At 70.9% G+C, this 447,597-nt stretch carries 428 protein-coding genes, 8 tRNA genes and 3 pseudogenes (2 of these 439 cut by a window edge); 175 read left to right on the top strand and 264 right to left on the bottom strand.

Translation table 11 applies throughout. The features are described 5' to 3' along the window. From AB0F52_RS08985 to AB0F52_RS08975, 3 genes are all read left to right on the top strand, one after another. On the top strand, window positions 1–288 hold the 3' portion of the coding sequence (locus tag AB0F52_RS08985) for a hypothetical protein (protein WP_360166472.1). Its footprint begins 78 nt before the window's first position; only the last 288 of its 366 coding nucleotides appear in the window; its start codon lies beyond the left edge, outside the window; the stop codon is at window positions 286–288. A 22-nt stretch (window positions 289–310) separates the two neighbouring features. Further along, complete coding sequence (locus AB0F52_RS08980; RefSeq protein ID WP_103341744.1) at window positions 311–682, top strand: hypothetical protein; 372 nt, start codon at window positions 311–313, stop codon at window positions 680–682. 171 nt (window positions 683–853) lie between these two features. After that, complete coding sequence (locus AB0F52_RS08975; protein ID WP_360166469.1) at window positions 854–1,570, top strand: trypsin-like serine protease; 717 nt, start codon at window positions 854–856, stop codon at window positions 1,568–1,570. A gap of 48 nt (window positions 1,571–1,618) precedes the next feature. On the opposite strand, the gene AB0F52_RS08970 is transcribed toward AB0F52_RS08975, so the two are convergent. From AB0F52_RS08970 to AB0F52_RS08960, 3 genes are all read right to left on the bottom strand, one after another. Beyond that, entirely contained in the window at window positions 1,619–2,920 is a 1,302-nt protein-coding gene (locus AB0F52_RS08970) for an alginate lyase family protein (protein WP_360166466.1), read from the bottom strand. Between the two features lie 108 nt (window positions 2,921–3,028). Continuing rightward, window positions 3,029–3,538 (bottom strand): histidine phosphatase family protein, encoded by a 510-nt coding sequence (locus AB0F52_RS08965; protein WP_360166463.1) that lies wholly within the window; start codon window positions 3,536–3,538, stop codon window positions 3,029–3,031. Between the two features lie 61 nt (window positions 3,539–3,599). After that, the gene (locus tag AB0F52_RS08960) at window positions 3,600–3,809 is read right to left on the bottom strand and encodes a hypothetical protein (protein ID WP_360166460.1); all 210 of its coding nucleotides are present in this window, start codon (window positions 3,807–3,809) and stop codon (window positions 3,600–3,602) included. 491 nt (window positions 3,810–4,300) lie between these two features. Here AB0F52_RS08960 and AB0F52_RS08955 point away from each other — a divergent pair. Both AB0F52_RS08955 and AB0F52_RS08950 read left to right on the top strand, forming a co-directional pair. Next, window positions 4,301–4,867 (top strand): annotated as a pseudogene (locus tag AB0F52_RS08955) (glycosyltransferase family 2 protein); the annotation flags it as partial. Between the two features lie 102 nt (window positions 4,868–4,969). Beyond that, window positions 4,970–5,845, top strand: a complete 876-nt coding sequence (locus tag AB0F52_RS08950; protein WP_360166457.1) for a hypothetical protein — start codon at window positions 4,970–4,972, stop codon at window positions 5,843–5,845. Window positions 5,846–5,993: 148 nt separating this feature from the next. Here the strand turns inward: AB0F52_RS08950 and AB0F52_RS08945 are convergent, their stop codons facing one another. Together AB0F52_RS08945 and AB0F52_RS08940 are read right to left on the bottom strand one after the other, a co-directional pair. Continuing rightward, a complete protein-coding gene (locus AB0F52_RS08945) occupies window positions 5,994–6,533 on the bottom strand; it encodes a hypothetical protein (protein ID WP_360166454.1) in 540 nt (179 codons plus the stop codon). Window positions 6,534–6,596: 63 nt separating this feature from the next. Beyond that, the gene (locus AB0F52_RS08940) at window positions 6,597–8,534 is read right to left on the bottom strand and encodes a S53 family serine peptidase (RefSeq protein ID WP_360166451.1); all 1,938 of its coding nucleotides are present in this window, start codon (window positions 8,532–8,534) and stop codon (window positions 6,597–6,599) included. A 454-nt stretch (window positions 8,535–8,988) separates the two neighbouring features. Between AB0F52_RS08940 and AB0F52_RS08935 the strand changes: the two genes are divergently transcribed. From AB0F52_RS08935 to AB0F52_RS08910, 6 genes are all read left to right on the top strand, one after another. Then, entirely contained in the window at window positions 8,989–9,618 is a 630-nt protein-coding gene (locus tag AB0F52_RS08935; protein WP_360166448.1) for a helix-turn-helix domain-containing protein, read from the top strand. A 45-nt stretch (window positions 9,619–9,663) separates the two neighbouring features. After that, window positions 9,664–10,074: a VOC family protein gene (locus AB0F52_RS08930; protein ID WP_360166445.1), complete on the top strand. Its 411-nt coding sequence runs from the start codon at window positions 9,664–9,666 to the stop codon at window positions 10,072–10,074. Window positions 10,075–10,304: 230 nt separating this feature from the next. Beyond that, window positions 10,305–10,724, top strand: a complete 420-nt coding sequence (locus AB0F52_RS08925; RefSeq protein WP_360166442.1) for a hypothetical protein — start codon at window positions 10,305–10,307, stop codon at window positions 10,722–10,724. Window positions 10,725–10,880: 156 nt separating this feature from the next. Next, complete coding sequence (locus tag AB0F52_RS08920) at window positions 10,881–11,339, top strand: hypothetical protein (protein WP_360166439.1); 459 nt, start codon at window positions 10,881–10,883, stop codon at window positions 11,337–11,339. A gap of 970 nt (window positions 11,340–12,309) precedes the next feature. Continuing rightward, entirely contained in the window at window positions 12,310–13,326 is a 1,017-nt protein-coding gene (locus AB0F52_RS08915) for a hypothetical protein (protein WP_360166436.1), read from the top strand. Between the two features lie 208 nt (window positions 13,327–13,534). Then, window positions 13,535–13,705, top strand: a complete 171-nt coding sequence (locus tag AB0F52_RS08910; RefSeq protein WP_360166433.1) for a hypothetical protein — start codon at window positions 13,535–13,537, stop codon at window positions 13,703–13,705. Between the two features lie 67 nt (window positions 13,706–13,772). Here AB0F52_RS08910 and AB0F52_RS08905 read toward each other — a convergent pair whose 3' ends face one another. From AB0F52_RS08905 to AB0F52_RS08895, 3 genes are all read right to left on the bottom strand, one after another. Further along, entirely contained in the window at window positions 13,773–13,922 is a 150-nt protein-coding gene (locus tag AB0F52_RS08905; RefSeq protein ID WP_360166430.1) for a hypothetical protein, read from the bottom strand. Window positions 13,923–14,109: 187 nt separating this feature from the next. Next, window positions 14,110–15,210 (bottom strand): XRE family transcriptional regulator, encoded by a 1,101-nt coding sequence (locus tag AB0F52_RS08900; protein ID WP_360166427.1) that lies wholly within the window; start codon window positions 15,208–15,210, stop codon window positions 14,110–14,112. 48 nt (window positions 15,211–15,258) lie between these two features. Next, window positions 15,259–15,921 (bottom strand): hypothetical protein, encoded by a 663-nt coding sequence (locus AB0F52_RS08895; RefSeq protein WP_360166424.1) that lies wholly within the window; start codon window positions 15,919–15,921, stop codon window positions 15,259–15,261. A 391-nt stretch (window positions 15,922–16,312) separates the two neighbouring features. On the opposite strand from AB0F52_RS08895, the gene AB0F52_RS08890 reads away from it, so the two are divergent. Next, on the top strand, window positions 16,313–17,332 hold the full coding sequence (locus AB0F52_RS08890; RefSeq protein WP_360166421.1) for a hypothetical protein: 1,020 nt from the start codon (window positions 16,313–16,315) through the stop codon (window positions 17,330–17,332). A 183-nt stretch (window positions 17,333–17,515) separates the two neighbouring features. On the opposite strand, the gene AB0F52_RS08885 is transcribed toward AB0F52_RS08890, so the two are convergent. Further along, a complete protein-coding gene (locus AB0F52_RS08885) occupies window positions 17,516–19,276 on the bottom strand; it encodes an ATP-binding protein (protein ID WP_360166418.1) in 1,761 nt (586 codons plus the stop codon). Between the two features lie 56 nt (window positions 19,277–19,332). After that, the gene (locus AB0F52_RS08880) at window positions 19,333–19,947 is read right to left on the bottom strand and encodes a response regulator (RefSeq protein ID WP_360166415.1); all 615 of its coding nucleotides are present in this window, start codon (window positions 19,945–19,947) and stop codon (window positions 19,333–19,335) included. A 1,115-nt stretch (window positions 19,948–21,062) separates the two neighbouring features. On the opposite strand from AB0F52_RS08880, the gene AB0F52_RS08875 reads away from it, so the two are divergent. Both AB0F52_RS08875 and AB0F52_RS08870 read left to right on the top strand, forming a co-directional pair. Continuing rightward, window positions 21,063–22,937, top strand: a complete 1,875-nt coding sequence (locus tag AB0F52_RS08875) for a hypothetical protein (protein WP_360166412.1) — start codon at window positions 21,063–21,065, stop codon at window positions 22,935–22,937. A 14-nt stretch (window positions 22,938–22,951) separates the two neighbouring features. Further along, entirely contained in the window at window positions 22,952–23,347 is a 396-nt protein-coding gene (locus AB0F52_RS08870; RefSeq protein ID WP_360166409.1) for a hypothetical protein, read from the top strand. Between the two features lie 511 nt (window positions 23,348–23,858). Here the strand turns inward: AB0F52_RS08870 and AB0F52_RS08865 are convergent. From AB0F52_RS08865 to AB0F52_RS08850, 4 genes are all read right to left on the bottom strand, one after another. Next, window positions 23,859–24,656: an SAM-dependent methyltransferase gene (locus AB0F52_RS08865; RefSeq protein ID WP_360166680.1), complete on the bottom strand. Its 798-nt coding sequence runs from the start codon at window positions 24,654–24,656 to the stop codon at window positions 23,859–23,861. A 263-nt stretch (window positions 24,657–24,919) separates the two neighbouring features. Further along, window positions 24,920–25,219: a LuxR C-terminal-related transcriptional regulator gene (locus AB0F52_RS08860; RefSeq protein WP_360166406.1), complete on the bottom strand. Its 300-nt coding sequence runs from the start codon at window positions 25,217–25,219 to the stop codon at window positions 24,920–24,922. Window positions 25,220–25,506: 287 nt separating this feature from the next. Then, on the bottom strand, window positions 25,507–25,713 hold the full coding sequence (locus tag AB0F52_RS08855) for a hypothetical protein (RefSeq protein WP_360166403.1): 207 nt from the start codon (window positions 25,711–25,713) through the stop codon (window positions 25,507–25,509). A 342-nt stretch (window positions 25,714–26,055) separates the two neighbouring features. Beyond that, window positions 26,056–26,131, bottom strand: a tRNA-Lys gene (locus AB0F52_RS08850). 111 nt (window positions 26,132–26,242) lie between these two features. On the opposite strand from AB0F52_RS08850, the gene AB0F52_RS08845 reads away from it, so the two are divergent. Further along, window positions 26,243–26,779 carry an AAA family ATPase gene (locus AB0F52_RS08845; RefSeq protein ID WP_360166400.1) on the top strand — a complete coding sequence of 179 codons (537 nt, stop codon included), beginning with the start codon at window positions 26,243–26,245 and terminating at the stop codon, window positions 26,777–26,779. A 63-nt stretch (window positions 26,780–26,842) separates the two neighbouring features. On the opposite strand, the gene AB0F52_RS08840 is transcribed toward AB0F52_RS08845, so the two are convergent. Beyond that, window positions 26,843–27,691: a hypothetical protein gene (locus tag AB0F52_RS08840; protein ID WP_360166397.1), complete on the bottom strand. Its 849-nt coding sequence runs from the start codon at window positions 27,689–27,691 to the stop codon at window positions 26,843–26,845. Between the two features lie 212 nt (window positions 27,692–27,903). Between AB0F52_RS08840 and AB0F52_RS08835 the strand changes: the two genes are divergently transcribed. Further along, a complete protein-coding gene (locus AB0F52_RS08835) occupies window positions 27,904–28,446 on the top strand; it encodes a DinB family protein (protein WP_360166394.1) in 543 nt (180 codons plus the stop codon). Window positions 28,447–28,450: 4 nt separating this feature from the next. On the opposite strand, the gene AB0F52_RS08830 is transcribed toward AB0F52_RS08835, so the two are convergent. Further along, the gene (locus AB0F52_RS08830) at window positions 28,451–29,092 is read right to left on the bottom strand and encodes a TMEM175 family protein (protein ID WP_360166391.1); all 642 of its coding nucleotides are present in this window, start codon (window positions 29,090–29,092) and stop codon (window positions 28,451–28,453) included. Window positions 29,093–29,160: 68 nt separating this feature from the next. On the opposite strand from AB0F52_RS08830, the gene pcaB reads away from it, so the two are divergent. Further along, window positions 29,161–30,642: a 3-carboxy-cis,cis-muconate cycloisomerase gene (gene pcaB / locus AB0F52_RS08825; protein WP_360166388.1), complete on the top strand. Its 1,482-nt coding sequence runs from the start codon at window positions 29,161–29,163 to the stop codon at window positions 30,640–30,642. A gap of 102 nt (window positions 30,643–30,744) precedes the next feature. Next, the gene (locus AB0F52_RS08820) at window positions 30,745–31,752 is read left to right on the top strand and encodes an SCO0930 family lipoprotein (protein WP_360166385.1); all 1,008 of its coding nucleotides are present in this window, start codon (window positions 30,745–30,747) and stop codon (window positions 31,750–31,752) included. A 15-nt stretch (window positions 31,753–31,767) separates the two neighbouring features. Here AB0F52_RS08820 and AB0F52_RS08815 read toward each other — a convergent pair whose 3' ends face one another. Next, window positions 31,768–32,466 carry a DUF4383 domain-containing protein gene (locus tag AB0F52_RS08815; RefSeq protein ID WP_360166382.1) on the bottom strand — a complete coding sequence of 233 codons (699 nt, stop codon included), beginning with the start codon at window positions 32,464–32,466 and terminating at the stop codon, window positions 31,768–31,770. 190 nt (window positions 32,467–32,656) lie between these two features. Between AB0F52_RS08815 and AB0F52_RS08810 the strand changes: the two genes are divergently transcribed. Then, window positions 32,657–33,538 carry a hypothetical protein gene (locus AB0F52_RS08810; RefSeq protein ID WP_360166379.1) on the top strand — a complete coding sequence of 294 codons (882 nt, stop codon included), beginning with the start codon at window positions 32,657–32,659 and terminating at the stop codon, window positions 33,536–33,538. A 16-nt stretch (window positions 33,539–33,554) separates the two neighbouring features. Here AB0F52_RS08810 and AB0F52_RS08805 read toward each other — a convergent pair whose 3' ends face one another. Both AB0F52_RS08805 and AB0F52_RS08800 read right to left on the bottom strand, forming a co-directional pair. Continuing rightward, window positions 33,555–34,763: an alpha/beta hydrolase-fold protein gene (locus AB0F52_RS08805; RefSeq protein WP_360166376.1), complete on the bottom strand. Its 1,209-nt coding sequence runs from the start codon at window positions 34,761–34,763 to the stop codon at window positions 33,555–33,557. A gap of 144 nt (window positions 34,764–34,907) precedes the next feature. After that, window positions 34,908–35,870 carry an alpha/beta hydrolase gene (locus AB0F52_RS08800; RefSeq protein WP_360166373.1) on the bottom strand — a complete coding sequence of 321 codons (963 nt, stop codon included), beginning with the start codon at window positions 35,868–35,870 and terminating at the stop codon, window positions 34,908–34,910. 153 nt (window positions 35,871–36,023) lie between these two features. Here AB0F52_RS08800 and AB0F52_RS08795 point away from each other — a divergent pair, with 153 nt between their 5' ends. Together AB0F52_RS08795 and AB0F52_RS08790 are read left to right on the top strand one after the other, a co-directional pair. After that, window positions 36,024–36,473, top strand: coding sequence for a MarR family transcriptional regulator (locus AB0F52_RS08795; RefSeq protein WP_360166370.1), 450 nt, complete (start codon window positions 36,024–36,026; stop codon window positions 36,471–36,473). A gap of 37 nt (window positions 36,474–36,510) precedes the next feature. Beyond that, window positions 36,511–37,353, top strand: coding sequence for an SAM-dependent methyltransferase (locus tag AB0F52_RS08790; RefSeq protein ID WP_360166367.1), 843 nt, complete (start codon window positions 36,511–36,513; stop codon window positions 37,351–37,353). Here AB0F52_RS08790 and AB0F52_RS08785 read toward each other — a convergent pair. Then, window positions 37,350–38,288, bottom strand: coding sequence for a patatin family protein (locus AB0F52_RS08785; RefSeq protein ID WP_360166364.1), 939 nt, complete (start codon window positions 38,286–38,288; stop codon window positions 37,350–37,352). The two genes, AB0F52_RS08790 and AB0F52_RS08785, sit on opposite strands and share 4 nt — an antisense overlap. A gap of 104 nt (window positions 38,289–38,392) precedes the next feature. Here AB0F52_RS08785 and AB0F52_RS08780 point away from each other — a divergent pair, with 104 nt between their 5' ends. The 3 genes from AB0F52_RS08780 to AB0F52_RS08770 are packed head-to-tail and all read left to right on the top strand — an operon-like array spanning window position 38,393 to window position 41,951. Continuing rightward, a complete protein-coding gene (locus tag AB0F52_RS08780; RefSeq protein ID WP_360166361.1) occupies window positions 38,393–38,938 on the top strand; it encodes a PadR family transcriptional regulator in 546 nt (181 codons plus the stop codon). Then, window positions 38,935–40,947, top strand: a complete 2,013-nt coding sequence (locus tag AB0F52_RS08775) for an NADPH-dependent 2,4-dienoyl-CoA reductase (RefSeq protein WP_360166358.1) — start codon at window positions 38,935–38,937, stop codon at window positions 40,945–40,947. Before AB0F52_RS08780 ends, AB0F52_RS08775 begins: the two co-directional genes overlap by 4 nt. Before the next feature lie 50 nt (window positions 40,948–40,997). After that, window positions 40,998–41,951 carry a prephenate dehydrogenase gene (locus tag AB0F52_RS08770; protein WP_360166677.1) on the top strand — a complete coding sequence of 318 codons (954 nt, stop codon included), beginning with the start codon at window positions 40,998–41,000 and terminating at the stop codon, window positions 41,949–41,951. Here AB0F52_RS08770 and AB0F52_RS08765 read toward each other — a convergent pair whose 3' ends face one another. Continuing rightward, window positions 41,952–42,161 carry an antitoxin gene (locus AB0F52_RS08765; protein ID WP_103341725.1) on the bottom strand — a complete coding sequence of 70 codons (210 nt, stop codon included), beginning with the start codon at window positions 42,159–42,161 and terminating at the stop codon, window positions 41,952–41,954. It abuts the gene before it with no gap. A gap of 23 nt (window positions 42,162–42,184) precedes the next feature. Continuing rightward, window positions 42,185–44,152, bottom strand: coding sequence for an FUSC family protein (locus tag AB0F52_RS08760; RefSeq protein WP_360166355.1), 1,968 nt, complete (start codon window positions 44,150–44,152; stop codon window positions 42,185–42,187). A 68-nt stretch (window positions 44,153–44,220) separates the two neighbouring features. Between AB0F52_RS08760 and AB0F52_RS08755 the strand changes: the two genes are divergently transcribed. Both AB0F52_RS08755 and AB0F52_RS08750 read left to right on the top strand, forming a co-directional pair. Beyond that, complete coding sequence (locus AB0F52_RS08755; protein WP_360166352.1) at window positions 44,221–44,670, top strand: SRPBCC family protein; 450 nt, start codon at window positions 44,221–44,223, stop codon at window positions 44,668–44,670. 114 nt (window positions 44,671–44,784) lie between these two features. Continuing rightward, entirely contained in the window at window positions 44,785–45,534 is a 750-nt protein-coding gene (locus tag AB0F52_RS08750; RefSeq protein WP_360166674.1) for a polysaccharide deacetylase family protein, read from the top strand. Here the strand turns inward: AB0F52_RS08750 and AB0F52_RS08745 are convergent. From AB0F52_RS08745 to AB0F52_RS08730, 4 genes are all read right to left on the bottom strand, one after another. Further along, window positions 45,531–46,010, bottom strand: coding sequence for a hypothetical protein (locus tag AB0F52_RS08745; RefSeq protein WP_086843812.1), 480 nt, complete (start codon window positions 46,008–46,010; stop codon window positions 45,531–45,533). The two genes, AB0F52_RS08750 and AB0F52_RS08745, sit on opposite strands and share 4 nt — an antisense overlap. After that, window positions 46,007–46,612 carry a sigma-70 family RNA polymerase sigma factor gene (locus AB0F52_RS08740; protein ID WP_360166349.1) on the bottom strand — a complete coding sequence of 202 codons (606 nt, stop codon included), beginning with the start codon at window positions 46,610–46,612 and terminating at the stop codon, window positions 46,007–46,009. The genes AB0F52_RS08745 and AB0F52_RS08740 overlap by 4 nt, the downstream gene beginning before the upstream one ends. Before the next feature lie 417 nt (window positions 46,613–47,029). After that, complete coding sequence (locus AB0F52_RS08735; RefSeq protein WP_360166346.1) at window positions 47,030–47,695, bottom strand: SGNH/GDSL hydrolase family protein; 666 nt, start codon at window positions 47,693–47,695, stop codon at window positions 47,030–47,032. 65 nt (window positions 47,696–47,760) lie between these two features. Beyond that, window positions 47,761–48,369 (bottom strand): NAD(P)-binding oxidoreductase, encoded by a 609-nt coding sequence (locus AB0F52_RS08730; RefSeq protein ID WP_360166343.1) that lies wholly within the window; start codon window positions 48,367–48,369, stop codon window positions 47,761–47,763. An 84-nt stretch (window positions 48,370–48,453) separates the two neighbouring features. Between AB0F52_RS08730 and AB0F52_RS08725 the strand changes: the two genes are divergently transcribed. Further along, entirely contained in the window at window positions 48,454–49,017 is a 564-nt protein-coding gene (locus AB0F52_RS08725; RefSeq protein ID WP_360166340.1) for a helix-turn-helix domain-containing protein, read from the top strand. Here the strand turns inward: AB0F52_RS08725 and AB0F52_RS08720 are convergent. Then, window positions 49,014–49,502 carry a MarR family transcriptional regulator gene (locus AB0F52_RS08720; RefSeq protein ID WP_360166337.1) on the bottom strand — a complete coding sequence of 163 codons (489 nt, stop codon included), beginning with the start codon at window positions 49,500–49,502 and terminating at the stop codon, window positions 49,014–49,016. The two genes, AB0F52_RS08725 and AB0F52_RS08720, sit on opposite strands and share 4 nt — an antisense overlap. 94 nt (window positions 49,503–49,596) lie before the next feature. Between AB0F52_RS08720 and AB0F52_RS08715 the strand changes: the two genes are divergently transcribed. Both AB0F52_RS08715 and AB0F52_RS08710 read left to right on the top strand, forming a co-directional pair. Beyond that, on the top strand, window positions 49,597–50,493 hold the full coding sequence (locus AB0F52_RS08715; protein ID WP_360166334.1) for an ABC transporter ATP-binding protein: 897 nt from the start codon (window positions 49,597–49,599) through the stop codon (window positions 50,491–50,493). Continuing rightward, the gene (locus tag AB0F52_RS08710; RefSeq protein WP_360166331.1) at window positions 50,490–52,130 is read left to right on the top strand and encodes an ABC transporter permease; all 1,641 of its coding nucleotides are present in this window, start codon (window positions 50,490–50,492) and stop codon (window positions 52,128–52,130) included. The genes AB0F52_RS08715 and AB0F52_RS08710 overlap by 4 nt, the downstream gene beginning before the upstream one ends. On the opposite strand, the gene AB0F52_RS08705 is transcribed toward AB0F52_RS08710, so the two are convergent. From AB0F52_RS08705 to AB0F52_RS08695, 3 genes are all read right to left on the bottom strand, one after another. Beyond that, on the bottom strand, window positions 52,127–52,594 hold the full coding sequence (locus AB0F52_RS08705) for a hypothetical protein (RefSeq protein ID WP_360166328.1): 468 nt from the start codon (window positions 52,592–52,594) through the stop codon (window positions 52,127–52,129). The genes AB0F52_RS08710 and AB0F52_RS08705 overlap by 4 nt on opposite strands. Window positions 52,595–52,632: 38 nt before the next feature. Continuing rightward, a complete protein-coding gene (locus tag AB0F52_RS08700; RefSeq protein ID WP_360166325.1) occupies window positions 52,633–52,965 on the bottom strand; it encodes a hypothetical protein in 333 nt (110 codons plus the stop codon). 263 nt (window positions 52,966–53,228) lie between these two features. Continuing rightward, entirely contained in the window at window positions 53,229–53,801 is a 573-nt protein-coding gene (locus tag AB0F52_RS08695; RefSeq protein ID WP_360166322.1) for a TetR/AcrR family transcriptional regulator, read from the bottom strand. Window positions 53,802–53,896: 95 nt separating this feature from the next. On the opposite strand from AB0F52_RS08695, the gene AB0F52_RS08690 reads away from it, so the two are divergent. Continuing rightward, a complete protein-coding gene (locus AB0F52_RS08690; protein ID WP_360166319.1) occupies window positions 53,897–54,670 on the top strand; it encodes a nuclear transport factor 2 family protein in 774 nt (257 codons plus the stop codon). Here AB0F52_RS08690 and AB0F52_RS08685 read toward each other — a convergent pair. The 3 genes from AB0F52_RS08685 to AB0F52_RS08675 form a co-directional block, all read right to left on the bottom strand. Beyond that, entirely contained in the window at window positions 54,633–55,421 is a 789-nt protein-coding gene (locus AB0F52_RS08685) for a metal-dependent hydrolase (RefSeq protein ID WP_360166671.1), read from the bottom strand. The genes AB0F52_RS08690 and AB0F52_RS08685 overlap by 38 nt on opposite strands. A 57-nt stretch (window positions 55,422–55,478) precedes the next feature. Further along, entirely contained in the window at window positions 55,479–55,832 is a 354-nt protein-coding gene (locus tag AB0F52_RS08680; RefSeq protein WP_003078104.1) for an STAS domain-containing protein, read from the bottom strand. Window positions 55,833–56,050: 218 nt separating this feature from the next. Further along, the gene (locus AB0F52_RS08675; RefSeq protein WP_103341709.1) at window positions 56,051–56,359 is read right to left on the bottom strand and encodes a WhiB family transcriptional regulator; all 309 of its coding nucleotides are present in this window, start codon (window positions 56,357–56,359) and stop codon (window positions 56,051–56,053) included. Between the two features lie 164 nt (window positions 56,360–56,523). Between AB0F52_RS08675 and AB0F52_RS08670 the strand changes: the two genes are divergently transcribed. The 3 genes from AB0F52_RS08670 to AB0F52_RS08660 all read left to right on the top strand — a co-directional run bounded on the left by AB0F52_RS08670 (window position 56,524) and on the right by AB0F52_RS08660 (window position 58,199). Next, window positions 56,524–56,940 carry an anti-sigma factor gene (locus tag AB0F52_RS08670; protein ID WP_360166314.1) on the top strand — a complete coding sequence of 139 codons (417 nt, stop codon included), beginning with the start codon at window positions 56,524–56,526 and terminating at the stop codon, window positions 56,938–56,940. Beyond that, window positions 56,937–57,716 carry a SigB/SigF/SigG family RNA polymerase sigma factor gene (locus AB0F52_RS08665; protein WP_360166311.1) on the top strand — a complete coding sequence of 260 codons (780 nt, stop codon included), beginning with the start codon at window positions 56,937–56,939 and terminating at the stop codon, window positions 57,714–57,716. Before AB0F52_RS08670 ends, AB0F52_RS08665 begins: the two co-directional genes overlap by 4 nt. Window positions 57,717–57,779: 63 nt before the next feature. Continuing rightward, the gene (locus tag AB0F52_RS08660; protein ID WP_360166308.1) at window positions 57,780–58,199 is read left to right on the top strand and encodes an ATP-binding protein; all 420 of its coding nucleotides are present in this window, start codon (window positions 57,780–57,782) and stop codon (window positions 58,197–58,199) included. 29 nt (window positions 58,200–58,228) lie between these two features. On the opposite strand, the gene AB0F52_RS08655 is transcribed toward AB0F52_RS08660, so the two are convergent. After that, window positions 58,229–58,708 carry a MarR family transcriptional regulator gene (locus AB0F52_RS08655; protein ID WP_360166668.1) on the bottom strand — a complete coding sequence of 160 codons (480 nt, stop codon included), beginning with the start codon at window positions 58,706–58,708 and terminating at the stop codon, window positions 58,229–58,231. 48 nt (window positions 58,709–58,756) lie between these two features. Here AB0F52_RS08655 and AB0F52_RS08650 point away from each other — a divergent pair, with 48 nt between their 5' ends. Then, entirely contained in the window at window positions 58,757–59,734 is a 978-nt protein-coding gene (locus AB0F52_RS08650; RefSeq protein ID WP_360166305.1) for an aldo/keto reductase, read from the top strand. Between the two features lie 18 nt (window positions 59,735–59,752). After that, a complete protein-coding gene (locus tag AB0F52_RS08645; RefSeq protein WP_103341704.1) occupies window positions 59,753–60,391 on the top strand; it encodes a nitroreductase family protein in 639 nt (212 codons plus the stop codon). A gap of 91 nt (window positions 60,392–60,482) precedes the next feature. On the opposite strand, the gene AB0F52_RS08640 is transcribed toward AB0F52_RS08645, so the two are convergent. Both AB0F52_RS08640 and AB0F52_RS08635 read right to left on the bottom strand, forming a co-directional pair. Beyond that, window positions 60,483–61,121: an alpha/beta hydrolase gene (locus AB0F52_RS08640; protein WP_360166300.1), complete on the bottom strand. Its 639-nt coding sequence runs from the start codon at window positions 61,119–61,121 to the stop codon at window positions 60,483–60,485. A 9-nt stretch (window positions 61,122–61,130) separates the two neighbouring features. Next, window positions 61,131–61,802: an HNH endonuclease family protein gene (locus tag AB0F52_RS08635; RefSeq protein ID WP_360166297.1), complete on the bottom strand. Its 672-nt coding sequence runs from the start codon at window positions 61,800–61,802 to the stop codon at window positions 61,131–61,133. A gap of 178 nt (window positions 61,803–61,980) precedes the next feature. Between AB0F52_RS08635 and AB0F52_RS08630 the strand changes: the two genes are divergently transcribed. Together AB0F52_RS08630 and AB0F52_RS08625 are read left to right on the top strand one after the other, a co-directional pair. Next, window positions 61,981–63,024 carry a tetratricopeptide repeat protein gene (locus AB0F52_RS08630; RefSeq protein ID WP_360166294.1) on the top strand — a complete coding sequence of 348 codons (1,044 nt, stop codon included), beginning with the start codon at window positions 61,981–61,983 and terminating at the stop codon, window positions 63,022–63,024. Window positions 63,025–63,142: 118 nt separating this feature from the next. Next, entirely contained in the window at window positions 63,143–63,610 is a 468-nt protein-coding gene (locus AB0F52_RS08625; RefSeq protein ID WP_360166291.1) for a hydrogenase maturation protease, read from the top strand. On the opposite strand, the gene AB0F52_RS08620 is transcribed toward AB0F52_RS08625, so the two are convergent. Next, window positions 63,588–64,493 (bottom strand): LysR family transcriptional regulator, encoded by a 906-nt coding sequence (locus AB0F52_RS08620; RefSeq protein ID WP_360166288.1) that lies wholly within the window; start codon window positions 64,491–64,493, stop codon window positions 63,588–63,590. The genes AB0F52_RS08625 and AB0F52_RS08620 overlap by 23 nt on opposite strands. A gap of 86 nt (window positions 64,494–64,579) precedes the next feature. On the opposite strand from AB0F52_RS08620, the gene AB0F52_RS08615 reads away from it, so the two are divergent. Next, a complete protein-coding gene (locus AB0F52_RS08615; RefSeq protein WP_360166285.1) occupies window positions 64,580–65,881 on the top strand; it encodes an aspartate aminotransferase family protein in 1,302 nt (433 codons plus the stop codon). A gap of 58 nt (window positions 65,882–65,939) precedes the next feature. Here the strand turns inward: AB0F52_RS08615 and AB0F52_RS08610 are convergent, their stop codons facing one another. From AB0F52_RS08610 to AB0F52_RS08595, 4 genes are all read right to left on the bottom strand, one after another. Then, on the bottom strand, window positions 65,940–67,286 hold the full coding sequence (locus AB0F52_RS08610; RefSeq protein WP_360166282.1) for a cellulose binding domain-containing protein: 1,347 nt from the start codon (window positions 67,284–67,286) through the stop codon (window positions 65,940–65,942). Then, window positions 67,283–68,923: a glycosyl hydrolase family 18 protein gene (locus tag AB0F52_RS08605; protein ID WP_360166279.1), complete on the bottom strand. Its 1,641-nt coding sequence runs from the start codon at window positions 68,921–68,923 to the stop codon at window positions 67,283–67,285. Before AB0F52_RS08605 ends, AB0F52_RS08610 begins: the two co-directional genes overlap by 4 nt. Window positions 68,924–69,113: 190 nt before the next feature. Further along, complete coding sequence (locus AB0F52_RS08600; protein ID WP_360166276.1) at window positions 69,114–69,404, bottom strand: hypothetical protein; 291 nt, start codon at window positions 69,402–69,404, stop codon at window positions 69,114–69,116. Window positions 69,405–69,491: 87 nt separating this feature from the next. Beyond that, window positions 69,492–70,430, bottom strand: coding sequence for a S8/S53 family peptidase (locus AB0F52_RS08595; RefSeq protein WP_360166273.1), 939 nt, complete (start codon window positions 70,428–70,430; stop codon window positions 69,492–69,494). Between the two features lie 94 nt (window positions 70,431–70,524). Here AB0F52_RS08595 and AB0F52_RS08590 point away from each other — a divergent pair, with 94 nt between their 5' ends. Then, a complete protein-coding gene (locus AB0F52_RS08590) occupies window positions 70,525–73,164 on the top strand; it encodes a CHAT domain-containing protein (protein WP_360166270.1) in 2,640 nt (879 codons plus the stop codon). Between the two features lie 159 nt (window positions 73,165–73,323). Here the strand turns inward: AB0F52_RS08590 and AB0F52_RS08585 are convergent. The 5 genes from AB0F52_RS08585 to AB0F52_RS08565 form a co-directional block, all read right to left on the bottom strand. Further along, window positions 73,324–73,397: transfer RNA gene (locus AB0F52_RS08585), tRNA-Arg, on the bottom strand. 41 nt (window positions 73,398–73,438) lie between these two features. Next, a tRNA-Ser gene (locus tag AB0F52_RS08580) sits at window positions 73,439–73,528 on the bottom strand. A gap of 65 nt (window positions 73,529–73,593) precedes the next feature. Continuing rightward, window positions 73,594–75,309 (bottom strand): phosphatidylglycerol lysyltransferase domain-containing protein, encoded by a 1,716-nt coding sequence (locus AB0F52_RS08575; protein ID WP_360166267.1) that lies wholly within the window; start codon window positions 75,307–75,309, stop codon window positions 73,594–73,596. 37 nt (window positions 75,310–75,346) lie between these two features. Beyond that, window positions 75,347–77,326 (bottom strand): acetoacetate--CoA ligase, encoded by a 1,980-nt coding sequence (locus tag AB0F52_RS08570; protein ID WP_360166264.1) that lies wholly within the window; start codon window positions 77,324–77,326, stop codon window positions 75,347–75,349. A gap of 85 nt (window positions 77,327–77,411) precedes the next feature. Beyond that, entirely contained in the window at window positions 77,412–78,041 is a 630-nt protein-coding gene (locus AB0F52_RS08565; RefSeq protein WP_360166261.1) for a dienelactone hydrolase family protein, read from the bottom strand. A 146-nt stretch (window positions 78,042–78,187) separates the two neighbouring features. Between AB0F52_RS08565 and hisC the strand changes: the two genes are divergently transcribed. Continuing rightward, complete coding sequence (hisC, locus tag AB0F52_RS08560; RefSeq protein WP_360166258.1) at window positions 78,188–79,252, top strand: histidinol-phosphate transaminase; 1,065 nt, start codon at window positions 78,188–78,190, stop codon at window positions 79,250–79,252. On the opposite strand, the gene AB0F52_RS08555 is transcribed toward hisC, so the two are convergent. From AB0F52_RS08555 to AB0F52_RS08540, 4 genes are all read right to left on the bottom strand, one after another. Continuing rightward, window positions 79,233–80,006, bottom strand: coding sequence for a sulfite exporter TauE/SafE family protein (locus AB0F52_RS08555; RefSeq protein WP_360166255.1), 774 nt, complete (start codon window positions 80,004–80,006; stop codon window positions 79,233–79,235). The two genes, hisC and AB0F52_RS08555, sit on opposite strands and share 20 nt — an antisense overlap. A gap of 61 nt (window positions 80,007–80,067) precedes the next feature. After that, window positions 80,068–80,430, bottom strand: a complete 363-nt coding sequence (locus AB0F52_RS08550; RefSeq protein WP_360166252.1) for a VOC family protein — start codon at window positions 80,428–80,430, stop codon at window positions 80,068–80,070. Then, a complete protein-coding gene (locus AB0F52_RS08545) occupies window positions 80,427–81,050 on the bottom strand; it encodes a GNAT family N-acetyltransferase (protein ID WP_360166665.1) in 624 nt (207 codons plus the stop codon). Before AB0F52_RS08545 ends, AB0F52_RS08550 begins: the two co-directional genes overlap by 4 nt. Before the next feature lie 56 nt (window positions 81,051–81,106). Then, complete coding sequence (locus tag AB0F52_RS08540; protein ID WP_360166249.1) at window positions 81,107–81,583, bottom strand: hypothetical protein; 477 nt, start codon at window positions 81,581–81,583, stop codon at window positions 81,107–81,109. A 141-nt stretch (window positions 81,584–81,724) separates the two neighbouring features. Here AB0F52_RS08540 and AB0F52_RS08535 point away from each other — a divergent pair, with 141 nt between their 5' ends. Continuing rightward, window positions 81,725–82,414 (top strand): FadR/GntR family transcriptional regulator, encoded by a 690-nt coding sequence (locus tag AB0F52_RS08535; protein WP_360166246.1) that lies wholly within the window; start codon window positions 81,725–81,727, stop codon window positions 82,412–82,414. Between the two features lie 15 nt (window positions 82,415–82,429). Continuing rightward, the gene (locus AB0F52_RS08530; protein ID WP_360166243.1) at window positions 82,430–83,263 is read left to right on the top strand and encodes a class I SAM-dependent methyltransferase; all 834 of its coding nucleotides are present in this window, start codon (window positions 82,430–82,432) and stop codon (window positions 83,261–83,263) included. Here AB0F52_RS08530 and AB0F52_RS08525 read toward each other — a convergent pair. Beyond that, on the bottom strand, window positions 83,260–83,757 hold the full coding sequence (locus AB0F52_RS08525; protein WP_360166240.1) for an FBP domain-containing protein: 498 nt from the start codon (window positions 83,755–83,757) through the stop codon (window positions 83,260–83,262). The two genes, AB0F52_RS08530 and AB0F52_RS08525, sit on opposite strands and share 4 nt — an antisense overlap. 64 nt (window positions 83,758–83,821) lie before the next feature. On the opposite strand from AB0F52_RS08525, the gene AB0F52_RS08520 reads away from it, so the two are divergent. Further along, window positions 83,822–85,315: an adenylate/guanylate cyclase domain-containing protein gene (locus tag AB0F52_RS08520; protein WP_360166237.1), complete on the top strand. Its 1,494-nt coding sequence runs from the start codon at window positions 83,822–83,824 to the stop codon at window positions 85,313–85,315. On the opposite strand, the gene AB0F52_RS08515 is transcribed toward AB0F52_RS08520, so the two are convergent. Further along, window positions 85,303–86,292, bottom strand: a complete 990-nt coding sequence (locus AB0F52_RS08515) for a beta-ketoacyl-ACP synthase III (RefSeq protein ID WP_360166234.1) — start codon at window positions 86,290–86,292, stop codon at window positions 85,303–85,305. The genes AB0F52_RS08520 and AB0F52_RS08515 overlap by 13 nt on opposite strands. Before the next feature lie 201 nt (window positions 86,293–86,493). Here AB0F52_RS08515 and AB0F52_RS08510 point away from each other — a divergent pair, with 201 nt between their 5' ends. Continuing rightward, complete coding sequence (locus AB0F52_RS08510; protein ID WP_103341683.1) at window positions 86,494–86,967, top strand: Lrp/AsnC family transcriptional regulator; 474 nt, start codon at window positions 86,494–86,496, stop codon at window positions 86,965–86,967. A 210-nt stretch (window positions 86,968–87,177) separates the two neighbouring features. Continuing rightward, entirely contained in the window at window positions 87,178–87,582 is a 405-nt protein-coding gene (locus AB0F52_RS08505; RefSeq protein ID WP_013222214.1) for an SsgA family sporulation/cell division regulator, read from the top strand. Window positions 87,583–87,676: 94 nt separating this feature from the next. Here the strand turns inward: AB0F52_RS08505 and AB0F52_RS08500 are convergent, their stop codons facing one another. Continuing rightward, window positions 87,677–88,780 (bottom strand): S1 family peptidase, encoded by a 1,104-nt coding sequence (locus AB0F52_RS08500; protein WP_360166230.1) that lies wholly within the window; start codon window positions 88,778–88,780, stop codon window positions 87,677–87,679. A 492-nt stretch (window positions 88,781–89,272) separates the two neighbouring features. Between AB0F52_RS08500 and AB0F52_RS08495 the strand changes: the two genes are divergently transcribed. Continuing rightward, the gene (locus tag AB0F52_RS08495; RefSeq protein WP_360166662.1) at window positions 89,273–92,182 is read left to right on the top strand and encodes an AAA family ATPase; all 2,910 of its coding nucleotides are present in this window, start codon (window positions 89,273–89,275) and stop codon (window positions 92,180–92,182) included. A gap of 91 nt (window positions 92,183–92,273) precedes the next feature. Next, window positions 92,274–92,882, top strand: coding sequence for a hypothetical protein (locus tag AB0F52_RS08490; RefSeq protein ID WP_360166659.1), 609 nt, complete (start codon window positions 92,274–92,276; stop codon window positions 92,880–92,882). Between the two features lie 16 nt (window positions 92,883–92,898). On the opposite strand, the gene AB0F52_RS08485 is transcribed toward AB0F52_RS08490, so the two are convergent. The 4 genes from AB0F52_RS08485 to AB0F52_RS08470 all read right to left on the bottom strand — a co-directional run bounded on the left by AB0F52_RS08485 (window position 92,899) and on the right by AB0F52_RS08470 (window position 96,577). Then, window positions 92,899–93,594 (bottom strand): G1 family glutamic endopeptidase, encoded by a 696-nt coding sequence (locus tag AB0F52_RS08485; protein ID WP_360166227.1) that lies wholly within the window; start codon window positions 93,592–93,594, stop codon window positions 92,899–92,901. A gap of 227 nt (window positions 93,595–93,821) precedes the next feature. Beyond that, entirely contained in the window at window positions 93,822–94,877 is a 1,056-nt protein-coding gene (locus tag AB0F52_RS08480) for an ABC transporter substrate-binding protein (RefSeq protein WP_360166224.1), read from the bottom strand. Window position 94,878: 1 nt separating this feature from the next. Further along, window positions 94,879–95,781 carry an ABC transporter permease gene (locus AB0F52_RS08475; protein WP_360166221.1) on the bottom strand — a complete coding sequence of 301 codons (903 nt, stop codon included), beginning with the start codon at window positions 95,779–95,781 and terminating at the stop codon, window positions 94,879–94,881. Further along, entirely contained in the window at window positions 95,771–96,577 is an 807-nt protein-coding gene (locus AB0F52_RS08470; RefSeq protein WP_285987722.1) for an ABC transporter ATP-binding protein, read from the bottom strand. The genes AB0F52_RS08475 and AB0F52_RS08470 overlap by 11 nt, the downstream gene beginning before the upstream one ends. Before the next feature lie 190 nt (window positions 96,578–96,767). Between AB0F52_RS08470 and AB0F52_RS08465 the strand changes: the two genes are divergently transcribed. Continuing rightward, complete coding sequence (locus tag AB0F52_RS08465; RefSeq protein ID WP_360166656.1) at window positions 96,768–98,351, top strand: sensor histidine kinase; 1,584 nt, start codon at window positions 96,768–96,770, stop codon at window positions 98,349–98,351. Continuing rightward, window positions 98,348–99,007 (top strand): response regulator, encoded by a 660-nt coding sequence (locus AB0F52_RS08460; protein ID WP_086846232.1) that lies wholly within the window; start codon window positions 98,348–98,350, stop codon window positions 99,005–99,007. The genes AB0F52_RS08465 and AB0F52_RS08460 overlap by 4 nt, the downstream gene beginning before the upstream one ends. Window position 99,008: 1 nt before the next feature. Here AB0F52_RS08460 and AB0F52_RS08455 read toward each other — a convergent pair whose 3' ends face one another. After that, a complete protein-coding gene (locus AB0F52_RS08455; protein ID WP_360166216.1) occupies window positions 99,009–99,584 on the bottom strand; it encodes a hypothetical protein in 576 nt (191 codons plus the stop codon). 144 nt (window positions 99,585–99,728) lie between these two features. After that, window positions 99,729–100,547: an SDR family NAD(P)-dependent oxidoreductase gene (locus AB0F52_RS08450; protein WP_360166213.1), complete on the bottom strand. Its 819-nt coding sequence runs from the start codon at window positions 100,545–100,547 to the stop codon at window positions 99,729–99,731. 172 nt (window positions 100,548–100,719) lie between these two features. On the opposite strand from AB0F52_RS08450, the gene AB0F52_RS08445 reads away from it, so the two are divergent. Further along, window positions 100,720–101,472, top strand: coding sequence for a serine protease (locus AB0F52_RS08445; protein WP_360166653.1), 753 nt, complete (start codon window positions 100,720–100,722; stop codon window positions 101,470–101,472). Window positions 101,473–101,490: 18 nt separating this feature from the next. Continuing rightward, entirely contained in the window at window positions 101,491–101,715 is a 225-nt protein-coding gene (locus tag AB0F52_RS08440; protein ID WP_013222201.1) for an RNA-binding S4 domain-containing protein, read from the top strand. Here the strand turns inward: AB0F52_RS08440 and AB0F52_RS08435 are convergent. Beyond that, a complete protein-coding gene (locus tag AB0F52_RS08435; protein WP_360166208.1) occupies window positions 101,712–102,653 on the bottom strand; it encodes an Ldh family oxidoreductase in 942 nt (313 codons plus the stop codon). The genes AB0F52_RS08440 and AB0F52_RS08435 overlap by 4 nt on opposite strands. 101 nt (window positions 102,654–102,754) lie before the next feature. Between AB0F52_RS08435 and AB0F52_RS08430 the strand changes: the two genes are divergently transcribed. Beyond that, on the top strand, window positions 102,755–103,036 hold the full coding sequence (locus AB0F52_RS08430) for a DUF2277 domain-containing protein (protein ID WP_360166205.1): 282 nt from the start codon (window positions 102,755–102,757) through the stop codon (window positions 103,034–103,036). Between the two features lies 1 nt (window position 103,037). Here the strand turns inward: AB0F52_RS08430 and AB0F52_RS08425 are convergent, their stop codons facing one another. Continuing rightward, entirely contained in the window at window positions 103,038–103,472 is a 435-nt protein-coding gene (locus tag AB0F52_RS08425; RefSeq protein WP_360166202.1) for a VOC family protein, read from the bottom strand. A gap of 80 nt (window positions 103,473–103,552) precedes the next feature. Here AB0F52_RS08425 and AB0F52_RS08420 point away from each other — a divergent pair, with 80 nt between their 5' ends. Next, the gene (locus tag AB0F52_RS08420; protein ID WP_360166199.1) at window positions 103,553–104,392 is read left to right on the top strand and encodes a patatin-like phospholipase family protein; all 840 of its coding nucleotides are present in this window, start codon (window positions 103,553–103,555) and stop codon (window positions 104,390–104,392) included. Here AB0F52_RS08420 and AB0F52_RS08415 read toward each other — a convergent pair. Beyond that, window positions 104,373–104,843: a hypothetical protein gene (locus tag AB0F52_RS08415; protein ID WP_360166196.1), complete on the bottom strand. Its 471-nt coding sequence runs from the start codon at window positions 104,841–104,843 to the stop codon at window positions 104,373–104,375. The genes AB0F52_RS08420 and AB0F52_RS08415 overlap by 20 nt on opposite strands. 64 nt (window positions 104,844–104,907) lie before the next feature. On the opposite strand from AB0F52_RS08415, the gene AB0F52_RS08410 reads away from it, so the two are divergent. Continuing rightward, window positions 104,908–104,994: transfer RNA gene (locus AB0F52_RS08410), tRNA-Ser, on the top strand. Window positions 104,995–105,027: 33 nt separating this feature from the next. Here the strand turns inward: AB0F52_RS08410 and AB0F52_RS08405 are convergent. After that, complete coding sequence (locus AB0F52_RS08405) at window positions 105,028–105,501, bottom strand: MarR family transcriptional regulator (RefSeq protein WP_199191580.1); 474 nt, start codon at window positions 105,499–105,501, stop codon at window positions 105,028–105,030. A 511-nt stretch (window positions 105,502–106,012) separates the two neighbouring features. On the opposite strand from AB0F52_RS08405, the gene AB0F52_RS08400 reads away from it, so the two are divergent. Next, window positions 106,013–106,942 carry a neutral zinc metallopeptidase gene (locus tag AB0F52_RS08400; protein WP_360166192.1) on the top strand — a complete coding sequence of 310 codons (930 nt, stop codon included), beginning with the start codon at window positions 106,013–106,015 and terminating at the stop codon, window positions 106,940–106,942. A 55-nt stretch (window positions 106,943–106,997) separates the two neighbouring features. On the opposite strand, the gene AB0F52_RS08395 is transcribed toward AB0F52_RS08400, so the two are convergent. Continuing rightward, the gene (locus AB0F52_RS08395) at window positions 106,998–108,539 is read right to left on the bottom strand and encodes a M28 family metallopeptidase (RefSeq protein ID WP_360166189.1); all 1,542 of its coding nucleotides are present in this window, start codon (window positions 108,537–108,539) and stop codon (window positions 106,998–107,000) included. Window positions 108,540–108,620: 81 nt separating this feature from the next. On the opposite strand from AB0F52_RS08395, the gene AB0F52_RS08390 reads away from it, so the two are divergent. After that, window positions 108,621–109,598 (top strand): NAD(P)H-quinone oxidoreductase, encoded by a 978-nt coding sequence (locus AB0F52_RS08390; protein ID WP_360166186.1) that lies wholly within the window; start codon window positions 108,621–108,623, stop codon window positions 109,596–109,598. Between the two features lie 5 nt (window positions 109,599–109,603). Here AB0F52_RS08390 and AB0F52_RS08385 read toward each other — a convergent pair whose 3' ends face one another. Then, window positions 109,604–110,803, bottom strand: a complete 1,200-nt coding sequence (locus AB0F52_RS08385; RefSeq protein ID WP_360166183.1) for a cysteine desulfurase-like protein — start codon at window positions 110,801–110,803, stop codon at window positions 109,604–109,606. Between the two features lie 134 nt (window positions 110,804–110,937). On the opposite strand from AB0F52_RS08385, the gene AB0F52_RS08380 reads away from it, so the two are divergent. Beyond that, window positions 110,938–111,519 (top strand): bacterial proteasome activator family protein, encoded by a 582-nt coding sequence (locus AB0F52_RS08380; protein ID WP_360166180.1) that lies wholly within the window; start codon window positions 110,938–110,940, stop codon window positions 111,517–111,519. Window positions 111,520–111,571: 52 nt separating this feature from the next. Here the strand turns inward: AB0F52_RS08380 and AB0F52_RS08375 are convergent, their stop codons facing one another. Then, window positions 111,572–112,720 (bottom strand): epoxide hydrolase family protein, encoded by a 1,149-nt coding sequence (locus AB0F52_RS08375; RefSeq protein WP_360166177.1) that lies wholly within the window; start codon window positions 112,718–112,720, stop codon window positions 111,572–111,574. Window positions 112,721–112,786: 66 nt separating this feature from the next. After that, entirely contained in the window at window positions 112,787–114,025 is a 1,239-nt protein-coding gene (locus AB0F52_RS08370; RefSeq protein WP_360166174.1) for a polysaccharide pyruvyl transferase family protein, read from the bottom strand. A 117-nt stretch (window positions 114,026–114,142) separates the two neighbouring features. Here AB0F52_RS08370 and AB0F52_RS08365 point away from each other — a divergent pair, with 117 nt between their 5' ends. From AB0F52_RS08365 to AB0F52_RS08355, 3 genes are read left to right on the top strand one after another with little or no spacing between them, the layout of a single operon-like run. Next, window positions 114,143–115,093 carry an ABC transporter permease gene (locus tag AB0F52_RS08365; protein WP_360166171.1) on the top strand — a complete coding sequence of 317 codons (951 nt, stop codon included), beginning with the start codon at window positions 114,143–114,145 and terminating at the stop codon, window positions 115,091–115,093. Window positions 115,094–115,096: 3 nt separating this feature from the next. Beyond that, window positions 115,097–115,912, top strand: a complete 816-nt coding sequence (locus AB0F52_RS08360; RefSeq protein WP_360166168.1) for an ABC transporter ATP-binding protein — start codon at window positions 115,097–115,099, stop codon at window positions 115,910–115,912. Next, on the top strand, window positions 115,912–116,820 hold the full coding sequence (locus tag AB0F52_RS08355) for a glycosyltransferase family 2 protein (RefSeq protein ID WP_360166165.1): 909 nt from the start codon (window positions 115,912–115,914) through the stop codon (window positions 116,818–116,820). The genes AB0F52_RS08360 and AB0F52_RS08355 overlap by 1 nt, the downstream gene beginning before the upstream one ends. A 57-nt stretch (window positions 116,821–116,877) precedes the next feature. Here the strand turns inward: AB0F52_RS08355 and AB0F52_RS08350 are convergent, their stop codons facing one another. The 4 genes from AB0F52_RS08350 to AB0F52_RS08335 form a co-directional block, all read right to left on the bottom strand. Next, window positions 116,878–118,374, bottom strand: a complete 1,497-nt coding sequence (locus AB0F52_RS08350) for a hypothetical protein (protein WP_360166162.1) — start codon at window positions 118,372–118,374, stop codon at window positions 116,878–116,880. Window positions 118,375–118,383: 9 nt separating this feature from the next. Next, complete coding sequence (locus tag AB0F52_RS08345; protein ID WP_360166159.1) at window positions 118,384–118,956, bottom strand: DUF3558 family protein; 573 nt, start codon at window positions 118,954–118,956, stop codon at window positions 118,384–118,386. A gap of 3 nt (window positions 118,957–118,959) precedes the next feature. Continuing rightward, window positions 118,960–119,409, bottom strand: a complete 450-nt coding sequence (locus tag AB0F52_RS08340; RefSeq protein ID WP_360166156.1) for a hypothetical protein — start codon at window positions 119,407–119,409, stop codon at window positions 118,960–118,962. 130 nt (window positions 119,410–119,539) lie between these two features. Further along, a complete protein-coding gene (locus AB0F52_RS08335) occupies window positions 119,540–120,304 on the bottom strand; it encodes an ESX secretion-associated protein EspG (protein ID WP_360166153.1) in 765 nt (254 codons plus the stop codon). Between the two features lie 173 nt (window positions 120,305–120,477). On the opposite strand from AB0F52_RS08335, the gene AB0F52_RS08330 reads away from it, so the two are divergent. Continuing rightward, window positions 120,478–120,723 (top strand): hypothetical protein, encoded by a 246-nt coding sequence (locus AB0F52_RS08330; protein ID WP_360166150.1) that lies wholly within the window; start codon window positions 120,478–120,480, stop codon window positions 120,721–120,723. 54 nt (window positions 120,724–120,777) lie between these two features. On the opposite strand, the gene AB0F52_RS08325 is transcribed toward AB0F52_RS08330, so the two are convergent. After that, entirely contained in the window at window positions 120,778–122,697 is a 1,920-nt protein-coding gene (locus tag AB0F52_RS08325) for a glycosyltransferase (protein ID WP_360166147.1), read from the bottom strand. An 8-nt stretch (window positions 122,698–122,705) separates the two neighbouring features. Beyond that, window positions 122,706–123,173, bottom strand: coding sequence for a GtrA family protein (locus AB0F52_RS08320; protein ID WP_360166144.1), 468 nt, complete (start codon window positions 123,171–123,173; stop codon window positions 122,706–122,708). A 161-nt stretch (window positions 123,174–123,334) separates the two neighbouring features. Here AB0F52_RS08320 and AB0F52_RS08315 point away from each other — a divergent pair, with 161 nt between their 5' ends. Together AB0F52_RS08315 and AB0F52_RS08310 are read left to right on the top strand one after the other, a co-directional pair. Further along, entirely contained in the window at window positions 123,335–124,669 is a 1,335-nt protein-coding gene (locus AB0F52_RS08315; RefSeq protein WP_360166650.1) for an FAD-binding oxidoreductase, read from the top strand. Then, window positions 124,666–125,421, top strand: coding sequence for a decaprenylphospho-beta-D-erythro-pentofuranosid-2-ulose 2-reductase (locus tag AB0F52_RS08310; protein ID WP_360166141.1), 756 nt, complete (start codon window positions 124,666–124,668; stop codon window positions 125,419–125,421). Before AB0F52_RS08315 ends, AB0F52_RS08310 begins: the two co-directional genes overlap by 4 nt. 25 nt (window positions 125,422–125,446) lie before the next feature. Here the strand turns inward: AB0F52_RS08310 and AB0F52_RS08305 are convergent, their stop codons facing one another. The 5 genes from AB0F52_RS08305 to glf all read right to left on the bottom strand — a co-directional run bounded on the left by AB0F52_RS08305 (window position 125,447) and on the right by glf (window position 130,524). Beyond that, window positions 125,447–126,964, bottom strand: coding sequence for a hypothetical protein (locus tag AB0F52_RS08305; RefSeq protein WP_360166138.1), 1,518 nt, complete (start codon window positions 126,962–126,964; stop codon window positions 125,447–125,449). A gap of 75 nt (window positions 126,965–127,039) precedes the next feature. Next, window positions 127,040–127,726, bottom strand: a complete 687-nt coding sequence (locus AB0F52_RS08300) for a hypothetical protein (RefSeq protein WP_360166135.1) — start codon at window positions 127,724–127,726, stop codon at window positions 127,040–127,042. Window positions 127,727–127,833: 107 nt separating this feature from the next. Then, entirely contained in the window at window positions 127,834–128,793 is a 960-nt protein-coding gene (locus AB0F52_RS08295; protein WP_360166132.1) for a decaprenyl-phosphate phosphoribosyltransferase, read from the bottom strand. After that, on the bottom strand, window positions 128,790–129,308 hold the full coding sequence (locus AB0F52_RS08290; RefSeq protein ID WP_360166129.1) for a phosphatase PAP2 family protein: 519 nt from the start codon (window positions 129,306–129,308) through the stop codon (window positions 128,790–128,792). The genes AB0F52_RS08295 and AB0F52_RS08290 overlap by 4 nt, the downstream gene beginning before the upstream one ends. Further along, the gene (gene glf, locus AB0F52_RS08285; protein ID WP_013222174.1) at window positions 129,301–130,524 is read right to left on the bottom strand and encodes a UDP-galactopyranose mutase; all 1,224 of its coding nucleotides are present in this window, start codon (window positions 130,522–130,524) and stop codon (window positions 129,301–129,303) included. Before glf ends, AB0F52_RS08290 begins: the two co-directional genes overlap by 8 nt. Before the next feature lie 79 nt (window positions 130,525–130,603). Here glf and AB0F52_RS08280 point away from each other — a divergent pair, with 79 nt between their 5' ends. Next, window positions 130,604–132,613 (top strand): DUF6541 family protein, encoded by a 2,010-nt coding sequence (locus tag AB0F52_RS08280; protein ID WP_360166125.1) that lies wholly within the window; start codon window positions 130,604–130,606, stop codon window positions 132,611–132,613. A gap of 134 nt (window positions 132,614–132,747) precedes the next feature. Here the strand turns inward: AB0F52_RS08280 and AB0F52_RS08275 are convergent, their stop codons facing one another. After that, a complete protein-coding gene (locus AB0F52_RS08275; protein WP_360166122.1) occupies window positions 132,748–133,629 on the bottom strand; it encodes an LLM class flavin-dependent oxidoreductase in 882 nt (293 codons plus the stop codon). 96 nt (window positions 133,630–133,725) lie between these two features. Here AB0F52_RS08275 and AB0F52_RS08270 point away from each other — a divergent pair, with 96 nt between their 5' ends. Further along, window positions 133,726–134,526 carry an HAD family hydrolase gene (locus AB0F52_RS08270; RefSeq protein WP_360166647.1) on the top strand — a complete coding sequence of 267 codons (801 nt, stop codon included), beginning with the start codon at window positions 133,726–133,728 and terminating at the stop codon, window positions 134,524–134,526. 118 nt (window positions 134,527–134,644) lie between these two features. On the opposite strand, the gene AB0F52_RS08265 is transcribed toward AB0F52_RS08270, so the two are convergent. Genes AB0F52_RS08265 through AB0F52_RS08255 form a run of 3 tightly spaced genes read right to left on the bottom strand, consistent with a single transcriptional unit; the run spans window position 134,645 to window position 138,627 of the window. Continuing rightward, the gene (locus AB0F52_RS08265) at window positions 134,645–135,373 is read right to left on the bottom strand and encodes a lysophospholipid acyltransferase family protein (RefSeq protein WP_360166119.1); all 729 of its coding nucleotides are present in this window, start codon (window positions 135,371–135,373) and stop codon (window positions 134,645–134,647) included. A gap of 9 nt (window positions 135,374–135,382) precedes the next feature. After that, complete coding sequence (locus tag AB0F52_RS08260) at window positions 135,383–136,822, bottom strand: hypothetical protein (protein WP_360166116.1); 1,440 nt, start codon at window positions 136,820–136,822, stop codon at window positions 135,383–135,385. Continuing rightward, window positions 136,819–138,627, bottom strand: coding sequence for a hypothetical protein (locus AB0F52_RS08255; protein WP_360166113.1), 1,809 nt, complete (start codon window positions 138,625–138,627; stop codon window positions 136,819–136,821). Before AB0F52_RS08255 ends, AB0F52_RS08260 begins: the two co-directional genes overlap by 4 nt. 269 nt (window positions 138,628–138,896) lie before the next feature. On the opposite strand from AB0F52_RS08255, the gene AB0F52_RS08250 reads away from it, so the two are divergent. After that, the gene (locus AB0F52_RS08250) at window positions 138,897–140,774 is read left to right on the top strand and encodes a DUF6541 family protein (protein WP_360166110.1); all 1,878 of its coding nucleotides are present in this window, start codon (window positions 138,897–138,899) and stop codon (window positions 140,772–140,774) included. Between the two features lie 389 nt (window positions 140,775–141,163). Here AB0F52_RS08250 and AB0F52_RS08245 read toward each other — a convergent pair whose 3' ends face one another. Genes AB0F52_RS08245 through AB0F52_RS08215 form a run of 7 tightly spaced genes read right to left on the bottom strand, consistent with a single transcriptional unit; the run spans window position 141,164 to window position 147,526 of the window. Then, on the bottom strand, window positions 141,164–142,132 hold the full coding sequence (locus AB0F52_RS08245) for a lysylphosphatidylglycerol synthase transmembrane domain-containing protein (protein ID WP_360166107.1): 969 nt from the start codon (window positions 142,130–142,132) through the stop codon (window positions 141,164–141,166). A 12-nt stretch (window positions 142,133–142,144) separates the two neighbouring features. Continuing rightward, window positions 142,145–143,389, bottom strand: a complete 1,245-nt coding sequence (locus AB0F52_RS08240) for an acyl-CoA reductase (RefSeq protein WP_360166104.1) — start codon at window positions 143,387–143,389, stop codon at window positions 142,145–142,147. Next, window positions 143,386–144,438: an acyl-protein synthetase gene (locus AB0F52_RS08235; protein ID WP_360166101.1), complete on the bottom strand. Its 1,053-nt coding sequence runs from the start codon at window positions 144,436–144,438 to the stop codon at window positions 143,386–143,388. Before AB0F52_RS08235 ends, AB0F52_RS08240 begins: the two co-directional genes overlap by 4 nt. Continuing rightward, window positions 144,435–145,829, bottom strand: a complete 1,395-nt coding sequence (locus tag AB0F52_RS08230) for an AMP-binding protein (RefSeq protein WP_360166098.1) — start codon at window positions 145,827–145,829, stop codon at window positions 144,435–144,437. The genes AB0F52_RS08235 and AB0F52_RS08230 overlap by 4 nt, the downstream gene beginning before the upstream one ends. After that, window positions 145,826–146,560, bottom strand: a complete 735-nt coding sequence (locus AB0F52_RS08225) for a glucose 1-dehydrogenase (protein ID WP_360166095.1) — start codon at window positions 146,558–146,560, stop codon at window positions 145,826–145,828. The genes AB0F52_RS08230 and AB0F52_RS08225 overlap by 4 nt, the downstream gene beginning before the upstream one ends. Then, window positions 146,553–146,795: an acyl carrier protein gene (locus tag AB0F52_RS08220; RefSeq protein ID WP_103355069.1), complete on the bottom strand. Its 243-nt coding sequence runs from the start codon at window positions 146,793–146,795 to the stop codon at window positions 146,553–146,555. The genes AB0F52_RS08225 and AB0F52_RS08220 overlap by 8 nt, the downstream gene beginning before the upstream one ends. 11 nt (window positions 146,796–146,806) lie before the next feature. Next, window positions 146,807–147,526, bottom strand: coding sequence for a UDP-N-acetylglucosamine acyltransferase (locus tag AB0F52_RS08215; RefSeq protein WP_360166092.1), 720 nt, complete (start codon window positions 147,524–147,526; stop codon window positions 146,807–146,809). 149 nt (window positions 147,527–147,675) lie between these two features. Between AB0F52_RS08215 and AB0F52_RS08210 the strand changes: the two genes are divergently transcribed. Both AB0F52_RS08210 and AB0F52_RS08205 read left to right on the top strand, forming a co-directional pair. Next, window positions 147,676–148,782: a DegT/DnrJ/EryC1/StrS family aminotransferase gene (locus AB0F52_RS08210; protein ID WP_103341628.1), complete on the top strand. Its 1,107-nt coding sequence runs from the start codon at window positions 147,676–147,678 to the stop codon at window positions 148,780–148,782. Then, window positions 148,779–149,735 carry a Gfo/Idh/MocA family oxidoreductase gene (locus AB0F52_RS08205; RefSeq protein WP_360166088.1) on the top strand — a complete coding sequence of 319 codons (957 nt, stop codon included), beginning with the start codon at window positions 148,779–148,781 and terminating at the stop codon, window positions 149,733–149,735. Before AB0F52_RS08210 ends, AB0F52_RS08205 begins: the two co-directional genes overlap by 4 nt. Here the strand turns inward: AB0F52_RS08205 and AB0F52_RS08200 are convergent. The 8 genes from AB0F52_RS08200 to AB0F52_RS08165 form a co-directional block, all read right to left on the bottom strand. After that, on the bottom strand, window positions 149,732–151,120 hold the full coding sequence (locus AB0F52_RS08200) for a M20/M25/M40 family metallo-hydrolase (RefSeq protein WP_360166085.1): 1,389 nt from the start codon (window positions 151,118–151,120) through the stop codon (window positions 149,732–149,734). The two genes, AB0F52_RS08205 and AB0F52_RS08200, sit on opposite strands and share 4 nt — an antisense overlap. Before the next feature lie 40 nt (window positions 151,121–151,160). Next, window positions 151,161–151,871 carry a hypothetical protein gene (locus tag AB0F52_RS08195; protein ID WP_360166082.1) on the bottom strand — a complete coding sequence of 237 codons (711 nt, stop codon included), beginning with the start codon at window positions 151,869–151,871 and terminating at the stop codon, window positions 151,161–151,163. Then, the gene (locus tag AB0F52_RS08190; RefSeq protein WP_360166079.1) at window positions 151,868–152,380 is read right to left on the bottom strand and encodes a SigE family RNA polymerase sigma factor; all 513 of its coding nucleotides are present in this window, start codon (window positions 152,378–152,380) and stop codon (window positions 151,868–151,870) included. The genes AB0F52_RS08195 and AB0F52_RS08190 overlap by 4 nt, the downstream gene beginning before the upstream one ends. A gap of 246 nt (window positions 152,381–152,626) precedes the next feature. Beyond that, window positions 152,627–153,202 carry a Uma2 family endonuclease gene (locus tag AB0F52_RS08185; RefSeq protein ID WP_360166076.1) on the bottom strand — a complete coding sequence of 192 codons (576 nt, stop codon included), beginning with the start codon at window positions 153,200–153,202 and terminating at the stop codon, window positions 152,627–152,629. A gap of 60 nt (window positions 153,203–153,262) precedes the next feature. Next, on the bottom strand, window positions 153,263–153,892 hold the full coding sequence (locus AB0F52_RS08180) for an acyltransferase (protein WP_360166073.1): 630 nt from the start codon (window positions 153,890–153,892) through the stop codon (window positions 153,263–153,265). Further along, window positions 153,879–155,075 (bottom strand): glycosyltransferase family 4 protein, encoded by a 1,197-nt coding sequence (locus AB0F52_RS08175; RefSeq protein WP_360166642.1) that lies wholly within the window; start codon window positions 155,073–155,075, stop codon window positions 153,879–153,881. The genes AB0F52_RS08180 and AB0F52_RS08175 overlap by 14 nt, the downstream gene beginning before the upstream one ends. A gap of 32 nt (window positions 155,076–155,107) precedes the next feature. After that, on the bottom strand, window positions 155,108–156,037 hold the full coding sequence (locus AB0F52_RS08170; RefSeq protein WP_360166070.1) for an NAD-dependent epimerase/dehydratase family protein: 930 nt from the start codon (window positions 156,035–156,037) through the stop codon (window positions 155,108–155,110). A gap of 23 nt (window positions 156,038–156,060) precedes the next feature. Continuing rightward, window positions 156,061–157,194: a DegT/DnrJ/EryC1/StrS family aminotransferase gene (locus tag AB0F52_RS08165; RefSeq protein WP_360166067.1), complete on the bottom strand. Its 1,134-nt coding sequence runs from the start codon at window positions 157,192–157,194 to the stop codon at window positions 156,061–156,063. A 127-nt stretch (window positions 157,195–157,321) separates the two neighbouring features. On the opposite strand from AB0F52_RS08165, the gene AB0F52_RS08160 reads away from it, so the two are divergent. Continuing rightward, a complete protein-coding gene (locus AB0F52_RS08160) occupies window positions 157,322–160,432 on the top strand; it encodes a BTAD domain-containing putative transcriptional regulator (RefSeq protein ID WP_360166064.1) in 3,111 nt (1,036 codons plus the stop codon). 114 nt (window positions 160,433–160,546) lie between these two features. Here AB0F52_RS08160 and AB0F52_RS08155 read toward each other — a convergent pair whose 3' ends face one another. Further along, a complete protein-coding gene (locus AB0F52_RS08155; RefSeq protein ID WP_360166061.1) occupies window positions 160,547–161,032 on the bottom strand; it encodes a nuclear transport factor 2 family protein in 486 nt (161 codons plus the stop codon). Beyond that, window positions 161,029–161,637, bottom strand: a complete 609-nt coding sequence (locus AB0F52_RS08150) for a TetR/AcrR family transcriptional regulator (protein ID WP_360166058.1) — start codon at window positions 161,635–161,637, stop codon at window positions 161,029–161,031. The genes AB0F52_RS08155 and AB0F52_RS08150 overlap by 4 nt, the downstream gene beginning before the upstream one ends. Before the next feature lie 78 nt (window positions 161,638–161,715). Here AB0F52_RS08150 and lhgO point away from each other — a divergent pair, with 78 nt between their 5' ends. Next, window positions 161,716–162,903, top strand: coding sequence for an L-2-hydroxyglutarate oxidase (gene lhgO / locus AB0F52_RS08145; RefSeq protein ID WP_360166055.1), 1,188 nt, complete (start codon window positions 161,716–161,718; stop codon window positions 162,901–162,903). On the opposite strand, the gene AB0F52_RS08140 is transcribed toward lhgO, so the two are convergent. Together AB0F52_RS08140 and serS are read right to left on the bottom strand one after the other, a co-directional pair. Beyond that, complete coding sequence (locus AB0F52_RS08140) at window positions 162,900–163,901, bottom strand: DUF3558 family protein (RefSeq protein ID WP_360166052.1); 1,002 nt, start codon at window positions 163,899–163,901, stop codon at window positions 162,900–162,902. The two genes, lhgO and AB0F52_RS08140, sit on opposite strands and share 4 nt — an antisense overlap. Window positions 163,902–163,967: 66 nt before the next feature. Continuing rightward, entirely contained in the window at window positions 163,968–165,230 is a 1,263-nt protein-coding gene (serS, locus tag AB0F52_RS08135) for a serine--tRNA ligase (protein ID WP_360166049.1), read from the bottom strand. A 118-nt stretch (window positions 165,231–165,348) separates the two neighbouring features. On the opposite strand from serS, the gene AB0F52_RS08130 reads away from it, so the two are divergent. Further along, a complete protein-coding gene (locus tag AB0F52_RS08130; protein ID WP_360166041.1) occupies window positions 165,349–166,641 on the top strand; it encodes an aspartate aminotransferase family protein in 1,293 nt (430 codons plus the stop codon). 367 nt (window positions 166,642–167,008) lie between these two features. Here AB0F52_RS08130 and AB0F52_RS08125 read toward each other — a convergent pair whose 3' ends face one another. Genes AB0F52_RS08125 through AB0F52_RS08110 form a run of 4 tightly spaced genes read right to left on the bottom strand, consistent with a single transcriptional unit; the run spans window position 167,009 to window position 170,249 of the window. After that, window positions 167,009–167,923 (bottom strand): haloalkane dehalogenase, encoded by a 915-nt coding sequence (locus tag AB0F52_RS08125; RefSeq protein ID WP_360166038.1) that lies wholly within the window; start codon window positions 167,921–167,923, stop codon window positions 167,009–167,011. A 58-nt stretch (window positions 167,924–167,981) separates the two neighbouring features. After that, window positions 167,982–168,434, bottom strand: a complete 453-nt coding sequence (locus AB0F52_RS08120) for a DUF350 domain-containing protein (protein WP_285987660.1) — start codon at window positions 168,432–168,434, stop codon at window positions 167,982–167,984. Window positions 168,435–168,479: 45 nt separating this feature from the next. Beyond that, a complete protein-coding gene (locus tag AB0F52_RS08115; RefSeq protein WP_360166035.1) occupies window positions 168,480–169,646 on the bottom strand; it encodes a glutathionylspermidine synthase family protein in 1,167 nt (388 codons plus the stop codon). Then, entirely contained in the window at window positions 169,647–170,249 is a 603-nt protein-coding gene (locus AB0F52_RS08110; RefSeq protein ID WP_360166032.1) for a hypothetical protein, read from the bottom strand. Between the two features lie 94 nt (window positions 170,250–170,343). Between AB0F52_RS08110 and AB0F52_RS08105 the strand changes: the two genes are divergently transcribed. The 3 genes from AB0F52_RS08105 to AB0F52_RS08095 all read left to right on the top strand — a co-directional run bounded on the left by AB0F52_RS08105 (window position 170,344) and on the right by AB0F52_RS08095 (window position 172,448). Further along, a complete protein-coding gene (locus AB0F52_RS08105) occupies window positions 170,344–171,372 on the top strand; it encodes a septum formation family protein (protein WP_360166029.1) in 1,029 nt (342 codons plus the stop codon). Beyond that, on the top strand, window positions 171,372–171,722 hold the full coding sequence (locus AB0F52_RS08100) for a metallopeptidase family protein (RefSeq protein ID WP_020642760.1): 351 nt from the start codon (window positions 171,372–171,374) through the stop codon (window positions 171,720–171,722). Before AB0F52_RS08105 ends, AB0F52_RS08100 begins: the two co-directional genes overlap by 1 nt. 243 nt (window positions 171,723–171,965) lie before the next feature. Then, window positions 171,966–172,448 (top strand): hypothetical protein, encoded by a 483-nt coding sequence (locus AB0F52_RS08095; RefSeq protein ID WP_360166026.1) that lies wholly within the window; start codon window positions 171,966–171,968, stop codon window positions 172,446–172,448. Here AB0F52_RS08095 and AB0F52_RS08090 read toward each other — a convergent pair. The 3 genes from AB0F52_RS08090 to pheA all read right to left on the bottom strand — a co-directional run bounded on the left by AB0F52_RS08090 (window position 172,445) and on the right by pheA (window position 174,729). After that, entirely contained in the window at window positions 172,445–173,089 is a 645-nt protein-coding gene (locus tag AB0F52_RS08090) for a DUF4232 domain-containing protein (RefSeq protein ID WP_360166639.1), read from the bottom strand. The genes AB0F52_RS08095 and AB0F52_RS08090 overlap by 4 nt on opposite strands. Before the next feature lie 117 nt (window positions 173,090–173,206). Then, complete coding sequence (locus AB0F52_RS08085; protein ID WP_360166023.1) at window positions 173,207–173,824, bottom strand: histidine phosphatase family protein; 618 nt, start codon at window positions 173,822–173,824, stop codon at window positions 173,207–173,209. Then, window positions 173,821–174,729 (bottom strand): prephenate dehydratase, encoded by a 909-nt coding sequence (gene pheA, locus AB0F52_RS08080; protein ID WP_360166020.1) that lies wholly within the window; start codon window positions 174,727–174,729, stop codon window positions 173,821–173,823. Before pheA ends, AB0F52_RS08085 begins: the two co-directional genes overlap by 4 nt. 98 nt (window positions 174,730–174,827) lie before the next feature. On the opposite strand from pheA, the gene AB0F52_RS08075 reads away from it, so the two are divergent. The 3 genes from AB0F52_RS08075 to AB0F52_RS08065 all read left to right on the top strand — a co-directional run bounded on the left by AB0F52_RS08075 (window position 174,828) and on the right by AB0F52_RS08065 (window position 176,882). After that, window positions 174,828–175,448: a macro domain-containing protein gene (locus tag AB0F52_RS08075; protein WP_360166017.1), complete on the top strand. Its 621-nt coding sequence runs from the start codon at window positions 174,828–174,830 to the stop codon at window positions 175,446–175,448. Between the two features lie 115 nt (window positions 175,449–175,563). Beyond that, window positions 175,564–176,496 (top strand): type I pantothenate kinase, encoded by a 933-nt coding sequence (coaA, locus tag AB0F52_RS08070; RefSeq protein WP_360166014.1) that lies wholly within the window; start codon window positions 175,564–175,566, stop codon window positions 176,494–176,496. 230 nt (window positions 176,497–176,726) lie between these two features. Beyond that, a complete protein-coding gene (locus AB0F52_RS08065; RefSeq protein WP_199191572.1) occupies window positions 176,727–176,882 on the top strand; it encodes a hypothetical protein in 156 nt (51 codons plus the stop codon). A gap of 3 nt (window positions 176,883–176,885) precedes the next feature. Here AB0F52_RS08065 and AB0F52_RS08060 read toward each other — a convergent pair whose 3' ends face one another. The 3 genes from AB0F52_RS08060 to AB0F52_RS08050 form a co-directional block, all read right to left on the bottom strand. Next, window positions 176,886–178,394, bottom strand: a complete 1,509-nt coding sequence (locus AB0F52_RS08060; RefSeq protein WP_360166010.1) for a hypothetical protein — start codon at window positions 178,392–178,394, stop codon at window positions 176,886–176,888. Between the two features lie 165 nt (window positions 178,395–178,559). Next, complete coding sequence (locus AB0F52_RS08055; RefSeq protein ID WP_360166007.1) at window positions 178,560–179,885, bottom strand: hypothetical protein; 1,326 nt, start codon at window positions 179,883–179,885, stop codon at window positions 178,560–178,562. An 88-nt stretch (window positions 179,886–179,973) separates the two neighbouring features. Continuing rightward, window positions 179,974–180,894, bottom strand: coding sequence for a nitrate- and nitrite sensing domain-containing protein (locus AB0F52_RS08050; RefSeq protein WP_360166004.1), 921 nt, complete (start codon window positions 180,892–180,894; stop codon window positions 179,974–179,976). Window positions 180,895–181,089: 195 nt separating this feature from the next. On the opposite strand from AB0F52_RS08050, the gene AB0F52_RS08045 reads away from it, so the two are divergent. After that, window positions 181,090–181,407 carry a nucleotide pyrophosphohydrolase gene (locus AB0F52_RS08045; RefSeq protein ID WP_103341601.1) on the top strand — a complete coding sequence of 106 codons (318 nt, stop codon included), beginning with the start codon at window positions 181,090–181,092 and terminating at the stop codon, window positions 181,405–181,407. On the opposite strand, the gene AB0F52_RS08040 is transcribed toward AB0F52_RS08045, so the two are convergent. Together AB0F52_RS08040 and AB0F52_RS08035 are read right to left on the bottom strand one after the other, a co-directional pair. Further along, window positions 181,404–181,742 (bottom strand): DUF3024 domain-containing protein, encoded by a 339-nt coding sequence (locus tag AB0F52_RS08040; RefSeq protein WP_360166000.1) that lies wholly within the window; start codon window positions 181,740–181,742, stop codon window positions 181,404–181,406. The two genes, AB0F52_RS08045 and AB0F52_RS08040, sit on opposite strands and share 4 nt — an antisense overlap. A gap of 56 nt (window positions 181,743–181,798) precedes the next feature. Beyond that, complete coding sequence (locus AB0F52_RS08035; RefSeq protein WP_360165997.1) at window positions 181,799–183,184, bottom strand: exonuclease domain-containing protein; 1,386 nt, start codon at window positions 183,182–183,184, stop codon at window positions 181,799–181,801. Between the two features lie 191 nt (window positions 183,185–183,375). On the opposite strand from AB0F52_RS08035, the gene AB0F52_RS08030 reads away from it, so the two are divergent. Next, window positions 183,376–184,173 carry an excalibur calcium-binding domain-containing protein gene (locus tag AB0F52_RS08030; RefSeq protein WP_360165994.1) on the top strand — a complete coding sequence of 266 codons (798 nt, stop codon included), beginning with the start codon at window positions 183,376–183,378 and terminating at the stop codon, window positions 184,171–184,173. A gap of 14 nt (window positions 184,174–184,187) precedes the next feature. Next, window positions 184,188–186,464 carry a helicase-associated domain-containing protein gene (locus AB0F52_RS08025; protein ID WP_360165991.1) on the top strand — a complete coding sequence of 759 codons (2,277 nt, stop codon included), beginning with the start codon at window positions 184,188–184,190 and terminating at the stop codon, window positions 186,462–186,464. Here the strand turns inward: AB0F52_RS08025 and AB0F52_RS08020 are convergent. Next, window positions 186,434–187,084 (bottom strand): class F sortase, encoded by a 651-nt coding sequence (locus AB0F52_RS08020; protein ID WP_360165988.1) that lies wholly within the window; start codon window positions 187,082–187,084, stop codon window positions 186,434–186,436. The two genes, AB0F52_RS08025 and AB0F52_RS08020, sit on opposite strands and share 31 nt — an antisense overlap. Further along, window positions 187,081–187,575 (bottom strand): excalibur calcium-binding domain-containing protein, encoded by a 495-nt coding sequence (locus tag AB0F52_RS08015; protein ID WP_360165985.1) that lies wholly within the window; start codon window positions 187,573–187,575, stop codon window positions 187,081–187,083. Before AB0F52_RS08015 ends, AB0F52_RS08020 begins: the two co-directional genes overlap by 4 nt. A 284-nt stretch (window positions 187,576–187,859) precedes the next feature. Here AB0F52_RS08015 and AB0F52_RS08010 point away from each other — a divergent pair, with 284 nt between their 5' ends. Further along, on the top strand, window positions 187,860–188,486 hold the full coding sequence (locus AB0F52_RS08010) for a response regulator transcription factor (protein WP_020642740.1): 627 nt from the start codon (window positions 187,860–187,862) through the stop codon (window positions 188,484–188,486). 198 nt (window positions 188,487–188,684) lie between these two features. On the opposite strand, the gene AB0F52_RS08005 is transcribed toward AB0F52_RS08010, so the two are convergent. The 6 genes and pseudogenes from AB0F52_RS08005 to AB0F52_RS07980 form a co-directional block, all read right to left on the bottom strand. Then, entirely contained in the window at window positions 188,685–189,614 is a 930-nt protein-coding gene (locus AB0F52_RS08005) for a histidine kinase (protein WP_360166636.1), read from the bottom strand. Window positions 189,615–190,184: 570 nt separating this feature from the next. Next, window positions 190,185–190,373, bottom strand: a pseudogene (locus AB0F52_RS08000) (sensor histidine kinase); the annotation flags it as partial. Between the two features lie 59 nt (window positions 190,374–190,432). Beyond that, on the bottom strand, window positions 190,433–193,693 hold the full coding sequence (gene cydD / locus AB0F52_RS07995) for a thiol reductant ABC exporter subunit CydD (protein WP_360165981.1): 3,261 nt from the start codon (window positions 193,691–193,693) through the stop codon (window positions 190,433–190,435). After that, entirely contained in the window at window positions 193,690–194,697 is a 1,008-nt protein-coding gene (gene cydB / locus AB0F52_RS07990) for a cytochrome d ubiquinol oxidase subunit II (protein WP_360165978.1), read from the bottom strand. The genes cydD and cydB overlap by 4 nt, the downstream gene beginning before the upstream one ends. Before the next feature lie 114 nt (window positions 194,698–194,811). After that, the gene (locus AB0F52_RS07985) at window positions 194,812–196,287 is read right to left on the bottom strand and encodes a cytochrome ubiquinol oxidase subunit I (protein WP_360165975.1); all 1,476 of its coding nucleotides are present in this window, start codon (window positions 196,285–196,287) and stop codon (window positions 194,812–194,814) included. A gap of 80 nt (window positions 196,288–196,367) precedes the next feature. Next, window positions 196,368–197,327 carry a S41 family peptidase gene (locus AB0F52_RS07980; protein ID WP_360165972.1) on the bottom strand — a complete coding sequence of 320 codons (960 nt, stop codon included), beginning with the start codon at window positions 197,325–197,327 and terminating at the stop codon, window positions 196,368–196,370. A 187-nt stretch (window positions 197,328–197,514) separates the two neighbouring features. On the opposite strand from AB0F52_RS07980, the gene AB0F52_RS07975 reads away from it, so the two are divergent. Together AB0F52_RS07975 and AB0F52_RS07970 are read left to right on the top strand one after the other, a co-directional pair. Next, window positions 197,515–198,102, top strand: coding sequence for a TMEM165/GDT1 family protein (locus tag AB0F52_RS07975; RefSeq protein ID WP_360165969.1), 588 nt, complete (start codon window positions 197,515–197,517; stop codon window positions 198,100–198,102). A 56-nt stretch (window positions 198,103–198,158) separates the two neighbouring features. Then, on the top strand, window positions 198,159–198,821 hold the full coding sequence (locus tag AB0F52_RS07970; RefSeq protein ID WP_360165966.1) for a DUF998 domain-containing protein: 663 nt from the start codon (window positions 198,159–198,161) through the stop codon (window positions 198,819–198,821). On the opposite strand, the gene AB0F52_RS07965 is transcribed toward AB0F52_RS07970, so the two are convergent. Next, window positions 198,818–199,462, bottom strand: a complete 645-nt coding sequence (locus AB0F52_RS07965) for a helix-turn-helix domain-containing protein (protein ID WP_360165963.1) — start codon at window positions 199,460–199,462, stop codon at window positions 198,818–198,820. The genes AB0F52_RS07970 and AB0F52_RS07965 overlap by 4 nt on opposite strands. Further along, the gene (locus AB0F52_RS07960) at window positions 199,459–200,313 is read right to left on the bottom strand and encodes a hypothetical protein (RefSeq protein WP_360166633.1); all 855 of its coding nucleotides are present in this window, start codon (window positions 200,311–200,313) and stop codon (window positions 199,459–199,461) included. Before AB0F52_RS07960 ends, AB0F52_RS07965 begins: the two co-directional genes overlap by 4 nt. A gap of 85 nt (window positions 200,314–200,398) precedes the next feature. On the opposite strand from AB0F52_RS07960, the gene AB0F52_RS07955 reads away from it, so the two are divergent. From AB0F52_RS07955 to AB0F52_RS07945, 3 genes are all read left to right on the top strand, one after another. Then, window positions 200,399–201,571 (top strand): homogentisate 1,2-dioxygenase domain-containing protein, encoded by a 1,173-nt coding sequence (locus tag AB0F52_RS07955; protein ID WP_360165960.1) that lies wholly within the window; start codon window positions 200,399–200,401, stop codon window positions 201,569–201,571. A 79-nt stretch (window positions 201,572–201,650) separates the two neighbouring features. Further along, on the top strand, window positions 201,651–203,459 hold the full coding sequence (locus tag AB0F52_RS07950; RefSeq protein ID WP_360165957.1) for a substrate-binding and VWA domain-containing protein: 1,809 nt from the start codon (window positions 201,651–201,653) through the stop codon (window positions 203,457–203,459). After that, window positions 203,459–204,199, top strand: coding sequence for a hypothetical protein (locus tag AB0F52_RS07945; RefSeq protein ID WP_360165954.1), 741 nt, complete (start codon window positions 203,459–203,461; stop codon window positions 204,197–204,199). Before AB0F52_RS07950 ends, AB0F52_RS07945 begins: the two co-directional genes overlap by 1 nt. Here AB0F52_RS07945 and AB0F52_RS07940 read toward each other — a convergent pair. Then, window positions 204,196–205,410: an MFS transporter gene (locus AB0F52_RS07940; RefSeq protein WP_360165951.1), complete on the bottom strand. Its 1,215-nt coding sequence runs from the start codon at window positions 205,408–205,410 to the stop codon at window positions 204,196–204,198. The two genes, AB0F52_RS07945 and AB0F52_RS07940, sit on opposite strands and share 4 nt — an antisense overlap. 92 nt (window positions 205,411–205,502) lie before the next feature. Here AB0F52_RS07940 and AB0F52_RS07935 point away from each other — a divergent pair, with 92 nt between their 5' ends. Continuing rightward, entirely contained in the window at window positions 205,503–206,429 is a 927-nt protein-coding gene (locus AB0F52_RS07935) for a LysR family transcriptional regulator (RefSeq protein ID WP_360165948.1), read from the top strand. Here the strand turns inward: AB0F52_RS07935 and AB0F52_RS07930 are convergent. Beyond that, window positions 206,396–207,421, bottom strand: coding sequence for a hypothetical protein (locus AB0F52_RS07930; protein WP_360165946.1), 1,026 nt, complete (start codon window positions 207,419–207,421; stop codon window positions 206,396–206,398). The genes AB0F52_RS07935 and AB0F52_RS07930 overlap by 34 nt on opposite strands. A 154-nt stretch (window positions 207,422–207,575) precedes the next feature. On the opposite strand from AB0F52_RS07930, the gene AB0F52_RS07925 reads away from it, so the two are divergent. Further along, complete coding sequence (locus AB0F52_RS07925) at window positions 207,576–208,370, top strand: DUF2470 domain-containing protein (protein ID WP_360165943.1); 795 nt, start codon at window positions 207,576–207,578, stop codon at window positions 208,368–208,370. Here AB0F52_RS07925 and AB0F52_RS07920 read toward each other — a convergent pair. After that, window positions 208,362–208,823, bottom strand: a complete 462-nt coding sequence (locus tag AB0F52_RS07920; protein ID WP_360165940.1) for a PPOX class F420-dependent oxidoreductase — start codon at window positions 208,821–208,823, stop codon at window positions 208,362–208,364. The genes AB0F52_RS07925 and AB0F52_RS07920 overlap by 9 nt on opposite strands. A gap of 22 nt (window positions 208,824–208,845) precedes the next feature. On the opposite strand from AB0F52_RS07920, the gene AB0F52_RS07915 reads away from it, so the two are divergent. From AB0F52_RS07915 to AB0F52_RS07905, 3 genes are all read left to right on the top strand, one after another. Beyond that, a complete protein-coding gene (locus AB0F52_RS07915) occupies window positions 208,846–209,658 on the top strand; it encodes a CPBP family intramembrane glutamic endopeptidase (protein WP_360165937.1) in 813 nt (270 codons plus the stop codon). A gap of 41 nt (window positions 209,659–209,699) precedes the next feature. After that, window positions 209,700–210,884, top strand: a complete 1,185-nt coding sequence (locus AB0F52_RS07910) for an arginine deiminase (RefSeq protein ID WP_360166630.1) — start codon at window positions 209,700–209,702, stop codon at window positions 210,882–210,884. 145 nt (window positions 210,885–211,029) lie between these two features. Beyond that, window positions 211,030–211,584 carry a ferritin gene (locus tag AB0F52_RS07905; protein ID WP_360165934.1) on the top strand — a complete coding sequence of 185 codons (555 nt, stop codon included), beginning with the start codon at window positions 211,030–211,032 and terminating at the stop codon, window positions 211,582–211,584. Between the two features lie 113 nt (window positions 211,585–211,697). On the opposite strand, the gene AB0F52_RS07900 is transcribed toward AB0F52_RS07905, so the two are convergent. The 4 genes from AB0F52_RS07900 to AB0F52_RS07885 all read right to left on the bottom strand — a co-directional run bounded on the left by AB0F52_RS07900 (window position 211,698) and on the right by AB0F52_RS07885 (window position 214,612). Further along, window positions 211,698–212,528 carry a hypothetical protein gene (locus AB0F52_RS07900; RefSeq protein WP_360165932.1) on the bottom strand — a complete coding sequence of 277 codons (831 nt, stop codon included), beginning with the start codon at window positions 212,526–212,528 and terminating at the stop codon, window positions 211,698–211,700. After that, window positions 212,525–213,037 (bottom strand): SigE family RNA polymerase sigma factor, encoded by a 513-nt coding sequence (locus tag AB0F52_RS07895; protein WP_360165929.1) that lies wholly within the window; start codon window positions 213,035–213,037, stop codon window positions 212,525–212,527. The genes AB0F52_RS07900 and AB0F52_RS07895 overlap by 4 nt, the downstream gene beginning before the upstream one ends. 210 nt (window positions 213,038–213,247) lie before the next feature. Next, window positions 213,248–213,601 carry a DUF952 domain-containing protein gene (locus tag AB0F52_RS07890; protein WP_360165926.1) on the bottom strand — a complete coding sequence of 118 codons (354 nt, stop codon included), beginning with the start codon at window positions 213,599–213,601 and terminating at the stop codon, window positions 213,248–213,250. A 129-nt stretch (window positions 213,602–213,730) separates the two neighbouring features. Beyond that, window positions 213,731–214,612 (bottom strand): DUF5926 family protein, encoded by an 882-nt coding sequence (locus tag AB0F52_RS07885; protein WP_360165923.1) that lies wholly within the window; start codon window positions 214,610–214,612, stop codon window positions 213,731–213,733. A gap of 53 nt (window positions 214,613–214,665) precedes the next feature. Here AB0F52_RS07885 and AB0F52_RS07880 point away from each other — a divergent pair, with 53 nt between their 5' ends. Next, the gene (locus tag AB0F52_RS07880) at window positions 214,666–215,832 is read left to right on the top strand and encodes a cytochrome P450 (protein ID WP_360165920.1); all 1,167 of its coding nucleotides are present in this window, start codon (window positions 214,666–214,668) and stop codon (window positions 215,830–215,832) included. A gap of 457 nt (window positions 215,833–216,289) precedes the next feature. Here AB0F52_RS07880 and mca read toward each other — a convergent pair whose 3' ends face one another. Continuing rightward, window positions 216,290–217,132, bottom strand: coding sequence for a mycothiol conjugate amidase Mca (gene mca / locus AB0F52_RS07875; RefSeq protein WP_360165917.1), 843 nt, complete (start codon window positions 217,130–217,132; stop codon window positions 216,290–216,292). Further along, the gene (locus tag AB0F52_RS07870) at window positions 217,129–218,475 is read right to left on the bottom strand and encodes a DHA2 family efflux MFS transporter permease subunit (RefSeq protein ID WP_360165914.1); all 1,347 of its coding nucleotides are present in this window, start codon (window positions 218,473–218,475) and stop codon (window positions 217,129–217,131) included. Before AB0F52_RS07870 ends, mca begins: the two co-directional genes overlap by 4 nt. A 96-nt stretch (window positions 218,476–218,571) precedes the next feature. Between AB0F52_RS07870 and AB0F52_RS07865 the strand changes: the two genes are divergently transcribed. After that, window positions 218,572–219,162 (top strand): TetR/AcrR family transcriptional regulator, encoded by a 591-nt coding sequence (locus AB0F52_RS07865; RefSeq protein WP_360165911.1) that lies wholly within the window; start codon window positions 218,572–218,574, stop codon window positions 219,160–219,162. On the opposite strand, the gene AB0F52_RS07860 is transcribed toward AB0F52_RS07865, so the two are convergent. From AB0F52_RS07860 to AB0F52_RS07810, 11 genes are all read right to left on the bottom strand, one after another. Then, window positions 219,159–220,196: a DUF4328 domain-containing protein gene (locus AB0F52_RS07860; RefSeq protein WP_360165908.1), complete on the bottom strand. Its 1,038-nt coding sequence runs from the start codon at window positions 220,194–220,196 to the stop codon at window positions 219,159–219,161. The genes AB0F52_RS07865 and AB0F52_RS07860 overlap by 4 nt on opposite strands. A gap of 2 nt (window positions 220,197–220,198) precedes the next feature. Further along, window positions 220,199–220,558, bottom strand: coding sequence for a rhodanese-like domain-containing protein (locus AB0F52_RS07855; protein ID WP_360165905.1), 360 nt, complete (start codon window positions 220,556–220,558; stop codon window positions 220,199–220,201). Between the two features lie 41 nt (window positions 220,559–220,599). Beyond that, the gene (locus AB0F52_RS07850) at window positions 220,600–222,390 is read right to left on the bottom strand and encodes a cation acetate symporter (protein ID WP_360165902.1); all 1,791 of its coding nucleotides are present in this window, start codon (window positions 222,388–222,390) and stop codon (window positions 220,600–220,602) included. A gap of 31 nt (window positions 222,391–222,421) precedes the next feature. Next, a complete protein-coding gene (locus AB0F52_RS07845; RefSeq protein ID WP_360165899.1) occupies window positions 222,422–222,952 on the bottom strand; it encodes a hypothetical protein in 531 nt (176 codons plus the stop codon). Window positions 222,953–222,965: 13 nt separating this feature from the next. Beyond that, a complete protein-coding gene (locus AB0F52_RS07840; RefSeq protein ID WP_043792552.1) occupies window positions 222,966–223,799 on the bottom strand; it encodes a LytTR family DNA-binding domain-containing protein in 834 nt (277 codons plus the stop codon). 83 nt (window positions 223,800–223,882) lie between these two features. Beyond that, entirely contained in the window at window positions 223,883–225,268 is a 1,386-nt protein-coding gene (locus AB0F52_RS07835) for a glycoside hydrolase family 16 protein (RefSeq protein WP_360165895.1), read from the bottom strand. 158 nt (window positions 225,269–225,426) lie between these two features. Then, window positions 225,427–226,272, bottom strand: coding sequence for a S49 family peptidase (locus AB0F52_RS07830; protein ID WP_360165892.1), 846 nt, complete (start codon window positions 226,270–226,272; stop codon window positions 225,427–225,429). A gap of 19 nt (window positions 226,273–226,291) precedes the next feature. Beyond that, window positions 226,292–227,617 (bottom strand): histidine kinase, encoded by a 1,326-nt coding sequence (locus tag AB0F52_RS07825; protein ID WP_360165889.1) that lies wholly within the window; start codon window positions 227,615–227,617, stop codon window positions 226,292–226,294. Window positions 227,618–227,716: 99 nt separating this feature from the next. Next, a complete protein-coding gene (locus AB0F52_RS07820; protein ID WP_360165886.1) occupies window positions 227,717–228,577 on the bottom strand; it encodes a DNA-formamidopyrimidine glycosylase family protein in 861 nt (286 codons plus the stop codon). Between the two features lie 12 nt (window positions 228,578–228,589). Next, window positions 228,590–229,030: a hypothetical protein gene (locus AB0F52_RS07815; protein WP_013222080.1), complete on the bottom strand. Its 441-nt coding sequence runs from the start codon at window positions 229,028–229,030 to the stop codon at window positions 228,590–228,592. A gap of 113 nt (window positions 229,031–229,143) precedes the next feature. Next, window positions 229,144–230,790: a sigma-70 family RNA polymerase sigma factor gene (locus AB0F52_RS07810; protein WP_360165882.1), complete on the bottom strand. Its 1,647-nt coding sequence runs from the start codon at window positions 230,788–230,790 to the stop codon at window positions 229,144–229,146. 187 nt (window positions 230,791–230,977) lie between these two features. Here AB0F52_RS07810 and AB0F52_RS07805 point away from each other — a divergent pair. Continuing rightward, window positions 230,978–231,050 (top strand) — tRNA-Gly (locus AB0F52_RS07805). Between the two features lie 221 nt (window positions 231,051–231,271). On the opposite strand, the gene AB0F52_RS07800 is transcribed toward AB0F52_RS07805, so the two are convergent. After that, a complete protein-coding gene (locus AB0F52_RS07800; RefSeq protein ID WP_360165879.1) occupies window positions 231,272–231,673 on the bottom strand; it encodes an immunity 7 family protein in 402 nt (133 codons plus the stop codon). Window positions 231,674–231,706: 33 nt separating this feature from the next. Next, entirely contained in the window at window positions 231,707–232,246 is a 540-nt protein-coding gene (locus AB0F52_RS07795) for a DUF2716 domain-containing protein (protein ID WP_360165876.1), read from the bottom strand. A gap of 134 nt (window positions 232,247–232,380) precedes the next feature. On the opposite strand from AB0F52_RS07795, the gene AB0F52_RS07790 reads away from it, so the two are divergent. Beyond that, complete coding sequence (locus tag AB0F52_RS07790; RefSeq protein WP_360165873.1) at window positions 232,381–233,058, top strand: alpha/beta hydrolase; 678 nt, start codon at window positions 232,381–232,383, stop codon at window positions 233,056–233,058. Here the strand turns inward: AB0F52_RS07790 and AB0F52_RS07785 are convergent. Next, complete coding sequence (locus AB0F52_RS07785) at window positions 233,036–233,641, bottom strand: hypothetical protein (protein WP_360166627.1); 606 nt, start codon at window positions 233,639–233,641, stop codon at window positions 233,036–233,038. The two genes, AB0F52_RS07790 and AB0F52_RS07785, sit on opposite strands and share 23 nt — an antisense overlap. Before the next feature lie 156 nt (window positions 233,642–233,797). On the opposite strand from AB0F52_RS07785, the gene AB0F52_RS07780 reads away from it, so the two are divergent. From AB0F52_RS07780 to AB0F52_RS07760, 5 genes are all read left to right on the top strand, one after another. After that, window positions 233,798–235,123 (top strand): hypothetical protein, encoded by a 1,326-nt coding sequence (locus AB0F52_RS07780; RefSeq protein WP_360165870.1) that lies wholly within the window; start codon window positions 233,798–233,800, stop codon window positions 235,121–235,123. A gap of 31 nt (window positions 235,124–235,154) precedes the next feature. Beyond that, entirely contained in the window at window positions 235,155–237,095 is a 1,941-nt protein-coding gene (locus tag AB0F52_RS07775) for a glycosyltransferase family 4 protein (protein ID WP_360165867.1), read from the top strand. A gap of 73 nt (window positions 237,096–237,168) precedes the next feature. Next, window positions 237,169–237,705: a hypothetical protein gene (locus AB0F52_RS07770; RefSeq protein WP_360165864.1), complete on the top strand. Its 537-nt coding sequence runs from the start codon at window positions 237,169–237,171 to the stop codon at window positions 237,703–237,705. Between the two features lie 2 nt (window positions 237,706–237,707). Beyond that, window positions 237,708–239,513, top strand: coding sequence for a glycosyltransferase (locus AB0F52_RS07765; RefSeq protein WP_360165861.1), 1,806 nt, complete (start codon window positions 237,708–237,710; stop codon window positions 239,511–239,513). Between the two features lie 3 nt (window positions 239,514–239,516). Continuing rightward, window positions 239,517–240,818, top strand: coding sequence for an acyltransferase (locus AB0F52_RS07760; protein WP_360165858.1), 1,302 nt, complete (start codon window positions 239,517–239,519; stop codon window positions 240,816–240,818). Between the two features lie 3 nt (window positions 240,819–240,821). Here the strand turns inward: AB0F52_RS07760 and AB0F52_RS07755 are convergent, their stop codons facing one another. The 6 genes from AB0F52_RS07755 to AB0F52_RS07730 all read right to left on the bottom strand — a co-directional run bounded on the left by AB0F52_RS07755 (window position 240,822) and on the right by AB0F52_RS07730 (window position 247,998). Continuing rightward, complete coding sequence (locus AB0F52_RS07755) at window positions 240,822–242,426, bottom strand: class I SAM-dependent methyltransferase (RefSeq protein ID WP_360165855.1); 1,605 nt, start codon at window positions 242,424–242,426, stop codon at window positions 240,822–240,824. 11 nt (window positions 242,427–242,437) lie between these two features. Further along, on the bottom strand, window positions 242,438–243,670 hold the full coding sequence (locus AB0F52_RS07750) for a hypothetical protein (protein ID WP_360165852.1): 1,233 nt from the start codon (window positions 243,668–243,670) through the stop codon (window positions 242,438–242,440). Between the two features lie 144 nt (window positions 243,671–243,814). Next, window positions 243,815–245,017: a hypothetical protein gene (locus AB0F52_RS07745; RefSeq protein WP_360165849.1), complete on the bottom strand. Its 1,203-nt coding sequence runs from the start codon at window positions 245,015–245,017 to the stop codon at window positions 243,815–243,817. A 309-nt stretch (window positions 245,018–245,326) separates the two neighbouring features. Beyond that, window positions 245,327–245,995 carry a response regulator transcription factor gene (locus tag AB0F52_RS07740; RefSeq protein ID WP_360165846.1) on the bottom strand — a complete coding sequence of 223 codons (669 nt, stop codon included), beginning with the start codon at window positions 245,993–245,995 and terminating at the stop codon, window positions 245,327–245,329. After that, window positions 245,992–247,098 (bottom strand): sensor histidine kinase, encoded by a 1,107-nt coding sequence (locus AB0F52_RS07735; RefSeq protein ID WP_360165843.1) that lies wholly within the window; start codon window positions 247,096–247,098, stop codon window positions 245,992–245,994. The genes AB0F52_RS07740 and AB0F52_RS07735 overlap by 4 nt, the downstream gene beginning before the upstream one ends. A gap of 66 nt (window positions 247,099–247,164) precedes the next feature. Beyond that, window positions 247,165–247,998, bottom strand: a complete 834-nt coding sequence (locus AB0F52_RS07730; RefSeq protein WP_360165840.1) for a helix-turn-helix transcriptional regulator — start codon at window positions 247,996–247,998, stop codon at window positions 247,165–247,167. Between the two features lie 101 nt (window positions 247,999–248,099). Here AB0F52_RS07730 and AB0F52_RS07725 point away from each other — a divergent pair, with 101 nt between their 5' ends. Beyond that, window positions 248,100–249,524 (top strand): MFS transporter, encoded by a 1,425-nt coding sequence (locus AB0F52_RS07725; RefSeq protein WP_360165837.1) that lies wholly within the window; start codon window positions 248,100–248,102, stop codon window positions 249,522–249,524. On the opposite strand, the pseudogene AB0F52_RS07720 reads toward AB0F52_RS07725, so the two are convergent. Beyond that, window positions 249,490–249,683 (bottom strand): annotated as a pseudogene (locus AB0F52_RS07720) (DUF397 domain-containing protein). The gene AB0F52_RS07725 and the pseudogene AB0F52_RS07720 overlap by 35 nt on opposite strands. A 21-nt stretch (window positions 249,684–249,704) precedes the next feature. Next, complete coding sequence (locus AB0F52_RS07715; protein ID WP_360165834.1) at window positions 249,705–249,836, bottom strand: hypothetical protein; 132 nt, start codon at window positions 249,834–249,836, stop codon at window positions 249,705–249,707. A gap of 292 nt (window positions 249,837–250,128) precedes the next feature. On the opposite strand from AB0F52_RS07715, the gene AB0F52_RS07710 reads away from it, so the two are divergent. From AB0F52_RS07710 to AB0F52_RS07700, 3 genes are read left to right on the top strand one after another with little or no spacing between them, the layout of a single operon-like run. Next, on the top strand, window positions 250,129–250,653 hold the full coding sequence (locus tag AB0F52_RS07710; protein ID WP_103342194.1) for a sigma-70 family RNA polymerase sigma factor: 525 nt from the start codon (window positions 250,129–250,131) through the stop codon (window positions 250,651–250,653). Further along, window positions 250,646–251,533: a VOC family protein gene (locus AB0F52_RS07705; RefSeq protein ID WP_360165831.1), complete on the top strand. Its 888-nt coding sequence runs from the start codon at window positions 250,646–250,648 to the stop codon at window positions 251,531–251,533. Before AB0F52_RS07710 ends, AB0F52_RS07705 begins: the two co-directional genes overlap by 8 nt. Window positions 251,534–251,579: 46 nt before the next feature. After that, window positions 251,580–251,975, top strand: coding sequence for a hypothetical protein (locus AB0F52_RS07700; protein ID WP_360165828.1), 396 nt, complete (start codon window positions 251,580–251,582; stop codon window positions 251,973–251,975). On the opposite strand, the gene AB0F52_RS07695 is transcribed toward AB0F52_RS07700, so the two are convergent. From AB0F52_RS07695 to AB0F52_RS07685, 3 genes are all read right to left on the bottom strand, one after another. Further along, the gene (locus AB0F52_RS07695) at window positions 251,972–253,738 is read right to left on the bottom strand and encodes a gamma-glutamyltransferase (protein ID WP_360165825.1); all 1,767 of its coding nucleotides are present in this window, start codon (window positions 253,736–253,738) and stop codon (window positions 251,972–251,974) included. The two genes, AB0F52_RS07700 and AB0F52_RS07695, sit on opposite strands and share 4 nt — an antisense overlap. 45 nt (window positions 253,739–253,783) lie before the next feature. Further along, the gene (locus AB0F52_RS07690) at window positions 253,784–254,167 is read right to left on the bottom strand and encodes a VOC family protein (protein ID WP_360165822.1); all 384 of its coding nucleotides are present in this window, start codon (window positions 254,165–254,167) and stop codon (window positions 253,784–253,786) included. Window positions 254,168–254,300: 133 nt separating this feature from the next. After that, on the bottom strand, window positions 254,301–255,605 hold the full coding sequence (locus AB0F52_RS07685) for a UDP-glucose/GDP-mannose dehydrogenase family protein (protein ID WP_360165819.1): 1,305 nt from the start codon (window positions 255,603–255,605) through the stop codon (window positions 254,301–254,303). 144 nt (window positions 255,606–255,749) lie between these two features. Between AB0F52_RS07685 and AB0F52_RS07680 the strand changes: the two genes are divergently transcribed. Beyond that, window positions 255,750–256,508, top strand: coding sequence for an SDR family NAD(P)-dependent oxidoreductase (locus AB0F52_RS07680; RefSeq protein ID WP_360165816.1), 759 nt, complete (start codon window positions 255,750–255,752; stop codon window positions 256,506–256,508). Window positions 256,509–256,551: 43 nt separating this feature from the next. Here the strand turns inward: AB0F52_RS07680 and AB0F52_RS07675 are convergent, their stop codons facing one another. The 3 genes from AB0F52_RS07675 to AB0F52_RS07665 form a co-directional block, all read right to left on the bottom strand. After that, window positions 256,552–257,211: a class I SAM-dependent methyltransferase gene (locus AB0F52_RS07675; RefSeq protein WP_360165813.1), complete on the bottom strand. Its 660-nt coding sequence runs from the start codon at window positions 257,209–257,211 to the stop codon at window positions 256,552–256,554. A gap of 133 nt (window positions 257,212–257,344) precedes the next feature. Beyond that, on the bottom strand, window positions 257,345–257,977 hold the full coding sequence (locus AB0F52_RS07670) for a PadR family transcriptional regulator (RefSeq protein WP_360165810.1): 633 nt from the start codon (window positions 257,975–257,977) through the stop codon (window positions 257,345–257,347). 82 nt (window positions 257,978–258,059) lie between these two features. Next, window positions 258,060–259,700 (bottom strand): TM0106 family RecB-like putative nuclease, encoded by a 1,641-nt coding sequence (locus tag AB0F52_RS07665; protein ID WP_360165807.1) that lies wholly within the window; start codon window positions 259,698–259,700, stop codon window positions 258,060–258,062. A gap of 90 nt (window positions 259,701–259,790) precedes the next feature. Here AB0F52_RS07665 and AB0F52_RS07660 point away from each other — a divergent pair, with 90 nt between their 5' ends. Further along, complete coding sequence (locus AB0F52_RS07660; RefSeq protein WP_360165804.1) at window positions 259,791–260,252, top strand: DUF6474 family protein; 462 nt, start codon at window positions 259,791–259,793, stop codon at window positions 260,250–260,252. A gap of 102 nt (window positions 260,253–260,354) precedes the next feature. On the opposite strand, the gene AB0F52_RS07655 is transcribed toward AB0F52_RS07660, so the two are convergent. Genes AB0F52_RS07655 through AB0F52_RS07640 form a run of 4 tightly spaced genes read right to left on the bottom strand, consistent with a single transcriptional unit; the run spans window position 260,355 to window position 263,893 of the window. Next, complete coding sequence (locus AB0F52_RS07655; protein WP_360165801.1) at window positions 260,355–261,314, bottom strand: glycine betaine ABC transporter substrate-binding protein; 960 nt, start codon at window positions 261,312–261,314, stop codon at window positions 260,355–260,357. Beyond that, window positions 261,311–262,090 (bottom strand): ABC transporter permease, encoded by a 780-nt coding sequence (locus tag AB0F52_RS07650; RefSeq protein WP_285987582.1) that lies wholly within the window; start codon window positions 262,088–262,090, stop codon window positions 261,311–261,313. The genes AB0F52_RS07655 and AB0F52_RS07650 overlap by 4 nt, the downstream gene beginning before the upstream one ends. Continuing rightward, entirely contained in the window at window positions 262,087–263,253 is a 1,167-nt protein-coding gene (locus AB0F52_RS07645) for an ATP-binding cassette domain-containing protein (RefSeq protein WP_360165797.1), read from the bottom strand. Before AB0F52_RS07645 ends, AB0F52_RS07650 begins: the two co-directional genes overlap by 4 nt. Beyond that, window positions 263,246–263,893 (bottom strand): ABC transporter permease, encoded by a 648-nt coding sequence (locus tag AB0F52_RS07640; RefSeq protein ID WP_360165794.1) that lies wholly within the window; start codon window positions 263,891–263,893, stop codon window positions 263,246–263,248. Before AB0F52_RS07640 ends, AB0F52_RS07645 begins: the two co-directional genes overlap by 8 nt. Before the next feature lie 292 nt (window positions 263,894–264,185). Between AB0F52_RS07640 and AB0F52_RS07635 the strand changes: the two genes are divergently transcribed. The 4 genes from AB0F52_RS07635 (at window position 264,186) to AB0F52_RS07620 (ending at window position 267,205) form a co-directional block, all read left to right on the top strand. Further along, window positions 264,186–264,686 carry a hypothetical protein gene (locus AB0F52_RS07635; RefSeq protein ID WP_360166624.1) on the top strand — a complete coding sequence of 167 codons (501 nt, stop codon included), beginning with the start codon at window positions 264,186–264,188 and terminating at the stop codon, window positions 264,684–264,686. 75 nt (window positions 264,687–264,761) lie between these two features. Then, complete coding sequence (locus AB0F52_RS07630; RefSeq protein WP_360165791.1) at window positions 264,762–265,526, top strand: YcnI family protein; 765 nt, start codon at window positions 264,762–264,764, stop codon at window positions 265,524–265,526. A 102-nt stretch (window positions 265,527–265,628) separates the two neighbouring features. Then, the gene (locus AB0F52_RS07625) at window positions 265,629–266,177 is read left to right on the top strand and encodes a copper resistance CopC family protein (protein ID WP_360166621.1); all 549 of its coding nucleotides are present in this window, start codon (window positions 265,629–265,631) and stop codon (window positions 266,175–266,177) included. After that, the gene (locus tag AB0F52_RS07620; protein WP_360165788.1) at window positions 266,177–267,205 is read left to right on the top strand and encodes a CopD family protein; all 1,029 of its coding nucleotides are present in this window, start codon (window positions 266,177–266,179) and stop codon (window positions 267,203–267,205) included. Before AB0F52_RS07625 ends, AB0F52_RS07620 begins: the two co-directional genes overlap by 1 nt. Window positions 267,206–267,415: 210 nt before the next feature. Here AB0F52_RS07620 and AB0F52_RS07615 read toward each other — a convergent pair whose 3' ends face one another. Beyond that, window positions 267,416–268,303: an aminoglycoside phosphotransferase family protein gene (locus AB0F52_RS07615; protein ID WP_360166618.1), complete on the bottom strand. Its 888-nt coding sequence runs from the start codon at window positions 268,301–268,303 to the stop codon at window positions 267,416–267,418. Between the two features lie 22 nt (window positions 268,304–268,325). Then, on the bottom strand, window positions 268,326–269,711 hold the full coding sequence (locus AB0F52_RS07610; RefSeq protein ID WP_103342175.1) for a helix-turn-helix transcriptional regulator: 1,386 nt from the start codon (window positions 269,709–269,711) through the stop codon (window positions 268,326–268,328). Window positions 269,712–270,029: 318 nt separating this feature from the next. On the opposite strand from AB0F52_RS07610, the gene AB0F52_RS07605 reads away from it, so the two are divergent. Both AB0F52_RS07605 and AB0F52_RS07600 read left to right on the top strand, forming a co-directional pair. Further along, window positions 270,030–270,368, top strand: a complete 339-nt coding sequence (locus AB0F52_RS07605; RefSeq protein WP_103342174.1) for a hypothetical protein — start codon at window positions 270,030–270,032, stop codon at window positions 270,366–270,368. A 12-nt stretch (window positions 270,369–270,380) separates the two neighbouring features. After that, window positions 270,381–270,794 carry a hypothetical protein gene (locus AB0F52_RS07600; RefSeq protein ID WP_360165783.1) on the top strand — a complete coding sequence of 138 codons (414 nt, stop codon included), beginning with the start codon at window positions 270,381–270,383 and terminating at the stop codon, window positions 270,792–270,794. Window positions 270,795–271,179: 385 nt separating this feature from the next. Here the strand turns inward: AB0F52_RS07600 and AB0F52_RS07595 are convergent, their stop codons facing one another. Both AB0F52_RS07595 and AB0F52_RS07590 read right to left on the bottom strand, forming a co-directional pair. Further along, window positions 271,180–272,448 (bottom strand): MFS transporter, encoded by a 1,269-nt coding sequence (locus AB0F52_RS07595; RefSeq protein ID WP_360165780.1) that lies wholly within the window; start codon window positions 272,446–272,448, stop codon window positions 271,180–271,182. Next, window positions 272,441–273,757 (bottom strand): GH1 family beta-glucosidase, encoded by a 1,317-nt coding sequence (locus AB0F52_RS07590; RefSeq protein WP_360165778.1) that lies wholly within the window; start codon window positions 273,755–273,757, stop codon window positions 272,441–272,443. Before AB0F52_RS07590 ends, AB0F52_RS07595 begins: the two co-directional genes overlap by 8 nt. A 130-nt stretch (window positions 273,758–273,887) precedes the next feature. Here AB0F52_RS07590 and AB0F52_RS07585 point away from each other — a divergent pair, with 130 nt between their 5' ends. Together AB0F52_RS07585 and AB0F52_RS07580 are read left to right on the top strand one after the other, a co-directional pair. Continuing rightward, the gene (locus tag AB0F52_RS07585) at window positions 273,888–274,535 is read left to right on the top strand and encodes a TetR family transcriptional regulator (protein WP_285987572.1); all 648 of its coding nucleotides are present in this window, start codon (window positions 273,888–273,890) and stop codon (window positions 274,533–274,535) included. 443 nt (window positions 274,536–274,978) lie between these two features. Then, entirely contained in the window at window positions 274,979–275,164 is a 186-nt protein-coding gene (locus tag AB0F52_RS07580) for a hypothetical protein (RefSeq protein WP_360165774.1), read from the top strand. A gap of 7 nt (window positions 275,165–275,171) precedes the next feature. On the opposite strand, the gene AB0F52_RS07575 is transcribed toward AB0F52_RS07580, so the two are convergent. Beyond that, window positions 275,172–276,356: an amino acid deaminase/aldolase gene (locus tag AB0F52_RS07575; RefSeq protein WP_360165771.1), complete on the bottom strand. Its 1,185-nt coding sequence runs from the start codon at window positions 276,354–276,356 to the stop codon at window positions 275,172–275,174. Window positions 276,357–276,443: 87 nt separating this feature from the next. On the opposite strand from AB0F52_RS07575, the gene AB0F52_RS07570 reads away from it, so the two are divergent. Next, window positions 276,444–277,739 (top strand): D-arabinono-1,4-lactone oxidase, encoded by a 1,296-nt coding sequence (locus AB0F52_RS07570; protein WP_360165768.1) that lies wholly within the window; start codon window positions 276,444–276,446, stop codon window positions 277,737–277,739. On the opposite strand, the gene AB0F52_RS07565 is transcribed toward AB0F52_RS07570, so the two are convergent. Genes AB0F52_RS07565 through AB0F52_RS07555 form a run of 3 tightly spaced genes read right to left on the bottom strand, consistent with a single transcriptional unit; the run spans window position 277,736 to window position 280,019 of the window. Then, entirely contained in the window at window positions 277,736–278,686 is a 951-nt protein-coding gene (locus AB0F52_RS07565; protein ID WP_360165765.1) for a ribose-phosphate pyrophosphokinase, read from the bottom strand. The two genes, AB0F52_RS07570 and AB0F52_RS07565, sit on opposite strands and share 4 nt — an antisense overlap. Then, on the bottom strand, window positions 278,683–279,333 hold the full coding sequence (locus AB0F52_RS07560) for an SDR family oxidoreductase (RefSeq protein ID WP_360165762.1): 651 nt from the start codon (window positions 279,331–279,333) through the stop codon (window positions 278,683–278,685). Before AB0F52_RS07560 ends, AB0F52_RS07565 begins: the two co-directional genes overlap by 4 nt. A 32-nt stretch (window positions 279,334–279,365) precedes the next feature. Further along, entirely contained in the window at window positions 279,366–280,019 is a 654-nt protein-coding gene (locus AB0F52_RS07555) for a hypothetical protein (protein ID WP_360165759.1), read from the bottom strand. 423 nt (window positions 280,020–280,442) lie between these two features. On the opposite strand from AB0F52_RS07555, the gene AB0F52_RS07550 reads away from it, so the two are divergent. Both AB0F52_RS07550 and AB0F52_RS07545 read left to right on the top strand, forming a co-directional pair. After that, the gene (locus AB0F52_RS07550; RefSeq protein ID WP_360165756.1) at window positions 280,443–281,513 is read left to right on the top strand and encodes a CoA ester lyase; all 1,071 of its coding nucleotides are present in this window, start codon (window positions 280,443–280,445) and stop codon (window positions 281,511–281,513) included. Then, window positions 281,510–282,373, top strand: coding sequence for a CoA ester lyase (locus AB0F52_RS07545; protein ID WP_360165753.1), 864 nt, complete (start codon window positions 281,510–281,512; stop codon window positions 282,371–282,373). The genes AB0F52_RS07550 and AB0F52_RS07545 overlap by 4 nt, the downstream gene beginning before the upstream one ends. 40 nt (window positions 282,374–282,413) lie before the next feature. Here AB0F52_RS07545 and AB0F52_RS07540 read toward each other — a convergent pair whose 3' ends face one another. From AB0F52_RS07540 to AB0F52_RS07495, 10 genes are all read right to left on the bottom strand, one after another. Next, window positions 282,414–283,283, bottom strand: a complete 870-nt coding sequence (locus tag AB0F52_RS07540; RefSeq protein WP_360165750.1) for a CU044_5270 family protein — start codon at window positions 283,281–283,283, stop codon at window positions 282,414–282,416. Next, the gene (locus AB0F52_RS07535) at window positions 283,276–283,797 is read right to left on the bottom strand and encodes a sigma-70 family RNA polymerase sigma factor (RefSeq protein ID WP_360165748.1); all 522 of its coding nucleotides are present in this window, start codon (window positions 283,795–283,797) and stop codon (window positions 283,276–283,278) included. The genes AB0F52_RS07540 and AB0F52_RS07535 overlap by 8 nt, the downstream gene beginning before the upstream one ends. An 80-nt stretch (window positions 283,798–283,877) precedes the next feature. Next, the gene (locus AB0F52_RS07530; RefSeq protein WP_360165745.1) at window positions 283,878–285,263 is read right to left on the bottom strand and encodes an amidase; all 1,386 of its coding nucleotides are present in this window, start codon (window positions 285,261–285,263) and stop codon (window positions 283,878–283,880) included. Between the two features lie 9 nt (window positions 285,264–285,272). Beyond that, window positions 285,273–286,028, bottom strand: coding sequence for an SDR family oxidoreductase (locus AB0F52_RS07525; protein WP_360165742.1), 756 nt, complete (start codon window positions 286,026–286,028; stop codon window positions 285,273–285,275). After that, window positions 286,025–287,437, bottom strand: a complete 1,413-nt coding sequence (locus AB0F52_RS07520; protein ID WP_360165739.1) for an aldehyde dehydrogenase family protein — start codon at window positions 287,435–287,437, stop codon at window positions 286,025–286,027. The genes AB0F52_RS07525 and AB0F52_RS07520 overlap by 4 nt, the downstream gene beginning before the upstream one ends. Then, window positions 287,430–288,203: an ABC transporter ATP-binding protein gene (locus AB0F52_RS07515; protein WP_360165736.1), complete on the bottom strand. Its 774-nt coding sequence runs from the start codon at window positions 288,201–288,203 to the stop codon at window positions 287,430–287,432. The genes AB0F52_RS07520 and AB0F52_RS07515 overlap by 8 nt, the downstream gene beginning before the upstream one ends. After that, window positions 288,200–288,931, bottom strand: coding sequence for an ABC transporter ATP-binding protein (locus tag AB0F52_RS07510; RefSeq protein WP_360165733.1), 732 nt, complete (start codon window positions 288,929–288,931; stop codon window positions 288,200–288,202). The genes AB0F52_RS07515 and AB0F52_RS07510 overlap by 4 nt, the downstream gene beginning before the upstream one ends. Then, on the bottom strand, window positions 288,928–289,737 hold the full coding sequence (locus AB0F52_RS07505) for an ABC transporter permease (protein ID WP_360165730.1): 810 nt from the start codon (window positions 289,735–289,737) through the stop codon (window positions 288,928–288,930). The genes AB0F52_RS07510 and AB0F52_RS07505 overlap by 4 nt, the downstream gene beginning before the upstream one ends. Beyond that, window positions 289,737–290,681, bottom strand: a complete 945-nt coding sequence (locus AB0F52_RS07500) for an ABC transporter permease (RefSeq protein WP_360165727.1) — start codon at window positions 290,679–290,681, stop codon at window positions 289,737–289,739. Before AB0F52_RS07500 ends, AB0F52_RS07505 begins: the two co-directional genes overlap by 1 nt. Further along, on the bottom strand, window positions 290,678–292,168 hold the full coding sequence (locus AB0F52_RS07495; RefSeq protein WP_360165724.1) for an ABC transporter substrate-binding protein: 1,491 nt from the start codon (window positions 292,166–292,168) through the stop codon (window positions 290,678–290,680). Before AB0F52_RS07495 ends, AB0F52_RS07500 begins: the two co-directional genes overlap by 4 nt. A 66-nt stretch (window positions 292,169–292,234) precedes the next feature. Here AB0F52_RS07495 and AB0F52_RS07490 point away from each other — a divergent pair, with 66 nt between their 5' ends. Together AB0F52_RS07490 and AB0F52_RS07485 are read left to right on the top strand one after the other, a co-directional pair. Next, entirely contained in the window at window positions 292,235–292,981 is a 747-nt protein-coding gene (locus AB0F52_RS07490; protein WP_360165721.1) for a FadR/GntR family transcriptional regulator, read from the top strand. A 10-nt stretch (window positions 292,982–292,991) separates the two neighbouring features. Further along, window positions 292,992–294,032, top strand: coding sequence for a patatin-like phospholipase family protein (locus AB0F52_RS07485; RefSeq protein ID WP_360165718.1), 1,041 nt, complete (start codon window positions 292,992–292,994; stop codon window positions 294,030–294,032). On the opposite strand, the gene AB0F52_RS07480 is transcribed toward AB0F52_RS07485, so the two are convergent. The 4 genes from AB0F52_RS07480 to AB0F52_RS07465 form a co-directional block, all read right to left on the bottom strand. Next, on the bottom strand, window positions 294,018–294,602 hold the full coding sequence (locus tag AB0F52_RS07480; protein ID WP_360165715.1) for a class F sortase: 585 nt from the start codon (window positions 294,600–294,602) through the stop codon (window positions 294,018–294,020). The genes AB0F52_RS07485 and AB0F52_RS07480 overlap by 15 nt on opposite strands. Next, window positions 294,599–295,375, bottom strand: a complete 777-nt coding sequence (locus AB0F52_RS07475; RefSeq protein ID WP_360165712.1) for a hypothetical protein — start codon at window positions 295,373–295,375, stop codon at window positions 294,599–294,601. The genes AB0F52_RS07480 and AB0F52_RS07475 overlap by 4 nt, the downstream gene beginning before the upstream one ends. A 61-nt stretch (window positions 295,376–295,436) precedes the next feature. Continuing rightward, entirely contained in the window at window positions 295,437–296,477 is a 1,041-nt protein-coding gene (locus AB0F52_RS07470) for a PLP-dependent transferase (protein WP_360165709.1), read from the bottom strand. A 54-nt stretch (window positions 296,478–296,531) separates the two neighbouring features. Next, on the bottom strand, window positions 296,532–299,750 hold the full coding sequence (locus AB0F52_RS07465; RefSeq protein ID WP_360165706.1) for a penicillin acylase family protein: 3,219 nt from the start codon (window positions 299,748–299,750) through the stop codon (window positions 296,532–296,534). Window positions 299,751–299,891: 141 nt separating this feature from the next. On the opposite strand from AB0F52_RS07465, the gene AB0F52_RS07460 reads away from it, so the two are divergent. The 3 genes from AB0F52_RS07460 (at window position 299,892) to AB0F52_RS07450 (ending at window position 302,017) form a co-directional block, all read left to right on the top strand. After that, window positions 299,892–300,266: an FKBP-type peptidyl-prolyl cis-trans isomerase gene (locus AB0F52_RS07460; protein WP_360165703.1), complete on the top strand. Its 375-nt coding sequence runs from the start codon at window positions 299,892–299,894 to the stop codon at window positions 300,264–300,266. 151 nt (window positions 300,267–300,417) lie between these two features. Next, entirely contained in the window at window positions 300,418–301,170 is a 753-nt protein-coding gene (locus tag AB0F52_RS07455; protein WP_360165700.1) for a trypsin-like serine protease, read from the top strand. A gap of 115 nt (window positions 301,171–301,285) precedes the next feature. After that, a complete protein-coding gene (locus AB0F52_RS07450; RefSeq protein WP_360165697.1) occupies window positions 301,286–302,017 on the top strand; it encodes a trypsin-like serine protease in 732 nt (243 codons plus the stop codon). Window positions 302,018–302,182: 165 nt separating this feature from the next. On the opposite strand, the gene AB0F52_RS07445 is transcribed toward AB0F52_RS07450, so the two are convergent. Further along, window positions 302,183–302,265 (bottom strand) — tRNA-Leu (locus tag AB0F52_RS07445). Window positions 302,266–302,395: 130 nt separating this feature from the next. On the opposite strand from AB0F52_RS07445, the gene AB0F52_RS07440 reads away from it, so the two are divergent. The 7 genes from AB0F52_RS07440 to pknB all read left to right on the top strand — a co-directional run bounded on the left by AB0F52_RS07440 (window position 302,396) and on the right by pknB (window position 311,869). Next, the gene (locus tag AB0F52_RS07440) at window positions 302,396–303,637 is read left to right on the top strand and encodes a DUF3662 and FHA domain-containing protein (RefSeq protein WP_360165694.1); all 1,242 of its coding nucleotides are present in this window, start codon (window positions 302,396–302,398) and stop codon (window positions 303,635–303,637) included. Between the two features lie 100 nt (window positions 303,638–303,737). Next, complete coding sequence (locus AB0F52_RS07435) at window positions 303,738–304,199, top strand: FHA domain-containing protein (protein WP_003079002.1); 462 nt, start codon at window positions 303,738–303,740, stop codon at window positions 304,197–304,199. Next, on the top strand, window positions 304,196–305,593 hold the full coding sequence (locus AB0F52_RS07430; RefSeq protein WP_360165690.1) for a PP2C family serine/threonine-protein phosphatase: 1,398 nt from the start codon (window positions 304,196–304,198) through the stop codon (window positions 305,591–305,593). The genes AB0F52_RS07435 and AB0F52_RS07430 overlap by 4 nt, the downstream gene beginning before the upstream one ends. Beyond that, a complete protein-coding gene (locus tag AB0F52_RS07425) occupies window positions 305,593–307,080 on the top strand; it encodes an FtsW/RodA/SpoVE family cell cycle protein (RefSeq protein WP_103338158.1) in 1,488 nt (495 codons plus the stop codon). Before AB0F52_RS07430 ends, AB0F52_RS07425 begins: the two co-directional genes overlap by 1 nt. Continuing rightward, window positions 307,077–308,546: a penicillin-binding protein 2 gene (locus AB0F52_RS07420; RefSeq protein ID WP_360165686.1), complete on the top strand. Its 1,470-nt coding sequence runs from the start codon at window positions 307,077–307,079 to the stop codon at window positions 308,544–308,546. Before AB0F52_RS07425 ends, AB0F52_RS07420 begins: the two co-directional genes overlap by 4 nt. A 3-nt stretch (window positions 308,547–308,549) precedes the next feature. After that, window positions 308,550–309,896, top strand: a complete 1,347-nt coding sequence (locus AB0F52_RS07415) for a serine/threonine-protein kinase (protein ID WP_360165683.1) — start codon at window positions 308,550–308,552, stop codon at window positions 309,894–309,896. Beyond that, entirely contained in the window at window positions 309,893–311,869 is a 1,977-nt protein-coding gene (gene pknB / locus AB0F52_RS07410) for a Stk1 family PASTA domain-containing Ser/Thr kinase (RefSeq protein ID WP_360165680.1), read from the top strand. Before AB0F52_RS07415 ends, pknB begins: the two co-directional genes overlap by 4 nt. A gap of 61 nt (window positions 311,870–311,930) precedes the next feature. Here pknB and AB0F52_RS07405 read toward each other — a convergent pair whose 3' ends face one another. The 4 genes from AB0F52_RS07405 to AB0F52_RS07390 all read right to left on the bottom strand — a co-directional run bounded on the left by AB0F52_RS07405 (window position 311,931) and on the right by AB0F52_RS07390 (window position 314,410). After that, window positions 311,931–312,248 carry a hypothetical protein gene (locus AB0F52_RS07405; protein ID WP_360165677.1) on the bottom strand — a complete coding sequence of 106 codons (318 nt, stop codon included), beginning with the start codon at window positions 312,246–312,248 and terminating at the stop codon, window positions 311,931–311,933. A 100-nt stretch (window positions 312,249–312,348) separates the two neighbouring features. Further along, on the bottom strand, window positions 312,349–312,990 hold the full coding sequence (locus tag AB0F52_RS07400; RefSeq protein ID WP_360165674.1) for a hypothetical protein: 642 nt from the start codon (window positions 312,988–312,990) through the stop codon (window positions 312,349–312,351). Continuing rightward, window positions 312,978–313,769 carry an ABC transporter ATP-binding protein gene (locus AB0F52_RS07395; RefSeq protein ID WP_360165671.1) on the bottom strand — a complete coding sequence of 264 codons (792 nt, stop codon included), beginning with the start codon at window positions 313,767–313,769 and terminating at the stop codon, window positions 312,978–312,980. The genes AB0F52_RS07400 and AB0F52_RS07395 overlap by 13 nt, the downstream gene beginning before the upstream one ends. Then, entirely contained in the window at window positions 313,766–314,410 is a 645-nt protein-coding gene (locus AB0F52_RS07390; RefSeq protein ID WP_360166615.1) for an aminodeoxychorismate/anthranilate synthase component II, read from the bottom strand. The genes AB0F52_RS07395 and AB0F52_RS07390 overlap by 4 nt, the downstream gene beginning before the upstream one ends. Before the next feature lie 112 nt (window positions 314,411–314,522). On the opposite strand from AB0F52_RS07390, the gene AB0F52_RS07385 reads away from it, so the two are divergent. Further along, a complete protein-coding gene (locus AB0F52_RS07385) occupies window positions 314,523–315,860 on the top strand; it encodes an FAD-dependent oxidoreductase (RefSeq protein WP_360166612.1) in 1,338 nt (445 codons plus the stop codon). Here the strand turns inward: AB0F52_RS07385 and AB0F52_RS07380 are convergent. Together AB0F52_RS07380 and AB0F52_RS07375 are read right to left on the bottom strand one after the other, a co-directional pair. After that, window positions 315,839–316,498 (bottom strand): response regulator transcription factor, encoded by a 660-nt coding sequence (locus AB0F52_RS07380; RefSeq protein ID WP_360165668.1) that lies wholly within the window; start codon window positions 316,496–316,498, stop codon window positions 315,839–315,841. The two genes, AB0F52_RS07385 and AB0F52_RS07380, sit on opposite strands and share 22 nt — an antisense overlap. Then, complete coding sequence (locus AB0F52_RS07375) at window positions 316,438–318,261, bottom strand: histidine kinase (RefSeq protein WP_360165665.1); 1,824 nt, start codon at window positions 318,259–318,261, stop codon at window positions 316,438–316,440. The genes AB0F52_RS07380 and AB0F52_RS07375 overlap by 61 nt, the downstream gene beginning before the upstream one ends. A gap of 168 nt (window positions 318,262–318,429) precedes the next feature. Here AB0F52_RS07375 and AB0F52_RS07370 point away from each other — a divergent pair, with 168 nt between their 5' ends. The 3 genes from AB0F52_RS07370 (at window position 318,430) to AB0F52_RS07360 (ending at window position 320,367) form a co-directional block, all read left to right on the top strand. Next, entirely contained in the window at window positions 318,430–319,143 is a 714-nt protein-coding gene (locus tag AB0F52_RS07370; RefSeq protein ID WP_360165662.1) for an ABC transporter ATP-binding protein, read from the top strand. Next, complete coding sequence (locus AB0F52_RS07365) at window positions 319,140–319,874, top strand: ABC transporter permease (protein ID WP_360165659.1); 735 nt, start codon at window positions 319,140–319,142, stop codon at window positions 319,872–319,874. Before AB0F52_RS07370 ends, AB0F52_RS07365 begins: the two co-directional genes overlap by 4 nt. Window positions 319,875–319,974: 100 nt before the next feature. Next, window positions 319,975–320,367 carry an SCO5389 family protein gene (locus AB0F52_RS07360; RefSeq protein ID WP_086853105.1) on the top strand — a complete coding sequence of 131 codons (393 nt, stop codon included), beginning with the start codon at window positions 319,975–319,977 and terminating at the stop codon, window positions 320,365–320,367. A 72-nt stretch (window positions 320,368–320,439) separates the two neighbouring features. Here AB0F52_RS07360 and AB0F52_RS07355 read toward each other — a convergent pair whose 3' ends face one another. The 3 genes from AB0F52_RS07355 to AB0F52_RS07345 are packed head-to-tail and all read right to left on the bottom strand — an operon-like array spanning window position 320,440 to window position 322,200. Next, window positions 320,440–320,934 carry a protein phosphatase gene (locus tag AB0F52_RS07355; RefSeq protein WP_360165656.1) on the bottom strand — a complete coding sequence of 165 codons (495 nt, stop codon included), beginning with the start codon at window positions 320,932–320,934 and terminating at the stop codon, window positions 320,440–320,442. A gap of 52 nt (window positions 320,935–320,986) precedes the next feature. Continuing rightward, window positions 320,987–321,142, bottom strand: a complete 156-nt coding sequence (locus AB0F52_RS07350) for a hypothetical protein (protein ID WP_003079060.1) — start codon at window positions 321,140–321,142, stop codon at window positions 320,987–320,989. Next, window positions 321,142–322,200: a class E sortase gene (locus AB0F52_RS07345; RefSeq protein WP_360166609.1), complete on the bottom strand. Its 1,059-nt coding sequence runs from the start codon at window positions 322,198–322,200 to the stop codon at window positions 321,142–321,144. The genes AB0F52_RS07350 and AB0F52_RS07345 overlap by 1 nt, the downstream gene beginning before the upstream one ends. A gap of 240 nt (window positions 322,201–322,440) precedes the next feature. On the opposite strand from AB0F52_RS07345, the gene crgA reads away from it, so the two are divergent. Next, window positions 322,441–322,707, top strand: a complete 267-nt coding sequence (gene crgA / locus AB0F52_RS07340) for a cell division protein CrgA (RefSeq protein WP_043787021.1) — start codon at window positions 322,441–322,443, stop codon at window positions 322,705–322,707. A gap of 70 nt (window positions 322,708–322,777) precedes the next feature. Next, window positions 322,778–323,191 carry a PH domain-containing protein gene (locus AB0F52_RS07335; RefSeq protein WP_034284820.1) on the top strand — a complete coding sequence of 138 codons (414 nt, stop codon included), beginning with the start codon at window positions 322,778–322,780 and terminating at the stop codon, window positions 323,189–323,191. Here the strand turns inward: AB0F52_RS07335 and AB0F52_RS07330 are convergent. Beyond that, window positions 323,188–324,147: a rhomboid family intramembrane serine protease gene (locus tag AB0F52_RS07330; RefSeq protein WP_360165651.1), complete on the bottom strand. Its 960-nt coding sequence runs from the start codon at window positions 324,145–324,147 to the stop codon at window positions 323,188–323,190. The genes AB0F52_RS07335 and AB0F52_RS07330 overlap by 4 nt on opposite strands. Window positions 324,148–324,178: 31 nt before the next feature. Beyond that, window positions 324,179–324,703: a peptidylprolyl isomerase gene (locus tag AB0F52_RS07325; protein WP_360165648.1), complete on the bottom strand. Its 525-nt coding sequence runs from the start codon at window positions 324,701–324,703 to the stop codon at window positions 324,179–324,181. Between the two features lie 89 nt (window positions 324,704–324,792). Here AB0F52_RS07325 and AB0F52_RS07320 point away from each other — a divergent pair, with 89 nt between their 5' ends. Beyond that, entirely contained in the window at window positions 324,793–325,329 is a 537-nt protein-coding gene (locus AB0F52_RS07320; protein ID WP_013221986.1) for a hypothetical protein, read from the top strand. Between the two features lie 68 nt (window positions 325,330–325,397). Here AB0F52_RS07320 and AB0F52_RS07315 read toward each other — a convergent pair whose 3' ends face one another. After that, window positions 325,398–325,850 (bottom strand): hypothetical protein, encoded by a 453-nt coding sequence (locus AB0F52_RS07315; protein ID WP_103338176.1) that lies wholly within the window; start codon window positions 325,848–325,850, stop codon window positions 325,398–325,400. A 146-nt stretch (window positions 325,851–325,996) separates the two neighbouring features. Further along, the gene (locus tag AB0F52_RS07310; RefSeq protein ID WP_360165644.1) at window positions 325,997–326,527 is read right to left on the bottom strand and encodes a DUF2020 domain-containing protein; all 531 of its coding nucleotides are present in this window, start codon (window positions 326,525–326,527) and stop codon (window positions 325,997–325,999) included. A gap of 82 nt (window positions 326,528–326,609) precedes the next feature. On the opposite strand from AB0F52_RS07310, the gene AB0F52_RS07305 reads away from it, so the two are divergent. The 5 genes from AB0F52_RS07305 (at window position 326,610) to AB0F52_RS07285 (ending at window position 331,884) form a co-directional block, all read left to right on the top strand. Further along, window positions 326,610–327,260 carry a hypothetical protein gene (locus AB0F52_RS07305; RefSeq protein WP_360165641.1) on the top strand — a complete coding sequence of 217 codons (651 nt, stop codon included), beginning with the start codon at window positions 326,610–326,612 and terminating at the stop codon, window positions 327,258–327,260. Window position 327,261: 1 nt separating this feature from the next. Continuing rightward, window positions 327,262–327,900 carry a pyridoxal 5'-phosphate synthase gene (locus tag AB0F52_RS07300; RefSeq protein ID WP_360165638.1) on the top strand — a complete coding sequence of 213 codons (639 nt, stop codon included), beginning with the start codon at window positions 327,262–327,264 and terminating at the stop codon, window positions 327,898–327,900. A 56-nt stretch (window positions 327,901–327,956) separates the two neighbouring features. Next, entirely contained in the window at window positions 327,957–328,109 is a 153-nt protein-coding gene (locus AB0F52_RS07295) for a hypothetical protein (protein ID WP_360165635.1), read from the top strand. Window positions 328,110–328,135: 26 nt separating this feature from the next. Beyond that, window positions 328,136–329,347, top strand: coding sequence for an alpha/beta fold hydrolase (locus AB0F52_RS07290; protein WP_360165632.1), 1,212 nt, complete (start codon window positions 328,136–328,138; stop codon window positions 329,345–329,347). Between the two features lie 494 nt (window positions 329,348–329,841). Further along, window positions 329,842–331,884 carry an N-6 DNA methylase gene (locus AB0F52_RS07285; protein WP_360165629.1) on the top strand — a complete coding sequence of 681 codons (2,043 nt, stop codon included), beginning with the start codon at window positions 329,842–329,844 and terminating at the stop codon, window positions 331,882–331,884. 25 nt (window positions 331,885–331,909) lie between these two features. Here the strand turns inward: AB0F52_RS07285 and AB0F52_RS07280 are convergent, their stop codons facing one another. Beyond that, window positions 331,910–333,133 (bottom strand): cytochrome P450, encoded by a 1,224-nt coding sequence (locus AB0F52_RS07280; RefSeq protein WP_360165626.1) that lies wholly within the window; start codon window positions 333,131–333,133, stop codon window positions 331,910–331,912. 100 nt (window positions 333,134–333,233) lie between these two features. Between AB0F52_RS07280 and AB0F52_RS07275 the strand changes: the two genes are divergently transcribed. Beyond that, window positions 333,234–336,347, top strand: coding sequence for a BTAD domain-containing putative transcriptional regulator (locus AB0F52_RS07275; RefSeq protein WP_360165623.1), 3,114 nt, complete (start codon window positions 333,234–333,236; stop codon window positions 336,345–336,347). Here the strand turns inward: AB0F52_RS07275 and AB0F52_RS07270 are convergent. Together AB0F52_RS07270 and AB0F52_RS07265 are read right to left on the bottom strand one after the other, a co-directional pair. After that, a complete protein-coding gene (locus AB0F52_RS07270) occupies window positions 336,331–337,074 on the bottom strand; it encodes an ABC transporter permease (RefSeq protein WP_360165620.1) in 744 nt (247 codons plus the stop codon). The two genes, AB0F52_RS07275 and AB0F52_RS07270, sit on opposite strands and share 17 nt — an antisense overlap. Continuing rightward, window positions 337,071–338,006 carry an ATP-binding cassette domain-containing protein gene (locus AB0F52_RS07265; protein ID WP_360165617.1) on the bottom strand — a complete coding sequence of 312 codons (936 nt, stop codon included), beginning with the start codon at window positions 338,004–338,006 and terminating at the stop codon, window positions 337,071–337,073. Before AB0F52_RS07265 ends, AB0F52_RS07270 begins: the two co-directional genes overlap by 4 nt. A 105-nt stretch (window positions 338,007–338,111) precedes the next feature. Here AB0F52_RS07265 and AB0F52_RS07260 point away from each other — a divergent pair, with 105 nt between their 5' ends. Beyond that, window positions 338,112–338,525 carry a hypothetical protein gene (locus AB0F52_RS07260; RefSeq protein ID WP_360165614.1) on the top strand — a complete coding sequence of 138 codons (414 nt, stop codon included), beginning with the start codon at window positions 338,112–338,114 and terminating at the stop codon, window positions 338,523–338,525. A 63-nt stretch (window positions 338,526–338,588) separates the two neighbouring features. On the opposite strand, the gene AB0F52_RS07255 is transcribed toward AB0F52_RS07260, so the two are convergent. Both AB0F52_RS07255 and AB0F52_RS07250 read right to left on the bottom strand, forming a co-directional pair. After that, a tRNA-Ala gene (locus AB0F52_RS07255) sits at window positions 338,589–338,661 on the bottom strand. Between the two features lie 34 nt (window positions 338,662–338,695). After that, the gene (locus AB0F52_RS07250) at window positions 338,696–338,863 is read right to left on the bottom strand and encodes a DLW-39 family protein (protein ID WP_003100602.1); all 168 of its coding nucleotides are present in this window, start codon (window positions 338,861–338,863) and stop codon (window positions 338,696–338,698) included. Between the two features lie 420 nt (window positions 338,864–339,283). On the opposite strand from AB0F52_RS07250, the gene AB0F52_RS07245 reads away from it, so the two are divergent. Further along, window positions 339,284–340,453, top strand: coding sequence for an oxygenase MpaB family protein (locus tag AB0F52_RS07245; protein WP_360165609.1), 1,170 nt, complete (start codon window positions 339,284–339,286; stop codon window positions 340,451–340,453). A gap of 15 nt (window positions 340,454–340,468) precedes the next feature. Here the strand turns inward: AB0F52_RS07245 and AB0F52_RS07240 are convergent, their stop codons facing one another. The 10 genes from AB0F52_RS07240 to dnaA form a co-directional block, all read right to left on the bottom strand. Next, window positions 340,469–341,047 (bottom strand): hypothetical protein, encoded by a 579-nt coding sequence (locus tag AB0F52_RS07240; RefSeq protein WP_360165606.1) that lies wholly within the window; start codon window positions 341,045–341,047, stop codon window positions 340,469–340,471. Window positions 341,048–341,190: 143 nt separating this feature from the next. Beyond that, window positions 341,191–341,264: transfer RNA gene (locus AB0F52_RS07235), tRNA-Ile, on the bottom strand. Between the two features lie 49 nt (window positions 341,265–341,313). After that, window positions 341,314–341,979 (bottom strand): DUF3566 domain-containing protein, encoded by a 666-nt coding sequence (locus AB0F52_RS07230; protein WP_360165603.1) that lies wholly within the window; start codon window positions 341,977–341,979, stop codon window positions 341,314–341,316. A 50-nt stretch (window positions 341,980–342,029) separates the two neighbouring features. After that, complete coding sequence (gene gyrA / locus AB0F52_RS07225) at window positions 342,030–344,567, bottom strand: DNA gyrase subunit A (RefSeq protein ID WP_360165600.1); 2,538 nt, start codon at window positions 344,565–344,567, stop codon at window positions 342,030–342,032. Window positions 344,568–344,620: 53 nt separating this feature from the next. Next, window positions 344,621–346,588, bottom strand: coding sequence for a DNA topoisomerase (ATP-hydrolyzing) subunit B (gene gyrB, locus AB0F52_RS07220; protein ID WP_360165597.1), 1,968 nt, complete (start codon window positions 346,586–346,588; stop codon window positions 344,621–344,623). A gap of 197 nt (window positions 346,589–346,785) precedes the next feature. Next, window positions 346,786–347,289 carry a DciA family protein gene (locus AB0F52_RS07215; RefSeq protein ID WP_103340202.1) on the bottom strand — a complete coding sequence of 168 codons (504 nt, stop codon included), beginning with the start codon at window positions 347,287–347,289 and terminating at the stop codon, window positions 346,786–346,788. Window positions 347,290–347,509: 220 nt separating this feature from the next. After that, window positions 347,510–348,664: a DNA replication/repair protein RecF gene (recF, locus tag AB0F52_RS07210; RefSeq protein ID WP_360165593.1), complete on the bottom strand. Its 1,155-nt coding sequence runs from the start codon at window positions 348,662–348,664 to the stop codon at window positions 347,510–347,512. Between the two features lie 37 nt (window positions 348,665–348,701). Continuing rightward, window positions 348,702–349,592 carry a phosphogluconate dehydrogenase (NAD(+)-dependent, decarboxylating) gene (gene gnd, locus AB0F52_RS07205; protein ID WP_103340205.1) on the bottom strand — a complete coding sequence of 297 codons (891 nt, stop codon included), beginning with the start codon at window positions 349,590–349,592 and terminating at the stop codon, window positions 348,702–348,704. A 30-nt stretch (window positions 349,593–349,622) separates the two neighbouring features. Then, the gene (dnaN, locus tag AB0F52_RS07200) at window positions 349,623–350,756 is read right to left on the bottom strand and encodes a DNA polymerase III subunit beta (RefSeq protein ID WP_103340207.1); all 1,134 of its coding nucleotides are present in this window, start codon (window positions 350,754–350,756) and stop codon (window positions 349,623–349,625) included. An 878-nt stretch (window positions 350,757–351,634) separates the two neighbouring features. Then, on the bottom strand, window positions 351,635–353,263 hold the full coding sequence (gene dnaA, locus AB0F52_RS07195) for a chromosomal replication initiator protein DnaA (protein ID WP_360165588.1): 1,629 nt from the start codon (window positions 353,261–353,263) through the stop codon (window positions 351,635–351,637). 603 nt (window positions 353,264–353,866) lie between these two features. On the opposite strand from dnaA, the gene rpmH reads away from it, so the two are divergent. The 9 genes from rpmH to AB0F52_RS07150 all read left to right on the top strand — a co-directional run bounded on the left by rpmH (window position 353,867) and on the right by AB0F52_RS07150 (window position 359,992). Then, window positions 353,867–354,010 carry a 50S ribosomal protein L34 gene (gene rpmH, locus AB0F52_RS07190; RefSeq protein WP_103340210.1) on the top strand — a complete coding sequence of 48 codons (144 nt, stop codon included), beginning with the start codon at window positions 353,867–353,869 and terminating at the stop codon, window positions 354,008–354,010. A 19-nt stretch (window positions 354,011–354,029) separates the two neighbouring features. Continuing rightward, a complete protein-coding gene (gene rnpA, locus AB0F52_RS07185) occupies window positions 354,030–354,467 on the top strand; it encodes a ribonuclease P protein component (protein WP_360165585.1) in 438 nt (145 codons plus the stop codon). Window positions 354,468–354,472: 5 nt separating this feature from the next. Next, window positions 354,473–354,808, top strand: coding sequence for a membrane protein insertion efficiency factor YidD (gene yidD / locus AB0F52_RS07180; RefSeq protein WP_360165582.1), 336 nt, complete (start codon window positions 354,473–354,475; stop codon window positions 354,806–354,808). 5 nt (window positions 354,809–354,813) lie between these two features. Continuing rightward, window positions 354,814–355,962, top strand: coding sequence for a membrane protein insertase YidC (yidC, locus tag AB0F52_RS07175; protein WP_360165579.1), 1,149 nt, complete (start codon window positions 354,814–354,816; stop codon window positions 355,960–355,962). Window positions 355,963–355,992: 30 nt separating this feature from the next. Next, the gene (locus AB0F52_RS07170) at window positions 355,993–356,547 is read left to right on the top strand and encodes a R3H domain-containing nucleic acid-binding protein (protein ID WP_014467902.1); all 555 of its coding nucleotides are present in this window, start codon (window positions 355,993–355,995) and stop codon (window positions 356,545–356,547) included. A gap of 74 nt (window positions 356,548–356,621) precedes the next feature. Continuing rightward, window positions 356,622–357,167 carry a DUF6886 family protein gene (locus AB0F52_RS07165; RefSeq protein WP_360165575.1) on the top strand — a complete coding sequence of 182 codons (546 nt, stop codon included), beginning with the start codon at window positions 356,622–356,624 and terminating at the stop codon, window positions 357,165–357,167. A gap of 145 nt (window positions 357,168–357,312) precedes the next feature. Next, window positions 357,313–357,996 carry a 16S rRNA (guanine(527)-N(7))-methyltransferase RsmG gene (gene rsmG / locus AB0F52_RS07160; protein ID WP_360165572.1) on the top strand — a complete coding sequence of 228 codons (684 nt, stop codon included), beginning with the start codon at window positions 357,313–357,315 and terminating at the stop codon, window positions 357,994–357,996. A gap of 56 nt (window positions 357,997–358,052) precedes the next feature. Next, entirely contained in the window at window positions 358,053–358,997 is a 945-nt protein-coding gene (locus AB0F52_RS07155; protein ID WP_360165569.1) for a ParA family protein, read from the top strand. Continuing rightward, entirely contained in the window at window positions 358,994–359,992 is a 999-nt protein-coding gene (locus AB0F52_RS07150; RefSeq protein ID WP_360165566.1) for a ParB/RepB/Spo0J family partition protein, read from the top strand. The genes AB0F52_RS07155 and AB0F52_RS07150 overlap by 4 nt, the downstream gene beginning before the upstream one ends. A gap of 134 nt (window positions 359,993–360,126) precedes the next feature. Here AB0F52_RS07150 and AB0F52_RS07145 read toward each other — a convergent pair whose 3' ends face one another. Together AB0F52_RS07145 and AB0F52_RS07140 are read right to left on the bottom strand one after the other, a co-directional pair. Beyond that, on the bottom strand, window positions 360,127–361,071 hold the full coding sequence (locus AB0F52_RS07145) for a D-alanine--D-alanine ligase (RefSeq protein ID WP_360165563.1): 945 nt from the start codon (window positions 361,069–361,071) through the stop codon (window positions 360,127–360,129). Window positions 361,072–361,093: 22 nt separating this feature from the next. After that, the gene (locus AB0F52_RS07140; protein ID WP_360165560.1) at window positions 361,094–362,431 is read right to left on the bottom strand and encodes a PLP-dependent aminotransferase family protein; all 1,338 of its coding nucleotides are present in this window, start codon (window positions 362,429–362,431) and stop codon (window positions 361,094–361,096) included. A 213-nt stretch (window positions 362,432–362,644) separates the two neighbouring features. Here AB0F52_RS07140 and AB0F52_RS07135 point away from each other — a divergent pair, with 213 nt between their 5' ends. After that, window positions 362,645–363,289 carry a GNAT family N-acetyltransferase gene (locus AB0F52_RS07135; protein WP_013231060.1) on the top strand — a complete coding sequence of 215 codons (645 nt, stop codon included), beginning with the start codon at window positions 362,645–362,647 and terminating at the stop codon, window positions 363,287–363,289. Between the two features lie 210 nt (window positions 363,290–363,499). Here the strand turns inward: AB0F52_RS07135 and AB0F52_RS07130 are convergent, their stop codons facing one another. The 9 genes from AB0F52_RS07130 to AB0F52_RS07090 all read right to left on the bottom strand — a co-directional run bounded on the left by AB0F52_RS07130 (window position 363,500) and on the right by AB0F52_RS07090 (window position 374,966). Then, complete coding sequence (locus AB0F52_RS07130; RefSeq protein WP_103340222.1) at window positions 363,500–364,648, bottom strand: N-acetylmuramoyl-L-alanine amidase; 1,149 nt, start codon at window positions 364,646–364,648, stop codon at window positions 363,500–363,502. 282 nt (window positions 364,649–364,930) lie between these two features. Further along, window positions 364,931–365,254, bottom strand: a complete 324-nt coding sequence (gene trxA / locus AB0F52_RS07125) for a thioredoxin (RefSeq protein ID WP_003082899.1) — start codon at window positions 365,252–365,254, stop codon at window positions 364,931–364,933. Window positions 365,255–365,289: 35 nt separating this feature from the next. Beyond that, window positions 365,290–366,282, bottom strand: coding sequence for a thioredoxin-disulfide reductase (gene trxB / locus AB0F52_RS07120; protein ID WP_360165555.1), 993 nt, complete (start codon window positions 366,280–366,282; stop codon window positions 365,290–365,292). 76 nt (window positions 366,283–366,358) lie between these two features. Then, the gene (locus AB0F52_RS07115; protein ID WP_360165552.1) at window positions 366,359–367,156 is read right to left on the bottom strand and encodes a hypothetical protein; all 798 of its coding nucleotides are present in this window, start codon (window positions 367,154–367,156) and stop codon (window positions 366,359–366,361) included. Next, the gene (gene sigM, locus AB0F52_RS07110) at window positions 367,153–367,776 is read right to left on the bottom strand and encodes an RNA polymerase sigma factor SigM (RefSeq protein ID WP_034284380.1); all 624 of its coding nucleotides are present in this window, start codon (window positions 367,774–367,776) and stop codon (window positions 367,153–367,155) included. Before sigM ends, AB0F52_RS07115 begins: the two co-directional genes overlap by 4 nt. Before the next feature lie 31 nt (window positions 367,777–367,807). Then, window positions 367,808–369,400, bottom strand: a complete 1,593-nt coding sequence (locus tag AB0F52_RS07105) for a protein kinase family protein (protein WP_360165549.1) — start codon at window positions 369,398–369,400, stop codon at window positions 367,808–367,810. Window positions 369,401–369,479: 79 nt separating this feature from the next. Beyond that, window positions 369,480–371,204 (bottom strand): murein biosynthesis integral membrane protein MurJ, encoded by a 1,725-nt coding sequence (murJ, locus tag AB0F52_RS07100; RefSeq protein WP_360166606.1) that lies wholly within the window; start codon window positions 371,202–371,204, stop codon window positions 369,480–369,482. A gap of 1,069 nt (window positions 371,205–372,273) precedes the next feature. Then, window positions 372,274–374,427 carry a DUF6049 family protein gene (locus tag AB0F52_RS07095; protein WP_360165546.1) on the bottom strand — a complete coding sequence of 718 codons (2,154 nt, stop codon included), beginning with the start codon at window positions 374,425–374,427 and terminating at the stop codon, window positions 372,274–372,276. Then, entirely contained in the window at window positions 374,424–374,966 is a 543-nt protein-coding gene (locus AB0F52_RS07090) for an NUDIX hydrolase (protein WP_360165543.1), read from the bottom strand. The genes AB0F52_RS07095 and AB0F52_RS07090 overlap by 4 nt, the downstream gene beginning before the upstream one ends. Before the next feature lie 101 nt (window positions 374,967–375,067). On the opposite strand from AB0F52_RS07090, the gene AB0F52_RS07085 reads away from it, so the two are divergent. Genes AB0F52_RS07085 through AB0F52_RS07075 form a run of 3 tightly spaced genes read left to right on the top strand, consistent with a single transcriptional unit; the run spans window position 375,068 to window position 378,679 of the window. Continuing rightward, a complete protein-coding gene (locus AB0F52_RS07085; RefSeq protein ID WP_360165540.1) occupies window positions 375,068–376,504 on the top strand; it encodes a CCA tRNA nucleotidyltransferase in 1,437 nt (478 codons plus the stop codon). Between the two features lie 3 nt (window positions 376,505–376,507). Further along, window positions 376,508–377,815 carry an ATP-binding protein gene (locus AB0F52_RS07080; RefSeq protein ID WP_360165537.1) on the top strand — a complete coding sequence of 436 codons (1,308 nt, stop codon included), beginning with the start codon at window positions 376,508–376,510 and terminating at the stop codon, window positions 377,813–377,815. A 12-nt stretch (window positions 377,816–377,827) separates the two neighbouring features. Continuing rightward, window positions 377,828–378,679: a class I SAM-dependent methyltransferase gene (locus AB0F52_RS07075; protein WP_360165535.1), complete on the top strand. Its 852-nt coding sequence runs from the start codon at window positions 377,828–377,830 to the stop codon at window positions 378,677–378,679. Here the strand turns inward: AB0F52_RS07075 and AB0F52_RS07070 are convergent. The 9 genes from AB0F52_RS07070 to AB0F52_RS07030 all read right to left on the bottom strand — a co-directional run bounded on the left by AB0F52_RS07070 (window position 378,666) and on the right by AB0F52_RS07030 (window position 397,344). Continuing rightward, window positions 378,666–380,573: a TNT domain-containing protein gene (locus AB0F52_RS07070; protein WP_360165532.1), complete on the bottom strand. Its 1,908-nt coding sequence runs from the start codon at window positions 380,571–380,573 to the stop codon at window positions 378,666–378,668. The two genes, AB0F52_RS07075 and AB0F52_RS07070, sit on opposite strands and share 14 nt — an antisense overlap. 35 nt (window positions 380,574–380,608) lie before the next feature. Further along, window positions 380,609–383,677 (bottom strand): ADP-ribosylglycohydrolase family protein, encoded by a 3,069-nt coding sequence (locus AB0F52_RS07065; protein ID WP_360165529.1) that lies wholly within the window; start codon window positions 383,675–383,677, stop codon window positions 380,609–380,611. Window positions 383,678–383,693: 16 nt separating this feature from the next. Further along, window positions 383,694–385,937 (bottom strand): ADP-ribosylglycohydrolase family protein, encoded by a 2,244-nt coding sequence (locus AB0F52_RS07060; protein WP_360165526.1) that lies wholly within the window; start codon window positions 385,935–385,937, stop codon window positions 383,694–383,696. Continuing rightward, complete coding sequence (locus AB0F52_RS07055) at window positions 385,938–387,353, bottom strand: TNT domain-containing protein (protein ID WP_360165523.1); 1,416 nt, start codon at window positions 387,351–387,353, stop codon at window positions 385,938–385,940. Beyond that, window positions 387,350–387,805: a hypothetical protein gene (locus AB0F52_RS07050; protein ID WP_360165520.1), complete on the bottom strand. Its 456-nt coding sequence runs from the start codon at window positions 387,803–387,805 to the stop codon at window positions 387,350–387,352. The genes AB0F52_RS07055 and AB0F52_RS07050 overlap by 4 nt, the downstream gene beginning before the upstream one ends. Then, window positions 387,805–395,037, bottom strand: a complete 7,233-nt coding sequence (locus tag AB0F52_RS07045; protein WP_360165517.1) for a toxin glutamine deamidase domain-containing protein — start codon at window positions 395,035–395,037, stop codon at window positions 387,805–387,807. The genes AB0F52_RS07050 and AB0F52_RS07045 overlap by 1 nt, the downstream gene beginning before the upstream one ends. Window positions 395,038–395,052: 15 nt before the next feature. Next, window positions 395,053–395,376, bottom strand: coding sequence for a WXG100 family type VII secretion target (locus AB0F52_RS07040; RefSeq protein ID WP_360165514.1), 324 nt, complete (start codon window positions 395,374–395,376; stop codon window positions 395,053–395,055). Continuing rightward, entirely contained in the window at window positions 395,376–395,909 is a 534-nt protein-coding gene (locus AB0F52_RS07035; protein ID WP_360165511.1) for a YbaB/EbfC family nucleoid-associated protein, read from the bottom strand. The genes AB0F52_RS07040 and AB0F52_RS07035 overlap by 1 nt, the downstream gene beginning before the upstream one ends. Before the next feature lie 142 nt (window positions 395,910–396,051). Beyond that, window positions 396,052–397,344 (bottom strand): MFS transporter, encoded by a 1,293-nt coding sequence (locus AB0F52_RS07030; protein WP_360165508.1) that lies wholly within the window; start codon window positions 397,342–397,344, stop codon window positions 396,052–396,054. Between the two features lie 160 nt (window positions 397,345–397,504). Here AB0F52_RS07030 and AB0F52_RS07025 point away from each other — a divergent pair, with 160 nt between their 5' ends. Next, window positions 397,505–398,128, top strand: coding sequence for a YqgE/AlgH family protein (locus AB0F52_RS07025; protein ID WP_360166603.1), 624 nt, complete (start codon window positions 397,505–397,507; stop codon window positions 398,126–398,128). On the opposite strand, the gene AB0F52_RS07020 is transcribed toward AB0F52_RS07025, so the two are convergent. Next, window positions 398,125–398,550, bottom strand: a complete 426-nt coding sequence (locus AB0F52_RS07020; protein WP_360165505.1) for an SdpI family protein — start codon at window positions 398,548–398,550, stop codon at window positions 398,125–398,127. The two genes, AB0F52_RS07025 and AB0F52_RS07020, sit on opposite strands and share 4 nt — an antisense overlap. 66 nt (window positions 398,551–398,616) lie before the next feature. On the opposite strand from AB0F52_RS07020, the gene AB0F52_RS07015 reads away from it, so the two are divergent. The 3 genes from AB0F52_RS07015 to AB0F52_RS07005 all read left to right on the top strand — a co-directional run bounded on the left by AB0F52_RS07015 (window position 398,617) and on the right by AB0F52_RS07005 (window position 403,597). After that, entirely contained in the window at window positions 398,617–399,777 is a 1,161-nt protein-coding gene (locus tag AB0F52_RS07015; RefSeq protein WP_360165502.1) for an esterase-like activity of phytase family protein, read from the top strand. A gap of 151 nt (window positions 399,778–399,928) precedes the next feature. Next, entirely contained in the window at window positions 399,929–402,769 is a 2,841-nt protein-coding gene (gene leuS / locus AB0F52_RS07010; RefSeq protein WP_360165499.1) for a leucine--tRNA ligase, read from the top strand. Between the two features lie 90 nt (window positions 402,770–402,859). Continuing rightward, the gene (locus AB0F52_RS07005) at window positions 402,860–403,597 is read left to right on the top strand and encodes an SDR family oxidoreductase (RefSeq protein WP_360165497.1); all 738 of its coding nucleotides are present in this window, start codon (window positions 402,860–402,862) and stop codon (window positions 403,595–403,597) included. Here AB0F52_RS07005 and AB0F52_RS07000 read toward each other — a convergent pair. The 6 genes from AB0F52_RS07000 to AB0F52_RS06975 all read right to left on the bottom strand — a co-directional run bounded on the left by AB0F52_RS07000 (window position 403,594) and on the right by AB0F52_RS06975 (window position 407,988). After that, entirely contained in the window at window positions 403,594–404,331 is a 738-nt protein-coding gene (locus AB0F52_RS07000) for a TetR/AcrR family transcriptional regulator (RefSeq protein WP_103340261.1), read from the bottom strand. The two genes, AB0F52_RS07005 and AB0F52_RS07000, sit on opposite strands and share 4 nt — an antisense overlap. 72 nt (window positions 404,332–404,403) lie before the next feature. Continuing rightward, window positions 404,404–405,027 carry a DUF3558 domain-containing protein gene (locus AB0F52_RS06995; RefSeq protein ID WP_360165493.1) on the bottom strand — a complete coding sequence of 208 codons (624 nt, stop codon included), beginning with the start codon at window positions 405,025–405,027 and terminating at the stop codon, window positions 404,404–404,406. After that, window positions 405,024–405,425, bottom strand: coding sequence for a hypothetical protein (locus AB0F52_RS06990; RefSeq protein ID WP_360165490.1), 402 nt, complete (start codon window positions 405,423–405,425; stop codon window positions 405,024–405,026). The genes AB0F52_RS06995 and AB0F52_RS06990 overlap by 4 nt, the downstream gene beginning before the upstream one ends. Further along, window positions 405,422–406,165, bottom strand: coding sequence for an ESX secretion-associated protein EspG (locus AB0F52_RS06985; protein WP_360165487.1), 744 nt, complete (start codon window positions 406,163–406,165; stop codon window positions 405,422–405,424). Before AB0F52_RS06985 ends, AB0F52_RS06990 begins: the two co-directional genes overlap by 4 nt. After that, on the bottom strand, window positions 406,162–407,547 hold the full coding sequence (locus AB0F52_RS06980; RefSeq protein WP_360165484.1) for a hypothetical protein: 1,386 nt from the start codon (window positions 407,545–407,547) through the stop codon (window positions 406,162–406,164). Before AB0F52_RS06980 ends, AB0F52_RS06985 begins: the two co-directional genes overlap by 4 nt. 60 nt (window positions 407,548–407,607) lie before the next feature. After that, window positions 407,608–407,988 carry a hypothetical protein gene (locus AB0F52_RS06975; protein ID WP_360165481.1) on the bottom strand — a complete coding sequence of 127 codons (381 nt, stop codon included), beginning with the start codon at window positions 407,986–407,988 and terminating at the stop codon, window positions 407,608–407,610. 150 nt (window positions 407,989–408,138) lie between these two features. On the opposite strand from AB0F52_RS06975, the gene AB0F52_RS06970 reads away from it, so the two are divergent. From AB0F52_RS06970 to AB0F52_RS06935, 8 genes are all read left to right on the top strand, one after another. Continuing rightward, window positions 408,139–408,663, top strand: coding sequence for a YbaB/EbfC family nucleoid-associated protein (locus tag AB0F52_RS06970; RefSeq protein ID WP_360165478.1), 525 nt, complete (start codon window positions 408,139–408,141; stop codon window positions 408,661–408,663). A 23-nt stretch (window positions 408,664–408,686) separates the two neighbouring features. Continuing rightward, window positions 408,687–409,001, top strand: a complete 315-nt coding sequence (locus AB0F52_RS06965; RefSeq protein WP_360165475.1) for a hypothetical protein — start codon at window positions 408,687–408,689, stop codon at window positions 408,999–409,001. A 3-nt stretch (window positions 409,002–409,004) separates the two neighbouring features. Next, the gene (locus AB0F52_RS06960) at window positions 409,005–410,162 is read left to right on the top strand and encodes a hypothetical protein (protein ID WP_360165472.1); all 1,158 of its coding nucleotides are present in this window, start codon (window positions 409,005–409,007) and stop codon (window positions 410,160–410,162) included. Continuing rightward, the gene (locus AB0F52_RS06955; protein ID WP_360165469.1) at window positions 410,159–411,250 is read left to right on the top strand and encodes a hypothetical protein; all 1,092 of its coding nucleotides are present in this window, start codon (window positions 410,159–410,161) and stop codon (window positions 411,248–411,250) included. The genes AB0F52_RS06960 and AB0F52_RS06955 overlap by 4 nt, the downstream gene beginning before the upstream one ends. A gap of 300 nt (window positions 411,251–411,550) precedes the next feature. After that, the gene (locus AB0F52_RS06950) at window positions 411,551–412,420 is read left to right on the top strand and encodes a ribokinase (protein WP_360165466.1); all 870 of its coding nucleotides are present in this window, start codon (window positions 411,551–411,553) and stop codon (window positions 412,418–412,420) included. Window positions 412,421–412,448: 28 nt separating this feature from the next. Then, on the top strand, window positions 412,449–413,186 hold the full coding sequence (locus AB0F52_RS06945) for a hypothetical protein (RefSeq protein ID WP_360165463.1): 738 nt from the start codon (window positions 412,449–412,451) through the stop codon (window positions 413,184–413,186). Beyond that, window positions 413,179–414,906 carry a phosphoenolpyruvate--protein phosphotransferase gene (gene ptsP / locus AB0F52_RS06940; RefSeq protein WP_360165460.1) on the top strand — a complete coding sequence of 576 codons (1,728 nt, stop codon included), beginning with the start codon at window positions 413,179–413,181 and terminating at the stop codon, window positions 414,904–414,906. Before AB0F52_RS06945 ends, ptsP begins: the two co-directional genes overlap by 8 nt. 518 nt (window positions 414,907–415,424) lie before the next feature. Further along, a complete protein-coding gene (locus AB0F52_RS06935; RefSeq protein WP_360165457.1) occupies window positions 415,425–416,873 on the top strand; it encodes an MFS transporter in 1,449 nt (482 codons plus the stop codon). 71 nt (window positions 416,874–416,944) lie between these two features. On the opposite strand, the gene AB0F52_RS06930 is transcribed toward AB0F52_RS06935, so the two are convergent. Beyond that, window positions 416,945–417,607: a DUF1707 domain-containing protein gene (locus tag AB0F52_RS06930; protein WP_360165454.1), complete on the bottom strand. Its 663-nt coding sequence runs from the start codon at window positions 417,605–417,607 to the stop codon at window positions 416,945–416,947. A gap of 276 nt (window positions 417,608–417,883) precedes the next feature. Between AB0F52_RS06930 and AB0F52_RS06925 the strand changes: the two genes are divergently transcribed. Further along, window positions 417,884–418,732 carry a hypothetical protein gene (locus AB0F52_RS06925; RefSeq protein WP_360165451.1) on the top strand — a complete coding sequence of 283 codons (849 nt, stop codon included), beginning with the start codon at window positions 417,884–417,886 and terminating at the stop codon, window positions 418,730–418,732. Between the two features lie 3 nt (window positions 418,733–418,735). Here AB0F52_RS06925 and AB0F52_RS06920 read toward each other — a convergent pair whose 3' ends face one another. From AB0F52_RS06920 to AB0F52_RS06910, 3 genes are read right to left on the bottom strand one after another with little or no spacing between them, the layout of a single operon-like run. Then, window positions 418,736–419,404: a response regulator transcription factor gene (locus AB0F52_RS06920; RefSeq protein WP_360165448.1), complete on the bottom strand. Its 669-nt coding sequence runs from the start codon at window positions 419,402–419,404 to the stop codon at window positions 418,736–418,738. Then, window positions 419,401–420,537 carry a DUF5931 domain-containing protein gene (locus tag AB0F52_RS06915; RefSeq protein ID WP_360165445.1) on the bottom strand — a complete coding sequence of 379 codons (1,137 nt, stop codon included), beginning with the start codon at window positions 420,535–420,537 and terminating at the stop codon, window positions 419,401–419,403. Before AB0F52_RS06915 ends, AB0F52_RS06920 begins: the two co-directional genes overlap by 4 nt. Beyond that, entirely contained in the window at window positions 420,534–421,733 is a 1,200-nt protein-coding gene (locus tag AB0F52_RS06910; RefSeq protein WP_360165442.1) for an AI-2E family transporter, read from the bottom strand. Before AB0F52_RS06910 ends, AB0F52_RS06915 begins: the two co-directional genes overlap by 4 nt. Before the next feature lie 287 nt (window positions 421,734–422,020). On the opposite strand from AB0F52_RS06910, the gene AB0F52_RS06905 reads away from it, so the two are divergent. Together AB0F52_RS06905 and AB0F52_RS06900 are read left to right on the top strand one after the other, a co-directional pair. Beyond that, window positions 422,021–423,019 carry a hypothetical protein gene (locus tag AB0F52_RS06905; protein WP_360165439.1) on the top strand — a complete coding sequence of 333 codons (999 nt, stop codon included), beginning with the start codon at window positions 422,021–422,023 and terminating at the stop codon, window positions 423,017–423,019. Between the two features lie 206 nt (window positions 423,020–423,225). Further along, window positions 423,226–426,765, top strand: coding sequence for a PE-PGRS family protein (locus AB0F52_RS06900; protein WP_360165436.1), 3,540 nt, complete (start codon window positions 423,226–423,228; stop codon window positions 426,763–426,765). Between the two features lie 234 nt (window positions 426,766–426,999). Here the strand turns inward: AB0F52_RS06900 and AB0F52_RS06895 are convergent, their stop codons facing one another. Continuing rightward, the gene (locus tag AB0F52_RS06895; RefSeq protein ID WP_285987452.1) at window positions 427,000–427,770 is read right to left on the bottom strand and encodes a class III extradiol ring-cleavage dioxygenase; all 771 of its coding nucleotides are present in this window, start codon (window positions 427,768–427,770) and stop codon (window positions 427,000–427,002) included. A 67-nt stretch (window positions 427,771–427,837) separates the two neighbouring features. After that, a complete protein-coding gene (locus tag AB0F52_RS06890) occupies window positions 427,838–428,230 on the bottom strand; it encodes a MarR family winged helix-turn-helix transcriptional regulator (RefSeq protein ID WP_360165431.1) in 393 nt (130 codons plus the stop codon). A 66-nt stretch (window positions 428,231–428,296) separates the two neighbouring features. Between AB0F52_RS06890 and AB0F52_RS06885 the strand changes: the two genes are divergently transcribed. Further along, window positions 428,297–428,749, top strand: a complete 453-nt coding sequence (locus AB0F52_RS06885) for a MarR family winged helix-turn-helix transcriptional regulator (RefSeq protein ID WP_360165428.1) — start codon at window positions 428,297–428,299, stop codon at window positions 428,747–428,749. Here AB0F52_RS06885 and dnaB read toward each other — a convergent pair. The 12 genes from dnaB to AB0F52_RS06825 all read right to left on the bottom strand — a co-directional run bounded on the left by dnaB (window position 428,746) and on the right by AB0F52_RS06825 (window position 438,634). Then, a complete protein-coding gene (dnaB, locus tag AB0F52_RS06880; RefSeq protein WP_103340387.1) occupies window positions 428,746–430,155 on the bottom strand; it encodes a replicative DNA helicase in 1,410 nt (469 codons plus the stop codon). The two genes, AB0F52_RS06885 and dnaB, sit on opposite strands and share 4 nt — an antisense overlap. 507 nt (window positions 430,156–430,662) lie before the next feature. After that, entirely contained in the window at window positions 430,663–431,451 is a 789-nt protein-coding gene (locus tag AB0F52_RS06875) for an ESX secretion-associated protein EspG (protein WP_360165425.1), read from the bottom strand. Between the two features lie 145 nt (window positions 431,452–431,596). Then, window positions 431,597–432,985: a hypothetical protein gene (locus AB0F52_RS06870; RefSeq protein WP_360165422.1), complete on the bottom strand. Its 1,389-nt coding sequence runs from the start codon at window positions 432,983–432,985 to the stop codon at window positions 431,597–431,599. A gap of 1 nt (window position 432,986) precedes the next feature. Continuing rightward, a complete protein-coding gene (locus AB0F52_RS06865) occupies window positions 432,987–433,586 on the bottom strand; it encodes a DUF3558 domain-containing protein (RefSeq protein ID WP_360165419.1) in 600 nt (199 codons plus the stop codon). After that, a complete protein-coding gene (locus AB0F52_RS06860; protein ID WP_360165416.1) occupies window positions 433,583–433,936 on the bottom strand; it encodes a hypothetical protein in 354 nt (117 codons plus the stop codon). Before AB0F52_RS06860 ends, AB0F52_RS06865 begins: the two co-directional genes overlap by 4 nt. A 128-nt stretch (window positions 433,937–434,064) precedes the next feature. Continuing rightward, entirely contained in the window at window positions 434,065–434,526 is a 462-nt protein-coding gene (rplI, locus tag AB0F52_RS06855; protein ID WP_093945845.1) for a 50S ribosomal protein L9, read from the bottom strand. A 14-nt stretch (window positions 434,527–434,540) separates the two neighbouring features. Continuing rightward, window positions 434,541–434,789 (bottom strand): 30S ribosomal protein S18, encoded by a 249-nt coding sequence (rpsR, locus tag AB0F52_RS06850; protein ID WP_003098744.1) that lies wholly within the window; start codon window positions 434,787–434,789, stop codon window positions 434,541–434,543. Window positions 434,790–434,832: 43 nt separating this feature from the next. Then, window positions 434,833–435,351, bottom strand: a complete 519-nt coding sequence (locus AB0F52_RS06845) for a single-stranded DNA-binding protein (protein WP_103340301.1) — start codon at window positions 435,349–435,351, stop codon at window positions 434,833–434,835. Window positions 435,352–435,368: 17 nt separating this feature from the next. Then, window positions 435,369–435,695: a 30S ribosomal protein S6 gene (gene rpsF / locus AB0F52_RS06840; RefSeq protein ID WP_360165411.1), complete on the bottom strand. Its 327-nt coding sequence runs from the start codon at window positions 435,693–435,695 to the stop codon at window positions 435,369–435,371. Window positions 435,696–435,810: 115 nt separating this feature from the next. Further along, the gene (locus AB0F52_RS06835) at window positions 435,811–436,716 is read right to left on the bottom strand and encodes a hypothetical protein (protein WP_360165408.1); all 906 of its coding nucleotides are present in this window, start codon (window positions 436,714–436,716) and stop codon (window positions 435,811–435,813) included. 85 nt (window positions 436,717–436,801) lie between these two features. After that, window positions 436,802–437,710, bottom strand: coding sequence for a hypothetical protein (locus tag AB0F52_RS06830; RefSeq protein WP_360165405.1), 909 nt, complete (start codon window positions 437,708–437,710; stop codon window positions 436,802–436,804). A 117-nt stretch (window positions 437,711–437,827) separates the two neighbouring features. Further along, a complete protein-coding gene (locus AB0F52_RS06825; protein WP_360165402.1) occupies window positions 437,828–438,634 on the bottom strand; it encodes a hypothetical protein in 807 nt (268 codons plus the stop codon). A gap of 114 nt (window positions 438,635–438,748) precedes the next feature. Here AB0F52_RS06825 and AB0F52_RS06820 point away from each other — a divergent pair, with 114 nt between their 5' ends. Then, on the top strand, window positions 438,749–439,522 hold the full coding sequence (locus AB0F52_RS06820) for a deoxyribonuclease IV (protein ID WP_360165399.1): 774 nt from the start codon (window positions 438,749–438,751) through the stop codon (window positions 439,520–439,522). 10 nt (window positions 439,523–439,532) lie between these two features. Here AB0F52_RS06820 and AB0F52_RS06815 read toward each other — a convergent pair whose 3' ends face one another. Together AB0F52_RS06815 and AB0F52_RS06810 are read right to left on the bottom strand one after the other, a co-directional pair. Beyond that, a complete protein-coding gene (locus tag AB0F52_RS06815; RefSeq protein WP_360165396.1) occupies window positions 439,533–441,083 on the bottom strand; it encodes a glycosyltransferase 87 family protein in 1,551 nt (516 codons plus the stop codon). Window positions 441,084–441,131: 48 nt separating this feature from the next. After that, the gene (locus tag AB0F52_RS06810) at window positions 441,132–442,190 is read right to left on the bottom strand and encodes an ROK family transcriptional regulator (protein ID WP_360166599.1); all 1,059 of its coding nucleotides are present in this window, start codon (window positions 442,188–442,190) and stop codon (window positions 441,132–441,134) included. A 76-nt stretch (window positions 442,191–442,266) separates the two neighbouring features. On the opposite strand from AB0F52_RS06810, the gene AB0F52_RS06805 reads away from it, so the two are divergent. Next, window positions 442,267–443,313, top strand: coding sequence for a Gfo/Idh/MocA family oxidoreductase (locus AB0F52_RS06805; RefSeq protein WP_360165393.1), 1,047 nt, complete (start codon window positions 442,267–442,269; stop codon window positions 443,311–443,313). A gap of 75 nt (window positions 443,314–443,388) precedes the next feature. Here the strand turns inward: AB0F52_RS06805 and AB0F52_RS06800 are convergent, their stop codons facing one another. After that, window positions 443,389–445,713, bottom strand: coding sequence for a transglycosylase domain-containing protein (locus AB0F52_RS06800; protein ID WP_360165390.1), 2,325 nt, complete (start codon window positions 445,711–445,713; stop codon window positions 443,389–443,391). A 123-nt stretch (window positions 445,714–445,836) separates the two neighbouring features. Beyond that, window positions 445,837–447,597, bottom strand: partial view of a transglycosylase domain-containing protein gene (locus AB0F52_RS06795; protein ID WP_360165387.1) — the 3' portion only. Its footprint extends 927 nt past the window's final position; the window shows 1,761 of its 2,688 coding nt (coding positions 928–2,688); the start codon falls outside the window, past its right edge — the gene reads right to left on this strand; its stop codon occupies window positions 445,837–445,839.

Below are 447,597 nucleotides of genomic sequence, written 5' to 3'. Positions count from 1 at the left end.
AACCGGCTTCCGGACAACCCGCTCCTGGTCGCCCTCGCGGTCATCGAACTGCTGCTGGTCGTGCAGCTGGTGATCGGGATCGTGCTGCTCGCCGGCGGTGACCGGCCCGGCAGCCTGGCGACGTACCTGGCCTACCTGATCGGCTGCCTGGTCGTGCTGCCCGTCGGCGCCGCCTGGGCGCTGGCCGAGCGGAGCCGGTCGAGCACCGCCGTGCTCGGTATCGCCTGCCTGGCCATCCCGGTGATGGTGCTGCGACTGAACGAGGTGTGGAGTGGAGCAACAGCGTAGGACGGCCAGCGGTCCCGGACGGGTGCTCGTCGCCGTGTACGCGATCTTCGCGCTGGCCGCGACGTCGCGGGCCGGCGTCCAGATCGGCACGAAGTTCCACGAAGCCCCGCTCGCCTACCTGCTGTCGGCGTTCGCCGCGGCCGTCTACATCGTCGCGACGATCGCGCTGGCCCGCCGTGGCGACGGCTGGTGGCGCGTGGCTCTCGTCGCCTGCTCGATCGAACTGCTGGGCGTGCTGACGATCGGCACGCTGAGCCTCGTCGACGCCGCCGCCTTCCGGCACCCGACCGTCTGGTCCGTCTACGGCGAGGGATACCTGTTCATCCCGCTCGTGCTGCCGGTCGTCGGGCTGTACTGGCTGCGGAAGACCGCCCCGGTGAAGATCGCCGCCTGAGCGCGCGGAACAGTACGGGAACTGCACGTAGCCCACTCCGGGAAATAAATACGGTTTCGACCGGCGACTTTCGTCGGTTCCGGACATTCGCCGGAAACTCGGACAATCTTCGAGTTCGGTCCCCACCGGCTTTCCCCCCACGCGGTTCTCCCCGCGTGAAAAGGAGTGAGCGTGAAATTCGGCAAGTTCGTCCTGCTGGCCGCGAGCACCGCACTGGCCGTCGTCGGCCTCGGCGGTCCGGCGGCCGCCGACAGCACCCCGCAGGCCCAGCCGTCGATCATCGGCGGCAGCACCGCCACCAGCGGCCCATGGGCGGCCCGGCTGTTCGTCAACGGTCAGCAGAACTGCACCTCGACGATCATCGCCCCGCAGTACATCCTCACCGCCAAGCACTGCGTCAGCAGCTCCGGCACCTACACGTTCCGCATCGGCAGCCTCGACCAGTCGAGCGGCGGGACGACGGCCACCGGCTCCACCATCACGCGGTACCCCGGGTCCGCCGACCTGGCGATCGTCCGGCTCACCACCTCGGTGAACGCCACCTACTCGCCGCTCGGCAGCGTCGGTGACGTCTCGGTCGGCCAGAACGTCTCGGTCTACGGCTGGGGCGCGACGAGCCAGTGCGGCTCCGAGATCAACTGCCAGTCGCGGTACCTGAAGGTCGCGACCGTGCGGGTGAACTCGATCGGCTGCAGCGACTACACCGGCGGCGTCGCCGTGTGCGCGAACCGCGTCAACGGCATCACCGCCGGCGGCGACTCCGGTGGCCCGATGTTCGCTTCCGGCCGCCAGGTCGGCGTCGCGTCGACCAGCGACCGGTCGAACAACACCGCGTACACGAACATCACGCGTTATCGCAGCTGGATTTCGCAGGTGGCGGGCGTCTGATTCCGCCGGAAAAGGGCCCGGTCGCGAACGGCCGGGCCCTTTTCGCCGTCAGGACGTCGAAATGTCGTCGAGCTGTTCCGCAGCCGGCCGCACCGGGTAGAGGTCGCCGCCCGGCTCCGCCGGCACCCGGGGCAGCGCCGTGCGCGCCGCCCGGTCGCCCGCGTCGGCCGCCGCGTGCAGGACGTCCAGCGCCGCGTACGGCCGGAAGTCCAGCTCGGGGTACGGCCACGCCGGCTGCCCCTGCGTGGCGCCCGGGATCAGGAGATCGACCGCGCCGAACAGCGTCGCGCCGCTCGGCGCCGTGTAGTGCCACAGGTCGACGCCGACGTGCTTGCCGATCTGCGCGAGCCGGGTCAGGGCGACCAGGTTGAACGCCGAGTAGTGCCAGCTGCGCGTCCGGCTCGTCTCCTGGGGTTGTCCGCCACCGGCCTGGATCTGCGGCGCGATCCGCTGCGGACCGGCGTCCCGCGCGATGGCCGCGGCCAGGTCCCGCTGCCCCGTGCCGAGGGCGAGCGCGGCGACGAGCATGTCGTAGAAGCTGCCGTGGTTGTTCTGGGCCTTGGCTTCGTCGGTCCCGTTCTTGCTGGTGCGCAGCCAGTCCAGGAACTGCGTGTACCAGCCGGTCATGCCGGCCTGGTCGGTCTTCGTCCAGCCGGGCGCGCCGGTGGCCAGGATCGCGGTGGCGTCGACGACCTGGCTCAGCGTGTAGGAGAACTCGATGATGCCGATGCCGCGGCCGTCCACCTTGCACGGGATGCCCTGGGCGAAGTTCATGTTCGGGTTCATCTTCGTGGCCGCGTCGAGGAACCACGTGCGCAGGTCGAGCGCCGCGCGCTGGGCGTACCGCGCGTCCCCGGTGTAGTACCAGGCGAGCGCGAGCCGGTAGATCGCGGCGAACGCCTGGCCGCGGTAGGCGTGGTCGGTGATCTCGTCGACGATCGGGTTGCGCTGGCCGTCGCGCTGCACGAACGGGCAGCCCCACGGGTTTTCGGCGGTCGGCTCCGTCGTCGGCCACCAGTACGGCGCCAGGCTCAGGTAGTCGTGCTTGTCCCCGCTGGGCGGGACCTGTTTCTTCGCCGTGACGCTCCACGGCCCCGCCGTGAGGTCGGTTTTCGCGGCCGCGAGCAGGTTGTTCAGCGCGGTGCGGGACGTCTTTTCGCCGACGAGCGCGGCGAACTTCGTGCGAAGCAGCTGATTGCCGTCGAGAACAGCGGTTGCGGGGGCGCACACCGGCCCGATGATCGGGACAGCGCAGCCGGTGGGTCGCGACGCGGCCTCGGCCGGTGCGGCGAAAGAAGCGACGAGGCCGAGCGCGGCGAGCGCGGCCACGACGGTGTGGCGGAAAACCATGTCCGCTCCATTCACAAATATGAACATCAGACCTGTGAGTGAATGGAGAGTACGCATGTGAACATGCTTGAAGCAATGCCTGGTCCGAACCACCGGACACCGCGACCGTCAGCTGGTGAAGTCGCGCGGCCGGAAGAAGGCGACGAGCCGGGCCGTGCGGAGGGCGTCCCAGGGATCCGTGGTCGCGAGCACGGCCGCGGCGCCGGTGGGGAACTTGGTTCGGACCGTCAGCGTCTCTTCCCCGTCCCCGGCGAGGTGCAGCGTCACGTCGCTGACGCCGGGCTCGTGCCCGACCAGCGCGAGCGTGGTGATCTCGGGCGGCGTCCGGCGGGCGGCGTTCAGCAGCTCGGGGACGTCGGCGCCGTAGAGGTCTTCGTCGTACTCGACGGGCGGCGGCGCGGGGAGTTCGTCGCTCACGCGCTGCCAGGTTTCCCGCGTGCGACGCGCGGTGGAGCAGACGACCAGCTCGGGAACGTGCCCCTCGGCGGCGAGCCACCGGCCGAGCCGAGGCGCGTCACCCAGGCCGCGCGGCGCGAGGGGCCGCTCGTGGTCGGGCAGGCCCTCCGACCAGTCCGACTTCGCGTGCCGGACAACGATGAGCCACCTGGTCGCGTCCATGCCCGCCACCCTAACGGCGAAGGGGCCCCGAAGCGGTTCGCTCCAGGGCCCCGGTTCCCGCTCAGCCGATCACTGCTGGGTCGGCACACCCGGCAGCGCGACCTGCGGCGACGCCGGCGGGCAGACCGCCGAGTGTCCGGCCCGAAACCGAGCCCAGGGCACCGGTGGCCTTGCCGATGGCGTCGGCCGACCCGCTGCCGAGCAGTCCCACCGCTCCTCCGACGCCGTCGGCGCCGAGACCCGGCGTGTCGGTCCGCGACGACGTCGTCACGGGCCAGCGGCGACACCCCGCCGGGCACGCCGGTCAGGTCGAGCTCCACCGGGATGTGCGCGGCCTTGGTCCGGCCGACCACGACCTCGGTCGTGTCGGTACCCGTGTTGAGCACCTCGGCCAGGATCGGGATCGTCACGTTCTTCACCTGCGGCACCAGGCCCACTGGGATCTGCACCGCCGGCTTCGCCGTCGGCGTCCCGCTGACGTGGCTGTCCACCGTGCTGTCGACGTGGTTGTGCACGGCCGACAGCGCGCCGACGCCCCAGCGGAACACCTCGGGGCCGGCCGCGACCGGCACGTCGAGCAGGACGCCGCTGAGCGCACGGGTCGGCCGAGAGGAGGTCGCCCGAGAGCGCGGCGCCCGTGCCGTCGGTGACGATCTGACCGGTCGCCTGGGCCAGCGGCCGGATCGGCGCCGGGACCGCGTCACCGGCGATCGCACCGTCCACATCGGACGTGTACGTCGTGCCACCGGCGTGCGAGCTGACATCGCCGGCCCGCAACGCCGACCCTGGCGCGGCTCGCTGCTCGGGGACTTCGAGCTCGGAGTCCACCTGCTGACGGAGGACTGGAAGACGGGCTTCAGCGTCGACACGCACGTCGACCAGGAAGGCGTGTTCAGCATGCGCCGGTTCCTGGCGCAGCGAACCCGGTGGAGCCAGGGCGATGCAGTGCGCGCGGTACGCCCGCAGGATCTGGAAGTCCCCGCACCTGACCACGTTCGGCGCGGCGGAGATGCTGTAACTACCTGGCCCAGCCGTGGATGCAGCTGCTGGGCAGCGTGGTGTACCCGATCCCGTTGGTGCTGCTGACGATCCACGCGATCACCGAACCGGCGGTGGCGTGGGCGTGGGCGTGGTTCACGGGCGGCGCGTGGAAATACCTGCTGGGGTACGGCGTGGCGGGCACGCTGCCGTTCCTGATCCGGGCTGGTCCGGGGGCGCAACGGGTGCGCCAAGACGCGCCGCAACACCGAGCGGACGAACACCGCGGTGGTGGCTTTGGACCGGCACCGTCACGAAGATTTCCTGACACCGGCACGATTAACCCGATAGGGTGGGCCCCCGGACGAAGTTGATCTAGAAATCTGGGTGGTAAAAGTGGGGAAAATCCGACGTCTGGCAACGATCGCGACCGGTGTCGTGGCAAGTGTGGCGATGGCGGCCGCACCGGCTTCGGCGGCGACGTCTTCGGTGGACCTGCCCGAGGGGATGACCGCCAGCTACATCGTCGTCGATCAGGAGACCGGCACCGTCTCCGCCTCCGACGAGCACAAGCAGTACCGTTCGGCCTCGCTGGTCAAGCTGTTCATCGCGCTCGACTACCTCGAATCGCACGGCCCCGACTACGAAATCCCGGCCGACGACCTGGCGCTGCTCGAGCCGATGCTGCGCTCCAGCAACGACGACGCCGCCAGCACGCTGTGGGTCCGCGACGGCTGGGACGAGATCGTCAAGCGGATGGTCACCAAGCTCGGTCTCACCGACACCGCGCCGCCCGCCGCCCGCGGCAAGTGGGGTTACACCGCGATCAGCGCCGCGGACATCGCCAAGACCTACCAGTACATCCTGCACGACGCGAACCCGAAGTACCGCGACTTCATCATGGGCAACCTGGCGCAGTCGACCAAGTGCGGTTCGGACGGCTTCGACCAGTCGTTCGGCCTTCCGAGCGCGGTGCCCGGCCCGAAGGCGGTCAAGCAGGGCTGGTCCGGTTTCGGCGCCGCGCCGGCGCCTGGCCAGGAATGCACGGAGACCAACGCCCGCGCGCTGCGCGTGCTGAATTCGCCGGAGGTCAAGGCGGCCACCGCGATCGCGTCCAGCGGCGAAAGCACGCTCGGAGCCAAGAGCACGTTCAGCGCCCAGGACATCGACCTGACCAGCCGGGCCATGCACACGAGCGGCACGGTGGGCGCGGACAACGACAAGATCGTGGTGGTGCTGACCCTGGAGCCGACCACGCTGTCCTGGCAGGACTCCGCCAGCCGGATCACCCAGCTCACCCAGGAGATCTACTTCCAGTGCGCACTGTGAAAGCGCTTAGCTGAAGCACCGGTGGCGGCGGTCGCCGACCAGGCGGTCGCCGCCGCCGGAAAGCGCCTTGGCTCGCCGAGCTGGAGGCCGAGTTCTGGAGCCGTGGTCGGAGGTTGGCCCCGCCGACGTCGTCGAACTGGCTGAGCGGTCATTGCTGGTTCCGTGTCCCCGGGAGGGTGACTTTTGGCTGTTCGAGCCGGACACGATCGGCCCGGACGGCGATTGGACCGCGTACAGCTGGTTCTCCAACGACGGCACCCCGCCGCACCCATACCCCAGCTTCGGCGCCCTCCTGCTCAACGCCCCGTGAGGAGTCCGGACACTGGCCGGGGTGAGGCCCCGCGCTGACCTGCCTGGCCAACGTCGTCACGGCGAAGTTGCGGTCGGCGAGCAGTAGCATGCCGGGTCGTAGGCCGCTGAGCAGTCGTGGCGCATAGCGGGTCTCGCCCACGCTGATCGGACCGAAGACCGCGTCGATGATCGTGCGGCTGCCGCAGGTCACCCCCGAACTCGGCCGCGAGGTGCTGAGCGAGCGCGCCACAACGACCCGGATCCCTGAACGATCTTCGACGGTCCCCGCGCCGGTCATCGCCTTGACCGTCTTGCCCCGACGCAGGGTCGCCTCCGCCAGCGTGCAGTAAGAGGGACCCGCACGATCCGCGATGGCATCGCCGCCGGACGCGAACACCCCCGCACCCTCACAATCCGACCCGGCCATCGATAAGCGACCTCGCGGCGCGAGGAGACGGCGCTACGGCCTTGACCGGAATGAGTCGATCAGCTCTCGGGTCGGGGAGCCGAGCCCGGTTGCCGTGTTGTAGCCGGGTGCGAACTCGAGGTTGGCGTTCGCGTACTGCCCGGGAGTGACGAGTGTGACCTGGCCGCGGCGGCTGACAGCGAAGGCGATTGTGTTCGGGGTTCCTGCCGGGTTGTCGTGGATGCGGTGAAACTTGTGGTCGCGGGCGTAGAGGGCCGGGTTGGCGAAGCCGAGCGGGCCGTGGACCTGCACGAGGAGGGCTTCGATGCCGGCGAACAACGGGGACGCAAGGCTGGTCCCGCCACCGTTGCCCTCGGTGTAGCCAAGGTTGCCGCTCAGGTCGTACCCGGTCGTCCCGATGAGCAGACCGAGGTCCGGGTCGGCGAGAGCGGAGACGTCGGGGACGGTGCGCATCGGTGGGGTGCCGGCGAAGGTCGCGGGTACGACATCGTGTTGGTAGAAGGGTTGACCGAACACGGTGCTGGTGCCGCCACCGGTCGCACCTCCCTGGTAGCCGGGCGGTTCGTATTCCCAGTGCGTGCCGTCCGCCGACAGGTCCGTGCTCTCGGTCGCCCAGACGACTTCCCACTGGTACCTGTTCCGCGGGCCGACGGCCAGGGTGGTGCCGCCCACCGCGGTGACCCAGGGGCTGGACGCCGGATAGTCGACTTCCCTCACGCCGTCGAGGAGGCCACCACCACCCGAGTCGCCGCTGGCGAAGGTGAACGTGATGCCTTCGACGGCCGCCTCCTGGAACAGGCGCTCATACGCGGCGATCGCGTCGGGCGCCGAGCCGGGGGTGTAGCCGACTGTGATCGAGCCTGAGACGACATCTGCCAGGCGCTGGTCCACGATGGTGCCGATCCCGTCCAGCACCCGGTCGCCCCATATCGCCGATGAACCGACCACGTAGGCGATGTTCGCTTCCGGGGCCATCGCGTGCGCGGCCTGGATGTCCATGCCGAACTCGCCGCTGGCTTCGCTCGTACCGGCACCGGGCGCGACATACGCGGTGAACTGACCTGGCGCGAAGGTGGGCTCGCCGTGTTCCGCGGCGAAGCGGTTCGCGTCGGCCAGGGCGTTGACCGCGTAGGTGGAGCCGATGATGCCGATGGTCACGCCCTTGCCGGTGATCCCGGTGCCGGTGATCCCGTAGGCGTCGCGTACCTGCTTCGGCGTGTAGCCACACGGGGCCCACTGGACGGCATGCCCGTAGGCAGGCGGGAGAGCGGTGGCCGGAGTGTCACCGAAGTAGGCGGGACAGGGACTGGACGGCGTATCGGCTCGGCTGGTGACTTTGCCCGGCGCGAGTGTCCCCTCTGGCGGCGGAGGGGAGTCGGGCTTGCCGGGCTTGCCGGGCTTGCCGCCGGCGGTGAGCCCGGTGACGGCGAGAACGTCGGCTGCCACGGCGGCGGGCACGGTGATCGGATCCACCGCCGCGCGGAACACTCGCCCCCAGGAGGGGTCGGTGTAGTTCGCGAACCGCGTGCCGAAGGCGGAGGCTGCCTGGGCCACCGTTCCGTGCACGACGACGCCCCGGGAGCTGGCCACGTCGATCGACAGACCGGTGTCGCGCAGCCATGCGGTGACCGCGTCGATCCGTTGCGGTGTGGGACCGAAGCGGCCACGTGTCTGATCGGGTGTCAGGAAGTGGCCGTAGCGGGGGTCGGCCGGGTCGGAAACCGCGCGCGCGTAGTCGGCCAAGCCGCGGGCGTCGCCTTTGAGAAACACCTGGGCGGTGAGTTGCGTGGATGGATCGGTCGGTCCGATTTGAGTGCCGTCACGGACCGTTCGGTCGGCCGCGGTGTCGGTCAGATGCTCCACAGGCACCCGATCCGGCTGGTCCGCCCAGGCAGCACTCGCCCCCGGAAGGCTGACGACCGTGGCGACGAGACACCCCAGCACCGCATAGAGGTGGCGTTTCTCCCGCATCTCTCTCCTTTGTGCGAAAACGGCCGGTTGCAACCGCCACTGACGCCGAGGGCGACCTCGTGGCGGCAGATCACGTCCACAAAGGCGTTCCCGTCGCCGCTCAGCGATCTGCCGATTAGTTCCGCGTCTGACGCCGGACAATTCCCCGGTCCGCCTTGCCCTTCCACCCTGTACTTGCCAACCGGGCCCGAAAGTGTTCAGCAGGGAGCCCCGGTCGACCACCGATCGGCCTCCGCGTCGATTCGCGCTGCCCGGGTGGTGGGCAATCGCGACGGCGCCATGATCGGTCTCGCCGTCGCTCCGCGCTACGATGCCGGACGTGGCGCTCGACCGGTTTGAGGACTTTTCAGGGCTGGAGTACCGATTGTCGGACTCGCCCTATGTCGAGGGCGTATATCGGGTGGCGCCGAATGGTGGGCACGGCAGTTTCGCGCCGGAGCGCATGGTGTCAGTCGTGAACTCGAACTGGGAGCTGCTGGTGTGGGCGTCGGACGGCGTCACCACCGTGTCGGTCCGCGGTCCCGAGACCCGGCCCACCGTGGTCCCGTTGGGTGGCGGGCTGGGCAGCACCTTCGGCGTGATCTTTCGGCACGGTGCCTTCCTGCGGAACCTGCCCGTGGGCGGGCTTGTGGACGGCAGCGTGTCGAGCCCGTACACGACGCCGCGTTCCTTCGTGCTGCAGGGCAGCGAGTGGGAGATCCCCACCTACGAGAACGCGGAGACGTTTGTGGAGCGCCTGGTCCGGGCGGGGTTGCTGGTGCGGGACCCGTTGGTGACCGACGTCGTCGCCGGGGAGCGGCCCGTGCTGGTCACACCGCGCTCGGTGCAGCGCCGGGTCGCCGCGGCCACGGGCCTGACGCAGGGCATGATCCGCCAGATCGAGCGGGCGCGGCAGGCCACGATGCTGCTGCGGCAGGGCGTGGCCGCGACCGAGGTCGTGCATCTGGTCGGGTATCACGACCAGCCACATCTGGCGCGGTCGCTGACCCGGTTCGTCGGCCGGACGGCGACCCAGCTGCGGCGGCCCACCACCGGCGAGATGGTGTCGCTGCTGTACAAGACCGAGGTCGAGGTGCGGCCGTAGGTTCGAAGTCAGCCGGAAGGGCCGGCCAAGAACCGAGGAGCACCAGTGGCTTTCACGCAGATCTACGTCAACCTGCCGGTCACCGACCTGGACGCGAGCACGTCGTTCTACCTGGCGCTGGGTGGTGTGCTCAACCCGCAGTTCACCGACGAGACGTCCGCGCAGGTCGTCCTCGGCGAGGCGGTGACCGTGCAGCTGATGACGCACGAGCAGTTCGGCCAGTTCACCTCGCGGCCGATCGCCTCCGGTGCGATCGAGTCGATCCTGGCGCTGTCCGCCGAGTCGAAGGAGGACGTCGACCGGCTGGCCGACGCCGCGGTGAAGGCGGGCGGGTCCGAGCCGCGCCCTGCTCAGGACATGGGCTGGCTGTACAACCGTGCGGTGGACGACCCGGATGGCCACAGCTGGGAACTGCTCTCGTACGACGCGTCGAAGATGCCCGGCACGCCCGAATGACCCGGAATGAGGAGGGGCGCGGGCGGTTGATTCTCACCGTCCGCGCAGCGGCCCGGCCAAAGACTGGTGTGGACGTGGTGTGCGTGGCGGTGCGAGTAGCGGAACGGGTTGACGGCCCGCAGCAGCAAGCGGCTCCGCGCTTTTGAAACACGCCTTGGCCGTACCCGCGTGAGTAACGGCGCACCCCGCCGTGCGCGACTTGCCGACGTCCGATCCGAGCGCGGAGGGGGATGGCTGTGTCGAGTGTGTGGAACCGACTGTCGGTGCTGGAGAAGGTCGTCGACGTCCTGCGTGAGGTGACCCCCGAGCCCCACGGCCACCACCTCGGTCGCCCGTACGCCACGGCCTACCAGCTGGCCATCGCACTCCACACGAGATATCCCGAGGTCGCCCACGAGCTGGGCTTCGAGATCGGCGGCACCCACACCGGCCGCCACAACAGCCTCGCGCAGTACCTGGGCCAGCAGCTGTCGACGCGCATCGCCCGCGACGGCGAGGCGAGCGCGATCGAAGGGGCCTTCCTGTCCAGCGACCACATGACGACCCTGGAATTCGTCGACGCCCACGGCGGCCACCACGCCAGCAGCCTCATCGACAGCGGATTCCCGCTGACAATGTTCCGCCTCCGCCGCGTCGAAGCGCGGCCATGACCACGGCCGCGGACGTCCACCGCCTGGTCGAAGCCGCCAATGGGCTCGACGTCGCACCCCGCGCCCGCCGATAGGCGCACCTGCCGGTGTGCGTGCTCGACGCGGTTTTCTCGATCAACGCCCGGTACACCAGCACGATCGCGGTCTGCGACCGCTATGCGAAGCACCAGCGTCTCCTCCCCACCTCGGTTCGCCGCCGACGTCCTGGAGAACCGGGGCCGCACCAGCACCCGAGGCGGCGTGCTCAAGGCGGAAGCCGCGGTGCGCTACGCCGAAGTCCTCGCCGGCTCCGGCGTGCACGCGGTCGGCGACGTGACCACGCTGCTGCCCGACCTCACCCGGCTCGACGTCGTGGAAAGCCGGCTGCGAGCCGTCCCCGGCAACGGCGGGCACGACGTCCGGCTCGGCTACCTCTGGATGCTGGCCGGCACCGACGAGCACGTGAAGCCGGACCGGAAGGTGCTTCGCTGGCTGGAGCGTACCTCGGCCACCAGGTCGACCTCCCGGCCGCGCAGCGGCTGCTCGCCGACGCCGCCGTCGAGCTGGGCCGCACGCCCTGGGAACTCGACCACGCGATCTGGAAGGCCGCCTGACCGGAGAATCTCGGCCGCGTAGCTGGTATTGCCGCAGATCCCGCGGCAGATGCTCTGATCAGCCAGCTTTGAGATCGTTGCCTGGGGCGAGGAGAGGCTGGCTGCGCCGTGACACATTCCGGCCAGGAATCTGGCCGGAATGTGCAGAGAATATAGCAAACTGTCTTTTCACTACCCCGAGAGGCGCGGCACAAATATAGGCATTTTCTTTTGAAACCAGGGCCGCTGACTTGTGCAGAAGACGAAGTCGAGCGACTATCTACAGGGCACGGAAGCGCCCTGGTCAGACAGGAGGGGACGCGGCTTCCACCGTCTCACTATACGACAAAAACTAGACAGAAGCACGACAGACATACGTCAAGTCGAGAGTGAACACCCGCGCCCTTCCTACACTTTCCAGGCGTTCCGACTTCGATCGGAACCTCCCGGAACCTTTCCTGCGGTCCAGGCGGGTTTCGCGGAACGAGGGGTCGCCGTTGCGTCGGCGGCTCCTCCACTATGTCACCAGGCGACTACGCTGAGTAGTTTTTCTCGCCTTTCTGTGCCCATCGGGTGACAATCGTGTACTCCAGCCCGCGCTCCGAGACGCAACTCGCACGCAGGCCGGACAGTACAAGAAATCCCGCCTGGACCCGTCAGAAAGGCACGCCATGTTCCCGTTACGCCGCTACCCGCCTTGCAGCACGCCAGCGCTGGGCCCGGAGTTGCCGATCCGCCGAGCGCAGGAAAAGATCATCTTGGTGATCGTCGTTCAGGCATTCACCGGGTTCCTGATCATGCGTGGGTACCCGGTGGAAGCGGCGGTGGCTGCCAGCGGGGCGACAGTCGTCTTGGCACACGAGAGTGCCCGAGTCGCCGGCCGAGTGCGACTCCGCGGCCGGCTTGCCTGATGTCGGCGGCCGTGCACGGAGCGTTCCAGTCTGGGCAGAGTTTGTTACCGTGAACGCCCAGACCATCGCCCGCGCACGGCCCCGAACGCACCGAGGTTCGTGATGGCTCAGGAAGCTGCCGAAGCGAAGATCAACGCTCTCTCAGCGGAGCTGAAACTGCTCCGCAAAGGGCTGGGCATCCAAGCGAAGACGCTGCCTGGGCTCGTCGGCGAACAGTTGCGCGAAGTGTGCGGTGTGCACGAAGACGACACTCCGGGAACAGTGCGCGGCAAGGTCGTGGAAACGCTTCGCCGGTTGATCGAAACGCTGCCCGAATCGCACCGCCGGACGGCGCGGATCGTCCTGGGCTTCGGCACCGGCGCGAACGAGCGCTACACCCAGCGCCTCGAACTGCTGGGCACGGGAACCGACCGGAACGTGCGCACGATGCAACGCCGCGCCGACGACGTCATCTACCTGATCGCCGAGGCCGCGTACGGCGCGCCGTCGCCCTACGGCGGCACGGCCATCAGCGACGACGGCCCCTGGCACACCTCGGCGCTGTCGGTTCGGCTGACCCTGACCGGGGTCGCCGCCGAAATCTTCGAAACCCGCCGGGTAGCCAGCCACGTCGCCGGGCTCGCCGACGTCGAGCACGCGATCTCCCTCGCCCGGCCCGCCAGCACCACCGGGCAGCCGGACCTCTCCGGGCTCGGCATCGACGTCATCGCCGGCGGCGAGGTGCATTCCGTGCGGATGATCACCCCCACCCGCGTCGCCTTCAGCCTGCGGCCGCCGCAGCCGCTGGACGCCGGCGACGAGCACGAGTTCTTCTTCCGCATCCGGGTGGCCGAGCTGCCAGCGCCGTTCTACTGCTGCACGCCCCAGTTCCCGTGCGAGAGCTTCGACCTCAACGTCCGGTTCGACCGGCGGCGGCCACCGCAGCGCGTCTGGCGCATCGACGGCGAACTCTCCAAGGACGCCCAGGACCCGCTGACCGCGCGCAAGCCGCTCTTCCTCGACAACGCGGGCGAGGTGCACACCGGTTTCCGCGAGCTGCGGCCCGCGAGGTCCTACGGCGTGGGCTGGCAGCCCGCAGGCACGACGAGCCCAAGTTCGGGTCAGGTCCACACTCACTAGAGCATGCAGCAGCGACGGCGCAGCACAGACGATTTCTGGTCCGGATTCGGAGCAGGTGCTGCACCTGCGCCAGCTCCGGAAGTAGCTGTCCGCAGTGCGGACGCGACCTCACCTGATGGGTACGTGGAGTCCCGCTTCGGCGACAAGCATGCTCGGCTAGGTGAAGAACACTCCGACAGATAACGATGTCTGTGAGCTCTGAAGCACAGTGACCGATCTCGAAATTCGCATTGCTTCGGTTCGGGATCGACTGGAGTTACCGAGCTCGGTTCTGTCGTTGGCCGACGACATGCGGCGACTGCGGCGTGTCGTGCTGGCACTCCTTCTGGCAACGGCGGTCGCGGCGTTGGACCAGACCGGCCGCGAGTATTGGGGATGACGATGGAACTCCGGCCGGGGCGACGCGACGCCTTTCAGCGCTTCTCCGGCAATGCCGAGCACCGGTATCAGCTGTATGTCCAGCTGGTCCCTCGGTACTGCTCAACGGTGATGGGGTCGATGCCCTCGCACATCCGGTCGGTGTCGAGCATGCCGTGCAGGTGATCGACTTCGTGGGCAACGAGGCGTGCGATTCCGCGTTCGAAGACGGTGATCATGGTTTTTGCCGTCCATTGTGGTGTGCTCGACGTGGATGGCGTGTGGCCGTGGGACCTGTCCGCGAACGTCGAAGAACGACAGGGCCGCCCGGCTTACGCTCCGGGCGGCTCTGCGAGGCTGGAAGTCCGCTCCCCAGGAGAGTGGTGGTTCTTGTCTGTGCCTCCCCGAGGTTGATCGTCAGCCGAGTCAGGACTGGCTACTCACCACGCGGAGGTGTTCCCTACCCTGCTGAACGGTCATGGCTGTCCCGGTGACGCCACCGCGGCTCACCGTTCTGGCCAATCCGAAAACATGCCGGTTGAACTCGTCGTAGGTGAGCTTCGTGCTACTGATGATGGCCTTGACCCCGGCTCCGTTGGCCCGGAGGTGCGCCAAGACTTTCTCCAGAACTTGCGACGATTCGGGGACGAGCTGACTGCCGGGTTCGCTGCGGCGGTAGCCGCGTTTGGCTAGTTCAACGCAGGCCGTGCGGTAGCCCCACTCGGTGAGCAGCCCCAGTTCAGTGAGGCGGTGAGCCAGTGCCATGGCAGATACGCGCCAACGGCGGCTTGCCTGGATGAGCTGGTCGGGACTGGCATTGCGCAGGTTGCGTGCGAGGACGTCGGCCCTGGGCATCAGGAACGCGGCGGCGAATCGATCGGCTTGCCGTTCAGCTTCCCGGCTCTGCACTCGTTCGCGCCCCTGGTGCATGACGAGGTGGCCGAGCTCGTGGGCCGCGTCGAACCGCTGCCTCTCCGCGGTCTTGCCGGTGTCGATGAAGATGAACGGCTCGTTCTCGATGTACAGGGAGAAGGCGTCGACGTCGCGGACCTCTTGTACGAGGGAGAACACTCGGACGCCGCGCGCTTCGAGGAGATGCACCATGTTCGGGATCGGCCGCTGGTCGAGGTCCCACTGGCTGCGAACGCGCAGGGCGATCGTCTCGATGTCGTGCAGCGACGCTTCAGGCGGCAGGTTGAGCGACGGCACGTCAGGAGCAGGCAGCCGGTATCGCTCGGAGATCCACGTCGCGATCTCTCTCGCGATGCCTCCTGCGGCGAGCACCGCTTCGCGCCGGTATGCCGGGGTCTTGGTCAGCGCCCGGAAGCTCACTGCCTCGATCGGGATCGGCTCCAGCTCCGGTTGCATGAAGAACTCGACCGGTAGCTGGAGTGCCTCGGCTAGCCGTTCGAGGCACTCCGGCGTCGGCTCCTGGTGATCATTCTCCCAGCGGTTGATCGTCTGCGGGCTCAGGTCCGTCATACGTCCGAGCTCGGCCAGCGTCAGTCCGCGCAGCTTGCGCGCCAACGTGAGACGTGACGGTGAGACGGACACGCGAAACTCCGCTTCTAGGCATCAGATCGGCCGCACGTCGATGTCTGGCCCGGTGTCCAGATCGTCGTCCGGGGTGACGATCACACTAGTATCAGTACGCGTGTACGGCAGCGGCGGAATCGGGATCCGCTGGTGGTATTTCGTGATCTTGTCCTCGACCCGCTCAGCCGGCCTGGACAGCTCCGAGTACAGGACGCCGTCGCGGAATGAGAACATGAACAGCCACAGCTCGGGCTGCCCGCTCGGCGACGGGATGGGCTTGCCGGCGCCGGTCACGTCGAACAGCGGAACCATGCGCGGCACGTCGTCGATGAGGTCGCGCAGGACCGTGCGCAAGCCCGTCTTGGGGCTCGGGCAGGTGTCGAACAGGCCGGTGCTGTCGTCTCCGGCGCGGGCCACCACGTAGAAGCTGTGTGACGGGTGCCAGGTGCGGGAGAGACCGCCCTCCTCGTCCCGGTCCCAGCCGGTTTGCTCCCGGAAGCTGATGACGGCCTCGCTCCATTGGTCCTGCCCCGGCGTCTGCGCGGGGGCCAGCGGACTGGTCGCGTCCTTCTTGCGCTGGCTGTTCTCGGCGACGCGGTGCAGCAGGTCGACCGTGAGGTCGAGGGGACCGAGCTGCTGCGTGGCCCAGGCCAGCCACGCGTCGGAGTCGTCGGGGCTCGGCTGGGTGAGCGCGTGGGTCAAGCTGCCTCCTAGGTTGAGGCGACTATAGACCAGACCTCAGATGAGGTCGCGTTTATTGCTTCCCTTGGCGAGTCATCGACCCTGACCTGCGTAGCGCCACGCCGATGGTGACGCGCCGGTCTCCGCCCACTTCGCCCTCGCGTTCGCCCAACGACTGGGCGTGACCCTCACGGCGATGTTCGCCTCGTCCTGAAAGTCCACGAACAGGTCGATCGAATACACCTGCGGTGTGGCGTAGACTCGTCCGTGGCAGGTTGCGCATGCCCGCTCCGAGCCGTGGCGGCCCACGTCCACACGGCGGCGAAGACAAGGTTCTCACCCGTAATCGCGCAGCAACGGTCCACATGTGGTCATTCATGTAACCCAGCGAGACGGGCGTGGGACGTCTCGCGTGTCGGAGAACATGATGACTAAGAACCGTCGTCGCAAGGCCACGATCCGTACCCGGCAGGTCGCCCTCGGGGTTCCGTATATGGTGGCCCGCCGACAGATCAACGAGGCAGCAGGCGATTCATCGGCCGGACAGACCATCGCGAAGGTCAAAATTCTGTCTCCGCTGCCGGACTGGACAAGGCCAAAATTCTGTCGGATGTGGGCGGACACGGCCAGCCAGCATGGACCGCTGATCGCGCTGACCATCAGCCGCGGCGATCAGTGGTGGCAGCTCGACGACCTGGCCCGCGAAGTCGCCGGAGCGCTGCAAGAACAGCCGGCTGAGTCACGGGGCCTGTGGATCCACGTGGGCCGCCGGTATGTTGTGACCAAGCGCATACACCTGGATGGCATCGTGGCCGTGCTGGATGCGGTCGGCGCACTGTCACGCCTGACGGTGCGCTCGGTGCCCGACGCCGCGCACTGCGAGCATGCGAGTTGCCGGAAGCGGCGGGGCGAACCGACGGCCCTGCGTGCGGTGGGCGCGGTGAGGTCGGCATCGGACCAGCGCGCTTCCGGGGTCGTTCTCGGGCCGGGTTTGAGCCTGGTTGAGGTGATGGCGCAGCATCCGCGGCTCAACAGCTTCGGCATCGGTCTCTTCGACACACGCGGCAAGACGGCTGAACAGTGTACGGCCGAACTTGCTGACGGACGCGAAAAGCTGGCCGGGCGGGAGAGCGCGGTGCTGGAGATCGCTGCCTGGCTGCGGGAGAACGTCGCGCCGATCAAGACGCCCACGGTCGGCAGCTACACCGTGAAGCACGTGGTGGAGGGCGCCACCGGCGACTACATGACCAACGGTGAGCTAATCGCTGCCGCTCTTGTAGCCGGGTACCCCGTCGGGTTCGTTCCGGGCCCGAACCCGTTGTTCGGCATGAGCGCACGGGATCTGACCCGGATCGGCACCGCACCGCGCTCTCGTAGCCGCCTCGGTGGCTGGGGATCGACAGTGACCGCTCACGACGACCTGAACGACTGATCCGCGTGCTGCCGGGTCGAGTACTTGACCGCTCGCCCCGGCAGCAGGTTCCGGACTACTCGCGGCGGAAGGAACATGGGAACGAAGACCAGCGCTAAGCGATGATCACGACGTGACCTGCTGTTTGCGTGTGACCCCGCCCTGCGATGTGGTTCTGAGGTTCGACGCAGTTCCGCCGCCCGGTCACGAGGATGGTGTGAGCTTGGGCGTGTCGCGGAAGGCACGGAGGTAGGCCGCGCCGGCCACACCCAGCAGCAGCGCATACCCGCCCGCCGACCAGTACAGCGTCGCCCCGGACTTCACGTAGTTGACCAGCATGTAGCTGGTGTAGAGACCCACCAACGCCCACGGCACCAGATAGACGACGCCGAGCAGGATCCGGTACGGCCACGGCGCGACGGTCGGGTTGACCACGCGCTCCCCGGCCCGGGAACCGATCCGGTCACGAAGGCCCAGGGCTATGCCGGTCTGCCGGAACAGCGCATCCTCCACGACCATCGCGGATGCTCCGCGCCTGCCCTGCAACGCCACCAGCAGCGTGCTGTACAGCATCCCGAGCCACAGCGGGATGGGCACCAGCGCCGCGGCCAGCCTCGGCAGTTGGGGCACCTTGTCCAGGAACGCCACCGACGCTGCCGCATAGGCCAGCACCGCGCCCAGCAGCGCGATGTTGATGTTGAGCAGGGTTACGTTCTCGGATCGCTCCGCCTGGTACAGCGATCCCAGCGCCGCGACCTCGGTCGCGTTGCCCTGGTCACCGGCCGGTGCTGTCACGGTGGTACCTCCTGGTGGTGGGGTGGTCGGGCAGAGCGGCAGGCGGATTTCCACGATCGTGCCGCTGCCGGGGTGGCTCTCGACCGTGACGGTCCCGCCCACCTCGGCCAACCGCGCCGGGAGAGAGTGGGACAGGCCGGTACCGGACGGCGTGGTGGCCGGGTCGAAGCCGCAGCCGTGGTCGGTGACGGTCACCGCCAGCTCGCCGCCCTCCTCGCCGGTGGCCACGACCCACGCCTCCGCCGTGCCGGCGTGCTTGGCGACGTTATTCAACGCCTCGGTCACCGCGTGGGTGACGGCCTCGACCGCCTCCGGCCCCAGCGCATCGGGCAGCCTGTCGGAGCTGTAATGGACGTCCAGGTCGTGCGCGCCTTGCAGGAACACCGCTTCGGCCAGCGCGGCGTCGAGTTCAGGCGCCACGTCGGCGGTGATGGTGTGGGCAACCGCGCGCAGGTAGCGGGCGTCGCGCTCGCACTTCGCCCGGAGCTGCGGTGACAGACACTCTTGGCGGGACACGACGGTCAACGTGGTCAGCACGTTGGTGTGCAGCAAGTCGTACTGGCGGACGCGTTCCCGCGTGCGGGCCTCAGCTTCGCGCGCCTGCAAGGCGCCCTCCGCTTCGGTGTCGGCCCGGCGCGCGGTCTCGATCAGCTTGGCGGCCACCAGTCCTGCCGCGAAGGTGAACACCACGAGCTGACCGGTGACGCCGAGCAGCGTGCCGGCCTGCTCCAGGCCCCGGCCACGTAGCCCGGTCACCAGGTAGCTCCCGCCCAGAACGGCCACGGCGGCGGTCCCCCACCGGTAGCCGCCGTAGACCTGAGCCAGCACGGCCACGCCGGTGGAGGGCGGCGGCGTCCAATTCTGCCAGGTCGCGACGGCCTCTGGCGGCAGCACGAAGCCGACCAGCAGCTCGGCCCCGGTCATCACGACGACGGCGGCGGCGATCGGCACTGCGCCGACCTCGGATCGCGTGCCCAGCCACCACAGCAGGACGCCGGCCCACACCAGGTAGACCAGGTAGCTCGCCACGACTGCCGCGGGAGCGTGTGAGGACTCCGAATCGGGCCAGAGCAGAAGCACGCCCCACGGCAGTGCCTGTGCCGCCCACAGCAGCGTCAACGCGCGCAGCAACCAGGCTTTGACCTGGTTCTCGACTCCTCTGGTGTGCATGGCGGCAAGCATGCCCGCCTCAGCCGCGGTCCGTTGACGATGATTCCACCGTCATTTCACAGGCCGCCGTCCTCCCGCAGCCGCTCCTGGAGGTCAGCCACGGTGCTGACCGGCGTGCCCGCGTCCCGGTACTTGACCTTGGCGCGCTCCAGGTAGCTGTACGCGGTGCGCTCGCTGATGCCCAGCCGCTCGGCGATGACCTTCATCGGCACGGCGCGCCCGCGCAGCTTGACCACCTCCGCCTCCTGGCCGGACAGCCGGGGGCGGCCGGGCGTGCGGTCGCGGCTGATCGCGAACGCCAGCTCCTGGTCGAGCGCGTACCGGTCGGTGACGATGTCGCGAATCGCGCGCACCAGCGACCGACGGTCGCCGTCCTTGACGTGGTACCCGACCGCCCCCGCCCGGACCGCGTCCACCTTGAAGCGCTGTTGAGCGTGCACGGACAGCAGCAGCACCTTGTCCCCGCGCCGCACGAGCCGGTCGACGTTGTCCACGAACCGCGTGCCATCGCCGAGTTCCAGGTCCAGCAGGACGACGTCGTCGGAGGGGTCGAGGGCCAGGTACCCGGCCACCCCGGCGGCGACGTGACGGACCTCGATACCCGGATCGTGGCCGGCCAGCCAGAAAGCGGCGCTGCCCAGGATCATCGGGTCGTTGTCGATCAGACCCACGCTGATCACCCCGGGTGATGGCGGGTCCGCATCGGCTTCGGGACCGCAGGGTGACGACGATGACGTGTCCATCCCTCCTTCTACCTCATGCCCCGCACAATCCGGATGAGTAGCGGTCGTGGAACTTGTGGTCCCAGTTCTTCCGCCAGCCAACCGCGCCACCGACGGAGCCCTGGACACCCGGTTCGGCACGGACCCCAACCACGACAACGCACGCACTCCGCTGGTCGGCCCTGTTACTCCGGCAATCGCCGCGGGCCCACGAAACGGTTACCCCGATTTCAAGGTCTTTGACAAGTGTCCCGTCCCTGCTTGCCTTGCCCGGCCGCATCGGCCCTGTGCGGCCCGCAGAGACGCGTCGACCGCCTCGATGCCCATCGGACGCGGGATTACAGCGCGTACGCAAGAGCCATGTCGACCGCGGCGATCAGATTCATCCGAACCGCCGCCGGTGGTCGTGCAGGTGGCGCGGGCCCGGTCGAGATGGTCACCGAGCAGCGGTCGCCGTCGGGACCGTTATCAAGCCTCGAGCACGGGGAGCCACTCGACGATCCGACCAGCAAGTTGGTCCGCATGCAGCTGGTTTTCGTGCCAGCGGTCGCGGCCAGCGGACTTAAGCGACGCGTAGAAGCGGAGACGACCACTTGCAGTAACAGGGCCGACCGCCACCACGCCATTACCTCGACTCGTCGCTGGGGCGCGGCCGTCGCACGCCGGCTGGTCTCGAGCGAACCGCCGGGCCGGCCAGCTGGCGCCGACGCCTCGGTGGCCGGTAAGAGGCTTCCCCTGCCGGAGGGCACTGAAGCGCGATGAATGGCGCCTGATGCGGTGACTTCGCAACCCGTGCTACCGTCGGCGGTTAGCTACATCACATCGCCAGTTCGCTGGTCCCAGTTCGGTCGCTTGCTCCCGCGCGGAGCCCGGCCGGGCCAAGGCTCCACCCGTCACAGTCGGCGGGTGACCTGAGGGGAACGGCCGGGTTGGCGGTGCGCCACACCCCCTGGACGGCCGTCCGGCCGAGAGGGACAGGTGGGGGCACGGTGCTGAGTCTGGCCCAGGCCCTCGCTTCTGATGACCACGGTGGTGATCAGGCCGAGAGCCCGAGGAGGACTCCCGTGACTATTTCAGCCATGCCGACCAATGAGCTCGAAGACTTCCCTGAGCCGGATGTCGTCGACCATCGGATGATCGGCACGCGTCTGCGGCCGCCCGCCTCGGCAGCAATGATCGGGAAGAGCATCGCCGCCGGTGTTGCGGCCGGCCTGCCCGAAGTGCTCGCCGAGGCGCTGGCACATGCCGCCGCGAACCAGCAGCAGCTCCGCAGTGCTCTGCGCGCGCCGAAGGTCCAGCGGTTCGGCTCCGAAGAGTTCACTTACATCGAGTTCGACGTCCTCGCCTGGCGGATTGTTCCTTCGCCGGACAACATCCGGTTCGAAGGCGAGCACGCGCGCGGCACGATTGGCATGCCTCGCTTCGGCGCCGTGGACGGACAGCCGCTGCTGACCTTCGAGATGGACACCGCCGAAGCGATGATCGACGCGATGGGGCCGCCAATCAACGACATGGCCGAAAACAACCCGCACGTGCCTTCCATCCAGGACCGAGGTATCGAGACACCGGGATGGCTGAGCTTCTTGGAGCTGACCACCGGCGACGTCGGCACGGTGATCCGGCTGGAGTCCACAGACGGGTTCGGCCGCACGGTCGGCGTCCACAAAGGACTTGGAATCACGTTCAAGGACGCCGCATGGAACCTGCGTCCCGGCGCCCGCCGCGCGGCTAACCTGCATCGCGACCTCGTGGAGTGGTCGAACAGCGACCTCGTCACCGACGAACAGGCCCGCATGGTCCGCTGCTCGATCATGCCCAACGCCCGGGTCATTATCGGTTACTCGGCAGCGCGCCCGTTCGACCGCGCGCGCAGGCGGTTCGTCGCGCACCTGCACATGGCGCCACCGATGAATTTCTCCACCGCCACCACGCTCAACGCCAAGGCCAACGCTGCGGTGGACAACCTCTACGAGCGCGGGCTGCTGCCCGCGCCGGACGGTATGACCGCCGACGACGTCCGCGACATCCTCGACGGCACCGTCCGTGACCACGAACTCCTCGATGACGAAGTCGCAGTGCTCGCCTGCGGGGCGCTCAACCCGCACCCCAACAAGCGTGAAGCGCGAGCGGTCAACGACGCCATCACCGACCTCACCGGCACCAAGCCCAAGCTCGAGGAGCGCACCCAGCTGGCCGCTGAGGTCGCTCTGCGAGGCTTCCCCAGCGACAAGCGACTCACCACGCTGCGTGCCGCTCTTGAACGCAGCTGGCGGTGGGCGCCTCTGCGCGGCGTCGTCTTTACGGGCCAGGACCCGCTGGACCTGCTGAGCGAGGCCATTCGTGAACTCGTGCAGGCCGGAGACACCGCTGGCCCGGCCATCGCCGAGCTGGTCACCCTGGCCAGCTACCATCTGGTGGGCGGGCGCACTCAGCTGTTGACCCGATCCGAATTCGGCCGCGGCAACAACACCGAGCCGCAGCAGATTCTTAGGCGCCTGGCCAAGTCCGACGCGGGGCTGCGGCAGCTGTGCCAGATCATCCTCGACGGCCGCGCCGACCGTGACCCGCAGGAACTGCCCGAGGAGACCGAACCGCGCGACCGGCGGTTCCGTAGCGCCAGCATCCTGACCCCGAAACGGCTGCGAGAGCTCGCGGAGATGTCTGAGGAGGGCATCTCCCACGACAGCCCGGAAGACCTGTTCGCGGCGGCGATCGCGGACTTCGCTGACAAGCTCGACGACCTGCACGCCGCGGCGGAGGAAGTTGCCAAGGTCGTAGACCACGCCGACGTGCCCCTGGTGGACACCCTGGGGTTCGAGAGCACCACTGTGAAGGCGACGCTGCAGGAGGTCGTCGACATGGTCTCGGAATGGCGCAGCTCCAAGCGGCGCGCGGCCCGGATGCGCCCTGACCTAGATGACAGCGAGGCCAGCCGATGAGCCGCCGCGCACACATGCTCACCCCGGACGCCTACGACACCTCCTGTGACCTTGCTGGCGCTGCGCTGCTGCGTCGCGTCCCAGGAGCCGCTTCCATTCTGCAGGTCACCGAAGGCAACGCATGGTCGGGCTTCTCTGCCGCCGTCTACATCGCGGCGGACCACACCAACGCCATCCGCTACGTCGGAAGCACAATCCGCACGGGTTCGGTTGGTGACCGCATCCAGGAACACGTCCTCGCTGGCCGCGCTGACCCCTGGACCCGGCTCATGGTCGTCCCCCTGCGCCCGGACACCGACGAGATCCTCGTACGCAAGATCGAGGGCCGCGTTGGCGCCGTACTCCGGCCGTTGGACACCATGCGGCTGCCGACCCTCGGGCGACGTCACGTCAGAGCCCGGATTCGCTGACTAGCGGTGGGCTGGTGCGGCCAGGCGTTGCCACGCTGACCAGCCCACCATTTCGGCACCAGGCCTGGGGTCGAAGACCGTGTCGTCGTCCTCTTCGGCGGTGAACTCGTCCACGCTCCTGGCGGTCCGTTCGTCGGCAGACTCGCAGACGGGCCGGGGCAGTCAATGGACCGTACGAACCCACGGAAACCTGCTGCCACGCTGGCTTATTCTGACCGCGGGTCTCGCTCGCGCGAACGGCGCGGTCGGAAGTTCGGTTACTCGGCGTCAGAATCTTGTCGCAGTGGTTCGGTGCGCAGTTTGGGCAGCCATTGCGCGGGGGAGGGCGCGCTCGGCGGCGAAGATGGGGGCGAGCTCGGCGGCCGTCAGGGCGTCGAGCTCGCGGGTCCGACGGGCCGGTATCCCAGCCAGTTACGCCAGCGAACTGCTTCGGGTTGACGCTGGGCTTCGAGCTGAGCCGAGGCCTGCGGTTCAGTTACCAGGCGATAGAACGTGGTGCCGCGACGCGCCGCTAAGGCTTGCGCCCGACGCCCCCCGCGATGGTCCGCTGCGCCACGTTGAGCGCCTTGAGCCGCGGGCCGTCCGGCCACCAGTCCGCGCACAGGACCACACCCGGTGGCACCATCTCAAGGCCGGGGAACAGCGCCTCGATCTCCGTCCGAGTGCGGAAAGTCCCACAGCCCATTGGGCTGTGCAGGAAGAAGTCCTCCATCTTGCGGGCGGTCGCGGAGTCCTCGTCCTCGGGGTCGAAGAAATGCGAGAGCGCGACGAACGAGCCCGACGGCAGCGCGTCGACGTACTCCCGCATGATCTCCGCCGGCCGCTCCTTCGGGCCGTTGAATTGGTGCAGCGTGCCCATCTGCAGCAGGACCAGCGGCTTGGTGAAGTCGATGTGCTGCCGGACGACCTCGTTCTCCAGGATCCGCTGCGGCTCGAAGATGTCCTCGGCGACGAAGTGGGTGTTCTCGTTCTTCTCCAGCAGCGCCCGCCCGTGGGCCAGGACCACCGGGTCGTTGTCGACGTAGACGACCTTGGTCTCCGGGTTAATCCGCTGGACGACCTGGTGGGTGTTCTCCGCCGTCGGCAGCCCCGAGCCGAGGTCGAGAAACTGCGTGATGCCCGTCTGGCTCGCGAGGAACCGGCAGGCGCGGACCAGGAAGCCTCGGTTTTCGAACGCGAGGTCCTGCGCCTCCGGGGCGGCCTGCTGCACCCTGTGCAGGACCTCCCGGTCGATCTCGTAATTGTCCTTCCCCAGCAGGAAGGCGTCGTACACACGCGCGACGCTCGCTCGGGTCGGGTCGACCCCCACGGGAACCCAGTCGGTAGCCGTCGCTACGACGGCGGTGTCACGAGCCGAGGTTCCGTGACGAACGCGCTCAGACACCGTGCGCCGGGGAACGGCCGCCGATGCCTGGGAAACCTCCACTGCCGACTTACTGTCACGCAGCGCTCCGGCACGACGCTTCACCCGCTCGAGCATGGCCTCAACGTCCGTGCGAGCGCTCAGTTCGCGGCCCAGTTCGGCGTCGGCCTGCCGCAGGACCGCCTCCACCTCGGACTGCTCGTTGTCGGTCACGACAGACCTCCTTCCAACCTCAGCTTCTTCGCAACGTCTGCCAGGCCATAACGTCGGTGCGAGCGAACTGTTCCCTCGCTGATCTCCAGTTCCTTCGCGATCTCCGAGTCCTCGGCGCCCGCCAGCCAGGCAGACATCACCGCCCGCCGCTTGGGCGGCAACCCGGCCAGCAACTGAGTAATCCTCGCCTTCGACTCCTGCTGAATGACTGGATCTTCATCGTAGTGCCGAAACGCCGGGTCCTGACGCGCGATGTCGTCGGGCAGGACGTCGAACTGCTGCTTGGTGATGGTCATAGCGTGCCCCCACGACGTTTTACGGACCCAAGCACACGGGTGCCGAATTTCCTTCCACTGGGCGTATAGGGTCGTCATGGCTTCCTCCACGGCATCCGACGCACAGTCCGCGCTGAACCCAAGTCGGACGAGGTGCCGCATCTCCGGGAGCAGGTGCCCACGGAAGAACGCATCGAAGGCATCCGTATCGTCGTCTGACACTGCACGTCCCTCCTCCGAGGTCTCGTCCCCCATTGAGTCTGTATTCACGGGTCACCCTGCTACAGAATTGCCGTCACGATTCGAGCTCATCGCCGGTGGACCAACGCAACGAGGACCGCCAGGACGACGACCAGCCCGGCGGCGATGGCGACCACCGCGATCGATTGGGTAGTGACGTAGAGGCTGGTCAGTCCCGCGATGACCGCATTGCAGACGATGACGAGGACATGGTTGCTGTCCCCGGGGTCCGGGTTCTGCGGAGTGTGGTCTCCGCTGTTCGGTGCAAGGCTCATGTAGTAGTAGATGAGAAACCGCGAATTCTGTGCAAGTTCGCAGCAAGCACCTCTCGGCAGCCGCCAGGGAGCGGCCAGGACGAAGGCGACCGGGCCGAGAGCGTGGCCAACGGCTCCTTGGTTCTCGTCACCATGCTCGGCACTGGGGACGGTGACCGGAGTCGCGCAGGCCCTGGTGGTCTTCGGCTCCGATCGTCGGGCTCCCGCCAGCGTTCGCCCGTCCGTGCAGACTGTTGTCCGGCACGCCAGTGAGAAGGGAGACGCAACGGAGCCCCCAACGCGCAGTTGCAACAGCAAACCGGCGCAGATTCCATCAAATGCGCAGGTCAGACGTACGATCAGTGGTGGGCCGCCTGGGGCTCGAACCCAGAACCTACGGATTAAAAGTCCGCAGCTCTACCAATTGAGCTAACGGCCCGTGCCACCAGTTTAGCCAGGCCCCGGTCGGGACCTCGCACGCCGGGTCCGGCTGAGGCTGCCGGGAAGGTCAAGACTGGTTCTTCGCCGGTCTGCTGGCCATGATGCGTCCATGCCTGGTTCCCTGCTGATCCTCACCGGGCCGCCCGGTGCCGGGAAGTCGACCGTTGCCCGGATGGTGACTGCCGATGGTGTGCGGCCTGCCGTTCACCTGCACACCGACAGCTTCTACGTCTGGATCCGGACCGGGTTCGTGCCGCCTTACCTGCCCGAGGCCGCCCGGCAGAACGAGGTCGTGCTCGGGGTGATCGCCGAGGCTGCCTGTGGGTATGCGCGTGGGGACTACGACGTGGTGCTCGATGGCATCGTCGGCCCCTGGGCGCTGCAGCCCTTCCGGGACGCTGCGCGGCGCGACGGTCTGGACCTCTACTACGTCGTGCTCCGGCCCAGCCTCGAAGTCACCCTCGCTCGGGGGGTCGCCCGCGACGCGCCTCAACTCACCGACGTCGAGCCGCTCAAGGGGATGTACGGCGCGTTCGCCGGGCTTGGTGAGCTGGAACGGCACGTCATCGACACCACCGAACAGGCTGCCGACGAGACCGCCGATGCCGTGCGGCGGCGGGGGTGCTCGGCTGCGTTCGCGCTCTGATCCTCTTTGGACGAAAGAAAAACGGACGCGCGGGACCCGATTCAGGTCCCGCGCGTCACGCCGTCAACACTGGACGAACAGGCCCGTGTAAGCAGTGCACTTCTTCGACGCCTTGTCGTTGGCAGCCTCCGGGTCGGCCGGCGCGCTCGCGGCTCGCTGGGCCGTTGTCGTGAACGCTCCCCAGGCGAAGAAGCCGCCTTCCGAGGTGAACTTCGCCGTGGCCGAGGCGCCCGGGGCCAGGGTGCCGATCGCGCAGGTCAGCGTCGCGCCCGAGCGGGTGCAGCCCGTCGTCGACACGACCGTGCGGCCGGTGCCCGGGTTGGCCGTCACGCGGACGCCGGTCGCCGTGGCCGGGCCGGTGTTCGACACCTTGATCACGTACTCGACCTGGGCCACCAGGCTGGGGCGCGGGGTGGCCGTCAGCGCGACCTTGACGTCGGCTTCGTCCGGCGGGGCGATCGTGACGGCCGGGCCGTCTTCGACGGCGAACGCGTAGTTGTCGCCGGCGAACTGGTGCTGGAGCGTGAACTGGCCGGGCGCGACGTCGTCCTTGACGCGCAGGGTGAACGTCACCGTCCGGCTCTCGCCCGCGCCCAGGTCGCCGACACCGCCGCGGAAGCTGCTGAGGTACGGCGCGCACGGCGCGATCGCCCCGGCGCAGGAGACCAGGTCCACCACGTCGGCGATCGGCTTCTCCTTGACGTAGAGCGCCGCCTTCGCGCCCGTGACCGTGAAGTCCGCCGGGTTGGTCAGCTGTTCGGTGACCGTGAACGTGGTTCCTGCGCGCACGGTGGTCGCGCTGACGTCGATCGTGCTCGCGGGCGGGGCCGCGGACGCGACGGCGGGCGACGCGCCCAGGGCCGCGGCCGCCAGCGCGGCCAGCACGGCGGCTCTTCGTCCGGTTCGCTGCATAGTGTGATCTCCTGGTTCCGAACCGAGGGGTGCCGCTCCGACCGGTGAAACTGGCGTGCGCAGCAGGGGTGACGAAGATCAGATCGGCGCACCCCGAAATTCGTTACCGGGTTCGTGAAACCGTGCTTGAACTGGGGTTTCGCGGCGGTTGCCCGGTCACCGACCGCGGCGGCGAACCGAAAATTGTCGGACCTCTGTGGCACGCTCCGCGCATGACCGAACACACCACCCCGGTGGCCGCTCCGCTCCGCCTGACCGGCCCCAGAACCGACCCGGCGCCGGTCGCTGACGAGCGCCGGGCGCTCACCGAAAGCCTCGAGTACTACCGGCGCACCTTCGAGCTGAAGTGCGCCGGCCTGAATCCGGCGCAGCTGTCCGAACGCTCGGTACCACCGTCCACATTGACCCTGCACGGGCTGCTGCGGCACCTCACGGGCTGCGAACGCTGGTGGTTCCGGATCCAGTTCATGGGCGAGGACCTCCCGAACCTCTACTACTCCGACGACGACCCGGAGCAGGACTTCACCGACCTGGGCGGCGACGTCGACGAGGCGTTCTCGTTGTGGCACGCCGAATGCGAGCGTTCCCGCGAGATCGTCGCGGCCGGCTCACTGGAGCAGACCGGCATTCGCCGCAGCACCGGCGAACCGTTCACCCTGCGCTGGCTGATGCTGCGGATGATCGGCGAGTACGCGCGCCACATCGGCCAGGCCGACCTGATCCGGGAGCGGATCGACGGCGAGACCGGCGAATGACGGCTCAGGCGGCTGCCGTCCGGCGGCGGAAGCGGGAAAGGAGGTTGGCCCCCAGCGGAACGACGATCCAGCACGCGTAGGCCCAGTGCGTGAAGAAGGCGACCGGGATCGAGAGGGCGAACGCGGCGATCATCGCGCCGATCCCGCGGTAGACCTTGCCGAAGAGCTCCGGCGGGGTGTCCGCGCGGTAGAGGTGGTTCCGCTTGATCTGCCAGGCCATGAGGAGGAACAGCGTCAGCGCGACGACCTGCACGACGGCGTAGAAGACGAAGCGGAATTCGAACCCGCCGTCTTCGGCGATCACCTTCGTGGCGAAGGGCATGATCACCTGCATCAAAAGCCAGCCGAAGGTGAGGCGGGCGAGCCCGCCGCCGAGCGTGGTGACGTAGTTGAACAGGCGGTGGTGGGCGCGCCAGTGGCCGCCGATGACGATGAAGCTGATCAGGAAGGAGACGTATTCGGACTGGTGATGACCGAGTGACCGCAGCAGCTCGGCGCTGGTGGCGCCCTCCGGCAGCGGCAGCTCGAGCGCGAGCAGCGTGATCGCGATGGCGACGACGGCGTCCGAAAAGAAGGTCAGCCGCTCGGCGGCGATGGCCCGGATTTCGGAGCCGGCGGTGTCCTCGGCGGACGGAGCGCTGGTCATGGCGGATGAGCGTGCCAGACCCGATCGTGCGGCCGTCGGCGAGGGCGGCCGCGTGCGATGCTGACGCCATGACCGTCGACCCCGATTCCGGACTCCTGTCCCCGGTGCGGGCCGGTACGCCGGCCGAAGCGTCGACCGGAGACGAGGCCTGGTTGCGCGCGATGCTCGACGCCGAGGCGGCGCTCGCGAGGGCGCAGGCGCGGCTCGGGACGGTGCCGCCGGAGGCCGCCGACGCGATCACGGAGGCCGCGGGCAAGGCGCGGATCGACGTCGCCGAGCTGGCGCGCGGGTCGCGGGCGACCGCGAACCCGGTCGTCGGGCTGGTGAAGGCGCTGACGTCGGCGGTCGGCGAGCTCGCGCCCGGTGCCGCCGAGTACGTGCACCGCGGCTCGACCAGCCAGGACATCTTCGACACCGCGATGATGCTGGTCGCCGACCGGACGCTGCGGCCGCTCGTCGCTGACCTCGACGCCACGGCCGAGGCGCTGGCCGGGCTGGCCCGCGCGCACCGGGACACGACCATGGCCGGGCGAACGCTGACGGCCCACGCGGTGCCGACGACGTTCGGGCTCAAGGCCGCGGGCTGGCGGCAGCTGGTGCTGGACGCGGCCGTCCGCATCCGGCGCGTGCTCGACGGCGGGCTGCCGGTCTCCCTGGGCGGAGCGGCCGGAACGCTGGCGGCGTACGTCGAGTACGCGCGCCTCACCGACGAGACGGCCGCCGGCCTGGACGTCGGCGACTACGTGGAGCGGCTGACCGCTGCGTTCGCCGAGGAGACCGGGCTTGCCGCTCCGGTGCTTCCGTGGCACTCGCTGCGGACGCCGGTGGCCGACCTCGCCGGTGCGCTTGCGTTCACCGCCGGGGCGCTGGGGAAGCTGGCCGTCGACGTCGAGACGCTCAGCCGGACCGAGCTGGGCGAGGTCGCCGAACCGGCCGCCGATGGGCGGGGCGGTTCCTCGGCGATGCCGCACAAGCGGAACCCGGTGCTCGCGACGCTGATCCGGTCGGCCGCGCTGCAGGTGCCCGTGCTGGCCGCCGGGGTCACGCAGTCGATGCTCGCCGAGGACGAACGGTCGGCCGGGGTCTGGCACGCCGAGTGGCAGCTGGTCCGCGAGTGCCTGCGGCTGACCGGCGGTGCCGCGCACACCGCCGCCGAGCTGGCGCGGGGGCTCACCGCGGTGCCCGGGCGGATGCGGGCGAACCTGGCGTCGACGCACGGGCTGATCGTCTCCGAACGGCTCTCCGCCGTGCTCGCGCCGCTGCTCGGCAAGGCGAAGGCCAAGGAACTGCTCGGCGAGGCGTCCCGGCGCGCGGTGCGCGAAGACCGGCCGCTCCGGGAGGTGCTGGACGAGCTGCCCGCCATCACCGGCGTGCTGACGGCGGCCGCGCTGGACGCGCTGCTCGACCCCGCCGGCTACACCGGCGCGGCGGGCGCCCTGGTCGACCGCGCCCTCGACGACCGCGCCCTTGGCGACCCCATCCTCGGCGACCGCGACCGCGACCGCGGGCGTGCCTTCGGCGACGGGCCGGAGCCGGGCCGTTCGGACTAGCCGGAAAATTCTTTGAACCGCCCTGAGCGGGTGTCCGTGTAGTGGGTATCAAGCAGCCGCACCGAGCGGCGGGAAATCCCAACGGACACAAGGAGAACTTCCATGCTTCGCACGCGCATCGCCGTCTCCGTCGCCGCGGCGGCAGCCGGGCTGGCAGTGCTCACCGCTTGCTCGGGTGCCGAGACCGCCTCTCAGCCGGTTGTCGCTCCCGCGGCGGCCGGTGGCACCGGAGGCGGCCAGGCCGCCAACGGCCAGGTAGGCAACGCTGCTCCGGCGTCGAACGAAAGCAAACTGGTCGTCGCGGACGTCGCCGACGTCGGGCAGGTGCTCACCGACCAGAACGGCATGACCCTCTACCGGTTCGACAAGGACACGGCGAAGCCGCCGAAGTCCAACTGCGACGGTGACTGCGCCAAGGCCTGGCCGCCGATGCTGGCGACCGGGGACGTGCAAGTCCAAGGCGTCGACAAGAACATGGTCGGGAAGGTGACGCGCTCCGACGGGACCGAGCAGATCACCGTCGGCGGGTGGGCGCTCTACCGCTACGCCAAGGACACCAAGCCCGGCGACGCGACCGGCCAGGGCGTCAGTGGCGCCTGGTACGCGGCGAACGCCAAGGGCGGGAAGGCCGGCCAGGCCGCGGCGACCGGCTCCGAAGCCGGTGGCGTCAAGCTCAGCGCCAGCAAGATCGACGGCCTCGGCGACGCGATCGTCGACCAGAACGGGATGACGCTCTACCTGTTCCAGAAGGACACCAAGAAGAAGGCCTCCGCCTGCAACGGTGACTGCGCCAAGACCTGGCCGCCGGTGCTCTCCAACGGCAAGGTCGAGCTGCAGGGCATCGACTCGAAGCTGCTCGGCAGCATCAAGCGCCAGGACGGCTCGGAGCAGGTGACCGTCGGCGGCTGGCCCGTCTACACCTTCTCGAAGGACACCAAGCCGGGCGACGCGAACGGCCAGGGCGTCAACGGCACCTGGTTCGTCATCGAGCCTGCCGGCTGCAAGCTCGGCAGCAACCCGAACACCGCCGCCAGCCAGCAGCAGCAAGCTCCGGCCGGCAGCGGTGCGGGCACCAATGACACCTCCGGTTCCGGTGGCACCACCTACTGAACCACCCCGAACCTCCTAGTGGGCGAGGCCCGGCGGACGCTCTTCGTGAGTGACCTCCGGGCCTCGCCCCTTGTGGTCACGACGCAGGAACGACCGGCGACGCGGTTCTTCGGTGACCTCGTCGGTCTGGACGCGGTCGGCGTGGACGCGGTCGGCGTGGTCGACCGGCTCGACGCGGTCGGTCCGGTCCGTGCGGCCGGTCCGGTCGATCACCTCGGTGCGCTGCTCGGCGACCGCCGGCTCGTCGACCGTCTCGTCTTCGGGCAGCAGGATGGTGCGGCGGGCCGGCAGGACCGCGATCAGCAGGCCGAGCGCGGCGACACCGAGGTGCAGCCACGTGTCGGCGCGCCCGATGTCCAGCGGGTTGCCGGCGTTGGCGAAGGGGTTGGTCGAAATGAGGCCGTCGATCATGAGGCCCCACACGAACAGCAGGCCGTAACCGATGAACAGCAGCCAGCCGAACGTCCGCGCGCGGCCCGAGCCGAACGCGAACAGCAGGCCGACGACACCGGTCACGACGCGGACCAAGCTCATCAGCGGGTTGGCGGAGAACCGCCAGAACCCGGCGTCGTGGTGCCCGGCGAAGTTGCCGAAGCCGGTCCTTGAGAATCCGATGATGCCGACGACGAGGAACGCGATCCCGGCCAGTCCGGCCAGCACCTGCGCCGGCTGCAGGCCTCGGACCCGGATGCGTGCGCCTTTCGCGTGAACCATGACTCCAGTCCTTCCCAGCGGGTGGTGACGACCGTCACCGCCCTCAGGTACCCCGCGAACACGGTGAGCGAAACGATGGTGCTTGCCCGCAGGGCCCCGGTGTGTTCGCGGATCGGGCCCGGTTCGAGAGCTATCCCACAAACCGGCCCGTTCCCGCGAACAGCGCACGGCCGTTCCGGCAATCCGGATCATGCGCAAGCTGAGCGGCATCTTCCTGGTGGGGCTGTGCCTGGGGGCGATCGGCGCGGTGGTGGTGACGGCACGTCACAGCTCCGCCGCGGCGCCTCAGCCCATCGCGGTCACCGAATTCGTCACACCGGCGTCCGGGACGCCGGCGCCGGCTTCGACGCCCTCCCCGGCACCCAAGAGCGAGCCGTCCGCCACGCCGGCACCCGCGGCCAAGGCGGAGCCGGTCAAGGTGAACGCCGCCGCGCTCGACAAGATCGTGCGCGATGGCGAAGTCAGCGCCGTGGTCTTCGACCGGGAGCGCGGCGCGGCGATCACCTCCGTGCGCGCGGACCGCGCGTACACCTCCGCCTCGCTCGTGAAGCTGCTGATCGCGCTTTCCGTCCTCGAGCACGGCGGTCCCGTCGCGGACGTCCAGCGGATGCTGTCCCGCAGCGACGACGACCTCGCGAGCCGGTTCTGGTCGGCCTACGGCGGGCCGTCGATCGTCACGCGCTGGACCACGAAGCTGGGCCTCACCGGCACCCGGCCGCCGGAGGATCCCGGTCGCTGGGGCGACACGCTCGTCACCGCGTCGGACATCGTGCGGATCTACCAGTACCTGCTCGACCACAAGTCGGCCGCGATCTTGAACGCGCTGCGGGACGCGACCGAGCGGGGGGCCGACGGGTTCCGGCAGTACTTCGGCATCCCGGACGCCGCCGCCGGGCAGCAGTGGGCGGTGAAGCAGGGCTGGTCGTGCTGCCGGCCGACGCGGGTGCTGCACACCTCGGGCGTGGTCGGCCGCTACATCGTCGTGGTGCTGACCGAGCACCCCGCCAAGGTCGACTACTCGACCGGCTCGAAGCGGGTCACGGAGATCGTCTCGACGCTGCTCGGCGGCTGAGGCCGGCTGAGCCGGCTCACTGGTCGGTGTCCGCCAGCCCGCCCGCCGCGCCCGACCGGGGCAGCGGCCACGGCTGCACCCCGCCGGTGGTCTCGACCTGCCGGCCCGCCGTGGCGGGCGGTGTCGTGTGGGCACCGATCCAGGTGAGGATTTCGGGGATCTGGGACTTGAAGGTGTTCATGTTGTGGCCCGCGTCCGGCACCTTCCACGCCGAAAACCGGACCGGGGACCGGACGCCGGTGCGGATCAGCTCGGCCGCCGCGCTCTCGAACTTCTCGTTCTCGCCCCAGATGGCCAGGATGTCCACCGGGGACGGGTGGAGGCGGACCGTGATGCCGACGTTGTTGGCGTCGTCGACGTCCTGACGGCCCTTGTACAAGTTCTCCGTCTCGGCGTCCATCTGGGCGCGGTCGTAGCCGCTGACGCTGACCGCTTGGCCGTACCACTGCGGGTGGCGGGTCACCAGGTTCATCGCGCAGTAGCCGCCGGACGACCAGCCGGCGAAGGTCCAGGCCTTCCGGTCCGCCGACACGCCCAGCTTCTGCAGCGCCCACTCCCGCAGGTCTGCCGTCAGGTACGTGTCGTTCGCGGTGCCGTTGACCTCGTCGACGCACTCGGTGTCGTGACCGATCTTCGGGACGCCCGTGGGGTCCGGCATGATCACCACGACCGGGGGCAGCACGCGCTTGGCGATCGCCGCGTCGAGGTGTTCCGGGAGCTTGTACCCGTCGGTGACGACCTCGGGCCCGGACGGGTAGTTCGGGATCCACTCGATCACCGGGAACCGGAGATTCTTGTAGGCCGGTTCGAAGTGCTGCGGCGGGAGGTACACCGTCACGTCGCGGGTGAGCTTGGTGCGCCGGCCGGTCACCGTCATGTGGGCGACGGTTCCCTTGCCCTCCTTGGCGTGCGCCGCACCCACCTCCCGGACGACCTCGAGGTTCTCGCCGTTCGCGCTCGTCTCGGCGTCGATGGTGTCGGCCGCGTAGGCGCCGGTGCCGAGCAGCGAACCGAGTGTCGGGAAGAACCCGCCGATCATGTTGCCGGTCAGGCCGGTGGTGACGACGATGGAGACGACCGCGCACAGGATGGTGACGGTGCGCCACAGCAGCTTGCGTTTCCACCGCTCCCAGAACAACGGGATCGCGATGATCGCCAGCAGCGTCACGGCGATCACGATGCTCATCGTGATCGGCGAGTCGAGCCGGATGCTGCTGAGGTGCATGACAACGGTCCTTCCGGGCGGGCAGAAATGCGCGCCCGGATCGCGGGACTCGCGTACATATCACGTTTGAGCCCCCTCGCACGTTGCGACCTTGTGACCTCCGCCATAGGGCCGCAACGTGCGGCGGGCTCAGCGCTTTCCCGGCTACGCGGCCAGAGCGCGCGCCAGCACGGTGACGGCCTGGGTGATCGCGGCCTCGGCGGCGTGCGTCTCGCGCAGCGCGTTCACCATCACGAAGTCGTGGATGATTCCCTGGTACCGGACGGCGGTGACGGGCACACCGGCCTGACGCAGCTTCGCCGCGTACGCCTCACCTTCGTCGCGAAGGACGTCGGCTTCGCCGGTGATCACCAGGGCCGGCGGCAGCCCGGCGAGCTCGTCGAGCGACGCGCGCAGCGGCGACGCCGTGATTTCCGCGCGCTGGGCGGCATCCGTCGTGTACTGGTCCCAGAACCACTTCATGCCTTCGCGCCCGAGGAAGTAGCCCTCGGCGAACTGCCGGTACGACTCGGTGTCGAAGTTCGCGTCGGTGACCGGGTAGAAGAGCACCTGCTGCTTGAAGGTGACGTCGCCGCGCTGCTTGGCCAAGATGGTCAGCGCCGCGGTCATGTTCCCGCCGACGGAGTCGCCGGCGATCGCGATGCGCGAGGTGTCGAGGCCCTTTTCCGCGCCGTGCTGGGCGACCCACTTCGCCACGGCGTAGTTCTCCTCGATGGCGATCGGGTAGCGCGCCTCGGGCGAACGGCTGTACTCGGGGAAGACGACGGCGGCGCCAACGCCCGCGGCCAGTTCGCGCACCAGCCGCTCGTGGGTGTGGAAGTCGCCGAACACCCAGCCGGCGCCGTGGATGTAGACGATCACCGGCAGCGGGCCTTCGACCCCGGCCGGGCGGACGATCCGCGTCTCGACGTCGCCGTTCGGGCCGCCCGGGACGGTCAGCACCTCGATCTCGGCGGGGGCCATGGCGATTTCGCCGTCCTGGACGCCGTCGACGGCCTTGCGGCCCTCCTCCGGCGGCAGCTGGAACAGGTACGGCGGCTGGTCGGTGGCCTCGGCGAACGCCTGCGCGGCCGGTTCGAGGGCCAGGTTGTGCGGGTTGGCGGTCATGTCGTCCTCCTCGGGGTGGAAGCTGATGTCATGAAGGTAGCTCGCAACTCAGTTGTGCACAACTAATTTGAGTTCAATGAGATGCAGGGCACTTAAGTTGCTGTCCAGCCGGATCCCGCGCACCATGGACGGTCAAGGGAAGAGGAGGACGCCATGGCATCGCTGCGGCTGGACGACCAGCTCTGCTTCGGGCTGTACTCGGCGTCGCGCGCGGTGACGTCGCTGTACCGGGTCGTCCTGGAAGACCTCGATCTGACCTATCCCCAGTACCTGGTCATGCTGGCGCTCTGGGACCAGGACCACCGGCTGGTGAAGGAGCTCGGCGCCGAGCTGAACCTCGATTCGGGCACGCTTTCGCCGTTGCTCAAGCGGCTGCAGACCGCGGGCCTGGTGGTCCGGAACCGGCAGGCCGACGACGAGCGCTCGGTCCGCGTCAGCCTGACCGAAGACGGGAAGGCGCTGCACGAAAAGGCGCGGGGCATCCCCGACGTGATCGGCGCGGCGATGAGCCTGGACGAAGCCGGGCTCGCCCGGATGCGCGCCGAACTGGACCGGTTGACGGAGTCCGTCAACGCCTATCGGGAGGCGTTGTCGCCGGCGTGATCGTTCCCGTGGCAGCATGGGCCGCGAAGGGGTGGTCATGATCAACCACGACGACGCGCTCAAGGCCGTCGCAAGCAGCCTCGACCGGCCGTCCGCCGCGCGGATCTACGACTACTTCATCGGCGGCAACACCCACTACGCGATCGATCGCGACTTCGCTGAAAAGGTCCGCGCCCGGCTGCCGCTCATGGGCGAGTACTGCCTGACGAGCCGGCAGTTCCTGGGCCGCGCGGTCCGCGCGTGCGTGCGCGCCGGGCTGCGGCAGTTCGTCGACGTCGGCTCCGGCCTGCCGACCGCGGGCAACGTGCACGAGGTCGCAGATGACACCAGTCCGCGGCTGGACACGCGGGTGCTCTACATCGACAACGAGCCCATCGCGCTGGCCCACTCGACGCTGCTGCTCGCCGACACCGCCGACCCGGAGCGCCACCACGCCATCGCTGCGGACTTCCTGCAGCCGGACGACCTCTGGGAGCGGGTGAAGGCGTCGGACCTCATCGACGTGCGCGAGCCGATCGCCCTGGTGATCAACGCGGTCATGCACTTCGTCAAGGACGAGCAGGACCCGGATCGGCTGCTCGAGTTCTACCGCGCCCGGCTCGCCCCCGGGTCGCTGCTGGTGCTGTCGCAGATGACCAACGAGAACCCGGTGAACGAAGACGAGCGGCAGGCGCTGCTCGACCTGCTCGAGTACTACGAGACCACGACGAACCCGGGTTTCCTGCGGACGATGGCCGAGTTCGAGCGCTTCTTCGGCGGCTGGCCGATGCTGGAGCCGGGGCTCGTCTACGCCCCGGCGTGGCGCCCCGACGAGCACACGGTGTTCGCCGGTTCGCCGTCCGAGTCGCGGGTGATCGGCGGCGTCGCGCGCAAGCCTTAGGACGCTTCGCGCAGTCCGTCGAGCACGTCGAGGACAGCGCTTTTGCCGAGGTCGACGGCCTTGCGCAGGACCTCGGGGTCGCGCTCCAGCACCGCCACGTCCGGCGCGCCGGCCGGCGGGCGGACGGTCAGGATCCGCGGGTCGGTGGTCACCGTTTCTTCGTCCTCGACGTCCCGCCGGTAAGTGTCCTGCCAGGCCGGGATCGCGCCGGGGGCCTGGCGCCGCAGGAACCGCGGCACGACGACGTCGTGCATCCGCGGCGGCGGCACCGGCAGCTCGTCGGCGCGGCGGGTGCGCAGCACCAGGACGTCGGTGGCGCCCTGGGCGAGCGCGGTGCGGTACGGGATCGGCTCGGCCACGCCGGCGTCGACGAACCGGCGGCCGGCCATCGGGATCGGCGGCCCGGCCAGCACCGGCATGCACGACGACGCGGCGAGCGCGACCTTGACCGCGTCGACGTCGTCGAGGAAGGGGTGCAGGTCGGTCGACTCCCCCGTGTCGGCGTCGGTGGCCAGCGGGTGGAAGGTGACCGGGTTGGCCAGGATCGCCGGGAAGTCCATCGGCTCCAGCACCGAGTAGACCTGGTGGACCAGGTATTCGAGGTCGATCACCGCGCGGCCGCGCAGGGTGTGCAGCGGGTTGATGATCCGGCGCATCACCACCGGGTTCCACCACGTCCGGACGCCGGTGGAGGACCGGCCGCAGAGCAGCCAGGCGCCGTTCAGCGCGCCGGCCGACGAGCCGTAGACGGCGTCGAACGCCGGTGTCACGCCGAGTTCGTCCAGCGCCAGGACCATGCCGCTGGAGTACGTGCCGCGGCTGCTGCCGCCCTCGATGGCGAGCGCGAGGCGCCGGCCGTCGGTGCGCTCTCCCGGGACACTGCCCGACGCCATCCGATCGGAGATCAGTTCGAGTACCGGGTGCACTCCTCCCATCCTCGTCTTTTCGCGCGAGTAGTCGACCCGATTTATCCCACCCGTGGGGGTGAAGTGATGCGCGCCTCGTTGCAGTGCAACTAGTTGCATAGGACCCTCGTGCCATGGCACTGGAGCACGCGATCCTCGTCTCGCTGTCCGAGCGCGCCGGTTCGGGCTACGAGCTCACCCGCCGCTTCGAGAAGTCGATCGGGCTCTTCTGGAGCGCCACCCACCAGCAGATCTACCGCGTGCTGAAGCGGATGGAAGAGGCCGGCTGGGTGGCCGTCGACGTCGTCGCGCAGTCGGGGCGGCCGGACAAGAAGGTCTACACGGTGAGCGACAGCGGACGCGCCGAACTCGTCCGCTGGCTGGCCGAGCCGGATCCGTCCGCCGGGCCGGTCGAGCTGGCCGTGAAGATCCGCGGCGCGACCTTCGGCGATCCGGCGAAGGTGGCCGAAGAGATCGTCCGGCACCGGGCGAAGCACGCCGAACGCCTCGACGTCTACCGCCAGATCGAGAAGCGCGACTTCCCCGCCCCGGGGGGCCTGACCGGCCGGCACCTGCACCAGTACCTGGTCCTGCGCGGCGGCATCCGCGTCGAAGAGGGCCAGGTCGAGTGGTTCGACGAAGTCCTGACCGCACTCCACCACCCCGAGGACGCCCGATGAGCCCGTACCCGCACCTGCTGTCGCCGCTCGACCTCGGCTTCACGACGCTGCGCAACCGCGTCCTGATGGGCTCGATGCACACCGGCCTCGAAGACAAGGCTTCGCACTTCCCCGAACTGGCCGAGTACTACGCCGAACGCGCCCGCGGCGGCGTCGGGCTCATCGTCACCGGCGGGTTCGCGCCGAACCGCACCGGCTGGCTGCTGCCGCTCGCCTCCAAGCTGACGACGTCCGCCGAAGCCAAGCAGCACCGGCAGCTCACCGCGCCCGTCCACGAAGCGGGCGGCAAGATCGCGCTGCAGGTCCTGCACGCGGGCCGGTACGCCTACCACCCGCTGAGCGTGTCGGCGTCGAGCATCAAGGCGCCGATCAACCCGTTCCGGCCGCGCGCGCTCACCGGTTACGGCGTGCGTCAGCAGATCCGCGCCTTCGCCGACTGCGCCGCTCTCGCGCGCGAAGCAGGCTACGACGGCATCGAGATCATGGGCTCCGAGGGCTACCTGATCAACCAGTTCCTGGCCGAACGCACCAACAAGCGCACCGACGCCTGGGGCGGCACGGCGGCGAAGCGCCGCCGGTTCGCCGTCGAGATCGTCAAGCGCACCAGGGAAAAGGCCGGCGACGACTTCATCATCATCTACCGGCTGTCCATGCTCGACCTCGTCCCGGGCGGCCAGCGCTGGGAAGACGTCGTCGCGCTCGCCAAAGAGGTCGAAGCCGCCGGAGCCACGATCATCAACACCGGCATCGGCTGGCACGAGGCCCGCGTGCCGACGATCGTCACGTCGGTGCCGCGCGCCGCCTTCACCTGGGTGACCGGGAAGCTCCGGCCGCACGTGACCATCCCGGTCGTCACCTCGAACCGGATCAACATGCCGCAGGTCGCCGAGGAAGCCTTGAGCAGCGGCGACGCCGATCTCGTGTCGATGGCCCGGCCGTTCCTCGCCGATCCCGAATGGATCCGGAAGGCCGAGACCGGCCGCGAGGACGAGATCAACACCTGCATCGCGTGCAACCAGGCCTGTCTGGACCACGCCTTCAAGCGCAAGCTGGTGTCCTGCATGGTGAATCCGCGGGCCGGCCACGAAACGACGTTGACGCTCGCGCCGGCACGGCGGTCGAAGCACGTCGCCGTCGTCGGCGCCGGCCCGGCCGGGCTGTCCGCGGCGACCGCGCTGGCCGAACGCGGGCACGGCGTCGAACTGTTCGAGGCCGACGACGAAATCGGCGGCCAGTTCGGCATCGCGCGGAAGATCCCCGGCAAGGAGGAGTTCGCCGAGACCATCCGCTACTACCGGCGGCGGCTCGAAGTGACCGGGGTGAAGCTGCACCTCGGAAAGCGCGTGGCCGCGGCCGAACTCACCGGCTTCGACGAAGTCGTGCTGGCCACCGGGGTCGCTCCACGCGTGCTGTCGCTGCCCGGGATCGACCACCCGAAGGTGCTGTCCTACGTCGACGTCGTCAAGCACGGCAAGCCGGTCGGCGAGCGGGTCGCGGTGATCGGGGCCGGCGGCATCGGCGTCGACGTCAGCGAGTTCCTCACGCACACGAGTTCGCCCGCGCTCGATCTCGGCGCGTGGCTGGCCGAATGGGGTGTCACCGACCCGGAACAGGCGGCGGGCGGCCTCGGCACGCCGCGGCCCGAGCCGGCACCACGGCAGGTGTTCCTGTTGCAGCGCAAGAAGTCCGGGATCGGGGCCGGGCTCGGCAAGACGTCCGGCTGGGTGCACCGGGCCGCGCTCAAGGCCAAGCGCGTCGAGCAGCTCACCGGCGTCACCTACGAGCGGATCGACGACGACGGCCTGCACATCACCGTCGACGGCGTGCCGCGGCTCCTGGAAGTCGACACGGTCGTCGTCTGCGCCGGTCAGGAGCCGGTGCGGGACCTCGCCGACGACCTGCGCGCGGCCGGGCTGCCGGTGCACCTGATCGGCGGGGCCGACGTCGCCGCGGAACTCGACGCGAAGCGCGCGATCGACCAGGGGACGCGGCTCGCCGCCGCGCTGTAGCCCGTGAAGGGTCCGGCACTGGCAGGATGGGCCCCGTGCGAGACGTATGCGTGATCGGGCTCGGGCTGATCGGCGGGTCACTGCTGCGCGCGGCGGCCGCCAACGGCCGCACAGCGTGGGGTGCCGCGGTATCCGAAGTGGACGCCGACGCGGCCAGCAGAGCGGGCTACGACGTCACGACCGATGTCGAGGCGACCCTGCACCGGGCCGCGGCCGAGGACGCGATGGTCGTGCTCGCCGTGCCGCTCCCGGCCGTCGAAGACCTGCTGCGCCTGGTCGGCCAGCACGCGTCGCACTGCCTGCTCACCGACGTGACCAGCGTGAAAGCGCCGGTGCTGGACGCGGTCCGCCGTCGCGTGCCGTACACGCGGTACGTCGGCGGGCACCCGATGGCGGGGACGTCGAACTCCGGCTGGCCGGCCGGGGACGCCGCGCTGTTCCAGGGCGCCCCGTGGGTGGTCGCCGTCGAGGAGGACACCGACCTCGAAGCCTGGGCCGAGGTGGCGAAGCTCGTGCTGGACATCGGGGCGCACGTCGTCCCGCTGCCCGCGGAGTCGCACGACGAGGCCATCGCCCGGATTTCGCACCTGCCGCACCTGCTGGCGGCGATCCTGGCCACGATCGGCGCCGAGGGCGGCCCGCTGGCGATGTCGCTGGCCGCCGGGTCCTACCGCGACGGCACGCGCGTGGCCGGCTCGAACCCGCAGCTCGTGCGCGCGATGACCGAAGGCAACCGGGACGCGCTGCTGCCGATCGTCGACGAGGCGCTCGGCCGGCTCGGCGCCGCCCGCGGTTCGCTGGCGTCGACCGGCGGGCTCGCGGCCACGATCAACGCGGGATACGAAGGCGCGCAAGCATTTGCCGCGAGCCTGGACGTCGAACGGGCCGGAGTCCGGATCAGCCTGGCCGCGCCGGACGCGCGGCAAGGCCTGATCGCGCTGGGTGAACGCGGCGGCCGGATCACCGGCCTCGCGGACGGGATCGCGACCGGCGAAGTCCAGTAGCTACCGCGCCGGCGGGTTGTCCGGTGTGTCGTCGAACTTGTTGAGGAAGTCCTTCGCCTTCTCGACACCGGTGTCGATCTGGCCGTCGTGGCCGGCGAACTTCGACTTCGCGAAGTCGGCGGCCTTGTCGAGGCCCTCCTCGATCTTGTCGTTGTGCTCGCGCAGGGCCTCTTCGGCCTTGCCCTTCAACGCTTCGAAGTCGATTCCCATGGGTGCATTGAACCGCACGGTCCTCAGGTGCGCCTGTGGTAGGGCAAGAACCGCCGGACGATCCCCTGGGGCGCGCGTTCGGCCAGGTCGGGCCCGCGGACGGCGTCGAACGCCGACTCCAGCTGGTCGACCACGCCGGACAGCTGCGGGGCGTCCGGCAGCGGCATCGACCGCGGCGGCCGCTGTTCCCGGACCGCCGAAGCGAGTTCCCCCAGTGCGGCCGTCAGCAGCTCGATGTCGGCCGGGTCCGGCGGCGGCACGCCCCGCCCGATCGTCACGCCGACTTCGGTGACGGCGTCCGCGACGCGCTCCTGCGCGGCGATCACCGGCCACCACGCCACCGCCTGGCGGCCGTGCGCGGACGGCTCGACGACGGCTTGCTGGAACGCCGTCCGCAGGTCGGCCAGGGCCCGGTAGGCCCCGCGCCGCGCCCGCGACCGCGCCAGCCGCGCCTCCCCCGACGACGCTTCGACCAGCGCGTGCGAGACGTACTTGGCAACCGCGTCCAGGCCGTCGGCCAGCCGCCCGCCCACCCGCGGGCGCCGGCTGCCGGGCCACAGCAGGTAGCCGAAGACGAGCACGATCACGCAGCCCAGCACGGTGTCGACCAGCCGCGCCAGCACCACGCTCCAGTTCCCGGTGTGGGCCAGGCCCATCTGCAGGATGATCAACGGCGTCACGAAAGCGCTCTGGATGCCGTAGTTGCGCACCTTCCCCACCGCGATGCCGCCGGCGAAGACCGCGCTGAGTACCACCAGGACCCAGCCGTTCGCGCCGAGACCGAGCACCGCGGCACCGATCCCGACGCCGATGACCGTGCCGATGCCGCGCAGCACCGCGCGGCCGAAGACGGAGCCGAAGTCGGGCTTGAGCACGATGCCGACGGTCAGGGTGATCCAGTACGAGCGTTCCAGCGGCACGAGCAGGCCGACGACCTCGGCGATCGCGACGCACAGCGTCAGCCGCAGCGCGGCGATCCAGGTCAGCGGGCCGGACGCGAGCGAGCCCGCCCACTCCCGCAGGCGGCGGTGCCACGGCGTCGGCTGCCGGCGCTTGCGGTCGTCGCCCTTGCCGATCCGGACCAGCCCCGCGTAGAGCGCGGCGAGCACCGGGTCGGGGTCGCCGGGCGGCGCCGGCGGCGGGGGCGGCAGCGGCTGGCCGGCCAGCACCGCCGCCGAAAGCGCGACGAAGTGGTCGACGACTTCCGCCGCCGGCCGGCGACCCGCGTTGACCATCGCCACCGACGCCTCGACGGCGGGTGTCGTCGCCGACAGCAGGTTGAGCAGGTGCCGGTAAGCGGCGTCGCGGCCGGACAGCCAGGAGCGCGCGGTGAGCAGCTGGTCGTAGGCGGTGTTCATCGCCGTGGTCAGCCGGTGGCGGGCGACCCGCGAGACGGCTTCGTCGGTCGCCGACAGCATCGCGGCCAGTTCGACGTAGACGTGCGCGACGGCGGTGCGTTCGGGGCTGGTCGCCCGGACCGTCCAGGTGACGAGCGCGACCAGGAGGCTCCAGGCGGCGCCGAGGCAGAAGCAGCCGAAGAGGACCTCGACGCGGACGCCGGTCGCGTGCTGCCCGGTGGCGATCACGCAGAACACGAGCATCTGCAGCCCGGCGACCGAGGCGTTGCTCCCGGCCGCGCTGATCACCGCGGACACCGCGGCGACCAGGATCACCGTGGGCATGGACAGCGCCGGGGTGCCGCCGGTGAGCAGCCCGGCGAGGTAGCCCGCGGTCGCGGCGAGCGTCGCGCCGCCGAGCCGCCGGGCGCGGTAGCGGTAGGGCCCGGCCGATTCGGACAGCACGGCGGGCAGGGCCCCGGTCGAGATGAGCGCGCCGACGGCGATGTCGCCCGCCGCGTACGCGATCGCAAGCGGCACGGCCAGCGCGACCACGGCCCGGGCGACCATGTTCCACGGCACCGGCACCGGCGTGCTGCGCAGGAGCTGGACGAGCCAGTGCGGCGCGGCGAGGTCGGGGCGCGGCGTGCTCACCCCCTCATCTTGACCTACGCTCCCGAAGACGATTAATTATCGGTCTGTCAACAACGTGGGAGGTTCCGGTGGGTCGCAAGTACTCGTACGAGGTCAACCGCACGAGCACCGCGCCGCCGGAGGCGCTGTTCGCGCTCGAAGCGGACGGCCCGCGCTGGGCGGAGTGGGGAAGGCCACTGATCGTCCAGGCCCGCTGGGCGCGGCGCGGCACCACCGAACCCGACGGCGTCGGCGCCGTCCGCGAGGTCGGGCTGTGGCCGGTGCTGATCCGCGAGGAGACCCTCGAGTACGAGCCCGGCCGCAAGCACGTCTACGCCTTCGCCGGCGGCAAGCCGATCAAGGACTACCGCGCCGAAGTGCTGTTCACGCCGACCGACGGCGGCGGCACGCACCTGCGGTGGACCGGCTCGTTCACCGAACCGGTCAAGGGCACCGGGCCCGCGCTGGCGGCCACGCTCCGGATCGTGATCCGGCTGTTCTCGGCCAAGCTGGTCAAGGCGGCCGAAACCGGGCGCTGAGCTGGGTGGCTCGGGCCACACAAGATCGTCCGGCGCAACGTTTCCCCACCCTCCCGCGTCACTCTTTCGGGTAGTACACGAAAGGGGGAAGGCGTGCGGAAGCGCTTGACAGCCGTGGTCGCCGCGGCGGCATTGGCCTTGACCGGGTGTTCGGGCCACGAGCCGGATCAGCGGGAGTCCGGCACGAGCCAGCCGAACCCCGCACCCCAAGGCCTGAACCCCGACGTGAAGACGTCCGGTCCCTACCCGTTCGGCACGGTCCAGCAGAAGGCGCCCCCGGTCGAAAACGGCCAGGTCCCGCTGATCCGCCGGATCACCACCGACAAGCCGTACGTCTTCCTCACCATGGACGACGGCGCGGTGCAGGACCCCGACGCGCTGAAGCTGATGCAGCAGAACGGGACCCACCCGGTGCTGTTCCTTAACCAGAAGTACGTGAAGGGCCACGAGGCCTACTTCAAGCAGATCCTCGACGCCACCGGCGCCACGCTCGGCGACCACACGGTCGACCACCCGAACCTCAAGGGCAAGCCGTACGAGTTCCAGCGCAAGGAGATCTGCGACGACGCCGACGACTTCCAGCGCGACCTCGGCGTGCGCCCGTCGCTGTTCCGGCCGCCGTTCGGCAACTACGACCAGAACACGCTGCGCGCGGCGGCCGCCTGCGGGATGCGCGCCTCGGTGCTGTGGACGGCCGCTGTCAACGACGGGGTCGTCCAGTTCCAGTCCGGCGACAAGCTCAAGCCGGGTGACATCGTGCTGATGCACTTCCGGAAGACCTTCAAAGAGGACTACACGGCGTTCGTGGAGCGGGCCAAGAAGGACGGGCTCACGCCCGTCCCCCTGGCCGACTTCCTGGGTTAAAGCACGACCGTCGGCGTCACGACGGTCCGGCGGCACGACACGTCACCGAGGTGCACGAGGATCTGCGTCGTCCCGCGCGGCACGTTGTCCAGCACGAACCGGCCGCCTTCGTCGGCCGTCGTGGACGACGTGCCGTGCTCGGCGACACGGACCTCGACGCCGTACTGGCCGGCCGGGACCAGCCAGCCGTCGATGCGGTGCAGCTTGCCCATCTTGGTCAGGTTGATCATCACCGTCAGGTCGCTGACCGTGAACGTGATCGTGCCGGTGCCGCCACCGCGGACCCCGGCGAGGTTGTCCAGCCGCTCCCAGCGGGCGACCTCGACGTCGAGGTCTTCGAGGGCGAGCGCGAATTGGACCCGCTGCACCAGGTCACCCGGTGGCGGGTCCAGCTCGTCGAGAAACCGGCCGATGTCGGCCAGCAGTACGTCGTCACCGAAGGAGGCTTGGCCCCCCGGTGCCCCGAGGTCGTTCATCGGCTTCCCCCTTCACTGACGAGGAGATCTCGCATCTGGTCGAGGCAGCGACCCCTGGTCGGGCCGACACTGCCGCGCGGCATGCGCAGCGCCTCGGCGACGAGCTGGTACTCCGCCCGACCCGCGAGCACGGTCAGCCGGAGCAGTTCCTGACAGCGGTGGGGCAGCCGGACGAAGGCGCGCCAGACCCGGCGGTCGCGGTCGGCGCGGATGGCTTCGTCTTCGGGTGCCGGTTGGGTGCTCGGCATGGCCTCGGCGACCTCGTCGCTCAGCGGCACCGGCTGCATGCGACGGCCGAACGGGTGAGTGGCCTCGCGGCGGGTGGTGGTGATCAGCCAGGCGGCGAGGGCCTTGGGGTCGCGGAGCTTGCCGAGCTGGCTGAACAGCGCGAGCCAGACGGTCTGGACGACGTCTTCGGCGACCGCGCGGTCGAGCCCGTTGGCCCGGGCGACGTGCCAGACGAGCGGGGTCAGCTCTTCGACGAGGCGGGCCATCGCCCGGCGGTCACCGTCTCTGGCGGCCTGCATGCACGCAGCGTGCAGTTCGGCGCCGGTCAGGCCCTCCCAAGGCGGGTCTACCTCTGTGGTTTGCACGTCGGTCACCGTATCTGCCCCTCTTCGGAAGAGTCTTCGAGTCGGCAATGGCAGTATCGCGGGTCCTTCGGGGGGAAGGAGCGTGCAGGTGGATCTCGGATGCATCAAGGTCACTTACTTCGTCGGTCGTGCACTACCGGTCAAGGACGGTTGCGGGAGGTACCGGCCGGCACGCGTGGCACGCACCGACCGGTACTCCCCTCCCTCAAGGGCCCGCTCCCCAACGGGCCCCGCCGGATGTCCCCTCCCCCGAAGGGCACCCGGCCGACGGTGTCCGGCAGCCCCCTCGGCTCCCGGCCACCGCGCTCACTCCGAACGCGACACCCCCTGTCGTGTTCCTCCGTGCTTGGCTGCTCCACAGGACGCAGTGGGGGCACCGCCAGATACCGGAACCGGCGAATTTTTTTGAGAATCGACGCAGAGCGGCTAACTGATCACGGCGTGTGCCAGCGTTCCGGCCCAGCGGGCGTAGCCGGCGGGCCCCGGGTGGAACCGGTCGCTCGCGAAGGCGGCCGGGTCGAGCAGGGCGGGATCCATCGGGAGGTGCCGGACGCCGGGGATCCTCTCGAGCGCCGCGGCCGCGTGGTCGAGAGCGGTCGAACGGGCCGATAGGACGTCACGCAGCGGGCGCGGCAGGGCCGGGAAGCGGGCCATCGGCGGCACCCCGGCCAGCAGGACGTCGACCGGGCCGAGTCGCCGGCGCAGGTCGAGGACCAGGCGCAGGAGGTCACGGCGGTAGCCCGCGGCCGTCCGGAGCTCGATGGTGTCGTTGACGCCGAGGGCGATCACGACCAGATCGGCCGGACGGACCAGCGGGAGGAGCTCGGCGCGGACCACCCGGGCGTTGGCGCCGGTCCGGCCGACCGCCTGCCAGCGCACCGCCCGGCCGTCGCGGACCAGCTCGCGGGCGAGGCAGCCGGTGAGCGCTTCCTCGTGATCCGCCGCGCCGACCCCGTCCACCGTGGATTCCCCGAGCACGGCGAGCCGGAAGGGCTCGCCGTGACCCGGGACGAGTCCTTCCGTCGGTCCGGCCGCGCCCGGGAGCCGCGGGGTCTTGCGCTTGACGTACAGAGCCTGAGCGAGGAGCACCATGCCGGAATTAGAACAGCGGCGCGAAGCGCCTCCGTTGCGGGTGGCGGCGGGGAGGAAGGCGGCGGTTATCCGTGGGCGATCGAAACCTTCTGCCTGATCAGGGTGGGGTCCGCCACGGCGTCGAGCAGGTACGCGGCGACGTCGGCGCGCCGGATGGTGAACGTGCGGACGTTGCCGTCGAGCCGGCTCGCGACCTTGCCCGTGCGCGGCCCGTCGAGCAGCATCGGCGGCCGGACGATCGTCCAGTCCAGGTCGCTGGCTTCGACCACGGCCTCCATCGCGAGCATGTCCGCCCAGCCGTGCTTGAGGAAGGTGTTGAGCAGCGGTTTCACGAGTGAGCGCGTGAAGAAGCCGTCCCCCTCGGTGTGCATGCCGCTGGCGCTGACGACCAGCAGGCGCTTCGCCCCGGCCCCGATCGCCGCGCGGGCACCGTCCACGCAGACCGTGGTCGGCCCGCGGTCGCGGGAACCGACCGCCGAAATCACCGCGTCCCGGCCCTCGACGGCGGCCGCCAGCTCGTCGTGGTCCTGGAACCCGGCGACCACGACCCGGGCGGGCAGCTGCAGCTTGGCCGGGTCGCGCACGATGGCCGTGACGTCCCAGCCGCGGTCCAGCGCCTGCTTGACGACCTCCCCGCCGACGCCGCCGGTCGCCCCCAGAACGGTGATCTTCATGCTGTCTCCTCCTCGGTTAGTGAACACTCACCAGGTAGGGTGAGTGTTCACTAACCACGCTGAGAACGCACTCAGGGAGCAACCATGGGAAGCCGCGAAGAGATCGTCGCCGCGGCCGCGAAGGTGATGCGCGAGCAGGGCTACGCCCACGCGACGACCAAGGTCATCGCGCGGACCGCGGGTTACTCGGAAGCGATGCTCTACAAGCACTTCCGCGACAAGACCGACCTGTTCCGCAGCGTGCTGGCCGAAGAACTGCCCGCGCTGGGCGCCACCTTGGCCGAACTGACCGCGGACCCCGGCCGGGCGCCGCTGCGGGACAACCTCGTCCGCGTGGCCCGGCTCGGCCTGGCGTTCTACGTCGACAGCTTCCCGATCGCCGTCTCGATGTTCTCGTCACGGGAACTGCTGCGCTCCCATCGGGAGCGGCTGCGCGGGCACGGTCCCCACTTGCCCGTGCAGGGGGTCGCGAACTACCTGCGCGCCGAGCAGGCCCTGGGCCGGATCAAGGCGGGCACCGACGTCGAGGCGGCCGCGGCCCTGCTCCTCGGCGCGTGCTTCCAGCAGGCTTTCCTGGCCACTTTCGAGGAGACCGAGCCGGCCGACCACGCCGAGCAGCTCGCCGACGTCCTGCTCGCCGGGCTTTAGGCGTTCTTCTCTTCACGGAGCTGGTGCCAGCGCTCGTACATGTTGTTGAGCTCTCCCAGCATGAACGACAGGAAGTCCCGCATCTCGGCCAGCCGCTTACCCGAAGGGGTGTCCGCGCCCAGGGCGTCGATGCCGTTCTCGGCCGCGTCGCGCCACATGATGATCATGCGGTCGCGCTTCATGAACGTGGCGTACCAGAGGTCGTCGTAGAGACGGTAGTGGTCGCGGCGCTCGCCGGGCTCGCGCTCCTTGGCGACCAGGCCGATCTGCTCGAGGTAGCGCACCGCGCCGGAGACGGCGGCCGGGCTGACCTGCAGCTGCGAGGCGAGGTCGGCGGCGGTCAGGCGGCCTTCGTCGGTGGTCATCAGCGCGGCGAACACCCGCGCGGGCATGCGCTGCATGCCGATCTGCGAAAGCACGAGCCCGAGGCTCTCGACGTACCGGCGGACGGCGTCTTCATCTCGCTTCGTGTCAGGCGTCGTCATCGGCCCATCCTCCCGTACCCGTCCCCCTGTGATCACTCGATCTAGACATTTTCTTAACTTCACAACTTCGTGAAGCAAGTGTAGCTTCCGAACCATGGAAAACGCCATTTCGGTCATCGACCTGCACAAGTCGTTCGGCCGGACGAAGGCCCTCGACGGCCTCGACCTGCAGGTGCCCGCTGGGGAGGTGCACGGCTTCCTCGGCCCCAACGGCGCCGGGAAGTCGACCACCGTCCGGGTCCTGCTCGGCCTCCTCCACGCGGACTCGGGGGACGTCCGGCTGCTCGGCGGCGACCCATGGAAGGACGCCGCGAGCCTGCACCGCCGCCTGGCCTACGTGCCCGGCGACGTCAACCTCTGGCCCAACCTCTCCGGCGGCGAGGTGATCGACCTGCTCGGGCGCCTGCGCGGCGGCCTGGACGAGAAGCGCCGGGCCGAGCTCATCGAGCGCTTCGACCTCGACCCGAAGAAGAAGGGGCGGACGTACTCGAAGGGCAACCGGCAGAAGGTCGCCATCGTCGCCGCGCTCGCCTCCCGCGTCGACCTGCTGATCCTCGACGAACCGACGTCCGGCCTCGACCCGCTGATGGAGGCGACGTTCCAGTACGCCATCCAGGAGGAGCGCGAGCAGGGCCGGACCGTGCTGCTCTCCAGCCACATCCTCGCCGAGGTCGAGGCGCTGTGCGACAAGGTGAGCATCATCCGCAACGGCCGCACGGTCGAGTCCGGCACGCTGGCCGAGCTGCGGCACCTGACCCGGACATCGATCACCGCCGAACTCGCCGGGCCGCCGAACGGGCTCACCCGGCTGGCCAACATCCACGACCTCAAGGTCGACGGCAACCGCGTCCGCTTCGACGTCGAGACGCGCTCCCTCGACGAAGCGCTGCGGCAGCTCACCGAGGTCGGCGTGCGCAGCCTGGTCAGCCAGCCGCCCACGCTGGAGGAGCTGTTCCTGCGCCACTACACGACCGAAGCGAGCGCGAAATGACCGCGACGCTCTCCCGCGCCGGCGCCGAACCCGAGGCGCCCGCCCACGAACTGGCCGGCACCGGGCACCTCACCCGGCTCGCGCTGCGCCGCGACCGCGTCATCCTGCCGATCTGGATCGTGCTGCTCAGCGTCGTCCCGGCGAGCACGGTCAAGACGTTCACGCAGTTCTACCCGACCGTCGCCGACCGGCTCTCCCTGCAGGCGGGCGCGAACGCCAACCCGTCCTACGCGCTGCTCTACGGCCCGCCGTTCGACCTCACCACGGCCGGCGGGTTCATCGCCTGGCGCATGTGCGGCTTCCTGGCGCTGCTCACCGGGCTGATGGTGGTCTTCACGGTCACCCGGCACACCCGCGCCGAGGAGGACACGGGCCGCGCGGAGCTGCTCGCGTCCGCGGTGGTCGGCCGGTACGCGGCGCTGACGGCGGCGCTGCTGGTAGCCGGCGGGGCGAGCGTGCTGACCGGGCTGATCCAGGCGGGCACGATGATCGGCGCCGGCCTGCCCGCGGCCGGTTCGCTGGCCTTCGGTGCCTCCGAAGCGCTGGTGGGACTGGTGTTCACCGCGGTCGCGGCGGTCGCCGTCCAGCTGGCCGAGTACTCCCGGACCGCCAACGGCATCGGGACCGCCGTGGTCGGCGCCGCGTTCCTGCTCCGCGGGGCCGGGGACTCCACTGTGGACGCCCGCTGGCTGTCCTGGCTGTCGCCGATCGGCTGGGTGCAGCAGGTCCGGGCGTTCGCCGGGGAGCGCTGGTGGGTGCTCCTGCTGCCGGTGGTCTTCGCGCTCGTCGTCGGCGGGATCGGGTACTGGCTGCTGCCCCGCCGCGACGTCGGCGTCGGGTTCCTGCCGCCGCGACCGGGGCCGGCTCGCGGCGCGGCGAGCCTGCGGTCGCCGTTCGCGCTGGCCTGGCGGCTGCACCGGGGCCCGCTGCTCGGCTGGACCATCGGCACGGCCGTGGTCGGCGCGGTGTTCGGCTCGATCGCCAGCGGCATCGGCGGCCTGGTCGGCTCGAGCCCGCAGGCCCAGCAGATCATGGCGCGGCTGGGCGGCAGCCAGGCGCTGACGCAGGCGTTCCTCGCCGCGATGGCCGGGATGTTCGCCATGGTCGCGTCGCTGTACGGCGTCCAGGCGGTGCTGCGGATGCGCGGCGAGGAGACCGCGATCCGGCTCGAGCCGGTGCTGGCCACCAGCGTCGGGCGGCTGCGCTGGGCGGGCAGCCACCTGGTGTTCGCCTTCTTCGGCACGGCGGCGCTGCTGCTGTCCGGCGGGGTGTTCATGGGCCTGGCCAACGGGCTGCGCACCGGCGACGTCGGCGGCTCGCTCGCGGACACCCTCGCCGGGATGCTGGTCCAGCTGCCCGCGGCCTGGGTGGTCGTCGCGCTCGCGGTGGCGATCTTCGGGCTCCTGCCGGGCTTTTCGGCCGCGGCGTGGGCCGTCGGTGCGCTGGCGCTGCTGCTCAGCCTGTTCGGCCCGGTCCTCGACCTGCCGCAGGCGGTGCTGGACGTCTCACCGTTCCAGCACCCGCCGAAGATCCCGGGCCAGGCGTTCACCGCGACACCGCTCGCCTGGCTCTTGGGGGTGGCCGTCGTCGCCTCGGTGGCCGGCCTGGCGGGCTGGAAACGCCGGGACGTCGGCTAACGCACCCGCAGCTCGTGGCCGGCACCGGCCACGAGCTGCGCCTGCGGCCCGTCCTTCCCGCAGCCGGGCCCGTTCGCCTCGACGAAGGCCGGGGTCACCTCGATGGTGTGCGGTTTCCCGTCGTCGAACCGGACGGTGACCTTGACCGGTTCGGCGGGCAGGCCCGGGAGGTCCGCGAAGCCGTGCAGCCCGCCGGTCGGGACCATCGACGTGCCGCACGAGCTGTCCGGGCCGGTGCCCGTGCAGGTCGTCGTGCCCGCCGACGTCTCCGGGGAGAGGACGACGTCGCGGGTGACGCACTGGCCGCGCCAGCAGGCTTCGAGCGTCGCTTTCGAGATGCCGTTCGGCGACGGGATCGAAAGGCTGATGCCGACCGGGACACCGATCGCCGTACAGGCGACCTCCGGCCCGGTACAACCGGCCGCCACGGCGGCGAGCATCGCGAACCCCAGTACGTAACGCATGCCGACCAGACGGCACCGGCGGCCGCCGGGTTGCACCGTCAGTCGCGCCAGAGGGACGTCAGCGGCAACGCGGGCGAAGTCGAGGTCGGCGTGCCGGAGGTGGCCGAGGTCGCCGGCGGCACGGTGACCTCGACGACGCTGGTGGTGGTCGTCGCCGGCGGCGTCTCGACCGACGTGACGGTGGTCGGCGGCGCGGACTCGGTGACCGTGACGGGCACCGCGGAAACGGTCCGGGTCGGCGGTGGTTCGGTGGTCTCGGCGGTGCGCGGAGCAGGCCGCCCGGCGACGAGCGTGGCGGCCACCAGCAATCCGGTGGCGAAGCCCGCGAGGCCGGTGACCGCGGCGGAGCCCCAAGTAGGTCGGCTGGTCATCCGGCACCCCCTCGCCACGCGCAGCGCAGGTACGAGGACTAACTCGCGTTGATCTTACGTCGTGTTACCCGATGTGCACCTGGAGCGGACAAGATTGAATTTTCTTGCGTCGATCACGCGCATGTGCCGGCTTGGCGCGACGATCTTGTTGCTGCGGATCGCGGAACCCGGGACCACAGCGCGCGCTCGGCCTGCGGAGACACGTGGAGGGGACCGGATCCACCATCGCCCAGGGCTCGCAGCCGCCGAGTCCTCGGCGGCGATCATGGTGTGGTCGCCGCTGCGGAAGCTGCGCGATCTGACGCCCGCAGGCCGTCGATGACCACGCGAACCAGGTGCGCACTCCCCGGCGCGTACCGCTCGACGGCGAGGCAGCCGACGATGAGCGCCCGCAGGTCGTCGCCGTCGATGTCGGGGCGGACGGCGCCGGCGGCCTGCGCGCGGGCGAGCAGTCCGGCCAGCGCGGCGCGGAACTCGTCGCCCGCACCGGCCTTGAAGGCGTGCCCGCCGGACTCGGCGAGGGCGTCGCAGATGGCCCGGTTGAGGGACGCCTGCTTGATGACGCGGACGAAGTAGTCGACGAAGACCTCGCCGGGGTCCTCGGCGGTGGCGAGCGCGCGGGCTTCCTCGGCGAACTGCTGGATCCGTTCGAGGACGACGGCCTGGAACAGGGCTTCCTTGCTGGGGAAGTGCCGGTAGACGGTGCCGGCGCCGACCCCGGCGAGCCGCGCGATGTCGTCGAGCGGCACGGCGAGGCCGTCGAGGGCGAAGGCCTCCTCGGCGGCGGCCAGCACCTTGGCGCGGTTGCGCCGCGCGTCGGCGCGCATCTTCTCCATCACGTCTCCTCGTTGACAACCGGAGCGAGTGCTCCGTATCGTCCTAAGCGGGCCCACCGTTCCGATTCAACGTCCAGTCTTCCAGGAGAATTCCGATGCCGCGCACCGTGTCCGAAATCGCCGCCCTGGTCCGCTCGGGGATGTCCACCTTGGACGCCACGCCGTTCGCCGGCCTCTTCGCCGCCGACGCGGTGTACGAGGTGCCGTTCCTGGGCCAGCGGATCGAAGGCCGCGACGCGGTGGTGGCGACGCTGACGGCCGGAGGTGCCCGGGCGCGGGCGGTCGGGCTGACGAAGGCACAGGTCACGACGACCCCGGCGGACTCGGGCTTCGTGGTGGAGGTGGTGGTCTCCGGTCCGGCGGGCGAGTTCCCGTCGTCGGTGGGCCTCGTGACCGTTGTGGACGGCGAAATCACGTCGTACCGCGACTACCCCAACACTTCGGCGGCTTCCAAGTTCACGCGTTCGGTGTTCGACCGGTTCCTCGCCGCCTCGGTGGAGAACCGCTGGGACGACCTCGCCGACCTCTACGCCGAGGACGTCACCCTCGAAATGCCGTTCACGCTGCCGGGCATGCCACGGATGACGAAGGGGCGCGAAGAACTGCGCCGCCGGTTCCGCGCGGCCGCCGGGTCACGGCGGATCACCAAGGCCGACAACGTCGTGGTCCACGAGACGGCCGACCCCGCGGTGCTGGTGGCGGAGTTCGACCTGCACCAGGAAGTCCGCGGGACGACGTTCGCCGCCTCCTACGTCATGGTCCTGACCATCCGGGACGGCCTGATCACCCACTCGCGCGACTACACCGACACCGCCGCGGCCGCCGAACGGATCAAGGCGTGGTCGCCTGCTGGCTCGACGGCGGGATGAACAGCCGCTCGAAGGTGCTCACCGTGTGCTCCCAGACCCCGGGCACGAGCAGCACCCCGAGCAGCGCGAACACCGGGAAGATCAACCGCTTCTCGACCTTCTTGCCGGTCCGGAAGCGCAACACCCGCGGCGGCCGGATCTCGTACCACGTCTCGCCGGCGATCGGGATCGGGAACAGGAACGGGCACCCGGCCTCCGTCAACGCGTCACCCAGGCAGTGGGTCAGGCACCCGGCCGCGACCGCGATCCCGAGCCAGCCCGAAATGGACGCCAGCTCACCCGCTCGATCGGGCGGAGCCGTGAAGAACCACCACGCCACCGCGGCTCCGCTCACCGGGAGCAGCCAGTCGCCCAGGGCGCCTTCGGCCAGCATCAGCCCGAAGACGACCACGCCCACCACGGCCCAGGGGCCGCCTTCGGTGGTGCCCCACGACGTCAGCAGGCCCAGGCCGACCGCGAACAGGACCGTGTGGGAGAGGTGGCGGTGCTTGCCGGAGACGTTCTCGTCCCGCGGGCCCTTCGTCAGCGCGTAGAACCCGGCCGAGACGCGGCGCAGCAGCCACGACAACGCGCCGGTCAGCCAGCCGAGGAGGCGGGACGCGCTCGCTCCGGGATGGTCGAGGTCCGGCAGCAGGGCGAAGCCTGCCGTGGTCGCCGCGAAGACGACGGCCTGGTGCACCGAACCCGCCCCCACCGCGGGCGCCAGGGCCAAGCCCGCGCACCAGCCGGTCAGGGCATGTGTCCGCCCCATCATCGTGCCGCCCCCAGGTCCGCGAACGAAATCGGTCCGCGGAACCGTAGCGGGCGGTCAGGCTTGGGGGTCCTCCGACACGCTCAGGTGTTCGGCCACGCCGGTGAGCTCGATCACGCGGCTCACCGCGGGGCTGGGGACGACCGCGAGTTCGACGTCCTGCTCGCCGGCCTGGCGTTGTGCGCGGAGCACCACGTTCAGCGCGGAGGAATCGAAGAAGGTCACCCCGGTCAGATCGGCCACGACCCGCTGCGCGCGCTTGTCCGCGATCAGCCCCGCCAGGGCCTCTTGCAGCTGCGGACTGGTCAGCAGGTCGAGCTCGCCGGTGACCACCACCCGGGGTTCCGTCGCGTCGGTGTCCAGCGTGATGCCGAACCCGGGCGGGGTGGCGTTCTGGTCGGCTGCGGGCATGCAGTTTCTCCTCGTCAGGCGCTGCTCCTGCGCCGGGTACGCGCCTGCTGTCTCAAGCGGCAACCGTGTCACCGTGCCTTTCCAAAGCTCTCGCCCGGCACGGTCAAGGCAACTCCGGGGCCAACCCTAACCCAGGAAGCGACCGCGCCCGCCACGGCCGCCGCCCTTTCGCGTGTACTGCTCACCGGGGATCAAATCCTGCCTGCTCAGCGCTCTGCTCAGTGCGCACTCATCGTCTTCCGCGCCGCCCTGCGCTGACGCAGGAAGAGCTGCCGCCGTTCGATCTCCCCGAGGCCGCCCCAGATGCCGTAGGGCTCCTGTACGGTCATCGCGTGCTTGCGGCACTGGGCCAGCACCGGGCATGCCTGGCAGATGGCCTTGGCCCGCGCTTCCCGCCGCTCTCGCGCCGAACCCCGCTCGTTGTCCGTGTGGAAGAAGAGGCTGCTGTCCGCACCCCGGCACGAGCCGTGCAGCTGCCATTCCCACTCTTCGGCAACCACGTTGGGCAGCCGGCTCACGTCAGCCATGTCGTCCCCGCCTTTCCCCGGATCTCCCGTGTCGAGCGCTACATGCCCGCCGGTGGAGCGGATCAAACCCGGGTTTGGTTTGCTCACACCACGGGCATCTCGCTGACCGGGCGTGGCAGACACCGCCGATCCCCGGCAGCGCGAGTGCGGAGAAAGGAACAAACGTGGAGGACAACGCCCCGCTCGTCCCGGAAGGCGCGCAGGTGATCGAGGTGCGGACAGCCGCGATACCGCACGTCGTGCCCACGCTGCGGACCATCGTGGCCGACATCGCGATGCGCCAGGACTTCGACCTCGACGCCGTCGAGGACCTCCGGATGGCCGTGGACGAAGCTTGCTCGCTGCTGCTCCCCGCCAGCTCGGACGGCAAGCTGACCTGCGTCTTCTCCTGGAACGGGCCGCGCATCGAGGTCTCCGTGTCAGTGCTGGCCGACAGCGCCGACCACGAGGACGACGCCGGCCTGTCGTGGCAGCTGCTGACCGCCCTCGCGACGACGGCCGAGCGCACGATCACCCCGGAGAACGGCCGCTACCTGTCGCGGGTGGACCTCGTCCGGGAGAGCCAGGCGGCGGACTCGTGAGCGATCCCGCCGGGAGCAGCGGGGACGACCTCGACGTCGGCGCGCTGTTCACCCGACTCGCCGCCCTGCCGGCGGACTCGCCGGAGCGCGAACGCATCCGCGACACCCTCGTGCGCACGCACCTGGAGCTGGCGCGGAACCTGGCCCGGAAGTTCCGCAACCGCGACGAGGCGATGGAGGACCTGGTCCAGATCGCCACGGTCGGGCTCATCCACGCCGTCGACCGGTTCGACCCCGCGCAGGGAACGGACTTCCTGGCGTTCGCGGTGCCCACCATCTCCGGCGAGCTGCGCCACCACTTCCGGGACAACAGCTGGTCGGTGCGGGTGCCGCGGCGGCTCAAGGAGCTGAACGCGAACATCTCCGCCGCGCGCGAAGAGCTCACCGTGCAGCTTTCGCGCGCCCCGAAGCCGAGTGAGATCGCCGCGCGGGTCGGGGTGCCCGTCGAGGACGTCTACGAGGGACTCCGCGCCGGCCAAGGCCGCTACGGCGCCTCGCTGGACCACCTGCTGGAGAACGCCGCGCACACGCGGTTCGGGGCGCCGGACGCCGAGCTCGGCCAGGCCGAGCTGCGCGAGGCGCTGCGCCCGATGCTGGAGAGCCTGCCGGAGCGGGAGCGCAAGATCGTGGCGCTGCGGTTCGGCTCGGGGATGAGCCAGTCGGACATCGCCCGCCGCGTCGGGGTGTCCCAGATGCAGGTGTCGCGGCTGCTGGCCGCGACGCTGAAGAAACTGCGGTCCGGCTTGGACGAGTCCGAGCTGGCCGACGGCACCTGATTAGCCGCTGATCCGCTTGGGTACTTCGCGGGCGGGTACCGAACTCACTGGGAGGGGGACCGGATGACGAGGTCGAAGACGCCGCCGTGCACGGACACGGCCGTCGCCCCGCTGAGGGTGCTCCTCCCCGCCGACGTGACGGCGCCGGCGCTGGCCCGGCACGAGGTCCGGGCGGCGCTGCTCCGGCTCGGCGTGGGCGAACGGCAGCTCGAGGACGTCCTGCTGGCCACCTCGGAGCTGGTCACCAACGCCTTCGAGCACGGCGAACGGCCCCAGCGGCTCGAGCTGGAGTGTGCCGACGGGCGGCTGACGCTGCGGGTGCACGACACCGGCCGGATGCTGCCCGAGCTGCGGGCGCCGTCCCCGGCCGAGGCGCGCAGCCGCGGCCTCGTCCTGGTGCAGGCGCTGTCGCTGAACTGGGGCTTCGAACGCTGTCCCGGCGGCAAGTACGTCTGGGCGGTCTTCCAGCTGCCGGACACCTGACGGGCGCTCGTTCGATCAAACGCTCCTGATCAGCACAGTTCCCGCGCGGCGCCGGTCTCGCCGATCCGCTGCCGGAACGGCTTGCGCTCCAGGGCTTCGGCGATGGCGTCCAGCAGGGCGCGCAGCGAGTACGGCAGCTCGGCTTCCAGGGCCTCCATCGCTTCGGTCGTCGCCGTCCACTCCGCCTCGATCAGCGGCAGCAGCTCGCGCGTCCGCGCGGTGAGCGACACGATCCGCTGCCGGGCGTCGGCGCCCGGTTCGAGGCTCACGAAGCCGGCCCGGTGCATCTGCGCGACGGTCTGGCTGGCCGCCGAGTGCGTCACGCGCATCTCTTCGGCGAGTTCGCGGATGGCCAGCGGGCCCCGCGCGAGCAGCGCCCGCACCACCGGCGAGTAGCGCGGCCGGTAGTCGTCGAGGCCGAGGTCGGCGAGGAAGCGCGCGACGTCGCCGTCGAGGATCTCGAGGACGTGCCGCATCCGGGTCCCCAGCCCCTCCGGACCCGAAATCATGGCCATGACGGCCGATCATAGGCGCCGGCCGTGTGCTTGGATCGCGACATGGAGAACCGGAAGATCGCCCGCCTGGGCCGTGAGGTGTCCGTCGTCGGGCTCGGCTGCTGGCAGCTCGGGGCGGACTGGGGCGAGGTCGACGAGAACGACGCGCTGGCCGTGCTGCACGCGGCGGCCGACAACGGTGTCACCTTCTTCGACACCGCCGACGTCTACGGCGACGGCCGCAGCGAGCGGCTGGTCGGCCGGTTCCTCGCCGAGCGCGGGGACGTCTTCGTGGCGACCAAGATGGGCCGCCGGGTCGAGCAGGTGCCGGAGAACTACGTCGCCGCGAACTTCCGCGAGTGGAACGACCGGTCGCGCCGCAACCTCGGCGTCGACACGCTCGACCTGGTCCAGCTGCACTGCCCGCCGACGCCGGTGTACTCCTCCGACGCGGTGTACGACGCCCTCGACGCGATGGTCGGCGAAGGCCGCATCAAGGCGTACGGCGTGAGCGTCGAGACCTGCGAAGAGGCCCTGACGGCGTTGGCGCGGCCGAACGTCGCCTCGGTGCAGATCATCCTCAACTGCCTGCGGCTCAAGCCGCTCGAGCGCGTGCTGCCCGCGGCGGCGGAGGCGGGCGCCGGGATCATCGCGCGGGTGCCGCTGGCCTCCGGCCTGCTGTCCGGGCGCTACACCGCGCAGACGACGTTCGCCGAGAACGACCACCGCAACTACAACCGCCACGGCGACGCGTTCGACGTCGGCGAGACGTTCTCCGGCGTGCCGTACGAGGTCGGGCTGGAGGCCGTCGAGCGGCTGCGCGGGCTCGTGCCGTCCGGTCAGACGCTCGCCCAGTTCGCGCTGCGCTGGATCATCGACCAGCCGGGCGTCAGCACGGTGATCCCGGGCGCCCGCAACGCCGGGCAGGCGGCGGCGAACACCGCGGCGGCCGCGCTCCCGCCGCTGCCGGCCGAGGCGGCCGCCGGCGTCCGCGAAACCTACGACGAGCTCATCCGGCCGCTGGTGCACGACCGCTGGTGAGCCCGGCATGATGGGCCGATGATGACGCCCGAAGAGCTCCTGACCACCACGAGGACCGTCCGCAAGCGCCTCGACCTCGAGCGCCCGGTGCCGCTCGACCTGGTCAAGCACTGTGTTCAGGTCGCGCTCCAGGCGCCGAGCGGTTCGAACACCCAGCGGTGGCAGTGGCTGCTCGTCACCGACGCCGACCAGCGGGCGGCGCTCGGCGAGATCTACCGCCGGGCGTGCGAGGAGTACCTGGCGTCCCCGAACGCCGCGGGCAAGCTGTTCGCCGACGACCCGGGCCGGGCGCCGGTCCAGCAGCGCGTCGGCGACAGCGTCGCGTACCTGGCCGACCGGATGGGTGACGTCCCGGTGCTGGTGGTCCCCTGCCTGGAGACGCCGTCCTCCGAGCTGCCGGCCGGGAACCAGGCGGGGCTGTGGGCGTCGCTGCTGCCGGCGGTGTGGAGCTACATGCTGGCGGCCCGCTCGGTGACGCTGGGCACGGCGTGGACGACGCTGCACCTGAAGTACGAGCAGGAGGCGGCGGAGGTGCTGGGCCTGCCGAAGAACGTCCACCAGGCGGCGCTGATCCCGACGGCGTTCTACACGGGCGACACGTTCAAGCCGGCCGCGCGGCAGCCGCTCGAGGAGGTCCTGCACCTCGACCGCTGGTAACCAGGTCTGCCGCGGCCGGGATCCGGCAGGCCGCGAGCCGGGCGCGGGCAGGCGGCTGCCGGCGGCGATGGCCGTCAGCGCGAAACACCGATCAGAGGTAGCTCACCAGGCGGTCGGCCACCGCGCCCGGGTGGCTGAGCGGCACGCAGTGCGGGCCGTCGAGCTCGTCCGGCTCGAGCCCGAGGCGCTCCCGCGCGACCCGCCGCTGGAAGTCCGGGACGAAGAACCGGTCGTCGCGGGCGAGGAGCACCTTGGTCGGGACGTCCGGGTGGGCCGGCAGCGGCCACGGCTCGTCCCACTCCTTGCTCACCTGCTCGCGCCCGTGCGCCTGGCACGCCTCGGCGAGCGCCGCCGGGACGCCGTTGAAGAACTGCTCGGTCTCGGTCAGGCCCTTCGGCGACTCGAAGCCCGTGTTGCCCCACCACCGGCCCGGCGGCTCCCCCGGCGCCGGGATCATCCCGGCCAGGTACACCAACAGCCGCGCCCGGACCTTCGCCGCGACCAGCGGCGCGGTGAACCCGCCGTACGAATGGCCGACGACGGCGACGTCCGTGCGGTCGCCCAGCGCGTCCAGCACCGTCTCGGTGAACTCGGCCAGCCCGGCCGAGGAGTCGGTGATCGGCAGGTCAGGGGCGACCGCGTCGTGCCCGCGGGCGGCCAGCTCCGGCACGAGCAGGTGGAAGTCCCAGCCGCTGCCGCCGCCTCCGTGGATCAGCGCGAAAGTCGTCACACGCCCAGCTCAGCAGCGACGCAACATGTCGGTCAAGGCGGTTTTCTCGCCCTGCGTGACGGTGAGCCCGTAGTAGTGCTTCACGACGATCCAGTCGGTCGCGTAGGTGCACCAGAACGCCACCAGCGGCGGCTTCCACTGGTCGGGCGCCTTGTCGCTCTTCTGCTGGTTGAGGTTGTCGGTGACGGCGAACAGCTGCGGCCGGGTGAGGTCGTTGGCGAACTGCTCGCGCTTCTCGGTCGTCCACGACTTCGCGCCGCTCGCCCACGCCTGTCCGAGCGGGACCATGTGGTCGATGTCGACGTCGGTGGCCTTCGTCCAGGTCTCCTCGTCGTAGACGCTGGTCCAGGTCCCGGACGTCGGCCTGCAGTCCTTGTCGGTCTGGACGTCCTTGCCGTCGCGCTTGAGGACGACTTCGCGGGTGTCGCAGCCGGATCCCTGGCTGTCCCAGTGGGGGAACTTCTCGCGCGAATAGCCGTCCATGGACGTCCGCGCGGCGATGGCCAGCTCGTCGAGCTGCTTCTGCGCGTCGGCCGCGCTCACCGGCACCGGCGCACCCGACGTCGGCGGGGCCGCGCCCGCGCCTCTCGTCGCCCAGTACCCGAAGAGCGCGACGGCCAAGATCGCGACTACCAGCAGGGTTCGCTGCGTCACGCTCAGGCGAAAGCTCCGGGCCGCCACGATTTTCTCCTCTCACCTGCGCGGTCGCGCGGCGTAGTGTCACCTCTGCCGACGCGGGACAACCGCGCCGACACGACGACCTGGCGCGAATGTGACCTCGCCCACCCACAGCGGAGCTGTCACACGGAGCCGATCATCTGCGACTACCGGAGCAGGACCCATCCGGAGGGAGCAGCCGATGCCCGGCCGGCTCAAGAAGTTCGACGAGTTCTTCCAACGCAAAGCCGCGGAAGGCGGCAACGTCGTCGCCATGGCCCGGATGGGCGCGGCGATGCGCGAGCGTGGAGAGCTGCCCGAAGCCGAGTCGTGGTACCGCAGGGCCGCCATGGGCGGCGACCGCGTTTCGATGACGGCGCTGGCCCACCTCCTCGCCGAGCGCGGCGCGCAGGAGGAGGCCGAACGCTGGTACCACGAGGCCGCCCTGGCCGGCGAGCCGCACGGGATGCAGCACCTCGCCAAGTCCTGCGAGCGGCGCGGCAAGCGCGACGACGCCCGGCACTGGTACGGCGAGGCGGCCCGGACCGGCGACCTGCCGTCGATGGCCGCGCTCGGACGTCTGCTGCGTGAAGACGGGAAGGGCGAAGAGGCCGAGGCGTGGCTCCGCCAGGCCGCCGAAGCGGGCTTCACCGGCGCGATGATCGACTTGGGCGTCGTGCTGCGCGACCGCGGCCAGGCCGCCGAGGCGGCCCGCTGGTGGCGGTCCGCCGTGCAGGCCGGCGACCTCGCGGCCACCTGCCAGCTCGGCAGGCAGGCCGAACGGCTCGGCCGGCCGGGCGACGCCGAATCGTGGTACCGCCGGGGCGCGAGCGGCGGGCACGTCGAGGCGATCACCCGGCTCGGGCTGCTGCTGCACCGCCGCGGCGACGTCGAAGAGGCCGAGACGTGGTACCTCGACGCCGCCGAGCGCGGCGACCCGGCGGCGATGACCAACCTGGGCGTGCTGGCCCGCAACCGCGGCGACGAGGGAGAGGCCGCTGCTTGGTACCGCAAGGCCGCCGAGCACGGCAGCATCCCGGCGCTCACCAACCTCGGCCACCTCGCCGAGCACCGCGAGGACCTGGCGACGGCCGAGCAGTGGTTCCGCCGGGCCGCCGAGACGGGCGACGTCCAGGGCATGCTGAGCCTGGCGCGCATGCTGCGGGCGCGCGGTGCCGCCCACGAGGCCGAACTATGGCTGGCCCGGGCGGAGACCGTGCAGGACGAGCGGGAGCACCAACACTGACCGTCTTGCGGGGGTCCGGGTGGCGGAGCCCCCGGCCGGGGCGAAGCCCCGAATGACACAGCTATTGTGTGATCCATTTCACAGTTCTAGCCTGAGAGCGCACCCCTGGAGGTCGCGCATGAGGCCACGTGTCCTGGTCGCGAGTATCGGCAACGTCTTCCTGCACGACGACGGCTTCGGTGTCGAAGTGATCAGGGAACTGGACCGGGCGGGCCTGCCCCCGTGGGTGCAGATCGCCGACTACGACATCGCCACGGTCCACCTGGCGTACGACCTGACCGGCGGCTACGACACGACGATCCTGCTCGACGCGACCCCGCACGGCGGCCCACCGGGCACGCTGTCCCTGACGGAGGCGACCGACGCGCACGACCTGCCCGGCGACGCGGTCGTCCGCCTCCTCCGCCTCTTGGGCGGCGACGCGGGCCGGGTCTTGGTCCTGGGCTGCGAACCGGCGTGCGTCGACGGCGGGATCGGGCTGTCCCCCGCGGTCGGGGCCGCGGTTCCGGCCGCGGTGCGGGTGGTCACCGAACTGGCGTGGGGCGCGAGCCCGGAACTGCCGGTCAGGGAGAAGACCGAAGTGTGACCCACTCCGGCAGGTCCGGCGGCTGCCGCAGCGCGTCCAGCACCACGTTCACGCCCGCGCGCAGCGGTGTCCCCCGGCGGACCGCCGCCACGATCGAGCGGGTCACCGGGGTCGCCAGCTCGCGGGTCGCCACGCGGTAGCGGGGGTCGACCGCCAGCCCGGGCAGCAGCGCGATCGACAGGCCGGCCTCGACGTGCTGCAGCGTCATCAGGTAGTTGCTGAACCGGCACACCACCCGCGGCTCGAAGCCCGATTCGCGGCACAGCCGCAGCGTCAGGTTCGCCATGTACGACTGCGGCATGTCCAGCGCCCATGACGCGTCCGCGTAGGCCGACAGGACCGCCGGGCCGCGGGGTGCCTCCGGCGGCGTCACCAGCACGATCGGGTCCGTCGCCAGCGGGACGATGTCGAGGTCGGGGCCCAGCGGGAGCTCGACGAAGTCGGTCGTGGTGATGATGACGTCGGCGTCGCCGCCGCGCAGGGCCGGGATGCTTTCGTGCGGTTCCAGCTCCAGCAGCTGGACCTCGAGGTGCGGGTGCGCCAGCCGGGTCACCGCCGGGACGGCCAGGGTGTGGATCGCGCTCTGGAACGCCCCGAGCCGGACCAGGCCGGCCGGCTCCTCGCCGAGGCTGCGCAGCTCCGCCTCGACCGTGTCCATGTGGTCGAGGATCACCCGCGCCCGCCGGGCCAGCATCAGCCCGGCCGGCGTGAGGCGGACCCGGCGGCCGGTGCGTTCCAGCAGCTGGGTGCGGGTTTCGGCTTCGAGCACGGCCAGCTGCTGCGACACGCTGGACGCGCTCAGGTTGGCGTCCTGCGCCACCGCGCGGACCGTGCCCAGGGTGTCGAGGCGGCTCAGCAGCCGCAGGCGCCACGGGTTCAGCATCCCGCCATTGTTGTTCGGCAAAACCGAACAAGAAAGCCGGAATTGTGAGATGGACGTGTCGCTCGTCGCGGACTTACCGTCGATCCATGGCTGAATCCTTCTGGTCCGACGTCGACCGGCACCTCGTCCGCTACGGCGGCGCCTTCACCCACGAGATCATCGACCACGCCGAAGGCAGTTTCGTCTTCACCGAAGACGGCCGCCGGATCCTCGACTTCACGTCCGGCCAGATGAGCGCGATCCTCGGCCACGCCCACCCGGAGATCGTCGAGACCGTCCGGCGGCAGGCCGGGAAGCTCGACCACCTGTTCAGCGGCATGCTGAGCCGCCCGGTCGTCGACCTGGCCCGGCGGCTCGCCGAGACGCTGCCGGCGCCGCTGGAGAAGGCCCTGCTGCTGACCACGGGCGCCGAGTCGAACGAGGCCGCGCTCCGGATGGCCAAGCTGGTCACGGGCAAGCACGAGATCGTCTCGTTCGCGCGGTCGTGGCACGGCATGACCCAGGGCGCGGCGAGCGCGACCTACAGCGCGGGCCGCCGTGGCTACGGCCCGGCCGCGCCGGGCCAGTTCGCCATCCCGGCGCCCAACGCGTACCGGCCGGACTTCACCGACGCCTCCGGTTCGCTGGATTGGCGTCGTCAGCTGGACTTCGCGTTCGAGATGATCGACGCGCAGTCGGTCGGCAGCCTGGCGGCGTGCCTGGTGGAGCCGATCTTGAGTTCGGGCGGCATCATCGAGCCGCCGCCGGGCTACTTCGCCGCGCTGGCCGAGAAGTGCCGAGAGCGCGGAATGCTGCTGATCCTCGACGAAGCCCAGACGGGGTTGTGCCGCACGGGGAACTGGTACGCGTTCGAGCGCGACGGCATCGTCCCCGACATCCTGACGCTGTCGAAGACGCTCGGCGCCGGCCTGCCGCTGGCCGCGGTGCTGACGAGCGTCGCCATCGAGCAGGAGGCCCACGACCGAGGGTTCTTGTTCTTCACGACGCACGTATCGGACCCGCTCCCGGCGGCGGTCGGCAACACGGTGCTGGACGTGCTGACCCGCGACCGCCTCGACGCGCGGGCGCTCTCGCTGGGCGCGTCGCTGCGCCAGGGCCTGGAGGAGATCGCGGGCCGCCACGAGGTGGTCGGCGACATCCGCGGCCGCGGCCTGCTGGCCGGCCTGGAACTGGTGGTGGACCGCGAAACCAAGCAGAGTTCGGACGAGCTGGGGGCGCGCGTCACGCAACGCTGCCTCGAACTGGGGCTGCACATGAACATCGTGCAGCTGCCGGGGATGGGCGGGGTGTTCCGGATCGCTCCGCCGCTGACGGCGTCCGAAGAGGAGATCGCGCTGGGTCTGTCGATTTTGGACCAGGCGATCGGTGACGCGGTGAAGCTGCTTTGACGCGAAAGGCCTCCTTGCCGGCCCGGGGAGCCGGCAAGGAGGCCGTTTCACGACAGCGTCAGAAGCCCGCTGTCACCTTCGTGAAGTCCCAGTCGTTCTGGGCGATGCCGCTGCACGCCGACTGGACGCCGCCGCCGGGGCAGCCCCGGTCGCGGTTGACCGACCAGAACGCCAGGCGGGCGATCTTGTTCGACTTGGCCCAGTTCGTGATCTGGGTCCACGTCGACAGGTCCGTCAGCTCCTGCTGGTCGGACAGGCCGTTCATCCCCGAGATGCCCAGGTGGGCGTACGCGGTGGCGTCGGACCAGCCGAACGTCGACTTCAGCTTGTCGCGCAAGCCGTTCGCCGCGCTCACCGTGCTGTTGTACATGTTCGCGCCGCCGCCGAAGTCGAACGGCATGATCGTGAACACGTCCACGTTCGCGCCCAGGGCCTTCGACTGGTCGATGAGCCGGTTGCCGTAGTAGTTCGGGCCGGTCGTCGACGTGCCGAACGTCAGGATCGTCTGGATGCCCGGGTTGTTCTGCTTGACGATCTTCAGCGCGCCCAGGATCCGGTCCTGCACGACCTCGTTCTCGAACTCGTCGGAGTTCTCGATGTCGATGTCGATCGCCTTCAGCCCGTACGCGTTGATCACCTGCTGGTAGGCACCCGCCAGCGCGGCGGACGTCGAGCAGTTCGGGCCGAGCTTGGTGCCGCTCCAGCCGCCGAACGACGGGACGACCTGGCCGCCCGCCGCCTTGATCTGCGCGATCGCGTTCGCGTCCGCGCTGCCCTGCAACGGCCTGCTGCTGTCCCACGCCGGGGTGCAGCCACCGGAGGCGTTGATGAACGCCATGGTGAACCACTTGACGCCGGTCGCGTTCATCACCGTCTGCGGGTTCGGCGGGCTGCCCCAGCCCATGTACAGGTACGGCGCGCCGCGACCGCCCGGCGGGGGCGGTGTCGTGGTGGTTGGCGGGGTCGTCGTAGGCGGTGTCGTGGTCGTGGGGGGTGTGCCCCCGGCCGCACACGACCCACCGTTGAGCTTGCAGTTCGACGGGGCGGCGTACGAACCCGAGTACGCCACGTTGAAGCCGAAGCTCGCGCTACCGCCGTTGGCGACGTTGCCGTTCCACGTGTTCTTCACCGTGACGTGCTGGCCGGACGCCGTGTAGCTGCCGTCCCACAGCGACGAGATCTTCGCACCCGTTGGCAGGTCGAACTCGACGGTCCAGGTGGCGAGCGTCGAGCCGGAGCCGTTGGCGATCGTGTACTTGCCCTCGTACCCGGTGCCCCAGTCGGAGCCCTTCGAGAAGGTCGCGGACACGCCGCCCGCCGCGTTCGCCGGGGCGATCACGAACATCGCGCCGATCGTGGCGGCCGCGGCCGCCAGCCCGAGTGCGGGCAACCACCGGCGCCTCATGACAGGCCGTTCTTCATCGCGGTGATGAGCTCGCCGCCGGTGGTGTCGCCGGTCAGCTCCCAGAAGAAGGCGCCGCCGAGACCCTGCTGCTTGGCGTAGGACATCTTGCCGCCGATGGTCGACGGGGTGTCGTAGCTCCACCAGTTGCTGCCGCACTTCGCGTACGCGGTGCCGGCGAAGGTGCCGGTCGACGGGCAGGTGTTCTTGAGCACCTTGTAGTCCTCGATGCCCTGCTCGTAGGTGCCCGGCGCGGGGCCGGTCGCGGTACCACCCGGGGCGTCCTGCGTGACGCCGGTCCAGCCGCGGCCGTAGAACCCGATGCCCAGCAACAGCTTGCTCGACGGGACACCCTTGCTCTTCAGCTTCTGGATGGCCGCGTCGGAGTAGAAGCCCGGCGTCGGGATGCCGTTGAAGTTGGTCAACGGCGAGTGCGGAGCGGTCGGGCCCTGCGCGGCCCAGGCGCCGAAGTAGTCGTAGGTCATCACGTTGTACCAGTCGACGTACTGCGCGGCGCCGCCGTAGTCGGCGACGTCGAGCTTGCCGCCGTTGCTGCCGTCCGCGGTGATCGCCGAGGTGATCAGGAACGACGAGCCGAACTTCGAGCGCAGCGCGCCCATCAGGTTCTTGTAGGCCGCGGCACCGCTGGTGTCACAGGAAAGACCGCACGCGTTGGGGTACTCCCAGTCGATGTCGATGCCGTCCCAGATGTCCGCCCAGCGCGGGTCCTTGAGCAGGTTGTAGCAGGACTGCGCGAACGCGGCCGCGTTCTGCGACGCCTGCCCGAAGCCGCCGGAGTAGGTCCAGCCGCCGAACGACCAGATCACCTTGAGGCCCGGGTGCAGCTTCTTCAGCTTGCGCAGCTGGTTGAAGTTGCCGGCCACCGGCTGGTCCCAGGTGTCGGCGACACCGTCGACGCTGCCCGCGGCGTCGTAGGTCTTCTGGTAGTCGGCGTACGGGTCGTCGTTCGCCGTGCACTGGCCGTTCTTGACGTTGCCGAACGCGTAGTTGATGTGCGTCAGCTTGCTCGCCGAGCCCGAGGTCTCGATGTTCTTGACGTGGTAGTTGCGCCCGTAGACGCCCCACTGCACGAAGTAGCCGACGTTCTTCAGCCCGCCCGGCGGGGGCGGCGTGGTCGTCGTCGGCGGGGTGGTGGGCGTGGTCGGCGTCGTCGGGGTGGTGGTCGGCTGCGTCGGCGTCGTCGGCGTCGTCGGCGTGGTGGTCGGGGTGCCGCCGCCGGCGTCACAGGAACCGCCGTTCAGCTTGCAGTTCGCCGGGGCCGAGTAGGTGCCGGAATAGCTGACGTTGAAGCCGAAGCTGGCGGTGGCGCCGTTGCCGACGTTGCCGTTCCAGGTGTTCTTGACGGTGACGTGCTGGCCGGACGCGGTGTAGCTGCCGTCCCACAGCGAGCCGATCTTCGCACCGGAAGGCAGGTCGAACTCGACCGTCCAGCTGGGCAGCGTCGAGCCCGAGCCGTTGCTGATCGTGTACTTGCCCTCGTACCCGGTGCCCCAGTCGGAGCCCTTGCCGAAGGCGGCGCCGACGCCACCGGCGGCGCTCGCCGGCACGGTGACGAGGCCGACCGCGATCGCGCCGACCGCGGTGAAGAGACCGAGGAGGTGCCATCTCTTTCTGGACATCGCTCTCCTTTGAGCCAGGTGCAGGATCGACACCGCCGGCGGGGACCAGGGCGGTGTTTTGCGCCGTTTGCCCAAACGTTACGTGGTCCAGACCAATTAGGGAAGCGTCACCACGCAGCGTGGCCAGTGGTCAAGACCAGTGCTCGGTACCGCCGTCACACTGGTCCAGTCCGGTTACGCAGCGGAGCGATCACCGCTGGCTGTCGCAGCCGATGCAGCGGTAGCCGCGGCCGATCAGCGCCACCAGCCCGGCGACGACGACTCCGCCGACGGCCCAGAACCCGGCCCCCACGATGTTGGTGGGGTGCGGGATGCCGCCGTGCGCCGCGGCCAGCACGCCGCTGCCGGCGACGGCCTTCGCGATGCCCCCGAGCGCGATGGCGATGGCGAGCACCGCCCAGAACGCCGAGATCGTCGCGACGAAGTAGCGTCCGCCGCAGTTGCGGCAGGGACGCTTCCGGAAAACGGTTGCCTGTGCCATGAGACCCCTCCTCGCGTTACGCACCGGCTGTCGGCGGGTGCGTAAAGCAGAGGGGTCTCCCGGCCCGCTGATACCGGGCCGGGAGGGCTACTCCGAAGGCCAGTTCCCGAGGATGACGGGCTTGTCGCCGGACTGCCCCGGGAGCGGGATGCGCGGCAGCGACGGAGGGATCACCTTCTTGATCGCGTCCTCGGCGGAGCGCGCGCCCCCGGCGAACGCCTTGGCGAGCAGGCCCGACACCTTCGCCGCGGCGAAGGACGCGCCGCTCCACGTGCTGTAGCTGAACGTGTCCTGCTCGACGAGCCCCGGAATCCTGCGCAGCACGCTGGGGCCGAGGACCCCGCAGCCGCCGGCGAACACGTCGACGCCGTCCCACCAGCTGCAGAAGCTCGCCCTCGGCGGCCGCAGACCGGGAACCGGTGTCACGGATTCGTCGGTCGCCCCCACCGCGATCAGCCGCGGAAAATATTCGGTGAACGCGGCGGGCCAGTGCCGGTCGGCGGTCCACCGGTTCGCCACCGCCGTGACGACCACGACGCCGGGTTTTTTGCCGAACAATTCCTCGAGCGCGCTCTTCAGTTCGACCGGCTCCTGCTTTTCCTCCGCCGCCTCGCCGAAGAACGACAGGTTGACGACCCGCAGGTTGTCCACCCCGGCGAGCGCCCGGATGCAGTCCGCGACGACCTGATCGGACTTCCGGGCGTCCGAGAGGTCCAGCCCGCGGCGCATGTCGATCTGCACCGTCGGGGCCTCGTGCTTGATCAGCCCCGCGACGAACGTGCCGTGGCCGTCGAACCGGCCCAGTTCCAGGAGGTCCTCCGGCAGGACGTCCTCGTTGCCTTGCCAGCCGTCGACGAGGTTCTTTTCGATGTACGGGTGCGGCTTTCCCCCGAGCACGACCACGCCGGTGTCGACCACTCCGACGACGACGTCGGCGGAAACTTCGACGTCCCGTTCGATCAGCTGCTTCAGGCTGTGGAGCTGCAGTGTCGCAGCGCCGCCCTGTCGTCCGCCCTGGTCGGTCATCGGTTGCCCTCCTGATGCGCCGAAGTGGTTTCGCGCGATACAGATAATGTGACGACCCCGTTTGATACAGCGTAGCCGGAAAGCCGAGGCGGAAATGACCAGCGAGGAGGGCGGTGAGAATCTGCGCCGCGCCCTCGACGCCGTCGACCTCGCCTACACCGCGCCGCCCCGGGCGTGCCGGCTCGCGAAGCTCGTCCTGGCCGCCGCGGGTGACGACCGCGAACCGGTGGCCGTCGCCGAGCGGGCCCTCGGGATGGCGCACACCGCGCTGGGCGACCTGGCCACGGCCGAGCGGTACCTGCTCGCCGCGGTCGGGACCGCGGAAGCGGCGGGACTGGCCGTCCGGGCGGCCGAAGCGCGGGGATCGCTGGCCTACCTGCGGTCGCTGACCGGCCGGTTCGACGACGCGCTCGCGCAGCTCGACCGGGCCGCGCCCGCCCTGCACGGCTCGTCCCGCGCGCGGCTGCGGATGCTGCGGGCACTGGTGCTGACCGAGGCCGGCCGGTTCGACGAGGCCGCGGCCGGGTACGGCGACGCGCTGGCCGTGCTGCGGCGGTCCGGCGGGGACGCGGTGCTGGAGGCCGACATCCGCAACAACCGCAGCCTCGTCCACGTGCACCGGCGGGACTGGCGGGCCGCCGAGGAAGACCTCGACCGGGCCGAAGCCGCGTACACGGCCAACGGGTATCCGGGCAAGAACGCGACCGTCCACCACAACCGCGGGCTCGCCGCCGTCGCCCGCGGGGACCTGCCGGCCGCGCTGGCCGCGTTCGACGAAGCCGCCGAGCAGTACCGGGATTCGGGGCGGGACCCGGGACTGCTGCCGATCGAACGGGCCGAAGCACTGCTCTCGGCACTGCTGGTGCAGGACGCGCGGCAGGCGGCCGAGCTGGCGGTGGAGCGGTTCGCCGGCCAGCGCAACGCCGTGGACCTCGTCCAGGCCCGGCTGCTGCTCGCGCGCGCGGCACTGCTCGACGGGGACATCGAGGTGGCGGTTGAGCAGGCCGAACGGGCGCGGCGGTCCGCGATCGGGCAACGCCGCCCCGGTTGGGCGGCCCTCGCCGGCTACCTCGCACTGCGGGCGCGCTGGGAAGGCGGCCACCGCGGCGAAGCCGTGATCCGCGCGGGCCGCCGGTCGGCCGCGGCCCTGCTGCGCGCGGGCTGGGTGGTGGAGGCGCTGGACGCGCGGCTGATCGTGGCCCGGACCGCGCTCGAGGCCGGCCGCGTCGCCGTCGCCCGGCGCGAACTCGCCCACCCGGCGTTCGCGCACCGCGGCCGGCCGGCGGAGCAGCAGGCACGGGCGTGGCACGCGCGAGCCCTGCTTCGGTTGTCCGAAGGGGACCGGGCCGGCGCGGAAACCGCGATCCTGGCGGGGATCCGGGTGCTCGAGCGGTTCCGAGCGGGCCTCGGGGCCACCGAACTGCGGGTGCACGCGGCGGGCCACGCCGGCGAGCTCGCCCGCCTCGGCCTGCGGCTCGCGATGGAGTCCGGGGACCCGGAGGCGGTGCTGACCTGGCTGGAGCGCTGGCGCGCGGGGGCCCTGTTGCTGCGGCCCGCCCGGCCGGTGGCCGACGCCGAACTGGGCCGGCAGCTCGCCGAGCTGCGCCAGGTCGTGGCCGGGCTGGGCGCGGCCGCGGAGGGCGGCGGCGATCCGGTGGTCCTGCTGCGCCGGCAAAAGGCCCTCGAGTCGGCGATCCGGCGGCGCTCCCACCGCGTCAACGGGGATCTCGGCGCGCGGATCGGGGCGCTGGACTCCGTCGCCGGGCTGCGGGCCGCGCTGGGCCCGGCAGCGCTGGTGGAGTACGTGGCCGCGGACGGCGAGTTGCACGCCGTCGTCGTCCGCGCGGCTTCGGTCCGGCTGCACCGGCTGGGCGCGGTCGCCGAGATCGAGCAAGCCTTGACGGCACTGCGCTTCGGCCTGCGCCGGCTCGCCTACGGCACGGCGACCGCGCTCCCGGCCGGCCCGGGTCTGGTCGAGCACCAGGCCGCGGTCCTGGACCGGTGGCTCGTCGAGCCGCTGCGGCCGGACCTCGGCGACGGCCCGCTGGTCATCGTGCCGACAGGCGCCTTGCACGCGATGCCGTGGGCGGTGCTGCCGTCCTGCGCCGGTCGCCCGGTGTCGGTGACGCCGTCGGCGGCGCTGTGGCTGCGCGCCGGCACCGCGGCCACGGGCTCGACCGGAGCCCGGGTGTTCGCCGCGGGCCCCGGCTTGCCGCACTCGGTCGCCGAAGTCGTGACGCTGGCGAGCCGCTACCGAGGCGCCCGGAGGTTCACGGGCCGCAACGCAACGGTCGCAGCGGTGACGGCGGCCCTCGACGGCGCCGAGCTGGCCCACATCGCGGCCCACGGCCGGTTCCGCGCGGACAACCCGCTCTTTTCGGCCCTCCAGCTGGTCGACGGCCCGTTGACGGTCTACGACCTGGAACGGCTGCCCCGGCCCCCGAAGCACGTCATCCTGTCCGCGTGCGAGTCCGGCCTGTCCGTGGTCCGCCCCGGCGACGAGCTGCTCGGCTTGGCCGCGGCCCTGCTCGCCATGGGCGCGACGAGCCTGATCGCGAGCGTGGTCCCGGTTCCGGACGAGGCGAGCCACGCCCTGATGCTGCGCCTGCACAGCCACCTCCGCGGCGGCGCAACCCCGGCCACGGCGCTGGCCATGGCGCGCCGGGACTTCCGGAACACCGGCCCGGCCACGAAGGCCGCGGCCTCGGGCTTCCTCTGCTACGGCGCCGGTTAGCCACGGCCCACCCGAACGCCGTTTCCGGCCGCGAAGGCATTACCCGGTCACCCGAAACACATTTCGGCCCGCGGAGGCCAGTGGCCGGACAAGCCGCTACACGAGAAAGACAAAAAGGCCCCCTCGTAAGAGGGGGCCTTTTGCTGTCTCAACCAGACGTGCGCCCGAAGGGATTCGAACCCCTGACCTTCTGATCCGTAGTCAGATGCTCTATCCAGCTGAGCTACGGGCGCGTGTTCAGTTGTAACCTAGCACCCGGCGAACCGGGCACCAGCGGAGGCTCCGGGATTTGAACCCGGGAGGGGGGGTTACCCCCAACCGCATTAGCAGTGCGGCGCCATAGACCAGACTAGGCGAAGCCTCCTGGGCCCAACGACCACTGCTCAGATAGGTTACACACCCCTCGGACCCCCTTCGACAGCACCCCCCTCACGCTCGGCGCAGCAGCCTGAGCAGGCGCGGAGAGCGGCCGCCAAGGCCTTCGGCCTCGAACGTCGCGATGCCGACGCGCGGGAGTTCGCGCACCCCCGGATACACCAAGTAGCGAGGTACCCAGCGCGGCTGGAACTTCGCGTTGAAGCGGTACAGCGTCTCGATCTGGATCCAGCGCGAGAAGAAGTGCAGCACCTTCGCCGCCGACTTGGCGACCGGGCCCGCGCCGATGCGCTGCCCCTGTTCCATCAGCGCGCGGAACGCCGCGAAGTTCAGGGAGACCTGTGAGACGCCGTGGCGGCTCGCCGCCAGCAGGAGCTCCGAGATCATCAGCTCGTTGACGCCGTTGTCGGCCGTGCGGTCGCGGCGCATGACGTCCAGGGAGAGCCCGGCCGGTCCCCACGGCACGAACTGGAGCACGCCGCGGACGCGGCCGCCCTGCTCGGCTGTCACCAGCACGGAACGGGGGTCGCCCATGCGGCCTAATGCCATCGAGAAGCCGCGCTCGGTGTCCGTGCCGCGCCAGTTGGCCGCCAGGACCTCCAGTTCGGCCAGTTCGCCGGGACGCAGGTCCTCGGCCCGGCGCACCAGCACCTTGTAGCCCGCGCGCTTGGTGCGGGCCGCCGCCTGGCGGACGCCGCGCATGGTGCGGCCGTCCAGGGTGAAGCCGGCCGCGTCGACGACGGCTTCGTCGCCGATCTCCAGGACCTCCAGGCCGAACCGGGCCCAGACCGTGGCGCCGAGCTCGGAGACGCCCATCGCCGCCGGGACCCAGCCGCCGCGGCGGCAGACCTCCAGGTACTCCTCGATCGCGCCCGGCCAGGCCTCGTGGTCGCCCAGCGGGTCGGCCGAGCAGAGCGCGACCCCGGCGATCACGCGGTAGGTGACCGCGGCCTTGCCCGTCTTCGAGAACACCGCGAACTTGTCCCGCCGCAGCGCGAAGTACCCGAGCGAGTCCCGCTCGCCGTGCTCGTCCAGCAGCCGGCGCAGCCGCGCGACCTCCTCGTCGCTCAGCCGCGGCGCCGGCTCGGCCGAGCGCAGCAGGAAGTACGCCGAAACCAGGAGGGCGGCGAGGCCGAACAGCAGGCCGACGGCGGCGGTGAGGTCCTCCAGCCACATCTGGTGGAACACCGCGGGGCCGCTGGCGGCGACCAGCGCGAGCGCCGACTCCGCGAGCCGGTCGCCGAAGCCCATCGGCTCCAGCGCCGCGCGGGGCGCCACGGACAGCAGGATGACGTTGATCACGAACCCGGCCATCGCCAGCTGGACGAAGACCCGCACCGCCCGCCAGCGCCCGACCACCGGGTCCGGCTTCGCCACGAAGTAGCGCCGGTTCGCGATCAGGCCCACCAGCAGCACCACCGACACCAGGCCGGCGCCGAAGACGTGCTTCAGCCCGAGGTGCGACATCGTGAGCAGCACCGTCGCGCCGACCGCGAGCTGCCAGGCCCGGCGCTTGCGACGCCGGAGCCCCGCGGCGAGCATCACCAGCAGCACGCCCATGACCAGCGCCACGGTCGCGGCGGCGACCGTGGCCTCCTGCGGCAGCTCCAGCCACTCGGCCAGGTGCCCGCGCAGGCTGCGCCGCCCGGCCGGGATCAGGATCGAGCCCAGGGTCATCAGCCCCGCCAGCCGGGTCACCCAGGTGATCACCCCGACCGTGGTGGCCCCGGCCGCCTTCCAGGTGATCTGCGCGCGTGTCCCCGTCACCACCTGTACAACCCGCCGTGGATGATCATGCTTCCCCCATCTACCCCCCGGCGAGCTCCACGAACGGCGCCAGCGCCGCCGGGTTGGCCAGCGCGTCACGGCTGACGGCCCGGTCGGGAGCCACACCGGCGAGGATCTTCTTCACCGGTACCTCACACTTCTTACCGTTCAAGGTACGAGGAATCTCGGAAACCACGACAAACCGATCGGGTACATGGCGCGGTGACAGCGCGCTACGAAGCTCCTTGCGCAGCCGCGGCTCGACGTCTTCGAGCGCGACGCCGCCGGCGAGCACCACGAAACAGATCAGCTGGCCATCCTCGTTCCCGGCCGCCGAGGTGTCCACGACCAGGGAATCCGCGATCTCGTCGTAGCCTTCGACGACCCGGTAGAACTCCGCCGTGCCCATCCGGACGCCGCCGCGGTTGAGCGTCGAATCGCTGCGGCCGTAGATCACCGCCGAGCCGCGGTCGGTGATCCGGATCCAGTCCCCGTGGCGCCACAGCCCGGGGTACATCTCGAAGTACGCCTCACGCAGCCGCGAGCCGTCGGGGTCGTTCCAGAAGAACACCGGCATCGACGGCATCGGCTTCGTGATGACCAGCTCGCCGACCTGCTCGACCACGGCGTTGCCCGCGTCGTCGAACGCGTTCACGGCGGCACCGAGTGCCGGGCAGGACAACTCGCCCAGCCACACCGGAACGTCGGGCGCCGACGCGACGAACGCCGCGCACAGGTCGGTGCCGCCGGAGACCGAGCAGATCTGGACGTTCTTCCCGACCTCGTCGACGATCCACCGGAAGCCTTCGACGCTCAGCGGCGCACCCGTGGAGCCCAGCGCGCGCAGGCCGGTCAGGTCGTAGCGCCCGGCCGGCTCGAGGCCGGCCTTGAGGCAGCTCTGGATGAACGGCGCCGACGTGCCGAAGTAGGTGACACGGTGCTGCTCGGCCAGGTGCCAGAGCGCGTTCAGGTCCGGGAACCCCGGGCTGCCGTCGTAGAGCACGATCGTGGTGCCGACCAGCAGGCCGGAGACGAGGAAGTTCCACATCATCCAGCCGGTGGTGCTGAACCAGAAGAACCGGTCGCCGGGCCCGAGGTCGGTCTGCAGCGCGAGGGCCTTGAGGTGCTCCAGCGTGATGCCGCCGTGCCCGTGCACGATGCCCTTCGGCAGGCCGGTCGTCCCCGACGAGTACAGCACCCACAGCGGGTGCGCGAACTCGACCGGCTCGAACAGCAGGGGCGCGCCCGCGTGCTTCGCGAGCAGCTCGTCCCAGTCGAGCGCGCCGTCCATCCGGCCCTCGCCGACGTACTCGACGAGCACGGTCGCGGCGAGCGACGGCAGCTGCGCCTGGAGGTCGGCGATCGTCGTCCGGATGTCGAACTGGCGGCCGTTGTACGCGTAGGCGTTGACCGCGAAGAGCACTTTCGGCTCGATCTGCACGAACCGGTCCGCGACCGCGCGGACGCCGAAGTCCGGCGAGCAGGACGACCAGATGGCCCCGATGCTCGCCGCGGCGAGGAACGCGACCAGCGTCTGCGGGCAGTTCGGCGCCAAGGCGACGACCCGGTCGCCCTTGCCGACGCCCAGTTCGAGGAACGCGGCCCGGGCCGCGGCGACCTGCGCGCGAAGCTTGCCGTACGTCAGGTGGCTCGCGAAGCCGTCTTCGCGGTGGAAAATGACGGCTGTCTCGTCGTCGGCCTTCGCGGCGCCCGCGACGCCGGGGGTGAGCGCATGCTCGGCGTAGTTGAGCGTGCCCCCCTCGAACCAGACGGCGTCCGGCATCCCGCCCGAAAGCACCTCACCCGGCTGGTCGTGCCAGCGGACGCCGAGGAAGTCCGCGACCGCCGCCCAGAAGTCCGGGCCGCGCTCGACCGAGAACTCCCACAGCGAGCGGTAGTCGTCCACCTCCACACCGCGCTCGCCGCGCAGCCACCGGCGGAAAGCTTCGATCTTGGTGTCGGCAACATGGCCCGGCTCGGGGCGCCAGAGCACTTCGGGGGCGTCGGCGGTGTGCGTCACGCCCCGAGCCTAATCCCTCGGATCCGGAAGTCACCGTGGTCGGAACCGACATGGAACACCCGCGAACAGTGGCGCCCGCACACACTTACCGCAGGTGCGCGTCGAACCAGTTGAGCGTGCGCTGCCAGGCCTCCGCCGCCGCACCCGGGTCGGCGTCGAAGCGGTGGTTCGCGCCCGGGTAGTGGACGACGTTCGTGGCGACCTTCGCCGACGCGGCGGCGTCGCGCAGGCGCTCGACTTCGGCGCCGCCCGCCTCGTCGCCGGCGTCGCCGTACATGCCGAGCCACGGGCTGGTGAGCCGCCCGGCGATCTCGACCAGCGCGGGGAGTTCGACGGACTGCTGCCCGCCCACGCTGACCGCGGCACCGAGCTTGCGGTGCGACGCGACGACGAGGGCCGCGCTGCCGCCGAGGTCGAAGCCCATCACGCCGAGCAGGTCGGCCTGGACGCCCCGCTCGACCAGCCAGGCGAGGGTGAGGTCGGTGGCGTCGAGCAGGTCCTGCTGGGTGAGGCGCTCGTTCTCCAGGTGCGGGGTGACGGTCAGCCAGCCCTCGGTGGCGAGGCTGGCGAGCAGCAGCCTGACCCCGTCCGTGACGCCGTCGGCTTCGTGGAGCACCACCAAGCCGCCGCGCAGCGCGCCCTCGGGTTCCGAAAAGGTCAGGCGCAGGGTGCGGCCGCCGGTGCGCTGGTAGTCCACGGTGGAGGTCGACGTCATTGCTTCACCCAACCACCTGGAGGTGAGCGGGAGGAAGCCCGGTGACGCAGGTCGCCGAGGCCGGCCCGCCTGAAGGCGGTCGCGGGGCGGCGGCCGGAAAAGATACGGTGAGCGGGTCGTCCCGCCGATCTCCAGGAGCGCCGAAGATGCCGTCCGTGTCCCCGCGTCCCGATCTCGAATCGTTGCCGAAATACGTCCCCGGCCGGACGATCGAAGGCGCGATCAAACTGGCGAGCAACGAGGTGCCCGGCGGTGCGCTGCCGAGCGTCGCGCAGGCGATCGCCGAGGCCGCGGCCGGGATCAACCGCTACCCGGACACCGGCTCGCAGGCGCTGCGCGAGCGGCTGGCGCGCGAACTGGACGTGCCGGTGGAGCGCGTCGCGATCGGCTGCGGCTCGGTGTCGCTGTGCCAGCAGACGATCCAGGCCGTGTGCGCGCCCGGCGACGAGGTCATCTTCGGCTGGCGCTCCTTCGAGGCGTACCCGATCGTCACGCAGGTCGCGAACGCCGTCTCGGTGAAGGTCCCGATCACCGAGGGCCAGGAGCTCGACCTCGACGCCATGCTCGCGGCGATCACCGACCGGACGCGGGTGGTGTTCATCTGCAACCCGAACAACCCGACCGGGACGGCGGTGCGCCGCGCCGAGCTGGAGCGGTTCATGGCCGCCGTGCCCGAGCACGTGCTGGTCGTGCTGGACGAGGCCTACAAGGAGTTCGTCACCGATCCCGAGGTGCCCGACGGCGTCGAGTACACGCACAGCCGGTCGAACGTCATGGTGCTTCGGACGTTCTCGAAGGCGTACGGCCTTGCGGGCCTTCGCGTCGGTTACGCGGTCGCCCCCGAGCCGATCGCGGACGCGCTTCGCCAGGTGTACGTGGCCTTCTCGGTGAACATGCTGGCCCAGGTGGCCGCGCTGGCGTCGCTCGACGCGGCCGACGAGCTGCTGGCCCGCTGCCAGGAGATCGTCGTCGAGCGCGGCCGGGTGCGGGAAGCGCTGCTGGAAGCGGGTTACCGGGTGCCGGACACGCAGGCGAACTTCGTCTGGCTGCCGCTCGGTGACCAGGCGGTCCCGTTCGCCGAGCACGCGCTGGACCGCAAGCTGGTGGTGCGCCCGTTCGCCGGCGACGGCGTCCGCGTGACCATCGGGACCCGCGAAGAGAACGACCTCTTCCTGGCCGCGGCGCGCGAATTCAGCTCGCGAACTGCTTGACCACCAGCTGGATGACGGCGGCGACGCCGATCACCACGATCACGCCGCGCAGCACCGCCGGCGGCAGCCTCCGGCCGATCTTCGCGCCGAGGAAGCCGCCGGCGGTCGAGCCGACGGCCAGCCACAGCACGACGGCCCAGCTGATCGGCGCGACGAACGCGTAGATGAGCCCGGCGACGAGGTTGACGACGGCGGCGAGCACGTTCTTGACGCCGTTGAGCTTCTGCAGCGGCTCCGACAGCAGCATCCCCATCACGGCCATCAGCATCACGCCCTGCGCAGCGGTGAAGTACCCGCCGTAGATGCCGATGAGGAAGATGAAGAACATCAGCAGCGGCCCGGGTTTGTGCTCGGTCCCGTTCTGCTCGCGCCGCTCCGCGACCCACTTCGAAACCTTCGGCTGGATGATCACGAGGACCACGGCCAGGCCGACGAGCACGGGAACGACGGCTTCGAACGCGTCCTTCGGCAGCGAGAGCAGCAGGATGGTGCCGCCGATGGCCCCGAGGAAGGACGCGACGGCGAACTTGGCGGTCTGGCGCCAATAGCCGGTGAGCTCGTGCCGATAACCCCAGGCACCGCTGAGCGTGCCGGGCGCGAGGCCGATGGCGTTCGAGGTGGTGGCGGTCACGGGCGGATACCCGAGCGCGACGAGCACGGGGAAGGTGACGAGCGTCCCCGACCCCACGACGGCGTTGATGGTCCCCGCCCAGATCCCGGCGACCACGATGATCAGGGCGTGCCACCACGTCATGAAGCAATCACGTGCGGAGCCTAAGCACCGTGGGCCACTCCCGCGACGCAGATGTGTCAGGTCAGACAGTCACCTCCGGCGTGAAGACGCAGAACTCGTTGCCCTCCGGGTCCGCCAGCTGGTCCCAGCCGGTGTCGCCGCCCCGCTCGCGGATCAGCGTGGCGCCCATCGCCACCAGCTCGGCCGGGTCGCCGAAGACGTCCAGGTGCATGCGGTTCTTGACCGTCTTGGGTTCCGGCACCGGGTTGAGCCAGATCAGCGGCCCGCGGCCGGCCGGGTCGACGATCGGGACCGGCCAGTCGTCCGGGCGGGTGTCGCCGGTCAGCGCGTCGCGGCGGACGTAGCCGAGCGCGCGGCACCACCAGTCCGCCAGTGCCTGGTGGTCGTTCGCGTCCAGGGCGAGGTCCTTGAACCGTGCGGTCATGCCGCTCCTTCCGGGACGTGCGCGGGGACGACGTCGGACACCACGCGCCAGCCGAGTGCGCGGTACAGCCCGCGGCCGGCCTCGGATGCCAGCAGCGCGCTCGACCCGGCTCCCGCCGCCTCGCCCAGCCGCTGCATCACCACCCGGCCGAGGCCGCGGCGCCGGTGCGCCGGCTCCGTCTCGATCTTGTCGAACACCGCGACACCGCCGGCCACCGCGATCCGGCCCCGGGCCGCCGGTTCCCCGCCGGCGGACACGACCACGTCCCACGCCGGCCCGTCGCCGGTCACCGTCACCGCATACCCCGGCGGCACGGCGACCGGGGGCATCGGCCCCTCGAACGCCATCAGGTACTCCGTCTCGCCCGCCGTCCACGCCGGGGTCAGGGCCGGCAGGACCGCGGACCGCGAGCCGCAGGTCTTCAGCCACGTGCCCGGCGCGGCCACCGTGCGGGCCCGAGCGGAAACGGTCGCCGGAGCGCGCAGCAGGTAGCGCACCCGGTGCCCCGGCAAGCCGACCTCGACGCGGTACCCGTCGAGCTCGGCGACCGGTGCCGGCGTCGCCCGCGACACCGCCCAGCCGCGGACCCAGGCCCCCAGGATGTCCATGCCGGTGATCATGACAGCCACCCCCGACAATTTCCCGAGCCGAGCGGATGAGCCCGGTCGGACCGGGGCTAGATCATGGCCCGGACCTGCCCGAGGAGCGCCACGGCGTCATCGAAAGCGCCGGAGCAGCCGGCGTTCTTCCCGCTGCGGACGGCACCATTGCTGGTGAACCACGCTTCGCACCCCTGCAGGATTTCCGCCCGCCGGCCGATCTCGTCGAGCTTCTGGACCGCGTCCGCGTAGCGGGACGCGTCCGGGTCGGCCTTGATCTTGGCCTGCGCCTCGGCGACGCCGGACCGCAGGACGGCCGCGGAGGAAGAACAGCGGGCCAGATCCGGCACGCAGGAAGCCAGCACGCTGCCGATCGCATCCAGCTTGGCGGCCTCTGCTTCCCCGAGGACAGCCGCCAAGGATCGCGCCGTCGTGGGCGTGGCCGTGGTCCGCGGCGCGGTCGCGGGCGTCGCCGGGGCCGGCGGTACCGCACCGCCGCAGCCGGTGAGCAGGAGACCGAGCGCCCCGATCCCGGCCAGGCGCAGCTTGGTCATGTCACTCCCCCGGTCGTCGAGCCACGACGGTACGTCCGGGCCGCGGGGACCGGTCCCGCTGGGCGAGGCCCGCGAACCACGCGTCCTGCCGTGACCGTGACGGCCACCCCCGGCAGCTCCGCGAGCTGAGAAGATGAGCCCGTGGACAGTGAGCAGGTCTGGAGCGCGACCGTCGACCGCCTGCGGTCGCTGATCGACTCCGGCGAGCTGGCGCCGGGAAGCAGGCTGCCGGCCGAACGCGCGCTGTGTGAGGAACTCGGGATCAGCCGCGGGTCGCTGCGGCAGGCGTTGCGGGTGCTCGCCTCCATCGGGTACGTCCAAATCCGCGCCGGCTCCGGGACCTACGTCCGCGAGCAGCAGGAACAGCCGCTGCGGACCTGGTTCACCGAGCACGACCAGCTCGTCGAGAAGCTGTTCGACCTGCGCGCGACGGTCGAGCCCACGCTGGCCGGCCGGCTGGCGGAGCAGGCGACGGCGAAAGTGCTGAGCCGGCTCGAGGACAACGTCGCGGAGATGGCGCAGGCCGCCGAGGCCGGGGACATGCTGCACGTCATCGCCGCCGACGCCGAGTTCCACCGGGTGATCGCGCAGAACGCCGGGAACGACGACGTCGCCGGGCTGCTGCGGTCCGTGCTCGCCCTGGTCGGCGAGGAGCGGCGGGCGGCGCTGCGGCTGCCCGGGCAGATCCGCAAGGCCGTCGCCGACCACCGCGCCATCCTCGACGCCATCCGCCGGGCCGATCCCGCCGCCGCGCGCGAGCTGACCCTCAAGCACCTGGTGGACGCCAAGACCTACGCGCACGACTACGCCGCCCACCCCAAGACGCGCTAGGCTTTTCACAACGTTGTGAAACTTCTGGGGGTCGTGATGGAGAAGGTCCACTTCACCGAAGAAAAGGCCACCAACCTGGCGACGCTGTACGGCCGCGCGCTCGACTACCGCAGCCCTCACCCGATCCTCGGCGACAAGGCGGCCGACGACGCCGTCCGCCGGATCGACTACGACTTCACCAAGATCGGCATCTCCCCCGACCGCGCGGTGTCGGTCGTCCTGCGGGCGAAGCCGATCGACGACTGGGCCGCCGAATACCTGCGCGCCCACCCGGACGCGATCGTCCTGCACCTGGGCTGCGGCATGGACACGCGGTTCCAGCGCCTCGCGCCGCCGGCGACCGTCCACTGGTACGACGTCGACTACCCCGAGGTCATCGAGCTGCGCGAAAAGCTGTACCCCCAGGCGCCGAACCAGACGCACATCAGCTCGTCGGTGACCGACTTCGAGTGGCTCGAGCAGGTGCCATCGGACCGGCCGGCGCTGATCGTCGCCGAGGGCCTCACGATGTACCTGAAGCCCGAGACCGGCACCGAACTGTTCCGCCGGCTGGTCGAGAAGTTCCCGTCGGGCGAGCTGATCTGCGACCTCTTCAGCCGGACCGCCATCAAGACCCAGAAGCTCAACGCGCCGGTGCGCAAGGCGGGCGCGACGCTGTACTGGGGCGTCAACGACCCGCGCGAGCTGGAGCACTGCGGCCTCACGTGCGAGTCCTCTTTGGACGCCGGACACTGGGCCACCCCGGAGGTGCTGGCCAAGCTGGGCCCGATCACCCGGTTCCAAATGCGGATGCTGAAGGTCTTCCCGCCCCTGGCCCGGACCGCGCACATCGTGCGGTACCGCTTCTAACGCGACTCCAGCACCCGCGCCACGAACTTGTGCAGCTTCTCCTCCAACCGCGCGATGCGCTCCTCGAGCGTGAGCGTCTCGAACGGCTGCGGGACGTCGGACTTCAGGTCGCCGCGGACGTACCGGCAGCACGCCAGGTTGCCGCAGGCGTAGATGCCCAGCGTGTTGCCCTCGCGGCCGGGCTTCCCGGCGCGCTTGGCCGAGAACAGCGTGATGTCGGCGAGCCCGTGGATCGTGGTGCAGAAGCCGCAGATGTTGCTGCGCAGCCGTGACTTCGGGGGCGGAGCCGCGCGCAGGGCGAGCCCGACGACCTCACCGCCGTAGGGCAGCACGAGGTAGGCGCGCGCGGGTGCCTTCGGGTCGCGCCAGCCGAGGAACTCCCGCTGCTCCCACGGAATCTCTTCGGGCCGGGCGGGCAGCGTCACGCCCTTGGCCTCGCCGCGGGTGCAGTTGACGAACGAGGCCCGGATCTCGTCCTGGCCGAGGGAATCCATGATCCGCACCGTAGCCATCGGGGAAGAGCGGTGGCCACGCATTTTCGGCCGTACGATCAACGCCGTGCGCAAGATCGCCGTGAAGAACTTCCGGGTGGTGTTGCGGACCAGCCTGGGCTTCGCCGGGCTGGGCCTCGGCTCGAGCGTCGCCGGTTCCGGCGTGGTCGCGCTGCTGCTGGTGGTGCAGGGCCTGCCGAACGACGTCGGCGATCGCGGCTGGGTGCTCGGCCTGACCGCGGCCGGCATCGTCGCCGCGGCGCTGCTCGCCGGGACGCTGTGGACGGCGTGGCTGCAGCGCCGCACCGTGATCTGGTTCGTGCTCGGCCGCCCGCCGTCGGAGAGCGAGGCGCGGCGCGCGCTGCGGCTGCCGGTCGACATGGCGGTGGTCAGCGGCACGCTCTGGCTCATCGGCACCGTCGTCCTCACCGTGCTCGCCGGCACGCTCGGCTCGAGCGACGACGCCGTCGGCATGGCCACGGTGATCGGGCTGGGCGGCCTCACCACCGTCGGGCTCACCTACCTCGCCGCCGAGTGGGTGGCGCGGCCGGTGATGACGATCGCCCTGGACGTCCTGCCGCCGCGCGGCTCGCTGCCGGTCACCGTGCTGACCCGGCTGGTCGTCACCTGGGCGCTGGCCAGCGGCGTCCCGCTGGTGGGCGTGCTGCTCATCGCCACCCCGCCGGAGCTGGGCTCGGGCGACCACACCGCGAGCCTGGTCATGCTGTCGGTGATCGGCCTCGGCGTCGGCGCGATCGGCACGGCGCTGCTGGCCAGGGCGGTCGCGGCGCCGCTGCACCGGCTGCGCGTGGCGCTCGACGAGATCGCCCGCGGCAACAACGACGTCGCCGTGGACGTCGACGACTCCAGCGAGATCGGCCTGCTCCAGACGTCGGTGAACCAGCTCGCCGCCGGCCTGCGCGAACAGGCGCGGATGCGGGACCTGTTCGGCCGGCACGTCGGCGCCGAGGTCGCCCGGCACGCCCTGGAGTACGGCGCTTCCCTTTCGGGCGACGTCCGCGAGGTCACGGCGTTGTTCGTCGACGTCGTCGACTCGACCGCGCTGGCCTACCGCACCCCGCCGGAGGAGCTGGTCGGGAAGCTCAACCGGCTGTTCGCCGCGGTCGTCTCCGCGGTCAACGCGCGCGGCGGGCTGGTCAACAAGTTCCAGGGTGACGCCGCGCTGTGCATCTTCGGCGCGCCGACCCGGCTCGCGGACGCCCCGACGGCCGCGCTGGCCGCGGCGCGGGCGATCCGGGACGCGGTGCGCGAGGCCGGCGAGCTCGACCTCGGCATCGGCGTCTCCAGCGGCCCGGTGTTCGCCGGGCAGCTCGGCACCAGCAGCCGGCTCGAGTACACCGTGATCGGCGACGCGGTCAACGAGGCCGCGCGGCTCACCGAACTCGCCAAGGCGGTCCCGTCACGGGTGCTCGCCAGCGACGCCGTCGTCTCCGGCGCGTTGGCGGGCGAAGCCGCCCACTGGGAGAAGCACGGCGAGCTGGAGCTGCGCGGCCGCGCGGAGGCGACGCCGACCTGGACGACCGGCCCTCAGGACGGCTGATCCAGGTCCGGCCAGCGCAGCACGGTCGAACCCCAGGTCAGGCCGGCGCCGAACGCGCTGAGCAGGACGCGGTGACCGGGCACGAGGGTGCCGTCGGCGCGGGCGTCGGCCAGGGCGAGCGGGATGGACGCGGCACTGGTGTTGCCGACCCGGTCGATGTTGGCGACCACCGCGTCGGCGGGCATGCCGAGCTGCTTCGCCGTCGCCTGGAGGATCCGGATGTTCGCCTGGTGGCCGACGAAGCGGTCGACGTCGCCGACCATCCAGCCCGCGCGGTCCAGCACCGTGCGCGACGACTCCGCCATCCGCGCGCAGGCGTGGCGGAACACCGCCGTGCCCTGCATGGCGAGGAACCGGTCGGCCGGGGTGTCGGAAAGCCGCTTCCGGGCGCCGCCGGCCTCGACCCACAGCAGGTCGGCGTGTTCGCCCTCGCTGTGCAGGTCGAACGGGCCGAGCGCGCCCGGCTCGCCGGCCTCGCCCGCGCGCAGCAGGACCGCGCCCGCGCCGTCACCGAAGATCGGCACGGTGGTCCGGTCGGCGGGGTCGATGAGGGTGGTGAAGGTGTCGGCGCCGATGACGAGCACGCGCTCGGCCAGCCCGCCCGCGATGAAGCCGGCGGCCGTGGCGAGGGCGTAGACGAAGCCGCTGCAGACGGCGTTGACGTCGAAGGCCGCGGCCGTGCCGAGCCCGAGCCGGGCGGCGACCTGCGGCGCGCTGGCCGGGCAGGGCTGGTCGGGCGTGGAGGTGGCGAGGACGACGGCGTCGGCGGAGGTGCCCCCGAGCGCTTCGCGGCCGGCCCCGACCGCGAGATCCACAGTGGACTCACCGGGCCCGGCGACGCGGCGTTCGCGGATCCCGGTGCGGGTCCGGATCCACTCGTCCGAGGTGTCGAGCCGGGCGGCGATTTCGTGGTTGTCCAGGACTTTCGTCGGCAACCACGAACCGAGACCGGTCAACACGGCGGCAGGTGCGGGCACGGGAGAGCCTCCCCACGCCGGCGGGTTGGCGGAGCGACCGGCTGGTCTCCCACTTCTATGGGCTACCCCCTGGTAGACCCGTCAGTTGTGTTCCAGCTCACGTTAAAAGTTGTTTCATCTTCCCCCCGGAGGGAGTAGTGAGCGACGTCACGCAGGGGTGAACGGCGGCGAATTGTCGGGGGTGCCGGTTAGCCTGCTGGGGTGCGGACACCCGACCTCGACCAGCTGGACATCGCCATCCTCGCCTGCCTCCAGGCAGACGCCCGCACGATCGCCGAAACGATCGGCGCGAAGGTCGGGCTCTCGGCCGCGGCGGTGCAGCGGCGGATCAAGCGGCTGCGCGAGGCGGGCGTCATCGAGCGCGAGGTGGCGGTGCTGTCGCCGGAGGCGCTCGGACTGGGCATGACGTTCGTGGTGACGGTCGAAATGGAGCGGGAGAACCTCGCGGTCTTCGACGGGTTCCGCCGCCAGGTCCTGGCCGAGGACGCGATCCAGCAGTGCTACTACGTCACCGGCACGGCGGACTTCGTGCTGATCGTGACGTGCCCGGACATGGCGGGCTTCGAGGCGTTCACCCGGCGGATGTTCTTCGACAACCCGAACGTCCGGCACTTCACGACGAGCGTGACGATGGATCGCGTGAAGGTCGGCCTCAGCCTCCCGCTCGACCCGTAGGCCGGGGCGGGCGCCGGGAATTCGCCCGCGCTCCGTCACCACCTGTGTCCGCCTGAGCGCAAGGGGTATGTGCCCGGTGTTACACCACAATGGACGGATGCAACCGATCAAGTGAACGTGAGAGTTTCTCCGTCATGACCGTTGGCCCTGGTCATCTCCTTGCCGAACAGTTCGCGCCGCGCGAACCACCGCGAGACTCCAGGAGGGGCCGTGCACACCGACGCCGTACACCAGAGCCAGTTCGTGCTGCTGAACGAGAGCACCACGCCCGTCCTGTCGCGCCTGTCCTACCACGCCCACGAACCCTTCGCGGTGACCGTGGCCTTCCGGACCGAGCGCGGCCGGTGGATCGAGTGGACCTTCGCGCGTGACCTGCTCGTGGCCGGGCTCGACGAACCGGCCGGCCTCGGCGACGTCCGGATCCGCCCGGACCTCTCCGATGACGAAGACTTCCTCACCCTGGAAATCGAGTCACCGGACGGCTATGCGTCGTTCGAGCTCGAAGTCGAGGACGTCCGGACCTTCCTGGACGCGTCCACCGAACTGGTGCCGCTCGGCGAAGAGAGCGCGCACTTCGACGTCGACGGGCTGATCGAGGAGATCAGCAACGTCTGACCCCTGAACCTCCCATTCCCGCGGCGAGGAACAAGGGCGGGTTCCGGGCGCGCTGGAGGCGCCCGGAACCCGCCCTTTCGCTGTCTGCGGGAACTCAGCTGGTCTTCAGCGTGGCACCGGTGGCCGAAAGGGCGGCACCGATCGGGAAGAAGTACGTCACGGACGTGTTGCCGCCGGACAGGAGGCCCTGCGCCGAGTTGCCGGCGATGAAGCCGCCGCCCGAGTCACCGGCCGCCGAGCGGACGTTCGTCGCGGTCATCCCGTTGACCGTGCCTTCGGCGTAGCGGACGCTCTGGTTCTTGGCGCCGATGGTGCCGCAGGTCCAGCCGGTGGTCGAGCCGGCCTTGCAGACCGACGTGCCGGTCGCGGCGTTCGACGAGCCGCGCACCGCGGTGCCGTTGTTCATCTGGGCGACCGGGGTCCAGCTGCTGTTCGTGTTCACCCGCGCGTAGTCGCTGCCCGGGAAGCGGTAGGCGCCCCAGCTGCCGAGCGCGGCGCCGTTGGACCCGGTCAGCCGGCCGGCACCGGTGAGCGCGGCGCAGTGGCCGGCGGTGAGGAAGCCGGTGGTCGTCGAGAACCCGACGGAGCAGCGCGACGACCCGCCGATGTAGTAGGCGTCCCCGCCGCGGATGTTGGCGTAGGTGGTCGGCATCGACGCCGTTTCGCGGATCGCCACCGCGGCGGAGTCCACACCGGACTTGGCGAGGAACGCGGTCGCGGCGGCGCGCTGGCCCTGCAGCACGTCCAGGGTGACGCGGTTGGTGGCGTCGTCGACGCCCCAGCCGGTGATCGCGGCGGGCGCGGCCTTGTCGGCGGCGTTCAGCCTGTCCACAGTGGAGTTGAGCTGGCGGGCGCTGAACCGCACGACTTCGGCTTCCGCACCGGCTTCGCGGATCTGGCCGGCCAGCGCGGCGTTCGTCGTGGTGACGTGCGCCTTGCCCGTGGCGGCGTTGTAGGTGGCGCCGCCGAACGCGTCGCCGAGCGCCGCGGTGAGCGACTCGGTGACCTTGTTCGCCACGTCCTCGCTCTTCAGCCGCGCGAGCGCCTGGTCGTGAGTGAGGCCGAGGTCCCGCTGCATGGCGGGCACCATGTCCGGGTTCAGCAGGTCCTGGCCCGACGCGGGGACGGCGGTCGCGGCCAGCGCGCCCGTCGCCATCACCGCGGTGGCAGCGGCACCGAGAAGTCTCGCGATCTTCATGCTTCTCCCAAGTGGTTACAGTGGTTACGCGCGGCTCCGCATCGGCCACGCAGTGGTACTCCCCCGAGTGAGCGTCCCCGCAGTGGGCGTTACGGTGCAATCCGGGCGCCCGGCGAATGGGTATACGCATTTCACCAGGGACGAATCCCCTGCTCCGGCCGGACTCCGGCGCCGGGCGTCACCCGGTCGGACAGGTCCGTAAGTAGGGTTTCCGTGAACTACTTTCCGTAGCCGCCAGCAACACTCGAACGCGTGAAGCGACGTTCGAACGGGCCATCGGCCCGGGTTTCGCACGCACGGTGACCCGATCCCCCCGGATCCCGCAGCAAACCGGTGACGTTCGGTAGGCGGACGTGTGATGACAGCACCGGCCCCGTATTCGGTGAAAGGTTTACGGACGGATCAGCGCTGCTTAGGCTCCCGCGCTGTGTCCTCCGGGGCCAAGCCCCCTGGACCCCCAGGAGCAACGGTGTGCGCGTCGAGGAGGGTCATATGTGGCTGGCCACCCCCCGCCCCACCTCGGTGTCCGTCCGGTCCGGACCCGCCCGGCTGACCGGCCGCGACACCGAGCTCGACGCCATCGTCGCCGTGCTGAGGAGGCGCCCGGCCGCCATCCTCATCGAGGGCGAGCCGGGCATGGGCCGGACCCGGCTGCTCGCGGAGATCGGGCGCCGCAAGGAGTTCGACGGCGGCCGGGTGCTCGCCGGGGCCTGCCAGCCGCTGCGTGAACCGTTTCCCTACGGGCCCGTCCTGGAAGCGCTTCGCGCGGTCGGTGCCGCGCCGCTGGGGCCGCTCAGCCCGGTCGCCGGCGTGCTGCGGCCGTTGCTTCCGGAACTCGCGGAAGCGCTTCCCCCGCGGCCCGACCCCCTCGCCGACCCGGTCGCCGAGCGCCACCGCGTGTTCCGCGCCCTGCGGGAGCTGCTGGCCGCCTGCGGGCCGGCACTCGTGCTGATCGACGATCTCCAGTGGGCCGACGAGGACACCCGCGACTTCCTGCGGTTCCTCGCCGGCACGATGCCGCCCGAGCTGGCGGTGGTCACCACCCACCGGTCCGCGCCCGATGCGGGGGCGGTGACCCGGGGGGCGGCCTTCCGCACCGATCCGGCGGTCCATTCCGCCCGTGTCGCGCTCGGCGCGCTCGACGTCGCGGCGGTGCGCGAGCTGGCCGCCGGCCTCCTCGAACTGCCCCGGGTGACCGACGACTTCGCGGCCAGGCTGCACGAGTGCACGGCCGGGATCCCGTTCGTCGTCGAGGAGACGCTGCGGGCGCTGAAGGAAGCGGCCGACCGGCTCCCGGTCGGCGAGGTCCTCTCCGACCGGCTGCTCGAAAACCTCGAAGTCCCGGTCCTGCTGCGGGAAGCCGTCACCGATCGGCTTTCCGCGCTGCCGGGGCCGGCGGTGCGGCTGGCCGGCGCGGCCGCGGTGCTCGGCGTCGGCGCCGAAGCCGACGTGCTCGGCGAACTGGCCGGCCTCTCCGGCGACACCCTCCGCACCGCGCTCCTCGACACCCTCTCCGGTGGGGTGCTCGGCGAGGTCGGCGACGGCAAGTACGGCTTCCGGCACCCGCTGGCGCGCAAGGCGGTCTACGACACCGTGAGCGGACCCGAACGCGCTTTGCTGCACGCGCAGGCGATCCGCGTGCTCGCCGCGCAGCCGTCCCCGCCGCTCACGCTGCTGGCCCGGCACTCCCGCGCCGCCGGCCGCGTCGACCAGTGGCGGCACTACGCGGAAGCCGCCGCGGACGAGGCGATCACGCGCGGCGAGACGTCCCGCGCGATCGACCTCCTGCAGTCGGTGCTCGCCGAACCCGGCCCCGCCCAGGCCGACGTCGGGCGCGTGGCGGGCAAGCTGAGCCAGGTCGCGCTGCGGGGGTTCCGCCCCGAGGTGCTCGGCACGCTGCAGCGCGTCCTCGAAGAGGTGACGCTGCCGCCGTCGGTCCGCGGCTCGATCCGGCTGAGCCTCGGCATGCTGCTGGTCCGGACCATCGGCGGCCTCGGCCGCGGCCGGCTGGAGGTCGAGCGCGCGGTCGGCGAGCTGACCGACCGGCCGGACCTCGCCGCTCGCGGGATCACCCTGCTCGCCCAGCCGATCGACGGGCTGACGCCGTTGTCGTGGCACGAATCCTGGCGCGCTCGCGCGGGCGAGGTGTACGAGCGGCTCGACGACCCCGAGCTGCGGCTCGCGCTGACCGCCGACCGCATCGCCGCCGCGTCGCACGTCGGCGACGGCTCGGCGTGGGCGGAGTTCGAAGCGCTGTCGGACACGGTCGGCACCGTGGCCGAGCGCGTCCAGCTGGCCCGGTTGTGGTGCAACCTGGCCGACGGCCAGTCCTGGGCCGGGCACCTCGACCGCGCCGAACGGCTGGTGACCGAAGGCGTCCGGCGGGCGACCGACGCCGGTGCGCTGTACGCGATCGGCTTGATCCAGGGCACCCGCGTCCGGCTGGACTGGGTGCGCGGGCGCTGGACCGGCCTGGCCGAGGCCGCCGAGCAGCTGCGGGACAGCTACCCGGAGCTCGGCCCGATCGTCATGGAGTCGTCACTGGTGCTCGGCGGGCTCGCGGCGGTGCGCGGGGAGTTCGCCGCGGCGCAGCGGCACCTGACCGCGGCGAGCGTGCACGCGCCGGACCGCGGCCCGATCCCCGTGGTGCTGTCGGCCGCCGGGGTGCTGATCTCGGTGCTGCTGGCGACGGACGACGTCGACGGCGCCTGCGCGGCGGCCGACACCGCGATGGCCGCGGCCGGGCGCAAGGGCGTCTGGATCTGGGCGGCCGCGCTGGTCCCGGTGGCGGCGCAGGCGTACGCGCGAGCCGGGCGCTGGCCGGAAGCCGACAACGTCGTCGAGGCGTTCGCGCGCGGCATCGAAGGCCGCGACGCGCCGGTGGCCGCGGCCGCGCTCGTGGCCGGCCGGGCGGTGCTGCTCGAAGCGCGTGGCAAGCACCTGGCCGCGGCGACGTTGTACGACGAAGCCGTGTCGGGTTACGCGGCCCTGCCGATGCCGTACCCCGCGACGGCCATGCGAGAACGCGCTTCGATGTGCCGCCTCGCGGCGGGCAACCGTTCGGCCGTCGACGAGCTGACCGCGGCGGCCGAGGCGTACGAGCAGCTCGGGGCGACCCGCGACGCCGGACGCTGCCGTCACCAGCTGCGCGAGCACGGCGCGTGGGCACCTTCCCAGCGCGGACGGCGCGGGTACGGGAGTGAACTCTCGCCGCGCGAGCGGGAAGTCGCGCGGATGCTCGCGGAGGGCCGGACGAACCGCGAGATCGCGGACGGGCTGTTCCTCTCGCCGCGGACAGTCGAACAGCACGTGGCGAAGGTGCTCCGCAAGCTCGGCGCCCGCTCGCGGACGGACGTGGCGAGGAAACTGCCCGGCGAGGTGGCGACCGCACCGGCTGGCTAGCGCGGCGTCGCCGCCCTACCTTGAGCGCGTGACAGAAGAGGCACTTCCCGCCTGGCGGCGGCGGACTTCCGGCGAGACCCGCTGGCCCGCGATGGGCGTCGTCGTCGCGACGCTCGTCCTGCAGGTCGCCTTGCCCGCCGACATGGCGCTGCACCCGAGGTGGCTGCTGCCCGGTGTTTCGGGGTTGCTCGTCGTTGCGCTGCTGCTGGCCAACCCGGGCCGGATGACCCACTCCAGCGCGGTCGAACGCGTCATCTCGCTGCTGCTCGTCGCGGCCGTGACCGCGGTGAACGCGTTCTCCGCGGTGTCCCTCGTCTACGACATCGCGACCGGCACGATCGGCGACCGCGCCGGCGCCGTGCTGGTCACCGGCGGGACCGTCTACTGGACGAACATCGTCGCCTTCTCCCTCTGGTACTGGGAGTTCGACCGCGGCGGCCCGGGCCGGCGGGCTGCAGGCCGGGCGGAGTTCCCCGACCTGCAGTTCCCGCAGATGGCCGACCCGGACCTGGCGCACCGGGACTGGGAGCCTTCCTACCTGGACTACCTGTATTTCTCGTTCACCAACGCCGCCGCCTTCAGCCCCACCGACGTCCTGCCCCTGCGGATCTGGGCGAAGATGACGATGATGCTGCAGGCCGTCATCTCACTGGTGCTGGCGGTCATGGTGGTCGCGTGGGCGATCAACAACCTCAAGTGACCCGGCTTGAACCGGCTCAGTGGCGGGTCATCGTGAAGCTCTGGCCGTCGGAACCGACGGCGCTCGGGCTCCAGGTGTAGCGGCCCCGGTCGTCGGCGTTCAGGCCCGACGGGCTCGTCGACGCCAGGTTCGTCCCGTTGAACTTGACGCCGGTGAACTTGATGCCGCCGGAGATCGACGGGTACGAGTCGGTCGGCGACTCGATGATCGCCTCCGCCGACGCGTGCTTCGAGGTCAGGGACTTCGTGGTGCTCTTCGACCAGCCCTTGGTCGTGTCGGCCAGGTCCAGCCGGTAGGTGTTGGTGGCGGTGCGCGTCACCGTCGCGGTGATGTGGTCGCCCGCGCTGACCGAAACGCTGTAGTACACGGGCGCGGCCGGGTACATCTCGTACCAGGCCGAATACACCGGACGTCCGCTGGAGCAGTCGGTCTCGACGCCGGTCTGTTCCACAGTGGACGATCCGTCGCCGTCGATGCCGACCCACGGCGCGAACAGGTCGTTGGTCGAGGTGCAGCTCACGGCCGGTTCCGTCCAGCTCGCGGTGGCCGTGGTGAAGCTGCCGAAGCTGACGTACCCACCCCAGTTGCCGCCGGAGAACTCCTGGCCATGGAAGTGGGCACCGTACTCGACGGCGGCGTGGGCGGTGCCCGAGACGGCGAGACCGGCGGCTGCGGCGGCGATCGCCGTGAAGACGCGAAGGGTTTTGGACATGCGGGAACTCCGTTCACCGTGGGGACGGCGGGAAACCGTGTGTCCAAGTGTTGGAGCCGCACCGGAAAGAAGGTAGCTACTTTCGAAGGGTCTTCACATTCGGGGAAATACTCACCATTTGCCGTATTTACGCGGTATTGAACGAAAAGACCCGTGAAGGCCTCCGCGGGGGAAGAGGCCTTCACGGGTCCATGTCGCTCACCTACCGCCCGGTCAGGTGAGCGGGGCTATTGCTGCGCCTGCGCGTGCGCGGCGTCCACGAACTGGGTCGTGTACGTCTTCGACAGGTCGATCTTGTCCTTCTTCGGCTTGACGTTGCTCGACGACGCACCGAGCACCTTGAGCACGTTCTGCGCCCCGGCCGGGTCCATCCGGCCGTCCTTGGTGAACATCGGCAGGCTGTCCTCGAGCGACTTGACGTACAGCGCCTTGTCCCCGCCGGCGAACGACGGCGGCATCATCGCGGCGACCTGGTCCGGCGTGTGCGACGAAATCCACTTCAGGGTCTCGACGTACGCATTGGCCAGTTTCTGCACGATGTCCGGATAGCGCTTCACGATTTCGCAGCCCATGTACAGCGAGCTCGCCGGGTACAGGCCGCCCAGCGCCGCCTTGGTGCCTTCCGGCGTGCGCATGTCGTAGAGCACCTTCGCCTGGCCGGTGTTCGTCAGCTGCGCGATCGTCGGGTCGGTCGTCATCCCGGCGTCGATCGAGCCCTGGTTCATCGCCGAGATGAACGTCTGCCCGGCGCCGACCTTCACCGGCGTGTACTCCTTCGAGCTGACGCCACCGCGCGCGGCCAGCGCCTTGGTCAGGAAGTCCGTCGACGAACCCAGCGACGTGACACCGAGGTTGCGGCCCTTGAAGTCCGCGCCCGACTTGATGTCGCCCGCCTTCTTGGTCGCGACCATCTCGGCCTCGCCCGGCACGTTCGCGAACTGCACGACGCTTTCGATGCACTGTTCCTTGGCCTGCAGGTCGATCGTGTGGTCGTAGAACCCGACGACCGCCTGCACCTCGCCGGCCAGCAGCGACGTCTCGGCGTTCGCCCCGGACGGCTGGTCGAAGAGCTCGACGTCGAGGCCCTGCTTCTTGTAGGCGCCGATCTGCTGGGCCAGCTGCCCGGGCAGGTAGATCACCTTCGACAGGCCGCCGACCATGATCTTGACGTGCGGCTGCCCGCCGGTGCCGAGCGAGATCTCCCGCGAGTCGCGGCAGGCGGTGAGCCCGGCCGCGGCGACGGCGACCGCGGCCACCACGCCGACTGTCCTTTTGAGACGCATGTCAGACCGCCTTGATCGCGGCTTCGGAGGCGGACGGCGGGCGCCACCGCAGCAGCCTGCCCTCCAGCGTGCTGATCCCCCACTCGGCCAGCAGCGCGACGACGGTGATGATCAGCATCCCGGCGTACACGCCCGCGGTGTCGAACGTGCCCTGCGCGTTGGCGATCAAGAAGCCCATGCCGGCCTTCGCGCCGGTGTACTCGCCGACCACCGCGCCGATCAGCGCGAAGCCGAACGCCACGTGCAGCGACGACAGGATCCACGACGTCGCACTCGGCAGCACGATCGACTTCAGCACCTGGCCGCGGGTCGCACCGAGGATGCGGGCGTTGTCGATCAGGTTGCGGTCGACCTCGCGGGCACCGGTGAAGGCGTTGAAGAACACCGCGAAGAACACCAGCACGACGACGGTCGCGACCTTCGACGACAGCCCGAGCCCGAACCAGATGACGAACAGCGCGGCGAGCACGATGCGCGGCAACGCGTTGGCGGCCTTGATGAACGGCGCCAGCACCTGCGCCAGGTACGCGCTGCGGCCGAGGACCACGCCGAACACGACGCCGAAGATGGCACCGATGACGAAGCCGATCGCGGCCTCCTCGACGGTCACCAGGATCTGGTACCAGATCGAGCCGAAGTCGGTGCCGGCGCTGAACCACTCGACCAGCCGTTCCCAGATCTTCGACGGCTTCGAGTAGAAGAACGGGTCGATCCAGTACGTGGCGGTCAGCTCCCAGCTGCCCAGCCAGACGACGACGATCGCCAGGCGCAGCAGCCAGATGTTGCGCCTTCGCTTGGCCGTGGCCTGCTTCGCGCGGGCCAGGATGTCCTGCTCGGTCTCGAGGACCGGCAGTACCGTCTCCCGCCCACCCGACGGCGCCCCGGTCGAGGTCTCAAGCGACATTGCTCGCTCCCTTCTCACGGGCCTTGTCGACCTCGCTGCGCAGTGATTCCCAGATGTCGGCGTAGAGCTTGCGGAACTCCTCGGTGAGCCGCAGGTCCTCGACCTTGCGCGGCCGCTCCAGCGGGATTTCGAAGACGTCCTTCACGGTGGCGGGCGACGACGTCAGGACGACGACCTTGTCCGCCAGCGCGATGGCCTCGTCGAGGTCGTGCGTCACGAAGATCACCGCGGCACCCGAACCGGACCACAGCCGCAGCAGTTCGTCCTGCATCAGCGCCCGCGTCTGGACGTCGAGCGCGGAGAACGGCTCGTCCATCAGCAGGATCTTCGGCTTGGTGACGAGCGTCTGGGCCAGCGCGACGCGCTTGCGCATGCCGCCGGAGAGCTGGTGCGGGTAGTACTTCTCGAACCCGGCGAGCCCCACCCGGGCGATCCAGTCGACGGCCTGCGCGCGGGCCTCGGCCTTCGGCACGCCGCGGAACCGCGGGCCGGAAGCGACGTTCTCCAGCACCGAACGCCACGGCATCACCGCGTCGGTCTGGAACATGTAGCCGACCCCGTCCGGAATGGATTTCACGTCCTCGCCGTTCACCCGCACCCGGCCGGCGGACGGCGGCTGCAGGCCGGAGACCAGCGAGAGCGTCGTCGACTTGCCGCAGCCGGTGGGACCGACGACGGCGACGAACTCGCCGGGCTGGACGGTCATGGTCAGGTCGCGGACGGCCGTGTGCACGGACCCGGACCCGCTCGGGAACCGTTTGGTGGCTCCGGTGAGTTCGATCAGTGGGGGAACCATCGGGGGTGACTCCTTCGTCACGTGGTGGGGCTCACGTTGGGAAGGGACGTTAAGTACGGGTGTCGCCCGCGTGAAGCTTGTCGACGTTCTCCGCGCCGGCTGTGCGTTCTGAATGTTTTGCTCATTTAGCGCACGGGCTTGACCTGGGGGTATGTTCCCAGCCATGCCAAAGTGGGCGCTCTTCCCGCGGATGCGGTTCAGCAGGCAGGTGCTGCTGCTGCAGATCGGCGTGGTCGTCCTCGTCGTCGGGATCGGCGTCGCGCTGGTCAGCGTGCTCCTCTCCCGCACGCTCAACGAGCAGTACAGCGAGCGCGCGCTGGCCATCGCGAAGTCGGTGGCGGTCGATCCGGTCGTCATGGCCGACACGGCCGCGAAGATCCCCGGCGGCGCGCTCCAGGAACGCGCGCTGGCGGTGCGAAAGCGGACCGACGCGTTGTTCGTCGTGATCACCGACGACAACAGCATCCGGCTGGCGCACCCGACACCGACCGAGATCGGCAAGAGGGTCAGCACCCCGGCCGACCGGGCGCTCGCCGGCTTGGACGACGTCAACACCGTGGCGAGCGGCACGCTCGGCCTGTCCGTCCGCAGCAAGACACCGATCTGGACACCGGACCACCGGCGGGTGGTCGGCGAAGTGAGCGTTGGCTTCGAGATAGCCTACCCAACCGGCGATTTCAACCGCCTGCTGACCGTCACGCTGCTGTTCGCCGGGGGCGCGCTGCTGCTCGGCGCGGGCGCGTCGGCGCTGCTGAACCGGCGGCTGCGGCGCGTCACCCACGGTCTCGAGCCGCACGAACTCACCGAGCTGCTCTACGAACGCGAAGCCGTCCTGCACGGGATCGGCGAAGGCGTGCTCGCCTTGGACGAGAACAACCGCGTCTCGGTGCGCAACGACGAAGCCGAGCGCCTCCTCGGCACCGAACTCCCGATCGGCGCGGCGATGTCGGAACTCGAGCTCAGCCCCCGCCTGCACAAGGCCGTCGGCGAGGGCCGCCCGGTCGACAACCTGCTCGCGGTGGCCGGGAACCGGGTGCTGGTGATCAATTCGCGGGCCGTGCGCCTGGACGACCGGCCGATCGGCACCGTGCTCACCTTCCGCGACCGCACCGACCTCGACACGCTCACCCGGGAGCTCGACGGCATCCGCGCGCTGTCCGACGGCCTGCGCGCCCAGCGGCACGAGTTCGCCAACCGGCTGCACACGCTCTACGGGCTGCTCCAGCTCGGCCACCACACCGAAGCCGTCGAGTACCTGCAGACGCTGACGGACTCGTCTTCGGCGCGGCCGAGCGAGCTGGGCGACGCCGTCGCCGATCCGTACCTGCAGGCGCTGCTCGTCGCGAAAACCGAGCAGGCGCAGGAAAAGGGGCTCGTCCTCAAGCTCGCCGAAGACACCTGGGTGCCCACGACGGTGACCGACCCGATCGCCGCGAACACCGTGATCGGCAACCTCGTCGACAACGCCCTGCACGCCGCGCGGATGGGCCCGCGGCGGCCGGCGACCGTGGAGATCGGGCTGCTCGCCGAGGGCGGCACCCTGCACGTGTCCGTTGTGGACAGTGGCCCCGGCGTGCCGGCGGACCTGCGGCGGCGGTTGTTCGACGAAGGCGTCTCGACGAAGATCGCCCCCGGGCACGGCCTCGGCCTGGCGCTCGCCCGGCAGGCCGCCCGGGCCCGCGGCGGCGACGTCTGGCTGGCCGACCCCGGCGAAGGCGAGACCGGCGCCCTGTTCGTCGCCAAACTGCCCGGAACGCTGACGGAGGACGGATGATCCGCACGCTGATCGTCGACGACGACTTCCGGGTCGCCGGGGTGCACGCCGGCTTCGTCGAGGAGGTCGAGGGCTTCGCGGTGGTCGGCACCGCGCACACCGCCGCCGAGGCGCGCGCCCGCGTCCGGGAACTCGCACCGGACCTGATCCTGCTCGACGTCTACCTGCCCGACGAGTCCGGCCTCGCGGTGCTCCCGGAGCTGCAGACGGACACGATCGTGCTGTCCGCGGCGACCGACAGCGCGTCGGTGGCCGCGGCGATCCGGGCCGGCGCGCTGAACTACCTGATCAAGCCGTTCACCACCCGCCAGCTCGCGGAGCGGCTGACGTCGTACGCGCGTTTCCGCGGCCTGCTCGCCGAAGACCGGGCGCTGGCACAGGACGACGTCGACCGCGCGTACCGGGTGCTGCACGACCAGGACCGCACGACCGCGCCGAAGGGCCAGTCGACAGCGACGTCCCGGCTGGTCTCGGAGCAGCTGCGGCGCGCCGGGCGGCCGCTGTCGGCCGCGGAGGTCGCGGGCGAACTGGGCATGGCGCGGGCGACGGCGCAGCGGTACCTGACGGCGCTGGCGGAGTCCGGGACCGTCCAGATGCGGCTGCGCTACGGCGCCACCGGCCGCCCCGAGCACGAATACCGCTGGTCGGAGGCCTGACTCAGCGGCCGCCGTAGCGCCGCGCCATGCTCTCGGCGACGTCGACCCACGCCTGGATCGGGTTGCTCGCCGGCGGCGGGGTGGCCGACGAGGGCAGGTCGACCCGCGCCTCGGCTTCCTCATCCGGCACCGGCTTCTTCGGCTGCGGTTTCGCCTGCGCCTGCGCTGGTACCTGCTTCGGCGCCGGCTTCGCGGGCACCGGCACGTAGACGGTCTTCGGGGCGGGCGTGACGGCGGGCGGCGCCGGCGGAGTTTGGGCGACCGGCGGTTCCGGCGCGGGTGCCACGGCCACCGCCGGGCGCGCGTCGAGCTGAGCGACGTCACGTTCCGGCGCGAACAGGCCGCCGGTGAAGAGCCCGCCGCCCAGCCAGCCGGCCGCGACGAGCAGCACCGCGGCCCCGCCACCGAGCCACGTGCGGGCGCGGCGCCGGATCACCACCGACTTCGGGCGCAGGTCCTGGTCGCACACCGGCGGCCGGGTGTAGATCGGCTCCTCCGGCTGAGCCACCTCGCCGCCGGTGCGGCGGCGCCGGGGCAGGCTCGCCGCGACGATGCCGGTGCGATCCAGCAATTCCACCGCGGTGCGGTCGCTGGACGGACGGGTCGCACTGCGCGGTGCGGTGCGAAGCATCGGGGACCTCCGGGACGGGGCTGGCGGACCTCCAGCATTCTGGACCGTTTCGGACGGTTCTGTCAGAAACGCAACTCCATTGAGTGAAGGTCAGCTCTCCGATTGCTTGAGCCCGAGCCGGGCGAGTGCCGCCAGCGGTCGTTGGTACGCCGAGCCGAGCACGCGCGGAATGGCGTCGATCACGTAGGCGTCCGGTCCGATGAGGATCCGCGCCGACTTCCGCTCGATCCCGCGCAGGATCGTCTGCGCCGCCTTCTCCGGTGTGGTGCGGGCGATCCGCTCGAAGCCCCGCGCGGCCTTTTCCTGGTCGTCGGCGGCACTGCGGGAGTTGCGCACGATGTTGGTCTTGATCCCGCCCGGGTGCACGCAGCTCACCGCGACCGGGTGCCGGGCGATCAGCATTTCCTCGCGCAGCGCTTCGGTGAATCCGCGCACCGCGAACTTCGCCGCGTTGTAGGCGCTCTGCGTCGGCACGCCGACGAAGCCGAACACGCTGGAAATGTTGACGACGTGCCCGTCGCCGGACGCGATCAGGTGCGGCAGGAACGCCTTGGTGCCGTTCACGACACCGCCGAGGTTGATGCCCATCAGCCAGTCGTAGTCCTCGAACGTCATTTCCTCGACGGTCGCGCCGAGCGCCACGCCCGCGTTGTTCACGACGGCGTTGACCGCGCCGAACTCGTCGGCGACGTCTTCGGCGTGCGCGAGCACGGCGCCGCGGTCGGCGACGTCCAAGGTGTACGCGCGGGCGTTGTCGCCGGCGAGCTTGGCCGTCTCCTCGGCGTTCGCGGTGTTGACGTCGGAGAGCGCGACCCTGGCGCCCTTCCGCGCGAACTCCAGCGACAACGCCCGGCCGATGCCCGAGCCCGCTCCGGTGATCACCACGACCTTGTCCGCGAACTGCTTCATCGGCTCTCCCGCCGTCAGGTGTTACTCCCGAGTAGCGAATGTTAGCGGCTGTGAGCTTGCTGTGGGTGCGCTGATTGTGGCGGTCCGTCGTCCTATGGTGGTCTCGTCGACAGCACCGAGACGAGGAGGGACCGTGCGGCGACCAGCCGTCCTGCTCACCCTCGCCGCGATCATGCTGCTCGGCGTGACCTTCGTCGTGGTCGTCGCCGCCCGGCCGGCCCAGCCGGCGAGCGCGACGACACCGGAGCTCGCCACGGCCGAGGCGGCTCCGGCCGACGTGCCCGCGGTGTCGAGCCCCGCGGTCGGCGCGCTGTTCGCCGAGGGCGAGCACTACTGCACCGCCAGCGTCGTGCACAGCGAGCGCGGTGACGTGCTGCTGACCGCGGCCCACTGCATCCACAACGGCGAGGGCGGCGGCTACCTCACCGGCGTCACCTTCGCGCCCGGCTACCACGACGGGGTCGCGCCGTTCGGCTACTGGGCGGTGTCGGACGAGCTCGTCGCGCCGGGCTGGACGGCCTCGTCGGACCCGGACCTCGACGTCGGCTTCGCCACCGCGCACCAGGCGGGCACCGCGAAGTCCCTGGAGAGCCTGGTCGGCGCGAACCTGCTGGCCACCGGCACCGCGTTCGAGCAGGCCATCACGCTCACCGGCTACCCGGACGACTCCGAGGTGCCCGCGGTCTGCCGGAACACCACCGCCAAGCAGGACACCTACCAGCTGCGGGTGGACTGCGCGGGCTTCCCGACCGGCACCAGCGGCGGCCCGTGGGTCGCCGGGCAGAACCCGCAAACCCGGCTCGGCACGGTCATCGGCGTCATCGGCGGCTTCGAGTTCGGCGGCGACGACGCCGACACGTCGTACTCGAGCTACTTCGACACCGACGTCCTCGCGCTCTACCGGCAGACGACCGCTCGTACCTGAGGCGGCATGATGCGGGGCATGAGCGAGCCCGTCGACGTACCCATCACCGGAGAGCCGATCCGGCTCGGCCAGTTCCTCAAGCTGGCCGGCCTCGCCGAGGACGGCTCCCACGCCAAGGACCTGATCGACGCCGAAGAGGTCACGGTCAACGGCGAGGTCGAGACCCGCCGCGGCCGCCAGCTGACCGACGGCGACGTCGTGGCGGTGGGCCCCGACCGCGGCAAGGTGATCCTGGTCCGCTAACCGACGCTGGTCAGCGGCGGTAGGCCGAGCGACCGGGCGAGCGCGTCGAGTTCGCGGCGCACCGGCCCGGCCAGTGGCACACCCAGTGCCCGGCACTGCTCGAGGTGCTGGGCCTCCCGCCAGCCGGGGTAGCGGATCGGCGCGCCGCCGTCCCAGCCGAGCATGCTGCCGAACAGCGCGCTCGCCGCGCGGTAGAAGCCGTCGGCGCTGCGCAGCGTCGTCGGCGCGATGGCCAGCACCAGCAGGCCGGTGTCGTGCTCGTGGTCGGCGACGCCGGAGAGCACCCCGGCGAGGACCTCGACCAGCAGCGTCAGCCCGGCCGCTTCCGAGCCGGGGCGGTCCATGTCGAAGACGAACTCGGGGTACGCGCCGCCCGGCGCCGCCATGCCCAGCGGGTTCATCGGCTGGCCGGGCTCCCCGCCCGCGGCCAGCACCAGCCCGATCATGGCGTGCGGCAGCGCCCGCGCGGCGTGGTGCCCGGCCCGGCCGAACGGCCCGATGCCGCGCAGCGAGACGAGCCCGACGCCGAAGCGGCCGGCTCGCGTCACCGCCCGGTCCATCGCGTCGCCGACGGCCCAGAGGCCGAGCGCTCGGCGGTAGTCGATCAGCGCGGCGGCCCCGCGGTCGGCGATCATCAGCGGCTCGGCGTGCGGCACGACGAGCCCGTTCTTCAGCAGCGGCAGGTGCACGCGGGTCAGGTCGGCGACCCCGGTCTCCGGCGAGCCGGTGAGATCGCCGTGGCAAAGCGCTTCGGCGGCGATGCGGGCGCGCGCTTCGGGGAGACCGTGCGCGGCGAAGACGTGCGCCACGAGGGTGACCAGTTCGTCGGCCCGCACGCGGGGCCAGGCCTGTTCCGGGATCGGGGTTTCCGGGGCCTCTTCTTCGAGGATGCCGGGTTCGGGGCGGGCGGAGCGGAACGGGCGTGGTCTGAGGGGCACTTCCCCGACCTTGCCCAGCGGCGGTTCGGGCGTCAACGAAGCCGGGCCCGGCCTACCCGACCGTGTGATCGATGCCCGCGAAAAGCCGTACCCTGAGCGGCATGTGCCGAAACATCACCACCCTGCGGGGGCTCCAGCCGGCCGCGACGGGCGAGGAGATCGAGGCCGCGGCCCGCCAGTACGTCCGCAAGGTCACCGGCGTGCAGTCGCTGTCGGACGCCACGCGCGAGCCGTTCGAGGCGGCGGTCGCCGAAATCACCGAAATCACCACCCGGCTGCTGGAGCAGCTGCCCGAGCGCCGCCAGCCGCCGGCGACCGTGCCGCCGCTGCGCCGCCCCGAGGTCCAGGCGCGGATCGCCGCGAAGGCCTTGCGCCGGCCTTGAGTCAGCGCGCGGGCCGCGCGTAGCCCCGCTCGCCGGTGTGATCGACGCCGTCGTCCTTCGCCAGGCTGTAGAGGCGGATTTCGGTGCCGTCGGGGTCGTTGAAGCGGACCATCCAGCCGGTGGTGGCTTCGAACAGCGGGGGGTGTTCGACGCCGAGCTCGTCCAGCCGCGCGATCCACGCGTCGGCGGCCGCGCGGTCGGCGATCGAGAAGCAGACCGGGTCGAACCCGGCGAGCCCCGCGGCGGCCGCCTCCTGCACGCGCAACGCCACCGGCACGCCGTCGATCGTCCCGGCGACCCCGCGCACGACGCCGTCGGCGTCCGGGAACTCGTGGGTGACGTCGAGCCCCAGCACGCGCTCGTACCACGCGCGGCTGCGCGCCAGGTCGCGCACGGGGAACTTGACGTGGTGGAAGCCCTCGATCTTCGCGGTCATCTCCGCCCCTCTCGCCGCACCGACCTGGAGGGTAATCCCGGCGGCCGGGAATTGTCGGACCCCGTCGCTAGGCTGCCCGCATGGGCGGACAAGCTTTGGTTTTGGGTGGCGGCGGGGTCGCCGGAATCGCGTGGACGACGGGGCTGCTGGTGGGCTTGGCCGAACACGGCCAGGACCTGACGGGCGCGGACCTGCTCGTCGGGACGTCGGCGGGGTCGGTCGTGGCGGCGCAGGTGGCGAGCGGGCGGCCGCTGGCCGAGCTGTACGCGCGCCAGGCCGATCCGGCACACCAGACGCCGGAGATCCCGGCCGAAATCGACTTCGAGAAGTTCGCCGCCGACTTCGGCGGCGCGGTCACCGGCGCGACCGACCCGGCCGAGGTGCGGCGAGCGGTCGGGCGGCTGGCCCTGGCGGCCGAAACGGTGTCCGAGGCGGAGCGTCGCGCGGTGATCGAGGCGCGGCTGCCGGTGCACGACTGGCCGGCGCAGCGCCTCGTGATCGTCGGGGTGGACGCGGAGACCGGCGAGCCCCGCCGCTTCGACAGCGAGTCCGGCGTCTCGCTGGTCGACGCGGTGGCGGCGAGCTGCGCGGTCCCGGGCATCTGGCCGGCGGTGACCATCGACGGCCGCCGCTACGTCGACGGCGGCGTCCGCTCGGCCGAGAACGCCGACTACGCGACCGGATTCAAGCGCGTGACCGTGGTTTCGCCGCTGGGCGCGGACGCCCCGCTGCCGATGGAGAAGCCGCTGCTGGAGGTACTGGACGACCTGCGCGCGGCGGGTGCGGAGGTCACCCTGATCACGCCGGACGAGGCCTCGAAGGCAGCGGCCGGCGCGAACCCGCTGGACCCGGCCACCCGCACCCCGGCCGCCGAAGCGGGCCGCGCGCAGGGCGCGGCCCTCACTCTGACCTGGACCTGAGCGGCCGGGCCGGCACCAGCAGACCGGCGATGCCGAGCAGCAGGCCGCCGCCCGCGAGGGCGAAGATCCAAGGGCCCGGCAGCCGGACCTCCCGCGCGGTGTCGGTCGCCGGCTCGGCCTTGCCGGGCCGGTAGCGCACCTCGAAGCGGGTGCCCCGGACGTAGCCGGGACCGGTCCGGACGTGGGTGTGGCGGTCGTAGTTCGTGGGCGTCCGCACGTCCATGAGCCTGCCGTCGACGCGGGCGACGACCCGGTCCAGGGCCACCACCCGTTCCACGGTCGCCGGAGCCACGACCGAACCGGCCCGGTCCCGGAGCGTGGCCGCGAGGAAGATCAGGCCGCCGAAGGACACCAGCACGATCGCCAGGCAGGCCATCGAGAACGCCGTCACCGGCGGACCCGGGGCGTCGGCCGGCCAGCCGGGGCCGTCCGGATCCCATCGCGTCTTCACGGCGTGACGACGTCGGAGGCGCGGCCGGGGTTGCCCGGAACCGTCGGCTACCCTCGTGGGCAGGGGTAGCGTGTCCGAGCGGCCGAAGGAACATGTCTTGAAAACATGCGAGGGGGCAACCTCTCCGTGGGTTCGAATCCCACCGCTACCGCACTGAGCACCCGGGCGCGCCGAGCGCCCGGGTTCAGCTTTCCGGCTCCAGCAAGTGCGCCTGCACGCGTTCGAACGCGGCGGCGATCGTCGCTTGCTCCTCGGGGCTCAGCAGGTCGATGAGGTGCTCTCGCACGCCTTCGACGTGCGTCGGCGCCGCCTTCTCCAGCAGCGCCTCGCCCTCGTCGGTCAGCTCCGTGATCACGCCGCGCTTGTCCTCCGGGTCACGCGCCCGCCGGACCAGGCTCGCCTCCTCCAGCTTGGCCACCTGGTGCGAAAGCCGGCTCTTCGTCGAGCCCATCATGAAAGCCAGCTCCGACATCCGCATCCGGTGGTCGCGCTGCATCTGCAGGCAGACGAGCACTTCGTAATCGACCAGTGACACCTCGTGACACTCGGTCAGCTCGCGGTGCAGCCGCTGCCGCAACAGGAGGGTCGCCACGATGTAGGAGCGCCACGCCGCCATCTCGGCCTCGTTCAACCACCGCACAGCACGCTCCTCGGTCATAAGGCAGCGTAGAACGCTGATCAAGGAACCGCGCGGTCCGAGTCCGATTCGTCTGCCGGTGAAAATACCGTGGCAACATCGCCCGAAGGTGGGGTTACGAAAAGGTTGAGACTCGGCCGGGAAAGGCGCATTCTGCTTGTCGGCGGACGTTCGGCCAGGTAAGTGGCGCGGCGACGGTGACGTGCCGGCCCGGCTCCCCCGCCAGGAGAGGTCAGGTGGTTGTGTGACGGGTGAACCTCGCGGTTGACCGCCCGCTGCGTCCCCGCGACCGGAACGGACACCTACCGGTTCGGCCGCGACTGTGAACAGCCAAGAGCGGGCTTCCATGCGCATCACGCATACGGCGTCGGTCGGGCCTGGTTCCGGTCACGGTCTCGGAAGCCGTGACGACAGCGCCTGAACGCCGGCCCCGGAAGCGGCCAGCCGCTCGACCAAAGACATACCTCGGTACAAAGAGCCTGGGCACGGCAGTCAGCGCGACGGCCGTGCCCAGGCTCGTTACGATTCCCGGGTGAGATTCGACGACGACGCCGGCCTGGACACCTCCGAAGTCCAGGACCTGCGCGGAAGCGGTGGAGGCGGCGGCGGGATCGGCGGCCGCGTGGCGCTCGGCGGCGGTGGACTCGGCGTCGTCGGGCTGATCATCTACTTCGTGTTGTCCCAGCTCGGCGGGGTCAGCGCGCCGAGCGGGAGCGGTCTGGGCGGTGGCCTCGGCAGCGTCGGGTCCGGCCAGCAGGTCGACAACTCCAAGCTGTCCAGCGAGTGCAAGACGGGCGCGGACGCCAACAAGAACCACGACTGCGCCATCGTCGCGGTCGTCAACTCCGTCCAGGACTACTGGGCACAGCAGTTCGCGCGCTCCGGCTCGACCTACCAGAAGGCGCCGACGAAGTTCTTCAACGGCGGCGTGCGCACCGGCTGCGGCAGCGCCACCTCCGACACCGGCCCGTTCTACTGCCCGGCCGACTCCGACGTCTACATCGACCTCTCCTTCTTCGACGAGCTGAAGACCCGCTTCGGCGCGCAGGGCGGTCTCTTCACCGAGTCGTACGTGCTCGCCCACGAGTACGGCCACCACGTGCAGAACCTGCTCGGCACTTCGAAGAAGGGCACCGGCACCGGCCCGACGTCCGGTTCGGTCCGCCTGGAGCTGCAGGCGGACTGCTACGCCGGCGTTTGGGCCAACCACGCCTCGACGACGCCGACCGAGAGCGGCAAGCCGCTGATCACCGACGTCACCCAGGACGACGTCAACTCCGCGCTGGACACCGCGTCCCGCATCGGTGACGACTACATCCAGGAGAACCTCGGCGGCGGCCAGGTCGACCGCTCGAAGTTCACCCACGGCACGTCGGCGCAGCGCAAGAAGTGGTTCACCACCGGCTTCCAGACCGGCGAACCGGCCCGCTGCGACACCTTCGGCACGAACAACCTGGGCTAGTAGAAGAACGACGAAGGGGCCGCCCCGCAGCCGGGACGGCCCCTTCGGTCTTTCGTCAGGCAGTCAGCGCGTGCGGGTCGCCGGCCACGGCGCGGGCGGAGAAGTTCCGCTGCGCACCGCGTTCGGCGGCCTTCTGCCTGGCCGCCTTGGCCTTGCCCGGCTGGACGCCGTTGACGCTCTCGGTGCTCGTCGCGTAGACGCCGAGGGCCCAGGCGACGCCGTCGGCGTTGCGGTCCAGCGCGACCCGGTCGATGTTGCCCAGGTTGTCGCAGGCCTGGTGGTAGCACGGGTCGAACGCGATACCGGCCGTGCCGCCCCACTTCGCCGCCTGCGCCGGGGTCTTCAGCACCTCGGCGCCGGTGTCCAGGCCGCCGGCCGGGATGCCGACGGCGATGAACTCGCCGTAGTCCGAGCGGCCGGTGAAGTCGGTGCCTTCGAGGGACACGCCCCGCGCGGCCTGCATGAAGTCGACGAAGGTCTTCTCGATCTGCGCCGAGCCGTACGGGCCCGCGCCCGCGCCGACGCCGTCGGAGTTGTCCCCGTCGTAGGCGAAGTAGCCGGCGTTCGGCGAGCCGATCATGTCGAAGTTCAGGTACAGCGCGATGTCGAGCTGCTGCTCGAACGTCAGCTGGTCGACGTAGTAGGTCGAGCCGATCAGGCCGAACTCCTCCGCGCTCCAGAAGCCGAAGCGCACGCCGTTGTTGACCTTCGGGCTGCTCCCCAGCTGCAGCGCGGTCTCGAGCAGGGTCGCCGAGCCGGAACCGTTGTCGTTGATGCCCGGGCCGGCCGGGACGCTGTCGAGGTGCGACCCCAGCATCACGACGTTGTCCTTGCGGCCGGTCTTGGTCTCGGCGATGACGTTGTAGCTGGTCCGCGCCTCCTGGAAGGCCCGCAGTTCCAGCGTCACGTTCTGCCCGCCGAGCGTGGCCAGCTGCGCCCCCGCGGCCGCCGTCACGCCCCCGGTCGGGATCTTCGCGTTCTCCGGGCCCCCGAGCGTCCCGTTCAGGGCGCCGTCGGTGTTGTTGTAGACGATCGCGCCGATCGCGCCCGCGGCCGCGGCCGTCTGCTGCTTCTGCGCGAACGAGCAGCCGCCGCGCTTGATCAGCGCGATCTTGCCCGCGACGTCCGCGGTGTAGTCGGTGGCCTCGCAGCCGCTGGTGTCGTCGACGGCGATCACGGCGAGCGGCGCGGTGATGCCACCGACCGGCGTCGACGTCGTGTACTCCATGGCGATGACCGGGACGTTCGCGCCACCCGCGGTCAGCTTCTCGGCGAGGGTCTGCGAGTAGGTGAACGGGAACTCCTGGCGGGTGACCTGGAACCCGGCCGCCTCGAGCTTCGTCGCGATGTACTCGGCGGACTTCTTGTGGCCCTCGGTGCTCGCCGCCCGCGTGCCGCCGTTGGTGTCGGCGATGCGCTGGAGCGCGATCAGGTGCCGGTTGACGCCGTTGGCGTCGACCTTCTTGACAAGCTGCTTCGCCAGGGCCGGCCCGTCGGGAACGGTGTTCGCGGCGGCGGCCGGGGTCAGGCCGAGCACCAGCGTCGCGCCGGCGGCCAAGGCCAGCGGCGGGAGAAATTTCGTTCTAAAGGGTGACATGGTTGCTCACCTTTGTTCGATATGCGAAGTCCGTCAATGCGCCTTTCGGCGGGAACTTTGCCCCCGGTATACAGTCGACACATGTACGCGATCACCATCCGTGAACCAGGTGACCCGGACGTTCTCGAGTGGGCGGAGGTCGCGGATCCGCGTCCCGGCCCCGGCGAGGTGCTGCTGGATGTCGCGGCGAGCGCGGTGAACCGCGCGGATCTGCTGCAGCGCCAGGGCCACTACCCGCCGCCTCCCGGCGCGAGCGAAACCCTCGGCCTCGAGTGCTCCGGCACGATCGCGGAACTCGGCGAAGGCGTGACCGGCTGGAACGTCGGCGACGAGGTCTGCGCCCTGCTCTCCGGCGGCGGTTACGCGGAGAAGGCCGTCGTCCCGGCGGGGCAGCTGCTGCCGGTGCCGGGCGAGATCGACCTGCTCACCGCGGCCGCGTTGCCCGAGGTGGCCTGCACGGTGTGGGCGAACGTCGTGATGCACGCGAAGCTCACCGAAGGCGAGGTGCTGCTGGTCCACGGCGGCGCCGGCGGCATCGGTACGCACGCCATCCAGGTCGGCAAGGCGCTCGGCGCCACCGTCGCCGTCACCGCGGGCTCGCCGGAGCGGCTCGAAAGCTGCCGCCAGCTCGGCGCCGACCTCACGATCAACTACAAGGAACAGGACTTCGTCGAGGTTCTCAAGAAGGAAACGGGTGGCGCGAACGTCATCCTCGACAACATGGGCGCGTCCTACCTCGGCCGCAACGTCGACGCGCTGCAGCAGGACGGGCGGCTGGTCATCATCGGCATGCAGGGCGGGGTGAAGGGCGAGCTGAACGTCGGCACGCTGCTGGGAAAGCGGGCTTCGGTGTTCGCCGCGGGCCTGCGGTTCCGGCCGCTCGACCAGAAGGCGGCGATCGTCGGTGACGTCCGCGAGCGCCTGTGGCCGCTGGTCTCCGATGGTCTCGTCAAGCCGATCGTCGGCCAGGTCGTGCCCATGGCCGAAGCCGCGTCCGCGCACCGGATCCTCGAAGAGGGCAGCGTCTTCGGCAAGGTGCTGCTGGCGGCGAAGTCCTAGCCGCGTCAGCGCAGTTCGTCGAGCACCCGCACGAGCTGGTTGATCTCGAAGACGTTGGAGTAGTGGGCGAGCCCGATCCGCACGGCGCCGCCCACTTCTCCGACGCCGAGTGACGCGAAGACGCCGCTCGTGCCGTCGTCGGCGAAGGCGCACAAGCCCTGCGTTGCCAGGTACTCGGCGACCTCGGGCGACTTCTTGCCGGCGACGGCGAAGGCGAGCGCGGGGATCCGGCGCATGGCGTTGCCGATGACCATGATGTGCCGCAGCGACAGCAGTTCGGTGGACAGCTGCGCAAGCAGCCCGGCGTGGTAGGACTTCGCCGACCCGAGCGAGGTGACCAGGCGCTCGCGCCGCGAGCCGGTGGCGGCGTCGTCGAGGCCGGAGAGGTAGTCGATCGACGCGATCAGCCCGGCCAGCAGCGGGTAGGCGTGCGGGCCGAGCTCCAACCGGGCGGCGCCGCGGGCCATCGGGTCGAGCGAGGCCGACGGGATCCGCTCGATCAGCTCGGGGTCGCGGAAGACCAGCGCGCCCACCGACGGGCCGCCCCAGGCCTGCGCGGACACGACCATGACGTCGGCGCCGAGCGCGTTGATGTCGAGCGGCAGGAAGGGCGCGGCGTAGGTGGCGTCGACGACGACGAGCGCGCCGACCCGCTTGGCGAACTCGATGATCGTCGGCACGTCCGGCCGGGTGCCGACGGAACCGGACGCGAGCGTGACGGCGACGGCCTTGGTGCGCGCCGAGACGAGCTGCTCGTACTGCCACGCGGGCAGCTCGCAGGTCTCGATGTCGATCTCGCCCCAGCGGATGACGGCCCCGACCCGCTTGGCGGCGCGCTGCCACGGCGCGAGGTTCGCCTGCTCGTCGAGCCTCGAGACGACGAGTTCGTCGCCGATGGTCCAGCGCTCGGCGAGCGCGTCGACGAGCCGGCGCAGCATCACCGGCGCGCTCGGCCCGAGCACGACGGCGGCGGGGTCGGCCCCGACCAGGTCGGCCACGGCCCGGCGGGCCGCGGTCACGATGCTTTCCGCGCGTTGTGAGGCCGGAAACGCTCCGCCCGGCCCGGACACCGGGGCGCGCATCGCCGTGGAAACGGCCGATGCGACCTGTTCCGGGACCAGCATTCCGGCGGCGCCGTCGAAGTGAATCCAGCCGTCACCCAGCGCGGGAAAGAGCCCACGGATACGAGCGACGTCGAACGCCATGGGGACACCGTACGGACGTGCGGTTTCGCCGTGCGTCCGGGGTTGGGTGGAGAGCCACCGGGAACCCCCGGAGCCGCTACGCTCGGAGACGGACACCCCGTGGGTGTCGCGGAGCGTGTCGAACGCAAGCCAGGATGGAGCACATGACCGAGCCGAACTTCACAGCGGGTGACCCGGGCCAGGAATCTTCACCCCACGTGGTGGTCGTCGGACCGGACGGCACGCCGGTGGGCGCCACCCAGCTGCCCTCCCCCGACACCGGCGCCGAGCACCCCGAGTCGGTGGGTGACCTCGTCGAAGAGCCGGCGAAGGTGATGCGCATCGGCACGATGATCAAGCAGCTGCTGGAGGAGGTCCGGGCGGCCCCGCTCGACGACGCCTCCCGCACGCGGGTGCGCGAGATCCACCAGACGTCGATCCGCGAGCTGGAGAAGGCGCTGGCGCCGGAGCTGCAGGACGAGCTGGAGCGGCTGGTCCGCCCGTTCACCGACGACTCGACGCCGTCGGACGCGGAGCTGCGGATCGCCCAGGCCCAGCTGGTGGGCTGGCTGGAGGGGCTGTTCAGCGGCATCCAGACGGCCCTGTTCGCCCAGCAGATGGCCGCCCGGGTCCAGCTGGAGCAGATGCGGCGCGGGTTGCCGGCGGGCCCTTCGGGCGCGGTCGGCCACGGGCACGAGCACGGACCGGGCATCTCGGGAACAGGCCAGTACCTCTGACGGCCGGGGTTGTCCACAGACCGGAGGGCCTGTGGACAACCTCTGTGGACAACTAGAGATTCCGGAAGAACCCGCGGAGGTCGCCGATCAGGGCGTCCGGTTCCTCCAGCCCCGGGAAGTGACCACCCCGGGAAAACTCCGTCCAATGAACGATCTTGTCCGTTCGTTCCGCCAGGGTCCGGATCGGCCGGCCGATGTCCCCGGGGAAGACCGCCACGCCCGTCGGGACCGTGTTCACCGGGGCCGGCGCTCCCCACCCGCCCGTCTGGGCGGCGTACAGCCGGGCGGAGGAATTCGCCGTCTCCGTGAACCAGTAGATCGACACGTCGGTCAGGAGGTCGTCCCGGTCGATCAGGTCTTCCGTGGTGTTCGAGAACGACCGGAACTTCTCCGCGATCCAGGCCAGCTGGCCGACCGGGGAGTCATGCAGCCCGTACGCCAGCGTCTGGGGCTTCGTCGCCTGGAGCAACGCGTAGGCGGTGCCCTCGCGAGAGAACTTCGTCCCCTTCTCCAGCGAGCGCCTTCCCTTCTCCAGCTCGAGCCCCTCCAACCCCTCGAGGTCGGCTTCGCCGCGGACGACCGCCGACGCCAGCATCGTCACGTGGATGCCCACCAGCCGCTCGGGGAATTGGGTCGCCAGTTCGCGTGAGATCGTGGCGCCCCAGTCGCTGCCGTGGGCACCGAACCGGGGGTAGCCGAGGCGGGTCATCAGTTCCGCGAACGCCCGGGCGACCCGGGCCGGTCCCCAGTCCGGCGACGTCGGCGGGCCCGAGAAGCCGTAGCCCGGGATCGACGGCACCACCACCGTCAGCGCGTCCGCCGGGGCGCCGCCGTACGCGCGGGGGTCCGTCAGCGGCCCGATGACGTCCAGGAACTCGACGATCGAACCCGGCCAGCCGTGCGCCAGCAGTACCGCCGGCGCCGCGGGTTCCGGCGAAATCACGTGCAGGAAGTGCACGTTCGTCCCGTCGATCGTGGTGGTGAACTGCGGGAAGCCGTTGATGCGCTCTTCCTGCGCCCGCCAGTCGAAGCCCGTGCGCCAGTGGTCGGCCAGCTCACGGACGTGGCCGACGGGCACCCCGAGCCGCCAGCCGACGTCGGCGGGCTGGTCGGGCCAGCGGGTGTTCGCCAGCCGCGCACGGAGGTCGTCGAGGGCGGCCTGCGGAACGTCGACGCGGAACGGCGTGATCTCGGAAGTCATGTCTGAACACTAGAAGCCATCGAGGACAGATCCGGTCCTCGATCGCTTCTACCCGGACAACTCGGCTCAGCCGAGGATTCGCCTCGACCAGCGACGCCGGAACGACTCCGGCTGCGGTTCGCTCGAAGCGCCGTCGGAAGTCCGACGCGCTACGGGGGCGTACACCGTCTTCGCGATCTCGCTCTTGGCCCTCCGCAGGTGCGCGAGGGTCTCCGCCGGGTAGCCACCGGCCGTGGGGCGGTCCGGCACCTGGGTGAGATCCTCCAGCACCGTCCAGTTCGAGCCGAGCGCAGCCAGTGAGCGGTGCTTCGTCGCGTAATAGTCGGGGTTGATGGAGACCGCCACCCCGGATGCGCCGGCCGCGGCCGCCAGCATGTGGATGTGGAAGCGGGTGGAAATCCACGTCTGACGGGGGTTGGCCGGCAGGCCGTGCGCCCAGATGTGGGAAAACGGGTAGAACCGGGCACCGGGCAGCTCGCGCTCCAGCAAGGCGAACACCTCGCGGTCGACGCGGGGCACCCCTTCGACGACCCCGACGCGCTCCGGCGGCACCTTCCAGGCGCGCAGCATGGACAGCACCGCGCCCGCCAGCTTGCCGATGCCGACCTCGACGAGGTCGGACTGGAGGCACAGCATGACCTCCGGCTGGTCCTCGTCCGCCTCGAAGCGGTGCGGGCCGATGTCCAGGAACGCGTCGTCGATCCCGGGCTGCACGTCGACGAGGGCCGCCGACGCTTCGTCGCGGACCTCCACGACGTCGAAGTGGTCCAGCAGGCTCAGCAGCAGGGGCGTGACGTCCTCGCAGGCCGGCACGAGACCGTGCCCGGTCATCGCGGCGCGGCCACCGGACCGTTCCACCGCCGCGGCGGCGCCGGCGAGCAGGCCGAGCTGCTTCGGCCACAGCTTGTTGATGTAGCCGCCGCCGACGACGTGCACGACGTCGGCGGTCGCGAGCAGCTCGATCCCGCTGTGCAGGCGAGGCATCATGCCGGGGTTGTGCACCGCTTCGCGCACCCAGGCGGCCACCTGCCACGGCTCTTCCGACGGCGCCTCCCAGCACAACCGCCACAGCGTGTCGGTGAACTTCGCCCGGGGGTGGATGCCGTCCAGCAGGACCGCCGCGGGCCCGGGAGAATGCGTGTCCACCCAGACGTCGGCCTCGGGAGCCATCGCGGCCAGCTCACCGAGCCAGCTCGCCGCGATGAGCTCGTCGCCGTAATTGGGGTGCCCCACCGGAGCCACCAGGTAGTAGAGAGCACGCTGGGCCGACTTCGTCGACGAATTCTCACCGGGAGCGACCGCCATGCGGCGAATCGTACGGTGTGACGGACTGTAATCCAGGTCACCTTCGCGGCCCCCGCGAGCACGGGTTGCGGGCGGGGTGGCCAGGCCGGTGACGGACCCATCGGTACCCTCGTCTTCGTGCATGCCACCAGCACGGTTCAGGCCGCAGACTCACCCGTGACGACTTCGGCATCCCCGACGTCGGACAGCAAGACGTTCTCGCGTGCCTTCGCCGACATCAAGTCCGGATTCAGTGCCCGCGAGCTCTGGGGTCACCTGGGCTGGCAGGACATCAAGCAGAGATACCGCCGCTCGGTGATCGGGCCCTTCTGGATCACCATCAGCCAGGCCGTCCTCGCGCTCGGGCTCGGGCTGCTGTACTCCCAGCTGTTCAAGCTGCCCGTCGAGGTGTTCCTGCCCTACATCTCCACCGGCTTCATCATCTGGGGCTTCATCAGCGGCTGCCTGTCCGAGGGCATGGAGACGTTCATCGCGAACGAGGGGCTGATCAAGCAGCTCCCGGCGCCACTGAGCGTGTACATGCTGCGCACGGTGTGGCGGCAGACGCTGATGCTGGCCCACAACCTGATCGTCTACGTGGCCGTGCTGGCGATCTTCTTCAGCGCGCTCAGCAACAAGTACTCGCTGCTGGGCAACGGGTCGTGCGTCCAGGGCCACATCTGCCACCCGGGCCTCAGCTGGAACATCCTGCTGGCCATCCCCGGTTTCGTGCTGCTGGCGCTCAACGCCGCCTGGGTGACGCTGCTGTTCGGCATCATCTCGACCCGCTTCCGCGACATCCCGCAGGTCGTCAACTCGCTGATCCAGCTGCTCTTCTACGGCACGCCGATCGTCTGGCCGGTGGACCAGCTGATGACCGGCGGCACCCGCGAGGGCGCCTCCTGGATCCTGCCGGTCGTCAAGCTCAACCCGCTCTACCACTTCATGCAGGTGGTCCGCGCGCCGCTGCTGGGGCAGGAGTTCTCCCCGGGGAACTGGATCGTGGTCGGCTCCATCACCGTCGTCGGTTGGGCTCTCGCGCTGGTCGCGATGCGCAACTACCGTGCCCGCGTCTCCTACTGGGTGTGACACATGGTTTCCATTGACGTCCACAACGCGTTCGTCGACTTCCCGATCTTCGACGCGAAGACGCGCTCGATGAAGAAGAAGGTCCTCGGCAAGGTCGGTGGCAAGATCGGCACCGACACGAAGGTGCCGATCATCGAAGCCCTGCACGACGTGTCCCTCAACCTGCGTGAAGGCGACCGCGTCGGCCTGGTCGGGCACAACGGCGCCGGCAAGTCCACGCTGCTGCGCCTGCTCGCCGGGATCTACGAGCCGACCCGCGGCTCGTCGCGGATCAAGGGCAAGATCGCGCCGGTGTTCGACCTCGGCATCGGCATGGACCCCGAGATTTCGGGCGTCGAGAACATCATCATCCGCGGCCTCTTCCTCGGCATGACCGCCAAGGAGATGGAGAAGCGGGTCGACGACATCGCCGAGTTCACCGAGCTCGGCGACTACCTGCAGATGCCGCTGCGCACGTACTCGACGGGTATGCGGGTGCGGCTGGCGCTGGGCGTCGTCACGTCGATCGACCCCGAGATCCTCATCCTCGACGAGGGCATCGGCGCGGTCGACGCGGCGTTCCTCAACAAGGCGCGCGACCGGCTCAAGGACCTCGTCAAGCGCTCCGGCATCCTGGTGTTCGCCAGCCACTCGGACGAGTTCCTCTTCGAACTGTGCGACTCGGCCATCTGGATGGACGAGGGGCACCTCAAGCAACAGGGTTCGCTGCGGGACGTCCTGACGTCGTACAAGGGCCGTGACCCCTTCGAGAACATGAGCCAGGAAACCTTGGAGCGCTTCGGCATCGAGCCGGCGGCGATGACGAACGGCGGGGAATGATGGCCAGCGAGACCCGGCAGCTGCCCGACGGCGCGGTCGTCGGCGTGGTCGTCACGCGGCACCGGCGGGAGCTGCTCGCGGACTCGCTGAAGGTCATCGCGGCCCAGACCCGGCCGGTCGACCACCTGGTGGTCGTCGACAACGGGCCGGACGACTCCGCGCGCGAGGTCGTCGAGAACTACCCGCTGCCGCACACGTACCTGCCGTCGCACCGGAACCTCGGTGGCGCCGGCGGGTTCGCGCTGGGCATGCTGCACGCGCTCTCGCTGGGCGCGGACTGGGTCTGGCTGGCCGACGACGACGGGCGCCCGGCCGACGAGAACGTGCTCGCGATTCTGCTGGAGGAAGCCGAAAAGCGGGACCTGGCGGAGATTTCGCCGGTGGTGTCGAACATCGACGCACCGGACAAGCTGGCGTTCCCGCTGCGCCGCGGCCTGACGTGGAAGCGTTCGCAGTCCGAGCTGGGGGCCGACTTCCTGCCCGGCATCGCGTCCCTGATGAACGGCGCGCTCTTCCGCGCGTCCACTTTGGACGTCGTCGGCGTGCCGGACCTGCGGCTGTTCTTCCGCGGCGACGAGGTGGAGCTGCACCGGCGGCTGGTCCGGTCGGGGCTGCCGTTCGGCACGTCGCTGAAGACGAAGTACCTGCACCCGGACGGCTCGGACGAGTTCAAGCCCATGCTGGGCGGCAAGTTCCACGCGCAGGACCCGGAAAACGAGGTCAAGCGGTACTACACCTACCGCAACCGCGGCTACCTGCTGTCCCAGCCGGGCATGCGGAAGATCGGCGCGCTCGAGATCGTCCGCTTCGGACTGTACTTCGTGGGCGTGAAGCGGGACCCGAAGGCGTTCCTGCAGTGGCTGAAGCTGGTGCGGCAGGGCCGCGCCGAGAAGTTCTACCGCTACTGATCCTGCAACGGAAAAGGCCCCCGCTCTCGTCGCGGGGGCCTTTTCCGTTGAGCAGGCTTATTCGCCGATGACCGGCGGCGCCGTGCGCAGGTCGGTGCCGAAGACCTCGTCGGGGTCACCCTCGACCAGGTAGGTCGGGCGCGAGTGCTCGGTGTCCTCGTCGCCTTCGCCCTTCTGGCCGCGGCCCAGGCCGCCGCCACCGGGACTCATGCCCCCGCGACCGGTGCCACCCGCACCGAGGCCGCCCATCCCGCGGCCCGCGGCCGCTTCCGCGGCTCCGATCCCGCCCGGCCGGGCGGCACCCGACGCGGCGCCCGCGCCCGTCGCGTTGCCGGCACCCGAGCCACCGGGGCCGAAGCCGCCGCCACCGCGCCCGCCGCCACCGCCACCGCCACCGACCTTGGAGTTGTAGGCCTCGTCGCCGCCGAAGTTCATCCCGCCCATCGGCATCGGGCTCATCGGCATCCCGCCGAACTGCTGGTTCGAGTTCGATGTCGACGCGGCGGGGACCGAGCTGGGCGTGAAGCCGGACGGCGTGGTGGTGCCCGCGGGCACGAACCCGGACCCGGTGGTCGAGCCGGGCCCGGAGAAGGAGTGCCCGGCCGGCCCGCCGAGCGGCCCGGGGGTGTTGCCGGACACGAAGCCCTGGGCGGTGCCGCCCGGTGTGTTCACCGAGTGCGAGCCCGGCACGTTGACGCTCGAGGGGTTGTTGATGCCGTTCTTGTCGCCGGTGCCGTTGGGGTCATCGCTGCCCCCACCGGTGCTGAAGCTCGGCGGCGGCGCGAAGGCGGGCTGCTTGGAGGCGGCCTCGTAGAGGTTCTTGTCGTAGGTCGCCATGACGCCGGCGGCCTCGTCGTGCGCGGCCTGGCTGTCCTTCTGCTTCTGGATCGACTTGTCGACGTTGTCGGGCAGGTTGAAGGGGTTCGAGGTGGCCCAGCCCTTGAACTCGTCGGTCCAGCTGAACGGGATGGGAGCCGGCATGGAGTTCTTCGCCGTTGCGGCGGCTTGGCCCTGGTCGTAGATGGTTTCCGAGGCCAGCTTGGCGTTCTGCGAGTTGGCGTCGGACCACTTGCCGAGGCTGCTGAAGTACTGCTGCGCGTTCTCGGCGGCGCTGCCTTCCCAGGTGCCCTTCGAGGCGTTGACGGCGGTGTTCATCGACTGCGCGAACTTGTCGAAGACCTGGTGGACTTCGTGGTACGCGGTCGAGACTTCCGAAACCTGATCGACGTCCAGGTTGGTGTCCAGGTATCCCTTGAGCTGCGTGTGGTCGCTGCCCTTGTAGTCCGCGCTCGACGGGTTCAGGCCCTGCACGTACTCGACGTCGCGGCCCTGGGTGGCATCCTTGACGTTCTTGTCGCCCATCTGCTGGGCCTGGTTCTTCGCCCGCGCCTGGGCCATCCACTGCTGCACCGCCCCGAACAACCAGTTGCCCGGGTCGACGCCTTCTTCGGCCTTCTGCTGGAGGTAGGCGTCGCGCTCGGCGGGCGCCATGTCCTGGACCTGCTGGGGCGTCTTGTCCTCGGTCTTCGGCCGCGGTCCCTGTTGCGTGGTCATCTGGGTCCCCTATCCCTTCGGCAGCCGCGGTTCGACGGCCTTCGCGACCGCCTCGGCGACCTGGCAGGCCTGGTCCGCCGAATCGGCACCGATCACCGCCACATCAACCCGAGACGAGTCGCCCACCGGCAGGGCGAGCGTGCAGGCCGGCAACGACGCACCGCCCGAGGCCTCCCTCGCCTTCCGGCCGTTGACGTCCTTGTCGACCACGCCACCGCCGGTGTCGTTGACCTGCGCGACCGACGCGGTGTCGCGGACGTTGACGCCGATCACCTTGGCGTTGTCACTCGCCGACGCGATCTTCTGCCGGTAACTGCAGGAACGCACGCCGGCGACCGTCTTGTTCTGCGGCTCGTTGAACTCGCCGTAGCCGCTCACGTCGCCCGCTTCCAGCAGCGAGCAGGCGTCCGTGATCGACTGGGTCCCGCCGCCACCGGAAGACGGGCTTTCCGGGGTCCCCGACTCGCCTGCCGAAGACGACTGGGCGGGTGACGCGGTTCCCCCTTGCGTGGTGGTGCACCCGGCGAGCAGCGTGCCACCTGCCGCGAGCGGAAGGAGAACCCGAACGAGAAGTTTCGTCATCCCTCAAGCCTGCTTGGTCTGAAGAGCGGAGAAGGCCTGGCTCTCTGTTTCCTTGTAGAGGCCGGCAGCCCTGGCGAGCGCCTCGTCCGCCTGCCTCGCGACCTCGCGGAGCTGCTGGAGAACGTGAGTCGCGCCACCGTCGGCGGCCGAGGCGCTCTTCTGGTCGTGCTTGGCGACGGCAAGCCCGTACGGGTGGTTCCCGAGTTGCGGGGTCTGGTCCAGCAGGAAGCTCTTGTACTGCAGTTCGCCGAGGTCGTTGACCAGTTCGGTCAGTGCGTCCCGGATCGGCTTCACACCTTCCGGCGTGATCTTGAAGCCGCCTCCCTTGGCTGCGTCGACCAGCTTCTGGGTCTCGGCTGTGACGCTCTTGACCGCGGCGCTCATCCCGGCTGAGGAGAGCGGGTTGACGATGTCCGAGATCGAGCCGCCGCCCCCGCCGTCAGCTATCAGCATCGCTGTTCCACCCCGAATCGCTTCGCCCGTGCGTGTGCACCCGGAAGTCTACTAGGCGGGCACCCAGCGCAACCGCCGTTCACCGATCTCCACTTCGGACGCGCCCGGGGCGCGGCCGGTTCCCGTACCGTCAGAACTGGCCTTCGAGCTGGGCGTACAGCTGCTGGGCCAGCCGGGCGTTGTCGGCCGGGGCGTAGGTGATCCAGCGCTGGCCGTCGGCGGCCGCGCGGGAGGACATCAGCCAGCGGCCGCTCGGGGTGTCGAACCAGGCCAGCGGGGGGAACGTGCCGCCGCGCGTCTGCGCCGTGAACTGGCCCACGCGCTTCTTCGGCTCCTGGAAGACGCGCTCGATCATGCGGACCTGCGGGCCGCCGGCGTTGCTGTGCGAGCGCGGGCCGGTGACGCCCGCGAACGGGTCGTACGCCTCGTCGCGGCGCTGGTGGCGGGGCTGCTGGACCGGCCGCGCAATCGTCACCGACTGGCCGGGCGCGGCCGGCGTCAGCGGGAGGAGGTCGACGATCGCCGGCACGATGCCCGTCGGGCGAACCTCCTCGAAGACGAGGAGGTTCTCCTCCTGGCGCACGAGCACCGCGAACTGGCCGTCGGAGGCGACGCGCGCGAACAGGTGGCGGTCGCCCAGCTCGGCGGCCGCGTTGATGGCCACGCTCCCCCGGACGAACGTGGCCAGCGCCAGCTCGGCGTCCGCGTCGAGGCGGCCGCGGCTCCACAGCCCGCGGCCGGTCAGGTCGCGGACGACGGCGTCGCGGATCATCGCGCGCTGCTCGACGGTCGTGCCGACGTGCGGAACCTCGAACGGCGTCGGCGCGCGGCCGAGCCCGAGCTGTTCCAGCAGGATGTCCACCGCTGCCAGCGACAGCGAGAACGAGTGAGGCATCGCTTCCGTCCCCCCGGGGTCTTCCGGTCGTCGCCGAAAACGGTAGTCCACCGCAGTGACAACCGGGGCTTCGCCCCAGGCCGGGGGCTCCGCCACCCGGAGCCCCCGAACCACAGCTCCGCCCTCAGCGAACCCGCTTGCCCGGCGAAGATCGGCGCTGGTCCGATGGACGCATGGCTGACCCGAAACCCGCCCTCGTCCTGCACCTCGCCACCGGCGGCGAACCGCTGCTGTTCGCGCTGACCACCGAAGAATCCGGGAAGCTGGCGGGCAAGCTCGCCCAGCTCGTCAAGACCGGCGCCGTCGAAACGGTGACCACCAAAGCCGACTCGGTGGTCGCGATCAACTTCGCCCACGTTGCCGCCGCGTACATCGACGACCTCAACCGCAAGAGCACCGTGTTCGGCATGCACGCCTGACACGGCGAAGGCCGCCTCACGAGAACGTGAGACGGCCTTCGCGGGAGCCCGTGATCAGAGCTTGTACAGGCGCTTCCAGTTCTCGCGCGAGGTGAGCTCGGGCATGGCCCGCTTGTACTGCTCCTGCACCGCCGCGCCTTCCTTGCGCAGCCGCTGGATGACCTTCACGCCCTGCTTGGCCAGCGCGAACATCTTCACCCGGTCGTAGGACCGGACGCGGACGCCTTCCTGGCTCGCGTCGGTGACCACGGCGGTGTTGAACAGCGCGATGTGCCACCAGTTGGCCTCGTCGATCGGCACCGCGCCGAGCCCGAAGCGGCTGCGGCCGAGCAGCCGGTCGAGGACCCGCCTGATCAGCACCACGCGCTGCAGGCTGGGCCGCGGCGAGCTGTTGATGATGCCGATGTCGTTGGACGCGATGCCCGGGACGTCGGTCGCCTTGTGGCGCTTGGTCTCCGGGTAGTCGTCACGGATGCGGCGGATCTCCTTCATCGCCTCGACCCCGCCGTCACGCAGGATTTCGGGACCCTTCAGGAAGTCCTCGACGGCCTTGATCAGCGTCGCCGACAGGCCGTACTGCATGCCGAGCAGGTAGCGCACCAGCTGCGCGATCAGCACCCGCGAAAGCAGGTTCAGGTTGAACGGCGAGTGCAGGGCCGCGGTGATGATCGAGTTGCGCAGGTTGAAGTACCGGTGCCACTCGTCCCAGTCCTTCATGTGGAAGTCCGCGTGCCACACGCCCGCACCCGGCAGGGTGACGGTCGGGAAGCCGTGCGCGCGGGCCCGGTAGGAGTACTCGGCGTCGTCCCACTGGAAGAAGAACGGCAGCGGGTAACCGCTGGCCCGGACGACCTCGTAGGGGATCAGGCACGACCACCAGCCGTTGTAGCCGGCGTCGAGGCGGCGTTCCTGGCGGTTCGGCTTCAGCGTCTCCTCGTCCACGCCGAGCAGGTCGGCGGTGGACAGCGAGTGCTCGACCGGCTGGCCGGGCTCGAGCGTGTTGAGCCGCGCGTACTCGGCGCCGACGTGCAGCTGGTTCGGGTGGAACAGGTTGAGCATCTGGCCGCCGACGATGATCGGGTCGGCGGCGCGGTTCGAGAACGCCGTCATCCGGATCACCAGGTCCGGCTCGAGCAGGACGTCGTCGTCCATGAACAGGACGTTCGCGTGCTCGGTCGCGGTGTGCCCGGCCACCTCGAAGAGGCCGCGGGTGAAGCCGCCGGCGCCACCGAGGTTCGGCTGCTTGATGTAGTGGAGCTTGTCGGCGAGGTCCTTGGCGACCTGCTCGAAGCCGTCGCGCGACTCGACGAGGTCGGTGCCCTGGTCGGCGACGTAGATCGCGTCCAGGGTCTCCAGCGACGAGACGTCCGCGGCGAGGGCCTGGAGGTTCTTCAGGCAGTCGTCGGCGCGGTTCATCGTGCAGATGGTCACCGCGGTCGGACGGATCTTCTCCGGTGCCTCGACCGTCCAACGGACCTGCTCGACGCGCAGCGTCTGGCCCCCCTCGGTCTCGAGGTCGAGCCAGAGCGCGCCGCCGTCGTAGAACTTGTCCAGCTTGCCGGTCAGCGACACCTTCGCCTGCTTGGCGTCCTTGATCTGCTCGGCGGCCACCACGCGGGGCTCGCCCTCGACGTCCGAGGCGCCCATCGACAGCAGGCCGGTGCCGGTGACGACGGCCTCGACGGAGACCTCGGTCACCGTGGTCCAGCGCTGCCAGTAGCTGGCCGGGAACCGGCCGAAGTACGTGTTGCCCGACACCTTGGAGGCGGGCTCGAGGGCGATCGACGCCCGTTCCCGCACGGCCGCGCCCCACTCGACCTCGGCGTACAGGTCCTTGCTGACGATCGGCGCCGGGCCGGCGTAGAGCCCGCGCTGCGCCGTCAGGCGGCCCTGCGGAGTGTGCTCGGTGAACCGCGTCTCGGTGGCCGTGCCGGCTTCGGTGGTCGGCGCCGGGGTGGCTGTTTTACCGGGCATCTGGTTCCTCAGTTCTCCTCAGTCGACGGCTCGCGGAAGACGACCCACTTGAGCATCACGAAATTGATCACGGTGGCGGTGGCCTGCGACACGGCCCAGCACAGGGTGTGCTGCCAGGCGGACTCCGGCAGCACGTTCAGCATCAGCTGGTTCACCCCGACCGCGACGAAGAACGTCACGGTGTAGAGCAGGACGAACGAGCCGACCTGCGCCTTCCCGTCGCGGCGCCCGCCGGCGAAGGTGAACTTCCGGTTCAGGAAGAACGCCGTGGTCGTGCCCACGACGAAAGAGATAGCGCGGGCGATGTCGACCCACGGTGAGGTGGCCATCCCGGCCACCTGGGCCAGCAGCGTGTAGGTGCCCAGGTCGACGAGGGCGCAAAAGCCCCCGATCAGGGCGAAGCGGACGAGCTGGCCCAGCAGTCCCATGGAGGACTGCCCAGCCGTTGCTTCGGCTTGCGGATCGGTCGCCACCACTGCATTACCTCGTCACCTGTGTCATGGTCACCCGCGCGGGCGCTTGTGCCTTGATGCGCAAAGTGTAGAAGCGAGCACTTCAGGGTCACGTTCCGGGCGTGGTTGGGCGTGGCTACCCTGGTCGAGTGACCCAAGGACCCAATACACAGCGTCGCACGCTCATGGGCTGGGCGCGGACCGCACCGACCACCGCCGACGTCCTGACCACCGCCGATGTGGAGGTGATCGCCCGCGCCGTGGCCCAGGCCGGTGAGCGCGGCGTCATCGCCCGCGGCCTCGGGCGCTCCTACGGCGACCCGGCGCAGAACGCCGGCGGCCTCGTCGTCGAGATGACGGCGCTGAACCGGATCCACTCGATCGACCCGGACTCCGCCCTCGTCGACGTCGACGCGGGCGTGAGCCTCGACCAGCTGATGCGTGAGGCGCTGCCGTACGGCCTGTGGGTCCCGGTGCTGCCGGGCACGCGCCAGGTGACCATCGGCGGCGCGATCGCCAACGACATCCACGGCAAGAACCACCACAGCGCGGGCAGCTTCGGCAACCACGTCGTGTCGATGGACCTGATCACCGCCGACGGGCAGATCCGCACGCTGACGCCGGAGGGCCCGGACGCCGAGCTGTTCTGGGCGACCGTGGCCGGCATCGGGCTGACCGGCATCATCGTCCGGGCCAAGATCCGGATGACCAAGACCGAGACCGCGTACTTCCTCGCGGACAACGAGCGCACGAACAACCTCGACGAGACCCTGGAGCTGGTCAGCAACGGCTCCGACGACAACTACACGTACTCGTCGGCGTGGTTCGACACGATCTCCACCGGCTCGAAGCTCGGCCGCGCCGCCTTCGGCCGCGGCTCGCTCGCGAAGCTGGACGAACTGCCGCCGAAGCTGCGCGCGAACCCGCTGAAGTTCGACGCTCCGCAGCTGGGGACGCTGCCCGACGTCTTCCCGAACGGCCTGGCCAACAAGCTGACCTTCGGCGCGATCGGCGAGCTGTACTACCGCAAGACGCCGAAGGCGGCTCGCGGCGTGATCCAGAACCTGACGGCCTTCTACCACCCGCTCGACATGTTCGGCGAGTGGAACCGCGCCTACGGCTCGAAGGGCTTCCTGCAGTACCAGTTCTCGACACCGCTGAACGCGCACGAGCCGCTGCGGAACATCGTCCGCAAGATCGCCGAGTCGGGGCACGTGTCCTTCCTCAACGTCTTCAAGCGCATGGGCGAAGGCAACGCGGCGCCGCTGTCGTTCCCGCACCCGGGCTGGATGGTCTGCGTCGACTTCCCGATCAAGGACGGCCTCAGCCGGTTCTGCCAGGAGCTCGACGAAGACGTCCTGGAGCTGGGCGGGCGGCTGTACACCGCGAAGGACTCGCGCACCTCGCCCGAGACGTTCGCGAAGATGTACCCGCGGCTCGAAGAATGGCGCAAGGTCCGCGCTTCCATCGACCCCGAAGGCGTTTTCGCCTCTGACATGAGCCGGAGGCTCGAACTGTGATCGACGCGGTGGGCAACCCCCAATCCCTGCTCCTGCTCGGCGGCACGTCCGACATCGCGCTGGCGATCGCCGAGAAGTACCTGGCCGAGAAGCCGCTGCGCGTGGTGCTGGCCGCCCGGCCGTCACCGCGCCTCGACGCGGCCGCGCAGCGCCTCAAGGACCGCGGCGCCGAAGTGTCGACTGTGGACTTCGACGCCAAGGACACGGCGGCGCACCCGGCCGTGCTGGCCAAGGCGTTCGACGGCGGCGACATCGACGTGGCGGTCGTGGCGTTCGGCCTGCTCGGCGACCCCGAAGAGGTCTGGCAGGACCACGCGAAGGCCGTCGAGCTGGCCACCGTGAACTACACCGCGGCGGTGTCGGTCGGGGTCGCGCTGTCGGAGAAGCTCAAGGCCCAGGGCCACGGCACGGTGATCGCGCTGTCGTCGGTGGCGGGCGAGCGCGTCCGCCGCTCCAACTTCGTCTACGGCTCGACGAAGGCCGGTTTCGACGGCTTCTACCTGGGGCTCGGCGAGGCCCTCGCACCGTTCGGCGTCAAGGTGACGGTCGTTCGCCCCGGGCACGTCAAGACGAAGATGACCGAGGGCCTCAAGGACGCTCCCCTGGCGCAGACGGCCGAGCAGGTCGCCGAGATCGCCGTCGGCGCGGCCCGCGCGGGCAAGGACCTCGTGTGGGCGCCCGCCCCGTTCCGCCTGGTGATGTCCGCGCTGCGGCACGTCCCGCGGCCGATCTTCCGCAAGCTCCCGATCTGACGACCGGGCGGCACGTCGTCGGCTCTCAGCCGCCGATGGCGTGGGCGGGGACCAGGTAGAGGTTCTGGCTGCCCACCCACGGCGAGTCGATGTGCCAGCTCGCCAGCGCGGCCGGCGGCGGGGTGCGGCGGGTCGTCGCCAGGACCAGGTCCGGGCTGGCCGGGGCGACGCTGTGGTCGAAGTTGTGGAAGTTGGCCTCCAGCAACGCCCGGCCGAGGTCGTCGCTGCGGCGCTTGGTCTCGGTGATCGCCGGGTCGACCGCGCCGCGGTCGGAGAACTCGTCGACCAGCTCGCAGTCGCACGCGTACGCCAGCGCGCCCACCTCGCCCGCCGTCTCGACCTTGCGGCCGTGGGCGATCGCCGCCAGCTCGTGGCCGATTTCGCGGTACTCCGTCGTCGACGCGTGGTTGCTCGTGATCGGGGCGAACTGGCGGGGCAGGCCCGGCAGGGCGTACACCGCGACACTCGCCGCGAGGACCGCGCCGGCCACCGTCCAGGTCCCGCGCCTGACCCGCTCCGGGACCGCCGACGCGCAGGCGGCGAGGAAGATCGTCGCGCCGATGATGCTCGGGGCGTAGTACCAGTGGTAGGGCGGCACGCCCAGCCGGCTGTAGGCCAGGTAGTGCAGCGCGCCGGCGACGGCGAGCGCCGCGAACGGCGTCAGGCGGCGGGCCGTTCCGGAACCGCGGCGGTACTGCACGATCCAGGCCACCCCGGCCAGGGCGGCCAGCACCAGCGGCAGGAACGAAAGCGTGGCCGCGGCCGGGAAGTTGCGCCAGTACAGCAGCGGGCCGTTGGTGAAGCTGAACGGTCCCCACGACTGCTGGCTGATCTTGATGACGAGCGTGTCCGGCACGGCCGAGCCGAGCACCACCCAGCTGAACCCGAACCAGGGCAGCGTGACGGCGAGGGCCGCGAAGATCGTCTGCCAGATGCCGGCCCAGAACTCGCGGCGGGCGGCGAACAGCACCGCGGCGATCAGCAGCAGGTCGATCCGGACGAGCGCGAGCAGCCCGATCGCCACGCCCAGGCGGCCGGCCCGGCGCTCCTCCGCGTAAACCAGCGTCCACACGACACCGGCTGCGCCGAGCGCCACCTCCAGGCCGATCGAGGACAGCAGCAGCGGGTTGACCAGCAGCAGCGCGAACGTCAGCGGCGCGAACGCGGGCGGCAGGCCGGTGCGCTCGCCCAGCCGGCGCAGGCCCAGGACGAGCAGTACCTGCGCGGCGACGAACACGACGCCGGCGGCCAGCACCGCGTCGCGCACCACGAACGTGACCGCGCCCAGGGCCAGGACGTTCAGCGGCGACGTCGCGGTGTTGGCCGTCCCCTGCTCGATCAGGCCCCAGTGGCCGTGGAATGCGAGGTTCTTCGCGTAGGAGAGCGTGATGTAGGTGTCATCGATGAGATGGCTGCTCACCAGCGCGAACACCAGCGCGGAGGTGGCCGCGGCGCCCGCCGGCAAAGCCCACGAGCGGGCGAGGGGGATGGCCGCCGGCAGCGCGCGGACGGCTTTGGGGAGTTCTGCGGAGGCGCTTCGCATCCGGGCCACCGTACCCCGCTCGTGATGCTTCTGTGATCTGAGCGGAGTACGGGTGGCCCAGGCCACAGTCAGGGATCAGATGCCGTCCCCGGCGCCGGAGCCGGCGTTGCCGCGGCCGCCGAAACCGGGGCCACGGCCGTCGAAGCCCTGGCCGGGGCCGTCGTACTGGCGGTGGACGCCGGGCCGGCCATCCCGCGGGCCGTGGTGGCTCGCGGCGGCGATCCCGCCGACGATGCCGCCGCCGACGAGCATGCCGAACACCCCGACGGCGACGAGCTGAGTCGCGCGGTGGCCGGCAAACCGCCGGAAGCCACCGGTCGGCCGTGCGGCTGCCGGGGGCGGCCCCCAGGCGGCGTAGTGCGGCCCGGGGCCGGGCTGCGGGGTGGGCGGCGGCTGCTGACCGTGGACGGCGGTCTGGTCGGCGGCTTGGGCGGCGGCTTGGTCGGCTGGAGTGGCTCCGGCCGCCTGGCCGGGAGCGGCGGGGCCGGTCGCACCCGGCGCGGCGGCCGCTGCTCCGGCAGCTGGCACGGCGGGCGTGCCCTCCGGCCCGGTCCCGCCAGGCGCGGCGGCCGCTGCTCCGGCAGCGGGCGCGGCAGGCGTGGCTTCCGGCGCGGCCGAGGCGGTGGGCGCGGCCGCCGGCTGTGCCGGCGCCGCGGTGGGGGTGTCGGTGGCCGCCGTTGGCTGGTTGGCCTGGGTCGGGTGCTCGACAGTCGGCTGCCCGGCTCCGTCCGGGGCCTGCTGCTCGCGCGGCTGGTCGTTCATGATCACTCCTGGGGTCACGGGGACGGGCGCAGTGCCCGCCCCCACCACCTCAGGGTGCGTCGCTCAGCTGAGTACGAGCTGAAGCGAACCTGTCGATCCGCAATGAGTCAGAGGTAGAACGCCAGGAACAGCGTGATCACCCAGGACGCGCCCAGCACCTGCAGGATGCGGTCCTTGAGCGCGATCTCCTCGGGCTCGCCCGCGATGCCGCCGTCGACGTCCACCGCGTAGCGCAGCACCGCCACCAGGAACGGCACCATCGAGATGAGCGCCCACACCGAGTTGTGCTCGGTCTGGCGGATCTCGAACGCCCACAGGCAGTACGACATGATCAGGATCGCCGCCGACGTCGCCCAGACGAACCGCAGGTAGCTGGCCGAATACTTCTTCAGCGACGAGCGGATCTTCGCGCCGGTTCGCTCGAACAGCATGATCTCCGCGTAGCGCTTGCCCGCCACCATGAACAGCGAGCCGAACGCCGTGACCAGCAGGAACCACTGCGAAAGCGCAATGCCGCCCGCGACGCCGCCGGCGATGGAACGCATCAGGAAGCCCGAGCCGACGATGGCCAGGTCGACCACCGGCTGGTGCTTGAGGCCGAAGCAGTAGCCGAGCTGGACGGCCTCGTAGACGCCCAGCACGACCGCCAGCTGCCAGCTGGCGAGGAACGACACGCCGAGGCCGGCCAGGAAGAACACGACCGCGGCCCCGTACGCGACGGGGACCGGCACGATCCCGGCCGCGATCGGCCGGTTGCGCTTGGTCGGGTGGGCCCGGTCGGCCTCGACGTCGATCGCGTCGTTGATCAGGTAGACCGAGCTCGCCGTCAGCGAAAAGGCCACGAAGGCGATGATCGCGTCGATCAGGAGACCGGTGCGGTCGGTCGACTTCGAGAACGCGAAGAACGGGGCCGCGAAGACCAGGACGTTCTTCACCCACTGCCGCGGCCGCGCCGTCTTGATGACGCCGCCGACCAGGCCGAACTTCCCCCGTGCCGCAGTCGGCTCAACAGCCTCGGCAGTCGCGGCAGTTTCGTCGCTGTTGCGCTGCTCGGTCGTCTCGCTCATGGGTTCTTCTTCAGCTTCCGTCGTATCAGACCACCGACGAGCCCCCCGAGAGCTGCACCGGCCACAACGTCCGTCGGATAGTGAACGCCGAGCACGAGCCTCGAGGCCAGCATCGGCGGTACCAGGGCGGGCACCAGGTTACGCCCGGTCAATCCGGAGTAGAGCACCGCCGCCGCCGTGGTGGACGTCGCGTGCGACGACGGGAAGCTCAGCTTGCTCGGCGTGCCGACCAGGACCTCGACGCTCGGGTGGTCCGGTCGCGGGCGCCTGACCACGCGTTTCACCGCGATGGAGGCGGCGTGCGCGCCGACGACCCCCGCCGACGCGACCAGCCAGTCCTTGCGCCGCTTCTTGTCGACGACGGCGCCGAGCAGGCCCAGGCCGAACCAACCGAGAGCGTGCTCGCCGAAGTGCGACATGCCGCGCGCAGCCTTCACCGAAGCTTCACTCTTCAGAAAGCCCTGCGCCTTCGCCAAGACGGCCACCTCGCCGGTGGGCTGCCCCTTCTCAAGCATCAAGGGACCCGTCGAGCGGCGCGCCGTCGGTCAGGTGCGGGGCGATCTTGTTGTCGAACGCCGACAGCGCCGAGCCGATGGCCATGTGCATGTCGAGGTACTTGTACGTGCCCAGCCGGCCGCCGAACAGCACGTTCTTCTCGCGGGCCTCGGCCTTGGCCAGCTCGCGGTAGGCCTCGAGCTTCTCGCGGTTCTCCGGGGTGTTGATCGGGTAGTACGGCTCGTCCTCCTCGCCCGCGAAGCGGGAGTACTCGCGGAAGATGACCGTCTTGTCCTTGGGGTAGTCCCGCTCCGGGTGGAAGTGCCGGAACTCGATGATCCGGGTGTACGGGACTTCCTGGTCGTTGTAGTTGACGACCGAGGTGCCCTGGAAGTCACCGGTCTCCGCGACCTCGGATTCGAAGTCGACGGTGCGCCAGGTGAACCGGCCCGCCGAGTAGCCGAAGTAGCGGTCCAGCGGCCCGGTGTAGACGGTCGGGGTGCCCGCCGGGATGTGCTCGCGGACGTCGAAGTAGTCGACGTTCAGCCGGATCTCGATGTTCTCGTGCTCGGCCATCTTCTCGAGCCACGCGGTGTACCCGTTGACGGGCAGGCCCTCGTAGGTGTCGTTGAAGTACCGGTTGTCGAAGTTGTAGCGGACCGGCAGGCGCGTGATGATGTTCTCGCCCAGGTTCTTGGGGTCGTTCTCCCACTGCTTCGCCGTGTAACCGCGGATGAACGCCTCGTAGAGGGGGCGCCCGACCAGCGAGATCGCCTTCTCCTCGAGGTTCTGCGCGGCGGAGGTCTCGAACTCCGACGACTGCTTCGCGATGAGCTCGCGGGCCTCGTCGGGGGTGTGCGACTTGCCGAAGAACTGGTTGATCAGGGCCAGGTTCATCGGGAACGAGTAGACCTGGTCCTTGACCCGCGCGAAGACGCGGTGCTGGTAGTTCGTGAACTCGGTGAACCGGTTCACGTACTCCCACACCCGCTTGTTCGAGGTGTGGAACAGGTGCGCCCCGTACTTGTGCACCTCGATCCCGGTCTCCGGGTCGGGCTCCGAGTAGGCGTTGCCGCCGAGGTGGCTGCGCCGCTCGAGGATGAGGACCTTCTTGCCCAGCTCGGCCGCGGCCCGTTCGGCGACGGTCAGGCCGAAGAAACCGGACCCGACGACGACGAGGTCGTAACCTGCGAAATCGTCTTCAGTAATCTTGGCGGGGTTCGTGTGCGCGCTCACGGGCGTCGAGGGTACGCAGGTCGCTGACCCGGCCCGCACCCGACTATCACATTTCGGCCTACGACACACCTGGAAAGCAGTGCCTGCACCCGAGGACTTCTGGAGCTACTTCGCCGCGGTGGCCACCTACCTGGCCGTACTCGCGGTGCCTGGCGGCGTCGTCGGGTGGGCCGCCGGTCTCCGCGGCTGGGCCCTCGCCGGGCTCGCGCCGCTGCTCAGCTACGCCATCACCGGCCTGGCCGGTCCGTGGCTGGCCATCGCCCACATCCCGTACGGCTCGCTCAGCGTCGCCGCGTGCACGCTGCTGCTCGCCGCCGTGCTCTACGGCCTGCGCCGGCTCTTCACCGGGCGTGGCTGGTCGACGCCGGGGGCCGAGGAACCGGCGGAGCCGTGGACCCGCCGGGCGCACCTGGCCGTCGGGGCCTGCGTCGCGATCGCCGTCGCCGTGTCGGTCGCCGTGGTGGTCACCGGCCGCGGCGGGACGACCGCGGTGTTCCAGCGCTGGGACACCGTGTTCCACGCGAACGGCATCCGCTACATCGCCGAGACCGGCGACGGCTCCCTGACCGGCATGGGCACCATCAACTGGTACCCCGGCGGCTCCTTCTACCCGAACGCCTACCACCTGGTCGGCGCCCTGGTCTACGAGCTGTCCGGGACGTCGATCCCGGTCACGCTGAACGCGATCACGATGCCCATCGCCGGGCTGTTCGCGCTGGCCATGGCCGCGTTGGTGCGCCAGCTCGGCGGCCGCGCGGTGTTCGCCGGCAGCGCCGCGCTGGTCGCGGGCGGCGCGACGACCGGGGCGTACGAGTCGGTGTCGAGCGGCCTGCTGCCCTTCGCGCTCGGGATCGTGCTGACGCCGCTGGCGGTGATCACGCTGCAGCGGTTCGTCGTGCGGCCGGGCGTGGACACCGGCGCGGTGCTCGCGCTGAGCGCGACCGGCCTGCTCGCCGCGCACTCGAGCGCGTTGTTCGGGGCGCTGCTGTTCGCCTTCCCGCTGGTGGTGCAGCGCTGGTACCGGGCGCTGCGCGGCCGCCGCGCCGACGGCGTTCCCGAGGGCAGGCGCGCCTGGCGGGTCGTCGGCGGCGACGTCTTGCGCATGGTCCCGGTGATGGCGGCGGCGGGCGTGCTGGCCGCGCCGATGATCCTGGGTGCGCTCACCTTCACGTCCGGGTCGTACCCGTACCACCCCTGGGGCTCCCACATGGCGGTGTGGAAGGCCCTGGCGATGCTGGCGACGTTCAAGCAGGTGCTGCCGGTGCCGCAGATCTGGCTGACGGTCTTCCTCGCCATCGGCGTGTTCACCCTGGTGCGGCTGCGGCGGATGCGCTGGCTGGTGCTGTCGGCGATCGGGCTGTCCACGCTGTTCGTCCTCGTCGCGTGCTTCGGCGGCGAAGAGTGGGTGATCAGCCTGTCGCGGCCGTGGTGGAACGACCGGTTCCGGCTGATGGCGCTGGCGGCGATCCCGCTGTGCCTGCTCGCCGCGCACGGCATGAGCGAGGCCCAGCAGTGGCTGGCGAAGGTCGCGAGCGGCCGTGCGTGGGTGCGCGCGCGGCCGTGGCTGACCGGCCGGGTCGGGCTGGCGACGGCGGTGCTTCTGGTCGTGGCGATGGGCGTGCTGACCGGCGGGTTCTACCGCGCGGCCAACGCCAAGACGGTGTCGCTGCTCTACTACAACGGCCTGCCCGGCGAGGTGGTCCCGCCCGTCAGCCAGGACGAGATCGACGCGATGGACCGCCTCGGCACGCTCGGCATCCCGGCCGGCCAGAAGGTGCTCAACGACCGGCTCGACGGCACGGCCTGGATGTACGCCCTGACCGGCGTGCACCCGGTGGCCGGCCACTACGACGCGGGCGTGGCCCCGCCGGACGCGCTGTACCTGGCCCAGCACTTCGCCGACTACGACAGCGACCCGCAGGTGCGCGCGGCCGTTCACCGGCTCGACGTCCACTACGTGCTGGTGGGGAGCGGCACCATCCGCCGGGACACGCCCATCGCGCCGGGCCTGCGGCACCTGGACGGGCACGACTTCCTCGAAGTCGTGTACCGGAACCCGGGTGCGACCATCTACCGGATCGTGAAGTAGAACGCCCTCGTGGCCGCGGCGCCCCTCCGCGGCCACGAGGGCCCCCGCACCCCCGGGGTGGTCTCGTCTGCAAAGTACCGACGCCCGGGGCGCGCCAATCGGTTTCCCGATCACCGCAATGTCACTCGTTCGGACTAGTGGAGCTCCGGCAGGACCTCGCTCGCGACCTGCTCCAGGACGGCTTCCCGGCCCTCGTAGGGCGACGACGACCGCGGCCAGTGCGAGATGACGTCGGTGAAGCCCAGCTCCCGCGCCCGGCCCACCGCGTCGCGGAACGCCTCGACGCTGGTCAGCGAAAAGACCGGCGACGCGTCCAGGCTGAGGTGCCGCTGGATGCTCGCCCGCTCGCGGCCCACCGCGTCCAGCCGCTGGTCGAAGACCTCGGTGAGCTGCTTGATGCCGGCCCACCACTCGTCGGCGGTCTCGCCGCCCTTGCCGGTGGTCACCCAGCCCGCGCCGAAGCGCGCGGCGAGGGTCATCGTGCGCGGCCCGTTCGCCGCGACGACGAACGGCAGCCGCGGCCGCTGGACCGGGCCGGGCAGGTTGCGGGCCTCGCGGGCCCGGTAGTACTCGCCGTCGAAGTCGAACTTGTCGGTCATGAGCAGCCCGTCGAGCGCCTCGACGAACTCGGTGAAGCGGTCCACGCGCTGCTTGGGCGTCAGCTCGGGGGCGTCGAGCACCGCGCCGTCGTAGTGGTGGTGGTCGACACCCGCGCCGACGCCGAGGACGAGCCGGCCGTCCGAGACGTCGTCGAGGGTGTTCAGCTCGCGCATGAACGGCACGGGGTGCCGGGCGACCGGCGACGCGACGAACGTGCCGAGCCGGATGCGGGACGTCACCATCGCCGCCGCGGTCAGGGTCGGGATGGCGGAGAACCAGGGGCCGTCGACCAGGTTGCGCCAGCCCAGGTGGTCGTAGGTCCACGCGTGGTCGAAGCCGTACTCCTCGGCGGCGCGCCACTTCGGCTCGGCGGCCCACCAACGATCTTCCGGAAGAATGACGATGCCAACTCGCACGGGTCCGGACGCTATCGGTTACCACCGGGCGTCGCACGGACGGGGAAGGCTTCGCCCGAACGAGTCAGGGACAATGGCCGGGTGGAGAGACCCCAGTTGATCGCGTCCGACGTCGACGGCACCCTGCTCGGCCCCTCCGAATCCCTGACCGGCCGCACGATCGCGGCCGTCCGCCGGGCGATCGAGGCGGGGGTGCCGTTCGTCCTGGCCAGCGGCCGCCCGCCGCGGTGGATCGCCCCGATCGCGAAGCCGCTCGAGCTCACCGGGTACGCGGTGTGCGCGAACGGCGCGGTCCTGTACGACTGCGGCCGCGAAGAGATCATCGAGGTGCACGGGCTGCTCCAGCCCACGCTGCTGCACGACATCGCGCACGCGCTCGACAAGGCGCTGCCGGGTTGCCGGCTGGCGACCGAGCGCGTCACCACCGGCGCGGTCGACCACGACATGCGCAACTTCGTGATCGAGCCGGACTACCACAACCCGTGGGGCGACGGCGAAGGCCGCACCGGGCCGCGCGCCGAGGTCCTCGGGCACCCCGCGATCAAGCTGCTGGTCAGCCACCGCGGGATGTCGTCCCAGGAGATGGCGGACGCGGTCAACGCGCTGTTCGACCGGGACGTCGACGTGACGTACTCGTCGTCGGGCGGCCTGGTCGAGGTGTCCGCGCACGGCATCACCAAGGCGACCGGCCTCGCCGACGTCGCCGAGCGGCTGGAGGTCGACCCCGGGCAGGTGATCGCGTTCGGCGACATGCCCAACGACGTCGAGATGCTCCGCTGGGCCGGCCACGGCGTCGCGATGCAGAACGGGCACCCGAAGCTGCTCGCGGTGGCCGACGAGGTCACCGGCCCGGCCGGCGAGGACGGCGTCGCGCAGGTCCTCGAGCGCTGGTTCTAACGGTCGAGCTCGGCCGCTTCGGCCGGGATCGGCGCGGCTGGTCGCGACGCCATGAATGAGTCATTCACGGCGTCGGATGCAGTGAATGAGTCATTCACTGCGTCGGCGACGCGCGAAACTAACGGCGGTCGAGCTCGGCCGCTTCGGCCGGGGTCGGCGCCGTGCCGCCCAGGTGGGCGGGCAGCCACCAGCGGTCCTCGTCGGACGCGGGCTGGTCCGGGTACTCGGCCTGGGCCCGGTCGAGCAGCGCGCTCATCCGGGTGCGCAGCTCCTTCGTCACGACGTCCCAGTCGTCACCCTTCGCCGGGTGCATCGGCTCGCCGATGAGGATCGAGACGGGCACGTGCCGGCGCGTCAGGTCCTTCGGCCGGCCCTTCGTCCAGAGCCGCTGGGTGCCCCACAGCGCCATCGGCACCACCGGGACGTGGGCCGCCGCGGCCATCCGGACGGCGCCCGACTTGATCTCCTTGACGGTGAACGACCGGCTGATGGTGGCTTCGGGGAAGACGCCGACGACCTCGCCGGACTGCAGCTTCCCGAGCGCCTCGCGGTAGGACGCGAGGCCGGCGGAGCGGTCGACGGAGATGTGGTGCATCCCGCGCATCAGCGGCCCGGCGATGCGGTTGTCGAAGATCTCCTTCTTCGCCATGAACCGCGTCAGCCGCTTGGCCGGGCGGGCGCCGAGACCGCAGAAGATGAAGTCGAGGTAGCTCACGTGGTTGCAGGCGATGACCGCACCGCCGCGGCGCGGGATGTGCTCCGCACCTTCGATCCGGATGCGGTTGTCGAGTACCCGGAACATCGTCCGGGCCGCCGCGATCACGGGCGGGTAAACCAGGTCAGCCATCCGGCAAGGTTACGGGACCGTAGGTTCGGAACGGCGGTTCAGCGGGGAAGAACACAATACGAGCGCGATCAGCAGCGCGAACAGGGCGACGGACTGGTGCTTGATGCCCTCGATGCCGTCGCCCAGCGCCGCCGTGCCGAACTGCGTCACCGAGACGGCGAGCAGGAACGCCGGCACGACCCCGAGCGCGGTCCGGCGCTGTCGCCAGGCCTTGACCGCCGCGATCAGCCAGATCGGCACCAGGACGAACAGCCCGAGCGGGGCGATCAGGCCGGTCAGCCACGACACCACCGGCACCCGGTGCTCCTGGGCGTGCGGCGGGAACCCGGCGCTCTGGTCGAAGCTGCCGAGGTAGTCCGGGCGGGCGGTGAGCTGGTCGGTCGCGGCGCGGTCGAGCACCTCGAGGGTCCGGCCCGGGTGGGTGGCGAAGTACGTCACGACGTTCCGGCGGCTGATCTTGCCGCGGTACTGCGCGTACAGCGGGTCCATCGTGGCCGGGTGCGGGTGCCACCAGCCGTTGCCCGCGTACTGCGCGAACGACGGCGGCAGCCCGAGCTCGGCCAGGTCGGCCCGGGTGTCGTGCCGCCCGTCGACGATGTTGAGGAAGATCGAATTGAAGACGTTGATCTCGCGCGAGTCGTCGCCCGGGAACTCGGTGTACGTGCCGTCCGGGGCTCGCGCGGGCTCGACGCTCTGCTGCGCGTAGAGCGTGACAGCGCCGATCGCGCCGATGACCAGCACCGCCGACGCCCACCGCTTGGCCCCGCGCAGCGCGCCCGGCCGGACCAGCAGGATCGCCAGGGCAAGGATCGGCAGGATGGTCAGCGTCTGGACCTTGGCGTTGACCGCCAGGACGCCCCCCACGAACGTCACCGCCATGCCCACGTGACTCCACCGGCCCTCGCGCGCGGTCAGGAGCAGGCCACCGGCGGCGAGCAGCAGGCCGAGGAAGGCCGCGCCTTCGCCGAGGATCGCCGCGAAGTACCCGAAGAACGCCGAATCCGCGACGACCAGCAGGAGCCCGGCCGCCACGAACAGCCGGGTCCGGCGCGGGTGCGGCAGACCGAGCACGATCGCGGTGATCGCCGCCGCCGCGACGACGCTGCTCAGCAGGCCCAGGATGACGAGGCTCAGCGTGCCGGGGAGGCCGATCAGCCGGCCGATCCGGACGGCCAGGTCCGCGAGCCAGCTCTGCGTGAGCAGGTACGTCGGGCGGCACGGCGGCGTCCCCGGCGCGGGCGTGTAGGCGAGGTGGACGAACGGCTCGGGCAGGCCCTTCCAGGTGATCCCGGCACCGCACAGCACCCGGCCGCCGTCGCCGTTGTTGGACATCGCGATCGGCCGCGGCACCAGGAACCGCACCACGAACAGGGCGAGCGACGTGCCGAACACCCCGAGCCCGAGCCGCGCCTCGGCGCTCAGCTGCCGGTCCGGGGCCTCGAGCTTCACGAAGGACAGGGTACGTAGCGGAAGTCCGGCCCCTGGTCGAGGTCGGCGACCAGGGACTTCGCCTGTTCCGCCCGCGGGTACACCGAGACCCAGTAGGGCGTGCCGACGCGGCGGAAGGTCGCGACCTCGTACTTGCCCGCGTACACCGGGTCGATCGCGCAGTGCTGGCGGTCGGCGTAACCGCCGTCGGCGGGCACGGCGACGGTCGGGCGGCGAACGTTGACGACGTAGTCGTAGTCGGTCGCGATGCCGCCGTCGTGCCGTCCTTCGCGGGCGATGTGGTCGTCGGTGCGGCCGAGGACGTCGATGATGAGCAGCTGCCCGCCGTGAGCGGCGATCGCGCCGGGCGAGGCGGCGCTGACCACCGACCCGGGCGGCAGGTAATCGCCCAGCCAGCCGCCGATTTCGGCGAGCTCGGCGCCGTGCGAGTGCCAGACGCGGACGCGGTCGAGCATCTCGGGGCTGAACACCGAGACGAGGACCGCGATCCCGGCCAGCCCGCAGGCGGTCACCGGCACCAGCCGCGTCCCGCCGGCCCACGGCTTCGGCCGCGGCGACGGCTTGGCCACGACGTTCACGGTCAGCACGCCGTACGTCCCCGCGGCCGCGACGGCGAGCAGCGGCGGCAGCGGGGCCAGCAGCCGCCACGACGGGCCCGGATCGCCGCCGATGAGCACCGCGGCCGCGGCCAGCCCGGCGGCCATCGCGAACAACAGCCAGAGCAGGGCCCGGGCCTCGACGGCTGTGCCCACCACGGCATCGCCCCGAGCCGGGGCCTCCGCCACCCGGGAAGCAGCTGTGCCCACCGCGGCTTCACCTCGAGCCGGGGGATCTGCCTGCTGGGACCCGCGAACCGCAGCTGCGCCCACCACGGCATCGCCCCGAGCCGCCGGTTCGGTGCGCCGCAGCACCAGCGCGACCGCGGCGACCAGCCCCAGCAGCAGGAATCCCTGGTGTGCCAATGCGAACCCGGACAGGTACGGCCACCCGGCGGCGAAGCGCGCGCCGAGTGTCCCGCCGAGCTTCGCGGCCAGCGGCGCGGGGACGAAGTGCTGGTAGAACGTCGCGCGCCAGGCCAGCCGCGGGATCAGGAAGACCAGCGCGCTTTGCGCGTACCCGACCGGCGCCCACCAGCTGTGCCTCCGCTTGAGCGCGGCGCCGACGAGCCACAGGCCGACCAGCACGGCGACCACCAGGCCTTCCGGGCTGGTCATGACGGCGAAAGCGACGAGCACCCCGGCGACGACCGGGCGGCGCGCGGCGAGCGCGTAGCCGGTGGCCAGGGCGAGCAGCACGAACAGCGGGACCTCGGAGCCCGAGGCTCCGTACACGGCGAGGCCGCCGGCGCTCGCGGTGAGCACCGCGGCGGCGACGCCGATCGCCGGGCGCGGCGCGGCGCCGTCCGGGGCGGCCGCGGCGACGATCCGGTTGACCAGGAAGCAGGACACGAGCACGCAGCCGAGCGCGGCGACGACCCCCAAGACGACGGCCGTGGTGCGGACGTCGGCCCCGAACGCGGCGCGCGGCAGGGCGACCAGCACCAGCCAGAGGAAGTTCGTGTACCCCTCGACGCGTTCGCCGGGGTTGAAGACCGGGCCGTTGCCGTCGGCGATGTTCTGCGCGTAGCGGAACGTGACGAGCGCGTCCTCGGTGACGGTCGCGAACAGCAGCTGGTGCAGCAGCGAAAGTCCGAGGACGAGGGTGAGGACGAGGGCGCGCCAGCCGCGGTCGGCGTCGAGGCGGTGCCAGGTCAGCACCACGATCGCGGCGACGACCAGCCACGCCACCACGACCGCGTAGACCACCCGGCCCCCTCCACCTCGTCACCGCACCCGCCCGGCCGGCTCCCCGGCCAGGTTATCGGTCCTCGGCGGCGAGGCGTTTCCCGTGAGCCGAGCACAGGCCCGAATTGGGGGTGGATCACTTCGCCGGCGACAGTCAAGCAGGGAAATTCACCGCCCAGAATAACCCGAACGGGAGCCGCCTCCGACGGTTGAAGTGACGTCCCGGAAAAGCACCGATCGGGGTGGCGGTACCGCGCATCCGGCCGGCCATTCCGGGCTTAGTCTCCAGCGTGCTCGCCGCCAGCATCGCCATTGTCGTCATCGTCGCGCCCGGTCTCGTGATCGGTCTCGCCGCGGGTTTGCGCGGCTGGGTCGTGGCCGGGATGGCGCCGTTGCTGAGCTACGCCGCCGGCGGGCTGACCGGTCCATGGGCCGCGGCGGCCGGGCTGCCGTTCACCTCGCTGACCTACGCCGGCTCGGCCGTCGTGTTCGCCGCGATCGCCTTCGGTGTCCGGAGGAGCACGGTGCGCCGGCGCCGGCCGGCGCCGGACCCGGGGCTGTGGGCGCGGCGCGGGCACCTGGCGGTGCTGGCGTGCCTGCTGTTCGCGGCGGCGATCGGGACGGCCGCCGTGCTGTTCGGGCTGGGCCGCATCGGGGCGCTCCCGCAGGGCTTCGACGCGGTCTACCACGGCAACGCCGTCCGCTACATCGCCGCCACGGGCGACGGCAGCCTGTTCGGCACCGGCCACGTGAACTGGTACGGCGACGCGGCACCGGTGTTCTACCCCAACGCGTACCACCTGCTGGCGGCGGTGACCTGCCGGCTCGGCGGGGTGTCGATCCCGGAGACGCTGGACGCGAACACGGTGCTGCTACCGGCGCTGCTGGCGTTGTCGCTGGTGACACTGGTGCGGGAGTTCCGCGGCCGGGCGGTGCTCGCCGGCGCGGTGGCGCTGACGGCGGTGGCGCCGGTGATGGGCGTCTACGAGTCGATGAGCCGGGGGCCGCTGCTGCCGTTCGCGCTGGGGGTGGCGTTGACGCCGCTGGTCGCGGTGGCCCTGCGCCGGTACCTGGAGCGGCCCGCGCCGGACACGGCGCTGGTGCTCGTGCTGGCCGCGGTGGGGCTGCTGTGCATTCATTCGTCGACGTTGTTCGGCGGGATCCTGTTCGCCGGACCGCTGCTGGTGCAGCGGTGGCTCGCGGGGTGGCGCCGGCTCGGCCGCGACCTCCTGGCGCTGCTGCCGATCGCGGTGGTTTCGCTGCTGGTGGCCTGGCTGCAGCTGTTCGGGGCGCTGGGGCTGGCGTTGCCGTACTACGGCTGGCCGAGTGAGTACCGCGCCTCGACGGCGCTGGGCGCGCTGCTGGGGTTCCAGCACCTCGAGCCGCACCCGCAGGTGTGGCTGTCGGTCGCGTTGTTCCTGGGGATCGTGTTCTTCGCGCGGGCGGGTGAGCTGCGCTGGATCGGCCTGACGGCGGTGGTGACGGGTCTGGCCTACGTGGCGGTGGCGTCGTCGAACACGCCGATCGTGATGGCGCTGTCCCGGCCCTGGTGGGACGACCCGTACCGGTTCTTCTCGATGGCCGCGGTCCCGCTGTCGGTCCTGGCGGCCCACGGCTTGGCCTCGACGCAGGCCTGGCTGCGCGATCGGCTGCCGTCCCGGGTCCCGCCGGTCGCCGGTGCCTCGGTGGTCCTGCTGGGGTTCGTGCTGCTCACGAACGGGCTGTACGTCCGCTCCAACGGGCACCAGGTGTACCTGGGCTACCAGGCGGCGGACCCGTCGACGCTGCGCGTGACACCCGGTGAGCAGACGGCGATGACCGAACTCGGCTCACGGGCCGGACCCGGTGAATGGGCCATGAACGACCGGTTCGACGGAACCGCGTGGACTTACGCGTTGACAGGAATTCGAACGGTCGCCGCGCATTTCGACGAAACTTCCCCACCCGCGGACGCGGTGCTGCTGGCGAACCGCTTTCGAAACTATTCGACGGATCCGGCGGTGCGGGCGGCGGTGCGCCGGCTGAACATCCATTGGGTCATTCTGGGAAAACCGGCCACCGAACCGGGCCACCCTTATCAGCCGGGGTTGACCGGATTGGCGGACGAGCCGTTCTTGAGAGCGGTCTACCGGAACCCGGACGCGGTGATCTACCGGCTGGTGCCGTGAGGGGGGCTCGGCGCGGCCGGCTCTGGTCGGCCGGCGCCGCAGTGGGCCTGGCGCGGGCGGCTCTGGTTGGCCGGCGCCGCGGCAGGTCCGGCGCGGGCGGCCAGCGCAGGTGTCCCGGCGAGCTCGGCGCCGGCGGTCTGTCGGCCGGCGCCGTGGCGGGCTCGGCGCGGCTGGCTCTGGTCGGCCGACGCCGCGGCGGACCCGGCGCAGGCGGCTCTGGTCGGCTGGCGCCGCGGCGATCGAGCGTGGTCACCGCCGCGCGGCGGGCAGCTCGGGCACTGCGTGGCACCGGCCGGCAGGAGCGGCCCGCCACGGCAGGTGCCCCGGCGCGCAGGTCGGAGTTGTCCACATGTGCGTAAGGCCTGTGGACAACCGGGGGACAGCCCGGGTCAGGCGGGAGTGGCCGCGGGGCGGACCGAGCGGGCCGCCACGGCCGCGAAGCCGGCCGTCACGAGGTCCGCCACCGTGAACATCACGCGGGAGGCCACCGCGAACGCCGTGGCTTGGCCGACCGTCAGGCCGCTGGCCGTCAGGACCGCGACCTGGGCCACCTCGCGGACGCCGACGCCGCTGGGGAGGATGAACGCGAACGTGCCCACCGTCATCGCCACGGCCATCGCGCCCACGCACAGCACGAAGCCGCTGAGGCCCGGCGTGCCCACCGAGTTGGCCAGCAGCCAGAGGTGGACGCCCTGCAGGCACCAGGCCGCCGTCGAGGCGCCGAAGACCTTGCCGATCACCCGCCAGCCCAGTGGGTGTTGCAGCGGCGGCCGGCGGAGGATCCGCAGGACGAGCGAGGTGCCCCAGGTGAGGATCTTCGGGTGCAGCATCGCCAGGCCGAGGGGGATGAGCACGAACAGCCACAGCGCGCGCGGGCTGTTGCTGAACACCGCGGGGGCCGCCAGGAGCGACACCACCAGCGCCGACACCACGCCCACGCCGAGCTGGATCAGGGAGCCGGTGAAGATCCGGGCGCGGGCCAGGCCCGCCTTGCGGCCCAGCTCCATCTGCAGCAGGTACGCCCAGACCGAGCCCGGCACGTACTTGCCGAGCGAGCCGACCAGGCAGATCTGCGCACCGCGGGCGTAGCCGATCGGCTCGCCCAGGTCGTCGACCATCACCTGCCAGCCCCAGGTCGACACCAGGATCGCCGCGACCAGGGCGACCAGGCTGAGCAGGGACGACTCCCAGGCGACGTCACGCAGGGTGTGCCAGAACTCGCCCCAGTTGGCCGCCAGCTGCTTCGCCGCGAAGCCGATGACCAGCAGGATCGCCACCCACCGGACGACGTCGAGGATCTTCGCCCGGGTGGACTTCGGCTGCTTGCCGGCAGCCGGTAGGTCCTCAACTGTCGTCATCGACGGCTCTCCTCAGGCCTGGACCGTGACCAGGCGGCTGAACTCGGACAGCAGATCGTAGCCGTCCCACACCGCCGAGAAGGTCAGGGCCGAGCCGAACGGCACGATCCGGTCGACGCCGCGGCCCGCGAGCTCGTGCGCGAACGCCGTCAGCTCCTCGGCCGTGAAGCCGAACTGGCTGACCGTCTGGTCCTTGCGGAGCACGATCGGCACCAGGTCGGACAGCGAGGACACGCGCGCGTTGGCGAACGTGCCGGCGCCGAGCCACTCGCGCGGCAGCACCGCCGGGTCGGTCAGCTCGAGCGTGGCCAGGCCGTTGCCCTGGAACGCGATCTCCTTGACCAGTCCGTCGGCCGCCGCGCCGTACGCCGAGACGCGCTTCTGGACCGCCATCGCGGGCTCGGTGACGTGCTGCTTCGTCTCCAGCACCGCCGCCAGCAGCGTGCGGAACTCCTGCCCCGCGGCCCGGGCGCCGGGCTCGTCGCCGACCCAGAACACCGCGCGCGGGGACGAGCAGGCGGCCTGGTCGAACCAGTACGAGTCGTTGTAGAAGCCCTCGGCGGCCGCGCGGCGCTCTTCGGAGGACGCTCGCTGCCAGCCCGCCACCGACGCGACGGCGAACGAAGAGCGGTCCGGGAACGTCAGGTCACGCGCGTGCGGGGCCAGGGGGTACTTGCGCAGGGCCGCTACCGAGCCGTCGCCGCCCCAGATGACGCGCAGGTCCGCGGCCAGCGACAGCGCGCCGCTCACCTCGTCGCTGCGGTCGTAGGTCACCATGCGCTGCGTGGCCGTGATGGCGGCCGCGGTCGCCGGGTCCACTTCGGACAGTGCCGCGTTCAGCGCCTCCAGCACCGCCTCGGCGGCACCGGCCGAGCGCGACGACACCCGGACGACGTTGTGGTTGCCCGCCAGCGCGGACAGCGCCCACGAGTAGACGAAGATCGTGTCCACGTTCGCCGGCGGCACGTGGAACACCAGCCCGCGCGGGAACCGCAACGATCCGGCAGAAGTGTCCAGAGTGGACAGCGCCTTGGCGATTTCGCCCTTGCGCAGGAAGAACCCGAGGGACGCCAGTTCGGGGAACCGGCGCGCGGTGGCCGGGGCCAGCAGCTTGCGGGCGAACTTCGTGACGAATTCGACGATCCGCGGGTCGCCGACCTTCAACCGGCCGCCCGGCGGCTCAGTACGCAACTGGGAGACCAGCTCGGCGGCCTCGATGCCGGAAGCGGCGGGGAACCGCTGGGTCAGGGAAGTCACGCCGCCGCTCCCGAGAACGTGTCCGAGCACCCGCGGGCCTCCGCCTTGGGCAGCCGGCCCAGCACGGAGAAGTGCTTGCCCGGCCAGTCGCCGTCGTCGATGCCGTTGTAGACGCCGAGGTCTTCGGTGAGCAGCACGTGACCCGGGTACGACGTCGGCAACGTCGAGACGACCTCGATCACGCCCGGCTCGCCGACCGGCTGCTCTTCCCACGTCTCCGGGTTCCGGATGACGACGTCGGCGAAGTCCGGGCAGTACAGCGAGTTCCCGGACGGGCCTTCGAGGAACACGGTGCCGATCTGTTCGATCATCCCGTAGTAGTTGTGGATCCGGGTGAGCCCGGTGTCCTCTTTGAACCGCCGCCGGAACTCGGTGTTGTCGACCGCGCGATCGATCAGCTTCTTCCAGCCGCCGCTGTGGATCAGGATGCCGTTCGACAGGTCCAGCCCGTGGTCACGCGCCACCTCGTAGAGGTACAGCCACACCATGAACGTGAAACCGAAGATCAGGAACGGCTTGTCGCCGTACTCGGCCAGGAACTTCTTGACCGCTTCGACGTCCGGCTGGTCGTTCTCGTCGAGCACGTACGTGTGCTTGCGGCCGAAGTTCGCCATGCCCAGCACGCCGGCGCCGCGCGCGGAGAACGAGCGGCGGTTCTTGATGATGCCGATGGTGTCGACCATCAGCATCGGCAGCCGCTCGCCGCCGAGGACCTCCTGCAGCGTCGCGCCCAGCTGCTTGGTCTGCGCCCCGGCCGCCTCCTTGTCGAGGTAGATCCGCGACGCGCCGGCGCCGGTGGTGCCCGACGACGTCAGCGTCTTGAAGACCTCGCTGTCCGGGACCGACTTCAGGTCGTGCGTCTTGAACATGCGCACCGGCAGCCACGGCAGGTCCGCGATCGTGGCGAAGGAAGCGTCGGACGCGATCCCCAGCGACGCCAGGATCCGGTCGTAGCCCTCGGAGTTCGCGCGGTGGTGGGCCGTCAACGAGGCCAGCTCGGGCAGCAGCAAGGCCTCCCGGTCAGCCTGCGACCGAGTGAACACGCTCATACCTTCGCCTCCAATGACCGGTAGTCGATCTTGCCGCTGGCCAGCAGCGGCACGGTGTCGATCGGGCGCACGTCGAACCCGCTGACGTGCAGGTGCAGCCGCTCGGACAGCGCCCGCGACGCGTCCTTGCAGATGTCCTTGTCGACCCCTTCGGCGAACAGCACGACCTTGTCGCCGGCGGCCACCGCGGCCACCACGTCGATCCCCACCGCCGCCGTGCGCGCGGCCTGCTCGAGGTCGTCGAGGCTGACGCGGTTGCCGAAGACCTTGCCGATGCGCTTGAGCCGGCCGGTGATGAACAGGTACCCCTCTTGGTCGAGGTACCCGAGGTCACCGGTGGCCAGCACGCCACCGAATTCGTCGCCCTTGGCCAGTCCGGACTCGTCGTCCGCATAGCCCATCATCACGTTGGGCCCACGGTAGACGACCTCACCGACAATTTTCGGGTGCGTGGTCTCCGAGCCGTCGTCCCGGCGGACCGAGAACCTCCCGCCCGGCAGCGCCGGCCCGGCGGAACCGAGCTTTTCGGCCAGCCGCTCGGCGGGCACCGTCGTCATCCGCGGCGACGCCTCGGTCTGGCCGTACATGACGTACATCCGGCCGCCGACGGCGAGCATCTTGTCGTTGAACTCGGCGATCAGCTCGTCGCGCAGCTTCCCGCCGGCCTGCGTCAACGTCCGCAGCGTCGGGTACTTCGCGGGGTCGAACTTGAGCCGCCGCAGCATTTCGTAGTGGTACGGGACACCCGAAAGCGACGTGACGCCGTGGGTGGTCACCGCGTCCCAGAACCCGCGGCCGAGCACGCCCGACGGCTCGATCACGACGGTCGCGTCCCGCACCAGGTGCGAGTTCAGCACCGACAGGCCGTAGCTGTAGTGCAGCGGCAGGCACGTCGGCGCGACCTCGTCGGCGTCGATGTGCAGCACCTGCGCGATGGCGTCGGCGTTGGTGAGGATCGCCTCGCGCGAAAGCCGGACGAGCTTCGGGTTGCCGGTCGAGCCGCTGGTCGGGAGCAGGACGGCGAGGTCGGGGTGCGGGCTGACGCCATCAGCCGAAGCACGGACCCAGTCGGCACCCCGCGTGGTGTACCCCTCCGGCGCGGCTCCCGAAGCCGAGAGCACCGCGGCCGGGCGGAAGCGCGAGACCAGCCCGGCGAGCACGTCGGCGTCGAGGGCCGGGTCGATCAGCGCGATCGCGCGCCCGGACTCGAACGCGCCCAGGTAGGTCAGCACGCTCGGCAGGTCGACCGCCATCCGCGCGAAGACGACCCCGGTGGGCAGCGTGCGCAGTGTTTCCATGGCCCGGCCGACCTCGGCCGCCAGTTCCGCGCCCGCCAGCGTGCGGCCCCCGGCCACGTCCACCAGCCGAGCTCCCGCACCCAGCAACGTCACAGCACCAAGCCTCCGTCGATCCCCAGCACCTGGCCGGTGATGAACGACGCCTCGTCGCTCACCAGGAACCGGATCGCGTTCGCGACTTCCTCGGGCCGGCCCAGGCGCCCGAGCGGCGTCCGGCCCGAGTTTTCGGCCTTCGCGTCCTCGCTCAGGCCCGCGGTCAGATCGGTCTCGATCACGCCCGGCGCGACCGCGTTGACGCGGATGCCGGACCGGCCGAGCTCCTTCGCCGCCGAACGCGCGATGTTCGCCACCGCCGCCTTCGACGCCGCATACACGGTCTGACCAGCGCTTCCGTACTCGCCGACGATGGAGGCGAGCACGACGATCGAGCCGGTCTTCTTCCGCATCATCGCCCGGGCCGCGGCCTGGACGGTGTGCAGGGTACCGGCGACGTTCGTGCTCAGCGTCGTGTCGACGAGGTCTTCCTTGATCATCCCGAGGAGCGCGTCCTCCATGATCCCGGCGTTCGCGACGACGATGTCCAGCTTGCCGTGCTCCTTGGCGACCCCCCTGACCAGCGAAGACACCGCCTTCGCGTCGGTGACGTCCAGCGCGAGCCCGGAGGCGCCCACCGAGGCGGCCGCCTCCTTGGCGCGAGCCTCGTCCCGGCCGGTGAGCACCACCGTCGCGCCGGCCTCCACCAAAGCGCGTGCGGTGGCCAGGCCGATCCCCCGCGTCCCGCCGGTGACGAGCGCGACGCGACCGGACAGCGGCAAATCAGTCATTCTTCGACTGCAGCTCGGTCACCATGTCGACGGCGACCTTGAAGCTCGACATGTCGATGACCTGGTCGGTGTCGAACTCGACGTCGAACTCGTCCTCGATGGCCGCGACCAGCGCCATGTGGCCGACCGAGTCCCACGCCTCGATGTCGCGGTACTTCAGGTTCTCGACGTCCACGCCGCCGTCGAGGTCCAGCGCCTCGACGAAGACCTCGCGCAGCTTGGGGGCAACCGACATAGCCATGACTCCTAGTGTTCCTCGCGCGGGCGGGCGTCCCACGCCTTTACCAAGGTAGAGAGGTCGCCGGGCAGCGTGACGTCCGGGAGACCTTCCTTGCCCTTCAGCCACGGCCCGAGGGCCTCGATCGTCTCCTCGTCGAGCCCGCGGCGGGACAGGCCCACCACGTTGACGCCGGTGACGCGGGCCGGGTTGCCGACGGCGATGGTGAAGGCGCCGATCTCGCGCCGCACCGCCGAGCCCATGCCGATCATCGCGCCGGGGCCGATCACGACCTTCTGGTGCAGGATCGCGCCCATGCCGAGGTTCGCGCCGTCCCAGATGTGGCAGTGGCCACCGGTGACGGCGTTGGAGGCGATCGTGACGCCGTCGCCGACCAGGCAGTCGTGCGCGATGTGGGAGTTGCGGAGGTAGTAGCCGTCGCTGCCGACCGTCGTCGTCCGCCAGGTCCCTTGGTGGACACTCACGTACTCGCGGATCCGGTTGCGGCTGCCGATGACGACGCCGTGGCCGTCGTGGTCCGGGTCACCGGTCGGGGCGTCTTCCCAGGCCGCCGGGTGCGGGCGGCTGCGGTCCTCGCCGGGCGTGCCGATCGTCACGTGCGGGCCGATCCAGTTCCCGTCGCCGATCCGGACCGGCCCGGCGAGCACGGCGAACGGCCCGATGACGTTGTCCTCGCCGAGCTCGACGCCTTCGCCGATGACGGCGGTCGGGTGGATGCGGTTGGCCACGGGCGGGTATCCGTTCGTCGGCGGCTGGGTACTGGGCGTGCCATCGCGCCCGGTAACGTGTGGCCCGCGTTGTTGCAGGGCAGCCGGGCGCAGAACCGGCGGCTCACTGTACCGGACGCGCCGAAATCGCCTGCCGAGAGAGACTGCCCATGATCCCCATCACCGTGGTCGACGTCCGCGACGCGGAGGACCTCGTCGTCGAGGTGCTGCGCTCCGGCGCCATCGCACAGGGACCGATGGTCAAGCGCTTCGAAGACGCCTTCGCGGCGGTCTCCGGGACGAAGCACGCGATCGCGGTCAACAACGGGACCACCGCGCTGGTCGCCGCGCTCCAGGTGCTCGACCTGCGGCCGGGCGACGAGGTCATCACCTCGCCGTTCACCTTCGTGGCGACGCTGAACGCCATCCTCGAGGCCGGCGCCACCGTCCGGTTCGCCGACATCCGGCGCGACGACTTCGCGATCGACCCCGACGCCGTAGCGAAGGCTGTGACGGACCGCACGAAGGTCCTCATGCCGGTGCACCTCTACGGCCAGACGGCCGACATGGGCAAGCTCGCGCCCCTGGCCGCCGAGCGCGGCCTGCACGTGATCGAGGACTCGGCGCAGGCCGTCGGCGCGTCGTTCGAAGGCAAGCCGGCCGGCTCGTTCGGCATCGGCTGCTTCTCGCTGTACGCGACGAAGAACATCACCACCGCCGAGGGCGGCGTCATCACCACGGACGACGACGCGCTGGCCGACAAGCTGCGCGTGCTGCGCAACCAGGGCATGCGCGCCCGCTACCAGTACGAGGTGGCCGGGCACAACTACCGGATGACCGACCTGCACGCCGCCGTCGGCATCCCGCAGCTGGCGAAGCTCGACCAGCTGACCGCCGCCCGCCAGGCGAACGCGAAGCGCCTGTCGGAGGGCCTGGCCGGTACGCCGGGTCTCGACGTCCCGCAGGTGCTGCCGGGCCGCGAGCACGTGTGGCACCAGTACACGGTGCTGGTCGGGCCGCACGCGTTCCTGTCGCGCGACGAGCTCGCCGCGGCGCTGACCGAGCGCGGCATCGGCAACGGCATCTACTACCCCAAGATCGTCTTCGACTACGACTGCTACGCGGGTCACGACCTGATCCCGGGCGCGCGCGTCGAGGACTTCCCGGTGGCTCGCGCCGTTTCGGAGCAGGCGCTGTCGCTGCCGGTGCACCCGCACCTGACCGAGTCCGACCTGGACACCATCATCGAAACCGTTCGCGAGGTACTGGGCGCATGACGCATCGGATCGCTCTGGTCGGTACCGGGAACATGGGTTCCCTCCACGCCCGCGTGCTCGCCGGCAACGAGCGCGTCGACCTGGTCCGCGTGATCGATCCGCGCGAGGAAGCGGGCCGGGCCGTCGCCGAGCGGTACGAAACGAAGTGGACGCCGGAGATCGGCGAACTGTCCGATGTGGACGCCGTCGTGCTCGCGTCGGCCACCGAGGTGCACTACGACCTGGCGCAGGAGATCTTCCGCCAGGGCAAGCCGATGCTGGTCGAGAAGCCGGTCTGCAACAGCTTCGAGAAGTCCCAGGAAATCGTCTCGCTGTCGGCGAAGAACGACATCCCGCTGATGTGCGGGCTGCTGGAACGCTACAACCCGGCGGTGATGACCGCGCGGGCGCTGGTGCAGGAGCCGATCCACCTGATGGCCCGCCGCCACGGCCCGTACGCGCCGCGCATCAAGACCGGCGTCGCGTGGGACCTGCTGGTGCACGACGTCGACCTGGCGATCCAGTTCTTCGGCGGCGCGACGCCGAAGCGCGTGACCTCCGGGGCGGGCTACTTCCACCCGCAGTCGGCCGACGGTGCCGAGGACACCATCGAGACGGTGCTGTCGTTCCCGACCGGCCTGGCCACGGTGTCGGCCTCGCGGCTGGGGCAGCGGAAGGTCCGGTCGCTGATGGTGTCGGAGCTCGACCGGCTGATCGAGATCGACCTGCTGCGCCGCGACGTCACGATCTACCGGCACATCTCGCACGACTCCGTCACCCCGGACGGCCTCGGCTACCGGCAGCAGACGGTCATCGAGATCCCGGAGCTCGTCACGGCCCGGGAGCCCCTCGCCACCCAGCTGGACCGCTTCTGCGACCTCCTCGAAGGCAAGATCGACGCCGCCACCGAGCGCGACCTGATCCTGCCCTCGCACCACGTCGTCGAGCAGGTCCTGACGCAGGCCGCGGCCTAACTCACCGGCGCCGGGAACGCAGCGGGGCTCCGGCGTCCGCCGGGGCCCACCGCGCGGACGCCGAAGAAGACGTTGTCCTTCGACAGATCGATCTTCGCCGTCAGCGCCGGGCCGGCGTCGACGGCGTGCGTCCAGTCCGGGGCGGTCGTTTCGCGCCAGACGACCTCGTAGCTCGTGGCGCCCGGCGTGGCGGTCCAGAGCAGCTCGGAGTCGTTCGTCAGCGCCGCCGTGCGGATCTTCACGCCCTTCGGCGTGCCCGGCGCGGTGGCGAGCGACCACAGCGCGGCGCCGTTGACCCGCGCGACCCGGGCGATGAACGGGAAGTCGCAGAACTCCGGCAGATCGCCGTACTGGACGCCGTTCTCGACGCGGACGTCCTGGTGCTGGTGCGCGAAGTCCTCGTTCGGCTCGGTGAACCGCGCCGCCGGGTAGCCCTGTTCCAGGAAGCCGATGTGGTCGCCGCCGCGGAGGTAGCGGTCCCGGCGGTAGACGACCCGGACGGTCATGCCGGTCGCGTCGTTCTCCGCCACGGACTTCACGAACCGGGCCAGCTGCCGCGGCGGGGAGTCGTTCTCGCCGCCGATGCTGCGGCGCAGGTTCGCCTCGGCCGGGGTCTCGGCCGTCGGGACGCCCTCCGCGAAGAGGCGGACGGTGAACGGATCGCGCGTGCCGTCGTCGGCGCGGCTCGAGCCGACGATGTCGTCGGTGAACATCGCCTGGACGTCGGTGCCGGCCGCCTTGAACTGCTGCGCCAGGTACCGCGAGCCGTACAGGCCCTGCTCCTCGCCCGCGACGGCGGCGAAGACGATCGTCGCGGCCGGCTGCCGGGTCGAGAGCACCCGGGCCAGCTCCAGGACGAGCGCGACGCCCGAAGCGTCGTCGTCCGCGCCCGGGGCGTCCCCGGTGAAGTCCATGACGTCGGTGCGGCGCGAGTCGTAGTGCCCCGAAACGACGTACACGCGGCCGGGATCGGTGGACCCGCGCAGCGTCGCGACGACGTTGGTGATCTTCGTCGGCACCGGGATCCGGTCGGCGGGTGGCTGGACGTACGACTGCAGCTCGACGCTCAGCCGTCCCCCGGAAGCCGCCGCGACCTGCTGGAACTGCGCGAAGAGCCAGTCGCGCGCGGCACCGATGCCGCGGACCGGGTCGTCTTGGGCGGACAGCGTGTGCCGGGTGCCGAACGCGGCCAGCCGCCGCACGGTCGCTTCGATCCGCCGGTCATCGACCTGGCGGAGCAGGGCGCGCAGTTCCTGATCGGGACGCTGCGGGCGGACCGGGACGCCGGGCCCGCGATCGCCGAGTTCGGCGGCGCCGGCCGGAGCGGCGGCCACCACGCCGAGGGCGGCGGCCGACGCGGTGAGGAACGCTCGTCGAGAGGTCACGATTCACGTCTTACGCCCGCACCGGGTGGGCGGGTACCGCCTACTTGGTGAGCCGCTTGCCGACGGCGTCGTAGGCGATCAGCGGCGTCAGGACGGCGGAATCGGGGACGGCCTCGGGGTCGAACCAGAAGATGACCACGCCGGGGTCCGCGGTCCACTGGGCCACGTGCGCCTCGACGGTCCGGCCGTGCACCGTGGTCGTGATCTTCGCCGCCGGACCGGCGAAGTAGCCGAAGACCGGGATGAGCTGGTCGCGGATCACCTCGCCGCCGTCGGTGGCGTGGAAGCCGAAGGACCGGTCGGAGCCGCGGAACTCGTTCGTCGCCAGCACGGACTGCAGCGAGGCCCCTGACCGGAAGCCGGCCACCAGGCCGAACCGGATGCCCGGCAGCTCCGGCGCGTCGACGGCCCGCGCGTAGAAGACGAGCTCGCCCGACCGCGTCCGGATCCCGGTGCCGATGACCTCCCCGATCGGCTGCTCCGCGGGCGGCGCCGGCGACGTCGTGGACACGGCCGGTGCCGGCGCGGGCGGCTGCGCGACCGGCGCGGACGCGGGCTGCCGCAGCTGGATGGCGAGCACCACGACGAGCACGACGGCGGCCGCGGCGGCGACCCCGGCGGTCCCGGTCAGCAGGCGGCGGCGACGCCGCAGGCGCGTGCCGTCGGCCATGATCCTGGCCAGGTCGGGCTCGGCGAAGGGCTCGCCGGGCGGCTGCCGGAGAGCGGCGCGGAAGTCGTCGAGCTCGTTCACCGCCCGCTCCTCCCGATCAGCGTGCCCTCGGGGTCCGCCGCTTCGAGCCGCAGCTTGGCCAGCGCCCGCGAGTTCGTGCTCTTCACGGTACCCACTGAAACGCCGAGCTCACGGGCCACCTCGGCTTCCGGCAGGTCGAAGAAGTGCCGGAGCACGACGACGGCGCGTTCGCGGGCGGTGAGCGTCTTGAGCACCGCGGTGAGCCACGCGCGCTGGGTGACGGCCTTGTCGACGTCGAAGCGGTCCTGCTGCTCGGGCATGGCCTCGGTGGCGTACTCGCGGATCGGGCGCCGCCAGCCGTCGATGACGTGGTTCACCAGGACGGTCCGGGCGTAGCCGTAGGCGTCCTTGTGCCGGACGCGCGACCAGGCCGCGTAGGTGCGCGTGAAGGCGGTCTGGGCGGCGTCCTCCGCCTGGTGGCGGTCGCCGGTGAGCAGGAACGCGGCGTGCGTGAGCCGAGCCGACGACGCGCGGACGAACTCCGCGAACTCCTCGTCGCCACGCGCCATGCGTCACCTCGTTTCGTCCTTCCCAGCGACGGCCGGCGCGCCGGAAGGTTGCTTCGTGGATCTTGTGAGCGTACGCCGAGGGTGACGAAACGTTGTGTAACCGATATCTTGCGCTCGGTCACTGAGTACTAAATTGTCCAGCGTACGGAGCGTGCGGATCCGTGCGTGGGACTTCGCCGCCGGGAGGATCGGGCGGTTTCACGACGGCGGCGCCGGCGTCCGGCGCCGGCGCCGCCGTCATCCACGTCAAGGCCGCTGGGCGCGCCGGGTGGTGAGGGCGTTGAGGTCGATGGTGAGCGGGCTGCCGGCGAACTCGAGTTCGGCGACCCCGGAGAACTCACCGAAGTTCTCGTACTCCCCCTCGATCAGCCGGTAGGTGATCATGCTGATCGGGGAGTCGAGGTCGACGATCCAGTAATGCTCGATGCCGGCCTCGGCGTACTCGGAGAACTTGGTGACCTGGTCCGTGCGCCGGGTGCCCTCGGACAGCACCTCGATCACCAGCCGGACGTCACCGGCATCGAGCCGCGCAGGATTGGTTTCCACCAGGAAAGTCGGTGCAACGACCACATCGGGTGAACGGACGGTCAACGGCGCTTCGGAAACGACAATCTCGACTTCGCTCAACGCCCAGTAATCGTCCGCAAGCTGCTCGTTGATCAGGTAGCCAAGCCGCGTAACAGCAGACTGGTGGAACGGCATCGGACGCGGCGCCACGATGAGAACCCCTTCGACCACTTCGACCTGGTACTCCGGCGTCTCCGGCAGGTTGATCCAGTCGTCGAGGGACAGAAGATCGTGAGGCCATTCCATGACGCTCATCCGCCTTCTCCCCATCATCGGTTACTGGACGTCATCTTCTCACGCCAGACTGCCGTATCGCTACTCCGCTGAGTAGTCGCCCGATGGGGCTCCCCAGCCCGAAATGTTCTGCCCTTGTGACTCCGCGATCTCCCGGCGGCGGGCGTTCTCCGCGCGCACCCGGTCCACTTCGGACTGGATGTACTCGTCGTCGTACCGCTGGAACACCCGCGCCGGATTGCCCGCCACCAGCGTCCGCGGCGGAACGTCCTTCGCCACCACCGAGTTCGGCTGGACCGTCGCGAAGTCGCCGATCGTCACGCCCGCCATGATCACCACCAGGCCGCCGATGAAGCAGCCCTTGCCGATCTTCACCGGCTTGCGCTCGATCAGGTCGCTGCCCGAGTGGTTCTGCAGCGTCATGTTCGCCAGCCAGCTCGAATGCGTGAAGATCAGCGTGTTCAGGCCGATGCTGGTGTGCTCGCCGATCTCCAGGCCGCCGCTCGCGTCGAGGGCCGCGCCCTCGCCGATCCAGCAGTGCTCGCCCATCTTGAGGTTCTCGGGGCTGATGATCTTCACGCGCTCACGCACGCGGCAGCTCGACGGCAAGCCGTAAAAAGCAGCGCGCTCGGCGTCGTTCATGTACTGCGAGACGAGCTCGGTCAGGATCTGCGGGCGCAGCCGGTGGCTGCGCTCGTCATCGAAGAACATCGGCTTCCGACACCAGCTTTTCGAACGTGCGGAGGTGCTCCTCCGCGACGACGTCGAGGCCGAAGTTCGCCCGCACCAGCTCGCTCTCGCGCTGCGCGATCAGGGCCCGGCGATCCGGGTCGTCGAGCAGCTCGATCACCGTGCGCGCCACGGCTTCCGCGTCGTCCGGGCGCACGAGCAGCACGTTCTCGCCGTTGCGCAGCTCGATGCCCGGGTAGTTGTCCTCGGTGACCGACGCGATCGTCGCCGTGCCGGACAGCATCGCCTCCAGCGACGCCGTGCCGCAGCCGCCGTTGAGGTCGTGCGTGACGATGTCCGCCGCCGCGAAGTACGCCGGGACGTCCTCCTTCGGCACCGCGCCCGTGACGACCAGCGCGTCCGAAACCCCCAGCTCCGCCGCCCGCTTGAGGAACGCGTCGTGGTACACGCGGCCGACGACGACCACCCGCACCCCGGGGTGCTTGTCCAAAATGGACGGCAGCGCCTCGATCAGCGGCAGCCGGTTGCGCAGCGGGATGACGTGGCCAAGCGACACGATCAGCGGCGCGTCACCGATCCCGTGCTCCGCGCGGACGTCCTTCGTCACCGGCTTCGCGAAGTGGCCGGTGTCGACGGCGATCGGGAAGTACTCGGAGTTCGCGTCGCTGGTGCCGTAGCGGTCGACGCAGTAGTCGACGCCCAGCTTGTCGAGGATGACGTACCGCGGCTTGATGTAGGCGAGCATCGGCCGCACGAGCACCGCGTCGAGCAGCCGGAACACCCCGCCGTACAGCTTGTTGTCGCTGATCAGCAGCGTGTGGATGGTCAGCAGCGCCGGGACGCCGTGCCGCCGCGCCCAGATGCCGGCCAGCCACGACAGGTCGAAGAACTGGCCGTGCAGGTGGATCGCGTCCGGCTTGAACTCGTCCAGCAGCTTCCACAGCCGCCGCCAGTTGCCCGGCCGCAGCGACGCGAAGCTCATGTCGAAGTCGATCGACAGGCCGACCTGCGGCATCTTCACCGCCGGGAAGCGCACGACGCGGTAGCCGTCGCGCTCCTCCTCGGCCGGTGCCTCGCCGTAGGCGGCCGTGATCGCCAGGACCTCGTGCCCGGCCGCGGCGAACTGGGCCGCGAGCGAGGCTGCCATGTGCGCGCTACCACCCACGCGCGGCGGGAAGAAGTTGTTCACCACCGCGATGCGCATCGCACGCCCCTGGGCCGGCCCCGCGGTGGTTGTCACTCCGTTTCCTTGACCAGATCCCGCATCCCGTCTTCGACGGTGATCCGCGGCTCCCAGCCCAGCACTTCCCGCGCCCGGCCGATGTCGGCGGCGCGGCGCGAGACCAGCACGTCACGCTCGTTGAACAGCGGCTCGACGTCGACGCCGACGGCCTCGATGAGGATCTTGGCCAGCGCCGCGATCGACGTGTCGATGCCGGTGCCGATGTTGATCGGGAGGTTCGCCTTCTCCGACTCCAGCGCCGCGACGACGGCGTGCGCGAGGTCGGTGACGTGCACGAAGTCCATCGACTGGTCGCCGCGGCCGTCGATGATCGGCGGCTGGCCGGCGCGCAGGCGCTGGATGAAGTGGTTGATCACCGACGTGTAGTAGGCCTCGATCTTCTGGCCGGGGCCGTACACGTTGAAGAACCGCAGCGCGTTCCAGGACAGGCCCTTCTGGCGCTCGTAGAAGCCGAGCAGGTCCTCCCCGGCGCGCTTCGAGATGCAGTACGGCGTGAGCGGGCGCAGCTCGTCGTCCTCGTGCATCGGCAGCCGCTTCGGGTCGCCGTAGACCGACGCGGTCGAGGCGAACACCAGCCGCTCGACACCCTCGTCGGCGGCCGCGGCGAAGACGTTGTGGTTGCCGATCATGTTGATGTCGATCGACTCGTGCGGGTCGGCGATCGACTTGTTGATCGACACCGTCGCGAAGTGGATGACGTGCGTGCAGCCGCGCATCGCCTCGCGCACCGCGCCGCCGTAGCGGACGTCCTTCTCGACCAGCTCGACCTGGCCCGTGGCGACGAACTCGTTGACGCGGGCGCGGTCGCCGCGGGTCATGTTGTCGAAGATCCGGACCGTGTAGCCGCCCTCGAGCAGCAGCGGGATCACGTGCGCGGCGATGAACCCGCCACCCCCGGTGAAGAACACCTTCTTGTCGGACACCAATTTCTCCTCGGTCGGGGGCTTCAGGACAGGGACTGCACGGCTTCGCGCACGACCTCGGCGACGCGGGTGACTTCCGCGTCGGTGAGGTTGGCGTGCATCGGGATGGCGAGCTGACGCGCGAACGCGTCGGCCGAAACGGGCAGCGGGGCCTGAGGCCCGTAGATCGGCTGCAGGTGCGAGGCGTAGGTGCCGAAGTTGCACTGGACGCCCTGTTCGCGGATGCGCATGGCGAGCGTGTCGCGGCTGACCTCGGGTGCGACCGTGAGCAGGTACGCCTGCCACGGGTGCTCGCGGTCGGGCAGCTCCACCGGCACGGTCAGCGCGCCGACGTCCGCGAACGCCTCGTGGTAGCGCTTCGCGACCGAGCGGCGGGCGGCCAGCAGGTCCGGCAGGCGGTCGAGCTGGACGTTCATGATCGCGGCCTGGACGTCCGAGAGGCGGAAGTTGTAGCCGAGCTCGTGGAACTCCGGGATGGGCAGCGTGTCCGAGCCTTCGCGGCTGATCGCCGGCTCGATGCCGTAGGTGTGCAGCTTGCGGGCGTGCGCGATGAGGTCTTCGCGGTCGGAGACCAGCGCGCCGCCCTCGCCCGCGGTGATGCCCTTGCGGCCGTGGAAGGAGAACGCGGCGAGGTCGGCGAGGCTGCCGGCCGGTCGCGTCTTGTACGTCGCCCCCGCGGCGCAGGCGGCGTCCTCGAAGAGCCAGAGGCCGTGCTTGTCGGCGATCGCGCGGTACTCGTCGAAGTCACCGGGCTGGCCGGCGACGTCGACCGCGAGGATGCCGACCGTCTTCGGGGTGATCAGGGCTTCGACGTGCGCCGGGTCCGCGCTGAAGACGTCCGGGCGGATGTCGGCGAAGACCGGCTTCGCGCCCGCCTGGACGACGGCGTGGCCGGTCGCCGGGAAGGTGTAGTCGCCGACGATCACCTCGTCGCCCGGCCGGACCCCGAGGACTTTCAGCCCCAGGAAGAGCGCCGAACCGCAGTTCGCGGTCGTCAAGGCGTGCGCCGTGCCGGTGACCTGGGCGAAGCGCTCCTCGAAGCGGCGGCACGCCGGTCCGGCACCGGCCAGCCACCCCGACCGGAAGACTTCGGCGACGGCAGCGAGCTCCTCTTCGCCCACGGTGGGTTGACCTAGGGCAATGCTCTCGGGCGACATACCTCTCCCATTGCGTGGGGACCCGGCGAAGTGTATAGACGCACGCTCAGGTGATTCACAGCCCCACGCCGAACTCCCCTTTGGAGTGACGCTTCCCCCAGGTCGGGGACGTCCTAGGCTGGTCTCCATGCGATTCGGGGTGCTGGGGGCCGTCGCCGCGTGGGGCCCGAACGGCACGCAGGTGGCGGTGGGCGGCCCGCGGTCGCGGACGCTGCTGGCGCTGCTCGCGCTCGAGGCCGGCCGGTTCGTCCCGGCCGACCGGCTGATCGACGGCATGTACGGCGAACACCCGCCGGACGGCGCCGCGAACGCCCTCCAGTCGCAGGTGTCGCGGCTGAGGACGGCGCTGAAGGACCTCGCGCCGGTCGAGTTCACCGCGGCCGGCTACCGGCTGGCCGTCGCACCGGACGAAGTGGACGTTCACCGCTTCGAACGGCTCACCCGGGCCGGCCGCGCGCTGCTGAAGAACGGCGAGCACGGGCGTGCCGCGGAGGTGCTGGGCGAGGCGCTGGCGTTGTGGCGCGGGCCGGCGTTCACCGACCTGGCGGACGCGCCCTTCGCCGCCACGCAGGCCACCCGGCTCGAGGAGCTGCGCGCGGACGCCGCGGACGACCACGTCGAGGCCCGGCTGGCGCTCGGGCAGGCCGAAGACGTCCTCGCCGGCCTGCGGGAGACCGTCGCCGGACAGCCGCTGCGGGAACGGCCGCGCGCACAGCTCGTCCGCGCACTGGCCGCCGCCGGACGGCCGGCCGACGCGCTCGCCGCGTTCGAAGACGCCCGCCGCACGCTGGCCGACGAACTGGGCGCCGACCCCGGTCCCGAGCTCGCCGAAGCACACCTCGCGGTGCTTCGCGGCGAAACGGAGAAGCCGGTGCTCCCGGCGCTGCCCGCCCAGCTGACCACCTTCGTCGGCCGCGACGCCGAACTGCGGCAGGTCGCGGAGCTGCTGGACCGCAGCCGGCTCGTGACGCTCACCGGCCCGGGCGGCACCGGCAAGACCCGGCTGGCGGTCGAGGTCGCCGCCACCCGGGCCGGTCCGGTGGCGTTCGTCGAGCTCGCCCCGCACGGCGGCGCCGACGTCGCCGGCGCGGTGCTGGCCGCGCTCGGCCTGCGCGAGAGCTCACGCGGCGGCCCGCAGGACCCGGTCGAGCGGCTGGTGCCGGCGCTGCGCGACCGCCCGGTGCTGCTGGTGCTGGACAACTGCGAGCACGTCGTCGAGGTGGCGGCCCGGCTCGCCGCCCGCCTGCTCGCCGCGTGCCCGGGGCTGCGCGTGCTGGCCACCAGCCGCGAGCCGCTCGGCATCACCGGCGAGCAGCTGGCGCCGGTGCCGCGGCTGGCCGTCCCGCCGCCCGGGACGGCGGCCGCGCAGGCCGCGGAGTTCGCGGCCGTCCGGCTGTTCGCCGAGCGCGCGGCCGCCAGCGATCCCGCGTTCGCGCTCGACGAGTCGACGATCGGCGACGTCCAGCACGTCTGCGCGGCCCTCGACGGCCTGCCGCTGGCCCTGGAGCTGGCGGCGGCCCGCGTCCGGACCCGGTCCCTCGGCGAGATCGCGGCCCGGCTCGACGACCGCTTCCGGCTCCTGGCCCGTGGCAGCCGGACGGCCGAAGCCCGGCACCGCTCGCTGCGCGGAGTCGTCGAGTGGAGCTGGGACCTGCTGACCGGCGAGGAACGTTCGCTGGCCAGGAGACTCGCGGTGTTCGCCGGCGGCGCGAGCGCCGCGGCCGCCGCCGAGGTCTGCGGCGCGGACATCGACCTGCTGCCCGAGCTGGCCGACAAGTCCCTGGTGGAAGCCGTCGACGGCCGGTTCCGGATGCTGGAGACGATCCGCGCGTTCGGCGGCGAGAAGCTCGCCGAAGCGGGCGAGGCAGAGACGTTCCACCGCGCGCACGCCGAGTACTTCCTGCGGTTCGCCGCGGAGGCGGACCCGATGCTGAGGACCGCGGAGCAGCTGGAGTGGCTGGCGCGGATCGACGCCGACTACGACAACATCCTGGCCGCCCTCCGCTGGTCGACCGAGCACGACGTCGCGCTGGCGCTGCGGCTGGTGCCGCTGCTCGCGATGTACTGGTGGATGCGCGGGCGGCGGTTCGAGGGCGCCGGGCTGTCGCTGGCCGTGGTTTCGCGGTGCTCGCCCGAGCTGCGCGAGGAGTACGTCGAGGAGTTCCTGGTGTGCGTGCTCGGCGCGCTGGCCGGGCAGCCGCACGAGTCGCTGGAGCAGTACCTGCCGCTGGTCCGCCGGTACGCCGCCGACGGGGACTGGGCGCCCCGCAACCCGATGCTGGTGATGCTGCTGGGCGTGGTGGTCGGCCCTCCGGGCGACGACGCCGAGCTGCTGGGCCGCGGCAAGAGCCTGCTGGCCTCGGGGGACGCGTGGGGCTGGGCGCTGCTGCCGATGGGCACGGGCCTGCGGTCGATGATGTCGGGTGACCTGGCGGGCGCGGAGGAAGGGCTGCGCGAAGGGGCGGCGCAGTTCCGCGCGCTGGGCGAGCGGTGGGGCCTGTCGATGGCGCTCGATCACCTGTCCCAGCTGCTGACCTGGCGCGGCGAGTACGCGGCCGCGTTGCCGCTGATGGATGAAGCGCTGGGCCTGATGCACGAGATCGGCGCGACGGACGACGTGGCGGACCTGATCTGCCGCCGGGCGTGGACGCACCTGCTGTCGGGAGACCACGCCCGGGCCCGCGCGGACTACGAACTGGCGGCGGCCACGGCCCGCCGCTCGGGCATGCCGGAATCCCGCGCGGCGGCGTACGTGGGTTCGGCGAACCTGGCAAGGCTGTCGGGCGACCTGGCCGCGGCCCGGGAGCTGTGCGAGCGCGCGCTGGCGGAGTGCGCGGGAGGCTCGTTCGCGGCGGAGTCGGTGCGGGCGACGGCGTTGATTGCCCTGGGCTGGCTGGCCTTGGCGGAGGGTGACCGGCCCGCGGCTGCCTCGTTGCACCGCGCGGCGTTGTTGATCGGACGGCAGTGGAACGCGGGCGACGTGGTGGCGTTCGCGTTGGAAGGTCTCGCGGGAGCGGCCCGGCCCTCGGAGGCGGCGGTACTGCTGGGCGCGGCGGCGGCGGTCCGGGGCACGGCGATCGGCGGCGATCCGGACGTGACGGCGGTCCGCGGGCGGCTGGTGGCGTCGCTGGGGGTGGACGGGTTCGAGCGGGCGTATCGGACGGGGTTGGGGATGAGTGCGCAGAAGGCGCTGGAGCACTCGATCGAGGGAGAGGTGTCCACGAGTTCGGACACGTAAATTGCCCCCATGCCGAAGACGGACGATTCCCAAGCGTTCATCGCCCGGCTCGACGACGAAATCGAAGGCGTTGAGCTCTCGCCGGCGAATAGCAGCACGCTTGGCAGGCTTTCCTCACGCACCTCGGCCGCTGACCAGCGGGACCGCACGCCGGTCCCCCGAGCGCACCATTGCCAGCAGCGGCTTCACCAGCACGCTCAAGACCCGCGCCACCACCGGCCGGCCGTTCTCGCGAGCGAGGTCCGGTCCGAAGCGGTCCATCAACGCCACCAGACCCGGCAACGTCCGCACGAACAGCGTCGCCTCCTCGATCAGGCCGTCGTCGTTCAGCCGTACCACCGTGGCCTCCTCGATCGGCTCGCCGCCGATCCTGGCGGTGTAGACCACCACCCGCGTCCGCGCGTCGCCGACGTCCGTGTGGAAACTGATGTCCTCCAAGTGCCGGTACGCCACCTCGATCAGCGGCCGCAGCTGCGCGTGCCCGGTGAAGCGCACCCGGGACGTCAGCGGTGAATGCAGCACCGCGTCCGGCGCGAACGCCGTCATCGCCAGTTCGACGTCGCGTGTTTCGGCTGCGCGGCGATACGTCTCCGTGCTCATCGTTCCCCCTTGGTCAGCGTGGCGAGCCCGCGCCACAGCAGGTCGACCGTCAGCGCCACCACGTCGTCGCGCGGGATCTCGCGGTGGTCCCACCACCACGTCGCGATCGAGTTGAGGGCGCTCTTGCACGCCTCCGCCAGCACCTCGTCGGCCAGCGGACGCGGGATGCGGGACGTCAGGTCCAGCGGCACCCCGTGGAACAGCGAAGCCAGGTTGGCCGTCGCGCGGGCCTGGCCGCGGCGGTGCACCGAAGCGACCGCCGGGTCCGCCGGGGCCTCCGCGAAGATCATCCGCCAGCCGCGCTCGTTCGCCTCGATCCAGTGGAAAATGGCCGAAACGCGGCTGCGCAACAGCGTCTCCGGGTCGGCCGACGCCGGCAGCTCGGCCCAGCCGGCCAGCAATCCGTCCACTTCGGACTCCAGCAGGGCCGCGTACAGCTGCGCCTTCGCCGGGAAGTGGTCGTACAAGACCGGTGTGCTGATCCCGGCGGCCGCCGCGACCTGGCGCATCCCGGCCGCGTCGTAGCCCGACGCGGCGAACACCTCGCCGGCCGCCGCGAGGATCCGCTCGCGGCGCGCTTCCCTCGTCAACCGCTTACCTGACATCGGTTAGGTACCGTACCTGACAGACGTTAGGTAACGCCAGGAACACCACCTGCGAAGACTCGCGTAGCCTGATCGACCGTGCGCAACGTCGTAGTCGTCGGGGGCGGGATCGTCGGTCTGGCCGTGGCCTGGGAGCTGACCAGGCGCGGGCTGGACGTCACCGTCCTGGAAAAGGAATCCCGCTGGGCGGCGCACCAGACCGGGCACAACTCGAACGTCGTGCACGCCGGGCTCTACTACAAGCCCGGCTCCTTCAAGGCGCGGATGTCCGTCGCCGGCAACCGGTCCATCGTGGACTTCGCGCGGCAGTACGGCGTGCCCGTCGAGGTGTGCGGGAAGCTCGTCGTCGCGACCCACGAGCGGGAAATCCCCGCGCTGAACACGCTCGCCGAGCGCGCCGAGGCCAACGGCGTCCCGGCCAAGCAGATCTCGCCCGCCGAAGCGCGCGAGTACGAGCCCGAGGTCGCCTGCGTCGCCGCACTGCGCGTCGAATCCACCGGGATCATCGACTTCCCCGCCGTCTGCCACGCGCTCGTCCGGCTGCTCGACGAAGCCGGCGTCGACCTGCGGCTGGACTCGCCCGCGCTGGCCATCCGGGCCGGGAGCCACGGCGGGGTCGAGGTCGCGACCGGCGACGACGTCGTCCAGGCCGATGCGCTCGTCAACTGCGCCGGCCTGCACTCGGACCGCGTCGCGCGGCTGGCCGGGCTGACGCCGTCCGCGAGGATCGTGCCGTTCCGCGGCGAGTACTACGAGCTCAAGCCGGACCGGCGGCACCTGGTCAAGGGCCTGATCTACCCCGTGCCGGACCCGACGCTGCCGTTCCTCGGCGTGCACCTCACGCGCATGCTCGACGGCAGCGTGCACGCCGGCCCGAACGCCGTGCTCGCGCTGCGCCGCGAGGGCTACCGCTGGCGCGACTTCTCCGCGAAGGACGTCGCCGAGGTCGCCGGTTTCCCCGGCGTCTGGCGGCTCGCGCGCAAGTACGCGTTCCCGACCGGGCTCGACGAGGTCCGCCGCTCGTTCTCCAAGAAGCGGTTCGCCGCGAGCCTCGCGCGGCTCGTGCCGGCCGTCACCGAGGACGACATCGTCCGCCACGGCTCCGGCGTCCGCGCCCAGGCCATGCGCCGCGACGGCTCGCTCGTCGACGACTTCCTCATCGAGACCGCGCGCGACCAGGTGCACGTCCTGAACGCGCCGTCGCCGGCCGCGACGAGCGCGCTGGAGATCGCGCGCCACATCGCGGACCAGGTCTCCGAGGGCTAGCCGGGCAGGTTCGCGGTCACCAGCGGCAGGCCCTGCTTGACGAGGTCACAGGTCTTCGCGTCGTCGCCGATGAACCCGCTGACCACCTGCACCGACGACGTGTCGGTGATCGCCAGCGTCGCGCCGCAGGTCACCCGCAGGCCGCCCATGTTCGGGAACAGGCCCCACTTGCGGCCGCCGACGTCGACGGTTTCGGCCGGGTTGACGCCCTTCGCGCCCGGCCACTCCCCGACCGGCGTGCTGGGGCCGAACCAGACCTCGAACGCCTTCTGGCCGCCGTCGCCGTCGGTGTCGTCCCAGAGGCAGAACGACGCGTTCGGCACCGTGGACGAGGTGTCCTTCTCGCCGGTGGGCGAGATGTCCTTCAGCTGGGCCACCTGCTCGGGTTTCAGCGCCGCGCACGGGTCCGCCGACAGCAGCGGGCCGCCGGGCTCGGGCTTCGCCGACGTCGACGGTGTGAGCGGCGGGGCGTCCTGGCCGCCCGGCAGGTGCGCCGCGACCTGCGGGATCACGGTCTTGGCCAGTTCACACGACTTGTCGAGCTTGCCCGCCGAGACGCTGACGTAGGCGAACGACTTGGCGCCGAGCAGGGCGTAGAACGCGCAATCGTCGGGCAGGATCGAGGCGTACTGCGTCCAGCTGAGGCCGCCGACCGGTTGCGGCTCGGACTTCTTGACGGCGCCGGAGATGTACTCGTTGAAGTCGATGTCCGAGGCGACGCCCACGTTGAGGACGGCCGACGGCTCGATGTCGTCCTTCGAGCTCCAGAGGCACATCGGCGGCTGCAGCCGCTCCTTGTTCTCCTTCACCGAACGGCCCGGCGACTGGTAGCCGAGAGCGTCGACCTGGGCCTGGTCGAGCAGCGTGCAGGCGTCGACGGCCTGGGCGACCGGGCCCTGACCCGGCACGGGCGACGCCGAACCGCCGACCGTCACCGTGCAGCCGGTCACCACGGTCACGGCCGCCAGCGCCGCCGCGACCTGCCACTTCTTGCGCATGCGAGTCCTCCCGTTCGGCCCGGACTGTACTGGGACGAACGGAGCAGCACCGCGGATCCATCCGATTCAGCGGGGCGTGAGGACTTCCTTGCCGCCGACGAACGGGCGCAGCGCCTCCGGCACGCGGACCGAGCCGTCTTCCTGCTGGTGGTTCTCGACGATCGCGGCGATCCAGCGGGTGGTGGCCAGGGTGCCGTTGAGCGTCGCGGCGATCTGCGGCTTGCCGTTCTCGTCGCGGTACCGGACCGAGAGGCGGCGGGCCTGGAACGTCGTGCAGTTGGACGTCGAGGTCAGCTCGCGGTAGGTCTCCTGGGTGGGGAGCCACGCCTCGCAGTCGAACTTGCGGTGCGCGGACGTGCCGAGGTCGCCGGTCGCGGTGTCGATCACCCGGTAGGGCACCTCGATCTTCGCGAGCATCTGCTCTTCCCAGCCGAGCAGCCGCTCGTGCTCGGCCTCGGCGTCCGCCGGCTTGGCGTAGACGAACATTTCGACCTTGTCGAACTGGTGGACGCGGATGATGCCCCGGGTGTCCTTGCCGTACGAGCCGGCCTCGCGGCGGTAGCAGGACGACCAGCCCGCGTAGCGGTTCGGGCCGTCGTTCAGGTCGAGGATCTCGTCGGCGTGGAAGCCGGCCAGCGGCACCTCCGACGTGCCGACGAGGTAGAGGTCGTCGTCCGCGAGGTGGTAGATCTCGCTCGAGTGCTGCCCGAGGAAGCCGGTGCCGGCCATGATCTCCGGGCGGACCAGCGACGGCGTGATCATCGGCGTGAAGCCGTTCTCGAGCGCCTGCGCGATGGCCATGTTGAGCAGGCCGAGCTGCAGCTGCGCGCCGATGCCGGTGAGGAAGTAGAACCGCGAGCCCGAGACCTTCGCGCCGCGTTCCATGTCGACGCCGCCGAGGCCTTCGAGCAGCTCGAGGTGGTCCTTCGGGGTGAAGCCCAGCTTCGTCGGCTCGCCGACGTGCTTGACCACGGTGAAGTCGTCTTCGCCACCGACGGGCGCGTCCGGGTGGACCAGGTTCGGCACGGTCCGGAAGAGCTGGTCGAACTCCTCCGACGCGGTGTTCTGCTCCACCTCGGCCGCCTTGACCTGCGCGGCGAGCTCCTTGGCCGTGGCCAGGAGCCGCTGCTTCTCCTCCGGCGGCGCCTTCGGGATCTGCTTGCCCAGCAGCTTCTGCTCGTTGCGCAGCTTGTCGGCGGCCGCGATCGAGGACCGGCGCCGGGAGTCGAGGGAGAGCAGCTTGTCGACCACTCCCTCGTCTTCACCACGAGCGCGCTGCGACGCGCGCACGGCTTCCGGGTCATCGCGCAGAGTCCTGGGGTCAATCACGGGTCAGAGGGTAGTCCGTACAGACTGTGCGGCCCTACTGGGTTATCCCGACAGTCTGATCGTTGAAGCGCTGTTCAAGGCGTCCCCATACTCCAGGGAAACCCTGAGGAGGCGCCCGATGACCGACGAGCTGCTGGCCCGGCACCGCGCTGTCATGCCGTCCTGGATGTCGCTGCTCTACGAGGAGCCGATCGAGATCGTGCACGCGCACGACCGCCGGATGACCGATTCCCAGGGCCGCACCTACCTGGACTTCTTCGCGGGGGTGCTGACCAACTCGATGGGCTACGACGTCGCCGAGATCGGCGACGCGGTCCGCAAGCAGCTCGACACGGGCATCCTGCACACCTCGACGCTGTATTTGATCCGGTCCCAGGTCGAGCTGGCCGAGCGGATCGCGGCGTTGTCCGGCATCCCGGACGCCAAGGTGTTCTTCACGAATTCGGGCAGCGAGGCCAACGACACGGCGCTGATGCTGGCGACGCAGTACCGGCGCAGCAACCAGGTGCTGGCGATGCGCAACTCGTACCACGGCCGCTCGTTCGGCACGGTCGCGATCACCGGCAACCGCGGCTGGTCGGCATCGGCGCTGAGCCCGGTCAAGGTCAACTACGTCCACGGCGGCTACCGGTACCGCAGCCCGTTCCGCGACATGTCCGACGCGGACTACATCGACGCGTGTGTCGCGGACCTGGTGGACGTCCTGGACACGGCGACGGCGGGCGACGTGGCGTGCCTGATCGCCGAGCCGATCCAGGGGGTGGGCGGGTTCAGCCTGCCGCCGGACGGCCTGTTCCGGGCGATGAAGGAGGTCCTGGACGAGTACGGGGTGCTGTTCATCTCGGACGAGGTCCAGACGGGCTGGAGCCGCACGGGCGAGCACTTCTGGGGCATCGAGGCGCACGGCGTGACCCCGGACATGATGACGTTCGCCAAGGGCCTGGGCAACGGCCTGGCGGTCGGCGGCGTAGTGGCCCGCGGCGACGTGCTCGACTGTTTCCAGGCCCAGTCGTTCTCGACGTTCGGCGGCAACCCGGTCTCGATGGCCGGCGCAACAGCGGTCCTGGACTACATCAAGGACCACGACCTCCAGGCCAACTGCGCGGCCCGCGGCGCGCAGCTGCTGTCAGGACTGCGCGCAGCGGACTCACCACTGGTCGCCGAGGTCCGAGGCAAGGGCCTGATGATCGGAGTGGAGCTGATCAAGCCGGGCACAACTCAGCCTTTCGTGGCGGCGGCGGCACGGATGCTGGAGGAGACGAAGAAGCGCGGCTTGCTCATCGGCAAGGGCGGCCTCCACGGAAACGTCCTCCGCCTGGGCCCCCCAATGACCCTGACGGCGGACGAGGCCCAGGAAGGCCTGGACATCCTGCTCGACGCACTGGCGGCAACCCACGCAGCCCTGGCCTGACCCCAGACAAAAGGAGCGGGGTGGTCATCCCGTCGCCTGAGGCCGCAAAAATCACTTTGAGCCGGGCCCGCAACCAAAAGCGCAACGCGAGACGACAGCGCAGGCTTGCGGGCCCGGCTCAAAGTGATAGGCCTCAATCAGGCGACGGGATGACCACCCAGCGCCCCAAACACGCGAAGGTGGGAGACAAGCGCTCCGGGTGGCCATCCCGGAGCCTGCCGGTCCGGCGAGGACAGCTTTTGTCCTACGGCGTTCGTTTACCGCGGTGGAGCGGCAGGGGCGGGTTCTGCCGCGGCAGGGCCGGGGAGGTCTGGTGACGTCGTTGGCCGGCTTGCGCCGCCGGCCGCCGGTTCGTTCGCTCGGTCGCTCAGCCCCGCACGAACCTCGCCACGTGCTCGGCCAGTTCCTCGCCCGCGTCTTCCTGCAGGAAGTGGCCCGCCCCGGCGATCACCGGGTGCTCCAGTCCCTGCGCGCCCTTCATAGCGCGCTTCAGGATCGGGGCCAGGCCGCCCGTGATGGGGTCGCCGTCGGAAAACGCCACCAGGAACGGAAGCTCCAGCTCGCTCAACGTCTTCCACGCCGCACGGTTGGCCTCCGTTGCCGGGTTGTCGGGCCGGTAGGGCACCAGTCCCGGCATGGCCCGGGGACCGGCCTTGTACGTCTCGTTCGGGAAGGGTGCGTCGTAGGCGGCGCGCACCGCGTCCGGCAACGTCGACGCGCACCCGGACTGCACGAACCGGGCGACGTCCAGCACCGGGGCCTTCTCGACGGCCTCGCGAAAGGCGTGCCACGCCGCCGGCATGTCGTGGTCGCCGCTCGGCAGGCCCGTGTTCGATGCCACCACCCGGGCGAACCGGGCCGGCTCCGCCGCCACCAGGCGCAGGCCGATCAAGCCGCCCCAGTCCTGGCCGACCAGTGTCACGTCGCGCAGGTCCAGTGCGTCGAACGCGAACCCGCGCATCCACTCGACGTGGCGGGCATACGAGTGATCCGCCTGCTTCGCCGGCTTGTCGGACCGGCCGAAGCCCACCAGGTCCGGGGCGATCGCGCGCAGGCCGGCCGAGGCCAGGACCGGCAGCATCTTGCGGTACAGGAACGACCAGCTCGGCTCGCCGTGCAGCAGCAGGACCACCGGGCCGTCCGCCGGCCCCGCCTCGACGTAGCCGACTCTGATGCGGCCGTCGTGCGGGTCGTCCAGCTCGGCGTAACGAGGCTCGAAGGGAAAGTCAGGCAGGTCCGTGAACCGGTCGTCCGGTGTCCTCAGCAGGCGCACGGACCCCACGCTAGTGCGAACGGAAGAGCCGGACCACGCGTCACGTGGCCCGGCTCACAAACACCGCTCAGGAGATGCCGACCGCCACCACGAGGCCCAGGCCGATGTGCGCCGCCGCGACGACGATGCTCACCGGGGCGAACTTCTCGCTCTCGATGGTCGAGGCCACGTCGATGCGGGTCGCCCACTCCAGCAGCCGGACCCCGACCACCTGGACGACGATCCCGAGCAGGCCGTAGACCAGCGACGTGATCAGGCCCTCGGTGAGGTCGCTCGCCGAGTTGAAGATCGCCACGACGACGATGAACGACATCGCGAGGAGCCCGGACGCGGTCACGATCACCGCGTTCGGCAGGCCCTGTGTCACCAGCTTCGACAGCTTGCCCGGTGTGGTCCAGTCGATCGCCCAGAAGCCGCCGAACATCAGCAGCAGGCCGATGACGCCGTACAGCAGGATCGCGCCGATCCCCCGCACGAGGTCGGAGCCGAACGTGTCGGACAGCGCAAGGGTCGTGTTCACGAATTGTCTCCCAGGGGAAAAGAGCTGATCAGCGACGGTGTTGTATCACGACTCGACGATGCGGTGTGGGACAAATGCCGCACCGTCGTCGGTGACCAGGCCGCCGGTCTCGCGGATGCCCAGCCCGGCGGAGCTGTCGCCGACGATCCACGCACCGAGCGCCGGCCGGTAGCCGTCGAACTCGGGCAGCGGGTCGAACGCCTGGTAGACGAAGCCTTCGGCGCCGTAGACGCCGTCGGTCTGAGTCTCGTAGCCGGTCGCGACGATCTGCACGTTCGCGCCCTCGCGGCCCAGCTTCGGCTTGCGGACGTACTCGGTGAGGATGCCGGGGTCGTCGGCGAACGCCGGCAGCAGGTTCGGGTGGCCCGGGTAGTTCTCCCACAGGATCGCCAGCAGCGTCTTGTTGGAGAGGATCATCTTCCAGAGCGGCTCGATCCACAGCGTCCGCGGCAGCGACTCGACGGCGTTGCGGCCGAACTCCTCGTCGACCACCCACTCCCACGGGTACAGCTTCAGCACGGTCGCCATCTGCTGCTCTTCGAGGTCGACGAACCGCTTGAGCAGCGGGTCCCAGCCGATCTCCTCGATCGCCAGGCCCACCGTGTCGAGGCCGGCTTCGGCCGCGGTCTCCTGCAGGTACGCCGTGGTGACGTTGTCCTCGCCGCTCGGGTCGGCCGCCGACCAGGTGAAGTGCAGCTCGTTGGACGGCAGCTTGTCCCGGAGGAACGCCCACCGCTCGACGAGCTTCTCGTGGATCGAGTTCCACTGGTCGTCGTCCGGGAAGACGTCGGTCTTCCAGTGCCACTGCAGCAGGGACGCCTCGAGCAGCGTCGTCGGCGTGTCCGCGTTGTACTCGAGCAGCTTCGCCGGCGACTTGCCGTCGTAGCGCAGGTCGAACCGGCCGTAGACGTGCGGGTCCTGCCGCTTCCACGACTCGGCGATGTGCGGCCAGACCCACTCCGGGATGCCGAACCGCTGGTAGCCCTCGGTCGTCACGACGTTGTCGACGGCCTCCAGGCACATCGAGTGCAGCAGCTCGACGTCGGCCTCCAGCGAGAGGACCTCGTCCATGTCGAAGACGTAGTGCACGGACTCGTCCCAGTACGGCCGCACCCGGCCGCTGCTGTCGCGGGCCGGCGTGCCGTAGACGAGCCCCTGCTCTTCGACGATCCGCTGCCAGTCGCGCCGCGGCTCACGCCGGTCCCGGTACACCTACGATCCCCCGCTCTTGCCGCTGCCGCCGGTGCTGCCGCTCTTGCCGCTGATGCCGAACCCGCCGCGCTGGACGGACTTGCCGGACTTCGTGTTGACGTTGGTCCGCGCCGACGGGGGGTCGTACGAGCCCCCGGAAACGCGCTGCCCGACCGTGCCGGAGCCGCCGTAGTTGTACCGGTAGCTCTGGTAGCCGCCGCCGTTGATCGGGATGAACCAGAACCCGCCGCTGGAGTAGCCGTGGTGGCTGGTGACGTAGTTCTCGTCGCAGTTGTCGTCGGGCTGGACGACACCGTTGGAGTCCGTGCAGACCGCGGTGACGTCACCCGCCGGCTTCGCGACCGAGTAGAACGTCGCCACCAGGCCGACGAGCCCGACCGTGACGCCGCTGCCGATCAGGATCTTGCGCCGCGTCGCCGCCTTGGCGTCGGACTGGCGGGCCAGCTCCTCGTCGCGCTCTTCCTGGGCCAGCGCCTGCTGACGCGCCCGCTGCTCGGCCAGCGAAGGCTGACGAGGCTGGGTGTTCGAGTCCTGAAACCTCATCGAGCCGCGCTTCGGCGGCTCGGGGGGCGGCTGGTCCCCAGTATTGTTGTCCTGCGTCATGTGCGCTCCGTAATCACCGGCCACCGCGAAACCGTGACCACCCTAACCACCCGGACCGCGCACGTCATGCGCGGCGCGGGCATCATGGACTGCGATGTCTCCCAGCACCGATCGGTTCCCCACCGCCCCACAAACGTTACGCACCCGCGTCGTGATGGGCGGGATCTTCGCGGGCGCGCTGATCGCGCTCGCGCTCAGCGTCGTGTTCTCGTGGAGCGACGGCATCGTCGGCGGCTCCGGCGGCGGCGCGGGCAAGCTGTCGGCGGCGGCCCAGGAGGCGTTCCACTCCCCGCCCGGCAGCTGCCTGACCTGGGACAACCCGGACGCCAGCGACGCGCGCAAGGTGGCCTGCACCCAGTCGCACCTGTTCGAGGTGACCACGCTCGTGGACATCGGCGCCCAGTACCCGGAGGGCGCGCCCGTCCCGTCGCTGGACCAGTGGCAGCAAATCGCGCAGCAGAAGTGCACCGCGGACGTGAAGCCGTACCTGGGGCACAAGCTCGACCCGTACGGCAAGCTCACGACCAACCTGCTCCGCCCCACGCCGTCACAGTGGGAGGACGGCGACCGCCAGCTGCGGTGCGGCCTGCAGTGGGCGGGCCCCGGCGGCAAGCTGCTGCCGACGACCGGGCCGGCCAAGGACCAGGACCAGTCGCTGGTCTTCGAGCCGGGCACCTGCCTGGCGCTGCGCGGCAAGGGGGTCGGCGATCCGATCGACTGCACGAAGCCGCACTCGTACGAGATCGTCGCGACCCTCGACCTCAAGACGAACTTCAAGGACGGCTACCCCGCCCAGGACAACCAGAAGGCCTGGCTCGACACCGAGTGCAACAAGGCGGCGGGCGACTACACCGGCGGCGCCGACCTCGAGGCGAAGAAGGTGATCCTGACCTGGGACCTGCGGGAGCAGGAGAGCTGGGACACCGGCTCGACCAAGGTCAACTGCAAGGTGGCCTCGGTGCTGCCGGACAAGAGCGGCCTGCAGGCGGTCACCGGCAGCGTCAAGGCCGCCCCGGCGGGCCCGGACGGCGGCCAGCCCCAGGACGGCGGCCCGCCGTCGGACGGCGGCGGTGGCGCGGCCACGCCGAACCCCGCGCCTTCGACGGCGAAACAGGGCGGCTGATGCCCGTCGAGATGAGCCGGGAGCGGTTCGAAGAGCTGGTCTCCGAAGCCCTGGACGAGGTGCCGCCCGAGTTCGCGCGCGCGATGGACAACGTCGTCGTGCTCGTCGAGGAGTTCAACGACGAAGCGCCGGACATCCTGGGGCTCTACCACGGGATCGCGCTGACCGAGCGGACCTCGTCGTACGGCGGGGTGCTGCCCGACCGCATCTCGATCTACCGGCAGCCGATCCTCGCCATGTGCGAGGACGAGGACGAGGTCGTCGAGGAAGTCCTGATCACCGTCGTGCACGAGCTGGGGCACCACTTCGGCATCGACGACGCCCGGCTGCACGAGCTCGGCTGGGGCTGAGCACACACGGGGCTCCCCCGAGCCGGGGGGGGCTCCGCGGTCGTCGGCGCGGGTTCGCTCGACACGGCCAACAGCAAGCTGCAGGGGGTCGGGGTGTGGCGCAGGGTCGGCTGAGGCGCTGCTGGGTATGCGCTGCGGCGCGGCCTGCTCGGTGACGAATCGGACTCAGCCGCGGCGCTGACCCACCACGATCCGGGATTGTGAGCTGAAATAGCTCCTCACCCAGGTGGTGAGGAGGCAGTCATGCGCACCGTGGACCCGGGGACCGGCACCGACGCCGATCCCGACTTCGACGAGTCTCCGGCCGAGCCCGAGTCCGAGTCCACCCCGCCCCCGCCGTCACGCCGGTTGCTCGTGGTGTGTGCGGTGGCCGGGTTCGTGCTGGGCGGCAGCGTGCTCGGGCTCCTGTGGGGACTGTCCGGAGTGCACGCCGGCGCGCTCGAAGACGCCGTCGCGGCGTGCCAGGCGCTCGACCGCGTGGGCGAACTGCCCGACACGAGCCAGGACACGCAGCCGAAGCTGACCCCCGGGCTCAGCTCGGAGCGGCTGCACCGGATGATGGCCGCACGCGAGCTGTCCGCGGCCGCCGCCCAGGTGAACGCCAACTACCAGCCGCTGGCCGACCACATCGACGGCGTCAGCCGGATGGTGCTGAGCCTGCACTTCAACGACATCTCCGGCCAGCGACACCTGACCGAGGCCAAGGAGATCTGCGGCCGCATCTAGGCGGGGTGGACCGTCTTCACCGCGAGCTGGTTGCCCGGGATCTTCGTGCTCGCGCAGCCGGTGCCGTCGTCCGGCACGAAGTTCGACGCGGTCTCCTGCGGCAGGTAGATGCGCAGGCCCTTGACCGGCGTCGGCTGGCAGGTGCCCGGGTCGAAGTTGCGCACGTTGACGAACTGGATGTCGGCCGCCGCGGTCTGGCCCGGATTCAGCTTGACGGCGTTGCCCTTGGTGCCATCGCGGAAGGCGTCCTTGCCGACCTGGTGCCCGTCCGCACCGGCCACATAGGACACGCCGGGGAAGCCCTGAATGATGCAGGGCTTCCCGCTGGAGTTCGTGATGAGCAGCGGCCGGAACGTCGAGCCGGCGCCCGAGTCGCCCTGGCCGAGCGAGAGCTTGACGTCCCCGGACCGGCACAGGCCGTTGTCGGCGGGCTGGGCCGCGGGCGGCTCGGCCGGAGTCGAGGTGGGGGTGGGGCTCGACGTGGCGGTGGTGACCGTGGTGGTGGCGGTCGGCGACGCCGAGGTCGACGGCGTCGAGCTGCTCGCCGCGTTCGTGGTGCCGCCACCGCCGCAGGCGGAGAGCGCGAGGACGCCCGCCGAAGCCGCGACAACCGGGAACAACCGTGAAAGCTTCATGTCAATCGCCTCCCTGGTGTGGTGCTACTGGGTAGACGTACCGGGTCGCGGGCGGGTTGGCTGCTCTCGTAAATTCCCCACCGGACGTGTTCTAAACGTGACAGGATCACACGTTCGAGGTCTTCAGAGCGGCGTGTCGACCCAGGTCAGGCACCGCCACTGGCCGTCCGGCCGCGCCACCAGCTCCACGAGACCGGTGTTCGGGATCAATGCCGCGTTGGCGACGTCCGGGTGCACGTTGGGCGCCAGCCACTCGCTGGCCAGCCGGATCGCGCCGCCGTGGCTGACCAGGGCGATCACCCCGTCCGGGTCGGCCTGCTCGTGCTTGGCGCGCAGCCGGCCGACCGCGTCCAGCATCCGGGTGCGCACGCTCGTGCCGCTCTCGCCGCCGGGCAGCGACGGCGCCAGCTCGCCGAGCGTCCAGCGCCGGACCGTCTCCATGTACGTCCGGATCGACGCGTGGTCCGTCGCCCCTTCGAGGTCACCCGCGACGACTTCGTGCACTCCATCGACGACCTGCACGTCCAGGGAGAACCGCGCGGCCAGCGGTGCCGCCGTCTGCTGGGCGCGCGTCGCCTGCGACGCGTACACCGCGACCAGCGGTTCCTCCGACAGCCGCGCCGCCAGCTCGGCCGCCTGCCGCCGGCCGAGCTCGGTCAGCGGCGGGCCGGGCAGGGCGGTGTCCAGCGCGCCGCGGACGTTCCCCTCGGTCTGCCCGTGGCGGATGAGCAGCAGCCTCACGCCTGGGCCCCCTTGCGGACGGCGTCGGCCCACGCGGCCGCTTCGAGGAAGTCGTCGTTGCCGAAACCGGGCTCGATCGTGGTGGCGACGCCGTCGGCACGCGGGTGCGAGCCGAGGAACCGCAGGTTGCGGCAGTGCCGGCGCAACGCCGTCAGCGCGTCGAGGACCCGGGGCTCGGCCACGTGGCCCTCGAAGTCGATGAAGAAGCGGTACTCGCCGAAGTTGCTGCGCGTCGGCCGGGCGTCGAGCCGGGTCAGGTTGATGCCCCGGCTGGCCAGCTCGGTGAGCAGCTCGGCGAGCGTGCCGGTGCGGTTCGCGGCCGCGGCGACCACGGACGTCCGGTCCGCGCCCGTCGGCTCCGGCAGCTCGCCCGGCCGGCGGACCAGCAGGAACCGCGTTGCCGCGTCGGTGACGTCGGCGACTTCGGTGGCCAGCACGTCGAGGGCGTAGTGCTCGACCGCGACCGGGGCGCAGACCGCCGCGTCGAAGTCGCCGTCCAGCACGCCGACCGCGGCGGCGGACGTCGACGACGACGCCACCGCGTTCGCGTTCGGCAGGTTCGCCTCGAGCCACTCTCGGACCTGGGCCAGCGCGTGCGGGTGGCTGGCGACGGTCCGGATCTCCCCGCCTCCGGGCCGGGTCAGCACGCTGAAGTGGATCGGCAGGAGGGTCTCGGCGACGGCGACCAGGGGCTCCGCCTCGCTGAGCCCGTCGAGCGTGGCGGGCACCACACCTTCGACGGAGTTCTCGATGGGGACGCAGGCGGCGTCCGCCGCGCCCTCGCGGACGGCCGTCATCGCCTGCCTGATGGTCTCGACCGGGATCAGTTCTTCGCCGGCGGCGAGCACCCGCGCGGCCTGTTCGGTGAAGGTCCCTCGGGGGCCGAAGTATGCGATCCGTGACACAGCACCCAGGCTACGGGGCCTGGCCGTGGCGACATTCACTCGGACAGCCGGTACGGGAACCGGTTACGCCGGGTGGCTTTTTTTGCGATGCTGAGGGCGTGACCGCCGAATCCGGCACGCACGCCGGACGTGAGGGCGCCAAGCCGCCGATCGCCCCTCGCGCACCGGAGCTGGTGCTGTGCGCCGTCGACGAACCGCTCGCCGATGCCTGGACCGCCGCCGCGCAGAAGCTGGCCGGCCGGGTCCGGGTGCACCGCGGGTCGGTGCTCGACGTCGTCGCCCAGGCCGTGGTCAGCCCGGCCAACTCCTACGGCTGGATGCGCGGCGGCATCGACGCCGTCTACGCGCGGGCGTTCCCGGGCGTGGAGCAGAGTGTCCGCAGCGCCGTCCTGGCCTTCCACGGCGGTGAGCTGCCGATCGGCGACGCCGTGGTGGTGCCGACCGGCGAAGCCGAGCCGGCGTGGTTGATCAGCGCGCCGACCATGCGGGAGCCCGGCGAACTGCTGCCCGCCGACACCGTCCACCCGTACCTCGCCGCCCGCGCGGTGTTCCTGACCTGGCGCGACGGCGACCTCGACCACGGTCCGGTGCGGGAGTCCGTCCAGACGATCGCGATGCCGGGGCTCGGCACCGGCGTCGGCGGCGTGGCCGTCGCGACCTGCGCCCGGCAGGTCGCCGCGGCCTGGGACGAAGTCTTCGGAAATCGTGACGCTCGGTGATCAACCCCGGTTATGGGGTGGACTACGTCACAGCGCTTTAACCGGCCGCAAGCCCTACCGTTAATCACGCAGGTGAAACGTGCGCCAGTGCAGGCGACGGCCGGAGGAGTGTGCGATGACCCGGGTCCGCGAACTCAGCCCGTATGTCGAGCTGCACCGGGAACAATGGAAAGAACTGCGGAGTTCGACTCCGCTGCCGCTGACCGCGGCCGAGCTGCTGCGGCTGCGCGGCCTCGGCGAACAGGTCGACCTGGCCGAGGTGGCCGACGTCTACCTCCCGCTGTCCCGCCTGATCAACCTGCAGGTCGCCGCGCGCCAGCGGCTCTACGAAGCGACCACGACGTTCCTCGGTGACGACTCCCGCGGCACGAAGGTCCCGTTCGTGATCGGCATCGCCGGGAGCGTGGCGGTCGGCAAGTCGACCACCGCCCGCATCCTGCGCACGCTGCTCGCCCGCTGGCCGGACCACCCCCGCGTCGACCTGGTCACCACCGACGGCTTCCTGTACCCGCGGGCCGAGCTGATGCGGCGCGGGATCATGCACCGCAAGGGCTTCCCGGAGAGCTACGACCGCCGCGCGCTGCTGCGGTTCGTCACGGAGGTCAAGTCGGGCGCCGAGCGCGTCGCCGCGCCGGTGTACTCGCACCTGGCCTACGACATCCTGCCCGGCCAGGAGCAGGTGGTGCAGCAACCGGACATCCTCATCGTCGAAGGCCTGAACGTGCTGCAGCCGGGGCCGCGGCTGATGGTGTCCGACCTCTTCGACTTCTCGATCTACGTCGACGCGCACACCGACGACATCCAGCGCTGGTACGTCGAGCGGTTCCTCGAACTGCGGCACACGGCGTTCGCGGACCCGGCGTCGCACTTCCACCACTTCGCCGGCCTGCCCGACGACGAGGCCCGCGCCGAGGCGCGGCACCTGTGGCACTCGATCAACGAGCCGAACCTGATGGAGAACATCAAGCCGACCCGGCCGCGGGCGACGCTGGTGCTGCGCAAGGACTGCGACCACACCATCAACCGGGTCCGCCTGCGCAAGCTCTGACCCGCTCGTGAGTGGTAACGCGGGCTGTCACCCACATGCCGCACATTCGCACGCTGCGCGAGTGGGTGGCCACGATTTGTCGCGATTCCGCGACTCTCCGCTCCGGATTTCGGCCGATCGGCCGAGGTGTGCCGTTCAGCCGTAACCGGTTGGCCGATATCCCCGGCCGCTGGGGAAAGCGACCCTGAAGAAGTCAGGAAAACGGCTCTGAGCTGGGGAGGAGGCCCACGATGTTCACGATGATCCTCACGTGGGTCGGTGCGGTGCTCGGTCTGGCCTTGCTGATCGCGATGGCCGCCGGAACGTTCGTCGTCGACTTCGACGACCGGCTGCAGGAGCGCCGCCGCAAAGCGAAGCCCGTCGAACCGGCAGGCCCCCTCCCCTAGGCGTCAGAGCTCGGCCAGCGCCGCCAGGTAGGCGTCTTCGTCGTATTCGAGGTTTTCCCCGTCCAGCAGGCTGTTTTCCAGCGCGTCGATCAGCTGCTCGAAGATCTCGTCGCGGTCGAGCTCGCCCTCCTGGAGGCGCTCGACGGCCGGCCAGACCTCGGCGGGCTCGTTGTCCCACAGCTGGTCGACGATCGTCGCGCGCAGGATCAGCCGCTGCTCTTCCTCGTCCTCGTCGGCCTCGGCGATGACGAGGGCGCGGCGCTGGTCGGGGTCGGTCGGGTCGAGGTCGACCTCTTCTTCGTCGATTTCCGTGGTCAGCGACGGCACGGCGAACATCCGGCGCTCCAGCGCGTCGGCCAGTTCGGTCGGCGACAGGTCGTCGGTGTCGGCGAAGTAGCGCTCCAGCGGTGAGTCGTCATCGTCGCCGTACTCGCTGAGGTAGTCGGCGACGGCTTCGTCGAGGGCGGCGATCGCGGTCTCGGTCAGGTGCGCCCGCTCGCCCGTCCACTGCACCCAGGCCAGCACGACCGGCTCGACGGCGTCCTCGTGGTCGGCGTCGAGGTCGTACTCCTCGCCGAGCAGGCCCTCGAGGAACCGCGCGATCTTCTCCGGCCCGACGCGCAGCGGGTTGCCGGGGTCGGTGCGCAGGCCGTGTTCGAGCAGCAGGGCGCCGATCGCGCGGGCGGCGTCGGCGTCTTCGCCGCTCGCCGCGACGAACTGCTCGACGACCGCGGCGCGCTCGGTGGCGGACCACTCGGCCACCTCGGGCACCAGCGCGGGCTCCGGCAGGGCACGGCACCAGGTCAGCGCGACCGCGTGGAAGCGGGCGTAGTCCTCGCTGACGTCGGCCTCGTCGAGGTGGTCGGTGGCGGCGAGGCCGTCCGCGATCAGGCGGTGGGCCTCGGCGGGGTCGACCGCCTCGAAGAGGACCAGCTCCGGGTCGGCGTCGGACTGCTCCCGCATCTCGGCGATGACAGCTGCCGGCCCGTCGATCACGACGAGGTCCCGCACCCGGCCGCCCTCGGTGAAGTCGAGCAGCGCGAGCAGGCCGTACGCCTGGTCGCCGTGGGAGAAGACGCAGAGCAGGGACGACTCGTCGCCGTAGACGTCACCGGTCCGCCAGCACTCGCCGGCGGTGACCCGGCCCAGTTCGCCGGCCCAGGTCGGCGCGGGGATGCCGCGGCCGAGGACGACCTGCAGCCCGGCGTCGGCGGCCTTGCGCTCGACGTCGGTCTCGGCGACGACCTTCAGCGCGGCCAGCAGCGCGGCGGCGCCCGGGGTGATCTTGCGCTGCGCGAACGCGATGAGCTCCAGGCCGAGCGGCTCTTCGCCGTCCTCGACGGGCACGTCGTGGAACTGGCCGAGCACCTCGGAGGCGAGCAGCTCGACGTCGGCGGGCGCGGGGTCGGCGCCCAGCGCCGAGAAGTCGTTCAGGACGTCCTTGAACAGGCCGGTCACGCTGTGCGTGACCGGCTGCGGCTGCCTCTTGCGGGCGCGACTGACCGGGCTCATGACGTCATGCTTTCACCTCACCGCGAGCTCGTCGCGGTGGCCCTGGCGCGGGTCCCGCCGCTCGCTCGGCGGGGAGGCGCCGAGCGGGGACGACGGAACCGGGCCACCGCGACGCCTGGCGCGCTCACGATGTCCCGGTGCACGTGTAACACCGGTTCGCCTGGGTCAACGAGGGGTGCGCGAGGAGGTTACGGCTTTCGGAAGCGCGATCCGGGCGGCCCGGATTTCCGTGATCAGCCGGGTTTTCCGCCGGTGGTTTTCCACCAGTGCGGCCAGGTAAGCGGTGAATTCGTCCGGCGTCTCGGCGCGCTTGTGCAAGGTGCGCAACAGCTTCAGCCGGCGCGCGGCTTCCTGGTAGGCCTGCGGGTCCTTGCGCTCGATGAGCTCGTCGACGTGCTCGCGGAAGACCGGGATCGTCTCGGCCGGGTGCTCGGCGGCCCGCTGTTCGGCCAGCTCCAGCTTGAGCTCGGCGGACGCGCCGAACCGCACGCAGGCCCGCCAGGCTTCGTCGGGACGGCCGTCTTCGAGCAGGACCCGGACCAGCTCGTCCGCCTGCTCGACCCCTCCGGCGGCACGCTCGCGCAGGCACGCCAGCGCGTCCCGGCGCTGCACCGTCCACTTCCCGTCGGCCGTCGCGGCCTCGCGCAAGGCGGCGAACGTCTCGCGATCCGGCTTCGCGTCGAATTCCTTGCGACGGCGGGAGGTCTCGCTTTCCGGCTCCGGTGCCGGCGGCTGTTTGTCGTGGGTGAGCGCGCGGGCGGCGTGCGCGATGGCCTCACTGTGCCGTCCGGCGGCCCGCAGCACCCGGACGATCTTGAGGCTGACGTCCACGCGCGGCGGCTTGGCCGACAGGATCGCCACCAGCTCGTCGACGTCACCGAGCACCTCGGCCAGCTGCTCGCGCAGCCGTTCGGCCACGTCGCGGCGGTGGCCCGGCCCGTTGGCCGCGAGTACGTCGTCCACAGTGGACTTGATCCGCTTGAGCCCGGGTTCGCCCAGCGCCGTCGCGAACTCGGCGAGGTCGATCACCGGCCGGCCGGGGCCGTCGAACTCGACCTCGAGGATCCAGTCGGCCAGCTTCTCCGGGTCCGGCGGCCGGGCGGTGCACGCGCGGGCGTACAGCTCGACCGCCCGGTCCAGCCGGTCGGCCAGGTCGCCGGCGTGGTCGCCGGACTGCTCCAGCACCTCGCTGATGTCGTCGACCGTGCGCCGGGCCAGCGGGGCGAGGTCGGCGCGGCTGCCGGCGTCGAGCATCCGCCGCAGCGTGTCGAGGACCGCGCCGACCTTGGCGGTGTACTCGACGTTCCCGTCGGTGACCGCGGTGTCGAGCAGCCGGTGCGCTTCGGTGACGTCACCGGATTGGGTGGCGGCGCGCAGTTCGAGGGAATGCCGCAGCTCCGGATCGCGCTCGGCTTGGGCGTGCAGCAGGTCCGCCAGCGTCTCCGCGTCCAAAGTGCGCAGGTAGGGGCGAAGATCCGAGGGGGGACTCACGCGCACCAGTCTGCCTGACGGCCGGCGCCACGCGTGTGGGCCAACCGCGTGCTCTTTTCGGAGTAATCCATGACGTTGGGTGAGTGGCTCAGCGGCGGCGCAGGTCGTCGAACACGGCTTTCAGCGGCCAGGGATCCGGCAGTCCCGGCCGTCGTGACCGTGCGTGGCGGGGTCGGGGGATGGCCGCGTGCACGGTCGGCACCATGATCGGCACGACCGGCACCGGAACCCGCGCCACCAGCCGCCGCACCACCACCATCAGCAGCCCGGCGAACAGCAGGAGCGCCGTTCCCGCCGCCAGGGCACCGGCGAGGGTGCGGCGGCCGTCGTCGAGCGTCAGCTGCACGGCGTACTGGCTCTGCTGCGTGTACAGCTGGCCGAGCTGAGCGGCCACGGCGTAGGAGGCGCTTCGCCACGTGGGTTCGGGGACCGGAAGCGGTTCGGCGGCGGTGAACGCGTTCTCGGTGGCCGCCAGCCTGCTCCATTCGGCGCTACGGGTGAGCGATTCGTACGCCGTCCGGCCACTCTCGGTGAGCTGCGGGACGACCCGGGCCAGCTCGGCCCGGTAGGAGGCGACGGCGGAGGTGAACGATCCCCGCGTCACGTTGTCCAGCCCGGCCAGAGCGAGGGAATCGGAGCGATCCATGCCTTCGGCGACGGAAAGCAGCTCCACGGCGGTCGTCTGCTGGCAGGCGGATTCGGCGTCCGGGGCGTGGCGCGCGTACTCGCGCAGGCCGGCGATGGCGGACTCGATCCGCTGTGTGTAAGTCGCGTACGCGGCACTCCGCCGTTCGGGCGCGGCCATCGCCGCGCTCCGCTCGGCCTGCAGCGCGACCACCGCGCGGGCCGTGCGGTCCGCGGCCGCCGCTGTCTCCACGGCCGCGTCCCGCGTCCGAACCGCTTGGTGGAACAGGAGAATCGCGATCACGACAGCCACGGCGACGAGCGCGCCGCCGGGGATGAACGCGATGCCCAGCATGCGGCCGCGGACGGATCGCAGGTACTTCAAGACGTTCCCTTCCCAGCCTTGGTCCCCGCAAGCATCCCGACGAAGTTCAACCTATTGAGTGAGAGATTCACCGGTCAACGCCAATCCGCCATACGGCTGTTAGCGCACGGTGACCACCGGGGCTTCGCCCCGGGCCGGGGGCTCCGCCACCCGGACCCCCGAAAGCCGTGGTGACGGCCGGGCACAATCGCATCCGTGACTTTCGACGAGGTAACCCAGCGGCTGCGCGGTTTCGCCGCGGCCCGCGCCTGGGAGCCGTACCACACCCCGAAGAACCTCGTGATGGCGCTTTCCGGCGAGGTCGGCGAGCTGACCTCGCTGTTCCAGTGGCTGACCCCCGAGGAATCCGACGCGTGGCGCGAAGATCCGGCGCTGGAGGGGAAGGTGCTGGACGAGATCGCCGACGTCACGCTGTACCTGCTGCAGCTGGCCGACCGGCTCGGCGTCGACCTGGCCGCCGCGGCCCACGCGAAGATCGACCGCAACGAGCTCCGCTTCCCGCCGCCGGCCTAACCCCAGAACACCCCGCCGGGGTTGCGGTCGATTTCGGCGAGCAGCGCGGGCGGCGTGCTGGCGACCGGCGCGTCCGGGTAGCTCAGCCACTTCCCGTTCCGGTCGGCCCACCACACCGACCAGATGCCGAACTCGTCGAACCGCAGCTGCGCGATCTTCTGCTCGCTCCACTCGGGCCCGGCCTGCGGCGACCACGGCGCGCGGCGTTCGACGATGGTCACCGTGCGGCCCCGCGTCCGGCACTCGACCCGGATCCGGTCCTGGAGGTGCTCGGGGACGCGCTGCGCGCACCACCGTTCGATCTGCCGCAGCGCGAGCTCCGGAATTGCCGCCATGGTGCCAGTGAACCGGGTCCCGCTCGGCCAGGCCGCACGGGGGCACCGGACCGGTGCTAGCGCGGCGCGGGCTCGGCCAGCCACCAACCGCCGATCAGGGCACCCACGCCGAAGACGGCGAAAAAGATCCCGGCGGCCAGCGGAGTTCCCCCGAACATCGCGACGACGACGATGAACATCAGCAGCAGCCCGATCCCCATCAAGACCCGCCCGCCGACGAGCTTCGGCCGCAGTGCCGCCATCGTGGCCGGTGGGGCGGGCGGCGGTTCGAAGCCGAGGGCCACCGGGGCGACGCCGACGTCGAGCAGGACGGCGCCCAGCTCGGCGGCCCGCGTCAGCCGGGGCTCGTCCACGGGCACGGACGCGTCGGCCACGAGGTGGGTGACGCTCGCGGTCAGCTTCTTGGCCAGCTGGACGCCCTCGTCGAGGACCCGGGCCCGCAGCCGGTCGGCCGCCACGGTCGTGCCGAGCACCAGCACCCGGGTCGGCTTCCCGGCCGCGGTGGGGCGCAGGTCGCCGGCGTCGGCGACGCCGAGTGCGGTGGCCACCTGCCGCAGCTCGCGCGATTCCGCCGCGGTCACCACGCCGTCCCGTTCCGCGATTTCCCGCAGCGCGGTCACGAGCTGTTCGTGCGTCGCCCGGACGTGCCCTTCGGACAGGCCGGCCTCGCTCGCCAACGCGGCCAGGGCCGCCACCTCGTCGTGCGCGAGGTGCTGGTCGGCGAGAACTCCGGCGAGCAGGTCGAGGTAGGCGTCCCCGGCCCCGCCGCCGGGGATCCGCTCGATGGCCTCGGCCATCCACCCCGGCTCGGCGGGCAACGCCTCGGCACGGGGCAGCAGCCGGCCATCGGCGAACCGGGGGAGGCCGGGCAAGACCGGCGGGGAGGCGAACGTCAGGCCGTACCGCCCGAACAAGCCCGTCACCAGCTGGGCGACCGTCCGCGCACCGGACAACGCCGACTGCCCGGGCCGGGTGGGCACGCCGAAGGCGTGCGCCACGGTGGCCGGCCGGTAGTTCGGCAGCCGCACCACCGATCTGGCGGCCGCCAGCGTCGAAACGCCCGGCAGCACGGGCATCCGGACCCCGATGGCCTCGATCTCGCGGTCGAGGAAGGCTCCGGCGGCCACGAGGTCGTGCGCCACGATCACGCTGCCGGCACACAGGTCGAGCAACGGCCCCAGCACCTCGCCGAACGACGGCGCGCCGTCGAGTTCGCCGCGGGTGATGCCGTGGACGAACGCCGGGCCGGGCGACACACCGGGGCCGGGGTCGACCAGCGTCGACAGCTCACCGGCGAACGAGCCGCCGGCGTTGACCCGCACCGCGGCGAGTTCGACGACGCGTCCGGAGCGCAGCCCGGTGGTCCGGATGTCCACGGCGGTGAAGTCGAGGCCGGCGGCGGGGTAGCCGCCGGCGCCGAGCAGCGGGAGGGATTCGATCACGTCCGCAGGTCGTGTCCCGGCCGGCGCTTGTGACAGCTTTTCGGCGCGCGGCCGTGGTTCGTGACGCGATCGTGACGGCAACATTCCGCCGGATAACGACTGGTGGTCGATCACGAGCCACCGCGTAACAAGGGCGGGCAATTTCCCGAGTACACCCTCGGCACGCCGCTCGAGGAACGAGGAAATCCCGCATGCAGCCGAAGAAGCGCTTTCCGAACTGGCTGAAGATCGTCCTGGCCGCCTTCACGGTCCTGTTCGTGCTCGGTGGGATCTTCGGGAAGGCGCCCGAGCCGAAGCTCACGACCGCCGCGGCTCCGGCGACCTCGACACCGCGTCCGACCAGCACAACTCCGTCTCCGACACCGACGCCGGCGGCCGTCGCCTACACCGTCGGCAGCGTGACGGACGGCGCGACCGTCGTGGTCAACGGCAGCGACGGCACCAGCAAGACGGTGCACGTCCTCGGGGTGATCGCCCCGGTCGCGAGCACCGGCTGCTACGCGGCGGAATCACTCGCCTGGGCCGCCTCGACGCTTTCCGGCACCGCCGTCACGCTCGGCGCGGAAACTGTGCAAGGCATCTCCTTGACGCTGCCCGGCGGGCAGGATTACGCGACTCTGGCGATTCAAAAGGGCTATCTCAAGTACGCGGCCACCGCCGCTTTGCCCGCGCTCGCCGCCGGCGAAACCGCGGCGAAGCAAGCCGTCAGCGGGCTGTGGGGACCGCCGTGCCAAGGGACCATCGACGCGCCCGCCCCGGCCCCGACGCCCACCCCGGCCCCGATCGCGACCCCGAAGCCGGCCCCGGCCACCAAGGCAGCTCCCCCGCCGCCGCCCGTCGAAGCCACCGAAGAAGCCCCGGCTCACAGCGCCTATTACGCGAACTGCTCCGCGGCGAAGGCCGCCGGCGCGGCGCCGCTCCACCGCGGCGAACCCGGTTACCGGCCCGCGCTCGACCGCGACGGCGACGGCGTCGCCTGCGAACGGTGATCTAGCCTGGGCCGATGACGACCGCCGACGAGCTGCTCGGCAGGCTGGCGGGCCTGGACAAGGCCGCCCTGGCGAAGGTGCTGGCCCACCGGCCGGACGTGCTGCAGGAACCGTGGCCGCGGCGGCTGGACGTCGTCGCCGCGCGGCTCGCGTCGAGCGGGTCCGTCGATGCCGCGTTGCTCGGGTTGCCGATGCCGCTGGTGCAGGTCCTGCGGGCCGTCCAGCTGTGTTACGCGCTCGGCCGGCGGCCGGCGCCGGTCGCGGAAGTCGCCCGGCTGCTCGGCACGGACGCCGCCACCGTCGAGTCCTCAGTGGACGAACTGGCCGAGCGGGCGCTGCTGTGGAGCGACGAGGACGGCGTCAAGCTGCCGGAGCTGCTGCACCGCAACAGCTTCGGCGCCGAGGGGCTCGGCCGGCCCGTCGCGAACCTGCTCGGGGAGCTCGGCACGAGCCGGCTGGCCACGCTGTCGCGGACCCTCGGCCTGCCCGACGGCGGTCGCAAACCCGAGCTCCTGCTCGGCCTCGCCCGCTTCTTCCGGGACGGCGAGAGCGTCCGCGAGCTCTTCGCCACCGCGCCGGCGGAGACGCGGAAACTGTTGCTGGACATGGCCGGCGGCGTTCCCGAGGTCGAAGGCGTGGCCCCGGCGGGCTGGGCGTTCGAGCACGGATTCCTGTTCGGGACCTACCACGGCACCGTGGCCATGCCGATCGAAGTGTCGCTCGCGCTGCGCGGCCCGGGCCACCAGCTGCCGTTCACCCCCGCGGAACCCGGGTACGCCGTCACCCACACCGGTGCCGAGGCGGCCGAAGCGGCGTCGTCGGCTGCCGCGCTGCGGTTGCTCGACCGCGTGTCGGCGGTCCTCGACCTGGCCACCGCGGAACCGTTGCCGCTGCTCAAGGACGGCTCGATCGGGACGCGGCTGGTCAAGAAACTCGCCAAGGACACCGGGGCGACCCCGGCGGAGATCGAGCTGGCCATCGACCTCGCCGCGCAGGCCGGGCTGCTGGTCGCCGACGAGCCACCGCCGCCGCGTCGCGGCCAGAAGGCACCCGCGCCCACGCTCGCGCCGGATCCGGACCTCGCGCGGCCGGCGCCGGCGCTGTTGTACCGCCTGCTGCTGACGACCTGGTGGGACCCGGCGCCACCGCAGTTCGAGACCGACGTCGACGCGCTGGTGCGACGGCTGGTCCTGCGGCTGCTGGCGCGGCTCGCTCCCGGCGACGCGCTCGACGTCGACACGCTGATCCGGCTCGCCGAATGGCACGCGCCGCTGCTGCCGACCGACGACTTCGCCGGGCACGTCCGGGCCGCGCTCGGCGACGGCGAACTGCTCGGCGTCGTCGCGCACGGCGCCGTGACCGCGGCCGGACGCGCCCTGCTCGTCCCGGAACGGCTCGTCGAAGTCACCGGCGAGCTGGTCTCCCGCGCGCGCACGACGGCGTTGTTCGGCACCGACCTGACCGCGATCGTGCCCGGCTCGCCCGACGCCCGGCTCGCCGCGCTGCTCGACCGCGTCGCCGACCGTGAAGCTCAGGGCACCGCGACCAGCTGGCGGTTCTCCCCGGCGTCCGTCCGGCGGGCGTTCGACCGGGGCGCGACGACGGCCGGACTGCTCGACGAACTGCGGGCCATCGCCGCGGGCGACCTGCCGCAGCCGCTGGTGTACCTGGTCAACGACGTCGCGCGGCGGCACGGCGAGGCGCAGGTCCACGACGTCGCGAGCGTCGTCGTCGGCGAGCCCGCCGTGCTGGCCGAGCTCGCCGCGCACCGGAAGCTCGCCAAACTCGGCCTGCGCCCGGTGGCACCGACCGTGTTGACGTCCACTGTGGACGCTTCGGGCACGCTGGAGGCGTTGCGCGACGCGGGTTACGCGCCGACCCGGCACGCCGCGGACGGCAGCATCGTGCTGCCCGCTCGTGACCAGCCCGAGCCGACGGTGGCCGTCCGCGACCCCGGCCCCGGCGAGCGGCCGGCCGATCCCGCCGGCCACGCCGAGCGGCTGCTGGCCGCCCCGGCGAGCGGCCCGGCCCTGCTGCGCGGCCAGCTCGCCCGGGCGATGAGCGACCGCTACGCGGGCCGGCTCACGCCGAAGCAGCAGCAACTCTGCTGGCAGCTCGAAGCCGGGCTGCCGGTCGACATCGCCTACGGCGGCGAGCACCTGGTCATCGCCTACCCCGAGCTCGACGGCGACGTCCTGGACGTGTGGTCCCTCCGGGAACGCACCTACCGGCGGCTCGAGCTGAGCCGGATCGAGCTGGCTCAGGCCTCGACGGCGGTGAGCCTCGCGTAGGCCACGACGTTGTCCAGGTAGTTGCCGCTCTCCCGGTCGAAAGCCCCGCCGCAGGTTATGAGCCGCAGTTCGGGGTCCGGGGTGTCGCCGTAGACCTGGTCGGTCGGGAACGTCGCCTTCGGGTAGTGGTCGACGCGGTAGACGGTGAAGACCGCGACCCGGCCGTCCACCCGGCCGACCTTGGCCTGCTCACCGGGGCGCAGCTCCTTCAGGCGGGAGAACGCGCCGGGCACGTGCTTGTAGTCGACGTGCGCGGCCAGCACGGCCGGGCCGGTCTCCCCGGGCGACGGCGCGCCGGTGAACCAGCCCACCGTCGTCGCGTCGCCCGGGACTTCCAGCGCGCCGTCCGGCGTGAGGCCGAGGTCCTTGATCTCCTCGGCCCGCACGCCGATCGCCGGGATGATCAGGGACGCCGGTTTCGCCGCGGAGAGGCCGTCGGCGGCCGTTGCCGAGGTGTGCGCGATGCTCGCGGTGCCCGCCGGGTTCGTGGCGGCCGGGCTCGGCGGGGCGATCTCCTGCGGCGCTTTCGGCGACAGGACGAGGACGAGGGCCACGGCCAGGACCACGCCGAGCGCGGCGACGACCGCCGTGACCGCCGGCCACAGGCGCGGATGCCTCAACTCGGGCGCCGGCGCAGGTAGAGCACCATGCTTCCGGACACCGTCGCGGCGAGCAGCGTGCCGCTGAGCACGAGGAAGCCGGGGACCTCGGCGTCCGGCTCACCGCCGCCGGTGGCGACGCCGCCGACCGGCTTGATCTTCACCTGGCCGCCGGTGGCCGGCTTCTTGGTGGTCGTCTTCGGGGCGGTCTTCGGCGCGGAATGCGGGGTGGTGACCGGCTTTTCCGCCGTCGCCGTGGTCGTGGCCGGCTGCTTCGGCCGGGGCGCGAGGGATTCGCAGGCGATTCCGTCTTTGTCGTCGTCCAGGTGGTTGGGGTCGCCCGGCGTCGCGTCGAGAACCGCCTGGGCGTCCTCCTGGTACTGGAAGTCTTTGCAGTCCAGGTCGCCGACGAGCGGCGTCGCGAGCTGCGCGGAAGCGAAGGGGACAGGGCCGAGGAGAGCGAACCCGGCGACGGCGGCGGCCGTCGTCAAGGCGCGGCGAAACAGGGACAACGGAATTCCTTCCGAACGGAATCTGGGGCGATTGCGTGGTTACTATCGCCGCCTCGGCGGTGCCGTTACGGACTATTCCGGAATTCCGGAAATGCCAGCGTCCCACGAAGAACGACGCTACTGGTGATTCTTCGCCGATTCCGCTTCGACCTGCGGATTTGTGCCCCAGGAATGCCTACCGGCCGGAATGTTACGGGTACGCGGTCACACCTTTGAGGTAATTCACGTGTGACGGTGCCGACCGGCCGCCACCGCGGGCTCCGCGCACCCCGTAACCTCGGGGTATGCCGATCCAGGTACTGCTCGTCGACGACCACGAACTGGTCCGCCGCGGGCTTCGCGACCTCCTCGGCGACGAGCCCGACATCGAGGTCGTCGCCGAAGCGAGCAGCGTCGAAGAGGCCCTGGCGGTGGCGATGCACGTCGAGCCGGAGGTCGCGGTGGTCGACGTCCGCCTCGGCGACGGCGACGGCATCACGCTCTGCCGCGAGCTGCGGTCGAAGCCGAACCCGCCGGCCTGCCTGATGCTCACCGCGTTCGACGACGAAGAGGCGATGGTCGGCGCGATCATGGCCGGTGCCGCGGGCTACCTGCTGAAGCAGGTGCGGGGGCAGGACGTGGTGAACGCGGTCCGCGAGGTGGCGGCCGGGCGGTCGCTGCTGGACCCGGTCAGCACCGCGCGCGTGCTGGACAAGATGCGGCACCCGCCGACGGACGAGCTGGCGGCGCTCACCGAGCGCGAACGCGACGTGCTCGAGCTGATCGGCCAGGGCCTGTCGAACCGCGAGATCGCCGAACGGTTGTTCCTCGCGGAGAAGACGGTCAAGAACTACGTCACGTCGGTGCTGGCGAAGCTCGGCATGCAGCGCCGGACGCAGGCCGCGGCCTGGATCGCGCGGCGCGAGAAGTAACCGCTCGTCCGCAATCCGCCGTTCGCTGCGACCTTTCTGTGGCTCGTCACGGACCGCCATCTCGATCAGGGCATTTTCGAGCAGAGATTCACCCGAACGTGAGTCGAATATATGTTCGACAACCCGGTAAGATCAAAGAAGAGGGCGTGGAAGGGAGGGCAGGATGACCCGAGAAGGGTGAGGCGCAGGAGATCGGGGTCAGTCGAGAGGCAGGTCGAACGCGACGAGCGTGCCGAGGCTGGGTGAGGAGTTCAGGAAGAACGTCCCGCCCGCGGCGTCCGCGCGTTCGGCGAGATGACGCAGACCACGGGTGGCGACGCCTTGGGGAACGCCGGAACCGTTGTCCCGGACGCGGAGTTTCACTCCGCCGGAGTCCCTGGTCAGTGTCACGCGGGTTTCGCTGGCGCCGGAGTGTCTGACCACATTGGACAGTGCTTCGCGCAGAGCGGCCCGGATGTGGTCGGCGCGTTCCGCGGGGACGTCGGCGAATTCGCCGGACAACTCCAGGGTCGGCGGGTAGCCGAGCAGCTCGCCGGCGATACGAACCTCGCCGCGCGCCGACTCGGCAAGGTCGGCGGGCGTGCCGGTGTCGTGGCGAGGCTCGGGTGAGCGCAGCGCGCGCACGGTGCCGCGGATTTCTTCGATGGTCTGGTCGAGCTGGTCGATGGCGTCGGACAGCCGGGCCCCATCGGCTTGGGCGAACCGCTTGCGCATGTTGCGCCGGACGCGGTCCAGCTGCATGCCGGCACCGTAGAGCCGCTGGACGATGACGTCGTGCAGCTCGCGGGCAATGCGTTCGCGCTCTTCGTAGAGAGCAACCCGGTGGCGGGCGTTGGCGCCTTCGGCGAGCGCAAGGACAACGCCGGCTTGCGCGGCGAAGGCCACGAGCATCTCGACGGTCCCGGCGGAGAAGGGTTCACGCCCCTGTTTCCGGTAGACGGTGAGCGACCCGAGAACCCGCCCCCCGGACCCGAACGGCGCGGCCGCGAAAGGCCCGTAGCCATGAAGTTCGGCGGGCACATAGGGCGCGGTGCGCGGATCGACGGTGAAGTCTTCGCTGGAGACGGGTTCCCCACCGCGGGCCACCTGCCCGGCCGCGGAGTCGGCGGGAAGGGCCAGACCCCGCAAGGACTCCCCGGCGGACGCTGGGCCCAGGAGCGACGCCGGATCCGGGCTGCCGGCCGGCTGGGTGGAGTCGCCACGAGCTTCGCCCGCCTGCGAGCTGGGGGCAGCGGCGGCGGTCGGGGTCGGGCCGCTGGTTGCCGGTGCGGCGGATGCTCCGGTACCACTCGGGTCACCGGCCAACGGAGCGGCAGCCACGGCGGCGGCTGCGGTGTCACTCGGGTCGCCGGCCAGCGTGCTTGCGTTGGTGCCCGCCCCTGGGCCACCGGCCGCCCGCGCGGCCGAACCAGTCGCGGTTGGGCTCCCGGCCAGCTCGCTGCGACTGGTACCCAGCGCTGGGCTACCAGCCGCCGGCGCGCTGGCGGCGGGCGCGGCCGGGTCGCCGGTCAGCTTGCCGCCGTAGGCGCTCAACGCCAGGCCTTCTGCCGGACCGCCGGTCGCCGGTGCGGCCGAGCCGGTTGCCGTCGGGCCGCTGGCCCGCTCGCCGCCGCTGGTACCCGGCGCCGGGTCGCTGGCCGCCGGTGCGGGGGCGGCCGGCTGGGTGTTGCCCTCCGTTGCCGGGTGGGCCGTTGCGTAGTGGGCGGCTTCGACCACCACCCGGCCGTCCTCCGTACTGACCATGGCCAGGCCCAGGTCGGCGTCGGCCAGTTCGGCCGCTCGGGCCACGACCGTGTCCAGCACCGCTCCCGGGTCGTCGCCGGACAGGGCGGTGCTCGTTATCTCGGTGGCCGCGGACAGTGCCCGCGCGGCAAGCGTCGGATCCATGAGTTCCGTCATTATCGCGCGGCGCGAGGGCGGTGCGGCAAGGACACAGCGGGAATCGATCACGGCACCGGCACCCGGGTGACGACCCGGCCGTCGCGGACCTCGAGGACCACGTCCGCTCCGGCCGCCTCCTCGGCGAGATGTGTCACGTGCACCACCGTCCGGCCCGCCAGCGCCTCCCGCAGGTGCGCCCGGACCGCCTGGGCCGTTGCCTCGTCCAGGTGCGCGGTCGGCTCGTCCAGCAGCACGAGCCCCGCCGACGGCGCCCCGAGCAGGGCCCGCGCCAGCGCCACCCGCTGCGCCTGGCCGCCGGACAGTCCGGCGCCGCCGCTGGCGAGCACCGTCTCCGGTGAGACGTCGGTCAGCGCCGCGGCGTGCAACGCCGAGCGCAGCTCCCCCTCCGTCGCCGTCGGGCGGGCCAGCCGGAGGTTCTCGGCGATCGTCGTCGCCGCGAGCATCGGCTCCTGCGGCGCCCACGCCACCCCCTCGGGGACGGCGACCACCCCACGCCGCGGGGGGAGGAAGCCCAACAACGCGGCGACGAGCGTCGACTTGCCCGCTCCGCTCGGGCCGACCACCGCCGCGTACGTGCCCGGTGCCAGATCGACGTCGACGTCGTGCAGCACCACCGGTCCGCCCGGCCAGCCGAGGTCCGCGCCCCGCAGCTCGACACGATCCCCGTGTGAAGTGAGCACAGGCGCCTCCGGCACGTCGGCGAGACGGCGACGAGCTCGCTGCAACGTGTCCCAGTGCTGCGCCACCGGCGGCAGCAGCGCCAGGACCTCCACCAGCGCGAGCGGCACCAGCGCCAGCAGCGGCGCCAGGACCGGGTCGAGCCGTCCGCCCGCGACCGCCGCCGCGGCAAGCGCTGTGCTGACCACCGCCGCCGCGCCGCAGACCAGCGTGACCAGGGCTTCCGCCGCCCCCGCGCCGAACGCCTGCCGACGCGCCTGCGTCGCCAGGCGCGTGTCGGCGGCTTCGAGTGCGTGGCGGTGGTTCCCTGCGGCGCCGAACGCCAGCAGCTCGGCCGCCGCTTCGAACATCACCAGGACTCGCGCGGCCACCTCACGACGGCCCGCCGCCAGCGCGGACGTCGCCCGGCGCTCGGCGCGCAGGGCGACCCACGGCGCGCACAGCCCGAGGGCCACCGCCGCCGCGAGCGTCACTCCCGCGGCCGGCAGCACCCACGTCTGCACGGCGATCGCCCCGGCCGCGACCAGCGCGACCACCAGCGGCGGGGACACCACGCGCGGCAGGAGGTCGCGCACGGTGTCGACGTCGCCGACCAGCCGGCGTTGCCCCTCGCCCGCACGCAGGCTGCGCGCCGGCCCGAGCCGGACCAGGGAATTCCACAGCCGCACCCGGACGCGGGCGGCGATGCGGAACGCGGCGTCGTGCGTGACCAGCCGTTCGACGTACCGGAGCCCCGCGCGGCCGAGCCCGAACGCGCGGACGCCGACGACCGCCACCGTCAACGTCAGGATCGGCGGCTGCTGGGACGCCTTCGCGATGAGCCAGCCCGACGTCGCCGTCAGCGCCACCCCGGCCAGCAGCGCGAGCGCGCCCAGTGCGGCGCCGCCGAAGAGCCGGCCGTCGAGGAGCGCGCGCCACCTCAGCGGCGCGGCCGAAGAGTCCACTGTGGACGTCTCGGGAGCAGCCGCGACGTCGGGCGGCAGGTCGACCGCCGCGGTGCGCTCATGGGCTGCGATGACGGCCGCCGCACCGCTGTCGACGGCGCGCTGCACCGCGTCGAGCACCAGGCGCGCGCTCGCTTCGTCGAGGTGGGCCGTCGGCTCGTCGAGCAGCAGCAACCAGGCCCCGCACCGCACCCGGTGCAACGCCCGGGCGACGGCGACACGCTGACGCTGGCCCAGTGACAGCCGGGAAACCGGCCGGTCGGCCAGCCCGGCCAGCCCGAGTTCGGCGAGCACCGCGCCGGACGAGCCCACCTCCTCGCGGACTGTCCCGCCGGTGAACACCGGTGACTGCGGCACCCAGGCGACCTGCGAGCGCCAGCGGGCGAGGTCGGCGTCGGCGAGGTTCGTCGACCCGACCGTGATGGCCCCGTCGTGCGCCGGGACGAAGCCGAGCAGCGCCGAGAGCGTCGTCGACTTGCCGCCGCCGCTCGGGGCGCGGAGCCAAACCGTCTCGCCGGGCCGGACCGCGAACGACTCGCCGTCCGGGGCGAACTCGCCGCGTCGCGCGACGCGCAGGGACGACACGCGCAGCTCGCCGCGAGAAGGGATCGCGGTCCCGGCCGCGGGCGCCGGCAGAGCCAGCAGATCGGCGACCCGCCGGACCGCTTCGACGCCGTCCTCGCTGGCGTGGAACGCGGCACCGACCGCGCGCAGCGGCTGGTAGCACTCCGGCGCGAGGATCAGCACGCCGAGCCCGATGGCCAGTGGCAGGTGGCCGCCGGCGAGCCGGACGCCGATCACCACCGCGACGAGCGCCACCGAGAGCGTCGCGACCAGTTCGAGCACGAACGCCGAGGAGAAGGCGACCTTCAACGTCTTGAGCGTTGCGCGGCGGTGGCGTTCGGACAGCTGCCGGACCGTCTCGGCCTGCGCCGCGGCCCGGCGGAACGCGGTCAGCACCGGCAGCACGCGCACGAGCTCCAGCAGCCGTCCGGACATCCGGTGCGTCGCGTCGGTCGCGCCGGCGACGCGGTCGGCGGTGTACTTGCCGACGAGGATGGCGAACACCGGCAGCAGCGGCACGGTCAGCGCGACGATCACGCCGGACGGCCAGTCGGCGAACAGGATCGCCGCGCCGGCGCCGAGGGGCACGACGGCCGCCGTCACCAATGCGGGCAGGTACTCGCGGAAGTAGGCGTCGAGCGCGTCGAGGCCGCGGGTCGTCAACGCGGTCAGCTCGCCGTGGCCGCGCTGGGCGATCCACTCGGGACCCAGGCGCAGCGCGTGGTCGACGGCCTTGGCCCGCAGCTCGCGTTGCGCGGTCGCGGCGGCGCGGGCGGAGACCGTGCGCACCGCCCAGCCGGTCAGCGCGCGCGTCGCGACGAGCACGAGCAGCGCGGCCGGCTGGGCGGTGCTTCCCCCGGATCCTGCTCCGACGATCGCCGCGAGGACGTCGGCGAGCAGGAATGCCTGTGCCACCAATGCGGCGGCGTTGACGAACGACAGGAAGCCCACCAGGGCCAGCGCTCGGCGCACCGCCGGCACGAGAGCCGGCAACGCGCCGAGCGGGCCCTTTCCCGGTCGCGCCGAGTCCGTTGTGGACTCCGAGGCGGGAAGAGGAGCGCGTCCGGGAAGCTGTGCCGACCGGGGTTCCGCCCCGGAAGCACCGACAAGCTTTGTCATGGTGCGTGGACCGCCGGGATGTGCTGGGTGCCGATCCGCTTGCGGAACACCCAGTACGTCCAGCCCTGGTAGATCAGCACGGCCGGGGCGCCGAAGACGGCGACCCACGTCATCACGGTCAGCGTGTACGGGCTCGAGGCGGCGCCCTCGATGGTGAGCGTGTTGGCGGTGTCGATGGTCGAGGGCAGGACGTTCGGGAAGAGCGAGCCGAACATGACCACCGCGGCCCCGGCGATGACGACGCCGAGCGCGGCGAACGCCTGCCCGTCGCGGTCGGCGCGCAGCCGCAGCCAGGCGACCACCGCGGCGACGGCGCTGATCCCGAACGCGAGCAGCGTCCACAACGTGCCCGCGCGCCACTGGACGACCGACAGGAACGCGACCATCGGCAGCATGGCGATCGGCAGCAGCCTGAGCGCCAGTGTGCGGGCACGTTCCCGCAGGTCACCGCTGGTTTTGAGGGCGAGGAACGCGGCGCCGTGGGTGATCGAGAAGGCGGCGATCGCGACCGCGCCGAGCAACGTGTCCCAGCGGACGGCGGCGAACGCGGAGCCGACCCGGTTGCCGTCGGCGTCCAGCGGCAGGCCGAGGACGGTGGTGGCGAGGATCAGGCCGACCCCGAGCGGCGGGATCCACGAGCCGGCCATGATGACCCGGTCCCAGGTGCGCCGCCAGCGCTCGGAGTCGACCTTGCCGCGGTAGTCGAAGGCGACGCCGCGGCCGATCAGGGCGAGCAGCACGAGCAGGAGCGGCAGGTAGGCGGCCGAGAACAGGCCCGCGTACCAGGCCGGGAAGGCGGCGAACGTGGCTCCGGCGGCGACGATGAGCCAGACCTCGTTGCCGTCCCACACGGGCCCGATGGTGTTGACCAGGACCCGGCGCTCGATGTCGTCTCGCCCGAGCACCGGGAGCAGCATGCCCACACCGAAATCGAAGCCTTCGAGGAAGAGGTAGCCGAGCCAGAAGAAGGCGATGACGACGAACCAGGCGATTTCGAGGCTCATCGCGCACCTCCGGCCGGCCGGTGGCCGTGAGTTATCCACAGGTGGGGGAGTTGTCCACAGACGAACTGTGGGTAACTCGACAGAGTGGTCACGTCGACACTCATCGTCAGCACCTCAGTAGGCGAAGGCGAGGGTGTCCTCGCCCGGTTTGTCGGAGTCCGTCGGCTTCGGCGGCGGCATCACCGCGTCGACGCCGCCGCGGACGTACTTCCGCATCAGGTACAGCTCGACCACGCCGAGGGCCGCGTACACCGTGGTCAGCGCGATCAGCGACGTCCACACCTCGCCCGTCGTCAGCCGGGAGACCGCCTGGGCGGTGAACATCCACACGCCGTCCACCCCGGTCGGGTTGGGGACGACCACGAACGGCTGACGGCCCATCTCGGTGAAGATCCAGCCCGCGCTGTTGCCGAGGAACGGCGTGGCGATGCCGCCGAGGACCAGCCACGGGAACCAGCGGCCGCCCGGGACGCGGCCCTTGCGGGTCAGCCACAGGGCCAGGACGCCGATGCCCGCCGAGACCGCGCCGAAGCCGATCATCATGCGGAAGCCCCAGTACGTCACCGGCAGGTTGGGCACGTAGTCGATCGGCTTGCCGGCCAGCGACCCCAGCGCCGGGTCGTCCGGGTAGTTCGTGCCGTACTTGGCCTGGTACTCCGTCACCAGGTTCTCCACGCCCTTGACCTCGGTCTTGAAGTCGTTGTGCGCCAGGAACGACAGCAGCGCGGGCACGTTGAACGTCTTGACGTCTTCGCAGTTCGCGCCGGACACGTCGCCGATCGCGATGATCGAGAAGCTCGCCGGCTTTTCCGTGTGGCACAGCGCTTCCGCCGACGCCATCTTCATCGGCTGCTGCTCGAACATCAGCTTGCCCTGCGTGTCGCCGGTGATCGCGAGGACCGCGAACGCCGCCACGCCGACCCAGCCGCCGAGGCGCAACGACGAGCGCCACACGTCAAGATGGTCGCCGCGCCGCCACAGGTGCCAGCCCGCGACCCCCACCAGGAAGGCCGCCGCCACCGAGAACGCGCCGGCCAGGGTGTGCGGGATCGCGGCCAGCGCCGTGTTGTTCGTCAGCACCGCCCAGATCGAGTTCATGGTCGGCTTGCCGTTCTCGAACGTCACGCCCACCGGGTGCTGCATCCACGAGTTCGCGGCCAGGATGAAGTACGCCGACGCCATCGTGGCCAGCGAAAACGCCCACGCGCAGGCCAGGTGGACCTTCTTCGGCAGCCGGTCCCAGCCGAAGATCCACAGGCCGAGGAACGTCGATTCGACGAAGAAGGCGACGAGTCCTTCCATCGCGAGCGGCGCGCCGAAGACGTCGCCGACGAAGCGGGAGTACGCGCTCCAGTTCATCCCGAACTGGAACTCCTGCACGATCCCGGTCACCACGCCCATGGCGAAGTTGACCAGCAGCAGCTTGCCCCAGAACTTGGTCATCTTCAGGTGCCGCAGCTCGCCGGTGCGGACCCAGCGGGTCTGCATCGCCGCGACCAGGATCGACAGCCCGATGGTCAGCGGGACCATCAGGAAGTGGTAGACGGTGGTGATGCCGAACTGCCACCGCGCTAGCTCAAGGACCTCCACGTGGTCCAGCGTGCTCCGGGGTCCCGGCCGCGGCCAGATCAACTGGTCCCGTCCGGGCCGGGACCAACGTCCTGGGTGAGCTACAGCTGGTCGAGCGCCGCCCGCGCCTCGTCCGCCACGGCCCGCCGCGGGCCCGCATCGCCGAGCTCGAGGACGTGCCGCAGGGCCAGGGCGTACGCGGTGTCGAAGGCCTTGTCCGCGGCGACCGGGATGTTCGGCGGCACGCCGATGCCCTCCCAGTTCTCCCCCGTCGTCGGGTCGTACGAGCGGGCGATCGACACCGTCACGTCCAGGTAGGTGTCCACTTTGAACTGTTCACGCGGGTGGGCGCCGCCCCGCGTCGGCTCGCCGACGGTCTTCGCGCGCCCCTGCCGCTGCAGCGAGAAGGCGAGATCTTCGCCGCCGGAGAACGTCGCCGGGCCGGTGAGCACCCAGATCGGCTTGGTGCCGCCGAACTTCGGGCCCGGCACGTACGGCAGCGTCCACATCTGGGTGACGCGGTCGTCCTCGCGCTCGTAGATGTCGAGGTAGTGGGTCCGCTCGTCGACGAGGTAGCTCTGCAGGAACGCGCTCGTGTCGGGGGTGCCGCCCCGGTTGCGCCGCACGTCGAGCAGCAGCGCATCGGTCGGCGCGACCAGCGTCATCGCCGCCGAGACCGCCGGCGCCGCGAGGTCGAGGGGGTAGAGCAGGGTCGTGTCGAGGTAGCCGACGTTGCCCGGGAGCCGCCGCACCGACGCGATCCCGAAGTTCTCCAGCTCGGCCGCCCGCCGGAAGTCCGCCGACGCGTGCTCCGCGTCACCGTCCTCGGCCACCGGGTCGGCGTGGTGGCGCAGCCGCAGGTGCTTGTCGTCGTTCACCGACTGGAGGTCCGCTGTGACGGCCGTCGCGAAGTCCGCGTCCCCGAGGTCTGCGTACGCCCCTTCGTCGAGGCGTGCGCGAAGTACCTCCGCGAGCTTCGCGGCAACGTCCGGGAAGACGTAGTGAGCGTCCAACCGGCGGATGACCTCTTCGACCTGCGCAGCACGCGCCTGTGACCCCATGCCGGTCAACCTACCGCAGGCCACAACCGAAAATTCGGCACGCCGAAGAAAGTTGTGCGCCGCCCCTGGACAACGAATTCATGGCCGCCGATCGGGCAATTTCGCGGAAGCCATCAGCTTGCTTCTTTCCTGATCTCCCCTTTATCGTTGCAGTGAAAGGGGCGAAAGAATACTCATGACTACCGCTATGGTGGCGCTGATCAGCGCGTTCGGCTTGGTTCTCGCCGTGGAACTGCCGGACAAGACGCTCGTCGCGACCTTGGTGCTGACCACCCGTTTCCGGGGCTGGCCGGTTTTCGCCGGGGTGTGCGCCGCGTTCGCCGTGCAATGCGTCATAGCGGTCTCGTTCGGCAGCGTGTTGACACTGTTACCGGATGTCGTCCTCTCGCTGGTGGTCGCCGCAATGTTCGGCCTCGGCTCTTTCATGCTCCTTCGCGAGGGATTCAGCAAGGCCGACGAAGCGGGCGATGACGCGTCGCGCGTCGGGCCGGCGCCGCAGTCCTTCCTCCGCTCGGCGATGACGTCCTTCGGTGTGCTCTTCGCGGCCGAGTGGGGCGATGCCTCCCAGCTCGCGACGGCGAGTCTCGCCGCCCGCATCGGCAACCCCTTCGCCGTCGGCGTCGGCGCCTTCACCGCGCTCGTCGTGGTGGCCGGGCTCGCCGTGTTCATCGGCGCGAAGATCCGCAGCCGGATCAAGCCGAAGCTGATCCAGCGCTGTGCCGGGTTCGCGTTCGCCGGGTTCGCCGCCTTCGCCCTGGTCCAGCTGACCTTCTGACCGATCCTTCACAGGTTCGCCCGGTAACCTTTCGGAAACGAAAGGGAGAGCACCAGGTGAACAAGCCTTCGAGCGCGGTCTCGCCGCTACACGGCCGCTTCGCGCTCGGCGGCATCGGCCTCGCCGTGACCATCTCCATCGACCTGCACCTGCGGCTGTCCGGCCAGGTCAGCCCGATCTGGCAGACGCTCTCGGAGTACGTCTACGGCAAGCTCGGCACCTCCTCGGCGGCTCCGCTGTTCAGCGTGATGTGCCTGGCGCTGTCCCTCGGCTCGGTCGCCCTGCTCGCCGGGATCGCGAAGGCCCACCGCCCGGGCACCACCGCCGTCTGCGTGCTGCTCGGCGTCTGGTCGGCCGGCCTGCTCGTGTGCGGTCTCGTGCCGGTCGACCCGAACGGCCAGGCGCGTTCGCTCGCCGGGCAGGTCCACAACATCGCCGCTCTGACGGCGTTCATCGCGCTGCCCGTGGCCGCGTTCGTGCTGACGAAGAACGGCCGCGAGCGCTGCCCGTGGGAACCCCGCCGAACGACGATCCGGCGCCTGGCCACGGCGAGCTTCGTCAGCGTCGGCGTGGTGCTGGGCGGGTTCGTCCTGACGCTCGTCCTCGGCCCGGCCCAGCAGGACGTCACGCTGGGCCTCTTCGAGCGCCTCCTGTTCACCGTCGACGTCGCCCTGCTGCTGACGATGGTCCGGCCGCTGCTGGCGGTCTCGCGGCGCTAGGAGGCGTCCGTCTTCAGGATGTCCGCCAGCCGGGTGGCGGCCACGACGACCTGGGGGCCCACTTCGGCCGCCTTCAGCGGCTCCATCGAGACGACGCCGACGCTCGCCCGCAGCCCCGGCACCCCGCGCACGGGCGCCGCGACGCCCGACGCGCCCGCCTGGAGCTCACCCACCGAGGTCACCCAGCCGTCGCCTCCGGGACGCAGGGTCATCGCCTTGCCGGCCGCGCCGGCGGTCAGCGGGTGCCGGCTGCCGACGCGATAGGCGACGTGAAAATTCGTCCACGACGGCTCGACGACAGCCACCGCAAGCGCTTGCGTCCCCTGGGCGACCGACAGGTGGGCGGTCGCACCGACCTTCTCGGCCAGCTCGCGCAGCACCGGGCCGGCGGCGTCCCGCAGCTGCGGGAGCACCTGCCCGGCCAGCCGGAGCAGCCCGACGCCGAGCCGGACCTTCGTGCCGTCCCGCCAGACCAGGCCGCGTTCGGACAACGGCACGAGCAGCCGGTAGACGGCCGCGCGGCTGGCCCCGATGGCCACGGCCAGCTCGGAGATGGTCGCCGCGTCGCCGCCGGCGTCGGCCACTGCCTGCAGCAGCGCCAAGCCGCGGTCGAGCGTCAGCGACCCCTCCCGGCTGGTCACAGCAAGCCGAGTTCGCCCAGGTCGGTGACCGGCTCCTCGAACGACGCCGCCGCGTAGGACGCGAAGAGCGCCCGCACGGCCTTCGCGGCCGGCTCGGACAGCGCCCGCGCCTCGTCGGCCAGCGCCTGGGCGTCGGTCGACTCCAGCGCCGCCCGGACGTCGCCGCCGGCCAGGCTGCGCGCCGAGGCGACGAGCAGGTTGAGGAAGCCGTGGTGCACGAACCCGGTGCGCGGGTCGGTGTGCCGGACCGCGCGGTGCAGGCTGTTGGTCGCCTTGAACGACGCCCCGGCGGACCCGCTGACGACGGCGAGGAAGTCCGCCACCTCGTCGACGCTGGGGAAGTTCTCGCCCGCCTGCCCGCCGCAGCGGATCTTCGGCCAGCTGCCGTGCTCGATCACCTTCCGGACGCCCTCGAGCCAGCCGACGCCGCGCCGCGGCTCGACCACCCGGATGACGTCCTCGGGGACGAACTCCGAGACGCGCTCGAGCCACACCTCGTCGACGTCCGACGGCGCGGGCATCTCGACCATCCGCAGCGCGAGCAGCTCACTGCGCGACTCGACGATCGAGATCGCCTTGGGGACACCGCCGAGGCCGGTGTCGATGATCAGCGAAAGCGGCAGCGGCTGCTTCGGTTTGATCTTGATCAGCTCGGTGATGAGCTCGGGCAGCCGCGAGGCCTGGCAGAGGAAAACCCCCAGTACACCGGCGTGTTCGGAGTCCCGGCTGGCGAAGTGCGCGCGCAGCGCTTCGGGCATGGCCGCATCGCCCGGGGGGAAGAGCGCCGAGTCGTCGACGAGCCTCGCGAACAGGGGAGGAATTCCACGGGGGCCGGGGGGCGTGAGTTCCACAGCGCTTGACACGACTGACACGCTAGTAGCGTACGACATCAGGACAAAATCGTTCGCACAACGGACACGTCAGAAGGGGACGTCGATGCCTTACTTCCGGCGAGTAGGCGAGCTTCCGCACAAGCGGCACACCGCGTTCCGGAAGCCGGACGGCGGCCTCTACGCCGAGGAGCTGATGGGCGTCGAGGGCTTCTCCGCCGACTCCGCGCTGCTCTACCACCGCGGCCTGCCGACGGCGATCGTCGACGCCGTCGCGGTCGAGGAGGACCGCGGGTCGCTCACCCCGAACCACCCGCTCAAGCCGCGGGCCTACCAGACCCGGGACCTCAAGTTCGGCGGCGAAGCCGACGCGGTGACCGACCGGCGCCGGCTGTTCGGCAACAGCGACGTCACCATCGGGTTCGTCACGGCGACCGCGCCCAGCCCGCTGTACCGCAACGCGGCCGGCGACGAGCTGTTCTACGTCCACGGCGGCTCCGCGACGTTCGAGACGATCTACGGCCGGCTGGAGGTCGGCGACGGCGACTACGTCGTCATCCCGACGTCGTGCACCTACCGGGTCGTCCCGCACGGCGAGGTCAACCTCTTCACCCTCGAAGCGCGCGGCCACATCGGGCCGCCCAAGCGCTACCTGTCGGCGAAGGGGCAGTTCCTGGAGCACTCGCCGTACTGCGAGCGCGACATCCGCGGGCCGTCGGAGCCGCTGCTGGAAGACGGCGAGGACGTCGAGGTGCTCGTGCGGCACCGCGCCGGGCTGACCCGCTACACGTACGCCACGCACCCCTTCGACGTCGTCGGCTGGGACGGCTGCCTCTACCCGTGGGTGTTCAACATCGACGACTTCGAGCCGATCACCGGCCGCGTCCACCAGCCGCCGCCCGTGCACCAGACGTTCGAGGGCCCGAACTTCGTCGTCTGCTCCTTCTGCCCGCGGAAGGTCGACTACCACGAGGACTCGATCCCGGTGCCGTACAACCACGCGAACGTCGACTCCGACGAGCTGATGTTCTACGTGCGCGGCAACTACGAGGCCCGCAAGGGCTCGGGGATCGGGATCGGCTCGCTCTCGCTGCACCCGTCCGGCTTCACGCACGGCCCGCAGCCGGGCGCGGCGGAGGCGTCGATCGGCGCGGAGTTCTTCGACGAGACCGCGGTCATGGTCGACACGTTCGCGCCGCTGGAACTCGGCGAAGCCGCCGACGCGTCCGAAGACCCCGGCTACGCCTGGACGTGGTCGCGCCGCGGCCCTAAGTCGTAGTCAAGTTTCGGAAATACCGTCCCATCCCCGTTCCGGCGCCCGGATAATGGAATTCCGGGTGGCGGAACGGGGAGGCACGATGATCAATTCCCAACCAACGCGACGCAAGAGGAAGATTCTCCCGTTCCTGGCCGCGATCGTGGTGGCCATCGCCCTGATCATCGGCATCCGGTACTGGACCAGCGGTTCGAGTGACGAGGCCGACGCGCCGAAGTGCTCGGGCGCGGACGCGATCGCGCTCACCATCGCTTCGTCGCCGGAGAAGGCCGGCATCGTCCAAGAGGCCGCGAAGGCCTACTCCGGACGGACCGTCGCCGGGCACTGCGTCGACGTCGTCGTGAAGTCGAAGTCGTCCGGCGTGGCGATGCAGGCGCTGGCGAACGGCTGGAACGAGGCCACCGACGGGCCGCGCCCGGACGTCTGGACGCCGGCCGCGAGCGGCTGGGTCAACCTGCTGCGCGTCAACGCGAAGGGCGACACCGGCTCGCTCGTGCCGGACGGCGACGCACCGTCGGTCGCCAACGCGCCGCTGGTCGTCGCGATGCCGAAGCCGATGGCCGAGGCGCTCGGCTGGCCCGGCAAGGCGATCGGCTGGAAGGACCTCGCCGGGCTGGCGACCGACCCCGCGGGCTGGGCGAAGTACGGCCACCCGGAGTGGGGCAAGTTCCGGCTGGGGAAGACGAACCCGAACATCTCGACGTCGGGGCTGAACGCCACGATCGGCGCCTACTACGCGGCCACCGGCACGTCGTCCGACCTCACCACGGCCGCGCTCGAGAAGCCGGACGCGAAGCAGTTCGTCACGAACATCGAGCAGGCGATCGTGCACTACGGCGACACCACGCTCACCTTCCTGACCAACCTGCAGAAGGCCGACGACAAGGGCGCGGCGCTGTCGTACATCTCGGCGGTCACCGTCGAGGAGAACTCGCTGGTCGGCTACAACCAGGGCAACCCGACGAACGACCCGGCCAAGGTCGGGCAGCACAGGCCGCCGAAGGTGCCGCTGGTGGCGATCTACCCCGGTGACGGGACGCTGAACTCCGACCACCCGTTCGTCACGCTGAACTGGGCCGACGCCACGCGCAAGCAGATCGCCGCCGACTTCCTCGGCTACCTGCGCCAGAACGAGACGCAGGCGAAGTTCGCCGCCCTCGGCTTCCGGTCGTTCGAAGGCAAGCCGGGCCCGCAGGCGACGCCGGCCAACGGCGTCCAGCCGGACGCGAAGATCACCTTCCTGCGGCCGCCGTCGCCGTCGGTGCTGTCGAAGCTGCTGGCCTCGTGGACCGACCTGCGCAAGAAGGCGAACGTGCTGCTCGTCGTGGACGTCTCGGGCTCGATGGGTGACGCGGTCAAGGGCACCGGCAAGAGCAAGATCGACCTGGCGAAGCAGGCCGCGATCGACTCGCTCGGCCAGTTCGTGCCGCGCGACCAGGTCGGGCTCTGGCAGTTCTCGACCCACCTCGACGGCGACAAGGACTACCAGGAGCTGCTCCCGGTGCAGGCGCTCGGCACCGGCGGCAAGGAGACTCTGGCCATGCGGCTGAGCGGGCTGACGCCCCAGTCCGGCACCGGGCTGTACGACTCGTCGCTGGCCGCGTACGAGTACATGAACGCCCACTTGGACCCGGCGGCGATCAACGCGGTCGTGGTGCTCACCGACGGCCGCAACGAAGACTCCGGCGGCGTCGACCTCGAGCACCTGGTGCCGCAGCTGCGGCCGGAGGGCAACGCGGAGACGGTCCGCCTGTTCACGATCGCCTACGGCTCGGACGCCGACCAGGACGTGCTGAAGCAGATCGCCGAAGCGACCGCCGGCTCGGAGTACGATTCGTCCAAACCGGACTCGATCAACCAGGTGTTCACCTCCGTGATTTCCAACTTCTGATGAAGTTCGCCCGTGAGCTCGCCGAACCGTGGGGGCTGCTGCTCGCCGCCACGTCGGCCGGGGTGGCGTGGGCCGTGCAGCTGCCGGTCGTCGCCGCCGTCGGGGTCGGGGTGGCGGTGCTCGCCGCGCGGGCGGGCGTGGCGACGCTGGGCGGCGAGAAGGACGAGCCTCCCCCGCGGGAAGCACGCGTGCTGGACGTCGCGCCCGGGTCGGCCGAGGAGAACTGGCTGCACCGGGCGGAGGGCGCGGCCGAGGGGTTCGGCTCGCTCAGCGCCTCCCTCGCCGCCGGCCCGCTCGCCGAGCGCGTCGCCGACATGGAGCCGGTGGTCCGGGAGACGCTGTCGACGCTGCGGCGGCTGGCCGGCCGCGCGTCGGCGACCGGGCAGGCGCTGGCCAGGGTCGACCTCGACGCCGTCACGCACGAACGACGCCGGCTGCAGCGCGACTTGCGCACGGCGAACCCCGAGGTCCGCGGCGACCTCGAGCAGGCACTGACGGCGGTCCAGGCCCAGGCGGACGTGCACGCGCGCCTGTCCGGCGCCCGGGACAAGCTGCTGGCCCAGCTGCAGTCCGGCGCGCTCGGCCTGGACAGCCTGGTGGCCAGGGTCGCGGAGCTGACGGCGGCGACGGCGGACGTCACCGTGGACACCGGCGCGGTCCGGGAGCTGAGCGACCAGCTGGAGGGCATCCGGCAGGGCGTGCAGGAGACCGAAGAGGCGACGCGGAAGTCGCTGGGTTAAGCGGCCACCGGCGTCCGGTCGCGGCGGGGCAGCAGCAGCGGCGTCGCCAGCGCGAGGACCCCGGCGATCCCGATCGCCACGCGCGGGCCGGTGAGGCCGGCGAGCAGGCCCCAGACCGCGGTCAGCGTGGCGATCGCCGCTTTCGTGCTGACCGCCCACGCCGAGAGCGCCCGGGCGATGCGGTCCGCCGGGAGCTGCTCCAGCCGGTAGGTCGCGAGCACCGGGTTGAAGACGCTGCAGCTGACGATCAGGCCGAGTTCGACGGCCATGACGTACCCCAGCCCGCCGGTGCCGGCCGGGATGAAGGGCAGCAAGAGCAGCCAGCACGCCCGGACCGCGCCGGCCGCCAGCAGGACGGGGTGCCGGCCGAACCGCTCGACGAGCCGCGGGGTCAGCCGCGAGCCGGCGAGCCCGCCGAGGCACGGGACGGCGAACGCGAGCCCGTACTGCCACGGCGCGAACCCGAGCTGGTTCAGCATCAGCACGGCGAGCAGCGGCTCGGTCCCCATGACCAGGCCGTTGAACAGCATGGTGTTGAACAGCAGCGGCCGCAGTCCCGGGTGGGCCAGCAGGAAGCGCCACCCGTCGGCGAGGTCGCGCGGGCGAAGCCGGGTGGCGGTGCGCGGACGCGGCTCGTCCCCGCCGATCGCGCGGATCCCGAGCGCGGAGAGCAGGAAGCTGACGGCGTTGGCGACCACCGACGTCACCGGGCCGAACAGCGCGAACGCGGCCCCGCCGAGCGGCGGCCCGAGCGCGGTGGCGGTCCAGTTCGTGGATTCGAACCGGCCGTTCGCGACGAGCAGGTCTTCCGGCGGCACCAGTCCCTTGAGAAAGGCGCCGCTGGCGGAGGTGAAGGTGATGTCCGCGGCGGCGACGACCACCGAGACGGCCAGGAGCTGGGCGAAGCTCAGCACGCCGAGGGCGTAGGCGGCCGGAACGCTGACCAGCGCGCCGAACCGGACCAGATCCATGCCCACCATGACCGGCCGCTTCCGGCGCCGGTCGACCCACGGCCCCAGCGGCACGGCGACGAGCGCACCGACGGCCGGCCCGACGGCGGCGAGTGCCGAAACGGCCGTGGGCCCGGCGTGCAGGACGAGGATGGCGAGCATCGGGAAGGCCCCGAAGCCGAGCCACGTCCCGAACGCGCTCACGGCGTAAGCCGACCAGAGCCACCTGAACCGCGGTCCCAGCGACCGCCCGCGCATCACCGGGAGATCAAAGCGGGGAACGGCCACGCGGGGCAAACAACCGACGCGGCGGCAAGCCACAACGCGGCGTTGTGAATCTAGAGTCGGGCGTCGTGGACCTCGATGCCGTGCGCACCTTCGTCGCCGCCGTGGAGGCGGGCCGGTTCCAGGACGCCGCCACCGGCCTGTCGATCACGCAGCAGGCCGTTTCGAAGCGCATCGCCGCGCTGGAGAAGGCGCTCGGGGTGCGGCTGTTCACGCGCACCGCTCGCGGGGCCGTGCTCACCGGGGACGGCGAAGCCTTCCTGCCCCACGCCCGCGAGCTGCTGTCCGCCGAGCTGCGCGCGCTCGCCTCGGTGCGCGGCGGGCCGCTCCGGGTCGACGTCATCGGCCGGCGGCTGTGCCCGGCCACGCTGCTGCGTGGCTTCCACGAGGCGCACCCGGACGTCGCGTTGGAGGTCGCGACGCTCTTCGACACCGCGATCGCCGCTCTCCGGGAGGGCTCGATCGATGCCACCTTCCGCGCGGTCGTCGCGCTGCCGGAGGACCTCGATGCCCAGTGGGTGCTCGACGAGCCGATCCAGCTGTTGTGCGGCTCCCGGCATCCGCTGGCCGGAGCGCCGTCGGTGGCTCCGGCCGAGCTCGCCGGGCACCGGATCCGGCTGCCCGGCGTGGTGCCCGGGACCGAGTGGGGCGCCTACTACGCCGCATTCGCGGCCGCGTTCGACCTGTGGATCGACGCGGCCGGGCCGAACTTCGGCACCGAGGTCGTGCTGGACACGATCGCCGAGTCGGCGGAAGTGGTGACCTTGGTCGGGGCGGGCAGCCGGGTGTGGTGGCCGCCCGGGCACGACCTGCGGCGCGTGCCGATCGAGGCGCCCGTGCCGGTGTACCCGCATTCCCTGCTGTGGCGCCGGGGCAACGCGCACCCCGGCCTCGCCGCCCTCCGGCGGCACCTCGCGACGAGCGAGCGCGTCGCCGGCGCGTGGCGGCCGAGCTGGGCCGCTCAGCCGAGCCAGACCGTACCCAGGACCGGGTAGCCCGGCAGGCCCGTCTTGGCCGCGCCCGGCCGGGGGACGCCCGCGATCCAGAGGCGGCCCGTCGCCGCGATGTTCGCCGCCATCGACGGGTCCGCCTTGGAGAGGCGGAACGGGACCACGCGGCCGTCGGCCAGCATGGTCAGGCCGCTCAGCCTGGCCACGCCGTGGCGGCTCATGCGGACCGGGCCGTCGAGGACCGCGCGCAGCTCCGTCCAGTGGTCCGCCGGCAGCGGTCGGCGGTACGCGGTCGCGCGGAACGCGGTCACCGACGCACCGAGCACCGCGCCGGCCCCGAACGGCCACGCGAGCCAGCCCACGACCGGGAGGCCGAGCCCGACCCAGACCGCGAACGCGGCGAGGACCAGCAGGAACGCCGCCGTCGCCCGCAGGTCGCGGGCGAGCTGGTGGCGGTGCGCGGTCAGCACGGGGTCGAGCCTCGGTGACCCGGACCCGGCCGGTTCCGGCATCGGCACCGCACCCGGCGGCGGCCCGTCGTGGATGGTGGCGCGGCGGAGCCGCACCACGCCGGAGAAGCCGACGAACACCTTCGGGCCCCGCCCCAGCAGCCAGACCCGCCGGTGCCCGGCCACCAGCAGGCGGTGCGCTTCGTCGAGCCGGACGCGCAGCCACCGGCCGTCCGGCAGGCGCACGCCGACCGTCCGGCCGGCCGCGACCAGGCCGTCGGCGGTGACGTCCACCTGCCGGAAGGCTTCCCGCTTCAGCCGTGTCTCGGGCACCCGGCCGTACGCCCGGTAGAGCCACCACGCTTCGATCGCGCCGGCCAGCGCGAACGTGCCGACCGGCAGCGCGACCCCCGCGCCGGCGACGAACTGGGCGATGCCGAACACCAGGAAGAACCCGGCCACCAGCCGCCGGTTCGCGGTGTCGCCGAGGCGGTCGAGGTACTCGCCGAAGATCGGGAGGGCACCGGACGGCATGGCGGGGTCGAGTTCGAACGCGCGCACGCGTTCGGGAAGCGGGACGATCGGCACGATGAGCCCCCACCCGGGTCGGCACTGATACCCGCCTTTTCGACGAAGTGGGCACCGGCGTTACCAAATGCTCCGATCGGCGGAAGGGAGGTGACCGCTACGACTATCCAGACCGGCGAGTTCAGGTTAGGCTCACCTAAGTAGGAGGTGAGCCGTGACCGAGGCCCCCACATCCGTCCGCCGCCCGCCGGCACCGAATCCCGCCGAGCGCGCCAAGACGATCGCGACCCGCAACGGCCCCGCGTCGTTGCTGCCCACCTGCGACCGCGCGGACCTGAACGGCGAGCGCGTCGTCCCCGTCCTGCACCACGTGCACCACAGCGGCAGCGTCAGCGTGCTGCTGCCCGACGACCACCCGATGGTCCGTGCGGCGAAGCAGACCCAGCGCGGGGAGCTGGCCGTGATGGTCGAGGTCGCCGACCAGGCCCCGGTCGACCTGCGGGAACCCATCCGCGGGCTGCTGTGGATCACCGGCTGGCTGCGGCCGCTCTCCCCGGTTTCGGCCCGCGCGCGGGCGGTGGCGATCGCCGAGACGCGGCCGGACGAGCGGCTCCTCGACGTCGGCCACGGCGTCACGCTGCTGCGGCTCACGCCGGCTTCGCTCGTGCTCGCCGACGCCGAAGGCACGCACTCGCTGCGCCCGCACACGTTCAGCGCCGCGCCGCCCGACCCGTTCCACGACTACGAGGCCGGGTGGCTGCGGCACCTGGAGAGCGACCACTCCGACGTCGTCGAGCAGCTGGCGAAGCACCTGCCGGCGGCGTTGCGCGGCGGCCGGATCCGCCCGCTCGGGCTCGACCGGTTCGGGCTGCGGCTGCGCGTCGAGTCCGAAACGGGCGACCACGACGTGCGGCTGGCGTTCTCGAAGTCCGTCGACAACCCGGCGCAGCTCGCGTCCGAACTGCGGCGGCTGGTCGGCTGCCCGTTCCTGCGCGGGCGGTCAGGCTAGCTCGGCGGGGAAGCCGCCCTTCGCGATCGGCCCCCAGCTCTCGATGGTGACGCGGATGATGCTCTTGCCCTGCTTGACCATGGCCTCGCGGTATTCGTCCCAGTCCGGGTGTTCGCCCGAAATGCTGCGGAAGTAGTCCACGAGCGGCTCGACCGAATCCGGGACGTCCAGCACCTCGGCGACGCCGTTCACCTGCACCCACTGGTCGTTCCACTCGTCGGAGAGGATGCAGGCGGAGACCTTCGGGTCGCGCTTGACGTTCACCACCTTCGCGCGCTTCGGGTAGGTCGAGACGACCAGCCTGCCCTCGGCGTCTACGCCGCAGGTGACCGGCGAGAGCTGCGGGCCGCCGTCGGCCTTCGTGGTCAGCAGGATGGCGCGGTGGCGGGTCGACAGGAATTCGACCAGCGCGGCGCGGTCGACGGTTTCGTTGGTGGCGATGCTCCTGGGCATACCCCGAAGGTAGCGTGCGTCCATGACGTTCACCGCGCGATCGTGGCTGGCGCCGGACCGCCCCGAGTTCCCCGCCACGGTCGAGGACCCGGCCGAGCGCCGAGCGATCAAGCTCGAGCTGCTGATCGTCTTCGGGATCACGCTCGGCCTGTCCGGGGTGCGCAGCCTGCTGTCCCTTGTGGACTCGCTGCTGCAGCCGGTGCCGCTGGCCCAGCAGCAGACCCAGCTGAACGTGCCGCAGGCCGCGGCGAGCCTGATCGACCTGCTCAAGCAGCTCCTGTCGGCGGCGCAGCTGGTCGGCTGGGGCGCGCTCGGGCTGTACCTGCTGTGGCGCGCGGGCATCAAGATCAACCGGCTGGGGCTGGACCGCCGGTCGGCGGGCTACGACACGCTCCTGACGCTCGGGCTGGCCGCGGCGATCGGGATCCCCGGCCTCGCGCTCTACTTCGTCTCCTACCACCTCGGGTTCAGCCTGGCGGTGCAACCGTCCACTTTGGGCGACACGTGGTGGCGGCCGATCACGCTGACGCTCTCCGCGTTCGGCAACGCCTTCGCCGAAGAAGTCCTGGTCATCGGGTACCTGCTCACGCGGCTGCGGCAGCTCGGCGTCCGGGAGAACAACGCCGTGTTCGGCGCCGCGGTGCTGCGCGGGTCGTACCACCTGTACCAGGGGTTCGGCGGGTTCGTCGGGAACTTCATCATGGGCCTGGTGTTCGGACGGCTGTGGCAGAAGACCAACCGGCTGTGGCCGCTGGTCGCCGCGCACACGCTGTTCGACTTCGTGTCGTTCGTCGGGTATTCGCTGCTCAAGGGGCACGTTTCCTGGTTGCCCTGACTAGGATCACGGGGGTGATCGACGAAACGGCACCTCCCCGGGTGGACAGCGAAGTCGGACCCCTGCGCGCGGTGCTGCTGCACCGGCCCGGCAACGAGCTCAAAAGGCTGACGCCCCGCAACAACGACCAGCTCCTGTTCGACTCGATCCCGTGGGTCGACCGGGCCCAGGCCGAGCACGACGCGTTCGCCGAGGTGCTGCGCAACCGCGGCGTCGAGGTCCTGCTGCTGGCCGACGCGCTCCGGACGGCCCTGGACGACGACCGGGCGCACGCGGCGGGCGTGCACGCGGCGGTCGACGACCGGCGGCTCGGCGGCGACCTGGCCGACTCGCTCCGCTCGCACCTCTCCAGCGTCGACGCGGCCGGCCTCGCCGAGGTGCTGATGGCCGGCATGACGTTCGAGGAGCTGCCGTCGGCGGAGGGCGCGTCGCTGGTGCGGATGATGAACCACCCGCACGACTTCGCCGTCGACCCGCTGCCGAACCTGCTGTTCACGCGCGATTCGTCGGTGTGGATCGCCGACCGGGTGGCGATTTCGTCCCTGACCATGCCCGCGCGCCGCCGCGAAACCGCGGTGCTCGACCTCATCTACGCCTACCACCCGCAGTTCCGTCACGCGGCCCGCGCGTACGGCGCCCATTCGGCGCCGATCGAAGGCGGCGACGTGATGCTGCTGGCGCCGGGCGTGCTCGCCATCGGCGTCGGCGAGCGGACGACCGCGGCCGGCGCGGAGTCGCTCGCCCGGTCGGTGTTCGCCGACGGTATCGCGCACACCGTGCTGGCGGTGCCGATCGAGCAGTCCCGCGCGACCATGCACCTGGACACGGTGTGCACGATGGTCGACGCCGACGCGGTGGTGATGTACCCGCTCGCCCGCGACTCGCTGACGGCGTTCACGCTGCGCCCGACCGGCGACGGCGGGGTGAAGGTGGCCGGCCCGGCGCCGTTCCTGGTGGCCGCGGCCGAGGCGATGGAGATCGACCGGCTGCGCGTGATCGACACCGGCCTCGACCCCGTGACGGCCGAACGCGAGCAGTGGGACGACGGCAACAACACCCTCGCCCTGGCGCCCGGCGTGGTCGTCGGCTACGAACGAAACGCCGAGACGAACGAGCGGCTGGAAGCGGCGGGCATCGAGGTGCTGCCGATCGCGGGCTCCGAACTGGGCTCCGGCCGGGGCGGGCCGCGGTGCATGTCCTGCCCGGTCCGCCGCGATCCGCTGTAATGGGAAGCCTTCCCTAAAGTGCGGACGCCTTTAGGGAAGGCTTACTTAAATTAGGTGAGTCTTCTTTAGGAATGGTAACCCTAATAGGGGGAAGATCACCAGGCCGATGTAGTCGGAAATCGAATTCTGCCGTATCATGGTCATCATGGCCCTCACCAAGAAAAAAGAGCCGCGCTCGAAGTTCTACGAACTGCTGCAGGCGCAGATCCACAACGAGTTCAACGCGTCCCAGCAGTACATCGCGCTCGCGGTGTGGTTCGACGCCGAGGACCTGCCCCAGCTGGCGAAGCACTTCTACAAGCAGTCCGTCGAGGAGCGCAACCACGCGATGGCGCTCGTGCAGTACATGCTCGACCGCGACCACCACGTCGAGATCCCCGGCACCGGGGAGGTGCGCAACGATTTCTCCGGCGTCACCGAGCTCATCGAGCTCGCGCTCGCCCAGGAGAAGGAGGTCGCCGCCGACATCTCCGCGATGGTCAAGGCGGCGCGCGCCGAAGAGGACTACATCAGCGAGCAGTTCACGCAGTGGTTCCTCAAGGAGCAGGTCGAAGAGATCTCGCAGATGAGCACGCTGCTGAACGTCGTCAAGCGCGCGAACGGCAACCTGTTCGAGGTCGAGAACCACCTGGCCCGCGAGTCCGTCGGCGACGGCGGCACCGACTCGCAGATGCCGCCGGTGGCCGGCGGCAAGCTCTGACACCGCGTTAGCCCTCCGTCGAGGGCGGGGTGCCGGTTCACCACCGCGGCGCGAAGCACGAAACCCGGGCTCTCCCCCTGTGGACAGCCCGGGTTTCGGCATGTGGCCGGCCCTCAGCCGGCGCAGTCCTGGGTGGCGCTCGTCAGGCTCGTCTGCACGACACCGGTCCGGTCGAGGCGGAAGCGGTATTCGGCGGCAGTCCCGGCCGGGGCGACCACGCCACCGGTTTCTTCCTTGGCCGCGGGGTAGACGGCGAGGATCTGGTCCTTCGTGGATCCGGCGCCGATGCCCTCGGCGGTGTGCGCGGCCACGTCCGGCGTGACGACGACGAGCCCGGCCGCCTTCGAAATGACGACGCTCGCGGACGCGGGAACCCCGCTGCCCTGTGCTTTGTAGACGGTGCAGCCCGCGCCGGCCTGGGCGTCGCTGAGCGTCACTGCCTGCCCGGCCACGTCGGCCTCGGACATGCCGAGTTTGAGCTTGCCGAAACCGTCCGCCGCGAGCAGCGGTCCACTGGTCACCTCGGCGAGCGTGGACGGCGCCGGGGCGGACGTCGGCCGCCGTGTCGGCTGCGCTGACGTCGACGCTCCCGGCGGTGCGGAAGCCTGGATGCTCTGCGTTCCGGTCGGGCCGGGCGTCGACGGCTCTGCCGGCCGGCCCTGTGTGAGGTTCTCGGCCGGCTTGGAGCCGGCTCCGGTGCCGGGGACGGATATCGCCGCGGTGCCGTCCTCGGTGTGGAGCCGGATCATGGTCAGCCCACCGGCGACGGCGACCACGGCGGCCGCCACCCCGGCCACGGCCTGCACGGTGTGGCGGCGCCGGCGACGGCGCCGCGCACCGGTGACGATGACCGTGCCGGCGTCGGGCGGCGGGGGCAGGTCCAGCCGCTCGTCGGCGAACAGCGCGCGCAGGCGCTGCTCCAGTTCGTCCTCGGAGATGTTCAACCCGCACCACTCCCTTCGCCTTCGCCGTCGACCGACTTCAGCTTCATCCGCAGCGACGCGATCGCCTTGCTGGCCTGGCTTTTGACGGTGCCCTGCGTGATTCCGAGGACCCCGGCTATCTCCGCTTCCGAGAGACCTTCGTAGTAACGCAGCACCATCACGGCACGTTGTCTCGGCGGCAGCGTTCGTAACGCACGCCACAGCGGCTCGTGCTCGAACGGGTCCGCCGGCACGTGCGGGCTGGTGTCCGGCAGGTCCGCGACGAGGTTCTCGCGACGCGTCCGGCGCCAGCGGCTCACGTGCGCGTTCGCCATCGACCGGCGGACGTAGGCCAGCGGGTCGCCCGTCTTTTCGTGGACGTAGGTCCACCGCGAACCGATCTTCTCCAGCACGGTCTGCACCAGGTCCGCCGCGTCGTGCGGGTTGCCGGTGAGCGCGTGGCCGTACCGCAGCAGGCCGGGCAAGGTGGCCTGCACGAAGTCGCCGAAGTCGACGATCTCGCCAGGCAACGTCGCGGACCTCCCTCGGCCTGCGCTGGTCACCCAGGTTTCTCCCCCGGTGAAGACGGGTGCCGCAGCGGTCACCGTATCGCCTCCCATCGGGGTCGGGTAGCCGGAAGCCGAGTCGCTTTCCTCCCCAACACGCATCACAGCCCCCTCAGGTTGCCTGCGTTCCCGGCCGAGTTCGTGATCGCTCGGCCGGGTGATTGTCTGCCCACGTCAGCGGTGAGCGAGCGAGTCGGGCAGCCGGAAACCGCCGCCGTCGGACTCTCGGAATTCGTGCACGCCGACGACCGCCGCGTGCGGGATCGGGCCGTAGACGTGCGGGAACCAGATCCCCTCCGGGTGCGGCGGAGCGCCGTCTTCCCAGCGGACCGGGGACCCGACCTTCGCCGGGTCGATCTCGAGGAGTACCAGGTCGGTGCGGCCCCGGTAGCGGATGTTGGCCGGCAGGGTGGCCGTGCCGAAGTCGGAACAGTGGATGAACCCGACTTCCCCCAGCGAAGACGGCCGGTACTCGCCGCCTTCACCCACTTCGGCCCACTCGGCCGCCCCACAGATGTGAAGTATCACGCCGAGAATCGTCCCACCGCCGCGATCCGGCGGCGGTGTCTCGTGCGCCACATAATGCCTGGTTGAACGCTCATCGAGCGGGTGAACGACCGCCGGTCCGTACCGACGGTCCGGCACCCGCCGACGGGGTCAGCGCAGGGTGAGCTGCCGGCCGATGAGGCCGTCCCGCGCCCGGCGCTCGGTCGCGTTCAGCGGCTCGTCGTCGAGCGACTTCAACGCCGTCTCGAGCCGGGCGCCGAGGGCGTCCTTCGCTTCGGCCCATTCGCGGGCGTGGGCCTCGGGGTCGAGGTCCCAGACCGGGACGAGCAAGCCGTGCGCCCGGAACGAACCCGCGTAGCGCGAGCCCTCACCGAGGCCGAGCTCACCGGCCGCGGACAGCCGGGCGAGGGCCTGGAGCAGCAGGTTCTCCGGCTCCGGCCGGACCCAGCGCAGGTGCGCCTTCTCGCCGGCGAGGACCCAGTAGGCACCCGAGCCGAGCCGTTCGGTGGGCATGATCGCGGCGTTCGCGCGCTCGAGGGACACGGCGACGTCACCGGTGGCGTCCGCGTCCTCCGGCAGCCACCAGCCGAAGTCCTGGTGCAGCGTGACGTCGAGTTCGGCACCCGGCGTCAGTAGGTCCTGGAGCCGCGCGTGCTCGTCGGCGGAGGGCGGGGTGGTGGTGTCCGGCACGCCGAGGACGTCGCCCTCCTTGGCGTCCAGCAGCCACTTCAGCGACCGGCCGAGATCCCGGCTGATGTCGGACGAGCGGGTCTGCACCTGCAGACCGAGGTACCGCCGGCCGTCCGAGCGGACGAACGCGGCCGCCGCCATGGGCAGCACGGTCCCGAGGGTGACGTCACCGCCGTCGGCGAGGGTGAGCTGGGCCGTCGCGGACGGCACGAACTCGCGCAGCGCGATCAGCTCGGGCTCCGCCGCCAGCCCCTCGAACGGCTGGCCGACGAAGACGTCGCGCACCTTCGGCTTGCGGTCCGCCGCCTGCTTGGGACCCTTCTTGCGCGCGCCCTTGCCCACTGCTGCCTCCTCTGGCTCGGCTTCAGACGCTATCGAAGGGTTAGTCTCGCGACGTGTTCGACCCCCGCGATCCCGCGTTCCTCGAAGATCCGTACCCGGCGTTCGCCGCACTCCGCTCACGCGGCGAGGTGCATTTCCACGAAGGGCTCGGCCTCGCCATCGCGGTGTCGCACGCCGCGTCCTCGGCCGTGCTGCGCCACCGCGGCCTCGGCCGGATCTGGCAGGACGCCCAGCCGCTCGAGCGGTTCGCCTCGTTCAACCTGCTGCACCGCGATTCGCTCCTGGAGAACGAGCCGCCCGCGCACACCCGCTTGCGTCGCCTGATCGCGGGCGCCTTCGGCCGCGGCCACGTACAACGGCTGCGTCCGATGGTCGCGACGCTCGCCGCCCGCATGGTCGACGACCTGGCGGCCGCGATCGCCGCCGACGGCAGTGCCGACCTCCTCGAGCACCTCGCCCAGCCGCTGCCGGTCGCGGTGATCGCCGAGCTGCTCGGCGTCCCCGGTACCGACGGACCGCGGATGGTCCAGCTGTCCAACGCCATCGTGAAGATGTACGAGTACGACCTGCCGGAGGAAGGACGCGACGCCGCCGAGCGGGCCGCGGCCGAGTTCGTCGAGTACATCCGCTCGGTCGCCGCGGCCCGCGCAGACGCACCGGGCGACGACATCATCAGCGACCTCCTCCGCAGCGAGCTGACGCCGGACGAGCTGGTGGCCACCGCGGTGTTGCTGCTGATGGCCGGCCACGAGGCGACGGTCAACGTGCTCGGCAACGGCATCACGGCCCTGCTCACGCACCGGCACCAATGGGAACGCCTGCTGGCTTCACCTGCCCTTCTGGATTCGTGTGTCGAGGAGCTGATCCGGTTCGACGCGCCCCTGCAGCTGTTCGAGCGGACCGCGACCGAGGACGTGTCGATCTGCGGACATGTCGTTTCGCGTGGCGAGAAGATCGGCGCGCTCCTCGGTGCCGCGGCCCGCGACCCGAAGGTGTTCGACGAGCCGGACCGCCTGGACATCGGCCGGACGCCGAACGCCCACCTCGGGTTCGGCATGGGGATCCACTACTGCGTGGGTGCTCCTCTCGCTCGGGTGGAGATCGCCGCCGCGCTGAGCGCGCTGGCGGAGAAGCTGCCGGGGTTGCGCCTGGCCGGGACTCCGCCGCGGCGGCCGGAATTCGTGATCCGCGGGTTGAAGGAGCTTCGGGTCACCGCGTGACGGGGTCTCTTGCCCCGGTTCTCACGTAATCCGGGACGGAACTGCATGATTCGGAGCGGGTCTCGCGTGGTTGAAGGCGGAAGTCACGTGATGGGGGCGGAACTCGCGTGGCTCAAGGGGCATCGCGCGTGATGGGGCAGGCATCTCGCGTGACTGGAAAGGCATCTCGTGGGGTTGCCCCTCCCGGATGTAGATGGCTTGGCTTCCAGGCGGTGGCCTGAGGGCGGACTTCTCGAAGTTCGTGTGCCTGCCGCATGCGCATCGGCAGGGCTGCGCCGCCAGTTGACGGGCGGAAACCTCCCGCGGCCTCCATCCATCCCGGCGCGGTGTTCTACTCCGGCCGTGGTGTCCCCCGCCGGGCGGAACTCGCGTGGCTGGAGGGGCACCACGCGTGATTGGGGAGGCATCTCGCGTGATTGGGGAGGCATCTCGCGTGATTGGGGGGTCGACACGGGGTTCATGGGGTTACTCCGGTGAAGAGGTCTTCTTCGAGGCGGGGGCCTGGGGTGGGGTGGGCGAGGTGGTAGTCCTCGTGGGGCCAGACTTGGCGCTCGATTTCGCGGGAGTGGGCGAAAAACGGGTGGGCCGGGTCTACCTGGGTGGCGTGGGCCAGGAGGGCTCGGTCGCGGGTGGCGAAGTGGGCGTCGCAGCGGATTTTGGTGGTTGTCGGGAGTTTGTCGGGCGGGAGTTCGTTCAGGACTTCGGCCATTGAGGATTCGAGGCCGGCGGCCAGGGTGGCCTCGTGCAGCGCCTCGAACCAGGCGCGGCTCAGAGTTGCTTGGTAGTACAGCTTTTGTGGTTGCCACGGCTCGCCCGTGCCGGGATAGCGAGCGGGGTCGGCGGCGGCGGTGAAGGCCTCGACCGTCACCTCGTGGGTGCGGATGTGGTCCGGGTGGGGGTAACCGCCCGTTTCGTCGTACGTGATCACCACGTGCGGGCGGAACTCGCGGATCAGCGCCACCAGCGGTGCCGCCGCTTCGGAGAGCGGCAGGGCCGCGAAGCTGCCTTCGGGCAAGGGCTCGCCCTCCGCGGGGAGGCCGGAGTCGACCAGGCCGAGAAAGCGTTGGCGGACGCCCAAGATCTCGGCGGCCGCGGCCATCTCGCGACGGCGGATCGCCGGGAGGTCCGCCCACGTCTCAGGCGTGTCGAAGGCCGGGTTCAGGACGTCGCCGCGTTCGCCGCCCGTGCAGGTGGCGACCAGGACGTCGACGCCTTCGGCCGCGTAGCGGGCCAGGGTGGCCGCGCCCTTGCTGGACTCGTCGTCCGGGTGGGCGTGGACGCTCAAGAGGCGGAAAGTCACCGTGTGCTCCTCGTAGGGAAGAAAAGTGCGGGGATCAAGGTCAGCGCCGAGAGCGCCAGTGCCCACGTGAACGTGGTGCCGAAGGCCGCCGGGGCCGGGGCGGCCGAGAGTTCACTGTGGAGGATCGCGGCCAGCAGGGCGGTGCCCAGCGAGCCGCCGATCCGGTTGACCACGTTGAACGCGCTCGCCGCGCGGGGGATGCGGGACCGCTCAAGCGAGCCGTACAGCGTCGTCATGCCGGGGGCCGTTGCCGCGCCCAGCCCGGCGCCGCGGAGCAGGAGGGACAGCGTCAGCAGGGCACCGCCGGGTGCCGAGCCGAGCCGGGTGAACGCGATCGTGCCCAGCAGGGACAGCGCGATTCCGGCCAGCATCGTGCGCCGCGGCCCGAAGCGGGCCAAGAGCCGGCCGCTCGCCAGCATGACCGCCGCCGAGCCGAGGGCCTGGGGCGCCAGCAACAGCCCGGCCCGCAACGCGCTCGCGTGCTCGACCTGCTCGTAGTACAGCGGAAGCAGCAGCATCGAGCTGTACAGCGACGCTCCCAGCAGGAACGTGCTCGCGCTCGCGACCGCGAACCCCTTGTTCCGGAACAACGCCAGCTCGAGCACCGGCGCCGCCACCCGGGAAGCGTGAATGCCGTACGCCAGCAGCAGCACGGCCCCGGCCACCCAGGCGACTACCACGCCCTCGGCCAGGCCGTAGGCGAACGCGCCGAGCCCGGGCGAGAGCAACGCGAGCCCCCGGACGTCCAACGCGGCAGGCGCGCCGCCCGGTGCCGGAGCCGGGAGGAGCCGCCGCGCGCAGAGGAACGTCGCCACGCCCAGCGGGACGATGCCGAAGAACATCCACCGCCACCCCAAGCCCGCGACCAGCGCACCGCCGAGCATCGGGCCCAGCACCGGGGCCACCGTCGCCGGCAGGGTGATCACGCCGATCATCCGGCCCAGCGCCGGACCCGCCTCCTGCGCGAACACCGCCTGCCCGACCGGCTGCATCAGCCCGCCGCCCAGCCCGTGCAGCACCCGGAACGCAATCAACGCCGGCGCGGACCAGGCGAAGCCGCACAGCAGCGTGCCCGCGGTGAAGATCGCCACCGCCGCCAGCCAGACCGCGCGGCCGCCGAACCGGTCGGTCAGCCAGCCCGACAGCGGGATGGCGGCCGAAGCCGCGAGCAGGTACGCGCTCGCCACCCACTGCACCGTGGTCAGCGGGCTGTCCAGGTCACGGGCGATCGAGCCGATCCCGACGGTCACGATCGTCGCGTCGAGGATCGACAGCACCGCGCCCATGATCAGCACACCGCCGAGCCGCCACAGCGCCGCATCCGGCCGGACTGCCGTTGTCATGCTCACCCCCCAGTTGATTAGGTCGAACCTCAGATTAGGTCCGACCCACTGACTAGGTCAAGCACAATCTTGGGTCCGACCCAGTAGAGTGACGCCATGAGCGAGGGACTCCGCGACCGGAAGAAGCACGAGACCCGGAAGACCATCTCCGACGTGGCCACGCGGCTGTTCATCCGCAACGGCTTCGAGGACGTGACGATCGCGGACATCGCCGCCGAGGCGCGGGTCGCCAAGATGACCGTGACGAACCACTTCCCGCGCAAGGAAGACCTCGTCTTCGACATCCGGGAGGACTTCACCTCCTGGCCCGCCGCCCTGGTCCGCGACAGCGTCTTCCACGACACGCGCGAGCTCTACTTCGAAGCGCTGGGCGCCGAACACGCGCTGGTCGGCTTCTCCGGCCCCGGCTTCGTGCGGATGATCAAGGAGAGCCCGGTCCTGACGAACGCGCTGCACGAGATGCACCGCGAGCGCGAGACGGCGCTCGCGGACCTCCTCATCCGCCGCCACCCCGAAGAAGACCTCAACCCCACGCTCGCCGCCGCGCACCTGGCGACGGTCCTGCGCGTGCTCTTCCAGGAGGCCTTCGACCGGACCCTCGAGAACGAAAAGACGGTCGCCGAGGAGCTCTGGCCGATCGCGGAACAGGCCTTCGACCAGCTCGAACCGGTCTTCGGTCGCTACTAGCGCGCGGCGCCGGCCGGCCGCGAAGCCCGCAGCTCCGGCTCAGGCGCACCCTGGACCTTCAGCACGCGCATCTCGCGCACGGCGAGGGCGTCCGACGGCGCCAGCAGCGCGGTGAACCGCCGCACCACCAGGGCCGTCATCACCGCCAGCGCGGCCGCGGCCAGGTCGGTCACCGCGACCAGGACGACGCTGTCGGCCATCGACTGCACGTCGTCGCGGAAGCGCCAGCAGATCGACACCCCCAGCAGCACCCAGTTGAGCAGCCAGGCGCCCCACCACCCGAGCACCCGGCGCGACGGCTTCGGCCGGGCGTCGCGCGCGCGGCCCAGCACCGCGTGCTCGAGTTCGCCGACGACCGACAGCGCCAGCGGCAGGTTCGCCACCGGCACGAGGACGCCGACCAGCACCTGCCACACCGGCCGGGGCGGGTCGTCGCCCGAGACGTCCGCCGCCGCCTGGCGCGCGACCAGCAGCCACCAGAGCGACAGCCCGGCGGGCAGCAGCGCGAGGATCGAGGCGAGCAGGCCCGCGGTGAGCACGAAGGCGTCGGAGAACGCCACCACCGAGCGGGACAGCGCGGATTCGCGGCCCTGGACGAGCAGCACGTACCGCCAGATCTCCGCGCTCGCCGCGGCCACGGCGAGCGCGGCGAACGCGAAGAGGACGACGACCACGCTGCGGCTGAGCACCGGCACCCGGTCGATCGGGCGGACCTCGTCGGACGCCGTGCCGGGCACCGACGTCGGGCGGCGCCAGACCAGGTTCGGGAACCCCCAGCGCGGCGGCACCGGGTACGACGGCGGGCCGAGGTACGGCTCGGGTGCCACGACGCGGCGGCGCGGCCACGCGCCGGGCGGCGGGGTGGCCACCCAGCGCAGCTTCGGCCGGTGCAGCGGACGGCGGTGGTAGGGGTACGGCTCCGGCTGGGCGGCCAGCGTCCGGCCCTGCAGCTGCTGGGCCGTCGGCGGCGGCGCCTGGCGCGGCCAGTACCCGGGCGGGTACGGCTGCCCGGCGGGAGGCTGCCCCGGGTGCAAGGCTAGATCACTTCGGGTTCGAGGCCGGGGTGCTCGCCGACCATCGGACGGCCTTCGCGCTGCCACGCGCCCATGCCGCCGGCCACGTTCACCGCGTCCCAGCCGCTCTGGTTGAGCCACGCGGCCGCGCGCGCGGACCGGCCGCCGCTGCGGCAGATCACGTGGATCGGCTGGTCTTCGGGCAGCTCGGCCAGCTCGCCGACGCGAGCGGGCAGCTCCCCCATCGGGATGTGCACCGCGCCGGGCGCGTGCCCGGCGGCCCACTCGTCGTCTTCACGGACGTCGAGCAGCACGAGGCCGTCCTTGGGCAGGTCGCGGACCTCGGCGGTCGGCAGTTCAGCAGGGCTCACCACGGTGTCCATGCTGCCATGCGGAGGCGTTGCCCGCGCGTGAGGTCAGCGGATCACTTGCGGTGCCGGCCGCGGCTGGTGACGCGGGTCTTTTCCTCGGCCTGGCCGAACCGCGCGACCGCCCTGTCCCGCATGAAGCCGAGCGGGTCCGGCGCGTGCAGCCGCAGCATGATGTCGTGGACGTGCTCCGGACGGCCGTAGCCGGTCATGCGGCTGACCAGGTACGTCGACACGAAGGCAGCGGGGACGGTGATCAGTGCGGGCTGGTTGACGAACCAGGGCGCCCAGCCGCCGGTGTAACCGCTCACGACGTTGACCACCAGCGCGGCCAGCACCAGGCCGCCGCCGACCAGCATCCCGGCCAGCGCGCCCGGCCAGGACAGCTTGCGCCACCAGATGCCCAGCACCAGCAGCGGGCTGAACGTCGACGCGGCGAGCGCGAACGTCAGCCCGATCGACAGCGAGATGTCCTCCGGCCGCAGTCCCACCGCCAGTCCGATCGGCAGCAGGGCGACCAGCGCGGCCGCCACGCGGAAGTCGCGCACCCGGCCGGGCAGCAGGTCGGTCGACACCACCCCGGCCACGCTCACCAGCAGCCCGGACGTGCTGGACAGGAACGCGGCGAACGCGCCGGCCGCGGTGACCGCGCCGAGGAGCTGGCCGCCGACGCCGGGCAGGATCGCCGAGGGCAACTGCAGGATCGCCGCGTCCGTCTTGCCGGTCACCAGCAGCTCGGGGACGTACATCCGCGACAGCGCGCCCAGCAGCGTCGGGAACAGGTAGAACAGCCCCAGCAGCAGCAGGACGTGCACGGTCGTGCGGCGCGCGGCCTTGCCGTCGGGGTTGGTGTAGAAGCGCACCAGCACGTGCGGCAGGCCCATCGTGCCGAGGAACGTCGCGAACATCAGCGAGTACGTCTGCAGCAGGTCGGTGAGGCTGCCCGAAGCCGGGTGCAGCCAGTCCGAGTTGTCCGCGACGGAGTCGCTGACCACCGGGACCGGCGTGCCGGCCAGGAACTTCAGCTTGGTGCCTTCGGAAACCGTGTGCGGCGCCAGCGGTGTCCAGTGCGTCGGCCCGGCCGCCGGGCCGTTGTCGGTGCGGCCGTAGGCCCAGAGGTACGTGTCCGAGGTGACGTGCAGCGTGACGTCGGTTTGCACGTTCACCGTGGTGTCGCTGACGAACACCGGCGGCGCCGGCGAACCGAGCGGCCGGAACCCGTCCGGGCCGCCGCCGGTGAAGAAGACCATGCACAGCACGAACGCGGGCACCGCGATCGCGAACAGCTTGAGCCAGTACTGGAACGCCTGGACCACGGTGATCGCGCGCATCCCGCCGGAGATGACGTTGAACGCCACGAGGACCATGACCACGATCGCGCCCGCCCACGCCGGCACCGGCACGACCGTCGCCAGGGTCAGGCCGGCGCCCTGCAGCTGCGGGGCCATGTAAAGGATGCCGATGAACACGACGAACGCCGTGGAAAACCGGCGCAGGCCCTGCGAGCCGAGCCGCATTTCGACGAAGTCGGGCAGCGTGTAGGCCCCGGACCGGCGCAGCGGCGCCGCCACGAACAGCATCAGGGCGAGGTACCCCGCGGTGAACCCGATCGGGAACCACAGCGCGTCGGCGCCGTCCTTGAGCACGATTCCGGCGATGCCGAGGAACGAGGCCGCGGACAGGTATTCGCCGGAGATCGCGGCGGCGTTGCGGCGGGACCGCACGGTGCGCCGCGCGACCAGGAAGTCGTGCGTGCTCGTCGCCGACCGCGAGGAGCGGTGACCGAGGTAGGGCGTCACCACGGCGACCAGCACGATGCCGGTCAAGGCCCACGGGTTCAACTGCACGGGAGGAATCCTCGCACGACTCGGTGCGAAACTAGTTTTCGATCATGTCCACGAACGCGCGTTCGTTGCGTTCGGCGAGCCGGTTGTACCAGATCCCGACGCCGAACAGGAATGGGAACGGCAGCACGCCGAGAATCAGCCAGGCCACCGGGATGCCGAGCAGGCTGGCCTGCGAGAACCCGGGCACGAGGTAGAACAGCACGGGCAGCGAGCCGAAGACGCCGACGACGAGCAGCGCGAGCAGCAACGCCGTCCGCAGCTGCACCTTCACCAGGTGGTCGCGGACGAGCAGCTTCCCCCAGCTGGTCTGCTCCTCCAGCTCGACCCGGGCGCGCAGGGTGCCGGCGCCGCGGCGCGGGTCGGCGAGGATCACGCGCTCCCGCTTGGGTTTCGCGTGGTGTTCCGGCTTCGGCGGCGGCTCGTTCTCCGGCGCCGGCGGCAGGGACTCGACGACGGCCCGGTCGGCCGGCTGCGGCAGCGGCCGGTGCCGGGCCCGCCTGCCGAGGGTCGGATCCGGTTCGCGGACACCGTTCGAGCGGCGCTCGTAGAAGTCGTCCGTCATGGCCGGCCCCGGCTCAGCCGTTCCGGCCCGAACCGACCAGCCGGTCCTTCAGCGCGCGGGTGTGCCGCCGGCTCACCGGCAGCACCTTCTCCTCGTTGCCGATGACGACCTGGTAGCCGCCCTGGCCCATGCGCAGCTCGGTGATCAGCGGCAGGGCGACCAGGAACGACCGGTGGATGCGGACGAAGCCGGCCTTCTCCCAGCGCTCTTCGAGCTGGGCCAGCGGGATGCGGACCAGGTGGCTGCCTTCGGTGGTGAACAGCCGCGCGTAGTCGCCCTGCGCCTCGACCCAGCGGACCGAGGAGCGCGGGATGAGTTTGGTGGTGCCCGCCAGCTCGACCGGGATGACCTCGTCGTCGTTCTTGACCGGCTCGCCGCCCAGCGCGCCGGGCGGGGGCGCCGCCGCGGCGGCCAGCTTGTCCAGCACGCGCGAGATGGCGCGATCGAGGCGATCCTGCTGGTACGGCTTGAGCACGTAGTCGAGGGCGCCGAGGTCGAAGGCGTTGACGGCTTCTTCGGCGTGCCCGGTGACGAACACCAGCGCGGGCGAGGGCCGCAGCGCGGCGAACACGCGCGACATCTCCATCCCCGACAGCCCGGGCATGTCGATGTCCGCGAAGACGGCGTCGACGATCGGCAGGCCGCGGTCCTTGCGCTCGCGCAACCGCGGGTCGTCGGTGGACAGCAACCGCAGCGCCTCGGAGGCGTCGATCGCCGGGAACACCTTCGCCACGTGCGGGCTGTTGCGCAGGCAGTGGACGAGTTCGTCAAGACCGTTCGGCTCGTCGTCCACAGCCAGGACCACGAGCTTCCGGGTGTCATCGTGAGCACTCACAGTGAAACGCATCCTGCCCATTGCCGAGTGCAATGTCCAGCCCCCGTCCGCCTTAAGTGAGGAGACCCGCGACCGCGGCCGCGGGCCCCCTGCTCTCAATGCACGAACGTGAACCAGTTGAGGTTCACGAAGTCGGCCGGCTGGCCGCTGGTGAAGGTGACGTACACGTTGTGGACGCCGGTCACCCCGCTGATGTTCGCCGGGACGGTCCGCCAGCTCTGCCAGCCACCGGTGTTCCCCACCGCGAAGCTGCCGACGGGCGCGTTGGACCGGCTGTCCAGCCGCACCTCGACCAGCCCGCTGACTCCGCCGGCGGCCCCGGACGCCACACGCGCCTGGAAGTTCGTGGCCGCGCTGCCGCCGAAGTCGACTCCTCCGTACAGCGCCCAGTCGCCGTTGGCCACCGCGGCGACGTTCTGGCCGCCGCCGGTGTCCGTGGTGGCCTCCGTGATCAGACCGGACTGCTGGCTGTACGACTCGGCCTGGATGGTCCGGTAGGCGCTGCCGCCACCGGACGGCGGCGTGGTCGTGGTGGGCGGGGTCGTCGTGCCGCCGCCACCGCCACGGGTGGTCACCGTGACGTAGTCGACGACCATCGGGTGCCCCGGCACGATCCCCGGCCCCGGCGTGGTCGTGCCGGAGTTGTTGTTGGGGAACGCGCCGCCGATCGCCAGGTTCAGCAGCACGAAGTAGCCCTGGTGGGTGGTCATGTTCGCCCAGGTCGTCGCGTCGAGCTGGTTCTGGCTCACCGAGTGGAACTGCTGCCCGTCGACGAACCAGCGGAGGACCTGCGGGCTGCTGCTCGCGTCCCATTCGAAGCGGTAGGTGTGGAAGGCCGACTGGCAGCTGCTCCCGGGGCACGCCCGGTTGTTCGGCAGGCCGGTGGTCTCGTTGCACGGACCGCCCGGGTTGACGCCGCAGTGCAGGACGCCCCAGACGGAGTTGATCCCGTTGACGTTCTCCATGATGTCGAACTCGCCGATGGCGGGCCAGTTCCACCAGTTGCCGCGGTAGGGGCCGCCGAGGGCCCAGAACGCGGGCCAGTAGCCGAGCGCGGCCGCCCCGGTGACGTTGGGCATCTGGATCCGGCTTTCGATCCGCAGCACGCCGCCCGCCGGGGGCTTGAAGTCGGCGCGCTGGGTCTCGATCCGGGCCGACGTCCAGTTGCCCGCGCCGTCGCGCAACGGCGTGATGCGCAGGTTGCCGCTGCCGTCTTGGGACAGGTTGCTGCTGCTCGCCGTGTAGTTCTGGATCTCCCCGGTCCCCCAGTTGCCGGGGCCGCCGGGATAGCTGTGGCCGGTGTCGATGATCCAGTTCGCGCTCGAGGGGAGCGAGCCGGCGCCGCCGGTGAAGTCGTCGGCGAACACCGTCGTCCAGCCCGACTCGGGCGGCGGGATCGACGCGGCGGCGGGAATGGTCAGCGGGATGGCGATCAGTGCGGCGCCGAGCACCGCGCCGATGGTGAACCGGAGGTGGGGCATCAGGTACGACCTCCTTGTCGTCCGGATTTGTTGCCGTTCGCAACAAAGCCCGTTGACGAGGAAACCCGACGCTCCACCCCCGGTTCCAGAGGCGTTACAGGGGAAGAGTGATCCAGGTCACAAAGTCTGCCCGGAAGTACCCGAACCGGACATCGGCGTCAGAGGCCGAAGCGCGACCAGGCCGCCTTCTGCGTCACCGCGTCCAGCACCGCCGACGCCGCCGCCGGTGCGCCGATGCCGAGGCGCGCGAGCAGCGGCCTCTTCGGCTCGGCCACCGAGATCTCGGCGTCCGGGTAGCGCTCGGTGATGATCTGCCGGAGGCTGCCGAGGCCGTCGATCAGGCCCAGCTCGAGCGCCTTCGCGCCGAGCCAGACGTCGCCGGTGAACAGGTCCTCCGCGTCGGTCAGCCGATCGCCGCGACGCTCTTTCACCCAGTTCACGAACAGCTCGTGGAGCTGGGTGTGCATCTTCTTCAGCCACTCGACGTCTTCGGGCTTCTCCGGCGAGAACGGGTCCAGCCGCGACTTGTTCGCGCCCGCCGTGTGCAGCCGGCGCTCGATGCCGAAGCGCTCCAGGAGGCCGGTGAACCCGAAGCCGCCGCTGATCACGCCGATCGAGCCGACCATCGACGTCCGATGCGCGTAGATCTCGTCGGCGGCGCAGGCCAGCCAGTACCCGCCCGACGCGGCGACGTCCTCGCAAAAGGCCAGGACGGGCACGCCCTTCTCGTCGGCCAGCTGCCGGATCCGCTCGGCGACCAGCCCCGACTGCGTCGGCGCGCCACCCGGCGAATTCACCAGCAACGCGACCGCCTTGAGGCGATCGTGCCCGAACGCCCTGGTCAGCGCCGTTTCCACGGCGGCGAGGTTGATCGCGCCCCTGGCCAGCGGGGACGGCGACGGCGTGATCACGCCGTGCAGCTTCACCACGGCCACGACGTCCTTGCGCTCGACGCGGTCGGCCAGCACCGGGATCCGCGAAGCCAGTTTGTCCGTAACGCTCATGAAGCCAGGCTAGCCGGATTCAGCCCATGGGGAGGATGCCGGAGCGCGTGCCGTTGACGCCGTTCACCTCGGCGCCGTTCAGCTGCGCCGGACCGCCCTGGGCCGGGACGTCGGCCTCGCCGGAGTCGGTCTCGGAGCTGTAGTCCGGCATGTTCGGCCGGACGCCCGGGACGAACTTCGGCACCCGCAGCGTCACCTTCATGCCGGCACCGGGCGCGGTCTCGACCATCACCGCGTAGTCGCTGCCGAAGACCTGCTGCATGCGCTGGCTGATGTTGCCGAGCCCGACGTGCGCGCCGGTGCTGTGCGCGTTCTTGACGTCCTTCAGCCGCCGCGGGTCCATGCCGATGCCGTCGTCCTCGACGCTGATCAGCGCTTCGGTGCCGTAGTCCTGCGCGATCACCGTGACGCAGCCGCCGCTGGGCTTGCTCGCGAGGCCGTGCTTGACCGCGTTCTCCACCAGCGGCTGGATGATCAGGAACGGCACGACGACGCTGAGCACCTCGGGCGCGATCTTCATCCGCACCTCGAGCCGGCCGCCGAAGCGGGCGTTCTCGATGGTCAGGTAACGGTCGATGTTGCGCAGCTCCTCGGCGAGCGAGGTGAACATGCCCGACGTCCGGAACGAGTAGCGCGTGAAGTCGGCGAAGTCCTGAAGCAGCTCTCGGGCCTCTTCGGGATCCGTGCGGATCAGCGCGGAGATCGTGTTGAGCGCGTTGTAGACGAAGTGCGGGGAGATCTGCGCGCGCAGTGCCTTGATCTCGGCCTGCTGGAGCTGCTGCTTCGACTCGTCGAGCCGGGACAGCTCGAACTGGGTGCAGACGAACTGGGCGACGGCGTCGGCCATCTGCACCAGCCGCCCGCGGGTGCGGCCGACGACGATCAGCGCCGCCTCGGTCTCGCCCTCCACCAGCAGCGGCACGATGACCGCGGTCTTCATCCGGCAGGTACCGCGGTGGTTGCACGGCATCCGGTCGTGCGCGACGACCTCGCGGCGGTGCTTGCGGATCGCGTTGCCGATCGCGTCGACCAGGTCGACGTAGTGCTCGTTCGCCTCGCCGTCCCAGGACAGCAGCGTGCCTTCGCTGTCGGTGATGCCCACGGCGACGCAGTCGAGCATCTGCAGCAGCTGCGTGGTGATCTTGTCGGCGGCGTCCTCGTCCAGGCCGGCGCGCAGGTTCGGCGCCGCCTTCGACATCCGGTGCACCGCCTGCAGCATGGCGTCCTCCACCACGCTGGCCGGCTTGCGCTGCCGCACCAGCAGCACGATCAACGCGGCGACGAGCAGCACCACGAGACCCCACGGGACGATCTGCGCAAGCGGAAACCCGGACACGGCGTCCATGCTCTGCGCTCGACCGACCGGGTGCAAGGCCTGTTCCCACTTTCTGTCCAACAGCGATGACCGAGAGTTGAAGAGACCCTACCGAGAGTCCGGAAGCGGCTACTTCAGCAGCCGCGACATCCGGCGGTCGGCGAGCGGCTTGCCGCCGGTCTGGCAGGTCGGGCAGTACTGGAACGACTTGTCGGCGAAGGATATTTCGCGGATCGTGTCGCCGCAGACGGGGCACGGCAGCCCGGTCCGCGCGTGGACCCGCAGGCCCGACCGCTTCTCGCCCTTCAGCCGGGCCGCCTTCTGCCCCACCGACCGCTCGACGGCGTCGGTCTCGATGTCGTGGATCGCCTCGGCGAGCGTCTCCAACGCACCCTCGTCGAGCTTGCCGATCGTGGCGTACGGCGAGAGCTTCGCGCGGTGCATGATCTCGTCGGAGTAGGCGTTGCCGATCCCGGCGAGGAGCGACTGGTCGGTGAGCGCCCACTTCAGCCGGGTGTTCTTCCCCGCGAACAGCTCGCGCAGCCGGGCGGCGTCCACGGCGAGCGCGTCCGGACCCAACCGCGCCACGCTCGCGATCTCCTGCGGGTCCTCGACGACCCAGACCGCCAAGCCCTTCTTCGTGCCCGCTTCGGTGAGGTCGAAGCCCGGCCCGGTGGCGGACTCGAGGTGCACCCGCAGCGAGATCGGGCCCTTCCCCGGCTTCAGCGGCGCCGCGGCGAGGCCGTCGGACCAGCGCAGCCAGCCCGCGCGGGCCAGGTGGACGACCAGGTGCAGGTCACCGGCCACGACGTCGAGGTGCTTGCCGTGCCGGGTCGCGCCGGTGATCTCGCGGCCGTGCAGCTCGGTCCACGGCGGGGTCGCCGTCTTCAGGACGCTCAGCGATGCGACATCGATGCGGAAGATCGTCCGGCCCACGGCGTTCTCGCGCAGGTGGTGAGCCAGTGCTTCGACCTCGGGTAGCTCGGGCATGGCACCAGTGTCCTACTCGACCGGGTGGAGTGGCCCGTCGAAGTCCGGCAGCGAATGCCGCTGGATGGTCTTGGAGATCTTCTTGACCTCGCCCTGCACGGTGAACATGCCGCGGATGGTGCCGACCCAGCGCTCGGACGGCCGGTCACCGGTCACGTCGCCCTCGGTCTCCGCGACGACGGTCCACGGACGGCGCAGGATCCACCGCAGCGGGAAGAACAACACCACGAGCAGCAGCGCCAGCAGCACCCACGCGGGCACGTTGACCTGGTCGGGCGTCCACACGACGAGAATCACGGCCAGCAGCGTGGTGACGACGATCATCGCGATCCCGGGCCCGTAACTGCCCGCGACGTCGTGCTCGAAGTCGTCGGCCGTCGCCGGTGCGCGCCATTCCATCTGGGCACGGACCACCCAGTCGCGGCCGTCTTCGCCGCGTACCAGCCGGTTCATTCAGTTGCCTCCCAGGGCGCCCGCAGGGTGAGCGCCTCAACGGTACCGTGCCCGGGCTCACCCGCGCGAGGGAGGAACCGGACATCTCGCCCGCCGGAACGGATCATCGCTGATCAAGAACCCGACGGCGCGGCCGGAGCCGGGTCCGCCGGTTCGCCCGACCCGGTGACGGACGACGCGCTGCTCGGGCACGGCTTCCCCGAAGTCGGTGTCACCGTCGTCGACGGCTCCGTCTTCGTGGTGTCCGTCTTCGTGGTGTCCGTCGCCGTGTTGTCAGCAGTCGTGGTGTCCGTCGGTGTCTCCGGGTCGCCGGCCTGCGGGTCGCCGGCCTGGTCGTCCTTCGGCGCCGGCTTCTCCGGCTGATCCGTGGGCTGGTCCGACGACGGGCGCGGCTTACCGGTCGGCGACAGCTCGGGCGCGTCGGCGTCCTCCGGCACGGGCGCGTCGGTGGACTCGGTCGTCATCGTCATGACGGGCCTCGACGAGTCCAGCCGCGGCGACGACCCCGGGTGGTCGGACGCGACGAAAGTCGAGGAGGGGACGTCTTCACGCGGGACGAGCTGGTCACCCGCACCACCGCCGGCCACGGCCGCGACCGGGACGTCCCCGGCGACCGGCAGAGCGGGCACCTCGTTCGCGGCGGCCTGCTGCTCCCCGCCCCGCGCCCGGGCCGGCACCGCGACCCCGTTGCCACGGCCGTTGAGCACACCGATTCCGATCCGCGGCTCCGGCGGCGCCTGCGGAGGCGGCTGGTGGTGCGTTTCGGACGGCGGCACCACGACGAGCTCGGGCGCCCCACCGGGCAACCCGATGTCCCGCACCGGCCCGGACCCGAACAGCACCGGCCCGGCCGCGACACCGACGGCACCCACCGCGGCGGTCGACGCCAGCGCCAGCCCGATCTTCACCTTCGAACCGACCAGGACGCCCTTGACCGTCGCGCCCAGCCCGGCCAGCACCCCGCCACCGCCCAGCGACGCGGCGGCCGGCACCAGCAGCACCAGCACCCCGGCGTGCGCCCGCAGCGACGAGCAGACGTCACGCAGCTCGTCCTGCGTCGCCCGGCACGACGGGCAGCCGTGCAGGTGCGCCTTGATCCGCTCCGCCTCGGCGCCGGTGACGCTCCCCGCGGTGAACCCGCCGAGCTTTTCGACGACCGCCCGGCACGAATCCGGCCCGCGGTTCACCGAAAGGTGTGCCTGCAGGTACGCCGCCCGCAGCCCCTGCCGGGCCCGGCGGGCCAGCGCCGCGGTCGCGTTCGCGCTCAACCCGAAGTGGGGAGCGACCATCGCGGGCTGCTCACCCTCGACCTCGGTCTGCCACAACACCGTCCGCCACCGCTCCGGCAAGCTGGTGAACGCCGTCGTGATCAACGTGTGCTCGGCCGTGCGGGCGTGCGTGTCCGCCCCCGCCCCGGCGCGGAAAGTCAGTTCGTCGTCGGACACCGGGACGTCCCGGCGCGCACCGTGCCACTCCCACGACACCCGGCGGGCGACGGTCAGCAGGTAAGCGCGAACGTAGTCACGGGGACCGGCACCCCGGCGGAGAGCCTGCAACACGCGGAAGAACGTCTCCGCGGTGATGTCCTCGGCCTCGGACCGATCGGCCGCCAGGCTCTGCGCGAGCCGGCGGACCGCGGCGGCGTGCCGCTCGAACAGCTCCCCGAACGCGGCGTCCTCGCCGTTGCGGAGCCGTTGCAGCAGTGCCTGCTCGTCGGATTCCGAGGCCGCTGGTGGCGGCACCGTGCCCAGCTCGGTCATCCGGCCCGGCACCTCCTCCCCGAAGGTCTCCCCATTCGGTCGAATGGAGACACCATACGGAGGGAATCAGCCGTCGTCACCCCTTGTACGCCAGCTGTGACACCGAAGCACCGGTCCGGGCACAGGGGGACCCGGTGACCGGACCCCTCAGGCATGGGTATAGAGTTTCCCCCATCAGCAAGACAACGCGGATGTAGCGCAGCTGGTAGCGCATCACCTTGCCAAGGTGAGGGTCGCGGGTTCGAATCCCGTCATCCGCTCGGGGTTGAAGGGGTCGTGTCGGCGGAAATCGCCGACCACGACCCCTTCGCCATTTCACCCGGGGGGCCGAGCCCCCCGGACCCCCCACGGTGCCTTTGCCAGACCTTCGGAGGGTTCCCCTCCCTGCTCCGGCCCGGACTTTTGGGGCGTGCCCCGGCTCTGCCCGGATCAGACTTTGTGACCGGGTGGGCGGGGGTTGGGGCTCTGGGGTTGCGGGGGGTCAGAGCTCGTAGGTGTCGAGGATTGTGGGGGCCACTGGGGTCAGGTGGGCGTCTTCGCGCTCTGTTACCTGGCCTCGGGCCATTCGGTAGACGCGGAAGTTGTTGTCGTTCTCCGTGTCCTGGTCGTCCCACGTGTGCAGCAGGCCGTACGAGCCCGGGGCCAATTCGCCCGCACGGGTGAAGAGATTCAGGATTTCGGGGGCCAGGTCGCCGCCGTGCTTGTCGAAACCGCCGAAGTGGAGCATGGGCATTCCCGCGCTCCAGCGGAGGTCGACCAGGTCGAAGTCGCCCGCGTCGCGGATCGCGCGGTGTACGCGGTCGACCAGGCGCTCCAGGAGCGCCGCGTCGTCATCGCCGCTCGCGGTCGCCTGGATGGTCACCCAGCCGTGATATTCGAACACCCGCAGAACGGTAGCAAGAGACCAACCAGCCGCTCAGCGGGCCAGCGCGGACGGCTTCCCGTCGCGGCGCAGCACGTTCGACAGCACGCCTTCGCCCAGCCGCTCGAACGCCGGCACCAGCTTCTCGCCGAACACGCACAACGTCCGCTCCCACGGGTGCCCGAGCGTGCCGTAGGAGAAGTCCGCCGCCAGGAACAAGTGGTAGTCCGCACGCGGGAACACCGGCACCGGCCACCGGGCACTCCCGGACATCAGGTGCGGTCGGACGCGGTAGGACTGGTGCTGCCAGTGCAGCGCCCACATCCAGTCGTCCGGGCCGCAGACCTCCCGGAACGCGGCCAGCGCGATCGTCGCGACCTGGTGCTCCTCGACCGCGTACGGGCCGAGGCGGAACTCCGCCGAAGCGCGGTCCAGGTTCCCGGGCGAAAGGTCCCACGTCCGCGACGGCACCGGCTCCCGGAACCCCGGCCAGGCGTGCGCGTAGGTGCTCGGCCAGAACGCCAGCTTGTCGTACACCCAGTACCAGGCCGGCTCGTCGACGACGCGGGAGACGGCTTCCCAAGCAGCATTCACGGTTTGAGACCTCGAGTCGGCCAGGCGCGGAAGAACACGCGAAAGCTTCGTGTTCGGCCTCCGGTTTGTCCAGTCCCCGTCCGCCCGCCGCGAACTGTGTCACTCATCCGGGTGGGTTCTGCCAAGTTGTCACCATGCGGATCCTCTTCGTCCACGGCGCGTTCGTCCGCGACGGCGCGTGGTGGTGGCAACCGACGGCCGAGGTACTCGCCCGGCACGGTCTGCGCAGCTCAGCGGCGGTGCTGCCCAGCTGCGAGAGCGAGCCGCGCGGTGACCTGCACGCCGACGCGGAAGCCGTCCGCACCCTGCTGGACGCCTCCGACGAGCCCGCGCTGCTCGTCGGACACTCCTACGGCGGCATGGTGATCACCACACTCGGCGACCACCCCGCGATCCACCGGCTCGTCTACGTGACGTCGTTCCTGCCGGACGTCGGCGAGGCGCTCGCGGACCTCGGGACGGGCGAACCGGTGCACGTCAGCCACGGAGACGGCACCGCGAGCGTCCGGGAGGAGCTGGTGCGGCCGCGGTTCGCCCAGGACTTCGACGACCGCACGTACGCCGCGGCCGCCGGCCGCCTCACCCGCCAGAACGAGGCGGTGTTCGGCCAGCCGGCGACCCGGGCGGCGTGGCGGGAAGTCCCGTCGACCTACGTCGTCTGCGGCGAGGACCGCGCGACGCTGCCCGAAACCCAGCGGGCCCAGGCGGCGCGCGCCACCGACGTCGTCGAACTGCCGGTGGCGCACCACCCCTTCGTCACCCGGCCGGACCTGGTGGCCGAGGTGCTGCTCAGGCCGCGTCCCACAGGGTGAGGAACGCCGAGGCCTCGCTGCGGGCCCATGGCCGCAGCCGGGCCCGGTCCCGGGCGGAGAGCTGGTACTCCTTCCCCCGGCGGACGTCGATCACCAGCGCCTCGCCGCCGGGCAGGATGTCGGGCATCGCCTCCTCCAGCACCCACAGCGCGAGCTGCGCCGACGCCTTCGCCAACGGCTCCTCCTTGAAGTAGAGCCAGGTCGCGTACCGGCGCCCGTCGCTCTTGCGCAGCCCCATCTGCGGGCTGACGCCGATCTCGAGCTCGCCGATGCGGCACCGGCCGCGGCCCACGTCGACCAGCTTCGGCGACTTGCGGCCGAGGTACCGCAGCCAGCCCTCGGCGATCGCCGCGTAGTGCGGTTTCGTCCGCTCGTCGGCGGCGTTGACGAGCGCGCGCAACGCGACCTCGTCCTGGTTCGCCGCCCGGCCGGAGCGCACCGCGTTGGCCGCCCGCCGGTAGTAGTTGAACGCCGCCCGCGCCGGATCTTCGTACTGGCGGCGCTGCCGCCGGACGAACGACGACCGCGACGGCCCGGAACTCGCGCTGTAGCCCACGAACGTGGACAGGGTGATGTAGGCCATGGCCCTGCCTTCCTCCATCACGCCACCCGCGGACGCGGGCGGCATCTCCCCTGGACAACGCCCATTTTAGAACATATGTACGACACTTTTCGGGGTCCTGACGGGTGACGGCGGGCGGGCACCCGGCGCCCGCTCGGCCCGGACTATGGTTGAGGCGTGTCGGTGCACTTGGAAGGCGGGAAGCCGGATAAGCGGGTCCGGCCGCTGAGCGTCCACGAGGCATGGCTGCCGAAGGACCACTCGATGTACCGGCCGCGCCACGGCCGTCAGCAGACGGCCCTGATCTGCGCGCTCGTCTTCTTCCTGGCCCCGATGGTGTCGCTCGGCGTGTTCGGCAGGCCGGCGGCGTTCGAAAACCACCAGCTCCACGACTTCCCGAGCCCGTCGGACGGCTGGGGGTTCTTCAGCGGGCTCAGCGCGTGGGCCACCGACTGGCTGCCCGGCCGCCAAGCCGCCGTGCAGGCCGAGGACGCGATCAGCCGGTCCGTGTTCGGGGAGCCGCCGTCACTCGGCTCGCAGGGCACCCAGCCCGGCGTCGGCCCGGTCGCGAACCAGCCGCCCGCCCGGCCGGAGACCGGCCCGGTGCAGGGCCAGACGAACAGCAACTACCCGCCGGTGGTCGAAGGCCGGGACGGCTGGCTGTACCTGGGCAACGACATGTACGCCAAGTGCAACCCGATCATCCCGTCCGCCGACGTGATCGGCGAGCTGATCGGTCTCCGCCAGGCCGTCGAGGCGTCGGGACGGCGGCTCGTGCTGATCGTCCCGCCGGACAAGTCGGACATCTTCCCCCAGTTCCTGCCCGACCAGTACGCCGGCAAGGACTGCGCCCCCGTCGCCGCCCGGACGATGTGGCAGCGGCTGGACACCGAGGTCGGCTACCTGGACCTGCGGCAGCCGTTGCTCGCCGAGTCGCAGCGCCGGGGTGCCCCGATCTACTTCAAGCAGGACACCCACTGGCAGTTCCACGGTGGGCTGACCATGGTCCGGGCGCTGGCCGAGAACCTCCGGCCCGGGGTGACGCGCACCTGGCGGACCGCGCCCAAGGAGACGTTCGACAAGCAGACCGACCTGCCGCCGCTGATCGGCCGCACCGGCAGCGAGCCCGCCGTGCTGGAGTCGCTGGCCCCGGACGGCGGCGCGGACCGGACCCGCACGTTCTTCGGCCAGCCGAACACGAGCCCGATCGAGCTGCACGGCCGGCCGGCCACCGGGACCATCTCCGACAAGGTCGCGATGATCGGCGACTCGTTCACCGGCTTCGCCAACATGTACCTCGCGGCCGCGTTCACGGACCTGACGATCATGCACTCCGACTACGTCCAGCAGGACGCCTCGGCGGCCGCGGCGAAGCTCGTCGACAGCGACGTCGTGGTGATCGAAATCGCCGAACGCAACCTCATCGGCGGGCAAAGCCCTATCCTGGCCCCCGCCGTGGTCAAGACGCTGAGCGAACAGCTCGCGAACCACCCCCGGCGATGAGCGCGGCACCGCGCACGGACGAAGGAACAAGATGATCGAGCGGGAGCTGCCGTGGCTCGCCGGCGTGGACGCCGCCGGTGCCTCGGTGACCGCCGACCGGATCTCGGTCGGCGGCTGGCTGGTCTCGCCGGCCGGCCCGGACGGCAGCACCGTCCGGATCGGCGGCCGGGTCGCCACGGTGCACTGGGAGCGTGGCACCGACGCGGTGCCGGGCGTCCCCGCGGACTGGCCGGTCTGGACGTGGCGGGCGGAGGCCGAGTGCGACCAGCCGGTCGGCGCGGAAACGACGGTCACCGCGCCCGACGGCACCGAGCTGAGCCACACGACCGTCTGGCCGGAGAGCAGCTACCGCGAGCCCGCGCCGCTCGGCGAGATCGACTTCCCGGCCGCCGACGCCGAGATCGCCGGTGACCTCATGGTCGTCTCGGGCTGGCTGCTGCTCGACGGCAAGCTGCCCAGCCACGTGGAAGTCGACGTCGAAGGCGCCGCACCGCAGCGGGCTCGGCTGATGCTGCCCCGGCCGGACGTCACCAGCGCCCTGCCCGGCCAGGTCCGGCAGGCCGGGTTGAGCGGCTACGAAGCCCGCATCGCCCTGCCCCAGGCCCCCGGCGAAAGCCGCAAGGTGGCCTACCGGGTGCGCGCGTGGACCCGCGACGGCCGCGAATGGACCTCACCCACCCGGTACGCGACGCTGCGCAGGCGGCCCGTCAGCCGACGTGACGCCGAGGCCGTCCAGCGCTCGACGGCGTTCACCGAAGAGCTCCTCGGCCGGGTCAAGGCGGCTGTCGACACCGACCACGTCCTGGTCGTGACCCACAGCCTGCGCGTCGGCGGTGGCCAGTTCTGGCTCAGCGAACTGCTCCGCCACCTGACGGGCCCGCACGAGCACAAGGTCACGCTGGTTTCGCCGGAAGACGGTCCCCTGCGCACCGAGCTCGAAGAGCTGGGCGTCACGGTGCACGTCACCGGTCACCACCGCGTGCAGGACGCGGTCACCTACACCGCGTACGTCGGCGAGCTGGCCATGCTGGCCACCGCGTCCGGGGCGGGGGTCGTCCTGGTCAACACGCTCGGGATGTTCGCCGGGGTCGACGCGGCGATGCGGGCGGGCCTGCCCGTCGCGTGGGTCATCCACGAGAGCTTCAGCCTCGAGGACTTCGCGTACCTGAACTGGGGCATGGACGCGCTCGACCCGCTGGTCCGCGCACGCTGGGAACACTGCCTGTCGGACGCCGACGCGCTGCTCTTCGTCGCCGACGCCACGCGCGAGATGTTCCTGCCGTGGTCGCGGCCGCGCCGCTGCATCACCGTCCGGTACGGCATCGACCTCGCCCCGGCCAAGCGGGCGCTGTACACGACGAAGGAAGAGGTCCGGCGGGAGCTCGGGCTGCCGGAGCGGGCGACCGTCCTGGTCAACATCGGCGTGAGCGAACCGCGCAAGGGGCACGCCCCGCTGCTGCTGGCGTTCGAACAGGTCCGGACCACGCACCCGGACGCGCACCTGGTGATCGTCGGTATCCACGAATCGCCGTACTGCGACGCGCTGGCGGACTACGTCGAGGCGGCCGGGCTGGGCGGCTCGGTCAGCCTGGTGCCGATCGTCCGCGATCCGCTGCCGTGGCTGCGCGCGGCGGACCTGTTCGTCAACAGCTCCGACATCGAGTCGCTGCCGCGCTCGATCCTCGAGGCCATGGCGTTCCGGGTGCCGGTCGTCGCCGCCGACGTGTTCGGCACCCGTGAGATCGTCAGCGACGGCGAGAGCGGCTGGCTCTTCCTGCCCAACGACCTCAACGCGCTCACCGTGGGGCTGTTGCGGGCACTGGACACGCCGCCCGCGGCCCGCGAGCGGATCGCCGAGCGCGCACTCGCCGGCGTCGGTTCCTTCCTGGACTCCGCTCACTACGGTCAAGAGTTCTCCACCATCCTGAACGGCCTCGCCCGAGGCACCGGTACCGAGGAACGGCACGCATGAGCGAGCTTGCGAGCGAATCATTCAACACTGCGCTGGCCGCTCAGGCCGCACCGAGCGTCAGCGAGGTGTGCGCATGAGCTCCGAGGAAGGCCCGATCACCCCGGCCGCCGACGAACCGGTCGAGTACGCCGTTCCCGCGTCCGTGCGCGCCGAGCTGCTGCAGCTGCGCGCGGAGCGCTCGGTGCTGATGGCCGAGCGCGAGCGCCTGCTCGGCAGGCTCCGGGGCGCCGACGCGGACCTGCGCGAATCCCTCCGCGTGCAGGAACGGCTCGCCGAAGAAGCCCGCACCAACGACGACCTCCGCCGTCAGGTCGACGAAAGTTCGGAAGCCCGCGTCGAGCTGGACGCCCTGCGCCGCGACCGCGACCTCGCCCGGCAGGAGCTGGAGCGGACCCGGACCGAGCGCGACCAGCTCCGGATGGACCTGCTGCAGGCCGAGCTCGCCCTGCACGGCGCCGACCTGCCCGAGGTCGTCCACCACGACGAGCGGGAAGCCGAGCAGCTGCGCCGCCGGGTCGCCGAGCTCATGCAGGAGCTCGAAGCGCACCGCCACACGCTCAGCTGGCGGGTGACCGCGCCGCTGCGCACCGTGCGCCGGAAGACCCTCTGACGGTGGCCGACCCCCGACTCGTGCTGGCGTCCGCGCCGGGCGGCAGCTCGTTCATGGAGGAGCTCCTCGAGGTCGTCGCCGACGCCGTGCGCTCGGTGGGCGGCCGGGCCGAAACCCACCTCGGGCCGCTGCCCGAAGAAGACGACGACACCGTGTTCGTCGTCGTCCCGCACGAGTACCTGGTGGTGCTGCCCGAGCACCAGCGCCCGCGGCCGGACCAGCTGCGGCGGACGATCGCGTTCTGCGTCGAACACCCCGGCACGCGCACCTTCGACACCAGCGCCGGCCTGCTGCCGCAGTTCGGCGGCGCCGTGGACATCAACGCCGACTCGACGGACGAGCTCGTGCGCCGCGGGCACGACGTCCGGCGGTTCCAGCTCGGCTACACCCCGCTGTGGGACCGGTGGGGCGGCGACCCGGACAGCCCGCGCGACATCGACGTCACCTACCTGGGCACCGCCGAACACCGGCGCTCGGCCCTGCTGGCCCGCGCCGCGCGCGATCTGGACGGCCTCGAAGTGCGGCTGCTGACCCCGCCGCACGAACCGATGGTCAAGCCGCGGCCGGACTTCCTGATGAACCGCGCGAAGCACGAACACCTCGCGCGCAGCCGCGTGCTGCTGAACCTGCACCGGGAAGCGTCGCGCGCGCTGGAGTGGGTGCGCGTGCTGGAAGCGGCGTGCAACGGCTGCGTCGCGGTCACCGAGCCGAGCCGCGACCTGGCGCCGTTCACCGCGGGACAGCACCTGGTGGTCGCCAGGGAGACGGTGGTCGGCGCGGCCACCGCGGCGCTGCTGCACGAACGCGGCCTGGAGCGGTCGATCCGCACCGAGGCCTACCGCTTCGTCCGCGAAGAGCTGGACATGAGCCCGTCGGCCCGGCGGCTGCTCGAACTGGCGGCAGACCTGGCCGAACGGCACCCGGCACCGGCCCGCTCGGACCGGCCGCCGCGACCGGCGCCGGTGGTGCGGCCGCCGTCCGAGACGCCGCTGGCCGTCGACACCCCGAGCTGGGATCCCCGGTTCCGCGGCGAAGCGTCACTCGGCGCCGAGCCCGGACCGGACCGGCAGCTCGCGGCGCGGCTCATCGTGGAACGCACGGAAGCCGCCCGGCGCACCGACGGCGTGCTCAGCACACCGGCCGCCCTCCCGCTCGCGCCGAGCGCCGGGAACCGCGTCGACGACCTCGAGGTGCTGATCGTGCGACGCGCGGGCGACCCCGGTGTCATGGCGCTGGTCGACGACCTGGCCCGCGGAACCGCGGTGCCCTCCCGGGTCCTCGTGTGCCAGGACGGCACCGCCGAGCCCGCCGGACCGAAGCCCTACGACCTGCTCCACCACCCGATCGCCCGCGGCGCGGGCTACGCGTACAACCGGCTGCTGGCGGGCTCGCGAGCCGACCTCGTGCTGGTCCTGGACGCGGGCATGCGATGCTCACCGCACCTCGTGGCCCGCTTGCTGGCCGCGGTGCGCGGGGACGCGGACCTGGCCCACGGCCCGGTCGCGGACCCGGAGTCCGGTCTGGTCGGGGCGCTTCCCCCGGAAGCGCGGCGGCTGGCCCGGCTGCCCTACCTGGGCAGTGGGTACCTGGTGCGGCGGACCGTGCTCGACCGGCTGGGTGGCTGGCCGGACGACCCGTGGCTGGAGGGACTCGAACACCACGGCCTCTGGCGGGAAGCCGCCGCCCGGAACGCCCGCACGGTGCTCGTGCAGCAGGTCCTGCTGTCCCGGGTGGTGCCCGATCCGCCGGCCCGGCCGGTCGACCTCGATCCCCAGCGCGCCTGGGCCGCGACGAAAGCGAAACGGTAGGAAATGGACGGAACCGAGACCACGGACGTGCTGCCGGTGATCACCGCCGAGCGGCGTGCCGAACCGGCGCGGGCCGCCACGAAGGCCGACCCGGAGCAGGGTCCGCTCCCGGCGTTCATCCCGCAGCTGACCGGGGTGCGCGCACTGGCGGCGCTGTGGGTGCTGGCGTTCCACTTCCGCCCCGAACTGGTCTCGTCGTTCCCGTTCCTGGGCCGGCTGGCGCCGCTGTTCGACTCCGGTTACCTCGGCGTGGACCTGTTCTTCGTGCTCAGCGGCTTCATCATGACCTACACCCACCTCGACCGGATGAGCGGACCGTGGACGCCGCGCAAGGCGCTCGGTTTCCTCTGGCTGCGGCTGAGCCGGATCTGGCCGGTGATGTTCCTCGTGCTGCTCGGCTGGGCTTTTTACCGCGCCTACTCGCTGCAGATGAACAACGACGCGAGCCTCCAGGCGGCCGCCAGCCCGGCCCGGTTCCTCGAGCACGTCCTGCTGATCCAGGGCTGGTTCATCGAGCCGGACCAGTGGAACCCGATCGACTGGTCGCTGAGCGCGGAGTGGCTGGCGTACCTGGTGTTCAGCGTCGCGGTCGCCGTGCTGGCCAAGATGCTGAAGACCGTGCGCGTCCGCTCGCTCGTGCTGTGCGCGCTGGTGTCGGTGGTCCCGATCGTCGCGATCGGCGTCACGATGGAGGACGGCAGCGACCTGCTGCTCTTCCACAACGCGCTGGTGCCGGGGATGATCCCGCTGCGCGTGCTCACGGAGTTCTTCGGCGGCGCGTTCACCGCGTTGATCGTGCTGCGGTACGGCCGCTCCGCGCGGCTGCCGTGGTTCCTGCGACCGACGGTCGTGTTCGTGGTGATCGTCGCCATCATCTTCCTGGTGCACCACTTCGACTCGTTCCGCCGCTTCAACATGGGCCTCGACTGGCGGATCAACGGCCACATCATGTGGGGCTCGGCCGAAACGGTGGTCGTGGTGCCGCTGTTCCTGCTGCTCATCGGCGGGCTGGCGATCGGCAACCGCGAGCCGATGGCGTGGCTGCTGCGGACCAGGCTGCTCGTCTGGGGCGGCAAGGTCTCGTTCGCGCTGTACCTGGTGCACTGGCTGGTGATCGACGTGATGCGGCACGTCATCCAGATCAAGCTGAAGCTCACGGACGTGCCGACCAGCTGGGAGTACCGGCTGATCGTGCTGGGCTTCCTCGCGCTGACGATCCTCATCGCCCACGTCCTGCACCGCTTCTTCGAGGAACCGACGCGCCGCGCGATGCGGCGGATGCTGCCGGAGTCGATGCGCGCCTGAGCGTCAGCGGCCGGACGGTTCGGCGAGCCGGACCGTCCAGGCCCGCGTCAGTTCTCCGGTCCGCGCGGCCAGGTACTCCGGATCGCACCGGCCCGCCTGCCGGACAGCCTGGAACCGCGCCTCCGCCGGCACGACACCGAGCACGACCGCTTCGGCCAGGCCGAGCCGCTCGCCGAGGTCGCGCACGACGTCGCCCACGGTCGGCCCCTCGGCGTGCCCGCCCCGGGCCAGTTCGTCGGCGGTGATGAGGATCCCGCGGGCGAGGACGTCTTCCGCCGAGCAGCCGTCGACCGACCATTCGAGGTCGATCGGGACGAGCCCCGATTCCGTCACGAGCAGGTTCTGCGGGGTCAGGTCCCACAGCCGCGGGCCCAGCTCGCCGGCCCGGGCGAGCACGGATTCGCGCCACTGGCCGAGCAGGTCCGTCAGCCGGCCGGGTTCCGCGCGCACGACGTCGAGCACGGTCGGGACGTCGACCACTTCGTCCACTGTGGACACGATACGGACGCCGTGCGCCGAGCCGGGCCGGTCGGCCAGCGGCGTCCGGCGCACCCTCAGCGTGCCGCCGCTGCGCTCGACGACCGACCGGGTGCAGAAGTCCGCGGCCCGGTCGGTGCTGAAGAACGCCGCCAGCGTTTCCCGCGGCCAGACCCGCGGTTCCGCGTCCTTGCCGGCCAGCACGAGGAAGGAATTGCCGTGGTGCGCGGCCAGTCCGGCGTCGACGAGCTCGGCCCAGACGCGCTCCTCGTCCGCGACGCGCACCCCGGTGCCCGCCCAGTCGGGACTGGGAAAACCGGGCAGCTGCTTGGCGAGCCGCGGATGGGTGGCGAGGAGTTCGTCGGTGAGCACGGTCCGCGTCAGCTTGTAGTCCGGGAAGGCGCCGAGCACGGTGGTCCCGGTGAACCCGGATCGCTCGACGAGGCCGGTGAGCCGGGCGCGGGAGAACGTCCGGGCCACGCCGCCCGCCGGATAGCCGGCCACGCCGTCCCACGGGAGTCCGGTGTGGTCCTCGGGGGCTCCGCAGAGGTACTTGACGCCGAACTGGTTCTCGATCGCGAGCACCAGCGTCCCGCCCGACCGGAGCCGGGCGTGCGCCGCACGCAGGAAATTCGTGTAGCGGTCGTCGTCGTTGCGGCCCGCGCCGACGTATTCGAGCACGCCGATGACCACCACGATGTCGTACGCCTCGATGGCCGGGACATCGTCGATCCCGCCGACGAAGACTTCGACGTCGCCGAAGTCCCGGGTCCGGGCGCGCGCCCCGCGGGCCCGGCTCGGCACCGGTTCGACGGCGTCCACGAGCCGGCACCGTTCCGCCAGGTAGCTGGTCACCGCGCCGGTGCCGCAGCCGATCTCCAGCACCGCGGCGCCGGACGGCAGGTCCAGCGCCCGCAGCACGTTCGCGCGGCCGTGATCGAGGTGGTAGCGCTCCGGCCAGGTCCGCGCGGCCAGCGTCAGCTCGTCGCTGAGCGAACCGCGGTCCTGCGCGTTCTCCAGCAGGGCGGTGACCAGGTCTTCGGCCCCGTCGGAGTAGTCCGAGACGCCGGTGGACAACACCCGGCAGCCGTACTCGTCCGGCTCGGCACCGGCCCGGAGCGGCGTGGTCACCTGCGCACCGGTCACGAGTTCGGAACGTTCTCCAGCATCGCCTTCATGACGCCTTGGAACTCCTTGGTCACGGCCGTGTCGGTGGCCGGAGCCTGGTTGACGTCCACCCGGATCACCGCCGCTCCCGAGACGTACACGGCCCGGTAGGTCGTGTGGTCCGGCAGGACCGCCTTGAACACCCCGACCGACTGCGGGAGCCCGGCGCGGTCGCCGACCGGCTGGAGCCCGGTGCCGGAACCCGGCCGCTGCAGCGTCTGCGCCAGCCGCTCGGCGTCCGCGACGCTCTTGGTGTTCACCAGCAGGACCGTGTAGTCGAACGGGTTGTTGGTGGACGCCTGGCAGCTGACGTACGCGGCACCGGCCACCTTGATCGAGCTCGCCTCGGCCGGGTTCAGGAACTCCTTCTGCACGGCTTCGTCGACACTCATCGTGCCGTTCTTGTCGCTCGCCTTGCCGGGCATCGGCGGGACCCGGGTGGGCGCGACGCTCGGCGGCGGCGGGGTGGTGCTCGGCGCGGTCGTCGTCGGGGTGCCCGTCTGGCCGGCGACCGGCGTCGAATCGCTGCGGAGCCCGAACCACCAGATGGCGAACCCGGCGAGCAGCAGGACCAGCACCGCCGCGACGATGCTGACGACCTTCTTCTTGCCGGACCCGCTCTTGGTCTCGAAGTAGGACTCCGGACCCTGGCGCATCCAGCTCAGGTCGTTCGGGTTGTGCGCGGGCCCGCTGTCGTCGGTGCCCCACGGCGGCGCGGCGGAACCGGGCGGCACCTGGTTCCAGCCCGGCTGGGCGGGCGGCTGCTGCGAATAACTCTGGTAGCTCGGCTGGTACTCGCCGGTGTTGCGGACGACCTGCGTGCGTTCGGGGTTGTCGTCGGTACCCTGCGGCGGCGGCGCGAACCCGCCGGGCGGCGAGAACGGCTGCGACTGCACGGGCGGCACGTAGGCGGTCGCGTCGGGGTCACCGGGCCTCGGCGGCCTCGGCGGCTGCTGCGGCTGCCAGGCGACCGCCTGCGTGCGTTCGGCGTCACCGGCGTTCGGCTGCGGTGTCCCCCCGGGCGGGCTGATCGGAGCGATCACCTGGGTCGCGTCGGCGCTCGAAGACGCCGGCGGCTGCGGTTGCTGGTCCTGCACTCCCACGGCCGAGGAAAGCACCTGGTCACGGCGTGCCCGATATTCGTCGGCGGACAGCTGACCAGCCGCGAGCTCCTCGTCCAGCCGTCGCAGCTCCTCCTGCCAGGACACCAGGAGCCCCCTTATTCCGGTCCGATCGGCCGGCCACGGCCGGCCGACACACTTCGCCTGTTCAACGACATGCACATTGTGCACTTCGAGGTGGTTCGACCACCCCTCGGGTCGGCTTGTCACCCGGCCTTCGCGGGCATCGGCTCAGCCGGGGGGCAAGACGGTCGTCACGGTGCCGCGGATCGCCTCGAGCCGGGACCGCAGCGGAGCCGAGTCGGCGGTGCCCGACTGGGACACGCCGATGCCGACGACCACCGCGCCGGAGGCGTACCAGAGGATCCCGACCCAGCCGTCGGTCCCGCGCTGGGTGTACATGAGGTCGTCTTCGGTCGGGCCGAGCCGGGTCGCCGCCAGCCGCGCGCCGGAGAGGTTCTGCCGCAGGCCCGTCACCAGGTGCTTGGCGTCGTAGACCGACAGCGTCGGGATCGCCATCAGCAAGTTGCCGTCGCGGGGCTTCGCGGGATCGGACGACGCGCGGAAGATGACTTCCTTGCCGTTGTTGGCCCGGATTTGCTTCGCGTCGGCCTCGGTGATCACCTTGGCTTCCAGCGCCTTGTCGATCGACATCGTCGAATCGGCGGGGTTCGCCTTGCCGGGCAGCGCGGGCAGGCGCTGCTCGAGCGTCAGCGACGGGTCGACGGCACCGTTCGTCTGCGGCGGCACGCTCGACGACACGGGCGGCGGCGGCGAGGCCACGTCGGAAGGCTCGGCGTCCTTCTTGCCGAACCAGTAGATGCCGCCGGCGACGAGGCCGACCACCAGCACCACGGCGAGGGTGATGAACAACCAGGCCGGGACGCCCCGGCGCGGCTCCTCTTCACCGGCCGGGTCGATCTGCCACCGGTGCCGCCCGGCACCTTCCGGCTCCGGGACCGGCGGCTCCCCCGGCCCGGCTCCGCCGACGACCGGCGGGAACCGGCTGGGCGTCGCGTGCTGCTGGTTCGGGCCGTCGACGCGCAGGTAGCGCGTCGGCACGATGTCGGCCGGGCTCGGCGCGGTGGTCATGTGGTCGGGCAGTTCGGGGATGCCGGGGCTGCCGCCCGGCTTGGCCGCCGACGGCGCGCTGCGCATCCACGGCCGGTCCTGGGGAGTCGGCGGCCGCGGACCGGTGGCCTGCGGCGGCACGACCGGGGCCGGCGTCGGTCCGGCCGGCCGGTCGTACGCCGGGTTGGCGCTCTGCCAGGACCGACTACCCGGCCGGCGGAGCGGTGAAGGCACGGGCGAGGGCACCGTCGAGCCCGAGGCGGCGGCCAGCAGCTCGTCACGCTGCTTGCGGTGCACCGAAGGCTCGATCCGCCCGGCCGCCAGGTCCGCGTCGAGTCGGCGCAGATCATCCTGCCAGCTCATCTTCGACCCCCATCCGGCGTTCGGGGCAACAGTCTGGCACGGAGGGCCGACCTGCGAGGTTGCGGTTTGTGGTTGATCCGCAACGTAGCGGAGAACGTGGCCTTTGTGGAGGGTCATCCGGGCGTTCTCGGCAACCTGTCCCGGTCCCCCGGAAGTGTGACGTCGGCCGTGTCGGTGAACGCCGTCCCCCTCCCCGACGCCTATGGAGCAGAGCATCGGCCGGGAGAGGAGGCGCCGTGATCTGGATTTGCCTGGTCGGTGTCCTCGCCGTCGTGTTCCTGGTGCGGGCGGTCCGCGTGGTGCGCCGGGTCAGGCGGGACGGCGCGGTGTGACGAGCCCGGACTCGTAGGCCAGCACCACCAGCTGGGCGCGGTCGCGCGCGCCGATCTTCGTCATGATGCGGCTGACGTGGGTGCGCGCCGTCGCCGTCGAAATCACCAGGTGGGCGGCGATTTCGTCGTTCGACATCCCGCCCGCGACCAGGCCGAGCACCTCGCGCTCGCGGTCGGTGATCTCCCGGACGGCGCTGGTGTCGATGCGCCGGTTTTCGGGGCGGCCGACGAACTCCTGGATCAGCCGGCGCGTGACGGTCGGCGCCAGCAGCGCTTCGCCGCTCGCGACGACCCGCAGCGCACGCAGCAGCTCGACCGGCTCGGTGTCCTTCAGCAGGAACCCGCTGGCGCCCGCGCGCAGGGCTTCGTAGACGTACTCGTCGACGTCGAACGTGGTCAGCACCAACACCTTCGTCGCAGCGAGGTCCGGGTTCGCGGTGATCCGGCGGGTGGCTTCGAGGCCGTCGACGCCGGGCATCCGGACGTCCATCACGACGATGTCGGGGTGGTGCTCGATCGCTCCGGCAACCGCTTGCTCGCCGTCGCCCGCCTCGCCGACGACGTCGAAGCCGTCTTCGGTCTCCAGCAGCACCCGGAACCCGGCACGGACCAGGACCTGGTCGTCGGCCAGCAGGACGCGGATCATGCTTCCCCCTCGATCGGTAGCTCGACGCACACTTCGAAGCCGCCGGCGACCGGCCCGGCGGTGCACCGGCCGCCGAGCGCCGCGGCGCGTTCACCCATCCCGCGCAGACCGTGGCCCGGCGCCGGCTGCGCGGTGCCGCGGCCGTCGTCGCGCACCTTCATCGTGAGGCCCCCGGCCCGGCGTTCGAACCGGATGTCGACGCGGTGGGGCTGGTCGGCGTGCCGGACGACGTTGGTCAGCGACTCCTGCAGGATCCGGTAGGCGGCGGCGTCGACCGGGGCCGGGAGGTCGCCGGGTTCGCCGTGGACGTCGACCGTGAGCCCGGCGTCGCGGGCGTGGTCCAGCAGCTCGCCGGCCTGGGCGAGGCTCGGGGCGGGCGCCTTGTCCTCCCCGGACCGCAGCACGGCCAGGGTGGCGCGCAGGTCCTTCAGCGCGGACGCGCTCGCCGCCTTGATGTTCAGCAGCGCCTCTTTCGCCTGCTCGGGCCGCCGGTCGGCGACGTGCGCGGCGACCCCGGCCTGGACGTTGATCATCGCCAGGCTGTGCGCGACGACGTCGTGCACCTCGCGGGCGATGCGCAGCCGTTCCTGCTCGGCGAGCCGGTGGCGGTGCTCGTCGGCCTGGCCGCGGCGGGCGGCGAGCGCGTCGAGCTGGTACCGGACGGCGGTCCCGACCCCGATCACGGCGGTCAGCCAGACGACGAGGAACGCGGCCCCGGTTTCCAGCGCGAAAGACCTGGTCGTGATGACGTGCACAACGTAGGCGGCGGCGAGCGCCGAGGCACCGGTGATGCCCGCGGTGAGGGGGCCGCGCTGCCGGGTCAGCACGAACAACGCGACGGTCGGTACCAGGATGACCGGCCCACCTGGCAGGCCGGAGGAGTAGTAGCCGAACGCGGAGGCGGACGCGACCAGGAAGAGCGTCAGCGGGAAGCGGTGGACGAGCAGCAGCGTGAGGACGGTCGCGGCGAGCCACGCCAAACCGATCGGCGGCAGCGGCGACGCCCCGGGCTGCCACCGCGACGACGCACTGGTCGCCCCGATGACGAAGACCCCGACGACGACGGCGCGCGCCACGCGTCCTGCCCACGGAGGCCTTCTCATGCCGCGAAACTACCTGCCGCGGCCGGGCCGCGCGTCCGTCTCGAAGCGCACGGGCGGCGTACGTCGTCAGTCGAACAGCAAGGGCAGCTTCGCCGCCGTTTCCTCGTCGGCCGGGGTGTAGGTCGACACGGTGATCTCGGACCGGCGGCCGTAATAGAGGTACGTGAAGTTGAACTGGAGCAGCCCGACGTCCGGGTGCAGGTACCGCTTGGTGCGGATCGGCTCCGAGTTGACGTCGTGGTGCGGCCACAGCTCGGCGAACAGCGGCGATTCGGCCTTGAGCCGCTTCACCAGCTGCTTCCACGCCGGCTCCGCGACGTGGTCGGCCATCGCCGCGCGGAAGGACGCGATCACGCGCGGGATGTTCGCCTCCCAGTCGAGCATCCGCTTGCGCCACTCGGGGTTGAGCAGGCACTGGACCAGGGTGTTCCGGTCGCCGAACGGGATGGCATCGACGTCGCCCATCAGCCAGGAGTAGCCGCGGTTGTAGGCCAGCAGGTCGCAGCGGGCGTTGCGGACCGCGACCGGGTACGGCTCGAGCTTCTTCAGCATCAGCTCCATCGCCGGAGTGATGACCTGGCAGTCCTTTTCGTTCTCCGGTTCCGGCGCACCGGCCAGCCGGAAGAGGTGGGTGTGCTCGTGCGGGTCGAGCCGCAGCGTGCGGGCGATCGCCTGCAGGACCTGCTCGGACGCGTTGATGTCACGGCCCTGCTCGAGCCACGTGTACCAGGTGACCCCCACGCCGGCGAGCTGCGCGACCTCTTCGCGGCGCAGCCCCGGTGTCCGGCGGCGCCCCATGATCGGGAGGCCGACCTGCTCGGGCGTGATCCGTTCACGCCGGCTCCGCAGGAACCTCGCCAGCTCCTGGCGGCGGAGTTCGGATTCGACAGCGGTGGTCATGGTGCCAGGATGACACGCTTCCGAACCTGGTACCAGGTAGTGGCAGTACCCGGATAAACAACAACTGGTACCAGTTTAAAAACGAGTCGATCGTAGTACCCATGACCACGACACAACTCGCGCCGACCGCGGCCGGAGCCCCATTTCGGCCCGGGTTGACCCCCGCCGGCCTGGTCACGGTGCTGCTGGGGGCGGCACTGCCGATCATCGACTTCTTCATCGTCAACGTCGCGCTGCCGACCATCAACGCCGACCTCCACGCGTCCACCGCCACCCTGGAGCTCGTGGTCGCCGCCTACGGCATCGCGTACGCGGTGCTGCTCGTGGTCGGCGGCCGGCTCGGCGACTCGTTCGGCAGGCGGCGGCTGTTCTTCTGGGGCCTCTGGCTGTTCACCTTGACGTCCCTGGCCTGCGGACTCGCCCCGACGGCGGCCACGCTGGTGGTGGCCCGCGCCGCGCAGGGGGCGGCGTCGGCCCTGCTGCTGCCGCAGGTGCTCTCGATCATCCAGGCGACGACGTCCGGCGAAGAGCGTTCGCGTGCGCTGGGGCTGTTCGGCGCGACCGGCGGCCTCTCGACGGTGGTCGGCCAGCTCCTCGGCGGCGGCCTGGTGGCGGCGGACCTGTTCGGCACCGGCTGGCGGCCCATCTTCCTGGTGAACGTGCCCATCGGCCTGGTGGTGCTCCTGCTGGCCCGCCGCCTGCCGGAGAGCCGCGCGCACAACCCGCTGGGCGTCGACCGCCTCGGCACGCTGCTCCTGGCGGTCACGCTGCTGTCGCTGCTGGTCCCGCTGATGGAAGGCCGGGCGCTGGGGTGGCCGGCGTGGACGATCGCGTTGCTCGCCCTGTTCCCGTTTTCCGCCGCGGCCCTGGTCCACGTCGAACGGCGCCTGGAGCGGACCGGCGGCACGCCGCTGCTGCCGCCGTCGGTGCTGCGCCTGCCGAGCGTCCGGCGCGGGCTGATGGTGGCGATCCCGTTCTTCGGCGCGTTCGGCTCGTTCATGTTCGTCTACGCGATGACGCTGCAGGAGGGCCTGCACTTCGGGCCGCTCGGCGCGGGCCTCGCGCTGACGCCGCTCGCCGTCGCGTACTTCACGGTGTCGATGCTGAGCAGCCGCCTGGTGACCCGCTACGGCCAGAAGGTCGTCCCGGTCGGGGGCGCGATCACGGCGGTGGGCATGGTGGCGCTGCTCTGCACGACGCTGTCCACGTGGCCGCACGTGACGATCCTCGACCTGGCGCCGTCGATGGTGGCGATCGGCGTCGGGAACGCCCTGGCGATGACGACGTTGTTCCGGATCGTGCTGTCCCACGTACCGACCGACTTGGCCGGCGTCGGCTCCGGCGTGATGACGACCAACCAGCAGACGTCGCTGGCCCTCGGCGTCGCGACGCTGGGGAGCCTGTACGCGGCGCTCTCGGGTTCGCTCGGGAGCCGGGACGCGTTCGCGCTGGTGATCGGCCTGGTGGCGGTGCTGGCGGCGATCGTCGCGATCACCGGGCGGCGGTTGCCGGACCCCCGGGTGTGACGGCGGAGAGGAAAGCGGACCACGCGGCCGGCGGCACCTCGAGTGCCTCGGCCGCGGGGGCTTTCAATCCCGGGCGGCGATGGTGGCACCGGTGAAGGCAACCTCGACGCAGTCGTCGTTATTGGCGCCGCCGCTGTAGCTGCTCTTCCGCCAGTTCACGATGATCGCCTCTCACTCGGGTTACATCTCCGCGATCAACCCCGTGATGAGCCCGGCCGCCTCCCGTAGCTTGCGCAGGGTGCGGCCGAGCTGGCGTCGCCGGTAGTTCGGCTTGACCGGCCGGTCCATGGAACACCCCTGGCTGTCGATCAACCACGAATCGTAATGCGGGCGATCGGATGTGGGATTCCCGCACGCGGGCCTTTTCGCGCGGAATTGCGTCGAGAACCTGCTGGTCATGGACAGGTACGGCTATCCGCACGAGCTGGAGTACCGGCGTGAAGCCGGGGGGAAGCGGGCGCGGCCCGGGACGTTCGTCGTCAGCGTCTACCGGCTCTTCCCGGGACGGCGGGACCACGTTGTCACCGTCCGGGTGAACTGGCCGCCGCAAAAAAAGCCGAAGTTCACCCGTCGGAAAAACCGGGCGCCGGACGACTATGGAGGTGTGACGGAACCTCGGGTACGACCGGACCCGGCCTTCGCGCTGCTCGGGCTGTACGAGACGGCCCTGCCGGAGGTCTACGGGTACCTGCTGTCCCGGTGCGGCGACCGCACGCTCGCCGAGGAGCTGACGTCCGAGACGTTCCTCGGGGCGGTCGCCGCCTGTCGCAAGGAGTACGCACCTCCAGTGAGCACCGGGTGGCTGATCGGCGTCGCCCGGCACAAGCTCGCCGACCACTGGCGGCGCAAAGAGCGTGAGGAACGCGGACTGCGGCTCGTGCACGACAGCGAACCGGACGTCGAGGACCCGTGGGACGAACGGCTCGACGCCCTGCGCGCGAGACAGGTGCTCGAGTCGCTGGGGTCGCACCACCGGGTGGCACTGACGCTGCGTTACGTCGACGGCCTCGGCGTCCCCGAGGTCGCCGGCCACCTGGGGCGCAGCGTGCACGCCACCGAGGCGTTGCTCGTCCGGGCCCGTGCCGCGTTCCGGCGCGCTTACGAGGAGAAGGAGGGTCGCGATGCCTGAGCCTTTCGACGCGCTTCGCCGTCCCTCCGAGCGGGTCGCCCCCGACCCGGACTTCGCCGCCGAACTACGCGACAACCTGCGTCGCGCGATCTTGAACGGAGCCGATATGACGACCACTTCGGAAGCGCCGGCCGGCAACGCCGCCCTGCGTTCACTGACGCCCTACCTCGCCGTTTCCGACGCCCGCGCGGCGCTCGACTTCTACGTCGAGGTGTTCGGCGCCGTCCGCCGCGGCGAGCCGATCCTGATGGACGACGGCCGCATCGGGCACGCGGAGCTGGCCATCGGCGACGCCGTGCTGATGCTCGCCGAGGAATACCCGGAGATCGGCCACGTGGCGCCGCGCGAGGGGGGCGCGTCGGTGCGGGTCGAGGTCCCGGACGTGGACGGTTCGGTGGCTCGCGCACTGGAGCTGGGCGCGACGCTGATCCGCGCGGTGAGCGACTCCCCGTACGGCCGCGGCGGCTCGTTCCGGGATCCGTACGGCCAGCGCTGGCTGGTGTCGCAGGCGGCGTCTCCGGCCGCGGGCCCTCGCCCGGCCCGGCACGGCGAGGCCATGTACTTCACGTTCCAGGTCCCGGAGGCTTCGCCCGCGAAGGCCTTCTACGGCGCGGTGCTGGGCTGGCAGTTCACGCCCGGCTCGACGGTGGACTCGTGGGGTTTCTCGGGGCCGGGTCTCGAGGGCGGGTTGTGGGCCGGGGACCGTCAGGTGGGCTGGAAGCTGATGTACGCGGTCGACGACCTCGAGTCGGCGATGGTGCGGGTGCGGGAACAGGGTGGGCAGGCCGGGGAGGTCGAGCACCACCCGTACGGGAACACCGCGGACTGCACGGACAACCAGGGGATCGAGTTCTGGCTGTGGGAGCGGCCCGGGAAGTGAGGAATCCCATCCGCCCGGCCGGGCTTTCGGGCGCACACTCGGAAGCATGGCCGGGCAATGGGTGCCGCGTGACCAGGACGAGCTGACCGCGGGTTGGCGGTTGTGGCTCGAGCTCGGCTCGTCGGTGTGGCCCCGGCCGGACTGGGATGGCAGTCCCGATGAGGCCGTGCGGGGTCTTCGGGAACTGCTTCAGGCCTGCGACGAAGTCCTCGCCGAGTACCTGGCCGCGGGTGGGTCGGCCGAGGCCGAGGTTGCCGGGCTCGTGTGGTCGCTGCACCCGGCCGCCGGGTGGATCCGGGAACTTTGGGCGGGCGACACCACGCCGCTCGACGGGGAACGGCTTGCGCTGCTGCACGGTGATCTCGCCGGGTTTGCCGAGCACGCCCTCGGCGTGCGTACCTTGCTCGCCGAGGGTGGGGGCTGGGGCTCGCTGACGCTCTAACGGCCGGCCGCGTAGCCCTGCATCCCCCGTGCGTTCGCCGCCGCTCGCACCAACCCGTCGGAGCGGGAAACCGCGGAGAGGCGGCCCAGGGCCCAGTCACCGGCGTCGATCACGGAATGACCGCGCTCGCGTAGGGCGTCCAAAGTGGACGAGCCCAGCCGGGACTCCACCACCAGCTCGCGGGGGCTCCACGAGCGCGGGTAGAACGAGCTCGGGAACGCCGTCGTGTGCCAGGCCGGCGAGTCGATCGACTCCTGCAGGTTGAGCCCGCCGTAGACGTGGGCCAGCCAGAAGCACAGCTGCCACTGGTCCTGCTGGTCGCCGCCGGGAGTGCCGAAAGCCAGCGTCGGGGCTCCGTCGCGCAGGGCCAGGGACGGCGACAGCGTGATGCGCGGCCGCTTGCGCGGGGCCAGCGAATTGGGCAGGCCCTGCTCCAGCCAGAACATCTGGCCACGTGAATCCAGGCAGAAACCCAGATCGGGGATCGTCGGACTCGATTGCAGCCAGCCGCCGGACGGGGTGAGCGAGACCAGGTTGCCCGCCGCGTCGACGACGTCGAGGTGGACGGTGTCGCCGCGGGTCTGGCCCTGGGGGCCCACCGTCGGCTCGCCCGTTGCGCCGCCCTCCGACTGCACGCCCTGCAGGGAGTCCAGGATCGCCGGGAGGCGTGCGGGACCGCGAGCGTCGCCCGGACGCAAGCTCGGCGAGGCCGTGTCGGTGATCAGTGCGCGCCGGGCGTCGGTGTAGGACGGCGAAAGGAGCACGTCCAGGGGTACGTCGATGTCGCCGTACCAGGCCTCGCGGTCCGCGAAGGCCAGCTTCGCCGCTTCGGTCGCCAGGTGCACCGTGCGCTCCGACGGGATTCCGTCCACATAGGACAGCTCGTCGCGGAAGCCGTGCAGGAGCAGGGCCTGTTGCAGCAGCGCCGGGCCCTGCGTCCAGCCGCCCATTTTGACCAGGCGCCAGTCGCCGACGTCCACGAAGGCCGGGTCTTCGTACGACGCCGACCACGACGCCAGGTCCTCGCCCGTGAGCAGGCCGGCGTGGTCGCGGCCCGAATCGTCGCGGAACGCCGTGCGGCTGAAGGAGTCGATCGCCTCCGCGACGAAGCCCTGTGACCAGGCACGACGTCCGGCGTCGAGCTGCGCCTCCCGCCCCTGGACGGACTCCGCCTCGCGCAGCAGCCGCTCCCACGTGTCGGCCAGCGCCGGGTTCCGGTGCAGGCCGGAGGCGGGCTTGCCGTCCGGCATCCAGAGCGCCGCGGACGTCGGCCAGTGCTCGGTGAACAGGCGAGACACGGCGCTGATCGTGTCGCTGACCCGCGACACCAGCGGGACGCCGTTGCGCGCGTAACCGATCGCGTACTTGAGCACCTCGCGAAGCGGCTTCGTGCCGTAGTCGCGAAGCAGCATGAGCCAGCCGTCCCACGCACCCGGGACGGTCGCCGGGAGCAGGCCGCTGCCCGGGATCAGGTCCAGGCCCAGCGACTCGAAGTGCGAAGCGGTGGCCCCCGCGGGCGACGGGCCTTGGCCGGCCAGTGCCCGCGGGGTCGGGTCGTCCGCCGTCACGAAGAGGCCGGGCACCTGGCCCGCCGGGCCGCACAGGTGCGGCTCGGCGACCTGGAGGACGAAGCCGGCGGCGACCGCCGCGTCGAACGCGTTGCCGCCGTCCTCCAGCACCGCCATCCCGGTGGCCGAAGCCAGCCAGTGCGTCGATGCCACCATCCCGAAGGTGCCGGTCAGCTCCGGCCTCGTCGTGAACATGCCCCGATAGTACGCATTGCTAAGGAACTTTTACCAGGCAGCGCTTCACCAAGACGTCGGGCGACGCCGTTCCGGCTCGTACGGCTGCGTGATGATTTCCATCCCGTTGCCGCCGGGATCGAGGAAATAGACGCCACGGCCGCCGTGGTTGTGATTGATTTCGCCGACCTGCTTCCCCATCGGGTCGGCGTGGTAGGTCACGCCGGTTTCGACGAGCCGCGCGAAGACGGCGTCGAAGTCGTCCTCGGGGACCAGGAAGCAGTAGTGCTGCAGGCGCAGGTCCGCTTCGGGGATGGTCGCGAAGTCCAGCCGGACGCCGTTGCGCGTCTCGACGGGGATGAACGGGCCCCATTCTTCCCCGGCTTCGAGGCCGAGCAGGTTCGCCAGGAATTCGGCGGATTCCCGGTTGTTCCGGGACGGGACGATCAAGTGGTTCAATTCAACGGAAACGGATACTGACACGGTTGAAATGCCTCCGGGGCACTCCCGCCACCTCCATGCCTCACCCAGCCGGTGACCGACACGCGATGCCGTGCCGATCACCCTAGCGGGCCGCGCACGATCAAGAAACCTTGATTCGCGCCGCCGCCCGCGGCCGGCCGACACCCTGCCAGGACAGCCCCGCGTCGACGATCACCCGCGGGTCGAGCAGGTTGCGCGTGTCGACGACGTCGATGCCCTCCATCAGCTCGGCCATCGCCGCCCAGTCGAGGTGCTTGAACTCGGCCCACTCGGTCAGCACGACGACGGCGTCCGCGTCCTTGGCGACCTGGTAGGGGTCGTCGACGACGGTCATCCCGGCGATCTCGCCGTCGATGGCCGGGTCGTAGGCGATCAGCTCGGCGCCCAGCGCGCACAGCACCGACGAGACGGCGAGCGCGGGCGAGTCGCGCAGGTCGTTGGTGCCCGCCTTGAACGCCAGGCCGAGTACGCCGATCCGGGCGCCGGCGAGCGTCCCGCCGACCGCGCCGGCGATCTTCGCGACGATCCGGTCGCGCTGGGCCAGGTTCTCGTCGATGGCGGAGGTCAGCATGGTGAAGTCGTAGTTCACCGACTCGGCCACCTTGACCAGCGCGCTGGTGTCCTTCGGCAGGCAGGAGCCACCCCAGCCGGGGCCGGGCTTGAGGAAGGTCCGCCCGATGCGCCGGTCGTACCCCATGCCCTCGGTGACGAGGTCGATGTCCGCGCCGAGCCGTTCGCACAGCTCGGCGATGGAGTTGACGTAGGAGAGCTTCAGCGCCAGGTAGCAGTTCGCGGCGTACTTGACCAATTCGGCGCTGGCGGCATCGGCGACGACGAGCGGCGCGTCCAGCTCGGCGTACAGCTCGCCGACCCAGCGCGCGGCGGCGAGGTCGTCCGAGCCGACGACGATCCGGTCCGGCCCGAGGAAGTCGGCGACCGCGGTGCCTTCGCGGAGGAACTCGGGGTTCGACACCACCGGCACGTCGGTCCGGCCGACCAGCGCCCGGATCCGCTTCGACGTCCCGACCGGCACGGTCGACTTCGTGACGAGCGCGCAGCCGGCGGGCAGGACGTCCCCGATCTCGGCCGTCACCGCCTCGACCGCGCGCAGGTCCGCGGAGCCCCCGGCCTCCATCGGCGTCGGCACGCAGAGGAACACCGCCTGCGCGTGGCGGACCGCGTCGCGCGCGCCGACGACGAACTGGAGGCGCCCGGCGGCGATCCCGCGGTGCACCAGGTCGGCGAGCCCGGGTTCGAGGATGTCGACGCGGCCTGCGCTCAGGCGGGAGATCTTGGCGCGGTCGACGTCCACGCAGGTGACGTGATGACCCAGGCCGGCCAGGCAGGCCCCCGTGGTCAAGCCGACGTATCCGGTTCCTACCACCACGATCCGAGCTGGCGTCATGCTGCTGAAGGTGACAGCCGGACGTGACCACCGCGCTAACGGAAACAGTCGGGCCCGGAAGCGGTGAGCGAAGACACGAACCGCGCCCGTGCGAACGAGCGTTAACCTGTCTCCGCGAACGTGAAGACGAAGGGAACGGCAAAGATGCAGATCAACGGCACCGCGGCGCTCGTCACCGGGGGCGCGTCCGGCCTCGGCGGGGCGACGGCGAAGGCCCTCGCGGCCAAGGGCGCGCGGGTGTTCGCACTCGACCTGGCGTCGTCCATCGAGAAGGCCGAGCAGGTCGACGGCATCACCTACGTCGAGGCCGACGTAACCGACGTCGAGCAGGTCGAGGCCGCCGTCGCGACGGCCGCGGGCTCGGGCGTTCCGCTGCGGACCGTGGTGAACTGCGCCGGCATCGGGCCGTCGGCGCGGATCCTGTCCAAGAAGGGCCGCCACGACCTCGCGCTGTACGCGAAGGTCATCCAGATCAACCTGGTCGGCACGTTCAACGTGCTGACCATCGCGTCCGAGGCCATCGCCAAGACCGAGCCCCTCGAGGACGACGCCCGCGGCGTCATCATCAACACCGCCTCCATTGCCGCGTTCGACGGCCAGATCGGGCAGGTCGCCTACGCGTCGTCCAAGGGCGGCGTCGTCGGCATGACGTTGCCGGCCGCGCGGGATCTGGCCTCGCACGGCATCCGCGTGCTGACCATCGCGCCGGGCATCGTCGACACCCCGATGCTCGCCACGGTCAGCGACGAGTTCCGCGCGTCGCTCGCCGCCGGCATCCCGTTCCCGAAGCGGCTCGCGCGGCCGGACGAGTACGCGCAGCTCGCGCTGTCGCTGATCGACCACGACTACCTGAACGGCGAGGTCGTCCGGATGGACGGCTCGCTGCGGATGGCCCCGCGCTGACGCCGAGGGCGGCACTTTCCTTCCGAAAGTGCCGCCCCGCTCGTCACCGGGTGAGGCGGACCTCCAGGCCGGCGCCGTCGGTGGTGACCGAACAGCCGCCGAACGCGCTTTCCGCGGCCAGCGCCTCGAACTGCGCGGGAGTGAACGCGCGGCGCCGCAGCCACGCGAGCGTCCGCCGGACGGTGAAGCCGCTGACCACGCCGACGTGCATCCGGGCGACCTCGCGGTCGATGTCCGAGTCGGTGGCCGCGTGGTTGAGGTCGTGGATCACCGCGAACCCGCCCGGGCGCAGCACGCGGTGCATCTCGTTCAGCGCCGCCACCGGCTGCCGGAAGTTCTTGAACGCGGCCTGGCAGACCACGAAGTCGAACGACTCGGCCGCGAAGGGCGCCTGCGTGACGTCACCCTGCCGGAAGCCGACGTCCACGCCGGCCTTGCGCGCCTCTTCGAGGGCGATCTCGACCATCGTGTGGCTGATGTCGAGCCCGGTGACGCGGTAGCCGCGCTTCGCCAGCTCGACGGCGAAGAAGCCGGGGCCCGGCGCCACCTCCAGGATCTCGGCGCCGTCCGGCAGCCCGGCGGTCACTTCGGCCGCCTGCCGCCGGTACTGCACGAGCTGGGCCTCGGTGCCACGGTTCTTGGCGTACCAGCGGGCCTGGAACCCCTCCATCTCGGGCACTTTGTGCTTGCGGGTCGTCTCCATGGATCTCTCCTCTTCGGTTGAGCCGAACCGAAGAGCGCACCCGGTTATCCTTGCGGTGCCACCTCGTGACCGGGCGTGCTCGGTTCGGGGTCGAGGACCCCGGGCGGTGTGCCAGCACCTCCCGGGGTCCGTGCTACCTATCCGCCACGAACTCCTCCAGGTCAGCGGGAAGTTCGCCGGTCTCGTGCCAGCGCCGCCAGGCTTCGATGCCGGGCAGGGTGCCGCTGGTCAGCTCGTCGAGGAAGGTGCGCACCCAGCGCGCCTCGGCCTCCGTCATCGCGATGTCGTACTCGACCTCGATCAGGAACACCCGCGGCATCAACAGCCGCAGCTGGTCGAGCGCGGCCCGCTGCTTCCCGGCCCGTTCGCCGAGCTGCGCGAGCCGCTCCCGCAGCCGGCCGATCGCCTGGTCCGGCCCCAGGACGCCGATCATCGACAACCCGGCCTTGAACCGCGGGGGTTCCGGGTCGACCGTGCCGACGAGCTCGCGGACCCAGTCCTCGAACTCCTCGCGGCCGGCCGGGGTGATCCGGTAGACGGTCCGCTCGGGCCGTCCGCCGTCCTTGACGCTCTCGACGGCCTCAAGGAAGCCGTGTTTCTCGAGGTTCGCGACGACGGTGTAGAGCGACCCCCACTTGATCGGCAGGTCGGCGTCCTTGCCGCGCTCCTTGAGCACGGCCGCCATCTCGTACGGGTGCCTGGGTCGTTCCAGCACGACGGACAACACGGCCAAGCCCAGCAGGTTGCCGACCTTCCGCCGCTTCATGCCCGCTCCTCGTCCACGAGTACTCGCAAACGAGTATGCCCGCAGGCGCGTCAGCGGGCAAGTGTCTTAGCCGATGAACTACTCAGAGGTCGAACATGTACGGGACCTCGTCCTGCGCCCGCGCGTCGATCCACTCGCGCAGCGCCCGGGTCGCGAGGACGTCGTCCTCGTTGTAGCGCAGGAGCCGTTCGCGCTGGTCGTCGTCCGGCTTCTCGCCGTCCATGCCCACGGCGTCGCGGTACCAGCGCATCGAGGCTTCGCCACCCGCCTCCGGGTCGCGCCAGGAGAAGCCGGCCACCGGGGCGATCACCTTCAGGCCCTTGCCGTGGGAGCACAGGAACTGGTCGGTGACGCTGCGGAAGAGGTCCACCCACTGCGGGGAATCCACAAAGGACTGAATGTCCTTCTTCGTGGGCACGCCGGGGTGGTCACCGAAGCGCTCGACGGAGCCGAAGAGCCAGCGGTTCTCGGCGAGCGCGTTGTAGCAGTAGGCGCGGAAGGTCAGCCCCGCCGCTTCGGTGCGCTCGCGGACGTCGGTGAGCCAGGCCCAGAACTCGGCGAAGGAGCGGGCCTCGTCGTCGGTGGGCAGCGGGTCCCACGTCGCGAAGGCGCGGTAACCCGGCGGGACGCCGATGTCGGCGCCGCTGAGCAGGCAGCCCCAGAGGTACGCGCCGGCGTCGCCGAAGCTCTCCATGTCGACGTCGACCTCGACGTCGGCGCGCGGCACCTCGACCCGGCCGACGCGGCGCACCAGCGTCAGGTCGGCCAGCCAGGCCCGGGCGAGCACGACGGCGTCCGGGAAGGTGACGCCGGTCCAGTTCACCGCCGGCGGCTCGCCCGCCGGATCGAGCGCGGCCAGCTGGTCCACAGTGGACACGCCGGCCCGGCGCAGCTCGACCGCGTCCTCGCCCCGGACGACGAGGCTGACGTCGCGGGTGTCGGTGAGCACGACCTCGCACGTCGGCCACCACGGGCAGCGCCGGCACTCCAGCACGCGCGACGGCTCGGCGAGGGGTTCCTCCCCGTTCGCGGCGGCGGTGGCGATGGCGAGCCGATCGGCGAAGCGGGCCTGGTACTCGGTGAGCGCGTTGCGCCCGCCCGGCCAGGTGCCCGCGGTGAGGTCGTGCCAGACGACGACGTCGGCGTCGAGGCCGATGACGCCGCCGAGCGCGAGGCTCTCGTCGGCGCGCCCGAGCGTCTGCAGCATGCGGCGGATGTGCACGAGCCGGAGCTGGTCACGCGGCTGCGACCGGACCTTGCGGCCCTCGTCGGCCGCGCGGTGCGCGGGGTCGAGGTCGGTCAGCCCGGTGACGATGGCGCCGGCGCCGCGGTCGGTGATGCGGTGGCGCACGACGAGCACCGGGACGTAGCCGCGGCCGGTGCGGACGAGCAGGTCGATGCCGCCACGCCGGTGCCCGGCCGCGTCGACCGGCAGCAGCGCACCCCAGATGTAGCGCGCCCCGTCGGCGAAGGCCTGCAGCGTCTGCTCGACGCGCTCGTGGGCGGGGAGGTCGCGGCCGATCTTCACCCAGTGGTCGTCGTTGGCGGCCATCAGCCGGGCGACGATGTCCTCGCGGTGCGCGGTGGCGTCGTCGATCCGCTGCTGCGCGGTGGGGTCGGGCGGGGAAAGCGGTACCTCACGCATGGCGGGATCGTGTTCGAGGTGCACGCGGCGACGGCAGCGGCTGACCGCGCCCGCGTCGAGTACCACCTCGGTGTTCATGGAGATCACTCTAGATTCCCACCGCCGAGCCGACATGCCCGCCACCCGGGCGACCAGTAAGTTCGACCTCGACACGTCGCAGGAGGTGCCATGGCGCGCAAGGCCAGGGTCGAGGGTGAAGCCAGGTTCACCCCAAAGAGGGCGAAGAACGCGGTCGCGGTGGCGAAGGTGCTCGGCCCGGCGGTGCTCCCGGTGGTGGCGCCGCTGGCGGTGCGCGCGGCGGGCGCGGCCCGCGAGGCGTACGACCGCTACCAGGCACGCAAGATGGGGATCTCGGTCGACCGGCTGGGCGAGTACACCGGCCGCGGCGCGGCCCTGCACGCCCGGATCGCGGGGGTGGCCGAGGGCTGCCAGGACCTGCGGAAGTCGGAGAAGGCCTCGAAGGCGGACCAGGAGTTCGCCCAGGGGGCGCTCGGGACGTTGGAGCAGCTGTCGGCTTCGGTGCGCGCGGCGGAGCGGATGCCGGCGGCGCGGCGCAAGTCGGTGCACCGCGCGGTGGCCGGGGAGCTGGAGCGGCTGGAAGGCCAGCTGCTGCACCGGCTCGGGATCTGACCGCAGCGGCCCCGGCGCCTTCGCGCCGGGGCCGCTGTAGTCGACACGGCAAAACTGTCGGTGCCGACCGGTAGAGTCGAAAACGGGGGGCGCCCCCGCGGGCTACTTCACGAAGCCCTTCTTGACCATCCAGTCGTGGGCGACCTTGCCCGTGTCCTGGCCGTCGACGTCGACCTGCTTGCAGAGCTCCACCATCTGCTCGTTGTCGATCGCCGCGCTGATCTTCTCCAGCGGGCCGCGGACCTCCGGGTGCTGTTTCAGCCACTCCGTGCGCAGTGTCGCCACCGCGTTGTACTGGGGGAACGCTTTCTTGTCGTCCTCCAGCACCCGGAGGTTCAACCCCGAAATGCGGCCGTCCGTGGTGAAGACCTCGCCCACCGGGCAGGTTCCGCTCGCCACCGCCGAATAGATCGTGCCGATGCCGAAGTTCTTCACCGTCGGCTTCTGGAAGCCGTACGCCTTGACCGCCGCCGGGAAACCGTCCTGGCGGCTGGTGAACTCCGTCTCCAGGCAGAACACCGCCTGGTCCGGCTTCTGCTTGATGAAGGCCGCCAGGTCGGACGTCGTCTTCAGGTTGTTCTTCGCGCCGTACTCCTCCGTCACCGCGAAGGCGTACTGGTCGTTCAGCGGCGAATAGTTCAGCCAGGTGACGCCGAACTTCTCCTCGTCCGCCTTGGCCGTCGCCTCGTACTGGGCCTTCTCGCCGCCCGGGACCGGGAGCTCGTTGCCCTGGTAGTTGATCCAGCCCGTGCCCGTGTACTCCCACGTGATGTCCGTCTGGCCCGACAGCAGCGCCTGGCGCGAGGAGTTCGACCCCTTGATGTCGGACAGGTCGACGACGTCGGCGCCGGCCGCCGTCAGGGCCATCTCGGCCATGTACGCCAGGATGATGTTCTCGGTGAAGTCCTTCGACCCCACCGTCACCTTCAGCCCCTGCAGCGACGGGATCGGCTGGATCGAGCCCGGCTTGATGTCGTACGGGACCGCCTGGTTGACCGTCAGCCCGCAGGACGACAGCGTCACGCCCAGCAGGGCCACGGCGAACAGCCTCCGGAGTTTCATCGCAGCCCCTTCGGTCCGAAGAACTGTTCGGCGACCGCGCCCACCCAGTCGACCAGCAGCGCCAGCGCGACGGCCAGCACCGAGCCGGTCACCAGCACCGGGGTCAGGTTCAGCTTGTAGCCGGTGTCGATGAGCAGCCCGAAGCCGCCGGCGTTGACGAACATGCCGAACGTCGCCGTGCCGACCGCCAGGACCAGCGAGGTGCGCAGGCCGGCCAGGATCAGCGGGACGGCCAGCGGGAGCTCGACCCGCCAGAGCACCGCCGTCGCCGACATCCCGATGCCGCGGCCCGCGTCGATCAGGGCCGGGTCGACCTGCTGGATGCCGACCATCGTGTTCCGCAGCACCGGCAGCAGCGAGTAGAACGCCAGCGGCAGCGCCGCCACCCAGATCCCGCCGGTCGCGCCGGTGACGATGAACCACAGCACCAGCACGCCCAGCGCGGGCGCGGCCTGGCCGATGTTCGCGATCGCCAGGAAGACCGGGGCCAGGAAGCGCGCCCACGGCCTCGTCACGATCACCCCGAGCGGGACGGCGACCAGGACGACGATGGCGGTCACCACGAGCGTCATCAGCAGGTGGTCCCACAGCGCCGTGAACAAGGTGGGCGCGTTGAGCGTCTCCTTCTCGGTCGCGTTCAGGCCGCTGGAGAACACCGCGACCAGCGTCACCGCGACGATCACCAGCACCACGATCGGCTGGGCGAACAGCCGGACGCGTTCCGCGCGTTTCGAGCCGGACTCGGTGCTGAAGCCGGTGTCGACGACGGCCGTCATGCCGGCACCTCTTCGTCGTTCGTGTGCTCCTCGCGCAGCTGCTGGATCGTCGCGATCACGGTGTCCAGCTGGATGGTGCCCGCGTACTCGCCGCGCGCGCCGGTGACCGGCACCGACCCGCCCTCGGCGAGCATCGCCTCGAGCGCGTCCTGCAGGGTCGACTGCAGGCTGACGAGGTCGCGCAGCGGCTTGCCGAGGTTGGCCAGGGAAGTCGCCGTGGTGAGCTCGCGCGCGTGCACCCACCGCGTCGGACGGCGGCGCGCGTCCAGCACGAGCGCGAAGTGCCGGCGCGACTTGTCGAGCTTCTCCCGCACCGAGGCGGGCGACTCGTCGACGGTCACGGTGAGCGCGTCCTGCTGGAGTTCGACGTCCCGGACGCGCAGCAGGGTCAGCTGCTTCAGCGACGCGCCCGCGCCCACGAAGCCCGCGACCGTGTCGTCCGCCGGGTTCGCCAGGATCGCTTCGGGGGTGTCGTACTGCAGGATCGTCGACTGGTTGCCGAGCACCGCGATCTTGTCGCCCAGCTTCACGGCTTCGTCGAAGTCGTGCGTCACGAACACGATCGTCTTCTGCAGCTCGCTCTGCAGCCGCAGCAGTTCGTCCTGCAGGTTGCCCCGGGTGATCGGGTCGACCGCGCCGAACGGCTCGTCCATCAGCAGCACCGGCGGGTCCGCGGCCAGCGCCCGCGCCACGCCGACGCGCTGCTGCTGACCGCCCGACAGCTGGCGGGGGAAGCGGTCGCGGAAGTCGGCCGGGTCCAGCCCGACCAGGTCCATCATCTCCTCGACCCGGTCACTGACCTTCTTCTTGTCCCAGCCGAGCAGGCCGGGCACCACGCCGATGTTCTGCGCGACGGTGAAGTGCGGGAACAGCCCGGCCTGCTGGATGGCGTAGCCGATCCGGCGGCGCAGGGTGTCGACGTCGAGCTTCAGCGCGTCGTCGCCGCCGATGGTGATCCGGCCGGACGTCGGCTCGATCAGCCGGTTGATCATCCGCATCGTCGTGGTCTTGCCGCAGCCGGACGGGCCGACGAAGACCACGATCTTGCCGGCGGGCACGACCATGGAGAAGTCGTCGACCGCCGCTTCGCGCGTGCCGGGGTACCGCTTGGTCACGTGCTCCAGCTCGATCTCGACGCCGGAGACTTCCTCGTTCTCAGCCACGGACACCCCTAGAAATGGTGAAGCGCTTGATCAGGACGTAGACGCCGTCGAGGAGCAGGGCGAGGATGACGACCCCGACCGTGCCGCTGACGGCTTGGTTCAGGGAGTTGGTGCTCCCCGCGTTCGTGAGCCCGGAGAAGACCTCGGCGCCGAAGCCGGGACCCTTCGCGTAGGCGGCGATCACGGCGATGCCCATCAGCATCTGTGTCGCCACCCGCATGCCGGTGAGGATCGCCGGCCAGGCCAGCCGCAGCTCGACCCGGGTGAGCACGCCGAAGCGGCTCATCCCGATGCCGCGGGCGGCGTCGGTGATCGCCGGGTCGACACCGTCGAGCCCGACGATGGTGTTCCGGACGATCGGCAGCAGGCCGTAGAGCACCAGCGCGATCACGGCTGTCGTCGGACCGAGCCCCGAAAGCGGGATCAGCAGGCCCAGCAGGGCGAACGACGGGACCGTCAGGATCGTGCTCGCCAGCGCCGTGGCCACCGCCGAACCGATCGGGCTGCGGTAGACCGCGACCCCGATCAGCACGCCGAGGACCGCGGCGAGGATGGTGCACTGCACCACCATGCTCGTGTGCAAATAGGCCTCAAGCCACAGCTTGCTCGCCCGGTCGGAGATGTAGTCGAAGAGGTTCATCCGTGTCCGCTCTCCCGCCCTTCGCGCCGGCCTTCACCCGAATGGGCTAGTTCCTGACCGACGGCTCAGTACCCACGGCAAGACCGGTCCAAACCCCGGTCATCGGCCCACCGTGGCCTACCGGCCGGAGATCGGCAACAAATCACCTGAACCGGAGCGCAATCCGGGACGTGAACTCGATGTGTGCTCACTTCACGGGATCACACGCTCACGGCGAAGCAGGTCCCTTAGGCTGCTCCTCATGAGCGATCCGGCCCGGCGTCCCGCCGTGTTGGGCGCTACCCGTGGCGTGTTGCTCGCCGTGAGCGCCGGCGCACTTTCCGTCACCGCGCACCGGCTCGCCGACGGCGGCCTGCCGGATCCGGCGATGACCACCCTGCTCACCGGCCTGTTCGGCTGGACCGCGGCCGCGCTCGCCCGCAAGGCACGCGGGCCGGTCGCCACGGTCGTCCTGCTGGGTGCCGCCCAGCTGGTGATGCACCTGCTGCTCACCACGCTCGCCGAGCACCACGCGCACGACATGGCCGCGACGCCCGGCACCACCGGGCCCGGCATGGTCTTCGCGCACGCGATCGCGACCGTGCTCACCGCCCTGCTGCTCGCCCGCGCGGACACGATGCTCCTCACGGTGCTGGCCGTGCTGCGCGCGATCCTGCCGCGGCTGCTGACCCCGCTCCCGGTGCCGTCCGCGGCGCCCGCGCTCGTCCCGGCCCGCACGGCCGGTCCGGACCACCTCGTCGGCGTCGACCTGCGCCGGATCCGCGGGCGGCGCGGGCCGCCCGTCCACTCCTGAACCCCAGCTCATCCCCCACACCGGCCGGTCCCCGAACCGAGCCGTCCCGTTCTTGAGTTCATCAGGAGTGAACCCATGTCCCAGCACGTCTTCAAGCGCGCCGGTTTCCTCGCCGCCACCATCGGTGTCGCCGGTCTTCTCGGCACTGGCGTCGCGTCCGCGCACGTCACCGCCAACGTCTACGGCCCGCAGCCCACGAAGGGCGGCTACGCGGCGATCGTCTTCCGCGTGCCGAGCGAGGAGAAGGACCCGCTCACCACCACGAAGGTCGCCGTCGAATTCAAGGCGGACTACGGCATCGGCTCGGTGCGGACCAAGCCGCTCCCCGGCTGGACCGCCGAGGTGACGAAGTCGAAGCTGCCCGCGCCGATCACCAAGGACAACGGCACCCAGATCACCGAGGCCGTCACCGCGGTCACCTGGACCGCGCAGCCGGGCAGCGAGCTCAAGGCCACCGACTACCAGGAGTTCTCGGTCTCCTTCGGCCCGCTGCCGACCAACGTGGACGAAGTGGAGTTCCCGGCGCACCAGACCTACAGCGACGGCAAGGTCGTCGACTGGAACCAGCCGACCCCGGCGAACGGCGAGGAGCCGGAGCACCCGGCGCCGGCCGTCAAGCTGGCCGCCAAGGCCACGGGCGACGGCGACCACGCCGCAATGGCCCCGGGCACGGCGGCCACGACCGGGGAGCACACTGAGGCCGCGGCGGCGACGTCGGACAACACGGCCCGCTGGCTCGGCGGAGCCGGCCTGCTCGTCGGCGCCATCGGCCTCGGCGTCGGAGCCGGTGCGACCATCCGGGCCCGCAAGGCCACGGTCAAGTCGGGAGGCAACAGCTAGATGCGCGGTGTGCCTATCGTTACCAATCCGACCGGCAGTCACGGCGGAAACCCTCGCCTGGCGCGGATCGGCCGCGGACCGTGTCCGCCTGCTTTCGGCCGGATTGGTAAGGCGCTCGTCGCGCTGGCGTTGACCGCGGTGGCCGTGCTCGGCACGGCCACCCCGGCGCTGGCGCACAACGTGCTGATCTCCTCGGACCCGGCGAACGGCTCGTCCGTCGCCGCCGGCCCGCCGAAGATCAGCCTGACCTTCGACCAGTACGTGCAGGGCGCCGACGTCAACCAGATCGCGGTGACCGGACCCGGCGGCGGCCAGTGGGCCGAGGGCCCGATCGGCGTGGTGAACAACGTCATCACCGCGCCCCTACGGCCGCTCGGGCCGGCCGGGAAGTACACCGTCGGCTACCGGGTGCTGTCCGCGGACGGCCACCCGGTGACCGGCGAGCTCGCCTTCACCCTGACGACCGCCGGCACCGGCATCCCGGCAACCGTCGACGCGGCGAGGTCGCCGGGTGGCTCCTCGTCGGCGGCGCCGCAGTCGCCGTCGACCGGGGTGCCGATCTGGGTCTGGATCGCCGGTGCGGTCGTGCTGCTGGCGATCGGGCTGACCGTGGCCCTGCGGTCCGGCCGGTCGGTGGAAGAGAAGAACTGATGACCCAGGCCGAGGCCACCACGAAGGTCCGCTATTCGACGCTGCTCTGCGTCGTGACGGCGGCCCTGCTCGGCGCCCTGATCGGCGTCGCGCTCATGTCCACCGCCCCGGTTCCCGGTGTGGTGGAACCCAGCGCGGTGGTCTCGGCCGGCATCCCGGTCGTCCGGGTCCTGCTCGACCTCGCCGCGGTCACCACGATCGGGCTCGCGCTGCTCTCGGTCCTCGTCGGCTACGACCGGCCGAAGCTCACCGAGCCGATCATGCGGCTGGCGCGCCCGGCCGGCGTCGCGGCGGCGCTCGTCTGGGCCACGGCCGCGGTCGTCGCGCTGATCCTGCAGACCGCGGAGTACAAGCCGGGTTCGTCGACGCTCTCGCCCTCCGACATCGGCCGGTACATCGCCGACGTCGGCGCCGGGAAGGCGCTCGTCATCGTCGCGGTGCTCGCGCTCGTCCACGCCGGGATCGGCGCACTGGCGCTGCGCTTCGGGGAGAAGGTGCCCGCCGAGGTCCGCGTCGGGCTCGGCCTGTTCGCGCTGCTGCCGCTGCCGGTCACCGGGCACGCGTCGAACTGGAGCTACCACGACTACACGATGATCTCGATGGAGCTGCACGTGATGAGCGCCGTCGCCTGGACCGGCGGCCTCGGCGCGATGACCGTGCTCCTGGTGGCGAACCGGACGCTGCTGGCGCACGCGCTGCCCCGGTTCTCGAAGCTCGCGACGCTCTGCCTGGTCATCTCCGCCGCCACCGGGCTGTTCAACGGCCTGGTCGAGATCTCGCTCAACCCGACCATCGGGTTCTGGGCCGCGATCTTCACGACGCCGTACGGGCGGCTGCTCGTCCTCAAGCTGGTGTGCACCGGCGTCATCGCGGTGCTCGGGGCCCACGTCCGCTGGCGCCTGATGCCCCGGATCGTCCGCCACGACCGCACGGCGCTCGCCGCGTGGGCGACGCTCGAGCTGACCGTGATGGGACTCGCCTTCGGGTTCGCCGTCGTGCTGACGCGGGCGCCCGTCGTCGCCTCCTGACCTCGTCACCGCAGGTAGGAGCCAGTGTGACGTCACGGCGAGTAGCTGCAACTTGCGCATTGGGATGACCGGTGACCCATTGGGGTTGACCGGTCGGGCAGAACTTTCTACCCAGAGCGGGCCGCCTTTTGGATGCGACGAACGGTCATTTGCCGTCGTCGAATGCACGTGCAGACTGTGGTGTCGATCACACCAAGTGACAGATGAGGGTCATCGGTAACGCGTCCACCGCGTGTCGGTCCGCGCGTTCCGGAAGTCGTCCAGGCGCCGGTACAGCTCCGGCCGGACCTGCGGCCGGCTGCGCAGGATCGGCAGCACGCTGGTCGTCAGCTTCAGCTCGCGGATGCCCCGGAGGACGGTGAAGCCGGGCCAGGACGTGACGTCGAAGCCGTACGCCGCGGCGAACGTCCGGTAGCGCACCGGCGGGTCGCCGAACCGCTCGCGGCCGACCGCCAGCGGCGTCAGGTCCCATTCCGGCGGCCCGACGCAGGAGGAATCGAAGTCGCAGAGCACCGGGCCGTCCGGACCGGGGATGACGTTGCCGGGGTACGCGTCGCCGTGGACCAGCCCTCTGGGCAGCGGAAACTCCAGCTCGGCGAGCCCGGCTTCGAGCTCGGCGCAGCGGTCGAGCAGGAACTCCCGGTCGGCGTCGCTGAGCTCTTCGGCGTCGGACACCCGGGCCCGCACCGCGGCGAACGGCGCCCACTCGGCGAGGCCGGGCGGCGCGGGCAGCGCGTGCACCTGGCGCAGCAGCCGGGCCAGGTCGACGGACGTCGCGGCCCGGCCGATGCTCGGCACCTGGTGCCACACGGTCACCAGGTGCCCGCCGACCTCCAGGGGCTGCTCGACGTCGGCGAGCAGCCGGATCGCCGGGACGCCGTGGTGTTCGAAGTGCCGGGCCACGCGGACGACCGTGCCGACCCGGTGCCGCAGCTGCGTCGAGCCGACGATCCGGACCACGAACGGGGCCGTGACCAGGGCGTACACCGCGTTGTTGGTGAACCGCAGCAGCCGCGCGCCCGCCGGGTCGAGGTCCAGCAGCGCGCAGGTCTCGGCCAGCACGCCACGCAGCTTCCCGGAGGTGAACCGGCCGTCCAAAACCGCGCCGGCGCCTTCGGCGTTATGCAGCGTAGAAAGCGTGGAGGCGGTCGGCGAGGTCACGGGCGTCGGCGTTGTTGCGGCGGCGCTCGGCCTCTTCCTGCAGGGGCCGCATCCGGTCCTTGACCCGCTCGGACTTGATGCCCTCGGCGCAGTCGATGGCCTTGCCGCCGACCTTGGCGCCGTGGTCGAGGTCGCCGTCCAGCAGGTGGTTGGTGGCGAGCGCGCTCAGCATGAACGTCTTGGAGCGGGCCATTTCGTCGTCGTAGGTCTCGACGGCCTTGGTCAGCGCCGGGATCGCGTACTTGGTGTGCTCGGCGTTCTTCTGCGCGAGGACCGTGTGGACGGTGCCGACCATGGCGTAGACGTCGGTCTCGGTGAAGAACTTGACCCACGACTCGGCTTCGGCCAGGTTGGCGCGCTCGAACTCGTCCTTGCTCCGGCCGAGCAGCTTCACCGCCTGCTCTTCGTTGCCCATCATCGCGTAGGCCCAGGCCTCGTTCGCGCACAGCACGGAGACGGCCAGCTCGGAACCGCTTTCCTGGGCGGCGATCTGGCCCAGCTGGAACAGCTTCAGCGCGTCGTTCGGGGCGTCCTGGTGCAGGTAGACGCGGCCCATCCGGTAGAGCACGTTGGCCACCAGCGGGTGGTTCTCGCCCTGCTTGGCCAGGTCCAGCGCGTTGGCGAAGTGGCCGCGGGCGGAGTCCATCAGCCCGGTGTCGAAGGAGGTCCAGCCGGCCAGCGAGTGGAGGTCGGCGAGCGCCACGTACAGCCGGTTCTTCACCAGGTCGGTGCCGTGCGCCTCGAGCATCTGCTGGCCCCAGGACAGCTGGGCCACGACGGCGTCGCGGCAGAACCCGCCGCCGTACTGGTAGTCGAGTGCCCGCAGCGCCCGCGTCGCGGCTTCGACCTGGCGGACGTCGGTCATGCCGATGCGCCCCGGCGCCGGTGTCCTGGCCGGCCCGGCCGCCCAGGTGCCCGATTCGGGACCGAACACTGCCGCGCCCATCGTGACCTGGGCAGCGTGCGCGAGGAACCTCCGTCGCTTCACGGACTCGTCCTCCTCAGCCTGCTGGCCGTCGGCGGAGCCGACGACGCGTATCGCCGTGGCCTCGTCGTAGGCGAGGCCCATGTACCCACGGGGGACGCCCAGGCCATCGGCGATCCGCGTGAGCACGTCGTAGGCCATGACCTGGCGACCCTTGAGGATCTCCGACACCTCGGACTGGGATTGACCGGTCATCGCGGCGATCTGGCGCTGCGAGACACCGTGCTTGCGCAGGAGCCGGTACACGGCGCTGATCTCGCGAGACGCGAGAGCCGTTCTCATCTCCGGCTGCTCCCACGCGTCAGCGGGAACTGCGTGGCTCTGCCGGGCTTCGGCACTGCCACCGTTACTGGCGTCCATCGCGCCCCCTCCACTGTCCGGTCGGGCGTCTGTAAAACAGCGTAGGCAAACCTGGTGAACCGTGTGAACAGCCGAACTGGTGCCCTGATCGGTCCGGGCGAAGTCCGTTGACCGCTTACCGTGGAACCGAGCCCAGTCACCGCTATGACGCCGGTTCCACCTTCTATCGCACCCGGTTTCACCTCACTGTAGTTGTCAGATCTCCGTCACCGGCCGCACACCGGTAGCGATCACGGAGAGCTACGAAAATCGCAGCGTTGCGCAAGTGCGATGTTGCAGAAGGCATCTTCGGAGACTTTCGACAGAGCGGAGAAGGGCGTGGAGTTCGTGGACTCGTTCGCAGGGGGACATGCCGGCACGGCCACCCGCGCCGTGCGGCCGGCGACGGTCCCTCCCGTCTCCGCCGTCCGCCCCGTCACCCCCGCCGCCGCGGTCGACCCCCGCACCGCGAGCGTCCGCCACTACGAGGGCGGTCAGCTCGTGTGGCGGGTGCAGTGCGGCGACCTCATCAGCCGCGAGCGGGCGGTGACGGTGTTCGTCGAGGACAACCAGGTGGTACTGGTCTCGCCTCCCGGTGAGACCGCGCGGTTGACGTCCGGCCAGCTCGGACAGCTGCGCGCCGCGCTCAACGAAGCCGCCAAGATGGCGGAAAGGTAACGGTGAGCTGACATGGATCAGGTACTCGGGCAGGTCCTCCGCAATGCGGTCTGGGAGCGCCTCGACATGCTGACCGACCTGGCGAACCGCGCCGACGCCCAGTCGCTCGTCTCGGTCGCGCGCTCCGAACTGCCCCGGTTGACCGAGGCGTGGCGCGCGATGCTGAAGATGCACGAGCCCGACGAGCGCGGCGACTGCCCGACCTGCTCGACCCGGTGGCACCGCTGCAAGGCGCCGTGCTCGGTCTGGCAGGTCGCGCACGAACACTTGGTAGCCGGCGGCCTGGCCCCGCAGCAGCAGTCGGCCGACAGCCGGCTCCAGGGCCGCCGCAAGAGCCCGGTCACGGCGCACCCCGCACCGCCCACCGCGGCCGAGACCACCGGTCGCCACGCGCTGGTGAACCCGCGCCGAGCGGTCACGGCCTGACCCCCTGACCGGCGAGCCACGGCCGGCCGATCGCCCCATCGGACCCGTGTCGGCACTCGCCTCGGCCGAGGACTGTTTCGCCCGCACCCCCGAGCAGCGCGAACCGGTCCTCGGCCACCACCCGGTCCCCACCGCGATTAATCGAAAAAAATACGCGTTAGACCTAGCCCAGGCGGTAATCCCCCGCTAGATTGATCATCGAAGACGGCGTTTGGACCATGGGTCTGGTCCGGCCGTCCCCCGCCTCCGAGCGGCCCCCGAATTCCGCGGGCCGGTGCCGTTGCACTCCCCTCCCCCGACCGGCACCGGCCCGCGGTTCCATACCCTGAAACGCCGTGAAGGCCACGCCCAGAGGTTCTGGGCGTGGCCTTCACGGCGTTGGCGCTTAGCGGACCGCCTTCACCCGCAGCACGAGCACCGCGGCCACGAGCGTCGCGACCGCCGAAGCCGCGAAGAGTCCCGAGTAGCCGCCGAGGTAGGCGAGCACCAGCGGCGTCACCAGCGGGGCCAGCACCTGCGGCAGCGAGTTCGCGATGTTGATGACGCCGAGGTCCTTCGCGCGGTCCTGCGCCGTCGGGAGCACCTGCGTCAGCATCGCCAGCGCGACCGCCATGTATGCCCCGAACCCGACGCCGAGCAGCGGGGACGCGACGAGCGCGACCGTCCAGCTCTGCCAGACGACCAGGAGCAAAGCGGCCAAGGCCATCACGCCGGAGGCCATCAGGACGTACGGCTTGCGCCGTCCGGACTTGTCGGAGAAGTGCCCCGCGAGCACCGCGCCGGCCACGAGAGCGACCCCGTAGAGCGCCATCATGATGATCAGCCCGGTGGCCGGATCGGGGTAGTGCACCGCGTCCTGGAGGAAGAACAGCAGGTACAGGGTCCCGAACGCGTTACCGAGGTTGATCATGAAGTGGCAGGACCACGCCCACGCGAAGTCGGGGAACCGCCGCGGTGAGACCCAGAGGTTCCGAAGCACCTCACCGGCTTTGGCCGACGGCCGGAACGCCACCGGCAGGTGCGCGTCCGGCGTGCGGAGGACGAAGAACGCGGCTCCGGCCACGACGATCCCGGCGCAGACCGCGTAGGCCGGCGCCAATCCGGCGAATCCGGCCACGAGGACGACCACGATCGCGCCCAGCACGGTGCCGAGCATCTGCGCGATGCCGACGAGGCCGCCGACCTGCGCACGCTGCCCGACCGGCACCCGGTCGGCGATGGCGGACATCAGCGTCGCGAGCATCCCGTTGAGCCCGGCCTGCACCAGGCACCAGCCGGTGACCAGCAGCGCCACGTTCGGCGCGAACGCCAGCACCAGCAGCCCGACGGCGGCGACCGCCGCGCCGACCACCGTCCACGGGTGACGGCGGCCGAACCGCGAGCACGTCCGATCCGACAGCAACCCGACCGCGGGGTTGACGACCAGCGCGACGACCGCGCCGACGCCCATCACCAGGCCGAGCACGAACTCCTTGTTCACCTTGTCGAGCAGCTCGGCCTGCTGCGGCAGCAGCACCTGGATCGGCGCGTAGACGCCCAGCCACAGCGCGATGTTCGCGAAGAACAGCAGGCTCATCCAGCCGGGCCGCACCCGCACGACGGGCTCGGCGAGCGCTTCCGGCACGCCGGTGGTGGCTTCGGTCGTCTCACTCATGGCGCACCAGCTTCCGGTACCAGTGGAACGAGTCCTTCGGCGTCCGCCGCAGGGTCTCGTAGTCGACGTGCACCAGGCCGAAGCGCGGCGCGTAACCCTTGGACCACTCGAAATTGTCCATCAGGGACCAGCAGAAGTAGCCACGGACGTCGACACCGGCGTCCATCGCCTCGCGCAGCGCGACGAGGTGACTGTGCAGGAAGTCGATGCGTTCGGGGTCGTGCACACCGCCGTCTTCGGCGACTTCGTCGGCGAAGCTGCAGCCGTTTTCGGTGATCTGGATCGGGGGCAGCTTGTCCTGGTAGCGGTGGTGGAAGTCCAGCAGCAGCTCGCGGAGGGCGTGCGGGACGATCGGCGAGTCGTTGGTCGTCATCGGGTAGCCCTCGATGTCGCGCAGCTCGAAGGGCAGCGGGTTGCCCGGCCCGGGCATCGCGACCCCCTGCGGCTCGTAGTAGTTGACGCCGTAGAAGTCGAGCGGCTGCGCGATGGTGGGCAGGTCGTCGGCGAACCCGGCGGGGAGGTGCGGGTGGAGCTGCTCGGGGTAGCTGCCGAGCAGCATGGGGTCGGCGTAGAGCCGGTTGAGCAGCGCGTCGAGGTATTCCGCCGCGTCCTGGGCGTCGTCGTCCGCAGGCCAGATGGGCGAGTGGTTGTTGGCCGTGCCGATGTTCGTGGCGCCGGCCGCGCGGAGGGCTTGGACGGCGAGCCCGTGCGCGAGGTTCTGGTGGTGCGCGGTCGGGATGGCGTCGAGGAGCAGCACCTTGCCGGGCGCGTACTCCCCGATGCCGTACCCGAAGATGGACATGACCATCGGCTCGTTGAGCGGAATCCACAACTTCACCCGATCGGCGAAGCGGTCTCCGAGGATCTGGGCGTACTCGGCGAAGCGCTCAGCGGTCGCCCGGGAGAGCCAGCCGCCCTCGTCTTCGATGGCTTGGGGGGTGTCCCAGTGGTAGAGCGTGACGGCGGGCGCGATGCCCGCCTCGCAGACGGCGTCGATCAGCTTGTCGTAGAAGCCGAGACCTTCGGGGTTGGGCGCGCCCTTGCCGCCGGGCTGGATGCGGGGCCAGGCGATGGACATCCGGTAGGCGCCGACGCCGAGTTCCGCCATCAGCGCGATGTCTTCGGGGTAGCGGTGGTAGTGGTCGGCGGCTACGTTGGCTTGTTCACCGCGGGCGATCTTGCCCTCGGTCGCGGTGAACGTGTCCCAGATGGACGGTCCGCGCCCACCTTCGCTGGTGGCACCTTCGATCTGGAACGCCGATGTCGAAACACCCCAGAGGAAGTCGGGCGGGAAGATCGGGTTCTGCACCGGCTGCTGACCCCTTCGTCAGGGCACCCATAAGGGTGAACATGAAAAGTTCTCATATACTAGGTCTTCCCTCGTCCGTGGGGAAGCCCGTCGGCACGATAAAGTCCCAGATCAGACGAGGAGGAGTGCCGTGTCCGACATCCAGGCCGCGAAGGTGCCGGCAGAAGCCACCCCCTTACGCCGTCAACCGGTCCAGCAGCGAAGCGCCAAGCGGGTCGAGCAGATGCTCGACGCGAGCGCGGCGTTGATCGACGAGCTCGGTTACGACGCGCTGACGACGACGTTGATCGCCAAACGAGCCGGCGTCGCGGTCGGTTCGCTTTACCAGTTCTTCCCGGACAAGCGCGCGGTCGTCCAAGCGCTCACCGCGCGGAATTTGGATCGCTTCGTGGGCGCCGTGAACGAGCGGCTGAAGCAGCTGGGGCCGGAGCACTGGTGGGACGTCGTGGACTCGATCCTCGACATCTACCTCGAGATGCACCGGACGGTCCCGGGATTTTCGAAGGTCCACTTCGGCGACATCATCGACCGCCAACTGCTCGACGAGACGCGCGACAACAACGCGGTGCTCGTGGATTCGCTGACCGAGGTGGTCGCGACCCAGGTGGACCGGCCGGTCGAGGACCTGCGGTTCGCGATCGGGATCGCGAACGAGGTGGCGGATGCGCTGCTGAAGCTGGCGTTCCGGAAGGAGCCCAGCGGGGACGAAAAGATCGTCGCCGAGGCCAAGTACGTGGTGAAGGGATACCTGGCGGCTCGGTTCGGGGAGCGGTCGTAGCTGTCCACAGAAGTTGTCCACAGGTATGCACAGCTGTGGACAACGTGGTGGTTTCGGGGTGGGTTGTCGGTGGGGGCCGATAGACTGGAAGTGGGGGTTCCCCCAGGGAGGGTGGGGTCCGGCCTTCGGCTCGGTGCAGGGCGGGCACGGCTCTCGGTGACCAGGTGATCGGCGGGGCTCAGCGGTTGCACCGACCCGAACGAGACCGCACCCACGGCAATTGCGGTGGGCGGCAAATCCCTGCGCGGCACCTTCGCCCGCAGCGGAGCGCACCTGCTCACGGCGATCACCCACGAGAGGGCAACAGTGCCCAGTCCCGGTCGGCAGCAGCGAAATGCCGGAGCCTGCCAAGGAGAGTGGACCCGCGTGCGAGCTGACTTCCGCGCCGGCGCCACCGGCCGGCCCGGGAAGATCCCGGGGGACATCTACGAGGACTCCACCCCGTGCTGTGCACCTGTGTCGACGATGGTGACGAAGTCGGGGGCATCTCGCTGAATGACGCCAGTTACCCCCGGGCGTGCTCGCTCAGCGGGTGCGCGGTCACCAAGATCTCGCTCGACGACGTGATCGCCGCACGCGCCGACTGGGTCGCCTACCTCGAGCGCCGCAAAGCGGAATTCGGCGGCTGAGCTCGGCTCAGCCGAAGTTCTGGTGCTCTCCCCGGTACGTCGGGACCGTTCGCTCCACCCGGTCGCCGAGCACCAGGTGGTAGTGGGTGAACCGCTCGGCCAGCTCGCCCGCCTTGGCGTGGCGCAACCACACCCGGTCGCCGAGCTTCAGGGTTCGGGCGGCTCGGCCCGTCACCGGTGTCTGGACCTCGCCCGCTCCCTCGAAGCCGAGGAACTTCAAGCCCCTCGGCAAGTACGGCTTCGGCTGGCGAGAAGGGCCTGTCGGGCCCGAAGCGATGTAGCCGCCGGAGAAGAGCGTCGCGATGTTGCGGGTGGGGCGGCGGACCACCGGCAGCGCGAACAGCGCCGCCGGGCGGGGCTTGAAGCGGGAGTAACCGTCGAAGAGCGTGGGGCCGATCAAGCCCGAGCCCGCCGCTATTTCCGTGACCACCGCGTCGGCGCCCGTCGACTCGAGGCTGCCCGTTCCGCCTCCGTTGACGAACTCCAGGGGTGTCACCGCCTGGACCGCTCGGACCGCTTCGCCGCGGCGGCGGGCCAGCTCGGCCGCCGACCGGCGTTGCATCCAGCCCACCACTGCCCGGTTCAGGCGGTGGCCGGCCGCGTCGCCGAGACCCGCGATCTGGCCTTCGTACGCCATCACCCCCACCAGGCGGAAGCCCGGGCGGGCGGCGATCTGGCGGGCGAACGTCGAGGCCTGCTTCGGGGTGAACACCGGCGAACGCCGCGTGCCGACGTGGATGCCCGGGAACGGGCGCCAGGACGCGTCCAGTTCCAGGCACACCCGGATCTCCGGGTGGCCGTGGCCGAGAGCCGCGTCCACCAGATCCAGGTGCTCGGGGGAATCCACCATGATCGCGATCGCCGCGCGGGCGCGCTCGGACGTGGCCAGGCGGCGCAGGGCTTCGTGGTCCGCCGTCGGGTACGCGACGACGATGTCATCGGTCGTGCCCTGCTCGATGTGCCAGACCGCTTCCGCCAGCGAGTAGCACATCAGGCCCTCGAAGCCCGGCATCGTCAGCGCCCGCTCCAGCAGCGCGCGGCAGCGGACCGACTTGCTGACGACGCGGATCGGCTTGCCGGCCGCGCGGCGGCGGAGGTCGGCCGCGTTCGCGTCGAACGCCGCCAAGTCGACCACGGCCAAGGGCGGATCGAGGTCCTTGGTCGCCAAGTCGTACACCGTCGCACTGGTCACGAGGTCTAAAGTACGACAACAATGCTTGAAACGCGAATACTATTCACTTACTGTTTCGGGCACTCCTGAATGAAAGGGTGCACGCGCATGACCCGGTGGACCAACTGGGCGGGCACGGCTTCCGCCTCGCCGCAACACGTTCACCAGCCGCGCGACACGGCGGAGATCGCGGCGACGGTCGCGAGCATCGCCGCGGCCGGCCGCACCGTGCGCCCCTGGGGCAGCGGGCACTCCTTCACCGCCATCGCCGCCGCCGACTCCGATGCGCTCGACCTGCGCCACTGGACCGGCATCGAACGGGTGGACGTGACGACCGGGCACGTCACCGTCCGCTCCGGCACCACGCTCCGGGAGCTCAACGCCGCCCTCGACGCGCTCGGGCTGGCCATGACCAACCTCGGTGACATCGACGCGCAGACCATCGCCGGCGCGATTTCCACCGGCACCCACGGCACCGGCGCGAAGATCGGCGGCCTCGCCACCCAGATCGTCGCGCTCGAGCTCGTCCTCGCGGACGGCTCGGTAGTCACCTGCTCGGCCGGGGAAAGGCCCGACCTCTTCGCCGCCGCCCGCGTCGGGCTCGGCGCGCTCGGCGTGATCACCACGGTGACGCTCGAGTGCGAACCGTCGTTCGTGCTGCGCGCGCAGGAACGACCGGAGCCGCTGGAGCAGGTTCTCGAGGGCTTCCACGACTTCGCCGACGAAAACGAGCACTTCGAGTTCTACTGGTTCCCCTACGGCAAGAACGCCCTGGTCAAGCGCAACAACCGGACCGAGACGCCGCAGCCGCTCAGCAAGGTCCGCGAGTTCGTCGACTACCGGATCATGGAGAACGTCGCCTTCGGCGGGCTGTGCCGGACGGGGCGGCTGATGCCGAAGCTCGTGCCGTCGCTCGGCAGCTTCGCCTCCAACGTCCTGAGCGCGCGCGACTACAGCGACCTCTCGCACCGCGTCTTCGTCACCGCGCGCAACGTCCGTTTCACCGAAACGGAATACGCTGTTCCACGTGAATCAGTGCTCGACGTGCTCGCCGAACTACGCGCCGTGGTGCCGACGCTGAAGGACCCGGTGATGTTCCCGGTCGAGGTGCGGGTCGCCGCCGCCGACGACATCTGGCTGTCGACCGCGCAGGGCCGCGACTCCGCCTACATCGCCATCCACCAGTTCACCGGCATGCCCTACCGCGAGTACTTCAGCGCGTTCGAGAAGATCGCCGGCGCCGTCGGCGGCCGCCCGCACTGGGGCAAGATGCACGACCTCGACGCCGGCGTCCTCCGCACGCGCTACCCGCACTTCGACGACTTCCTGCGCGTGCGCAAGGAAACCGACCCGGGCGGCCTCTTCACCAACACCTATCTCGACCGGGTGCTGGGCCCGGCTTAGAAGAGCGCGGACACCGATTCGCCGTTGTGGATGCGGCGGATCGCCTCGGCCATCGCCGGTGCGATCGAGAGGATCTTCAGCTTCTCGGTGCGTTCCTCCTCCGGCACCGGCACCGTGTTCGTGCAGACGATCTCCAGCACCTCCGGCCGGCTGCCGATGCGCTCGATGGCCTTGGCCGCGAACAGCCCGTGCGTGCAGGCGACGCGGATCGAGCGCGGCTCCAGCTCGGCCAGCCTGTCCAGCAGTTCGAGCACCGTGCTGCCCTTGGCGATCTCGTCGTCGAGCACGATCACGTCCCGGCCGGCGACCTCGCCGATCACCGAAGTGATCTGGACGCGGTCGTCGGGGAAGCGTTCCTTCGCCCCGGCCGCGACCTGGACGCCGAGGAGCCGCGCGAAGTGCGACGCCTCCTTCGCGTTGCCCAGGTCGGGTGAGACGACGGTGGCACGCGAAAGGTCGTACTGGCGGAAGTGCTTGGCCAGCTCCTGCAGCGCGTGCAGGTGATCCACCGGGACGCTGAAGAAGCCGTGGACCTGCGGTGAGTGCAGGGTCATCGCGAGCACGCGGCTCGCCCCCGCGGTCACCAGCAGGTCGGCGACCAGCCGGCCGCCGATGGAGATGCGTGGCGCGTCCTTCTTGTCCGAGCGCGCGTACGAGTAGTGCGGCATCACGGCGGTGATGCGGGACGCCGAGGCGCCACGGGCCGCGTCGAGCATCAGCAGCAGCTCGACGAGGTGCTCCTGCACCGGCTTCACCAGCGGCTGGATGATGAAGACGTCCCGCTCGCGGCAGTTCGCCTGCAGCTGCACCTCGAGGCAGTCGTTGGCGAACCGCTGGATCTCGACCGGCCGCAGCGGCACGCCGAGGTTGCTGCAGATCTCTTCGGCCAGCTCGGGGTGCGCGCTGCCGCTGAAGACGGCGATTTCTCTCGATGCCTGGGTGATCACAGCGCGGAGATCGCCTCGTCGATGGGGGTCTCGCCCGAGATCAGCGTCAGGGTGCGGTGCACCGAAGCGGGCGCGTCGAGCAGGCCGGCGAGCACCGCGGCGACGTCGTCGCGCGGGATCGGGCCGCGTCCGGTGTTCTCGGCCAGCAGGACCAGGCCGGTGCCGGGGTCGTTGGTCAGCTGACCCGGCCGGAGGATCGTCCAGTCGAGGTCGCGGGCCTTGAGGTCGTCCTCCGCCGCGCGCTTGGCACGCAGGTAGTGCCGGAATTCCTCGGTGACGTCGGGGTTCTCCGGGTTGTCGGCCCCGATCGAGCCCACCTGAACGTGCCGGCGAACCCCGGCCCGCTCGGCCGCTTCGGCGAACAGCGCCGCGGCGCCACGGTCCACAGTGTCCTTGCGGGCGGTGCCGCTGCCCGGCCCGGCGCCGGCCGAAAACACCGCGGCGTCGGCACCCTTCAGGACCTCGGCGACGGCGTCCGCATCGGAGTTCTCCAGGTCCAGGACGACGCCCTGGGCGCCGACGGCCTCGAGGTCCGCCGCGTGGGCCGGGTTCCGGATGATGCCGATCGCTTCGTCACCGCGAGCGGCGAGCAGCCGCTCGAGCCGCAGCGCGATCTGACCGTGTCCACCTGCAATGACGACTCGCATGAGCCGACCCTATAGGCGTTCGAGCGGGCCTGTCAGTCGAGGGAAGCGGGGACCTCGGCGGTGCGGAGCAGGTGGTCGTAAACCAGCTCGTTGACCAGGCGGGAGACCGGGTCCTCGGCCAGCACGACGCGCTCGGTGCGGCCCTCGAGGTCGAGATCGACGACCGCGTTCGGGTCGGCGGTCACGACGGCGAGCCCGTACGCGCGGGCGCGCGGCAGGCAGTTGCCGACGTAGTCCTCGGTCAGCACGACCGGGGACGGGAGGACCATCGCGGCCTCGCCGTAGCGGGCGAACGGAACCGCGGAGGCCATCGCGGTGCGCCAGTGGCGCGCGACGGCCAGGACGCCGACGATCTCGGCGGCCGGGGCGGGGGCGGTTCCGGCCAGCTCCGGCCAGGTCCAGGTGTCGACGGTGGCGCGGTCGGCCACCGGGCCGGCACCCATCGCGATGCGTTCGGCGTGCACGTCGGTGCGGAGCTTGGCGACCACGCAGACCTTGCGGCCCAGGATCGTGGTCTCGGGGAGGACGACGCCGTTCCAGCCCAGCTGGGCGGCGGCAGCGCGGGCGAGCTCGTCGACGCTCGCGGGGAGCTCGATCGGCGGCACCACGCGGCTCGGCATCGACCGGCTGCGCTTCGCGCCACCGGCGACCGTCGAGCGCTCGGTGTTCTGAGGTGTAGCCGCCACGAGTCCGCCTCCTTCTAACCCTGCACCGCTTCGTGACCGGGGGAAACCGGCACCTCACTTGTCTAACAGCGCGGCGGCGCGGCGTCGCCGGGTAGTGCGAGTGGCTGCGATCGGCGGCGGCCAGCGGTCGATGACCGGTCGGTAGGCGGTCATCGGACTTCGGTCGAACGGTGCGGCCAACCGAGTGATCGCGGGGTGAGTGGCATTACGGTCCGGCTACGGGCGATTACCCGGGGCAGGACCGGCCAAACCCGGTCCGGCTAGCCCATCCGGCGCAACCGCGGCAAAATCCACAGTGGACGCGGCCCGCTGAGCTGGGGTTGTCCGCCGTCACCCACCCGGCGGTGACTTGCACCGCAGCGGTCCCGCGCGCCCGGGACTAAAGTTACCCACCAGTCACTTAGCCCCCGCCGTGGAGGACCGATGCGCTCCCCGAAGGACTTCTTCGCCCCGCTCGCCCTGGGCGCGCCCGCGCCCGTGCGGGAGATCCCGGTGACGCCGTCCCGGATGATCCACTTCTTCGACCCGGGCAACGAGAAGATGGCGGCGAAGGTGCCGGACATCGCGAAGAAGGTCGACGTCCTGCTCGGGAACCTCGAGGACGCCGTCCGCGCCGACCGCAAGGAGGCCGCGCGCGCCGGCCTGGTCGCGATCGCCAAGGCGAACGACTTCGGGAAGACGCAGCTGTGGACGCGGGTCAACAGCCTGGACTCGCCGTGGGTGCTCGACGACCTGACCACGCTGGTCACCGAGATCGGCGACAAGCTCGACGTCATCATGGTGCCGAAGGTCGAGGGTGCGCAGGACATCCACTACGTCGACCGGCTTCTGGCCCAGCTCGAGGCGCGCGCCGGGCTGACGAAGCCGCTGCTGGTGCACGCCATCCTCGAGACGGCGAGCGGCGTGGCCAACGTGGAGGAGATCGCCGGCGCGAGCCCACGCATGCAGGGCATCTCGCTCGGCCCGGCCGACCTGGCCGCGAGTCGTCGCATGAAGACGACCCGGGTGGGCGGCGGGCACCCCGGCTACCTGGTGCGCACCGACCCCACCGGCGACGACTTGACCGAAGGCCGGACGACCTACCAGCAGGACCTGTGGCACTACACGGTGGCGCGGATGGTCGACGCGTGCGCGATGCACGGGATCCTGCCGTACTACGGGCCGTTCGGGGACATCCGCGACGTCGTCGCGTGCGAGGACCAGTTCCGCAACGCGTTCCTGCTCGGCTGCGTCGGCGCGTGGAGCCTGCACCCGGTGCAGATCGAGATCGCGAAGAAGGTGTTCTCACCGTCGCCGTCCGATGTCGCCTGGGCGCGCCGGGTGATCGCCGAGATGGGTGACGGCACGGGCGCGGTGATGATCGACGGGAAGATGCAGGACGACGCGTCGGTGAAGCAGTGCCGCGTGGTCGCCGAACTGGCCGACGCCCTCGCGGCGGACGACCCCGAACTCGCCGCGGCCTACGAGGCCGCCACCAAGGAGGCCCTCGGATGACCGAGCTGAAGCCGAGACGCTCTGTTCTCTACATGCCCGGCGCGAACGAACGCGCGCTGGAGAAGGCCAAGACGATCCCGGCGGACGCGCTGATCCTCGACCTCGAGGACGCCGTCGCGCCGGACGCCAAGGAAGCCGCGCGGGAACGCGTCTGCGCGGCGGCTTCTTCAGGCGACTACGGCGAGCGCGAGGTGACGATCCGGGTCAACGGCCTCGACACCGAGTGGCACGACGCCGACCTGCGCGCGGCCGCCTCGGCCGGGCCGGCCGCGGTGGTCGTGCCGAAGGTGAACTCCGCCGCCGAGGTGCACAACATCGAGCGCGCGCTGGAGCTGGGCGGGGCGCCGGCCCACACGAAGATCTGGGCGATGGTCGAGACACCGGTCGCGATGCTGCACGCGGAGGAGATCGCGGCGGCGTCGGAGCGGCTGACCGTGCTGGTGATGGGCACGAACGACCTGGCCAAGGAACTGCACGCGGAGTTCGTCCCGGGCCGCGGCCCGCTGCTGGGCGGGCTCTCGCTGTGCCTGCTGGCCGCGCGGGCGACCGGCAAGGTGATCCTCGACGGCGTCTACAACGACGTGAAGGACCTCGAGGGCTTCGAGGCCGAGTGCGAGCAGGGCCGTCAGTACGGCTTCGACGGCAAGACGCTGATCCACCCGGCCCAGGTGGAGCCGTGCAACCGGATCTTCGCTCCCTCCGAAGCGGAGGTCGACCGGTCGCGGCGGATCATCGAGGCTTTCGAGGAAGCGCAGAAGGAAGGCCGCGGCGTGGTGACCGTGGACGGCCGGATGATCGAGAACCTGCACGTCGACAACGCGCGGCGGGTGCTGGCACTGGCCGAGGCCGTCAAGAGCTGAACCCCGGTGGCCGGGCCGGTCGCCCGGCCACCGGTGCGGTTCACTTCGGCAGCGAGTCCGTCCACTCGGCACTGACCTCCGCGCCCTGCGGGCCGGAGGCCCCGTAGATGGCGCCGTCCGCCGTCACGAACATCGACGTGTGGTTGATGCGTGCGGTCGCGGGGTCGACGACCAGGCGGTAGTCCCCGGGCAGCAGGAAACCGCGGCCGCCCGGGACCGGGCCGAGGTCGCGGACGCCGGGGTACGCCGCGATCGAGCGGAAGGCCGCCGCGCGCACGGCCGGCGGTGCGGGCAACGTCGACACCAGCGAGACCATCGACAGCAGCAGCTCCCGCTCCCGGTCCTCCGCGGTCAGCGGGCCCGCACTCGTCCGGGCGCCGCTGTGCGCGATCGCGTTCACGAGCCAGTCCCGCAGCGCCGCCGGGTCGGGGGGCAGGGTCCGGAGCTGCTCGAAGGTCACCTCGGTGGCCGCCAGCCGCAACGAAGACAGCCCCAGCGCGATGACCTTGCCACCGGATTTCGCTCCGCGGAAGAACATGTGGCCGTCAGCGGTGTACCAGTCCTCGTAGGTCAGCTTGTCCGAGGCGGTCTTGACGTGCCAGTACTTGCCGGTGCCCGCCGGCGCGCGCTCGGCCACGGTGGCCGCCGCCAGCAGCACCTGCTGGCCGGTGACGACCGGGGCCACGGCCTGCGGCTGCGGAGCCGGCGCCGGGGTGCCGGGCACGGTCGCCACCACGACGGCGGCCGCGGCCGCCGAGGCGACGAGGCCCGCCCCGAGTGCGTACGGACGAACCCGCCGGCGAGGCGCCGCGAGCATCCGGTTCTGCAGCCGGTGCCGGCTCCGGTCGACGACGTCTTGGGGAACTTCGCGGGGCGCCAGCGCGGCTCGCAGGGTCTGCAGGTCATTCATCGAAAGCCTCCTGGGCGAGAGCGGGGGCGAGTTTCTTGCGGGCGCGCGTCAGCCGGGAGCCGACCGTGCCCGGGGAGATGCCGAGTGCTTCGGCCACTTCGGCGTAGCCGAGGTCGCCGAGCGCGACGAGCAGCAGGACATCGCGTTCCCCGGCGGAAAGCCGGGCCAACGCCGTTCCCAGCCGCGCCACCGTCACCGAAGCGACAACGCGGCTTTCGTGCCCTTCGGCGGCCTCGCGCGGATCGAGCCGCGAGAGCGCCCGGTAGTGGCGGGCCTCCTTGCGGCGGTGCCGCGAGACCAGGTTCGTCGCGATGCCGAACAGCCAGGCCCGCAGGTCACCCCGGGAGGCGTCGAACGTCTTCCGGCGGTCGAAGGCGACGAGGAACGTCTCGGCGGCGACGTCCTCCGCGACCTGGGCACCGAGGCGCCCGGCGACGTACCGGTGGATGTCCGCGAAATAGCGATCGTGCACTTCCGTGAAGTGCTCGCTGTCCAGCACCGGGGCCGCCGTCATGGGGCTGCCTCTGTCATGGGGTTCCTTTCCCGTCGGCGACAGCTTCACCCCCACTTCGCCGAAGGTCCGGAACTTCTTCCCTACCCCACCGGCCAGGGCCGCTGCGGCGGCCGGAGCCCTTCGTACGCCGCCGCGACGCGGAGGACGCCCGAGTCGTCGAAGCGGCGGCCGGCGAGCTGGAGGCCGATCGGCCGGCCGTCGTCGGTGTAACCGCAGTTCAGCGACACCGCGGGCTGGCCGGACATGTTGTACGGCACGGTGAACGCGATGTGCTCGAACGGCCGGGCCGGGTCGTTCGTCGGCGACGCCCACTCGGCCGGCGGCGCCGCGACCGGGCAGACCGGAGACAGCACGACGTCGAACTCCGAGGTCGCCCGCAGGGCCGCCACGCTCATGACGTCGATCTGGGCGAAGCCGCGGTAGACGTCCACTCCGGACACCTCCGCACCGCCCGCCGCCCACTCGGCGATGTACGGCAGGACCTTCGCGCGGCGGTCCGGCGGCAGGGCCGCCAGGTCCGACCAGGCCCGCGTGCGCCAGAAGACGTCGAGGCCGTCGAGCATTTCGCGGGTGAGGAACGGCTCGACCGGCTCGACGACGGCGCCCGCGGCTTCGAAGGCCCGGGCCGCCGCGGTGACGGCGTCGCGGATCGCCGGGTCCACCGGGAGCCCGGGGCCGGACTCGAGCTGCAGGCCGACGCGCAGGCCGTCCACCGGGCGAGCCGGCGCGGACCAGTCGAGCTCCGACGGTGGCAGGCACAGGTGGTCACGCGGGTCCGGGCGCGAGAGCACGCTCATCAGCAACGCCGTGTCGGCGACCGTGCGGGTCATCGGGCCGGCGACGCGGCCGAGGAACGGCGGGTCGACCGGCACCCGGCCGAAGCTCGGCTTCAGCCCGGTCAGGCCGCACCAGCCCGCGGGCAGCCGGATCGAGCCGCCGATGTCGGTGCCGACGTGCAGCGGGCCGTACCCCGCGGCGGCCGCGGCACCGGCGCCCGCGCTGGACCCACCGGGGGTGGCCGAGAGCTGCCACGGGTTGCGGGCCGCGGTGTGGAAGCTAGACAAGCCGGACGTCAGCATCCCGTAGTCCGGCATGGTCGTCTTGGCCAGCAGGACGCCACCGGATTCCCGGACCCGCGCGGCCGCCGGGGCGTCCTCGGCGGCCGGGACCAGCGCGGTCGCCGCCGTGCCCAGCGGCACCGGCGTGCCGCGGGTCGCGATGTTCTCCTTGAGCGTCAGCGGGACGCCGTCGATCGGGCCCAGCGGTTCACCGGACGCCCAGCGTGCTTCGGACGCCTTCGCTTCGTCGCGAGCGCCTGAAGGGTCGTACGCGTACAACGCGTGGAGCTCAGGCTCTCGCGCTTCGATGCGCGCGAGAACGGCTTCGGTCACCTCGACCGGCGAGAGCGTCTTCGCGCGGTACTGCGCGACGAGCTCGACGGCGGTCAGATCAGGCAGCTCGGTCATGAGCGCTCCTCACGAGGCAGGCGGGTCGAAGCGGCCGTCGACGGCGGTCCAGCCACCGTCCACGGCCAGCACGGAGCCCGTCACGAACGACGAAGCATCCGAAGCGAGGTACACGACGGCGCCGGCTAGCTCGTCCGGACGCGCCCAGCGGCCCAGCGCGCCCTTCGCCGCGTACGCGGCATACCACTCGGGGTTCGCCTTGATCTGCGCGGTCAGCGGGGTCTCGACGACGCCGGGCGCGATCGCGTTGACCCGGACACCGGCCGGGCCGAACTCCGCGGCGGCGGTGCGGAACAGCTGGACCAGGCCCGCTTTCGTCGCCGCGTAGGGGCCTTGGCCGGGCTCGACGGTCGTCCCGCGGATCGACGAGAAGCCGATGATGCTCCCCCGCCCGCGCGCGACCATGTCGGCGCCGAAGACGCGGACGACCTCGAACGTCACGCCGAGGTTCAGGGCGATGACGCGGTCGAACTCCTCGCGCGTGTAGTCGAGCAAGCGTTTGCGGACGTTCGTCGCGGCGGTCAGCACGACGATGTCCTGGGGTCCGAGGTCGGACGCGGCCTTGTCCAGAGCACCCGGTTCGAGCAGGTCGAGCTCGTACGCCTCGCCGACGCCGGCCTCACGCGCGGCTTCGAGGTCGCGGTCGGCGCACACGACGTCGGCGCCGTGCGCGGCCAGCGCCCGCGCGGCTTCGCGGCCGATGCCTCCGGCGCCGAGCACGACGGCTCGCCGTCCGTCCAGCCGGAACAGGTTTTCGTAGTTCACGGGCGCAGCACCGCCATCCTGGTCACGGTCAGCTCCTCGACGGCGAACCTCGGTCCCTCACGGCCGATCCCGGAGTCCTTCACCCCGCCGTAGGGCATGGTGTCCGAGCGGAAGCCGGGCACCTCGTTGACCACGACCCCGCCGACCTCCAGCTCGTCCAGTGCGCGAAACGCCGTTTTCAAGGACTTGCTGTAGACGCTGGCGTGGAGGCCGTAGCGGGAGGTGTTGACCGCGGCGAAGGCCTCGTCCACATCGGACACCGTGCGCACGCAGACGACCGGGCCGAAGATCTCCTCGTCCCAGGCTTCGACGCCGTCCGGAACGTCCAGCAGGACGGTCGGGCGCAGCACCGTGCCGTCCACCCCTCCGCCGACCTGGCGGGCGCCGGACTTCTCGATCCACGCGGCGACCCGGTCGGTGGCAGCGGGGTCGATCAGCGCCGACACCCGCGTCTTCTCGTCCCGCGGATCGCCGACGACGACCTCGTCGAGCCGGGCCAGCAGGCGGTCGGTGAACTCCGAAGCCACCGACGCGACGACCAGGACCCGCTGCACCGAGATGCAGGCCTGGCCGGACGCGTAGAACCCGCCGCGCAGCACGGCGTCCGCGGCGGCTTCCAGATCCGCGTCTTCGGCCACCACGAGCGCCGCGTTCGACCCCAGTTCCAGCAGGGTTTTCGTCGGGGCCGCGTCGCGGGCGATCCGGTGGCCGACGGCGGCCGAGCCGGTGAAGGAGACCGCCCCGATCCGGCGGTCGGTCGTCAACGCGGCGCCCACAGCCGCGTCGCCGGTGACCAGCTGGACCATCGCGGCCATGGGCGCGACCGACCGGACCAGGTGCACCAGCCACAGCGTGGCCAGCGGGGTCTGCGGCGCGGGCTTGACGATCACCGGGCAGCCGGCGGCGATCGCGGGCGCGATCTTGTGCGACGCCAGCAGCAGCGGGTAGTTGAAGCCCGCGATGCCGACGACGACGCCGATCGGCTTGCGCTTCCAGAACCCGACCAGGCCGTCGCCCGAGGGCAGGAGGTCCAGCGGCACGGTTTCGCCGTGCAGCCGGGACACCTCTTCGGCGGCGGCTTCCCAGGTGACGATCGTGCGCGCGACCTCGACGCGGCAGTCGACCAGGGGCTTCCCGGTCTCGAGGACGAGGAGGTTCTCGAACTCCTCGCGGCGAGCCCGGATCGCCGCGGCGACGTCGTTGAGCAGGGACCGCCGAACCCGCGAAGGCAGCGAAGCCACTTCGCGCGCGACAGCGACAGCTTCGTCGACAGCGCGAGCAGCCAGCTCAGGGGTACCGACGGGCGCGGTCCCAACGACGCTCCCGTCGTAAGGGAAAACGATTTCTTCGGCATCCACAGTGGACACCCAGCCGTCGCCGATCGGCAGGCCGTCCGGGTACTCAGGCATCGTCACCTCCGCGCAGCCGGGCCAGTTCCGCGCGCAGGTTCGGCGCGGCTTCGAGAAGTTCCCGCGTGTACTCGTGCCGGGGTGCGTCGTAGACCTGCGCCACGTCACCGAGTTCGACGATCTCGCCCCGGCGCATCACCGCGACCCGGTCGCAGACGTGCCGGACGACGCCGAGGTCGTGCGACACGAAGATCAGCGTCAACGCGAACTGCTCCACCAGCGAGCCGAGCAGGTCGAGGATCTGGCCCCGCACGGAGACGTCGAGGGCGCTGACCGGCTCGTCGGCGATCAGCACGCTCGGGTTCGGCGCCAGCGCGCGGGCGATCGAGATCCGCTGCCGCTGGCCGCCGGAGAACTGGTGCGGGTAGCGCTGGGCGGCGTCGGCGGGCAGGCCGACGGCGGCCAGCAGTTCGGCCACGCGGTCGGGTTCCCGGCGGCCCATCGGCTCGGAAACGATGTCGCGCACGCGCATCCGCGGGTCGAGCGAGCCCATCGGGTCCTGGAAGACGATCTGGAGTTCCGACCGCAGGAAGCCCAGCTTGCGTTCCGGCAGGTCGTCGATGCGCCTGCCCTGGAACGAGACCGTGCCGGCGGTCGGCTTGTCGAGCGCCGCCAGCAGCCGGACCAGCGTGGACTTGCCGGAACCGGACTCCCCCACGATGCCGAACCGCTGCCCCGCCTCCACGGCGAAGCTGACACCGCGCAGCGCGTGGACGTCCCGCCGGGCGTAGCGGCGCTCGAGGTCGCGGACTTCGATGATGGTCATCGCCGGGCCTCCAGATCCGAGGCGTCCAGCAGCTTCCGCGTGTACTCGTGCTTCGGCTGCGTCAGCACTTCGCGCGTCGAGCCCGCTTCGACGATCGCACCGTCCAGCATCACCAGGACGCGCTCGCACACCGAAGCCACGACGGCGAGGTCGTGCGTGATGAACAGCAACGCGCTTTCGGCGGGCAGCGACGTCTTGATCAGCGAAAGGATCTGGGCCTGCACAGTGACGTCGAGAGCGGTCGTCGGCTCGTCGCAGATCAGCAGCGACGGCTCGTTCGCCAGCGCCATCGCGAGCACGACCCGCTGCCGCTGGCCGCCCGACAGCTGGTGCGGATACGCGCGGGCGGTGCCCGGCAGGCCCACCGCGGACAGCAGGTCTTCGGCGCGATGACGACGTCCGCGCAGGCGCCCGGGCTCGGTGACCTGGCGGCCGACGCGCATGGCCGGGTTCAACGCCGTCATCGGCTCCTGGAACACCATGGCCAGCTCGTCACCGCGCAGCCGCGACAAGTCCTTTTCGGACATGCCCAGCAGCTCACGGTCGTGCAGGCGGACCGACCCGGACGCGGGCAGCTCCTCGGGCAGCAGGCCCATGATCGCCAGCGCCGTCAGCGATTTCCCGGACCCGGACTCACCGATCAGGCCGACGCGCTCGCCGGCGCCGATCTCGAAGGAGACGTCACGAACCAGCGCCGAGACGCTGAGGCCACGCACCGAGAGGGTCATACGCGGGCCGCCAATCGGGGATCCAGGCGGTCACGGAGGCCGTCGCCGAGGAGGTTGAAGCCGAGGACGGCGACGGCGATCGCGATGCCCGGCACCAGCGCCAGCCGCGGCTGCACGGTCAGCAGTTCCTGCGATTCCTGCAGCATCCGGCCCCACGACGGCGTCGGCGGCCGCGTGCCGAACCCGAGGAACGACAACGCCGCTTCGGCGAGCACAGCGATCGCGAACGACACCGAGGCCTGCACGATCAGCAGGCCGGAGATGTTCGGCAGCACGTGCCGCAGCGCGATGTTCAGCCGCGACCGCCCGCCCGCGCGGGCCGCGAGCACGAACTCGGTGCTCATCACCTGCAGCGTGCCGGAGCGGGCGATCCGCGCGAACGACGGGATGGTGGCGATGCCGATCGCGACCATCGCGGTCAGCGTGTCCGCCCCGAACACCGCACCGAACATGATGGCCAGCAGCAGCGCGGGGAACGCGAGCACGAGGTCGTTGACCCGCATGACGAACTCGCCGAGCTGCGTCGTCTCAGACATCCCGGCCAGGACCCCCAGCGGCGTGCCGATGACCGCCGCGATCCCGACGGCGACGACCCCGACGTACAACGTCGTCCGCGCGCCGACCATGAGCTGGCTCAGCAGGTCGCGGCCGAACTTGTCGGTGCCGAACCAGTGGGAGCCGGTGAAGCCGAGCAGCCGGTGGGCCGCGTCGACCTTCACCGGGTCGAACGGCGTCCACGCGAACGACAGCAGCGCGGCCAGCACCACCAGGCCGACGAGGATCCCGCCGATGAGGAGATTGCGCATCACGAACCCCGCAATCTCGGGTCGAGCACGGTGTAGAGGAGGTCGACGACGAAGTTGACCAGCAGCACGCCGACCACCAGCACGAGCACGATTCCCTGCACGGTCAGCAGGTCACGCGCGGAGACGGCGTCCAGCAGCATCGAACCCAGCCCCGGCAGCACGAACACGCGCTCGACGACCACGGCGCCGATCAGCAGGGTCGCCAGCTGCAGGCCGAGCACGGTGACCACCGGGACCGACGCGTTGCGCAAGCCGTGCCGCACCAGCGCCTGCCCCGGCCGCAGGCCCTTCGAGCGCGCGGTGCGCAGGTAGTCCTGGCCGAGCGTGTCGAGCACCGCCGACCGGACATAGCGCGTCAGCACCGCGCCCTGCACCAATCCCAAGGACAGCGCGGGGAGGATCAGGCCGCGGCAGAACTCGCCGAAGTCCTGGTCCGGCGGCGTCCACCCGCCCGACGGCAGCCAGCGCAGCTGCACGGCGAAGATCTGGACGAGGATGATCCCGGCGAGGAAGGCGGGGATCGCGACACCGATCTGCGACAGCCCGGAAACGCCCGCACCGGCCGCCTTCCGGTGCTTCACCGCGGCGAACGTGCCCGCGGGGATCGCGATCACCAGCGCCACCAGCATGCCCGCGCCGACCAGCCACAGCGTCACGCCGAGGCGGTCGAGCAGCTGCGGGCCGATCACGTCCCGCGTCACGTACGAACGGCCGAAGTCGCCGTGCAGCACGCCACCGATCCAGTCGAAGTACTGCGTGACCAGCGGCCGGTCGATGCCGAACTCCGCGCGCGTCTTGGCGAGCAGCTCCGGCGTCGCGTTGACGCCGAGCGCGACCTGCGCCGGGTCACCCGGCAGCACGGCCATGAACAGGAACACGACGATCGACGCGACCAGCACGCTGACCACGAAGATCGCCGCCCGGCGCAGTACCTTGGCGGTCATCGCGGGGCCAATCCGGTGAGGTCGAACGACTCGCTCACCTGGTTCTGAACGAACCCCCCGACCTTGGCCTTCGCCACGATCACGTTGGGGAACAGGAACAGCCAGTCCGCGGCCGCGTCGGTGTTCAGCTGCCGCGCCACCTGCTTCATGTCGGCGACCTGCTGCTCCGGCGTGCCGCTGTCGGCCTCGGCGAGCAGCTGCTGGACGCGCTTGCTGTCGTAACCCCAGTAGTACTTCGGCTTCCCGAACGTCGTGATGTCCCTGGCCTCGACGTGCTGGATGATCGACAGGTCGTAGTCGTGGTCGGTGAACACCTGCTTGAGCCACACCGCCGGGAAGTCGAGCGGCTCGATCGTGGTCCGCACGCCGACGTCGGCGAGCTGCGACTGGACGACCTGCGCCGCCGACACCGCGTACGGCAGGTTCGGGATCCGCAGCCGCAGGTTCAGGTTCGTCGCGCCGGCTTCGGAGAGCAGCGCCTGAGCCCGCGCGGGGTCGAACGGGTGGACGTTCGCCAGGTCCTCGTACCAGGGGTCGGTCGGCGGGACCATGCTGCCGATCAACGTGCCGCGGCCCGCCCACGCCGTGTCGAGCAGCGCCTTCCGGTCGATCGCGTAGGTGAGGGCCTGGCGGACGCGGACGTCGTTCAGCGGCGGCCGCGCGTTGTTCATGGCCAGCGTGACTTCGGAGTTCGTGGTGCCCTGGACGACCTGGAACCGGTCGTCGGCCTGGAACTGCGGGACCGAGTCGGGCGCGGTGATCGCGGAGATGACGTCGATGCCGTTGCTGAACAACGCGTTGTTCAGCGCGGTCGGGTCCTTGATGTACTTGAGGACGACCGTGCCGTACGCCGGTTTCCGGCCCCAGTACGCGGGATTCGCCTTCAGCACCACGGAGTCGCCGCGCTTGCGCGCCGCCACGACGTACGGCCCGGTGCCCACCGGCTTGTTCGCCAGGTCGGCGACGCCGGTGGGGCTGAACATCGCGCCGAGCCGGCTGGTGAGGCTGAACAGCCAGCCGTTGGACGGCTTCGAGAGGACGACCCGCGCGTGGTCCGGCGCCACGACGTCGACGTGGTCGATGACGTCCATGTTCGCTTTGATCGAAATCGTCCAGTCGGTCTTCACCCGCAGGAGCGAGAACTTGACGTCCTCGGCGGTGAAGGGGGCGCCGTTGCTGAACCTGACGCCCGGCTGGAGCTGGAAGTCGTAGGTCTTCCGGTCCGGGCTGATCGTCCACGACTTCGCGAGCAGCGGCACGACCCGGCCCTGCGCGTCGAGCTTCACCAGGCCTTCGTAGACGTTGTAGAGCAAGGCCTGCGGAATGGCGGCGCCGTCGGTGCGGGTGAAGTCGAAGTTCGCCGGCTCCGCTGTGAAGCCGACGGAAAGCGTGTCCGGACCAGCGGAAACGCTGGCCGACGAGCCGGCCGAGCACCCGGACACCACGAGCAGCAGCGCCGCTGCCAGCACGTGAAGTCGGGCTTTCATTCGACCTCCAGGTCGGTACACTGGTCTGACCAGTAGCCTGCACGCGACGGACGTCGAGGTCAAGGGATGCGGTTCGAACCGGTGGCTCCGGTCCGCGCGTACGAGCGGGTCGTCGAGCAGATCGAGCAGGCCGTGGTCAGCGGCACGCTCAAGCCGGGGGAACGCCTGCCGAGCGAGCGGGAGCTGATGACGCAGTTCGGCGTCGGCCGCTCGACGATCCGCGAAGCCCTGCGCGTGCTGCAGGCGGCCGAGATGATCCGCTCGCGGCCCGGGGACCCGCGCGGCCCGGAGGTGCTGGCCGCTTCGCCCGCGGCGTTGCACCGCTCGATGCACCGGCTCGCGCGCGCCGACCACGTCGGGCTCGCCGAACTGCTGCAGTTCCGGATGATCCTCGACGGCTCGGCGCACCTGCTCGCGGCCGGCCTTCGCACCGAAGAGGACCTGACCGGCCTCGACGCGGCCCTGGAGTCGATGCGCGAAGGCGTTTCGCGCGGCTACGCCGAGTTCAGCCGCGCCGACGTCGCCTTCCACGAGGTGATCGCGCGCATCTCCCGCAATCCGTTGCTGGTGGTCAGCGAGGAAGTCGTGCGCGGGGTCGTGCTGGAACTGATCGAGGACAAGCTCGAGCACGCCAGCAACCGGACGTCGCTGATGCGCACCTGGCTCGCCCACCACGCCGAGATGCTCGACGCGATCCGCGCGGCCGACGGCGCCGGCGCGGCGCAGCTGGCCAAACAGGCGTTGTACGACAACTACGCCGAATACGTCCCCGCCGGGCAACGGCCTCTGCTCGTGCCGCTGCTGCGGTCCTAGACTCGGCGGGGTGGACGCGGCGAAACGAGACGGGGTCGGGCTCGCGCTGTCCGGCGGTGGTTACCGGGCGATGCTCTTCCACGCCGGGGCGCTCTGGCGGCTCAACGAACTCGGCTGGCTGCCGAAGCTGACCACCGTCTCCAGCGTGTCGGGCGGGTCGATCGCGGCCGGGGTGCTCGCGCACGCGTGGCACAAGCTGTACTTCGGCGACGACGGCGTGGCGGAGAACTTCGGCAAGGAAGTCGTGCAGCCGCTGCGGAAACTCGCGCGCACGAACCTCGACGTCCCGGTGACGTTGAAGGCGATGTGCATCCCGTGGCGCAGTGCCGGCGAGGAACTCGCGCGCCGCTACGCGAAACACCTCTTCGGCGACTGCTGCCTCGCGGACCTCGACCCGGCCGGGCCGCACTTCGTGTTCACCGCGACCAGCCTGCAGGACGGCTCGCTGTGGTGGTTCTTCCGGCAGCCGGGCCCGCACGGGCAGATCCCGCTGGCCACCGCGGTCGCGGCGTCGTCGGCGTTCCCGCCGATGCTTTCGCCGGTCGTGATCCCCGATCCGCACCGGCCCGGCCGCAAGATCGTGCTCAGCGACGCCGGCGTGTACGACAACCTCGGTCTCGACCCGATCGAGAACCAGCGGGCGACCGTCCTGGTCAGCGACGCGGGCAAGAAGATGAAGCACGAGGACCGGCCGAGGCACAACTGGCCGATGCAGCTGCTGCGCGTGCTGACCGTGATGGACAACCAGGTCCGCGAGCTGCGCACCGGCTCCCTGCTCAAGTCCTATGAGGACAAGACGTACGCCGGCACGTACTGGGCGACCTACAGCGACATCGAACACTTCGAGCTGCCGGACGCCCTGCCGGCCCCGATCGAGCAGACCCGGGAACTCGCCGAGACGAAGACCCGGCTGACCAGGATGTCCGAGACGACGCAGGACCAGCTGATCAACTGGGGTTATGCGGTCTGCGACGCGGGCATGCGGCGCTGGGTCTGCCCCGGGACCGGGCTCAAGCCGGAATTCCCGTACCCGGGCTCAGGCGTCGGCTAGGTTCGCGTAGACGACGATGTTGTCCTGGTAGCTGTGCTCGGCGTGGTCGAACGCGCCACCGCAGGTGATCAGCCGCAGTTCCGGCTTGGCGCTGTTGCCGTAGACGGCGTCCTTCGGGAACGTGTCCTTCGGGACCTGGGTGACCCGGTCGACGACGAACTTCAGCTTCCGGCCGTCGCTGCGGTCGATGTCGACCTCGTCGCCGGGGGCGAGGTCCTTGAGCTTGAAGAAGATGCCCGGTTTCTTGTCGCCGTCGACGTGGCCGAGCACGATCGCCGGGCCGACGTCGCCCGGCACCGGCGAAAGCTTGTACCAGGCCGCCTGCATCGGCGTGCGCACCGACGGGACGGAGATCGAACCGTCAGGCTTCACGGCGACGGCCAGGAGGCTGGACTCCGCGCCGATCTTCGGGATCTTCACCGACGTCGGCCGGAGTCCCTTGAACGGCACGGTCACCGGGACCGACGCGGGTGCGGGAGCGGGAGCCGCGGCCTTCGGCGGCTCGGCAGTGCCGCACCCGGCCAGGGCCAGCACCAGGGCGAGCGCCGCGCCCGCCCGGCGGGCCGTCACCAGGCCGTGCCGCCGAAGCCCGTCTCGACCCCGCCCTTGGGCGCGACCTTGACCTGGGCCTTCGGAGCGGCGTTGCCGGCGGGCGTGGTGCTGGTCGCGGTCGTCATCGGCGCCGTCGTGAGCGGCGCGGTGCTCGACGCCGGGGCGCTGGACGAGGGCGTGCTCGTGGTGGTGCTCGTCGCGGTGCTCGTGGCCGTCACGGTCGAGGTCGGCGGCTGCTGCTCCTGCTCGAAGTCGACCGTGCCGTTGCCCTCGACGCCGCCGCAGGTCCAGCTGAACTTCGCGCTGGTGGTGCCGGCCGGGGCGTCCACCACCCGGACGGTGTAGTTCCAGAGGCCGTTGGCCTCGTCCTGGTCCGGACCGCCGGTGACGCTCAGGTACTGGGTCGCGACCTCTCCCGGCTTGCCGGCGGCACAGGCGATGACGAGGACTCCCTCGCCGCCGAGGCCGATGAAGCCGTGCCCGGTGTTGTCCTGGTAGTCGGCCTTCGGCGGCTCGGTCGTTTCCGGCGCCGAAGACGTGGTCTTCGGGGTCGTGGTGGTCGTGACGTGGCTGGAGGTCGGAGCCGCAGTGGTGGTGCCGGTGGTCGTGACCGGTGCCGTGGTCTCCGTCGAAGTCGGCGCCGTGGTGGTCGTCGTCTCCGACGGGCTCGTGGTCGTGGTCGTCTCCGGGGTGGTGGTCTCGTCCTGCGCCAGCGCGGCGGGCGCGGCGGCGAAGGTGATCAGCGCACCGGCGGACACGATCCCCGCGACCCGGCTCAACGTTCTACCCACGGTTACTCCCAACGGCGGATGACCTACGACGTCGCGACTATCGACGATTCACCCGTCCGCGTTACTCCGGGAGGGCTAACGCGAGGTCGCGCCACAGGTCATCGGGGTCCTCCAGCCCGACGCTGAACCGGATCAGCCCGGCCGGAACGCGCTCCTCGCCCGCCAGCCACGCCCGCCGCTCGACCAGGCTCTCGACGCCGCCGAGGCTCGTCGCCGACCGGATCAGCCGGACCGACGCGCAGAACCGGTCCGCCGTCTCGGCGTCGGCCAGGTCGAAGGCGACCATCATCCCGAAGCCCGGGTAGCGCACCCGCCGCACCGCGGGGTGCCCGGCGAGCCGCTCCGCCAGCAGCGCGGCGGTGCGCGACTGCTCCGCGAGCCGGACGGGCATGGTCCGCAGCCCGCGCAGCGCGAGCCAGGCTTCGAGGGCGCCCGGCGTCGACCCGACCCGCGTCCGCGCGCCCCGCAGCTCGGCCGCGACGGCCGGGTCCTTGGCCACGGTGATGCCCAGCAGCAGGTCGCTGTGCCCGCCGATGAGCTTGGTCGCGCTGTGCACGACGACGTCCGCGCCCAGCTCGAGCGGCCGCTGCTGCAACGGCGTCGCGAAGGTGTTGTCGACGACGACCCGGCCGCGCGCGGCCGCCGCGATCGGCTCGATGGCCATCACGTCGAGGGTCGGGTTGGTCGGCGACTCCAGCCAGACCAGATCGGCCGTCGCGGCCTCGGCGACCCAGGCAGCGGTGTCCGTCGGCTCCAGCTCGGTGACGGCGAGCTTGCCGAGCTTCTGCGCGTGGGCCAGCACCCCGCGCGTGACGGCGTAGCTGAACGTCGGAACGGCGACCCGCGACCCGACCGGCAGCAGGTCCAGCACCGCGGACAGGGTGGCGACCCCGGACGCGAACGCCGTCGCCTCGCCGCCTTCCAGCGCCCCGACGGCTTCCTCGAGGGCGTGCCAGGTCGGCGTCCCGTCACCGCGCGCGTACACGAAATCGCCACCGGCCTGGTAGGTGCTGGTGGCGACGAGCGGTGTGTTCAGCGGCTCGCCAGGACCGTGCGGCCGGCCGGCGGCGATGGCCTTGGTGCGGGGCGTCCAGTCGTCCATCCGCCCACGATAAGGGGAGGCCGGGGCACTCAGCCGCGAGTGCCCCGGCCGGGTTCAGTGCGCGTACACCTCGAACTCGTACAGCGAGTAGCCGTACTTGGTGCCGCGCTGGACGCCCTGCAGCTTGACGAACCGGGCCGGGGTCGCGGCGAACGCGATGTTGTCCTGCCCGCCGTCGCCGTCGGTCACCACGGCCGCGTCCGTCCAGGTGACCGCGTCCGGCGAGAGCTGGATCTTGTAGCCCTTGCCGTAGGCGGACTCCCAGTTGAGCATCACCCGCGAGACCTGCTGGACCGAACCGAGGTCGACGGTGATCGCCTGGTCGTCGCTCCAGTCGCTGGCCCAGCGGGTCGAGGCGTTCCCGTCGATCGCGTTGGACGCCGGCGAGTTGTAGAAGCCGCTCTCGGCGCTGGTGGCGCTGACCGTCTTCGTCGCCGCGAGGTTCGCGACGTTGTCCCCGCGGTGCGCGGCGTACTCGACGACCTGCTGGAACGTCGGGCGGTTCTGCCAGCTGATCTTGTCCTGCGTGATGCCGCCGAGCGGGTTGTGCACGATCGTGTCGGCACACCACTGGTCACCGGCCGAGCAGGACGCGTCACCGGGGTAGACGGTGTTCGCGGGCTGGCCGGCGGCGGTGGTCAGCGAGTCGACCAGGGCCTGGCGGCACGCGGTGACGTCGCCGTTCCCGCAGAACGTCTGGGCGAGCGGGCCCGCCACCGGCTGGCCGAGCACCTGGCGGATGTCCTTGCTGACGTAACCCCACCAGCCGAACTGGAACGACGAACCCTTGTGGGGCTGGCCGGTGTGCTGGCCGTTGCCGTTCTGGAAGCCGGACGGGCTTTCGTTGATGCCGAGCACGCCGGTCATCGCGTTGTAGGCGTTGTCGCCCATGCCCGGCTTGAACTCGGCCTGGACCAGCAGCGGCCACCAGGCATCGAAGATGCGGATCGCGTCGGCGTCCGCATACGCCTTGCTGCCCGGCGAGGTCTCCGTACGCAGCTGGCCGTGGGACAGCCACGTCTTGAGCTTCGCCTCGGCGTCCGCCGCCGCCCCGGTGGCCGGTGTCTTGTCGAGCACCTGCAGCAGCAGCGGCAGCACGCGCTCGGCACGCAGGTCGGCCAGCGCGGCCTCCGACATCGCCTGGGTCAGGTTGACCCGGGTGACCTTGGTGCCGCTGCTGATCAGCTTCTTCACCCGCGAGTCGAGCAGGTCGACGCGGTGCACGGCCGACTTGTCCGCCCCGGCCGCGGCGTAGCCGTTGGCCTGGGAGTTGTTCCAGCTGACGTAGTAGTCCTGGTTGATCGACTGCGGGTGCTGCGACGCCGGCGTGTAGTTCGCCAGGTTGCCCGCCGGGTTCCAGCCTGCCCAGTCGTGGCCCTGATCGCCCCAGACCGGCATGTTCGGGTCCACGTTGGACGGCCGGACCGGGTTGGCCCCGGAGTTGAAGTAGGCGATGTCCCGCGAGTCGGCGTAGAACCAGTTGAACGTGAAGTTGATGTCCTGCGCGGCCCGCTGGAAGTCCGCCGCGGACTTGACGAAGGTCGGGTCGTTCAGTTCCTGGAAGCCGATGAGCGAATCGACTTCGTGGAAGTAGGACGATCGCAGCGCCGTGTACGCCACCGGCTTGCCGCCGACGGTCGCCCGGCTCTGCACCGGCCCGTACTTGGTCCGGTAGCTGCGCAGCGTGTACGAGCCCGCCGCGGTCCCGTCGGCCACGGTCGGCTTCCAGGCGTTCTTGACCTCCACGGTGTCCATCGGGACGCACTTGCCCTGGTAGGTGTAGTAGTTCGAGTCCTTCGTCGGCGCGTTGCCGCTCGGGTCGCACAGCTGCAGCGCATAGGTGTCGATGATGTCCTGCGCGGACGTCGTCGCGCTCCACGAGTAGTCCTGGCCGCGGCCGAGGAGCACGTAGAGGCTCAAGCCCGCGAACGCCGCGCCGCGCGCGCTGATGCCCGGGCCCTGCAGCTCCTGCAACATCAGCAGCTGCGGGGCGAAGTAGCCGGTCTGCGGGCCGAACACCGCGACCGGGTGGCCGCTGGCGGTCTTGGCGCCGGAGACGAGCAGCGCGTTGGACATGCCGTGCTTCTCGCTCAGCATGTTCCCCGGCAGCACGCCGTTCTCGAACATGCCGCGAGCGGGCTCCTGCTCGGCGGGCGCGGCCACGTCCACAGTGGACGGCGTCACGGCAGCTGCCGAGCCGGTCTTGTCGAACACCACGGGCTGCGGCGTCACCGAGTTCTTGTCGGGCATGGCCTGCCCGACCGCGTTGGCCGGCGTCTTGCCGTACGGGAAGGTCTGGCCGTCGTGGAGCGTCTTGACGGCTTCGGGGTCGTCCTCGGCGCGCAGGCTCTGCCACACCTTCTCGCCCTGGACGACGCCGTACTTCTCCTGCATGGCGAGCTTCGCGATGGCGTTCTGCACCTCGCCGCCGCCGCCCGCACCGAACTCGGCGCCGACCAGCGAGGCGAGCGCGACCAGGTCGGTCAGCTTGAACGGGTCGATCGTCCCGGCGTTGGTGATCGAGTCGACGTGCCCGGTCAGCACGTACTCGCCCGGGAAGTACCGGCCGTTGTACGAATCGCTGATGTACTTGTTGATGCCGTCCACGTAGGCCTGCGCGTCGGCGAGGCCCTGTGCGCCACGCGGGCCGCTGGCCGCGGTGTGGTCGATCTGCGCCTGCAGCTCGGCTTCGGTGTACGGCGCGTTCGAGAAGAACTGCTGCTCGAGCTCGCGGTTGGACGCCGCGCCACCGGCGAACGGCGAGAGCTGGCCGCGGGCGGCGTGCCGCAGCACGTCCATCAGCCACAGCCGGTCCTGCCCGGCCGCGTAGCCGGCGCCGAACTCGGTGCCGGCGCGGGTGGTCCCGGTGATGTGCGGGACGCCGAGCGCCTTGTCCCGCACGATCGTGACGTCCGCCCGTGGCTTCGTCGTGCTCGCCACCTGGTCGGCCGGGACGCCGAACGAGGAGTCGTTGAAGTACTGGTTGATCGCGCTCGTGGTCAGCGTCTTGTACCCGTTGGCCAGCGAGGAGTACTTCCCGAGCTGGTCGGCCGAGTGCGCCGGGCGGGTGCCGAGCAGCTTGTGCGCCAGGATTTCCGCGAGGGTGGCGCTGCCCTGTTCGCCGGGCGGCAGGATGTCGCTGCACTGCCCCCCGCAGTAGTCGTCGGGCGACACGGCCGCTTGCGCGGCCGGCGCGGTGACGGCGACCTGGGTCAGTCCGGCCACGAGGGCCCCCAGTGCCGTTACGGTCAGGGCGCGGATGCGACGTCGCATGCCGGGCTCCCCTCAGTCCAGAAAAGTGACGAAGCGCACGCTACCCAGCAGTAGGCTAAGTGTGAAGACTTTTCGCGTTTTTCCCCTCCTTGGGTGTAGTCCGATCGGCGCAGCCTCCGGAGCGTCGGTACGGTGAGCGCTATGACCTTGGAAAAGCCCCTCATCGACCGCCCGGACGGACCCCCGCCGGCCGAACTCGAGATCACCGACCTCACCGTCGGTGACGGCGCGGAGGCCACGGCGGGCAAGTCCGTCACGGTGCACTACGTCGGTGTCGCCCACTCGACCGGCGAAGAGTTCGACGCTTCCTGGAACCGCGGCGAGCCGCTGCGCTTCGGCCTCGGTGCCGGCCAGGTCATCTCCGGCTGGGACCAGGGTGTCGCGGGGATGAAGATCGGCGGCCGCCGCAAGCTCGTGATCCCGCCGCACCTGGGCTACGGCGACCGCGGCGCGGGCGGCGTGATCAAGCCCGGCGAGACCCTCATCTTCGTCGTCGACCTGGTCGGCGTGAACTGACTTCCGCACATTTCCGGCAAACCGGCCCCGGCGCGAACGCGCCGGGGCCGGTTTTTGCTCCAAGCAGCGCCTTTCGGGCCCTCGAGCCGTCGCTACGCTCGGAAGTGATCACCGGCAGCCACCGCCGGTGCGCGACAAGGGGGATCCACCGATGCGCGTTCGCGCTGTGCTTTCCGCTGCCCTTTTGACGTTGGCCGCCGGGCTCGCCACCGCGTCACCGGCTTCGGCCGTGGCCAACGGCGCCGACGTTCCGGCGGGCCAGTTCGGCTTCGCCGCGAAACTCACCATGACGGACATCCCGAAGCCCAACGGCACGAAGTACAACAGCGCGTGCTCCGGCGCGCTGATCGCCGCACAGTGGATCATCACCGCAGGTCACTGCTTCCACGACGCCAACCGCAACCGCGTCTCCGGGCCGGTGCCGTACCCGACGTCGGTGCTGCTCGGCACGGTCGACCAGAACACGCCCGGGGTGACGCGCAACGTCGTCACCGTCTACCAGGCGAGCGCCAACGACATCGCGATCGCCACCCTCGACGCGGACGTAACCGGCATCACACCGCTGACGGTCAACCGGGTCACGCCGTCGGTCGGCCAGCTGCTGACCCTCGCCGGCTGGGGCAGTCTCACCTCGGTCAACCCCGCCCCCTCGACGAAGCTGCAGCAGGGCACGGTGCAGGTCGGCCAGGTCGCCACCGCGACGCTCGGCGTCCGGGGTGTCGCCCCGACGTCGACGACGAGCGCCTGCGTGTACGACTCGGGCGCGCCGTACTTCGTCGCGGGCGGCTCCGGCGGGCAGCTGGTGTCGGTCGAGTCGAGCGGGCCGGACTGCCCGCACAACCAGCTCGAAACCACGTCCCGCGTGGACGTCATCGCGGACTGGATCGCGGCGCACACCGGCTGACCCGGCGCCGGGCGTCACCCGATGGTCCACCGGGTGACGCCCGGCCAGGGAATTCCCCGCCCGCGGCGGCGGCCCTAACGTCGAATGCCGACCACCGATTCGACGAAGGGGAAGAATGCGCCTGCGCGCCCTGCTCGCCGCTGCCGTTTTGACCGTCTCCACCGCTCCCGCCGCCTGGGCCGTCGCCCACGGTTCCGACGTCCCGCCGGGGCAGTACGGGTTCGTCGCGAAGCTCGCGATGACGAAGATCCCGCGCCCGGACGGCTCGACGTACAGCAGCTACTGCACGGGCGCGCTCATCGCGCCCGGGTGGGTCCTGACGACCGGCCACTGCTTCCACGACGCCCACCGCGACCGCGTCTCGGGCAAGACCCCGTACCCGACGACGGTGACGCTGGGCCTGACCGACGAAGCCACGGAATCGGGCATCGCCCGCAGGGCGACCGAGGTCCTCCAGGCCAAGGAGAACGACGTCGCCCTGATCCGCCTCGATTCCCCGGTGACCACGGTGCCGCCGCTGACGGTGAGCCGCGCGGCCCCGAAGGTCGGCCAGCAGCTGACCCTGGCGGGCTGGGGCAGCCTGACGAACTCGGACCCCAAGCCGGCCACCCGCCTCCAGCAGGGCACGGTGGCGGTGGCGAAGGTGGATCCGACGACGCTGGGCGTCCGCGGCGCGGCCCCGGAGATCACCACGAGCGCCTGCACGTACGACTCCGGAGCGCCCTATTTCTCGGGCAACGAGCTGGTCTCATTGGAGGCAACCGGCCCCGATTGCCCCCACGCGGGCATCGAGACAACGAGCCGGGCGGACGTCATAGCGGACTGGATAGCCACCCACACGGCGTAACTTCGCCCAGGGCGAACACAGGTGAGATACCCCACCGGAGGCCTCCCGGACCACGCTGGAAGGTGACGGGAGGCACCGTGGGGGTCCGGGCGGCTCGGCCCCCGGGAGACATAAAGCCAACGGGAAAGACCCCGATCGCGCCAGCGATCGGGGTCTTTAACAGCGTGGGCGAGGAGGGAGTTGAACCCTCACGTCCTTTCGGACACACGGACCTGAACCGTGCGCGTCTGCCATTCCGCCACTCGCCCGAGTGCGTCTCTCAAGCAGCGAGGAGAAGACTAGCAGGTGCTTTGAACAGCTTTCACCGGGGGCCGTGTAGAGGCTGGCTCACCCGGATAGGATCGATGCGGAAGCACACGTGTGAGGAGGTTTTCCCCGGTGGGCCGCGCCGAACGATTCGACAGGCGACTCGAGAACCTGGTGGGGAACACTTTCGCGCGCATGTTCGGTGGCAACGTCGTCACGCAGGAAGTGGCGATCGCCCTGGAGCGGGAGAGTGAGGAGAACGTTCGTGAGCTGGCAGGCGGTCGGCAGCTCGCCCCCAATCACTACATCGTGTCCCTGGGGGCGGCTGACCACGAGCGCATGGCCGGTGACGAGCAGCGTGTCACGCAGATGCTGGCCAGGGCAGTGGCGGAACACCTCGCCGCCGAGGGTCTGGACACCTATGGTGACGTCGTCGTATCACTCGAGCGCAACGAGGCGCTGCATACTGGACAGTTCAAGACCCGTTCGTCCGTCGATCCCGACGCCCGCCCCTCAGGCGCCGGTTCACCGCGGTCGGCACGACCCAGCAACGCAGGAGACCCAGCAATGAGCCAGCCCCCCGGCTACGGCCAATACGACCAGGGTGACCCGTACGGCCAGCAGGGCCAGTACGGCTACGGACAGCAGGGTGGCCAGCAGCCCGGGTACGACCAGGGTTACGGCCAGCAGGGTGGATACGACCAGTACGGCGGTCAACAGCAGCCCGCTGCCGGTGGCTACGACCAGTACGGCCAGCCGCAGCAGGGCGGCGGCTACGACCAGTACGGCCAGCAGCCCCAGGCCGGCTACGAGCAGGGCTACGCCCAGCCCCAGGGTGGTGGCTACGACCAGGGCGGCTACCAGCAGCCGCAAGCCGGCGGCTACGACCAGGGCTACGGCCAGCCCCAGGGCGGCGGGTACGACCAGGGCGGCTACCAGCAGCAGGGTGGCTACGACCAGTACGGCCAGCAGCAGCCGCAAGGCGGGTACGACCAGTACGGCCAGCAGCAGGCGTACGGCCAGCCGGCCGCGGACCCGTACGCCCAGCAGCAGGGCGGCTACGGCCAGCCCGCGCCGGGTCGTCAGCTCGCGGCGAGCCTGCAGCTGGACGACGGCTCGAACCGCACGTACTCGCTGAAGCAGGGCGGGAACGTCGTGGGCCGGGGCCAGGACGCGGACTTCCGCCTGCCGGACACCGGGGTTTCGCGCCGTCACCTGGAGATCACCTGGGACGGCCAGAGCGCGACGCTCGCCGACATCGGCTCGACCAACGGCACGACCGTGAACGGCACCCCGGTCCAGACCTGGCAGCTCGCCGACGGCGACGTCATCCGGGTGGGTCATTCGTCCCTCGTGTTCCGTACACAGGGCTGACTCAGGACCCGGAATACTGTTCCCGCAGAATTGACGTGCGGGGGGACCGCGGCGTACCCGCGTCGCGGCTGCACGGACGAGTCGGGAGCGGACACACCAAGTGCCAGAGCTGGTCGTACAACTCACCAGGGTGGGCTTCCTCGTGCTGCTCTGGCTCTTCGTGTTCGCCGCGCTCAGAGTCGTCCGGTCGGACCTCTACGCGGCATCGGGCATGCGCGTCCAGGTCCCGACCTTCGGGCGCAAGAAGGAGAAGAAGCCGCGCAACAGCAAGTCCCCGCAGCAGCTGCTGGTCACGCACGGCGCACTGGCGGGGACGCGCATCGCGCTGGACGGCCGGCCGATCCTGATCGGCCGGGCCGACGACTCCACGTTGGTGCTCGACGACGACTACGCGTCGACCCGGCACGCGCGGATCGCCCAGCGCGGCGAGGACTGGTACGTGGAAGATCTGGGCTCGACGAACGGGACGTATCTCGACCGGGCTAAGGTCACTGCACCCCTCCGGGTCCCGCTCGGAGTCCCCATCCGGATCGGCAAGACGGTGATCGAGCTTCGCCCATGACTCTCGTCCTCCGCTACGCAGCCCGCAGCGACCGGGGCCTGGTGCGTTCGAGCAACCAGGACTCCGTGTACGCCGGCCCTCGCCTGCTCGCGCTCGCCGACGGTATGGGTGGCCACGCGGCGGGTGAAGTCGCCAGCAAGGTCGTCATCGCCTCCCTCGCCCCCCTCGACGACGACGAACCCCGTGACGACCTGCTCGCCCAGCTGCGCGAAGCGGTGGCGAACGGCAACGCCGCGATCGCCGAGCTCGTCTCGCAGGACCCCGACCTCGACGGCATGGGCACCACGCTCACCGCCGTCCTGTTCGCCGGCACCCGGCTGGGGCTGGTCCACGTCGGCGACTCGCGCGCCTACCTCCTGCGCGGCGGTCAGTTCGCGCAGATCACGCGGGACGACAGCTTCGTCAACGAACTCTTGGAACAGGGCCGGATCACGCCCGAAGAGGCGGCGGTGCACCCGCAGCGGTCACTGCTGCTCAAGGCGCTCACCGGCCACGAGGTCGAGCCGAGCCTGACCGTGCGCGAGGCCCGCTCCGGCGACCGGTACCTGATCTGCTCGGACGGCCTGTCCGGCATGGTCAGCGACGAGACGCTGGCCGAGGCCGTGCAGATCCCGGACCCGCAGCAGTGCGCCGACCGGATGATCGAGCTGGCGCTCAAGGGCGGCGGCACGGACAACGTCACGGTGATCATCGCCGACGTGGTCGACGTCGACTTCGGCGAGGACGCGCCCATCGTGGGCGGCGCCGCCGGGGACGGCAGCGACGAGCTGCACCAGGGCGACTCGCCCGCGGCGCGGGCCAGGGCGCTGACCCAGCCGCCGCCGCAGCAGCGCCCGGACCTGCCGCAGCCCCGGGAGGACCCGAAGGCCAAGCGCCGGAAGCGGTTCCGCTGGCTGGCCGGAGCGCTCGTGGTCCTCGTGGTCCTCGCCGCGGCCGCCATCGCCACCCGCTACTTCGTGCTGAGTCAGTACTATGTCGGCGAGGGAGCGGACGGGGAGGTCGTGATCTACCGCGGCGTCCCCGGCAGCATTCTCGGCATCGACCTGCACGCCTACGAGCAAGGGTCCTGCCCGCCGAGCCAGGTGTGCACGGACAAGCTGCGCGTCACCCAGCTCCAGGAGGACGCGCGGCTGGCGGTGCAGAACGGCGTCAAGAAGGACAACCTCGACGAAGCGCGGAAGTACATCGACGACTTCCTGCAGCTGCGCAAGCGCCTGAACAACTGCGCGCCGGCGGGCGGCCAGCCGCCCACGACGCCAACCCCTTCGGTCACGCCGACGACGACTCCGTCGGCTCCGGCCGGCTCTACTGCTCCGTCGTCGGCGAACCAGCCAGCGGGGAGGGACTGCTCGACGCCGAGTTCGACGGCACCGACGACGGGAGGCGGTAACTGATGAGCCAGCCCGCCGCGCGCGCCGCCGAACCCCTCGCCGCGCAGTTCCAGACGAACCCGCCGCGCGAGGTCCCGACCCGCCGCAACACCGAGCTGGTGCTGCTGGGCTTCGCGACCTTCATCGTCACCGTCGCGCTCGTCCTGGTGGAAGCGAACCAGGAGCAGGAACTCACCACGTCGATCATCTGGCTCGGCCTGGCCTACCTGGGCGTGCTGACCGGCGCGCACCTGGCCGTCCGCAAATGGGCGCCGTACGCCGATCCCGTGCTGCTCCCCTGCGTCGCGCTGCTGAACGGCATCGGGCTGGTGATGATCCACCGGATCGACCTGGCCCTCGCCGAACGCGCCACGCAGCAGGGCAAGGACTACACGCCGGCCGTCACCGCGCAGGTGCTGTTCACGGTGATCTCGCTGGTGTTCTTCGTCGTGGTGCTGATCGTGGTGAACGACCACCGCACGCTGACCCGCTACGGCTACACCGCGGGCCTGATCGGCATCGTCGCGCTGGCACTGCCCGCGCTGCTGCCGTCGAGCCTGTCCGAGGTCAACGGCGCCAAGGTGTGGCTGAAGCTGCCGTTCTTCTCGATCCAGCCGGGCGAGTTCGCCAAGATCCTGCTGATGATCTTCTTCGCCTCGTTCCTGGTGTCGAAGCGGGACCTGTTCATGGTGGCGGGCAAGAAGCTCGTCGGGGTCGAGCTGCCGCGCGCCCGCGACCTCGGCCCCATCCTGATCGCCGCGTTCGTCTGCATCGGCGTCCTGGTGTTCGAAAAGGACCTCGGCACGTCGCTGCTGTTCTTCAGCGTCATCCTGGTGATGCTGTACGTCGCGACCGAGCGGGCCATCTGGGTCGTCCTGGGCCTCAGCTTCTTCGCCGTCGGCTGCGTGATCGCGTACAACCTCTTCACGCACGTCCAGCAGCGCGTGGCGAACTGGCTGGACCCGCTGGCCACCTACGACCAGGCCGGCGGCGGTTACCAGCTCGCGCAGGGTCTGTTCGGGCTCGGCACCGGTGGCGTCGGCGGCACCGGGCTCGGCGCCGGGCGGCCGGACATGGTGCCCGAGGCCAACACCGACTTCATCACCGCGTCGATCGGCGAGGAGCTCGGCTTCATCGGGCTGGCCGCGGTGCTGATGCTGTACTTGATGGTCGCCATGCGCGGCATGCGAAGCGCGCTCGCCGTGCGCGACACGTTCGGCAAGCTGCTCGGCGGCGGGCTCGCGTTCACCATGGTCATGCAGATCTTCGTCGTCGTCGGCGGAGTCACGAAACTCATCCCGGAGACCGGTATCACCGCCCCGTTCCTGTCCAAGGGTGGTTCGTCGCTGCTCGCGAACTACATCCTGGTCGCGCTGCTGCTCCGCATCTCCGACGCGGCCCGCAAGCCCGCCTCGCGCCCGAAGCCGCAGCAGCAGCCGCAGGCCCCCATCGCGGAAGCGCACACCGTGCTCGTGCAGCGCCCGCCGGCGGACGGGGGTGCGCAGGCGTGAACACCCCGCTCCGCAAGGTCGGCATGGCGATGCTCGTCATGGTCGTCCTGCTGCTGGCCAACGCCACGTACATCCAGGTGGTGAAGGCCGACGACTACCGCACCGACTCGCGCAACGCCCGGGTGCTCTACGACGAGTTCGCCCGCCAGCGCGGCAAGATCGTGTCGCAGGCCAACGGCGAGGTGCTGGCCGGCATCGACCCGTCGAACGACAAGTACAAGTACAAACGGACCTACGCCGACGGCCCGATGTACGCGCCGGTCACCGGCTACTACTCGATCAACTACGGCGCCGGCGGCCTGGAGCGCGCCGAGGACGACGTCCTCAACGGCTCCGACCCGCGGCTGTTCGTGCGCCGGCTGTCGGACATGGTCACCGGCCGGGACCCGAGCGGCGGCAACGTCCGGCTGACCATCGACCCGGCCGTGCAAAAGGCCGCGTACGACCTGATGACGCAGAAGAACTACACCGGCGCCGTCGTCGCGATGGAGCCGAGCACCGGGCGGATCCTGGCGATGGTCTCGACGCCGTCGTACGACCCGAACCAGCTCGCTTCGCACACGTCGAAGGCGCAGACCGACGCCTGGAACGCGAACAACAAGGACCCGAAGAAGCCCATGCTGAACCGGGCGATCTCCGAGACCTACCCGCCGGGTTCGACGATGAAGCTCGTCACCGCGGCGGCCGTGCTCGAAGACGGCAAGGGCCCGGACACCCCGGTCAGCCAGGAACCGAACACCAAGCTCCCCGGCACGAACACGACGCTGGAGAACTACGGCGGCGAAACCTGCCCGGGCAACACGTTCAAGGACGCGCTCGCGCACTCCTGCAACGTGCCGTTCGCGGAGTTCGCCGGACAGCTCGGCCCGGACAAGATGAAGAAGACGGCGGCGAACTTCGGCATCGGGCAGACCGACCTGACCGTGCCGATGAAGGTCGCCCCCTCGACGGTCGGCCCGCTCGACTCCCAGGGCGCGCTCTTCCAGAGCGGGATCGGCCAGCGTGACGTCCGGCTGACCCCGCTGCAGGACTGCATTCTCGCGGCCACCGTGGCCAACGGCGGGATGGCGATGAAGCCGCAGCTGGTGCAGTCGGTGCTGGCTCCCGACCTGTCGACGATCGAGGACTACAGCCCCACCGAGCTCACCGGCACCGCGGCGCTGTCGTCGTCGAACGCCGCGATCCTCAAGGACATGATGATCGCTTCCGAGGGCTTCACCAAGGGCGGTGGCAAGCGCGCGGACATCAAGATCGCGTCGAAGACCGGCACCGCCGAGCACGGCACGGACTCCAAGAACACCGCCCCACACGCCTGGTACACCGCCTTCGCCCCGGCCGACAGCCCGCAGATCGCGGTCGCGGTGATCGTCGAGGACGGCGGCAACCGCGGCCTCGCGGCCACCGGCGGCACGGTCGCGGCGGAAATCGGCCGTGCGGCGATCAACGCGAAGCTCGGGGGTGGATAGCGCATGCTGTCCTCCGGTCAGCTGCTGGCCGACCGCTACAAGCTGACGAGCCGGATCGCCGTCGGCGGGATGGGCGAGGTCTGGCAGGCCAGCGACACCCGGCTCGACCGGACCGTGGCCGTCAAGATCCTCAAGGCCGAACTCTCCGGCGACGCCGAGTTCCTCCACCGCTTCCGCACCGAAGCGCGGATGACGGCGTCCCTGAACCACCCCGGCATCGCCGCGGTGCACGACTACGGCGAGACCATCTTCGACGGCGACCTGCCGATCGCGTACCTGGTGATGGAGCTCGTCGACGGTGACCCGCTGGCCGGGCTGCTGGCCAAGCACGGGCGGCTGTCGGCGGAGTTCACCCTCGACATGCTCGAGCAGGCGGGCAACGCGCTGCAGGCCGCGCACTCCCACGGCCTGGTCCACCGCGACGTCAAGCCGGGCAACATCCTGGTGACGTCGGCCGGGCAGGTGAAGATCACCGACTTCGGCGTGGCGAAGGCGGCCGACGCGGCCCCGGTCACGCGGTCCGGCATGGTCATGGGCACCGCGCACTACATCGCCCCGGAGCAGGCGCTCGGGCAACCGGCCGAGCCGGCGTCCGACGTCTACTCGCTGGCGGTGTGCGGCTACGAATGCCTCGCCGGGCACCGGCCGTTCCTGTCGGAGAACGCCGTGACGGTCGCGATGATGCACATCCGTGACATCCCGCCGCCGCTGCCACCGGACGTGCCGCCCGCGGCGCGCGCGGTGATCGAGGCGACCCTGATCAAGGATCCGCGGCAGCGCTACAACGACGGCGGCGAGTTCGCGGCCGCTGTCTCCGCCGTCCGCGCCGGGCTGCCGCTGCCCACGCCGTCCGGACTGGTGAACGCCACGTACGCGACCGGGCAGCAGCCCCAGCAACCGCCACCGCAGCAGATGCCGCCACCGCCGTCGATGCCGGTGCCGATCCCCCCGCAGCAGCAGATGCCGCAGCAGCAGATGCCGGGTGGCCCGCCGTCACCCGCGATGAACCCGATGATCGCCATCGGCCCGCCGTCCCGGCCAGCCCCGCGGCAGGTCATGCTGCCGGCCCCCCGGCGGAAGACGCAGTGGGGCTGGTGGGCGCTTCTCGCCGCGATCCTGCTCGTTGTCCTGGTCGCGGGCATCGTGCTGGTGGCGAAGATGCTGGGCGGCGGCAACGGCTCGCCGTCGCACAACGGCCAGCCGCAGAGCCAGGTGTTCCCGGGCAGACAGGTGCCCGCGGAGCAGTCCTCGAGCGGCTACCCGGCGGACACGCCCGGCACGACGATCGACGATGGCCGGCAAGGCATCATGACCACACCTTGGACGGAATGGAACGGCATCCAGAGATGAGCACACCCAGACTGCTCTCCAACCGGTACGAGCTGGGCGAAACGCTCGGCTACGGAGGCATGTCCGAGGTCCACCACGGCCACGACGTGCGTCTCGGCCGGGAAGTCGCGATCAAGATCCTCCGTGCCGACCTCGCCAGGGACCCGCAGTTCCTGGAACGCTTCCGCCGTGAAGCGCAGAACGCCGCCGCGCTGAACCACCCGGCGATCGTCGCGGTCTACGACACCGGTGAGGCGAACGCCGAGTTCGGCCCGCTGCCGTACATCGTCATGGAATACGTCGAAGGCCGGACGCTGCGCGACATCGTCAAGACCGAAGGCCCGATGTCGCAGAAGCGGGCGATGGAGGTCATGGCCGACGTCTGCGCGGCGCTGGACTTCTCGCACCGCCACGGCATCGTGCACCGCGACGTCAAGCCGGCCAACGTGATGATCACGAAGAACGGCGCGGTCAAGGTGATGGACTTCGGCATCGCGCGCGCGATGCACGACGGCCAGTCCGCCATGACCCAGACGGCCGCGGTGATCGGCACGGCGCAGTACCTTTCGCCGGAGCAGGCCCGCGGCGAGTCCGTCGACGCGCGCTCCGACGTCTACGCCGCCGGGTGCGTGCTGTACGAGCTGATCACCGGCGAGCCGCCGTTCACCGGGGACTCCCCGGTCGCGGTCGCCTACCAGCACGTCCGGGAAGACCCCAACGCGCCGTCGGCGGTGAACCCGGCGGTGGCGCCGGAGCTGGACGCCGTCGTGCTGAAGGCGCTGGCCAAGGGCCCGGCGAACCGCTACCAGTCGGCGGCGGAGATGCGCTCGGATCTGGTGCGCACGCTCTCGGGCCAGCGCCCGGTGGCGCCGATGGTGATGTCCGAAGACGAGCGCACGCAGGTGATGAACGCCGACCGGCGGCAGCCGCAGCGCTACGACGAGTACAGCGAGCCGGACGACGAGGACCCGAAGGCCAAGCGACGGCGTCGCGCGATCCTGGCCGCGGTGGCCGCGGTGTTCGTGCTGGGCGCGGTGCTGCTGATCATGTGGCTGTCGAACGCGTTCAAGAGCAACGACGCGAGCACCGTGGCGATCCCCAACGTGGTGCACCAGACCGTCCCGCAGGCGCGAGAGATGCTGAGCAGCAACGGGTTCAACGGCAAGGTCGACCAGAAGCAGGTGACCTGCGGGGTGCAGCCGACCGACGGCAGCCCGTCGTGCACCCAGGACGACGTCAACCGGGTGGTCAAGGTCGATCCGGCGGTGGGGGTTTCGGTCGCGCCCAACACGACGATCACGCTGTACGTCGGCGTCGCGCCGGGCAAGTCGAACGTCCCCGACCTCAAGAACAAGACGCGTGACCAGGCCGAGCAGGCGCTCACCGACGCGAAGCTGACCCTCGACACGAACGTCCAGGAGACCGAGGTCAGCGACCCGAACCAGGCCGGTCTGGTGCAGACGCAGAACCCGGCCGCCGGCACCGCCGTCGACCAGGGCTCCAGCGTGAAGATCACGATCGGCAAGTCGAAGCAGCTCAAGACGGTCACCGACTTCACCAACCAGGCGTACTCGAAGGCCAAGTCGTCGCTGGAGAGCCAGGGCTTCACGACGAGGCGGGTCGACCAGGCCTCGGAGACGGTGCCGAAGGACACGGTCATCACCCAGAACCCGAACGGTGGGCAGCTCGCGGTGGGCAGCCAGATCGTGCTGACCGTGTCGACCGGTCCGGACAGCTCGAGCCAGATCCAGATGCCGACCCTGGCGGGGATGACCTTGGACCAGGCGCAGGACAAGCTGTCGAGCATGGGCTGGACCGGCAAGTTCAACCAGAAGTCCGACAAGAACAGCAATGCGCCCGAGGGCACGATCACGGGGCAGAACCCGTCCGCCGGCACGATGATCAACCGGGATCAGAACGTCACGGTGAACGTTTCGGAAGGCAACGGGTTCCCGTCCATCAGCTTCCCCACAACGACGAAAACCTCCAACTAGCGAGCAACGAGAAAGGCCCGCACGGTTCGCCGTGTGGGCCTTTTTCGTCGGTCAGGAGGGGTCAGGACTGGTCGAGGAATCCTTGCACGGCACCGAGAACCTGAGCGGCGTCGCTCGCGGCGCCGAAATCGAGTTCGAGTTCCTCGGCGGCGCCCGAACGTTTGACCTTCAGCGAAACGCGGGTTTCCCGGAACCGCCCCAGCCACGCGAAGAGCGAGCGGCAGAAGACGTCGGCGGAGCTGCTCGAAACGCCGACCACGACGGCGTCGAAGACCTGGACGCGGCCGCGGAGTTCATCTTCGCCGCGCAGCCAGTCGGCGAGTTCCGGAAGCTCGCCGCCGGAGTTCGGCACGGTGATCGCGACGATCCCAGCCGTCACCCGATCTCCTTTCGCCCAGAACCGGAGAGGCCCCGAACCTTAGCCGTCCGCGCGGTCCCACTGGAAGCCCGGGAAGGAAATTGAATTCTGCAATTTGCGGTCAGGACCGGCGACTCACGAGCGCTGAAACGGCGAAGTAGCTGATGGCCAGCATCGCCACCGCCGTCACCAGCGCCAGGACCAGCGGGCCGCCGACCGGTTCGTCGTCGGTCAAGGCGTGCAGGAGCGGGTGGACCAGGGGGATCTTCGCCAGCAGGACGACGACGAGCGTGATCACCGCGGCGAGCACCGTCCAGCCGATGCGGTGGACCAGCAGCCGCGAGCACGGGAGCGCGATCGCGATGCCCACCACCGCGCACGCGAGGTGGGCGAGCAGCCCGATGCCGAGCGCCGACGGCTGGATCCGGAACGACTTGAGCGCCGACCACACCTCGGTGATCGCGGTGAGGACCAGGGAGCAGGCCAGCACGGTGAGGATCGCGCCGGTGATCATCCGCCGCCACTGCCGCGCGTGGCTCAGGGTCACCAGGCGCTGCACCGGGTCTTCGATGTCGAGCAAGGCGATCGTCAGCCAGCAGGAGACGACCAGCAAGCCGCCGGCACTGACGCCGTACAGCGGCAACGGCGGCGAGTGCGGGTCGGCGTAGAGGATCACGCACAGCGCGAGGTAGGCCAGCAACGCCGGCAGGTACCGCTGCGAATGGCCGAGCAGCGCCAGGTAGTACCGCGTCAGGGCGAGCACGGCGCCACCTCCCGCACCGACCAGCCGTCTTCGAGCGCCCGCAGCAGCACCGCGTCGACACGGGCGACCTCGACCGTCAACACCACGTGCGGGCCTTCGGTGACGGCGTGCCGCACGCCGGGCTCGTCCGCCCAGCCGGTGCCGTCGCCGCGCAGGACGATCCGCGTGGTCGGCTCCGCGCTTTCCGCCGTGAGCCTTCCGGAGTCCATGAGGTGGACGACGTCGGCGTGGTCGTGCACCACCTGCGGCCGGTGGTCGGTGAACACGACGCTCGCACCCCGTGCCCGCGTCTCGGCGACGAGCTCGCCGAGGATGGCGTGCGTCCCGACGTCCAGCCCGGACCACGGCTCGTCGAGGATCAGCAGATCGGGCCGGACCATCACGGCCTGCGCGAGCCCGACTTTCTGCGCGTTGCCCTTGGACAGGGTGCGCAGCGGTGCCGCCGGGCCGCCGACGAGGGCGAGCCGTTCGAGCAGCGGGTCGATCACCGAGAGGTCGTCGAGCCCGCGGATGCGCGCCATGTGCCGCAGGTAGGCGCGGGCGCCCATGCGCTGGCCGGCCGGGAAGCGGTCCGGCAGGTAGCCGATCCGCGGGGTGCCGCCGACCGTCCCGGTGGTCGCGTGCGAGACGCCGGCCATGATCCGCAGCAGCGTCGACTTCCCGGAGCCGTTGCTGCCGAGGATGCCGACGACGCGCCCGGGCTCGACGGTCAGGTCGACGTCGCGCAGGACGAAGTCACCGCGCCCGTACCGCTTGCCGACCCCCTCGAGCCGGATCACGCAACAGCGGCCTTCTGAAGCGCCTTGGTCGCCCGCTCGAGCTCGTTCACCCGGGCCGGCTCGACGGGGTGCCCCGCGGCGGCCAGCCAGTTCGCGAGCATCCGGTGGCCGCCCTCGGTGAGCACGGACTCCGGGTGGAACTGGACACCTTCGAGGGGCAGCTCGCGGTGGCGCATGCCCATCACGATGCCGGACTCGGTGCGCCCGGTGATCTCGAAGACGGCGTCCGGAATCGTGTCCGGCACCACAGTCAGGGAGTGGTACCGGGTGGCCGTGAACTCCTCGGGCAGGTCCTTGAGGATGCCTGCGCCGGTGTGCCGCACCTGGCTCGTCTTGCCGTGGAGCAGCTCGGGCGCGCGGTCGACGGTCGCGCCGTAGACCACGCCGAGCGCCTGGTGACCGAGGCAGACGCCGAGCATCGGGGTGCGCGTCTCGGCGCACTTGCGGATGACGTCCATGCTCTGACCGGCGCGTTCGGGGGTGCCGGGACCCGGCGAGACGAGCACGGCGTCGAACTCGGGCACGCGGTCGAGGTCCACGACGTCGTTGCGCCAGACCGTGCAGTCGGCGCCGAGCTGGGCCAGGTACTGGACCAGGTTGTAGACGAAGCTGTCGTAGTTGTCGACGACGAGAACGCGCATGGCGCCGAGCTTACCGGCTCCCACCAGGTGGACCGTACGCCAAATCACATTTTAGGTTAGGTGATCCTAACTTACCGTGGAGCGAGTGAGCCGATCTCTTCGTGTAGCCGTGGTGGGTGCCGGTCCCGCCGGGATCTACGCCGCCGACATCCTGGACAAGTCCGACGCCGACGTCTCCATCGACCTGTTCGAGCGGATGCCCGCGCCCTTCGGGCTGATCCGGTACGGCGTCGCACCCGATCACCCGCGCATCAAGGGCATCGTGACGGCGCTGGAGAAGGTGCTCTCGAAGCCGAACGTCCGGTTGCTGGGCAACATCGACTACGGCACCGACATCAAGCTCGACGAGCTGCGCGAGTTCTACGACGCGGTGATCTTCTCCACCGGCGCGTCCGCCGACCGCGCGCTGGACATCCCGGGCATCGACCTGGACGGCAGCTACGGCGCCGCCGACTTCGTGTCCTGGTACGACGGCCACCCCGACGTGCCCCGCACGTGGCCGCTGACCGCGTCCTCGGTCGCCGTCCTCGGCGTCGGCAACGTCGCCCTGGACGTGGCGCGGGTGCTGGCGAAGACGGCCGACGAACTGCTGACCACCGACATCCCGGACAACGTCTACCAGGGGCTCAAGGCCAGCCCGGTGACGGACGTGCACGTGTTCGGCCGCCGCGGCCCGGCGCAGGCGAAGTTCACGCCGCTGGAGCTGCGGGAGCTGGACCACTCGCCGAACGTCGAGGTCATCGTCTACCCCGAGGACATCGAGTTCGACGACGGCAGCATTGCCGCGCTGCGGGCGTCGAAGCAGATCGACATGGTCGTGAAGACGCTGCAGGAGTGGGCGATCCGCGAGCCGGGCACCCGCCCGCGGCGGCTGCACCTGCACTTCTTCCACTCGCCGGCCGAAATCCTCGGCGAGGACGGCCGCGTCACCGGCCTGCGCACCGAGCGGACCGAGCTGACCGGCGACGGAAACGTCCGCGGCACCGGCGAATTCCACGACTGGGACGTCCAGGCGGTCTACCGCGCGGTCGGCTACCTGTCGTCGCACCTGCCGGAGCTCCCGTTCGACCACGTCGCGGGCGTGGTGCCGAACCAGGCCGGGCGCGTGCTGGACCTGGACGAAAACCAGCTGCCGGGCGTGTACGTCACGGGCTGGATCAAGCGCGGCCCGATCGGCCTGATCGGCCACACGAAGGGCGACGCGGCCGAGACGATCGCGAGCCTGCTGGCGGACGCGGACACGCTGGCGGCACCGAGGTTCGCGGCCCCCGACGCGATCCTCGACTTCCTCGAAGCACGCGGAATCCCGTTCACCAACTGGGACGGCTGGGGTCGCCTGGACGCCCACGAGAAGTCGCTGGGCTCCGCGGCGGGCCGGGAGCGGATCAAGGTGGTCGAGCGCGAGGAGATGACGCGGGTCTCGCGCGGTCAGGTGCCCGCGCCGAGGTAGGCGAGGACCGCCATCACGCGGCGGTTCGTGTCGTCCGACGCCGTGATGTCGAGCTTGCCGAAGATGTTCGCGGTGTGCTTGCCGACCGCGCCCTCGCTGAAGTGCAGCTTCGCGGCGATCGCGGCGTTGGAACAGCCTTCCGCCATCAGCGAAAGGACCTCGCGCTCCCGCTGCGTCAGGGCGGCCAGCGGGTCGGAGGCGTTGCCCGCCACCAGTTTCGCGATCACCTCGGGGTCCATCACCGTGCCGCCGGCGGCGACCCGGCGGACCGCGTCGATGAACTGCTCGGCGTTGAAGACCCGGTCCTTCAGCAGGTAGCCGATCGCGCCGGTGCCGTCGGCCAGCAGCTCGCGCGCGTACAGCTGCTCGACGTGCTGCGAGAGCACGAGGATCGGCAACCCGGGAACCTCCCGGCGAGCGGCCAGCGCGGCCTGCAGGCCCTCGTCGGTGTTCGTCGGCGGCATCCGGACGTCCACAATGGACACGTCCGGGCGTTCCTCGCGCAGGGCCGTCACCAGCTCCGGGCCGCTGCCGACCGCCGAGACGACGTCGAAGCCGTGCGCGGTCAGGAGATGAGTCAGGCCGTCTCGGAGGAGGTACTGGTCCTCGGCGACGAGGGTTCGAGGTCGAGCTGACACGGGATCTCCAGGGTCGCCTTCGTCGGGCCGCCGATCGGGCTGGTCAGCGTCAACCTACCGTCGAAGGCGCCCAGCCGGCGCTCGATTCCCCGCAGTCCCGAACCACGGGCCGGATTCGCCCCGCCCGGCCCCTCGTCGGTCACGACCACCGTCAGGAGACCGTCGGCGAACTCCACCTCGATCGCCACCCGGTTCGCGCCGTGCTTCGCCGCGTTGCCCAGCAGTTCCGACACCGCGAAGTACACGCACGCCTCGACCGGCTCCTCGACGCGCCCCGGCAGTGAGCCCGCGACCTCGGACTTCAGCGGGCTGTCCATGGCCAGCGCGCGCACCGCGTCCAGCAGCCCGCGTTCGGACAGCACCGGCGGGTGGATGCCGCGGATCAGCACCCGCAGTTCGGTCAGCGCCTCCGACGACGCCGCGCGCAGCTCCGCCGCGAGCCGTTTCGCCGCCGCCGGATCGGTGTCCACCAGTGCCTCGACCGCGCCGAGCTTCATGCCCATCGCGACCAGCCGCGACTGGATGCCGTCGTGCAGGTCGCGCTCGATCCGGCGCAGCTCGGCGGCCTGCGTCACCGTGACGTCGGACCGGGTCTGCTTCAGCCGTTCGACGCGCTGGGCCAGCCGGGTCGACTCGGTCGGCCCGAACCACACGCGGGCGAACCGGGCCTGCTGGCGGGCGAGCCACGGCGCCGCGGCCAAGCCGGCGACCACCATCGCCAGCATGACCGGGGTCTGCGCGAGCGCGCCCAGGTGTGTCGACACGGCGGGGAACGGGGACCAGTCGATGCGCGGCGACACGAACGGCCGCCAGATCCAGAGCGCCCCGAGGCCGATGAGTCCCCGGCTGACCAACGCCACCGTCGGCAGGATCAGGACGAACGAAACCAGCGGGGCGAGCAGGCTGCCGGCGAGGTCGCGCCAGGTGGCGCGGTCGCGGTAGATCCACCGCGTGCGGGCGTGCTGGACCGGCCAGAACGGCTCCTCGTACAACTGCCTGCCGACCTGGTAGAGCCCGTCGGCGCGGGGCACCGGCAAGCCGGGCGGCGGCAGGTACGGCCGCACGATCTGCACCCCGGTCCAGTTCCCGATCTCGCGGCGCAACGTGTCCGTGATCGTCCGGTTCGCCAGCACGACTGGGGTGGCCATCGGCATGAAGAAGACCATGACGACCAGCTGGAAGATCGCGAAGACCAGCTGCACCACCGAAACCGCGAACAGCCCGGCCTGATGACCCAGTGCTTCGCAGTGCCGGTGCAGCCAGTTCTTGCGCTTCGGCTCGACGGGCGGACGCGGCCCGATCCACCAGCTCGTCCACCGGCCGTAGCCGCGCAGCACCACCGGGCCGCCGAGCAGCACGGCGACCGGCAGCAGCAGCGTGCACAGGGGGTTCACCAGCTGCCAGGCGAATTCGCGCATCGTGGCCGGGTCTTCCATCGCCCAGGTGAGCCGGTGCTGCCAGCTGATCCAGAACGCCCGCTTGTAGAGCTGGTTGCCGTCGCGGTACCAGCCGTCGCGCTCCCGCACGGGCGCCGGCGGCTCGGGCCGGTACGGCGCCTCGATCCCGACGTCGCACCAGCGCCCAGCCAGCACGCGCATGCGCGCCGAGCGGCCACGAGCCCACAGGAGCGTGGGACCGAAGAAGAAGACCAGCCCACCGCACAGCATGGCAAAGGTGAGCAGCTGGATCAGGACGTCCACCCAGCTCAGCAACGAGAACGCCGCCAGCGCGAGCGCCCGGCCGATCGCACGCAGGTACGCCATCAGGCACCTCCTTCCCCCGGATCCTCGCCGACCGGCGCCGGACCGCGCACTGCCCCAAGCCCCACGAACGGGGTGGGCCCAGCCCCACCCCCGCTTCAGCAAAACGCTACCTGAGCTGGGGTTTCAGCGTCATTACGGACGCGGCCGCCGGTTCGTAGGTTCAGAGCCATGCCACTCATCGAAGTCACCGACCTCCGCAAGCGCTACGGCACCCGGGTCGCGGTCGACGGCGTTTCGTTCACCGTCGATCGCGGCGAAATCTTCGGCATCCTCGGCACCAACGGCGCCGGGAAGACCACCACCGTCGAATGCCTCCAAGGCCTGCGCCGGGCCGACGGCGGCACGATCTCCGTCCTCGGCCTCGACCCGGCGGCCGACCACGCGGCGTTGACCCGCCGCGTCGGCGTCCAGCTGCAGGAGAGCCAGCTGCCCGCGAAGCTGCGGGTGCGCGAAGCCCTCGAGCTGTTCGCGTCCTTCTACCCGGACCCCGCCGACGTCGACGTCCTGCTCGACCAGCTCGGCCTGCGCGACCACGCCCGCAGCTACTTCGGAAAGCTCTCCGGCGGCCAGAAACAGCGCGTGTCGATCGCGCTCGCGCTGGTGGGCCGGCCCGAGCTGGCGATCCTCGACGAGCTGACCACCGGGCTCGACCCGCACGCCCGCCGCGAAACGTGGGAGCTCGTCGAAGGCGTCCGCGCCACCGGCGTGACCGTCCTGCTGGTCACCCACTTCATGGACGAGGCCGAACGGCTCTGCGATCGCGTCGCGATCTTCGACGCCGGCCGCGTGGTCGCCACCGGCACCCCGACCGAGCTCCGCGCCGCGGCCGGAGCCTCCACTTTGGACGACGCGTTCGTCTCGCTGACCAGGAGCGCCCGATGAGCACCTTCACCAAGATCACCGTCACCGAAACGAAGATCTTCCTCCGGTCGCCGTTCATGCCGATCGCCGGCGTCCTGCTGCCGTCGGTCCTGCTGCTCGCGATCGGCGCGATCCCCGGCATGAGCGAGCCCAGCGCGGCGGCGGGCGGGTACCGGTTCATCGACGCCTGGGTGCCGTCGCTGATCGTCGTCAGCCTCGCGATGCTCGCGCTGCAGTCGATCCCGGCCGCCGTCGCCACCTACCGCGAGCAGGGCGTGCTGCGGCGGCTGGCCACGACCCCGGTGCACCCGGCGAACCTGCTGGTGGCCCAGCTGGTGATCCACGTCGTGGTCGCGCTGGCCGGCATCGCACTCGTGCTCGGCCTGGCCAACGCCGTCTACGACGTCCCGCTGCCGAAGCACCCGTTGCTGTTCGCGGCGACGCTGCTGCTCGGCGTGGTCTCGACGTTCTCGCTGGGCCTGATCACGGCATCGATCGCCGGCACGGCCAAGAGCGCCGGCGGCCTCGCGATGATCACGTTCGTCCCGATCATGTTCTTCGGCGGCGTCTACCTGCCGCGGCCGCTGCTCCCGGAGGTCCTGCGCCGGATCGGCGACTACGTGCCGCCGGGCTCGCAGCCGCTGCAGGACGCGTGGGTCGGGACCGGCGTCCAGCCGCTGCAGCTGGCCGCGCTCGCCGCCTTCGCGGTGCTCGGAACGGCGTTGGCGGCGAAGCTCTTCCGCTGGGAATGACCAGGCCTTCCGCCAAAGTGGTGATGATCATCGTTTTCTCTTGTGGCGCGGCCACCCGGCCGGTAGCCAAGAGGGTGGCCCTGCTCAAACTGGAGGTTCGATGTCCCTGGACGTGTCACCCGCGTTGCTGGAGAAGGCCGAGCGCGGGGAGGTCACCGACGCCGAGTTCGTCACCTGCGTCAAGGAATCCCTGCCGTACGCCTGGGAGGTCATCACCGGCGTCATCGCCGACGCCGAGGGCGCGGCCGACGGCTTCGCCGACAACGAGACGCCGCCGCCGAGCGAGGCCGCCCGCGGGCAGCTGCTGCGCGCACTGGCCTCGGACGCGATCCGCGGCGGCCTCGAGCGGCACTTCGGCGTCAAGCTGGCCTTCCAGAACTGCCACCGGGTGGCGGTCTTCAAGAAGTCCGAAATGGATGGTGACCGCTACCGCGCGTTCGTCTCGCCGCGCGGCCAGCTGCTCAACCAGAGCCCGGAACTGCGGGACTGCTAGCCCGCACCTCCGGCGCACCGGCGTCGCCCGCGTGCGCCGGAGGCTCGTTTCCCACGTCCGGACGCCGTGGGCTCAAGCGTCCAGGCCGGCGAGCAGGCGCGCGGTCGGCAGCCCGGCCTCGAGGTACTGCACGAAGAGCTGGTTGTGCAACGCCCACGGTGAGCGCCGTTGCCGGACCCGCTCGATCGCGGCCGGCACGCCGAGCCCGAGTTCGACGAGCGTCTGCGCGACGACGAGGCCGGACCGGTTGAGCCCGGCGTGGCAGCGCACCAGCGTCCGCCGGCCCGCGCGGACCGCCTCGGCCGCCAGCCCGGCGAACCGCTCGACGTCGGCGAGCTGGGCCTCGGTCAGCGGCCCGTCCGGCATTTCGGCGAAGTGGTGTTCGATGTCCGGCGGCGGCCCGTGGCCCTCGCGCTCATAAAGGCTCAGCACGAGCTCGAACTCGCGCCGCACGACGACCGGCTCCGCACCCGCGCGGAAATGCCCGCCCATCCACAGCCACGGCCCGACCTCGTTCCACGGGTCTTCCGGCGGCCGGTTGGACCGGTCCTTCTGACGTGTTTTCACGGCGGCCCCTCTCCCGGAAGGGCAACGGACCACCCGCCCGGCGGGTTCCGGCTCAGTTGACGGCGACCTCGTTGAACCACAGCCGCGGCTCCAGCCACGGGAACACCACGAACATCAGCAGCGCGACCACGCCGAGCGCCAGCACGACGGCGATCGTCAGCTTCGCCGCGAACGGACCGGGGAGCTTCCGCCAGATCCAGGCGTACATCAGGCCTCCCCGATCTTCGAGAGCAGGTCGCCGTAGTCCTTGACCTGGTTCTTCGGCACCTGCTGGGTCAGCACCGAGGTGATGATGAGCCGCTCCTTGGCGGAGAACTGCGGGTGGCAGGTGGTGAGCGTGAGCAGCGCGGCCTGCTGGGCCTTCGGGAGCACCTCGGCGCCCTTGTACGGGACCGGGTTCACCGCGGTGCCCTGGCTGGGCAGCACGACCTTGCGGCCGAAGGTCTCGCTGTAGGCGCCGCCGTCCTCGGCGTTCTGGTCACGCAGGGTGGAAACGCCCTTGCACTTCGGATCGGTGCCCTTGCCGGCGGCCCAGTCCTTCATCTCGTCGTCGTAGGGCAGGACCTTGTAGATGTAGAAGTCGCTGGAGGTCTCGATCACGATCTGGTCACAAGAGGAGAGGTTGTCCAGGTCGTTGAACGGGGCACCCTTGCCGACGCGGTGGCCGGCCACCGCGAAGTTGCCGGGCTCGCCGGGCAGCGACGTGCCCTTGTAGTGCCCGGGGCCGACTTCGAGGGCCGCGTCGTCCGTGCCCTCCTGGATGGTGAAGTTGTAGTCGACGCCGAAGCTGGGGATGTGGATGCGGGCGAACGCCTTGCCGTCGATCAGCTCGGGGTGCAGCGTGCGGTCGTGCGCCCACTCGCCGTCGAGCTGGTCACTCGCCTCGGACTGCTTGCCCGCCGAGAAGAGGTCGGTCACGTACAGCTCGTAGACCATGAACAGCAGCACGACCAGGCCCAGCGTGATGAGGATCTCGCCGGCCGTCCGGATCGCGACACCACCCTTGCCGAGCGCCGCCGGGGCGGGCTTCTCCTCGGTCGCCGTACCGCCCTTCCCGACCGGGGCGAAGATGACCGTCTCCTCGTTCGCGCCGGGCGGCGGGGTCGGGCCGGTGTAGCGGCGGGGCGGCCGGCCCTGCGGAGGCCGGGGCGGCCGGCCCTGAGCGCCGCGCTGGGGCGGCCGGGGTGGCACCTGGCCACGCGGGGGCGTGGCGGGACGCCCCGGCGACGGTGGCTGGCGCGGCGGCACGGGCTCGCGCGGGGGCATGGGCTGTCCGGGGTGTCTGCGCCGGTCGTCGTCCGGTCCTTCGCGCGTAGCCACGCAAGCTCCTCTCAACCCGCGTCGAACCCTGGGTGACGCCCTTGTCACGGTCCGGGAAATCCGACCACTCCTGGCCGCTGCTTTCCTGCGGTCGTTTACGTTAACGTGTGCACGTGGCGCCGGTTGCGCACCCTCAGCGGGACATCGCCACCAGACGAGCCCGAAGAGCACCGCGAGGAACACACGATGCCCAAGTCCAAGGTCCGCAAGAAGACCGCATACACCCCGCCTGCCGACCGGCGCACGCCGGTGAAGGTGCGGGCCGCCGGCCCGACCGGCCTGGCCTGGAAGATCCCCATGTTCGGGCTGATGCTGCTCGGCCTGGTGTGGCTGCTGGTCAACTACATCGCCGGGGACAAGATCTCCTGGATGGCCGACCTCGGCAACTGGAACTTCGCCGGCGGGTTCGCGCTGATGATCGCGGGTCTCCTCATGACGATGCGCTGGCGTTGATTGTTACTCCGATCAGCGGCTTGACGGCGAATTACAGCGCTGTGACTCATCCCCAGTGTGGATAACCCCTGTGGATAACTACCCCACCTCCTGGGCGCCTCGTCAGGCCGTTGTGGTATCGGCCTGGGCGGTCACCGCGTTGCTGCTGGCCGGCGTGGTCACCGACGCGCTGACCGGCGACCGCGGCGGCCTGGTGCTGTTCGCCCTCGCGGCTGTCGCCGCCGGCGCGTTCGCCGCCCACGCCACGATCGTCCGGCCCCGGCTGGCCGCCGACACCGAGGGCCTGGTGGCCCGGACGCTGGGCGGCACGCACCGGCTGCCGTGGGCGCAGACGCGCACGCGGCTGCGCACCACCAGACGACTCGGCCGCGACGGCGTCACGCTCGAGATCGAGCACGAAGACGAGCTGTACGTCTTCGGGTGGCTCGACCTCGGCGAGGATCCCCGGGACGTCCTGGACGTCCTCAGCACGCTGCGGAGCTAACCGCAGACGTAGTACCGGCCGAACGGGAACTGGACGAACTGGCAGGTCTCGGGCGCGAACTGCGAGCCCCGGTAGACGATCAGGCCGATGATCGCGACGGTGATGATCGCGATGCCGATCGCCTGCCAGCGCGCCTGGCCGATCTCCGGGGCGTAGAGCAGCGCGATGGTGACCAGTGCCCCGGTCACCAGGCCACCGATGTGCCCGAAGATCGAGATGCCCGGGATGCCGAAGGTGATGAAGGCGTTCAGCGCGAGCGTGATGATCAGGCCGGTGGGGTTGAGCCGCAGCTTGACCACGGTGACCGCGTAGGCGCCCATGAGGCCGAACAGCGCGCCGGAGGCGCCCGCCGTGCCGGGGTACCCGGCAGGGTCGCCGAACAGCAGCACCGACGCCGAGGCGCCGAGCATGGAGACGAAGTAGAGGGCGAGGTACCGGCCACGGCCGGTGACCTGCTCCAGCGAGCGGCCCATCATCCACAGCGAGAACATGTTGACCGCGATGTGGATGGGTCCGTAGTGCAGGAACCCGTTGGTCAGGATGCGCCACCACTCGCCGTGGCCGAGGGTCGCATCGCCGTAGAGAGCGCCGTACTGGAAGGCCGGTGCCAGCTCGTTGTCGGTCAGGCTGCCCGCCTGGACGACCGTGAGCAGGAAGACCAGGACGTTCACCGCGAGGATGACCTGGGTGACGAGCACCGACTGGGACAGCCGCGCGCCGAAGACGGTGCGCTGGCCGAAGCCGGATTCCTGGTAGCCGCGGTGCTGACGGCGCTGCTCCTGGCCGCCGGCGTGCACGCAGTCGGTGCACTGGAAGCCGACGGGGGCTTCGCGGAGGCAGTCCGGGCACGCCGGACGCCCGCACCGGGAACAGCTCAGTCCGGTCGGGCGGTTCGGGTGCCACCAGCACCCGGGGAGCGCGGCTTGTTCGGCGGCGGGGTTCGGCGGTTGGTTCACGATGCAACCAACCTACCGAAACCCGGTCCGCTCAGCCTTCGTGGTCGATCGTGACCTTCTCGATGACGACGTCGGTCAGCGGGCGGTCCGCCGGGCCGGTCGACGTCCGCGCGATCGCGTCGACGACGTTGCGCGACTCCTGGTCGGCCACCTCGCCGAAGATCGTGTGCCGGAAGTTCAGGTGCGTGGTCGGCGCGACGGTGATGAAGAACTGCGAGCCGTTCGTGCCGGGCCCCGCGTTGGCCATCGCCAGCAGGTACGGCTTGCTGAACTGCAGCTCCGGGTGGAATTCGTCGCCGAACTTGTAGCCGGGGCCGCCGCGGCCGGTGCCGGTCGGGTCGCCGCCCTGCAGCATGAAGCCGTCGATGACCCGGTGGAAGATCGACCCGTCGTAGAACGGGCCGGAGTTCGTCCCCGCCGCGTTGGGCTGGGTGTACTCCTTGGTGCCTTCCGCCAGCCCGACGAAGTTCGCGACCGTCTTCGGCGCGTGGTCGGGGAGCAGGGTCAGGTGGATGTCACCTTGGTTGGTGTGCAGCGTAGCTTTCACGTACTTCATCGTGCCATCTGCGGCGGGCGGCGCAGAAAAGGGGCACGATAGGTTACGGGTAACAGTGCAGTGTCAAAACGAATGATGAGGTGAAGCCCATGTCCCGGGCGACAGCCCAGGCCGTCGAGACCGCCGACAAACTCGTCACCGAGGGTGTCAAGCAGGGGCGGCGCGCGCAGAAGAAGCTCGCGAAGAAGACGGAACTGACCCGCAAGGAGCTCAAGAAGAGCTCGAAGGCCGCTCGCCAGGAGGCGCTCGCGCGCCTGTCCGAGCTGCGCAAGCCGGGTCGCAAGGCGAAGAAGGCCGCCATCAAGGCCGCGAAGGCGGCCGGCGAGTCGAAGCGCCGCGGCAAGAAGGACTTCAAGGCGGCGAAGAAGGACTTCTACGCCGCTCTGTCCGAGGCCAAGTCGGCCGCCAAGGGCACCCGCAGCCGGCGCAAGTGGCCGTGGCTGCTGGGCCTGGTCGTGGTCGGCGCGGGCGCCGCCTACGCACTGCGGTCGAAGCAGGAGCCGCCGGTCGCCCCGGCGCCGCCGAAGGCCACCCCGCCCGCGCCGAAGCCCGCCGAACCGGCGAAGCCGACCGCGCAGGCGAACGGCAAGGCGCCGTCCGCGGCGCCGGCCGAAAAGAAGAACTGAACAAGACGCGAAGAGGCCCCCGGGGGTGCAGCCGGGGGCCTCTTCAGTCTTGCGGTGTTTCAGGCTGATCAGACGGCAGCGGCGTGCTTGTCGATCAGCTGGCCGAGACGCGGCAGCGCCTCTTCGACGTTCTTCTTGCCGTTCGGGCGCAGCTTGCCGTAGACCTTCTTGATGCTGTCGCGGCTGCTCTTCTCCGCGCGCGAGTCGGTGACGCTCAGCAGCGCGTCGGAAGCCTCGTCCGAGCGGCTGGACAGGTAGGCGCCGAAGTCGTTGCCGCCCTTGGCGCGGTAGTCGCCGTAGAACGGCTCGAGCGCGGAGGCGAAGTCCGGCAGCAGCGTGTCGACGGCCGAGGGGATGATGCCCGGCTTGATCTTCTTGACCGCGGCGAAGCCGGTCTTCACGACGGCACCCGAGACGCCGCCCTTGTCGGAGACCTCGGCGTCGACGAGGGTCTCGAAGTCGGAGACGACAGCCGGGCGACGGCCGGAGTCGAGCAGGATTTCCTTGAGGGTGTCAGCCACGAATCTTGTCCTTTGTCGTTGCAGAGTTGGTGCCCCGCCCCGGGGTGGGGATCCCCGGTGGCTGCGGTGCGCGAGTCCACGAAGCCTGCGCGTGACGCACAGGGTAATACAAGATCAACATCACTCACCCGTGTGGAGGTCGCTACCTAGAGCTTCAGGGCAGCGATAGCCTTCTTGACCACTGTGCGTGCCTTGACGCTTTGCTTCTGGTTGGTCGACGCGATGACCGCCGCCGGCCCCTTCGCCACCGCGTACACGGCGCCGTCATCGGTCGACAAATAGCCCCCCTTCCAGCCGGAAGGGTCGCTCGCCGGGTTGGACGAGTCGACCGGCGCCGCCTTGTTGACCAGCGCCGTCGCCGTTTTCGCGTCCCCGACGTACACCCGGACGGTGAGCTGGACCTTCCCGTCCGGGCGATAGAAGAAGCACGCCGGGTGCGGCTGGTCGGCGGAGACGCGCACCTTCGACACGTGCTGGCCGTTCGCCTCGGCCACGACTTCGCTGCCGAGGTACGGGCAGTCCTCCGTCGCGCCCGGCTGGGGGTCCGGGGGCAGGCTGCCGGTGCCCGCCGCGGTGGACGCCGAGGGCGGGCTGGGCGTCGCGGTGCCGGTCACGATGGTGGCGCTGCAGCCGGCCAGCAGGGCCACGGCGGGCGCGAGAAGTACGAGTCGTCGCATAGCGCGGACAGTCAACCACGAAGCATGTGTGAAAACCGCTGGCTGACGTCGCCTTGACCACCGGGCGTGCGACGATGTCCGCGTGCTCACCCCCGAGCAGTACCTCGGCGCGATGGCCGACCGCATCCAGCGGGCCGGTGGCCGGCTGAACTCCGTGCAGATCGGGCCCGCCACGGCCGTCGTCGGGCTGTTCACCGAGCAGGTCCTGCTCACGACGATGAACTACTGCGTGATCGCCGCCGCCGTCCCGGAGGTCAGCGCCGCGGCGCTGTACGACTTCACCGGCCGCGCGACGCAGCACGCCCGCGCGAACCTGACCGGCACCATGGGCTGGACGGCGGGGTCGGTCGTGATCGCCGGGCTCGTCGGCGGCCGGGTGTACCCGGACGCCGCACAGGCCGCGTCGGCGAAGTCGGGCAACCAGTTCGGCGGCGAGACGCGGATGGTCGCGGTGGACCTCTCCGCCGGGCAGCTGTACGCGTTCGTCGGCGGCAAGCTCTGGGGCGCGGCGATGCAGGGTTCGGTCAACGCCAAGCTGACGTACTGCTTCCCGCAGCCCGCCGAGGTCTACCAGCAGCTCCAGTGGCAGCAGGCGCAGCAGCAACCGCAGCACCCGATGCCCGCGCCGGCGCCGCAGGTGCCGCCCCCGCCGTACGTCGGTCCGGCCGGTCCGCAGCCGCCGGTCTACCCACCGCCGGGGCACGCACCCCAGCAGGGTCCGTACGGTTACTGACATGGTGCAGTTGCGCGGCTGGCCGTCGTTCCCCGAGGAACTCCCCGTGTTCACGCCGGAAACGGCACCCCCGGACCCGCAGGCGTTGTTCCTCGAGTGGCTGACCGAAGCCGGCGAGCACGTCCTGGCGCCGCACGCCGTCACGTTGTCCACAGTGGATGCCGACGGCGCGCCCGACGCGCGCGTGGTCATCCTCAAGGACGTCGGCGCGGGCGGCTGGGCCGTCGCGACCAGTGCGGAAAGCCCCAAGGGGCGGCAGCTGCACAAGGACCCGCGCGCCGCGTTGACGTTCTTCTGGCCCGGCCGCGGCCGGCAGGTCCGGGTGCGCGGTCCGGTCTCCCCCGCCGCCCCCGAGGTGTCGGCGGCGGACTTCCTCGCCCGGCCGCCGGCGTCCCGCGTCGAGGCGTTCATCGGGCACCAGTCCCAGGTGCTGCACGATCCGGCGGACCTGGATGCGGCGGCCGCGGAAGCGGAGCGCTGGGTCGAGGAGAACCCGGACGTGGCCCCGGAAACGTGGACGCGGTACCTCGTGGCCCCGGACGAAGCCGAGTTCTGGCAGGCCAGTCACGACCGGCGGCACGTGCGGCTGCGGTACCGGAAGGCCGGCGACGGCTGGGTCCGCGAGCGCCTCTGGCCGTGACGGCCGCCCTTTCGGGGGTATGCGGGTTCCGCGCCGGTGTGCGCATGATGCACTCCATGCGCTCGAAGATGCTGACCGCCGGGCTGGTCCTGGCGCTGACCACCGCACTCGGCGGGTGGCCGTGGCCGACGCGCGTCCTGGGGGACGACCGGCGCTGGCGGATCCGCACCCGTGTCCCGGACAGCCGGGCTTCACGTGCTCGACCCTGACCGTCCCGCTCGACCACACCGGCCGCGTGCCGGGCACGCTCGCCCTGCCCGTGGCGACCGCGGACAACGCGAACGCGCCCAAGGGCGTCCTGCTGTTCCTCACCGGTGGCCCCGGGCAGGGCGGCGTCGGCACCATCACGCGGATCGCCGAGCAGCGGCTGCCCGAAGTCGCCCGGGACTACCGGATCGTCATGCTCGACCAGCGCGGCACCGGGCCGTCGGGGGCGTTGCGGTGTCCCGGCCTGCAGGCGGAGATGGGCAGTTCGGACATCGCGACCCCGTCGGCCGGCGCGGTGCGGGAGTGCGCGCGCATCCTCGGCGACACGGCACCGCTGTATTCGACCGACCAGAGCGTGGCGGACTTCGACCAGCTCCGGCAGGCGCTGGGCGTGCCGAAGCTGGTCGTCGACGGCGTCTCGTACGGCTCCTTCACGGCGGCTCGGTACGCGATCGCGCACCCCGATCACGTCAGCAAGGTGATCCTCGATTCGGTGCTGCCGCACCACACGACGGCGTCGGCTTCGCTGTACCTGACGGGGCTGACGGCGGAGGCGCGCGTGCTGCGCGCGGCGTGCGTGGTGGCGCCGGCCTGCGGTTTCGACCCGGCCGAGGACTTGGCGTGGGTGGTCCGCCACCGCGGCACGGCGGACGGGGTACGGATCTTCGACACGGTGGTGTCGTACGAATTCGCCGACCCGACGTACCGCAACCCGGCGGCGGGCGACATCATCGGCGCCCTCCACGAAGCCCGCGGCGGCGCCCCGGCTCGCCTCGACGGTCTTCTGGAGGCGTACAAGTCCGGCGGCGACGACCCGGCGGCGTTCAGCGCCGGCCTCCACGCGGCGACGCTGTGCGCGGACGGACGTTTCCCGTGGGGCACCGCGGCGAGCCCGCTCGCGCTCCGCCGTCCGCTGCTGTCGCTGGCCGCGCGCACGCTCCCGGAGTCGGCGACCTGGCCGTACACGACCGGCGTGGCGACGCAGCAGGGGTTCATCCAGAGCTGCCTCCCCTGGCCGGCGGAACGCCCGGCGTCGAACCCGTCTTCGCGGCTGCCGGATGTCCCGGTGCTGTTGCTCAACGGTGACCGGGACCTGTCGACGCCGCTGGAGTGGGCGCGCGAGGAAGCGGCCCGCGCCCCGCGCGGCCGGTTGGTGATCGTGCCGGGCGAGTCGCATTCGATCCAGAACCGCGAGCGCGGCCACGCGGGGCGGGACGCGGTGCTCGACTTCCTGCGGTGAGGCGAAGACCGGAGCCGGGGTCCCTGACTACCGCTTCCGGGATGTGATCTGCGCCATAGCGCGTGGGGTGAGCGCAGGGTTTGCTCTACCCCCGTCGCTCGTAGGCGCGAGATCGGAGCCAGCGATTATCGGCTCTGATGATTTGCGCAGCGTTACTGCGCACAGCGCGCGTACGGCGGGACACTCTCCCCGGACGACCACTCGACCTGGTCCAACACTGCTAAATTACCTGCAAGACGCCCTCCTCCAGCAAGTCTGGGATCGCATGGCTCACTTCGGAGGGGTGCCGAAATTTAGCGCACTGGCACTGCGCATAAGCCAGGCGAAGGCAGGGGGAGATCACATGAAGGCGTTCTTCGAGCTGCTCGGCAATGCGATGCAGAGCAATGGCACGACGTTGCGGCTGTGCTTGCTGATGCTCGTGGCCGCGTTGGCGTACCTCATCAGCCGGCTCTAGCGGGCCGGCCGGAACCAGGAGACTCAGGGGAGTGAAGATGACGGAGACCCGCGCTGCGGACGTCGCCGATCGGCTTTGGCGAGCGTATGCGCCCTACCAGCGGGGCCGGGACTCGGCCGGCGATCTGGCTTCGATGTTCGCACTGCTGGTCCTCGCCCGGTTCGTCGAGCCGAGGCTGGATTCGGCGGACGACTTCGTCAAGCAGTGGAAGCGGGCGGTCACCGAGGCGGAGAACCGGATCTCGCCGGTGATGGGGCTGCGTGCGGCCCTGTCGAGCGCCGCCCGGCAGCCCGGCTTCCCGCTGCCGGACGTGCGCGCGTTCGAGTTCATGAACCGTTACGAACAGCCGGACGACGTGCCGTGGACAGCCGCTTTTCTCCTCGCGCTGGTGCAGCGGCCCACCCCGGCGGAGGTGGGGGCGGCGGACGTCGCCGCGCTGCTGCTCGATCGTCACCTTCAGGAGAGCACCGTCACCGCGGGCGAGTTCCCGGTGCCGCCCGCGGTAGCGCGCGTGCTGGTCGGCCTGACGGCGCCCCGGCCCGGAGACCGCGTTCTCGATCCGGCCTGCGGGTCCGGTGGTCTGCTCGCCGCCGCGGTGGCGCGGATCGCGGAGCACAGCCGCGTCGACGGAGCTTTCGTCGAGGCGTACACGACCGATCACGCCAATGCGGACCTGGCGATGGCGAACTTGGCCGTCCACGGAGTCGATCGGCCCGTCGTCCGCGGCTCGGACCCGGTATCGCTGTTCAACCGCCACGACACCCCCGAGGTCGACGTGGTGATCAGCAACCCGCCGTTCAACCGGCGCATCGAGAACGTCGCAAAGATCGACCCCGCGCGCTGGCGTTTCGGCACGCCACCGGCGTCCAATGCGAACTTCGCCTGGCTCCAGTTCGCGGTGAACCGGTTGAGCCCGGGTGGCATCGCCGCGATGATCATGCCGCCGGCCGCCGCCTGGTCCGGCGGTGGCGAAGCGGACATCAGGCGGAAGATGATCGGGGAAAACGGTGGGGTGGTGCTCGCTGTCATCGCCTTGCCGCCGAACCTCTTCGCGGACACCGCCGTCCCCGTGCACGTCTGGGTGCTCGCCCGCGACAAGGCACACCACCTGCCACCCGGCGGGACGGACTCCGTCCTCTTCGTCGACGGCGGTCGGCTGGGCAGGCAGGCGCCGCGCCGGCCACGCATCCTGACCGCGGACGACGTGGACCGCATCGCCGACCGGCTGCGGGAGTGGCTGAGGTCCCCCGGAACGGATTCCGACGAGGCGGGCTTTTCCCGCTCGGTGAAGCACGAGGAGATCCTCGAGAACGACGGAAGTCTCGACCCCAGGCTGTACGTCAACGTCGAGCGAGAACGACCCGCGGCGGCACCGGACCTCACCCGCGCACTCGAAGCGCTCGAGCACCACGTGCGAGAAACGGCGTTCTCCAGCGCAGAGCTGGCGGAAAGCTTGGCCAGGTACGAACGGCTGACCCGCAACGAGACCACCCTTCCACGCCAGACGCTCGGCACCATCGCGGCGGATCTGCTCGTCGCCGGCCCTTCCGGCAGCCACATCCGCGCCGAGGACTACCTGGAAGCGCCGGGCGTTCCCGTGGTCATGCCCAAGGACCTGACGGACGACGGATTCGACGCCACGGGAATCCGGCAGATCACCGAAGACCACGCCCGCAGGCTGGACCGCTTCCGGCTCCGCCGAGGCGACGTCGTGCTGGCACGCCGTGGCGAGCTGGGCCGTTGCGCGGTGGTTCGCGAGGAGCAGGACGGCTGGGTGTGCGGTACGGGCTGTTTCATCCTCCGGCCCACCGACGGGCTGGACGCCGACTACTTCGCGGCCCACCTGCGGGGTGCGGAGGCGCGCGACTGGCTCAGCACCCATTCGACCGGGAGCACGGGGATGAAGACGATCTCGCTCGCCGCACTGCGCAAGCTGCCGGTGCCGCTCCCCGACCTCGGGACCCAGCAAGCGATCGCCGCCATGATGGCCCGGCTCGATCACCACAAGCGGCTGCTGCGCGAGCAGCTCGACCTGACGCAGGCGATCCGCCGCGATGCGCTGAACTGGCGCCCGGCGTGACCCCCGATGCGCCGCATCCCCGGGTTCACCGGGCCGGTTCCGGCCACGTGACCGGCAGCTCGTGGACGCCGTAGATGTTCATGTCCGTGCGCAGCTTCACCTCCCCGGCCGGGACAGCCAGCGCCAGGGCGGGGAAGCGGCGCAGCAGGCCTTCGAAGCCGGCGCGCATCTCGATGCGGGCCAGTTGCTGGCCGAGGCACTGGTGGACGCCGTGGCCGAAGGATAGGAGGCCGCGGGCGTTGCGGTGGATGTCGAGCGTGTCCGGGTTTTCGAAGCGCCGGGGGTCGTGGTTGGCCGCCAGCAGCGAGACGACGACCGTCGAGCCCTTGGTGATCGTTTCGCCGCCGAGCTCGAGGTCCTCCGTGGCGTAGCGGAAGAAGATGTCGGCCACCGACAGGTAGCGCAGCAGTTCTTCCACCGCGCCGGGCAGGAGTTCCGCGTCGGCGCGCAGTTCGGCCCACTGCTCGGGGTGCTGCAGCAGCGCGAACGTGCCCAGTGACAGCATGTTGGCCGTCGTCTCGTGGCCGGCGAGCAGCAGCAGGAACGCCGCGCCGGCCAGCTCTTCGACGGTGAGGTCGTCGTGGCGGGCGAGGTCGGACAGGATGTCCTCGCCGGGTTCGGCGCGCTTGCTCGTGACCAGTTCGGACAGGTACGTGTTCAGCGCGACGTACGCGCCCATCTTCTCCTCGAGCGTCTGCTCCCGGAGCATGAACTGGGCCGAGTTCGCCTGGAAGGTGTCCCGATCCGAGTAGGGCACGCCGAGCAGCTCGCAGATCACCAGCGAGGGCACCGGGAGCGCGAACTCCTTGACCAGGTCGACCGGCGGGGCCAGCCGCGCCAGGTGGTCCAGCTGCCGCTCGACGACGTCGGCGATGTGCTCCTCCAGCTGCTTCATCCGCTTGACGGTGAAGGCGCCGGTGAGCCTGCGGCGCAGCCGGCTGTGGTCCGGCGGGTCCATGGCGATGAACATGCCCGGCATCGGCGGGGACGGCTCGGTGGCGGCGGGCATCCCCGTCTCGTACGGCACGTGGATGACGTCGAGGTCCAGGCGGGAGCTGAACCGCGTGTCGGCCATCATCTGCCGGACTTCTTCGTAGCCGCTGACGAGCCAGCCCTCGTGGCCGTCGGGGAACACCAGCGGGCTGACCGGGCGGGCGTCGCGAAGCCGGGTGAGCGCGCTCGGCGGGTCGAAGGGCCCCGCGTCGCGGTCCATGGGGAGTCCGTGCGGGACGTCGGCCGTCTGGCTCATCGGCTTTCCTTTCGTGGTGGTGTGCCGACGACGATCGCCGAGCGGGCTGACACGGGCCTGACACGCCTCGGACACCGCCGCCCGTGGCAAGATCGGCCGCGTGCAGATCGGGATCCTGGGGCCCTTCGAAGTGCGCACGGCCGACGGCGTGCTCGCCGACGTGCCCGGCGCCCGTCTGCGGGGGCTGCTGGTCGCGCTCGCGCTCGAGCCGGGCCAAGTGGTCCCGAAGGGGACGCTCGTCGACTGGATCTGGGGTGAGCACCCACCCGCCGAAGCCCCGAACGCCCTGCAGCGCCTGGTTTCCCGGCTGCGCAAGGCCCTGCCCGAGGGGTCGGTCGACGGCCGGCCGACCGGCTACCGGCTGGTGGTGGCACCCGAGGACGTCGACGCCGTGCGCTTCGAACGCCTCGTCGGCCAGGCGCGCCAGGAAGACGATCCGCGACGGCTGCGCGAGGCACTCGCCCTCTGGCGCGGTCCGGCCATGCAGGACGTCGAACTGCCGGAAAGCGCGGCGTTCGCAGCCGCGGTCACCCGGCTCGAAGGGCTGCGCCTGGCCGCCCTGGAGGACCGGTTCGACGCGGAGGCCCGGCTCGGCCACGGCGCGGAGCTGGTCACCGAGCTGACCGACCTGGTGGCCGCGCACCCGATGCGGGAACGGCTCGTCGCCGCGTTGATGCGCGCGCTCGTCGCGACCGGCCGCGACACCGAAGCGCTGCTCGTGTACGAGCGCACGCGGGAAACCCTGGCCGACTCCCTCGGCGTCGACCCGTCGCCGGAGCTGTCCGAAGTGCACGTCGCGCTACTGCGCGGCGAGCTGGGCCGGCGGGAGGAGAGCCGGAAGACCAACCTGCGGGCCGAGCTGACCAGCTACGTCGGCAAGGACGCCGACGTCACCGCGGTCCGCGAGCTCGTCGCCGAACACCGGCTCACCACGCTGATCGGGCCGGGCGGTTCGGGGAAGACCAGGCAGGCCACGGAAACCGCGCGCACGCTGCTCGGTGACCTGCCGGACGGCGCGTGGCTGGTCGAGCTGGCCGGGATCGGCGCCGGCGACGACGTGGCCCAGGCGACGCTCGGCGCGCTCAAGCTCCGGGACTCGCTCGTCGGCGAGGCACCGGACGCCGAGCCGACGGACCGGGTCATCGCCGCCCTGCGGGAACGTTCGATGCTGCTGATCCTGGACAACTGCGAGCACGTCATCGAGTCCGCGGCGGCCTTCGCGCACCGGGTGCTCGGCGAGTGCCGACGGCTGCGGATCCTCGCGACGAGCCGGGAACCGCTCGGCATCACCGGCGAGGCGCTGTGGCAGGTCGCGCCCCTGGCCCTGCCCGCGGAGAACGCGGATCCGGCCGAAATCGAGGCCGCCCCGGCCGTCCGGCTGCTGCGGGACCGGGCCGGCGCGGTGCGCAAGGACCTCGCGGTGGACGTCCGCACCCTGGCGCGCGTCTGCCGCGCGCTGGACGGAATGCCGTTGGCCATCGAACTCGCCGCGGCGCGCCTGCGCACGATGTCGCTCGACCAGCTCGCCCACCGGCTCGACGACCGGTTCCGCCTGCTGACCGGCGGCAGCCGGACCGCGCTCCCGCGGCACCGCACGCTGCGCGCGGTGATCGACTGGAGCTGGGAACTGCTCTCCGACGCCGAACGCCTCGTGCTGCGCCGGCTTTCGGTGTTCTCCGGCGGGGCGAGCCTGGAGGCGGCCGAGCGGGTCTGCGGCGACGACTCGGCCGAGGTGCTCGACCTGCTGACCTCGTTGACCGACAAGTCGCTGGTCGTCGTCGTGGGCGACGAGGCACCGCGCTACCGCATGCTCGGCACGATCAAGGAGTACGCCCAGCAGCGGCTCGCGGAGGCGGGCGAGGCGGACGTCGCCCGGCGCGCCCATCTCGCGTACTTCACCGAACTCGCCGAGACGGCGGAGCCGCACCTGCGCCGCGCCGAGCAGCTGACGTGGCTCGCCACGCTCGAGGCGGAGCACGACAACATCACCGCGGCGATGCGCGGAGCAATCGCGGCGGGCGAAGCGGCGGAGGCGATGCGGCTCGCGGCGACCGCCGGCTGGTACTGGTGGCTCGCCGGGCACCGGGCGGAGGGCAACGAGCTGGTCATGGCGGCCACGGCCGTGCCCGGTGAGGTGCCGGACGAGATCCGCGGCGTGGTCTACACGTTCGTCGTCCAGTTCGTGACGTCCGGGCAGCAGAGCGACGAATACCGCGCGGAAGACTGGATCCGCAAGGCGTACGAGATCAGCCTCGGCGTCGACAACCCGCGGCTGGCGTTGCGCTTCGCCGGCTCCCTGGAGCGCCTGCTGCACGGACCGGACGCGGCGCTGTCGGCGTTCGAACCGCTGCTCGCCGACGAGGACCCGTGGGTGCGGGCGGTGGCCCGGTTGCAGCTGGGCAAGATGCGCATCCAGTTCGGCCACGGCGACCAGGCCGCGGACGCACTCCTCGAGACGGCGGTCGCGGAGTTCCGCGCGCTCGGCGAGCGGTGGGGCACCTCGTTCGCCCTGACCGAGCTGGCGGACCGCATCGCCGTGCGCGGCGAGTTCGCGAAAGCGTGCCAGTACTACGAGCAGGCCGTCGACGTCGTGACCGAGGTCGGCGCCATCGAGGACGTCGTCCGGATGCGGGCGCGGCAGGCCCAGCTGTACTGGCTGCTGGACGACGAGCAGGCGAGCGCGGCCGCACTGGCCGGAGCCCAGCGGGCCGCCGAGCGCGTGGCCTGGCCGAACGCGCTGGCCGAGCTGGCGCTGGCCAAGGCGGAACTCGCACGCTGGAGCGGCGACACCGCCCAGGCACGTCGCCAGCTCGACGTCGCCACGACGATGATGGGCGACGACGCCCAGCGCGCGAACGTCCAGGCCGTGGTCCAGGACCTGCTCGGTTACCTCACCGAGGACCTCGGCGAAGCCCGTGCCCACCGGGCGGCGGCGTTCGACGCGGCGACCGAAACCGGACACCCGCTGACGATCGCGCAGGTCCTCGTCGGCGTCGCGGACCTGGCGCTGCGGGAGGGACAGGACGAGCAGGCCGCACGGTTGCTCGGAGCGAGCGCGGGTGTCCGGGGCCTGCCGGACCGGTCGCACCCGGACGTCGCCCGGATCGGGGAAACCGCCCGGCGTCGCCTCGGTGACGTGGGGTTCACCGAGGCGACGCGGGCGGGGTCGGGAGCGAGCTGGCCGGAGCTGGCCGCGGTCACGCTCGCTTCTTGAAGGTGGACGACGCCCACAGGTAGCCGACGACGGCGATCCCGGCGCACCACGCGAGGGCGGCGATCAGGGTGCCGGTGGCCGGCGTCCCGTTGAGCAGCCCGCGCAGGGTTTCGATGATCGGCGTGAACGGCTGGTACTCCGCGAACTGCTTGAGGCCGGGCCCCATTTTTTCGGCAGGCACGATCGCGCTGCTGAAGAAGGGGAGCATGACCAGCGGCACCGAAGCCAGGCCCGCCGTTTCCGGCGTCTTCGCCGCCAGGCCCAGTGCGATCGTGAGCCAGCCGGTCGCGAACCCGAGGAGCACGACGACACCGAAGGCGCCGAGCCAGTCGAACAAGCTCGCCGCTGGGTGGAATCCCAGCAGGAAGGCCACCCCGAGGAGAGCCGCGATGGCGATCAGGTTGGTCAGCACGCTGGCGACGACGTGCCCGGTCAGCACCGCGCCCCGCGAGACGTCCATGACCTTGAAGCGGTTGATGATGCCCTTGGTCATGTCGGAGTTCACCGCGGTCGCGGTCGCGCCCAGCCCGTAGCAGACGGCCAGCAGCATCAGCCCCGGCGTCGCGTAGTCGACGTAGTTCACGCCGACGCTGAAGGCGTCTCCGAACATGTAGACGAACATCAGCATGACCACGACCGGCATCAGGATCGCGTTGAACACCGACATCGGATTACGGGCGATGTGCTTGAAGTTGCGGCGCAGCATCACGATCGAGTGGGAGTTCATTTGGCCGGCACCTCCGTGGCGTGGCCCGTCAGGGCGAGGAAGACGTCGTCGAGATCGGGGGTGTGGACGGAGAGCTCTTCGGCGCTGAGCGCGTATTCGTCGAGTCTGTCCAAAAGGGACCGGAGCGATTTCGTGCCGCCGTCGCTGGGCACGCGCAGGGCCATGGCCTCGTCGTCCCGGCTGGCGTCGGTGAGGATTCGCGCGGCCGCGTCGAGCTCGCCGGCGGTGGTGAACCGGAGCCGGACGTGGGTGCCGGGAATCCGGCGCTTGAGTTCGTCGGCCGTGCCCTGGGCGACCAGCCGGCCCTGGTCGAGCACGGCGATGCGGTCGGCGAGCTGATCGGCCTCTTCGAGGTACTGGGTGGTGAGGAAGACGGTCACCCCGTCGGCGACGAGGTCGCGGATGATGGCCCACATGGTCCGGCGGCTGCGCGGGTCGAGGCCGGTCGTCGGTTCGTCGAGGAAGATGATCCGCGGCCGGCCGACGAGCGTCATGGCGAGGTCGAGCTTCCGGCGCATCCCCCCGGAGTAGGTCGACGCGGGCTTGCGCGCGGCCTCGGTGAGGTCGAAGCGCTCCAGCAGCTCGGCGACGGTGTTCTTGCCCCCGCCGCGCCGGTTCAGGTCGACCATCAGCTGCAGGTTTTCCTGCCCGGTGAGCAGTTCGTCGACGGCGGCGAACTGCCCGGTGACGCCGATCGCCGCTCGCACGGCCTTGGCCTCGGCGGCCACGTCGTGCCCGGCGACGCGAACTGTGCCGCCGTCGGCTTTCGTCAGCGTGGTGAGGACGTTGACGGCCGTGGTCTTGCCGGCCCCGTTCGGGCCGAGCAGGGAGAAGATGGTCCCGGCCTCGACTTCGAGGTCCACGCCGTCGAGGACGGTTTTGTCTTGGTAGGCCTTCCGCAGTCCGGAGGCCGTGATCGCCAGGTCTGTCATGGGAGCTACTGTCGAAGGCCGGCCTGACACCGACCTGACACGAACCTGACCCGGTCGCTCTAAAGTCCGTTGAGGCGCTTCCGTCGACGGCGTTCAGGAGGACCGATGGTGGCATCGACCCCGCCACGAGCGGACCCGCGCACGCTGGTCGCGGTGGCGCTGATCGCCGCGTTCACCGGCGCCGGCACCGGGGCCTTCTGGACCGCGATGGCCGGTAAGTATGACCGGTTGTGCACCACCGGCAACCCGTTCTGCTCGCTCGGCCAGGTGATCCTGGGCGCCGAGATTTTTCTGGCGACCGCCGCCGGGACGCTCTTGCTCACGCTGCTCGCCCTGAGCATGACGCGGCTACGGCCGAAGCGCCCGATCGTCCTGACCGCGCTGCTGGTTCCCCTGGCGTCCGCGGTCGCTTACAACCTCACCGGCGGAATCGGCGCCTACCGGATCGCGCTGCTGGCTCTGGTTTCCGCGGCCCTCCACGTCTGGGTGGCCTGGCTCGCCCGGACCGGCGTGCGCTGACCGATACGACAAAGCCCAGGTCGGCGGAACCGGTCCGACCTGGGCTTGTGTGTTCTTCGAGTGTGGAGCTGAGGGGAATCGAACCCCTGACCCCCGCCTTGCAAAGGCGGTGCTCTACCAATTGAGCTACAGCCCCGGACGCGGACGGCGCACCGCCCGCGGGGTGAAGATCAGTTGTGGGAAGCGCCCGCCGGCTTGGCCGGAGTGGTGCCGTTGGTGGAGGGGACCGGCGCGGTCGCCTCACGCCAGAGGTCGGCTTCGGCCTTGGCCGCCTTGTTGCGCTTGACGACGAACAGGACGCCGCCCGCGATGACGGCGAGTGCCAGCAGCTTCTTCACCGAAGCCCCCTTCTCAGCTTGCTTCCCTTACCCCGCGATGTTACTGCACGGCTGCGCGCGGGTGTCGGGCACTCTTGGTTCCACGTGGAACCACTGGTAACGCACGTCACACGCTCCGGGAAATACTGTTGCGGGCCCTTTGGTTGTACGAAGTGGTCGATGTGCCCACCGTGTCCCCCGGGCCTCACCCCATCGCCTTCGCGGAGTTCCGCCAGGCTGGAGCCGCGATGAGCCACTCGCCGAGAGGCGACCGTGCGGCACGTCGACCGTAACCGCTCAGCCCTGCCGGACTTCTCTTCCCGGCAGGGCTGACCTGTATCCCGCGGTCACGCTTGGTGATCGAGCGGATCAGTCGTTAGAGGCTCTGCCGTGCCCGAACAGCGCTAGCGCCGGGTTCGAGACCCGGCTGAGGCTGGGTGCGTGCCAGAAACGCAGAACACGAAGGCGACCGCACTGACCGCCGTCGAAGCGCTGAAGTACCAAGGTGATCCGCTGGCCGACGCGGTGATCGCCGACTTGGTGGCCGGCGGAACGACCAGCGCGGTCAACGACGTGCTGGCCCGGTTCCGGGACAACGACCAGCCGGTTCCCGAGGACCTCCCCGAGCCGGTGCGCCGTTACCTCGTGGCCACGGACGCCCCGCCGGATTGGGCCGATCTCGACCGGATCGCGGCCGCGTACGAGTTCTTCATGGACGACGGGGTGCACGTCGCGTCGGTGCTGTCGTTCGGCGCGATGGTCAACTGCTACGCCCAGCCGCGGCCATCGCGCGTGCTGTCGCTCACGCACCGGCTCAACCAGCCCCATCGCCGGCTGTCCGAGACGTCGCAGTTCGTGCTGAACCTGATGGGCCGCAACCCGTTCGGCTCCGGCGGCAGTTTCGTGCCGACGATCCAGAAGACCCGGCTGATCCACGCCGCCGTCCGTCACTTCATCACCCGATCCGGCGAATGGGACATCGAGGCGGACGGCGTGCCGTTGTGCCAGCAGGACATGCTGGGCGCATTGCTCATCTTTTCCGTCCAGGTCATCGACGGAATGCGCCGGATCGGCATCTCCGTCACCGACCGCGAAGCCGAGGACTACTACTACGTGTGGCGGGTGACCGGCGCCCTCCTCGGCATCCCGGCCGACGCCATGCCCGAGACCCTCGCCGAGGCCCAGGCACTGAACGCGCGGCTCGTCGAGGCGAGTTACGGCCCGTCCGCCGAAGGAATCGAGCTCACCCGCAACCTCCTGCGCCTCTACGAGAACTTGGTGCCCGGCAAAGCGTTCGACGGCGTGGTCGCGGCGATGGTCCGCCAGGTCGTCACCCCGCAGGTCGCCGACTGGCTCGAGGTACCGCACTCGCGCGCCTGGGTCCGCACGGTAGCCGCCGGCACCCGCGTGATGCGGCTGCTCGAGCGCTCGGAAGACCGCAGCCGGGTGGCCACGACGGTGCTCGACAAGGCCGGCAGCCTCCTCTTGGGCGGAAGCGTACGCACGCTGACCGACGGGCAGCCGACCACCTTGACCATTCCCTCGGACCTGCGGGAGAAGTGGCTGGCTGCCGGCGTTTGCCCGGTGAAACCTGCTCGGGACGGCAGATAGAAAGCTGACCGCGGCTCAGACCCCTTTGATCCGAGCAATGAGCTCGTCGCGGTACTCCTGCACCGCCTGAAACTCCGGTTCGTCGCCGGTCGCTCGCTTCAGCGCGCCTTCCAGGATTTTCAGCCCGTGGCGTTCGTCGCCGCGCGCATCCGCCTGCCTCGCGGCGTTCTCCAAGGCTTTGGCAAGCTTGGTCTGCGCCTCGGGTTCCTTGATGGCCTGGTGGATCCGGATCCAGTTGCCGCCCGGATCGACGACGGTGAACCCGGTGTACCGGTCGTTGCGCAGCCGCGGCCGCGTCATGCGCGGAATGCCGGCGATCAGCCGTTTTCCGTGCACGGACCGCATCCCTGCCGCGAAGGCCTCGTACAGCTCGTTGGTGTCCGCCACGATGACCAGGCACGTGCTGTACGACTGCGCCGGGTCGTAGCCGTCCATCCCGAAGAAGTGCAGATTGATGTCTTCCCGCCGCACCGCGACGTGCGGGTTCGGCCGCGTCTGCCGATAGGTGATCTCGAAGCCGAGCATCTCGTAGAACGACGCGATCTCGTCGATGGAAGGACAGGGCAGGAGCGGAATGGTCAGTTCGTTCGCCATCACCCGAAGCTAAGCCCGGACCCGCCGAAACGACACCGAGCTATTTGCTCATGCGAACAGCATCGCGGGCTCGCTCAGCTCCACAAGTCACTCAGGTCATGCAAAAGCCCGGTCCGCATTCCGCGAACCGGGCTTGAGTTGCGTGGGCCTACCAGGACTTGAACCTGGGACCTCTTCGTTATCAGCGAAGCGCTCTAACCGCCTGAGCTATAGGCCCTCGAACGAGGAGAACTTTACAGGACCCCCGAGGGGGCCCTGCAACCGGGTCACTCCCGTTCGGACAGGGTTACCTCGAGGCCGCCCGCGAGGTCTGCCGAGACGTTGTAGATGAACGCGCTCACCGTTGCCAAGGCTGAAACCAGGACGATGTTGATCGCGCCCAGGATGGCCGCGATGCCGAACACGCGGCCGGCGCTGATCAGGGGTTCGGCTGAGGCGTTGGCGCCCTCGCCGCCGACCAGGGACGAGTATGTGCCGTTCAGCTTGTCCCAGACGCCCATGCCGTCGAGGACCGTGTACAGCACTCCGACCGCCACCAGCCAGACGAAGAACATCGCGACGCCCAGGACCAGGGACAGCTTCAGCACCGACCACGGGTCGAATCGCTTCACCTGCAGCGATGCGCGGCGCGGGCCGCGGCCCGGGCGACGCAGCGCGCTCGGACGGGCTCGCTGGGTCGATGCCGAGGGGACCTCGCTGCCGGAGGGTGGGGTGTCGCCTGAGGTGCCGCCGAAGAGGCGGGGGGCTGCGCTGCCCGTCACCACCGGACGTTCGGGGGTGACGGGCTGCGTTGCCGCGGCCGGGGGCGGTGCCTCGTCCGTGGCCAGCTTGACCGTCGCTTCGGCGTCGCCTTCCTTGTCGACCCGCTGCCAAGGTGGGCTGGCCGGCGTTCCGTTCGAACCCGCTGCCTCGGGATTCTCGGTCGGTGTCACGAAGAGTCAGTCCTTACCCGTGCCGTGGGGCGCTGTCCGTAGTTGTGAACTTACTGCTCCGACGGCGCCGTCGTCTCTTCACCCGCTTCGGGCGCTTCGGGAGCTTCACCATTGGCGACGTCCGAGGGCTCGTCCGCGTTGCGTGCGACCGCGAGAAGAGTGGTGCCTTCGCCGAGATTCATCAGCCGGACCCCCTTCGTCTGCCGCCCTGCCTTGCGGACATCGCCTGCCGGTGTGCGGATCACGCCGCCGCTCGAGGTGATCGCGTAGAGCTCGTCCTCGGCGTCGACGATGAGCGCACCCACCAGCCTGCCACGTTTGCGGTCGTGCTGAATGGTGAGCACGCCCTTGCCGCCGCGGCCCTGGACCGGGTAGTCCTCGATCGGCGTGCGCTTGGAATACCCGCCGTCGGTCGCGACCAGGAGGAACTTGCCCTCCTTGACCACGCTGACGCCGAGCAGCTCGTCACCGTCGTTGAACCGCATGCCCATGACGCCGGACGTCGGGCGGCCCATCGGCCGCAGCGCCTCGTCCGTCGCGTGGAAGCGGATGGACTGGCCCTCGGCCGACACCAGGAGCAGGTCGTCCTCGGCCGCCGCGAGCACCGCGCCGACCAGTTCGTCGCCTTCGCGCAGGTTGATGGCGATGAGGCCGCCGGAGCGGTTGGAGTCGAAGTCGGTGAGCTTGGTCTTCTTGACCAGGCCGCGCTTGGTGGCGAGCACCAGGTACGGCGCGACCTCGTAGTTCTTGATCTGGATGACCTGGGCGATCTGCTCGTCCGGCTGGAACGCCATCAGGTTCGCCACGTGCTGGCCGCGCGCGTTGCGGTTGGCCTCGGGCAGGTCGTACGCCTTGGTCCGGTAGACGCGCCCCTTGTTCGTGAAGAACAGGATCCAGTCGTGCGTCGAGCAGACGAAGAAGTGCTGGACGATGTCGTCCTGCTTCAGCGTCGCACCCTGCACGCCCTTGCCGCCGCGCTTCTGCGAGCGGTACAGGTCCGTTTTCGTCCGCTTGGCGTACCCCGTGCGGGTGATGGTGACGACGACGTCCTCGACCGCGATGAGTTCCTCGTCGGTGACGTCACCGTTGAAGCCGATGATCTTCGTGCGCCGGTCGTCGCCGTACTTGTCGACGATCGTCATCAGCTCGTCGCGGATGATCGCGCGCTGCCGCTCGGGCTTCTCGAGGATGTCCTTGAGGTCGGCGATCTCGAGCTCGATCTCGGCCAGCTGGTCGATGATCCGCTGGCGCTCCAGGGCGGCGAGGCGCCGCAGCTGCATGTCGAGGATCGCGGTGGCCTGGATCTCGTCGACGTCCAGCAGCTCCATCAGGGCCGGTCGGGCCTCGTCCGCGGACGGCGACCGCCGGATCAGCGCGATGACCTCGTCGAGCGCGTCGAGTGCCTTGACGTAACCACGCAGGATGTGGGCGCGCTCTTCGGCCTTCTTCAAGCGGAACCTGGTCCGCCGGACGATGACCTCGACCTGGTGGTTGACGTAGTGGCGGATGATCTGGTCGAGCCGCAGCGTGCGCGGCACGCCGTCGACCAGCGCCAGCATGTTGACGCCGAAGTTCTGCTGCAGCTGGGTGTGCTTGAACAGGTTGTTCAGCACGACCTTCGCGACCGCGTCCCGCTTGACCGTGACGACGATCCGCATGCCGGAGCGGCTGTTGGACTCGTCGGCGATGTCGGAGATGCCGGTGAGCTTGCCGTCGCGGACCAGGTTCGCGATGTTCTCGACGAGGTTGTCCGGGTTGACCTGGTACGGCAGCTCGGACACGACCAGGATCGTGCGGCCCTTCGCGTCCTCCTCGACCTCCACGACCGCGCGCATCCGGACCGAGCCGCGGCCGGTGCGGTAGGCGTCCTCGATGCCGGAGGTGCCGAGGATCATCGCCTTGGTCGGGAAGTCCGGGCCCTTGATCCGGACGAGCAGCGCGGCGAGCAGCTCGTCGTCGGTCGCTTCCGGGTTCTCCAGCGCCCAGACGACACCCTCGGAGACCTCGCGCAGGTTGTGCGGCGGGATGTTCGTCGCCATCCCGACCGCGATCCCGGAACCGCCGTTGACCAGCAGGTTCGGGAACCGCGACGGCAGGACGTCGGGCTCCTGCGTGCGGCCGTCGTAGTTGTCGGAGAAGTCGACGGTGTCTTCTTCGATGTCGGCCAGCATCTGCATGGCCAGCGGCGCGAGCCGGGACTCGGTGTACCGCATGGCGGCCGCGGGGTCGTTGCCCGGCGAGCCGAAGTTGCCCTGGCCGTCGATCAGCGGGTAGCGCATCGACCACGGCTGGGCGAGCCGCACCAGCGCGTCGTAGATCGCCGAGTCACCGTGCGGGTGGTAGTTGCCCATGACGTCGCCGACGACGCGCGAGCACTTGTTGTACCCGCGGTCCGGCCGGAAGCCGGAGTCGAACATCGAGTACAGGACCCGCCGGTGCACCGGCTTGAGCCCGTCCCGGACGTCCGGCAGCGCGCGCGACACGATGACGCTCATCGCGTAGTCGATGTAGGAGCGCTGCATCTCCTGCTGGATGTCGACCGGTTCGATCCGGTCGTGGTCCGGAGCCGGCGGCAGAGTTTCCGTCATGAGGTCCTTCTCGGGTGCGGGGGCCTAGCGGGGGCGAAGAACGAGGAAGACGCCTACACGTCCAAGAAGCGCACGTCCTTGGCGTTGCGCGTGATGAACGAGCGGCGAGCCTCGACGTCCTCGCCCATCAGGACGGAGAACAGGTCGTCGGCCTGGGCGGCGTCGTCCAGGGTGACCCGGCCCAGCAGCCGGTTGGCCGGGTCCATCGTGGTCTCCCACAGCTCTTCGGCGTTCATCTCGCCGAGACCCTTGTAGCGCTGGATCGCGTCGTCCTTCGGGAGCCGCTTGCCCGCTTCGACACCCGCGCGGATGACGGCGTCGCGCTCGCGGTCGGAGTACGCGTACTCCGGCTCGGCCCGCGGCCACTTGATCTTGTACAGCGGCGGCCGCGACAGGAAGACGTGGCCGTGCTCGATCAGCGGCGTCATGAACCGGAACAGCAGGGTGAGCAGCAGCGTCGTGATGTGCTGGCCGTCGACGTCGGCGTCGGCCATCAGCACGATCTTGTGGTAGCGCAGCTTCGTGAGGTCGAACTCGTCGTGGATGCCGGTGCCGAGCGCGGTGATCAGCGACTGGACCTCGGTGTTCTTGAGGACGCGGTCGATGCGGGCCTTCTCGACGTTGATGATCTTGCCGCGGATCGGCAGGATCGCCTGGTACATCGAGTCCCGGCCCTCCTTGGCCGAGCCGCCGGCCGAGTCACCCTCGACGATGTAGAGCTCGCACTCCTCCGGCTTGGTGGAGCGGCAGTCCTTGAGCTTGCCGGGCAGGCCGCCGATGTCGAGCGCGCCCTTGCGGCGGACCAGGTCACGCGCCTTGCGCGCGGCCATCCGGGCCTGCGCCGAGGAGATCGACTTGTTGATGATCGTCTTCGCCTCGGTGGGGTTGCGCTCGAACCAGTCCGCCAGCCACTCGTTCGACGTCTGCTGCACGAACGTCTTGGCCTCGCTGTTGCCCAGCTTGGTCTTGGTCTGGCCCTCGAACTGCGGCTCGGACAGCTTGATCGAGACGATCGCGGCGAGACCCTCGCGCACGTCGTCACCGGTCAGGTTCGTGTCCTTCTCCTTGAGCAGCTTCTTGTCGCGCGCGTAGGTGTTGACGACGCGGGTCAGCGCGGCGCGGAAGCCCTCTTCGTGGGTGCCGCCCTCGTGGGTGTTGATCGTGTTGGCGAACGTGTAGACCGACGGCGTGAAGCCGTTGTTCCACTGCATCGCGACCTCGACCTCGAGGCCGGTGCCCTTCGCTTCGAAGGAGATCACGCTGGAGTGGATCGGGTCCTTGCTGCCGTTGATGTGCTTGACGAAGTCCTCGAGCCCGCCCGGGTAGCAGTACGTCTTCTCCTTGACCCGCGCGACCTTGCCCTCGGCGTCCGCCTCGGTCTCCTCGTCGGCGACGCGCTCGTCGCGCAGGGACAGCGTCAGTCCCTTGTTGAGGAACGCCATCTCCTGGAGCCGGCGCGAGATGGTCTCGAAGTTGTACGTCGTCGTCTCGAAGATGTTGCCGTCGGCCCAGAAGGTGATCGTGGTGCCGGTCTCGGACGCCGGGCCCAGGTCCTCCAGCTCGCCGGGGATCTGGTCGGTGTACACCTGACGCCAGCTGCGGCCGCCGTACTTGATCTCGGCGAGCAGCTTCGTCGACAGCGCGTTCACCACGGAGACGCCGACGCCGTGCAGGCCGCCGGACACCGCGTAGGAGTCGCTGTCGAACTTGCCGCCCGCGTGGAGCACGGTGAGCACGACCTCGAGGGTCGGCTTCTTCTCCTTGGGGTGCATGTCGACCGGGATGCCACGGCCGTCGTCGACGACGCGGACGCCTCCGTCGGCGAGGAGGGTAACCTCGACCTTGGTGGCGTGCCCGGCCATCGCTTCGTCGACGGAGTTGTCGACGACCTCCTGGACGAGGTGGTGCAGGCCGCGTTCACCGGTGGAACCGATGTACATGCCGGGGCGCTTGCGGACCGCTTCGAGGCCTTCGAGCACCGTGATCGACGACGCGTTGTACTCGTGCTTGTTCTCGGTCACCGGCGTTGTTTCTCCTCGTCTCGCCCGAGCGGACGCTCGCTCTCCTCCAGTGTACTTGGCCGCGTCTGCTGACATGCGGCAAGGACACCCCTGAACGCGTCACAGACGAACGAAATCGGTTCGAGCCGAGTCTTGACGTATCTCGGGAGGTCTGAATGCGTTCTCGGGGCATTCAACCGAGCAACGCGCAACCCGGGTCAGCCGTACGTGTCACGGGGGCCGCGACCCGGCACGTGACGGGGCCCTTTCCGCCAGCTCGGGGCGGTCGGACCCTGGATCCGCATCCGCTTGACGACGCCGTTGCCGACCCCCGCCGCGATCTTGTGCAGCAGCTTTCCCTGCAGCAACCGCAGCTGGGTGGCCCACGCCGTCGAGCTGGCGCGGACGGTGAGCTCGCCGTCCTTGAGCGCGACCGGCTGCGCGTGCTCGGCGACGTCTTCGCCGACCAGCCGCGCCCACTGGGCGAAGACGCGGGCGCTCGTGACGCTCTCGTTCCAGCCGCGGTCGCTCATCAGCCGGGAGACGAGCCGGCCGAGCGGTTGCGGGTCGCGCGCGTCCGCACCCGGGCCCGACCAGCGGCGACGCCGGGGACTCTGCCCACCGCCGGTGGCGGGGCGGCGCCGGCCGGGCGACGTACCGCGCTCCTTGGCCTTGGCCTTCGCGGCCTCCAGCGCGGCGTGCGCGAGATCGCGACCCGTCATCGGCGGCTCGTTCGGCCCAGCGGCGGCATCACGTTCCGTGTCCGAAGCGGGCTTGGAGTTCGACGAAGGGCCGTCGCCAGGCGTTTTGCGCCACCCATCTGGCCGCATGGTCACGCGGGGCGATAACTCATTCACCGTGTTATCCACACTGTCCACAGGTTTGTCCCCAGATCGGGTGCGCTTTGTGCCGCCCGTCACACGGGGTGCTCGATCGCCGTGCTCAGCCACGCGTGATCTCACCATCCGCCACCACGAACCGGGTGCCGGCCAGCTCCCCGGGCACGTCTTCGTCGACCGCGGCGGTCACCAGCACCTGTTCGGCGCTCGCGGCCACCTCGGCCAACCGGGCGCGGCGCTTGCGGTCCAGCTCGGCGAACACGTCGTCGAGCAGCAGCACCGGCTCGCCCGCCTCCGCGCGCAGCAGCTCGTAGCTGCCGAGCCGCAGCGCCAGCGCGAACGACCACGACTCGCCGTGGCTCGCGTAGCCCTTCGCCGGCGCCTCGCCCAGGATCAGCTCCAGCTCGTCCCGGTGCGGGCCGACCAAGCTGATCCCGCGCTCGAGCTCCGCTTTGCGGGCTTCGCCCAACGCCTTGAGTAAGACGTCCTTCAGGACCTCGGGTTGCGCCCGTTCGCCATCCGGTACGCCGTACGTTTCCGGCAGGGTGGCACCCAGCGACGACCGGTAGGCGATCTTCGCCGGCCGCGAGTCGGGTGCGACCCCCATGTACGCCGAAGCCGCGTGCGGCGCGAGGTCGGCGACGAGGTTCAGGCGCGCGGCGAGCAGCTCCGCGCCCGCCACCGCCAGGTGGTCGTCCCAGACCTCGAGCGTCGACAGCGCGTACGGGTCTTCGCGGCCCGTACGTCGTTTCCCGGCCGTCTTGAGCAGGGCGTTCCGCTGCTTCAGCACCTTCTCGTAGTCCGCCCGGACGCCGGCGTACCGCGGCGCGCGCAGCACCAGGAGCTCGTCGAGGAACCGGCGCCGCTCACCCGGGTCGCCCCGCACGAGCGCGAGGTCCTCCGGGGAGAACAGCACCGTGCGCAGGATCCCGAGCACGTCACGCGGACGGCCGACCGCGCCGCGGTTGACCCGCGCGCGGTTCGCCCGGCCGGCGGTGATCTCGAGCTCGACGGTCAGCTCGCGGTCGTCGTTGACCACCGCGACCCGCACCAGCGCGCGCTCGCAGCCGTGCCGGATCAGCGGCGCGTCCGTCGCGACGCGGTGCGAGCCCAGCGTCGCGACGTACCCGATCGCTTCCAGCAGGTTGGTCTTGCCGCGACCGTTCTGGCCGACCAGCACGGTCGGCCCCGGTTCGAGCGCGAGATCGGCCTGCGGCCAGGAGCGGAAGTCGGTGACCTGCAGGTGCCGCAGATACACTGTGCCTACTTTCGGGGGCCGCCTTTCGGGAGCCGCCCTACCCGCCGACCTTCTTCACGGCATGCCCGCCGAACTGGTTGCGCAGCGCGGCGACCGCGCGCATCGCGGCCGAGTGCTCCTGCCGCGAAGCGAACCGCGCGAACAGCGCGGCCGAGATGACCGGCGCCGGTACCGCGTTGTTGATCGCCTCTTCCAGCGTCCAGCGGCCTTCGCCTGAGTCCTCGACGTAGCCCTCGAGGTCGTCCAGCTCCGGGTCCTCGTCGAGCGCGCGCACGAGCAGGTCGAGCAGCCAGGACCGGACGACGGTGCCGCGCTGCCAGCCCTTGATCACGGCGGGCACGTCCTTGACGACCTTCGCGGCCTCGAGCAGCTCGAATCCTTCCGCGAAGGCCTGCATCATGCCGTACTCGATGCCGTTGTGGATCATCTTCGCGTAGTGGCCCGCGCCGACGTCGCCGGCGTGCGAGAAGCCTTCCTCGCGCGGGCCTTCCGGGCGCAGTGCGTCGAAGATCGGCATGGCCTTCTCGACGTCGGCCGCGGTGCCGCCGACCATCAGGCCGTAGCCGTTGTCCTTGCCCCACACGCCACCGGAGACACCGCAGTCGACGTAGCCGATGTTCTTCGCCGCCAGCAGATCGGCGTTCAGCTTGTCGTCGGTGTACTTCGAGTTGCCGCCGTCGATCACCATGTCGCCCTCGGCGAGCAGGTTGCTCAGCTCGGTGACGGTCTGGCGGGTCGGGTCGCCGGCCGGGACCATGATCCAGACGATCCGCGGGGCGTCCAGTTTGGACACCAGGTCCTCGAGCGACGTCGTGTCGGTGACGTCCGGGTTGCGGTCGTAGCCGACCACCTCGTGACCGGCCGCGCGCAGCCGCTCACGCATGTTGAAGCCCATCTTGCCCAGGCCGATCAGACCGAGCTGAACCATGAGATCCCCTTACGTGCTCGAGAAATGCGGTCAGCCCGGGAGACGGACCGGCATGAGGAGGTACAGGTAGCCGGGGACGACGTTGCCCTCGGCGTCGGCGGGCTTGATGAGCGCGGGCCGGTTCGGCGTGGTGAACGTCAGCTCCGCCCGGTCGCTGTGCAGCGCACCCAGGCCGTCGACGAGGTAACCCGGGTTGAACGCGATCGTCACCGGCTCACCTTCGTAGTCGACCTGGAGCTCTTCTTCGGCGCTGCCCTCGTCGTCGCCGCCCGCGGACAACCGCAGCGTGTTGTCCCCGAATTCCAGTCGTACCTGAGTCCCCCGCTCGGCCACCAGCGAAACGCGCTTGATGCTCTCCGTGAGAGCCGACACGTCGATCACCGCGCGCGACGTGTGCGACGCGGGCAGCAGCTGGCGGTACGGCGGGAATTCCGCGTCGAGCAGGCGGGTCGTCGTGTAGCGCCCGGAACCGGACAGGCCGAGCAGGCCTTCGCCGCTGGCGAGGGCGAGGCGGATCGTGGCACCGCTGGCGCCGAGCGTCTTGGCCGCCTCGGCGAGGGTGCGCGCCGGGACGAGCACCGCGGCGTCGGCCAGGCCCTCGGCGGGCTGCCAGGTGAACTCGCGCATGGCGAGCCGGAACCGGTCGGTCGCGACCAGGGTCAGCGAGCTGCCGGAGATCTCGAGCCGCATGCCGGTGAGCATCGGCAGCGTGTCGTCCTTGCCCGCGGCGACGACGACCTGGGTGACGGCCTGGCCGAACGCGTCGCCGGCGAGCTCGCCCGCGAAGGCGGGCTGGGACGGCAGCTGCGGGTAGTCCTCGACCGGCATGGTCGGCAGGGAGAACCGCGCGGTGCCGCACGTGATGGTGGCGCGCGAGCCGTCGACGGAGATCTCGACCGGCTGCGCGGGCAGCGCCTTGGTGATGTCGGCCAGGAGGCGCCCGGACACGAGCAGGCGGCCGCCGTCGGCGATCGTCGCGGGGACCCCGACCGTGGCGGAGACCTCGTAGTCGAAGCCGGAGACCGTCAGCGCGTCGGTTTCGCCGTCCGAACCGGCGTCGAGGAGGACACCGCCCAGTACCGGCACCGGAGGCCGGGAGGGGAGGCTTCTGGCCACCCACGCGACGGCGTCGGCGAGCCCGTCACGCTCGACGCGGATCTTCATGCGCGCATCCTTTCGACGATCGAGCCCCGTGCGGGCTCGGGCCAGGCCTCGTTCTCGAAGGGCAGAGACCGGCTGCCCCCTCCGGCCGGTCCGTCCTCCGCGTGAGCGGCCGGAGCACGGACCAGGTGCAGACATCCACGTTAGGCCGTCGCGGGCGCCGACGTCACCTCGGCCTCCCCTTGACTTTGTCGACATGACGACTCGATCTCGCGGCTGTCCCCAGATTCGGTCTCCGCCTGTTTTTGTTTTGTTCTCTCTCTTAGAAGATCTAAGGGCAGTAGCAGTAATAGGCGTTGTGGATTGTGTGGATTGAGCTCGTTTGCGCAGGTCGGACCGCTCGCGGGCGTGTGGGTAACCGTGGTGGCAGACCTGTGGGTAGATCGGGCCACCCGTGGATGGTTTCGGGCGGCGGGCGATCCGTCCACAATCGGGCCCAGTTGTCCCCACGGTTGTCCCCAGGTGTGGGGCGATTTGTACCCAGGGTCTGGGGGTGCCGGACGGGGTCCGAACCCCTCTTCCGAGTGATCGGCTCCTCCTGTGCACATCATGTGGGCAACCTGTGGAATCAGCGTGGACAAGGGTGTGGATGCGCTGTGGATCGGCTGTGGGCGGGATGTGGACGAAATCCGGGTCGCCGCTGGTCGGAGATCCGTTGGCACTGTGGGCAATCCGCTCACACCATGGGGAAACTTCCTTGTGTACAAACAATTTTCACGACTTTGGCGAAGCGCGCGTACACGCCTTCGCTGCTTCGCGGGCGTACGCGTGCTTCGGACGCTCCAAAGACGACGGCGTCCATTGACGATGGTGTCCACTGACGACAAAGGGGCGTCCACAGTGAGTGGACGCCCCGAAGTCGTTGGGAGGTAAGGGATGTGCTACTGGCGAGCGCGCTGCTTGATGCGCGAGGTCAGCTCCTGCACCTGGTCGTAGATCCGCCGGCGCTCGGCCATCTCCTTGCGGATCTTCTTGTCCGCGTGCATGACCGTCGTGTGGTCGCGGCCGCCGAACGTCTGCCCGATCTTCGGCAGCGACATGTCGGTGAGCTCGCGGCAGAGGTACATCGCGATCTGGCGGGACGTGGCGAGCGCCTTCGTCTTGCCGGGGCCGCACAGGTCGTCGAGCGTCACGTCGAAGAACTCGGAGATGACGCCCATGATGGTGGGCGCGGTGATCTCCGGGGCGTGGGAGTCGGGGATCAGGTCCCGCAGCACGATCTCCGCCAGCGCGGCGTCCACCGGCTGCTGGTTCAGCGACGCGAACGCCGTGACCCGGATCAGCGCGCCTTCGAGCTCCCGGATGTTCGCCTCGACGCGCGAGGCGATGAACTCCAGGACGTCGCCCGGCACCGCCAGCCTGTCCTGCGCCGCTTTCTTGCGGAGGATCGCGATGCGCGTCTCGAGCTCGGGCGGCTGGATGTCGGTGATGAGGCCCCACTCGAACCGCGTCCGCAGCCGGTCCTCCAGCGTCTCGAGGCGCTTGGGCGGCCGGTCGGAGCTGACGACGATCTGCTTGTTCGCGTTGTGGAGGGTGTTGAAGGTGTGGAAGAACTCTTCCTGCGTACCTTCTTTGCCTTCCAGGAACTGGATGTCGTCGACGAGCAGGATGTCGATGTCGCGGTAGCGCCGCTGGAAGGCGACCTTGCGGTCGTCGCGCAGCGAGTTGATGAAGTCGTTCGTGAACTCTTCGGTCGAGACGTACCGGACGCGCATGCCGGGGAAGAGCCGTTGCGCGTAGTGGCCGACCGCGTGCAGCAGGTGCGTCTTGCCGAGCCCGGACTCGCCCCAGATGAAGAGGGGGTTGTACGCGCGCGCCGGTGCTTCGGCGACGGCGACCGCGGCCGCGTGCGCGAAGCGGTTGGACGCGCCGATGACGAACGTGTCGAAGGTGTACTTCTCGTTCAGCTTCGTCTTCGACGTCTGCGGCTGCGCCGGCGCGGTGTACGGCTGGCCGGCGATCGGCTGGCCGGAGAACGTCGGCCAGATCTCGTGGACCGCGGCGAGCGCTTCGCCCTCTTCGTCGACTTCTTCGTCGGTGTCGTCGCCGTCGTCCGGCTTCGGCGCGCCGGCCTGGTGCGCCGGCATCGGCATCGGCGGCCTCGGCTGCGGGGGTTCGGCGGGCCGCGGCGGCGGCATCATCGGGGCGCCGTTGGCCGGCATCGGGGGGGCCGGTTCGGGACTCACGCCGTTTTCCACTCGGCCGGGTGACGGCGCGTAGTGGGGTGCGGGCGCCGGAGCGACGGCCTCGGCGCTGTCGACCTTCACCGCGAGCGAGATGGCGCGGCCGAGCCGCCGGGAGAGTGCGTCGGTGATCGCGCCGCGCAGCCCGCGTTCGATCGCTTCCTTCGCGAAGTCGCTGGGCGCCGCCAGGAGCGCCGTGCCGTCGAGCAGGCCGATCGGACGGGTCACGCGCATCCAGGCGCGCTGCTGGGGGGACAGGGTCCCGTCGGACAGTTCGCGTACCACCTGTTCCCAGATGACACCCAGATTGTGCTGGTGATCCGACACCTGTCTGGCTCCCCTCCCCTCGTCGGCGTGGACGGCCGAGCCGGCCCCGGAACTCCCCGGTCACTCCACCCGGCGATCACAGGAGACCTGTCCGCGCACCGGCACAGCGAATATCCACATAGTTGTCCACAGCTGTGCACTAATGTACGGCGACCCGCGGCGCCACCACCTGCGGGCTCGTCGTACGCCGGTGGGCACTCCACCACCCGGATACTCGTGCACCTCGACCGGTGACCCGAGAGAGGCACGCTAACAAGCCCCGCTCGTGGCCACAAGGCATCCTGGGCGGCCAGCATTTCACGGTGCACGGCCCGTTGCCATTCGGTGTCACGGCGTCGAACTCCGCGGGTGTGCCGGCCGGTCGCGTACCGTGGCCGAGGGGGTGCTTACCGGCCGCCCGACGGGGGTGCGTACCCTCGTAAGGTCTCCCGTATGCGACGGGTGCGTTTCGCGTGCCCACGTTGTCGTCGCTCGTCGTGACGAGGCCACACGTTGGTAGGAGACACCAGAGACTGCCGTGCGCCCGCACGACACGCCAGGTGGAAGAAGTAATTCTGCTTCCGGCGAGCGGGAACACGGACAACGCGAGACACAGGAGAAGCAGTGAGCAAGGGTAAGCGCACCTTCCAGCCGAACAACCGCCGCCGCGCGAAGGTCCACGGGTTCCGCCTGCGCATGCGGACCCGCGCCGGCCGGGCCATCCTGGCGGCCCGCCGTCGCAAGGGCCGCGGCGCGCTGTCCGCCTGATCGCCGGCCGAGGCGCGCCGTGCTGCCGGCTGCCGCACGCTTGCGGCGGAGTGAGGACTTCCGCGTGGTTCTCCGTCGCGGGTCCCGGGCAGGCAGGCGCCGCCTCGTCGTCCACGCGCTGACCACGGACCCGTCCGGGGCCGCCGACGCTGTGTCGTCGGCGGCCAGGGCGGGTTTTGTGGTGAGCAAGGCCGTCGGCAACTCGGTGGTCCGCCACCGCGTCAGCCGCCGGTTGCGTCATCTCGTTTCGGCCAGGCTCGGAACACTGCCCGCCGGCACCGCGTTGGTCGTACGGGCATTGCCGCCGTCGTCGACCGCTTCCAGCGCCGAGCTCGGATCCGATCTCGACGCCGCGTTGCGTCGGCTGGGGCTACTGTCGTCGCGCCGTCCGGCCGGGGATGTCCCCCGCCCGACGCGTCCCGCGGACGCGACCCCCGACCACGGATCAGCGGTGTGACCGGCATGCGAGCCACCCCCGAGCACGACCCAGCGCACGACCACCCCGATGACGACGTCGCCGAGCCCCCGCGGCCCGGCCCGGTCGCCTGGGTCCTGCTGCTCCCCATCAAGCTCTACCGCAAGGCGATTTCGCCGTTCCTCCCGCCGGCTTGCCGGTTCTACCCGAGCTGCAGCGCGTACGCAGTCGAAGCCCTCACCCGGCACGGTGCCGGACGTGGCTCCTACCTCGCGTTGCGCCGGCTGCTGCGCTGCGGCCCGTGGACGCCACCCGGCCGTGACCCCGTGCCCGAGACGTTCTCGTGGCGACACCGCAGACCTGAAACACCGATCGAGGAGTAGCAGCAGTGCTCGATTTCATCTACTACCCCGTGTCCTTCATCCTCTGGTGTTGGCACAAGGTCTTCGGGTTCGTCTTCGGGGAATCGACCGCGGTCGCCTGGATCCTCGGCATCATCTTCCTGACGTTCACGGTCCGCGGCATCATGTTCAAGCCGTTCGTGAACCAGGTCCGGTCGATGAAGAAGATGCAGGACTTCGCGCCGGAGATGAAGAAGATCCAGAAGAAGTACGCGAACGACCGGCAGCGCCAGGCCGCGGAGATGCAGAAGCTCCAGAAGGAGCACGGCGTCAACCCGCTGGGCAGTTGCCTGCCGATGCTTCTTCAGATCCCGGTGTTCATCGGCCTGAACCACGTCCTGCGCGCGTTCACGATGCCGCCGCCCGGTGGCGGGCCGAAGACCGAGAACTACTTCTTCAGCCAGCACGACGTCGAGTCCTACGTCAACGCGAAGCTGTTCGGCGTCAACCTCGGTGAAGCGGTCTACAACGGCGTCGGGGTCGTCAGTGGTGGCGCCACGAACGTCGGCTTCCACTGGAGCGTGCTCCCGGTCGCGCTGCCGCTGATGATCGTCGCGTCGATCGCCACGCACCTCACCGCGCGGCACTCGGTGGCCCGGCAGAACGCCGCGTCGGCCACCCCGCAGACCGCGATCATGAACAAGCTGACGATGTACATCTTCCCGCTCGGTGTCCTCGTCTTCGGTGCCCTGTTCCCGCTCGGCCTCCTCTTCTACTGGCTGGCGAACAACGGCTGGACCCTGATGCAGCAGCGCCTCGTCTACACGAAGATCGACAAGGAAGAGGCGTCCCGCAAGGCGGAGGCCGCGGAGAAGCGCGCGACGCTCGGCCCGAAGCCGGGCCAGAAGCCGACCGCGCCGAAGGTCGGCCAGAAGCCGGTCCAGCAGAAGAAGAACCAGTCCGCCCAGACCGGCTCGGCCAAGAAGGTGACGAAGGCGGGCTCGGCCCACGGCTTCGCGCAGACCACGCCGGCGGAGGCAGCCGCCGCTGCTGCCGCCGCCAAGGCGGACAGCGCGACCGTGGCGGACCCGGCGCCCGCCGAAGCAGGTGGCCAGAACGGCTCGAAGGACAACGGCACCGGCGTGCCGGGCCTTCTCAAAGACTCGACCAGGAAGTCGGGCCGGAAGCGCCGCTGAGGCGCGACCGGTTCGGAGAGGAGACGAATGATGTCGGAGACGATCGACACGATCGACGCCGATCAGGACGACGTGACCCCGGCCGACGGAGAAGCGGGCGAGCAGAAGGCTGGAGGTGGCGACGACATCCTCGTTCAGGAGGGTGACATCGCCGGCGACTACCTCGAGCGCCTGCTGGACCTGCTCGACTACGACGGTGACATCGACCTCGACGTGGAGGCCGGCCGCGCGATCGTGAGCATCGACGGCGGCGAGGACCTCGAGAAGCTCGTCGGCCCGCGCGGCACGGTGCTCGAGGCGCTGCAGGAGCTGACCCGCCTGGCGGTCCAGCAGGAGACGGGCTCCCGCAGCCGGCTGATGCTGGACATCGCGGGCTGGCGCGCGGACCGCCGCGAGGAGCTGCGCGAGCTCGGCCGCTCGACGGCGGAGTCGGTCCTGAAGAGCGGCGAGCGGGTGCGGCTGCAGCCGATGAGCCCGTTCGAGCGCAAGGTGGTCCACGACGCGGTGGCGACGGTTTCGGGTGTCACGAGCGAGAGCGAGGGCGAGGACCCGAAGCGCCGCGTGGTGATCTTCCCGGAGTCCTGAGACCCGGTTGCTCTGGAGCGGCCCCATCCGACTGGTTCGGGTGGGGCCGCTTTCTTGTGTGCTACGTGTGGCCCATGCGCCCCGCAGCCGGAGAGGTCCTGCACTTCTCGGAGGACCCGACGATCGCCCGCTTCGCCCCGCACGTCGCCGCGACGGCCCGTCAGCCGGAGGCGTACGTCTGGGCGGTCGACGCGGCGCGGGCGCCGGACTACTGGTTCCCTCGGCAGTGCCCGCGCGCGTTGGCTTGGGTGGGGCCGGAGACGGCGGAGCGGGATCGCGCGCTCCTCGGTCCGGGTGGCGGCTCCCGCGTCCACGCGATCGAGTACGGATGGCTCGAGGCGATGCGGACGGTCCGGTTGTTCGCGTACCGCTTCGCGGCTTCGTCGTTCCGGCCGTTCGGCGAGCACGCGCATGCGATGGTGGCGGTGACGCCGGTGGAGCCGCTCGGCCCACCTGAGCCGGTCGGTGATCTGCTCGCGCTCCACGCGTCGGCGGGAATCCAGCTGTGGGTGCTCCCCAACCTGTGGCCGTTCGTCGACGCGGCCGCTTCGAGCTCGCTGGGGTTCAGCGGCATCCGGCTGGCCAACGCGACGCCTCGACCGAGCGAATTACACGCGTGATGTTTCACGTGGAACGGTCCACGGCGGCGGCCGGCTGAGTGGAGTTGTCCACATCTGCGGACTGTCGGCTCGTTTTCTCCGGCTCATCGGGGACAATCGAACGAGCGCGGTTTCACGTGAAACCGGCGGACGAGGAGTAGGCGGAGTGAGCTTGGAGGAGGCCGCGGAGACCGTGCGGGCCGCGGCGGGACGAGTGTTCGGTGAACGCGTCGACCAAGCGGCCGGGTACGTCGAACTCCTGGAGCGGCATGGGGTCGAGCGCGGGCTGATCGGTCCGCGGGAAGTCGAGCGCCTGTGGGAACGGCACGTGCTCAACTCGGCGGTGATCGGCGAGCAGATGCCGCCGGGCGCTCGTGTCGTCGACGTCGGGTCGGGAGCCGGGCTTCCGGGTGTACCGCTGGCGATCGCGCGACCGGACCTCGATATCGTCTTGCTCGAACCGATGGCCCGCCGGGTGGACTGGCTGGCCGAGGTGGCCGAGAAGCTGGAACTCCCGATCACCATCGTCCGTGGACGCGCGGAGGAGCCGCCTGTGCGTGAGCAGCTCGGTGGCGCCGACATCGTCACCGCTCGCGCGGTCGCCCCGCTCGCTCGTCTCGCGGACTGGTGCCTGCCGCTGGTCCGTCCCGATGGCTTCCTGGTCGCCCTCAAGGGCGCCAGCGCGGCGGACGAGATCGAGCGGGACGGTGCCGCCATCCGCAAGGCCGGCGGGGCCGATCCGCTCATCGTCGAGTGTGGTGCGGGGGTCCTGGAGGTTCCCAGCACGGTCGTGAAGATCCGTCGTCTGCCGACAGCAAGCAAGCCGAAGGCGCGGAGCAGGAAGCGTTAACGGGCCGCGATGTTCCACGTGAAACGTAGCGACTCGACCACCGACCAGACGTCTAGATGGAGGAGGTGTCGAGACCGGTGAATCCCCCGCCGTCCGACTCCACGGAGACCAGCCACGACGTGGGCTGGACGCCGATCGCCGAAGAAGCCGCCCGCGCCGCGCGTCTGCTGCATCCGGAACGGACGCTTCCCCGCCCCGGCCGCCGTCGCGTGATGACCGTCGCCAACCAGAAGGGCGGCGTCGGCAAGACCACCAGCACGGTCAACCTCGCCGCCGCGCTCGCGGTCCACGGGCTCAAGACGCTCGTCGTCGACCTCGACCCGCAGGGCAACGCGAGCACCGCGCTCGACGTCGACCACCGCTCCGGGACGCCCTCCATCTACGAGGTGCTCATCGGCGAGGTGACGCTCGCGGAAGCGGCCCAGCCAACCGAGCAGTCCCCCAACCTCTTCTGCGTCCCCGCGACGATCGACCTCGCCGGCGCCGAGATCGAGCTCGTCTCGATGGCGTCCCGCGAGTCCCGGCTCAAGGAGGCCATCTCCTCGGAGATCCTCGACGAGATCGGCGTCGACTACGTCCTCATCGACTGCCCGCCGTCGCTGGGCCTGCTGACGGTCAACGCGATGGTCGCCGCGCAGGAGGTGCTCATCCCGATCCAGTGCGAGTACTACGCACTGGAAGGTCTCGGGCAGCTGCTGAGCAACATCGAGCTCGTGCAGCAGCACCTCAACCGCGAGCTCCGCGTCTCGACGATCCTCCTCACCATGTACGACGGCCGGACCAAGCTGGCCGACCAGGTGACGAACGAGGTGCGGAACCACTTCGGCGACACCGTGCTGAAGACCGTCATCCCCCGCAGCGTGAAGGTGTCCGAGGCACCCGGGTACGGCCAGACCGTGCTCGCCTACGACCCCGGTTCACGCGGGGCGTTGAGCTACGTCGACGCGGCCAAGGAGATCGCTGAGCGCGGCGCGCAGATGGAGAAAGGTAGTTCGACATGACCGAGCGTCGAGGAGGGCTGGGGCGCGGCCTCGCCGCCCTGATCCCGACCGGACCCACCGGTGGTGGTCCCCTGCCCGCACCCGGCGACACGGCGGCGGACAAGAAGGCGGCCGAGGAAAAGGGCTGGTTCGCGGCGAACGGTCAAGCGCAGCAGCACGCCGGTGAGGTCGCCGGCGCGGTTTACCGCGAGATCCCCGTCGGCTCGATCAAGCCGAACCCGAAGCAGCCGCGCCAGGTCTTCGACGAAGAGGCGCTCGCCGAACTCGAGCACTCGATCCGCGCGTTCGGGCTCATGCAGCCCATCGTCGTCCGCGAGCTGGGGAACGACGAGTACGAGCTCGTCATGGGCGAGCGGCGGCTGCGCGCATCGCAGCAGGCCGAGCTCGAGGCGATTCCGGCGATCGTCCGGCAGACCGCCGACGAGTCGATGCTGCGCGACGCGCTGCTGGAGAACATCCACCGCGTCCAGCTGAACCCGCTCGAAGAGGCGGCCGCGTACCAGCAGCTGCTCGACGAGTTCGCGGTCACCCACGAGGAGCTGGCGAGCCGGATCGGCCGCAGCCGGCCGGTCATCACCAACACGATCCGGCTCCTCAAACTCCCCCTGCCGGTGCAGCGCCGCGTCGCCGCGGGCGTGCTCTCCGCCGGGCACGCGCGGGCGCTGTTGTCGCTGGAGGACGCCGAAAGCCAGGAAGAGCTCGCCACGCGCATCGTCGCGGAGGGCATGTCGGTGCGGGCGACCGAGGAAGCCGTCACGCTCAAGAAGAGCGAGAAGCCGGCGAAGCCGAAGCCCGCGCCGCGCAAGCCGATCCAGGCGCCGGGGTTGCAGGAGCTCGCGAACCGGCTCTCGGATCGCTTCGACACCCGCGTGAAGGTCGACCTCGGTCGCCGCAAGGGCCGGATCACGCTCGAGTTCGGGTCGGTCGACGACCTCGAGCGCATCGTCGCGATCATCGATGCGAATGGGGCAAATCAGACACCGAAAACCGATTAGGGGATCACCCCAGGGTGTTTCGTCACGGTGATGATTGCTCATCGCAGCCGTGGCAGACACGGCAAGTGATCATCGCCCCGAACGCGAAAAAGGCCACCGCGGAGGTTCCGCAGTGGCCTTTCGCTTGCGAAGGGTCAGCGAGAAATCGCGCGCCCGATGAGTTCGCCGAACACCGTGCCGAGCGACTTGCCCGCCGCGTCGATGGCCATCGGAACGGTCGACGTCTCGGTGAGGCCCGGCGACGGGTTCACTTCGAGGAAGTGGACCGTGCCGTCCGCGGCGACGATCGCGTCGGTCCGCGAGATGTCCCGCAGCCCGAGCACGCGGTGGGCGGCGACGGCGAGTTCGGCCGCCGCCTTGGCCGCGGCGTCGTCGAGCCGGGCCGGGGTGAAGAAGTCGGTCAGGCCGGCCGTGTAGCGGGCCGTGTAGTCGTACACGCCGCTCTCCGGGACGATCTCGACCGCGGGGAGGGCCTCGGGCCCGTTCTCGCCCTCGATGACCGTCACGGCCACCTCGACGCCGTCCACGAACCGCTCGGCGAGCACGGTGTCCCCGTAGGCGAAGCAGCCGACCATCGCCGCCGGCAGTTCCGCCGCTTCGCGCACCACCTGCGTGCCGAGCGCCGAGCCGCCCTGGTCGGGCTTGAGGATCAGCGGCAAGCCGAGCGTCTCCACCATCGCGTCGAGCACCGCCTGGGCGCCGAGCTCGCGGAACGTGCTGTGCGGCAGCACCACCCAGCCCGGCGTCGTGAACCCGGCGTTCTCGATGAGCGCCTTCGCGGTCGGCTTGTCCCACGCGCGGCGGCAGCCCTGGGAGCCGGTGCCGACGAACGGCACGTCCAGCATCTCCAGCACCGTCTGCACCGAGCCGTTCTCGCCCTCGCCGCCGTGCAGGGCGACGACGACCGCGTCCGGGCGCTGGGTGCGCAGGCGCTCCAGCAGACCGGCGTCGGTGTCCCACTCCTCGATGCCGAGGCCCTCGGACTTGAGCGCCGCGGAGAGCCGTCGCCCGGACCTCAGCGAGACGTCACGTTCGTGCGAAAGCCCGCCGGCGAGCACGGCAACGGTACGGTCGACCACCGTGGAAACTCCTTAGAATGAGCTAGACCGTGTCCGGGGACGGGTTCTGCGGTCCCTGGATCTGGCGCGAAACCACGTTACCGAAGGTGCGGGCGAGGTCCATTTCGGACTCGAGCACCGCGGCCAGCCGCCGCACGCCCTCCCGGATGCGCTCCGGCGTCGGGTAGCAGTAGGACAGCCGCATCTGGCGGCTGCCGAACCCGTCGGCGTAGAAGCCGGTTCCGGACGCGTACGCCACCCGGGCGGTCACCGCGCGCGGCAGCATCGCCTTCGTGTCGACGCCTTCCGGCACCGTCACCCAGACGTAGAAGCCGCCGTCCGGCTTGGTCCACGAGCAGCCCGGGGGCAGGTACTGGTCGAGCGCGGAGAGGATCGCGTCACGCCGGTCACGGTAGTTCTCGCGGAACTTCTTGATCTGGCCCTTCCAGTCGTGCGTGGCCAGGTAGCGCGAGACGATCATCTGGTTGAACGTCGGCGGGCACAGCGTCGCCGACTCCGCGGCGAGCACGAGCTTCTCGCGCACGGCGTGCGGCGCGAGCACCCAGCCGACGCGCAGGCCGGAGGCGAACGTCTTCGAGAACGAGCCGAGGTACACGACGTTGTCGGGATCGGTCGACCGCAGCGCCGGGTACGTCTGCCCGTCGAAGCCGAGCAACCCGTACGGGTTGTCTTCGACGACCAGGACGCCGTGCGTGCGGCAGATCTCCAGGATCTCCGCGCGGCGCTCGACGGCCAGCGTGACGCCGGCGGGGTTGTGGAAGTTCGGGATCGTGTAGAGGAACTTGACCCGGCGGCCGGCCTTCTCCGTCCGGTCCAGCGCCTCGCGCAGCAGCTCCGGCACCAGGCCGTGGTCGTCCATCGCCACGTGCACGACCTGCGCCTGGTAGGCGGCGAACGAGCCCAGTGCGCCGACGTACGAGGGACCTTCGGCGATCACGACGTCACCCGGGTCGCAGAACAGCCGCGTGACCATGTCCAGGCCCATCTGCGAGCCGACGGTCACCACGACGTCGTCCGGGTGCGCCTTGATGCCCTCCAGGGCCATGATCTCGCAGATCTGCTCACGCAGCGCCGGAACGCCGTGCGCCGAGCCGTACTGCAGCGCCACCAGGCCGTCTTCGGCGATGATCTCGGCCACCTGCGCCGACAGCGTGTCGAGCGGGAGCGCCGCCAGGTTCGGCATGCCGCCGGCCAGCGAAACCACCTCGGGCCGGCTGGCCACCGCGAACAGCGCCCGGATCTCGGAGGCGGTCATCCCCGCGGTGCGCGCGGCGTACCTCTCGAGGTGCGGGTCGAGGTTCTGACGGCCACTGGGGTTTTGTCGGCCACTGTGCGGCTTGCTGGGGCGGTTCTCGGTCATCGACGTTCACCCGGGGCTAGGCGGACACGGTCACTCCCGCGGGAGCTGGTAGATCCCATCGAGTGTAACCGGGCACCCATCAGGACCCCCTGGCCTTTCGGTGCTCGTCACATCGGCCTATCCTCGACCATGGCTCTCGTGTTCGTGCCGTGGATCTCGCGCGGCTTGACGAGCGGGGCAGCCGGTCGGGAGCGCAGGTCAGGGAGGTCGCGAGTGTCGCGTCGCGTCGTGGGCGTCACACTGGACAACCTGGAGCACCTGCCGAAGAGCTGTCGCCGGTGCGTGTACTGGGAGCTCGCCCCCCACCTCAAGCACCAGGCCGAGGAGTTCGGCGCGACCGAGGTCGAGAAGGAAGCCTGGGTCTCGAGCGTGCTGCTCGAGTGGGGTTCCTGCGGCCGCATCGTCTACAGCGACACGCTGCCGGTCGGGTTCGTGCTGTACGCCCCGCCGAACGCCGTCCCGCGCGCCCTGGCCTTCCCGACGTCGCCGCCGAGCGCCGACGCCGTCCTGCTGACCGCCTTCCAGGTGCTCCCGGAGTTCCGCGGCGGTGGCCTCGGCCGGATGCTCGTCCAGGCGGTCGCCAAGGACCTGACCAAGCGCGGCGTCCGCGCCATCGAGGCGTTCGGCGACGCTCGTCCCGACGAAGCCGACCCGGACGGCGGCCACAGCTGCGTCCTGCCGGCGGCGTTCCTCCAGAGCGTGGGCTTCAAGACGGTCCGCCCGCACCAGAAGTGGCCGCGCCTGCGCCTCGAGCTGCGTTCGGCGATCACCTGGAAGGAAGACGTCGAGGCGGCCCTGGAGCGGCTGCTCGGCCAGGTGACCATCACCACCGCCGAGCCGAGCCTCGGCCGCGCCTGATCGCTCATCCGCAAACGTTTGCGCCTGCGGTTCGGCATGCCCGAACACGGGTGTGCGCGACTGTGGAAGAAGTGCCGAGTTATCCACAGAGCCCTGATAGGAGCGGTGGAAAAGCTGTGGAGAACTACCCCGAAACCTGGGGACGCGCACGTGGCGTCCCCAGGGGTGGTGGGGCAGGTGAAGGAGAGCCGCTAGGGGTTGTGGTCGGCCCTATTCGGCCTTCGCGAGCTCGTGCGCCAGGACGTCGGCGAACGTGAAGGTGCCCGTCGGCTGGTCGCCTTCGCCGAGCAAGTACAGGCGCTTGACGGCGATCAGGATGCCCTCCGCGACGATGTCGCGGAACGCCGGGTCACCGAGCTTGCGGGCGTCGTCCGGGTTCGTCAGGTAGCCGATTTCGATCCGGACCGCCGGGCAGCGGGTGCGGGTGAAGATGTCCCACGACTTGTAGTGCGTGCGGTTGTCTTGCAGGCCCGTGCGGGCCGCGACCTCGCGCTGGATGAAGCCGGCCAGCAGCTCGCCCACCGTGGACGTCGTGCCGTTGCCGTTGCCGAAGTGGAAGCTCGCGACGCCCTGCGCGCGTGGCGAGGCGTTCTTGTCGCTGTGCAGCGAGAGGAACAGGTCGGCGCCCGCGTCGTTGGCGAACTTGGCGCGCTCCAGCTCGGTGGGGCTCTGGTTCGGGCCGCGGGAGATCAGCGCCTCCATGCCGGCGGCCTTCATCCGGCCTTCGAGCCGACGGGCGAGGTCCCACGCGATGTCGGCCTCGCGCAGGCCGCCGGCGACCACGCCGAGGTCGTCGCCGCCGTGGCCCGGGTCGATCACGATGCGCTTGCCGCGCAGCCGCGGCCCGGCCTGGCGCACCTGCTCCTGCTCGCGCAGGAACACGGGGCGCCCGCCCCGGGCCCGCGGCGATGACAGGCGGTGCAGCTCGCGGATGGTCGCCGGACCGCACATGCCGTCCGGCGTCAGGCGCATGTCGCGCTGGAACGTCTTGAGCGCGCGCTCGGTCTGGGGACCGAAGTAGCCGTCGGGGCGGCCGGCGTCGAAGCCGAGCTCGGTGAGCCGCTCCTGCAGGGTGAAGACATCGTCGCCGTGGACGGGCGAGGCGATCATGTACGACAGCGGGCGGCTGCCCAGGTGGTAGCTGGCGCCCTTGAGCGCCTGGAACGTAGCCGGACCCACGATGCCGTCGGTCATCAGCCCACGACGCTGCTGGAAGGCACGAACGGCGTGCTCCACGGCGACGTCGAACGTGTCGTAGTCGTCGGTACCGGTGACCGGCGGGAGCAGGTCCATCCCGGCCAGGATGGACCTGATCTCGGCGACGTCCGGACCGGCGTCACCGCGGCGGAGTACCCGCATGCACTCCTCGCTCTTCCTCAGGCACCGGATTCGGTGGCTCGGTGCGTGGCAGGATTTCGGAAAACCTTCGCTGGGACGAGCCCAGGTCCTCTATTGTGCCTTGCCAACTCTGGGTGACAGCGTAGGCCCGGTAGGTTCGTCAAGGACCCGTTCGTGGAGTACCCACGGTGGCCGCTGTCACGCTCGATTAAGCAACATCGTTGAGATTAGCCCGAATGACGAACGAACCCGGGGCCCGCAGGAGGATTCCCGCAGGCCCCGGGTTCGCCGGGCTGGTTCGGTTCAGAGGACGTCGGCGAGGTCCGACAGCAGCGCGGCCTTCGGCTTGGCGCCCACGATCTGCTTCACCGGCTTGCCGCCCTGGAACAGGATCAGCGTCGGGATCGACATCACCTGGTAGTCACGCGGCGTGTTCGGGTTCTCGTCGATGTCGATCTTGGCGATGGTCAGCTTCTCGCCGTTCTCGGCCGCGATCTCCTCGAGCACCGGGGCGACCATCTTGCACGGGCCGCACCAGGTGGCCCAGAAGTCGACGAGGACCGGCTTCTCGCTGGTCAGGACCTCGTCGACGAACGTCGCGTCGGTCACCTTGACGGTGTTGGCCATGGTTTCTCCTTCAGGGGTGGTTGAACGCCGGAAAGTCAGTTGGTGCCCGCGCCGTAGCCGCCGCCGACGAGCTCGGCCGCCTCGTGCGCGTCCGATTCGCCGTGCTCCGCGAGCCATCGTTCCGCGTCGATCGCGGCGCTGCACCCGGAACCCGCGGCGGTGATCGCCTGCCGGTAGGTGCGGTCCACCAGGTCACCGGCCGCGAAGACGCCGTCCAGGTTCGTGAACGAGGTCCGTCCCTGGGTCAGCACGTAGCCGTCCTCGTCCAGCTCGACCTGCCCCTTCACCAGCTGGCTGCGGGGGTCGTGCCCGATCGCGACGAAGAAGCCCGACACGTCGAGCGTCGACTCGGAGCCGTCCTTCGTGTCCTTCAGCTGCAGGGCTTCGACCTTGCCGTCACCGAGCACCCCGGTGATCTGCGAGTTCAGCTTCCACTTGATCTTCTCGTTCGCGCGGGCGCGCTCGATCATGATCTTGGACGCGCGGAACTCCTCACGCCGGTGGACGATCGTGACGGACTTCGCGAACTTCGTCAGGAAGGTCGCCTCCTCCATCGCCGAGTCGCCACCGCCCGCGACCACGATGTCGTGGTCGCGGAAGAAGAAGCCGTCACAGGTCGCACAGGCCGACACGCCGCGGCCGAGCAGCTCCTGCTCGCCCGGGACGTTCAGGTACCGCGCAGCGGCACCCATGGCGAGGATGACCGCGCGGGCGGCGTAGCGCCGGCCGTTCGCGACGACGTACTTGACGTCCCCGGTCAGCTCCAGCGACTCGACGTCCTCCGCGCGGAGCTCGGCTCCGAAGCGCTCGGCCTGCTTGCGCATCTCCTCCATCAGGTCCGGACCCATGATGCCGTCGCGGAACCCGGGGAAGTTCTCGACCTCGGTCGTCGTCATCAGCGCGCCGCCGAACTGCGTACCCTCGAACACCAGCGGTTCCAGCTGGGCCCGCGCCGCGTAGACGGCAGCGGTGTATCCGGCAGGACCCGACCCGACAATGATCAGGTTCCTGATTTCCTCGGCAGCCACCGTGACCTCCGCTCGTAGTGACCTGTACCAGGCTCAACACGATCGTAGGTGGCCATGTTCCCGCGGGTGACAGCCGCTACTTCTCCCCGACGACCTTGTCGAACAGCACGGCCGGATTTCCGGGCCCGCAGTCGGCGCCGAAGGCCACCAGGCGGAACTGGGCCAGCTTGCCGGTGGTCAGGATGATCATCACGCCGGCCTTGCCGCCGACGTTCACCGGGCGGATGCCCTCCGGGCGCACCTTCGGGTCCAGCCCGGCGGCCGCGATGCAGGCGTCGAGGCGGCCCTCGTTCTGCAGCGGGCCGAAGTCGCGGACGCCGATCGCCTTGCCGACCAGGGCCTGCGCGCCGGCGCCGTCGTTGCCCACGGACGGGCCCGTCGGGGCCGCCACATTCGGGGTGCCTGGCTGCTGCGCGGTGTCCGGGATCGCGATGGTCACGGCGACGATCGCCGCCGCGGCCGCGGTCAGGACGCCGGCGGCCCAGCCGAGCCGCTTGTTCCGGCGCCGCCGGGCCGCCGCGAGGTCCAGTACCGGGGCGTTCCCGGACCCGGCCTGCCGCGGTGCCTGCGTGGCGCTTCGGGGACCGGCCTGGCCGGGAAAGGCGGCCGCTGCTTCGGCGGCGAGCGCCGCGTCCAGCCGGGCGGCGAACTCCGCGGGCATCCGCGGGGCCGGCGCGTCCGCCAGCGAGGCGAGGTCGGCCTGGGTGGCGTCGAGGGCGTCCAGGACCGCCCGGGCTTCGGGATCGGCGTTGACCAGCGGCCACAGCTCCGCCGCGCGCGTGTCGTCCAGGACACCGGCGTGGAGGTCGGCGAGCACGTCGACAGACCAGGGCGGACCGATGGTCCCCCCGATCCCCCGGCTTTCGTCCGTCATCGTCCCTCCCCGCTACCCGGCTGACGCCCGGCCCGTTTGCTTTCGTGAGTTGGGACGTTCGCAATCGCATCGGGGTTCCGCAGGTGCCCGAGAACCTTCGCGAGTTTCCCGCGGCCCCGTGCGCACCGGCTCTTCACCGTGCCCTCGGCGATGCCGAGCATCTTGGCCGTCTCGGCGACGGAGTATCCCTCGACGTCGACCAGCACGATCGGGGCACGCTGGTCTTCGGGCAGCTGGTCGAGCGCCTCGCGCACGAGCAGGCTGGTCTCCCGCTCGGCCATCGAGTCGCGGGGTGTGGCGGGCTCGTTGAAGCCGGTCTCCGGCAGCGGCACGGTCGGGCGCGCCTGGCGGCGGCGGATCCGGTCGAGGCAGGCGTTCACCACGATCCGGTGCAGCCACGTCGTGACCTGCGACTCCGCCCGGAAGTTCCCGGCCGCGCGGAACGCCGAGATAAAGGCGTCCTGCAACGCGTCGGCGGCCTCTTCCGGGTCGCGGACCGTGCGCAGCGCGACCGCCCACATGCGGTCGCGATGTCGCTGGACGAGTTCGCTGAACGCATGAGGGTCCCCCGCGGCGTGAGCCGCTATCAGATCCGCATCCGTGGGAGCTGCAGCTGTCACCCGCGAGAGCCTACTGACCCTGTCGGGTGCGTCACCCCGCAGGCAGGAAGGACAGGTCGCCTATTTCGGTCATGAACTGCCCGTCCGCGTCGCCCAGCTGGGTGATCCAGACGATGAAGTACTGGCCCTGCGTCGGCTGGGCCAGCGGGATCGTCGTATCGCCGTCCTTCAGGTCGCCGTTGCCGACCACCTTCGTGTCGGCCAGGTCGGGGTTCTTCCCGGTCGCCGACCGGATCTCGACCTTGGTGCCCGGCGTGCCCCCGACGACCTTCACCTGGCTGAGGTTGATCGGGTTTTCGAACGCGACGAGCAGCCCGACACCCGGCTTGATGGTGGGGAACTGCTGCTTGTACTTCTCGGTCCGCCACTCCGTCTCGGGCTTGCCGTCGGTCGCGTACTTCGCCCGGCCGGTGTTGTCGCCCTTGCCCTCGGGGTTGTAGACGGCCACCGACTGCGGGGGCACCGCGGCGCCCACGGACGGCGAAGGTGGCGGGGCCGGAGCCGACGACGGCGCGGGCTGCGTCCCGTTCTGCTGGCTCGACGCCGGCGGCGCGGCGACGTTGATCGACGGCCCGCTCGCCTTCGAATCGCCCTGGAAGACGTTGATCAGCATCAGGCCGCCCCAGGCGAGGATGATGACGGTCGCGACGACCAGGACCGTGACGCCGAGGGCGAGCTTGCGCCGCCGGGCGACGTCCTTGACCGGCTTCTTCGTCGTCCAGATCGTGCCGTCCGGCTCGGCGGCGTCCCCGCCGACGGCCTTGATCAGCTGGGTGCGCTCCTCTTCCTCGGCCACCTGGTCGAGGACGCGCAGGATGGCCGCGCTGGTGCGGATGCCGCCGTTGCCGCCGTCCTCGATCGTGCGGACGGCCAGCGACGACAGATCGGCCGGCACCGTCGGCACCAGCTGGCGCGGCGGGACGATCCGGTTCTGCGGCGTCATCGGAGCCGCCGGGATCGCGGGCGGGCCGCCGGGCAGCGCCCAGCGGCCGGTCAGCAGCAGGTACAGAACCGCGCCGAGCGCCTTGACGTCGTCGCGCAGCGTCGCCTCCGGCAGCGGGCCGGGGAACGCGAGCTTGAGCGCGCCGCTCGGCGTCAGCCGCAGGCGCTGGGGGTGGTCGAGGCCGAGGACGAGCCCGTTCTGGTGCGCCTGCTCGACGGCTTCGGCCAGCGCCTGCACCATCCGCGCGGCCGCGGCGGGCGCCACCGGCCGCTGCGCGACGAGGTCGACCAGGTCGCTGCCCTTGGTCCACTCCGCGACGACGACGCCGAGCAGGCCCTCGCTCGAGGTGATGCCGCTGCCGAGGGCGAGCACGTCCAGCACGCGGGCGACACCGCCGTGGCCGAACTTCGACGCGTGCGTCGCGCGTTCCAGCGTCCGCCGGGCCAGCCGGGCGGCTTCGGGATCCGCCGGGTCACCGACCAGCAGGGTGAGCGCGACGTCCCGCTTCAGCTGCCCGTCCCGGGCACGCCAAAGGTGCGCGTCACCCCGCTCGTCCACGCCGAACTGCGCGAGGAGGCGGTAGCGGCCGTCGCCGACCACGCGCCCGGGGGCCAGCGATCCGACCTGGGCCTTGCCCACGTGGTTCGCACCCCCCGCCTGTTCGCTCCGCCTCGTGTCCACCCGCACTCTCCCGTTAGCTCCCCGCTCCAAGGTTACCCAGAATACGACGCGGGAGTCGTCGCCTTCCGTACCGCAATCGTTACCGGCGCTTGATCAACCGGGTGAACCTCGAAGTGGCCGGCTGGAGCTCCTCCACCTTGAGAGCCATGAGCACGCCGAACGAGACGACGATGCCCACCACGCTCTGGAGCAGCAGCTTCGCCCAGGCACCCAGCCGAGGCCCGAAGAAGTCCGGCACGAGCTTGCCGGCGACCCACGCCGCGGCCACCCCGAGGACGCTCGCCACGACCGTGAACAGAATCACGCCGATCACCCGCTTGCTGCGCAAGTTGCCCAGCGTCACCCACAGCCAAACCTGGCCGAGGATCGCGCCGACCACGAACGTCAGCGCGTTCACCATCATCACGCCGAGCACGACGTTGTCCGGCGCCAGCAGCACCGGGCACAGGTACAGCAGCGGCACCTTGACCAGCGTCATCACGATCATGATCAGCGTCGGCGTGCGGGCGTCCTTCATCGCGTAGAACACGCGCATCTGGAGCATCACCAGCGCGTACGGGAGCAGGGCGAACGCCGAGATCGCCAGCGCGTCGCCGAGCCGCTCGGCCGTGTCGAGCGTGCCCTTGCCGAAGGTGAACAGCGCGATGCCGATCGAGCCGCCGACCACGGTCATCACCGCGGAGATCGGCACGAGCATCACCGTCGAGATCCGGGACGCGTACGACAGGTCGCCGATCAGCTTCTTGTGGTCGCCGTCGGCGGCCGCGCGGCTCATCCGCGGCATGATCGCCGTCAGCAGGGAGACGCCGATGACGCCGTACGGCAGCTGGAAGAGCAGCCAGGCGTTGCTGTAGGCCGTCACCCCACCGGGCGAACCGCTGGTCAACACGCGCGTGTTGATCGTGTAGCCGATCTGGCTCACCGCGACGTAGCCGAGGATCCACAGCGCGAGGCCGCCGAACTCCTTCATCTGCTTGTCGATGCCCCAGCGCCACTTGAACCGGAAGCCGGACCGCAGCAGCGGCGGCACCAGCAGCAGCGCCTGGGCGACGATGCCGCCGGTGACGCCGATGCCCAGCGTCAGCACCTTGGGGTCGGTGATCGAGACGTGGCCGGTGTCGATGTCGCCCGGCATGATCCAGACGACCAGGATCGTGAAGATGACGACCAGGTTGTTGACCACCGGCGCCCACGCCGTCGGCCCGAAGATCTGCTTGGCGTTGAGCACGGCCGAGAGCAGCGCGAACACGCCGTAGAAGAAGATCTCCGGCAGCAGCAGGTAGGCGAACGCGGTGGTGAGGTCCGCGCTCGCCGCGCCGGACGAGTCGACATACAGGCTCGTGAACGCCGGTGCCGCGATCACCGCCACCACTGTGCCGACCAGCAGCAGCGAGAACGCCACCGTGATCAGGCGCTGGGTGTAGGCCGTGCCGCCGTCGGGATCGTCCTGCGAACGCACCAGCAGCGGCACCACGACGCTGGCGAGCACGCCACCCATCAGCAGCTCGAAGATGATGTTCGGCATCGTGTTGGCGACGTTGAACGAGTCGTTCGCGATGCCCTGGCCGATCGCGCCGACCAGCAGCAGCTTCCACAGGAAGCCGGTGATCCGGCTGATCAGCGAGGCGATGGCCATCCGGCCGGACGCCTTCGCCAGCGACGGCGCCTTGGCCGGGGCCTCCGGCGCGTCCTCGCCCGGCCGGGGCTTGACCAGCGGCCCCTTGAGCGCCGGCATGACCTGGGTGGCCAGCGCGTCGTACGGCCGCATGACGTCGGGGTCGGCGACCGGCCAGCGCGAGTTCATCGGGACGCCGGCGGTGCGCGGGATGAACCGCGTCGCCTCCGGGTCGGGTGGGCGCGGCGCCTGCTGCGCCTCCTCCTGCCACGGCCGGACGGGCGCCGGACGCCGGGAGCCGCGGCCGCGGGGCGGGACGGGCGTGCCCGGCGGCGGGGTGCCGGGGCCCGGCACCGGATTGCCCGGCGGCGGGGTCGAAGGTGGTGGCACCGGCAGCGGCGGCCCGGACGGCTGCGGCAGCCGCCCCTGCGGCGACGCGTTCTGCTGTGGCGGCGGCCCGGGCGGCCCCGCCGGTTTCGGCAGGTTCGGCGGCGGCACCGGCGGCATCGGTGGCACCGGCTGGACGCGCGTGGGCGCCGGAGCCGCGCCGCGTGGGGGCGGGCCGCCGCGCGGCGGCTGAGGCGGGCCCTGCGGCGGCGGGACGCGCCGGGCGGGGCGCCCGTCCCGTCCGGGACCGTCGTCGCCTACCGGACGCTGCTCGCGCACCGGACGGCCGTCTCGGGGAGGGGCGTCGTCGCCTGCCGGGCGGCCGTCGCGCAGGGGGCGGCCGTCTCGGGGCGGCCCCTGCTCGCCCACCGGGCGGTCCCGGACCGGCGCCTCGTCGTGGGCGGGCCAGCCGTCGTCGCGCGCGGGGCGGGGCGGGGCGTCGTCGCGGGCCGGCCGCTGGCCACGGGGCGGGGCTTCTTCGCGCCCGCGCCGCTGGTCGCGGGCCGGGCGGCGGGGCGGGACGTCGTCGCGGACCGGGCGCTGGTCGCGGACCGTGGCGTCGTCGGGGGCCGGCATCTTGCGTGTGTGACCGTTGCGGGGCGGCTGGCGGCGGCCGCGCTCCGGAGGCGGAGGCGGCGGCTGGCGGCGGACCGGCTGCGACGGCTGTGCTGCCTTCGGGGGCCCGTCACCCCGTTGCGGGGGCGGGGGGCCTTCGCGCCGAGGACGACCCGCACGCTCGGGTGGTAAGCCCGGCTCTCTCTCCAACGCGTGCCCAATCCTCGGTGCTCTACTCCGGTGCCGCGGCCCGGTGCCGCGCACGTGCGGACCAAGGGTAATCGCGAACCGCCCGGAACACTCAAAGGCCGAGCGATCAGGCCACGACGTCGCGGCCCGCGCGGGCGTCCTTCACCCGCCGGTAGATCCGCCGGGAAGCGAGCAGAAGCAGGGCCACACCTGCGGCGACGGTCGCGATGATGGTGATCGCGCCGTATTCGGTGGACGTCAGTTCGAACCGCGCGGATGACCCGAGCGGGGTACCGGTGGGCGTGCGCAACGACACATCGACGCTGAACCGGCCGGCCCGCAGCGCCTCCACCGGGAGGAAGTAGTTCTTGCCGCCGCTGGCCGGGAAGAACCGGTCCTGGGCGTCCCCCGGGCGCAGGCCGGTGTTGTTGTCGAGGGCGAACCGGGCGTTGATCCCGACCGGCAGGTCGTTGCTGACGTACACCGGCAGCGGCGAGTTGCCGGACGCCAGCGCGATGGTCTGCTTCGGCTGCGAGACGGTCACCCGCCCGCTGATCGCCGTCAGGTCGGCCTGGGCGTTCGTGGTCGCGGCGTCCGCCGGCAGGCCCCGCCACGCCGTGGAGGCGCCGCGCAGCTCGGCCAGCCGGATCGGCTCGACGACGTCGTCCGGTTTCACCCGTTTGGTCGGGTCGAGCTGCATCGCGGACGCCAGCCCGGTGGCCTTGACGTCGAGCCCGGCCAGCGTCGAGACGACGTCGGGGTCGACGCCCGCGGCCGGGACCGGGCCGCCGTCGCCGACCGAGCCGGAGGTCGCCGGGACGGCGGCGAGCAACGTCGGCAGCGCGGTCGCGGTGACCAGGCCGGCGTTCAGGAATTCGCCGACCTGCTGCAGGTAGGTGGTGAACTCCTCGGCCGCGGCGTCCCAGCGCCGCGGCGGCGCGACCAGCAGGTGGTCCGGCCGCTGCTGCCCCGCGGCCAGGCCCAGCCCGGCGCGGAAGGCGAGGGCGCCGAGGCCGTTCTGGCCGGCGATCGCCCGCTCGGTGGTGGCGGGCACCGTCACCGAGTCCGGCACGGTCGGGACGCCCGTCATCGCGGCGGTGATCAGCGAGTCGGTCGGCTGCACGCGGACGGTGCTGCCCTGCACCGTGACGCCGCCTCCGGCCGCGGCGGGCGCGAGCTTGCCCGCGTCGGTGAGCAGGGTCCGCACGCCGGCCTCGGTGAGCGCGGTGAGCACCGGCGCGCTGGGCGTGCCGTCTGGCCAGAGCACCCCGGTCTGCGGGGTGACGTCGGTCAGCTCCTGGATGGTCGCGGCGCCGCCGGCCGCCCGGGCGACCAGGCTCGTGTCGCCGGGCCGGATGCGGGTGAGCGCGTCGAGGTCGGCGTCGGCGAACGGCAGCGCCACCACGCAGCGGCCGCCGACCAGCGCGCGGAGCTCGGTCAGCCACGTCTTCGCGGCCTCGACGCCCTTGCCGTCGACGTTCCCCGAGTCCGTGTGGACGAGGTAGCCGCGGGTCATCGCGTCGACGGTGGCGAGCAGGTCCGGGTCGAGCGCGAAGCACATCGACTTCGCCAGGTTCGAGTTGTTGCGGACGGCCGAGGCCGCCGACGTGACCAGCGCGTTCAGCCGGCCGTCCCCGCTGATCTCGGCGGCCAGCCGGTCGTCGGCCAGCACCACCGGGCTGCCGTACGGCGCCGCGTAGACGTGCGGGACGTTGCTGGTCAGCGGCCAGAGCACGGTCATGCTCGGCGCCGCACCGGCCCGCCCGCCCGTCTTGCCCGGCCCGGCCAGCACCGGCATCAGCATGCTGACCGCGCCGAGCCGCGCGGGCCTGCCGAACTCCGGGGTGCCGTTGACGTTGACCAGCAGCGGGTAGACGCCGGGGAGGGCGAACCGGCCCGCCCGTGTCCCGGTCAGCGGGACGGTGATGTCCAGCGGGGCGCTCTGACCCGGCTCCAGCACGTCGGCGACCGACGTGAAGTCGGTCAGCGGGGTGTCCCTGACGACCGCGCCGGACAGCACGTCGCCGATCCCGCGTTCGGTCGTCGCCCGGTCCCCGACCTGCAGCCGCACCTGCGGCTTGGCGATCCGGCGGTCGCCGGTGTTGGTCACCGTGCCGGTGACGGTGAGCGTCGTCGTGGAGGTCGTGATGACCCGCGGGCTGAGCCCGGCCAGGTCGATGCGCAGGCGCGCGCCCTCCTGCGCCTGGGCCACCGCGGCTCCGGCGAGTGCCGGGACGGCCAGGAAGAGGACGGACAGGAAGGCTGCGGCGAACCGCTTCACTCGGGGGCTCCCTCAGGGGCGTGCTCGTCTCGTCCGAGGACGTCCGGGCGCGCGAAAAGTTCCTTGGCCTTCCGGACGAGCTTGCGCTCGTCGGAGTAGGCGAGTTTGGTCTCCAGCTCGGCCAGCGGGACCCAGGCCACCTCGGTGACCTCGACGTCTTCGTCGGAAAGCTCACCGCCGAGCGCTTCGAGCAGGAAGTGGTGCACGGTCTTGTGGATGCGCCGCTTCTCGGCCACGAACCAGTAGTCGATGGTGCCCAGTGGCCGCATGACGCGCGCGGAGATGCCGGTTTCCTCCTTCACCTCGCGCACGGCCGTCTGTTCCACCGTCTCACCGTCCTCGATGTGGCCCTTGGGCAGCGACCACAGCAGTCTGCCGTGCCGGTCGAGCCGGCCGATCAGCACCGCCTGTTCGCGCGCCGCGTCCACCACGAGGCCACCGGCCGACGTCTCGTCGACCGTGGTCAGGCGCCTGCCGCGCTGCCGCCTGCGCCGCCTGCGCGGCTTCGAGGCGCCGGGGCGGCCGGCTGATCCAGACATGCTGCGATGCTAGAGCAAACGGTTGCCCCGGTAGGCTGGCTCTCCGTGTCCGTGTCCGGCGGTGCCTGGAGCAATCGCACCTGGAACGTAGTGGGATTTTCGTGAACGACGTGGTCGATGAGCAGGTGGCGGAGCTGATGCAGGTCTCCCCGCTGGCGGAGGAGCTGGCGGAGCGGTTCGCCAAGGCGGGACACCGCCTGTACCTCGTGGGCGGCAGCGTGCGAGACGCGTTGCTCGGCCGCCGCTCCGGCGACCTCGATTTCACCACCGACGCGCGGCCCGACCGGGTGCTGAAGATCGTCAGCGGCTGGGGTGACGCGGTCTGGGACGTCGGGATCGCCTTCGGCACGGTCGGCGTGACGAAGAAGGGCATGCAGCTCGAGATCACCACGTTCCGCGCCGACAGCTACGACCGCGTCGGCCGCAATCCCGAGGTCACCTTCGGCGACAGCATCGAGGGCGACCTGCTGCGCCGCGACTTCACGGTCAACGCGATGGCCGTGGAGCTGGCGTCCAAGACGTTCATCGACCCGCACGACGGGCTGAGCGCCCTGCGGGAGCGGGTCCTGGACACCCCGGCGACGCCGCAGGAGTCGTTCGCCGACGATCCGCTGCGGATGCTGCGCGCGGCTCGCTTCGCCGCGCAGCTGGACTTCACCGCGGCGCCGCGGGTGGTCGACGCGATGACGTCGATGGCGGCGGAGATCGACCGGATCACCGCCGAGCGGGTGCAGGCCGAGCTGTCGAAGCTGCTGCTGGCGGCCGACCCTCGCCCCGGCCTGGAGCTGCTGGTCGAGACCGGGCTGGCCGACCGGGTGGTGCCCGAGGTGTCCGGCATGCGGCTGGCGATCGACGAGCACCACCAGCACAAGGACGTCTACCAGCACTCGCTGACCGTGCTCGCCCAGGCGATCGACCTGGAGACCTCGCATGAGCCGGCGTCCGGCCCCGATCTGATCCTGCGGCTGGCGGCGCTGTTGCACGACGTCGGCAAGCCGGCGACCCGGGAGTTCCAGGAGGGCGGCGGCGTCAGCTTCCACCACCACGAGGTGGTCGGCGCGCGGATGGCCCGCAAACGTTTGCGGGCGCTGAAGTTCTCCAAGGAGATCGTCGACGACGTCTCCCAGCTCGTGTTCCTCCACCTGCGGTTCCACGGCTACGGCAAGGGCGAGTGGACGGACTCGGCGGTCCGCCGGTACGTCACCGACGCCGGGCCCCTGCTGACCCGGCTGCACAAGCTGGTCCGCGCCGACTGCACCACGCGCAACCGCCGGAAGGCGGCCGCGCTGCAGGCGACCTACGACGACCTCGAGGCCCGGATCGCCGCGCTCAAGGCCAAGGAGGACCTCGACCGCGTGCGGCCGGACCTCAACGGCGAGCAGATCATGGCGCTGCTCGGCCTCCGGCCGGGGCCGGACGTCGGGAAGGCGTGGAAGTTCCTCAAGGAGCTGCGCCTGGACCGCGGGCCGCTGGACCACGACGAGGCGGTCGCCGAGCTGAAGAAGTGGGCCGCGGAAAACGGCGTCGGGAACGCGTGAGCCGTGGCGGGCGGGGGCAGCTTCCTGGTGGCGCTGCTGAGGCGCGGTGCCCCCGCGATCGCCACCGCCACGAGTGAGCTGCCCGACGAGATCGCCGATCCGGCCCCGATGCACGCCCTGCGGCGCATCTCCCGGATGTCGGGCCCGATCGACCCCACCGAGCGCGATGGCCTGCTGCTCCGTGCGACGCGGTACGTCGTGCTCATCCCGCTGGCGTACCGGCTGCTCGCGGTGCCCGGCCAGTTCGGCGTCTACGTCCTCCAGCACGGCACGACCGGGCTGCTGCCGGTCGGGGTGTTCACGCTCCTGTCGGTGGCGCTGAACCTCATCGGCCTGCGCTGGATGTTCCGCTCGGCGCCGTTCCGCGGCCGGAACGCCGGGAAGCTCCTAGCTGTCGACCTGGCCTTCACGGTGCTTTCGCCGCTGGTCATCGCGCTGGCCGTGCCCACGGCGGCGTACTTCGACGCGCTCGCGGTCACCAGCGTCCACCTCTACGGCGAGGTCGGGCTGCTGACGCTCGCGCTGGGCCTCCCGAGCGGCGTGGTGTTCGGGCTGGTCAGCTTCCCGCTGCGGATGCTGGCGAACTGGCTGAACACCGGCGGCTTCCTGGCCGGAGCCGCCTTCTCGACGTACTCCGTCCTGCTCGCGGAGCTCTTCCTGGCCACCGCCGCGCTGGTGCTGACCGGCCTCGGCACGCGGCTGGCGCTGGCCTACGGCACCCGCAACGGGCGGCTCGCCGAGCGCGCCCAGCAGCACCGGAGGCTGCACGACACCGTGCTGCAGACGCTGGAAGCGATGGCGCTGTCCGGCCCCGGCGACGCCGAAGAACGGCTGGTGGAGATCCAGCGGCTGGCCCGGGCGCAGGCGATGGAGATCCGGCACACGATCGAGTCGGCGGCGTCCGAGCGGGCCGAGGCCGGCGCCCGGCCGCTGGGCGAGAAGCTCGCCGCGCTCGCCGCCGAGATGGCCCGCGACGGCCTGCGCGCCCAGCTCGTCGTGGCCGAGCTCGACGACGACACGCTGTCGGAGGTCCGGCAGATCGCCATCCGGGACGCCGTCCGCGAAGCGATGCGGAACACGATGAAGCACTCCGGCACCGACCGGGTCGTGGTCCGCGTCGAGGAGCGCGACGGCGGGATCGCGGTGATCACCCGCGACCACGGGAGCGGCTTCAGCGCGGCCGACCACCCGGCCGGGTTCGGCATCAGCGAGTCGATCACCGCCCGGCTGGCGGAGGTCGGCGGGACGTCGCTGGTCGAGTCGGGACTCGCCGGGGGTGGCACGCGGGTGACGTTGTGGGTCCCGTTCTGATATCTCCTGACCATGACCTCGATCGAGCTGCTGGCCGACGCCCTCGCCGCCTACCGGTCCGGTGACCGCGACCAGGCCGCCGAACTCGCCGCCCAGGCCGGGCGCGCCGGCTCCACGCTGGCGGACGAACTGCGGACGTACCTGGCCGGCGACGGCTCGGCCCCGGTGTACGACCAGCCGAGCGCGTTCACGGCGTTCATCCGCGGTGGCGGCAACGTCGCGCTGTACCGGGCGCTGAGCACCGAGCTGGCCGCCCGGTACGACGCCGGGAAGCCGGAGTCGCTGCTCGACCTCGGCTGCGGTGACGGCCTCGCCGTGGTGCCCGCGCTGGAGCAGGCGTCGCACCTCCCACCGCGGATCGACCTGGTCGAACCGTCGGCCGCGCTGCTCGAAGGCGTCCACGAGCGGGTGCCGTCGGCCCAGTGCTGGCAGTCGTCCGCGCAGGACTTCCTGGCCCGCGACGACCTCGGCTGGGACTTCGTCCAGTCGACGTTCGCCCTGCAGTCCATCGAGCCGGAGCAGCGCGCGGAGGTGCTGCGGGCGCTGCAGCCGCGCACCGGGATGCTGGTGCTGGCCGAGTTCGACGTCCCGGAGTTCGAAGAAGGCTCCCCGGAGCACCTCCGGTCGCTCGTCGAGCGCTACGAGCGCGGGGTGGCCGAGTACGGCGAAGACGCCACGCTGGTCGCCCAGGGCTTCCTGCTGCCGGTGCTGCTCGGGATCGTCTCCGGGCAGCAGCGGACGAACTGGGAGCACCCGGCCCGAGTCTGGGCCGAGCAGCTGACGACGGCGGGCTTCGCGCAAGTCGACGTCATCCCGCTCGCCGACTACTGGTGGTCGCCCGCCGTCCTGATCACTGCCTGCTGAGCGAGCCCGTCTCGACGTGCTGGGCGAGCGGCCGGGGCAGCAGGTGGGCGACCGCGCCACCCGGCATCCCGCCCCACGGCGCCGCCACGCCGGTCAGCACGCGGATCGCGCGCTGCACCCGGTAGAGCCGCTTCTCGCGTTCGCGCTCGAACGACAGCGCCGTCTCGACGAACCGCGCGCCGTCGGCGTGCACCAGGTTGCCGGTCTCGTTGCCGAACCGGACGACCGTGGTACCCGGCGGCAGCGTGATCAGGCGCTTGCCCCGGTAGAAGTTCAACGGCGGTTCGCCGCGCATCGGCAGGATCGGCCAGTCGGCGGGCAGGTCGGACTCCTCGGCAGGCCGCGGCGGCAGCATCAGCAGCACGCCGAGCAGGAACCGGGCCGCGTCGCCGAGCGAGCCGAACGCCACCGGCTCGTCGGACGGCGGCCGCGAAACCTCCCAGCCGTTCTCCGCCCGGCGCAGCGTCCAGACACCGTCGGCCGGTATCTCGCCGGCACCGATCCGGTAGGCCGCCGCCGGCACGCCGTGCTCGGCGAGCCGCTGCTGGAGCAGTTCCAGGGTCTCCGCGCCGCGCAGGTTCCGGACCGGCTCACCGCGGGCGACGCGGGTGAGCGCGCGCTCGTCCGGCAGATCCGCCCCCGTCTGCGGCGGCCGCGGCTGGCCGAGGACCTCCGCCTCGGCCGTCGCACGGACGAGCTCACGGACGAACGGCGGCCGGAAGCCCGCCGCCCGGGCGTGCTCGACCAGCTCCGGCTCCGGCGGCACCCCGTACTTGCGCAGGTAGTGCGGCACGGCGGCGGGCCAGATCCAGGTGCCGTCGGTGTGGAACGCGTTCGGCACGTCCGGCTTGGCCCCCGGCGCGCCGAAGATGTCCGGCAGCGGCGCGGGCCGGTGCAGCGCCACCGGCGCCCGGAACAGGTAGTCGAGCAGGCCGCGGACCTGGTCCGGCGGCACCGGCGGCCGGGTGACCACCGGGCGCTCGCCCTCGACGTGGGAGTCGGCGACCCGCGCGTGCCGGAACACGACGTCCAGCGGCAAGCCCGCTTTCGCCGTCAGCCACGCCGGCAGGTGCTTCGGCGTCCGCGGGAAGGTGGCCAGCTCCAGCTCGTAGGCAGCGGTCGACGGGCGGCCGCCGTCGTTGGGCGGCACCCGCCAGTCCGGCTCGCGGTCGGCGTCGAAGTCGAAGTCGAACTGCGACTGGTCGTCGAGGGTGAACGTGCCCTGGAACCACGTCCCGGCCTCGGCTTGGAACATCGCCGCCCGCAGCCGCGCGAAGAGCCCGCCGAGCTTGGGCGCGGCGGGCAGTGACACCGACACCGGGCCGTCCTCGTCGCCGACCGCCCGGACTTCGATCTCGGCGTAGTCCCCGACCTGCCGGAACTGCGCGCCGACCCGCGCCCAGCCACCGGGCACGGTGTGCAGCAGCGTCCGGCCGATGGCGCGCAGCAGCGCGTTCTGGTCGCCGGTGCCCGGCTGCGGCCGCGCCTCCGGCGTCTCGGAGAAGTCCAGCCGCGTCTGCCACAGCGCCGTGACCTGCTTGGCCGGCACGGTGACCGAGAAGTCGGTCAGGCCCAGCTGTGCCGCGCGGGCGGCGTCGTCGCGGACCCAGCGCAGGGTCAGCTCCGGCCGGTCGCCCGGCGCGACCTCGAAGACTTCGCCGTCGTACTCGGCGAAGGTCCGCAGCGTGAACGTCGACGGCACCTCGCTCGCCGGGACGACCTTCGCCGGGCGGCCCTCGAACTCCTTGTCGAAGCCCTCCGGCGCTTCTTCCTCCGGCAGCACGGCCAGCAGCACCGTGCCGTCCGTGGTCGACCGCTGCGCGCGGTAGGTCCCCTCACCCCACGCCGCGTACAGGCCGTCCGGGCGTTCGGCAACTTCAACCCGGTTACGCACGTTTGTCCTCCCCGTCCCCAGTAGCCCCAAAGAACCTAGTCGACCGGGTACCGAGCGAACCACCGGTCGTCGCCCGGCGCACCCGGGCCGAATTCGGTCAGCGCGTCGTCCGCGAGACCGACGATGACTTCGCGGAGTTCCAGCCGGTCCAGCCAGCTTGGCCGCAGCGCTTCCTCGCCGTACATCGCGCCGACGAGGTTGCCGCAGACGGAACCGGTCGAGTCGCTGTCGCCGCTGTGGTTGACCGCCGCGAGCAACGCCGAGCCGGCGTCCGTGGTGGCCAGCGCGACGTACACCGACATCGACAACGCCGTCTCACCGACGTTGCCCTGACCCAGCGACTCCAGCTTCTCCGGCGTCGGCGGCCCCTGCTCCGCCAGCGCCAACGCCGCGTCGAGCGCCGCGCTCTGCTCTTCGTGCGCCGGGTGCTTCACCAGCTCAGCCCGCGCGGTCGCGACCGCGGCGGGCAGCGGGTTTCCGTGCAGCAGCTCGTGCACGATCACCGCGAAGCACCCCGACGACAAATACCCGCTCGGGTGACCGTGGGTCAGCGCCGCGCTCTCGGCCCCGAGCCGGAACACCTCGGCGAGGTCGTCCGACCACAGCGCGATCGGCGCCGCGCGCATCACGCCGCCGCAGCCCTTCGAGTTGTTCACCGGCCGGTCGATGGTGCCCCGGACGCCCGAGCGGCCGTACGCCTCGAGCTCGCCGAAGCAGGTCAGGCCCGGTGCGCGCCGGCTGAACAGCTCCTGGTGGGTGACCAGCCAACCGTCGGCCGCCTCGGCCGCCGACTGCGGTCCGCGCGCCCGGTCCCACGGGACGCCCTGGGTGTGCAGCCAGCGCTGGTAGGCCATCTGCAGCGAGTGGACGACGTCCGCGGACCCGGTCCGGCGCTCCTGAGCGTGGGCCCTGATCAGCGCTTCGAGCGTGAAGAGCGTCATCTGCGTGTCGTCGGTGATCCGGCCGACGCCGCCGTACGCGGGGATGAAGTCGGTGATGCCGTCCGGCCCGGCGATCTCGCGGATCCGGTCGATCGAGTCGAACTCGGTCTTCGCGCCCAGCGCGTCACCGATCGCCCCGGCCAGCAGGCTCCCCCGCAGTCGCGATCGCAAGGGAAGTTCCGTCCCCTTCGGTTCCGGGGTGAACCGGCCGCTCGGATACCGGCGCTCCCAGCGGGCGTGTTCCGCGGTCTCCGTCCGGAGGCCGTTTCGGTTGAAGTACCAGAAGACGTCGCTCGCGACGTCGTCGAGCAGGCCGAGGTCGGGCAGCTCGGTGGCCCAGGGCAGGCCGGGCACCCCGACCCGGGCGCCGACCAGCGCGCCGGCGATCGCGCCCGCCACCGGCCCGGACCGCGCGGCGAGCCTGATCGCGGCTTCCGGGTCGTAGCCGCGCTTGGCCGCGGCGAACAGCGCGCGGCCGAGCACCGACCGGACGCTCCGGCCGTCGCCGATGGACTCCAGCTGCGTGACGTCGTCGGCGTCGCGGTCCGCGCGCAGCGCCAGCGTCGAGGCCGCCAGCTCGCCACCGATCTCGTGCAGGCGGACGTGCACCGGCAACGCGAACGTCTCCCGCGTTAGCAGCGCCTGGAACAGGGAAATCAGCAGCTCGACGCCCTCGGCGACCTCGGCTCCGGCGGCGCTGCCGGTCAGCTCGCGGGCAACGTCCTTCGCGTACCGCTCGCCGTCGACGTCCGCGACGGCGACCGCGCCGGCCGGGGTCGCGGCCAACGCCGTGGCCAGGAGCGCGGAGAACTCGGCGGGTGCCGGGCCGGCGTGCCGGGTGGCGACGGCGAGCCAGCCGACCGGGTCCGGTTCGGGCAGGGTCGCCGGGACTTCGCCGGTCGGCACCGGCGGCAGGCCCCGCAGCACGATGTCGGTGTGGAACAGCAGGTGCCGCGTCAGGCCGCCCAGGGGCAGGGGACTCGCCGGGTCCGCGCCGCCGCCCAGGGCGTCACCGATCGCGAAGCCGACGTACGCGCCGACGATCCGGTGCCACGCGAAGCGGTCGGCCGGCGTCCCGAAGGCGGAGAACTTCCCGAACGTCCACGGCACCGGCCGCGGGCGCGCGTCTTCGTCCACGTGCGCGATCAGGCCGTTCTCGCCCAGGTCCGCGGGCCATTCCGGCTCCTGGCCGGCCCGGCGGCGGACGCCGTTGCGGTACTGCCAGGCGAACCCGCGCAGGTACCGGACGCACTCGGCGGAGGTCAGCTCGAAGTGCTGGTCGCGGGCGTGGTCCAGGGCGTACCGCAGGTGCCGTTCCAGCAGGTCGGGCGGTTCGACGCCGAACTCCGCGACCAGCTCGGGCAGTATCGCGGCGACCTCCGGCCCGGCTTCCGGCGCCGGCTCCTCGACCGGGGGCCGGGGTGCGGTCGCGGCACCGCGGGCCGCGGCCAGCTCGGCGGCGTTCAGGCTGCGGACCAGGTCGGTGCCGGGGTCGAGCGTCAGTCCCGACGACGGCGGCAGCTCCCGGACCGAGACCCGCCACCGGTGCGGGTACCGACCGGGCACCTTCGCCGACGAGCTGTAGGCGATGACTTCGCGCCCGCCCGTGCCGGGGACCGGCCGCAGCAGCGGCTCACCGGTGTCGAGCAGGGGCACCAGCACTTCGCGGTCCAGCAGGGCGTGGACGAACTCGGCGCGGCTGATCCAGTTCGCGGCCAGGTAGTTCAGCAGCTTTTCGGCATCGGTCGCGGGTACCGGGAACCCGCGCCAGACCGGGCCGGGGGTGTATTGCTCGTTGACCCGGTGCTCGCCGTCCGCCCGGGTCCAGCCGCGGACGGCCCGCACCGGGAGGTCCAGCTCGGGGAACGCCTTCTCGTCGAACTCGGGGTCGACGTCCGGCCGCCACCCGGCCTCGGCGGGCGTGCTCGCCATCGCCGGCTGGTCGAACCCGATCTCGCCGCCGTCGTCCGGCACGCGGACCACCGGGCCGGGGAACAGGCCCGCGCCGATGTCGGTGCCGTCCAGGTAGGCGGCCGCGTTGACCGTGAAGCTCCAGCCGTCCGGACGGCGCACGGTGAACTCGGGCCGGATCCGCAGCCGGTCGCCGCCGGGCCGCGTGCGCAGCCACTCCCGCGCGCGAGCGGCGGCTTCCTCTTCGTCCATTCTCCCCATCCTCGCGCTAATGCCGCGGGTACCGCTCGATCCAGGCGTCGCCGAGCGCGCTCAGCGCCGAGTGCCGGTCGAAGTGCCAGTAGGCGTCCGAAGCGATGTTCTCGACCAGGTACCGCAGTTCCAGCTGGTCGACCCACTTCTGCGGCAGCCCGGGGATGCCGGTGCGCGCCCCGAGCAGGGCACCGGCGATCGCCCCGGTGAGCGCGCTGCGGCCGGAGTGGTTGATGGCGCGAAGCAGTGCCTGCTCCGGGTAGTTCTCGAAGCCCGACAACGCGGCGAAGGCGCGTCCGAGCACCGACAGCGTGGTCTTGCCGTCGCCGATCAGCTCGGGTATCCGCAGGTCGGGCAGCCCGTGCTCACCGAAGAACGGCACCGACTCGGCGACCATGTCCTTGATCGCCGTCCACTCCGGGCCCTGCTGGAACTGGTTGTCCGGGTTGAGCACCTCGCGGCTGGTGTTCCAGATCGGGAAGCTGAACGCGTCCTTGGTCAGCGCGTGCTCGAACAGCCAGGTCAGGTAGGTCGCGGCGGCCAGGTCGGACTCGTCGGGGTGGGTGACGCCGGCCAGTTCGCGCACCGCTTGCCGCGCCCCGCCGCTGAACCCGCTGCCGGGCCCGGCCATGGTCAGCGCGGCGGGCAAGGCGGAGATCAGCGCGGCCGGGCCGGTCATCGGCACCGGGCCGGCGGCCCCGGTCGCGAGCTGGTGGTAGGCGTTGAGCTCGGCGTCGTCGATGTCACGCCGGGCGTGCAGGTCCGGGACCTGCACCAGCCAGCCGTCCAGGGCGTCCATCGGCGCGCCCTGGGTCCGCAGCCAGCGCTGCAGCGCCCCGCGGACGACGTCGGGGAACAGCGCCTCGGCCTCGCGGGATTCCGGCTGCTCGCGGTGCGGGCTGCGGATCACGGCCTCGGTGTAGAAGAGCAGCCGCTGGGTCAGCGAGCCGATCCGGCCGGGCTGGTCGAACGCCGGGATCAGGTCGGTGACGCCTTCGATGCCGAACTTCGCGTGGATGTCGTGCAGCATCATCCGGTCGACGGCCGCGCCGAGGGCCTCTCCGAGCGCGAAGCCGACGTACGCGCCCGTGACGCGCTGCCAGCCGTAGCGGAAGCCGTCGAGGTCCCGCTCGAAGTACTTGCCGAACGTGTCGAGGCGCGGCACCGTGCGGCCGGCGTTGTCGTACGCCGGGGCCAGGCCGTTCGCGCGCAGGTCGTTGGGCTTGCTGCGCGGCGGCTCCGGCATGTTCAGCCGCTTCAGCCAGGACTCGCCGAGCACGGTCTTCGCGCACTCCTCGGCCGTCAGCTCGAAGCCGCGCCGCCGGGCCTTCTCGGCCGCCAGGAGCGGCGGCTTCACCGGATCCGGCAGGCCCATCCGGGCCGCGGTCTCGGTGGCGACCCGGATCAGGTCCTCCTCCGCCTCCGGGCAACGGCCGTGCACGTCGATGCGGGGCTCGTGGCGCGGGAACCGCTTGACGATCTCCGCGAGCTCGCCGCTGGAGACGTCTTCGATGGTCGTCGGGCCGCCGTTGATCACCAGGTTCGGCGGGTGCTCGAACTCGGCCAGCGTCGCGACGTCGACCTTCCACCAGCCGTGCTCGCGCGAGGGCAGGTGCCGGGTCGAGCTGAACACCTTGAGCTCGTTGCGCTCCTCGGCGAAGTAGAACCGGTCGGTCTTGCCGGTCTCCAGGTCGAGCGGGACGAACACCTCGCACCGGATCAGCCCGATGAGCAGCAGTTCCCGGGTCAGCCAGCCGACGCTGCCGAACGACAGCAGCGTCTCCAGGGTGTTGTCCGGCTTCGGGTAGCCGCGGCGGATCGGCCCGGCCTTGTATTCGGGGTTTTCGCGCTCTTCGCCGGTCTGGTTGCCCTCGGCGTCGACCTTCACCCAGCCGGCGACGGCCTGCAGCGGCACGCCCAGCTCGCCGAGCCCGGCCTTGACGTACTCGGGGTCGACGACCTCGCGCCAGTTCTCCTGGCCGGGGAACGCCACCGGCACCGACAACCCGCCGGGGTGGGGGTGCGCCTGGCGCAGTTCGCCGTCCGGCTCGCGGACGACGACCGACGGCGGCGGGAAGATCTCCTTCTCCGGCCGGCCCTCGTCGAGGAACGCGATGGTGTTGTAGGGCACCGACCAGCCCTCGGGGATGCGCAGCACCTTTTCGGTGTCCACCCGCAAGCCCGCGGGGCCGGAGACGTCCGGACCGTGCACCGCGCGCAGCCACTGGCCGACCTTGGCAATCGCTTCCGCCGCTTCCACCTACTCGATCCTCTCCAGGCTTCCGTCGGACTCGTGCTCGGCGATCGTCTTCGGCAGCACGAAGGCCACCGCGCCACCCGGCAGGTTCGCCCACGGAACCGTGATGCCGGTGATCACGTGCAGAGGGCGTCTGAGCCGGTAGCTCCGCCGCAGCCGCTCCCGTTCGAGCGGCAGCGACGTCGTGGCGAACCGTACCTCGCCGTGGTGAACGAGATTGCCGGGTTCCTCGCCGAAGCGCAGGACGACCGTACCCGCCACCAGCCTGGTGATGCGCTTGTTGCGGAGCAGGGTGAGGGGAGGCTCACCCGGCGCCGGGTGCACCGGCCAGTCGTCGAGCTCTTTCGCGGTCTCCAGCGGGGTTTCGTGCCCGGCGGTCATCCGCGCGGGGTGCAGCAGCAACGCGCCCAGCAGCTGCTGCGCGGCGTCCTCGAGCCGGGCGAAGTACTTCGGCGCGCGAGGTTTCCCGCCGGTGTGGGCAGCGACTTCCCAGCCGTCGGCGGTGTAGTTGAGGCACCAGGCGCCGTCCGCGCGCTCGCCGACCCGGTACGCCTCGGGCCACACCCCGTGCTCGCCGAGCCGCTGCACCAGTACGGTCAGCAGCTCCTCGTCACCGAGCTGCGGGTCCGGCGTGGTCTCCAGCTCGGCGAGGACGTCCCCGGCGGTCTTCTTCACGTCGGCGCGGCCCGGCTTCGGCCGCGGCTTGCCCAGCAGGTCCGCCTCGGCGGTCCGCCGGACCAGCGGCTCGACGTACGGCGGCTGGAAGTGGTGCCGGCGGATGTGCGCGACCAGGTCCGGCTCCGGCGGCACGCCGTGCTTCGCGAGCAGGAGCGGGACCGCTTCGGACCAGATCCACGTGCCGTCGGTGTGGAAGCGCTCGTCGCCGTCTTCGTGCACGACGGCTTCCCGCTCGAGGTACTGCAGCACGAGCGGCACCTCGGTGTCGGTCAGCGGCGGCCGCTCGACGTCCGGGCCGCCGGCGTCGGCGTGCCGGAACACCACGCCCAGCGGCAGCTGCGCGCGCAGCCGCCACCAGTCCGGGATGTGCTCGTCGGCCCGCGGGAACGCGGCGAGCTCCTCCGGCCAGGCGGCCGGCTCGGGCGGGTCGGTCCACACCGGATCGTCGTCGAGCGCGAAGTCGAAGTCGAAGCTGCCGTCGGAGTTCAGCGCGAACCGCGCTTGCAGCCAGGTGCCGCGGCCTTCGGTGTACATGCCGGCCCGCAGCTCGGTGAAGAGGTCGGCCAGCTCGTCCGGTATCGCCGTGTTGTGACCCGCGGTCTCGGTGTGCTTCCCGACCTGCCGGAAGTCGGCGACGGCGGGCACGCCGGCGTTGACGCGGTGCTCGCGCACGAGCTTTCCCAGGCGCACCAGGAGGGTGCGCTGCTCGTCGGGTGAAAGTCGATGTTCCACGTGAATCATTGCCTCGGACCCAACCGGCTCGTCACCGTGAACGCCGGCGGCTCGCCGGCGGCTCGGCGGGCGGCCTCGTCTTCCCACATCTTGAAGGTGCGCTTGCGGAGGGCGCGAACCAGCGCGGTCTCCTGCGGAGTCCGTCGGCGTCCTTCTCGGACGGCGACATCGTCGATGCCCCTCACGGTCTCGTAGAGGGCGAAGATCGGGCCGTCGCCGTTCAGGTAGAGGCACCGCTCGATTTCGGTCTCCTGGATGAATTTTTCCTCATCGAACGGACCATCGATGTTCGACTCGGTGGTCGCCCAGATGAGCTCGCGGATGTGGCTGCTGTCCTGATCCTCTTCGAAGAACCCCGTGTGGAGATTGAGGATGGTGCCCTTCAACCCGCCGTCCGGTGTCGAGTCGATCCGGTACGTCCGGGAGTAGTACTTGTAGAACCTCGGGGTCTGAAAGGCCATCAGCCGCTCTCCTCGGATGTCATCCCCAGCCGGAACGCTTCCTCGAAACGGCCTCGGACCTGCTCGGTCAGCGCCGCGGCGAGCGCCGCCTCCTCGGGTGAGAGAAGGCCTTCGCGCCCGTCCTTCCTGCTGAACGTCTCGAAGTCGCGGCGCACCTCGTAGAGCGCGTGCTCGTACGACGCCACCTCATCGATGTGCGTCAGGTGCAGCCGCAGTTCGGCCACGTGCCCGTTCGGCAGCCGGACGTTGAGCTGCAGGTCCCGGTAGCCGCTGTCCTTCGGCTCGGCCAGCCGGTCGGTGAAGTCGACGATCGTCAGCTCGGGGTCGTTGCGCACCGCGTCCAGCGCCCGGTACATGTCCGCCACCTGCTCGAACTGGATCTTGGTGCCGACCAGGTCATGCAGTCGCGAACCGTCCCAGTCGTGCTTCTCGATCTTCGCCAGCGCCCGCGCGCTGTCCTTCGGCTCCGGCCGGAATCCCGCGTGGCCGTCGGTCTCGCCGGCGATCCGCTCGGTGATGCGGTTGAGCGTGCCCTGCGTCTCGGGCCAGCGCTCGCGTTCCTCGGCCACCCATTGCTTGCAGTACTCCGGATCGCCGACACGCGCCTGGTCGAAGCTGCCGTGCAGCCGCGACGATTCCGGGGATTCCTGGGCGATCAGTGCCACGTCCGCGGAGATCTCCGCCTGGTCCGGGGTCGGGTCGAACGGCTCGACCCCCTGGTGTTCGACGTCGTCGATGACGCTGTAGCCCCGCTCGTTCACCTCGTGGACCGCGTCCTCGAGGATCGGGATCGCTTCGGGGTGCTTGAGCAGGCTGGCCAGCGTCTTCGGGTTGTCCAGCAGCGAGCGCGTCAGGTAGTCGTTGGCCGGGTCGCTCAGCACCCGCACCAGACCGGGGTGTTCGGCCAGGTGGGCGCGGATGTAGTCGGCGTCCGCGTGCCCGTCGAGCGCCGCGGCGACGTCGTCGCGGGCCAAGAAGGCGTCGTGCGGTGCCGCTGTCCCGTACCCGCCGTGCTCCCCGGTGCCGTGCTCGGTGCCGATGTGCACCTCGTCCGGCGTGCCGACGTGCATCACCTTGATGCTCTTCGGCGGCTGCGGCAGGTGCATGAGGTCGCCGGACTGCGGGTCGATGAACGCGACGCCCTCGCGGGTGTGGACGACCATCGCCACGTGCCCGTACTCGACCCCGTTCGGGCCTTCGTACTTCACCGCGACCACGGCGTGGTGGTCGACCGGCATGCCACGCATCTCGCGGATGACGTCGTCGTAGCTGTCGCGCGCGGAGAACGTCTCGCCGAAGCGGCCCTCGAGGTGTTCGAGCGTGCCGCGGCTGCCCATCTCGTGCGGCAGGATCGGCTCGGCCGTCATGTCGCCGCCGCGCTGCCGGTCCATGTACGCCTCGGGACCGCGCGTGCAGTTCGTCACGTACCCGTTTTCGAAGGCGCCCGGCTCGCGGAAGCCCGGGTTGACCTCGCGCAGGTGCGGGTGCCGGTCCTGGACGTAGGCCGCGCGCTCGGACGGCGTCGTCCCGCCGGCGTGGATGGCGGGTTCGGCGGGCGGGTTCGTCGCCCGGGCCAGCCGCGAGTAGTCGTGCACCGACACCGGGGCCGGCGGGGTTTCCGCCGGAGCCTCGGGCAGGTCGTGGACCGACGGCTGGTGCGGGGTGACGTGCTCCGGCTCGCCGAGGCCACCGAGGCGTTCCATGATCGCGGCCTGCTTGCGCCGTTCGAACTCGGCCGCGTTGTGTTCGTTCTCGGCCCGGCGCTCGGCCATCTTCTGCTGTGCGGCCTCGGGCTCGAGGTAGCGCGGGTGGCCGGGCCCGATCTCCTCGGCCACGACGACCCACTTGCGGCGGCCCTCGGGCGAGATCTCCAGCCGCTTCTCGTGCACCAGGAGCTGGGTGCCGGGCGGCGACAGCGATTCGCGCTCACCCGGGTTCTCGGCGAGCTTCGAGATGTCGCGCAGGTTGTCCGACCGGACGTGCAGCTCGACGTCGTCGCCGAACTTCGACGTCGAGAACTCGCCGGTCTTGATCGACGCGCTCGAGAACGCGGGCTCGACGACCACCGAGCCCGGCTCGTACGGCGCGGCGACCAGCTCGGCCAGCCGCGGGTCGCCGCCGACGTCGTAGGCGCGGATGGTCTCGCCGGACTCGCGCGCGACCTGGTTGAGGCCGTCCATGATCGCGCGGGTGTTCTGCTGCGCGAGGTCGAACCCGGGGTGACCGGGGCCGCGGCGCAGGGCCTCGTTGACGTCGTAGGCGTACTCGCCCCGGGTGTAGCCGTGCAGGGCGACGGCGCCCTCGTCGGTGACCGGTAGCCCGGCGGCGTCCCGGCGGGCGAGCGCGCGGTCGTGGATCTGCTGGTAGACGTCCTCGTCGCCGACCGCGCGGCGGATGCTCTCGTGGTCGGCCGGGGTGCCGCGGTGCTCGCCGTCGAAGAGGTAGCCCTCGTCGTGCGGGAGGCGTTCGGGGGCCGGGTTGAGCCGGTCGTCGATCGTTTCGGTCTCGACGACGTGGTGCGGCGGCGCGTCCCCGCCGCCGAGCGGCATCGAGTGGATCGCGGTGGCGTCGTGCGGCAGTTCGGCGAGCCGCCCGCTGACAGGATCGGCGAACAGGACCCCGTGCTCGGTGTGCACGGCGGCCACCAGCCGCGACTCCCCACCGGGCGTCTCGAAGGCGACGGCGCTCCGCGCGCCGACCGGACGTTCGCCGAGCTCACGGGCGACGCCGTCGAAGCTGTCCCGGCTGCTCCACGGCCCGCCGAGCTGTTCGCTGACGCTCTGCTGCCGCGCCGGTCCGGCGACGACGTCCTCGCCGTTCATCCGCCGCTCGAAGGCGACCATCGACTCGGCGGCGTTGGTCCGGTACCCGTTTTCGAGGCCGTCCGGGCTGTAGTGGTTGCGGGTGTTGACCCCGCCGAGCTCGGGAACGGCGTCGCGCACGAGCCGCGCGTGCTGCTGCGGCGTCTCGACGGACCCGGCGTGCAGCACGGGCGGCCCACCGGGAGCGAGCGGCGCGGCGAGCTGCGACCAGCCCCCGTCCGGCTCCCCGGTGGCCGGCGGCCGCCGTTCGGGCAGCGGCTCGGCGCCCGGCGGGTCGAAGGCGTTCAGCTTGCCGGCCAGGTCACCGCTCGGCCTGTATTCGGGGTGCTCGGCGTAGAACTGCTCGAGCTCTTCGTCGGATTCACGCTGGCGGCGAGCTTCGTCGGCGCGTTCTTCGGCCCGGCGTTGCTCGATGGCGTCGCGGGCATCGGCCTCACCGAGGTGCCCCGGCTCCCCGGGAGCGATTTCTTCGGCGTGCACGACGTAGTGCGGTTCGCCGGGCCGGCGCGGATCCGCGTTGGGGTGCCCGGGGCCTTCTTCGATGCCGGTGATCTTGAACTGCGTCCCGGCCTTGAAGAGGACTTCGTGCTCGTCCCGGATGCTGGCCAGCCCCTCGACGTCCCGCCCGGTCTTGGACTGGATCCGCATCTCGACCTCCCCGGGGAACTTGCTCCGCGGGTGCTGGGCGTCGACCTTCGACGAGCTCAGGAACGACGGTTCGGTGATGTGCGCACCATCGTGGAACCGCGCAAGGAAGGCTTGCAGCCGCGAGAGATCACCCTTGAAGTCGACCCGTCGCGAAACAACGCCCTCGTGGGGCGGCAGTTCGTTCAGCCCGGAGACGAGCGCCGCGGCCTGCGGAGCCAGATGGGGCAGCTCGGGGCCGCCCATCCGAAGGGCGTGGTTGAGCGGCCCGACCATCTCGTAACGGGTGTACGCGTGCACCGCGACCGCGCCGCCGTCGGACATGCCGGGGTGCCACTCGTCGCGCTTGGCGAGCGCCTCGCGCCGGACCTGTTCGTGCCGCCATTCGCCGTCGACCGGGCTGTGGTGCCCGGAATCCATGAAGGTGTCCTCGATCCGCCTGATCCCGGCGGGGTCATCGGTGTGAAAGCGAGGATCGGTGAGGTAGGGCTCGTCGTGGCCGGGCTGCTCGTAGTCGTGCCCGTAGTCGTGTTCGCGCGGTGAATCGGCGGGTGCCTCGGCCGAGGGGTCTTGGTCCGTCGGGTGTTCGGCCTTGGCCGTTTGGTGCTCGGCCGGGGGTTCGTGTTCGGCCGTTTGGTGTTCGGTCGGGCGTTCCGGCTGTTCGCTGGCGTGGTCTTGGCCGGGTGTGCGCTGGTCCGGTCGCTCGGTGCCGGGTTCGGCGGAGCGCTCTTGAACCGGCGTGTGCTCGCCCGGCTTTTCGCGCACCGGCGACTGCTCGGCCACCGGCTGCTGCGTCGGCTCGGCCGCCGGGATCGGACGGTCCTGCGCCGGCTGCTCGAACGGTCGTTGCATCCGCGGCTGTTCCGGCGGCCGCGGCGGCTCGAACGGTCCCCGCGGCGGCAACTGCTCCTGCGGCGGCCCGAACCGCGGCGGCGGAACCTGCGGCGGCCCGGCCGGGCGCGGCGGCCCCAGCCGAGGATCGTGCGGCGGCACGGGCGGCCGTCCACCCGGAGGAGGCGGCATCGGCGGCCGTCCACCGGGACCCTGCTGACCCCGAGGCTGGTTCGGATACCCGGCGGGACGCTGCCCCCCACCCATCGGCGGCCGCTGCCCACCCTGCGGCGGAACCCCCGAATGCGGCGGCATCCGCCGCGGATCCTGTGGAGCAACCCCACCCTGAGACGGCTGCCCATTCGCCCCAACCGGCGGAACCCCACCATGAAGCGGCCGCGCACCAGGCTGCGAACCGTGCGGCGGCATCGCGCCGGGCGGAACCGCCTGCCCACCGCCCTGAAGCGGTTGCCCCCGGTGCGGCGGTTGGCCGCCGGGTTGCGTTCCGTGGGGTGGCTGGCCGCCGGAGTGGGTGGGCTGCCCGTTGTGGGGTGGCTGGCTGCCTAGTTGCCCTGGCTGCGGCCCGTGAGGTGGCTGGCCGACGGGGTGGGTGGATTGTCCGTTGTGGGGTGGCTGGCCGCCGGGTTGGGCCGGCTGCGCCCCGTGCGGTGGTTGGATGGGCTGTCCGTTGTGCGGCACTTGGCCGCCCGGCTGAGCGCCGTGCGGTTGAGCCTGCCCGCTATGCGGCGGCTGGCCGCCCGATTGCGCGCCGTGCAGCGGCTGCGGACTGAAGGGAGCCGGCGGGGACTGTCCGCCAGGCTGCACGCCATGCGGCGGCTGGCTACCAGGTTGAGTCGTCTGTCCGCCGTGCAGCGCCTGGGCACCGGGTTGCCCTCCGTGCGGTGGCTGGCCACCCGGCTGCGCCCCATGAAGCGGCTGCCCACCAGGCTGCGCGCCGTGCGGACGCTGGCCTCCCGGCCGATACCCGCTCTGCGGCATCGGCGGCTGACCGCCCTGCAGCATCCGGCGAGGGTCCTGCGGCGGGACCCGGCGCGGCTGGTCGCCTCCGACCTGCGGCGTCGGCTGACCGCCCGGGCGGGGGCCCGGGCCACTCGCGCGTCCTGGACCGCCGGCGTTCGGCAGCCCGCCCGGTGGCGGTGGCGGTGGGAATCCCCCTGGTGGTGGCGCCTGCTGCGGTGACGGTCCGTTCTGGAACGGTCCCGCCCCGCCCTCCGCCGCGAACGGCTGGCTCGGGCCGCTCGTGAATCCGGCCGCGCCGACGTTGTCCTGGGGGCGGCCACCGGCGCTCTGGCGTCCCGGTTCCGGGGCGAAGCCCGGCGGTGGCGGGGCCATGCCGTAGCCGCCCTGCGAGGAGGTGCCACCCGTCGGCTGCTGGACATGGTCGGCGCTGGGCCGAGGCGCCTCGGGTGCGCGGTGCTCGGAAACCGGCTGCGGTCCGCTGTCCGCACGCTGCTGCGGTTCGGTCTCTCGCCGGACGTCCGGCTCGGATGCCGTCCGCGCTTCCGCCGCGGGCGCCTCGCGCTGCGACGCAGCTTCCGAAGACACCTCACGACGCGGTTCTTCGCCTCGCGATTCCGGCTCGGCGGGGGCTTCGTGGCGCGGTTGCTCGCCGCGCGTCTCGGGCTCCGAGGCAGCCTCGCCTCGCGATTCCGGAGCGGAGGAGGCTTCATGACGCGGCTCTTCACCTCGTGACTCAGGTGCCGAGGCCGCCTCACGACGCGGTTCCTCCCCTCGCGACTCCGGCTCCGAAGCTGCCTCACGACGGGACTCGGGCTCCGACGAAGATTCACCCCGCGACGCGGACTCCCCGCGAGACTCAGGCTCGGAAGACGACTCACCGCGGGACTCCGGTTCCGAAGCCGAACTCGACTCCTCCGTCGCCCGCCGCGAATCCCTACCTGAGTCACCGGACGCACCAGAGGCACCCGAGTCACCGTCGGCGTCGGCCCGCGGGATGTTCGCCTCGTGGACCGAGTGCATCTGCTCCTTCGCGCCCCCGACCGCACCCCCCACAGCCCCGCTCGAAGCCCCCATCAGCAGCTGCTCCGGCGTCAACGACCCCAGCTCCCCGGTCACCGCCGCCTGGCCGACCGTCTGGGCCACTCCCTCGACCGCGCCCCGCGCCCCCGCCCGCATGGCCGCGTCCGCGATCTGCCCACCCGCGCTGTGCGAAAGCCCCTCGGTCGCTCCACGCCCGATGGATCCCGAAGCCGCCCCCACGACTCCGCCCACCGCGCCCGAGATCGCCGCGTCCGAGGTCTTCGACCAGTCCCAGTCCTTGCGGTCGCCCTTCGCCATCTGCAGGCCCTGGATGCCCGCGTCCATGCCGAGGTTGATGGCCTCGTTCTTGAGGACCTCCATGCCGATCTTCTTCAGACCCTGCTTGAGCAGCTTCTCCAGCAGCTCCTTCGCGACCTGCTTGAACCCCTGCTGCGCCAGCTTCTCGAGCAGCTGCCGGAACAGCATCTGCACGGTCATCCGGGTGGCGATCTGGGCCGGCGCGATGCCCGCCGTCGAGCCGCCGAACGTCACCGCCGCCGCCGCGATCATCGCCGCGATCTGGGCCGCCAGGACGATCAGCGAGATGATGATCATGTACTTCGTGTACTCGACGTCCAGCGCCGTCTGGTCGCACGAATCCCCGAGGGCCTTCGCCGCGTCGGCCAGCTGCTTGAAGTACGCCTCGTCGCCCTCGACGAACTTCTTCCACTGCTCCGCGAACGCGTCGGCGCCGTCACCCGTCCAGTTGTCGCGGATGCCGGACGCCGCTTGGCCGCCCGTCTCCGACACCGGGCCGATCGCCGACGACGCCGTGTGCCACGCGTCGCGCAGGGCGCGCAGCTTGGTCTCGTCGCCCTCGGGCCAGCTCTCCCCGACGACGATCGGCAGCAGCCACTTGACCGCGTCGGGCATTTCCATCCCCACGCGTCATTGCCCCTTGCCGAGCTGGGACGTCACGTCTTCGTCGGCGCCCGAAAGGGCCTTCATCGACTTGGCGACGTTCTGCTGCATGCCCCGCAACCCCTGCACGAGGTTGGTGAAGCCTTCGACGGCGCCCTGCGCGCCCGGCACGTAGTCCTTGGCGAACTCCTTGCCGGAGTCGTCGCCGCCCCAGCACTCACCCTGCGCCGCGAGCGCGGACTGCAGTGCCTTCGCCGCGTTGTCGAGCGCGTCGGCCGCCGTCACCAGGCCGGTCGACGCGCGCAGGACCGCGTCCGGCTCCGCGGTGAACCCGGAACCCCCATCCGGCATCAGTCGCCCCTCGTCATCCAGGACGACGGTGGCTCTTCGTCCTCGTCACGCGGCGGGCGCACGCGCTTGGGGGCCGGCTTGGGTGCGGGGACCGGCGGCTGCTCGTTGCGCAGGATCGACCCGCCGTCCTCGAACGACTCCGGTCGCGGTGCCGGCGCTTCTTCCGCGACGAACTCCGGGATCGGCGGCACCAGGCCGGCCAGCGACGGCGCGCCCTCGACCAGGTCGGCGAGGTCGGGCAGGCCCTCGGTGATCGGCGCCATCAGGTCCGCGATCTTCTGCTTGACCTGCATCGATCCCTGGCGCACCAGCGACTGGACGGTGTTCGCGAGCTGGGCGGGGGTCGTGCGTTCGAAGGTGTTCGGGGCGAATTCGAGTTTCGCGAGGCTGCCGCCGGCGTCGATGGTGGCGCGGACCAGCCCGTCGGGGGAACTGACCTGGGCGGTGGTTTCGGCGGCCGCGGCCTGGGCGTCGCGCAGCTGCGCGGTCTGCCGCTCGAAGTTCTCCAGGAGGGTGTCCATCTGGTCCTTCATCGCGGCATTCCGTGCTTCGAGCCGTGCACGGTCGTCGCCCGCGGTGGTCACAGGTGCCCCCGGTGTCCCTCGAACCTACTAATGACTGCCCGTCACCCTAATGCCAATGGAGCAGTCGTCGTGACCGGTTCGGGTGTTTGCGTCAGCGAATCGCACGCCGCCGGGCGAGCGCGTACCCGGCTCCGCCGACGAGGTAGCAGACCGTCGCGGCGATGAGCAGGCCCGGCGAACGGCCGTCGTCCGGCACCACCAGCGCAGCCAGCGAAACCGCCGCCACCTGGGTGATGTTGAACAGCGTGTCGTACAGCGCGAACACCCGGCCGCGGGCTTCGTCGGCGACGTCGAGCTGGATCGACGAATCGACGCAGAGCTTGAGCACCTGCCCGGCCCCGCTGATGACGAACGACGCGAGCAGCGCCAGCGGCAGCAGCATCGGCAGCCCCAGCGCGGACTGCGCGATCGCGGCGAACAACAGCGAACCGAGCACCGCGCGCAGCCGGCCGAACCGGCGGATCAGCCGCGCGGTCAGCAGGCCGGCGACCAGCAGGCCGGCCCCGGCGAGCCCGGCGATCTGCCCCAGCCCGGGCAGGCCGGCGCGGAAGACGCCGTGGTCGGCGAAGTAGTTGCGCATCAGCAGCACGGTGACCAGCAGCGACACCCCGAACGACGCCCGGTGCGCGAACAGCGCGATGAACCCGGCGGTGACACTGGGCGCGCGCCACGCGTGCCGGGCACCGTCCGCCAGCCCCCGCGCAACGGCGAGCACCGGGTTCGGCGGCTCGTCGACCACCGTCGGCCCGAGCACGCCCCGGGCGAAGCCGCGCGCGATGAACGCCGAGACCAAGGTGCCGAGGACGGCGAAGACGGTCGTCTCGGCCGATCCGACGTCGTTGCTGCCGAACAGCGCCCGCAAGCCGATCGCGCAGCCGCCACCGATCACGGCGACCACCGAGCCGAGCGTCGTGGCGAAGGCGTTCGCCGTCACGACGCTCTCTTCCTCGACGACGTGCGGGAGTGACGCCGAGAGGCCGGAGCCGATGAAGCGGGAGATGCCTTCCGCGGCCAGGGCCAGCGAAAACAGCCCGACTCCGCCGAATCCGAAGCCGACTGCGGCGGAAGCGCAGACGATCGCCAAGCCGCGCAGGAGGTTCGCGAAGATCAGGACGCGACGGCGGTCCCAGCGGTCCAGCAGTGCACCGGCGAACGGCCCGACGACGGAATACGGCAGCAGTAGTGCGGCGAACCCGCCCGCGATGGCCAGCGGATCGGCGGCGCGCTCCGGGTTGAACAGGACTGCGCCCGCGAGCCCGGCGCGGAAGACGCCGTCGCCCCAGCTGGCGGCGAAGCGGGTGAACAGCAGACGCCGGAAGTCCGGGTCCTTGAGCAGCTCTCGCGGCCCTCTTCGCACTGTCGCCGTCCGGGCGCTGATCGTCACGAAGCAAGAGTAGAGGGTGGCCGACGCACTGAGGTCGCCTCTCGGCGGCTATGCGCAGTGTGGCTCCAGCCGGACGGTATTCCACAAAGGCGGTTCTTCAGTGAGCCCGGGGGACACGGAGTGCGCCGGCCACGTGTTTCAAACGAGGCTGTTGGGGCGATTGTTCCCGAGCCGAAGTCATTCGCCCGGCCAAGGGTGGGATCATGGGTCTGTGCCAGCGGACGCCGAGGTTGAACCGGGAACGCTCCTGGTCGCCGCCCCCACGATGGTCGACCCCAACTTCCGCCGGACCGTGGTGTTCGTCATCGATCACCGCGATGAGGGCACGCTCGGCGTGGTCCTGAACCGGCCGAGTGACGTCGCGGTGCACGACGTGCTGCCCAACTGGGGTGGGCACGTCGCCGAGCCGCAGGCGGTGTTCGTCGGCGGCCCGGTCGAGAAGAAGACCGCGTTGTGCCTGGCCGCGCTGCGCACCGGCGAGACGGCGGCGAGCGTGCCGGGGGTGATCGCGGTCCGCGGCCCGGTCGCGCTGGTCGACCTGGACACCGATCCCGAGGCGCTGGTGCCGAAGGTCCGCGGCGTGCGCGTCTTCGCCGGGTACGCGGGCTGGGACTCCGGGCAGCTGGCCGGCGAGATCGAGCGCGACGACTGGGTCATCGTGCCCGCGTTGCCGAGCGACATCCTGGCCTCGCCGGACGGCGACCTGTGGAGCCAGGTCCTGCGCCGGCAGGGCATCCCGCTCGCCCTACTGGCCACCCACCCGGGCGACCTCCAGCGGAATTAGGCCTCTTCCTTCTTGAAGACGCCGCAACCGCCGGCGCCACACGCGCAGCCGCTGCAGCCGGCCGGCGCCGCCGGGGCCGGGGCCGGGGCGGGCACGCTCAGCGCGGCCCGGTTGCCGAGCACCCCGCCCCCCATGACCAGCACCAGCATGGCGAGCACGCCCGCGAGCGCGGCGGAGATCAGGCCACCGGTCGTCGGCATGGCCAGCCCGGCCAGCCCGGTGAGCACGGCGATCGCGCCCCCGGCCATGGTCGGCAGGCTCGCGACGCGGTTGGCCAGCTTGAAAGCTTCTTCGCTGCGCAACGCCGCTTCCGTGCGCACCCCGGTGCCGCCCTCGCGCGTCAAGCGCTCGCGGAACCCGAGGAACCCACCAAAACCGACGAGCAGACCCAGCACGACCGGAACCAGCGCGATAGCGAACACGAGGTCAAGGATAAGCGTGACGTCCCGGCAACCTGCCGGATACCCTGATCGACTGTGCTACAGGCCATGTCACCGCGTGTACTGCCCACCGTCCTGACCGCCGCCCTGATCGGGGGAATCCTCGCCGCCGCGCCGGCTGAGGCGACCGAGAGTCACCAACGGCCGATCCGGCTGCTCGGCGAGAAGATCGTTCCGAACGCCCTGCCGTTCCAGGGCACGACGGTCGGTGGCCTGTCCAGCATCGACTACGACCCGCGGACCGGCGGCTACGCGCTGATCTGCGACGACCGGTCGGCGATCAACCCCGCCCGGTTCTACACGGCGACGTTCCCGGTGTCGGCGAACGGCGTCGGCCCGGTCACCCTCACCGGCACGAAGCCGCTGCTGCGCCCGGACGGCACGCCGTACCCGCCGCTCACCCAGAACGACCCGTCGAAGCCGCAGAACGAGCAGACGATCGACCCCGAGGAGCTGCGCGTCGACCCGTGGACCGGTGACTACTACTGGTCGCAGGAGGGCGAGCGGACGGCGACGACGCTGATCGACCCGTCGATCCGCGAGGCGCGCCGCGACGGGAAATACGTCCGTGACCTGCCGATTCCCGCGAACGAGAAGATGACGTCGACGGCGGGCCCGCGGCAGAACCTGGTGCTCGAGGGCATCACGTTCACCGGGTTCGGCTCGCTGCTGGCCAGCGAGGTCGAAGGCCCGCTGCTGCAGGACGGGCCGGAGGCGACCACGACGTCCGGCGCGCTCTCGCGGATCACCCTGCAGTCGCGGTTCGGGCCGGTCCTGGCCCAGTACGCCTACCCGCAGGAGCCGCTGTTCGCCGCGCCGGTGCCGTCGACGGCGTTCGCCACCACCGGTGTCTCCTCGATGCTGGCCGTCGACCAGGCCGACCCGACGAAGTTCCTCATGATGGAGCGTTCGTTCAGCACCGGCGTCGGCAACAAGGTGCGCGTCTACGAGATCGACACGAAGGGCGCGACGAACGTCCTGAACGTCAAGTCCCTCGCCGACGCGAAGCACGTCAAGCCGGTGAAGAAGCGGTTCCTCTTCGACGCGGCCGACCTCGGCTTGTCCACAGTAGACAATCTCGAGGGCATGACCTGGGGGCCGAAGCTGCCGAACGGCGAGCGCAGCTTGATCTTGGTCAGCGACAACAACTTCTCCGCGACCCAGGTCACCCAGTTCGTCGCACTGGCGGTCCCCGCGGAACGGCTTTGACCAGCAAGTTAAGATGAACGTATGAACGCGGCTCGGCTGCTCCTTAGCCTGCCGCGCTGACCAGGCCCGGCCTGGCCGGCGCGGCGACCCCTCATGCCCTGGTGGCTGAGGGGTCGAGTTGTTTCTGGAGCGATCGACGAAGGAAGACGTCATGACTGAGGCGACAGGGGCGGACGTCCCGGCGCACCGCTACACGGCCGCGCTGGCGGGCCAGATCGAGCAGCGCTGGCAGGACCACTGGGCCGACCAGGGGACCTTCCACGCGCCCAACCCCGTCGGGCCGCTCGCCACCGAGGGGCAGCCGGTGCCCAGCGACAAGCTGTTCGTCCAGGACATGTTCCCGTACCCGTCGGGCTCCGGCCTGCACGTCGGGCACCCGCTGGGCTTCATCAGCACCGACGTCTTCGCCCGGTACCACCGGATGATCGGGCGCAACGTGCTGCACACGATGGGCTTCGACGCGTTCGGCCTGCCGGCCGAGCAGTACGCGGTCCAGACCGGGCAGCACCCGCGAAAGACGACCGAGGAGAACATCCGGACCTACCTGCGCCAGATCCGGCGCCTGGGCCTGGGCCACGACGAACGCCGTCGCATCTCCACGATCGACCCCGAGTACTACCGCTGGACGCAGTGGATCTTCCTGCGGATCTTCAACTCCTGGTACGACACCGACGCGGGCAAGGCGCGGCCGATCGCCGAGCTGGAGGCCGCGTTCGCCGACGGCTCGCGTCCCACGCCGGACGGCCGTGACTGGGCGTCGCTGAGCGCGTCCGAGCGGAAGAAGGTGATCGACGACCACCGGCTGGTGTACATCTCCGAAGCGCCGGTCAACTGGTGCCCGGGCCTGGGCACGGTCCTGTCGAACGAAGAGGTCACCGCCGACGGCCGCAGCGAGCGCGGCAACTTCCCCGTCTTCCGCCGCAACCTGCGGCAGTGGATGATGCGGATCACCGCGTACGCCGATCGCCTGGTCGACGACCTGGACCTGCTGGACTGGCCGGAGAAGGTCAAGTCCATGCAGCGGAACTGGATCGGCCGCTCGCACGGTGCCCGCGTCACGTTCAAGTCCGGCGAAGACGCGATCGAGGTCTTCACGACCCGGCCGGACACCCTGTTCGGCGCCACCTACATGGTGCTGGCGCCGGAGCACCCGCTGGTCGACAAGCTGACGACGGCCGCTTGGCCCGACGGCGTCGACGAGCGCTGGACCGGCGGCGCCGCGACGCCCGCCGAGGCGATCAAGGAGTACCGCGTCGCCGCGTCGCGGAAGTCCGAGCTGGACCGGCAGGAGAACAAGGAGAAGACCGGCGTCTTCACCGGCGCGTACGCGACGAACCCGGTCAACGACAAGCAGATCCCGATCTTCGTCGCCGACTACGTGCTGATGGGCTACGGCACCGGCGCGATCATGGCCGTCCCCGGCCAGGACGTCCGCGACTGGGAGTTCGCCGAGAAGTTCGGGCTGGAGATCGTCCGGACCGTGCAGCCGTCCGAAGGGTTCGACGGCAAGGCGTACACGGGTGACGGCCCGGCGATCAACTCCAGCTTCCTGGACGGCATGGACGTCGCCGAGGCCAAGAAGACGATCATCGACTGGCTGGCCGAAAAGGGCGCCGGCACCGGGACCGTCCAGTACAAGCTGCGCGACTGGCTGTTCTCGCGCCAGCGCTACTGGGGCGAGCCGTTCCCGGTGGTCTACGACGAGGACGGCGAAGTCCACGCCGTTCCGGAGTCGATGCTGCCGATCGAGCTGCCCGAGGTCGCCGACTACTCGCCGGTGACGTTCGACCCCGAGGACCGCGACTCGATGCCGTCGTCGCCGCTGGCGCGCGCGACCGACTGGGTCGAGGTCGAGCTGGACCTGGGCGACGGCCCGAAGACCTACCGCCGCGACATCAACACGATGCCGAACTGGGCCGGTTCGTGCTGGTACCAGCTGCGCTACGTCGACCCGACGAACCCGGAGACGTTCTGCGCGCCGGAAAACGAGCAGTACTGGATGGGTCCGCGGCCGGGTGAGTACGGCGCGGACGACACCGGCGGCGTGGACCTGTACGTCGGCGGCGTCGAGCACGCGGTGCTGCACCTGCTGTACTCGCGGTTCTGGCACAAGGTGCTGTTCGACCTGGGCCACGTGACGTCCAAGGAGCCGTACCGGAAGCTGTTCAACCAGGGCTACATCGAGGCGTACGCGTACACGGACGCGCGCGGCGTCTACGTCCCGGCCGAGCAGGTCGAGGAGCGCGACGGGAAGCACTTCTTCAACGACGAAGAGGTCACCCAGGAGTACGGCAAGATGGGCAAGAGCCTGAAGAACGTCGTCACGCCGGACGAGATGGCCGAGAACTACGGCGCCGACACGTTCCGCTTCTACGAGATGGCGATGGGCCCGCTGGCCATGTCGCGCCCTTGGGCGACGAAGGACGTCGTCGGCGCGCACCGGTTCCTGCAGCGGCTGTGGCGCCTGGTCGTCGACGAGACGACCGGCGAGCTGCGAGTGTCCACTGAGGACGCTTCGGAGGCGGACCGCAAGGTGCTGCACAAGACCATCGCAGGCGTCCGCGAGGACTACGCGGAGATGCGGTTCAACACGGCCGGCGCGAAGCTGATCGAGCTGAACAACCACGTCACCAAGGTCTACGGCGGGGCCGCGTCGACGCCGCGTGAGCTGGCCGAGCCGCTGGTGCTGATGCTGGCGCCGCTGGCCCCGCACATGGCCGAGGAGCTGTGGCGCCGGCTGGGCCACGTGGACTCGCTGGTGCAGGGCCCGTTCCCGGTGGTGGACGAGAAGTACCTGGTCGAGGACTCGGTCGAATACCCGATCCAGGTCAACGGCAAGGTCCGCTCCCGGGTCACGGTCGCGGCTTCCGCGTCATCGGACGAGGTCCAGGCCGCGGCGCTGGCGGACGAGAAGGTCGCGGCGATGGTCGGCGATGGCTCGCCGCGCAAGGTGATCGTGGTGCCGGGCCGGCTGGTCAACATCGTCCTCTAACGCGAGGGCGGAAAGACGCCAGTAGTCGGCGGTCATCCTCGATTTGATTGAGCTGTCAACGAAAACGGCTCGATCGAAGGAGAACCGGGGATGACCCTCGACGGCAAGGTGGCACTGGTGACGGGCGGCAGCCGTGGCATCGGCGCGGCCACCGCACTGCGGCTCGCCGAGGACGGCGCGGACGTCGCGCTGACGTACCAGCACAACGGCGCACGGGCGGCCGAGGTGGTCGAGCAGATCAAGGGTCTCGGCCGTCGCGCCCTGGCGATCCAGGCGGATTCGGCCGACGCGGCCGCGGTGTCGGCGGCGGTTTCGGCGGCCGTCGCGGAGTTCGGCCGGCTGGACGTGCTGGTGAACAACGCGGGCGTCGGGTTCGTGGGCGCGTTCACCGAGACCGCGCTCGAGGACGTCGACCGCGTCCTGGCGGTGAACGTCCGCGGCGTGTTCGCGGCGACCCAGGCCGCGGCCGGTGTCCTGGCCGACGGCGGCCGCGTGATCACGATCGGCAGCTGCGTCACCGATCGCGTGCCCGGCCCGGGCATGGCGCTCTACGCGACCAGCAAGGCGGCGATGGTCGGCCTGACCAAGGCGCTGGCGCGCGAGCTGGGCCCGCGCGGCATCACGGTGAACCTGGTCCACCCGGGCCCGACGGACACGGACATGAACCCGGCCGATGGCCCGTACGCGGCGGACCAGCGCGCTCTTACGGCGTTCGACCGCTACGGAAGGCCGTCCGAGGTGGCCGCGGCGGTCGCTTACCTCGCTTCACCCGGCGCCGAGTACGTGACAGCGGCGGTGTTGTCCGTGGACGGCGGCCACGCGGCCTAACCGGAGTAGAGCCCGATCTCCCGAGCGAGATCGGCGAGCATCGCCTCGAACAGGACGTCCGGTTTGGACATCGGGATCGGGTAGTTGCCGAAGACCTCGAGCGTGACGTGCCCGTAGAGCCGGGCCCAGAACTGGATCATCAGGTACGTCACGCCGAGGTCGATCTTCTCCACCGGCACGCCCTGCTCGGACTCGACGAGCACGGTGACCAGCGACTCCTGGAACGTCTTCAGGTCATCCCGCAGCTCGTCGGGCACACCGCTCGCCGACGGCAAGACGATGTCGTGCCGGGCCAGCACCCGCCCGGCGGCGGCGAGGAAGATCCGCCCGAACGGCTCGTCGACCCGGCTCAGCGCACTCCCCGACGTCGACCCGACACCGCCGGTCGGCGAGGCGAAGACCAGGGTGAATTCCTTCGTGTGGGTGAGCGCCCACCGCCGGAAGCCCTTGCAGATGGCGAACAGCTGCAGCATCCCGTCGTCCGGCAGCTCGGCGATCTCCTCGGCGAGGTCGTCTGCCAGGTCGGCGCAGACGTCCAGCCGCAGGTTCTCGACGAGGTCGTCCCGGGACTCGTAGTACCGGTAGAGCGCGGGCGCGGTGATCCCGAGCTCCCGCGCGATGGCACGCAGGGTGACCGCCTCCGGCCCCTGCTCGACGAGCAGTTTCCGGGCGGTCCGCCGGATGTCCTGTTCGGTAGCCGCACGCGCGCGACCCCTCCGGGTGGGGTGGCTCATCCGAACAGTCTAGGTGGTTGGTACGACAGATTTTGCATTAACGCGAGGTCTGCCGTAACGAAAAGGTGCAGCTCAGGCCCGCGCCTTGAGGTTCGTCAGCACGGTGTCGGCGACCCCGCGCCCGAGCTGGCAGGCGTCCTTGCCGGCCTGGACGGCCGAGTCGCCGATGCTCAGCGAGACGGAGTACGCGAGGTCGTCGGCAACGCCGACGACGATCACGCAGGCACGGTTGTCCGTCGTTCCGGCGTCGACGTAACCCACCGCCGGATATCCCTGGATCGGCTGCAGGTCGTCCACCCACCGCTTGGCCTTCGGCTTCACGTTCTTGTAGGGGAGGCTCAGTCCTTGCCCGGACTTGGTGTCGTACCCGACCAGGATTCCGGCCGCCGTTCCCGACGCGCTGGCCCAGTCGCACGTGGGGCCGAGTTCGGTGTCGCTCGTTTTCGGGGCGGTCGGTTGCCCGAGGTACCCCGTGAGTTGTTCGGTCGTCAGAGCCGAGTCGCAGGGACTGCCTTCCAGTGCGGCCGCCGGCAGCGGGTTGCTCACCTTCGGTGCCCCGCTGTTCGGCAGTTCCGCGCTGCTGCTGGTCGTCGCGGGGCCGGCCGTGCCGTTCGTCGGGGTCTTGCCGGTGCACGACGTCAACAACGCGGTTCCCAAAGTGACTGTTGTGGCGGCCAGGAAAACGTGACGCCTCATTCGAGCGACCCCTTGATCGTCTTGGTCGAGTCTGCTGCTTGCTGATCCGCGGCCTGGGTGATGCCGAGTGCCTGCTGCAGTTTCTGGATCAACTCCGTGAGGTAGTTGAACTGGTAGTGCAGGTGGCCTTCGTAGTAAGCGCCCGCCTCGTTGATGCCGTTCGGTCCGTTCACCGCCGCTTGGCTGACCGGTTCTTCTGCCGGCGGTCGCGCTTGCATCAAGTACCGCGCCTTTCGCAACTGCTCGGCGAGTACTTCACGTTGAGTCTTGGCCTTCTCGAGCATCGCCCGCATCTCGTCGGAGCTCATCGCGAACCCCTGCCCGCCAGCCGGCTGCGATCCGCCGCTCGGCATGTCCGTCGCCCAGAAGCCGATCCCGCTGAACATCGAACCCGTCATCGTCCTCCCCCTAACCCGTTCAGGGTCGCGTACAGGACATCGGTCAGCGCACCCCGGGTCCCCGGCTGGAAGCTGACCATCCGCTCGCGCCCCGGGTACACGTACGTCAGCACCCGCCCGGTCCCGGCGACGTCCACCGCGGTGATCGGCGCGCTGCGGATCCCCCGTTGCACGGCGTAGCACTGGTGCAGCCCCGTCCGCCGCGCCGCCATCAGCCGGCGCGCCCAGGGCAACGGGTCCCGCCCCCGGTCGACGGTCGGGTCGTCGAGGTCGTACGAATCCTCGACCGCCCGGCCCGAGAACCGCGCCTCCGGAATCGACACCGCCGAAATCCGGGCGGGCGGTACCGGCGGCAGCACGTCCACCAGCGACTCCGCGAGCCTCGACGGTTCCACGGCGTCGATCCGGACTGTGTCGTCCTTCCGGATGAGCCGGAGCGCGTCGGGGCCGGCCGCGGACACGAGTACCGCGCCCGACTCGTCCGCTTCGATGTCGCCCAGCCACGCCGTGAACTGGCGGGCGCCCTTCGCCAGGACGCGCAGGACGTCGCGGAATTCGCGCGTCAACGTGCCGCCCGCGGCGAGCCGGAGCGAGGCCAGGACGTCGAGGACCTGCTCGTCGAGCCGCTTGCGGGTCTCGTCGCCGAGCCAGAGGTTGTCGGCGCCCAGGACCGCGGGCGGTGTGCCGTGCCGCTCCCACTCCCACGCCGTGAGCAGGGCGGCCTTGGGCAGGAAGATCACAGCCCGATCACCGGGGGCACCGTCCGCTCGTCGGAGCCACCGAAGATGCTCTCCGGATCCGCCTCCACCAAGTACGACGCGCGCTGGTGTTCGGCGTCCTCCTCGCCCTTGCCGCCCTTCGCGCCCTGGCCCATGCCGCCCATCCCGGGCGAGCCCGGCTTGCCCGCCGCGCCGCCGCGGATTTCGCCGGCCGCACCGGGACGTCCTTCGCCGGGGACGCCGGCTCCGGTCGCCGATCCCGGGCCGCGCGCACCCGATCCAGGACCGCTGCCTGCGCCGCTACCGCTTCCCGCGCCGGACGACGAGCCCGGCCCGAAACCGCCGCCACCGGGGCCGAAGCCCGGCCCGAAGCCGCCTCCGGGACCCGAGCCGGGGCCGAACCCGCCCGGTCCCGTCCCCGGTGGCTGGTAGCCCGGCGGGTACTGCGTCGACGGCGGCACGTAGCTCTGGGCCCGGACGCTGTCGTCGACGCCGGTCGTGTGCACGCCCGGCGGCGCGACGTGCCCTGGCGGAGTCACCTGCCCCGGCGGGGGTGGTGGCTGGACGACCGGCGGGTGCACGGCCGGCGGCGGCTGCACCTGGGTCCCGATCGACCGGTCGTCGTCGCCACCGGTCTCGGTCCGCTTGCGCGGTGGCGGCTCGACCGGCTTCTTCGGGTCCTGCACCTTGAAGTCGCCGCCGTTGTACGCGCCGAGCTGGCCGTAGTCGATCGTGCGGGCCGCGGTGTTCGAGCTGGACTGCTGCGAATACGCGGTGTACCGCTCGACGTTCTCCTGGGCCTTCTGGTTGTACCGGTTGATCTTGTCTTCGGTGTCGGTGTCCCACGGCGTCGCGACGTCCCAGGCGCTGCGCGTCGGCGGCTGGTCGGTGACGTCCGGGTGCAGCGCGTTCTTCAGCTGGTGGAACTGCTCGATCTGCGCCTGGGCCAGCGTCGAGTTGCGATCCAGGGTGGTGGACGCCGAGGTGGCCGACGCCGTCAACGGCTGGAGCCGCTCCCGGGCCGCGTCCGACGCGCCGCCGGTCCACGCGGATTCGAGACCGGCGGTCAGTTCGCGCGTGTCCTGCTCGAGCCGGCGCTGGTAGGCAGACTGGTCGACGCCTGCCTGGTAAACGTCCTGCAGCGACTGGGTGCCGGGACCGTTCTGCACGGCCTGGACCAACTGACCGGGTGACAGGCCGGAAGCCTGCGGGTTCGCCGCCCCGGTGCCGGTTTGCGAGCCGACGTAGGCCCCCGCGACCGCGCCGGGCAGCCCGCCCGCGAGCAGGCCGACGCCCGCGCCGGTCAGGACGTTGCCGAGCCGCTCACCGCCCGACTGGACGGCGTGCGCGATTTCGGACCCGACGTGCTGGGCAGCGTCGAGCATGTCGCCGAACAACCCCACCGAACAGCGCTCCCCTCGCGTTCGATCTCCCCTCTTGCGTCACGGACGATACTCCACTCGTTACCGGCTGTGTGACGAATCGGCCGGATCGGGCACGCGCACCTGCCACCGGGTCAGCGGCCGCAGCAGCCACATGCCCACGACGGACATGCCGAGCGCGCAGAAGAAGTGCACGGTCCACGCCCCGATCAGCGATGGGCCGCCCCACGACCCGGCCGCGCCTTCTTCGGTCCAGAAGAACCCGAAGGTCGTGATCCGGCCGACGAGGTACCAGACCAGCAAGGCGACCGGGAAAGCCGCGATTGCGGCGAGGAGGCCGCCCTTCTTCGGTTCGGCGTCCAGCCACCGCCGCGCCAGTCGCTTGCGTGCCTTCGGGCCGGCCAGGTAGGCGGGCAGTGCGAGGGCGGCATAGATCGTCCGCTTCCAGTCGGAGATGCTCATGGCTGGCTACGCTACGAACCGTTGACCAGCACGAACACCAGGATTGCCACCTGGTCGAGGTGGGGAAAACCGGAACTCCCCCGAAACTGTCGGACCGATATGCCACACTCGGTCGCCGTACGGTTACTGACGTGAACAGGGGAGGTTCGCGTGTCGAATCCTGAGCAGCTGATCGCGGGCTTCGAAGCCCGGATGGCGGAGTCCCAGCGGAAAGCCGATCGGATGGTCGGCGAGATCGAAGCGGTCTCGGTTTCCGAGCGCAGCAAAGACGGCCAGATCGGGGTGAAGGTCGACCACGCCGGCAACCTCGTCGGCCTGGAGATCGGCCTGAGCGTGCGGGACAGGCCGGACCTCGCCGAGGAGATCCTCCGCACCGTCAAGTCCGCCCAGAGCAAGCTCGCCGGGGCGATGCGGGCCGGCGTCACCGATCCGGTCGGGCCCGAGGTGATGAACCAGCTGGTCAGCCGGCTCGAGCAGGCGTTCCCGGCGCCCGAACCGGAAGGGTTCGCCCCGCCGGCGGCTGCGCCCCGCAGCGAGGGTGACCGGTTCGTGCCGGAAGAGGAGCGGCCGCCGCCCGCGGCGCCGAAACCGCCGGAACCGCCGCGCGCGCCGCGCCCGCCGTCCGACGACGGCCGCGACGACGACTACTTCAGCGACGGCGACTACCTGCGCTGAAGCGCGGGCGAGGGAGGGGAACCATGGCCGGACCAGGCGGCCCGGGCTTCGCGGTCGACCCGCAGGAGCTGCGGAAACACCGCGAAAACATCGAGGCGATCACCGACCGGATCGACAAGTGCAAGGAAGCCGCCCGCGCGACCGAGCACCCCGAAGCGTTCGGCCTGCTCGGCATCCCGCTCGCGGCGATCTGCGCCCTCGCCCAGCAGGTGGCGGAGATCGCGATCGAATCGGCGTCGACGTCGTCCTACGACCATTCGGCCCGCATCCAGCTGTGGCAGCAGCTGAAGGAAGCCGACGAGACGGAGTTCAAGGACCTCTTCAAGGTGGAGGACTGAGCGGTGGCCGAAAACCCGTTGATCAAGACGGACGCGGCGGACGACCGCAGCGCCCTCGAAGGCGCCGGCCTCTTCCAGGACTTCTGGGACGCGGGCACCGCCGTCGCCGACGGCAACTGGACCGAAGGCCTGGTGAACGCCGCGTTCGGTGCCGGCGATATCGCGGAACTCGTCGCGGACCCGATCGGGACACTCGCTTCGGCCGCCGTCGGCTGGGCGATGGAGTTCTTCCCGTGGCTGCGCGAGCCGCTCGACTGGCTCACCGGCGACCAGACGGCCCTGGAGAACATGGTCGGGACCTGGGAGAACGTCGGCAAGGAACTGGAGAAGATCAGCACCGACCTCCAGGACACCGTCAAGAAGGACAGCGCCGCCTGGGAAGGCGCCTCGGCAGACGCCTACCGCGCCTTCGCCGAAGACCGTGCAGCGACGTATGCGGGCGTGGCGACCGGGGCCAACGCGATCGCGAAGCTGGTCGACATCTGCAAAACGATTTTGAGCGTGGTGCGCTCGATCGTGCGAGACCTGATTTCCGAATGCGTCGGCAAGCTCGTCAGCATCGCCTGCCGGTTCCCGGGCCCCGCCCTGCCGGTGGGCATGGCCACCGAGGGCACCGCGGAAGCCGTCAAGACCGGCAGCAAGTGCATGGAGTGGATCAAGAAGCTGCTGAAGGCCTTCAAGAAGGCGCAGGAGCTGTTCCACCGCATCAGCGACATCTTCCGGCGGGTCAAGGGCGCCCTGAAGCGCGGCGCGGAAAGCCTGCCCGGCCCGCTCAAGAAGGTCGGCAAGCTGATCAGGGACGAACCGCGCGACACAAGGACGTTCCTCGAAAAGGTCAAGGACGAACGGCCTGACCGGAAGCGGTGGAAGAAGATCGTCTCGGCGGACAAGCCACTCGGGGAGAACCTCGAGAACGTCGGCAAGGAGTTCCGCGGCGACGTCCGGAAGGAGTTCGGCGAGAAGTTCGGGGAGGACTTCGGCAAGGAGGTCTGGGACGACGCCAAGAAGGAATGGCGCAAGGAGTCCCGGAAGAAGAAGGCCGAAGGGCTCGACGACTGGGCAGACGGGGAGGACGACGATGCCCCGGAGAAGGAGACCACCGTTCAGCCGCCGGTCTTCGAACAGCCGGGCACGCAGCGGATTTCGGGGTCGATCGAGTGACCGGGCCGCAGGGCGATCGATTCGTCGTTTCGCGGACCGACGGGCCGCACTGGATCCTCGCCGGCGTGCTCCTGTGCGTGGCCGGCGGATTCCTCTGGATGGCGTTGGCGGCCACGCCACAGGGCCCTCGCGTGCCCGGGTGGGTCTTCGGCGGAAGCTTCGGACTGCTGGGGCTGAACCTGGTCTTCCGGTCGCTGAAGAAGCCGGTCCGGAACGAGCTCGTCATCGAGCCCGCCGGGATCTCCCGGGTGGTCGGCGGAGTCGCGTGGGCACTGCGATGGGATGAACTCCGGGCGGCTTCGGTCGTCAAGGGCACCCAGAAGGGCGCCCGTCACCAGGTCGTGCTCAGCCCGGCGGACGACCGGTTCGAAAGCCGCAGCCGGAGCCTCGTCCGCATCGGCGACGGCGGCTTCCTGGTGGCCGGGCTCGAGCTGTACGAGACAGAAGTCCCGCGCGTACGGGAGCTGCTGGCCAAGCACGTCGGCGTCACGCCCGAACGGGTTCCCGACGCTCAAGTTCCCGTGCCACCGCCACCGGTGCGGGCGACGGTGCCGGAGTGGGTGCCGCCGCCGGTCGAGCCGTCCGGTTCCGTCACGATCCACGTCAACGGCTGGAACCGGGTGCTGCTCCGCTGGGTGCGGTTCTTCGCCCTCATGATCGAGGTGGGGCTCGGCGCGGTGATCGAGTTCGGGCCGCGGAACGGGATCCGCACCGCGTGCCTCGTCGTGTTCATCGCCGTCTTCGCCGGCATGTCCTGGTGGACGGTCCTCGAACAACAAAGCCGTTCCCGGAAGTCGCGGGTCCTTCTGGAGCTTTCGGCCGCCGGCCTCCGGTGGACGACGTACTACCGGAAGTTCACCGTCTCCTGGCCGGAGATCGCGGAGCTGAGGCTGCCTTCCGGGCTCCTCGAGTTCCGGCCCGCCGCCGTCGACTTCCCGCTCGACCGTCCGGACCTCGACCACCTGCGGCTGGGTGACGGCTGGTACCGGCTGCCACGCACCCTGAGCGCGACGGCGGTGAAGCAATTCGAAGCGCAGATCCGCGGCGTCTTGCCGGCGGGCGTCCCCCTGGCGCTCGGTCAGGGGTGACGGGGGCGCCGCCGACGCCGATCACTCGGGGGGCTACGTGATCGGCGCCGGCGACCCGATGCCCTGCCCGGCTCGCGCCGGTTGGGGCAACGTCATCACGTCTCCGCGATGACGCACCAGGAGAGCGGGACCGGGGCCACCAAGTGACGGCCGGGGGACTGACATCCCCCGATCGAGTGACGGCCTTCCGCTGCTCGCATGATTGTCGCACTCAGCCCCGGATAAGTTACAAAAACCTTCACTTTCTCCTTGCTTGCCGGTGCTGACCTGGTCCGGACCGGTTTCTGGCACAGTGCGGGTATGAACTCCGACGTCCTCGTTGTGGGATCCGCCAATGCCGACCTCGTCGTCGCGGTGGATCGGCGGCCGGGCGGTGGGGAGACGGTGCTGGGTGGCGACACCGTGCTCTCGCCGGGCGGAAAGGGCGCCAACACGGCGGTCGCGGCGGGCCGGCTCGGCGCGGACGTCGCGCTGCTCGGCGCCGTCGGCGACGATCCCTACGGCAGGCTGCTGCTCGATTCGCTCCGCGCCGCCGGCGTCGACACCGGGCTCGTGCGCACCAGCGAGCGGCCGACCGGCATCGCCTACATCACCGTCACCCCGGACGGCGAGAACTCGATCCTCGTCTCCCCCGGCGCCAACTCCGGCCTGGAGCCCGCCGACGTCGATGCCGTCTTCGACGGGGTGGAGGTCGTGGTCCTCTCGCTGGAGGTGCCGCTGCCGACCGTCGAGCACGCCGTCGCGCGGGCCGCCGAAAAAGGGGTGCGGGTACTGCTGAACCTGTCACCGGCGGCGAAGCTCTCCCCGGAGACCCTGGCCAGGCTCGACGTCCTGCTGGTCAACGAGCACGAGGCCGAGTGGCTCACCGGACCCGGCGCGGACTTCCGGAAGCTGCTCGACCTCGGGCCGCGGGCGGCCGTCGTCACGCTCGGCGCGGCCGGCGCGGTCGTCGTCGAAGCCGGGTCGGTGAGCCGGGTGGAGTCGCCGAAGGTCGAGGCCGTGGACACCACGGGAGCTGGGGACGCCTTCGCCGGTGCGCTCGCCGCGTCGCTCGCCGACGGTGCCGACCTGGTCGTCGCGGCGAAGCGAGCCGTGCGCGTCGCGGCGTTCAGCGTGACGCGGCCCGGCGCGCAGCCGTCCTACCCCACCGCCGCCGACCTGGGGGAATGATCACCCGCGTCGCCGTGTTGCACGTCACATGGGCGACTCGTTCGACTCGGCCTGGTGGCGCGGCTACGCGGCTCAGCTGCGGGCGATCGCGGACGCACGCCGTCCCGACCGGCTCGCGATCATGCCGCTCGACGAAACCCTCAAGGCGCTCGGCAAGCAGACCGAGCTCGACGAAGGCGTCTACGACGTGCCGCTGGAGGGGGTCGTCGGCACGGTCGCCCGCGCCGGGGACTTCGACCGCGAGTTCCGCCCCCGCAACCGCGCGCTGCGCGACCGCTGGGAGCACCTGACGCGGACGTCGGCGGACCTGCCGCCGGTGCGGCTCGTGCGGCTCTCCGACATGTTCTTCGTCGAGGACGGCCACCACCGCGTCGGCATCGCCCGGGCGCGCGGCGTCCGGACCATCCGCGCTCGGGTCCGCTGGATCAGCACGGTCGCGTGCGCGCTGCGCTGCCTGACGCTCGCCGACCTGCCGTCGAAGACCGCCGAGCGCATGTTCCTCGAGCGCGTGCCGCTGCCGGACGACGTCCGCCTCGGGCTGTGGCTCGACGACCCGGCCGACTGGTTCCGGCTCGCCGACTCGGCCGAGGCCTGGGGTTTCCGCCGTATGCTGGCCGGACGGCCCGTCCACAGCCGCGACGAATTGGCCGACTCCTGGTGGCGCGAGGAGGTCCGGCCGGTGCTCGACCAGGTACGGCACCGCGGTTTGTGCCCGCCACCACGAGATATCCAGGCGTACCTGAGTTATGGTCTAGACCATGCCTGAGTTTGCTGCCGTCCCCGCTGAGTCCGATGCCGCCTCCGCGGAGAGGAGTGCGTCGGCAGAGTCCGATGCCGCCTCCGCGGGGAGGAGCGCGTCGGAGGGGTCCCTGAGCGGGGTCGCCGTCAGCCCCGGCCGCGCGAGTGGTCCCGTCGTCCGCGTCGCGGAGCCGCTCGGCGAGCCCGCCGCGACCCCCGCCCCGGCCGACCCGGCCGCCGAGGCCGCCCGGATCGCGCCCGCGGCCGCGACCGTCGCCGGCCGGCTGGAGAAACAGGCCGAGACCGCCACCGGCGAGGCCGCGACCATCCTCATCACCACCGCGGCGATGGCGGCCGACCCGGCGCTCACGGCCCAGGCCGAAACGCTGGTCAAGACGCAGGGCCTGCCCGCCGCGCGCGCCGTCTATCAGGCCGCCGAAGGCTTCGCCGAAGCGCTGGCCGCAGCCGGTGGGTACATGGCGGAGCGCGTCCGCGACGTGCGCGACGTGCGCGACCGGCTGATCGCCGAACTGCTCGGCATCGCGCCGCCGGGGGTGCCCGAGCTGGCGTCGCCGAGCGTCCTGGTCGCCCGCGACCTCGCCCCGGCCGACACCGCCGGCCTCGACCCGGCGAAGGTGCTCGCCCTGGTCACCGAAGAGGGCGGCCCCACCAGTCACACCGCGATCCTCGCGCGGGCGCTGGGCATCCCGGCCGTCGTCGCGGTGCGCGGGCTGCTCGCACTGGACGCGCAAGCGCTTGCGGTCGACGGCGACACGGGCACGGTCGAGATCGCCGACCCGTCGGCCCCGGTCGTCGCGGCAACGGTGGCCCAGCTCGCCGAGTGGAACGGCACGGGCGCGACCGCCGACGGTCACCGCGTGAAGGTCTACGGCAACGTCGGCTCCCCGGCCGACGCCCAGGCCGCGGCCGAAGCGGGTGCCGAAGGAGTCGGCCTGTTCCGCACCGAGTTCTGCTACCTGGACGCCTCGGACGAGCCCTCGGTCGCCGACCAGCGCGCGGCGTACACGGCGGTGCTTTCGCCGTTCCGCGGCAAGCCGGTGATCGTGCGAACCCTCGACGCGGGCGCCGACAAGCCCCTGGCGTTCCTGTCCCCGGAAGCCGAGCCGAACCCGGCGCTCGGCGTCCGCGGCCTACGCGTGGCGTTCGACCGCTCGGAGGTGCTGGACCGCCAGCTCGAGGCCATCGCGGGCGCGGCCGAAGATTCCGGCGCCGAGGTCTCGGTGATGGCCCCGATGGTGGCCACGGTCGAGGAAGCGGCCTGGTTCGCTTCGCGGGTGAGGGCCGCGGGCATCGCCCGGGCGGGCGTGATGATCGAGATCCCGGCGGCGGCACTGAGCGCCCGCGAGATCCTGGAGGCGGTGGACTTCGTCTCGGTGGGCACGAACGACCTGGCCCAGTACACGTTCGCGGCGGACCGCCAGCTGGGCGCGGTGGCCAAGCTCAACGACCCGTGGCAGCCGGCTCTCTTGCGCCTGCTGAAGCTGATCGGCGACGCGGCCAAGGCCACGGGCAAACCGGCCGGCGTCTGCGGCGAAGCGGCGGCCGACCCGCGCCTGGCCCTGGTCCTGGCGGGCTTGGGCCTGACCAGCCTGTCGATGAACGCCCCGGCAGTCCGCGCGGTGGGAGCCAGCCTGGCGGCGACGTCCCTCGCGGAGTGCGAAGCCCTGGCGGAAGCAACCCTGGCCACGTCGGACCCGACATCAGCCCGCGCGGCGGCGCGCCCCTGAGGAGCTGGGACTGACGGCCCGGGTCGGGCCTTGGCTCGCCTGGGCCGGCGCTGATTGGCTTGGCAGGGCCGGCTTGGCCGCGCTCGGATCGCTGCGGTTTGCTCGGCGCTCCCGCTTTGTCCGGGCTGGGCCCCTGCGAGGCGGTTCGCCGGGTTGGGCCGCTGTGGCTCGCTCGGCGCCGCCAGTCCCTTTGCCGGGATCGCCGGGCTTGTCCTCTCACCCGGCTCGGTCGTTTCGCTCCAGCGCGAATCATGCCTCCGCTGCGGGGGCGCCCCCCACTTTCAGTCTATCGGTCATCACCGACAGTGCCGACCTGTGCGAACCTGGAAGAGCGTGGTTGTCCACAATTATCGAGGGGTGTGGACAACCCGCCTCGACTTCACGAAGGCCGTCCCGAGAGCTCCGGGACGGCCTTCGCTGTGTTCGATCCGAAAAGATTCCGGGCCGTTGTCGATCCCGTCCGTGGCCGCTCGACGAAGGGGTGAGAAGCGAAGCACCCGAGTCGAGAGGACCTCACCATGACCGCCACCATCTCCGGCCCGGCCGAAGCGGCCCCGGCCGAAACCGGCCCGGCGGCCGACGGGCCGGCGCGAGCCGTCCGGGCTGGGCGTCGGGAGTGGGTTGGGCTGGCCGTGCTGGCGCTGCCCACCCTGCTCGTCTCGCTCGATGTCTTCGTCCTCGTGCTCGTCCTGCCGAAACTCGCCACCAGCCTGCACGCCGATGGCACCGAACAGCTCTGGATCATGGACACCTACGGCTTCATGGTCGCCGGGTTCATGGTCACCATGGGGACCCTCGGCGATCGGATCGGCCGCCGGAAGCTGTTGCTCGCCGGGGCCGCCGCCTTCGGGGCCGCCTCCGTTCTCGCCGCCTTCTCCACCAGTGCCGGGATGCTCATCGCCGCTCGGGCGGCGCTCGGGATCGCCGGGGCCACGCTCGGTCCCTCGACCCTCTCGCTCATCGGCACCATGTTCGAAAACCCGCGGCAGCGGGCCGAAGCCATCGGGATCTGGGCCGGCTGCTTCACCGTCGGTGCGATCGTCGGGCCGATGGTCGGCGGCTTCATGCTCGAACACTTCTGGTGGGGCTCGGTGTTCCTGCTCGGCGTCCCCGCCATGGTCCTGCTCCTCGTCATCGGCCCGAAGCTGCTGCCGGAGTACCGGGACGAGACCGCCGGGCGCCTCGACCTGCCGAGCGTCGCCCTCTCCCTCGCCGCGATCCTGCCCGCCGTCTACGGCGTCAAGGAACTCGCGCGCGATGGCGTCCACCCCACCGCCGTGCTCGCTCTCGGTGCCGGCCTGGTCATCGGGTACGTCTTCGTGAAGCGGCAGCGCGCCCTCGCCGACCCGCTCATCGACTTCAGCCTGTTCGCCGCGAAGGCGTTCCGCACCACCCTCGGCGGGATGCTGCTGTTCAGCATGCTCGGCGGCACCACCATGCTGTTCGTCGCGCAGTTCTTCCAGCTCGCGCAGCACCTGTCGCCGGTCGGGGCCGCGCTGGGGCTGCTGCCCGGGATGGCCGGCTCGACCGTCAGCTTCCTCGCCGCTCCCGTCCTCGCCCGCCGGGTCCGGCCCGGTGCGCTGATCGCCGGCGGCGTTGCGCTCGCCGCGTCCGGCATGGCGATTCTCGCCCTCGTCGAGCCCGCGGCCGGACCGGTGTGGCCGGCCCTCGGGTTCGCCGTGACGTCGCTGGGTGTCGGGCCGATGGTCGCGCTGGGCACCGACCTCGTCGTCGGCTCGGTCCCGGTGCGGAAGGCGGGCGCCGCCGCTTCGCTGGCCCAGACCGTCAACGAGTTCGGCTACTCCTTCGGCCTCGCCACCGTCGGCACGCTCGGCAACGCCGTCGCCCGCTCCTACGGCCTCCCGGCCGGGCTGCACGTCGCCGCCGGGCTGGCCGCCGTCGCCTTCGCCGTGCTGGTCTGGTTCGTCGCCCGGCACCTGCGGTCGATCCGGTCGCCGGCCGCCTGACGAGCGAAGGCCTCCCCACCCGATGCCTGGGTGGGGAGGCCTTCTTGACGCCGGGGGCAGAGGGGCCCCGGCTAGCCGAAGAGGCCGCGCCGCGGGTGCCGGATGACCAGCGATCCGCCGTGCACGCGGCCGCTCAGCACGTACCGGGGGTTGCCCATCCGGCCGTTGCTGCGCGTCTTGTCCTCCATCGCGCCGAACTTGACGTCGCTGATCGAATTCAGGTCCACCGCCGCGTGCTCCGGGATGATGATCTCGACCGAGCCCCACTTGGCGTCCAGCTCGATGTGCACCACCGGCGACTGCACCTGGGCCTCGGTGAAGTCGAGCTTCGTCGAGCCGTACTTGTTGCGCACGACCAGCTCGGACGGCACCACCCACGGCCCGCCGCGGTGCAGCGACGAATACTTCGCGTTCAGCTCGAAGCGCTGTCCGGTCGAGTAGCCGCCGTAGCCCACCGGAGGCGCGTACGACGGCGCGGCCGTGAGGGCCGCGGCCGGGTGGTAGAGGCCGGCCAGGTCGGCCAGCACGGCGTTCAGCTCGCCGCGTGTCCTCGACGCCAGCGCGCGGTCGGTGCGCTCGGTGAACTCGTCGAGGTCGAGCATGCCGCGGCCGATCGCCTTCTGCAGCACGCCGACGACGTGCTCGCGCTCGTCGTCGGACACCCGGAGATCGCGCTCGCTCAACGGCTTGGTCTCGGTCACCGGTTCCGCCGTCGTGGTCTCTTCCTCACCCATGTCCACGATGGTAGAACCGGATTCCACCAGGGAGATCGGGGGAAAACCCTGAACGGACCCGTAGTCCGCGCAGGCGTCGCCATCACGGCCGCGGTCCTGCTGTCCGCGTGCACGGGCGAAACCCCGGCGCCGCCACCCGGCACCACGACGACACCACCGTCCTCCGCGCCGGCCCTGCCGGAGGGGCTCACCGGCGGCCGGGCGAGCGGCGGCATCGGCGTCACCGCGCTGCTGCCGACCGTCGGCCCCACGCTGTTCGACGCCGACCGCGGTCCCGTGGCCACGCCGCCCGGCTACCCCGCCGGCGACGTCGCGCTGAACGTCGTCCGGGTCGGCAAGCACGCGGTCTTCACGGTCTACCCGTCCTACACCCAGAACGCCGACCCCTTGGAAGTCCTCGAGTACACCGGGCCGTCGAGCCCGCCGCGGTCCCTCGGCCGCGCCTGGTCGGTCGCCCCGGACGCCGCCGGTGACGGCGTGTGGCTGATCCGGCAGGACGCGCCGGACGACTGCCGCCTCCAGCACGTCTCGTTCACCGAAGGCGAGCTCGGCCGCGGCCAGTCCGCCAGCTGCCGCACGCAGGTGCGGACCGAGACCAAGCACGGCCTGCTGATCACCATCAACGGCGGTGCCGCCGAGTCGACCGACGCCCTGATCGAGCCGGCGACCGGCCGCACGGTCCGGCAGGCCCCGCGCATCCTCGGCGTCGCCGGCGACTGGATGCTGCTCGACGGCCTGACCGACCTGACGCTGGTCGACCTGCGGGACAACGGCAGCAAGCAGCTCAACCGGCCGGCCATCGGCGCGGTGCCCACGGTGGTGCCGTCGCGCGAAGGGGCCGTGTGGGCCGCCGACTTCGCCAACCCCGCCTACCGGAACACCAGCACGCAGACGCGGGACCTCTGGCTGCTCCGCCCGGACGGGCCGACCTGGGAACACGTCCCCGGGATGCCGTTCGTCACCGAGCACCTCAAACGCGCCGGCGGCTTCGACTGGTCGGACGCCGGTGACCTCGTGCTCGCCGACGGCGTCCTCGCCGCCTGGCACCCCGGCGAACCGCGGTGGCGCCTGAGCACGGCCGCGCTGCCGCAGGGCAGCTGGAGCGGCTTCGCGGTCCTGCCCTGAGGGTCACTCCTCGTCGAGGCCGTGCTCGATCGCGTACCGGGCCAGCTCGACGCGGTTGTGCAGCTGCAGCTTCCGCAGCGTCGACTGCACGTGGTTCTCCACCGTGCGGTGCGACAGCACGAGCCGTTCGGCGATCTGCCGCGCGGTCAGCCCCTTCGCGACCAGGCGCAGGACGTCGGTTTCGCGCTCGGTCAGCCGGGGTGGCTCGGCACCCGCGGCGTCCGCGATCGACGCGTCCGCCATCCGCCGGTACTCGCCGAGCACCAGGCCGGCCAGGCCCGCGGTGAACACCGGGTCGCCGGCGGCGGTCCGGTGCACGGCGTCGACCAGCTCCACCGCCGACGCCGACTTGACCAGGTAGCCGGACGCGCCGGCCTTCACCGCCTCCAAAACGTCCTTGTGCTCGCCGCTCGCCGACAGCACCAGCACCCTCGTCGACGGCAGCGCCGACGTGATCTCGCGGGTCGCGTCCACGCCCGATGTGCTGCCGAGGTTGAGGTCCATGAGGACGACGTCCGGCTGCACGGTCCGGGCGATCCGCAGCGCCGCCTCGGCGTCCGGCGCGGTCGCGCGCACGTCGAAGCCGTGTTCGGTCAGGTCGCGGGCCACCCCGTCACGCCAGATCGGGTGGTCGTCGACCACCATCACCGAAATCCGCGGTTCGTCGCTCATCTCGCACCCCTCGTGCTCGGCACCCTGACCTCCCACTCCGTGCCCCGGCCGGGCCCGGTGTCGAGGGTCGCGCTCCCGCCGAGGTCGCGGACCCGCCCCCGGATGGATTCCACCACGCCGAGGTGCCCTTCCGCGGCGGCTTGCTCGAGAACGCCGTCCGGTATGCCCGGTCCGTCGTCGCGGATGCTCACCACGACCTCGTCGCCGAGGTCCTCCAGCAGCACCCACGCGTGCGCGTCCGGGCCCGCGTGCTTCTCGACGTTCGCCAGCGCTTCGCGGGTCACGGCGAGCAGTTCGCCGGTGACGTGCGCCGGCAGCTCGACGTCGTCCGCCGGGGCCGAGACCTGCACCGACGGTGTCGCGAGCACCTGCAACGCGGCGCGCAGGCTCATCTTGCCGCTGTCGTTCGGCGCCGCCGGCTCGGTGGTCACCAGCGACCGCAGGGCGATCTCCTGCTCGCCGGCCAGCCGGGCCAGCTCCGCCGCCTCACCGCCGACCTCGTTGCCGCGCTTGCGGACCCGCGCGAGCACCTGCAGCACGCTGTCGTGGATCGACCGCGCCAGCCGCTCCCGTTCGGCCGTCGCCGCTTCCTTCCGCAGCGCCTGCTCCAGCCGCGCCGCCGACCGGCGGGCCATCGTGGAGGCCATGCCGACGAGCAGGCCGGCCGCGGCGAGCAGGACGCCGTCGCGGGCGACGTCGAGGTCGAACTTCTCCCGCGCCAGCCCGGTCGCCACGCCGACGACCAGCCCGGCGAGCACCCCGCCGGCCGCGCCGAACCGCGCGCCCGCGGCGACCGGCGGCACGGCCGCCCAGACCGTGGTGATGAGCGGGACGTCGAGCACGAACTGCGCTTCACTGAGCACCCACGGCGAGGTCAGCAGCAACCCGGTGGACAGCACGAGGTCGAAGACCACCAGCGCCGGCGGCCGCGTTCGCTCGCGCAGGTAGAAGAAGCTGCTGACGACCGACCACACGGCCATCACGCCGAGGATCGTCCACGCCAGCCACTCGCGCTGGTACTGACCGCTTTGGACGATCACCGTGCCGCAGGCGAACGCCCAGGTGAGGAAGCGGAAGGCGAGCACGCCCCGCCACATGGGCGTGACCGGGTCGGGCGTCCGCCGGACGGTCACGGCTCGTCTTCGCCACGGGTCGCCACCGTGGCGGACGGGGACCCGGGCTCGGCGTCGTTCGGCTGCGCGGCCTGGTCCTTGAGGACGTTCACCTCGGCCGGGTCCGGGTTCTCCTCGTGCAGCAGGGACCGGACGCCCGCGTTGAGCACGGCTAGGATCGGCACCGCCATCAGCGCGCCCGCGATCCCGCCCACGACGAGACCGACGGTGATGGCCAGGACGACGGAGAGGGGGTGCAGCTTCACCGCGCGCCCGAGCAACAGCGGCTGCAGCACGTGGCTTTCCAGCTGCATCACGCCGATCACGATGGCCAGCACGATCACCGCGCCGATGAAGCCGTTGGTGACCAGGGCGATCAGCACCGCGACGCCGCCGGTGAGGACCGCACCGATGATCGGGATGAACGCGCCGAGGAACACCAGCGTGGCCAGCGGGATCACCAGCGGCACGCCGACGATCCACAGCCCGACGCCGATGCCGACGGCGTCGACGACCGCCACGGCCGCCGTCGCCCGCACGTAGCTGACCAGCGACGCGAACCCGCGCCGCCCGGCGACGTCCACCCGGTTGCGGACCCGGCCGGGCGCGACGCGGACGAGGAACGTCCAGATGCCCTCGCCGCCGCTGAGGAAGAAGATCGTGATGAAGAGCGTGAGCAGGAAACCGGTGACGATCTCGCCGACCGTGCTAGCCGTGGTCAGCGCCGTGTCGGTGAGCCAGCTCTGGTTGTTCTGCAGGAATCCGAAGACCTGGTTGATGAACTGCTGGATCTGCTCCTGGCGCAGGTGCGCCGGGCCGTTGATCAGCCATTCCTTGATCTGGTTGAGGCTCTCGTTGAGCTGCCGCTGCAGCTGGGGCAGGCCGCTGGAGAACTGCGTGACGACGAACGTCAGCAGCCCGCCCAGCACGGCGAGCCCGGCGATCAGCACGATCGCCGTCGCCAGCCCGCGCGGGAACCGGACCGCCACCAGCTTCTGCACGGCCGGCGCGAGCAGCGCCGAGAGGAGCAGGGCGATGCCCAGCGGGATCACGACGACGGACAGGCGGCCGATCACCCACCCCACGACGTACAACGCCGCCGCCACTACGATCAACCGCCACGCGAGTGCGGCACTTATGCGCAGGCCCCGGGGGATCAGCCCGGTGACGTCCTCGTGCTCCGGCAGGAACGGATCTTCGCGTCGCGCGTGGGTCACCGGCTCACCGTAGCGGCTGGACCGCCCGATTCGGCCGCTTTCCGACGGCCGCGTCCGACACACGGGGCGGCCAGGCATGATCACCGACCGTCAAACCGGGCTACACCGTGTGTCTTTCACACGATGGGGGCATCAAGTCGCGTCGAGGGTGCGCGGCGCGGTGCCGATTTGATTAGGTCGCTTCCGCAACGACCTGATCACGAAAGCCTGCTGTGACAACGAGGCCTTCGGCCCCGGCCGGGGGCTCCGCCACCCGGACCCCCGAAAGACGTAGAAGGAGACAACGAGTGGCGAACACCGCGACGAACGAGGGGCAGGGCGCCAAGCGCGCCGGCCGTCTCGTGTCGCGTGCGCTGCTCGTGCTCGGCGGCGCGATGGCGGGCACCGCCGCCGCGTGGCTCGTCTCCGGCGCCACCGCTTCCGCGGACACCGCGGCCGGCCCCACCGTCGAGGTCGGCACCGCCTCCGTCACGCCGGTCACCGACGCCACGGCAGCCGGGCTCGGCGACGCGAACCGCGGTGCCGGGCACTTCGCGGGTGACGTCGCCGGCGAGATCGCCGACGCCGCCTGCCACCAGGACGCGACGACGTGGAGCGAGCCGCAGGCCCCGCGCCCGTGCGGCCGCACCGACGCCGCCACCCTGCAGCACGAGGTCTCCGAGCACGTCAGCAACTCCGTCACGGACCTCGCCGACGACGCGGTGCTGAGCCCGGCCCAGCGCACCCTCGGCGCGTTCGAGCACATCGCGCGCAAGCCGGAAGACACCCGCCAGGTCATCGAGCAGACCATCGCCCCCGAGCCGGCCACCGACTTCGGCCGCCACGTGTGGCAGCTGCTCGACCCGGCCCAGCACGGCGGCCTGGTCCCGCTTCCCGTCCTCCCGGGCGTCGCCCCGGTCGAGCAGGAGCCGGTGACCTCCGGCACCGGCCAGGCGGCGGGCACCCCCGCCGTCTCGACCGTCGAACTTCCCGCCGCGCAGCGAGCCGCGCTCGCGATGCCGGCGGGCTGGCAGTACGACGACAGCACCGATGCCGCGGGCCACGCCCGCAACGGGCACCGTGACCTGCCGTCGCCGCTGACTCCGGCGCAGCTTCCGATCGCGCCGGCCGTCCCCACCGCCCCGGGTGGCACCACGGCCCCCGGTGGACACCTCGACGGCTTCAACTTCGGCGTCCCCTTCTGGACGACCGATGCCGTCGACACCGCCGTCGCGGCGATGAGCCGCGCCGGCCTGCGCCACTCGCTGCGCACCCCGGGCGAACAGCCCGGCGTCACTCCTGACTGAACACCTCCCTTCACGGGCCGCTGACGCGTCCACGTCCGTCCTTCGCTGACGGCTTCGCGTCCGCTCCATCCCCGTGACCCGGCGGTGCGCTTTCTCGCGCCCGCACCAAGTGCCATCCCCTCGGTGCGCTCGGACGCCATTCCCCTTTTCGACGAGCGCACACCCATGAACCCGCAAGGGAACCCGAAATAAAGGAGAAAAACCCCATGCAGACGTGGGCAAAGCGCGGACTCCAGACCGCATTTGTCACGGGTGGGTTGCTGATGCTGGGCACCGGCATCGCCTCGGCTGACGAGAACGTCAACCCTGACACCCCTGCCTCCCCGCTCGACCTGAACGTCACGGTTCCGATCCAGGAAGCCAACAACGCGGTCGGCGTCCCGTTCGGCCAGCTGGACCTGCCCGCCGGGCAGACGGAGCTGAGCACCAAGCCGGCCACCCAGGCCGCGAACGAGGCCGCGAAGCAGTTCGACCAGGCCAGCCCGATCAGCGAAAGCACGCTGGCCGGCAGGTTCACCCCGAGCCACCGGAACCTCAAGGGCAACAAGGTCACCGGCGACCTCGTCCTCCCGATCCAGATCGTCGACAACGCGATCGGCGTGATCGGCGACGCGAACGTCGCGGGCACCGACCACTCGCAGACCTGGTCGCACGACCAGGACGTCAAGACGACGGGCCGGGACTCCAGCCTCGCGGGCAACGCCGTCGTCCTCGACTGGGCGCTCCCCGTCCAGATCGCCGGCAACGGCGGCGGCGTCGCGGGCGGCACCGGCCGCGTGATCGGTGGGTCGGCCAGCCAGAGCACCACCGAGACCGGGGACGTCGCCACCAACGGCGACGGCTCCTCGCTCTCCGGCAACGTGGTGGCGGGCCAGTTCGCCACCCCGGTGCAGGTGACCGGCAACGCCGCGTCCTACCTGCTCGGCAACGGGCAGAGCCACGGCTACTCCGCCGACACCGTCGCCGCCTCCGGTGGCTCGCTGCTGAGCTCCGGCAACCAGGCCTCCGGGTCGGGCAACGTGGTCGGTGCGCCGATCGCCCTGCCGGTCAAGTTCAACTGCAACTCCGGCGCGGTGTGGGGCTCGCTGTCGAACTCCGACGGCTGCAACACCTCCGCCGACGCCGTGTCGGGGGCCATCCGCACGGTCCGCGGCGGCTCCCCGACCTACCTGGCGACCAGCGGCAACGACTCGTTCCTCTCCGGCAACGCCGGGGCGGCCGCGCTGTCCCCGATCGCGAACGTCGCGGGTGTCGCGGGCTCGTGGATCGGCAACGCCTCGGCGGGCCTCCCCGAAACCGGCAGCTCCTCCAGCGCTGTCGACTCGGGTGGCCTGGTCACGACCGCCGGTGACAACTCGAGCGGGTCGGGCAACGTCCTGAACCCGGCGCTCGCGCTGCCGGTCGAGGCCTTCGGCATCGGTGGCACCTACATCGGCCAGGCGAACGCCGCGCACGACAACACGACCGACGCCAACGCGGGCGACGGCAGCTACACCCGGGGCAACGGCGCCTTCCTCGGTGGCAACACCGCCAACACCCAGGCCGCGGGCGCGCCCGAGGTCTTCGGCATCGGCGGCAGCCACATCGGCAACGCGACCGGCGCGGCGACCGAGGACAAGAAGGTCACCGCCGGCGGGTACGACGGCACGCTCGGCAACGATTCGTCCGGCTCGGGCAACCTCGTCCAGGTGCCGGTCGCCCTGCCCGCCGAGGTCTTCGGCATCGGTGGTTCGTTCATCGGCCAGGGCTCCGGCTCGGCCGACGAGACCAAGGTCCTCCACGGCGGCGGCGGTGGCAACACCCACGACGACAACGGCTTCCTGAGCTCGAACCTGGGCGCGGTCCCGCTGTCGACCCCGGTGCAGGCCGCCAACATCGGTGGCGCCTTGATCGGCCAGGGCCACGGCAAGGGCTCGACCGACACGACGTCCATCGCGGGTGGCGATCTCAAGGCGGCCGGCCCGGCCGGCGCCGCCGCGGGCAACATCATCGAGGCTCCGGTCGCGCTGCCCGTGCAGGCGATGGGCGTCGGTGGCGCGCTCGCCGGCATCGGCACCGGTGAGAACGACAACATCACCGACGCGAAGGCGGGCGGCGACGCCCTGACCAACGGCCGCGACGGAGCACTGACCGGCAACATCGTGAAGGCCCCCATCGCAGGCGCCGGCTCGGTCTTCGGCGACGGGATCGCGGCGGCCGCGCTGGGCACCGGCGCGGGCACCAACGACGTCGCGTCGGAGGCGGGCGGCGACGCCACCACCAGCGGCAACCGCGGTAGCGTGGCCGGCAACATCGTCGGCGTGGACCCGCTGGCGGTGGCGCAGGTCTTCGGTGACGCCGTCAGCGTGGCGGGTGTCGCCAAGGGCGCCGGCATCAACATGACCGAGGTCGAGAACTCGGGCGACGACACCACCTCCGGTGTCGAAGGCGCGATCTCCGGCAACATCCTCGACCTGCCGGTGACCGCGATCGCGCAGCTGTTCGGCGACGCGGTGACCGTGGGCGGCGTGGCGCACGCCGTCGGCGAGAACACGCTGACCACGGAGAACGGCGGCAAGGCTCTCACCGCGGGCGACCAGTCCAGCCTGTCGGGCCTCAACGCGTACCACGCGTTCGCGCTCCCGGTGCAGATCTTCGGTGTGCCCCTCGAGCTGCTCGGCGTCGCCACCGCCTACGCGACGGACGCGACGAGCATCGACGACGAGACCGCGGACCCCATCGCGTTCCCGCACGAGGGTTCGGAGCTGGCGGCGGACGAGCTGCCGTCGCTGGCCGCGCTCCGCAGTGGCCTGCCCACCCGGGGCGGCCTGCCCACCCAGGGCGGCCTGCCGTCGCTGGACGGGCTGTCGGGCAAGCTGCCGGTCGCGGGTCTGGCCGGCGGGCTTCCGTCGCTGAACGGGCTGACCAGCGCGGTGCAGACCAACAACCTGTCCACCCAGGGGCTGCCCACCCAGGGCCTGCCCATGCGGGCGCTGCCCGCGGTGGCCGGGCTCGTCGGCAACCTGCGGACCGCCGAGCTGCCCACCGAGAGCCTGCCCGCGGTGGCCGGGCTCGCGAGCAACCTGCCGACCGCCGGGCTGCCCGCCCAGGGCCTGCCCGCGGTGGCCGGGCTCGCGAGCAACCTGCCGACCGCCGGGCTGCCCACCCAGGGCCTGCCCGCGCTGCCGGTCGCGGCTCCGCTGGCCACCAAGCGCGCCGACGTGCCGCCGGTGACCAGCCCGCTGTCGGGTGCTTCGGGTCTGGCGCACCTGCCGGCTCCGGCGCTGCCCTCGGCTCCGGCGCTGCCGGTGAACGGCCTGTCGTCCCTGGGTTCCCTCGGGGGCCACGGCACCGAGCGTGCGGACGTGCCGGCTGCCGGCCTGCCCGTGGCGCTGCCGGCCCTGGGTGGCGTTCCGGCGCTGCCGAAGCCGGCCCTGCCGGCGCTGCCCTCGGCCCCGGCGCTGCCGGTGAACGGTCTGGCGTCGCTGGGCACCCTCGGGGGCCACGGCACCCAGCGTGCGGACGTGCCGGCCACCGGCCTGCCCGTCGCGGCCCCGGCCCTGCCCGTCGCCCTGCCGACGGCGCTGCCGACCGCCCTGCCGACGGCTCTGCCGACCGCGCTGCCGACGGCTCTGCCGGCCGCCCCGGCCCTGCCGGTGAACGCGAAGCTGCCGGTGCTGGACAGCACCCCGCAGGTTCCGGCGATGTCGGGTCTGGACTCGACCGGCTTCCTCGCGAAGCTGCTGGGTCTGGTGAAGCGCAAGTAGTGCGGTGACGCCGGCGGGTTCTCCGGAACCGGGGAACCCGCCGGCCCACGAACCCCGCTGTCACGGCGGCAGGCGCTCCACCGCGCCGCGAGGGCGACCTCGCACGGAGCGCTCCGGCGACGTGACCGCGGCTGCGGGACCACCCGCGAACACCGAATAGCCCTCCTTCCCTGGAGACGACGAGCCCCAGGAGCCAGCACGGCTCCTGGGGCTCGTTCGCGTCTTGCGGACGGGTTAAGAGAACTGGAGGGAACGCTTCGCCAGGCCGTGCCAGAAGCCGTCGATCACCGTGCGGCCCGAACCCTCGTCCGAGGTGGCGCCGAGGGAGACGAACAGCGGCGCGAAGTGCTCGATCCGCGGGTGCGCGAGCGTCGCCGCCGGCGCCTTGTGCCGGAAGTCCAGCAGCGTGTCGACGTCGCCGCTGCGCAGGACCTCGGCACCCCAGTGGTCGAACTCGGCCGACCACGCCGGCGGCGTCCCATCGGTGGCGCGGGCCATGCCGCTCAGGTTGTGGGTGAAGAAGCCGCTGCCGATGATCAGCACGCCTTCGTCGCGCAACGGCGCGAGCTTGCGGCCGAGGTCGAACAGCTCCCGCGGGTCGAGCGAAGGCATCGAGACCTGCAGCACCGGGATGTCGGCGTCCGGGTACATCTCCACCAGCGGCACGTAGGCGCCGTGGTCGAGGCCGCGCTCCGGGGCGTCGTGCACCGGCGTCTCAGTCGAGCGAAGCAGCTTCCGGACCTTCGCCGCCAGCTCCGGCGCGCCGGGAGCCGCGTACTTCACCTGGTAGTAGCGCTCGGGGAAGCCCCAGAAGTCGTACACGAGCGGCACGGTCGTCGTCGCCCCGATGGTCAGCGGCGCCTCCTCCCAGTGCGCCGACACGACCAGGATCGCGCGGGGCTTCGGGAGGTCGGCGGACCAGCCGGCGAGCTGGCGGGTCCACGTGGTGTCGTCGGCGAGCGGCGGGGCGCCGTGGCTGAGGTAGAGAACCGGGGTGCGAGTCATCGAGCGCTCCAGTGCTTGAAAGTTCAACTACTAGAGTATCCGACGCTGCCGCGGCCCGGGATATTCCTCAGGTGGCGCCGAGGTTCGCGGCGCACCGATCCAGCGTGCGCAGCGTGGTGCGGTAGTCGTCGTCGCTGATGCCCTCGACGGCTTTCGCGCGGAACTCCTTGATGCGCTCTTCGACGCGGGCGTGGGCTTCGCGGCCGTCGGCGGTCAAGGTGCCGTCCTCGCCGACCCAGCCGCGGGCTCGCAGGTCGGCCACCTTCGGGGCCATCGAGCCCTCGCCGGTGACGAACGGCGCCATCGCCGTGTCGACCTGCTCCGGCGTGCGGGCGCCGAGGGCGATCGTGTTGAGTACCTGCCAGTGCCGGCGAGTCAGTGACTCCGCGTCGAGGGTCTGTGCCATGGAGGATTCGAGAAGCTCGTGGAGGTGGCGAAGCCACCAGCCGAGGGGTTTCATGAGGACTCCGAGATGTCGGTGAACAACTACATGTAAAAGTACATGTAGTTCGGAGAGGGAGCAACCATGACGGACGCCGTGGCCGACGTCGAGCGCGCCATGATCGCGATCCGCCGCAGCCAGCAGCGGCGAGCCCTCAGCCGGATCGGCAAGGCGAGGGGCCGCGGCGCGCACGACCCGGTGTTCGAGCTGCTCGACGTCGTCGAAGAGCTCGCCGAACGCGGGGAGCCCAGTACGGTGACGGCCTTGAGCGCGGCGATGGGCGTCGACCAGCCGCGCGCCAGCAGGCTCGTGGCGCGCGCCGTCGAGCAAGGGCTGCTTCGCCGCGAAGCCGATCAGCGCGACGGACGGCGGGCGGTGCTCGTGCCGACCGAAACCGGCCAGGCGCACCTCGACGAGATGCACGCCTTCCGCCGCGGGGTGTTCGCGGAGGTCATGGCGGACTGGCCGGAGGAGGACCGCGAGACGTTCGGCCGGCTCCTCACGGCGTTCGTCCGCGGGTACGGCGCCCTCGGCTAGTCGTGCGAGAGGTCCACGAAGCGGCTGTAGTGCAGCTGGTGCGCGACGGTGATCGTCGCCGTCGGCCCGGCGCGGTGCTTCGCGATGATCAGGTCCGCCTCGCCCGCGCGCGGGTCGTCCCGCTCCCAGGCGTCCGGGCGGTTGACCAGGATGACGAGGTCGGCGTCCTGCTCCAGTGAGCCGGACTCACGCAGGTCGGACAGCATCGGGCGCTTGTCCGTGCGCTGTTCCGGACCACGGTTCAGCTGGCTGATCGCGATCACCGGGACCTCGATCTCCTTGGCCAGCAGCTTCATCTGCCGGGAGAACTCCGAGACTTCCTGCTGCCGCGACTCGACGCGCTTGCCGGACGTCATCAGCTGGAGGTAGTCGAGGACGACGAGCTTCAGGTCGTTGCGCTGCTTCAACCGGCGCGCCTTCGCGCGGATCTCCATCATCGTCATGTTCGGCGAGTCGTCGACGAACAGCGGCGCCTCGGACACCTCGCTCATCCGGCGGGCCAGCCGCGTCCAGTCGTCGTCGGACATCTTGCCGCCGCGCATGTCGGCGAGGCGGATCTTGGCCTCGGCCGAAAGCATGCGCATGACGATCTCGGTCCGGCTCATTTCCAGCGAGAAGATGACGCTGGTCAGGCCGTGGCGGATGGACGCCGAGCGCGCGAAGTCCAGGCCCAGTGTCGACTTGCCGACACCGGGGCGGGCGGCCACGATGATCATCTGACCCGGGTGCAGCCCGTTGGTCAGCTCGTCGAAGTCGGTGAAGCCGGTCGGGATGCCCTGCGACTGGCCGCCGCGCGAGGCGATCGCGTCGATCTCGTCCATCGTCGGCTGCAGCAGCTCTTCCAGCGCGACGTAGTCCTCGCTGGTCCGCCGCTCGGTGACGTCGTAGATCGCGGCCTGCGCGCGGTCGACCACCTCGTCGATGTTCGCGCCGTCGGCCGCGGCCGCGCCGTAGCCGTACTGCACGATCCGGGTGCCCGCCTCGACCAGGCGGCGCAGCACCGCCTTCTCCGAGACGATCTCCGCGTAGTAGCCGGCGTTCGCCGCCGTCGGCACCGTCGCGATCAGCGTGTGCAGGTAGGGCGCGCCGCCGACGCGGCCCAGCTCCCCGCGCCGCTCCAGCTCCGCCGAGATGGTGATCGGGTCGGCGGGCTCGCCGCGGCCGTAGAGGTCGAGGATGCAGTCGTAGATCGCCTGGTGCGCGGGCTTGTAGAAGTCGTCGGGGCCGAGCGCCTCGATGACGTCGGCGACCGCGTCCTTGGACAGCAGCATGCCGCCGAGCACGGACTGCTCGGCCGCGATGTCCTGCGGCGGCTGGCGGTCGAACGCGCCACCGCCGGGGCCGGGATCGCTCGGGCCCGGGTCGGACTCCGCGTACATCGGACTGCGGTCGTCGGTCAGCGCCACCGCCCCGGACACCTCCTCATCGTGTCGAACACTCGTTCGAGTATGCCGGATCTTCGCTCTCGAAGCACGTGGCCGGCGCTCGTGCGTCCGGCCACCTCGGACCTCGCCCCCCGATGATCGGCGACAACGCCGGCCGGCTGCCGCAGACACGCGGAGCGCCACCGTGAGTACAGGCCCGAGCGGGCACGCTAGATCCCCCGGACGGCCGATGGCAATTCAGGGTGGGGACCCATCTGTGGACAACCTGGGGATGAATGGGGGTAACCAATCACAGGTGCCGTGAGAGCTGTGGACAAGTTGGGGACAACCGTGATCGGCTTTGCGGAATCCGCAGGTCAGAGGTTGTGAACAAGGTGTGGAGAACTTGCGAAAAACTCGTCCGGCGTGTCGCGCGAAGTCCGTCCTTCGGCGTGTCGTGGACCAGTTCGAGCCCATTGACCCACACGGCCTGTGGATGAATATCACAGAGGGTAGACGCGTCACCCGGTGGCCTGAACGCACGTTCGGTCAGGGCGCGGTGAGCCGGCCCTGTGCGCTGCGTAACCGGTCGGCGAGAACGCGCTGGTCGGCCGGGGTGAAGGCGATCCGGTTCTCGCCCCGTCCCGGAACCTCCTCGGTCAGCCACCGGCCTTCCGACGTATCGATGTAGTTCACCGGGCGTTCGATCCGGTGCCGCGCGCCGGTGCGGCTGCGGGCCGCGACGTAGAGGCTGCCACTCCCCATCCGGCGCAACGCGAGGATCCGGCGGAGCTCTTCGACCTCCTGCGAACCGTCGGCCGGGCGGTCGTTGCGGAGCACCGCGAACCCGCCGTCGTCCCTGCGGGCCGTCCCCTCGACCTGGCTCTTCGGCACGGCGATCGGTGTGCCGCGGCCGGGGGCCAGCTTCGGGATCTGGCCGAGGAAGTCGTCGAGCAGCTCACCCGGCCGCGAGGACTCCAGCACGACGACGTCCAGCTCCTCGTGCTTGGCCAGCACGAACGCCTCGCCCCCGACGCTGCCGGCCAGCAGCCGGTAGCTCACCGGCTTGCCCTGGAACCCGCCGTCGACCCAGCCGTAGTACTCCAGCTGCGGCCGGGCGATCGCCTCGATCGTCGCGACGAACCCCGGGTGCATGCCGCGCGGGCCGAACAGCCCGGCCTTGGCGAGCTCGGCGTTGGCCCGCTCGTCCTCGGCGCGCTGGGCTTCGTCGCTGTACCAGGTCGGCGTCTCGGACAGCACCGTGTGCGGCTCGCCGCCCCGGCGCCGGATCAAGGTGATCAGGGTGCCGGTCGTGATGGTGACCTGCCTGTCCAGCACCGCTCTTTCCCCCAGTAAGAATCGGACACAGTGAATCGGACACAGTAAGAATCGGACACAGTGAAGATCGGCCTCGACGAACCCGGTGATCACGGAAAACGCCGGGCGCGCCCATCTTGGCACGCGCCCGGTGGTCCCGCGTGCGCTACTCGCCGATGACCGGCGGTGCCGTCAGCTCGTCGGTCCCGAAGATGTCGTTCGGGTCGTCGCCGAGCAGGTACTTCGACGTGCGTTCCTCGTCGCCGCCGCCCTGGCCCTTGGCGCCGCCGGGGTGCATGCCGCCCATGCCACCCATCCCGGAGGCGCCGCCGCGTCCCGCCGCCGCGCCGCCCATCGCCCCGCCGGCACCCGCGCCGCCCCGGCCGGCACCGGCCGCGTCCGAGCCACCGGGCATGGCACCGGTCGAGCCGCCGGGGCCGAAGCCACCGCCGCCCGGCCCGAAGCCCGCCGCCGCCGGGTCGCCGATGCCGCCCGAGCCGCCGGGCCCGAAGCCACCGCCGGGGATGGAGAAGTCACCAGCGCCGCCCGCGCCGGCCGAGCCGCCGGGGCCGAAGCCGCCGGCCCCGGGGATCTTCGGCGGCGTGAACCCCGACGAGTGGGTGCCGTCGCTGAAGTTCGGCGGCGTGTAGTTGCCGGCGCCGGGGATCTTCGACGGGTCGTAGCTCCCGCCCGGGATCTGCGACGGGTCGAAGTTCGGCGGCTTCGAGGGGTCGAAGCCCGGCACCTTGCCCGGGTCGAAGCTGCCACCCGGGATGTTCGGCTGGCCGGGGAAGGAGGGGACACCGCCCGGCCCGGGCATGTTCACGCCGGGCACCGAGCCGGTCCCGGTTCCGGTGCCGGTGCCGGTCCCATTGCCGGTCCCGTCGCCGTTGCCGTCCCCCGAGCCGTTGCCGTCCTTGCCGCCCGGCTTCTTCTTGCCGTCCTTGCCGCCGTCGACGTTGACGTTCTCCTGCTGGCCCTGGAGCGCCGAGTACGTCGGCATCTTCTGGCCGTTGTCGTTGCTCGCCTTGTAGTAGGTGTTGAAGGCGTCGACGTTGGCCTGGCCCTTGGCGTTGTAGTCGCGGATCGCCCGGTCGGTGTCGGTCGTCCACGGCGTCACCGCGTTGAGCAGGTTGTTCTTCGGCGGGTCCTTCGGCACCTGCTGCACCTGCGCGTGCACCGTGGTGAAGGCGTTGTGCTGTTCACCGAGGTACTTGTCGGAGTCGGTGAGCTTGGTGCCGGAGTCCTGCATCCACACCCGCAGCGGGTGCGCGCCGGCGTTCTGCGCCGCTTCGGCGCCGCCGCCCGTCCAGGCCGCGTCCATCTCCTTGGCCAGCGCGTCGATGGTGCCGAGGCGTTCGGAGTAGGCGCCCTTCAGCCGGCTCGCCGCCGACTGCCCGTTCTCGATCGAACCGGCGCCGGGACCGGTGGTGATCTTCTCCCAGATGTCGTAGCAGTCGATCTTGCGGTCGCCCTGCTCCGACGTGTGGTCGTCCGAATGCGTGGTGGCCAGGTTGTACGCGGCGAAGCCGCCGAGGAGCACCAGTTCCAGCATCTCAGCCTCCCAAGGCGTGGATCATCGCTTCGCCGAACTTCTGCGCCACCGAGCACGGGTCCGAAGCCCCGGCGCCGTGGTCGTACTGCACCAGGATGTTGACCGCCAGCTGGTCGGTCACCCCGACGAACAGGCCGCACTTGCCGCTCTTGCGCCCGTCCACCGCCGCGGCGTAGACCGACGGGTACCCGTAGGCCTGGGACTCGCCGAAGTAGGCGTCGTTGGCCTTGGTGTCGTAGACGTCCTGCAGCCCGTTCTTGTTCGCCGTCACCGTCGTGACGTCGATCTGGTTGCCCGGGTCGGCGGCTTCCTGGAACGTGCAGCTCGGGCCGTTGCCCGTGGTGCGCGGAGCGCCCTCGCCGAGGGCGAGCGTGGAGCGCCCGGAGGCGTCGATCGTGGCGCAGGCGTCCGAGGTGATCGACGCGGTGTCCAGCGGCCTCGGCACCCTCGGCGCGGTGTCGGCCGTGGACCGGGTGGCGTCGCTGCTCGACTCGGCGGTGGACGGCGCCGGGTTGGCGGTGCCCCGGGTCTTGCCGGCGCAGCCGGCGAGCGCGAGCACGGCGAGGGCCAGCGCCGGGACGGCGATGAGTCGTCGGTTCACGTGGCCTGGTTCCCCGTCTTCGAAAGGTCGGCGGAGGCGTCCGACTCCTTGGTGGTGATCTTCTGCTTCGCGGCGGTGAGCGCTTCGATGTAGTTCTTGACGTAGTCCTGCATCTTCTGGTTCTGCTCGAGGAACGCCTTGCCGGACGGGTTCGCGAGCTTCTCCCAGTCGCCGCTCGCGAACTCCTTGCCGGGCGCCTTCACGTTCGCCATCAGGTTGGCGTCGTCGTAGTCGCGCTTCAGGTCGGCCTGCAGGTCCTGCCACTTCTTGATGACGCCGTCGATCTTGTCGGCGTCGAACGTGAAGCCGCCGCCACCGGCCGGCGCGGACATGTTGACCTCGTTACCCATCCCGATCCACCCCTTCGCATCCGGCGCCCATTCTCCTCCGACGCCGCCGAGGTGTCCGAGGTTCCCCGAAAAGCGTGAAGGCGGGCCGCCCACCAGGGGGCGACCCGCCTTTTCACGACGTAACTGCCTTACTGCGCGACGGCCTTGACCTCGAGCCGCACCTCGACCTTGACGTCCGGGTGCAGCCGGGCGCCGACCGAGTGCTTGCCCACGGTCTTGATGTGGTCGCGCAGCTCGATGACGCGCTTGTCGAGCAGCGGGCCACCGGCCGCCTTGATCGCGTCGACGATCTCGGCCGAGGTGATCGAGCCGAAGAGCTTCTTCGAGCCCTCGGCCGCCTTGCCGGTGAGCTGGATGGCGCCGAGGCCCTCCAGCGTCGCCTTGATCTCCTTGGCGTGGTCGAGGTCGCGGATGCGACGGCTCTCCTGCGCGCGCTGGATGGTGCGCACGTTCTTCTCCGCGCCCTTGGAGGCCGCGATCGCGTAGCCCCGCGGGAGCAGGTAGTTGCGCGCGTAGCCGTCCTTGACCTCGACGATGTCGCCGGGGCCGCCCAGGTTGGCCACGTCCGTGGTGAGGATGATCTTCGCCATGTCTGTGCCCTCCCTTAGCGCGCGGTCGAGGTGTAGGGCAGCAGCGCCATCTCGCGGGAGTTCTTGACCGCGATGGCGATGTCACGCTGGTGCTGGCTGCAGTTGCCGGTGACGCGACGGGCACGGATCTTGCCGCGGTCGGAGATGTACTTCCGCAGCAGGTTGGTGTCCTTGTAGTCGATCAGTTCCGGGCGGCCCTTCTTCTCGGCCTTGCAGAACACGCAGACCTTCTTCTTGGGCTTGCGGATGGGTGGCTTGGCCACTGTCTACTCCTGGTAATTCAAATCTTTGTGGATGTGTACGAGATCAGAACGGAGGCTCGTCGGAGAAGCCGCCGCCACCGCCGCTGCTGCTCGCGGCCGGCGCGGAACCCCACGGGTCGTCGGCCGGCATTCCGCCGCCACCGCCGCCGCCGCGGTTCCCACCGCCGCCACCGCCGCCGAAGTCACCGCCGCCACCGCGGCTGACCTTGTTGACCTTGGCCGTGGCGTAGCGCAGCGAGGGGCCGATCTCGTCGACCTCGAGCTCGACGACGGTCCGCTTCTCGCCTTCCTTCGTCTCGAAGGACCGCTGCTTCAGGCGGCCCTGCACGACGACGCGGGCGCCGCGGGTCAGGGACTCGGCGACGTTCTCCGCCGCCTGCCGCCAGATGTTGCAGCGCAGGAACAGCGCCTCGCCGTCCTTCCACTCGCCCGACTGCTTGTCGAGCGTGCGCGGGGTGGACGCGACGGTGAAGTTCGCGACCGCCGCACCGGAGGGGGTGAAGCGCAGTTCCGGGTCGGACGTCAGGTTGCCGATCACCGTGATGACGGTGTCTCCAGCCATCGGGATTCCCCTTCGGCTCAGGCCTTGGCGGCGGCGGGCTTGGCCGTGGCGCGCTTGACCTCGCGACGCATGACCTTGGTGCGGAGCACGGTCTCCTGCAGCGACAGCTGGCGGTCCAGCTCCTTCACCGCGTCCGAGGACGAGTTCAGGTCGAGCAGGGCGTAGATGCCCTCGGCGTGCTTCTTGATCTCGTACGAGAGGCGACGACGGCCCCAGACATCGACCTTCTCGACGCTTCCGCCCGAAGTGCGGATCACGTTGAGGAAGGTGTCCAGCGTCGGAGCGACAGTGCGCTCGTCGAGCGTGGGGTCCAGGATGACCATTACCTCGTAATGGCGTGACACAACCACTCACCTCCTATGGGCTCGCGGTCACGGACTGTCCGTGACAGGAGGGTTTGTCCAGGTAAGGCTACCTGGGGGCCTCGAGGAGACCGGACAGCGGGGTCTTCTCCGGGGGTCAGGCGGCCCGGCGGAGCACCCAGGTGCGGACGAGCCCGGCGGTCACCCCGGCGAGCACGATCACCGCGATCAGCATGGGCAGCTGCACGTCGTTCGGCGCGCTGTTCGAGGCCACCGACTGCGCGTTGCCGGCGTCGCGGATGTCCACGCCCTGGCCGCTCTGGTCGCCCGCGCCCGCCTGCGGGGCGGCCGCGTCGCCGGGGAGGGTGCCGTTCGCCGGGTAGCGCACGCCCGGGGCGACGGCCGTGCCGGCGGTCGCCGTCGGGATGCCGCCGTAGTCGCGCATCGGGGCACTGCCGCCCGTGCCGCCGGCGGTGCCCGGGTTGAGGTTCGAGAGGTTGCCCGACGCGCCACCGGGGGTGGTGCCGGTACCGCTGCCCTGCTGGGTGCCGGTGCCGCCGCCCTGCTGGGCCGGGGTGCTGGGGGCCACGTAGTTGCTCGCGAGCAACGTGAGGCCGCAGCCCGCGGCGACCGTGCTCTCCACGCTGTTCAGCGTCTTGTTCCAGTCGAGCCCGAGGCCCCACGTGCCGGAGGCGGCCAGCGCGGTGCGCACCGCCTTGCCGATCGCGGCCCCGTTCGCTTCCCCGCCCGCGGCGTTCGGCACCTGGCCGACCGGGATCGAGTGGTTCTTGGCGATCGAATCGCCCGCCCAGCTGCCGACGGCGAGGGTCCCGGCGTTGTTCGCGCCGTTGGTGACCAGGGTCTTGACCGAAGCCCCGTCGATCGCCACCTGGTCGCCCATCTGCCCGGTGACCGAGCCCGTGCAGCTGTTGCTGACGAGGGTCGTGGCGGCGGAGGCCGTGCCCGTGGAAAGGAATGCGCCGCCGGTCACGAATGCGGCGACGGCGGTGACGGTCAGTGCGCGGCGGGTCGTCTGCCAGGTGGGGATCTTCCGCACGAGCACTGTCCTCCAGGGAATCACGGGGGCGTCGGTCCGGGCAACACCAGAATGAACGACCGAGATACGTGAAAGATACTCGGCAGTTGGATCAATTCGCAGCGGCCATCCGGCGGAGCACCCAGGTGCGGACGAGGCCCGCACTGGCTCCGGAAAGCGCCAGGACCGCGATCAGCAGCGGCAGGTTCGACCCGTTGGTGAAGCCGTCCGACGCCGAGGGTAGCGCTTCCGCCTGGCCCGCGGTCTGGACGCCGGAGCCGGCGTCCGGCGTGCCGGCCGGACCGGTGAGGCCGTACTGCGGGGCGTAACCGGGGATCTGGCTGCCGTACCGGATCGCCGGTGACGGCGTGAACAACCCGGCCGTCGCGAACGGGATGCCGCTGTAGTCGCGCATCGGGGCGTAGCCCGTGCCGAAGGTGAACGGGAAGCCGCCGAACAACGGCGTGCTCGCGAAGCCGGGCAGGAGCGGGCTGTTCGCGTCCGGGATCGGCGTGGTGCCCGCCGGGGTCCCGCCCTGCTGCGGCGCGCCCCCGGACCCGCCCTGGGCCGGTGGCTGCTGCTGGGGGTTCCCGCCCGTGCCACCGGGTTGCTGCGGCGCGGGCTGGCCGCCGCCGGTGAGCGAGCGGAGGCCCTGCTGGGTACCGCTGGTCACGCCCTGGACGCCCTGGTTGATGGCGCTCGCCGCGGGCGCGCCGACCACCGGCACCGGCGAGACGACGGTGTTCACCACGTTCACGGTGACCTTGCAGACGGTGTTGAGCAGCCCGCTCACGGTGGTAGTCAGCACGGTGGTCGCCTGGGTGACGATGCCCAGGTCGATGAGCGGCAGGCCGAGCAGCGAGCCCTGGATGTGGTCGCCCGGCTTGGCGTCCACGGTGCTGCCGCAGGGCACGGTCTTCGTGTCCGCCGAGGCGGTACCGGGCATCCCGAGCACGGCCGAACCCGCGAGGACGACCGCCGCCGCACCGACCGCTGTTGCCCTCCGTGTCCGATCCCGCATGCTCGCCGCCCCTGGTCTCGTCGCCTACTTACCAGTACAACGACGTTAAGGCAGCCGGGTGACGCCCGCTCGTTCAAAAATGTCCGGCATTCGGGTGGAAGCCGAGGTCACCGTGCGTCAGGCGGGGCTGCGGCGGATCCAGGCCCGGACGAGCGCGGCCGCGACGACCGCCAGCGCCAGCACCGCGAGCAGCATCGGCAGCTTCGCCGGCGGGGTGACCGCCGGGAGGGCCTCCGCCGTGCCGGACCGCTCGGCGTCGACGGTCGGCGGCGGGACCTGCTGGCCCGGGATGATCTGCGCGATCACCGGCGCCTGCACCAGGCTGCCCGGCAGCAGTGCGGCGTTGGTGAAGATGCCCGAGATCGCATCGCCCGGCAGGCCGGCGTTGCCCTGCCCGGTGACCACCGGGCCGATGCTCGAGCCGGGCGGGTTCGGCGCCGGGTTCGGCGGGTTCGGGCCCGGGCTGGGCGGGGTCGGCCCCGGCGGAGCGGGCGGAGCGGGCGGAGCGGGCCGGGAAGGGCCCGGCGGCAGTTCGGCGGCCACGCCCTGCGTCAGGTTGCCGACCGCGTTGACCGTGCCCTGCGCGACCGGGCAGACGCCCTTCGCGGCGGCGTCGCCGACCAGCGGCACCCGGCCGATGCCGAGCGCCTTCACCGTGTCGCCGAGCGGCAGCGTGAGCAGGGGGGCCGAGCCGTTCGTGTTCCGCGAGCTCGAGTCGAGGCCGATGGTGAGCTGGTTCGGGGCGTTCAGCGGGGCGCCGGCGTCGAGCACCAGGCCGTTCGCACTCCCCTGCTGCAGCGTGGCCTGGCAGTCGCCGCCCAAGGTGGGGCTGGGATCGGCGCTCGCCACGCCCGGCGCGGCCAGTGCGGCCGAAGCGGCGATCGTGAAACCCAGTGCGGTGATCCGGGTGACGCGCTTCCCCATCATGCCCTCCGGCAGTCGGACCGATCTGGATCACGGAACGCGCTCACGGTACTCCACGAGCGTCACCAAGCGGGCCCACCGGCCGGAAACGGGCCCGGGAGTAGCGTGCTCGGCATGCTGATTGGCGCCCATGTCCGTGACGACGACCCGTTGCCCGCCGTCGTCGAGCGCAAAGCCGAAGTCGTCCAGTTCTTCCTCTCCGACCCGCAGGGCTGGAAGGCTCCGAAGCCGCACCCGCACGGCGAGGCCATCGCGGCCGACCCGGTGGAGGTGTTCATCCACGCGCCGTACCTCATCAACGTGGCTTCGCTGAACAACCGGATCCGGATCCCGTCCCGGAAGAACGTCACGCAGCACGCGGACGGTGCGGCCGCGATCGGCGCGAAGGGCCTGATCGTGCACGGCGGGCACGTCGGCGCGAACGACGACGCCGAAGCCGGCCTGGACAACTGGCGCAAGCTGTTCGAGCGCGAACAGGAGAAGGGCGGCTTCAAGGTCCCGATCCTGATCGAGAACACCGCCGGCGGCGAGAACGCGATGACCCGCGACCTCGACGTCATCGCCCGGCTGTGGGACAAGGTCGGCGAGTTCGGCGCCGGGTTCTGCCTGGACACATGCCACGCGTACGCCGCGGGCTGGGACCTCGCGACCGCCGTCGAGAAGGTCAAGGCCATCACCGGCCGGATCGACCTGGTGCACCTCAACAACTCCCGCGACGAGTTCGGCTCGACGCGCGACCGGCACGCCAACATCGTGCAGGGCGACGGGACGATCGACCCCGAGGCGCTGGTCGCCGTCGCTCGCGAGGCGGGCGCCCCGGTCGTCGTCGAGACGCCGGCCGACGGGCAGGCCACCGACATCGCCTACCTGCGGGAACAGCTCGGTTAGCCGGCCGGGTTCAAACGCCTACGGCCTTCCGGCGGCGCCGGGTGGCGTTCGGGATGATCACGTCGCGGGCGCCGTCGAGGAAGCCGCCGGCCGGGTCGTCGTCGCCGTCCATCCGCACGAGGTCGGTGGCCGGCCGGTAGATCTCCCGGACGACCAGCACGCAGAGCCCGATGACGGCGAGGTCGCGGACCACGACCGTGCCGAGGAACCAGCCCTCGGGCAGGCCCTTGTGGTCGACGCCGAGGTAGTAGAACATCCGCGGCACCCAGACGACGGCGTCGATCAGCATCCAGCCGAGCAGCAGCCGCCAGCGCGGGATCGCCAGCACCGCCAGCGGAACGAGCCACAGCGAGTACTGCGGGCTCCACACCTTGTTCGTCAGCAGGAACGCCGCCACGACGAGGAACGCGAGCTGGCCGACGCGCGGGCGGCGGGGCGCGGCCAGCGCGAGGTAGGCGATCCCGGCGCAGCAGGTCAGGAACAGCACGGCCACCGTGACGTTCAGGTACGTCGGCGTCTGGTTCTTCTGCAGCACGCCGTCGAACCCGGCCCAGCCGCTGGTGTACGAGAAGACGTTGTACAGCGAGTCCGGGTCCATCGGCCGCAGGGCGCTCATCCGGAAGAACTCCCACCAGCCGCGGGTCGCGGTGAGGATGAACGGCGCGTTGACCGCCAGCCAGGTCAGCACGGCGGCGGCCGCGGTCTTCCAGAACGGCGTCAGCTTGCCCGCGCGCAGGCACAGCGCGAACAGCACGCCGAGCAGGAAGAGCGGGTAGAGCTTCGCCGTCGCGCCCAGCCCGAGCAGGACGCCGGCGAGCAGCGGGCGCTTCCGCGCCCAGGCGAGCAGGCCGGTCGCGGTGAACGCGGTCGCGAGCGCGTCGAAGTTCGTGAACGCGTGCACCAGCACCAGCGGCGAGATCGCCACCAGGACCATGTCCCACGGGCGGCGTCTCACCGTCCGGCCGGTCGCCCACACGGTGACCAGCCACGCGAGCGCCAGGAAGAACGCCGTGATGTCGAAGTAGACCGCCACCGGCAGCGCGCCGGGCAGCCAGCCGGACTCGGCGACGTCCAGCCAGCCCGCCGCGAGCTTCGCGTTCGCCCACTGGAAGAGGCCGGTGAGCACCGGGTACTCCATGTACCGGGTGTTGTCCTCGGCGGTCTGCGAGCTTTCCTTCCACGACGTGTAGTAGGGGAAGGTGCCCGGCCGGTCGAGCCGCTCGGAGCCGTAGAGCGGCACGATGTCGGAGTAGCACATGGCCACGAACGGGCGGCCCGCGCGCCAGTCGAGCTGGGTGGCGCCGCTCGAGTCCTGGTACTGCTGGATGCAGGAGCCCTTGCCGAACCAGCACAGCATCAGCGCCAGGGTGGCCAGCAGCAGCCCGACGCGCTGGGGCGACCAGAACCAGTGCCTGCCGACCGCCGCGTGCTCACCGAGCGGGCCGCCGAGGGGTCTGGTGACCGCCGCCGCGAGCGGCTCGTTCCAGCTCGGGACGATCCGTTCCGCCCGGGTCAGCGTCACGGGGCCGGGTTCCGGCTCCCGCGTGGTCTCCTCTGGCACGAGGCGGATCGTATCGGTGATCGGCGTGCGCGGTGGTGAAGCCGGTGATCATGCCGGATTCGCGTAGAACGAGGCCAGCACCTCCGCGGCCGCGCCGCGGGTGACGATCTCCTCGCCGGAGGCGTCTTCGACGACCTCGATCCGCTGCCAGTGCGGCAGCGGCAGCAGTTCCTCGAGCCGGGCCGAGACGGCTTCCCGGTGGACGTCCGGCTCGTCCCGGACCGCCCGCCCGGCCAGCACGATCCGCTCGAGGTCGAGCACCTGCACCAGGTCGGCCAGCCCGATGCCGAGGAAGCCGGCGGCGGTCCGGGTGTCCGGCGCCTCCTTGGCCATGATCTCGACGCAGCCGCGCCGCCCGCAAGCGCAGCGCGGCCCGTCATAGGCGATCGTGGTGTGCCCGAACTCACCCGCGTTGGTCCGCGGCCCGCGGTAGAGCCGCCCGTCGATCAGCAGGCCGACGCCGATGCCGGTGCCGACGAGCACCACCGCGGTCGCCGTCGGCTCGCCGTGCGGCCAGAGCCGGGCGAACGCGGCGGCGTTGGTGTTCTTGTCGAGCGTCACCGGCAGCCCGGTGCGCTGCTCCAGCAGCTCGCGCAGCGGCACGTCGTGCCAGCCGGGCATGTTCGTCGCGTCGCGGACCAGGCCCGCGCGGTGGTCCAGCGGGCCGACCGCGCCGAGGCCGAGGCCGAGCACGTCGAAGCCGTCGGCGAGTTCGAGGGCCGTGGCGCCGATGGCGTCGACGGCCTGCGCGGGTGTGAAGCCGCGTGGCAGCGGGCCGCCCGCCGTCTCCTCCACCTCGCCGACGAGGTTGGCGCGCAGCACGCGGTACTCGTCGCGGTCGAGGCGCGCGCCGAGTGCGTGCCTGGCGCCCGCCCGGATGCGCAGCGCCGTGCGGGGTTTGCCCACGCCGGCGGACGGCTGCCGCTCCTCGTCCAGCAGGCCGGTGTCGAGCAGTTCGGGGACGATCTTGGAGACGGCCTGCTGGGTGAGCCCGGTGCGTTCGGCGAGTTCGACCCGGCTGAGACCGCCGGCGCGCAGGATGTGCGTGAGCAGCAGCACACGGTTGTGCTCGCGCACGTCGCGCAGGTTCACCCCGGTGTCGGCCATGGAGAGGATCTTCGCACGTCCGGCCAATTAGGCAACGCTGTTGTTTTATCACGGGGCGGCAGGGTTTAATGACGGCATGGCGGACGACTTGCGCGTGGGCATCCTGGGGTACGGCATCGGGGGCCGCGTTTTCCACGCACCCCTGGTGGCGGCGACCCCCGGGCTCACCCCGGCGGTGATCACGACGTCGGGCAACGCCGCGCAAGCCCGCATCGACCACCCGGGCGCGGAGATCGTGCCGGACGCCGACGCGTTGTTCGAGCGGGCGGGCGATCTCGACCTCGTCGTGGTCAGCACGCCGAACCGCACGCACGTGCCGCTCGCCCTGCGCGCGATCGAAGCCGGCCTGCCGGTGGTCGTCGACAAGCCGTTCGCGCCGACCGCGGCCGAAGCCCAGCGGGTCGTCGATGCGGCGAAGGCGGCGGGGGTCGGCCTGACGGTCTTCCAGAACCGGCGGCTCGACTCCGACTTCCTCACCGTGCGGAAGGTCCTCGACTCGGGACGGCTCGGCGAGGTGTTCCGCTTCGAGTCCCGCTACGACCGCTGGGTGCCGAAGCCCAAGGACAACTGGCGCGAATTCGGCGACCCGGCCGAGGCCGGCGGCCTGCTCTACGACCTCGGCGCGCACATCGTCGACCAGGCGCTGCAGCTGTTCGGCCCGGTCACCCGCGTCTACGCGGAAGTCGACCGCCGCCGGGCCGGCGTCCAGGTCGACGACGACGTCTTCGTCGCGCTGCACCACGCGAACGGCGTCCGGTCGCACCTGTGGGCGACCGCGCTGGCGGGCACGCAGAACCCGCGGTTCCGGGTGCTCGGCGACCGGGCGACCTTCACCAAGTACGGCCTCGACGTGCAGGAACCGCAGATCAAGGCGGGCCTGCGCCCCGGCGACGCCGGCTGGGGCACCGAGCCCGCGGCCGACGCCGGGAAGCTCGGCGTCGGCCCGGACGTCGAGACCGTGCCGACCGAGACCGGCCGCTACGAGCAGTTCTACGTCCAGGTGCGCGACGCCCTGCGCGGCGAAGGCGAGTTCCCGGTCGATCCGGCGTCGTCGGTCGAGGCCCTGCGCGTGATCGAGGCGGCCCACCGCGCCGGCGTCGAAGGCACCGTGGTCGAGCTCTGACCCCCTGACCGGCCGTGACCTCGGTGACCCCCAGCTCCGAGGTCACGGCCACCTCCCCCGGCCCGCCCGGCGTGCTCACGGGCCGAAGTTCGCCTGGCCGGTGTCGTTCCCGTTGCCGCGGCCGGGTCCCCGGCCGTCGCGCCGCACGCGGTTCTGTTGCTGTTGCTGTTGTTGCTGCTGGTCCTGGTTGCCGCCGCGGCCGATGCTGAAGCGCTGCTCCTGCTGGTCCTGGTTCTGCTGCTGCTGTTGCTGAAACTGTTGCTGCTGTTGTTGCTGCTGGAGCTGGAGCTGCAGCTGGTCGTCCTGCGGCGCGGTGATCGCCTGGACCCGGTCGAAGCGCTCGGCCGGTTTCCCGGTCAGGTAGAGCTGCATGAACCGCTGCCACACCGGACCGGCCACGACGGACGGGGTCAGCGGCTGGCCGGTCGGCCCGCGCAGAGCCTTGTCGCCGTCGCTGCCCACCCAGACCGCGGCGGAGACCGAGGGCGTGTAACCCACCATCCACGTCTGCGAGTTCGTGTTCGCCGCGGACGCGGGTTCGCCGTCGCCCGGCGTGTGCTGCTGGGTGCCGGTCTTGCCCGCGCACTCGTGGCCGGCCGGGCAGGTCAGCCGGGAGAACGGGATCACCGGCGCCAGCGCGGCGGTCACGTTCCCGGCGATCTGCCGGCTCTTGCCGCGGTCGTTGTCCGCGAACGCGTCCGTCGCGCGCGCGTCGGCCTCGTAGGCGGTTTCGCCCTGGGAGTTCGTCACCTTCTGCACGAAGTGCCGGCCGTGCTGGACACCGCCGGCGGCGAAGGTCGCGTACCCCGCGGCCATGTCCGCCGGTGTGACCGCGGTCTGTCCGCCGCCGATGGAGATGTTGTTGTCCCCGGTGAACAGCACGCTGCGGCCGCCGGTGTCCTTCGTGCGGATGCCCGCCTCCTGCGCGGCTTCGGCCACCCCGCCCGGCTTGGTCACGTTGAGCACCATGTCGTAGAAGACGGTGTTGGTGGACCGCTGCATCGCCTCGGCCACCGTGCACTGCTCGGAGCAGCTGCTGCTGGTGCCGGCGTTGCGCACCGGCAGCGGCACGTCGGGGAACGTCCGCGGCGAGCGGCCGTCGAACACCGCGTTCAGCCCGCGGCCGCCCTTGAGGAACGCCGTGAGGTCGAACGGCTTCATCGACGACCCGGGGTTGTGCGCTTCGTCCGCCCAGTCGCGGCCGGCCTGGTCCTCGCCGTTCGGGCCCTTCACGATCGGCGCCCCGCCGTAGTAGGCGAGCACGCCGCCGGACTTCGGGTCGACGGCGACCAGCGCGTCGAGGATGCGGTCGTCGGTCTGCCCGGCCATGCCCTCGGCCACGGCCTTTTCGGCGGCTTCCTGTGCCTTCGAGTCGATCGTCGTGAACACCTGGAACCCGCCCGCGTAGTACTTCTCCTCGGGGATCCCCGCCGCGGCCAGCTCGGCCTTGACCTGCTTCTTGACGAACGGGTTGAGCTTGGTCCCCGGCCGCGATTCGACGAGCGGCACCGGTGTCGGGAACTTCGCGGCCTTCCGGTCGGCCGCGGTGAGATACCCGTTGCGCTGCATGCGGTCCAGGGCGGTGCCCCACCGGTCGCGGGCGACCGTCGCGTTCTCCGAACGGCCCGGCTGCTGGATCAGCCCGGCGAGCAACGCGGCTTCGGAGTAGTTCAGCTGGGCGGCGTCCTTGCCGAAGTACGCCTGCGCCGCCGCCTGGATGCCGTACGCGCCGCGGCCGAAGTAGATGATGTTGAGGTAGGCGGTGATGATGTCCGCCTTCTGGTAGGTCTGGTTCATCTTGAACGACTTCGCGAGCTCGACCCATTTGCGGGTCAACGTCGGCGAGTCGTCGCCGGTGGCCTTCTTGATGTACTGCTGCGAAATCGTCGAGCCGCCGCCGGACCCACCGGTGGCCTGGTTGTAGGCGGCCCGCGCGATACCGGAGAGGTCGAAGCCGGAGTTGGTCTCGAAGGACGCGTCCTCGGTCGCGATCACGGCCTTCTTGACGACGTCCGGGATCTGGGCCGGGTCGAGGATCTGCCGGTTACCGCCGGCGGGCACGTCCTTGCCCATCTCGGTGCCGTCGGCGTAGAGGTAGGTGACCGCCTGGCCCTGCGACTGCGCGACCTTGTCCGGTGAAGGCACGTCGACGGCGAAGTACGTGATCACGAAGGCGACCGCGGGCACGAGGAAGAACAGCCCGGACAAGACGTACAGCACCCGGCGCACCGTCTTCCAGCGGCGGCTGCGCCGGTCCGGTGGGGGGTTCGGGGTGACGTCGGCGGCGAGATCGTCCGGTGCGTCCGGTTCGTCCGGCCGCGGGAGAGGCCGGCGTGGCTGGTAGCGACCACGCGGAACCGGCCTCCGGCCGGACCTCGAGCGATTTCGGTCGGTGTACACGGGCTGTCCTCCGGTACGCCGGTGGGCTGCGGGCGCAGGCCCCTCGACACTCCACACGGACCACGGACGGCTGTGGTTCACCAAAACGAAGGCCCCGCACTGAACAGTGCGAGGCCTTCGGGGTCATCCTTCCGAACCCGGTGGTCTGCCGAGCCCGTCACCGCCGCCGGGCAGCGACGGAGTGGTTCCGCCCGGGCCCGGCCGGGACGTCCTCGTCCGGGAAGTCGAGGTCTCGGTTTCGGTGGACGTCTCCGGGGGCGGCTGGGACGACGTCGTGCTCGGGGTCTCCTGCGGCGTCGGCGTGTCCGAGGGCTTCGGCGGCGTCGTGGTCACCTCGTTGACGTTCTTGCCGAGCGGGTCGACCTTGTCGAACTTCTCCGGCGGCTTGCCCTTGAGGTAGAGGTTCAGGAAGTTCTGCCAGGTCGGGCCGGCGATCGTGGAACCGAAGATCGGCTTGCCCTTTGCGTCGTGCAGCGGCTGGTTGCCGTCGCCGCCGACCCACACCGCCGCGGACACCGACGGGGTGTAGCCCACCATCCAGGTCTGGGCGTTGAGATTGTTGTACGAGGCGGGGTCGCCCTCCTTGGGCGAGTACTGCTGCGTACCGGTCTTGCCGGCGCACTCGTGGCCGGGCGGGCACTTCAGGCTCGAATGCCCGATGACCGGCTTCAGCGCTTCGGTGACGTTGCCGGCGATCTGCTGGCTCTTCGCCGCATCGTTGTCGAACGCCGGGTTGGACTTGATGTTGTTCTCGTCGAACTCCACCTCGTCCTGGGCGTTCGTCAGCTTCGAGACGAAGTGCTGCTCGTGGTAAATGCCGCCGCCGGCGAACGACGCGTACGCCGAAGCCATGTCCCTGGGGGCCACCTGGGTCTTACCACCGCCGAGCGAGATGTTGTTGTCTCCGTCGAACAGCGTGGCGGTGCCACCTTCGTCGGTCGTCCGGACACCGGCCTGCTTCGCCGCCGTCACGACCCCCTTCGGTTTCACCTTGTTGAACACCATGTCGTAGAACACGGTGTTCGCCGAAATCTCCATCGCTTTCGCGACCGTGCACTGCGGACCGCAGCTTTCGTTCTCGCCCGCGTTGCGGACCGGCTTGGCGACCCCGGGGAACTTGCGGTTGTCCGAGCCGTCGAAAATGTCGCCGAGGCCGCCGCCCATCTTGAGGAACCCGGTCAGGTCGAACGGCTTCATCGACGAGCCCGGGTTGCGGGCCTGGTTCGCCCGGTCCTGACCGATCGCGTCCTGCCCGTCCTTGTCCTTGACGGTTTCCGGGCCGTAGTTGTAGGCGAGGATCCCGCCGGTCTTCGGGTCCACGGCCACGAGCGCGGCGAGCAGCTTCTCGTCCGTCTGGCCCTTCATGCCCTCCTGGACGGCCTGGTCCGCCGCGTCCTGCGCCGCCGGGTCGATCGTGGTGTAGATCTTGGCGCCGGTGGCGAACAGCTTGGTCTCGTCGTAACCCTTCGCTCCCAGCTCCTCCTTGATCCGCTGCTGGAGCTGGTAGGTCATCTTCCCCGAGTCCTGCTCCTTGTTGGCGTTCTTCGGGATCGGCGTCGGGAACTGCGCGGCCGTGCGTTCATCCGCGCGCAGCCACTTGTTGGCCACCATCTGGTCCATCACGTACGTCCACCGGCGCTGGGCGTAGTCCTGGTTCTCCGATTTGCTCGGTCCCTGGATCAGGCCGGCCAGCAGCGCGGCTTCCGACGCGCTGAGGTCCTTGGCGTCCTTGTTGAAGTAGGACTTCGCGGCGGCCTGGATGCCGTTCGCCCCGCGGCCGAAGTAGACGATGTTCAGGTACCCGGTGATGATCTCTTCTTTGGACTGCTGGTTGTTCATCTTGAACGACTTGGCCAGCTCGGTCCACTTGCGGGTCAGCGTCGG

The sequence above is a fragment of the Amycolatopsis sp. NPDC024027 genome (genome assembly GCF_040638975.1).
Lineage (GTDB): Bacteria > Actinomycetota > Actinomycetes > Mycobacteriales > Pseudonocardiaceae > Amycolatopsis.
Note: the sequence above shows the minus strand (reverse complement) of the source record. Positions and strands in the feature narration are given on the sequence as shown.

What these genes read in the sequence shown, in the direction of transcription:
- AB0F52_RS08970 (WP_360166466.1), bottom strand. Translation starts at nt 2,920, where the DNA reads ATGGTTTTCCGCCACACCGTCGTGGCCGCGCTCGCCGCGCTCGGCCTC.
- AB0F52_RS08965 (WP_360166463.1), bottom strand. Translation starts at nt 3,538, where the DNA reads ATGGACGCGACCAGGTGGCTCATCGTTGTCCGGCACGCGAAGTCGGAC.
- AB0F52_RS08950 (WP_360166457.1), top strand. Translation starts at nt 4,970, where the DNA reads ATGGCGGCCGCACCGGCTTCGGCGGCGACGTCTTCGGTGGACCTGCCC.
- AB0F52_RS08940 (WP_360166451.1), bottom strand. Translation starts at nt 8,534, where the DNA reads ATGCGGGAGAAACGCCACCTCTATGCGGTGCTGGGGTGTCTCGTCGCC.
- AB0F52_RS08925 (WP_360166442.1), top strand. Translation starts at nt 10,305, where the DNA reads ATGGCTGTGTCGAGTGTGTGGAACCGACTGTCGGTGCTGGAGAAGGTC.
- AB0F52_RS08920 (WP_360166439.1), top strand. Translation starts at nt 10,881, where the DNA reads ATGCGAAGCACCAGCGTCTCCTCCCCACCTCGGTTCGCCGCCGACGTC.
- AB0F52_RS08915 (WP_360166436.1), top strand. Translation starts at nt 12,310, where the DNA reads ATGGCTCAGGAAGCTGCCGAAGCGAAGATCAACGCTCTCTCAGCGGAG.
- AB0F52_RS08905 (WP_360166430.1), bottom strand. Translation starts at nt 13,922, where the DNA reads ATGATCACCGTCTTCGAACGCGGAATCGCACGCCTCGTTGCCCACGAA.
- AB0F52_RS08885 (WP_360166418.1), bottom strand. Translation starts at nt 19,276, where the DNA reads ATGCACACCAGAGGAGTCGAGAACCAGGTCAAAGCCTGGTTGCTGCGC.
- AB0F52_RS08870 (WP_360166409.1), top strand. Translation starts at nt 22,952, where the DNA reads ATGCTCACCCCGGACGCCTACGACACCTCCTGTGACCTTGCTGGCGCT.
- AB0F52_RS08860 (WP_360166406.1), bottom strand. Translation starts at nt 25,219, where the DNA reads ATGACCATCACCAAGCAGCAGTTCGACGTCCTGCCCGACGACATCGCG.
- AB0F52_RS08855 (WP_360166403.1), bottom strand. Translation starts at nt 25,713, where the DNA reads ATGAGCCTTGCACCGAACAGCGGAGACCACACTCCGCAGAACCCGGAC.
- AB0F52_RS08845 (WP_360166400.1), top strand. Translation starts at nt 26,243, where the DNA reads ATGCCTGGTTCCCTGCTGATCCTCACCGGGCCGCCCGGTGCCGGGAAG.
- AB0F52_RS08840 (WP_360166397.1), bottom strand. Translation starts at nt 27,691, where the DNA reads ATGCAGCGAACCGGACGAAGAGCCGCCGTGCTGGCCGCGCTGGCGGCC.
- AB0F52_RS08835 (WP_360166394.1), top strand. Translation starts at nt 27,904, where the DNA reads ATGACCGAACACACCACCCCGGTGGCCGCTCCGCTCCGCCTGACCGGC.
- AB0F52_RS08830 (WP_360166391.1), bottom strand. Translation starts at nt 29,092, where the DNA reads ATGACCAGCGCTCCGTCCGCCGAGGACACCGCCGGCTCCGAAATCCGG.
- pcaB (WP_360166388.1), top strand. Translation starts at nt 29,161, where the DNA reads ATGACCGTCGACCCCGATTCCGGACTCCTGTCCCCGGTGCGGGCCGGT.
- AB0F52_RS08820 (WP_360166385.1), top strand. Translation starts at nt 30,745, where the DNA reads ATGCTTCGCACGCGCATCGCCGTCTCCGTCGCCGCGGCGGCAGCCGGG.
- AB0F52_RS08815 (WP_360166382.1), bottom strand. Translation starts at nt 32,466, where the DNA reads ATGGTTCACGCGAAAGGCGCACGCATCCGGGTCCGAGGCCTGCAGCCG.
- AB0F52_RS08810 (WP_360166379.1), top strand. Translation starts at nt 32,657, where the DNA reads ATGCGCAAGCTGAGCGGCATCTTCCTGGTGGGGCTGTGCCTGGGGGCG.
- AB0F52_RS08805 (WP_360166376.1), bottom strand. Translation starts at nt 34,763, where the DNA reads ATGCACCTCAGCAGCATCCGGCTCGACTCGCCGATCACGATGAGCATC.
- AB0F52_RS08800 (WP_360166373.1), bottom strand. Translation starts at nt 35,870, where the DNA reads ATGACCGCCAACCCGCACAACCTGGCCCTCGAACCGGCCGCGCAGGCG.
- AB0F52_RS08795 (WP_360166370.1), top strand. Translation starts at nt 36,024, where the DNA reads ATGGCATCGCTGCGGCTGGACGACCAGCTCTGCTTCGGGCTGTACTCG.
- AB0F52_RS08790 (WP_360166367.1), top strand. Translation starts at nt 36,511, where the DNA reads ATGATCAACCACGACGACGCGCTCAAGGCCGTCGCAAGCAGCCTCGAC.
- AB0F52_RS08785 (WP_360166364.1), bottom strand. Translation starts at nt 38,288, where the DNA reads ATGGGAGGAGTGCACCCGGTACTCGAACTGATCTCCGATCGGATGGCG.
- AB0F52_RS08780 (WP_360166361.1), top strand. Translation starts at nt 38,393, where the DNA reads ATGGCACTGGAGCACGCGATCCTCGTCTCGCTGTCCGAGCGCGCCGGT.
- AB0F52_RS08775 (WP_360166358.1), top strand. Translation starts at nt 38,935, where the DNA reads ATGAGCCCGTACCCGCACCTGCTGTCGCCGCTCGACCTCGGCTTCACG.
- AB0F52_RS08765 (WP_103341725.1), bottom strand. Translation starts at nt 42,161, where the DNA reads ATGGGAATCGACTTCGAAGCGTTGAAGGGCAAGGCCGAAGAGGCCCTG.
- AB0F52_RS08745 (WP_086843812.1), bottom strand. Translation starts at nt 46,010, where the DNA reads ATGAACGACCTCGGGGCACCGGGGGGCCAAGCCTCCTTCGGTGACGAC.
- AB0F52_RS08735 (WP_360166346.1), bottom strand. Translation starts at nt 47,695, where the DNA reads ATGGTGCTCCTCGCTCAGGCTCTGTACGTCAAGCGCAAGACCCCGCGG.
- AB0F52_RS08730 (WP_360166343.1), bottom strand. Translation starts at nt 48,369, where the DNA reads ATGAAGATCACCGTTCTGGGGGCGACCGGCGGCGTCGGCGGGGAGGTC.
- AB0F52_RS08725 (WP_360166340.1), top strand. Translation starts at nt 48,454, where the DNA reads ATGGGAAGCCGCGAAGAGATCGTCGCCGCGGCCGCGAAGGTGATGCGC.
- AB0F52_RS08720 (WP_360166337.1), bottom strand. Translation starts at nt 49,502, where the DNA reads ATGACGACGCCTGACACGAAGCGAGATGAAGACGCCGTCCGCCGGTAC.
- AB0F52_RS08715 (WP_360166334.1), top strand. Translation starts at nt 49,597, where the DNA reads ATGGAAAACGCCATTTCGGTCATCGACCTGCACAAGTCGTTCGGCCGG.
- AB0F52_RS08710 (WP_360166331.1), top strand. Translation starts at nt 50,490, where the DNA reads ATGACCGCGACGCTCTCCCGCGCCGGCGCCGAACCCGAGGCGCCCGCC.
- AB0F52_RS08705 (WP_360166328.1), bottom strand. Translation starts at nt 52,594, where the DNA reads ATGCGTTACGTACTGGGGTTCGCGATGCTCGCCGCCGTGGCGGCCGGT.
- AB0F52_RS08700 (WP_360166325.1), bottom strand. Translation starts at nt 52,965, where the DNA reads ATGACCAGCCGACCTACTTGGGGCTCCGCCGCGGTCACCGGCCTCGCG.
- AB0F52_RS08695 (WP_360166322.1), bottom strand. Translation starts at nt 53,801, where the DNA reads ATGGAGAAGATGCGCGCCGACGCGCGGCGCAACCGCGCCAAGGTGCTG.
- AB0F52_RS08690 (WP_360166319.1), top strand. Translation starts at nt 53,897, where the DNA reads ATGCCGCGCACCGTGTCCGAAATCGCCGCCCTGGTCCGCTCGGGGATG.
- AB0F52_RS08685 (WP_360166671.1), bottom strand. Translation starts at nt 55,421, where the DNA reads ATGGGGCGGACACATGCCCTGACCGGCTGGTGCGCGGGCTTGGCCCTG.
- AB0F52_RS08680 (WP_003078104.1), bottom strand. Translation starts at nt 55,832, where the DNA reads ATGCCCGCAGCCGACCAGAACGCCACCCCGCCCGGGTTCGGCATCACG.
- AB0F52_RS08675 (WP_103341709.1), bottom strand. Translation starts at nt 56,359, where the DNA reads ATGGCTGACGTGAGCCGGCTGCCCAACGTGGTTGCCGAAGAGTGGGAA.
- AB0F52_RS08660 (WP_360166308.1), top strand. Translation starts at nt 57,780, where the DNA reads ATGACGAGGTCGAAGACGCCGCCGTGCACGGACACGGCCGTCGCCCCG.
- AB0F52_RS08655 (WP_360166668.1), bottom strand. Translation starts at nt 58,708, where the DNA reads ATGATTTCGGGTCCGGAGGGGCTGGGGACCCGGATGCGGCACGTCCTC.
- AB0F52_RS08650 (WP_360166305.1), top strand. Translation starts at nt 58,757, where the DNA reads ATGGAGAACCGGAAGATCGCCCGCCTGGGCCGTGAGGTGTCCGTCGTC.
- AB0F52_RS08645 (WP_103341704.1), top strand. Translation starts at nt 59,753, where the DNA reads ATGATGACGCCCGAAGAGCTCCTGACCACCACGAGGACCGTCCGCAAG.
- AB0F52_RS08630 (WP_360166294.1), top strand. Translation starts at nt 61,981, where the DNA reads ATGCCCGGCCGGCTCAAGAAGTTCGACGAGTTCTTCCAACGCAAAGCC.
- AB0F52_RS08625 (WP_360166291.1), top strand. Translation starts at nt 63,143, where the DNA reads ATGAGGCCACGTGTCCTGGTCGCGAGTATCGGCAACGTCTTCCTGCAC.
- AB0F52_RS08620 (WP_360166288.1), bottom strand. Translation starts at nt 64,493, where the DNA reads ATGCTGAACCCGTGGCGCCTGCGGCTGCTGAGCCGCCTCGACACCCTG.
- AB0F52_RS08615 (WP_360166285.1), top strand. Translation starts at nt 64,580, where the DNA reads ATGGCTGAATCCTTCTGGTCCGACGTCGACCGGCACCTCGTCCGCTAC.
- AB0F52_RS08610 (WP_360166282.1), bottom strand. Translation starts at nt 67,286, where the DNA reads ATGAGGCGCCGGTGGTTGCCCGCACTCGGGCTGGCGGCCGCGGCCGCC.
- AB0F52_RS08605 (WP_360166279.1), bottom strand. Translation starts at nt 68,923, where the DNA reads ATGTCCAGAAAGAGATGGCACCTCCTCGGTCTCTTCACCGCGGTCGGC.
- AB0F52_RS08600 (WP_360166276.1), bottom strand. Translation starts at nt 69,404, where the DNA reads ATGGCACAGGCAACCGTTTTCCGGAAGCGTCCCTGCCGCAACTGCGGC.
- AB0F52_RS08595 (WP_360166273.1), bottom strand. Translation starts at nt 70,430, where the DNA reads ATGACCGACCAGGGCGGACGACAGGGCGGCGCTGCGACACTGCAGCTC.
- AB0F52_RS08590 (WP_360166270.1), top strand. Translation starts at nt 70,525, where the DNA reads ATGACCAGCGAGGAGGGCGGTGAGAATCTGCGCCGCGCCCTCGACGCC.
- AB0F52_RS08565 (WP_360166261.1), bottom strand. Translation starts at nt 78,041, where the DNA reads ATGACGTCGACCTCCACCGTGGACTACCAGCGCACCGGCGGCCGCACC.
- hisC (WP_360166258.1), top strand. Translation starts at nt 78,188, where the DNA reads ATGCCGTCCGTGTCCCCGCGTCCCGATCTCGAATCGTTGCCGAAATAC.
- AB0F52_RS08555 (WP_360166255.1), bottom strand. Translation starts at nt 80,006, where the DNA reads ATGACGTGGTGGCACGCCCTGATCATCGTGGTCGCCGGGATCTGGGCG.
- AB0F52_RS08550 (WP_360166252.1), bottom strand. Translation starts at nt 80,430, where the DNA reads ATGACCGCACGGTTCAAGGACCTCGCCCTGGACGCGAACGACCACCAG.
- AB0F52_RS08545 (WP_360166665.1), bottom strand. Translation starts at nt 81,050, where the DNA reads ATGATCACCGGCATGGACATCCTGGGGGCCTGGGTCCGCGGCTGGGCG.
- AB0F52_RS08540 (WP_360166249.1), bottom strand. Translation starts at nt 81,583, where the DNA reads ATGACCAAGCTGCGCCTGGCCGGGATCGGGGCGCTCGGTCTCCTGCTC.
- AB0F52_RS08525 (WP_360166240.1), bottom strand. Translation starts at nt 83,757, where the DNA reads ATGGATTCCCTCGGCCAGGACGAGATCCGGGCCTCGTTCGTCAACTGC.
- AB0F52_RS08500 (WP_360166230.1), bottom strand. Translation starts at nt 88,780, where the DNA reads ATGAAGATCGCGAGACTTCTCGGTGCCGCTGCCACCGCGGTGATGGCG.
- AB0F52_RS08495 (WP_360166662.1), top strand. Translation starts at nt 89,273, where the DNA reads ATGTGGCTGGCCACCCCCCGCCCCACCTCGGTGTCCGTCCGGTCCGGA.
- AB0F52_RS08490 (WP_360166659.1), top strand. Translation starts at nt 92,274, where the DNA reads ATGGGCGTCGTCGTCGCGACGCTCGTCCTGCAGGTCGCCTTGCCCGCC.
- AB0F52_RS08485 (WP_360166227.1), bottom strand. Translation starts at nt 93,594, where the DNA reads ATGTCCAAAACCCTTCGCGTCTTCACGGCGATCGCCGCCGCAGCCGCC.
- AB0F52_RS08480 (WP_360166224.1), bottom strand. Translation starts at nt 94,877, where the DNA reads ATGCGTCTCAAAAGGACAGTCGGCGTGGTGGCCGCGGTCGCCGTCGCC.
- AB0F52_RS08475 (WP_360166221.1), bottom strand. Translation starts at nt 95,781, where the DNA reads ATGTCGCTTGAGACCTCGACCGGGGCGCCGTCGGGTGGGCGGGAGACG.
- AB0F52_RS08470 (WP_285987722.1), bottom strand. Translation starts at nt 96,577, where the DNA reads ATGGTTCCCCCACTGATCGAACTCACCGGAGCCACCAAACGGTTCCCG.
- AB0F52_RS08465 (WP_360166656.1), top strand. Translation starts at nt 96,768, where the DNA reads ATGCGGTTCAGCAGGCAGGTGCTGCTGCTGCAGATCGGCGTGGTCGTC.
- AB0F52_RS08460 (WP_086846232.1), top strand. Translation starts at nt 98,348, where the DNA reads ATGATCCGCACGCTGATCGTCGACGACGACTTCCGGGTCGCCGGGGTG.
- AB0F52_RS08450 (WP_360166213.1), bottom strand. Translation starts at nt 100,547, where the DNA reads ATGAAGCAGTTCGCGGACAAGGTCGTGGTGATCACCGGAGCGGGCTCG.
- AB0F52_RS08445 (WP_360166653.1), top strand. Translation starts at nt 100,720, where the DNA reads ATGCTGCTCGGCGTGACCTTCGTCGTGGTCGTCGCCGCCCGGCCGGCC.
- AB0F52_RS08440 (WP_013222201.1), top strand. Translation starts at nt 101,491, where the DNA reads ATGAGCGAGCCCGTCGACGTACCCATCACCGGAGAGCCGATCCGGCTC.
- AB0F52_RS08430 (WP_360166205.1), top strand. Translation starts at nt 102,755, where the DNA reads ATGTGCCGAAACATCACCACCCTGCGGGGGCTCCAGCCGGCCGCGACG.
- AB0F52_RS08425 (WP_360166202.1), bottom strand. Translation starts at nt 103,472, where the DNA reads ATGACCGCGAAGATCGAGGGCTTCCACCACGTCAAGTTCCCCGTGCGC.
- AB0F52_RS08420 (WP_360166199.1), top strand. Translation starts at nt 103,553, where the DNA reads ATGGGCGGACAAGCTTTGGTTTTGGGTGGCGGCGGGGTCGCCGGAATC.
- AB0F52_RS08405 (WP_199191580.1), bottom strand. Translation starts at nt 105,501, where the DNA reads ATGACCGAGGAGCGTGCTGTGCGGTGGTTGAACGAGGCCGAGATGGCG.
- AB0F52_RS08395 (WP_360166189.1), bottom strand. Translation starts at nt 108,539, where the DNA reads ATGTCACCCTTTAGAACGAAATTTCTCCCGCCGCTGGCCTTGGCCGCC.
- AB0F52_RS08390 (WP_360166186.1), top strand. Translation starts at nt 108,621, where the DNA reads ATGTACGCGATCACCATCCGTGAACCAGGTGACCCGGACGTTCTCGAG.
- AB0F52_RS08385 (WP_360166183.1), bottom strand. Translation starts at nt 110,803, where the DNA reads ATGGCGTTCGACGTCGCTCGTATCCGTGGGCTCTTTCCCGCGCTGGGT.
- AB0F52_RS08380 (WP_360166180.1), top strand. Translation starts at nt 110,938, where the DNA reads ATGGAGCACATGACCGAGCCGAACTTCACAGCGGGTGACCCGGGCCAG.
- AB0F52_RS08375 (WP_360166177.1), bottom strand. Translation starts at nt 112,720, where the DNA reads ATGACTTCCGAGATCACGCCGTTCCGCGTCGACGTTCCGCAGGCCGCC.
- AB0F52_RS08370 (WP_360166174.1), bottom strand. Translation starts at nt 114,025, where the DNA reads ATGGCGGTCGCTCCCGGTGAGAATTCGTCGACGAAGTCGGCCCAGCGT.
- AB0F52_RS08360 (WP_360166168.1), top strand. Translation starts at nt 115,097, where the DNA reads ATGGTTTCCATTGACGTCCACAACGCGTTCGTCGACTTCCCGATCTTC.
- AB0F52_RS08355 (WP_360166165.1), top strand. Translation starts at nt 115,912, where the DNA reads ATGGCCAGCGAGACCCGGCAGCTGCCCGACGGCGCGGTCGTCGGCGTG.
- AB0F52_RS08350 (WP_360166162.1), bottom strand. Translation starts at nt 118,374, where the DNA reads ATGACCACGCAACAGGGACCGCGGCCGAAGACCGAGGACAAGACGCCC.
- AB0F52_RS08345 (WP_360166159.1), bottom strand. Translation starts at nt 118,956, where the DNA reads ATGACGAAACTTCTCGTTCGGGTTCTCCTTCCGCTCGCGGCAGGTGGC.
- AB0F52_RS08340 (WP_360166156.1), bottom strand. Translation starts at nt 119,409, where the DNA reads ATGCTGATAGCTGACGGCGGGGGCGGCGGCTCGATCTCGGACATCGTC.
- AB0F52_RS08335 (WP_360166153.1), bottom strand. Translation starts at nt 120,304, where the DNA reads ATGCCTCACTCGTTCTCGCTGTCGCTGGCAGCGGTGGACATCCTGCTG.
- AB0F52_RS08330 (WP_360166150.1), top strand. Translation starts at nt 120,478, where the DNA reads ATGGCTGACCCGAAACCCGCCCTCGTCCTGCACCTCGCCACCGGCGGC.
- AB0F52_RS08325 (WP_360166147.1), bottom strand. Translation starts at nt 122,697, where the DNA reads ATGCCCGGTAAAACAGCCACCCCGGCGCCGACCACCGAAGCCGGCACG.
- AB0F52_RS08315 (WP_360166650.1), top strand. Translation starts at nt 123,335, where the DNA reads ATGGGCTGGGCGCGGACCGCACCGACCACCGCCGACGTCCTGACCACC.
- AB0F52_RS08305 (WP_360166138.1), bottom strand. Translation starts at nt 126,964, where the DNA reads ATGCGAAGCGCCTCCGCAGAACTCCCCAAAGCCGTCCGCGCGCTGCCG.
- AB0F52_RS08300 (WP_360166135.1), bottom strand. Translation starts at nt 127,726, where the DNA reads ATGAACGACCAGCCGCGCGAGCAGCAGGCCCCGGACGGAGCCGGGCAG.
- AB0F52_RS08295 (WP_360166132.1), bottom strand. Translation starts at nt 128,793, where the DNA reads ATGAGCGAGACGACCGAGCAGCGCAACAGCGACGAAACTGCCGCGACT.
- AB0F52_RS08290 (WP_360166129.1), bottom strand. Translation starts at nt 129,308, where the DNA reads ATGCTTGAGAAGGGGCAGCCCACCGGCGAGGTGGCCGTCTTGGCGAAG.
- AB0F52_RS08265 (WP_360166119.1), bottom strand. Translation starts at nt 135,373, where the DNA reads ATGGCTGACCTGGTTTACCCGCCCGTGATCGCGGCGGCCCGGACGATG.
- AB0F52_RS08245 (WP_360166107.1), bottom strand. Translation starts at nt 142,132, where the DNA reads ATGACGACAGTTGAGGACCTACCGGCTGCCGGCAAGCAGCCGAAGTCC.
- AB0F52_RS08235 (WP_360166101.1), bottom strand. Translation starts at nt 144,438, where the DNA reads ATGAGCGTGTTCACTCGGTCGCAGGCTGACCGGGAGGCCTTGCTGCTG.
- AB0F52_RS08225 (WP_360166095.1), bottom strand. Translation starts at nt 146,560, where the DNA reads ATGACTGATTTGCCGCTGTCCGGTCGCGTCGCGCTCGTCACCGGCGGG.
- AB0F52_RS08220 (WP_103355069.1), bottom strand. Translation starts at nt 146,795, where the DNA reads ATGTCGGTTGCCCCCAAGCTGCGCGAGGTCTTCGTCGAGGCGCTGGAC.
- AB0F52_RS08210 (WP_103341628.1), top strand. Translation starts at nt 147,676, where the DNA reads ATGATCCCCATCACCGTGGTCGACGTCCGCGACGCGGAGGACCTCGTC.
- AB0F52_RS08205 (WP_360166088.1), top strand. Translation starts at nt 148,779, where the DNA reads ATGACGCATCGGATCGCTCTGGTCGGTACCGGGAACATGGGTTCCCTC.
- AB0F52_RS08190 (WP_360166079.1), bottom strand. Translation starts at nt 152,380, where the DNA reads ATGGCGCGTGGCGACGAGGAGTTCGCGGAGTTCGTCCGCGCGTCGTCG.
- AB0F52_RS08185 (WP_360166076.1), bottom strand. Translation starts at nt 153,202, where the DNA reads ATGAGCGTCATGGAATGGCCTCACGATCTTCTGTCCCTCGACGACTGG.
- AB0F52_RS08180 (WP_360166073.1), bottom strand. Translation starts at nt 153,892, where the DNA reads ATGTTCTTCGATGACGAGCGCAGCCACCGGCTGCGCCCGCAGATCCTG.
- AB0F52_RS08175 (WP_360166642.1), bottom strand. Translation starts at nt 155,075, where the DNA reads ATGCGCATCGCGGTGGTGAACAACTTCTTCCCGCCGCGCGTGGGTGGT.
- AB0F52_RS08165 (WP_360166067.1), bottom strand. Translation starts at nt 157,194, where the DNA reads ATGTCGCCCGAGAGCATTGCCCTAGGTCAACCCACCGTGGGCGAAGAG.
- AB0F52_RS08160 (WP_360166064.1), top strand. Translation starts at nt 157,322, where the DNA reads ATGCGATTCGGGGTGCTGGGGGCCGTCGCCGCGTGGGGCCCGAACGGC.
- AB0F52_RS08155 (WP_360166061.1), bottom strand. Translation starts at nt 161,032, where the DNA reads ATGAGCACGGAGACGTATCGCCGCGCAGCCGAAACACGCGACGTCGAA.
- AB0F52_RS08150 (WP_360166058.1), bottom strand. Translation starts at nt 161,637, where the DNA reads ATGTCAGGTAAGCGGTTGACGAGGGAAGCGCGCCGCGAGCGGATCCTC.
- AB0F52_RS08140 (WP_360166052.1), bottom strand. Translation starts at nt 163,901, where the DNA reads ATGCGCAAGAAGTGGCAGGTCGCGGCGGCGCTGGCGGCCGTGACCGTG.
- AB0F52_RS08130 (WP_360166041.1), top strand. Translation starts at nt 165,349, where the DNA reads ATGACCGACGAGCTGCTGGCCCGGCACCGCGCTGTCATGCCGTCCTGG.
- AB0F52_RS08110 (WP_360166032.1), bottom strand. Translation starts at nt 170,249, where the DNA reads ATGACGCAGGACAACAATACTGGGGACCAGCCGCCCCCCGAGCCGCCG.
- AB0F52_RS08105 (WP_360166029.1), top strand. Translation starts at nt 170,344, where the DNA reads ATGTCTCCCAGCACCGATCGGTTCCCCACCGCCCCACAAACGTTACGC.
- AB0F52_RS08100 (WP_020642760.1), top strand. Translation starts at nt 171,372, where the DNA reads ATGCCCGTCGAGATGAGCCGGGAGCGGTTCGAAGAGCTGGTCTCCGAA.
- AB0F52_RS08095 (WP_360166026.1), top strand. Translation starts at nt 171,966, where the DNA reads ATGCGCACCGTGGACCCGGGGACCGGCACCGACGCCGATCCCGACTTC.
- coaA (WP_360166014.1), top strand. Translation starts at nt 175,564, where the DNA reads ATGACCCGGGTCCGCGAACTCAGCCCGTATGTCGAGCTGCACCGGGAA.
- AB0F52_RS08065 (WP_199191572.1), top strand. Translation starts at nt 176,727, where the DNA reads ATGTTCACGATGATCCTCACGTGGGTCGGTGCGGTGCTCGGTCTGGCC.
- AB0F52_RS08060 (WP_360166010.1), bottom strand. Translation starts at nt 178,394, where the DNA reads ATGAGCCCGGTCAGTCGCGCCCGCAAGAGGCAGCCGCAGCCGGTCACG.
- AB0F52_RS08040 (WP_360166000.1), bottom strand. Translation starts at nt 181,742, where the DNA reads ATGGCGGCAATTCCGGAGCTCGCGCTGCGGCAGATCGAACGGTGGTGC.
- AB0F52_RS08030 (WP_360165994.1), top strand. Translation starts at nt 183,376, where the DNA reads ATGCAGCCGAAGAAGCGCTTTCCGAACTGGCTGAAGATCGTCCTGGCC.
- AB0F52_RS08025 (WP_360165991.1), top strand. Translation starts at nt 184,188, where the DNA reads ATGACGACCGCCGACGAGCTGCTCGGCAGGCTGGCGGGCCTGGACAAG.
- AB0F52_RS08010 (WP_020642740.1), top strand. Translation starts at nt 187,860, where the DNA reads ATGCCGATCCAGGTACTGCTCGTCGACGACCACGAACTGGTCCGCCGC.
- cydD (WP_360165981.1), bottom strand. Translation starts at nt 193,693, where the DNA reads ATGACAAAGCTTGTCGGTGCTTCCGGGGCGGAACCCCGGTCGGCACAG.
- cydB (WP_360165978.1), bottom strand. Translation starts at nt 194,697, where the DNA reads ATGAGCCTCGAAATCGCCTGGTTCGTCGTCATCGCCTTCTTCTGGCTC.
- AB0F52_RS07980 (WP_360165972.1), bottom strand. Translation starts at nt 197,327, where the DNA reads ATGGGGTCACAGGCGCGTGCTGCGCAGGTCGAAGAGGTCATCCGCCGG.
- AB0F52_RS07975 (WP_360165969.1), top strand. Translation starts at nt 197,515, where the DNA reads ATGGTGGCGCTGATCAGCGCGTTCGGCTTGGTTCTCGCCGTGGAACTG.
- AB0F52_RS07955 (WP_360165960.1), top strand. Translation starts at nt 200,399, where the DNA reads ATGCCTTACTTCCGGCGAGTAGGCGAGCTTCCGCACAAGCGGCACACC.
- AB0F52_RS07950 (WP_360165957.1), top strand. Translation starts at nt 201,651, where the DNA reads ATGATCAATTCCCAACCAACGCGACGCAAGAGGAAGATTCTCCCGTTC.
- AB0F52_RS07945 (WP_360165954.1), top strand. Translation starts at nt 203,459, where the DNA reads ATGAAGTTCGCCCGTGAGCTCGCCGAACCGTGGGGGCTGCTGCTCGCC.
- AB0F52_RS07920 (WP_360165940.1), bottom strand. Translation starts at nt 208,823, where the DNA reads ATGCCCAGGAGCATCGCCACCAACGAAACCGTCGACCGCGCCGCGCTG.
- AB0F52_RS07915 (WP_360165937.1), top strand. Translation starts at nt 208,846, where the DNA reads ATGACGTTCACCGCGCGATCGTGGCTGGCGCCGGACCGCCCCGAGTTC.
- AB0F52_RS07905 (WP_360165934.1), top strand. Translation starts at nt 211,030, where the DNA reads ATGGCCCTCACCAAGAAAAAAGAGCCGCGCTCGAAGTTCTACGAACTG.
- AB0F52_RS07870 (WP_360165914.1), bottom strand. Translation starts at nt 218,475, where the DNA reads ATGACAACGGCAGTCCGGCCGGATGCGGCGCTGTGGCGGCTCGGCGGT.
- AB0F52_RS07865 (WP_360165911.1), top strand. Translation starts at nt 218,572, where the DNA reads ATGAGCGAGGGACTCCGCGACCGGAAGAAGCACGAGACCCGGAAGACC.
- AB0F52_RS07855 (WP_360165905.1), bottom strand. Translation starts at nt 220,558, where the DNA reads ATGGACACCGTGGTGAGCCCTGCTGAACTGCCGACCGCCGAGGTCCGC.
- AB0F52_RS07845 (WP_360165899.1), bottom strand. Translation starts at nt 222,952, where the DNA reads ATGACGGACGACTTCTACGAGCGCCGCTCGAACGGTGTCCGCGAACCG.
- AB0F52_RS07840 (WP_043792552.1), bottom strand. Translation starts at nt 223,799, where the DNA reads ATGCGTTTCACTGTGAGTGCTCACGATGACACCCGGAAGCTCGTGGTC.
- AB0F52_RS07835 (WP_360165895.1), bottom strand. Translation starts at nt 225,268, where the DNA reads ATGCCCCACCTCCGGTTCACCATCGGCGCGGTGCTCGGCGCCGCACTG.
- AB0F52_RS07830 (WP_360165892.1), bottom strand. Translation starts at nt 226,272, where the DNA reads ATGAGCGTTACGGACAAACTGGCTTCGCGGATCCCGGTGCTGGCCGAC.
- AB0F52_RS07825 (WP_360165889.1), bottom strand. Translation starts at nt 227,617, where the DNA reads ATGGACGCCGTGTCCGGGTTTCCGCTTGCGCAGATCGTCCCGTGGGGT.
- AB0F52_RS07820 (WP_360165886.1), bottom strand. Translation starts at nt 228,577, where the DNA reads ATGCCCGAGCTACCCGAGGTCGAAGCACTGGCTCACCACCTGCGCGAG.
- AB0F52_RS07815 (WP_013222080.1), bottom strand. Translation starts at nt 229,030, where the DNA reads ATGAACCGGCTGGTACGCGGCGAAGACGGCCGCGACTGGGTGGTCCGT.
- AB0F52_RS07810 (WP_360165882.1), bottom strand. Translation starts at nt 230,790, where the DNA reads ATGACCGAGCTGGGCACGGTGCCGCCACCAGCGGCCTCGGAATCCGAC.
- AB0F52_RS07790 (WP_360165873.1), top strand. Translation starts at nt 232,381, where the DNA reads ATGCGGATCCTCTTCGTCCACGGCGCGTTCGTCCGCGACGGCGCGTGG.
- AB0F52_RS07785 (WP_360166627.1), bottom strand. Translation starts at nt 233,641, where the DNA reads ATGGCCTACATCACCCTGTCCACGTTCGTGGGCTACAGCGCGAGTTCC.
- AB0F52_RS07775 (WP_360165867.1), top strand. Translation starts at nt 235,155, where the DNA reads ATGATCGAGCGGGAGCTGCCGTGGCTCGCCGGCGTGGACGCCGCCGGT.
- AB0F52_RS07770 (WP_360165864.1), top strand. Translation starts at nt 237,169, where the DNA reads ATGAGCTCCGAGGAAGGCCCGATCACCCCGGCCGCCGACGAACCGGTC.
- AB0F52_RS07760 (WP_360165858.1), top strand. Translation starts at nt 239,517, where the DNA reads ATGGACGGAACCGAGACCACGGACGTGCTGCCGGTGATCACCGCCGAG.
- AB0F52_RS07745 (WP_360165849.1), bottom strand. Translation starts at nt 245,017, where the DNA reads ATGAGCTGGCAGGATGATCTGCGCCGACTCGACGCGGACCTGGCGGCC.
- AB0F52_RS07740 (WP_360165846.1), bottom strand. Translation starts at nt 245,995, where the DNA reads ATGATCCGCGTCCTGCTGGCCGACGACCAGGTCCTGGTCCGTGCCGGG.
- AB0F52_RS07735 (WP_360165843.1), bottom strand. Translation starts at nt 247,098, where the DNA reads ATGAGAAGGCCTCCGTGGGCAGGACGCGTGGCGCGCGCCGTCGTCGTC.
- AB0F52_RS07730 (WP_360165840.1), bottom strand. Translation starts at nt 247,998, where the DNA reads ATGACCACCGCTGTCGAATCCGAACTCCGCCGCCAGGAGCTGGCGAGG.
- AB0F52_RS07725 (WP_360165837.1), top strand. Translation starts at nt 248,100, where the DNA reads ATGACCACGACACAACTCGCGCCGACCGCGGCCGGAGCCCCATTTCGG.
- AB0F52_RS07705 (WP_360165831.1), top strand. Translation starts at nt 250,646, where the DNA reads ATGCCTGAGCCTTTCGACGCGCTTCGCCGTCCCTCCGAGCGGGTCGCC.
- AB0F52_RS07700 (WP_360165828.1), top strand. Translation starts at nt 251,580, where the DNA reads ATGGCCGGGCAATGGGTGCCGCGTGACCAGGACGAGCTGACCGCGGGT.
- AB0F52_RS07695 (WP_360165825.1), bottom strand. Translation starts at nt 253,738, where the DNA reads ATGTTCACGACGAGGCCGGAGCTGACCGGCACCTTCGGGATGGTGGCA.
- AB0F52_RS07685 (WP_360165819.1), bottom strand. Translation starts at nt 255,605, where the DNA reads ATGACGCCAGCTCGGATCGTGGTGGTAGGAACCGGATACGTCGGCTTG.
- AB0F52_RS07680 (WP_360165816.1), top strand. Translation starts at nt 255,750, where the DNA reads ATGCAGATCAACGGCACCGCGGCGCTCGTCACCGGGGGCGCGTCCGGC.
- AB0F52_RS07675 (WP_360165813.1), bottom strand. Translation starts at nt 257,211, where the DNA reads ATGGAGACGACCCGCAAGCACAAAGTGCCCGAGATGGAGGGGTTCCAG.
- AB0F52_RS07670 (WP_360165810.1), bottom strand. Translation starts at nt 257,977, where the DNA reads ATGAAGCGGCGGAAGGTCGGCAACCTGCTGGGCTTGGCCGTGTTGTCC.
- AB0F52_RS07665 (WP_360165807.1), bottom strand. Translation starts at nt 259,700, where the DNA reads ATGAACACCGAGGTGGTACTCGACGCGGGCGCGGTCAGCCGCTGCCGT.
- AB0F52_RS07660 (WP_360165804.1), top strand. Translation starts at nt 259,791, where the DNA reads ATGGCGCGCAAGGCCAGGGTCGAGGGTGAAGCCAGGTTCACCCCAAAG.
- AB0F52_RS07655 (WP_360165801.1), bottom strand. Translation starts at nt 261,314, where the DNA reads ATGAAACTCCGGAGGCTGTTCGCCGTGGCCCTGCTGGGCGTGACGCTG.
- AB0F52_RS07650 (WP_285987582.1), bottom strand. Translation starts at nt 262,090, where the DNA reads ATGACGGCCGTCGTCGACACCGGCTTCAGCACCGAGTCCGGCTCGAAA.
- AB0F52_RS07640 (WP_360165794.1), bottom strand. Translation starts at nt 263,893, where the DNA reads ATGAACCTCTTCGACTACATCTCCGACCGGGCGAGCAAGCTGTGGCTT.
- AB0F52_RS07630 (WP_360165791.1), top strand. Translation starts at nt 264,762, where the DNA reads ATGTCCCAGCACGTCTTCAAGCGCGCCGGTTTCCTCGCCGCCACCATC.
- AB0F52_RS07620 (WP_360165788.1), top strand. Translation starts at nt 266,177, where the DNA reads ATGACCCAGGCCGAGGCCACCACGAAGGTCCGCTATTCGACGCTGCTC.
- AB0F52_RS07610 (WP_103342175.1), bottom strand. Translation starts at nt 269,711, where the DNA reads ATGGACGCCAGTAACGGTGGCAGTGCCGAAGCCCGGCAGAGCCACGCA.
- AB0F52_RS07600 (WP_360165783.1), top strand. Translation starts at nt 270,381, where the DNA reads ATGGATCAGGTACTCGGGCAGGTCCTCCGCAATGCGGTCTGGGAGCGC.
- AB0F52_RS07595 (WP_360165780.1), bottom strand. Translation starts at nt 272,448, where the DNA reads ATGAGTGAGACGACCGAAGCCACCACCGGCGTGCCGGAAGCGCTCGCC.
- AB0F52_RS07570 (WP_360165768.1), top strand. Translation starts at nt 276,444, where the DNA reads ATGACCCGGTGGACCAACTGGGCGGGCACGGCTTCCGCCTCGCCGCAA.
- AB0F52_RS07560 (WP_360165762.1), bottom strand. Translation starts at nt 279,333, where the DNA reads ATGCGAGTCGTCATTGCAGGTGGACACGGTCAGATCGCGCTGCGGCTC.
- AB0F52_RS07550 (WP_360165756.1), top strand. Translation starts at nt 280,443, where the DNA reads ATGCGCTCCCCGAAGGACTTCTTCGCCCCGCTCGCCCTGGGCGCGCCC.
- AB0F52_RS07545 (WP_360165753.1), top strand. Translation starts at nt 281,510, where the DNA reads ATGACCGAGCTGAAGCCGAGACGCTCTGTTCTCTACATGCCCGGCGCG.
- AB0F52_RS07540 (WP_360165750.1), bottom strand. Translation starts at nt 283,283, where the DNA reads ATGAATGACCTGCAGACCCTGCGAGCCGCGCTGGCGCCCCGCGAAGTT.
- AB0F52_RS07535 (WP_360165748.1), bottom strand. Translation starts at nt 283,797, where the DNA reads ATGACGGCGGCCCCGGTGCTGGACAGCGAGCACTTCACGGAAGTGCAC.
- AB0F52_RS07530 (WP_360165745.1), bottom strand. Translation starts at nt 285,263, where the DNA reads ATGACCGAGCTGCCTGATCTGACCGCCGTCGAGCTCGTCGCGCAGTAC.
- AB0F52_RS07520 (WP_360165739.1), bottom strand. Translation starts at nt 287,437, where the DNA reads ATGCCTGAGTACCCGGACGGCCTGCCGATCGGCGACGGCTGGGTGTCC.
- AB0F52_RS07515 (WP_360165736.1), bottom strand. Translation starts at nt 288,203, where the DNA reads ATGACCATCATCGAAGTCCGCGACCTCGAGCGCCGCTACGCCCGGCGG.
- AB0F52_RS07510 (WP_360165733.1), bottom strand. Translation starts at nt 288,931, where the DNA reads ATGACCCTCTCGGTGCGTGGCCTCAGCGTCTCGGCGCTGGTTCGTGAC.
- AB0F52_RS07505 (WP_360165730.1), bottom strand. Translation starts at nt 289,737, where the DNA reads ATGCGCAATCTCCTCATCGGCGGGATCCTCGTCGGCCTGGTGGTGCTG.
- AB0F52_RS07500 (WP_360165727.1), bottom strand. Translation starts at nt 290,681, where the DNA reads ATGACCGCCAAGGTACTGCGCCGGGCGGCGATCTTCGTGGTCAGCGTG.
- AB0F52_RS07495 (WP_360165724.1), bottom strand. Translation starts at nt 292,168, where the DNA reads ATGAAAGCCCGACTTCACGTGCTGGCAGCGGCGCTGCTGCTCGTGGTG.
- AB0F52_RS07490 (WP_360165721.1), top strand. Translation starts at nt 292,235, where the DNA reads ATGCGGTTCGAACCGGTGGCTCCGGTCCGCGCGTACGAGCGGGTCGTC.
- AB0F52_RS07470 (WP_360165709.1), bottom strand. Translation starts at nt 296,477, where the DNA reads ATGGACGACTGGACGCCCCGCACCAAGGCCATCGCCGCCGGCCGGCCG.
- AB0F52_RS07465 (WP_360165706.1), bottom strand. Translation starts at nt 299,750, where the DNA reads ATGCGACGTCGCATCCGCGCCCTGACCGTAACGGCACTGGGGGCCCTC.
- AB0F52_RS07460 (WP_360165703.1), top strand. Translation starts at nt 299,892, where the DNA reads ATGACCTTGGAAAAGCCCCTCATCGACCGCCCGGACGGACCCCCGCCG.
- AB0F52_RS07455 (WP_360165700.1), top strand. Translation starts at nt 300,418, where the DNA reads ATGCGCGTTCGCGCTGTGCTTTCCGCTGCCCTTTTGACGTTGGCCGCC.
- AB0F52_RS07450 (WP_360165697.1), top strand. Translation starts at nt 301,286, where the DNA reads ATGCGCCTGCGCGCCCTGCTCGCCGCTGCCGTTTTGACCGTCTCCACC.
- AB0F52_RS07430 (WP_360165690.1), top strand. Translation starts at nt 304,196, where the DNA reads ATGACTCTCGTCCTCCGCTACGCAGCCCGCAGCGACCGGGGCCTGGTG.
- AB0F52_RS07425 (WP_103338158.1), top strand. Translation starts at nt 305,593, where the DNA reads ATGAGCCAGCCCGCCGCGCGCGCCGCCGAACCCCTCGCCGCGCAGTTC.
- AB0F52_RS07415 (WP_360165683.1), top strand. Translation starts at nt 308,550, where the DNA reads ATGCTGTCCTCCGGTCAGCTGCTGGCCGACCGCTACAAGCTGACGAGC.
- pknB (WP_360165680.1), top strand. Translation starts at nt 309,893, where the DNA reads ATGAGCACACCCAGACTGCTCTCCAACCGGTACGAGCTGGGCGAAACG.
- AB0F52_RS07390 (WP_360166615.1), bottom strand. Translation starts at nt 314,410, where the DNA reads ATGCGCGTTCTCGTCGTCGACAACTACGACAGCTTCGTCTACAACCTG.
- AB0F52_RS07375 (WP_360165665.1), bottom strand. Translation starts at nt 318,261, where the DNA reads ATGGCGTACCTGCGTGCGATCGGCCGGGCGCTCGCGCTGGCGGCGTTC.
- AB0F52_RS07370 (WP_360165662.1), top strand. Translation starts at nt 318,430, where the DNA reads ATGCCACTCATCGAAGTCACCGACCTCCGCAAGCGCTACGGCACCCGG.
- AB0F52_RS07365 (WP_360165659.1), top strand. Translation starts at nt 319,140, where the DNA reads ATGAGCACCTTCACCAAGATCACCGTCACCGAAACGAAGATCTTCCTC.
- AB0F52_RS07360 (WP_086853105.1), top strand. Translation starts at nt 319,975, where the DNA reads ATGTCCCTGGACGTGTCACCCGCGTTGCTGGAGAAGGCCGAGCGCGGG.
- AB0F52_RS07350 (WP_003079060.1), bottom strand. Translation starts at nt 321,142, where the DNA reads ATGTACGCCTGGATCTGGCGGAAGCTCCCCGGTCCGTTCGCGGCGAAG.
- AB0F52_RS07345 (WP_360166609.1), bottom strand. Translation starts at nt 322,200, where the DNA reads ATGCCCCCGCGCGAGCCCGTGCCGCCGCGCCAGCCACCGTCGCCGGGG.
- crgA (WP_043787021.1), top strand. Translation starts at nt 322,441, where the DNA reads ATGCCCAAGTCCAAGGTCCGCAAGAAGACCGCATACACCCCGCCTGCC.
- AB0F52_RS07325 (WP_360165648.1), bottom strand. Translation starts at nt 324,703, where the DNA reads ATGAAGTACGTGAAAGCTACGCTGCACACCAACCAAGGTGACATCCAC.
- AB0F52_RS07320 (WP_013221986.1), top strand. Translation starts at nt 324,793, where the DNA reads ATGTCCCGGGCGACAGCCCAGGCCGTCGAGACCGCCGACAAACTCGTC.
- AB0F52_RS07310 (WP_360165644.1), bottom strand. Translation starts at nt 326,527, where the DNA reads ATGCGACGACTCGTACTTCTCGCGCCCGCCGTGGCCCTGCTGGCCGGC.
- AB0F52_RS07300 (WP_360165638.1), top strand. Translation starts at nt 327,262, where the DNA reads ATGGTGCAGTTGCGCGGCTGGCCGTCGTTCCCCGAGGAACTCCCCGTG.
- AB0F52_RS07295 (WP_360165635.1), top strand. Translation starts at nt 327,957, where the DNA reads ATGCGCTCGAAGATGCTGACCGCCGGGCTGGTCCTGGCGCTGACCACC.
- AB0F52_RS07285 (WP_360165629.1), top strand. Translation starts at nt 329,842, where the DNA reads ATGACGGAGACCCGCGCTGCGGACGTCGCCGATCGGCTTTGGCGAGCG.
- AB0F52_RS07280 (WP_360165626.1), bottom strand. Translation starts at nt 333,133, where the DNA reads ATGAGCCAGACGGCCGACGTCCCGCACGGACTCCCCATGGACCGCGAC.
- AB0F52_RS07270 (WP_360165620.1), bottom strand. Translation starts at nt 337,074, where the DNA reads ATGAACTCCCACTCGATCGTGATGCTGCGCCGCAACTTCAAGCACATC.
- AB0F52_RS07265 (WP_360165617.1), bottom strand. Translation starts at nt 338,006, where the DNA reads ATGACAGACCTGGCGATCACGGCCTCCGGACTGCGGAAGGCCTACCAA.
- AB0F52_RS07260 (WP_360165614.1), top strand. Translation starts at nt 338,112, where the DNA reads ATGGTGGCATCGACCCCGCCACGAGCGGACCCGCGCACGCTGGTCGCG.
- AB0F52_RS07240 (WP_360165606.1), bottom strand. Translation starts at nt 341,047, where the DNA reads ATGGCGAACGAACTGACCATTCCGCTCCTGCCCTGTCCTTCCATCGAC.
- gyrA (WP_360165600.1), bottom strand. Translation starts at nt 344,567, where the DNA reads ATGACGGAAACTCTGCCGCCGGCTCCGGACCACGACCGGATCGAACCG.
- AB0F52_RS07215 (WP_103340202.1), bottom strand. Translation starts at nt 347,289, where the DNA reads ATGACGGGTCGCGATCTCGCGCACGCCGCGCTGGAGGCCGCGAAGGCC.
- gnd (WP_103340205.1), bottom strand. Translation starts at nt 349,592, where the DNA reads ATGGTTCAGCTCGGTCTGATCGGCCTGGGCAAGATGGGCTTCAACATG.
- dnaN (WP_103340207.1), bottom strand. Translation starts at nt 350,756, where the DNA reads ATGAAGATCCGCGTCGAGCGTGACGGGCTCGCCGACGCCGTCGCGTGG.
- yidD (WP_360165582.1), top strand. Translation starts at nt 354,473, where the DNA reads ATGCGAGCCACCCCCGAGCACGACCCAGCGCACGACCACCCCGATGAC.
- AB0F52_RS07170 (WP_014467902.1), top strand. Translation starts at nt 355,993, where the DNA reads ATGTCGGAGACGATCGACACGATCGACGCCGATCAGGACGACGTGACC.
- AB0F52_RS07165 (WP_360165575.1), top strand. Translation starts at nt 356,622, where the DNA reads ATGCGCCCCGCAGCCGGAGAGGTCCTGCACTTCTCGGAGGACCCGACG.
- AB0F52_RS07155 (WP_360165569.1), top strand. Translation starts at nt 358,053, where the DNA reads ATGGAGGAGGTGTCGAGACCGGTGAATCCCCCGCCGTCCGACTCCACG.
- AB0F52_RS07150 (WP_360165566.1), top strand. Translation starts at nt 358,994, where the DNA reads ATGACCGAGCGTCGAGGAGGGCTGGGGCGCGGCCTCGCCGCCCTGATC.
- AB0F52_RS07140 (WP_360165560.1), bottom strand. Translation starts at nt 362,431, where the DNA reads ATGACCGAGAACCGCCCCAGCAAGCCGCACAGTGGCCGACAAAACCCC.
- AB0F52_RS07130 (WP_103340222.1), bottom strand. Translation starts at nt 364,648, where the DNA reads ATGCGGGTACTCCGCCGCGGTGACGCCGGTCCGGACGTCGCCGAGATC.
- trxA (WP_003082899.1), bottom strand. Translation starts at nt 365,254, where the DNA reads ATGGCCAACACCGTCAAGGTGACCGACGCGACGTTCGTCGACGAGGTC.
- AB0F52_RS07115 (WP_360165552.1), bottom strand. Translation starts at nt 367,156, where the DNA reads ATGACGGACGAAAGCCGGGGGATCGGGGGGACCATCGGTCCGCCCTGG.
- murJ (WP_360166606.1), bottom strand. Translation starts at nt 371,204, where the DNA reads ATGAACTCGCGCTGGCCGGTCGCCGACCCCGACGTCATGCGGCCGTAC.
- AB0F52_RS07090 (WP_360165543.1), bottom strand. Translation starts at nt 374,966, where the DNA reads ATGTCTGGATCAGCCGGCCGCCCCGGCGCCTCGAAGCCGCGCAGGCGG.
- AB0F52_RS07075 (WP_360165535.1), top strand. Translation starts at nt 377,828, where the DNA reads ATGACCTCGATCGAGCTGCTGGCCGACGCCCTCGCCGCCTACCGGTCC.
- AB0F52_RS07065 (WP_360165529.1), bottom strand. Translation starts at nt 383,677, where the DNA reads ATGGACGAAGAGGAAGCCGCCGCTCGCGCGCGGGAGTGGCTGCGCACG.
- AB0F52_RS07055 (WP_360165523.1), bottom strand. Translation starts at nt 387,353, where the DNA reads ATGATTCACGTGGAACATCGACTTTCACCCGACGAGCAGCGCACCCTC.
- AB0F52_RS07050 (WP_360165520.1), bottom strand. Translation starts at nt 387,805, where the DNA reads ATGGCCTTTCAGACCCCGAGGTTCTACAAGTACTACTCCCGGACGTAC.
- AB0F52_RS07045 (WP_360165517.1), bottom strand. Translation starts at nt 395,037, where the DNA reads ATGCCCGACGCGGTCAAGTGGCTGCTGCCGATCGTCGTCGGGGAGAGC.
- AB0F52_RS07040 (WP_360165514.1), bottom strand. Translation starts at nt 395,376, where the DNA reads ATGCCGGATGGGGGTTCCGGGTTCACCGCGGAGCCGGACGCGGTCCTG.
- AB0F52_RS07035 (WP_360165511.1), bottom strand. Translation starts at nt 395,909, where the DNA reads ATGAAGGACCAGATGGACACCCTCCTGGAGAACTTCGAGCGGCAGACC.
- AB0F52_RS07015 (WP_360165502.1), top strand. Translation starts at nt 398,617, where the DNA reads ATGTCACCGCGTGTACTGCCCACCGTCCTGACCGCCGCCCTGATCGGG.
- leuS (WP_360165499.1), top strand. Translation starts at nt 399,929, where the DNA reads ATGACTGAGGCGACAGGGGCGGACGTCCCGGCGCACCGCTACACGGCC.
- AB0F52_RS07005 (WP_360165497.1), top strand. Translation starts at nt 402,860, where the DNA reads ATGACCCTCGACGGCAAGGTGGCACTGGTGACGGGCGGCAGCCGTGGC.
- AB0F52_RS07000 (WP_103340261.1), bottom strand. Translation starts at nt 404,331, where the DNA reads ATGAGCCACCCCACCCGGAGGGGTCGCGCGCGTGCGGCTACCGAACAG.
- AB0F52_RS06995 (WP_360165493.1), bottom strand. Translation starts at nt 405,027, where the DNA reads ATGAGGCGTCACGTTTTCCTGGCCGCCACAACAGTCACTTTGGGAACC.
- AB0F52_RS06990 (WP_360165490.1), bottom strand. Translation starts at nt 405,425, where the DNA reads ATGACGGGTTCGATGTTCAGCGGGATCGGCTTCTGGGCGACGGACATG.
- AB0F52_RS06975 (WP_360165481.1), bottom strand. Translation starts at nt 407,988, where the DNA reads ATGAGCATCTCCGACTGGAAGCGGACGATCTATGCCGCCCTCGCACTG.
- AB0F52_RS06965 (WP_360165475.1), top strand. Translation starts at nt 408,687, where the DNA reads ATGGCCGGACCAGGCGGCCCGGGCTTCGCGGTCGACCCGCAGGAGCTG.
- AB0F52_RS06950 (WP_360165466.1), top strand. Translation starts at nt 411,551, where the DNA reads ATGAACTCCGACGTCCTCGTTGTGGGATCCGCCAATGCCGACCTCGTC.
- AB0F52_RS06945 (WP_360165463.1), top strand. Translation starts at nt 412,449, where the DNA reads ATGGGCGACTCGTTCGACTCGGCCTGGTGGCGCGGCTACGCGGCTCAG.
- ptsP (WP_360165460.1), top strand. Translation starts at nt 413,179, where the DNA reads ATGCCTGAGTTTGCTGCCGTCCCCGCTGAGTCCGATGCCGCCTCCGCG.
- AB0F52_RS06935 (WP_360165457.1), top strand. Translation starts at nt 415,425, where the DNA reads ATGACCGCCACCATCTCCGGCCCGGCCGAAGCGGCCCCGGCCGAAACC.
- AB0F52_RS06930 (WP_360165454.1), bottom strand. Translation starts at nt 417,607, where the DNA reads ATGGGTGAGGAAGAGACCACGACGGCGGAACCGGTGACCGAGACCAAG.
- AB0F52_RS06920 (WP_360165448.1), bottom strand. Translation starts at nt 419,404, where the DNA reads ATGAGCGACGAACCGCGGATTTCGGTGATGGTGGTCGACGACCACCCG.
- AB0F52_RS06900 (WP_360165436.1), top strand. Translation starts at nt 423,226, where the DNA reads ATGCAGACGTGGGCAAAGCGCGGACTCCAGACCGCATTTGTCACGGGT.
- AB0F52_RS06895 (WP_285987452.1), bottom strand. Translation starts at nt 427,770, where the DNA reads ATGACTCGCACCCCGGTTCTCTACCTCAGCCACGGCGCCCCGCCGCTC.
- AB0F52_RS06890 (WP_360165431.1), bottom strand. Translation starts at nt 428,230, where the DNA reads ATGAAACCCCTCGGCTGGTGGCTTCGCCACCTCCACGAGCTTCTCGAA.
- AB0F52_RS06885 (WP_360165428.1), top strand. Translation starts at nt 428,297, where the DNA reads ATGACGGACGCCGTGGCCGACGTCGAGCGCGCCATGATCGCGATCCGC.
- AB0F52_RS06870 (WP_360165422.1), bottom strand. Translation starts at nt 432,985, where the DNA reads ATGCTGGAACTGGTGCTCCTCGGCGGCTTCGCCGCGTACAACCTGGCC.
- AB0F52_RS06860 (WP_360165416.1), bottom strand. Translation starts at nt 433,936, where the DNA reads ATGGGTAACGAGGTCAACATGTCCGCGCCGGCCGGTGGCGGCGGCTTC.
- rplI (WP_093945845.1), bottom strand. Translation starts at nt 434,526, where the DNA reads ATGGCGAAGATCATCCTCACCACGGACGTGGCCAACCTGGGCGGCCCC.
- AB0F52_RS06845 (WP_103340301.1), bottom strand. Translation starts at nt 435,351, where the DNA reads ATGGCTGGAGACACCGTCATCACGGTGATCGGCAACCTGACGTCCGAC.
- AB0F52_RS06830 (WP_360165405.1), bottom strand. Translation starts at nt 437,710, where the DNA reads ATGCGGGATCGGACACGGAGGGCAACAGCGGTCGGTGCGGCGGCGGTC.
- AB0F52_RS06825 (WP_360165402.1), bottom strand. Translation starts at nt 438,634, where the DNA reads ATGGGGAAGCGCGTCACCCGGATCACCGCACTGGGTTTCACGATCGCC.
- AB0F52_RS06820 (WP_360165399.1), top strand. Translation starts at nt 438,749, where the DNA reads ATGCTGATTGGCGCCCATGTCCGTGACGACGACCCGTTGCCCGCCGTC.
- AB0F52_RS06810 (WP_360166599.1), bottom strand. Translation starts at nt 442,190, where the DNA reads ATGGCCGACACCGGGGTGAACCTGCGCGACGTGCGCGAGCACAACCGT.
- AB0F52_RS06805 (WP_360165393.1), top strand. Translation starts at nt 442,267, where the DNA reads ATGGCGGACGACTTGCGCGTGGGCATCCTGGGGTACGGCATCGGGGGC.